This is a genomic window from Falsirhodobacter sp. 20TX0035 (genome assembly GCF_028307215.1).
GTDB lineage: Bacteria > Pseudomonadota > Alphaproteobacteria > Rhodobacterales > Rhodobacteraceae > Falsirhodobacter.
Genome location: NZ_JAQMHV010000001.1, coordinates 325,657 through 774,282, shown reverse-complemented (window position 1 = coordinate 774,282; position 448,626 = coordinate 325,657). Strand labels below are relative to the sequence as shown.

General features: G+C 67.5%; 429 protein-coding genes, 3 tRNA genes and 4 pseudogenes (2 of these 436 cut by a window edge). 224 read left to right on the top strand and 212 right to left on the bottom strand.

Annotated elements, in window-relative coordinates:
• The 4 genes from aroQ to PIJ50_RS03895 form a co-directional block, all read left to right on the top strand.
• A protein-coding gene (aroQ, locus tag PIJ50_RS03910) for a type II 3-dehydroquinate dehydratase (RefSeq protein ID WP_271972855.1) crosses the window boundary here: on the top strand, window positions 1–17 show its end. Its footprint begins 418 nt before the window's first position; only the last 17 of its 435 coding nucleotides appear in the window; the start codon falls outside the window, past its left edge; the stop codon is at window positions 15–17.
• 159 nt (window positions 18–176) lie between these two features.
• Window positions 177–701 carry a TetR/AcrR family transcriptional regulator gene (locus PIJ50_RS03905; protein WP_271972853.1) on the top strand — a complete coding sequence of 175 codons (525 nt, stop codon included), beginning with the start codon at window positions 177–179 and terminating at the stop codon, window positions 699–701.
• 31 nt (window positions 702–732) lie between these two features.
• Window positions 733–1,908, top strand: a complete 1,176-nt coding sequence (locus PIJ50_RS03900) for an efflux RND transporter periplasmic adaptor subunit (protein ID WP_271972851.1) — start codon at window positions 733–735, stop codon at window positions 1,906–1,908.
• Between the two features lie 9 nt (window positions 1,909–1,917).
• Window positions 1,918–5,058 (top strand): multidrug efflux RND transporter permease subunit, encoded by a 3,141-nt coding sequence (locus tag PIJ50_RS03895; protein WP_271972849.1) that lies wholly within the window; start codon window positions 1,918–1,920, stop codon window positions 5,056–5,058.
• Window positions 5,059–5,113: 55 nt separating this feature from the next.
• Here the strand turns inward: PIJ50_RS03895 and ahcY are convergent, their stop codons facing one another.
• Together ahcY and PIJ50_RS03885 are read right to left on the bottom strand one after the other, a co-directional pair.
• Window positions 5,114–6,502 (bottom strand): adenosylhomocysteinase, encoded by a 1,389-nt coding sequence (gene ahcY / locus PIJ50_RS03890; RefSeq protein WP_271972847.1) that lies wholly within the window; start codon window positions 6,500–6,502, stop codon window positions 5,114–5,116.
• Window positions 6,503–6,560: 58 nt separating this feature from the next.
• A complete protein-coding gene (locus tag PIJ50_RS03885) occupies window positions 6,561–6,965 on the bottom strand; it encodes a hypothetical protein (RefSeq protein ID WP_271972846.1) in 405 nt (134 codons plus the stop codon).
• A 207-nt stretch (window positions 6,966–7,172) separates the two neighbouring features.
• Here PIJ50_RS03885 and PIJ50_RS03880 point away from each other — a divergent pair, with 207 nt between their 5' ends.
• On the top strand, window positions 7,173–7,751 hold the full coding sequence (locus PIJ50_RS03880) for an HD domain-containing protein (protein WP_271972845.1): 579 nt from the start codon (window positions 7,173–7,175) through the stop codon (window positions 7,749–7,751).
• Here the strand turns inward: PIJ50_RS03880 and PIJ50_RS03875 are convergent, their stop codons facing one another.
• Both PIJ50_RS03875 and PIJ50_RS03870 read right to left on the bottom strand, forming a co-directional pair.
• Complete coding sequence (locus tag PIJ50_RS03875; RefSeq protein ID WP_271972844.1) at window positions 7,752–8,060, bottom strand: H-NS histone family protein; 309 nt, start codon at window positions 8,058–8,060, stop codon at window positions 7,752–7,754. It lies immediately after the preceding gene.
• A gap of 87 nt (window positions 8,061–8,147) precedes the next feature.
• Window positions 8,148–8,702 (bottom strand): ActR/PrrA/RegA family redox response regulator transcription factor, encoded by a 555-nt coding sequence (locus tag PIJ50_RS03870; RefSeq protein WP_271972843.1) that lies wholly within the window; start codon window positions 8,700–8,702, stop codon window positions 8,148–8,150.
• 120 nt (window positions 8,703–8,822) lie between these two features.
• Here PIJ50_RS03870 and regB point away from each other — a divergent pair, with 120 nt between their 5' ends.
• From regB to addA, 7 genes and pseudogenes are all read left to right on the top strand, one after another.
• On the top strand, window positions 8,823–10,196 hold the full coding sequence (gene regB / locus PIJ50_RS03865; protein WP_271972841.1) for a sensor histidine kinase RegB: 1,374 nt from the start codon (window positions 8,823–8,825) through the stop codon (window positions 10,194–10,196).
• Between the two features lie 96 nt (window positions 10,197–10,292).
• The gene (locus PIJ50_RS03860; protein WP_271972840.1) at window positions 10,293–11,738 is read left to right on the top strand and encodes a PAS-domain containing protein; all 1,446 of its coding nucleotides are present in this window, start codon (window positions 10,293–10,295) and stop codon (window positions 11,736–11,738) included.
• A gap of 40 nt (window positions 11,739–11,778) precedes the next feature.
• Window positions 11,779–12,174: pseudogene (tsaE, locus tag PIJ50_RS16410) on the top strand (tRNA (adenosine(37)-N6)-threonylcarbamoyltransferase complex ATPase subunit type 1 TsaE); the annotation flags it as partial.
• 24 nt (window positions 12,175–12,198) lie between these two features.
• Complete coding sequence (locus tag PIJ50_RS03855; protein WP_442900704.1) at window positions 12,199–13,173, top strand: aminoglycoside phosphotransferase family protein; 975 nt, start codon at window positions 12,199–12,201, stop codon at window positions 13,171–13,173.
• A complete protein-coding gene (locus tag PIJ50_RS03850) occupies window positions 13,161–13,814 on the top strand; it encodes a nucleotidyltransferase family protein (RefSeq protein WP_271972836.1) in 654 nt (217 codons plus the stop codon). Before PIJ50_RS03855 ends, PIJ50_RS03850 begins: the two co-directional genes overlap by 13 nt.
• Window positions 13,807–16,695 (top strand): double-strand break repair protein AddB, encoded by a 2,889-nt coding sequence (gene addB / locus PIJ50_RS03845; protein WP_271972834.1) that lies wholly within the window; start codon window positions 13,807–13,809, stop codon window positions 16,693–16,695. The genes PIJ50_RS03850 and addB overlap by 8 nt, the downstream gene beginning before the upstream one ends.
• Entirely contained in the window at window positions 16,692–19,940 is a 3,249-nt protein-coding gene (addA, locus tag PIJ50_RS03840; RefSeq protein WP_271972832.1) for a double-strand break repair helicase AddA, read from the top strand. Before addB ends, addA begins: the two co-directional genes overlap by 4 nt.
• Before the next feature lie 3 nt (window positions 19,941–19,943).
• Here addA and metF read toward each other — a convergent pair whose 3' ends face one another.
• The 6 genes from metF to rfbC form a co-directional block, all read right to left on the bottom strand.
• On the bottom strand, window positions 19,944–20,801 hold the full coding sequence (gene metF / locus PIJ50_RS03835) for a methylenetetrahydrofolate reductase [NAD(P)H] (protein ID WP_271972830.1): 858 nt from the start codon (window positions 20,799–20,801) through the stop codon (window positions 19,944–19,946).
• Between the two features lie 93 nt (window positions 20,802–20,894).
• Window positions 20,895–21,572: an SDR family NAD(P)-dependent oxidoreductase gene (locus PIJ50_RS03830; RefSeq protein WP_271972828.1), complete on the bottom strand. Its 678-nt coding sequence runs from the start codon at window positions 21,570–21,572 to the stop codon at window positions 20,895–20,897.
• A 60-nt stretch (window positions 21,573–21,632) separates the two neighbouring features.
• Window positions 21,633–22,505 (bottom strand): glucose-1-phosphate thymidylyltransferase RfbA, encoded by an 873-nt coding sequence (gene rfbA, locus PIJ50_RS03825; protein WP_271972827.1) that lies wholly within the window; start codon window positions 22,503–22,505, stop codon window positions 21,633–21,635.
• Window positions 22,502–23,347 (bottom strand): dTDP-4-dehydrorhamnose reductase, encoded by an 846-nt coding sequence (rfbD, locus tag PIJ50_RS03820; protein ID WP_271972825.1) that lies wholly within the window; start codon window positions 23,345–23,347, stop codon window positions 22,502–22,504. Before rfbD ends, rfbA begins: the two co-directional genes overlap by 4 nt.
• Entirely contained in the window at window positions 23,344–24,378 is a 1,035-nt protein-coding gene (gene rfbB / locus PIJ50_RS03815) for a dTDP-glucose 4,6-dehydratase (protein ID WP_271972824.1), read from the bottom strand. The genes rfbD and rfbB overlap by 4 nt, the downstream gene beginning before the upstream one ends.
• Complete coding sequence (gene rfbC, locus PIJ50_RS03810; protein WP_271972822.1) at window positions 24,375–24,941, bottom strand: dTDP-4-dehydrorhamnose 3,5-epimerase; 567 nt, start codon at window positions 24,939–24,941, stop codon at window positions 24,375–24,377. Before rfbC ends, rfbB begins: the two co-directional genes overlap by 4 nt.
• A gap of 122 nt (window positions 24,942–25,063) precedes the next feature.
• Here rfbC and trxA (PIJ50_RS03805) point away from each other — a divergent pair, with 122 nt between their 5' ends.
• Window positions 25,064–25,384 (top strand): thioredoxin, encoded by a 321-nt coding sequence (trxA, locus tag PIJ50_RS03805; protein WP_271972821.1) that lies wholly within the window; start codon window positions 25,064–25,066, stop codon window positions 25,382–25,384.
• Between the two features lie 161 nt (window positions 25,385–25,545).
• Entirely contained in the window at window positions 25,546–26,109 is a 564-nt protein-coding gene (gene hslV / locus PIJ50_RS03800; protein ID WP_271972819.1) for an ATP-dependent protease subunit HslV, read from the top strand.
• Window positions 26,110–26,140: 31 nt separating this feature from the next.
• Here the strand turns inward: hslV and PIJ50_RS03795 are convergent, their stop codons facing one another.
• Window positions 26,141–26,626 (bottom strand): pyridoxamine 5'-phosphate oxidase family protein, encoded by a 486-nt coding sequence (locus PIJ50_RS03795; protein ID WP_271972817.1) that lies wholly within the window; start codon window positions 26,624–26,626, stop codon window positions 26,141–26,143.
• A gap of 76 nt (window positions 26,627–26,702) precedes the next feature.
• On the opposite strand from PIJ50_RS03795, the gene hslU reads away from it, so the two are divergent.
• Entirely contained in the window at window positions 26,703–28,001 is a 1,299-nt protein-coding gene (gene hslU / locus PIJ50_RS03790; RefSeq protein ID WP_271972815.1) for an ATP-dependent protease ATPase subunit HslU, read from the top strand.
• Here hslU and PIJ50_RS03785 read toward each other — a convergent pair.
• The 3 genes from PIJ50_RS03785 to PIJ50_RS03775 all read right to left on the bottom strand — a co-directional run bounded on the left by PIJ50_RS03785 (window position 27,989) and on the right by PIJ50_RS03775 (window position 29,832).
• Window positions 27,989–28,468 (bottom strand): DUF2938 domain-containing protein, encoded by a 480-nt coding sequence (locus tag PIJ50_RS03785; RefSeq protein ID WP_271972813.1) that lies wholly within the window; start codon window positions 28,466–28,468, stop codon window positions 27,989–27,991. The two genes, hslU and PIJ50_RS03785, sit on opposite strands and share 13 nt — an antisense overlap.
• Before the next feature lie 52 nt (window positions 28,469–28,520).
• Window positions 28,521–29,108, bottom strand: a complete 588-nt coding sequence (locus PIJ50_RS03780) for a Smr/MutS family protein (protein WP_271972811.1) — start codon at window positions 29,106–29,108, stop codon at window positions 28,521–28,523.
• A gap of 61 nt (window positions 29,109–29,169) precedes the next feature.
• Window positions 29,170–29,832 carry a Tim44/TimA family putative adaptor protein gene (locus tag PIJ50_RS03775; RefSeq protein ID WP_271972810.1) on the bottom strand — a complete coding sequence of 221 codons (663 nt, stop codon included), beginning with the start codon at window positions 29,830–29,832 and terminating at the stop codon, window positions 29,170–29,172.
• A 102-nt stretch (window positions 29,833–29,934) separates the two neighbouring features.
• Here PIJ50_RS03775 and PIJ50_RS03770 point away from each other — a divergent pair, with 102 nt between their 5' ends.
• Window positions 29,935–30,390, top strand: a complete 456-nt coding sequence (locus PIJ50_RS03770) for an FxsA family protein (RefSeq protein WP_271972808.1) — start codon at window positions 29,935–29,937, stop codon at window positions 30,388–30,390.
• 40 nt (window positions 30,391–30,430) lie between these two features.
• On the top strand, window positions 30,431–30,949 hold the full coding sequence (secB, locus tag PIJ50_RS03765) for a protein-export chaperone SecB (protein ID WP_271972807.1): 519 nt from the start codon (window positions 30,431–30,433) through the stop codon (window positions 30,947–30,949).
• Here the strand turns inward: secB and dnaQ are convergent.
• From dnaQ to PIJ50_RS03745, 4 genes are read right to left on the bottom strand one after another with little or no spacing between them, the layout of a single operon-like run.
• Window positions 30,946–31,632 (bottom strand): DNA polymerase III subunit epsilon, encoded by a 687-nt coding sequence (dnaQ, locus tag PIJ50_RS03760; protein WP_271972805.1) that lies wholly within the window; start codon window positions 31,630–31,632, stop codon window positions 30,946–30,948. The genes secB and dnaQ overlap by 4 nt on opposite strands.
• Complete coding sequence (coaE, locus tag PIJ50_RS03755; RefSeq protein ID WP_271972804.1) at window positions 31,625–32,191, bottom strand: dephospho-CoA kinase; 567 nt, start codon at window positions 32,189–32,191, stop codon at window positions 31,625–31,627. The genes dnaQ and coaE overlap by 8 nt, the downstream gene beginning before the upstream one ends.
• The gene (locus PIJ50_RS03750; RefSeq protein WP_271972802.1) at window positions 32,188–33,018 is read right to left on the bottom strand and encodes a shikimate dehydrogenase; all 831 of its coding nucleotides are present in this window, start codon (window positions 33,016–33,018) and stop codon (window positions 32,188–32,190) included. Before PIJ50_RS03750 ends, coaE begins: the two co-directional genes overlap by 4 nt.
• Window positions 33,011–33,604, bottom strand: coding sequence for a Maf family protein (locus PIJ50_RS03745; RefSeq protein ID WP_271972800.1), 594 nt, complete (start codon window positions 33,602–33,604; stop codon window positions 33,011–33,013). Before PIJ50_RS03745 ends, PIJ50_RS03750 begins: the two co-directional genes overlap by 8 nt.
• Before the next feature lie 416 nt (window positions 33,605–34,020).
• Here PIJ50_RS03745 and hemJ point away from each other — a divergent pair, with 416 nt between their 5' ends.
• The 7 genes from hemJ to PIJ50_RS03710 all read left to right on the top strand — a co-directional run bounded on the left by hemJ (window position 34,021) and on the right by PIJ50_RS03710 (window position 41,287).
• Window positions 34,021–34,458, top strand: coding sequence for a protoporphyrinogen oxidase HemJ (gene hemJ, locus PIJ50_RS03740; RefSeq protein WP_271972798.1), 438 nt, complete (start codon window positions 34,021–34,023; stop codon window positions 34,456–34,458).
• A 138-nt stretch (window positions 34,459–34,596) separates the two neighbouring features.
• Window positions 34,597–35,865, top strand: a complete 1,269-nt coding sequence (rho, locus tag PIJ50_RS03735) for a transcription termination factor Rho (protein ID WP_271972949.1) — start codon at window positions 34,597–34,599, stop codon at window positions 35,863–35,865.
• Window positions 35,866–35,883: 18 nt separating this feature from the next.
• Window positions 35,884–37,155 (top strand): tRNA uridine-5-carboxymethylaminomethyl(34) synthesis GTPase MnmE, encoded by a 1,272-nt coding sequence (mnmE, locus tag PIJ50_RS03730; RefSeq protein ID WP_271972796.1) that lies wholly within the window; start codon window positions 35,884–35,886, stop codon window positions 37,153–37,155.
• A gap of 9 nt (window positions 37,156–37,164) precedes the next feature.
• Entirely contained in the window at window positions 37,165–39,027 is a 1,863-nt protein-coding gene (gene mnmG / locus PIJ50_RS03725; protein WP_271972795.1) for a tRNA uridine-5-carboxymethylaminomethyl(34) synthesis enzyme MnmG, read from the top strand.
• Entirely contained in the window at window positions 39,017–39,613 is a 597-nt protein-coding gene (gene rsmG / locus PIJ50_RS03720) for a 16S rRNA (guanine(527)-N(7))-methyltransferase RsmG (RefSeq protein ID WP_271972793.1), read from the top strand. The genes mnmG and rsmG overlap by 11 nt, the downstream gene beginning before the upstream one ends.
• Window positions 39,606–40,400: a ParA family protein gene (locus tag PIJ50_RS03715; protein ID WP_271972947.1), complete on the top strand. Its 795-nt coding sequence runs from the start codon at window positions 39,606–39,608 to the stop codon at window positions 40,398–40,400. Before rsmG ends, PIJ50_RS03715 begins: the two co-directional genes overlap by 8 nt.
• Entirely contained in the window at window positions 40,400–41,287 is an 888-nt protein-coding gene (locus PIJ50_RS03710) for a ParB/RepB/Spo0J family partition protein (RefSeq protein WP_271972945.1), read from the top strand. The genes PIJ50_RS03715 and PIJ50_RS03710 overlap by 1 nt, the downstream gene beginning before the upstream one ends.
• A gap of 31 nt (window positions 41,288–41,318) precedes the next feature.
• Here the strand turns inward: PIJ50_RS03710 and PIJ50_RS03705 are convergent, their stop codons facing one another.
• Entirely contained in the window at window positions 41,319–41,810 is a 492-nt protein-coding gene (locus tag PIJ50_RS03705) for a nucleotide exchange factor GrpE (RefSeq protein ID WP_271972944.1), read from the bottom strand.
• Window positions 41,811–41,859: 49 nt separating this feature from the next.
• On the bottom strand, window positions 41,860–42,918 hold the full coding sequence (gene hrcA / locus PIJ50_RS03700) for a heat-inducible transcriptional repressor HrcA (protein ID WP_271972791.1): 1,059 nt from the start codon (window positions 42,916–42,918) through the stop codon (window positions 41,860–41,862).
• A gap of 97 nt (window positions 42,919–43,015) precedes the next feature.
• On the opposite strand from hrcA, the gene rph reads away from it, so the two are divergent.
• The 4 genes from rph to hemW are packed head-to-tail and all read left to right on the top strand — an operon-like array spanning window position 43,016 to window position 45,859.
• Window positions 43,016–43,729, top strand: a complete 714-nt coding sequence (gene rph, locus PIJ50_RS03695) for a ribonuclease PH (protein WP_271972788.1) — start codon at window positions 43,016–43,018, stop codon at window positions 43,727–43,729.
• Entirely contained in the window at window positions 43,726–44,334 is a 609-nt protein-coding gene (gene rdgB, locus PIJ50_RS03690) for an RdgB/HAM1 family non-canonical purine NTP pyrophosphatase (RefSeq protein ID WP_271972786.1), read from the top strand. Before rph ends, rdgB begins: the two co-directional genes overlap by 4 nt.
• Window positions 44,331–44,702 carry a RidA family protein gene (locus tag PIJ50_RS03685; protein ID WP_271972785.1) on the top strand — a complete coding sequence of 124 codons (372 nt, stop codon included), beginning with the start codon at window positions 44,331–44,333 and terminating at the stop codon, window positions 44,700–44,702. The genes rdgB and PIJ50_RS03685 overlap by 4 nt, the downstream gene beginning before the upstream one ends.
• A gap of 5 nt (window positions 44,703–44,707) precedes the next feature.
• The gene (hemW, locus tag PIJ50_RS03680) at window positions 44,708–45,859 is read left to right on the top strand and encodes a radical SAM family heme chaperone HemW (RefSeq protein ID WP_271972783.1); all 1,152 of its coding nucleotides are present in this window, start codon (window positions 44,708–44,710) and stop codon (window positions 45,857–45,859) included.
• Here the strand turns inward: hemW and mutS are convergent, their stop codons facing one another.
• Window positions 45,860–48,457 (bottom strand): DNA mismatch repair protein MutS, encoded by a 2,598-nt coding sequence (gene mutS, locus PIJ50_RS03675; RefSeq protein ID WP_271972781.1) that lies wholly within the window; start codon window positions 48,455–48,457, stop codon window positions 45,860–45,862.
• A gap of 93 nt (window positions 48,458–48,550) precedes the next feature.
• On the opposite strand from mutS, the gene PIJ50_RS03670 reads away from it, so the two are divergent.
• Window positions 48,551–50,806: an NADP-dependent malic enzyme gene (locus tag PIJ50_RS03670; RefSeq protein ID WP_271972779.1), complete on the top strand. Its 2,256-nt coding sequence runs from the start codon at window positions 48,551–48,553 to the stop codon at window positions 50,804–50,806.
• A 49-nt stretch (window positions 50,807–50,855) separates the two neighbouring features.
• Entirely contained in the window at window positions 50,856–51,695 is an 840-nt protein-coding gene (locus PIJ50_RS03665; protein WP_271972778.1) for a ribokinase, read from the top strand.
• A 243-nt stretch (window positions 51,696–51,938) separates the two neighbouring features.
• Here PIJ50_RS03665 and PIJ50_RS03660 read toward each other — a convergent pair whose 3' ends face one another.
• Window positions 51,939–53,162 (bottom strand): argininosuccinate synthase, encoded by a 1,224-nt coding sequence (locus PIJ50_RS03660; RefSeq protein ID WP_271972776.1) that lies wholly within the window; start codon window positions 53,160–53,162, stop codon window positions 51,939–51,941.
• A gap of 125 nt (window positions 53,163–53,287) precedes the next feature.
• On the opposite strand from PIJ50_RS03660, the gene PIJ50_RS03655 reads away from it, so the two are divergent.
• Window positions 53,288–54,073, top strand: a complete 786-nt coding sequence (locus PIJ50_RS03655; protein WP_271972774.1) for a hypothetical protein — start codon at window positions 53,288–53,290, stop codon at window positions 54,071–54,073.
• Window positions 54,074–54,110: 37 nt separating this feature from the next.
• Window positions 54,111–55,358 carry a threonine ammonia-lyase IlvA gene (ilvA, locus tag PIJ50_RS03650; RefSeq protein ID WP_271972773.1) on the top strand — a complete coding sequence of 416 codons (1,248 nt, stop codon included), beginning with the start codon at window positions 54,111–54,113 and terminating at the stop codon, window positions 55,356–55,358.
• Window positions 55,359–55,371: 13 nt separating this feature from the next.
• Here ilvA and PIJ50_RS03645 read toward each other — a convergent pair whose 3' ends face one another.
• Genes PIJ50_RS03645 through tsaD form a run of 3 tightly spaced genes read right to left on the bottom strand, consistent with a single transcriptional unit; the run spans window position 55,372 to window position 57,154 of the window.
• A complete protein-coding gene (locus PIJ50_RS03645; RefSeq protein WP_271972772.1) occupies window positions 55,372–55,785 on the bottom strand; it encodes an EVE domain-containing protein in 414 nt (137 codons plus the stop codon).
• Window positions 55,785–56,057 (bottom strand): YciI family protein, encoded by a 273-nt coding sequence (locus PIJ50_RS03640; protein ID WP_271972770.1) that lies wholly within the window; start codon window positions 56,055–56,057, stop codon window positions 55,785–55,787. Before PIJ50_RS03640 ends, PIJ50_RS03645 begins: the two co-directional genes overlap by 1 nt.
• A 17-nt stretch (window positions 56,058–56,074) precedes the next feature.
• On the bottom strand, window positions 56,075–57,154 hold the full coding sequence (gene tsaD / locus PIJ50_RS03635) for a tRNA (adenosine(37)-N6)-threonylcarbamoyltransferase complex transferase subunit TsaD (RefSeq protein WP_271972769.1): 1,080 nt from the start codon (window positions 57,152–57,154) through the stop codon (window positions 56,075–56,077).
• A gap of 47 nt (window positions 57,155–57,201) precedes the next feature.
• Between tsaD and PIJ50_RS03630 the strand changes: the two genes are divergently transcribed.
• The 10 genes from PIJ50_RS03630 (at window position 57,202) to PIJ50_RS03585 (ending at window position 67,881) form a co-directional block, all read left to right on the top strand.
• Window positions 57,202–57,885, top strand: coding sequence for a uroporphyrinogen-III synthase (locus tag PIJ50_RS03630; protein WP_271972767.1), 684 nt, complete (start codon window positions 57,202–57,204; stop codon window positions 57,883–57,885).
• A 37-nt stretch (window positions 57,886–57,922) separates the two neighbouring features.
• Window positions 57,923–58,975 carry a COG4223 family protein gene (locus tag PIJ50_RS03625; protein ID WP_271972765.1) on the top strand — a complete coding sequence of 351 codons (1,053 nt, stop codon included), beginning with the start codon at window positions 57,923–57,925 and terminating at the stop codon, window positions 58,973–58,975.
• Window positions 58,975–60,426: a heme biosynthesis protein HemY gene (locus tag PIJ50_RS03620; protein WP_271972763.1), complete on the top strand. Its 1,452-nt coding sequence runs from the start codon at window positions 58,975–58,977 to the stop codon at window positions 60,424–60,426. The genes PIJ50_RS03625 and PIJ50_RS03620 overlap by 1 nt, the downstream gene beginning before the upstream one ends.
• A 43-nt stretch (window positions 60,427–60,469) precedes the next feature.
• Window positions 60,470–60,545: transfer RNA gene (locus tag PIJ50_RS03615), tRNA-Thr, on the top strand.
• A 450-nt stretch (window positions 60,546–60,995) separates the two neighbouring features.
• Complete coding sequence (locus PIJ50_RS03610; RefSeq protein WP_271972761.1) at window positions 60,996–61,718, top strand: gluconate 2-dehydrogenase subunit 3 family protein; 723 nt, start codon at window positions 60,996–60,998, stop codon at window positions 61,716–61,718.
• A 17-nt stretch (window positions 61,719–61,735) separates the two neighbouring features.
• The gene (locus PIJ50_RS03605) at window positions 61,736–63,511 is read left to right on the top strand and encodes a GMC family oxidoreductase (protein WP_271972760.1); all 1,776 of its coding nucleotides are present in this window, start codon (window positions 61,736–61,738) and stop codon (window positions 63,509–63,511) included.
• Window positions 63,512–63,515: 4 nt separating this feature from the next.
• Entirely contained in the window at window positions 63,516–64,811 is a 1,296-nt protein-coding gene (locus PIJ50_RS03600) for a cytochrome c (RefSeq protein WP_271972758.1), read from the top strand.
• Window positions 64,812–64,894: 83 nt separating this feature from the next.
• The gene (locus tag PIJ50_RS03595; RefSeq protein ID WP_271972757.1) at window positions 64,895–65,923 is read left to right on the top strand and encodes a LacI family DNA-binding transcriptional regulator; all 1,029 of its coding nucleotides are present in this window, start codon (window positions 64,895–64,897) and stop codon (window positions 65,921–65,923) included.
• 70 nt (window positions 65,924–65,993) lie between these two features.
• The gene (locus PIJ50_RS03590; RefSeq protein WP_271972754.1) at window positions 65,994–66,734 is read left to right on the top strand and encodes a DeoR/GlpR family DNA-binding transcription regulator; all 741 of its coding nucleotides are present in this window, start codon (window positions 65,994–65,996) and stop codon (window positions 66,732–66,734) included.
• Window positions 66,727–67,881 (top strand): MFS transporter, encoded by a 1,155-nt coding sequence (locus PIJ50_RS03585; protein ID WP_271972753.1) that lies wholly within the window; start codon window positions 66,727–66,729, stop codon window positions 67,879–67,881. Before PIJ50_RS03590 ends, PIJ50_RS03585 begins: the two co-directional genes overlap by 8 nt.
• 5 nt (window positions 67,882–67,886) lie before the next feature.
• Here the strand turns inward: PIJ50_RS03585 and PIJ50_RS03580 are convergent, their stop codons facing one another.
• Both PIJ50_RS03580 and PIJ50_RS03575 read right to left on the bottom strand, forming a co-directional pair.
• Window positions 67,887–68,522, bottom strand: a complete 636-nt coding sequence (locus PIJ50_RS03580; protein WP_271972752.1) for an LbetaH domain-containing protein — start codon at window positions 68,520–68,522, stop codon at window positions 67,887–67,889.
• On the bottom strand, window positions 68,522–69,640 hold the full coding sequence (locus PIJ50_RS03575) for an alpha-D-ribose 1-methylphosphonate 5-triphosphate diphosphatase (RefSeq protein ID WP_271972750.1): 1,119 nt from the start codon (window positions 69,638–69,640) through the stop codon (window positions 68,522–68,524). Before PIJ50_RS03575 ends, PIJ50_RS03580 begins: the two co-directional genes overlap by 1 nt.
• Window positions 69,641–69,726: 86 nt before the next feature.
• Here PIJ50_RS03575 and PIJ50_RS03570 point away from each other — a divergent pair, with 86 nt between their 5' ends.
• A complete protein-coding gene (locus PIJ50_RS03570; RefSeq protein ID WP_271972749.1) occupies window positions 69,727–70,362 on the top strand; it encodes a DUF1045 domain-containing protein in 636 nt (211 codons plus the stop codon).
• Here PIJ50_RS03570 and PIJ50_RS03565 read toward each other — a convergent pair.
• Genes PIJ50_RS03565 through phnG form a run of 7 tightly spaced genes read right to left on the bottom strand, consistent with a single transcriptional unit; the run spans window position 70,350 to window position 75,148 of the window.
• Window positions 70,350–70,865: a ribose 1,5-bisphosphate phosphokinase PhnN gene (locus PIJ50_RS03565; RefSeq protein ID WP_271972747.1), complete on the bottom strand. Its 516-nt coding sequence runs from the start codon at window positions 70,863–70,865 to the stop codon at window positions 70,350–70,352. The two genes, PIJ50_RS03570 and PIJ50_RS03565, sit on opposite strands and share 13 nt — an antisense overlap.
• Window positions 70,862–71,521 carry a phosphonate C-P lyase system protein PhnL gene (gene phnL, locus PIJ50_RS03560; RefSeq protein WP_271972745.1) on the bottom strand — a complete coding sequence of 220 codons (660 nt, stop codon included), beginning with the start codon at window positions 71,519–71,521 and terminating at the stop codon, window positions 70,862–70,864. The genes PIJ50_RS03565 and phnL overlap by 4 nt, the downstream gene beginning before the upstream one ends.
• 2 nt (window positions 71,522–71,523) lie before the next feature.
• A complete protein-coding gene (gene phnK, locus PIJ50_RS03555) occupies window positions 71,524–72,279 on the bottom strand; it encodes a phosphonate C-P lyase system protein PhnK (protein ID WP_271972743.1) in 756 nt (251 codons plus the stop codon).
• The gene (locus PIJ50_RS03550; protein WP_271972741.1) at window positions 72,276–73,103 is read right to left on the bottom strand and encodes an alpha-D-ribose 1-methylphosphonate 5-phosphate C-P-lyase PhnJ; all 828 of its coding nucleotides are present in this window, start codon (window positions 73,101–73,103) and stop codon (window positions 72,276–72,278) included. Before PIJ50_RS03550 ends, phnK begins: the two co-directional genes overlap by 4 nt.
• A gap of 3 nt (window positions 73,104–73,106) precedes the next feature.
• Window positions 73,107–74,174 carry a carbon-phosphorus lyase complex subunit gene (locus PIJ50_RS03545; protein WP_271972740.1) on the bottom strand — a complete coding sequence of 356 codons (1,068 nt, stop codon included), beginning with the start codon at window positions 74,172–74,174 and terminating at the stop codon, window positions 73,107–73,109.
• Window positions 74,175–74,720: a phosphonate C-P lyase system protein PhnH gene (phnH, locus tag PIJ50_RS03540; protein WP_271972738.1), complete on the bottom strand. Its 546-nt coding sequence runs from the start codon at window positions 74,718–74,720 to the stop codon at window positions 74,175–74,177.
• The gene (gene phnG, locus PIJ50_RS03535; RefSeq protein WP_271972736.1) at window positions 74,720–75,148 is read right to left on the bottom strand and encodes a phosphonate C-P lyase system protein PhnG; all 429 of its coding nucleotides are present in this window, start codon (window positions 75,146–75,148) and stop codon (window positions 74,720–74,722) included. The genes phnH and phnG overlap by 1 nt, the downstream gene beginning before the upstream one ends.
• A 93-nt stretch (window positions 75,149–75,241) precedes the next feature.
• Between phnG and phnF the strand changes: the two genes are divergently transcribed.
• Window positions 75,242–75,955: a phosphonate metabolism transcriptional regulator PhnF gene (gene phnF / locus PIJ50_RS03530; RefSeq protein ID WP_271972734.1), complete on the top strand. Its 714-nt coding sequence runs from the start codon at window positions 75,242–75,244 to the stop codon at window positions 75,953–75,955.
• Here phnF and phnE (PIJ50_RS03525) read toward each other — a convergent pair.
• The 5 genes from phnE (PIJ50_RS03525) to PIJ50_RS03505 all read right to left on the bottom strand — a co-directional run bounded on the left by phnE (PIJ50_RS03525) (window position 75,952) and on the right by PIJ50_RS03505 (window position 83,767).
• On the bottom strand, window positions 75,952–77,262 hold the full coding sequence (gene phnE, locus PIJ50_RS03525) for a phosphonate ABC transporter, permease protein PhnE (protein WP_271972733.1): 1,311 nt from the start codon (window positions 77,260–77,262) through the stop codon (window positions 75,952–75,954). The genes phnF and phnE (PIJ50_RS03525) overlap by 4 nt on opposite strands.
• A 1-nt stretch (window position 77,263) precedes the next feature.
• On the bottom strand, window positions 77,264–78,106 hold the full coding sequence (phnE, locus tag PIJ50_RS03520; protein WP_271972731.1) for a phosphonate ABC transporter, permease protein PhnE: 843 nt from the start codon (window positions 78,104–78,106) through the stop codon (window positions 77,264–77,266).
• Window positions 78,107–78,174: 68 nt separating this feature from the next.
• Window positions 78,175–79,074 carry a phosphonate ABC transporter substrate-binding protein gene (gene phnD, locus PIJ50_RS03515; RefSeq protein WP_271972729.1) on the bottom strand — a complete coding sequence of 300 codons (900 nt, stop codon included), beginning with the start codon at window positions 79,072–79,074 and terminating at the stop codon, window positions 78,175–78,177.
• Window positions 79,075–79,124: 50 nt separating this feature from the next.
• Window positions 79,125–79,958: a phosphonate ABC transporter ATP-binding protein gene (gene phnC / locus PIJ50_RS03510; RefSeq protein WP_271972728.1), complete on the bottom strand. Its 834-nt coding sequence runs from the start codon at window positions 79,956–79,958 to the stop codon at window positions 79,125–79,127.
• 356 nt (window positions 79,959–80,314) lie between these two features.
• Window positions 80,315–83,767, bottom strand: a complete 3,453-nt coding sequence (locus PIJ50_RS03505; RefSeq protein WP_271972726.1) for a pyruvate carboxylase — start codon at window positions 83,765–83,767, stop codon at window positions 80,315–80,317.
• A gap of 377 nt (window positions 83,768–84,144) precedes the next feature.
• Here PIJ50_RS03505 and ampC point away from each other — a divergent pair, with 377 nt between their 5' ends.
• The 4 genes from ampC to PIJ50_RS03485 all read left to right on the top strand — a co-directional run bounded on the left by ampC (window position 84,145) and on the right by PIJ50_RS03485 (window position 89,062).
• Complete coding sequence (gene ampC / locus PIJ50_RS03500; protein WP_271972724.1) at window positions 84,145–85,299, top strand: class C beta-lactamase; 1,155 nt, start codon at window positions 84,145–84,147, stop codon at window positions 85,297–85,299.
• Between the two features lie 46 nt (window positions 85,300–85,345).
• A complete protein-coding gene (rsgA, locus tag PIJ50_RS03495; RefSeq protein WP_271972722.1) occupies window positions 85,346–86,377 on the top strand; it encodes a ribosome small subunit-dependent GTPase A in 1,032 nt (343 codons plus the stop codon).
• Between the two features lie 68 nt (window positions 86,378–86,445).
• On the top strand, window positions 86,446–87,879 hold the full coding sequence (locus PIJ50_RS03490; protein WP_271972720.1) for a cation:proton antiporter: 1,434 nt from the start codon (window positions 86,446–86,448) through the stop codon (window positions 87,877–87,879).
• The gene (locus tag PIJ50_RS03485; protein WP_271972719.1) at window positions 87,851–89,062 is read left to right on the top strand and encodes a hypothetical protein; all 1,212 of its coding nucleotides are present in this window, start codon (window positions 87,851–87,853) and stop codon (window positions 89,060–89,062) included. Before PIJ50_RS03490 ends, PIJ50_RS03485 begins: the two co-directional genes overlap by 29 nt.
• Here PIJ50_RS03485 and PIJ50_RS03480 read toward each other — a convergent pair whose 3' ends face one another.
• Together PIJ50_RS03480 and PIJ50_RS03475 are read right to left on the bottom strand one after the other, a co-directional pair.
• Window positions 89,063–90,907, bottom strand: coding sequence for a GT99 family glycosyltransferase N-terminal domain-containing protein (locus tag PIJ50_RS03480; protein ID WP_271972717.1), 1,845 nt, complete (start codon window positions 90,905–90,907; stop codon window positions 89,063–89,065). It abuts the gene before it with no gap.
• Window positions 90,904–91,962: a glycosyltransferase family protein gene (locus PIJ50_RS03475; RefSeq protein WP_271972715.1), complete on the bottom strand. Its 1,059-nt coding sequence runs from the start codon at window positions 91,960–91,962 to the stop codon at window positions 90,904–90,906. The genes PIJ50_RS03480 and PIJ50_RS03475 overlap by 4 nt, the downstream gene beginning before the upstream one ends.
• A gap of 147 nt (window positions 91,963–92,109) precedes the next feature.
• Here PIJ50_RS03475 and PIJ50_RS03470 point away from each other — a divergent pair, with 147 nt between their 5' ends.
• A complete protein-coding gene (locus PIJ50_RS03470; RefSeq protein WP_271972713.1) occupies window positions 92,110–94,296 on the top strand; it encodes a glycoside hydrolase family 99-like domain-containing protein in 2,187 nt (728 codons plus the stop codon).
• Entirely contained in the window at window positions 94,296–95,288 is a 993-nt protein-coding gene (locus tag PIJ50_RS03465; protein WP_271972711.1) for a hypothetical protein, read from the top strand. The genes PIJ50_RS03470 and PIJ50_RS03465 overlap by 1 nt, the downstream gene beginning before the upstream one ends.
• Here the strand turns inward: PIJ50_RS03465 and PIJ50_RS03460 are convergent.
• Window positions 95,270–96,649 (bottom strand): calcium-binding protein, encoded by a 1,380-nt coding sequence (locus PIJ50_RS03460; RefSeq protein ID WP_271972709.1) that lies wholly within the window; start codon window positions 96,647–96,649, stop codon window positions 95,270–95,272. The genes PIJ50_RS03465 and PIJ50_RS03460 overlap by 19 nt on opposite strands.
• Before the next feature lie 60 nt (window positions 96,650–96,709).
• Entirely contained in the window at window positions 96,710–98,182 is a 1,473-nt protein-coding gene (locus tag PIJ50_RS03455; RefSeq protein WP_271972707.1) for a calcium-binding protein, read from the bottom strand.
• A 206-nt stretch (window positions 98,183–98,388) separates the two neighbouring features.
• On the opposite strand from PIJ50_RS03455, the gene PIJ50_RS03450 reads away from it, so the two are divergent.
• Window positions 98,389–99,756 carry a DUF2793 domain-containing protein gene (locus PIJ50_RS03450; RefSeq protein WP_271972705.1) on the top strand — a complete coding sequence of 456 codons (1,368 nt, stop codon included), beginning with the start codon at window positions 98,389–98,391 and terminating at the stop codon, window positions 99,754–99,756.
• On the opposite strand, the gene PIJ50_RS03445 is transcribed toward PIJ50_RS03450, so the two are convergent.
• Window positions 99,703–100,746, bottom strand: a complete 1,044-nt coding sequence (locus PIJ50_RS03445; RefSeq protein WP_271972702.1) for a hypothetical protein — start codon at window positions 100,744–100,746, stop codon at window positions 99,703–99,705. The genes PIJ50_RS03450 and PIJ50_RS03445 overlap by 54 nt on opposite strands.
• A complete protein-coding gene (locus tag PIJ50_RS03440; RefSeq protein WP_442900703.1) occupies window positions 100,746–101,546 on the bottom strand; it encodes an ABC transporter permease in 801 nt (266 codons plus the stop codon). The genes PIJ50_RS03445 and PIJ50_RS03440 overlap by 1 nt, the downstream gene beginning before the upstream one ends.
• 258 nt (window positions 101,547–101,804) lie before the next feature.
• Between PIJ50_RS03440 and PIJ50_RS03435 the strand changes: the two genes are divergently transcribed.
• From PIJ50_RS03435 to galE, 4 genes are all read left to right on the top strand, one after another.
• Window positions 101,805–102,887 (top strand): KpsE/RkpR family capsule polysaccharide export protein, encoded by a 1,083-nt coding sequence (locus PIJ50_RS03435; RefSeq protein WP_271972698.1) that lies wholly within the window; start codon window positions 101,805–101,807, stop codon window positions 102,885–102,887.
• The gene (locus tag PIJ50_RS03430) at window positions 102,884–103,567 is read left to right on the top strand and encodes an ABC transporter ATP-binding protein (RefSeq protein ID WP_271972696.1); all 684 of its coding nucleotides are present in this window, start codon (window positions 102,884–102,886) and stop codon (window positions 103,565–103,567) included. Before PIJ50_RS03435 ends, PIJ50_RS03430 begins: the two co-directional genes overlap by 4 nt.
• Window positions 103,549–104,490 (top strand): glycosyltransferase family 2 protein, encoded by a 942-nt coding sequence (locus PIJ50_RS03425; protein ID WP_271972694.1) that lies wholly within the window; start codon window positions 103,549–103,551, stop codon window positions 104,488–104,490. The genes PIJ50_RS03430 and PIJ50_RS03425 overlap by 19 nt, the downstream gene beginning before the upstream one ends.
• Window positions 104,491–104,569: 79 nt before the next feature.
• Window positions 104,570–105,553: a UDP-glucose 4-epimerase GalE gene (gene galE, locus PIJ50_RS03420; protein ID WP_271972691.1), complete on the top strand. Its 984-nt coding sequence runs from the start codon at window positions 104,570–104,572 to the stop codon at window positions 105,551–105,553.
• Here the strand turns inward: galE and PIJ50_RS03415 are convergent.
• Window positions 105,543–105,983 carry an NUDIX hydrolase gene (locus tag PIJ50_RS03415; protein WP_271972689.1) on the bottom strand — a complete coding sequence of 147 codons (441 nt, stop codon included), beginning with the start codon at window positions 105,981–105,983 and terminating at the stop codon, window positions 105,543–105,545. The genes galE and PIJ50_RS03415 overlap by 11 nt on opposite strands.
• A gap of 92 nt (window positions 105,984–106,075) precedes the next feature.
• On the opposite strand from PIJ50_RS03415, the gene hslO reads away from it, so the two are divergent.
• The 7 genes from hslO (at window position 106,076) to PIJ50_RS03380 (ending at window position 114,244) form a co-directional block, all read left to right on the top strand.
• On the top strand, window positions 106,076–107,053 hold the full coding sequence (gene hslO, locus PIJ50_RS03410; protein ID WP_271972687.1) for an Hsp33 family molecular chaperone HslO: 978 nt from the start codon (window positions 106,076–106,078) through the stop codon (window positions 107,051–107,053).
• The gene (locus PIJ50_RS03405) at window positions 107,043–107,585 is read left to right on the top strand and encodes a CoA pyrophosphatase (protein ID WP_271972684.1); all 543 of its coding nucleotides are present in this window, start codon (window positions 107,043–107,045) and stop codon (window positions 107,583–107,585) included. Before hslO ends, PIJ50_RS03405 begins: the two co-directional genes overlap by 11 nt.
• Complete coding sequence (locus PIJ50_RS03400) at window positions 107,582–108,694, top strand: CCA tRNA nucleotidyltransferase (RefSeq protein WP_271972681.1); 1,113 nt, start codon at window positions 107,582–107,584, stop codon at window positions 108,692–108,694. The genes PIJ50_RS03405 and PIJ50_RS03400 overlap by 4 nt, the downstream gene beginning before the upstream one ends.
• 57 nt (window positions 108,695–108,751) lie before the next feature.
• On the top strand, window positions 108,752–110,593 hold the full coding sequence (locus PIJ50_RS03395; RefSeq protein WP_271972678.1) for an ABC transporter ATP-binding protein: 1,842 nt from the start codon (window positions 108,752–108,754) through the stop codon (window positions 110,591–110,593).
• Complete coding sequence (locus PIJ50_RS03390) at window positions 110,590–112,437, top strand: ABC transporter ATP-binding protein (RefSeq protein ID WP_271972676.1); 1,848 nt, start codon at window positions 110,590–110,592, stop codon at window positions 112,435–112,437. The genes PIJ50_RS03395 and PIJ50_RS03390 overlap by 4 nt, the downstream gene beginning before the upstream one ends.
• Window positions 112,434–113,657, top strand: coding sequence for a class I SAM-dependent RNA methyltransferase (locus PIJ50_RS03385; protein ID WP_271972674.1), 1,224 nt, complete (start codon window positions 112,434–112,436; stop codon window positions 113,655–113,657). Before PIJ50_RS03390 ends, PIJ50_RS03385 begins: the two co-directional genes overlap by 4 nt.
• Window positions 113,658–113,737: 80 nt before the next feature.
• Entirely contained in the window at window positions 113,738–114,244 is a 507-nt protein-coding gene (locus PIJ50_RS03380; RefSeq protein ID WP_271972672.1) for a L,D-transpeptidase family protein, read from the top strand.
• Between the two features lie 34 nt (window positions 114,245–114,278).
• Here the strand turns inward: PIJ50_RS03380 and dalA are convergent, their stop codons facing one another.
• Entirely contained in the window at window positions 114,279–114,815 is a 537-nt protein-coding gene (gene dalA, locus PIJ50_RS03375; RefSeq protein WP_271972670.1) for a divisome-associated lipoprotein DalA, read from the bottom strand.
• Between the two features lie 160 nt (window positions 114,816–114,975).
• Between dalA and PIJ50_RS03370 the strand changes: the two genes are divergently transcribed.
• On the top strand, window positions 114,976–115,581 hold the full coding sequence (locus PIJ50_RS03370) for a L,D-transpeptidase (RefSeq protein WP_271972668.1): 606 nt from the start codon (window positions 114,976–114,978) through the stop codon (window positions 115,579–115,581).
• A 147-nt stretch (window positions 115,582–115,728) separates the two neighbouring features.
• The gene (locus PIJ50_RS03365) at window positions 115,729–115,920 is read left to right on the top strand and encodes a hypothetical protein (protein ID WP_271972943.1); all 192 of its coding nucleotides are present in this window, start codon (window positions 115,729–115,731) and stop codon (window positions 115,918–115,920) included.
• A 400-nt stretch (window positions 115,921–116,320) separates the two neighbouring features.
• On the opposite strand, the gene hemH is transcribed toward PIJ50_RS03365, so the two are convergent.
• Window positions 116,321–117,334, bottom strand: coding sequence for a ferrochelatase (gene hemH, locus PIJ50_RS03360; protein WP_271972666.1), 1,014 nt, complete (start codon window positions 117,332–117,334; stop codon window positions 116,321–116,323).
• Window positions 117,335–117,383: 49 nt separating this feature from the next.
• Window positions 117,384–118,166, bottom strand: a complete 783-nt coding sequence (locus PIJ50_RS03355; protein WP_271972664.1) for a methyltransferase domain-containing protein — start codon at window positions 118,164–118,166, stop codon at window positions 117,384–117,386.
• Window positions 118,167–118,190: 24 nt separating this feature from the next.
• Here PIJ50_RS03355 and PIJ50_RS03350 point away from each other — a divergent pair, with 24 nt between their 5' ends.
• The 8 genes from PIJ50_RS03350 (at window position 118,191) to PIJ50_RS03315 (ending at window position 125,070) form a co-directional block, all read left to right on the top strand.
• Complete coding sequence (locus PIJ50_RS03350) at window positions 118,191–118,895, top strand: ComF family protein (protein WP_271972662.1); 705 nt, start codon at window positions 118,191–118,193, stop codon at window positions 118,893–118,895.
• A 29-nt stretch (window positions 118,896–118,924) separates the two neighbouring features.
• A complete protein-coding gene (gene grxC / locus PIJ50_RS03345) occupies window positions 118,925–119,176 on the top strand; it encodes a glutaredoxin 3 (RefSeq protein ID WP_271972661.1) in 252 nt (83 codons plus the stop codon).
• A 55-nt stretch (window positions 119,177–119,231) separates the two neighbouring features.
• Window positions 119,232–119,624 (top strand): MarR family winged helix-turn-helix transcriptional regulator, encoded by a 393-nt coding sequence (locus tag PIJ50_RS03340; protein WP_442900702.1) that lies wholly within the window; start codon window positions 119,232–119,234, stop codon window positions 119,622–119,624.
• The gene (locus tag PIJ50_RS03335; RefSeq protein ID WP_271972657.1) at window positions 119,614–120,330 is read left to right on the top strand and encodes an NAD-dependent epimerase/dehydratase family protein; all 717 of its coding nucleotides are present in this window, start codon (window positions 119,614–119,616) and stop codon (window positions 120,328–120,330) included. The genes PIJ50_RS03340 and PIJ50_RS03335 overlap by 11 nt, the downstream gene beginning before the upstream one ends.
• The gene (locus tag PIJ50_RS03330; RefSeq protein WP_271972656.1) at window positions 120,327–120,941 is read left to right on the top strand and encodes a sugar transferase; all 615 of its coding nucleotides are present in this window, start codon (window positions 120,327–120,329) and stop codon (window positions 120,939–120,941) included. The genes PIJ50_RS03335 and PIJ50_RS03330 overlap by 4 nt, the downstream gene beginning before the upstream one ends.
• Before the next feature lie 81 nt (window positions 120,942–121,022).
• Entirely contained in the window at window positions 121,023–122,933 is a 1,911-nt protein-coding gene (locus PIJ50_RS03325) for a polysaccharide biosynthesis protein (RefSeq protein WP_271972654.1), read from the top strand.
• 59 nt (window positions 122,934–122,992) lie between these two features.
• Window positions 122,993–124,198 (top strand): capsule assembly Wzi family protein, encoded by a 1,206-nt coding sequence (locus PIJ50_RS03320; RefSeq protein WP_271972653.1) that lies wholly within the window; start codon window positions 122,993–122,995, stop codon window positions 124,196–124,198.
• Between the two features lie 38 nt (window positions 124,199–124,236).
• On the top strand, window positions 124,237–125,070 hold the full coding sequence (locus PIJ50_RS03315) for a YihY/virulence factor BrkB family protein (RefSeq protein WP_271972652.1): 834 nt from the start codon (window positions 124,237–124,239) through the stop codon (window positions 125,068–125,070).
• A 1-nt stretch (window position 125,071) separates the two neighbouring features.
• Here PIJ50_RS03315 and PIJ50_RS03310 read toward each other — a convergent pair whose 3' ends face one another.
• Both PIJ50_RS03310 and PIJ50_RS03305 read right to left on the bottom strand, forming a co-directional pair.
• A complete protein-coding gene (locus tag PIJ50_RS03310; RefSeq protein WP_271972650.1) occupies window positions 125,072–128,908 on the bottom strand; it encodes a translocation/assembly module TamB domain-containing protein in 3,837 nt (1,278 codons plus the stop codon).
• Window positions 128,908–130,704, bottom strand: a complete 1,797-nt coding sequence (locus PIJ50_RS03305) for an autotransporter assembly complex protein TamA (RefSeq protein ID WP_271972648.1) — start codon at window positions 130,702–130,704, stop codon at window positions 128,908–128,910. Before PIJ50_RS03305 ends, PIJ50_RS03310 begins: the two co-directional genes overlap by 1 nt.
• A 131-nt stretch (window positions 130,705–130,835) precedes the next feature.
• On the opposite strand from PIJ50_RS03305, the gene xylB reads away from it, so the two are divergent.
• The gene (gene xylB, locus PIJ50_RS03300; protein WP_271972646.1) at window positions 130,836–132,269 is read left to right on the top strand and encodes a xylulokinase; all 1,434 of its coding nucleotides are present in this window, start codon (window positions 130,836–130,838) and stop codon (window positions 132,267–132,269) included.
• A 15-nt stretch (window positions 132,270–132,284) separates the two neighbouring features.
• On the opposite strand, the gene ubiG is transcribed toward xylB, so the two are convergent.
• Window positions 132,285–133,019: a bifunctional 2-polyprenyl-6-hydroxyphenol methylase/3-demethylubiquinol 3-O-methyltransferase UbiG gene (gene ubiG / locus PIJ50_RS03295; protein ID WP_271972645.1), complete on the bottom strand. Its 735-nt coding sequence runs from the start codon at window positions 133,017–133,019 to the stop codon at window positions 132,285–132,287.
• Between the two features lie 57 nt (window positions 133,020–133,076).
• Here ubiG and pip point away from each other — a divergent pair, with 57 nt between their 5' ends.
• The 4 genes from pip to radC all read left to right on the top strand — a co-directional run bounded on the left by pip (window position 133,077) and on the right by radC (window position 138,140).
• Window positions 133,077–134,054, top strand: a complete 978-nt coding sequence (gene pip / locus PIJ50_RS03290) for a prolyl aminopeptidase (RefSeq protein ID WP_271972643.1) — start codon at window positions 133,077–133,079, stop codon at window positions 134,052–134,054.
• 162 nt (window positions 134,055–134,216) lie between these two features.
• Window positions 134,217–136,121, top strand: coding sequence for a molecular chaperone DnaK (gene dnaK, locus PIJ50_RS03285; RefSeq protein ID WP_271972641.1), 1,905 nt, complete (start codon window positions 134,217–134,219; stop codon window positions 136,119–136,121).
• Window positions 136,122–136,190: 69 nt separating this feature from the next.
• Window positions 136,191–137,330 (top strand): molecular chaperone DnaJ, encoded by a 1,140-nt coding sequence (gene dnaJ, locus PIJ50_RS03280; RefSeq protein WP_271972639.1) that lies wholly within the window; start codon window positions 136,191–136,193, stop codon window positions 137,328–137,330.
• 63 nt (window positions 137,331–137,393) lie between these two features.
• Window positions 137,394–138,140, top strand: a complete 747-nt coding sequence (radC, locus tag PIJ50_RS03275; RefSeq protein WP_271972638.1) for a RadC family protein — start codon at window positions 137,394–137,396, stop codon at window positions 138,138–138,140.
• 31 nt (window positions 138,141–138,171) lie between these two features.
• Here radC and secA read toward each other — a convergent pair whose 3' ends face one another.
• Window positions 138,172–140,877: a preprotein translocase subunit SecA gene (gene secA / locus PIJ50_RS03270; RefSeq protein WP_271972636.1), complete on the bottom strand. Its 2,706-nt coding sequence runs from the start codon at window positions 140,875–140,877 to the stop codon at window positions 138,172–138,174.
• A gap of 188 nt (window positions 140,878–141,065) precedes the next feature.
• On the opposite strand from secA, the gene PIJ50_RS03265 reads away from it, so the two are divergent.
• The 4 genes from PIJ50_RS03265 to PIJ50_RS03250 all read left to right on the top strand — a co-directional run bounded on the left by PIJ50_RS03265 (window position 141,066) and on the right by PIJ50_RS03250 (window position 143,964).
• Window positions 141,066–141,962 carry a peptidylprolyl isomerase gene (locus PIJ50_RS03265; RefSeq protein WP_271972634.1) on the top strand — a complete coding sequence of 299 codons (897 nt, stop codon included), beginning with the start codon at window positions 141,066–141,068 and terminating at the stop codon, window positions 141,960–141,962.
• Between the two features lie 11 nt (window positions 141,963–141,973).
• The gene (argJ, locus tag PIJ50_RS03260) at window positions 141,974–143,314 is read left to right on the top strand and encodes a bifunctional glutamate N-acetyltransferase/amino-acid acetyltransferase ArgJ (RefSeq protein ID WP_271972632.1); all 1,341 of its coding nucleotides are present in this window, start codon (window positions 141,974–141,976) and stop codon (window positions 143,312–143,314) included.
• Window positions 143,315–143,316: 2 nt separating this feature from the next.
• Window positions 143,317–143,709, top strand: a complete 393-nt coding sequence (gene mutT, locus PIJ50_RS03255) for an 8-oxo-dGTP diphosphatase MutT (protein WP_442900701.1) — start codon at window positions 143,317–143,319, stop codon at window positions 143,707–143,709.
• 111 nt (window positions 143,710–143,820) lie between these two features.
• The gene (locus tag PIJ50_RS03250; RefSeq protein ID WP_271972628.1) at window positions 143,821–143,964 is read left to right on the top strand and encodes a hypothetical protein; all 144 of its coding nucleotides are present in this window, start codon (window positions 143,821–143,823) and stop codon (window positions 143,962–143,964) included.
• Window positions 143,965–144,240: 276 nt separating this feature from the next.
• Here the strand turns inward: PIJ50_RS03250 and infB are convergent, their stop codons facing one another.
• The 5 genes from infB to PIJ50_RS03225 all read right to left on the bottom strand — a co-directional run bounded on the left by infB (window position 144,241) and on the right by PIJ50_RS03225 (window position 150,577).
• Entirely contained in the window at window positions 144,241–146,742 is a 2,502-nt protein-coding gene (gene infB / locus PIJ50_RS03245) for a translation initiation factor IF-2 (RefSeq protein WP_271972626.1), read from the bottom strand.
• A complete protein-coding gene (locus tag PIJ50_RS03240; RefSeq protein ID WP_442900698.1) occupies window positions 146,739–147,371 on the bottom strand; it encodes an RNA-binding protein in 633 nt (210 codons plus the stop codon). Before PIJ50_RS03240 ends, infB begins: the two co-directional genes overlap by 4 nt.
• The gene (nusA, locus tag PIJ50_RS03235; RefSeq protein ID WP_271972624.1) at window positions 147,372–148,979 is read right to left on the bottom strand and encodes a transcription termination factor NusA; all 1,608 of its coding nucleotides are present in this window, start codon (window positions 148,977–148,979) and stop codon (window positions 147,372–147,374) included.
• Between the two features lie 18 nt (window positions 148,980–148,997).
• Window positions 148,998–149,627: a ribosome maturation factor RimP gene (gene rimP / locus PIJ50_RS03230; RefSeq protein ID WP_271972623.1), complete on the bottom strand. Its 630-nt coding sequence runs from the start codon at window positions 149,625–149,627 to the stop codon at window positions 148,998–149,000.
• A gap of 125 nt (window positions 149,628–149,752) precedes the next feature.
• Window positions 149,753–150,577, bottom strand: coding sequence for an ABC transporter permease (locus PIJ50_RS03225; RefSeq protein WP_271972621.1), 825 nt, complete (start codon window positions 150,575–150,577; stop codon window positions 149,753–149,755).
• Window positions 150,578–150,697: 120 nt separating this feature from the next.
• On the opposite strand from PIJ50_RS03225, the gene cysQ reads away from it, so the two are divergent.
• The 7 genes from cysQ (at window position 150,698) to PIJ50_RS03190 (ending at window position 158,562) form a co-directional block, all read left to right on the top strand.
• Window positions 150,698–151,489 (top strand): 3'(2'),5'-bisphosphate nucleotidase CysQ, encoded by a 792-nt coding sequence (cysQ, locus tag PIJ50_RS03220; protein ID WP_271972620.1) that lies wholly within the window; start codon window positions 150,698–150,700, stop codon window positions 151,487–151,489.
• Complete coding sequence (locus PIJ50_RS03215) at window positions 151,489–152,280, top strand: 3-deoxy-manno-octulosonate cytidylyltransferase (RefSeq protein ID WP_271972619.1); 792 nt, start codon at window positions 151,489–151,491, stop codon at window positions 152,278–152,280. The genes cysQ and PIJ50_RS03215 overlap by 1 nt, the downstream gene beginning before the upstream one ends.
• A gap of 141 nt (window positions 152,281–152,421) precedes the next feature.
• Window positions 152,422–153,315: a UTP--glucose-1-phosphate uridylyltransferase GalU gene (gene galU, locus PIJ50_RS03210; protein WP_271972618.1), complete on the top strand. Its 894-nt coding sequence runs from the start codon at window positions 152,422–152,424 to the stop codon at window positions 153,313–153,315.
• 178 nt (window positions 153,316–153,493) lie between these two features.
• Window positions 153,494–154,390, top strand: coding sequence for a glycosyltransferase family 2 protein (locus PIJ50_RS03205; protein WP_334212714.1), 897 nt, complete (start codon window positions 153,494–153,496; stop codon window positions 154,388–154,390).
• A gap of 110 nt (window positions 154,391–154,500) precedes the next feature.
• Entirely contained in the window at window positions 154,501–155,469 is a 969-nt protein-coding gene (locus PIJ50_RS03200; RefSeq protein ID WP_442900700.1) for a glycosyltransferase family 2 protein, read from the top strand.
• The gene (locus PIJ50_RS03195; protein WP_271972613.1) at window positions 155,466–157,163 is read left to right on the top strand and encodes a DUF5927 domain-containing protein; all 1,698 of its coding nucleotides are present in this window, start codon (window positions 155,466–155,468) and stop codon (window positions 157,161–157,163) included. The genes PIJ50_RS03200 and PIJ50_RS03195 overlap by 4 nt, the downstream gene beginning before the upstream one ends.
• Window position 157,164: 1 nt before the next feature.
• On the top strand, window positions 157,165–158,562 hold the full coding sequence (locus PIJ50_RS03190; protein WP_271972612.1) for a nodulation protein NodH: 1,398 nt from the start codon (window positions 157,165–157,167) through the stop codon (window positions 158,560–158,562).
• Here PIJ50_RS03190 and PIJ50_RS03185 read toward each other — a convergent pair.
• The 7 genes from PIJ50_RS03185 to PIJ50_RS03155 form a co-directional block, all read right to left on the bottom strand.
• Window positions 158,559–159,023: a PTS sugar transporter subunit IIA gene (locus tag PIJ50_RS03185; RefSeq protein WP_271972611.1), complete on the bottom strand. Its 465-nt coding sequence runs from the start codon at window positions 159,021–159,023 to the stop codon at window positions 158,559–158,561. The genes PIJ50_RS03190 and PIJ50_RS03185 overlap by 4 nt on opposite strands.
• Window positions 159,024–159,047: 24 nt before the next feature.
• Complete coding sequence (gene hpf, locus PIJ50_RS03180; protein ID WP_271972610.1) at window positions 159,048–159,623, bottom strand: ribosome hibernation-promoting factor, HPF/YfiA family; 576 nt, start codon at window positions 159,621–159,623, stop codon at window positions 159,048–159,050.
• Between the two features lie 110 nt (window positions 159,624–159,733).
• On the bottom strand, window positions 159,734–160,465 hold the full coding sequence (gene lptB / locus PIJ50_RS03175; RefSeq protein WP_271972609.1) for an LPS export ABC transporter ATP-binding protein: 732 nt from the start codon (window positions 160,463–160,465) through the stop codon (window positions 159,734–159,736).
• Entirely contained in the window at window positions 160,462–160,947 is a 486-nt protein-coding gene (lptA, locus tag PIJ50_RS03170) for a lipopolysaccharide transport periplasmic protein LptA (protein ID WP_271972607.1), read from the bottom strand. Before lptA ends, lptB begins: the two co-directional genes overlap by 4 nt.
• A 13-nt stretch (window positions 160,948–160,960) precedes the next feature.
• Window positions 160,961–161,566, bottom strand: a complete 606-nt coding sequence (locus PIJ50_RS03165; RefSeq protein ID WP_271972605.1) for a hypothetical protein — start codon at window positions 161,564–161,566, stop codon at window positions 160,961–160,963.
• A gap of 1 nt (window position 161,567) precedes the next feature.
• Window positions 161,568–162,521: a KpsF/GutQ family sugar-phosphate isomerase gene (locus PIJ50_RS03160; protein WP_271972603.1), complete on the bottom strand. Its 954-nt coding sequence runs from the start codon at window positions 162,519–162,521 to the stop codon at window positions 161,568–161,570.
• A complete protein-coding gene (locus PIJ50_RS03155) occupies window positions 162,502–163,116 on the bottom strand; it encodes a ribonuclease D (protein ID WP_271972602.1) in 615 nt (204 codons plus the stop codon). Before PIJ50_RS03155 ends, PIJ50_RS03160 begins: the two co-directional genes overlap by 20 nt.
• Before the next feature lie 108 nt (window positions 163,117–163,224).
• Between PIJ50_RS03155 and PIJ50_RS03150 the strand changes: the two genes are divergently transcribed.
• The gene (locus PIJ50_RS03150; protein ID WP_271972601.1) at window positions 163,225–164,628 is read left to right on the top strand and encodes a metallophosphoesterase family protein; all 1,404 of its coding nucleotides are present in this window, start codon (window positions 163,225–163,227) and stop codon (window positions 164,626–164,628) included.
• Here the strand turns inward: PIJ50_RS03150 and PIJ50_RS03145 are convergent.
• On the bottom strand, window positions 164,610–165,299 hold the full coding sequence (locus tag PIJ50_RS03145) for a fumarylacetoacetate hydrolase family protein (RefSeq protein WP_271972599.1): 690 nt from the start codon (window positions 165,297–165,299) through the stop codon (window positions 164,610–164,612). The genes PIJ50_RS03150 and PIJ50_RS03145 overlap by 19 nt on opposite strands.
• Window positions 165,300–165,352: 53 nt before the next feature.
• The gene (locus PIJ50_RS03140; protein ID WP_271972597.1) at window positions 165,353–166,006 is read right to left on the bottom strand and encodes a peroxiredoxin; all 654 of its coding nucleotides are present in this window, start codon (window positions 166,004–166,006) and stop codon (window positions 165,353–165,355) included.
• Window positions 166,007–166,155: 149 nt separating this feature from the next.
• Here PIJ50_RS03140 and PIJ50_RS03135 point away from each other — a divergent pair, with 149 nt between their 5' ends.
• A complete protein-coding gene (locus PIJ50_RS03135; RefSeq protein ID WP_271972595.1) occupies window positions 166,156–166,947 on the top strand; it encodes an alpha/beta fold hydrolase in 792 nt (263 codons plus the stop codon).
• On the opposite strand, the gene PIJ50_RS03130 is transcribed toward PIJ50_RS03135, so the two are convergent.
• The 3 genes from PIJ50_RS03130 to pncA are packed head-to-tail and all read right to left on the bottom strand — an operon-like array spanning window position 166,841 to window position 169,251.
• Entirely contained in the window at window positions 166,841–167,362 is a 522-nt protein-coding gene (locus PIJ50_RS03130; protein ID WP_271972593.1) for an RNA pyrophosphohydrolase, read from the bottom strand. The genes PIJ50_RS03135 and PIJ50_RS03130 overlap by 107 nt on opposite strands.
• A 2-nt stretch (window positions 167,363–167,364) precedes the next feature.
• On the bottom strand, window positions 167,365–168,657 hold the full coding sequence (pncB, locus tag PIJ50_RS03125) for a nicotinate phosphoribosyltransferase (protein ID WP_271972591.1): 1,293 nt from the start codon (window positions 168,655–168,657) through the stop codon (window positions 167,365–167,367).
• Window positions 168,658–169,251: a bifunctional nicotinamidase/pyrazinamidase gene (pncA, locus tag PIJ50_RS03120; protein WP_271972589.1), complete on the bottom strand. Its 594-nt coding sequence runs from the start codon at window positions 169,249–169,251 to the stop codon at window positions 168,658–168,660.
• A 114-nt stretch (window positions 169,252–169,365) separates the two neighbouring features.
• Between pncA and trhO the strand changes: the two genes are divergently transcribed.
• Genes trhO through PIJ50_RS03100 form a run of 4 tightly spaced genes read left to right on the top strand, consistent with a single transcriptional unit; the run spans window position 169,366 to window position 174,273 of the window.
• On the top strand, window positions 169,366–170,232 hold the full coding sequence (gene trhO / locus PIJ50_RS03115; protein WP_271972941.1) for an oxygen-dependent tRNA uridine(34) hydroxylase TrhO: 867 nt from the start codon (window positions 169,366–169,368) through the stop codon (window positions 170,230–170,232).
• Window positions 170,233–170,288: 56 nt separating this feature from the next.
• The gene (gene gpmI, locus PIJ50_RS03110; RefSeq protein WP_271972587.1) at window positions 170,289–171,797 is read left to right on the top strand and encodes a 2,3-bisphosphoglycerate-independent phosphoglycerate mutase; all 1,509 of its coding nucleotides are present in this window, start codon (window positions 170,289–170,291) and stop codon (window positions 171,795–171,797) included.
• On the top strand, window positions 171,794–172,918 hold the full coding sequence (locus PIJ50_RS03105) for a murein hydrolase activator EnvC family protein (RefSeq protein ID WP_271972586.1): 1,125 nt from the start codon (window positions 171,794–171,796) through the stop codon (window positions 172,916–172,918). The genes gpmI and PIJ50_RS03105 overlap by 4 nt, the downstream gene beginning before the upstream one ends.
• 8 nt (window positions 172,919–172,926) lie before the next feature.
• The gene (locus PIJ50_RS03100; protein WP_271972584.1) at window positions 172,927–174,273 is read left to right on the top strand and encodes a S41 family peptidase; all 1,347 of its coding nucleotides are present in this window, start codon (window positions 172,927–172,929) and stop codon (window positions 174,271–174,273) included.
• A 30-nt stretch (window positions 174,274–174,303) separates the two neighbouring features.
• Here PIJ50_RS03100 and arfB read toward each other — a convergent pair whose 3' ends face one another.
• The 5 genes from arfB to PIJ50_RS03075 form a co-directional block, all read right to left on the bottom strand.
• Window positions 174,304–174,729, bottom strand: coding sequence for an alternative ribosome rescue aminoacyl-tRNA hydrolase ArfB (gene arfB / locus PIJ50_RS03095; protein ID WP_271972582.1), 426 nt, complete (start codon window positions 174,727–174,729; stop codon window positions 174,304–174,306).
• 239 nt (window positions 174,730–174,968) lie between these two features.
• Window positions 174,969–175,595, bottom strand: a complete 627-nt coding sequence (locus PIJ50_RS03090) for a queuosine precursor transporter (protein ID WP_271972580.1) — start codon at window positions 175,593–175,595, stop codon at window positions 174,969–174,971.
• A 64-nt stretch (window positions 175,596–175,659) separates the two neighbouring features.
• Window positions 175,660–176,523 carry an esterase-like activity of phytase family protein gene (locus PIJ50_RS03085; protein ID WP_271972579.1) on the bottom strand — a complete coding sequence of 288 codons (864 nt, stop codon included), beginning with the start codon at window positions 176,521–176,523 and terminating at the stop codon, window positions 175,660–175,662.
• Entirely contained in the window at window positions 176,496–177,359 is an 864-nt protein-coding gene (gene mepA / locus PIJ50_RS03080) for a penicillin-insensitive murein endopeptidase (protein ID WP_271972577.1), read from the bottom strand. The genes PIJ50_RS03085 and mepA overlap by 28 nt, the downstream gene beginning before the upstream one ends.
• Window positions 177,356–178,672 (bottom strand): MFS transporter, encoded by a 1,317-nt coding sequence (locus tag PIJ50_RS03075; RefSeq protein ID WP_271972575.1) that lies wholly within the window; start codon window positions 178,670–178,672, stop codon window positions 177,356–177,358. The genes mepA and PIJ50_RS03075 overlap by 4 nt, the downstream gene beginning before the upstream one ends.
• A gap of 118 nt (window positions 178,673–178,790) precedes the next feature.
• On the opposite strand from PIJ50_RS03075, the gene PIJ50_RS03070 reads away from it, so the two are divergent.
• From PIJ50_RS03070 to cysN, 4 genes are all read left to right on the top strand, one after another.
• A complete protein-coding gene (locus tag PIJ50_RS03070) occupies window positions 178,791–179,078 on the top strand; it encodes a YggT family protein (RefSeq protein ID WP_271972573.1) in 288 nt (95 codons plus the stop codon).
• Window positions 179,078–181,114 carry a DNA helicase RecQ gene (recQ, locus tag PIJ50_RS03065; RefSeq protein WP_271972571.1) on the top strand — a complete coding sequence of 679 codons (2,037 nt, stop codon included), beginning with the start codon at window positions 179,078–179,080 and terminating at the stop codon, window positions 181,112–181,114. The genes PIJ50_RS03070 and recQ overlap by 1 nt, the downstream gene beginning before the upstream one ends.
• Window positions 181,115–181,265: 151 nt before the next feature.
• Window positions 181,266–182,195 carry a sulfate adenylyltransferase subunit CysD gene (cysD, locus tag PIJ50_RS03060; protein ID WP_271972570.1) on the top strand — a complete coding sequence of 310 codons (930 nt, stop codon included), beginning with the start codon at window positions 181,266–181,268 and terminating at the stop codon, window positions 182,193–182,195.
• Entirely contained in the window at window positions 182,195–184,108 is a 1,914-nt protein-coding gene (cysN, locus tag PIJ50_RS03055) for a sulfate adenylyltransferase subunit CysN (RefSeq protein ID WP_271972568.1), read from the top strand. The genes cysD and cysN overlap by 1 nt, the downstream gene beginning before the upstream one ends.
• A gap of 68 nt (window positions 184,109–184,176) precedes the next feature.
• Here cysN and PIJ50_RS03050 read toward each other — a convergent pair whose 3' ends face one another.
• Window positions 184,177–185,505 carry an MFS transporter gene (locus PIJ50_RS03050; protein WP_271972566.1) on the bottom strand — a complete coding sequence of 443 codons (1,329 nt, stop codon included), beginning with the start codon at window positions 185,503–185,505 and terminating at the stop codon, window positions 184,177–184,179.
• Between the two features lie 161 nt (window positions 185,506–185,666).
• Here PIJ50_RS03050 and cyoA point away from each other — a divergent pair, with 161 nt between their 5' ends.
• Genes cyoA through PIJ50_RS03015 form a run of 7 tightly spaced genes read left to right on the top strand, consistent with a single transcriptional unit; the run spans window position 185,667 to window position 192,370 of the window.
• Window positions 185,667–186,827 carry a ubiquinol oxidase subunit II gene (cyoA, locus tag PIJ50_RS03045; RefSeq protein ID WP_271972565.1) on the top strand — a complete coding sequence of 387 codons (1,161 nt, stop codon included), beginning with the start codon at window positions 185,667–185,669 and terminating at the stop codon, window positions 186,825–186,827.
• Between the two features lie 13 nt (window positions 186,828–186,840).
• Entirely contained in the window at window positions 186,841–188,832 is a 1,992-nt protein-coding gene (gene cyoB / locus PIJ50_RS03040) for a cytochrome o ubiquinol oxidase subunit I (protein ID WP_271972563.1), read from the top strand.
• A 3-nt stretch (window positions 188,833–188,835) separates the two neighbouring features.
• A complete protein-coding gene (gene cyoC, locus PIJ50_RS03035; RefSeq protein ID WP_271972560.1) occupies window positions 188,836–189,453 on the top strand; it encodes a cytochrome o ubiquinol oxidase subunit III in 618 nt (205 codons plus the stop codon).
• Window positions 189,453–189,881 carry a cytochrome o ubiquinol oxidase subunit IV gene (gene cyoD, locus PIJ50_RS03030; RefSeq protein ID WP_334212713.1) on the top strand — a complete coding sequence of 143 codons (429 nt, stop codon included), beginning with the start codon at window positions 189,453–189,455 and terminating at the stop codon, window positions 189,879–189,881. Before cyoC ends, cyoD begins: the two co-directional genes overlap by 1 nt.
• On the top strand, window positions 189,878–190,606 hold the full coding sequence (locus PIJ50_RS03025; RefSeq protein ID WP_271972557.1) for an SURF1 family protein: 729 nt from the start codon (window positions 189,878–189,880) through the stop codon (window positions 190,604–190,606). Before cyoD ends, PIJ50_RS03025 begins: the two co-directional genes overlap by 4 nt.
• Window positions 190,585–191,847 carry an ATP-binding protein gene (locus PIJ50_RS03020; protein WP_271972556.1) on the top strand — a complete coding sequence of 421 codons (1,263 nt, stop codon included), beginning with the start codon at window positions 190,585–190,587 and terminating at the stop codon, window positions 191,845–191,847. Before PIJ50_RS03025 ends, PIJ50_RS03020 begins: the two co-directional genes overlap by 22 nt.
• On the top strand, window positions 191,840–192,370 hold the full coding sequence (locus PIJ50_RS03015; RefSeq protein ID WP_271972554.1) for a response regulator transcription factor: 531 nt from the start codon (window positions 191,840–191,842) through the stop codon (window positions 192,368–192,370). The genes PIJ50_RS03020 and PIJ50_RS03015 overlap by 8 nt, the downstream gene beginning before the upstream one ends.
• Window positions 192,371–192,376: 6 nt before the next feature.
• Here the strand turns inward: PIJ50_RS03015 and PIJ50_RS03010 are convergent, their stop codons facing one another.
• A complete protein-coding gene (locus PIJ50_RS03010) occupies window positions 192,377–192,880 on the bottom strand; it encodes a cell wall hydrolase (RefSeq protein ID WP_271972552.1) in 504 nt (167 codons plus the stop codon).
• Window positions 192,881–193,039: 159 nt separating this feature from the next.
• Between PIJ50_RS03010 and PIJ50_RS03005 the strand changes: the two genes are divergently transcribed.
• Window positions 193,040–193,639, top strand: coding sequence for a glutathione binding-like protein (locus tag PIJ50_RS03005; RefSeq protein WP_271972551.1), 600 nt, complete (start codon window positions 193,040–193,042; stop codon window positions 193,637–193,639).
• A 147-nt stretch (window positions 193,640–193,786) separates the two neighbouring features.
• Here the strand turns inward: PIJ50_RS03005 and PIJ50_RS03000 are convergent, their stop codons facing one another.
• From PIJ50_RS03000 to PIJ50_RS02990, 3 genes are all read right to left on the bottom strand, one after another.
• A complete protein-coding gene (locus PIJ50_RS03000; RefSeq protein WP_271972548.1) occupies window positions 193,787–194,344 on the bottom strand; it encodes a fasciclin domain-containing protein in 558 nt (185 codons plus the stop codon).
• Between the two features lie 82 nt (window positions 194,345–194,426).
• Window positions 194,427–195,041, bottom strand: coding sequence for an anti-sigma factor (locus PIJ50_RS02995; RefSeq protein ID WP_271972547.1), 615 nt, complete (start codon window positions 195,039–195,041; stop codon window positions 194,427–194,429).
• Entirely contained in the window at window positions 195,038–195,562 is a 525-nt protein-coding gene (locus tag PIJ50_RS02990) for a sigma-70 family RNA polymerase sigma factor (protein ID WP_271972545.1), read from the bottom strand. The genes PIJ50_RS02995 and PIJ50_RS02990 overlap by 4 nt, the downstream gene beginning before the upstream one ends.
• 272 nt (window positions 195,563–195,834) lie before the next feature.
• On the opposite strand from PIJ50_RS02990, the gene PIJ50_RS02985 reads away from it, so the two are divergent.
• Window positions 195,835–196,341 carry a RipA family octameric membrane protein gene (locus PIJ50_RS02985; RefSeq protein WP_271972544.1) on the top strand — a complete coding sequence of 169 codons (507 nt, stop codon included), beginning with the start codon at window positions 195,835–195,837 and terminating at the stop codon, window positions 196,339–196,341.
• Window positions 196,342–196,347: 6 nt separating this feature from the next.
• Here the strand turns inward: PIJ50_RS02985 and PIJ50_RS02980 are convergent, their stop codons facing one another.
• The 3 genes from PIJ50_RS02980 to PIJ50_RS02970 all read right to left on the bottom strand — a co-directional run bounded on the left by PIJ50_RS02980 (window position 196,348) and on the right by PIJ50_RS02970 (window position 198,674).
• The gene (locus PIJ50_RS02980) at window positions 196,348–197,217 is read right to left on the bottom strand and encodes a DMT family transporter (RefSeq protein ID WP_271972543.1); all 870 of its coding nucleotides are present in this window, start codon (window positions 197,215–197,217) and stop codon (window positions 196,348–196,350) included.
• A 38-nt stretch (window positions 197,218–197,255) separates the two neighbouring features.
• Window positions 197,256–197,750, bottom strand: a complete 495-nt coding sequence (locus PIJ50_RS02975) for a putative pterin-binding protein (protein ID WP_271972541.1) — start codon at window positions 197,748–197,750, stop codon at window positions 197,256–197,258.
• Between the two features lie 848 nt (window positions 197,751–198,598).
• Window positions 198,599–198,674: transfer RNA gene (locus PIJ50_RS02970), tRNA-Lys, on the bottom strand.
• Between the two features lie 98 nt (window positions 198,675–198,772).
• Between PIJ50_RS02970 and dapF the strand changes: the two genes are divergently transcribed.
• Together dapF and mtaB are read left to right on the top strand one after the other, a co-directional pair.
• A complete protein-coding gene (gene dapF / locus PIJ50_RS02965) occupies window positions 198,773–199,582 on the top strand; it encodes a diaminopimelate epimerase (protein WP_271972539.1) in 810 nt (269 codons plus the stop codon).
• On the top strand, window positions 199,579–200,832 hold the full coding sequence (gene mtaB / locus PIJ50_RS02960; RefSeq protein WP_271972537.1) for a tRNA (N(6)-L-threonylcarbamoyladenosine(37)-C(2))-methylthiotransferase MtaB: 1,254 nt from the start codon (window positions 199,579–199,581) through the stop codon (window positions 200,830–200,832). Before dapF ends, mtaB begins: the two co-directional genes overlap by 4 nt.
• Window positions 200,833–200,836: 4 nt before the next feature.
• Here mtaB and PIJ50_RS02955 read toward each other — a convergent pair whose 3' ends face one another.
• Entirely contained in the window at window positions 200,837–201,850 is a 1,014-nt protein-coding gene (locus PIJ50_RS02955) for a LacI family DNA-binding transcriptional regulator (RefSeq protein ID WP_271972535.1), read from the bottom strand.
• Between the two features lie 98 nt (window positions 201,851–201,948).
• Between PIJ50_RS02955 and PIJ50_RS02950 the strand changes: the two genes are divergently transcribed.
• Window positions 201,949–202,025: transfer RNA gene (locus PIJ50_RS02950), tRNA-Arg, on the top strand.
• A gap of 126 nt (window positions 202,026–202,151) precedes the next feature.
• Window positions 202,152–202,352 (top strand): annotated as a pseudogene (locus tag PIJ50_RS02945) (hypothetical protein); the annotation flags it as partial.
• A gap of 152 nt (window positions 202,353–202,504) precedes the next feature.
• On the opposite strand, the pseudogene PIJ50_RS02940 reads toward PIJ50_RS02945, so the two are convergent.
• The 9 genes and pseudogenes from PIJ50_RS02940 to PIJ50_RS02900 form a co-directional block, all read right to left on the bottom strand.
• Window positions 202,505–202,735, bottom strand: a pseudogene (locus tag PIJ50_RS02940) (GTP-binding protein); the annotation flags it as partial.
• Window positions 202,736–202,803: 68 nt separating this feature from the next.
• Complete coding sequence (locus PIJ50_RS02935; RefSeq protein ID WP_271972534.1) at window positions 202,804–204,525, bottom strand: ABC transporter permease subunit; 1,722 nt, start codon at window positions 204,523–204,525, stop codon at window positions 202,804–202,806.
• Window positions 204,522–205,976: an ABC transporter substrate-binding protein gene (locus PIJ50_RS02930; RefSeq protein ID WP_271972532.1), complete on the bottom strand. Its 1,455-nt coding sequence runs from the start codon at window positions 205,974–205,976 to the stop codon at window positions 204,522–204,524. Before PIJ50_RS02930 ends, PIJ50_RS02935 begins: the two co-directional genes overlap by 4 nt.
• A gap of 16 nt (window positions 205,977–205,992) precedes the next feature.
• Entirely contained in the window at window positions 205,993–206,778 is a 786-nt protein-coding gene (locus PIJ50_RS02925) for an ABC transporter ATP-binding protein (RefSeq protein ID WP_271972530.1), read from the bottom strand.
• Complete coding sequence (locus PIJ50_RS02920; protein WP_271972528.1) at window positions 206,775–207,572, bottom strand: ATP-binding cassette domain-containing protein; 798 nt, start codon at window positions 207,570–207,572, stop codon at window positions 206,775–206,777. Before PIJ50_RS02920 ends, PIJ50_RS02925 begins: the two co-directional genes overlap by 4 nt.
• Before the next feature lie 205 nt (window positions 207,573–207,777).
• Window positions 207,778–209,298 (bottom strand): ATP-binding cassette domain-containing protein, encoded by a 1,521-nt coding sequence (locus tag PIJ50_RS02915; RefSeq protein ID WP_271972527.1) that lies wholly within the window; start codon window positions 209,296–209,298, stop codon window positions 207,778–207,780.
• 8 nt (window positions 209,299–209,306) lie between these two features.
• On the bottom strand, window positions 209,307–210,362 hold the full coding sequence (locus PIJ50_RS02910) for a P-loop NTPase family protein (protein ID WP_271972526.1): 1,056 nt from the start codon (window positions 210,360–210,362) through the stop codon (window positions 209,307–209,309).
• A gap of 90 nt (window positions 210,363–210,452) precedes the next feature.
• Complete coding sequence (locus tag PIJ50_RS02905; protein WP_271972524.1) at window positions 210,453–211,133, bottom strand: anti-sigma factor family protein; 681 nt, start codon at window positions 211,131–211,133, stop codon at window positions 210,453–210,455.
• Between the two features lie 42 nt (window positions 211,134–211,175).
• Complete coding sequence (locus PIJ50_RS02900) at window positions 211,176–211,667, bottom strand: RNA polymerase sigma factor (protein ID WP_271972523.1); 492 nt, start codon at window positions 211,665–211,667, stop codon at window positions 211,176–211,178.
• A gap of 123 nt (window positions 211,668–211,790) precedes the next feature.
• On the opposite strand from PIJ50_RS02900, the gene PIJ50_RS02895 reads away from it, so the two are divergent.
• From PIJ50_RS02895 to PIJ50_RS02860, 8 genes and pseudogenes are all read left to right on the top strand, one after another.
• A complete protein-coding gene (locus PIJ50_RS02895) occupies window positions 211,791–213,221 on the top strand; it encodes a S8 family serine peptidase (protein WP_271972521.1) in 1,431 nt (476 codons plus the stop codon).
• A gap of 372 nt (window positions 213,222–213,593) precedes the next feature.
• Window positions 213,594–213,854, top strand: a pseudogene (locus tag PIJ50_RS02890) (transposase); the annotation flags it as partial.
• A 146-nt stretch (window positions 213,855–214,000) separates the two neighbouring features.
• Window positions 214,001–214,228, top strand: coding sequence for a hypothetical protein (locus tag PIJ50_RS02885; RefSeq protein ID WP_271972520.1), 228 nt, complete (start codon window positions 214,001–214,003; stop codon window positions 214,226–214,228).
• A 520-nt stretch (window positions 214,229–214,748) separates the two neighbouring features.
• Window positions 214,749–216,476 (top strand): type I secretion system permease/ATPase, encoded by a 1,728-nt coding sequence (locus PIJ50_RS02880; protein WP_271972518.1) that lies wholly within the window; start codon window positions 214,749–214,751, stop codon window positions 216,474–216,476.
• Entirely contained in the window at window positions 216,473–217,759 is a 1,287-nt protein-coding gene (locus PIJ50_RS02875) for an HlyD family type I secretion periplasmic adaptor subunit (protein WP_271972517.1), read from the top strand. Before PIJ50_RS02880 ends, PIJ50_RS02875 begins: the two co-directional genes overlap by 4 nt.
• A 118-nt stretch (window positions 217,760–217,877) precedes the next feature.
• Entirely contained in the window at window positions 217,878–223,151 is a 5,274-nt protein-coding gene (locus tag PIJ50_RS02870) for an ExeM/NucH family extracellular endonuclease (RefSeq protein WP_271972515.1), read from the top strand.
• A gap of 161 nt (window positions 223,152–223,312) precedes the next feature.
• Window positions 223,313–223,861 (top strand): HupA family protein, encoded by a 549-nt coding sequence (locus PIJ50_RS02865; RefSeq protein ID WP_271972513.1) that lies wholly within the window; start codon window positions 223,313–223,315, stop codon window positions 223,859–223,861.
• A gap of 52 nt (window positions 223,862–223,913) precedes the next feature.
• Window positions 223,914–224,969: a hypothetical protein gene (locus PIJ50_RS02860; protein ID WP_271972511.1), complete on the top strand. Its 1,056-nt coding sequence runs from the start codon at window positions 223,914–223,916 to the stop codon at window positions 224,967–224,969.
• On the opposite strand, the gene PIJ50_RS02855 is transcribed toward PIJ50_RS02860, so the two are convergent.
• Genes PIJ50_RS02855 through PIJ50_RS02840 form a run of 4 tightly spaced genes read right to left on the bottom strand, consistent with a single transcriptional unit; the run spans window position 224,950 to window position 229,552 of the window.
• Entirely contained in the window at window positions 224,950–226,047 is a 1,098-nt protein-coding gene (locus PIJ50_RS02855) for an ABC transporter ATP-binding protein (protein WP_271972509.1), read from the bottom strand. The two genes, PIJ50_RS02860 and PIJ50_RS02855, sit on opposite strands and share 20 nt — an antisense overlap.
• Before the next feature lie 3 nt (window positions 226,048–226,050).
• Window positions 226,051–227,196 carry a carbohydrate ABC transporter permease gene (locus PIJ50_RS02850; protein ID WP_271972508.1) on the bottom strand — a complete coding sequence of 382 codons (1,146 nt, stop codon included), beginning with the start codon at window positions 227,194–227,196 and terminating at the stop codon, window positions 226,051–226,053.
• Window positions 227,196–228,182 (bottom strand): carbohydrate ABC transporter permease, encoded by a 987-nt coding sequence (locus tag PIJ50_RS02845; RefSeq protein ID WP_271972506.1) that lies wholly within the window; start codon window positions 228,180–228,182, stop codon window positions 227,196–227,198. Before PIJ50_RS02845 ends, PIJ50_RS02850 begins: the two co-directional genes overlap by 1 nt.
• Window positions 228,179–229,552, bottom strand: coding sequence for an ABC transporter substrate-binding protein (locus PIJ50_RS02840; protein ID WP_271972505.1), 1,374 nt, complete (start codon window positions 229,550–229,552; stop codon window positions 228,179–228,181). Before PIJ50_RS02840 ends, PIJ50_RS02845 begins: the two co-directional genes overlap by 4 nt.
• Window positions 229,553–229,731: 179 nt before the next feature.
• On the opposite strand from PIJ50_RS02840, the gene PIJ50_RS02835 reads away from it, so the two are divergent.
• Both PIJ50_RS02835 and PIJ50_RS02830 read left to right on the top strand, forming a co-directional pair.
• Window positions 229,732–230,121, top strand: a complete 390-nt coding sequence (locus PIJ50_RS02835; RefSeq protein WP_271972503.1) for a DUF2382 domain-containing protein — start codon at window positions 229,732–229,734, stop codon at window positions 230,119–230,121.
• Window positions 230,122–230,149: 28 nt separating this feature from the next.
• Window positions 230,150–231,022: a YsnF/AvaK domain-containing protein gene (locus tag PIJ50_RS02830; protein WP_271972501.1), complete on the top strand. Its 873-nt coding sequence runs from the start codon at window positions 230,150–230,152 to the stop codon at window positions 231,020–231,022.
• A gap of 59 nt (window positions 231,023–231,081) precedes the next feature.
• Here the strand turns inward: PIJ50_RS02830 and PIJ50_RS02825 are convergent, their stop codons facing one another.
• Window positions 231,082–231,306: a DUF982 domain-containing protein gene (locus PIJ50_RS02825; protein WP_271972500.1), complete on the bottom strand. Its 225-nt coding sequence runs from the start codon at window positions 231,304–231,306 to the stop codon at window positions 231,082–231,084.
• 396 nt (window positions 231,307–231,702) lie between these two features.
• On the opposite strand from PIJ50_RS02825, the gene PIJ50_RS02820 reads away from it, so the two are divergent.
• From PIJ50_RS02820 to PIJ50_RS02790, 7 genes are all read left to right on the top strand, one after another.
• The gene (locus PIJ50_RS02820) at window positions 231,703–231,903 is read left to right on the top strand and encodes a hypothetical protein (protein WP_271972499.1); all 201 of its coding nucleotides are present in this window, start codon (window positions 231,703–231,705) and stop codon (window positions 231,901–231,903) included.
• Window positions 231,904–232,099: 196 nt separating this feature from the next.
• Window positions 232,100–232,195, top strand: coding sequence for a K(+)-transporting ATPase subunit F (locus PIJ50_RS02815; RefSeq protein WP_271972497.1), 96 nt, complete (start codon window positions 232,100–232,102; stop codon window positions 232,193–232,195).
• Window positions 232,196–232,205: 10 nt separating this feature from the next.
• Complete coding sequence (kdpA, locus tag PIJ50_RS02810; RefSeq protein WP_271972495.1) at window positions 232,206–233,861, top strand: potassium-transporting ATPase subunit KdpA; 1,656 nt, start codon at window positions 232,206–232,208, stop codon at window positions 233,859–233,861.
• A gap of 14 nt (window positions 233,862–233,875) precedes the next feature.
• Entirely contained in the window at window positions 233,876–235,861 is a 1,986-nt protein-coding gene (gene kdpB, locus PIJ50_RS02805; protein WP_271972494.1) for a potassium-transporting ATPase subunit KdpB, read from the top strand.
• A gap of 8 nt (window positions 235,862–235,869) precedes the next feature.
• Entirely contained in the window at window positions 235,870–236,442 is a 573-nt protein-coding gene (kdpC, locus tag PIJ50_RS02800) for a potassium-transporting ATPase subunit KdpC (protein WP_271972492.1), read from the top strand.
• A gap of 12 nt (window positions 236,443–236,454) precedes the next feature.
• The gene (locus PIJ50_RS02795) at window positions 236,455–239,109 is read left to right on the top strand and encodes an ATP-binding protein (RefSeq protein WP_271972490.1); all 2,655 of its coding nucleotides are present in this window, start codon (window positions 236,455–236,457) and stop codon (window positions 239,107–239,109) included.
• Window positions 239,106–239,789 (top strand): response regulator, encoded by a 684-nt coding sequence (locus tag PIJ50_RS02790; protein ID WP_271972488.1) that lies wholly within the window; start codon window positions 239,106–239,108, stop codon window positions 239,787–239,789. The genes PIJ50_RS02795 and PIJ50_RS02790 overlap by 4 nt, the downstream gene beginning before the upstream one ends.
• Here PIJ50_RS02790 and PIJ50_RS02785 read toward each other — a convergent pair whose 3' ends face one another.
• The 4 genes from PIJ50_RS02785 to PIJ50_RS02770 form a co-directional block, all read right to left on the bottom strand.
• The gene (locus PIJ50_RS02785) at window positions 239,790–240,002 is read right to left on the bottom strand and encodes a DUF167 domain-containing protein (RefSeq protein WP_271972939.1); all 213 of its coding nucleotides are present in this window, start codon (window positions 240,000–240,002) and stop codon (window positions 239,790–239,792) included.
• Between the two features lies 1 nt (window position 240,003).
• A complete protein-coding gene (locus PIJ50_RS02780) occupies window positions 240,004–242,586 on the bottom strand; it encodes a hybrid sensor histidine kinase/response regulator (RefSeq protein WP_271972487.1) in 2,583 nt (860 codons plus the stop codon).
• Window positions 242,587–242,694: 108 nt separating this feature from the next.
• Window positions 242,695–243,930, bottom strand: coding sequence for a saccharopine dehydrogenase family protein (locus PIJ50_RS02775; protein WP_271972485.1), 1,236 nt, complete (start codon window positions 243,928–243,930; stop codon window positions 242,695–242,697).
• A gap of 60 nt (window positions 243,931–243,990) precedes the next feature.
• Window positions 243,991–245,085, bottom strand: coding sequence for a carboxynorspermidine decarboxylase (locus PIJ50_RS02770; RefSeq protein WP_271972483.1), 1,095 nt, complete (start codon window positions 245,083–245,085; stop codon window positions 243,991–243,993).
• A 122-nt stretch (window positions 245,086–245,207) separates the two neighbouring features.
• Between PIJ50_RS02770 and rnhB the strand changes: the two genes are divergently transcribed.
• Together rnhB and PIJ50_RS02760 are read left to right on the top strand one after the other, a co-directional pair.
• Window positions 245,208–245,828 (top strand): ribonuclease HII, encoded by a 621-nt coding sequence (gene rnhB, locus PIJ50_RS02765; RefSeq protein WP_271972482.1) that lies wholly within the window; start codon window positions 245,208–245,210, stop codon window positions 245,826–245,828.
• 105 nt (window positions 245,829–245,933) lie between these two features.
• Window positions 245,934–247,034, top strand: coding sequence for a site-specific DNA-methyltransferase (locus PIJ50_RS02760; RefSeq protein WP_271972480.1), 1,101 nt, complete (start codon window positions 245,934–245,936; stop codon window positions 247,032–247,034).
• Window positions 247,035–247,110: 76 nt separating this feature from the next.
• On the opposite strand, the gene PIJ50_RS02755 is transcribed toward PIJ50_RS02760, so the two are convergent.
• Both PIJ50_RS02755 and mutY read right to left on the bottom strand, forming a co-directional pair.
• Window positions 247,111–247,704, bottom strand: coding sequence for an exopolysaccharide biosynthesis protein (locus PIJ50_RS02755; RefSeq protein ID WP_271972478.1), 594 nt, complete (start codon window positions 247,702–247,704; stop codon window positions 247,111–247,113).
• A gap of 22 nt (window positions 247,705–247,726) precedes the next feature.
• On the bottom strand, window positions 247,727–248,764 hold the full coding sequence (gene mutY / locus PIJ50_RS02750; protein WP_271972476.1) for an A/G-specific adenine glycosylase: 1,038 nt from the start codon (window positions 248,762–248,764) through the stop codon (window positions 247,727–247,729).
• Between the two features lie 83 nt (window positions 248,765–248,847).
• Between mutY and PIJ50_RS02745 the strand changes: the two genes are divergently transcribed.
• Window positions 248,848–249,378, top strand: a complete 531-nt coding sequence (locus PIJ50_RS02745; protein WP_271972475.1) for a DUF721 domain-containing protein — start codon at window positions 248,848–248,850, stop codon at window positions 249,376–249,378.
• Complete coding sequence (locus PIJ50_RS02740) at window positions 249,375–250,022, top strand: DsbA family protein (protein ID WP_271972474.1); 648 nt, start codon at window positions 249,375–249,377, stop codon at window positions 250,020–250,022. The genes PIJ50_RS02745 and PIJ50_RS02740 overlap by 4 nt, the downstream gene beginning before the upstream one ends.
• Here the strand turns inward: PIJ50_RS02740 and lpxK are convergent.
• Genes lpxK through PIJ50_RS02725 form a run of 3 tightly spaced genes read right to left on the bottom strand, consistent with a single transcriptional unit; the run spans window position 249,997 to window position 252,404 of the window.
• Window positions 249,997–250,971, bottom strand: coding sequence for a tetraacyldisaccharide 4'-kinase (lpxK, locus tag PIJ50_RS02735; protein ID WP_271972472.1), 975 nt, complete (start codon window positions 250,969–250,971; stop codon window positions 249,997–249,999). The two genes, PIJ50_RS02740 and lpxK, sit on opposite strands and share 26 nt — an antisense overlap.
• Window positions 250,971–252,143, bottom strand: a complete 1,173-nt coding sequence (locus tag PIJ50_RS02730; RefSeq protein ID WP_271972470.1) for a 3-deoxy-D-manno-octulosonic acid transferase — start codon at window positions 252,141–252,143, stop codon at window positions 250,971–250,973. Before PIJ50_RS02730 ends, lpxK begins: the two co-directional genes overlap by 1 nt.
• A gap of 15 nt (window positions 252,144–252,158) precedes the next feature.
• Window positions 252,159–252,404 (bottom strand): DUF4170 domain-containing protein, encoded by a 246-nt coding sequence (locus PIJ50_RS02725; RefSeq protein ID WP_271972468.1) that lies wholly within the window; start codon window positions 252,402–252,404, stop codon window positions 252,159–252,161.
• Window positions 252,405–252,628: 224 nt separating this feature from the next.
• Between PIJ50_RS02725 and PIJ50_RS02720 the strand changes: the two genes are divergently transcribed.
• Complete coding sequence (locus tag PIJ50_RS02720; protein WP_271972466.1) at window positions 252,629–254,749, top strand: DEAD/DEAH box helicase; 2,121 nt, start codon at window positions 252,629–252,631, stop codon at window positions 254,747–254,749.
• A gap of 26 nt (window positions 254,750–254,775) precedes the next feature.
• On the opposite strand, the gene PIJ50_RS02715 is transcribed toward PIJ50_RS02720, so the two are convergent.
• Window positions 254,776–255,510 (bottom strand): SDR family oxidoreductase, encoded by a 735-nt coding sequence (locus tag PIJ50_RS02715; protein WP_271972465.1) that lies wholly within the window; start codon window positions 255,508–255,510, stop codon window positions 254,776–254,778.
• Window positions 255,511–255,593: 83 nt separating this feature from the next.
• On the opposite strand from PIJ50_RS02715, the gene PIJ50_RS02710 reads away from it, so the two are divergent.
• Genes PIJ50_RS02710 through PIJ50_RS02695 form a run of 4 tightly spaced genes read left to right on the top strand, consistent with a single transcriptional unit; the run spans window position 255,594 to window position 260,296 of the window.
• Entirely contained in the window at window positions 255,594–257,000 is a 1,407-nt protein-coding gene (locus tag PIJ50_RS02710) for a hypothetical protein (protein ID WP_271972464.1), read from the top strand.
• A 50-nt stretch (window positions 257,001–257,050) separates the two neighbouring features.
• Window positions 257,051–258,394, top strand: a complete 1,344-nt coding sequence (locus PIJ50_RS02705; RefSeq protein WP_271972462.1) for a TldD/PmbA family protein — start codon at window positions 257,051–257,053, stop codon at window positions 258,392–258,394.
• The gene (locus PIJ50_RS02700) at window positions 258,381–259,148 is read left to right on the top strand and encodes a 3'(2'),5'-bisphosphate nucleotidase CysQ (protein ID WP_271972461.1); all 768 of its coding nucleotides are present in this window, start codon (window positions 258,381–258,383) and stop codon (window positions 259,146–259,148) included. The genes PIJ50_RS02705 and PIJ50_RS02700 overlap by 14 nt, the downstream gene beginning before the upstream one ends.
• Window positions 259,145–260,296 carry a TIGR03862 family flavoprotein gene (locus PIJ50_RS02695; RefSeq protein WP_271972459.1) on the top strand — a complete coding sequence of 384 codons (1,152 nt, stop codon included), beginning with the start codon at window positions 259,145–259,147 and terminating at the stop codon, window positions 260,294–260,296. Before PIJ50_RS02700 ends, PIJ50_RS02695 begins: the two co-directional genes overlap by 4 nt.
• Here PIJ50_RS02695 and PIJ50_RS02690 read toward each other — a convergent pair.
• The 4 genes from PIJ50_RS02690 to leuS form a co-directional block, all read right to left on the bottom strand.
• Window positions 260,256–260,957 (bottom strand): hypothetical protein, encoded by a 702-nt coding sequence (locus PIJ50_RS02690; protein WP_271972457.1) that lies wholly within the window; start codon window positions 260,955–260,957, stop codon window positions 260,256–260,258. The two genes, PIJ50_RS02695 and PIJ50_RS02690, sit on opposite strands and share 41 nt — an antisense overlap.
• A gap of 61 nt (window positions 260,958–261,018) precedes the next feature.
• Window positions 261,019–262,038 carry a DNA polymerase III subunit delta gene (gene holA / locus PIJ50_RS02685; RefSeq protein WP_271972455.1) on the bottom strand — a complete coding sequence of 340 codons (1,020 nt, stop codon included), beginning with the start codon at window positions 262,036–262,038 and terminating at the stop codon, window positions 261,019–261,021.
• Entirely contained in the window at window positions 262,035–262,532 is a 498-nt protein-coding gene (gene lptE / locus PIJ50_RS02680; protein WP_271972454.1) for an LPS assembly lipoprotein LptE, read from the bottom strand. The genes holA and lptE overlap by 4 nt, the downstream gene beginning before the upstream one ends.
• A complete protein-coding gene (gene leuS / locus PIJ50_RS02675; RefSeq protein WP_271972452.1) occupies window positions 262,519–265,050 on the bottom strand; it encodes a leucine--tRNA ligase in 2,532 nt (843 codons plus the stop codon). The genes lptE and leuS overlap by 14 nt, the downstream gene beginning before the upstream one ends.
• 168 nt (window positions 265,051–265,218) lie before the next feature.
• Here leuS and PIJ50_RS02670 point away from each other — a divergent pair, with 168 nt between their 5' ends.
• Window positions 265,219–266,244: an LLM class flavin-dependent oxidoreductase gene (locus PIJ50_RS02670; RefSeq protein ID WP_271972451.1), complete on the top strand. Its 1,026-nt coding sequence runs from the start codon at window positions 265,219–265,221 to the stop codon at window positions 266,242–266,244.
• On the opposite strand, the gene PIJ50_RS02665 is transcribed toward PIJ50_RS02670, so the two are convergent.
• Genes PIJ50_RS02665 through hspQ form a run of 3 tightly spaced genes read right to left on the bottom strand, consistent with a single transcriptional unit; the run spans window position 266,241 to window position 267,666 of the window.
• Window positions 266,241–266,888 carry a pseudouridine synthase gene (locus PIJ50_RS02665; protein WP_271972449.1) on the bottom strand — a complete coding sequence of 216 codons (648 nt, stop codon included), beginning with the start codon at window positions 266,886–266,888 and terminating at the stop codon, window positions 266,241–266,243. The genes PIJ50_RS02670 and PIJ50_RS02665 overlap by 4 nt on opposite strands.
• Entirely contained in the window at window positions 266,885–267,337 is a 453-nt protein-coding gene (msrC, locus tag PIJ50_RS02660; protein ID WP_271972448.1) for a free L-methionine (R)-S-oxide reductase MsrC, read from the bottom strand. Before msrC ends, PIJ50_RS02665 begins: the two co-directional genes overlap by 4 nt.
• Window positions 267,337–267,666 carry a heat shock protein HspQ gene (gene hspQ / locus PIJ50_RS02655; protein WP_271972446.1) on the bottom strand — a complete coding sequence of 110 codons (330 nt, stop codon included), beginning with the start codon at window positions 267,664–267,666 and terminating at the stop codon, window positions 267,337–267,339. Before hspQ ends, msrC begins: the two co-directional genes overlap by 1 nt.
• 170 nt (window positions 267,667–267,836) lie before the next feature.
• Here hspQ and PIJ50_RS02650 point away from each other — a divergent pair, with 170 nt between their 5' ends.
• The gene (locus tag PIJ50_RS02650; protein ID WP_271972444.1) at window positions 267,837–268,418 is read left to right on the top strand and encodes a transglycosylase SLT domain-containing protein; all 582 of its coding nucleotides are present in this window, start codon (window positions 267,837–267,839) and stop codon (window positions 268,416–268,418) included.
• On the opposite strand, the gene PIJ50_RS02645 is transcribed toward PIJ50_RS02650, so the two are convergent.
• The 4 genes from PIJ50_RS02645 to PIJ50_RS02630 all read right to left on the bottom strand — a co-directional run bounded on the left by PIJ50_RS02645 (window position 268,415) and on the right by PIJ50_RS02630 (window position 274,907).
• Complete coding sequence (locus PIJ50_RS02645) at window positions 268,415–269,020, bottom strand: LolA family protein (protein WP_271972443.1); 606 nt, start codon at window positions 269,018–269,020, stop codon at window positions 268,415–268,417. The two genes, PIJ50_RS02650 and PIJ50_RS02645, sit on opposite strands and share 4 nt — an antisense overlap.
• 183 nt (window positions 269,021–269,203) lie before the next feature.
• The gene (locus PIJ50_RS02640) at window positions 269,204–272,275 is read right to left on the bottom strand and encodes an FtsK/SpoIIIE family DNA translocase (protein WP_271972441.1); all 3,072 of its coding nucleotides are present in this window, start codon (window positions 272,273–272,275) and stop codon (window positions 269,204–269,206) included.
• A gap of 3 nt (window positions 272,276–272,278) precedes the next feature.
• Window positions 272,279–273,463 (bottom strand): aminotransferase class I/II-fold pyridoxal phosphate-dependent enzyme, encoded by a 1,185-nt coding sequence (locus tag PIJ50_RS02635; protein ID WP_271972439.1) that lies wholly within the window; start codon window positions 273,461–273,463, stop codon window positions 272,279–272,281.
• A 118-nt stretch (window positions 273,464–273,581) separates the two neighbouring features.
• Window positions 273,582–274,907, bottom strand: coding sequence for an amidase (locus PIJ50_RS02630; protein WP_271972437.1), 1,326 nt, complete (start codon window positions 274,905–274,907; stop codon window positions 273,582–273,584).
• 77 nt (window positions 274,908–274,984) lie between these two features.
• Between PIJ50_RS02630 and PIJ50_RS02625 the strand changes: the two genes are divergently transcribed.
• Window positions 274,985–276,199 (top strand): UbiH/UbiF/VisC/COQ6 family ubiquinone biosynthesis hydroxylase, encoded by a 1,215-nt coding sequence (locus PIJ50_RS02625; RefSeq protein ID WP_271972938.1) that lies wholly within the window; start codon window positions 274,985–274,987, stop codon window positions 276,197–276,199.
• Here PIJ50_RS02625 and PIJ50_RS02620 read toward each other — a convergent pair whose 3' ends face one another.
• The 5 genes from PIJ50_RS02620 to PIJ50_RS02600 form a co-directional block, all read right to left on the bottom strand.
• On the bottom strand, window positions 276,200–276,379 hold the full coding sequence (locus tag PIJ50_RS02620; RefSeq protein WP_271972436.1) for a Trm112 family protein: 180 nt from the start codon (window positions 276,377–276,379) through the stop codon (window positions 276,200–276,202).
• Window positions 276,376–277,014 (bottom strand): LON peptidase substrate-binding domain-containing protein, encoded by a 639-nt coding sequence (locus PIJ50_RS02615; RefSeq protein ID WP_271972435.1) that lies wholly within the window; start codon window positions 277,012–277,014, stop codon window positions 276,376–276,378. The genes PIJ50_RS02620 and PIJ50_RS02615 overlap by 4 nt, the downstream gene beginning before the upstream one ends.
• Before the next feature lie 39 nt (window positions 277,015–277,053).
• Window positions 277,054–277,959: a thioredoxin gene (gene trxA / locus PIJ50_RS02610; protein ID WP_271972433.1), complete on the bottom strand. Its 906-nt coding sequence runs from the start codon at window positions 277,957–277,959 to the stop codon at window positions 277,054–277,056.
• 60 nt (window positions 277,960–278,019) lie between these two features.
• A complete protein-coding gene (locus tag PIJ50_RS02605) occupies window positions 278,020–278,808 on the bottom strand; it encodes an exodeoxyribonuclease III (protein ID WP_271972432.1) in 789 nt (262 codons plus the stop codon).
• A 138-nt stretch (window positions 278,809–278,946) separates the two neighbouring features.
• On the bottom strand, window positions 278,947–279,633 hold the full coding sequence (locus tag PIJ50_RS02600) for a response regulator transcription factor (protein WP_271972430.1): 687 nt from the start codon (window positions 279,631–279,633) through the stop codon (window positions 278,947–278,949).
• Between the two features lie 151 nt (window positions 279,634–279,784).
• On the opposite strand from PIJ50_RS02600, the gene ribA reads away from it, so the two are divergent.
• On the top strand, window positions 279,785–280,846 hold the full coding sequence (gene ribA, locus PIJ50_RS02595; protein WP_271972428.1) for a GTP cyclohydrolase II: 1,062 nt from the start codon (window positions 279,785–279,787) through the stop codon (window positions 280,844–280,846).
• On the top strand, window positions 280,843–281,322 hold the full coding sequence (locus PIJ50_RS02590) for a L,D-transpeptidase family protein (protein WP_271972426.1): 480 nt from the start codon (window positions 280,843–280,845) through the stop codon (window positions 281,320–281,322). Before ribA ends, PIJ50_RS02590 begins: the two co-directional genes overlap by 4 nt.
• Here the strand turns inward: PIJ50_RS02590 and PIJ50_RS02585 are convergent.
• Entirely contained in the window at window positions 281,316–281,966 is a 651-nt protein-coding gene (locus PIJ50_RS02585) for a YggS family pyridoxal phosphate-dependent enzyme (protein ID WP_271972424.1), read from the bottom strand. The two genes, PIJ50_RS02590 and PIJ50_RS02585, sit on opposite strands and share 7 nt — an antisense overlap.
• Window positions 281,967–282,048: 82 nt before the next feature.
• A complete protein-coding gene (locus PIJ50_RS02580; RefSeq protein WP_271972422.1) occupies window positions 282,049–283,119 on the bottom strand; it encodes a porin in 1,071 nt (356 codons plus the stop codon).
• Between the two features lie 219 nt (window positions 283,120–283,338).
• On the opposite strand from PIJ50_RS02580, the gene PIJ50_RS02575 reads away from it, so the two are divergent.
• Entirely contained in the window at window positions 283,339–283,839 is a 501-nt protein-coding gene (locus PIJ50_RS02575; RefSeq protein ID WP_271972420.1) for a DUF3576 domain-containing protein, read from the top strand.
• On the opposite strand, the gene PIJ50_RS02570 is transcribed toward PIJ50_RS02575, so the two are convergent.
• The 3 genes from PIJ50_RS02570 to PIJ50_RS02560 form a co-directional block, all read right to left on the bottom strand.
• The gene (locus tag PIJ50_RS02570; protein ID WP_271972936.1) at window positions 283,836–285,074 is read right to left on the bottom strand and encodes a bifunctional folylpolyglutamate synthase/dihydrofolate synthase; all 1,239 of its coding nucleotides are present in this window, start codon (window positions 285,072–285,074) and stop codon (window positions 283,836–283,838) included. The genes PIJ50_RS02575 and PIJ50_RS02570 overlap by 4 nt on opposite strands.
• 26 nt (window positions 285,075–285,100) lie before the next feature.
• Window positions 285,101–286,024 carry an acetyl-CoA carboxylase, carboxyltransferase subunit beta gene (accD, locus tag PIJ50_RS02565; protein WP_271972419.1) on the bottom strand — a complete coding sequence of 308 codons (924 nt, stop codon included), beginning with the start codon at window positions 286,022–286,024 and terminating at the stop codon, window positions 285,101–285,103.
• A 67-nt stretch (window positions 286,025–286,091) separates the two neighbouring features.
• Window positions 286,092–287,099, bottom strand: coding sequence for a calcium-binding protein (locus PIJ50_RS02560; protein WP_271972417.1), 1,008 nt, complete (start codon window positions 287,097–287,099; stop codon window positions 286,092–286,094).
• 255 nt (window positions 287,100–287,354) lie between these two features.
• On the opposite strand from PIJ50_RS02560, the gene rpsO reads away from it, so the two are divergent.
• Entirely contained in the window at window positions 287,355–287,624 is a 270-nt protein-coding gene (gene rpsO / locus PIJ50_RS02555; protein WP_271972415.1) for a 30S ribosomal protein S15, read from the top strand.
• A 149-nt stretch (window positions 287,625–287,773) separates the two neighbouring features.
• Window positions 287,774–289,915: a polyribonucleotide nucleotidyltransferase gene (gene pnp, locus PIJ50_RS02550; RefSeq protein WP_271972413.1), complete on the top strand. Its 2,142-nt coding sequence runs from the start codon at window positions 287,774–287,776 to the stop codon at window positions 289,913–289,915.
• Between the two features lie 53 nt (window positions 289,916–289,968).
• Here pnp and PIJ50_RS02545 read toward each other — a convergent pair whose 3' ends face one another.
• From PIJ50_RS02545 to PIJ50_RS02530, 4 genes are all read right to left on the bottom strand, one after another.
• On the bottom strand, window positions 289,969–290,412 hold the full coding sequence (locus tag PIJ50_RS02545) for a TspO/MBR family protein (RefSeq protein WP_271972412.1): 444 nt from the start codon (window positions 290,410–290,412) through the stop codon (window positions 289,969–289,971).
• 51 nt (window positions 290,413–290,463) lie between these two features.
• A complete protein-coding gene (locus tag PIJ50_RS02540) occupies window positions 290,464–291,210 on the bottom strand; it encodes a metallophosphoesterase (protein WP_271972411.1) in 747 nt (248 codons plus the stop codon).
• A 66-nt stretch (window positions 291,211–291,276) separates the two neighbouring features.
• A complete protein-coding gene (gene serA / locus PIJ50_RS02535) occupies window positions 291,277–292,872 on the bottom strand; it encodes a phosphoglycerate dehydrogenase (RefSeq protein WP_271972409.1) in 1,596 nt (531 codons plus the stop codon).
• A gap of 47 nt (window positions 292,873–292,919) precedes the next feature.
• Window positions 292,920–294,062: a phosphoserine transaminase gene (locus PIJ50_RS02530; RefSeq protein WP_271972407.1), complete on the bottom strand. Its 1,143-nt coding sequence runs from the start codon at window positions 294,060–294,062 to the stop codon at window positions 292,920–292,922.
• Window positions 294,063–294,341: 279 nt separating this feature from the next.
• Between PIJ50_RS02530 and PIJ50_RS02525 the strand changes: the two genes are divergently transcribed.
• From PIJ50_RS02525 to PIJ50_RS02495, 7 genes are all read left to right on the top strand, one after another.
• A complete protein-coding gene (locus PIJ50_RS02525) occupies window positions 294,342–295,223 on the top strand; it encodes a MurR/RpiR family transcriptional regulator (protein ID WP_271972406.1) in 882 nt (293 codons plus the stop codon).
• Window positions 295,220–297,094, top strand: coding sequence for a dipeptide ABC transporter ATP-binding protein (locus PIJ50_RS02520; protein WP_271972405.1), 1,875 nt, complete (start codon window positions 295,220–295,222; stop codon window positions 297,092–297,094). Before PIJ50_RS02525 ends, PIJ50_RS02520 begins: the two co-directional genes overlap by 4 nt.
• A 28-nt stretch (window positions 297,095–297,122) precedes the next feature.
• Complete coding sequence (locus tag PIJ50_RS02515) at window positions 297,123–298,649, top strand: glutathione ABC transporter substrate-binding protein (protein ID WP_271972404.1); 1,527 nt, start codon at window positions 297,123–297,125, stop codon at window positions 298,647–298,649.
• A gap of 90 nt (window positions 298,650–298,739) precedes the next feature.
• Window positions 298,740–299,660, top strand: coding sequence for a glutathione ABC transporter permease GsiC (gene gsiC / locus PIJ50_RS02510; RefSeq protein WP_271972403.1), 921 nt, complete (start codon window positions 298,740–298,742; stop codon window positions 299,658–299,660).
• A complete protein-coding gene (locus tag PIJ50_RS02505; protein WP_271972401.1) occupies window positions 299,657–300,541 on the top strand; it encodes an ABC transporter permease subunit in 885 nt (294 codons plus the stop codon). Before gsiC ends, PIJ50_RS02505 begins: the two co-directional genes overlap by 4 nt.
• Complete coding sequence (locus tag PIJ50_RS02500) at window positions 300,541–301,359, top strand: M55 family metallopeptidase (protein ID WP_271972400.1); 819 nt, start codon at window positions 300,541–300,543, stop codon at window positions 301,357–301,359. The genes PIJ50_RS02505 and PIJ50_RS02500 overlap by 1 nt, the downstream gene beginning before the upstream one ends.
• Before the next feature lie 22 nt (window positions 301,360–301,381).
• Entirely contained in the window at window positions 301,382–302,308 is a 927-nt protein-coding gene (locus PIJ50_RS02495) for an isoaspartyl peptidase/L-asparaginase family protein (RefSeq protein WP_271972398.1), read from the top strand.
• Between the two features lie 17 nt (window positions 302,309–302,325).
• Here PIJ50_RS02495 and PIJ50_RS02490 read toward each other — a convergent pair whose 3' ends face one another.
• The 4 genes from PIJ50_RS02490 to chrA all read right to left on the bottom strand — a co-directional run bounded on the left by PIJ50_RS02490 (window position 302,326) and on the right by chrA (window position 308,909).
• Window positions 302,326–305,565 carry an error-prone DNA polymerase gene (locus tag PIJ50_RS02490; RefSeq protein ID WP_271972397.1) on the bottom strand — a complete coding sequence of 1,080 codons (3,240 nt, stop codon included), beginning with the start codon at window positions 305,563–305,565 and terminating at the stop codon, window positions 302,326–302,328.
• Between the two features lie 118 nt (window positions 305,566–305,683).
• Window positions 305,684–307,189 (bottom strand): Y-family DNA polymerase, encoded by a 1,506-nt coding sequence (locus PIJ50_RS02485; protein WP_271972395.1) that lies wholly within the window; start codon window positions 307,187–307,189, stop codon window positions 305,684–305,686.
• Window positions 307,190–307,419: 230 nt separating this feature from the next.
• On the bottom strand, window positions 307,420–307,605 hold the full coding sequence (locus PIJ50_RS02480; RefSeq protein ID WP_271972393.1) for a hypothetical protein: 186 nt from the start codon (window positions 307,603–307,605) through the stop codon (window positions 307,420–307,422).
• 116 nt (window positions 307,606–307,721) lie between these two features.
• Window positions 307,722–308,909: a chromate efflux transporter gene (gene chrA, locus PIJ50_RS02475; protein WP_271972391.1), complete on the bottom strand. Its 1,188-nt coding sequence runs from the start codon at window positions 308,907–308,909 to the stop codon at window positions 307,722–307,724.
• 161 nt (window positions 308,910–309,070) lie between these two features.
• Between chrA and PIJ50_RS02470 the strand changes: the two genes are divergently transcribed.
• Entirely contained in the window at window positions 309,071–311,344 is a 2,274-nt protein-coding gene (locus PIJ50_RS02470; RefSeq protein ID WP_271972390.1) for a hypothetical protein, read from the top strand.
• A gap of 91 nt (window positions 311,345–311,435) precedes the next feature.
• Here the strand turns inward: PIJ50_RS02470 and PIJ50_RS02465 are convergent, their stop codons facing one another.
• On the bottom strand, window positions 311,436–312,548 hold the full coding sequence (locus PIJ50_RS02465; RefSeq protein ID WP_271972388.1) for a 5-methyltetrahydropteroyltriglutamate--homocysteine S-methyltransferase: 1,113 nt from the start codon (window positions 312,546–312,548) through the stop codon (window positions 311,436–311,438).
• 155 nt (window positions 312,549–312,703) lie between these two features.
• Here PIJ50_RS02465 and serB point away from each other — a divergent pair, with 155 nt between their 5' ends.
• A complete protein-coding gene (gene serB, locus PIJ50_RS02460) occupies window positions 312,704–313,588 on the top strand; it encodes a phosphoserine phosphatase SerB (RefSeq protein WP_271972386.1) in 885 nt (294 codons plus the stop codon).
• On the opposite strand, the gene PIJ50_RS02455 is transcribed toward serB, so the two are convergent.
• Complete coding sequence (locus tag PIJ50_RS02455; protein WP_271972384.1) at window positions 313,573–314,967, bottom strand: mannose-1-phosphate guanylyltransferase/mannose-6-phosphate isomerase; 1,395 nt, start codon at window positions 314,965–314,967, stop codon at window positions 313,573–313,575. The two genes, serB and PIJ50_RS02455, sit on opposite strands and share 16 nt — an antisense overlap.
• 84 nt (window positions 314,968–315,051) lie before the next feature.
• Between PIJ50_RS02455 and PIJ50_RS02450 the strand changes: the two genes are divergently transcribed.
• Window positions 315,052–315,540, top strand: coding sequence for an acyl-CoA thioesterase (locus PIJ50_RS02450; RefSeq protein ID WP_271972382.1), 489 nt, complete (start codon window positions 315,052–315,054; stop codon window positions 315,538–315,540).
• On the opposite strand, the gene zapE is transcribed toward PIJ50_RS02450, so the two are convergent.
• The 7 genes from zapE to mutM all read right to left on the bottom strand — a co-directional run bounded on the left by zapE (window position 315,531) and on the right by mutM (window position 324,422).
• A complete protein-coding gene (gene zapE / locus PIJ50_RS02445) occupies window positions 315,531–316,616 on the bottom strand; it encodes a cell division protein ZapE (RefSeq protein ID WP_271972380.1) in 1,086 nt (361 codons plus the stop codon). The genes PIJ50_RS02450 and zapE overlap by 10 nt on opposite strands.
• Before the next feature lies 1 nt (window position 316,617).
• A complete protein-coding gene (gene gyrB / locus PIJ50_RS02440; RefSeq protein ID WP_271972379.1) occupies window positions 316,618–319,062 on the bottom strand; it encodes a DNA topoisomerase (ATP-hydrolyzing) subunit B in 2,445 nt (814 codons plus the stop codon).
• Window positions 319,063–319,142: 80 nt separating this feature from the next.
• Entirely contained in the window at window positions 319,143–320,213 is a 1,071-nt protein-coding gene (recF, locus tag PIJ50_RS02435; protein WP_271972377.1) for a DNA replication/repair protein RecF, read from the bottom strand.
• Window positions 320,206–321,324 carry a DNA polymerase III subunit beta gene (gene dnaN / locus PIJ50_RS02430; RefSeq protein ID WP_271972375.1) on the bottom strand — a complete coding sequence of 373 codons (1,119 nt, stop codon included), beginning with the start codon at window positions 321,322–321,324 and terminating at the stop codon, window positions 320,206–320,208. The genes recF and dnaN overlap by 8 nt, the downstream gene beginning before the upstream one ends.
• Before the next feature lie 76 nt (window positions 321,325–321,400).
• Window positions 321,401–322,771, bottom strand: coding sequence for a chromosomal replication initiator protein DnaA (dnaA, locus tag PIJ50_RS02425; protein WP_271972373.1), 1,371 nt, complete (start codon window positions 322,769–322,771; stop codon window positions 321,401–321,403).
• A gap of 463 nt (window positions 322,772–323,234) precedes the next feature.
• Complete coding sequence (rpsT, locus tag PIJ50_RS02420; RefSeq protein ID WP_271972372.1) at window positions 323,235–323,510, bottom strand: 30S ribosomal protein S20; 276 nt, start codon at window positions 323,508–323,510, stop codon at window positions 323,235–323,237.
• Window positions 323,511–323,579: 69 nt separating this feature from the next.
• Window positions 323,580–324,422 carry a bifunctional DNA-formamidopyrimidine glycosylase/DNA-(apurinic or apyrimidinic site) lyase gene (gene mutM, locus PIJ50_RS02415; RefSeq protein WP_271972370.1) on the bottom strand — a complete coding sequence of 281 codons (843 nt, stop codon included), beginning with the start codon at window positions 324,420–324,422 and terminating at the stop codon, window positions 323,580–323,582.
• A gap of 122 nt (window positions 324,423–324,544) precedes the next feature.
• Here mutM and ubiE point away from each other — a divergent pair, with 122 nt between their 5' ends.
• Complete coding sequence (ubiE, locus tag PIJ50_RS02410; RefSeq protein WP_271972368.1) at window positions 324,545–325,288, top strand: bifunctional demethylmenaquinone methyltransferase/2-methoxy-6-polyprenyl-1,4-benzoquinol methylase UbiE; 744 nt, start codon at window positions 324,545–324,547, stop codon at window positions 325,286–325,288.
• A gap of 1 nt (window position 325,289) precedes the next feature.
• Complete coding sequence (ubiB, locus tag PIJ50_RS02405; protein ID WP_271972366.1) at window positions 325,290–326,810, top strand: 2-polyprenylphenol 6-hydroxylase; 1,521 nt, start codon at window positions 325,290–325,292, stop codon at window positions 326,808–326,810.
• On the opposite strand, the gene PIJ50_RS02400 is transcribed toward ubiB, so the two are convergent.
• The gene (locus tag PIJ50_RS02400; protein WP_271972364.1) at window positions 326,807–327,454 is read right to left on the bottom strand and encodes a flagellar hook capping FlgD N-terminal domain-containing protein; all 648 of its coding nucleotides are present in this window, start codon (window positions 327,452–327,454) and stop codon (window positions 326,807–326,809) included. The two genes, ubiB and PIJ50_RS02400, sit on opposite strands and share 4 nt — an antisense overlap.
• Window positions 327,455–327,464: 10 nt before the next feature.
• Window positions 327,465–328,043 carry a flagellar hook-length control protein FliK gene (locus PIJ50_RS02395; RefSeq protein WP_271972362.1) on the bottom strand — a complete coding sequence of 193 codons (579 nt, stop codon included), beginning with the start codon at window positions 328,041–328,043 and terminating at the stop codon, window positions 327,465–327,467.
• Between the two features lie 898 nt (window positions 328,044–328,941).
• Here PIJ50_RS02395 and PIJ50_RS02390 point away from each other — a divergent pair.
• From PIJ50_RS02390 to PIJ50_RS02365, 6 genes are all read left to right on the top strand, one after another.
• On the top strand, window positions 328,942–329,202 hold the full coding sequence (locus PIJ50_RS02390; protein ID WP_271972360.1) for a rod-binding protein: 261 nt from the start codon (window positions 328,942–328,944) through the stop codon (window positions 329,200–329,202).
• Window positions 329,199–329,516, top strand: a complete 318-nt coding sequence (locus PIJ50_RS02385) for a hypothetical protein (RefSeq protein ID WP_271972358.1) — start codon at window positions 329,199–329,201, stop codon at window positions 329,514–329,516. Before PIJ50_RS02390 ends, PIJ50_RS02385 begins: the two co-directional genes overlap by 4 nt.
• Window positions 329,517–329,696: 180 nt before the next feature.
• The gene (locus PIJ50_RS02380) at window positions 329,697–330,578 is read left to right on the top strand and encodes a flagellin N-terminal helical domain-containing protein (RefSeq protein WP_271972356.1); all 882 of its coding nucleotides are present in this window, start codon (window positions 329,697–329,699) and stop codon (window positions 330,576–330,578) included.
• Between the two features lie 62 nt (window positions 330,579–330,640).
• On the top strand, window positions 330,641–331,009 hold the full coding sequence (flaF, locus tag PIJ50_RS02375; protein WP_271972355.1) for a flagellar biosynthesis regulator FlaF: 369 nt from the start codon (window positions 330,641–330,643) through the stop codon (window positions 331,007–331,009).
• Window positions 331,006–331,410 carry a flagellar biosynthesis repressor FlbT gene (flbT, locus tag PIJ50_RS02370; RefSeq protein WP_271972353.1) on the top strand — a complete coding sequence of 135 codons (405 nt, stop codon included), beginning with the start codon at window positions 331,006–331,008 and terminating at the stop codon, window positions 331,408–331,410. Before flaF ends, flbT begins: the two co-directional genes overlap by 4 nt.
• Window positions 331,407–332,228 (top strand): DUF1217 domain-containing protein, encoded by an 822-nt coding sequence (locus tag PIJ50_RS02365; protein ID WP_271972352.1) that lies wholly within the window; start codon window positions 331,407–331,409, stop codon window positions 332,226–332,228. Before flbT ends, PIJ50_RS02365 begins: the two co-directional genes overlap by 4 nt.
• On the opposite strand, the gene PIJ50_RS02360 is transcribed toward PIJ50_RS02365, so the two are convergent.
• A complete protein-coding gene (locus PIJ50_RS02360; protein WP_271972350.1) occupies window positions 332,225–333,520 on the bottom strand; it encodes a FliI/YscN family ATPase in 1,296 nt (431 codons plus the stop codon). The genes PIJ50_RS02365 and PIJ50_RS02360 overlap by 4 nt on opposite strands.
• An 81-nt stretch (window positions 333,521–333,601) precedes the next feature.
• On the opposite strand from PIJ50_RS02360, the gene PIJ50_RS02355 reads away from it, so the two are divergent.
• The 9 genes from PIJ50_RS02355 to PIJ50_RS02315 are packed head-to-tail and all read left to right on the top strand — an operon-like array spanning window position 333,602 to window position 338,029.
• The gene (locus tag PIJ50_RS02355; RefSeq protein WP_271972349.1) at window positions 333,602–333,979 is read left to right on the top strand and encodes a FlgB family protein; all 378 of its coding nucleotides are present in this window, start codon (window positions 333,602–333,604) and stop codon (window positions 333,977–333,979) included.
• On the top strand, window positions 333,976–334,353 hold the full coding sequence (flgC, locus tag PIJ50_RS02350) for a flagellar basal body rod protein FlgC (protein WP_271972347.1): 378 nt from the start codon (window positions 333,976–333,978) through the stop codon (window positions 334,351–334,353). Before PIJ50_RS02355 ends, flgC begins: the two co-directional genes overlap by 4 nt.
• A gap of 12 nt (window positions 334,354–334,365) precedes the next feature.
• Window positions 334,366–334,638: a flagellar hook-basal body complex protein FliE gene (fliE, locus tag PIJ50_RS02345; protein WP_271972345.1), complete on the top strand. Its 273-nt coding sequence runs from the start codon at window positions 334,366–334,368 to the stop codon at window positions 334,636–334,638.
• 2 nt (window positions 334,639–334,640) lie between these two features.
• A complete protein-coding gene (locus PIJ50_RS02340) occupies window positions 334,641–334,907 on the top strand; it encodes a flagellar biosynthetic protein FliQ (protein WP_271972343.1) in 267 nt (88 codons plus the stop codon).
• Window positions 334,907–335,614, top strand: a complete 708-nt coding sequence (locus PIJ50_RS02335; protein WP_271972341.1) for a flagellar hook-basal body complex protein — start codon at window positions 334,907–334,909, stop codon at window positions 335,612–335,614. Before PIJ50_RS02340 ends, PIJ50_RS02335 begins: the two co-directional genes overlap by 1 nt.
• A gap of 9 nt (window positions 335,615–335,623) precedes the next feature.
• A complete protein-coding gene (flgG, locus tag PIJ50_RS02330; protein ID WP_271972339.1) occupies window positions 335,624–336,409 on the top strand; it encodes a flagellar basal-body rod protein FlgG in 786 nt (261 codons plus the stop codon).
• Window positions 336,406–336,834, top strand: coding sequence for a flagellar basal body P-ring formation chaperone FlgA (gene flgA, locus PIJ50_RS02325; RefSeq protein WP_271972338.1), 429 nt, complete (start codon window positions 336,406–336,408; stop codon window positions 336,832–336,834). The genes flgG and flgA overlap by 4 nt, the downstream gene beginning before the upstream one ends.
• Before the next feature lie 8 nt (window positions 336,835–336,842).
• Window positions 336,843–337,574 (top strand): flagellar basal body L-ring protein FlgH, encoded by a 732-nt coding sequence (gene flgH, locus PIJ50_RS02320; RefSeq protein ID WP_271972337.1) that lies wholly within the window; start codon window positions 336,843–336,845, stop codon window positions 337,572–337,574.
• Window positions 337,574–338,029: a flagellar basal body-associated FliL family protein gene (locus PIJ50_RS02315; protein ID WP_271972336.1), complete on the top strand. Its 456-nt coding sequence runs from the start codon at window positions 337,574–337,576 to the stop codon at window positions 338,027–338,029. The genes flgH and PIJ50_RS02315 overlap by 1 nt, the downstream gene beginning before the upstream one ends.
• Here the strand turns inward: PIJ50_RS02315 and PIJ50_RS02310 are convergent, their stop codons facing one another.
• From PIJ50_RS02310 to PIJ50_RS02265, 10 genes are all read right to left on the bottom strand, one after another.
• Window positions 338,030–338,329 carry a hypothetical protein gene (locus PIJ50_RS02310; protein ID WP_271972335.1) on the bottom strand — a complete coding sequence of 100 codons (300 nt, stop codon included), beginning with the start codon at window positions 338,327–338,329 and terminating at the stop codon, window positions 338,030–338,032.
• Window positions 338,326–339,399 carry a flagellar type III secretion system protein FlhB gene (flhB, locus tag PIJ50_RS02305; RefSeq protein ID WP_271972333.1) on the bottom strand — a complete coding sequence of 358 codons (1,074 nt, stop codon included), beginning with the start codon at window positions 339,397–339,399 and terminating at the stop codon, window positions 338,326–338,328. The genes PIJ50_RS02310 and flhB overlap by 4 nt, the downstream gene beginning before the upstream one ends.
• Window positions 339,396–340,148 carry a flagellar biosynthetic protein FliR gene (locus tag PIJ50_RS02300; protein WP_271972331.1) on the bottom strand — a complete coding sequence of 251 codons (753 nt, stop codon included), beginning with the start codon at window positions 340,146–340,148 and terminating at the stop codon, window positions 339,396–339,398. Before PIJ50_RS02300 ends, flhB begins: the two co-directional genes overlap by 4 nt.
• Window positions 340,145–342,193, bottom strand: a complete 2,049-nt coding sequence (locus tag PIJ50_RS02295; protein WP_271972329.1) for a flagellar biosynthesis protein FlhA — start codon at window positions 342,191–342,193, stop codon at window positions 340,145–340,147. Before PIJ50_RS02295 ends, PIJ50_RS02300 begins: the two co-directional genes overlap by 4 nt.
• Before the next feature lies 1 nt (window position 342,194).
• Window positions 342,195–342,839, bottom strand: a complete 645-nt coding sequence (locus PIJ50_RS02290; RefSeq protein ID WP_271972327.1) for a transglycosylase SLT domain-containing protein — start codon at window positions 342,837–342,839, stop codon at window positions 342,195–342,197.
• 72 nt (window positions 342,840–342,911) lie between these two features.
• Window positions 342,912–344,888 (bottom strand): hypothetical protein, encoded by a 1,977-nt coding sequence (locus PIJ50_RS02285; protein WP_271972325.1) that lies wholly within the window; start codon window positions 344,886–344,888, stop codon window positions 342,912–342,914.
• Window positions 344,885–345,751: a flagellar motor stator protein MotA gene (gene motA / locus PIJ50_RS02280; RefSeq protein WP_271972323.1), complete on the bottom strand. Its 867-nt coding sequence runs from the start codon at window positions 345,749–345,751 to the stop codon at window positions 344,885–344,887. Before motA ends, PIJ50_RS02285 begins: the two co-directional genes overlap by 4 nt.
• 3 nt (window positions 345,752–345,754) lie before the next feature.
• On the bottom strand, window positions 345,755–346,312 hold the full coding sequence (locus PIJ50_RS02275; RefSeq protein ID WP_271972321.1) for a MotE family protein: 558 nt from the start codon (window positions 346,310–346,312) through the stop codon (window positions 345,755–345,757).
• The gene (locus tag PIJ50_RS02270; protein ID WP_271972320.1) at window positions 346,309–346,608 is read right to left on the bottom strand and encodes a DUF6468 domain-containing protein; all 300 of its coding nucleotides are present in this window, start codon (window positions 346,606–346,608) and stop codon (window positions 346,309–346,311) included. Before PIJ50_RS02270 ends, PIJ50_RS02275 begins: the two co-directional genes overlap by 4 nt.
• 12 nt (window positions 346,609–346,620) lie before the next feature.
• A complete protein-coding gene (locus tag PIJ50_RS02265) occupies window positions 346,621–347,088 on the bottom strand; it encodes a flagellar basal body-associated FliL family protein (RefSeq protein WP_271972318.1) in 468 nt (155 codons plus the stop codon).
• Between the two features lie 129 nt (window positions 347,089–347,217).
• Here PIJ50_RS02265 and fliF point away from each other — a divergent pair, with 129 nt between their 5' ends.
• The 7 genes from fliF to panC all read left to right on the top strand — a co-directional run bounded on the left by fliF (window position 347,218) and on the right by panC (window position 352,801).
• On the top strand, window positions 347,218–348,729 hold the full coding sequence (gene fliF / locus PIJ50_RS02260; protein WP_271972316.1) for a flagellar basal-body MS-ring/collar protein FliF: 1,512 nt from the start codon (window positions 347,218–347,220) through the stop codon (window positions 348,727–348,729).
• Window positions 348,726–349,301 carry a FliH/SctL family protein gene (locus PIJ50_RS02255; protein WP_271972314.1) on the top strand — a complete coding sequence of 192 codons (576 nt, stop codon included), beginning with the start codon at window positions 348,726–348,728 and terminating at the stop codon, window positions 349,299–349,301. Before fliF ends, PIJ50_RS02255 begins: the two co-directional genes overlap by 4 nt.
• Window positions 349,294–349,551, top strand: coding sequence for a FliM/FliN family flagellar motor switch protein (locus PIJ50_RS02250; protein ID WP_271972313.1), 258 nt, complete (start codon window positions 349,294–349,296; stop codon window positions 349,549–349,551). The genes PIJ50_RS02255 and PIJ50_RS02250 overlap by 8 nt, the downstream gene beginning before the upstream one ends.
• Before the next feature lie 5 nt (window positions 349,552–349,556).
• The gene (fliP, locus tag PIJ50_RS02245) at window positions 349,557–350,261 is read left to right on the top strand and encodes a flagellar type III secretion system pore protein FliP (protein ID WP_271972934.1); all 705 of its coding nucleotides are present in this window, start codon (window positions 349,557–349,559) and stop codon (window positions 350,259–350,261) included.
• A gap of 152 nt (window positions 350,262–350,413) precedes the next feature.
• Entirely contained in the window at window positions 350,414–351,094 is a 681-nt protein-coding gene (locus tag PIJ50_RS02240) for a L,D-transpeptidase (protein WP_271972933.1), read from the top strand.
• Between the two features lie 61 nt (window positions 351,095–351,155).
• Window positions 351,156–351,977, top strand: a complete 822-nt coding sequence (gene panB, locus PIJ50_RS02235; protein ID WP_271972311.1) for a 3-methyl-2-oxobutanoate hydroxymethyltransferase — start codon at window positions 351,156–351,158, stop codon at window positions 351,975–351,977.
• The gene (gene panC / locus PIJ50_RS02230; RefSeq protein WP_271972309.1) at window positions 351,974–352,801 is read left to right on the top strand and encodes a pantoate--beta-alanine ligase; all 828 of its coding nucleotides are present in this window, start codon (window positions 351,974–351,976) and stop codon (window positions 352,799–352,801) included. Before panB ends, panC begins: the two co-directional genes overlap by 4 nt.
• Window positions 352,802–352,807: 6 nt before the next feature.
• Here panC and pheT read toward each other — a convergent pair whose 3' ends face one another.
• The 6 genes from pheT to pyk all read right to left on the bottom strand — a co-directional run bounded on the left by pheT (window position 352,808) and on the right by pyk (window position 358,979).
• A complete protein-coding gene (gene pheT / locus PIJ50_RS02225; protein ID WP_271972307.1) occupies window positions 352,808–355,204 on the bottom strand; it encodes a phenylalanine--tRNA ligase subunit beta in 2,397 nt (798 codons plus the stop codon).
• On the bottom strand, window positions 355,201–355,671 hold the full coding sequence (locus PIJ50_RS02220; protein ID WP_271972305.1) for a hypothetical protein: 471 nt from the start codon (window positions 355,669–355,671) through the stop codon (window positions 355,201–355,203). Before PIJ50_RS02220 ends, pheT begins: the two co-directional genes overlap by 4 nt.
• Window positions 355,671–356,753 carry a phenylalanine--tRNA ligase subunit alpha gene (pheS, locus tag PIJ50_RS02215; RefSeq protein WP_271972302.1) on the bottom strand — a complete coding sequence of 361 codons (1,083 nt, stop codon included), beginning with the start codon at window positions 356,751–356,753 and terminating at the stop codon, window positions 355,671–355,673. Before pheS ends, PIJ50_RS02220 begins: the two co-directional genes overlap by 1 nt.
• 95 nt (window positions 356,754–356,848) lie before the next feature.
• Entirely contained in the window at window positions 356,849–357,211 is a 363-nt protein-coding gene (gene rplT, locus PIJ50_RS02210) for a 50S ribosomal protein L20 (protein WP_271972300.1), read from the bottom strand.
• Between the two features lie 11 nt (window positions 357,212–357,222).
• The gene (rpmI, locus tag PIJ50_RS02205) at window positions 357,223–357,423 is read right to left on the bottom strand and encodes a 50S ribosomal protein L35 (RefSeq protein WP_045387658.1); all 201 of its coding nucleotides are present in this window, start codon (window positions 357,421–357,423) and stop codon (window positions 357,223–357,225) included.
• A gap of 110 nt (window positions 357,424–357,533) precedes the next feature.
• The gene (pyk, locus tag PIJ50_RS02200; RefSeq protein ID WP_271972296.1) at window positions 357,534–358,979 is read right to left on the bottom strand and encodes a pyruvate kinase; all 1,446 of its coding nucleotides are present in this window, start codon (window positions 358,977–358,979) and stop codon (window positions 357,534–357,536) included.
• A gap of 129 nt (window positions 358,980–359,108) precedes the next feature.
• Between pyk and PIJ50_RS02195 the strand changes: the two genes are divergently transcribed.
• Together PIJ50_RS02195 and PIJ50_RS02190 are read left to right on the top strand one after the other, a co-directional pair.
• Window positions 359,109–359,861, top strand: coding sequence for an N-formylglutamate amidohydrolase (locus PIJ50_RS02195; RefSeq protein ID WP_271972294.1), 753 nt, complete (start codon window positions 359,109–359,111; stop codon window positions 359,859–359,861).
• A gap of 52 nt (window positions 359,862–359,913) precedes the next feature.
• Window positions 359,914–360,090, top strand: coding sequence for a hypothetical protein (locus tag PIJ50_RS02190; protein ID WP_271972292.1), 177 nt, complete (start codon window positions 359,914–359,916; stop codon window positions 360,088–360,090).
• Here PIJ50_RS02190 and PIJ50_RS02185 read toward each other — a convergent pair.
• The 3 genes from PIJ50_RS02185 to dgcN form a co-directional block, all read right to left on the bottom strand.
• The gene (locus PIJ50_RS02185; RefSeq protein WP_271972290.1) at window positions 360,087–360,947 is read right to left on the bottom strand and encodes a D-amino-acid transaminase; all 861 of its coding nucleotides are present in this window, start codon (window positions 360,945–360,947) and stop codon (window positions 360,087–360,089) included. The two genes, PIJ50_RS02190 and PIJ50_RS02185, sit on opposite strands and share 4 nt — an antisense overlap.
• A gap of 3 nt (window positions 360,948–360,950) precedes the next feature.
• Entirely contained in the window at window positions 360,951–361,913 is a 963-nt protein-coding gene (gene dgcA, locus PIJ50_RS02180; protein WP_271972288.1) for an N-acetyl-D-Glu racemase DgcA, read from the bottom strand.
• Window positions 361,914–362,055: 142 nt separating this feature from the next.
• Window positions 362,056–363,057, bottom strand: a complete 1,002-nt coding sequence (dgcN, locus tag PIJ50_RS02175) for an N-acetyltransferase DgcN (protein WP_271972286.1) — start codon at window positions 363,055–363,057, stop codon at window positions 362,056–362,058.
• A 428-nt stretch (window positions 363,058–363,485) separates the two neighbouring features.
• On the opposite strand from dgcN, the gene PIJ50_RS02170 reads away from it, so the two are divergent.
• Window positions 363,486–364,445 carry an acetyl-CoA carboxylase carboxyltransferase subunit alpha gene (locus PIJ50_RS02170; RefSeq protein WP_271972284.1) on the top strand — a complete coding sequence of 320 codons (960 nt, stop codon included), beginning with the start codon at window positions 363,486–363,488 and terminating at the stop codon, window positions 364,443–364,445.
• A 3-nt stretch (window positions 364,446–364,448) separates the two neighbouring features.
• Here PIJ50_RS02170 and PIJ50_RS02165 read toward each other — a convergent pair whose 3' ends face one another.
• Genes PIJ50_RS02165 through PIJ50_RS02150 form a run of 4 tightly spaced genes read right to left on the bottom strand, consistent with a single transcriptional unit; the run spans window position 364,449 to window position 367,312 of the window.
• Window positions 364,449–365,054: a pyridoxamine 5'-phosphate oxidase family protein gene (locus tag PIJ50_RS02165; RefSeq protein WP_271972282.1), complete on the bottom strand. Its 606-nt coding sequence runs from the start codon at window positions 365,052–365,054 to the stop codon at window positions 364,449–364,451.
• Entirely contained in the window at window positions 365,032–365,742 is a 711-nt protein-coding gene (locus tag PIJ50_RS02160) for a lysophospholipid acyltransferase family protein (protein ID WP_271972280.1), read from the bottom strand. The genes PIJ50_RS02165 and PIJ50_RS02160 overlap by 23 nt, the downstream gene beginning before the upstream one ends.
• Window positions 365,739–366,641 (bottom strand): cell division protein FtsX, encoded by a 903-nt coding sequence (locus tag PIJ50_RS02155; RefSeq protein WP_271972931.1) that lies wholly within the window; start codon window positions 366,639–366,641, stop codon window positions 365,739–365,741. Before PIJ50_RS02155 ends, PIJ50_RS02160 begins: the two co-directional genes overlap by 4 nt.
• On the bottom strand, window positions 366,641–367,312 hold the full coding sequence (locus PIJ50_RS02150; RefSeq protein WP_271972278.1) for a cell division ATP-binding protein FtsE: 672 nt from the start codon (window positions 367,310–367,312) through the stop codon (window positions 366,641–366,643). Before PIJ50_RS02150 ends, PIJ50_RS02155 begins: the two co-directional genes overlap by 1 nt.
• A gap of 86 nt (window positions 367,313–367,398) precedes the next feature.
• Here PIJ50_RS02150 and PIJ50_RS02145 point away from each other — a divergent pair, with 86 nt between their 5' ends.
• The gene (locus PIJ50_RS02145) at window positions 367,399–367,872 is read left to right on the top strand and encodes a zinc-ribbon domain-containing protein (RefSeq protein WP_271972277.1); all 474 of its coding nucleotides are present in this window, start codon (window positions 367,399–367,401) and stop codon (window positions 367,870–367,872) included.
• On the opposite strand, the gene PIJ50_RS02140 is transcribed toward PIJ50_RS02145, so the two are convergent.
• The 5 genes from PIJ50_RS02140 to argH are packed head-to-tail and all read right to left on the bottom strand — an operon-like array spanning window position 367,869 to window position 373,265.
• Entirely contained in the window at window positions 367,869–370,271 is a 2,403-nt protein-coding gene (locus tag PIJ50_RS02140; protein WP_271972276.1) for a DUF4175 domain-containing protein, read from the bottom strand. The genes PIJ50_RS02145 and PIJ50_RS02140 overlap by 4 nt on opposite strands.
• A gap of 24 nt (window positions 370,272–370,295) precedes the next feature.
• Complete coding sequence (gene lysA / locus PIJ50_RS02135; RefSeq protein WP_271972275.1) at window positions 370,296–371,561, bottom strand: diaminopimelate decarboxylase; 1,266 nt, start codon at window positions 371,559–371,561, stop codon at window positions 370,296–370,298.
• The gene (locus PIJ50_RS02130) at window positions 371,562–371,705 is read right to left on the bottom strand and encodes a hypothetical protein (protein WP_271972273.1); all 144 of its coding nucleotides are present in this window, start codon (window positions 371,703–371,705) and stop codon (window positions 371,562–371,564) included.
• 7 nt (window positions 371,706–371,712) lie between these two features.
• Complete coding sequence (locus PIJ50_RS02125; protein WP_271972271.1) at window positions 371,713–371,868, bottom strand: hypothetical protein; 156 nt, start codon at window positions 371,866–371,868, stop codon at window positions 371,713–371,715.
• Window positions 371,865–373,265 carry an argininosuccinate lyase gene (gene argH / locus PIJ50_RS02120; protein WP_271972269.1) on the bottom strand — a complete coding sequence of 467 codons (1,401 nt, stop codon included), beginning with the start codon at window positions 373,263–373,265 and terminating at the stop codon, window positions 371,865–371,867. The genes PIJ50_RS02125 and argH overlap by 4 nt, the downstream gene beginning before the upstream one ends.
• Window positions 373,266–373,288: 23 nt before the next feature.
• On the opposite strand from argH, the gene PIJ50_RS02115 reads away from it, so the two are divergent.
• Window positions 373,289–373,819 (top strand): TlpA family protein disulfide reductase, encoded by a 531-nt coding sequence (locus PIJ50_RS02115; protein ID WP_271972268.1) that lies wholly within the window; start codon window positions 373,289–373,291, stop codon window positions 373,817–373,819.
• Here PIJ50_RS02115 and PIJ50_RS02110 read toward each other — a convergent pair.
• Window positions 373,778–374,371: a DNA-3-methyladenine glycosylase I gene (locus PIJ50_RS02110; protein WP_271972267.1), complete on the bottom strand. Its 594-nt coding sequence runs from the start codon at window positions 374,369–374,371 to the stop codon at window positions 373,778–373,780. The genes PIJ50_RS02115 and PIJ50_RS02110 overlap by 42 nt on opposite strands.
• A 97-nt stretch (window positions 374,372–374,468) precedes the next feature.
• Between PIJ50_RS02110 and PIJ50_RS02105 the strand changes: the two genes are divergently transcribed.
• Entirely contained in the window at window positions 374,469–375,293 is an 825-nt protein-coding gene (locus PIJ50_RS02105) for an EAL domain-containing protein (protein WP_271972266.1), read from the top strand.
• Window positions 375,294–375,332: 39 nt separating this feature from the next.
• On the opposite strand, the gene PIJ50_RS02100 is transcribed toward PIJ50_RS02105, so the two are convergent.
• Genes PIJ50_RS02100 through PIJ50_RS02090 form a run of 3 tightly spaced genes read right to left on the bottom strand, consistent with a single transcriptional unit; the run spans window position 375,333 to window position 376,554 of the window.
• Window positions 375,333–375,500, bottom strand: a complete 168-nt coding sequence (locus PIJ50_RS02100; RefSeq protein WP_271972265.1) for a YdcH family protein — start codon at window positions 375,498–375,500, stop codon at window positions 375,333–375,335.
• A 56-nt stretch (window positions 375,501–375,556) separates the two neighbouring features.
• On the bottom strand, window positions 375,557–376,339 hold the full coding sequence (locus tag PIJ50_RS02095; protein ID WP_271972263.1) for a tRNA1(Val) (adenine(37)-N6)-methyltransferase: 783 nt from the start codon (window positions 376,337–376,339) through the stop codon (window positions 375,557–375,559).
• On the bottom strand, window positions 376,339–376,554 hold the full coding sequence (locus tag PIJ50_RS02090) for a putative signal transducing protein (protein ID WP_271972262.1): 216 nt from the start codon (window positions 376,552–376,554) through the stop codon (window positions 376,339–376,341). The genes PIJ50_RS02095 and PIJ50_RS02090 overlap by 1 nt, the downstream gene beginning before the upstream one ends.
• 107 nt (window positions 376,555–376,661) lie before the next feature.
• Between PIJ50_RS02090 and PIJ50_RS02085 the strand changes: the two genes are divergently transcribed.
• Complete coding sequence (locus tag PIJ50_RS02085; protein ID WP_271972929.1) at window positions 376,662–377,600, top strand: polyprenyl synthetase family protein; 939 nt, start codon at window positions 376,662–376,664, stop codon at window positions 377,598–377,600.
• On the opposite strand, the gene PIJ50_RS02080 is transcribed toward PIJ50_RS02085, so the two are convergent.
• From PIJ50_RS02080 to PIJ50_RS02070, 3 genes are all read right to left on the bottom strand, one after another.
• Complete coding sequence (locus tag PIJ50_RS02080) at window positions 377,597–378,412, bottom strand: 4-(cytidine 5'-diphospho)-2-C-methyl-D-erythritol kinase (protein ID WP_271972260.1); 816 nt, start codon at window positions 378,410–378,412, stop codon at window positions 377,597–377,599. The two genes, PIJ50_RS02085 and PIJ50_RS02080, sit on opposite strands and share 4 nt — an antisense overlap.
• Window positions 378,399–380,105, bottom strand: a complete 1,707-nt coding sequence (locus PIJ50_RS02075) for a tetratricopeptide repeat protein (protein ID WP_271972259.1) — start codon at window positions 380,103–380,105, stop codon at window positions 378,399–378,401. Before PIJ50_RS02075 ends, PIJ50_RS02080 begins: the two co-directional genes overlap by 14 nt.
• 85 nt (window positions 380,106–380,190) lie before the next feature.
• Window positions 380,191–381,837: an electron transfer flavoprotein-ubiquinone oxidoreductase gene (locus PIJ50_RS02070; RefSeq protein WP_271972257.1), complete on the bottom strand. Its 1,647-nt coding sequence runs from the start codon at window positions 381,835–381,837 to the stop codon at window positions 380,191–380,193.
• A 240-nt stretch (window positions 381,838–382,077) separates the two neighbouring features.
• On the opposite strand from PIJ50_RS02070, the gene greA reads away from it, so the two are divergent.
• Entirely contained in the window at window positions 382,078–382,548 is a 471-nt protein-coding gene (greA, locus tag PIJ50_RS02065) for a transcription elongation factor GreA (protein WP_271972255.1), read from the top strand.
• 7 nt (window positions 382,549–382,555) lie between these two features.
• Entirely contained in the window at window positions 382,556–383,419 is an 864-nt protein-coding gene (locus PIJ50_RS02060; RefSeq protein ID WP_271972253.1) for a hypothetical protein, read from the top strand.
• Between the two features lie 8 nt (window positions 383,420–383,427).
• On the opposite strand, the gene PIJ50_RS02055 is transcribed toward PIJ50_RS02060, so the two are convergent.
• Window positions 383,428–384,018, bottom strand: a complete 591-nt coding sequence (locus PIJ50_RS02055) for a GNAT family N-acetyltransferase (protein ID WP_271972251.1) — start codon at window positions 384,016–384,018, stop codon at window positions 383,428–383,430.
• Between the two features lie 80 nt (window positions 384,019–384,098).
• Here PIJ50_RS02055 and PIJ50_RS02050 point away from each other — a divergent pair, with 80 nt between their 5' ends.
• Window positions 384,099–384,794 carry an AzlC family ABC transporter permease gene (locus PIJ50_RS02050; protein WP_271972250.1) on the top strand — a complete coding sequence of 232 codons (696 nt, stop codon included), beginning with the start codon at window positions 384,099–384,101 and terminating at the stop codon, window positions 384,792–384,794.
• The gene (locus PIJ50_RS02045; protein ID WP_271972248.1) at window positions 384,791–385,111 is read left to right on the top strand and encodes a branched-chain amino acid transport AzlD family protein; all 321 of its coding nucleotides are present in this window, start codon (window positions 384,791–384,793) and stop codon (window positions 385,109–385,111) included. The genes PIJ50_RS02050 and PIJ50_RS02045 overlap by 4 nt, the downstream gene beginning before the upstream one ends.
• Here the strand turns inward: PIJ50_RS02045 and PIJ50_RS02040 are convergent.
• Window positions 385,105–385,725, bottom strand: a complete 621-nt coding sequence (locus PIJ50_RS02040) for a hypothetical protein (protein WP_271972246.1) — start codon at window positions 385,723–385,725, stop codon at window positions 385,105–385,107. The genes PIJ50_RS02045 and PIJ50_RS02040 overlap by 7 nt on opposite strands.
• A gap of 114 nt (window positions 385,726–385,839) precedes the next feature.
• Here PIJ50_RS02040 and PIJ50_RS02035 point away from each other — a divergent pair, with 114 nt between their 5' ends.
• Entirely contained in the window at window positions 385,840–386,775 is a 936-nt protein-coding gene (locus PIJ50_RS02035; protein ID WP_271972244.1) for an L-threonylcarbamoyladenylate synthase, read from the top strand.
• Between the two features lie 18 nt (window positions 386,776–386,793).
• Here the strand turns inward: PIJ50_RS02035 and PIJ50_RS02030 are convergent, their stop codons facing one another.
• Window positions 386,794–387,618 (bottom strand): prephenate dehydratase, encoded by an 825-nt coding sequence (locus PIJ50_RS02030; protein WP_271972241.1) that lies wholly within the window; start codon window positions 387,616–387,618, stop codon window positions 386,794–386,796.
• Between the two features lie 88 nt (window positions 387,619–387,706).
• Here PIJ50_RS02030 and PIJ50_RS02025 point away from each other — a divergent pair, with 88 nt between their 5' ends.
• The 6 genes from PIJ50_RS02025 to PIJ50_RS02000 all read left to right on the top strand — a co-directional run bounded on the left by PIJ50_RS02025 (window position 387,707) and on the right by PIJ50_RS02000 (window position 395,096).
• Window positions 387,707–388,171 (top strand): c-type cytochrome, encoded by a 465-nt coding sequence (locus PIJ50_RS02025; protein ID WP_271972239.1) that lies wholly within the window; start codon window positions 387,707–387,709, stop codon window positions 388,169–388,171.
• Between the two features lie 88 nt (window positions 388,172–388,259).
• Complete coding sequence (locus PIJ50_RS02020; protein ID WP_271972237.1) at window positions 388,260–390,113, top strand: extracellular solute-binding protein; 1,854 nt, start codon at window positions 388,260–388,262, stop codon at window positions 390,111–390,113.
• On the top strand, window positions 390,114–391,208 hold the full coding sequence (locus PIJ50_RS02015; protein WP_271972235.1) for a microcin C ABC transporter permease YejB: 1,095 nt from the start codon (window positions 390,114–390,116) through the stop codon (window positions 391,206–391,208).
• Complete coding sequence (locus PIJ50_RS02010; protein ID WP_271972233.1) at window positions 391,205–392,308, top strand: ABC transporter permease; 1,104 nt, start codon at window positions 391,205–391,207, stop codon at window positions 392,306–392,308. Before PIJ50_RS02015 ends, PIJ50_RS02010 begins: the two co-directional genes overlap by 4 nt.
• Window positions 392,305–393,879 (top strand): ABC transporter ATP-binding protein, encoded by a 1,575-nt coding sequence (locus tag PIJ50_RS02005; protein WP_271972232.1) that lies wholly within the window; start codon window positions 392,305–392,307, stop codon window positions 393,877–393,879. Before PIJ50_RS02010 ends, PIJ50_RS02005 begins: the two co-directional genes overlap by 4 nt.
• Window positions 393,876–395,096, top strand: a complete 1,221-nt coding sequence (locus PIJ50_RS02000; protein ID WP_271972230.1) for a glycosyltransferase — start codon at window positions 393,876–393,878, stop codon at window positions 395,094–395,096. The genes PIJ50_RS02005 and PIJ50_RS02000 overlap by 4 nt, the downstream gene beginning before the upstream one ends.
• A gap of 15 nt (window positions 395,097–395,111) precedes the next feature.
• Here PIJ50_RS02000 and PIJ50_RS01995 read toward each other — a convergent pair whose 3' ends face one another.
• Window positions 395,112–396,521, bottom strand: coding sequence for a D-alanyl-D-alanine carboxypeptidase family protein (locus PIJ50_RS01995; RefSeq protein ID WP_271972229.1), 1,410 nt, complete (start codon window positions 396,519–396,521; stop codon window positions 395,112–395,114).
• 133 nt (window positions 396,522–396,654) lie between these two features.
• Entirely contained in the window at window positions 396,655–397,365 is a 711-nt protein-coding gene (locus PIJ50_RS01990; protein ID WP_271972227.1) for an HAD family hydrolase, read from the bottom strand.
• Window positions 397,366–397,444: 79 nt separating this feature from the next.
• Here PIJ50_RS01990 and clpS point away from each other — a divergent pair, with 79 nt between their 5' ends.
• Complete coding sequence (gene clpS, locus PIJ50_RS01985; protein ID WP_271972225.1) at window positions 397,445–397,789, top strand: ATP-dependent Clp protease adapter ClpS; 345 nt, start codon at window positions 397,445–397,447, stop codon at window positions 397,787–397,789.
• Window positions 397,790–398,752 (top strand): class I SAM-dependent methyltransferase, encoded by a 963-nt coding sequence (locus tag PIJ50_RS01980; protein WP_271972224.1) that lies wholly within the window; start codon window positions 397,790–397,792, stop codon window positions 398,750–398,752.
• Here the strand turns inward: PIJ50_RS01980 and PIJ50_RS01975 are convergent.
• Window positions 398,734–399,144 carry a hypothetical protein gene (locus tag PIJ50_RS01975; protein WP_271972222.1) on the bottom strand — a complete coding sequence of 137 codons (411 nt, stop codon included), beginning with the start codon at window positions 399,142–399,144 and terminating at the stop codon, window positions 398,734–398,736. The genes PIJ50_RS01980 and PIJ50_RS01975 overlap by 19 nt on opposite strands.
• Window positions 399,145–399,244: 100 nt before the next feature.
• Here PIJ50_RS01975 and hemF point away from each other — a divergent pair, with 100 nt between their 5' ends.
• The gene (hemF, locus tag PIJ50_RS01970; RefSeq protein WP_271972220.1) at window positions 399,245–400,099 is read left to right on the top strand and encodes an oxygen-dependent coproporphyrinogen oxidase; all 855 of its coding nucleotides are present in this window, start codon (window positions 399,245–399,247) and stop codon (window positions 400,097–400,099) included.
• A gap of 168 nt (window positions 400,100–400,267) precedes the next feature.
• On the opposite strand, the gene PIJ50_RS01965 is transcribed toward hemF, so the two are convergent.
• Window positions 400,268–402,658 carry a ligase-associated DNA damage response DEXH box helicase gene (locus PIJ50_RS01965; protein WP_271972218.1) on the bottom strand — a complete coding sequence of 797 codons (2,391 nt, stop codon included), beginning with the start codon at window positions 402,656–402,658 and terminating at the stop codon, window positions 400,268–400,270.
• Between the two features lie 87 nt (window positions 402,659–402,745).
• Here PIJ50_RS01965 and PIJ50_RS01960 point away from each other — a divergent pair, with 87 nt between their 5' ends.
• From PIJ50_RS01960 to PIJ50_RS01950, 3 genes are all read left to right on the top strand, one after another.
• Window positions 402,746–403,558 (top strand): TIGR00282 family metallophosphoesterase, encoded by an 813-nt coding sequence (locus PIJ50_RS01960; protein ID WP_271972217.1) that lies wholly within the window; start codon window positions 402,746–402,748, stop codon window positions 403,556–403,558.
• Window positions 403,551–405,323, top strand: a complete 1,773-nt coding sequence (locus tag PIJ50_RS01955) for an SLC13 family permease (protein WP_271972215.1) — start codon at window positions 403,551–403,553, stop codon at window positions 405,321–405,323. Before PIJ50_RS01960 ends, PIJ50_RS01955 begins: the two co-directional genes overlap by 8 nt.
• 65 nt (window positions 405,324–405,388) lie before the next feature.
• Window positions 405,389–406,132 carry a YebC/PmpR family DNA-binding transcriptional regulator gene (locus tag PIJ50_RS01950; RefSeq protein WP_271972214.1) on the top strand — a complete coding sequence of 248 codons (744 nt, stop codon included), beginning with the start codon at window positions 405,389–405,391 and terminating at the stop codon, window positions 406,130–406,132.
• On the opposite strand, the gene PIJ50_RS01945 is transcribed toward PIJ50_RS01950, so the two are convergent.
• Window positions 406,129–406,311: a hypothetical protein gene (locus tag PIJ50_RS01945; RefSeq protein ID WP_271972213.1), complete on the bottom strand. Its 183-nt coding sequence runs from the start codon at window positions 406,309–406,311 to the stop codon at window positions 406,129–406,131. The two genes, PIJ50_RS01950 and PIJ50_RS01945, sit on opposite strands and share 4 nt — an antisense overlap.
• 64 nt (window positions 406,312–406,375) lie before the next feature.
• Between PIJ50_RS01945 and PIJ50_RS01940 the strand changes: the two genes are divergently transcribed.
• Window positions 406,376–406,966 (top strand): LysE/ArgO family amino acid transporter, encoded by a 591-nt coding sequence (locus PIJ50_RS01940; RefSeq protein ID WP_271972211.1) that lies wholly within the window; start codon window positions 406,376–406,378, stop codon window positions 406,964–406,966.
• Entirely contained in the window at window positions 406,959–407,828 is an 870-nt protein-coding gene (locus tag PIJ50_RS01935) for a DMT family transporter (protein ID WP_271972210.1), read from the top strand. The genes PIJ50_RS01940 and PIJ50_RS01935 overlap by 8 nt, the downstream gene beginning before the upstream one ends.
• On the opposite strand, the gene glgX is transcribed toward PIJ50_RS01935, so the two are convergent.
• The 3 genes from glgX to treY form a co-directional block, all read right to left on the bottom strand.
• Window positions 407,813–409,852, bottom strand: a complete 2,040-nt coding sequence (glgX, locus tag PIJ50_RS01930) for a glycogen debranching protein GlgX (RefSeq protein WP_271972208.1) — start codon at window positions 409,850–409,852, stop codon at window positions 407,813–407,815. The two genes, PIJ50_RS01935 and glgX, sit on opposite strands and share 16 nt — an antisense overlap.
• Entirely contained in the window at window positions 409,852–411,072 is a 1,221-nt protein-coding gene (locus PIJ50_RS01925; RefSeq protein WP_271972206.1) for a sugar phosphate nucleotidyltransferase, read from the bottom strand. Before PIJ50_RS01925 ends, glgX begins: the two co-directional genes overlap by 1 nt.
• A gap of 119 nt (window positions 411,073–411,191) precedes the next feature.
• Window positions 411,192–413,378 carry a malto-oligosyltrehalose synthase gene (gene treY, locus PIJ50_RS01920; RefSeq protein ID WP_271972205.1) on the bottom strand — a complete coding sequence of 729 codons (2,187 nt, stop codon included), beginning with the start codon at window positions 413,376–413,378 and terminating at the stop codon, window positions 411,192–411,194.
• 150 nt (window positions 413,379–413,528) lie between these two features.
• On the opposite strand from treY, the gene PIJ50_RS01915 reads away from it, so the two are divergent.
• The 3 genes from PIJ50_RS01915 to PIJ50_RS01905 all read left to right on the top strand — a co-directional run bounded on the left by PIJ50_RS01915 (window position 413,529) and on the right by PIJ50_RS01905 (window position 417,043).
• Window positions 413,529–414,200 carry a PRC-barrel domain-containing protein gene (locus PIJ50_RS01915; RefSeq protein ID WP_271972204.1) on the top strand — a complete coding sequence of 224 codons (672 nt, stop codon included), beginning with the start codon at window positions 413,529–413,531 and terminating at the stop codon, window positions 414,198–414,200.
• A gap of 210 nt (window positions 414,201–414,410) precedes the next feature.
• On the top strand, window positions 414,411–415,631 hold the full coding sequence (locus PIJ50_RS01910; RefSeq protein WP_271972202.1) for a putative DNA modification/repair radical SAM protein: 1,221 nt from the start codon (window positions 414,411–414,413) through the stop codon (window positions 415,629–415,631).
• The gene (locus tag PIJ50_RS01905) at window positions 415,628–417,043 is read left to right on the top strand and encodes a UdgX family uracil-DNA binding protein (protein ID WP_271972927.1); all 1,416 of its coding nucleotides are present in this window, start codon (window positions 415,628–415,630) and stop codon (window positions 417,041–417,043) included. The genes PIJ50_RS01910 and PIJ50_RS01905 overlap by 4 nt, the downstream gene beginning before the upstream one ends.
• 33 nt (window positions 417,044–417,076) lie before the next feature.
• Here PIJ50_RS01905 and PIJ50_RS01900 read toward each other — a convergent pair whose 3' ends face one another.
• Together PIJ50_RS01900 and PIJ50_RS01895 are read right to left on the bottom strand one after the other, a co-directional pair.
• Window positions 417,077–419,290, bottom strand: coding sequence for a mechanosensitive ion channel domain-containing protein (locus PIJ50_RS01900; protein ID WP_271972200.1), 2,214 nt, complete (start codon window positions 419,288–419,290; stop codon window positions 417,077–417,079).
• Window positions 419,291–419,367: 77 nt separating this feature from the next.
• On the bottom strand, window positions 419,368–420,357 hold the full coding sequence (locus tag PIJ50_RS01895; protein ID WP_271972198.1) for a zinc-binding metallopeptidase family protein: 990 nt from the start codon (window positions 420,355–420,357) through the stop codon (window positions 419,368–419,370).
• Between the two features lie 150 nt (window positions 420,358–420,507).
• Here PIJ50_RS01895 and PIJ50_RS01890 point away from each other — a divergent pair, with 150 nt between their 5' ends.
• Window positions 420,508–423,009: a cation:proton antiporter gene (locus tag PIJ50_RS01890; protein WP_271972196.1), complete on the top strand. Its 2,502-nt coding sequence runs from the start codon at window positions 420,508–420,510 to the stop codon at window positions 423,007–423,009.
• A gap of 33 nt (window positions 423,010–423,042) precedes the next feature.
• On the opposite strand, the gene metG is transcribed toward PIJ50_RS01890, so the two are convergent.
• On the bottom strand, window positions 423,043–424,761 hold the full coding sequence (gene metG, locus PIJ50_RS01885; protein ID WP_271972194.1) for a methionine--tRNA ligase: 1,719 nt from the start codon (window positions 424,759–424,761) through the stop codon (window positions 423,043–423,045).
• A gap of 118 nt (window positions 424,762–424,879) precedes the next feature.
• Between metG and PIJ50_RS01880 the strand changes: the two genes are divergently transcribed.
• The 6 genes from PIJ50_RS01880 (at window position 424,880) to PIJ50_RS01855 (ending at window position 428,399) form a co-directional block, all read left to right on the top strand.
• Window positions 424,880–425,914 (top strand): aldo/keto reductase, encoded by a 1,035-nt coding sequence (locus PIJ50_RS01880; RefSeq protein WP_271972192.1) that lies wholly within the window; start codon window positions 424,880–424,882, stop codon window positions 425,912–425,914.
• Entirely contained in the window at window positions 425,914–426,393 is a 480-nt protein-coding gene (locus PIJ50_RS01875) for a lipocalin family protein (RefSeq protein ID WP_271972191.1), read from the top strand. The genes PIJ50_RS01880 and PIJ50_RS01875 overlap by 1 nt, the downstream gene beginning before the upstream one ends.
• 83 nt (window positions 426,394–426,476) lie before the next feature.
• Window positions 426,477–426,965 (top strand): EF-hand domain-containing protein, encoded by a 489-nt coding sequence (locus tag PIJ50_RS01870; RefSeq protein WP_271972190.1) that lies wholly within the window; start codon window positions 426,477–426,479, stop codon window positions 426,963–426,965.
• A gap of 55 nt (window positions 426,966–427,020) precedes the next feature.
• On the top strand, window positions 427,021–427,605 hold the full coding sequence (locus PIJ50_RS01865; protein ID WP_271972189.1) for an RNA polymerase sigma factor: 585 nt from the start codon (window positions 427,021–427,023) through the stop codon (window positions 427,603–427,605).
• On the top strand, window positions 427,606–427,932 hold the full coding sequence (locus PIJ50_RS01860; protein ID WP_271972188.1) for a dihydroorotate dehydrogenase: 327 nt from the start codon (window positions 427,606–427,608) through the stop codon (window positions 427,930–427,932).
• Between the two features lie 5 nt (window positions 427,933–427,937).
• A complete protein-coding gene (locus PIJ50_RS01855; protein ID WP_271972186.1) occupies window positions 427,938–428,399 on the top strand; it encodes a periplasmic heavy metal sensor in 462 nt (153 codons plus the stop codon).
• 4 nt (window positions 428,400–428,403) lie between these two features.
• On the opposite strand, the gene PIJ50_RS01850 is transcribed toward PIJ50_RS01855, so the two are convergent.
• Complete coding sequence (locus PIJ50_RS01850) at window positions 428,404–429,735, bottom strand: diguanylate cyclase (protein WP_271972184.1); 1,332 nt, start codon at window positions 429,733–429,735, stop codon at window positions 428,404–428,406.
• Between the two features lie 114 nt (window positions 429,736–429,849).
• On the opposite strand from PIJ50_RS01850, the gene PIJ50_RS01845 reads away from it, so the two are divergent.
• The 5 genes from PIJ50_RS01845 (at window position 429,850) to PIJ50_RS01825 (ending at window position 435,481) form a co-directional block, all read left to right on the top strand.
• Window positions 429,850–430,143 carry a DUF3572 domain-containing protein gene (locus PIJ50_RS01845; protein WP_271972182.1) on the top strand — a complete coding sequence of 98 codons (294 nt, stop codon included), beginning with the start codon at window positions 429,850–429,852 and terminating at the stop codon, window positions 430,141–430,143.
• 2 nt (window positions 430,144–430,145) lie between these two features.
• On the top strand, window positions 430,146–430,826 hold the full coding sequence (locus tag PIJ50_RS01840; protein WP_271972180.1) for an HAD family hydrolase: 681 nt from the start codon (window positions 430,146–430,148) through the stop codon (window positions 430,824–430,826).
• Between the two features lie 103 nt (window positions 430,827–430,929).
• Entirely contained in the window at window positions 430,930–432,891 is a 1,962-nt protein-coding gene (gene acs / locus PIJ50_RS01835; RefSeq protein ID WP_442900697.1) for an acetate--CoA ligase, read from the top strand.
• A complete protein-coding gene (locus PIJ50_RS01830) occupies window positions 432,888–433,583 on the top strand; it encodes an adenylate kinase (protein ID WP_271972179.1) in 696 nt (231 codons plus the stop codon). The genes acs and PIJ50_RS01830 overlap by 4 nt, the downstream gene beginning before the upstream one ends.
• Window positions 433,584–433,684: 101 nt before the next feature.
• Window positions 433,685–435,481, top strand: coding sequence for an MFS transporter (locus PIJ50_RS01825; RefSeq protein WP_271972177.1), 1,797 nt, complete (start codon window positions 433,685–433,687; stop codon window positions 435,479–435,481).
• Between the two features lie 28 nt (window positions 435,482–435,509).
• Here PIJ50_RS01825 and PIJ50_RS01820 read toward each other — a convergent pair whose 3' ends face one another.
• Together PIJ50_RS01820 and truA are read right to left on the bottom strand one after the other, a co-directional pair.
• Window positions 435,510–435,827, bottom strand: a complete 318-nt coding sequence (locus PIJ50_RS01820; RefSeq protein ID WP_271972175.1) for a hypothetical protein — start codon at window positions 435,825–435,827, stop codon at window positions 435,510–435,512.
• A 26-nt stretch (window positions 435,828–435,853) separates the two neighbouring features.
• On the bottom strand, window positions 435,854–436,627 hold the full coding sequence (gene truA, locus PIJ50_RS01815) for a tRNA pseudouridine(38-40) synthase TruA (RefSeq protein WP_271972173.1): 774 nt from the start codon (window positions 436,625–436,627) through the stop codon (window positions 435,854–435,856).
• An 83-nt stretch (window positions 436,628–436,710) separates the two neighbouring features.
• Between truA and PIJ50_RS01810 the strand changes: the two genes are divergently transcribed.
• On the top strand, window positions 436,711–438,123 hold the full coding sequence (locus tag PIJ50_RS01810) for a YcjX family GTP-binding protein (RefSeq protein WP_271972172.1): 1,413 nt from the start codon (window positions 436,711–436,713) through the stop codon (window positions 438,121–438,123).
• Complete coding sequence (locus PIJ50_RS01805) at window positions 438,120–439,088, top strand: YcjF family protein (protein ID WP_271972170.1); 969 nt, start codon at window positions 438,120–438,122, stop codon at window positions 439,086–439,088. The genes PIJ50_RS01810 and PIJ50_RS01805 overlap by 4 nt, the downstream gene beginning before the upstream one ends.
• Before the next feature lie 19 nt (window positions 439,089–439,107).
• Here the strand turns inward: PIJ50_RS01805 and PIJ50_RS01800 are convergent, their stop codons facing one another.
• The 3 genes from PIJ50_RS01800 to hemE all read right to left on the bottom strand — a co-directional run bounded on the left by PIJ50_RS01800 (window position 439,108) and on the right by hemE (window position 441,938).
• Window positions 439,108–440,043, bottom strand: coding sequence for an MBL fold metallo-hydrolase (locus PIJ50_RS01800; RefSeq protein ID WP_271972168.1), 936 nt, complete (start codon window positions 440,041–440,043; stop codon window positions 439,108–439,110).
• A 35-nt stretch (window positions 440,044–440,078) separates the two neighbouring features.
• A complete protein-coding gene (locus PIJ50_RS01795) occupies window positions 440,079–440,474 on the bottom strand; it encodes a metallopeptidase family protein (protein WP_271972166.1) in 396 nt (131 codons plus the stop codon).
• A 438-nt stretch (window positions 440,475–440,912) separates the two neighbouring features.
• Window positions 440,913–441,938 (bottom strand): uroporphyrinogen decarboxylase, encoded by a 1,026-nt coding sequence (gene hemE, locus PIJ50_RS01790; RefSeq protein WP_271972164.1) that lies wholly within the window; start codon window positions 441,936–441,938, stop codon window positions 440,913–440,915.
• Between the two features lie 86 nt (window positions 441,939–442,024).
• On the opposite strand from hemE, the gene hemC reads away from it, so the two are divergent.
• Both hemC and PIJ50_RS01780 read left to right on the top strand, forming a co-directional pair.
• Complete coding sequence (gene hemC / locus PIJ50_RS01785; RefSeq protein WP_271972162.1) at window positions 442,025–442,957, top strand: hydroxymethylbilane synthase; 933 nt, start codon at window positions 442,025–442,027, stop codon at window positions 442,955–442,957.
• Between the two features lie 57 nt (window positions 442,958–443,014).
• Window positions 443,015–443,443, top strand: coding sequence for an OsmC family protein (locus PIJ50_RS01780; protein WP_271972160.1), 429 nt, complete (start codon window positions 443,015–443,017; stop codon window positions 443,441–443,443).
• 52 nt (window positions 443,444–443,495) lie between these two features.
• Here the strand turns inward: PIJ50_RS01780 and PIJ50_RS01775 are convergent, their stop codons facing one another.
• The 8 genes from PIJ50_RS01775 to PIJ50_RS01740 all read right to left on the bottom strand — a co-directional run.
• Entirely contained in the window at window positions 443,496–444,275 is a 780-nt protein-coding gene (locus PIJ50_RS01775) for a succinate dehydrogenase iron-sulfur subunit (RefSeq protein ID WP_271972159.1), read from the bottom strand.
• A gap of 4 nt (window positions 444,276–444,279) precedes the next feature.
• Entirely contained in the window at window positions 444,280–444,570 is a 291-nt protein-coding gene (locus PIJ50_RS01770; RefSeq protein WP_271972158.1) for a hypothetical protein, read from the bottom strand.
• Window positions 444,570–444,890, bottom strand: a complete 321-nt coding sequence (locus PIJ50_RS01765; protein WP_271972157.1) for a hypothetical protein — start codon at window positions 444,888–444,890, stop codon at window positions 444,570–444,572. Before PIJ50_RS01765 ends, PIJ50_RS01770 begins: the two co-directional genes overlap by 1 nt.
• Entirely contained in the window at window positions 444,890–446,692 is a 1,803-nt protein-coding gene (sdhA, locus tag PIJ50_RS01760) for a succinate dehydrogenase flavoprotein subunit (protein ID WP_271972155.1), read from the bottom strand. Before sdhA ends, PIJ50_RS01765 begins: the two co-directional genes overlap by 1 nt.
• Before the next feature lie 10 nt (window positions 446,693–446,702).
• Window positions 446,703–447,074: a succinate dehydrogenase, hydrophobic membrane anchor protein gene (gene sdhD / locus PIJ50_RS01755; RefSeq protein ID WP_271972154.1), complete on the bottom strand. Its 372-nt coding sequence runs from the start codon at window positions 447,072–447,074 to the stop codon at window positions 446,703–446,705.
• Between the two features lie 9 nt (window positions 447,075–447,083).
• A complete protein-coding gene (gene sdhC / locus PIJ50_RS01750) occupies window positions 447,084–447,467 on the bottom strand; it encodes a succinate dehydrogenase, cytochrome b556 subunit (RefSeq protein ID WP_271972153.1) in 384 nt (127 codons plus the stop codon).
• Between the two features lie 191 nt (window positions 447,468–447,658).
• Window positions 447,659–447,862: a DUF1737 domain-containing protein gene (locus PIJ50_RS01745; protein ID WP_271972152.1), complete on the bottom strand. Its 204-nt coding sequence runs from the start codon at window positions 447,860–447,862 to the stop codon at window positions 447,659–447,661.
• A 6-nt stretch (window positions 447,863–447,868) separates the two neighbouring features.
• A protein-coding gene (locus PIJ50_RS01740; RefSeq protein WP_271972150.1) for an HpcH/HpaI aldolase/citrate lyase family protein crosses the window boundary here: on the bottom strand, window positions 447,869–448,626 show its 3' portion. It continues 49 nt past the right edge of the window; 758 of the gene's 807 nt are visible here — the last part of the coding sequence; its start codon lies off the right edge, out of view — the gene reads right to left on this strand; its stop codon occupies window positions 447,869–447,871.

Sequence of the window (448,626 nt, the reverse complement as noted above, 5' to 3'; positions counted from 1 at the left end):
GGCTGCTGGCGGCCTGAAAGGGCTGCGACCAAAGCGCCCGATGCGGGATTTCGGAACGATTGCATTGAAATCGGGTTGACCCGCCGCCCTGCGCCCCATATCCGAACGATTGGATGGCTATTCCGGGGCGGAACACGGATTTGGGACGCAAGCGCACAATCGACCGTAACGTGACCATGGACGCGATCGAAGCGGTCGTGCGCGAACATGGCGTGGCGGGCCTTTCGATCGAGGCCGTGGCCCGCGCGGCCGGGATCAGCAAGTCCAGCGTCGTCTACGACTTCAGCTCCAAGAACGCGTTGCTGGCGGCTTTTGTGCGCAAGCGGCTGGATCAGAAGCACGTCGATCTGGAAGCGGCGGCCGAAGGGCATGAAGGCCAGCCGGACGCGTTTTTGAAGGGCATGCTGGGCCATTGCGCCCAATCCCCTTCGGACGAGGATATCTCCTGCGCCATGGCGATCACCGCCAGCTTTGCCGACGACAACACCTGTCGCGAACTGATGGCGACCGCGTTCCGGGAAGATCTGGAACGCGTCGTGTCGGAAGCGTCCGATCCCGCCCGCGCCCGTCTGGTCTGGGCCGCGCTCCACGGCGTCATGGCCCTGGAATATCTTGGTTTTCACCATTTCCCGCCGGACGAACGCCGGCAACTTCTGGCGGACATCGCCTCCCTGCTGTCCGCCCCTCTACCCTCAACCTGACCTCCTCCCCTTTTTCGACAGGTTCCTTCCCATGAAACGTCTTTGCATCGCCGTTCTGGCCGCACTGATCCCCGTTCAGGCCGCACTGGCCCAGGCGCAGGGGGGCGGTGAGATGCCGCCCACCCCCGTCTCGTTCGTGCAGGTCCAGCCCGAGGCCCTTCCGGTCATCAACGACCTTCCCGGACGCATCTCCGCCACCCGCATCGCCGAGGTGCGCCCCCGCGTGGGCGGCATCGTGGTGGAGCGCGTGTTCGAGCAGGGCAGCCTCGTGAACGCGGGCGACGTGCTGTATCGTCTCGATCCCGCGCAGTACCGTGTTCAGGTCGCCAGCGCCGAAGGCACGCTGGCCCGCGCCCAGGCGGCCCAGAAGAACGCCCAGTCCGAGGCGACCCGCCAGCAGGAACTGCGCGAGCGCAACGCTTCCTCCGGCTCCACCTACGACACCGCGGTCAGCGCGCTGGCGCAGGCGGACGCCGATATCGCCATCGCTCAGGCGCAGTTGCAGCAGGCCCAGCTGGATCTGGACTACACCGAGGTTCGGGCCCCGATCACCGGCGTGATCGGCCGCGCGACGATCACGGAAGGCGCGCTTGTTGCGGCCCAGACCGATGTGCTGGCCACGATCCAGCAGCTGGACCCGATCTATGCCGACTTCACGCAGTCCACCTCGCAGGTGCTGGCGCTGCGCCGTCAGATGGCGGAAGGCCAGCTTGCCGCCGCCGCGCCGGGCGAGGCGAAGGTGTCCATCTTCTACGACGACGGCACGCGTTATGAACATCCGGGCAAGCTGCTCTTCTCCGAAGCGACGGTGGACGAAACGACGGGCCAGGTGACCCTACGCGCCGAGGTGCCCAACCCCGAAGGCTATCTCCTGCCCGGCCTGTACGTCCGCGTGCAGATCGAACAGGCCGTCCGCAACGACGCGCTGGCCGTGCCGCAGATGGCGGTGCAGCGCGCGCAGGACGGATCCACCAGCGTCTTCGTGATCGGCGAGGACAACAGCGTGCAGCCCCGCCCCGTGACCCTCGGCTCCGTCATCGACGGGCGCTGGGTGGTGAACGAGGGCCTGAACCCGGGCGACCGCGTGGTGGTGGCCGGGGCGCAGAAGCTTCAGCCGGGAATGGCCGTCCAGCCCGAACCCTGGCAGCCGAACGCCGATCCCAACGCCCAGGGCGATACCGCCCAGGGTGAGCAACCGGCCAACTGAGGCGGCCCGATGTCACAATTCTTCATTCTAAGACCCGTGCTGGCATGGGTCATCTCGATCTTCATCGTGATCGCGGGGTTCCTGAGCCTTCAGTCCCTGCCCATCTCGCAATACCCGGCGGTCGCGCCGCCGCAAATTTCCATCACGGCGGCCTATACCGGCTCCTCCCCCGAGGAGATGTACGAGGCCGTGGCCCAGCCGATCGAGGAGGAGCTGAACTCCGTCGACGGCATCCAGTATTTCGAATCCACCTCCGACAGTTCCGGCGCCATCTCCATCACTGCGACGTTCGAGCCGGGAACGGACACGGCGAAGGCGCAGGTCGACGTGCAGAACGCCGTGGCCCGGGTGGAGCCCGTGCTGCCGCAGGTCGTGACTGATCAGGGCGTCACGGTGGAGGAGGCAAGCCAGGGCTTCCTGATGGTCGTGGCGCTGACCTCCTCGGACGGGTCGCTGAACTCGGTCGCGCTTGGCGACTATCTCAGCCGCAACGTCGTGAACGAGATCCAGCGGACGGCCGGCGTCGGCCGGGCGCAGGTCTTCTCCTCGGAGGAGGCGATGCGCATCTGGATCGATCCGGACAAGCTGACGGGCTACAACCTGTCCACCGCCGACGTGATCAGCGCGATCGAGGCGCAGAACGCCCAAGTGGCCGCCGGCCAGATCGGCGCGGACCCGAACCCCATCGGCCAGCAGCTGACCGCCACCGTTCTGGTGAAGGGTCAGCTCGCCTCGGCCGAGGAGTTCGGCAAGATCGTGCTGCGCGCCAACCAGAACGGGTCCACCGTGCGCCTGTCGGACGTGGCGCGCGTGGAGGTGGGGGCGGACACCTATTCGTTCAACTCGCGCCTGAACGGCCAGCCGGCCGCCGCCCTTGGCGTGCAGCTGTCCAGCGACGGGAACGCGCTGGAAACGTCGGAAGCCATCCGCGCCAAGATGGAGGAGCTGAAGGCGTATTTCCCCGAAAGCGTCGAATACTCCATCCCCTATGACACGACCCCCTTCGTGGAGGCGTCGATCGAAAAGGTGCTGCACACGCTGGTCGAGGCCGTCGTGCTCGTGTTCATGGTGATGTTCCTGTTCCTGCAGAACATCCGCTACACCCTGATCCCGACGATCGTGGTGCCGATCGCGCTGGCGGGCGCCTTGTCCGTCATGTTCGTGCTGGGGCTGTCGATCAACGTGCTGACCATGTTCGCGATGGTGCTGGCCATCGGCATCCTTGTCGACGACGCCATCGTGGTGATCGAGAACGTGGAGCGGATCATGGCCCATGAAGGGCTGGGTCCGAAGGAAGCCACGCAGAAGGCCATGGGCCAGATCCAGGGCGCCATCATCGGCATCACGCTGGTGCTGACGGCCGTGTTCATCCCGATGGCCTTCTTCCCGGGATCGACCGGGATCATCTACCGCCAGTTCTCGCTGACGATGGTGTCCTCGATCCTGTTCTCGGCGTTCCTCGCGCTGTCGCTGACGCCCGCGCTGTGCGCGACCTTCCTGAAGCCCATCAAGGGGCATCATGAAAAGCGCGGCTTCTTCGGCTGGTTCAACCGCAAGTTCGACGCGGGCACCGAACGCTATTCGCGCAGCGTGCGGATGCTGGCGCGCCGTTCGGTGATGATGATGCTTCTGTATCTGGTCATCGCGGGCGTCACCGGCTGGGGCTTCCTGAAGCTTCCCACGTCGTTCCTTCCGAACGAGGATCAGGGCTTCGTCATCTCCGACATCCAGACGCCGCCCACCTCCTCCTCGCAGCGGACGGACGCGGTCCTGAAGCAGGTCGAAGGCTACTACCTGTCGAACGAGGCGGTCACGAACACCGTGGCGATCCGCGGCTTCTCCTTCTCGGGTCAGGGGCCGAACGCGGGCCTGATGTTCACCACCTTCAAGGACTGGTCCGAACGCAGCCAAAGCGCCGATGAGATCGCGAACGGGGCCAACCAGGCGCTGTTCTTCGGGGTGCAGGACGCGCAGGTCTTCTCGTTGTCGCCGCCGCCCATTCCGGGCTTCGGCACCACGGGCGGCTTCGCCTTCCGGCTGGAAGATCGCGGGGGCTTGGGCCAGCAGGCCCTGCAACAGGCGGCCCAGCAGCTGATGGCCAAGGCACAGGAAGGCGGCCAGGTCGTGGGGCTGCGCGTGGAAGGCATGCCTTCGGCCGCGCAGGTGTCCGTCACCATCGACCGCGACAAGGCGCAGACCTTTGGCGTGACCTTTGCCGACATCAACCGCACCATCTCCTCGAACCTCGGGTCTTCCTATGTCAACGACTTCCCGAACGGGGGCCGTCAGCAGCGCGTGATCGTGCAGGCGCAGGAAGAATCGCGCATGCAGACCGAGGACATCCTGAACCTGACCGTGCGCAACGCGGATGGCGGCATGGTGCCCTTCTCCTCCTTCGCGACGGTGGAATGGGAAGTGGGTCCCAGCCAGGTGGTCGGCTACAACGGCTATCCGGCGGTCCGCATCGCGGGGCAGGCGGCGCCCGGCGTGTCATCGGGCGACGCCATCGCCCTGATGGAACGTCTGGCCGGAGAGCTCGGTCAGGGCTTCGCCTATGAATGGACGGGCCAGACGGCCGAGGAGATCTCCTCGGGCAACACCATGGTCCTGCTGTTCGGCATGTCGATCCTGTTCGTGTTCCTGCTGCTGGCGGGCCTTTACGAAAGCTGGTCGATCCCGCTGGCGGTGATGCTGGTCACGCCGCTGGGGATCATCGGCTGCGTCGCGGCGGTGATGCTGCGCGACATGCCCAACGACATCTACTTCAAGGTGGGCCTGATCGCGATCATCGGCCTGTCGGCCAAGAACGCCATCCTGATCGTGGAGTTCGCAAAGGACCTGCGCGCCGAAGGCATGGGCCTGATCGACGCGGCGGTGGAAGCGGCGAAGCTGCGCTTCCGTCCGATCCTGATGACGTCGATGGCGTTCACGCTGGGCGTGGTGCCGCTGGCCATCGCCTCGGGCGCCTCGGCCGCCAGCCAGAACGCGATCGGCACGGGCGTGATCGGTGGCATGATCTCGGCCACGATCCTTGCGGTGTTCTTTGTGCCGGTGTTCTTCGTGTTCGTCCTAGGCGCCGTGCTGAAGATCCGCGGCAAGGATCACGATCCCAGCCGTCCGCATCACGACGAACCCAAGGCCAACGCCTGACACCAAAAAAGGCGCCCCGCGGGGCGCCTTTGCTTTTGGACTCACCGGGTCGCGATCAGTAGCGGTAATGCTCGGGCTTGTAGGGGCCGTCGACCGTCACGCCGATATAGTCGGCCTGTTCCTTCTGCAGGGTGGTCAGCTTCACGCCGATCTTGGCCAGATGCAGACGGGCCACCTTTTCGTCCAGAGTCTTCGGCAGGATGAACACGCCCGGCTGATACTCGTCACCCTTGGTCCACAGTTCGATCTGCGCCAGCGTCTGGTTGGTGAAAGAGGCCGACATCACGAAGGACGGGTGCCCCGTGGCGTTGCCCAGGTTCAGCAGACGGCCTTCGGACAGCAGGATGATCCGCGCGCCCGAAGGCATCTCGATCATGTCCACCTGGTCCTTGATGTTGGTCCACTTGTGGTTCTTCAGCGCGGCGACCTGGATCTCGTTGTCGAAGTGGCCAATATTGCCGACAATGGCCATGTCCTTCATCGCGCGCATATGCTCGATCCGGATCACGTCCTTGTTGCCGGTGGTGGTGATGAAGATGTCGGCCGATCCGACCTCATCCTCCAGCAGCGTCACCTCGAACCCGTCCATGGCGGCCTGCAGGGCGCAGATCGGGTCGACCTCGGTCACCTTCACGCGGGCGCCGGCGCCACGCAAGCTGGCGGCCGAACCCTTTCCCACGTCGCCATAGCCGCAGACCACGGCGACCTTACCGGCCATCATCACGTCGGTCGCGCGGCGGATGCCGTCAACCAGCGATTCCTTGCAGCCATACTTGTTGTCGAACTTCGACTTGGTAACCGAGTCGTTCACGTTGATCGCTGGGAAGGGCAGCAGGCCCTTCTTGTGCAGATCGTACAGACGGTGCACGCCGGTCGTCGTTTCCTCGGACACGCCCTTCAGCATGTCGCGCTGCTTCGTGAACCAGCCGGGGGTGGCGGCCAGACGCTTCCTGATCTGGGCGAAGAGGAACGTCTCCTCCTCGCTCGTCGGCACGTCGATCAGGCCCGTCTCGCCGGCTTCGACCCGCGCGCCCATCAGGATATACATCGTCGCGTCGCCGCCATCGTCAAGGATCAGGTTCGCGCCGTCCTCGAACTGGAAGATCTGGTCGGTGTAGGTCCAGTACTCCTCCAGCGTCTCGCCCTTCACGGCGAAGACGGGAATGCCCGCTTCCGCAATGGCCGCTGCCGCATGATCCTGGGTGGAGAAGATGTTGCACGACGCCCAGCGCACCGTGGCGCCGAGGGCGACCAGCGTTTCGATCAGCACGCCGGTCTGGATGGTCATGTGAAGGGATCCGGCAATGCGGGCCCCCTTCAGGGGTTGCTCCGCGCCATATTCCTCGCGCAGGGACATCAGGCCCGGCATTTCGGTTTCGGCGATGGTCAGCTCCTTGCGACCATAACCGGCGAGGGCGATGTCCTTGACGATGAAATCAGGCATATGACGCTCCGTTGAATGTGTCGGAGCCGGGCATACCATTCCATCCCCTTGCGGGCAATCAGAGGCTCAGGCCGACCTCTTTCAGCCGGGCCGTCGCGTTGTCGCCGTTGTCCCAGCCGGTGCCGGAACCGATCACGCAGGCGATGCCGTCGGGTCGGGTGTAGCTGACGGTCCAGGTCCCGGCGTCGTCCGAGGCCCAGACCTCGAACTGGCGGCCGTTGTCGCGGGTGGCCGTCAGGATGCGGGCCTCCCCATAAGCCTCGCCCAGATCGGCAGCCAGCAGTTCGGGATTCGCGCAGTAGGGATCGGTCGGCAACTGGTCGGCGCCGGTCCGCTGAATGCTGTCGTAATAGGCCAGATTCACGTTGTCGCCTTCCGGCGGCATCACGGCGGCCACGGGCAAGGCCAGAGCGGTCAGAGCGGCCCCAGCCAGGGCCATACGGCAGGTCATCTTGCGGAACATGATCGGTCCCTCCTTTCCGTAACAACGGCCTTGACACGGCAATGTTCCCGTTTTTGCCGCGGGCGGCATCCCGGCCACTCTTGCGTTTGCAGGATCGCGCGGCGTGACGTATCCCTTTCGCCACCCGACCGCCCAGCCGGAGCTGACCATGACACCCCCAAAATCCGTTTCCGTCTCCGCCCGAATTATACCCATGGGGAAACGCTGATGCGCGCCTGGCAACGCATGCTGTCGGGCCGGCGGCTCGACCTCCTCAATCCCACGCCGATGGATATCGAGATCGAGGACATCGCCCACGGCCTTGCCTTCGTCGCGCGCTGGAATGGGCAGACCCTTGGCGACTGGCCCTATTCCGTGGCTGAACATTCCCTTCTGGTTGAACGTATTTTCACGCGCCTTCAACCGGAAGCCACCAAGGCCGAACAATTGGCCGCTCTTTTGCACGATGCCCCGGAATACGTGATTGGCGACATGATCAGCCCGGTCAAAAGCGCCATCGGCCCCGGCTATAAAGAGCTGGACCTGCGATTGACCACCGCCATTCATCGGCGTTTCGGATTGCCCGCCGCTTTGCCGGTGGCCCTGAAACGCCGCATAAAACAGGCGGATCGCATTTCCGCCCGGATGGAGGCGGTGCAGATCGCGGGCTTCACCGAAACCGAAGCGACGCGGTATTTTGGAAAGCCCGCCGATCCGCAATGGACCGACGGGCTGGAAATCGTCCTGCGTCCCCCGGTGGAAACGCGTCGCGATCTGGTTCTTCGCTGCCTCGAACTGATGGCCTGATCAGATCGCCATGTCTTCCGGGCTGCGGCCGGCCGCCGTGGCTTCCACGAACCAACGGGGCTTGCGACCCCGGCCCGTCCAGGTATCAGCCGGGTTTTCCGGATTGGCGTATTTCGCGGTGGCTGCGGCCCGTTTGCGAGGGGTGCCCAGATCCACGAGGTCTTTCAGCGAAAAGCCCAATTCCTTGGCCTTGGCTTCCAGCGCCTCGGCGGCTTCGCGTTTCCGCCGGCCTTCGAAACTTTCGATGGCCCGGTCGATCCGCACCCGCAGATCCTTCAATTCCTTCAGCGAAAGCGCGTCGATGTCCATTTTGTCTCCATGACCTAAACCTGTCCCCGTCAAGCAGAATAGAACGCGGACATCAACATTCAATTCAGCCCGTCGCGGAATGGTGATTTATTTCGGGCTTCTTTTGGCAAGAATGCGCTGAAGGGTTCGCCGATGCATGCTGAGCCGCCGTGCCGTTTCCGAAACGTTTCGATCGCACATTTCATAAACGCGCTGAATGTGTTCCCAGCGAACGCGATCGGCGGACATCGGATTGTCGGGCAATTCCGGCAAAGCCTCGCCTTTCGCCAAAAGCGCGTTGGTCAGTTCATTGGCATCGGCGGGTTTCGACAGGTAATCCGTCGCGCCGATCTTCACCGCGGCCACGGCGGTGGCGATGGCGCCGTATCCGGTCAGCACGACGATGCGGCATTCCGGGCGGCGTTCGCGCAGCAGTTCCACCACGTCCAGCCCGTTTCCATCCTCCAGCCGCAGATCGACCACGGCATAGGCGGGGGGCGACTGTTCGACCAGCGCGCGGCCCGCGGCCACGCTTTCGGCCGTGACGGGTTCGAAGCCGCGCTTTTCCATCGCGCGGGCCAGCCGCTTCACGAAGGGTTCGTCATCATCGACCAGCAGAAGGGAGCGGTCGGCCCCCAGATCGGGGTGCAGGGCTTCCGTCATGTGTGGGATCTCCTGTCCATATGGTGCAGCGTTAGAAGATCGCGCCTCTGCCGTCAAACAAGCGCGATTGATCCGCCCGCCCGGACCGCTATACCACGCCGCAACAACAAGGACGCCATCATGCTTGCCGTTTCCCGTCCCATGATGCCGCGCGGCGACTGGCTGCGCCTGCGCACGCTGGTCAACCTGCGCTGGATCTCCATCTTCGGGCAGCTGGTGGCGATCACCGTGTGCTACCGCTGGCTGGACGTGCACCTGCCGCTGGGGCCGTGCTACGCCGTGGTCGCGGGGGCGGTGCTGGCCAACCTCGCCTTCGCCTGGTCCAGCCCCACCAACCGCCTTCTGACCGAGGCGGAGGCCCGTCTGACGCTTCTGTTCGACATGTCCCAGCTGTCGGCGCTGGTCTTCCTGACGGGGGGGCTCTCAAACCCCTTCGTGCTGCTGATCCTGGCGCCCGTGGTCATCGCGGCCTCCGCGCTCAGCCTGACGACAACAATCATCATGGCTGTCTGCGCCACCGGCTGGGTCACGTTGGTCACGCTTTGGCACCTGCCGATGGAGCTTTCGGACAACACGCTCTTGGAAACCCCCGGCCTTTTCCGCTTCGGGTTCTGGATGTCCATGGTCATCGGGATCGCCTTCACCTCCATCTACGCACGCCGCGTGTCGACCGAGATCCGCACCACCACCAAGGCTCTTCTGGCCACGCAGATGGCGCTGGCCCGCGAACAGAAGCTGACCGATCTGGGGGGCGTCGTGGCGGCGGCCGCGCACGAATTGGGCACGCCGCTGGCCACGATCAAGCTGGTCAGCACCGAGCTGATGGACGAACTGGCCGACCGCCCCGAACTGCTTGAGGACGCGGCCCTGATCCGCGAACAGGCCGACCGGTGCCGCGACATCCTGCGGTCTATGGGGCGGGCGGGCAAGGACGACACGCACATGCGGCAGGCCCCCCTCACCTCCGTCCTGCGCGAGGCGGCGGAGCCGCACATGGCGCGCGGCAAGGCCGTGGAGATCTCGGCCCGGTCCGAGGCGGGGATGGACGACCGCATCCCCACCGTCCTGCGCCGCCCCGAGGTGATCCACGGGCTGCGCAACCTGATCCAGAACGCCGTGGACTTCGCCGACAGCACGGTCTGGATCGACGCCCGCTGGTCCGACGACCGGATCCTCGTGCGCGTGGCCGACGATGGCGCGGGCTACAGCCCCCAGATCCTAGGCCGGATCGGGGAGCCGTTCGTGCGGTCCCGCAAATCCCCCGCCGATCCCCTGCGGCCGGAATATGACGGCATGGGGCTGGGGCTGTTCATCGCGAAGACGCTTCTGGAACGCACTGGCGCCACCCTGTCCTTCACCAACGGCTCCAGCCCCTTCCTGAAACCCGAGGAGCGGATTTCGCGCAGCGGGGCGGTGGCCGAACTGATCTGGCCACGCGAGGCGCTTGCCCCCGAGAACGGCCCGCTGGAGGCCAATCCGCCCTTCGAGGCGTGACATTCCTGTCGCGGTCGCGGGTTGATAGGACAAAATTTAATAAGTTGTTAACCCTTGTGACAGACGGTTGCCCTTCTGGAACTAGGAAAGTGTGCTGTGCCCATCGGTTGGATCGATCTGCTGCGTGCCGAGGCGGTGGCCCTTCTCGCCTGCGCGGGGGGATTTGTGGTGCTTGACACCCTGCGCCGCCGGGCCGCCGCCACGCCCGCCGATGGCGGAAGCGTGTTCCTGTTCGACGGGGACCGTCTGATCGATTGCAGCCCCTCCGCCCGCCTTCTTCTGGCCGCGCTGGACGCCGAACCGCCCGAAGCCCGGCGTCGTTTGCAGGAACATCTGGCCCATCACCTGCCCGATCTGACCGACCGACTGACGCAGCTGGACCGCGAAGGCCGCGTGCAGATGACCAGCCCGTCCGGCCTGACGGTGGAGGCGAGCCTGCACGGCGGCATCACCCGCATCGCGCTGGACAGCGACGCGCCGGGGCAGGACGCCCTGACCCAGGCCGCCCAGTCCGCCGAGATCGCGCGCCTGCGCCGGATCGTCCAGCACGCCCAGACCCCCCTGTGGGAGGAGGGAACGGCCGGAGAGGTGACATGGGCCAACCCCGCCTATGTCCGCGCCGCGGGCGCCTCCGCTCCGCAATGGCCCTTGCCGCACCTTTTTCCGCAGGACGGACCCGTCAACCTGGCCAGCGGATGGATGCACGCGATGCGCCAAGCGCAGGTGGGCACCGCCTGGCCGCTGGACCGCGCCGTTCTGGCCGAGGCGCAGCTGCGGGAATTCCGCCAGACCCTGGCCCGCACGTTCGCCGACCTGCCCATCGGCCTTGCCATCTTCGACCGGCAGCGGCTGCTGCAGATCTTCAACCCCGCGCTGATGGACCTGACGGGGCTGCCGCCCGACATGCTGTCCTCGCGCCCGTCGTTGTTTTCGGTGCTGGACGCGCTACGGGAACGGGCCCTGATCCCCGAACCCAAGGACTATCGCCACTGGCGCAAGCAGATGATCGACCTAGAAGAGGCCGCCACCCATGGCCGGTTCGAGGAGACGTGGAACCTGCCCGGCGGCCAGACCTGGCGCGTGGTGGGCCGCCCGCATCCCGACGGCGCCATGGCCCTCCTGTTCGAGGACATCTCGGGCGAGATGACGCGCACCCGCCGGTATCGTGCCGATCTGGAACTGGGACAGTCCGTGATCGACGCGATGACCGAAGGGGTGGCGGTGTTCTCGCCGTCCGGCACGCTCGTCATCTCCAACGCGGCCTATGCGCGGATGTGGGACGACGATCCCGGCACGATAGTGGCCGAGGTTGGAATCGGCACGCTGTGCGCCCGCTGGCGTGCGGCGACCGCCCCCAGCCCCCTCTGGGCCGAGGTGGAGCATTTCGCCGTCACCCTTGGCCCCCGCACCGGCGGGCAGGGCACGCTGCACCTTCTGGACGGGCGCCGGATGGAATGCCGGTTCACCGCCTTGCCGGGCGGGGCGACGCTGGTGGGGTTCCAGATGCACGAAGCCGCGCAGAAGGTCGCGCGCTACGGCTGATCCCCCTTGCGCCGGGCGGGTCGCGCCGTCATTTTCGCGCATGATGACGCTGCTGCTTCCCCTTGCCGACGATGATGCCACGGCCCGCCTTGGCACCGACCTTGCCGCCATCCTGCGGGCCGGCGACACCGTGCTGCTGTCGGGCGGCATCGGCGCGGGCAAGACGCACCTGTCCCGCGCCCTGATCCACGCGCGCACGGGGGAACGCGACATCCCCTCGCCCACCTTCACGCTGGTGCAGACCTATGAAGGGGTGCCGGAGATCTGGCACGCCGACCTTTACCGCCTGTCCCACCCGGACGAGGTGATCGAACTGGGGCTGGACGCCGCAATGGCCGAGGCGATCTGCCTCATCGAATGGCCGGACCGTCTGGGCGACCTTGTTCCCGCCGACGCCCTGCGCATCGCGCTGGAGGTGGAGGGCGACGGCCGTCTGGCACGGTTGGACGGCCCCCCTGCCCTGATCGCCGCCCTGCGCCGGCAGCAGGCCGAACGGCTGCTGTCCAGTGCGGGATGGAGCGATGCCGGGCGCACGCCCTTGGCGGGCGATGCCTCGGCCCGACGCTACGACCGGTTGTCCGGTGCCGGGGGGCAGGCCGTCTTGATGGACGCCCCGCCGCGCAGTGGCGACGATCCGGCGGATTTCGTCACGATCGGCCGGCATCTGAACGCCCTCGGCCTGTCGGCGCCCAAGGTTCTGGCACAGGACCTGCCGCAGGGCTTCCTGCTGCTGGAGGATCTGGGCGACGACCTTTACGCCCGGATCCTGACACAGGCCCCGGAACGGGAGGCTGAGCTTTATGCCGCCGCCACCGATGTGCTGATCCGGGTGCAGGGCGCTCCGGCCCCCAAGGGCCTGCCCGACCTGTCCGCAGCGGACTGGGCCGAGGCGGTGCGCCCGGCCTTCGACTGGTACGGCCGCTGCGCAGGCGCGGGTGACGAGGCGGAGCCGACCATCGCCGCCCTGACCGCCGCCCTGACCCTTCATGCCGACGGCCCGCGCGTGCTGATCCTGCGCGACTATCACGCCGAAAACCTGCTGTGGCTGCCGGACCGGAACGGCGTGGCGCGGGTCGGGCTTCTGGATTTCCAGCTGGGGCAGATGGGGCAGCGGGGCTATGACCTCGTCTCGTTGCTGCAGGACGCGCGCCGCGACGTGTCCCCCGCGACCGAGGAGGCGATGATCCGGCGCTTCGATCCGTCCGAGGCCTTCCGCGCGCAGTACGCCGTGCTGGGCGCCCAGCGCAACCTGCGCATCCTCGGCATCTTCGCGCGGCTGGCGGTGATGGGGAAACCGTCCTATCTGCCGCTGATCCCGCGCGTCTGGGCCCATCTTCGGCGCAACATGGCCCATCCGGCGCTGGCTGGGGTTCCCCTGGATCTGCCCGCCCCCACCCCCGACCTTCTGGACAGGATCGCCCGATGCCGCCCCTGATGCTGTTCGCCGCCGGTCTGGGCACGCGCATGGGCGCGCTGACCGCCGATCGCCCCAAACCCATGATCCCGGTCGCGGGCCGCCCGCTGATCGACTACGCGCTGGCCATCGCGCGCGACGCGGGTGCTGCTCGGATCGTGGCCAACACGCATTATCTGGCCGACCGTCTTGTTCTGCCGCCCGACGTCATCGTCAGCCATGAACCGGAATTGCTGGAAACCGGCGGCGGCCTGCGCGCCGCCCTGCCCCATCTGGGCGCGGACACCGTGATGACCCTGAACACCGACGCGGTCTGGACTGGCGAAAACCCCCTGACGCAGCTGCAAAGCGTGTGGGAGCCGGAGCGGATGGACGCGCTTCTGCTGCTGCTGCCGGCCCGGCAGGCCACCGGCTATCGCGGGCCCGGCGATTTCAACGCGGGTCCCGTCCTGTCGCGTGGCGGCGATCACGCCTATCTGGGCGCGCAGATCGTGAAGACGGACGGTTTGGCGCGGATCCCGGACCGCAAATTCTCCCTCAACCTCCTGTGGGACCGGATGATCGCCGAAGGGCGTCTGCACGGCGTGATCCACAAGGGGGGCTGGTGCGACGTGGGCCGGCCAGAAAGCCTCCCCCTGGCCGAGGCGCTTCTGCATGGGTGAAGTGTCCGCCATCCCGCTGGGCGTCGATTTCCCCTCCGCGCTGGTGCGCGGCCTGCTGCACCGCATGGACGGCCAGCCGCCCGAGGCGATGGCCCGGGTGCAGCTGTTCCTGAACACGGCCCGGATGCGCCGCCGGGTGGTGGAGATACTGACGGCCCGCGGCGCGCGGCTTCTGCCGCGCATCCACCTTCTGGGCGATCTGGCCGGCCTCGTGCCCGACCTGCCCGACGCCGTTCCGCCCCTGCGCCTGCGGCTGGAACTGTCGCGCCTGATCGCGGCCCTGCTTCAGGCGCAGCCCGACCTCGCCCCCCGCGCGGCCACCTACGATCTGGCCGACAGCCTCGCCACCCTGCTGGGAGAGATGGGGCAGGAAGACGTGCCGCCCGAGGCGATCGCGAACATCGACGTGTCGCATCATTCGGCCCACTGGGCACGGACGCAAAGCTTCCTGTCCATCGTGGCCCCCATCTTTGCCGGGCAACCCGACGCCGACCGGCGTGGGCGGCTGGCCGCCGTGGCGCTGGCCGCCCGCTGGCAGGCCAATCCGCCGCCGGGGCCGGTGATCGTCGCAGGCTCCACCGGATCGCGCGGTGCAACGGCGCTGTTCATGCACGCCGTGGCGCGGCTGGACCAGGGGGCGCTGGTGCTCCCGGGCTTTGACCGCGACCTGCCCCCGCCGGTTTGGGACGCCCTGTCGGACGCGCTGACGGCCGAGGATCATCCCCAGTACCGCTTCCACCGCCTGATGCGCGATCTGGACCTGACGCCCGCGCAGGTGACGGACTGGACCGACGACGTTCCGGTGTCGCCGGCCCGCAACCGGCTGATCTCCCTCTCGCTCCGCCCCGCCCCCGTGACGGACCAGTGGCTGGCCGAGGGGAAGGATCTGGGCGACCTGCGCGCCGCCACGCAGGACCTGACGCTGATCGAAGCCTCCCGCCCGCGGGTGGAGGCGCAGGCCATCGCCCTGATCCTGCGGCAGGCGGCCGAGGACGGAAAGCGCGCGGCCCTGATCTCACCCGACAGGGGGCTGACGCGGCGGGTGGCGGCGGCGCTGGACCGGTGGGGCATCGTGCCGGACGATTCGGCGGGGGAGCCGTTGCAGCAGACCGCCGCCGGCCGCCTGTTCCGCCACATCGCCCACCTTCTGGGCCGCCGCCTGACCCCCGAGGCGCTGCTGACGCTGCTGAAGCATCCGCTGACCGCGACCGGCGCCGACCGGGGCAACCACCTGCGCTGGACGCGGGATCTGGAACTGCACCTGCGCCGCAACGGCCCGCCCTTCCCCACGCCCGCCGACCTGACCGCCTGGGCCGCGGCCCGCCCCGCCGACGGGGTGGCCGACTGGGCCGCCTGGATCGGCGCTACGCTGGCGGGGCTGGAGCCTGTGGGCACCCGGCCCCTGACCGCGCATCTGGACCATCATCTGGCCGTGGCCGCGCAGCTGGCCGGGGGGCCGGGCGCCACCGGCCCCGGCAACCTGTGGTCGGGCGCGGCGGGCGAGGCGGCCCTGTCCATCCTTGAAAACCTTCAGGCCGAGGCGGAGCATGGCGGCGACATGACCCCCGCCGATTACGCCGACCTGTTCGACTCCGTCCTGTCGCGCGGCGAGGTGCGGGAAACCGTGGCCGCCCATCCCGGCATCATGATCTGGGGCACGCTGGAGGCGCGGGTGCAGGGCGCCGACCTCGTGATCCTTGGGGGGCTGAACGACGGGATCTGGCCCGCGCTGCCCGACCCCGATCCATGGCTGAACCGGCAGATGCGGTTGCAGGCGGGCCTTCTGCTGCCCGAACGGCAGATCGGCCTCTCCTCGCACGATTACCAGCAGGCGATTGCCCTGCCCGAGGTGATCCTGTCCCGCGCCACCCGCGACGCCGAGGCGGAGACCGTGCCGTCGCGCTGGCTGAACCGGTTGCAGAACCTGATGGCCGGCCTTCCTGCGCAGCACGGGCCCGCGGCGCTGGACGCGATGCGCGCCAAGGGGCGCGTCTGGCTGGACATGGCCGCGCAGCTGGAAGCGCCCGGCGCCCCGGTGCCGCTGGCCCGCCGCCCCGCCCCCCGCCCGCCGGTGGAGGCGCGGCCGAAGCAGCTGGCCGTCACCGGCATCCGCACGCTGATCCGCGACCCTTATGCCATCTATGCCCGCAACATCCTTCGCCTGAAGCCACTGGATCCCCTGCGCCAGACACCGGACGCGCGTCTGAGGGGATCGGTCCTGCACCGCATCCTGGAAACCTTCATCCGCGACGGCGGCACGCCCACCCATGCCCGGCTGATGGCCACCGCCGCACAGGTTCTGGCCGAGGACGTGCCCTGGCCCGCCGCCCGCGCCCTGTGGCTGGCCCGGCTAGAGCGTGCGGCCGACTTCTTCATCGCGCTGGAAACCGCGTCCGAGGCGGAGCCCGTCTGGCTGGAGGACTCGGGCGGCGTGCCGGTGGAACCGCTGGATTTCCGCCTGACCGCCCGGCCCGACCGGATCGACCGCCTGCCGGACGGCACGCTGCACATCGTCGATTACAAGACCGGCACGCCCCCCACGCAGAAGCAGCAGGCCGCGTTCGAAAAGCAGCTGCTGCTGGAGGCCGTGATGGCCGAACGCGGCGGCTTCAAGGCGCTGGGCCCGACCCCCGTCCGCCGCGTCAGCTATATCGGCCTTGGCACCCGCCCCAAGATCGAGGCGACGGAGATCACCGAGGAGTTGCTGGGCAAGGTCTGGGAGCAGCTGCACGCCCTGATCGGCCAGTATGCCAGCCGCGCGCAGGGCTATGCCGCCCGCCGCGCCGTGTTCGAGGACCGGATGGAAGGGGATTACGATCACCTCGCCCGGTTCGGAGAGTGGGAGATGCAGGACCCGTCGCATCCGGAGGACGTGGGATGAGCATGGACGACGCCACCCTTCGCCAGGTGACCGCCGCGCGGCCCGACGCCTCCACCTGGCTGTCGGCCAATGCGGGGTCGGGCAAGACGCGGGTGCTGACCGACCGGGTGGCGCGGCTTCTGCTGGCCGACGTGTCGCCCCAGCGCATCCTGTGCCTGACCTACACCAAGGCCGCCGCGACCGAAATGCAGAACCGCCTGTTCCGCCGTCTGGGCGAATGGGCGATGCTGGAGGATGCGGTCCTGATCGAGGCGCTGTCGCAGCTGGGCGTCGGCGCGCTGGCCCCCGACACGCTGGCCAAGGCCCGCCGCCTGTTCGCCCGCGCGATCGAGACGCCGGGCGGGCTGCGCATCCAGACCATCCATTCGTTCTGCGCGACGCTGTTGCGGCGGTTCCCGCTGGAGGCGGGCGTGTCCCCCAGCTTCACCGAGATGGACGACCGCGCCGCCGCCCTTCTGCGCGACGACATCGTAGAGGAGATGGCCGACCGTCTGGCCCCCGACGCCGTGGCCACGCTGGCGCGCGCCTTCAGCGGGACCGATTTTGCGGACCTGTCGGCCCAGATGGCCAGCCAGCGCGACGGGCTGCTGCCCGCGCTGACCGCGTCCCAGATCCGCGCCGCCTGCGGGCTGGAGGACGGCGACACGGCCGAGAGCATCCTGTCCCGCGTTTTCCTGGGCGGCGAGGCCGAATGGCTGGCGCAGGTGGCCGACATCCTGACGGCGGGCAGTGCCACGGACGCCAAGAACGCCCCGCGCCTGCGCGTGCTGCCCGACATGGACGGGCTGGCCACGCTGGAGGAGGTGCTGCTGACCGGTTCCGGCGCGAAGGAACCGTTCACCGCCAAGATCGGCAGCTTCCCGACCAAGGCCACGCGCGCCGCCCTCGGCCCCCTTCTGGACCGGCTGGAAGACCTGATGCGGCGGGTGGAGGAGGCACGGCCCAAGCGGCTGGCCCTGCGCGCCGCCCAGCGCAGCGTGGCGCTGCACGATTTCGCCGCCGTGTTCCTGCCGGAATACGACAAGCGCAAGGCCCTGCGCGGCTGGCTGGACTTCGACGACCTGATCCGCCGCACCGTGCACCTGCTGACGGACCCGTCGGTGGCCCAATGGGTGCTGTTCCGGCTGGACGGCGGCATCGACCACATCCTTGTGGACGAGGCGCAGGACACCTCTCCCGAACAATGGCGCGTGATCGAGCTGCTGGCGCAGGAATTCGCGTCCGGCCAAGGCGCGCGGGACGTGGAACGCACCATCTTCGTGGTCGGCGACAAGAAGCAGTCGATCTATTCGTTCCAGGGGGCGGACGTGGCGGCCTTTGACCGGATGAAGGGGCATTTCGCCTCGCGCCTGGCCGAGGCGCAGCTGGGCCTGCAGGACCTGCAGCTGGAACATTCATTCCGATCCTCGGCCACGATCCTGCGGCTGGTGGACCGCACCTTCGACGACACCCCGCCCGAGGCGCTGGGCGGGGCCATGCGCCACATCGCCTTTCGCGACATGCCGGGCCGGGCCGAGTTGTGGCCGGTGGTGGAACCGTCCGAGACGCCCGAGGACGAGGACTGGTCCAGCCCCGTCGACCTGATTTCCGACGAACACCACCACGCGCGGCTGGCCACCCGGATCGCGGACCGCATCGGCGAGATGATCCGCACCGGCGTGCAGATCCCCGACGGGCGCGGCTTCCGCCCCTGCCACGCGGGCGACTTCCTGATCCTGGTGCGGGGCCGCGGCGGCGTGTTCAACCCGCTGATCCGCGCCTGCAAGGTGGCGGGCCTGCCCATCGCGGGCGCCGATCGTCTGAAGCTGGGCGCGGAACTGGCGGTGCGCGACCTGACGGCGCTCCTGGCCTTCCTGTCCACCCCCGAGGATGACCTGTCGCTGGCGGCCATCCTGCGATCCCCCCTGTTCGGGTGGAGCGAGGATCAGCTGTACCGTCTGGCCCAGCCGCGCGAAGGGTATCTTTGGGCCGCGCTGCGCCATGTGGAGGGCGAGGCGACGCGCATCCTGCGCGACCTGCGCAACCATTCGGACTTCCTGCGCCCCTACGACCTGATCGAGCGTGTGCTGACCCGCCATGACGGCCGCCGCCGCCTTCTGGCCCGCCTTGGGGCCGAGGCGGAGGATGGCATCGACGAGCTGCTGTCGCAGGCCTTGGCCTATGAGCAGACGGACGTGCCGAGCCTGACCGGCTTTCTGTCCTGGCTGACCACGGACGAGGTGGAGGTCAAGCGCCGCATGGACAGCGCGGGCCGCATGATCCGCGTGATGACCGTGCATGGCGCCAAGGGGCTGGAAGCGCCCATCGTGATCCTGCCCGACATCGCCGACCATCGCCCGCAGGACCGCGAGGAACTGGTCGCGGTGGAAGGCGGCACGCTGTGGAAGGTGGCGCAGGCCGAAGCGCCCGCTGCCATGGCCGAGGCGCTGGCCGTCCGCAAGGCCGCGCGCGAGGCGGAGTCGCTGCGGCTGCTGTATGTGGCGCTGACCCGGGCGCAATGCTGGCTGATCGCGGCGGCGGCGGGCAAGGTGGATCAGGCCGACAACTGGTACAACCTGATCCGTCAGGGCATGGAACGGGCCGGCGCCGTCGCGCACGACCGCGGCCTGCGGCTGGAGGACGGAACCTGGCCCGATCCCGCCCCTGCGGCGGCCGAAGCGGTGGCGGAGACGTTCGCCCTGCCGGAGTGGACCCGACGGCACGTGGGCGATCCGCCGGCGATGCCGAAGCTGCTGTCACCCTCCAACCTCGGCGGCGCCAAGGCCCTGGCGGGCGAGGGGATGGAAGAGGAGGCCGCCAAGGCGCGGGGCACGCAGCTGCACCTGCTGCTGGAGCATCTGCCGACTGCCCCCGACCGCGCCCGGCTTTTGGTGCCGGACGACGACCTTCTGGCCGAGGCCCACGCCGTCCTGGCCGCGCATCCCGCGCTGTTCGCCCCCGACACCCTGGCCGAGGTGGCGGTGACCGCCGATCTGGAGGGGGCGCGTCTTTATGGCACCATCGACCGGCTGATCGTGGAGGCGGACCGCGTTCTGGCCATCGACTTCAAGTCGAACCGCACGGTGCCCGCCACCCCGGAACAGGTGCCGGACGGGATCCTGCGCCAGATGGGGGCCTATGCTCACGCGCTGGCGCAGATCTGGCCGGACCGCCGGGTGGACACCGCGATCCTGTGGACCCGCAACGCGACCCTGATGGACCTGCCGCCCGATCTGGTGCGGGCGGCTTTGGCGCGGCGGGACTGACGCTCAGGCCACGTCGCGTTCGTTGGTGCTGCGCAGGCCCAAAGCGAGGCAGACGTCCCGGCTCAGATGCGGGCGGTTGAGGGTGTAGAAATGAAGATCTTCCACCCCTTCATCCACAAGGCGGGTGCACAGCTCGTAGCACAGGCGGATGGCCAGCGCCTCGTGGCGGTCCTTCTCCGTTGCCTCGAAACGTGCGGAAAGCCAGTCAGGGACGGTCTGGCCGCAGCGCAGGGCGAAGCGGCGGACGCCTTCGAAATTCTCGATCGGCAGGATGCCGGGCAGGATGGGCGCGGTGATGCCGGCTTTTGCACAGGCGTCGCGGAAGCGCAGGAAGGTGTCCGGTTCGAAGAAGAACTGGGTGATGGCGCTGCCCGCGCCCGCGTCGATCTTGCGCTTCAGCCATTCCACATCCGCGCCGGGATGCCCCGCCTCAGGATGCGGTTCGGGATAGGCGCCCACCCGGATGTGGAAGCGCCCGGTGTCGGCCAGCGCCTTCACCAGTTCCACCGAATCCGCGAAACCTTCGGGATGCGGCGTGAAGCGGTCGACGCCCTTGGGCGCGTCGCCGCGCAAGGCCACGATTTCGGTCACGCCGGCGTCGGCGTAGGTGTTCGCGATCTCCAGCGTTTCGGCGCGCGTGGCGTCCACGCAGGTCAGGTGCGCCGCGACGTTCAGGCCGAAGTTGCGGCCGATGGTGGTTACCGCCTCATGCGTCAGCTGGCGGGTGGTGCCGCCCGCGCCATAGGTGACGGAACAGAAGCCCGGTTCCAGCGGGGCCAGCATGCGCACGGTTTCCCACAGCCGGAACGAGGCATCCAGCGTCTTCGGCGGGAAGAATTCGAACGAGATCCGGGGGGCCATGCGCGCTCCTATGCCTGTGGAACAGTCATATCACGGGGGCGGTCCCCCAACCAATTCAATGTTTGCAACAGAAACATGAGGCGGGGCGCAGGATCATTCCGCGTAGATCATCTTCTTCGTCATCCCGCCATCGACCACAAGGCATTGACCCGTCACGAAATCCGCCTGCGCCAGATACAGGACGGCCTGCGCGATGTCCGCAGGCCGCCCGACACGGCCCACGGGATGCTGCGCGTGATCTTTGTCCGAAAGGTCGGTGGCGTCGGTGATCCAGCCCGGCGCGATGGCGTTCACGCGAATCCGCGGACCCAGCTGCACGGCCAGCGCCTGCGTCAGACCGACCATCCCGCCCTTGGCCGCCGCATAGGCGAAATCGCCCCCTTCGGACATCAGGGCCCGCGTGGACACCATCATGACGATGGAGCCGCCGTTCGCCAGAAGAGGCAGCGCCGCCCGGCTCATCAAGAAGGCACCGGTCAGGTGGGTGTCCAGAAGGGCGTTCCAGTCCGCCAGCGAGGTGCCGGCCAGATCCATGGAGGTTCCGCCCTTCACCTTGCCGCCATTGTTGACCAGAAGGTCCAGGCGGTCCCAGCCCAGCGTGTCCATCGCGGCGGTGATCGACGCCTCATCCCCCAGATCGCAGTCGATGTGCCGGCCAAGGCGCGAGGGCTGGAGGTCGAGGCTCGCGACCTCCCACCCGTCCTCCTGCAGACGGGCGATGATGCCCTGGCCGATCAGTCCGGCCCCTCCGGTGACGATGGCGCGCTTCATGACGGCTTCCTTCCTTTGCGACGTGCGGGAAGGTAGCCGTCATCTCCGCGAAGTCACGCCTCAGCGCAGCAGGTCCTGCAGCGCCTTGCCGTAGTTCGTCTTGCGGAACAGGTCGATCCGGTCGGCCAGCTGGCTTTCGTTGATCCAGCCTTGGCTGAACCCGATCTCGTCCGGGCTGCCCGTCTGCAGGCCCTGACGTTCCTCCAGCGTGCGGACGAAGTTGCCGGCGTCCAGAAGGCTCGCATGCGTGCCGGTGTCAAGCCAGGCATAGCCGCGGCCCATCTGCTGCACGTTCAGCAGGCCTTCCTCCAGATACATCTCCAGAAGGGAGGTGATCTCCAGCTCTCCTCGTCCCGAGGGGACCACCTGCGCGGCGCGGTCGGAGGCGGTGCCGTCCAGGAAGTAGAGGCCCGTCACGGCGTAGTTCGAGGGCGGCACGTCGGGCTTTTCGATGATGGTGGACACGCGGCCTGCCTCGTCGAAGGCGACCACGCCGTAGCGTTCGGGATCGGCCACATGATAGCCGAAGACGGTGCCGCCCTTGGGCTGCGCGTCCGCCGCCTTCAGAAGCTGCGGCAGGCCGTGGCCGAAGAAGATGTTGTCACCCAGAACCATGGCCGAGGGCGCGCCGTCCAGGAAATCGCGCGCGATCAGGTAGGCCTGCGCCAACCCGTCGGGGCTGGGCTGGACCAGCCACGTGATGCGGATGCCCCACTGGCTGCCGTCGCCCATCAGGCGCTGGAACTGGTCCTGATCCTGCGGGGTGGTGATGATCGCGATCTCGCGGATGCCGGCCAGCATCAGCACCGACAGCGGATAGTAGATCATCGGCTTGTCATACAGCGGCAGAAGCTGCTTCGACACGCCCATCGTGATCGGATACAGGCGCGTGCCCGATCCGCCGGCCAGAATGATACCCTTGCGCTGCGTCATGTCCCTGCTCCCAACTCGTTCAACACGTCCTTCAGGCCCGGGCGCCAGTCGGGGCGCGACAGGCCGAACACCGCCAGATCGCCGCAGTCCATCCGGCTGTTCGCCGGCCGTTTCGCGGGCGTCGGATAGGCCGAGGACGGGATGCCCGTCACCTCGACCGTCAGGCCCGCCTGCGCGAAGATCTCGCGCGCGAAATCGGCCCAGCTGACATCCGGGGCGCCCGACAGGTGGTAGATGCCGGATGTCGACGGATCGTCGCACAGCGCCTTGGCCATGGCGATGCAGGTGTCCGCGATGTCGGCGGCGGGGGTGGGACCGCCGACCTGATCCTCCACCACGTTCAGGGTGCCGCGTTCGGCCAGGCGCAGCATCGTCTTGACGAAGTTGTTGCCATGGGCCGAAAACACCCAGCTGGTGCGCAGGATCGCATGGGCGCCGCCTGCGGCCTGAACGCCCTGTTCGCCCGCCAGCTTCGACCGGCCATAGGCGCCGATCGGCCCCGTGGCGTCGGACGGTGTCCACGGCGCGGTGCCGCTGCCGTCGAACACGTAGTCGGTGGAGATGTGGACGAAGGGGATGCCCTTTTCGGCGCAGGCGCGGGCCATGGCGGCGGGCGCGTCGCCGTTGATGACGGTGGCGGCCGCCTCCTCGGTTTCCGCCTTGTCCACGGCTGTCCAGGCGGCGGCGTTGATCACGGCGGTGGCGGCGCTGTCGCGAATCGCCGCCGCGCAGGCCGCGGGGTCCGACAGGTCGGCCTGCGCGCGCGACAGGAAGGTGGCGTCGGGCAGGCGGCGCTTCAGTTCCCGCGCGACCTGTCCGGTTTCCCCGAAGACGAGGATCATGCCTTCGTTCCCAGCCGACCGCCGGCCCGGGCCTGCAGCGGGCGCCACCAGTCCTCGTTCGCCAGATACCAGTCCACCGTCTTTTCCAGCCCTTGTTCCAGCGTCACGGAGGGACGCCAGCCGAGTTCGGTGCGGATGCGGGTGGGGTCGATGGCATAGCGCAGGTCGTGGCCCGGACGGTCGATCACGAAGGTGATCTGGTCGGCATACGCCGCGGCCTTCGGACGCTTTTCATCCAGGATGGCGCAGATGGTGCGCACGATGTCGATGTTCTTCGCCTCGTTCTCGCCCCCGATGTTGTAGGATCGGCCGAGTTCGCCCTTCTGCACCACGGTCAGCAGGGCGTCCGCGTGATCCTCCACATACAGCCAGTCGCGGACGTTTTCGCCCTTGCCGTAGACGGGGATGGGTTCGCCCGCCAGCGCCTTCAGGATCACGACCGGGATCAGCTTTTCCGGGAAGTGATACGGTCCATAGTTGTTGGAGCAGTTGGTCATCACCACGGGCAGGCCGTAGGTTTCGTGCCACGCGCGCACCAGATGGTCCGATCCGGCCTTCGAAGCCGAGTAGGGGGAGTTCGGAGCGTAGGGCGTGTCTTCGGTGAACTGTCCGGTCTCGCCCAGCGTGCCGAACACCTCGTCGGTGGAGATGTGGTGAAAGCGGAACGTGTCGGGCTTGCCTTGCTGGGTCCAGAAGGCGCGGGCGGCTTCCAGCATGTTGAAGGTGCCCAGCACGTTCGTTTCGATGAAATCGCCGGGCGCGTCGATGGACCGGTCCACGTGGGACTCGGCCGCCAGATGCATCACGGCGTCCGGCTTGTGCTGCGCGAAGATATGGTCCAGTGCCGCGCGGTCGCGGATGTCGGCCTTCTCAAACACGTAGTTCGGGCTTTCCGCCGCTTCGGCCACGTTGTCGAGGCAGGCGGCATAGGTCAGCGCGTCCACGTTCACGACCGAATGACCGTCGCGGATCGCCTGACGCACCACGGCCGAACCGATGAAGCCGGCGCCGCCGGTGATCAGGATGTTCATGCAGGCTCCATCACGAAGGGGGATTTGAAATCGGCAAGGCTTTGCGCGGCGGCGTCCTTGTCGGACAGCAGCGGCGTGACGCCCGCCGGCAGCGGCCAGTCGATGCCCGCGCTGTCCCAGCGCACCGCGCCGTCGCAGTCGGGGGCGTAGTGGTCGGTGCACTTGTAGCAGATCTCGGTATCGTCGGTCAGGGTGGCGAAGCCGTGCAGGAAGCCCGCCGGGATCCACAGCTGCTTGCCATTCTCGAACGACAATTCCGCCCCCGTCCACTGCCCGTAGGTCGGCGAGCCCACGCGGATGTCCACCGCCACGTCGAACAGCGCCCCGCGCCCGCAGCGCACCAGCTTGCCCTGCGCGTGCGGCGGCGACTGGAAGTGCAGGCCGCGCACGGTTCCGGCCTTGGCCGACATGGAATGATTGTCCTGAACGAACTCCGGCAGATCAACCCCGGATTGCATCAGGGTCTTCCGATTCCAGCTTTCCGAGAAGAATCCCCGCGAGTCGCCGAAACGTCTTGGAGTCAAAAGAAGAACGCCTGGAAGGCTCGTATGTTCGATCTGCATGGCCACCCTCTTGTTTGCGCAAGGTTTGTCGGGAACGGAGGCATGACGCAAGCAAATACCGGGCGCTTGACGCGTTTGGGTTGCATGCCTACGTCTGGAACCCATCAGACAGGAGTTTGCCCATGGCCACCGTTTCCGTAACCGACACGACCTTTGACGCCGAAGTGCGTCAGTCGGACATCCCCGTTGTCGTGGACTTCTGGGCCGAATGGTGCGGTCCCTGCCGCCAGATCGGACCTGCGCTGGAGGAGCTTGCCGCCGAATACGCGGGCAAGGTCAAGATCGTGAAGGTCAACGTCGACGAGAACCCCGTCAGCCCGGCCGAATTGGGCGTGCGCGGCATCCCGGCGCTGTTCATGTTCAAGGACGGGCAGGTCGTGTCCAACAAGATCGGCGCGGCGCCCAAGGCGGCGCTGGCCAACTGGATCAAGAGCGAGATCTGAGAAACGGGCACCTTCGGGTGCCCTTTTCCTTTGGCGTTGCCTTGGTGGCATCGCCCGTTCTTCAAGCAAAGTTTTGCGACGTCCCTTGCCCTCTGCCCACCAGAGGGTTGAGGCCCCCTTGGCCTGTCGCCATATACAGCCCGACAGAAAGAGGAGACACCATGGCGGAGACGCAATTTCCCGGCTGGCACGGCACCACGATCATCGGCGTGCGCCGGGGCGACGAAGTGGTCATCGCCGGCGACGGGCAGGTGAGCCTGGGCCAGACCGTGATCAAGGGCACGGCGCGCAAGGTGCGCCGCCTGTCCCCGGGCGGGCGCGACGTGGTCTGCGGCTTTGCCGGATCCACCGCCGACGCCTTCACGCTGCTGGAACGGCTGGAAACGAAGCTGGAGGCGTTTCCAGGACAGCTGGCCCGCGCCAGCGTCGAACTGGCCAAGGACTGGCGGACGGACAAGTATCTGCAGAAGCTGGAAGCCATGCTGATCGTCACCGACGGCACCGATCTTCTGGTCATCACCGGCGCCGGCGACGTGCTGGAGCCGGAGCATGACGTCGCGGCCATCGGGTCGGGCGGGAACTTTGCACTGGCGGCCGCGCGGGGGCTGATGTCCACCGACCTCGGGGCCGAGGACATCGCCCGTCAGGCCATGGCCATCGCGGCGGACATTTGCGTCTACACCAACGGCAAGCTGACGGTGGAACGCATTGCCCGCCAGGCCTGAAAGCGGTGCCGGCCCGAAGGCCGGCGCCGTGTCACAGCTGGACGGTGGCCTTCTTGTTCTGCGCGTCCTTCTTGGGATCGGACAGGCCAAGGGCGGTTTTTACGCCCGCCACGACGCTGGAGCTGTCTTCCCAGATCTCGGCATGGTCGGGTTCGAAGCGGATCAGCGCGATGCTGGGATCGTCCTTGCCGCCTTCGTACCAGGCCGCGACGTGGCTGTTCCACAGGCGGTCGATGTCGGCGCGGTCGGTGGAGATGGTGACGTTGCCGTGCACGCAGGCCCAGAGGTCATGCCCCTTGGACACGTAATGTACGAAGGCGGCGCTGCCGGCATGGGCGGATTCGACCATGTCGTTGGTCTTGGTGGTGAACACCCACAGCGGACCGTGGTCGCCTTCGCTGATCAGCGTCATCGGGCGCCCGTGCCCGTGTTCGGCGTTCGACAGGCCAAGGAAGGCCGTCGCGTGATCGTTCAGGGCCTTCCACAGTTTCTTTTCAAGTTCTGCCGGTGTTGGCATGACCAATCCTCCATATATTTCCACGACAACGATGCCCGCGCGGCGAATGTTCCGCGGGCGGCCTGAAGGAGACACGATGACAGACCTGACCCCCCGAGAGATTGTCGCCGAGCTGGACCGCTTCATCATCGGCCAGTCCGGTGCTAAGCGCGCGGTGGCCGTGGCCCTGCGCAACCGCTGGCGCAGGAAGCAGCTGGGCGACGATCTGCGCGACGAGGTCTATCCCAAGAACATCCTGATGATCGGCCCCACGGGCGTCGGCAAGACCGAGATCAGCCGCCGTCTGGCCAAGCTGGCGCGCGCGCCCTTCCTGAAGGTGGAGGCGACGAAGTTCACCGAGGTCGGCTATGTCGGGCGCGACGTGGAAAGCATCATCCGCGACCTGGTGGACGCCGCCATGGTGGAAACGCGCGAATGGATGCGCGAGGATGTGAAGGCCCGCGCCGCCAAGGCCGCCGAGGACCGCGTGATCGAGGCGCTGGCCGGCAAGGACGCGCGCGAACAGACGCGCGAGATGTTCCGCCGGAAGCTGAAATCGGGCGAACTGGATCGCCAGGTGATCGAGCTGGAGGTGCGCGACACCACGAACCCCCTGGGCAACATGGAGATCCCGGGCCAGCAGCCGGGCATGATGCAACTGGGCGACATCTTCGGAAAGGCCTTCGGCGGGCGCACCGTGCGCAAGAAGATGACCGTGGCCGACAGCCATGACGTGCTGATGAACGACGAGGCCGACAAGCTTCTGGACGACGAGGCGGTCAAGGCCGCGGCGCTGGAGGCCGTGCAGCAGAACGGCATCGTCTTCATCGACGAGATCGACAAGGTCTGCGCCCGCAGCGACAACCGCAGCGGCGACGTGTCGCGCGAAGGTGTGCAGCGTGATCTTCTGCCGCTGATCGAGGGCACCACCGTGTCCACCAAGCACGGCGCGGTCAAGACGGACCACATCCTGTTCATCGCTTCGGGCGCATTCCATGTGGCCAAGCCCTCGGACCTGCTGCCGGAACTTCAGGGCCGCCTGCCGATCCGGGTGGAACTGCAGGCCCTGACGGAAGGCGACTTCGTCCGCATCCTGACCGACACCGACAACGCCCTGACGCGGCAGTACACGGCGCTGATGGCGACCGAAGGCGTGGACGTCATGTTCCGCCCCGACGGCATCGCGGCGCTGGCGCGCATCGCGGCCGAGGTCAACGGCTCGGTCGAGAACATCGGGGCGCGGCGGCTTTACACCGTGATCGAGCGGGTGTTCGAGGAGCTGTCCTTCGTGGCCCCCGACCGGGAGGGCGAGGCCGTGGTGGTCGATGCCGCCTATGTGGAGGCGAACCTTGGCACGCTGGCGCGCAGCACCGACGTGTCGCGCTACATGCTGTAGATCAAGGCCCCGATCCACAGGCCGAGGCCGAAGACCACATGCGCCGCCAGTTGCAGCCCCCGCACCGTCCACGGGTGCGGGGCCCGGCTGGCGGCGATGCCGTTGCCCATCCCCGGCGACATGAGGAGCCAGCCTGCCAGCACCGTAACCACGCCCACGATCAGCGCGGGGGCCAGCGTCGGATGCTCCAGCCAGTCCATCCCCCAGATCAGGGGGATCAGGGCGGCGTAGATCACCCCGATGACGTAGTGCAGGACCCACCCCAGAAGGGATTCGCCCCCGACGGGGCGAAGGGCGGCCATGTCGTCATGCCGGAAACGGCCCTGTGCCATGTGCCAGAACCAGCGGCCTGCCATATCCCAACGCGGACGCGGCTGGCGGCGCAGCACGGCGACCAGAAGCCCCCACAGATCGAAGATGGCCGTGGCGATGATGCCGATGATCAGGCTGGCGGTGATGAACGTCATGGTCCCCTCCCTTTGACCGGCACGTTAGCCGGGCGTGCCGGCCGGACAAGCCTTATCGGCGGCGGAGGTAGACGTAATAGGCGCCCATGCCGCCATGTTTGAGATGCGCCTCGGCCACCTGCTGCACGACGGGGCCTAAGGGTGGCAGGCGCAGCCATTGGGGCACCTGATGGCGCAGCACGCCCATGCGGGTGGGGATGGGGCCGCCTTCGTCGCGCACCTTGCCCTTGCCGGTGATGACCAGAACCAGCCGCATCCCCTGCCGGTGCGCGTCCAGCACGAAATGCATCAACTCGGGATGCGCTTCGGCCAGCGTCATGCCGTGCAGGTCGATCCGCGCCTCGGGCGCCAGCCGGCCGCGCGACATGCGGGCGAACTGCTTGGCGTCCATCTTCAACGGATGGGCGGCGATCTGGTCCCGCAGGGTGGGCGCGATGTCATGCGGCCGGGTGGAGGTTCGGGCGCCCATGCTGAACGGGCCGACGGGCCGTGGATCGGCCTTGGGGGGTGAGGACAATACGGGCTCGGGCGGCGGCACCGGGGCGGGCGTCCTTCGTTCCGGGTGCATCGCCTGGGCCGTGCGGGCGACCGCCTGCCACAGCTCCTGCTCCTCGGGGCGGAGGGTGCGACGCCGGGCCATCAGGCCGCCCGCCATGCAAAAGCCGCCGGAAGACCGGCGGCTGAAGGGGACAACGCCCGGTTCACTCGCCCGTCGCGACGAGACGCCAGTTCGGATCCTGTGCGCCCATCGCCCGCTGGAAGGTCCACAGGTCCCGCTGGCGCTTCGTCTCGGTTTCGCTGCCCTCGACGACCTCGCCGGCGGCGTTCTTCACGACCGTCGTCATCTCGGCCATGAAGCGGACGGTGATTTCGGCGATGCGGCTCGTGTCCGAGAAGGTCGCCTCGTTCACGGCCAGTTCGCGGATGCCGATGATGTTGGAATGCACGGTCAGCCCCTGGGCGCGGCGCGCCTCCACCGCTTGGGCGAAGGCGTCGTGCACCTCGGGGGCGATGAAGCCCTTCACGCTGTCCAGATCGCCGCGGTCGAAGGCCAGAAGGATCATCTCGTAGGCACCGCGGGCGCCCGTCAGGAATTCGGCGACCGAGAAGGACGGCTCCACCCGCTTCATCGCGGCAAAGGCGCGCGCGCTGTCCGAGGTTTCGGGAACATGGTCCGTGATGTCCCGGTCCGGCCCGCCTTCGGCCACGTCCGTCCGGGGCAGCCCCGCCGGGGCGACCGTGCCCGGCTGCACGGGCGGCTTTTCATATCCCGTGCGCGTGCCCAGGACCGATCGCAGTTTCAGGATCAGGAACACGGCAATCGCTGCAAGGACAAGAAGCTGGATCACGGTCGACGAACTCATGCATTACCTCGGTCAGGGGTTTGGGATTTGCCCCGAAGCCCTTATGTAGGGACCGCGCGCGGCCAAGTCCACAGCCCCGCCGTATTCAGAAGGAGCCTTTGCATGTGGCCTTTTGCCCTGCTCATCGCCTTGCCGCTGATCGAGATCAGCCTGTTCGTGACCATCGGGTCGGCCATCGGGCTGGGCGCGACGCTTCTGATCATCCTAGCCACGGCCGCGGGGGGCATGGCGCTGATCCGCGCGCAGGGCGGCACGTCCCGCATGCGCGAGTTTCAGGCCAAGGGCGATCCGCTGTCGCCGCTGGCCCACAAGGCGATGCTGGTGGCCGCCGGCATCCTGCTGATCCTGCCCGGTTTCCTGACCGACACGCTGGGCCTTCTTCTGATGCTGCCCCCCGTGCGCAAGCTGGTGATGCGGCGCATCGCGGCCAAGGTGCGGATCAAGCGTCCGGGTTCCGCCACCCCGCGCCCGGCCGACACGACCATCGACGGCGAGTTCATCGATCTTGAAACGGAAAAGGTGACCCACCGCCCGCCTTCGGCGTGGACCCGGCACTGATTGTGTTGCTAGAACACCTCCGGACATCAAGGAGTTTTCCATGACCGAGTTGAACGGCACCGCCCCGTCTGCCACCCCTTCGGCCCCGCCGCAGGTGCGCATGCAGGCCTTGGCCCAGTATGTGCGCGACCTGTCCTTCGAGAACATGGTCGCCCAGAAGGGCATCTCGGGCGGGGACGTGCAACCGGACATCCAGGTGCAGGTCAGCCTGGACGGCCGCAAGCGCGCGGCCCCGAACCAGTACGAGGTCACGACGAAGTTCAAGGTGACGTCGAAGAACAAGAACGGCGGCGAAACGCTGTTCCTTCTGGAACTGGACTATGGTGGGCTGTTCCAGATCGAGGGCGTGCCCGAGGACCAGATCCATCCGTTCCTGCTGATCGAATGCCCGCGCCTGCTATTCCCGTTCATCCGCCGCATCATCTCGGACGTGACGCGCGACGGGGGCTTCCCTTCGTTGAACGTGGACAACGTGGACTTCCTGGCGCTGTACCGGGCCGAACTGCAGCGGCGCGCCGCTGCCCAGCAGAACGCGCCGTCCACCGACACGGTGGTCTAACCGCGCTTTCGCCAGATCGCGCCGTCGCCCAGCTTTGCCACAAAGGCGGCATGGGCGGCGGCTTCCCCTTCGGTCAGCCGGGGGGCCAGCGGGACGGGGCGCGGACGGGGGCGCCAGTCGGTGGCGATGCCGTCCTTGCGCGCCGGGCCCGTGGTCAGCACCAGATCGGGCTGACGGCCGCCGATCAGCTCCAGATACACATCCGCCAGAATCTCGCTGTCCAGCAGCGCCCCGTGTTTCGTGCGGGAGGAGTTGTCGATCCCGAACCGCCGGCACAGCGCATCAAGCGAGGCGGGCGAACCGGGGAAGCGGCGGCGGGCAATGGCCAGCGAGTCCAACGCCTGCGTCATGGGCAGTTCCGGCAGGCCCATGCGTTTGAGTTCGTAGTTCAGGAATTTCATGTCGAAGCTGGCATTGTGGATGACCAGCCGCGCGTCGCCCACGAAATCCAGGAACTCCTGTCCGATGCTGGCAAAGACCGGCTTGTCGCGCAGGAACTCCTCGGAAATGCCGTGCACGTCGAACGCTTCCTTGGGCATGTTGCGTTCGGGGTTGATGTACTGGTGATAGGTGCGGCCCGTGGGCATGTGGTTCAACAGCTCCACGCCCCCGATCTCCACGATCCGGTCGCCGGTGAAGGGGTCGAGGCCGGTGGTCTCGGTGTCCAGAACGATTTCACGCATGGGAACAGAGATAGCGGATCAGGGCCTGGACCTGCAAGCGGGTCGCGTCCATTTCCAGCGTCTCGATCACGTGATCGGCGCGGGCGCGCTTGTCGCGGTCGGGCATCTGGCGGGACAGGATCAGGTCGAAGGTGTCCTCCGTCATGCCGGGACGGGCCAGCACGCGGGTGCGTTGCAGGGCGTGCGGCGCGGTGACCAGAAGGGTGACGTCCATCGCGATGTCGCGTTCGAACAGCAGCGGGATGTCGAAGACGACCAGATCCGCCTGCGGCTGGAACCGTTCTCGATCCTCGGCCACCAAGGGATGCACGATGCCTTCGATGCGGACAAGCTGGGTGGGATCGGCGGCAAGGAGCGCCTTGAGGGCCGGGCGGCTGACGTGATCCGTCACCGCCGCCGGAAAGGCCGCCCGCATTGGCTCCACGGCCTCCCCACCCGGCGCGTACAGGCGGTGCACGGCGGCGTCCGCGTCCCAGACGGGGACCCCTGCCCCCGCGAACATGGCCGCCGTGGTGGACTTCCCCATCCCGATGGAGCCGGTGAGGCCGAGACGGATCATCCCTGCACGAAGTCGCGTGTTGCCTGATCCACCTCGGGGCGCTGGCCGAACCAGCGCTCGAACCCGGGGGCGGCCTGATGAAGCAGCATGCCCAGTCCGTCCACCACCGTGCAGCCCATCGCCCGCGCTTCGGCCAGAAGCGTCGTCTCCAGCGGCGTGTAGACGATGTCCGTGACGGTGGCCTTGGGCGACAGGGCGTCCAGCGGCACGCGGAAGTCGGGCTTGCCCGTCATGCCGAGGGAAGAGGTGTTCACCACCGTCATCGCGTCCTCCAGCATATTGGCGGCTTGGATCCAATCCTGCACAAGGACGCGGGGGCCGAAATCGGCGCGCAGCGCCTCGGCCCGCGCACGGGTGCGATTGGCCAGGCGGATCTCGGGCACGCCCGCTTCGATCAGGGCGGCGATCACGGCGCGTGCGGCGCCGCCGGCCCCGATCAGGGCGGCGGGGCCGGCCTTCGGGTCCCAGTCGGGCGCCCCTTGGCGCAGGTTGGCGAGAAAGCCGGTGCCGTCGGTGTTGTCGGCATAGATCCGGCCATCGGGCAGGAAGGTGATGGTGTTCGCGGCCCCGATCAAAGCGGCCCGGTCGGTCACCACATCGGCCAGACCGATCATCGCCTCCTTGTGCGGAAGGGTGACGTTCACGCCGACGAAGCCGGCCTTGGGCAGCGCCCGGATCACGCGTTCCAGATCCGGCCCCCCCACATCCATCGGGATGTAGTGACCGGGCAGCCCGTAGCGGTGCAGCCAGTAGCCGTGCAGGCGGGGGGAACGGCTGTGGGCGATCGGATGGCCCAGAACGCCGGCCAGCGGAATGCGGTCAGCCATCGATGAATCCCCGGTTTCCCAGCCAGGCCAGAAGCGGCAGCAGGGGAAGGCCCATCACGGTGAACCAGTCGCCCTTGACTTCGGTGAACAGGCGCACGCCTTCCTCCTCCAGTTTGTAGGCGCCCGCGGAATGGCGGACGCTGTCCCAGTTGCGCTGAAGATAACCGTCCAACCAAGCGTCGGAAAAGGGGCGCATGACCATCCGCGCCTCGGCTACGTGACGCCAGACGGGCCGCGCCTCCTCATACACCACCACGGCCGACAGAAGCTGGTGTGTTTGGCCACGCATCGACCGCAGCTGGTCGCGCGCCTGATCCGGCGTGTCGGGCTTGCCGTGAATGCGCCCGTCGAACACCAGCACCTGGTCCCCGCCGATGACGATGGCGTCGGGGTGGCGTTCCGCGATCTTGCGGGCCTTCATCTCGGCCAGGGTGTCGGCCACGTCGCGGGGTTTGGCGCCTTCGGCGTCCAGCGAGGCGCGAACGGCCTCCTCGTCGATGCGGGCGGGAATCGCTTCTGCGACCAGCCCCGCTTTCGCCATCATCTGGCGGCGTGATTCGGAAGATGTGGCAAGAATAAGGCGCATGTTCAGGGGCCGGGGCGAATCTGTGGAGGAATCGGGGTCGAATCACGAGGGTCGGTTCCGGGAAAATTTCCCTTGACGCAGGGATGGGCAGAACGGCTTCCAGTGTCAAGATTCGGCCCGAACTTATCCACCTGTGGAAGATGCAGAACGGCTTGGGAGCGAATCGGGGATATTCGCGATTCCTTCATGAAGACTCACAAACTTATCCACAGTGCTGACAAGTGGTGAAACGCCCTTGTTTACTGGGTCTATTCGGCAAGATTGGTACAATTCGAAACTGAGTCGCCCATGATGTCATCCACAGGCCGCGCCTTGTGCAAAAGCGTTGTGAGGAATATCCATGATTCAGATATCCACACCCCTTACATCATCATCTTTCTTCTTCTTATAACTCTTCTTTTAAAAGAGGAGAGGTCATGTCCGACCTGCTGACCAACGCCTATCCGTGGATCAAGGCGTTTCACGTGATCGCCGTCATCGCCTGGATGGCGGGCCTGTTCTATCTGCCGAGGCTTTACGTCTATCACGCGGAGAACGAGGTGCCGGAGGCACTGTTCCAGACGATGGAGCGCCGGCTGCTGCGGGCCATCATCAACCCGGCGATGATCGCCACCTGGGTCTTCGGGCTGGCGCTGGTGTTCACGCCGGGGGTGGTGGACTGGTCGCAGGTCTGGCCCTGGACCAAGGCCGCGGGCGTTCTGGCGATGAGCGGGTTTCACGGCTGGCTGGCCGCCCGGCGCAAGGATTTCGAACGCGGCACGAACCGCCTGTCGGGCCGGACCTACCGCATCATGAACGAGGTGCCGACGCTGCTGATGGTCCTGATCGTGGTGTCCGTGATCGTGCGGTTCTAGTTGACTTGAAGGGGCCGGACGCATATGTGCGGCATCAGCAGGACCGTCCGGTCCGATGCATTCTCCGTTCCGACGTGACCCGAGCGCGCCTTGCCGCGCCCCAATGACAAGTTTCCCCGCATGACCGACACGACCGAGATCATCGAACGCCTCAACCTTTCCGATCTGAAGGCCAAGACGCCGGCCGACCTTCTGGCCATGGCCGAGGAGTGGGAGATCGAGAACGCGCCGTCCATGCGCAAGGGCGAGATGATGTTCCAGCTTTTGAAGGAGCATGCGGAGGAAGGCTGGGAGATCGGGGGGGACGGGGTCCTGGAAGTGCTGCAGGACGGCTTCGGCTTCCTGCGCTCGCCCTCGGCCAACTACCTGTCGGGGCCGGACGACATCTACGTCTCGCCCGAGATGATCCGCCAGTATTCGCTGCGCACCGGCGACACGGTCGAGGGCGTGATCAAGGCGCCGAGCGAGAACGAGCGCTACTTCTGCCTGACGCGCCTGCAGAAGATCAACTTCGACACGCCGGAGAACGCGCGCCATAAGGTCCACTTCGACAACCTGACGCCGCTGTATCCCGACGAGCGGCTGAAGATGGAGGTCGAGGATCCGACGATCAAGGACCGTTCGGCCCGGATCATCGACCTCGTCTCGCCGATCGGAAAGGGGCAGCGCGCCCTGATCGTGGCGCCGCCGCGGACGGGCAAGACGGTTCTTCTGCAGAACATCGCCCATTCGATCGAGATGAACCACCCGGAATGCTACCTGATCGTGCTGCTGATCGACGAGCGGCCCGAGGAGGTGACGGACATGCAGCGGAGCGTGAAGGGCGAGGTCGTGTCCTCGACCTTCGACGAGCCCGCGACGCGCCACGTGGCCGTGGCCGAGATGGTGATCGAGAAGGCCAAGCGCCTTGTGGAGCACAAGCGCGACGTGGTGATCCTTCTGGACAGCATCACGCGCCTGGGGCGGGCCTTCAACACGGTCGTGCCGTCTTCGGGCAAGGTGCTGACGGGCGGCGTGGACGCCAATGCCCTGCAACGCCCCAAACGCTTTTTCGGCGCCGCCCGGAACATCGAGGAGGGGGGATCGCTGACCATCATCGCGACCGCGCTGATCGATACCGGCAGCCGCATGGACGAGGTGATCTTCGAGGAGTTCAAGGGGACCGGAAACTCCGAGATCGTGCTGGACCGCAAGGTCGCCGACAAGCGCGTCTTCCCTGCGATGGACATCCTCAAGTCCGGGACGCGGAAAGAGGATCTGCTGGTCGACAAGTCGGATCTGCAGAAGACCTATGTCCTGCGCCGCATCCTGAACCCGATGGGAACCACGGACGCGATCGAGTTCCTGATCTCAAAGCTGAAGCAGACGAAATCGAACTCGGAATTCTTCGACTCGATGAATACCTGATATATCAAGGGGTTACGTATGGATACGATCTACGCCCTTGCCAGCGCCCGTGGCAGGGCGGGGGTCTCGGTCCTGCGGATTTCCGGCCCCTTGGCGTTCGAGACGGTTCGTGGTCTGGGGGTGGAGACGCTCCCCGAGCCGCGCCGCGCTGCCTTGCGGCGGCTGAGCGACGAAACCGGCCCCTTGGACGATGCACTTGTGCTTCTGTTCCAGAAGGGCGCCAGCTTCACGGGCGAGGATGTGGCCGAGCTGCATGTGCATGGCAGCCTCGCCACGATCTCTGCCGTTCTGCGCGCCTTGTCGAAGATGCCCGGATGTCGGTTGGCCGAAGCAGGGGAGTTCACCCGCCGCGCCTTGGAAAACGGGTGTCTTGATCTGGCGCAGGTCGAAGGGCTGGCCGACCTGATCGATGCGGAGACCGAGTCCCAACGGCGCCAGGCGCTGCGGGTTCTGTCCGGCGCCATCGGTCGCCGCGCCGACGGTTGGCGGCGCGACCTGATCCGTGCGGCGGCGCTGATCGAAGCAACCATAGATTTCGCTGATGAGGACGTGCCGGTGGATGTTCGGCCGGAGGTGAATGCGCTTCTTGACACCGTTCTCCTCGATCTGCGGCAGGAGGTGGCTGGAAGCCGGGCAGCGGAACGTATCCGCGACGGGTTCGAAGTGGCCATCGTAGGTGCGCCGAACTCCGGAAAGTCCACACTTCTCAATGCTTTGGCGGGACGTGATGCAGCGCTTACCTCGGACGTTGCGGGCACCACGCGTGACATCATCGAGGTGCGGATGGATATGGGGGGCTTGGCGGTCACTGTTCTGGACACCGCCGGCCTCCGCACCACCGATGATCCGGTCGAAACCTTGGGCATCGAGCGCGCTGTCCAGCGGGCCAAACAGGCCGACCTGCGCGTGTTTCTGGATGATGGAAACCCTCTTTCCTTGGGTCCGATCGAGAATGATATTGTTGTCGGCGCCAAAGCCGATCTAACGGGAGTGGGCGTGTCAGGCCTGACAGGCCAAGGTCTGGATCAATTGGTTCAGGACATCACGAAGTATCTGCAAACCCTCAGCGGTCAATCCAGCACGATTACTCGAGAACGTCATCGTCTGGCCATATCGAATGCGATTGCGCATTTAGAATCGGCGCAGGATGAGTTAATATCCAAGGCAAAAGATGAAGTGGCGGCGGAAGCTCTGCGACACGGTATCTTTGAACTCGATCTTCTGGTTGGTCGGGTGGATGTCGAAGATCTTCTTGGCGAGATCTTTTCAAGTTTCTGTATCGGGAAGTAGGTGTTTCACGTGAAACATTATGCGGTGATCGTGATTGGTGGCGGGCATGCGGGTGTTGAAGCGGCTGCGGCCTCCGCACGCCTTGGTTCTAGAACTTTGCTGATCAGTTTGGACACGGACAAGATCGGCGTGATGTCCTGCAACCCGGCTATCGGTGGATTGGGTAAGGGGCATCTGGTTCGAGAGATCGATGCCTTGGATGGCATCATGGGGCGGGCGGGGGACTTGGCTGGCATTCAATATCGCCTGCTGAACCGCCGAAAAGGTGCAGCGGTTCAAGGCCCGCGTATTCAGGCGGACCGGAAGTTGTACCGGTTGGCCGTACAGGATGCACTCAAGGCAACCCAGAACCTGGACCTTCTTGCCGGAGAAGTTGTTGGCCTTCTTGTGAAGGATCAGAAGGTTTACGGCGTTGAGCTTGCCGGAGATGTGCAAATTCATGCCGATGCTGTGGTGCTGACATCGGGCACGTTCCTGAATGGCGTGATCCATATTGGCGACAAGCGCCACGTCGGCGGGCGCATGGGCGACCGGCCGTCGGTACGTCTGGCGCATCAACTGGGTGACTTGGGACTTCAAAGGGGGCGCCTCAAGACGGGGACTCCGCCGCGTCTGGATGGCCGTTCCATCAATTGGGATCGTCTTGAACACCAGGCGGGTGATGAACATCCGGTGATGCTGTCCTTCCTGTCGAGCGTCCCTGCAGTGCGGCAGGTATCCTGCGGCGTGACCCATACCAACGAGAAAACGCACGAGGTTGTTCGCGCGAACCTTTCCCGTTCGGCCATGTATGGCGGACATATTGAGGGGGTAGGACCGCGTTATTGCCCCTCGATCGAGGACAAGATCGTCCGGTTCGCTGAAAAAGACTCCCATCAAATCTTCCTGGAGCCGGAAGGTCTGGACGACACGACCGTTTATCCGAACGGCATTTCCACATCTCTCCCGGCTGAGGTTCAGGAAGACTACGTTCGGACGATCGTCGGGTTGGAGAACGTCAAGATCACCCAGCCCGGATACGCGATCGAGTATGACTTCTTTGATCCTCGCGGTTTGACTGACACGCTGGAACTGCGTGCCATTCAGAACTTCTGGATGGCCGGTCAGATCAACGGCACAACCGGGTATGAAGAAGCCGGAGCACAGGGCGTGATTGCGGGGTTGAACGCGGCCCTGCGGGTGCAGGGAAGGGGCCCGAAGACCTTCAGCCGGACGGACAGCTATCTTGGTGTGATGACGTCGGACCTGATCAGCCGAGGCGTGACCGAGCCTTACCGCATGTTCACCTCCCGAGCGGAATTCCGGCTGTCGCTTCGGGCGGACAATGCGGACCAACGTCTTACGCAATCAGGTATTGATCTGGGCCTGGTTCATGAGGGCAGGGCGCATGCCTACCACCGGAAGATGGAGCTCGTGGAAGCGGGGAGGGCCGACCTTGACGCCCTTCAGCTTACGCCGACGGAACTTCAAGCGCGCGGAGTCAAGATCAGCAAGGACGGCGTACGTCGCAGTGGTCTGGCGGTCTTGGCTATCGATGGAGTGGCAAGAGGCGTCCTTGACGATCTAGCCCCAACCTTCGCGTCGCTGCCTGAGGATATACGCCAACAGATCATCACGGACGCGGTCTACGCGCAGTATACGGATCGTCAAAAGGTGGCCGCCGATGCTCTTCAACGCGATGAGGCTGTGGCGATCCCGAGCGATATCGACTTCCGGTCGATCTCTGGTCTTTCAAACGAGCTTGTAGTAAAGCTCGTGTGCAATAAGCCTGCTACCATCGCAGCGGCAAAGCAGATTGAAGGGATGACGCCGGCCGCGCTTATCCTGATCTTGGCGCGGATTAAGCGGGACGGTGTGAAACGTGCTGGATGATGTTTCACGTGAAACACACCTTCTTCTTGAGGATTACGTTGCCTCGCTGTTGAAGTGGACGCAGAAGATAAACCTGATTGCCAAAGCGTCCGAGAGGGACATCTGGCAGCGGCACGTCGCGGACTCGGTGCAGCTTTACAAGCTTGGCGGCCGAGGCAAAACTTGGGTGGACTTAGGGAGTGGTGGGGGGCTTCCCGGCCTGGTGATCGCTATCATGGCTAAGGAGCACGATCCGGATCGTGTTGTCACCATGGTGGAGTCGGATCAACGCAAATGCGTCTTTTTGCGTGAAATGATAAGCCGTCATAAGCTGAACGCTCAGGTGGTAAATGCGCGGATCGAAGCGGTTCCCCCGCTAGGGGCGGATGTGCTGTCTGCGCGAGCTTTGACGGCACTTCCCGCACTTCTTGGTTTCACTCAACTTCATCGTTCGAAGACAGGCATCGCCCTGTTCCCAAAGGGCGTCCGTCACATGGAAGAGATTGCGGACGCCAGAAAGACATGGCAATTTGACCATGTTGTTCATCCCAGTCGAACCGATTCCGAAGGCGTGATTGTGGAAGTCGGAAAGCTGTTTCATGTCTGAAAACACCCGGATCATCGCCATTGCCAACCAGAAGGGTGGGGTGGGTAAGACGACGACCGCGATCAACGTGGCTGCCGCCTTGGCGGAAAAGGGCAGCAAGACGCTGCTGATCGATCTGGATCCGCAGGGAAACGCGTCCACGGGGCTGGGGATCGAGCCGGAAGCGCGGAGCCTTACCACATACGATCTTCTTGTCGAACAGATGCCTCTGGCAGAGATCGCCCGGCCAACGGCCTTCGACAGGCTGCACATCTGTCCGGCAAATGCGGACTTATCCTCTGCCGACATGGAGTTGCTGTCGAACGAGCGGCGGACCTTCCTGCTGCAGGACGCCTTGAAGGACATCGACAGCGGCTACGATTACATTCTGATCGACTGCCCGCCGTCGCTGAACCTGCTGACCATCAACGCCCTCGTGGCTGCGGACTCGGTGCTTGTTCCTCTGCAGGCGGAGTTCTTCGCCCTTGAAGGGTTGTCACAGCTGATGCTGACGGTGCGCGAGGTTCGCCAGACGGCAAACCCCTCGCTGCGCATCGAAGGGGTGGTGTTGACGATGTACGACAAGCGCAACAACCTGTCGCAACTGGTCGAAAACGATGCGCGGCAAACGCTCGGCGAACTCGTTTTCGCCACGATCATTCCCCGCAATGTGCGGGTCAGCGAGGCGCCTTCCTTCTCCGTTCCCGTCTTGGCCTATGACTCCTCTTCCAAGGGCAGCGAGGCGTATCGGGCGCTGGTGGCGGAAATGACGGCCTCCCACCGCACCCCCATGAGGAGGAGCGCATGATGGATCGCAAGCCCGAACGGCGTGGGTTGGGACGCGGCCTGTCGGCCCTGATGGCGGATATCAATGTTTCCGCGCCCTCGGAAACCGCGCCTCGGCGTGCGGACATGACGCTTCCGATTGAAAAGATCGTCCCGAACCCGAACCAGCCACGGCGCGAGTTTTCGTCGGAAGGGCTGGCGGATCTCGCCTCGTCGATCCGGCAGAAGGGGGTGATCCAGCCCCTGATCGTCCGTCCGCTTGAGGGGACAGACCGGTATGAGATCGTGGCGGGAGAGCGTCGGTGGCGCGCGTCTCAGATGGCACAGCTTCACGACGTGCCGGTTGTGGTCCGGGATTTCGACGATACCGAAGTTCTTGAAGTCGCGATTATCGAAAACATCCAGCGCGCGGACCTGAACCCGATCGAGGAGGCCATGGGCTTCCGCCAGCTCATGGACCGGTTCGGCCACACGCAGGAAAAACTGGCCGAAGCCCTGTCCAAAAGCCGTCCCCATATCGCCAACTTGTTGAGATTGCTTAATCTTCCTGAAGATGTGCAGGCACTGTTGCGGGAAGGGCAGATTTCGGCGGGTCATGCCCGTGCCCTCATCACCAGTGACAACGCCTCGGCACTGGCCCGTCAGGTCGTGGACCGTGGGCTGTCCGTGCGCGAAACGGAACGTCTGGCAAAGGGCAAGGCGGACCGCAGCGAACGCACCCGCATCGCCAAGGCCGGGGCCAAGGATGCCGACACGCGTTCGCTGGAGACGGATCTGAGCATCAATCTGGGGATGGAAGTGCAGATCGATCATCTGGCGGGTGGGGAGGGTGGGGTCCTGTCGATCCGCTACTCTACGCTGGACGATCTGGACAATCTGTGTCGCGCCTTGTCGGCCATTCGAAAATAAAACGCCGCGCCCAAGGGCGCGGCGTCTCCGTTCAGGAGGCGGGGGTGGAGGACACGCCCACCTGCGCCGGCCGCAACAGCCGATCATGGATCATGAAGCCCTCGGTCATCACCTGGATGATCTGGCCCGCCACGGTTCCGGGAACGGGCGCTTCGAACATCGCCTCGTGGCTCTGCGGATCGAAGACATCCCCGACCTTGGGCGAGATGGCCTTCACGCCGTGCTTGTCCATGACGTTGAGCAGCTCGCGCATCGTCAGTTCCACCCCGTCGAACAGGGCGGCCGCCTGGGCCCGCTGCTCGTCCGAGGCGGCTTCGAGCGCGCGGCGCAGGTTGTCATGCACCGGCAACAGATCGCGCGCCAGGCGCGTCCCGCCATAGTTCTCAGCCTCGCGACGATCGCGGTCCGCACGCTTGCGCGCGTTTTCCGCATCCGCCAGCGCGCGCATGAAGCGGTCGCGGTATTCGTCGCGCTCCGCCCGCAGGCTGTCCAGTTCGCTGGAACCCGCCAGATCCATGTCCATGGGATCCACGTTGTCGATCAGGTCGTCTTTGTGTTCGTCCGTCATCTCTTCATCCTTTTCCCCGTTGCGTGACGAGGCGCCCGACCAGTTGGGCCGTGTAATCGACAATCGGCACGATGCGCCCGTAGTTGAGACGCGTCGGCCCGATGACCCCCACCGCACCAATGATCTTACGATCGGCGTTCATATAGGGAGACACCACCAGAGAGGAACCCGAAAGTGAGAAAAGCTTGTTTTCGGACCCGATAAAAATGCGCACGCCGTCGCCGGACTCCGCCAGATGGAGGTATTCCGCGATGTCGCGCTTCATCTCCAGATCCTCGAACAGGCTGCGGATGCGTTCCAGATCCTGCGCGTCGTTCTCCAGCAGGTTCGCCTGGCCCCGGACGATCAGGCGCTCCGACGGCTCGCCCGCGTTTTCCCACAGGGCCAGACCGGCATCGACAAGGGCCTGCGCCAGCGTGTCGATCTCACGCCGCCGCTGTCGCATGTCCTGCACCACGCTGTGGCGAAGTTCGGACAAGGTCCGCCCGCTGGCAAAGGCGTTCAGGAAGTTCGCCGCCTCCCGCATGGAGGAGGCGGTCTGGCCGGGCGGGGGGGTGAACACGCGGTTCTCCACCTGCCCGTCGGCCAGCACCAGCACCACAAGGGCACGGTCGGCCCCCAGGCTCACGAATTCGATATGGCGGATGGGCGCCTCGTGCTTGGGCGCCAGCACTAGACTGGCCCCCCGCGTCACGCCCGACAGCGTCTTGCCCACGCGGTCCAGAAGGGTGGTGACGTCCGTCTCCTCGCCACTGGCGTCGATGCGTTCGCGGTCCGCGGCCGACACGGTGCCCACCTCCAGCAGCCCGTCCACGAACATCCGCAACCCAAGATGCGTCGGCACCCGCCCGGCCGAGATGTGGGGGCTGTCCAGCAGGCCCAGATGCTCCAGATCCTGCATGACGTTGCGCACGGTGGCCGCGCTGATCTTTTCGTTCATCACGCGGGTCAGGGTGCGCGAGCCCACGGGCTCTCCGCTGTCCAGATAGCCTTCCACCACCCGCCGAAACACCTCGCGCGAGCGGTCGTTCATGTCGGCAAGGAGTTTGGATGTATCGACCATGCCCGTGATGTAGGAGTTCGCAGCCCGAAACGTCAATCCGGCTTGCAAAAAAGGCGGCCGGGGCGGTATCTGGCCGCAGCAAGAAAAGGAGCTTTCCATGCGTCCCTCCGGCCGTTCCCTGAACCAAATGCGCGACGTGGTCATCGAGACCGGCGTGACGAAACATGCCGAAGGCTCCTGCCTGATCAAGATGGGCGACACCCACGTGCTCTGCACCGCCTCGATCGAGGAGAAGCCCCCGTCCTTCCTGCGCAACACCGGTCTGGGCTGGGTCACGGCCGAATACGGCATGCTGCCCCGCGCCACGAACACCCGCATGCGGCGCGAGGCGGCGGCCGGCAAGCAGTCCGGCCGCACGCAGGAAATCCAGCGCCTTATCGGCCGCGCCCTGCGGGCCGGCGTGGACCGCAGCGCCCTAGGCGAACGCCAGATCACCATCGACTGCGACGTGATCCAGGCGGATGGCGGCACCCGCTGCGCGTCGATCACCGGGGGCTGGGTGGCCCTGCGTCTGGCCGTGAACAAGCTGCTGAAAACGGGCGTGATCGTGTCCGATCCGATCATCGACCATGTGGCCGCGGTGTCCTGCGGCATCTATGCCGGCCAGCCCGTGCTGGATCTGGACTACGCCGAGGATTCGAGCGCGGGCACCGACGCCAACTTCATCCTGACCGGTGCGAAGCGCCTGATCGAGGTGCAGATGTCGGCCGAAGGCGCCACCTTCTCGCGCGCCGAGATGATCGAGCTCTTGGATCTGGCCGAGATCGGCGTCGACGGTCTGGTCGCCGCCCAGAAGGCCGCCATCGCATGAGGAAGTTCGACGGCAAGCGCCTTCTGTTCGCCACGGGCAACAAGGGCAAGCTGGAAGAGATGCGGGCCCTTCTGGCCCCCTACGGCATCGCCGTGGACAGCAACGCCGACCATGACCTGCCCGACCCGGCGGAAACCGAGACCACCTTTGTCGGCAACGCCCGGATCAAGGCGCACGCGGCCGCCAGGGCCACCGGCCTGCCGGCCCTGTCCGATGACAGCGGCATCACCATTGACGCGCTGGATGGCGCGCCCGGGGTCTATACCGCCGACTGGGCCGAAACACCAAACGGCCGCGACTTCGTCATGGCGATGACCAAAACGTGGGAGAAGCTGGAGGCGATCGACGCCCGGTATCCCCGCACCGCCCAGTTCAATGCCACGCTGGTGCTGGCCTGGCCCGACGGCCATGACGAGGTGTTCGTCGGCCGTCTTGACGGTCAGGTCGTGTGGCCCATGCGCGGAGCGCAAGGTCACGGCTACGACCCCATCTTCCAACCGGACGGCTTCGACACCACCTTGGGTGAGATGTCGGCCGCGCAGAAGAACGACATTTCCCACCGCGCGGACGCGTTCCGCAAGCTTGTCAAAGGATGTTTCTCGTGAAGCTGATTTCCTCCGGCTCGCCGTTTGAATCGAAGATGGGCTATTCCCGCGCGGTCGTGAAAGGGGACTGGTGCTTCGTGTCCGGCACCACCGGATACGGCACGGACGGCACGATGCCCGCGGGCGTCGCCGATCAGGCGCGCAATTGCTTTGCCACGATCGCCAAGGCGCTGGCCGAAGGCGGCTTCGCCATGACCGACGTCGTGCGCGTGCAGTACACCGTCACCGACGCCGCACTCGTCGACGACCTGATCCCTGCTTTGGGCGAGGTCTTCGCCGACATCCGCCCGGCGGCCACCATGGTCGTCGCCGGCCTGATCCGCCCCGAGATGCTGGTGGAAATCGAAGTGACGGCGCTGAAGGGCTGAGGAACATGGAAGACTGGCGGAACGGCGGGTTCGGGCTGTACCTGCACTGGCCGTTCTGCCAGTCGAAATGCCCGTATTGCGACTTCAACAGCCACGTGGCCACCCGCATCGACCAGCCCCGCTGGCAGGCGGCCTATCTGGCCGAGATCGACCGCTTGGGCCGCGAAACGCCCGGCCGCGTGCTGAACACGGTCTTTTTCGGCGGAGGTACCCCGTCGCTGATGGACCCGGACGTCGTCCACGCGATCCTCGACCGCGTCCGCTCCACATGGACCGTCGCCAACGACCTTGAGGTGACGCTGGAGGCCAATCCCGGTTCGGTGGAGGCCGGACGTTTCCGCGCCTATGCCGAAGGCGGGGTCAACCGCATCTCCATGGGGGTGCAGGCGCTGAACGACGCCGACCTGCGGCGTCTGGGTCGCCTGCATTCCGTGGCCGAGGCGCGGGCCGCCTTTGACATCGCCCGCGCCACCTTCGACCGCGTCAGCTTCGACCTCATTTACGCCCGTCAGGACCAGACCCTGCCGCAGTGGGAGGCGGAGCTGCGCGAGGCGCTGTCCATGGCCGTGGACCACCTGTCGATGTACCAGCTCACGATCGAGGACGGGACCGCCTTTGGCGACCGTTTCGCGCGGGGCGGGCTGAAGGGTCTGCCCTCGGACGATCTGGGGGCCGACATGTACGCCCTGACGCAGGAGGTGTGCGAAGCCCATGGCATGCCCGCCTACGAAATCTCGAACCACGCCCGCGACGGGGCCGAAAGCCGCCACAACCGCATCTACTGGCAGGGCGGCGATTATGCGGGCATCGGCCCCGGCGCGCATGGCCGCCTGACGCTGGACGGCACCCGCTGGGCCACCGTCGCGCAGCGTATGCCGGGCGCCTGGCTCGCCGCCGCCGAGGCGGGGCGGGGGGAGGAACCGCGCGAGGCGGTGCCCCCGTCCGAGATGGCGGACGAATACCTGATCATGGGGCTGCGCCTGCGCGAAGGCCTGGACCTGACCCGTCTGCGCGCGCTGGCCCCCAAGGCGATCAGCGAGCGGGGGCTGACCGACATGCTGGACCTTGGCATGGTGGCCTTGGATGGCGAGCGCCTGCGCGCGACCCCGCAGGGGCGGGTCGTGCTGAACGCCGTCATCACCGCGCTGGCCGCCTGATCACAGCATCCCGCGCAGGTCATAGAGCAGGCGCAGCGCCTCCATCGGCGTCATCTCGTCCGGATGCACCTCGCGCAGGCGCGCCTCCACGGCCGACGGTTTCGGGGCCGCGGGCGCGGGGGGCGGCGGCACGCGGAACAAGGGCAGGTCGTCGATCAGAGCCGTCTTGCGGGTGCCGTCGCGGTCGCCCGATTCCAGCGCCTCCAGCACCGCCTTCGCCCGTTCGATCACCGGGGCGGGCAGACCGGCCAGCCGCGCCACCTGCACGCCATAGGACCGGTCGGCGGCGCCCTTCGTCACCTCGTGCAGGAAGATCACATCGCCGTTCCATTCGCGCACGGTGACCGTGGCGTTGTCCACGCCCGCAAGCTTCGCCGACAGGGCCGTCATCTCGTGGTAATGGGTGGCGAACAGGGCGCGGCAGCGGTTCTGGTCGTGCAGATGCTCCAGCGTGGCCCAGGCGATTGACAGCCCGTCATAGGTCGCCGTGCCGCGCCCGATCTCGTCTAGGATCACCAGAGCGCGGTCGTCGGCCTGGTTCAGGATGGCGGCGGTTTCCACCATTTCCACCATGAAGGTGGACCGGCCCCGCGCCAGATCGTCGGCTGCCCCCACGCGGCTAAACAGCTGGCTGACCATTCCGATATGCGCCGACCGGGCCGGCACGAAACTGCCCGCCTGTGCCATGAGCGCGATCAGCGCGTTCTGGCGCAGGAAGGTCGATTTCCCCGCCATGTTCGGCCCCGTCAGCAGCCAGATCGCAGGGGCCGCGTCCGGCGTCAGCACGCAGTCATTGGCCACGAACGCCTCGCCCTTGCGGCGCAGGGCACGTTCGACCACCGGGTGGCGGCCTTGTTCCACATGGAACGCGCGGCTGTCGTCGATCTTCGGTTCCACCCAATCCTCGGACGCGGCCAGATCGGCCAGCGCCGCCGCGACGTCCAGCACCGCCAGCGCCCGCGCTGCGGTGCCGACGGCCGCCGCATGGCGCAGGATTTCCTCGCGCAGCGCGCCGAAGTGCCGCCGCTCCAGATCCAGCGCGTGGCCGGAGGCGTTGAGGATGCGCGTCTCCAGCTCCGACAGCTCTGGCGTGGTGAACCGGATCTGGTTCGCCGTCGTCTGCCGGTGGATGAAGCCCGCCCCGCGCAGCGTCGCCTCGTGGGTGGAGGTCACCTCGATGAAATAGCCCAGCACGTTGTTGTGCTTGATCTTCAGGCTTTGCACCCCGGTGCGGTCGATGAATTCGGCCTGCATGCGGGCGATGACGCCGCGCCCTTCGTCGCGCAGGCGGCGGGTGTCGTCCAGTCCGGGATCATACCCTTCGGCAATGAATCCGCCGTCGCGGGCCAGCAGCGGCGGTTCGGCCACCAGCGCCCGGTCCAGCCGCGCCACAAGGTCGTCATGCCCTGCCAGCGCCGCCAGCGCCTCGGTCAGATGGGGCGGGGCGTCGGGCAGGGCGATGCGGCGCGCCTGTTCCAGACCGGTGCGGATGGCCGTCATGTCGCGCGGCCCCGCGCGGTCCAGCGCCAGCCGCTGCAGGGCGCGGTCCATGTCGGGCACCCGGCGCAGGCTGTCGCGCAGCCCGTCCCGCAGCCGCGCGTCCAGCAGGAAGCGCACCCCGTCCAGCCGCGCCCGGATGGTGCCCAGATCGCAGGAAGGGGCGGCCAGACGCCGTTCCAGCAGCCGCGCCCCTGACGCCGTCACCGTCCGGTCGATTGCCGCCAGAAGCGAGCCTTCGCGCCCGCCCGACAGCGCCTGCGAAATCTCGAGGTTGCGGCGGGTGGAGGCGTCGATCTGCATCGCAGCACCGGGCACCTCGCGCACCGGCGGGCGCAGAAGGGGCAGCTTGCCGCGCTGGGTCAGTTCCAGATATTCCACCACCGCGCCCAGAGCCGCCACCTCGCAGCGCCCGAAGGTCCCGAACGCTTCCAGCGATCCCACCTGCCACAGATCCCGCAGCCGCCTTTCCGCGGACGCGCTGTCGAAGCTGGATTTCGCCAGCGGCGTCACGGCGGTGCCCACCTCGGCCAGAAGGGGCGCCAGTTCGGCCTCCTGCGTGTCGCTCACCAGCACCTCGCGCGGGGACAGGCGGGCCAGTTCCGGCAGAAGGCGCGGCAGGGGGCAGGGCATGACCCGCAACTCCCCGGTTGAGATGTCGGTCCAGGCCAGCGCGCCTTCGTCCCGGATGCGGGCATAGGCCACAAGGAAGTTGTGCCGCCGCGCTTCCAGCAAGGCGTCCTCGGTCAGGGTGCCGGGCGTCACCAGCCGCACCACCTCGCGCCGGACGACGGACTTGTAGCCGCGCTTCTTCGCCTCGGCCGGGTCCTCCATCTGCTCGGCGATGGCCACGCGGAACCCCTTGCGGATCAGGCCCAGCAAATAGCCCTCGGCCGAATGGGCCGGAACACCGCACATGGCGATGTCCTCCCCCAGATGCTTGCCGCGCTTGGTCAGGGCGATGTCCAGCGCCTCGGCCGCCAGAACGGCGTCGTCGAAGAACATCTCGTAGAAGTCGCCCATGCGATAGAACAGAAGCGCCGCCGGATGCTGCGCCTTGATCTCCAGATATTGCGCCATCATCGGGGTGGGTTCGGTCATCGCGGTCTCCTTCGCCGCCCGTCTTACGACGCCGGAACGGTTGCCGCAACGCAAGCGGGCCGCTATGGATCACGGCTGAAAGGGGATCCCGCCATGTCCAAGACCAAGATCACACCCGAAGAAGCGCTTGCCTACCATCTGGAGCCGACGCCCGGAAAGTACGAGATCACGGCCTCGACCCCGATGGCGACGCAGCGGGACCTGTCGCTGGCCTATTCCCCCGGCGTGGCGGTGCCCGTGCAGGCGATCGCGGACAATCCCGAAACGGCCTACGACTACACGGTCAAGGGCAACATGGTGGCCGTCATCTCCAACGGGACGGCGATCCTTGGCATGGGCAACCTCGGCGCGCTGGCGTCAAAGCCGGTGATGGAAGGCAAGGCGGTCCTGTTCAAGCGCTTCGCCGACGTGAACGCCATCGACATCGAGCTGGACACCGAGGACCCGGAGGAGATCATCAAGGCCGTGTCCCTGATGGGCCCCACCTTCGGCGGCATCAACCTTGAGGACATCAAGGCTCCCGAATGCTTCATCATCGAACAGCGCCTGAAGGAGATCATGGACATCCCCGTGTTCCATGACGACCAGCACGGCACGGCGGTGATCTGCGCCGCCGGCCTGATCAACGCGCTGTCGATCTCGGGCAAGAAGATCGAGGATGTGCGCATCGTGCTGAACGGCGCGGGCGCGGCGGGCATCGCCTGCCTGGAACTCCTGAAGTCGATGGGCGCGCGGCACGACAACTGCATCATGTGTGACACCAAGGGCGTGATCTATGCCGGCCGCACCGAGGGCATGAACCAGTGGAAGTCGGCCCATGCCGCCAACACCTCCCTGCGCACGCTGGCCGAGGCTATGGACGGCGCGGACGTGTTCCTCGGCGTGTCCGCCAAGGGGGCGGTCACGCAGGACATGGTGCGGTCCATGGCCCCGAACCCCGTGATCTTCGCGATGGCGAACCCGGACCCCGAGATCACGCCCGAAGAGGCGCATGCGGTGCGCGAGGATGCGATCGTCGCCACGGGCCGGTCGGATTACCCCAACCAGGTGAACAACGTCCTCGGCTTCCCGTACCTCTTCCGCGGAGCGCTGGACATCCACGCCCGCGCCATTAACGACGAGATGAAGATCGCCTGCGCCGAGGCACTGGCCAAACTGGCCCGCGAGGATGTGCCGGACGAGGTCGCCGCCGCCTATGGGCGCGAGCTGTCCTTCGGCCGCGACTACATCATCCCCACGCCGTTCGACCCGCGCCTGATCCACGTGGTGCCGCCGATGGTGGCGAAGGCCGGCATGGACACCGGCGTCGCCCGCCGCCCGATCGCCGATCTGGCCGCCTACGAACTGGCGCTGAAATCGCGGATGGACCCGACGGCGTCCATCCTGCAGGGCGTTCACGCCCGGGCCAAGGCCGCGCAGGCGCGCATGATCTTTGCCGAAGGGGATGATCCGCGCGTGCTGCGCGCCGCCGTCGCCTATCAGCGCGCCGGTCTGGGCAAGGCGCTGGTCGTGGGGCGTGAGGCCGACGTGGCCGAGAAACTCGGAACCGCCGGCCTTGCCGACGCGGTGAGCGAGCTGGAGGTGGTGAACGCTGCCAATTCCCCGCATCTGGAGGCCTACAAGGACTTCCTTTACGCCCGCCTGCAGCGCCAGGGCTTCGACAGCCACGACATCCGCCGCCTTGTCGGACGGGACCGTCACGTCTTTTCGGCCCTGATGCTGGCGCATGGGCATGGCGACGGTCTGGTGACGGGCGTCACCCGCAAGTCGGCCCATGTGCTGTCGGCCATCAACCACGTGTTCGACGCTAAACCCGGCGACGGGGCCGTGGGCGTCACCGCGCTGCTGCACAAGGGCAAGATCCTGCTGATCGCCGACACGCTGGTCCACGAATGGCCCGAGCCCGAGGATCTGGCCACCATCGCCGAACGCGCCGCCGGTGTGGCCCGCGATCTGGGGCTGGTGCCGCGCGTGGCGTTCGTGTCCTTCTCCACCTTCGGATCCCCCGCCTCGGAACGTGCGGCAAAGCTGGCGCAGGCGCCGAAGGTGCTGGACGCGCGCGGCGTGGATTTCGAGTATGATGGTGAGATGACCGTGGACGTGGCCCTGAACCCTGCTCAGCAGAAGGCCTACCCCTTCTGCCGCCTGACGGGGCCGGCAAACATCCTCGTGGTGCCGGCGCGGCATTCGGCCTCCATCTCGGTCAAGCTGATGCAGGAGATGGCGGGCGCGACGGTGATCGGCCCGATCCTGACGGGTGTGGAAAAGCCGATCCAGCTCTGCTCCACCACTTCTTCCGTCAACGACATCCTGAACATGGCCGTCATGGCGGCCTGCAAGATCGGGTAAGGGGCAGGCGGGGGCCATCCGGCCCCCGTTGCAGAAAAGGGGCAGGGCGGTGGCCATCTGGACGTTCGGGTCGATCAACCTCGACCATGTGTATCGCGTGCCGCATTTCGTGGCGGCCGGGGAAACGTTGGCCGCTGCGTCCTATCAGGTGGGCTTGGGCGGCAAGGGCGCGAACCAGTCCGTGGCGGCGGCCCGCGCCGGTGCCCATGTGCGGCATGTGGGCGCGGTCGGGCGGGACGGGCAGGGCGCGCTGGACAGCCTGCGCGGCTTTGGCGTGGACGTGTCCCATGTGACGGTGGGTGACATTCCCACCGGCCATGCCATCATCAACGTCGATCCGAAGGGCGAAAACAGCATCGTCGTCTTCGACGGCGCGAACCGGGCGCTGGATACGGCGCATCTGGCCGCGCTGGGCGGTGCGAGACCGGGCGACACGCTGCTGCTGCAGAACGAAACCTCCCTTCAGGTGGAAGCGGCGCGCGCCTTCACGGGATCCCGGATCATCTACTCCGCGGCCCCGTTCGAGGCCGAGGCGGTGCGCCGCATCCTGCCCCACATCTCGCTCCTCGTGATGAACGCGGGGGAGGCGGAGGCCCTGCGCGCCGCCATGGGATCGCTGCCGCAGGTGGAGATGGTGATTACCCGTGGGGCGGACGGGGCCGACTGGATCGGCGCAAAGCCGTTGCACGTTCCGGCCTTCCCCGTGACGCCCGTGGACACGACAGGCGCCGGCGATTGTTTCACGGGAACGCTTGCCGCGGCCTTGGATCGGGGGCTGCCTCCGTTCCAAGCCATGCGGCGGGCAGCGGCGGCCGCCGCCTTGCAGGTCACCCGACCGGGCGCGGCGGGGGCCATGCCAACCGCCGCCGAAGTGGACGCCCTGCTGTGAAAAAGGCGCCCTGCGGGGCGCCTTTCGCGTTTCAACGAACCACTTCCGAAGAAGGTCGATGGCGTCCCCGACCAGAATACCCTATCCGCCGCGCCGATGCTGTTGAATCGCTTGGCGCGCAGGTAGACCGATCAAGGTGCACCCCGTTTGCGCGCCCGCACTTTTACACAGCGGACCCAATCTTTGTCGGCCTTGAGGACCCGCTGTTCGTCCGGACCCGCCTTCCTTGCCGGTCCGCCGACGTCACTTCACACGGGCGTTGCGGGTCGCCAGCAGTTTCAGGCGCAGCGCGTTCAGGCGGATGAAGCCGGCCGCGTCCTTCTGATCGTAAGCGCCAGCATCGTCCTCGAACGTCACATGCGCCTCGGAATACAGCGAATGGTCCGACCAGCGGCCCACGCAGGTGGCAAGACCCTTGTAAAGCTTCAGGCGCACTGTTCCCGTCACATGCTCCTGCGACTTGTCGATCAGGGCCTGCAGCATCTCACGCTCGGGCGAGAACCAGAAGCCGTTGTAGATCAGCTCGGCATAGCGGGGCATCAGGCTGTCCTTCAGGTGGCCCGCACCCGAATCCAGCGTGATCTGCTCGATCCCGCGATGGGCTTCCAGAAGGACGGTGCCGCCGGGGGTCTCGTAGATGCCGCGGGACTTCATGCCGACGAAGCGGTTTTCCACGAAGTCCAGACGCCCGATCCCGTGACGGCCGCCAAGTTCGTTCAGCTTGGTCAGGATCGTGGCGGGCGACATCGCCTCGCCGTTGATCGCGACCGCGTCGCCCTTCTCGAACGACACCTCGATGAATTCGGGCGTGTCCGGCGCGTCCTCGGGGTTCACGGTGCGCTGATAGACATAGTCGGGCGCGGCCTCGGCGGGGTTTTCCAGCGCCTTGCCTTCGGAGGAGGTGTGGAGCAGGTTCGCGTCCACGGAGAACGGCGCCTCGCCGCGCTTGTCCTTGGCGATCGGGATCTGGTTCGCTTCGGCGAATTCCAAGAGCTTGGTGCGGCTGGTCAGGTCCCATTCGCGCCAGGGGGCGATGACCTTGATCTCGGGGTTCAGGGCATAGGCCGACAGCTCGAACCGCACCTGATCGTTGCCCTTGCCGGTCGCGCCATGCGCCACGGCGTCGGCACCCACCTCGCGCGCGATCTCCACCAGCCGCTTCGAAATCAGGGGACGGGCGATGGAGGTGCCCAGCAGATACAGCCCCTCATACAGCGCGTTGGCGCGGAACATCGGGAACACGAAGTCGCGCACGAACTCCTCGCGCACATCCTCGATGTAGATGTTGTCCGGCTTGATCCCCAGCAGTTCGGCCTTGGCGCGCGCAGGCTCCAGCTCCTCGCCCTGGCCCAGATCGGCGGTGAAGGTCACCACCTCGCAACCATATTCGGTTTGCAGCCATTTCAGGATGATGGAGGTGTCCAGACCGCCGGAATAGGCGAGGACGACTTTCTTCGGCGCGGACATGGGCGGCTCCCTGCGTGTCAATTTTCCCGCGATTAGCGATTTTGACCTTGCGCCGCAAGTAAAGCTTGCCACCGCCGGGACCCGGCTGGCACAGATCACGGCATGTTCACGCGTTCGAGAGTTCGATGAAAAGCTACCGCATCCTTCGCCACTCGATACAGCAGGTCACCGGCAATCCGCGCGCCGCCCTGATGTTGTCTCTCCCCCTGGTCATTCTCCTTGCCGCATCGCAGATGATGCTGCCGACCACCGCAGCCACGGAGGAACAGGGCCTTGCCCCCGGGGCGGCTGCGGTCCTGCTTCTTGTCATGATCCTCGGGGCCGCCGCGTCGCTGCTGCTGGCCGTGAACTGGCACCGTCATGTCCTGCTGGCAGAGCATGCGACGCTGCGCCCCCGCGGGGGCCGCATGGGCGTCTACCTGCTGCGCGGGGTCCAGATCTGGTTTCTCATCATGGTGGCGGCGCTGGTGGTCTTCTTGGCCGTCACGGCTTTGAACGCGGTCCTCGGGATGTCCCTCGCGTTGTTCACCGACCCGGAGGGTCCGTCGCTGACCGTGATGCTGATCGCAGCGCTGGGTGCCGTCATGGGGGTGGTCGTAGGCTTCTGGATCTATGCCATGATGATGCGCTTGTCCGTCATGCTTCCCGCCGCCGCCATCGGAAAAGGCTTTGGTCCGCGGCAGGCGCTGGCGCGAACCCGCGGCACGTCGGGCACGATGGTGATGCTCCTTATCCTGATGGGCGTCCTGCTGGTCGTGCTGAGCCTTCCCGTCATCCTGGCCCATGTGGCGGAACTGTTCGTGTTCGCCAATGTGCTAGGATTCGCCATGAACTGGTTCCTGACCCTTCTGGGCATCAGCGTGCTCACGACGCTTTACGGCCACTACGTGGAAGGCCGCGCCCTCAACTGACGCTTGCGCCGTCGCGAAAAGCGGATCAAATCGTCGCATGACCGATTTCACCTCCGCCGCCCGCACCGCCACCGCCGCCCTGCGCGACCTGTTCCCGCAGACGCCGCTTCAGCGCAACGATTACCTGTCGGCCCGCTACGGGGCCGACATCTGGCTGAAGCGCGAGGATCTGTCGCCGGTCCGCAGCTTCAAGCTGCGCGGCGCGTTCAACGCCATGCGCAAGGTGCGCGAACGGCTTCCCGACCAGACCCGCTTCGTCTGCGCCAGCGCGGGCAACCACGCGCAGGGCATGGCCTTTTCCTGCCGCCATTTCGGCGTGAAGGGCACCATCTTCATGCCCATCACCACGCCCCAGCAGAAAATCGACAAGACCCGCGCCTTTGGGGGGGAGTTCGTGGAGATCGTGCTGACCGGCGACTATTTCGACCGGACGCTGGCCGCCGCCAAGGCGTGGTGCGAAACCGAAGGCGCGCACTTCCTCGCCCCCTTCGACGACGAGGACGTGATCGAGGGTCAGGCCAGCGTCGGGGTGGAGATTCTGGAGCAGCTGGGCCGCGCGCCCGACATGGTGCTCTTGTCCGTGGGCGGGGGCGGACTGGCCTCCGGTGTCACGAAATATCTGCGGACGGAAGCGCCAAACACGCAGTTCCGCTTCGTGGAACCGGCGGGCGGGGCGTCCCTGCGCGCGGCGCTTCTGGCGGGCCGGCCGATGGCGCTGGACACGGTGGACGGGTTCGTGGACGGCGCGGCCGTCGCGCGGATCGGCGACGCGCCCTTCGCGGCCCTGTCCTGGGCCTTCCCCGACCAGGTGCTGATGACGCCCGAGGACCGCATCTGCGTCACCATGGTGGAGATGCTGAACGTCGAGGGGGTCGTGCTGGAGCCTGCGGGCGCCATGCCGATCACCGCGCTGCAGGACCTTGGTCCGGCCATTCAGGGAAAAACGGTGGTTTGCGTCGTCTCGGGCGGCAACTTCGACTTCGAACGCCTGCCCGAGGTGAAGGAACGCGCCCAGCGCTACACCGGGCTGAAGAAGTACATGCTTCTGCGCCTGCCGCAGCGCCCCGGCGCGCTGCGCGACTTCCTGATGCTGCTGGGCCCGGACGACGACGTGGCGCGCTTCGAATACCTCAAGAAGTCCGCCCGCAACTTCGGCTCCATCCTCATCGGGATCGAGACGAAGGCGCCGGAGAACTTCCCGCGCCTGTTCGCCCGGATGGAGGAGGAGGGCTTCGCCTTCCGCGACATCACGCAGGACGCCCTTCTGGGCGAATACCTGATCTGAAGGGGGCGGGGCGCTAGAGCCCCGCCATCTTGCACACGATCGCCCATTCCCGCTCCGTCACCGGCTGGACGGACATGCGCGAGTTCTTCACCAGCACCATGTCGGCCAGTTCGGGCGCGCCCTTCACGTCTTCCAGCGTCACGGGCTCAGGCACCGGCTGCACGGCCTTGATCATCACGCAGTCCCAGCGCGGATCGTCGGCAGTGCTGTCGGGCTCGCTTTCGCGGCACACCTCGACGATGCCCACGATCTGTTTCCCGATGTTGGAATGGTAGAAGAACCCCCGGTCGCCCACCTTCATCGCGCGCATGTTGTTGCGCGCCAGGTAGTTGCGGACCCCGCCCCATTCCTCGCCGTCCTCACCCTTGGCGACCTGCTGGTCCCAGCTCCAGGTGTCGGGCTCGGACTTGAACAGCCAGAAGGCCATCAGCCGATCACCTTCTTCCACTCGTGGATCTCCACGCTCTCGAACAGGCCCGCCTTGGCATAGGGGTCCTCGGCCGCCCAGGCCCGCGCGATGTCGAGGCTGTCCACCCGCAGGATGATGAGCGATCCGCACATCTGCCCCTTGTCGTTCAGGAAGGGTCCGGCGAATTCGACGACGCCGGTCCGGGCCACATAGTCCAGATGGGCCTGGCGGGTGTCCATCCGAAGGGACAGCGCGTCGGTCTTGTCACGGCAGATCAGGGCAGCATGCATCGTTCTCTCCTTCTGGTTCAGGCTTTGGCGCCCTTGCGGCCCGCGCCGACAAGGGGGGTGGCGTTTTGGTCCAGCGGCCAGCGGGGGCGGGCGGCCAGGTCCATGCCGTCGCGGCCCCCGTTGCGGAACCGTTCGATCCCGGCAAAGGCGATCATGGCCGCGTTGTCCGTGCAAAGCCGCAACGGCGGCGCCACGAAGGCGGCACCGGCCTGCGCGGCCACGTCCTCCAGCCGCGCACGGATCAGGGTGTTCGCGGCCACGCCCCCGGCCACGGCCAGCGCCGGGGCGGATGGCGCTTCCTCCAGATACAAAACCAGCGCGCGGCGGGTCTTTTCCGCCAGCACATCGGCCACCGCCAACTGGAACGCGGCGCACAGATCCGCGCGGTCCTGACGGTAGAGGCCACCCTGCGCCGCCACCAGCTTGTCGCGTTCGCGCAGCAGGGCGGTCTTCAGGCCCGAAAAGCTCATGTCGCAGCCGGGGCGGTCCAGAAGGGGGCGGGGCAGGGCGAAGCGCTTCGGATCGCCCGCTTCGGCGGCGCGGCTGACCTCCGGCCCGCCGGGCTGGGGCAGGCCCAGAAGCTTCGCCGTCTTGTCGAACGCCTCCCCCGGCGCGTCGTCGATGGAGCCGCCCAGCCGCACGAAATCCTCGGCCCCGCGCACGATCAGGAACTGGCAATGCCCGCCCGAGATCAGGAGCATCAGGTAAGGAAAGGCCAGCCCGTCCGTCAGCCGGGGCGTCAGGGCGTGGCCCGCCAGATGGTTCACGCCCACCATGGGCAGGCCCGTCGCGGCCGACAGCCCCTTGGCCAGCATCACCCCCGACAGGACGCCCCCGATCAGCCCGGGCCCCGCCGTCACCGCGATGCCGTCCAGATCGCGCAGCGCCATACCCGCCTGATCCAGCGCCTGCATCACGCAGCCGTCCAGCCGTTCGGCATGGGCGCGGGCCGCGATTTCCGGGACCACGCCGCCAAAGGCCGCGTGCAGCGCCGTCTGCCCCTCCACGACCGAGGACAGGATCGTCCCGTCCCCGCGCACCACGGCGGCGGCGGTGTCGTCGCAGCTGCTTTCGATGCCAAGAAAGGTCAGGGTCATGGGTCGGCCGGTTGCTTGAAAATCGCGCCAGATGTAACCTGCGGCCCATGTCCCGGCAATGCCTGCCCGTTCTTCTGACCCGGCCCGAAGACGGGAGCGCCCGCTTCGCCGCGCGGCTGACCGGGCACGTCGTCCTGTCCCCCCTGTCCGAACCGGCGTTTTTGGATGCCCCCCTGCCGCCCGCCGAGGGTCTGATCCTGACCTCGGCCACCGCCGTGGCCGCCCTGCGTGGCGCCCGCCCGGCCCCCCGGGCCTGGTGCGTGGGCGACCGCACGGCAGAGGCGGCGCGCGTGGCCGGGTTTGACGCCCGTTCGGCCCAAGGCGACGCTGAGGCGCTATTCCGCCTTGTTCTGGACAGCGGCGAGACAGGCCCGCTCCTGCATCCGCGCGGGCGCGAAAGCCGCGGCGATCTGGCGCGGCGGCTGACGGCGGCGGGCATCCCCACGACCGCGGTCGTAGTCTATGAGATGACCGCCCGCCCCCTTTCGGCCGAGGCCCGGACGCTCTTGAAGGGGCCGGTCGTCGTGCCCTTGTTCTCCCCCGCCTCGGCCCGAAGGTTCCTGACGGTGGCGAAGGCGGCGCATCCGGTCTTCGCCTGCCTCAGCCCGGCCGTGGCGGAGGTGCTGCCGCCAAAGGCCGTGCGGCATGTCGCCGCCCGTCCGGACGCCGACGCGATGGTCGAACTGGTCACTCTGCTGCAAAGGCTTGAGACCGCACCTGTGCAGGGCTAGGTTCACCTGCGACAGCTGCATTCGCGAAAGGTTTGGCATGGCAAACGAAGACACCCGCCCCGAGACCCAGGAGCCCGAGGTCAGGGATGTCCCGTCAGCCGTCACGCCCGAGGCGGCGGAGGTCGACCACGACCGCCCGTCCGAGCCGCCGCACCTGACGGAGCCGGCCGAACCCCATGTCAAGGCGCCGGCCGCCCAGACCCATTCGCGCCCCGTCTTTCTGCCCTTGGTTTTGGGCGGCGTCCTTGCGGCCCTTCTGGGCTTCGGCCTCGCGCGTGCGATCCCCGGTGGTTGGCCCGTGCAGGACATGGCCCCCCTGCGGTCCGAGATTCAGCGCCAGGCGCAGGAAATCACGGCCCTGCGCGACCAGATCGGCGCGCTGACCATTCCCAGCCTGACGCCGCTGGAAGGCCGGGTGTCGGCCCTGGAAAACCCGCCCGTCGCCCCGGCCGACCTTCAGGCCCAGATCGAGGAACTGCGCACCCAGATCAACTCCGGCACCGTCGGGGCGGATCTGCAGGGCATGATCGACCGCACGCAGCAGGAACTGGCCGAGGCGCAGAAGCAGGCCGAATCGCTGCGCCAGCAGTCGCAGGACACGGCGCAGAAGGCCCTCGTGGCGGCGGCGCTGACGCGGATCGCCGGCGCGCTGGACAGCGGCACGCCCTACACCTCGGCCGTGGAGGAGATCCGCGCGGCGGGTCTTGAGGTTCCGCAGCCGCTGGTGGACGGCGCCGAAGGCGTGCCCGCCCTGACCACCCTTCAGCAGGAGTTCCCCGAAGCCTCCCGCGCGGCGCTGGACGCCTCGCTGAAGGTGGACGGCGGCACCGGCATCGGAAACCGTCTGGGCGCCTTCCTGCGGGCGCAGACCGGCGCCCGTTCGCTTGCCCCCCGCGAAGGCAACGATCCCGACGCCATCCTGTCGCGCGCCGAGGCCGCCGTGCAGGAAGGCAACCTGAACGCCGCGCTGGACGAGATTGGAAACCTTCCGCTGGAAGGTCAGGCGGCGCTGTCGGACTGGCGCGCCCTGGCCGAACGCCGCATGGCCGCCGTGGACGCGCTGGCGCAGATGAACACGGGGACGCGTTGATGCTCTGGTCTCTCATCAAGGTCCTTCTTTTCATCGGCATCGTTGCGGTGCTGAGCCTGTCGGCCGGCTGGATGCTGGACAACGGCACCGGCGTGCGGATGACCGTGTCGGGCTGGGAATTCACACTCGGACCGGTGCAGCTTTTGATCGGGGCGATCCTGCTGATGCTGGCGCTGTGGCTGCTGCTGCGTCTGGCCGGGCTGCTTGTTGCGGTGGTGCGCTTCCTGAACGGCGACGAAACGGCGCTGAGCCGTCATTTCCAGCGCAACCGCGAACGCAAGGGCCGCGAGGCGGTGTCGGACGCCCTGGTCGCCTTGGCGTCCGGAGAGCCGAAGCAGGCCCTGACCCGGGCCGAGGCCGCGCACAAGTTCCTGAACGATCCCGTCCTGACGACCCTTCTGATCGCCCAGACCGCCGAACAGGCCGGGGAACGGGACCGGGCCGAGGATGCGTGGAAGAAGCTTCTGGCCCATAACCGGACCCGCTTCGTCGGCATCCGCGGGTTGCTGCGCCAGACGCTGGACGTGGGCGACACGACCACCGCGCTGAAGCTGGCCGAACGCGCCTTCGCCCTGAAGCCCAAGCATCCCGAAACGCAGGACATCCTTCTGAAGTTGCAGGCCGAGACTGCGGATTGGGAAGGTGCCCGCCAGACGCTGGAGGCCAAGCGCAAGATGGGCGCGCTGCCCAAGGCCGTCTATCAGCGTCGCGACGCCGTTCTGGCGTTGCAGCAGGCGCGGACCGTCCTTCAGGACGGCGCCTCGATTGAGGCGCGGGAGGCCGCGATCGAGGCCAACAAGCTGTCGCCGGACCTGATCCCCGCCGCGGTTCTGGCCGCGCGCAGCTACATCGCGCAGGGCAACAAGCGCAACGCGTCCCGCATCCTGCGCAAGGCCTGGGAAGTGCAGCCGCATCCCGACCTCGCCGGGGCCTTTGCCGAGATCGAGCCCGAGGAAACGCCGCAGCAGCGCCTGACCCGCTTCGGTCCGCTGACGGACGTGCACGCGCATGATCCCGAGGCGATGATGCTGAAGGCCGAACTGGCCATCGCCGCCGAGGAGTTCCCGGAAGCGCGCCGCGCGCTGGGCAAGCTTCCCGTGGAACATCCCACGGTCCGGTCCCTGACGATCATGGCCGCGATCGAGCGGGGGGAGGGCGCGGATGACACCGTCGTGCGCGGCTGGCTGACCCGCGCCCTGACCGCGCCGCGCGGGCCTCAATGGTGCTGCGACAAGTGCCAGACGGTGCACGCCCAATGGACGCCGGTCTGCGACCAGTGCGGCGGGTTCGACACCCTCAGCTGGCGTGAGCCGGCGGACACGGCGGGCCCATCCTCCACCGGGACGGAGCTTCTGCCGCTGATCGTGGGCACGCCCGACCCCGCCTCGCGCGTGGTGAACCCCGAACCGGCCGAGGAAATCGTGCCCGAAGGCGAAAAACCCGCACATTAGGGCTTCACGCCCCCCGGCGGGGATGCTAAGTCCCCGCCACCAGGCCGCTGTAGCTCAGCTGGTAGAGCACGTCATTCGTAATGATGGGGTCGGGGGTTCGAGTCCCTTCAGCGGCACCATGATATTCCAGAGACCACGCCAGCCGCCCCGAGGGGCGGCTTTTTGCATTTACAGCTGGCGTTGTGCAGATCGGGTAGAGCCATGGCCGATCCGCAGCGGAGGGCTCGGCACAAGCGGTGATATCGGGGATGCTGGCCCTCGGGGGCATGGTCCGCAAATCTGCAACTCGCGCCCACGGGGGTTGATGCGTTTCCCGCCAATCCCTCAAAATGAAGGGAAATGAAGGTTCGACCGGACGGAGATGCTGCGACCGCTTGTCGCATATTTCGGCATACCATAGGGTGCCGTCAATTCCGTCGGGTCGCCCCCGAACGGGAAGGACACGGCGCCGGACCTGCAGGACCGGCCCTGTCGCCACAACATCTGAACCCGGTCGAACAACCGAGCGGTGGGGCCTTGCCCCCTCGCCAGGCAACGCATGCCGTTGGGTCATGCGGAAAGGAAAAGCCATGAATCGAAGAGGCGCGCTGTTCTCCCTGGGCGCGATGGCCGCGGCGGCCGCCACGCCTGTGCGGGCGCTGGAGATGAAGGGCTATCCGACCGACATGTCGATGGACCCGGCCTTCCTTCCGCGGCCCGCGATCCATGGCGGCAGCTTCCAGGTCCTGACCGCCGACATCGACCGCCGCACCGTGACAGCCGTCTTCGACCGGCTGATCCCGGCGGACGACCTCGGCGCCTCGGCCTCCGAGGCGGGCTGCGTGGAGTTTCTGGACATGCAGCTGGCCGGTCCCTTCGGCGAAGGCGCCAGCCTGTACCGTAAGGGCCCCAAGCTGCCGAATGAGGATGAACTGGCCCAGACGCCCCAGTTCATCGAAACCCCGCGCGAACGCTACGCCACCGGTCTTGCCGCGCTGGAAGCCTTTGCGCAGAAGACCGAGGGCGCCTCCTTTGCCGATCTGCCCGAACCGCGTCAGGACGCGATCCTGAAGGGGATGGAGGACGGGACCGTCGATCTGGGCCCCGACGTGAACACCAAAGCCTTCTTCGAACTGATGCTGATCAACGTCCGCGAGGGGTATTTCTCGGACCCGATCTATGGCGGGAACAAGGACATGGTGGGCTGGAAGATGATCGGCTTCCCCGGCGCCCGCTACGACTACCGTCTTTATGCCGACCGCACGGGCGAGGATCTGGGGCTGGAACCCGTCAGCCTGATCCCCCGCGACTGAACGTAAGGTAAGATATCATGACAACGAAACGCCAAAAGGCGGATGTGGTCATCGTGGGGCTCGGCTGGTCCGGCGCCCTGATGGCCGAGGAACTGACCCGCGCCGGCCTGAACGTGGTCGCCATCGACCGCGGGGCATGGACCGACACCTCCACCCACACGCCCCCGTCGGTCGACCCGGACGAACTGCGGTGGAGCCAGCGCAAGGAGCTGCTGTCGCCGCCGCGCGACAACACGGCCACTTTCCGCAACACGCTGGACCAGACCGCGATCCCGACCCGGAACTGGGGCGTGTTCGAACTGGGCGGCGGCGTGGGCGGCGCGGGCTTCCACTGGGCCGGCATGGGTTGGCGCTTTTCCCCTTGGGATTTCGAGGTGCGCAAGCAGACCATCGAACGCTACGGCCTGGCCAAGGCCGAGGACGGGGAACTGCAGCTTCAGGACTGGGGCGTCACCTATGACGAGCTGGAGCCGTTCTACGACCGCTGGGAACGGATCGCGGGCGTGTCCGGCCGCGCCGGCGTCATCAAGGGCGAAAAGACCGGCGTGGGCAACCCGTTCGAAGGGTCGCGCAGCCGGGACTATCCCACGCCCGCGCTGAAGACCTTGCGCGCGATGGAGCTGTTCAACGACGCCACCAACCGGATGGGCCTGAACCCCTTCACCATACCCACGGCGAACCTTTCCGAGCCTTACGTGAACCCGCTGGGCGTCAGCATGGGGGCCTGCTCCTATTGCGGGTTCTGCCTCTATTTCGGCTGCGGAAACTTCTCCAAATCCTCGCCGCAGGCCTGCATCTTCCCCGTGCTGATGCGCCGCCCGAACTTCACGGTGCTGACGAAATCCTGCGTCACGCGCCTGACGAAGGCCAACGATGGCAAGACCGTCACCGGCGCCGTCTATGTGGACGAACAGGGCAACGAGGTGGAACAGCCCGCCGACATCGTGATCCTGACGGCCTTCATGATGGACAACACGCGGATCCTTCTGCATTCGGGCATCTCTAAGCCCTACGATCCGCGCGACCAGACGGGCGTCGTGGGCCGGAACTTCACCTTCCAGACCGTGTCCGGCACCGACATGTGGTTCGAGGATGACAACATCAATCCGTTCATCGGGGCGGGCGCGCTGGGCAGCCAGATCGACGACTACAACGGCGACAATTTCGACCATTCGGATCTGGACTTCATCGGGGGGGCAGGAATCCTGACGTTGTCGCGCGACGGGCTTCCCATCGCCAAGGCGAACGCCCTGCCGCCGGGCACCCAGCGCTGGGGGTCGGAGTTCAAGAAGTCCTACGCCAAATACTACCGCAACTACGCCACGATCTTCAATCAGGGCTGCTCCATGCCCACAAAGACGGGCTACATGGACCTTGATCCGAACTTCAAGGACAAGTTCGGCGTGCCTCTGCTGCGCCTCACCTACGACTACGCGCAAAGCGACCGCAACATGGCGAAGTTCACCATGGACCGTTCGCTGGAGATCGCGCGCGAGATGGGGGCGAGCCATGTCAACGGCTTCAACTTCGCCGACAAGCCGTTCACCACGGCCATCGTCGCCTCCGACCACGTGATCGGCGGCGTGCCGATGGGGGCGGACCGCCCCACCTCGGCCGTGAACCCGTATCTGCAAAGCTGGGACTGCCACAACCTGTTCGTGGTGGGCGCCTCGGCCTTCCCGACGAACGCTGGCTACAACCCGACGGGCACGGTGGGCGCGCTGGCGATCCGCACCGCGCGGGCGATCGCCGACACCTACGTGAAGAACCCCGGCGCGCTGGTGGAGGGCTGATCCGATGGCGAACTGGAAAGCAATCGGCGGCAGCGTGGCTGTCGTGGCGGCCGTCGCCGCGGCGGGCGCGGGCTGGTGGGCCTACGACACGCTGGAGACGTCGCGCTCCGACGTCGCCGATGACCGTGTGACGCTGGCCGACTTCAAAGCCGACCCCGAGGCCGTCGCCCGCGGCGAATACGTGATGCGCACAGGCGACTGCGCCGCCTGCCACACGAAGGGCATGGGCGATTTCGCCGGCGGGTATGAGATCGCGACCCCCTTCGGCGTGCTCGTCTCGTCGAACATCACGCCCGACGCCACCGGCATCGGGGCGATGACCGAACGGGACTTCTTCAACGCGCTGCGTCAGGGCATCGGCCAGCACGGGCTCTTGTATCCGGCCATGCCCTACACGGCCTACAAGAACCTGACCGATGGGGACATGCACGACCTTTGGGCCTACATGTCCACGGTGCCCCCGGTGCGGAACGACATCGATGAAACGGCGGGGATGCGCTTCCCCTTCAACATCCGCCTTGCGATGGCGGGCTGGGACATGCTGTTCTTCGAAAACACGGGCTTCGACGGCGATCCGGTGGCCGATCGCGGCCGCTATATCGTGGATGGCGGCGGCCATTGCTCGGCCTGCCACAGCCCGCGCAACCTCTTGTCGGCCGAGGTGTCCAGCAAATATCTTCAGGGCGGCAGCCTCGGCACCTCCTATGCGCCCGAGATCACGTCGAACGAGTATCTGGGCGTGGGTGGCCAGTCCGTGGAGAGCATCGCGCAGTATCTGCGCACGGGGACGGACGGCGTGGCCGTGGCCGCAGGCCCCATGGCCGAGGCGGTGGAGCATTCGCTGCAATACCTTTCGGACGAGGATCTGACGGCGATGGCCACCTACCTGAAGTCGGTTCCGGGATCGGATGCGGTGGCCCCCCCGCCGCTCGCCGCCGACAGCCTGAAGCAGGGCGCGTTGGAATACGAGATCAGCTGCTCGGCCTGCCACGGTCCGCGGGGCGAGGGGATGGGCCTGCTGGCCCCGGCCTTTGCCGGCAACGCCGCGATGCTTGCGCCCGACATCACGAACCTGAGCCATGCGCTCATGGTCGGGGGGCGCGCTTCCTCCACCCACGAAAATCCCACGGGGGCGGGGATGCCGTCCTTTGCGTGGAAATACACCGACGCCCAGATGGCCGAGATCCTGGATTACGTCCGCAACAGCTGGGGCAACGCCGCCCCCCCGGTGAAGGTGGAGGACATCGCGAAGATGCGGGCCGACAGTGGCGCGCGCGACAAGCTGTCCATCCCGCAATGACGTGATCGGGCCGCCTTCGGGCGGTCCTTTCCTTTGCGGCCCCCCTGCGGCAAGACAGCCCCGTGCAACCATGGGAGCAGCGCGTGCCTGGACGGCCCACCCTTGAAGACCTGGCCGCAGCGGCTGGGGTCAGCCTGTCAACCCTGGACCGGATCGTGAACCGGCGCGGCACCGTCAAGCGCACGACGATCGAGCATGTGCTGACGGCGGCCGAACGCATCGGCTATCACGGCGCCCCGGTGATCCGGCAGCGCCTGATGCAGGGGATGCCCGTCCAGACCTTCGGCTTTCTTCTGAACCCGCATGACCGGGCGCTTTACGCCGAGCTGGCAGAGCGGTTGGCGCAGCGCACCCGCGACTCGCAACGCGTGCAGGGGCGGGCCGTTGTTCACTACCTGCAGGATCTGGACCCCGTCGCCATGGCGGCGGCGCTGGAGGCGCTGGGCGACGGGTGCGACGCCATCGGCGCGGTGCTGCTGGACCATCCGCTGGTTCATGCGGCGGTGGAGCGTCTGGCCGCCAAGGGCATCCCGGTATGGACGTTGTTTTCGGACCTGTCGACGCCCGCGCGCGCTGGCTTTGTCGGGTCGGACGCGCTGAAGATGGGGCGCAGCGCGGGCTGGTTTGTCCATCAGCTTTCCCCGGCCGAAGGGCAGGTCCTCGTCCTCACCGGCTCCCCCGGTTATCTGGCCCATGGCGGCTATGATCGGGGGCTGCGCGCGGCGCTGGAGGAGGCGAGCAGCCGGTTGGATATCCTGCCCGCCCAAGCCAGCTTCGAACGCGACGACAAGGCCCAGGCGATCGTGCGCACCTCATTGGCAAAACATGACAACATCGTGGCGCTTGTGGTGGCAGGCGGCGGGGTGGAGGGGGCCGTGGACGCCCTGACACCCGACCAGCGCCAACGGATCACCATCATCGCCACCGAGCTGAGCGACGCGATCAACCGCTGCCTGAAGGAGGGCGTTCTCGACGTGGTCCTCAGCCATCCGGTGGACCGGGTGGTGGAGGAGTTGGTTTCAGCGATGGAGGAGGCGGCCCTGCACGGCTTGGGCGAAAGATCCGCGCCCTCGGTAATCCCGATCGAGATCAGGATTTGCGAAAGCTTCTGACGCCCGCATATTCTTGCAGGATGTTGCATGATGTTGCATAAAATCCAGTAATGCAGCATGGGGAGCGGCAATGAATCTACCGGACGCACGACAGGACGTGCTGCGGGCGCGGCTGGAACGCGGGCAGACCGTGGAGCTGGCCTTCCTTGCCGAGGAGTTCGGCGTGTCGGTCGACACCGTCCGGCGAGACCTGAAGCTGCTGGAGATGCAGGGTGTCGCGCGCTGCGTGCGCGGGGGGGCGATGCCCGTGGCGCGCCCGGCCCTGCAGCGCATGGCGGAAGGCGATGCCCGCTACGAATCCATCGCCGCCTGCGCGCTTTCGCTGATCGAGGATGGGATGGTGCTGTTCCTTGATGGCGGGTCCACCGTTTTGGCCCTTGCGCAGGCGCTGCCGCCACTTCCGAATGCGCTGGCGGTGACTCCGGCCCCTGCGGTGGCCCTGGCCTGCCTCGCCGCCGGGGTGCCCACGCATCTGGTCGGCGGCCGCTTGTCGGCGCTCGGCGCCGTCTGCGTCGGGCACGGCACGGTCTCGGCGCTGTCGGACCTGACGGCGGACCTCGCCTTTCTGGGAGTCTGCGGCTTGGAGGAGACCTTCGGGCTCAGTGCGGACGATCCCGACGAAGCCTTTGTAAAGCGGGCCATGGCGCAGGCCAGCGGCCGGACCATCGCCCTGACCAGCGCGCCGAAGCTGGGCCGAAAGGCCCGCCACCGCGTGCTCCCCCTCAAGGATCTGGACATGCTCATCACCGACGCCCCCCCGCGGGCCACCCGACCGTTCACGACCAAGGGGCTGGAGGTGCGCCATGCGTGACGCAAGAACCCCTTGGCGCTGCGTGGCGGCGGCCTTCGCCCTGAACGGCATCCTGCTGGGATCCTGGGCCTCGCGGATCCCCGCTTTCGTCGACCGGCTGGCGCTGGACGAACAACGGCTGGGCGTCCTTCTTCTGGCCATGGGGATCGGCGCGCTCGTGTCCTTTCCGCTGGCAGGACGGTTGTCCGACCGGCTGGGCGCAGTGCGGCTGACGCGGGGGATCGCGGCGGCCTATCTGCTGTCGATCGTGATCTTGGGCGTCTCGCATTCCATCTGGATGCTTGCCGCGGGGCTATTTGCCTTCGGCATGTTCCACGGGGCGATGGACGTGGCGATGAACAGCTGGGCGAGCGAGGTCGAACGCCACCTGAAACGGTCCGTCATGTCCTCGTTCCACGCGATGTGGAGCCTTGGGGCCGGTCTTGGCGCCGCCGGGGGCTATGTCGCCACCACCCTCGACACATCGCCGGGGGTGCAGTTCGGGGTCGTGGCCGTCCTGTCGGCGGCGGTCTTCGGGCCCTTCCTTCTGGCCCCTTGGACGTCCGAGACGCGCATCGCCCAGTCACATGATCCGGTCTTTGCCCTGCCGCGCGGCGCGCTTGTGCTGGTGGGCGTCATGGCGCTGGCGGCCGGCCTTGGCGAAGGCGCCGCCGTGGACTGGAGCGCGGTGTTCCTGCGCGACATCCTATACGCTCCCGAAGCGCAGGCGACGTTCGGCTATGCCATCTTCTCCATCACCATGGTGGTCATGCGGCTCAGCGTCGACCGCCTGATCATGCGATTCGGTGCGGTGCGGGTCGCGCGCGTCAGCGGCGTGCTGGCGGCCGCAGGCTATGCCCTATGCGCCACGACCGGGCTGCTGCCCGTGGCGCTGATCGGGTTCGTCCTGATGGGGCTGGGCTACGCCGCCGTGTTCCCCATGGCCGTGTCCCGCGCCGCCAACGATCCGGAGGTGCCGGCGGGTCAGGCCATCGCCTCCGTCGCGACGCTGGCCTATGGGGCGATGCTGCTGGGCCCGCCCCTTATCGGGCTTGTTGCGCATGAAACGACCCTTCGCCTGCCCTTCATGGTGATCGCGGGGGCCGCGCTCCTCATCACGCTTTGCGCGACGGCGCTCGCCCCTGCCCGGGTGGGACGCCCGACCTGATCCTGTCAGATGGGGCGCGGCCCGTCTTCGACCGCTTCATGCTTGCGCAGGAAGTCGGTCACGGACAGCGACCGGAAATCCTCCAGCGCCTCACGCAGGCGGTCATGCGGCCAGTCCCACCAGGCGAGCGCCTGCAGGCGGGCCGCCAGATCCTCGGGCAGGCGGCGACGCAGGGGGGCGGCGGGCAGGCCCGCGACGATGGTGTAGGGCGCCACGTCATGCGTGACCACCGCGCCGGCGGCAATGACCGCACCGTTGCCGATGGTCAGCCCCGGCTTGATGATCGCGCCATGCCCGATCCACGTGTCATGGCCGATATGGGTCAGGCGCGTGGCTCGCGCGGCGAAGAAGTCCGCATCGTCCGCCGCATCGTCCCAGTAGTAGCTGGAGCGGTACATGAAGTGGTGCAGGCTGGCGCGGTCCAGCGGATGATCGGTCGGCCCGATCCGCACGTTTGTCGCGATGTTGGCGAACTTGCCGATGCGGGCGTTGGCGATGTCGCAGCGCGCCCCGCAATAGGAATAGTCGCCAAGGACCGCATTGGTCAGCACGCAGTCAGCCCCCACCTCGGTATAGGTGCCAAGGTCGGACTGCGTCATGGCGACGGTCGGGTGCAGCGTGGGGGCAGGGGACAGCTTCATCACGCGACCCTGCGCCCGCCGACCCAGGTTTCCCGCAGGAAGGGCTGCGTTCCGGGCATCGCCAAGCGGATCAGGTCGGCCCGCAGGCCGGGGGCCAGCCGGCCACGATCGGCAAGGCCGGTGGCGGCGGCGGGGGTAGCGGTGACGGTGGCGAAGCCCCGTGCCAGATCGCCCCAAAGCCCGCCCAGAAACACGGCCGAGGTCAAAAGCGCCGCCGGCACGTAATCCGAGCTGACGATGTCCAGAAGCCCCGCCTCGGCCAGATCGCGCGCGGCGATGTTGCCCGAATGCGATCCGCCGCGGATCAGGTTCGGCGCGCCCATGATGTTGCGGATGCCCGCCGCGCGGTTGGCCTCGGCCGCTTCCAGAGTCGTGGGGAATTCCGCCAGTCGGATGCCATAGGCGGCGGAGGTCGCGACGTGATCCCGCGTCGTGTCGTCGTGGCTGGCCAGCACGGCGCCCCAGCGGTTGGCGGCGGCCACGGTCGCGGCCTCGTGCGCGTCGCCGTGCAGGACGCGCAGGCGGCTCAGGTTGGCGCAATGCGCCTCGAACGCCTCGCGCGACATGCCGCGCTTGCCCATGGAATACTGGGCGAACTTCTCCATGTCGCGGAACTGGCGCTGGCCCGGCGTGTGGTCCATCAGGCTGACGATGCCGATGCCGTCCTCCGGCCCGAACTCGTCCAGCTCTTCGGCCAGCGTTTCGGAACACACCTCGGCCCGCAGGTGGATCAGGTGGTTGATCCGCAGGTGCGGGCGGGCGCCCATGATCTCGGTCGCAAGATCGCGGGCATAGCGCAGATAGGTGGAATTGCCGATGGACCCCACGCGCAGCGCGTCGAATACGGTGGTGATGCCCGTGCCGGCCAGTTCCGCGTCATGGGCGACGATGGCGGCGGAATGCGGCCAGTCCACGCCGGGGCGGGGCTGGATGTGGCGTTCCAGATTGTCGGTGTGCAGTTCGATCAGGCCCGGCGCGATCAGGTCCCCGTCGCAATCGATGCCGGTGCGGGTGGTGTCCCCGATCTCGGCGATGCGGCCGTCCCGCAGGACCAGCGCGCCGGTGCGCACCTCGTTTTCCAGCACAAGTCTGGCGTTCGTGAAGACTGTCTCGGTCATGTCCTGTCCTGGATCGTGAGGTCGCGCATCCTGCCACGAATGTGTGACATGGGTGCGATAAGGGGTCGGGATTGGAAGGAAAATCTATGAAGCGATACGCGATCTACTACCTGCCGCCGCCCGGACCCCTGGCGCGCTTCGGGGCCGAATGGCTGGGCTGGGATCCGGAGGCGGGCATCCCCGTCGGGGCGCCGTCGCCGCAAGAAGCGCTGGTGGCCGAACCGCGCAAGTACGGGCTGCACGCCACGCTGAAGGCGCCGTTCCGTCTGGCGGGCGACCGCGAGGATCTGGAGGGGGCCGTGGCCGACCTTGCGCGCGATCTGTCGCCCGTCCAGCCTGGCCCGTTGAAGGTCGTGAGGATCGGCCGCTTCCTGGCGCTGGTGCCGCAGGGCGACGCGACGGCGCTGAACGCCATGGCGGGCCGGATCGTCACCGCCCTTGACCCGTTCCGCGCGCCGCTGACGGAGGCCGAGATCGCCCGCCGCAAGCCCGAGCGCCTGACGCCGCGCCAGCGTGAGCTGCTGAACCGCTGGGGCTATCCCTTCGTGATGGAGGAGTTCCGCTTCCACATCACCCTGACCGGCCCCTGCGATCTGGAGCCGGAGGCGCTGGAACCGCGCCTTGCCCCCGTCCTGCCCGCCGATTTCGTCATCGCAGAGATCTGCCTGATGGGCGAGGATGAGGACGGGATGTTCCATCTGCTGCGCCGTTACCCGATCTGACGGTCAAGGACCGCGAGGAAGGCCGCCACGGCGTCCTCCAGCGGTCCGCAATTGTCGATCTCGTGCACCGTCAGCCCTTGGGGCAGGGGGGCGTCGCGGGTCAGGCGCTGCGCGATATCCTCAGCTGTTTCGCGGCCACGGGCGGCCAGACGCTGCGCCCGGATCTCCGGCGCGCAGGTGATGTGGATCACCTCCAGTCCCGGAAACGCCTCCGCCGCGTCGGCCAGCCGCTTGCGGGAACCGTTGAAGATCACCGGGCTGCGGTCGGGCTTCGGGATGGCATAGCGCAGCCCGTGCGCCTGCCAGACCAGCGCGAACTCTCCCGCCTGTTCGCGGCGGTCGAAGGTGGCGTCGTCCACGCCCTCGAACGGTTCGTCGCCTTCGCGTTCGGGGCGGGTGATGACGCGGCGCAGGATCGCAAGGTCGGGGCGCCGTTCCCGGACCGCGTTGATCACCGTGTCCTTTCCTGCGCCCGAAGGGCCGACAACGGCAAGAACCCTCATGCGCCCATCTCGATCAGGCGGTCGCAGACGCGGTCGCGCGCCTCCTCGTCGTGGAAGATGCCGACGATGGCGGTGCCGCGGGCCTTCGCCTCCTCGATCAGGGTCAGGACGGTTTCGCGGTTCGCGGCGTCGAGGCTGGCCGTCGGTTCATCGAGCAGCATCACCGGCACCTGCCGGATGAAGCCGCGCGCGATGTTCACCCGCTGCTGTTCCCCGCCCGAGAAGGTGGTGGGCGACAGGCCCCACAGCCGTTCGGGAATGCGCAGCCGGGTCAGGAGGCTGCGGGCGGCCTCCAGCGCCTCCTCCTCGGGCACGAAGGCCATCAGGGGTTCGGCCACCACCTCCAGCGTCGGCACGCGCGGGACGACGCGCAGGAACTGGCTGACATAGGCCATCCGCTCGCGCCGCAGGGCGATGATCTCGCGCGGTTCGGCCCGGGCGACATCAGTGCCCGCCACGGTGATGGAGCCGCTGGCGGCAAGGTAGTTGCCCCAGATCATCCGCATCAGTGTGGATTTTCCGGCGCCCGAGGCGCCTTTCAGCCCGACGCATTCCCCGGCACCCACGAACAGGGACACATCCGTCATCACCGGGATCACGGCAGACCCCTGATTGTGCAGGGTGAAGGTCTTGGACACGTTGCGAAGTTCGATCATGGTCACACCTGCAGGACGGAGGAGACGAGAAGCTGGGTATAGGCGTGCTGCGGATCGTCCAGCACCTGGTCGGTCAGCCCCTGTTCCACCACATGCCCGCCCTTCATCACCATCAGCCGGTCGGCCAGAAGCCGGACCACCGCCAGATCGTGCGTGACGATGATGGCCGACAGCCCCATCCGCCGCACGAGGCCCCGCAACAGGTCCAGCAGCCGCGCCTGAACCGACACGTCGAGGCCGCCCGTCGGCTCGTCCATGAACACCAGCTTCGGCCCGGTGACAAGGTTGCGCGCGATCTGCAACCGCTGCTGCATCCCGCCCGAGAACTGGCGCGGGCGGTCGTCGATCCGGTCGGCATTGATCTCCACCCGTTGCAGCCAATCCTCCGCCGTATCGCGGATGTTGCCGTAATGGCGCTCGCCGACGGCCATCAGGCGCTCGCCCACGTTGCCCCCCGCACTGACGTTCATCCGCAGCCCGTCGCGCGGGTTCTGGTGGACGAAGGCCCAGTCGGTGCGGCCCAGACGGCGGCGTTCGGCCTCGGACAGCTTCAGAACGTCGCGCCCGTGGAAGATCACCTCGCCCTTGTCGGACGGCTGGTGCCCGGCAAGGCAGGACAGAAGCGTCGACTTGCCCGAGCCGCTTTCGCCGACGATGCCCATCACCTCGCCCGGCCAGAGGTCGAAGCTGACATCGATGCAGCCGATCCGCCCGCCATAGCGTTTCTCGATCCCGCGGACCTGCAGAAGGGGGGTCATTGCACGCTCCTTTCCTGGCAATAGGACGTGTCGGAGCAGACGAACATGCGGCTGCCGGCGTCGTCGGTGATGATCTCGTCCAGATAGCTTTCGGTGGACCCGCAGATGGCGCAGGGATGGTCGGCCTTGCCTGCGACAAAGGGGAAATCCTCGAAGTCGAGGCTTTCGACCTTGGTGTGCGGCGGCAGGGCATAGATCCGCTGCTCCCGCCCCGCGCCGAACAGCATCAGGGCCGGGCTGTCGTTCATCTTCGGGTTGTCGAATTTCGGGATGGGGGAGGGGTCCATGACATAGCGGTCCTCCACCTTCACCGGATAGGCGTAGGCGGTCGCGATCTCGCCATGCCGGGCGATGTCCTCATAGAGTTTCACCTGCATCAACCCGTAATCCTCCAGCGCATGCATGCGGCGGGTTTCCGTCTCGCGCGGTTCGAGGAAACGCAGCGGTTCCGGGATCGGCACCTGAAAGACCATGATCTGGCCGGGCTGCAAGGGCGCCTCGGGGATGCGGTGGCGGGTCTGGATGATGGTGGCGTCCTGCGTGCGTTCCGTCACGGCGACCTCGGCGGTGCGCTGGAAGAACTTGCGGATGGACACGGCGTTGGTGGTGTCGTCGGCCCCTTGGTCGATGACCTTCAGGGTGTCATCGGGTTTCAGGCAGGCGGCGGTCACCTGCACGCCGCCCGTGCCCCAGCCATAGGGCATCGGCATCTCGCGGCTGGAGAACGGCACCTGATAGCCGGGGATCGCGACCGCCTTCAGCAGGGCGCGGCGGATCATCCGCTTCGTGTCCTCGTCCAGATAGGCGAAGTTGTAGTCGTCCATGGCTCAGCCCTCCATCGCGGCGGTGCGAAGGCGGCGGATCAGCTCCAGCTCCGCCTGGAAATCGACGTAATGGGGCAGCTTGATGTGTTCGAGGAACCCCGTCGCCTGGATGTTGTCGCAGTGGGACAGCACGAATTCCTCGTCCTGCGCGGGGGCGCCGACGAAGTCTTCGCCCAGTTCCTGCCAGCGCAGGGCGCGGTCCACCAGCGCCATGGAGATGGCCTTGCGCTCGCACTGCCCGAAGGTCAGGCCATAGCCGCGGGTGAACTGCGGCGGTTCGGTCTTCGATCCGGTGAACTGGTTCACCGTTTCGCATTCGGTCAGCTCGATCTCCCCGATCTCGACGCTGAAGCCCAGTTCGGGAATGTTGAGTTCCACCTCCACCGTGCCGATCCGCAATTCGCCGACAAAGGCATGGTTGCGCCCGTATCCCCGCTGCGTCGAATAGGCGAGGCCGAGGACGAACCCCTCGTCCCCGCGCGTCAGGGATTGAAGGCGCAGGGCGCGGTCGGCGGGCAGTTCCAGCGGCTCGCGCGTCAGGTCGCGGGGTGGGGTGTCGTCGGGTAGGGCCCGTTCGATCAGCCCGTCCTGATCAAGGAAGGACAGGATGTGCGGCGTGTCCTGCGCATTCGCCTCGGCCTGCGGGGCGGCGGGAACCTCGCCCTCGGCCATCAGGGCGAAGTCCAGCAGACGGTGGGTGTAGTCAAAGGTCGGGCCGAGGATCTGCCCGCCGGGCGCGTCCTTGAACGTGGCCGAGATGCGGCGGCTGACGGTCATCGCGCCCGTGTCCACGGGGGCGGACGCGCCAAAGCGCGGCAGCGTGGTGCGATAGGCGCGGATCAGGAAGATCGCCTCGATCAGGTCCCCCCGTGCCTGCTTGATCGCCAGCGCGGCCAAGTCAGGATCATGCAGCGAGCCTTCGGCCATCACGCGGTTCACGGCCAGCGTCATCTGTTCGCGGATCTGAGGCACGGTCAGGTCGGGGATGGCAGGATCGCCGCGGCGCTCCTCGGCCAGCCAGGCATGGGCGTTGTCGATGGCGCGTTCGCCACCCTTGACGGCAACATACATCTACAGGGCCTCCAGCCGGGTGGTGCGGGGCAGGGCGGACATCTCGCCCCCGCTGGTCAGGAACAGGTCGAGGCCCAGCGGGAAGGCCACCGGACGGTCGCCGGGGATGTGGGCGTCCAAATGCCCATCGATGCCGGGGCCGGTAAGCCGGTGGGTGGGGCGACCGAAAGCCATCTCTACGATCAGGGTGGCGGAGCGGTCGGGATATTCCGCGTCGCCCATGGCGAAGCGGTCCAGCGGGTGCAGCGCGTCCCACGTGCCGATGGCGAACTGCGCCTCGGCGGCCGGGCAGATGGGCGCGCCGGTGTGAAAGCCGATCCAGCGGCGCACCGCGTCGGTGTCATGCGCGCCCGCCAGATGCAGGGGGGTGCCGGTGTCGGTCAGCGTCAGGATCAGGGCGGCGGCGGCGGGCGACAGGGGGGCGGGCGCTTGCGCCTGAAGGGCATGGCGGGTGCCGGGGCGGGCCATGGCCTCCAGTGCCGCGCGGAAGGCGTCGGCCGACTGACGGGGCGCGTCGGTGAACCCGCCGGCGAAGATGTCGTCCATCAGTTGTCCCCCCGGACCAGCGTGAAGAATTCCACCTTGGTGGCGGCGGCTTTGGCGCAGCGGGTGGCGGTGCGTGCCTCGGCCTCCTGCGCGAGCGGGGTCAGGATGGTCGCCCGCGTGGTGTCCGGATCGTCCTGCATCAGCGCGTCCACCACAGCGGCGCGGGTCGCATGCGCCTTGTCGCGGCCTTGCACATAGGCGTGCCCCACGGTGCCCGAGGGCAGGCGCAGGGTGCAGCGCGTCACCGTCATCTCGCCCAGGTTGAAGGCGGCGCCGGTGCCACCGGCGCGGGCCCGCACCATCACCGTCCCAATCTCGGGGCGGCGGGCGAAGTCGTGGGCGGGCAGGTCGCGCAGCAACTCCGCCAGCCGTGCAGGGGCGGCGCGGGCCAGAAGCCCCATCCAGTCCCGCCGTTCCGTAAGGTTCATCTCGACACCTTGCCAACTTGTCTAGTTATCTATACAACTCGACAAGTAGCGGGGGATCCCGATCCGCTCAAGCCCTTTCACGGTGAACCTTTCATGACACGCACCCCCCTCTGGACCTCCATCACCGAGGCTTTGGCCGCCGAGATCGCGGGCGGGCAGCGCCGCCCCGGCGACAAGCTTCCGTCCGAGGCGGAACTGTCGCAGCGTTTCGGCGTGAACCGGCACACGGTGCGGCGGGCGCTGGCGGAACTGGCGGCGCGGGGGCTGGTCCATGCGCGGCGCGGCGCGGGCGTCTTTGTGCAGGAAGGGCGGCCCGTGGATTACCCGATCGGCCGCCGCACGCGTCTGTCGCGAAACCTTGCCGCCGCGGGGAGGGAGGCCGGGCGCGTGGTTCACCTCATGGAAACGCGCCGCGCCAATCTGGCGGAGGCGGAGGCGCTGGACCTGCAGCCCGGCGCGCCGGTGCATGTGGTGGAGGGGATCAGCACCTCGGACGGCCTGCCCATCGCCCTGTTCCGCAGCGTCCTGCCTGCTGAACCCTTCCCCGACATGCTGGCGATCCTGCAGGACACGCCGTCGATCACTGAGGCGCTGCGACGTCAGGGGGTGGCCGACTACACCCGCGCGGGCACCCGTCTGACGGCGAAAAGGGCCACCGCGACGATGGCCCTTCACCTGCGGCTGCGCGAAGGCGATCCGATCCTGCGCACCGTCTCCGTCAACGTGGACGATGCGGGGCGGCCGGTAGAATACGGCCACACCTGGTTCGCGGGCGACCGGATCACCCTGACGGTGACGCCGGACTAGCCCTTGATCAGCCGCCGGCGGATCCAGCCCGACACGGTGTCCATCAGCATCACCATCAGCACGACAAGGATGATGTAATAGGTCACATCCTCCCAATCCTTCTGGGTCTGGATCGCCTGCGTCAGCAAAAGGCCGATGCCCCCGCCCACGATGGCACCGATCACCGTCGCCCCGCGCGTGTTCGATTCCAGCATGTAGAGGATCTGGCTGGAGATCACCGGCATCACCTGCGGGATCACCCCGAACCGGCTGCGCTGCAAGGCGTTGGCGCCGGTGGAGCGGAGCCCTTCCACCTGCTTGTCGTCCGTGTTCTCCAGCGCTTCGGAGAACAGCTTGCCGAAGCTGCCGGTGTCGGTCAGGAAGATCGCGAGCGCCCCGGTCATCGGCCCCGGCCCGAAAGCGCGGGCCAGGATGACGGTCCAGATCAGCGCGTCTACCCCCCGCAGGAAATCGAACACCCGCCGGATGCCAAAGCCCAGCGGCATCGACGGCCCGAAGTTGCGCGCGGCCACGAAGGCCAGCGGGATCGACACGATCGCCGCCAGCATGGTGCCCAGGAAGGCCATCAGCAGCGTCTCGAACATGGCCCAGGCCACGTCGGAATGGCGCCACGCGGTGTTGTGCCAGAAGTCGTTCCACATCGCCGCGGCGTTGGAGGTGCCCGGCACCACCTGCGTGTCCGAGAAGAGGGCGGCCGCCCGCTCTCCCCAACCCATGTAGTAGAAGGGGCTTTCGGTGGTGAAGAAGAACATCGGCCAGCCGAGGAAGTAGCGGAACGTCTCGGTCCGGGCCTTGGTCACGGTCAGCCGCCCCTCGGGCCGGGTGATGTCGACGCGGGTGTCGGAGGCGCTGATCCAGGCGGGAACCGCGCCGTCGGGGGTGGTCAGGTTGATGCCGCTGTTGGCCGGCACGATGGTGATGGTGCCGTAATCAGGGATCGCCATCCGCACGTCGTCAGGGCCGTAGAACACCTTCACCCCGGCGCGCAGGTCCACCTCGGTGGAGGTGCCCTGGGCCTTCACCCAGTCGGGCCAGCGGTCTTCGGCGAAGCGGCCGTTGCGTTCGCCGTCGATGGCCACCACCGTTTCATCCCGGCGGTTGTCGCGGGTGACCTGCACGCGGTGGCTGTAGGTGTCGCGCAGCAGAACGGCGGCGTTGTCCAGGCGGACGCGCTGCGCCAGCCCGCCCACGTCGAAGGCAAAGAAGATGTAGACGAAATAGGCGACGATCGCGCCCAAGACGCCGAAGGCGGTCCAGCGGCGGCGGCTGATGCGGCGTTCGGCGTCGGCAAAGATGGCGGCGGTCATGTCAGCGGCCCTTCACGAGAACGTTGCGGAAGTGGCCCGACACCTGGTCGATGACCATGATCGTGACGAACAGCAGGATGAAGATCGCGGCGGCGGCGTCATAGCGGCCCTGGCCCCAGCCGATGGCGACCTTCAGCTCTGCCCCGATGCCGCCCGCCCCCACGAAGCCGAGGATGGCGGAGGCGCGCACGTTGATCTCGAACCGCAAAAGGCCATAGGACAGCCAGTTCGGCGCGACCTGCGGCAGCACCGCCAGGATCATGCGCTGGAACCAGCCCGCGCCCACCGATTGCAGCCCTTCGACCGGTTTCACATCCGCGTTCTCGTTCACCTCGGAGAAGAGCTTGCCGAGCGCGCCGGTCGTGTGGAACGCGATGGCCAGCATCGCCGGAACGGGACCGGAGGAGAGCATGAAGATCAGGATCAGCGCGATCACCACGTCGGGGATCGCGCGGGTGATGTCCAGAAACCGGCGCACCAGCGGCACCAGCCGGGGGAAGGGGGCAAGGCCGGGCGAGGCCATCAGCGACAGGAACCCGCCAAAGAGCGCGCCCAGAAGCGTGGCCGCGGCGGCGATGTTCAGCGTTTCCACCAGCGCGGGCAGATAGAACCAGATCAGCCCGGGCAGGTTCGCGGCCCGGTCCACCGCCTCGGCGATCAGTTCGGCCGGAAAGTCGAAGATGCGGTGCAGGCCGGACAGAAAGCCGCCGGCGTTGCGGCCATTGGCCAGCTGGAAGCCGCTGGCCATCATCGCCACGAAGATCACGAGGATCACGGTGGAATAGGCGCGCTTGCGCCGGATCTGGGCCAGATAGCTGTCGCGGATCAGGGTGGCGTCGGTCATTCTTGGGGTCCCGCAAAGGAATGGCGGGCCGGGGGCCCGCCATCAGGTGTGAAACAACGTGTCCGGGATCAGCCGCCGGTCATCCGGCGGGCTTCGACGATCGATTCGTACTGCTGGTGGGTGACGGGGATGAAGTCCTTGGCATCGCCCGCGGCCACGCCATAGGCGCATTCGGGATCGTCTTCCCACAGGTCGGCGGTCAGCTGGATGACCTTGTCCTTGACGTCCTGCGGCAGGGCGTTGCGGACGACCATCGGGCCTTCCGGGATCTCTTTCGATTTCCAGATCTGCACCAGGTCGTTCATGTCCACGAGGCCCGCATCCGCGGCCTTGCGCAGCGCGCCCGAATTGTAGCCGTCTTCCCAGTTGCCCAGGCCGTCGGCCCAAGTCACGCCGCCGTCGATGTCGCCGTTGGTGACGGCCACGATGGTCTGCTCGTGCCCGCCGGTGAAGCGCACGTCCGAGAAGTACTTGCCCGGCGTCATGTCGATGCCGGCCTGCGACAGTTCCACGTTCGGGATCAGGTAGCCGGAGGTGGAGTTCGGATCGCCGAAGCCCATCACCTTGCCCTTCATGTCCTCGATCGAGGTGATGCCGCTGTCCTTGCGCGCGATCCCGATGGAGTAGTAGCCGATGGAGCCGTCGAGGTTCTGCTTGACCAGCACGGGCGTCACCGCCTCGGGGTCGGTCAGGTAGATCTTGGCATAACCCGAGGCGCCGAGCCACGCCATGTCGATGGTGCCGCCCAGAAGGCCCTGGATCACGCCGTCATAGTCGGCAGGGGTGAAGACCTTGACCGGCACGCCCAGCGCTTCCGAGATCTTGTCGGAATAGCACTGCTGGTTTGACAGGCGGTCCTGCGCGTTCTCCCCGCCAAGGATGCCGATGTTGAAGCCCGTGATCTCCTGCGCGTGCAGCGGGGCGGCAAGCACCGTCGTGGCAAGCGTGGCAGCCAGAAGTCGTTTCATCGTCGTCTCCATGAAAAAAAACCCGCGGCCGGGGGCTGCGGGGGATGAAATCAGTTGGACATCATCGAGTGGGCGTAGCGCGCGTCCTGCGCGTCGTTGCCGTGCAGCGCCTCGATCGAGGTGGAGGTCGCTTCCTCGCGGAATTCGGCGCCGGCGCCATAAATCTCGCGCGCGACGGAGATGGTCAGCTGTTCGGGCTTGCCGTCAAACACGATCCGGCCCGCGCGCATCCCGATCACCCGGTCGCAATAGCGGCGTGCGGTGTCCAGCGTGTGCAGGTTGGCGATGACGGTGCGGCCGTCTTCCTCGTGGATGCGGCGCAGCGCGTCCATCACGACCTGCGCGTTCATCGGATCAAGGCTGGCGATCGGTTCGTCCGCCAGGATCACCTTGGGGTCCTGCATCAGGGCGCGGGCGATGGCCACGCGCTGCTGCTGGCCGCCCGACAGTGCCTCGGCCCGCTTGGGGGCCTGTTCGGCGATGCCTAGGCGATCCAGAATCTCGATCGCGCGCTGGATGTCGGTTTTGGGCCACAGGTTGAACAGCGTGGGGATCGTGCCGCGGCGGTTCAGAAGCCCGTGCAGCACGTTCGACACCACGTCCATGCGCGGCACCAGGTTGAACTGCTGGAAGATCATCGCGCACTGACTTTGCCAGGCCCGCTTCTCGGCGCCCTTCAGGGCCAGCACGTCCACCCCGTCGAACACCAGCCGGCCCGAGGTGGCGTCCGTCAGCCGGTTCATCATCCGCAGGAAGGTGGACTTGCCCGCGCCGGAACGACCGATGATGCCGATCATGGCCGGACGCTCCACCGAGAAACTGGCAGAGTCCACCGCGGTGGCCTGACCGAAGATCTTCGTGACGTTGTCGACGTGCAAAAGCATCTGACACTCCTGTTCGAGGCGGTGCTTAAGCCCGGGGTATGACAAACACGCGACTTCGTCGTGACAGGGGCATGAACATGACATGTTGCGCCTGTGCCGCTGCCCGGAGGTGATCGGCCGCGTGACGCGCACGGGGCCCCGAGGGACGAACCCAAGAGCGGGCCGATGCATCCTGCACAGCCCGGCTTGTGGGGAAGGGCGGCCCCGGGGGCGGTCCCGGGGCCGACAGAATCGCGAAGGAGGTCCTGTTCTCCTGCGGCTCTTTCAGAACGCGGACATCGCCTCCGGCATCGACCGGGACATCACGAAACGGGGTGCCCCGACCGCACCCGGGGTGCAACGGCGGGACACCGTCTTCACTCCAGTTCGACCAGCAGGTCCTTCGCGTCGATCTGGGCGCCTTGCGTGACGTGGATGGCCTTGACGGTGGCGGCGCGGTCGGCCTGAAGGGCGGTTTCCATCTTCATGGCCTCGATGGTCAGCAGCAGGTCTCCGGGCTGGATGCGGGCCCCGGGGGCGACGGCGATGGTGGCGACGGATCCGGGCATGGGGGCGCCGATGTGGTCGGGGTTGCCCGGCTCGGCCTTGGGACGGGCGGCGACCCTCGCCTTTGCCGCGCGGTTCGGCACGCGGATGGTGCGGGGCTGGCCGTTCAGTTCGAAGAACACGCGCACCTCGCCGTCCTCGGTCGTCTCGCCCACGGTCTGCAGGCGGATCTCCAGCGTCTTGCCGGGGTCGATCTCGGCCACGATCTCCTCGCCCGGCTCCATCCCGTAGAAGAAGGTGCGGGTGGGCAGCACGCGCACGGGGCCGTAGGTCCGTTGGCGCCGGAAGAAGTCGGTGAACACCTGCGGATACATCAGGTAGCCGTTCAGGTCCTCGTCGCTCGGGACCACCGCCTCGTCCTCGGTCGAAAGATCGGCGGCAAGCTGGGCGCGCACCGCCGCCAGATCCACGGGCGGCAGATGCGCGCCCGGCCGGTCGGTGGAGGGCTGCGCCCCCTTCAGGACCTTGCGGGTGATCCCCGGGGGCCAGCCGCCATGGGGCTGGCCGAGGTTGCCCTTCAGCATGTCCACCACGCTGTCGGGGAAGGACACCTCCACGGCCGGATCCTCCACCTGCGCGCGTGTCAGGCCCTGCGCCACCATCATCAGCGCCATGTCCCCCACGACCTTGGAACTCGGGGTGACCTTCACGATGTCGCCGAACATGCGGTTGGCCTCGGCATAGGCTTCGGCCACCTCGTGCCAGCGCTCCTCCAGCCCCATGGACCGCGCCTGCGCCTTGAGGTTGGTGAACTGGCCCCCCGGCATCTCGTGCAGGTAGACCTCGGACGCGGGGGCCGCGAGGCCGGATTCGAAGGCCGTGTACTGGGCGCGCACCGCTTCCCAGTAGTTGGAGATCGCGCGGATCGCGGCCACGTCGAGGCCCGTGTCGCGCGGCGTGTGGCGCAGCGCCTCCACGATGGATCCCAGCGGCGGCTGCGAGGTCCCGCCCGAGAAGGCGTCCATCGCGGCGTCCACCGCGTCCACCCCCGCCTCGGCCGCGGCAAGGATCGTGGCGCCGCCAAGGCCCCCGGTGTCATGGGTGTGGAAGTGGATGGGCAGGCCCACCTCCTCCTTCAGCGCCTTTATCAGCACCCGCGCGGCGGCGGGCTTCAGCACGCCCGCCATGTCCTTCACGCCCAGCACGTGGGCGCCCGCGTCCCGCAGGCCGCGCGCCAGCCCGACATAGTGGTTCAGGTCGAACTTCGCCCGGTCCGGGTCTAGGATGTCGCCGGTGTAGCACAGCGTGCCTTCGCAGATCTTGCCGGCCTCGATCACCGCGTCCATCGCGACGCGCATGTTCTCCACCCAGTTCAGGCTGTCAAAGACGCGGAACACGTCCACCCCCGCCACCGCCGCCTGCGCCACGAAACTTTGCACCACGTTGTCGGGATAGTTGGTGTAGCCCACGCCGTTGGAGGCGCGCAGCAGCATCTGCGTCATCACGTTGGGCAGGCGCGCGCGCAGGTCGCGCAGGCGCTGCCACGGATCCTCCTGCAAAAAGCGGTAGGCCACGTCGAAGGTGGCCCCGCCCCAGCATTCCACGCTGAAGAGGCCGCCCATGTTGGCCGCATAGGCCGGCGCCACGCGCACCATGTCGATGGACCGCATGCGCGTGGCCAGAAGCGACTGGTGCCCGTCGCGCATGGTGGTGTCGGTGATCAGCAGGCGTTCCTGCGCCAGCATCCAGTCGGCCACGGCCTGCGGGCCCTTCGCCTCCAGCAGGGTGCGGGTGCCGGGCGGCGGCGGGCCTTCGGGTTCGGGCGGGCGCGCCGCGCGCAGGGCGGCCGCGGGGCGGGGGCGGTTCGCCGTCTCGGGGTGGCCGTTCACGGTGATGTCGGCGATATAGGTCAGGATCTTCGTCGCCCGGTCCTGCCGGCGGGTGAAGTGGAACAGCTCCGGCGTGGTGTCGATGAACTTGGTGGTATAGGTGTCCGACAGGAAGGTCGGGTGCTTCAGCAGGTTGATGACGAAGTCGATGTTGGTGCTGACGCCGCGGATTCGGAACTCCCTCAGCGCGCGGTCCATGCGGGCGATGGCCAGGTCCGGCGTCTGCGCCCAGGCCGTGACCTTCACCAGAAGCGAGTCGTAATAGCGCGTCACGACCGAACCCGAATAGGCCGTGCCCCCGTCCAGCCGGATGCCGTTGCCCGTGGCGCTGCGATAGGCGGTGATGCGGCCGTAGTCGGGGATGAAGTTGTTCTGCGGATCCTCCGTCGTGACGCGGCACTGCAGCGCGTGGCCGCGCAGGACGATGTCCTCCTGCCGCGCGGCGCCCGTCGCCTCGGCCAGCGTGGCGCCTTCCGCGATGCGGATCTGGGCCTGCACGATGTCGATGCCCGTCACCTCCTCCGTGACGGTGTGTTCCACCTGAACGCGGGGGTTCACCTCGATGAAGAAGAACAGGCCGCTGTCCATGTCCATCAGGAACTCGACCGTGCCGGCGCATTCGTAGCCCACATGGGCGCAGATGCGGCGGCCCAGATCGCACACCTCGGCCCGCTGGGCGTCGGTCAGATAGGGGGCGGGCGCGCGTTCGACGACCTTCTGGTTGCGCCGCTGCACCGTGCAGTCGCGTTCGTAAAGGTGATAGATCCCCCCGTGCTGGTCGCCCAGAATCTGCACCTCCACGTGCCGGGCGCGCTCGATCATCTTTTCAAGGTAACCTTCGCCGTTGCCGAAGGCGGCTTCCGCCTCGCGGCGGCCTTCCCGCACCTTCTCGATCAGCTCTCCGGGGCCGGTCACGGGGCGCATTCCGCGCCCGCCGCCGCCCCAGCTGGCCTTCAGCATCAGCGGATAGCCGATCGTCTCCGCCTCGGCCTTGATCGCGTCCCACTCCTCGCCCAGCACGCCCGTGGCGGGGATGACGGGCACCCCCGCCTCCACCGCCACGCGGCGCGCGCTGGCCTTGTCGCCCAGGGCGCGCATGGTCGCGGCCTTGGGCCCGATGAAGGCGATGCCGGCCGCGTCGCAGGCGTCCACGAAATCCGGATTCTCGGACAACAGGCCATAGCCCGGATGGATCGCGTCCGCGCCCGACATCTTCGCCACCCGCAGGATCTCCGGGATGGACAGATACGCACCCACGGGGCTCAGCCCCTCGCCGATCCGGTAGGCCTCGTCGGCCTTGAAGCGGTGAAGGCCCAGCTTGTCCTCCTCGGCATAGACGGCCACCGTCTTCTTGCCCATCTCCGTCGCCGCGCGCATCACCCGGATCGCGATCTCGCCCCGGTTGGCCACGAGGATCTTCTGGAAGTGCTTCATCGTCTGGTCTGTCCTTCAGGAAAGGCGCGTGGTCCCGGGGGAACGGCGCGGACCGTTCCCGGGGCCAAAGCGGCGCAGGATGATCGTGAACGTGTCGAACAGGGCCGTCCCTCCGCCGGATTGGCGGATGGGCTCCGGATGATGATGCGCGGATCGTGCAACATGTCCCCCTCCCGGCGGATGCCCGATCCCCCATCGCGGCCCGCCAAGGGCGATTGGTGCATATACCTGCGGCGTGTGGCAACGGGGTTTCTGCGGAAGGGTGCGCATAAGGGGAGGTCGCGCATGTACGGCCTTTGTGTTTGCTGTCGCGGCCCCCTTCCTTCTAGATGACCGGGAACCGGGCCCGGCGGGCCCTCGACCCTGCAAGGAAGACGATGAAGCGGTTCCCCATTCTCGGCCTCGCCCTGGCCCTTCTGGCCGCCCCCGCCCATGCGCGGGACCTGACGGACGACCAGTTCCACGACATTGCCGAAGACATCTTCCGGCCCCTGATGCAGGAGCTGGACATTCCGGGTCTGGCCATTGGCGTGACGCTAGACGGCCGGCCGCACGTCTTTGCCGAAGGTTTCGCCGACCGCGACACCCGTCGCCCGGTGGACGCGGACACGCTGTTCGAACTTGGGTCCGTCAGCAAGCTGTTCAACGTGGCGCTGGCGGCCCTGGCCGAAGAAGAGGGCCTTCTGTCGCTGGACGCGCCGGTGTCGCAGGAACGCCCCGCCCTGAAGGGCAGCGCCTTCGACCGGATCACGCTGAACGATCTGGCGGCGCATGCGACGGGCGGCCTGCCGCTTCAGGTGCCCGAGGGCATCGTCGACGACGCCAGCCTGAACGACTATCTGGCCCACTGGACGCCGGAGGGCGATCCCCCGCAAACGCTGCGGTCCTATTCCAATGTCAGCATCGGCCTTCTGGGCCGGATCACCGCGGACCGGTTCGGCGCCTCCTACGACACGGCGCTGTCCGAACACCTTCTGCCCGCGCTTGGCCTGAACAGCACCTTCGTGACCGTGCCGGAGGAGGCGATGGACCGCTACGCCTTCGGCTATTCCCGGACGGGGGCGCCGGTGCGCGTCAATCCGGGCATGCTGGACGCCGAAGCCTATGGCATCCGATCCACCGTCACGGACATGACGCGGTTTCTGGACGCGCATCTGGGCAACCTCGATCTGCCGGAACCGGTGGACGCGGCCTTGGCACGGACCCGCGTGGCCGGCTACGACACCGCCCATTTCGCCCAAGGCATGATCTGGGAGGGCTATCCGTGGCCGGTGGACCCGGCGCAGCTGGCGGCGGGCAACGCACCCGAGATGGCGCTGACGCCGCAGCCCCTGACCCGGCACGATCCGCAGGCGCTTCAGGGCCTCCTGAACAAGACGGGGGCCACGAACGGCTTCGGGGCCTATGTGGCGATGGTGCCGTCGGAACGGATCGGCGTCGTGGTGCTGGCGAACCGGAACTACCCCAACCCCGTCCGGGCCGAGGCGACGCGGCGCCTGATCCACGATCTGCTGCAGGCCGCGCGCGACTGATCCGCCGGGGCTTGCATTGCCGCCCCGTCCCGCGCATGCATCTGGGGTGACACATGCACCCGATCATCCCCCCCGGACGCTGGCGGCCCTTGGCTGGTCCGCCTTCCATGAGGACCAGCTGCGGCCCGAGGAGGCGGAGCTGGCACCGATGCGCATCGCGACGGTCCACCGCGCCCGGATGACGGCCGAATCCCTCTTCGGCCCCACAAAGCTGGTCCTGCCGCCCCAGACCAACACCTCGGACTTCGCCGTCGGCGACTGGGTGCTGGTGGAGGCGGAGACCCGGACGCTGGTCCGCCGGCTGGACCGCCGGACGGTGCTGCAACGGCACACGGAAGGCGCGCGCGTGCCGCAGCTGATCGCGGCGAACGTCGACACGCTGTTCATCGTGTCGTCCTGCAACGACGACCTGAACCCCGCGCGTCTGGAACGCTATCTGGCTTTGGCGAACGAGGCGGACACCACGCCCGTGATCGTGCTGACCAAGGCCGACCGGGTGGCCGATCCCGAACCCTACCGCCAGCAGGTGATCGGGTTGCAGCGCGGGCTGGAGGTCGTCACCCTGAACGCGCAGGTGCCCGAGGCGGCGGTGGCGCTGGCGCCGTGGTGCGGGCCGGGTCAGACCGTGGCGCTGGTGGGATCGTCGGGGGTGGGCAAATCCTCGCTTCTGAACACCCTTTCGGCCAAGGCCCCCGAAGAGGCGCAGCGCACCGGAAGCATCCGAGAATCCGACGCCAAGGGCCGGCACACCACCACGTCCCGCTCGCTCCACCCCATCGCGGGGGGCGGGTGGGTGATCGACACGCCCGGCATCCGCACGCTGCACATCAGCGATATCTCCGTCGGCCTCGACGTCCTGTTCGCCGAGATCGCGGAGCTGGCGCCCTTGTGCCGCTTCCGCGACTGCACCCATGCGCATGAACCGGGCTGCGCCGTCCGTGCGGCCGTGGCGGCCGGAGAGCTGGACCCGGCCCGGCTGGACCGCTGGCGCAAGCTGGTGGACGAGAACCGGAGCAACACCCCCGTGGACACCGGCCCCCGCGGCAACAAGATCCGGAAGACGCCCGGCAAGCGGTGATCCGCAGCCGTTCCGCACCATCTTCGACGAGCGGTGGAGCAAAAGCCCGTTTCGTGGGTTTGAACGGCATGGCATCGTTTCTGGAACCGGACCCCTACATACTGTTCCTGACGGGGGCAGGCCTTCTGATCGCGCTGGTGGCCTGGTTGCCGCTGGCCCTTCGGCGGCTTCCCTTGTCGCTGCCCATCGTCTGCATCGCGCTGGGGGCAGCGCTGTTTTCGCTGCCGCAGGTGACGCTGGTGCCCCTGCCCATGACCTATCCCGAGATCACGGAACGGTTCACCGAATTCGTGGTCATCATCGCGCTGATGGGGGCGGGGCTGAAGCTGGACCGGGTCTTCGGCATGCGCCGGTGGCAGGTGTCGTGGCGGCTGATCCTGATCACGCTGCCGCTCAGCATCCTGGCCATCACCGCACTGGCGGCGGGATGGATGGGGCTGCCCTGGACGCTGGCGCTGCTGCTGGGGGCGGCGCTGGCGCCGACCGATCCGGTCCTCGCCTCGGACGTGCAGGTCGGCCCGCCCCGCAGCGGCGAGGAGGACGAGGTCCGTTTCGGCCTCACCTCCGAAGCAGGGATGAACGACGGCGCGGCGTTTCCCTTCGTCCATCTGGCCATCGCACTGACGCTCGCGGCCTCCACCGGAGAGCCTTGGGCGCTGAAATGGCTGAGCTACAACGTGCTGTGGGAAATCGGGGCGGGGGTTCTGGGGGGATACCTGATCGGCCGCGCCTTTGGCTGGGTCACCTTCAAGATCCCGGCCGAAACCAAGCTGGCCCAGACGGGCGACGGGCTGATCGCGCTGGCCGCGACCTTTGTGTCCTACGGGCTGACCGAGATCATCCACTCCTACGGCTTCCTGTCGGTCTTCGTGACGGCGCTGACCTTCCGCCACGCCCACCGCACCCACGACTTCCATCGCGAGATGCACGACGTCACCGAACAGATCGAGCGTCTGGCGATGATGGTGCTGCTGCTGCTGTTCGGCGGGGCGCTGGCCGACGGGCTTCTGGGCGCGCTGCGCTGGACGGATGTGGTCGGGGCCTTCGTGATCCTGCTGCTGATCCGGCCGGTGACGGGGCTGATCGGCCTGATCGGCCTGAACGCCAGCTGGACCGAACGCCTGACCATCGCCTTTTTCGGCATCCGCGGCGTGGGGTCCATCTATTATCTCGCCTACGGCCTCAACCACATGCCGGCGGGGGAGGGGGAGCGTCTTTGGGCCATCCTCGGTCTGGTGGTTCTGATGTCGATCCTGATGCACGGGCTGACGGTGACCCCCATCATGCGCTGGCTGGACCGCAGCCACGGCCGCGACCCCGACACGGGCGCGGCGCCGCCCGGACTGCAGGGGCCGGCGGCGGGGAAAGAGGGTCGGCGGGTCATTTTTTCAGGCTCCGTTAACCACTCTGGCGCCACTCCGTGCTATAGGCCCGCTTCTGTTGCCGCGGACCTGCCGGAGAAAGACCACGCGAATGCCCACGACCATCGAACAGGACCTTGAGAGCCTTCGCGACCTGCTGACCGACGCCCTGCCGGCTCGCGCCGTGCGCGGCTTCATTCTTGGTCCGTCGCATGCCGCGCGTTGGCGGCATGTACTGGATCTGGACCTGCTGCCCGCGCCCTTCGCGACCACGCTGGCGCTGGGCGAGGGGGGGTTTCCCGTCTGGAACCGGACCATCTTCGCCCAGCTGCTGCGCCAGCACGAGGTGGGCCAGCCGATCTTCCTGATCGTGCCGGATTTCCGCTTCGGCAACAGTATCGCGGCGGGGCCGTTTGTCAGCGGCCAGTTCTACAACGACCATACGCATATCCGCAAAGAGGCGATCACCCCGCGCATCGACGCGATGATGTACCGCCATCAGGTCGATTCCCTTGCCATCTGGCGCACCGTGTTCGGGCGCGACCTGATGATCTTCGACTGGACGATGCTGATGAATGCCAGCGGCCACCACGCGGAAGGGCGTTATATGGAGGACGGGGAGTATCAGAACCCCGCCTACGCCTCGTGGGTGCAGTCGGACCGGCCGCGGTTGGCCGCCCTGTCCTGGCCCCCCACCGTGCTGGAAAAGCAGAACGACCGCCTGCAGCGTCTTGTGGTGGACCGCAGCCAGCACCCCTCGGCACTGGGCTTCCTGACGCAGCACGGCATGATGCGGGGGGAGGCTTTCCCCGAGGCGTTGGCGCGGGCCGAGCGGGTCTGGGGGCAATGGTGCGATGCGCTGGCGGAGGCGGTCCGGGCACGTGCCACCCGGCCCGTGGTGCTGCATGGCTCTTCGGTCTGGCTGGACATGGCGCAGCGGCAATGGTCGGCGGCGGTTCTGGTGGATCTGGCGAAGGCGGGGCTGGTCTTGCCCGGACAGCCCGTGCCAGCGGACGCGATCCATGTGCGAATCACGGACGCGGTGGAACACGTCCTCGGCGAGGGCACGGCCGAATGCCCCCACTGCGTGCTGTGGGGGGCCTTCGCGCGCACCCTGGTGGCGCGGCGGCATCCTGAGAATGCGCATCTTGCGGTGCAGGATCTGGACGCACTGGTCGCACAGGACGGGCTGCGCTGGCTGGACGCGGCGCTGAAGGCGCCCCGCGCCGCGGGTTTCGTGGATGCGGGGGCCGATCTGGCCCCCACCTTCGCAGGGTTGGCCTTTGTGGCGCTGAGCGTTCTGCACGCCGCAGCGCCGGCCTGATCAGCGGCGGACGCGGCGCAGGAAGCCGAACTTTGCCGCCGGTGGGGCGGGGGGCGGTGGAACGGAAACGTTGGCCGCTTCGACCGGCTGCGGTGCCACCTCGGCGGCGGCGGGCGGAGCTTCGACCGGAGCGGGCGCCGGCGGCGAGGTCAGGATGGACTGCCCGGGCGCGCGGCTGGGCTGGCAGACCAGCGCACGGTCGTCATGGGACAGGAAAACCAGCCGTATCCGTTCCGGCGGAACGCCGGGGGGCAGGGCAAAGGCGAAGCCCAGATAATGGGACAGCGGAAGCCCGGGCAGGGCGTCCGCGACGTCCCGCCGTTTCCGGACCAGGCGATGCTCGCTCACCAGACGGTCGTCCACCATCATCCAGACGATGCGCGCCGCGCGGGCGTGGCGGGTGTCGATGGCCCAGCCGCGCAGGATTTCCTCGTTCGCCTCGGTCGTGATGCCGTCGATGTAACCGCTGAAGGCCCCGCTGGTCGGCAGCGTGAAGGCATGCTCCGTGTCGGGGCAAACGATCAGGCGGTCCGCCTCGATCCGCACCTCGCGCGGGAGGTCGATCCCGCGCACCGACCGCCGGATCCATGGCGTCGTGCGGGCGGGACGCGTGCTGATCGCCCCATCAAGGATGCGCGCCAGCGCCCCGGGATCGGCGAGGGCGGTTCGCTGGATCAGGTGGTCCCGCATCGTCAGCCCCACGACCGCGTCCATCACGGCCGTGAAATCGCGCGGCGCGCCGGCGGGCAGGAAGGGGATGCGTTCCTGCAGCCAGCCGTCCGCGTCGTAGACGGCGTCGCCCAGCACAAGGGGCGGCACGCCCAGGATCATCGCTTCGAACCCAAGGGAGCTGTTGATGCAGGCCACGTAATGCGCCTGCCCCATGACATGGTTGGACACCCGCGCGCCCGTCTTGCGCGGCAGGACGAGGACGTCGGGATGCTCGTCCTCCAGCCAGATCAGCGCTTCGAGTTCCCGGGTCAGGTTGAAGGGGCGGTCGGCGGCGGCGGGGTGACCCTTGACGACAACGGCGTAGCCAAGCCGCTTCGCCTCGGGGACGATGTGTTCGAGGAACGCCTTCGGATTCGGGAAGCGCGAGTGCAACAGCGTGTTCAAATCGTCGGCCAGTTGCAGCGCCACGTAGATGTAAGGCCCTTCGGGCGTCCAGGGGGCGGCTTCGGGCGTCCAGGTCACGCACAGGTCGATGACGGTCGGGCTCGTCTCCGGCGCGGGGTTGTGCACCTCGGCCATGGGCAGGCAGCCGGCGGCGGTGCCGAACGTGTTCCAGATGCCTTCCGCCTCGGCCGCCTCCAGCCGGGCGCGGATCGTCTGGCGCATCGCGGCGTGGCCATTGGTGCCTGCCGGGTCGAAATAGACGGTTTCGGGAAAGGGGCTGCGGGTGGGGCCCAGTTCGCCGTGCAGGACGGGAATGTCATGGGCGGCGGCGAAGCGCCGCACGGCCCCGTTTTCCGACCAGCACAGGATCGCGTCGATCGGATCCTCGCGGTGCAGGCGCTCCAGGATGGAGATGTAGAAGTCGGTCACCTCCCCCTCGCCCCGCACCAGTTGCAGCCATTCCGCGATCTTCGGTTCCGCCCAACGGTCGTGCAGGGCGCGGATGCGCCGCGTTTCCGCCCCGGTCGGGCGCTGCAGGAAGGGCGCCATAAGCGGCGTCTGCTGCATCAGGGCGTCGATCACCTCGCCGTTGGAGAAGATGCGCAGGTTCACGTCCTGCCGATCCACCGCATCGGCCAGCGCCTGTTCCAGAACCGCCATGACGCCGGCATGTTCCGTGAAGGTGTTCCGATAGGGATGGGGTTCGAGATAGTAGAGAAGGTTGATCATTGGACGTCCGCCTGCAGGTCAAGGAACGCGGCTTGCCAGCGCGCGATCTGGGGGGCGAGGCTGGCCTCTCCTTCCAGGCGGGCCACGGCGGCGTTCCGCGTTTCGGGGTCGAGGGCGGGGGCGGACAGGGCCGTGCTCCAATCCTCGGGGGTCCGGCACTTGTGCAGCAGGGGGCTGTCGAACCGGTCGATGTCGGGAATGGGGGTGGCGGCGACGTTCACGCCCAGCAGGCCGGCTTCGAAGAATTTCAGGCCGCTCTTGCAGCGGGCGAAGCGGTTGTCTACCAGGGGGCCCAGAAGGGTCCGGCAGTTCGCGATCAATTCGGGCATGTTGTAGAAGTCCGTGACCTTCAGGCGCGAGATGCGGTTTTCGAACGGCCTCAGCGCCACCGGGACGGCGACGGGGCCGACCAGCAGCAGCGTGTGGGCCGGATCCTGCGCCAGATGGGCCGCAAGATGCGGGGCGATCATCTCCAGATCCCGATTGTGCGAGGCGGTGCCCGAGAAGTATCCCGCCGTGTATTGCGGGGAAACGCCCCGTTCGCGCACCCGCCGCGTCACGTCGCGATAAAGGGGGTCCAGCGCGTTGTGCACCACCACCGTGTCGCCGCCCAGAAGCCGGGTCGCGGCGTCGGCCAAGGGGACGGTGGAGGCGCTGCGCAGGCGGAACATGGCGCCCACCTCGGCATTGGCCGCCAGTGCGCGGCTGACGGTGCGCACCTCCTCCCCCCGGTCATGGACGGCGGGTGTCTCATGCACGGCGGACACGTCGAAGACCAGATCGTCGTAATCCGCTATCAGCCGCTGCCGCCCGCGCTGGCGCATGACAAAGCGCATCAGCGTTTCGGTGGCCTGCGGGCGGTGGAACTGGATCAGCCGGGCCGAGGTGAAGCTGTCGGCGTTCTGATCGAACTTCGCCTGCGAGATCAGGCAGACCCGGTGGCCCTTCTTGCGAAAATGTTCCGCAAGGTTGAACGCCCTATACCGTACGGACGGATCGTAATAGGGGCGTTCGTGCCGAGAGGTTCCCGAGACGAACACGAGGTCGAAGGTCAAGTCATCACTCCTGCAATCGGACAGCCACCAAGGGGCGGACGAGTGCGGCAAGGCTATGATCGATTTGGTTAATTTATGTTTAACCTTTGTTCATCTTTATGAACGAGAAGCTGACACCACTGAATCGTCCGCCTTGAAGGGTCCTGAATGACGTCCGTTGCCGATCGTTTCCTCCGCCTGGCGCGTGTTCTGGCGCTGTCCCCCCGCGAATGGCGTTACCGCATTCTGGCGCATCGCAGCGGGCTGTTTGACCCGGTCTTCTATCGCGGGGCGTATCCGGGGATGAACGCGGTCTACCGCCTGCTGCCGCTGCACCATTTCATCGCCTACGGCGAGGCGCAGGGCTATCGTCCGAACCCCGAATTCTCTCCCGCAGCCTACCTGCGCCACAACCCGGACGTGGCCGCCAGCGGCCTCGCGCCCTTCCGCCATTACCTGCACAACGGCCGGGCCGAGGGTCGCCTGACCCAGGACCTGCCCGATCTGCTGCTGCCCCAGATCGAGGCCCCCGTGCTGCGGCCCGTGCCCCGCACCGCCCCGCAGGCCATCGTGGCGCACATCTTCTATCCCGACCTGTGGGAGGAGTTTGCCGAGACCTTCCGCGCGCTGGACATGTCCTTCGACCTGTTCGTGACGCTGACCTGGCGCGGCGAGGCGACGGAGGAACTGGCCGAACGCATCAAGGCCGACTTCCCGGGCGCGACGGTGCTGGCCATGCCCAATCACGGGCGTGACATCCTGCCCTTCCTGCGGCTGGTAAACGCCGGGATGCTGGACGACTACCGCGCCGTCTGCAAGATTCACACCAAGAAGTCGCCGCACCGCCAGGATGGCGACGTCTGGCGGCGGCACCTGATCGACGGCATCCTGCCCCCCGAAGGCGCGCAGGCGCGGCTGGACGATTTCCTGTCTGATCCGGAGGCGGCGTTCTGGGTGGCGGACGGCCAGCACTTCACCGGCGAGGTGTGGTGGGGGTCCAACTTCGACCGCGTGCGCGACATCCTGGCCCGGGTGGAAGCCGTGCCGACGCGCGAGGCGCTGTCGTTCCCGGCGGGGTCGATGTATTGGATGACGCCGCTGATGGTCGGGATGATCAAGGCGCTGAAACTGCAGGAAACGGATTTCGAGCGCGAAGCCGGGCAAGTGGACGGCACCGTGGCCCATGCGGTGGAGCGCGCCTTGGGCTATCTTGCGACCATGGCGGGGCAGTTCGTGCGCCAGACGTCCGAAATTGCCCCGCGCCCCGCCAAGGCCGTGGCGCCGCCCGCTTTTGTCTCGGCCTTCTATCTGCCGCAGTTCCACCCCGTGCCGCAGAACGACGCATGGTGGGGGGCAGGCTTCACCGAATGGCGCGGCACGGTTAACGCCAAGGCGCAATTCGCGGGCCATCTGCAACCCATGCTGCCCGCCGATCTGGGCTATTACGACCTGCGGGTGACCGAAACTATGGGCGCGCAATCGGCCTTGGCGCGTGATGCGGGGATCGACGCCTTCTGCGTCTATCACTACTGGTTCGACGAGGGCCGCATCCTGGAAGCGCCGATGGAACGACTGCTGGAGCGGCCGGACGTCGACATGCCCTTCTATCTGTGCTGGGCGAACGAAAGCTGGCGGCGGAACTGGGACGGCCTGACCGGGCAGGTCCTGCTGGAACAGGCCTATCGCGACGGGTTCGAGGCGCGTCTGGCCGCCGACGTCGCGCGTTTCATGCGCGATCCCCGGCATGTCCGGCCCGACGGGCAGCGCCCACGCTTTGTCATCTACCGCCCGGACGATCTGCCCGATCCGGTGGGCAGCGTCGCGCGCCTGCGCGAGGCGTGGCGCCGCATGGGGCTGGAGGTGGAGCTGGGCGCCGTGCGGTTCCACGTGGAAGGCGAACATCCCGTTCCCGCCGACCTGTTCGACTTCTGGATCGAGATGCCGCCCCACGGGCTGGTGTCGCCCGAGGATTACCTGTTCGGCGGGCCGCAGGGCAACCGGATGCCGGTGGGCGTGTCCGACCGCTTCCGGGGCCTGATCTACGACTACGCGGCCGTGGCGGCCAAGGCGGACGGGGCCGGGCTGCCGGACCACACCATCGCCGGGATCATGCCCGGCTGGGACAACACGGCGCGGCGCGGGGCCAAGGGCCACATGGCCTGGGGCGGAACGCCCGCGGCGTTCGACCTGTGGCTGCGGCGGGTGCTGGAACGGCGGGTTCCCACGTCCTACCGGAACGAGCTGTTCATCAACGCCTGGAACGAATGGGGCGAAAAGGCGGTGATGGAGCCGAGCCAGACTTTCGGGCGGCTGTATCTGGACGTGCTGGCCCGGCATGTGCGGGGTCGCGTCTGATGGCGCGCGCCGTCCTTCACATCGGGACCCACAAGACGGGCAGCACCACATTCCAGGACATGATGGCGCACAACGCGCGGGATCTGGCGCGGCGCGGCGTCTTCTATCCAAAGGTGGGCAAGAACGCCGGCCATCACGGGCTGGTGGGCGACTGGAACCCGCACCTGCCCGAGATGTATCACTGGCGATACGGGTCGGTTGGCACGCTGAAGCGGCTGGCGGCGGACCATGCCCGTCAGGACGGTGTGATGATCCTGTCGACCGAGGAATTGTCGCGGGCCGAGGCCGGACGCTCGCCCGATCTGGGGGTCATACGGGACCTGTTGTCAGGGTTCGACCGCGTCGACGTGGTCTGCGTGCTGAGGGAGCAGTGGCAGTTCCTGCAATCGGTCTGGCTGGAAGTCTCGCGCCAGCGGGAACCCTGGCCGCCCACCTGGACGGCCAACGGCGCGATGGGGACGGATCAGGCCGAAGGGCTGTGGGTCGATTACAGCCGGCTCTATGACAGCCTCTTGGCGGTGTTTCCGGCCGACCGGATCCATTTCCTGGATTTCGACCGCGCCCGGAAATCCGCCGGGGGGCTGGTGCCGGCCATCCTGCGCGCCGCAGGCCTGCCGGATCACCCGCCATTGAAAGACGTGCATGGCGGCCATTCCAACCCCTCTCCCCCCGCGCTGCCGTCCTGGATCGCGGCGCAGGTCGACCGGCCCGAACCGCCGGGCCCCGGCCTCGTTACCGTGATGCAGGAGGCGTTTTGCCGCCACTTTGGCCACAACGTCCGAAGCTGCCTGTTCACGCGCGAGGAGATGGCCCGGCTGAAGCAGCATTTCGGCCACCGCAACGCCGAGTTTCAGGAGCGTCTGGCGACGGTCCAGCCCGGCTTTGCGCTGTCGGTCACCGAACCGCCGGAGGGCACCGTCTTTCGTGACGACATGACCGAGGAGGTGTGGATCGCCTGCCTGACCGCCTTGCGTCAGGCCAGAAGGTCGTAGTTCACCCCGTTGAGCTGCAGCAGGATCTGGTCCTGCGCGGCCCCGTCCACCAGCGCCCAGATGATCTGGTTGGTGGGCTTGTAGATGATGAACGCTTCGGCAACGCCCGCGACACCGGCGCGGGCGGTTTCGGCGTAGTTGATCTGAAAATCGCTCAGCCGGGCGTTGCTGCCGAATTGAAGGATGTCCCTCTCGGCGGCGGAATAGTCCTGGATCCAGTCCGACCCGTGATCCGGAATGCCAAGATGATAGAAGGTGTCCGCCCCCGCGCCGCCGTTCAGCCGGTCATGCCCGAATCCGCCGTTCAGGAAATCGTCGCCATCGTTTCCGAACAGTTCGTCCGAAAGGGGGCCGCCGCTGAGCGTGTCGTTCCCCTCGTTCCCGATCAGCGTGTCGGAGCCGAAGCCGCCCAGAACGCTGTCATCGCCGGCACCGGCATGCACCTCGTCGTTGCCATAGCCGGCATCGATCGTGTCGTTGCCGTTGCCGCCATAGATCAGGTCGCGCAGATCGCCCGAATCGGTGCCACCGAAGATGAGGTCGTCGCCGTCATCGCCATAGAGCCGGTCGGGACCGTTGCCGCCATAGATCGTGTCGTTTCCCCCCTTGCCGACAAGGGCATCGTCCCCGCCCAGCCCCTTCAGCAGGTCGCCGTCCGCCCCGCCGGTCAGCGTGTCCTTGCCTTCGGTGCCCGTCAGGTTCAGCCCGGCGATCGGCTTCAGCCCGTCCACGCCGCCGTTGCGCACCTCGAACTTCCAGACGCCGGTGCCGGCATTGCCCGTGATGATGTCCAGATCGGCCAGATCGCCGTTCGTCAGCGTGATGGCCTTGGGCAGCAGCGGCGAATAAAGACCGGCCCGCGCGCCGGTGTCACCGTCTGCGGTGCCGGTGGTCCAGCCGATATCCTCATACCGGAAGATGATGTCGAAATCGCCGTTGCCCTGATCCTGAAGGATGATCTGGAACGTGTTGGCGGGGTCCGTGTCCCGGCGGTAGGAGCCGACATCCACCCAGGTGACGACCACCCGATCGGCCGCGGGATCGACGTCGATGTAGACCGGGCCGCTTTCCACGCCTTCGCCACGCAGGCGCGTGTCGATGTCCGCCCAGAACCCTGCGATCAGATCCACAGGGGGCGCCGTGTTAGTCCGGGTCGGGTATTCGGCATAGGCCTGTCCGAACGAGATGGTGCCGTTCGTGTTCACCCAGATTCGGTTGGCGGCATAATGCGTGCCGAACACGTTCAGCCCGTCCTCGAAGACGCTGGACCAGTTCTGCTGCACCGACGCATCGTCCGAGCGGGGCAGAACGCCTTCGCCATACCCTTCCGCGCCGCCCAACCCACCCAGAACCGCCGTCATGCGTCCCCTCCGATCCGTGTCGGCGTCAGGATGGCGGGAAACACCTTCGGGTTGGTTAACCTAAAACAGGAAATCGTCCGCGGTCCAGGTGTCGGCCTTCAGCGACTGGTCGTCCCCGCTTTGCACGATCACCGTATGGCCGTTCCAGCTGAGGGTGGCGCTGGTGCCGCTGGACACGATCGTCAGCACCGAGGGATCGTAGATCATGCCCCAGTCGCTGAGGTCGATCCGATCCTCTCCGCGGATGAAATCGGCGATGTAGTCCTTGCCCGCGTTGCCCGCCAGAACGAAGACGTCGGCCCCGGCGCCGCCGGTCAGGTGGTTGCCGCCGCCGCGCCCCATCAGCACGTCGTCCCCCTTGCCGCCGTTCAGCACGTCCCGCGCCCCCCCGCCGATCAGCAGGTCACCGCCGTTGGTCCCGTTCAGGGTCGAATGGCCGGAGGTGGTCTGAATGCGGTTTCCCAGATTCCCCATGTCCAGCGTCAGGTGCACCAGCCCGGGCATGTCGGCGCGCCCGAGGAAGATCTGCACGTCGTCGCCCCGCACCACCGCCTCGACCGAGGCGACGGCGCCGGGGGTCCAGCCCTCCGCCTCGGTGGACAGGTGATGATAAAGCTCGCCCCCCGGCAGGAGTTCCAGAAGCGAAACGCCGCCATCGTTCCCGGCGGCGACGATGAAGGTGCGGTCGTTCTTGGTGAAGATCGCAAGATCCTCCACCCCGTGGAAGCGGGTGGTCAGATCGTCGTTCAGCTGGTCCTGCACGAACATCACGCCAAGATCGTTCACCCGCACGACCGAGATGGAGCTGCTGAGGTTGGAGGCCGCGATCACGTACTGTTCTCCCGCCACCTCCACCTTGTGGAGCGAGGCGATGCCGCTGACCCACAAGCCGTCCTTGGGGCGCAACTCGTCGGTCAGGATCAGCTTTCCGGCGGCCGTCACTTCGTGCGCGGTGATGCCGCCTTCCTTGGGCGAACTGCTGAGAACGAAGCTTTTCCCGCCGACCGTGACGGAGACGAGGTCGTTTACGCCGTCGAGCATGGTCTTGTCGCTGTCGGCCTTCACATCGGTGGCCTTCACCGTCCAGTTCGTGTTCAGCGCGTAAAGCCGCAGATGGGCGCCCGCGCTGTCGGCCGCGGCAAGGAAGGTCTGGCCTCCCACCTCCACCGACGTCATGGTGGTGGCGGAGGCGAGGCCGGTCAGGCCGGACATCTGCGCCCCGCCGGACGCCAGGACATCGGCCATGCGCGTGGCCCCCGAATCGTCCGACGGCAGCAGAAGCCGCAGATCCCCGTTCAGCGTCACCGGCAGCAGATCGTCGGGCCAGCTGTAGGTTCCACCCAGGGACGTGCTGGCGGCATGGCTGACGCTCCCGGTGTCCGAGATGCGGAAGGACTGCATCCCCGCCGACGCCTCGGACGCGGCGAAGAGGAACGTGTCCGCCCCCACCGTCACCACCGACAGGCTGGTCAGCGAGGACCAGTGCGCCAGCGCATTTCCTTCGAACACCTGACGGAGTTGCGGCCCTTTCATGCGTTCCACCTTGCCATGTTCCGAGGGGGGCAGCCTGTGCCGGTGCGGTTAACCGGGCTTTGCCAGAATGGGGCAGCATTGCGGCGCATGCGGCGTTATTGAGACAAACCCTTGGCGTTGCGCGGCGGCGCGCGGTGCCCTCAGAACCCGGAAACCCCGCGCGCCTAGCCTTGCGTCCATCCTTTCCAACGCCCGGGTTCCGCCAGATGTCCGACTCCTCCCTCGTCCTGTCGTTGCCGCTGATCCAGCCGCAGCAGGCCCAGAAACACATCACCCACAACGAGGCGCTGGCCCGGCTGGACCTGCTGGTGCAGCTGGCCGTCGCGACGCAGGGCGGCACGCAGGCGCCGGCCGCCGTGCCGGGCGACCGCCACATCGTGGGGGCGGGGGCCTCCGGCCTGTGGGCCGGACACGACCACGAGGTCGCGCTGATGACTGAAACGGGCTGGAGCTTTGAGGCACCGAAACCGGGTTGGCAGGCCTTTGTTCTGGACCAGTCCCGTGCGCTGGTCTGGTCGGGCACGGTCTGGAAGGCCGCCGCGGATTCCCGCCCGGTGGTGGAGCGGCTGGGCGTCGGCACCACGCCGGACGCGGGCAATCCACTGGCCGTGGCGGGGGCCGCGACCTTGCTGACCCATGCGGGCGGCAGCCACCGGCTGAAGGTGAACAAGGCGGCCACCGCCGAAACCGCCAGCCTGCTGTTCCAAAGCAACTGGAGCGGGCGGGCCGAGATGGGGCTGGCCGGAGAGGACGCGTTTTCCCTGAAGGTCAGCCCGGACGGGTCGACGTTCCGCACGGCACTGACGGCCAACCCCGCGACGGGGGCCGTGACCTTGCCCGCCGGCTTGGTGATGGAGGGGGCTGTGACCGGCAAGGGTGTGATGCAGGGCGCCACCGATACCACGGACGGACGGCTGATGACGACCGGCGCCTTCGGGCTGGGGCGGGCGAAGGGCAAGGGCGTGGCGCAGGCCTCGGCCGCTGCGGTGCCGGGGGCGGGGCTTTATTCCATGGCGGCCGCCGCCGATCCCGCGCGGCGGGGCGAGGAGCGGGCGCTTCTGGCCATCGCCACCGAGGCGCAGCCGGCGGCCTTCCTCAGCTGGGCCATGGCGGGCAGCGTGGCACGTCCCTTGTTCGGGGGCGTGGACGGCGCCGGAACTCTGCGCTGGGACGCGGCGCTGACGCGCGAAACGGCCGTGGGCACCGTTGCCGCTCAGCCCGACGCGGCCAGTCCCGCCGTGCTGGAAACCGGCGGCACCGCCACCTCCCGCTATCTGCGGCTGGCCGACGGCACGCAGATCTGCTGGGGCCGCTTCAGCCTGTCGGCCGTCGCCGTGAACATCGAGTTTGCGGGCGGCTTCCGGTCGGCCGGGCAGTCGGTATCCTTTGCCAAGCCGTTCAGCGACACGCCCACCCTGACCACCGGCTGCGCCGATCTGGGGGTGTCGGACGCGCTCAGCGGCGGGAACGGATCGGTGGGCGTGGCGGGCTTTGCCACCTACCTGTGGCGTGCCACGACCTCAGCCTCGGCGCGGCTGGCCGGCAGCTACGTCGCGATCGGCCGCTGGTTTTAACGAGGCGTAGAACGCGTGGCGGTTGCAGCGCAGCCAGAACCACGCGTCGATCCGGTCGCGGAACACCAGCTCCTCCTCCGCTTCCTGCCCGGTGACGGCGAAGCCCGGCTGATGCGGTGCCAGCCGCTCGGCCAGACGGGCGTTGGAAGGCGCGAAGTGCCTCTTCACGGCGTCCAGTTCGGCCGCTGTGAAGAGGGTGGAGCGGGCCTCGGCGCTGAACTGTTCCTGAAAGGCGACGGTCGTGGAGGTGACAAGCGTTGCGGGTGCGGGATAGGGGGCGGCGATGGTGGCCGCCGCCCAAGACGCCAGCGGCTCGGGCGAGGTGTTGGAGCGCCCGTCGTTCACGGGCGTCAGGAGGGCGGGATCCATCTCGGACCCGACCGCCCGCAGCACCGCGCCCAGAAGCCCGCCTTCGCCGGACGAGGCGGTGGCGTGGTCCAGAAACACGATGTCCTCGGGCGGAAAGGTTTCCAGAAGGTGGTCGTAAAGCTCGTTGAAATCCGCCCACAGCCCGCGCGCGCGGTGGGTGGAAATGGCGCCGCGCACGAGGTCGATCGGCGTGATCGGCGGGGCGTGCCGCTTGGCCACCTCCAGCCAGATGGATTGCAGGAACCGCCATTGCGCCCGCAGGGTGCACAGCACCCGGATCCGGCCGAACGGGGCCAGCCACCGGCGCAGGCTGGCCAGATCGACCTGAAGGCCGGGTTCGGCGCGGGACAATTCCTCGGACGACAGGAACACGGTGCCGGGGCGGTGGGCCAGTTCGGTCGCCAGTTCCGCCAGCACCGTCGGACTGCCCTGCGGCAGGCGGTAATGGACGGGCAGATACGGGTTCCAGTCATAAGCCAGCCCGTGATGGCCGTTGGCCTGCCCGATGCGCGGGTAATACAGCCCGTGGCGCGCCAGAAGGTCCGCATTGCGGGTGAAGGTGTCTTGGATCAGGGTGGTGCCGGTCTTGTGCAGGCCGATGTGCAGAACAAGGTCGGCCATCACGCGCCCTCGTTCAGGATGCTGCGGTGGTGCCGGCGCAGCAGCAGCATCCCCAGGAACAGCGTGACGATCGCCACGGCGAAGACATAAAGCGGCGAGGTGAAGCGTGCGTCATGGGTGGCGTAGATGCCGGCCCGCATCTCGTCGATGACGTGCACGAGGGGATTGAACCACAACAGGTCGCGGAAGGAGGCGGGCACCCCGTCGAACAGGAAGAACACGCCGGACATCATGAACAAGGGCCGGTTGAGGATGGACCAGATCCGTTCCCAGACCGGGAAGCTGCTGCACAGGTAGCAGTTCAGCGTGCCGACCCCCGCCGCGAGCGAGAAGGCCATGGCCATGGCCAGAAGGATGCGCGGATGATCCAGATTCTCGTGCAGACCGAACGCGAGGATGATGCCCTGGATCAGCAGCACGAAGACCACAAGTTCCGTCAGGGCGTTCAGCAGGAACCGCGCCAGCATCGCGTCGACGAAGGTCACCCCCGGATAGGCCAGAAGCGGCTTCGAATAGCGGATGGCCGTGCCGATCTTGCCCGAGATCCCCGCATACATCATGAACGGCAGGTAGCCCGAGGCGTAGAACAGCGCGAAGTTCGTGCCCAGCGGCGGGCGGTCGAAGAACATCGCGAACATGGCCGACATCAGCACCAGCGCCAGCACGGGTTCCAGCACGGCCCAGAGATAGCCGCCGGGCGAGGTGCCGTATTGCGTCCCCATCTCGCGCAGGATCAGGGCTAGGATCGCCCGGGCCGTGGGAAACGACCGGCGAGCGTTGGTCATCGAAGGGGATGTGATCATCGGGTCGTCCTGTGGTGATCCTGCCGTCATGTCCGCGAAAAACCCGTTTGACAAGTGGAAGGGCTTGAAATGACGGCAACACAGGCGTGATAAGACGGCGACAACGGCAGGGGCGCGGGCCCCTTTGCAGAAGGTGGCACCGTCATTCTGACCTTCCTCAAGAAACTGTCGGCCGAAGGGCCGGACACCGTCTTCACCCCCGGCCGCCCGACGGTCGCGACGGCCGGCGCCCGTCTGCGCCATCACGGGATCCTCGTGTCGTTCGCGCTGGTCGTGGCGGTGCCGGTGGCGCTGTCGGCGGGATACATGTTCGGGGTGGCGCAGGACCAGTTCGCTTCCACCGTCAGCTTTTCCGTCCGGTCCGAGGATGTGAGCGCGGCCACCTCGCTCCTCAGCGGGCTGTCCAGCCTGTCAGGCAGCAGTTCATCCGACACGGACGTGCTTTACGACTTCATCCGCAGCCAGGACATGGTGCGGCAGGTGGATGACACGATGGACCTGCGCGCGATCTATGGCAGGCCCGCCTTCGATCCCGTCTTCGCCTTCGATCCCCAAGGCACGATCGAGGATCTGACCGACTACTGGCACCGCATGGTGAAGGTCTATTATGACCGGTCCACCAGCCTGATCGAGCTGAAGGTGCTGGCCTTCGATCCGCAGGACGCGCGCGCCGTGGCGCAGGAGGTGTTCTCCGTCGCCTCGGCCATGATCAACGACCTGTCGGCCATCGCCCGCGACGACGCCACCCGCTATGCCAGCGACGAGCTGGAGCGGGCGGCCGACCAGTTGCGCGCGGCCCGCGTGGCGCTGACCGAATTTCGGTCGCGCAACCAGATCGTCGATCCGACCGCCGATCTTCAGGGGCAGATGGGCATCATCAACTCCCTCCAGCAACAGCTGACCGAGGCGATGATTTCCGAGAACATGCTGCGCGACACCACCCGGTCGGACGACGACGCGCGCATCGCGCAGGCCGAACGGCGGATCGAGGTGATCAACCGCCTTCTGACCGACGAGCGCGCGAAGTTCGGCGTGGGCGTGGGCGGCGAGGCCGGCACCACCGGCGACTATTCCGCCCTTGTGGGGGAGTTCGAGCGTCTGAACGTCGACCGCGAATTCGCCGAGCAGACCTATCTGGCGGCCCGGTCCGCCCATGATCTGGCCGTGGCCGAGGCGCAGCGGAAGAACCGCTATCTTGCCGCGCACGTGCAGCCGACCTTGGCCGAATCCTCGCGCTATCCGTCGCGGGGGCTGAACGTGGCGCTGATCGCGGGCTTCCTGCTTCTGGCCTGGGGCACGGCCGTTCTTGTTTATTACAGCATCCGCGACCGGCGATGATCGCCCTTCGGAACCTGTGCAAGAGCTATGTGCTGAACGGAACCCGCCGCGACGTGGCGCGGGACATCACCTTCACCTTTCCATCTGGGGAATGCGTGGGGCTTCTGGGGCGTAACGGGGCGGGCAAGTCCAGCCTGCTGAAGATGATCGCCGGCACGATGGACCCGGATTCGGGGCGCATCGCCTCCACCGGCACGGTGTCCTGGCCCGTGGGCTTTGCCGGCAGCTTTCACGGAGAGATGACGGGCGCGCAGAACACGCGTTTCGTCGCCCGCATCTATGGCGCCGACACCGAGGAGATGCTGAACTTCGTGGAGGGCTTCGCGGATCTGGGCCCGCATTTCCACCTGCCGTTCCGCAGCTATTCCGCCGGGATGCGGTCGCGTCTGGCCTTTGGCGTGTCGATGGCGCTGCATTTCGACACCTATCTGATCGACGAGGTGACGTCGGTCGGCGACGGTGCGTTCAAGGCGCGCAGCCAGCAGGTGCTGATGAAGCGGCTGGAGCGCAGCGGCGCCATCGTCGTCTCCCACTCCATGGACCTGATGCGCAACATCTGTTCGTCCGGCGTGGTGCTGGAGGATGGGCACCTGTTCTACTACGCCCGGATCGAACGGGCGATCGAGCATTACAACCACATCATGAAGGGACGGCCGCCGCCATGGATGAGGGTCCGCTGACCGTGCCACCGCGCGTGGCGCTGCTGCTGGCGACCTTCAACGGCGCGGCCCATCTGCAGGCGCAGCTGGACAGCCTTGCAGCGCAGACGATGCCCCCGACGTGGCTGATCGTGGGGGATGACGGATCCACCGACGACACGCGCCGGATCTTGCAGCGGTTCGCCGACGCCCATCCGTCCATCGACCTGCGTCTGATCGAAGGACCGCGCAAGGGTGCGGCGCTGAACTTCCTGTCCCTTCTGGCGCATGTGCCGCCGGGGGCGGAGGCGGTGGGCTTCTGCGATCAGGACGATGTCTGGCTGCCGGAAAAGACGGCGCGCGCCTGCGCGGCGCTGGCCGGGGCTGCGGGCCCCCGGATGTATTGCGCCGCCACCTGGGTCTGCGACGTGGCCTTGGGGCGTCCGCGTCTGTCGCGCACCCCCTCCTGCGCCACGGGGTTCCGGCATGCGCTGGTCCAGAACGTGGCGGGCGGGAACACGATGATGCTGAACCGCGCCGCCACGGATCTTCTGATCCGCGCGGCGCGGGGGGTGGACGCGCTGATCGTGCATGACTGGTGGGCCTATCAGGTGGTCAGCGGCGCGGGCGGGACCGTTGTCTTCGATCCCGAACCCTGCCTGTGGTATCGTCAGCACGGGCGCAACCAGATCGGGGCGAATGACGGCACCCGCGCGCGCCTGCGCCGCATCGCGATGCTGCTGGGCGGGCATTTCCGCGGCTGGAACGCCGTCAACCTTGCCGCCCTCGGCGCCGCACGTCCCCTTCTGACGGCCGAGGCGGGACAGGTGCTGGACCGTTTCGAGGCCCTGCGGCAGGCGCCCCTGTCGGCGCGGCTGCGGCTTTTGCGGCAGGCGGGCCTTTACCGGCAGGACCTTGCGGGGAATGCCTCCCTCTGGGTGGCGGCGGTCCTTGGCCGGCTGTGAGGACTGCCCCGAGAAGGGCGCTTGATCCGCAACGCGCGCCATGCCACCCCTTGGCCGAACGCAGCATAAAGGGTAGCGAATGCACCATGTTCTGGTCACCGGCGGCGCAGGCTATATCGGCGCGCATGCCTGCAAGGTGCTGAAAGCGGCGGGCTTTGTTCCCGTCACCTTCGACAACATCTCCACCGGATGGGAACAGGCGGTGAAGTTCGGTCCGCTGTTCAAGGGCGACCTGATGAACCGCGCCGACATCGATGCGGCGCTGGCGCAGTACAAGCCCGTCGCCGTCATGCATTTCGCGGCCCTGTCGCTGGTGGGCGAATCGATGAAGGACCCGGCCACCTACTGGCGGGTCAACGTGAACGGCGCGCTGAACCTGCTGGAGGCGACGGTGGCCGCGGGCATCCGCAACTTCGTCTTCTCGTCGACCTGCGCGACCTATGGCGATCAGGACGGCGTGCTTCTGGATGAATCCACCCCCCAGCACCCGATCAACGCCTATGGCGGATCAAAGCTCGCGATCGAAGAGATGGTCCGCAACTTCGGCGCGGCGCATGACCTGAACCACGTGATCTTCCGCTACTTCAACGTGGCGGGCGCCGATCCCGAGGCCGAGGTGGGCGAGCAGCACACCCCCGAGACGCACCTGATCCCGCTGATGCTGGACGCGGTCGCCGGCAAGCGCCCGGCGCTGACAGTGTTCGGCACGGACTACCCCACGCGCGACGGCACCTGCGTGCGCGACTATGTCCACGTGATGGATCTGGTGGACGCGCATGTGCTGGGCCTGAAATGGCTGCTGGACGGGCACGAAAGCCGCGTCTTCTGCCTGGGCACCGGGAACGGCTTCTCGGTCCGCGAGGTGATCGAGGCCTCGCGCGCCGTCACCAACCAGGAGGTGCCGATGGTCTATGGTGACCGCCGGCCGGGCGACGCGGTGACGCTGGTCTCGGGGTCGGAGGCCGCCATCCGCGATCTGGGCTGGCAGCCGAAGCGGTCGAACCTGCGCGACATGATCGGCGACGCGTGGCGCTGGGCGCAGGCCGAACCCTTCAGCGCGTAAGCGCCCGCGCCAGCATCGCCCGGTCGCCTTCGCTGGCCAGTTCGCCCAGCGCCTCGGCGGCCGGCATCCAGACGGCATGATGGCCCGCCTCGGTCGGCGGGCCGATCCGCAGGGTGGGGCGAGCCAGATGGATCAGGCAGACCTTTTCGGCCCATTTGTCGTATTCGGGCATGAAGGTGAAGCGGCGATAGACGCCCAGCCGCGGCCCGATCGCGATGCGCCAGCCGGTTTCCTCCATCACCTCGCGGTGCAGGGCGGCCACTGGGTGTTCGCCCGGGTCGATCCCGCCGCCGGGCAGCTGGATCTCGGGGGTCGGGGCCTCTTGCAGGGTCGTCAGGATCTGCCCGCCGCGCAGGCAGACGGCATAGACCCCCACCCGCCGACGATACCTTTGCCCCGCCTTCAATGCCTCGCCATATCGCCGGATCATGATGCCCTTGGGTCCTTCGGTTGCCGTCCCTATATGGACGCGGTATTGCCTTGGGCCACCATATGCCAAGGCGCCGGCCCCAAGGATACCCCATGACCATCGGATCGCAAATCGCATGGGACGACACCGTCCTTCCCTTCCAGCTTGACCGTTCGGACATCCGCGGCCGCGTGGTGCGGCTGGACGGCGTTCTGGATCAGGTCCTGTCGAAGCACGACTATCCCCCGCAGATCGAGGCGCTGGTCGCGGAATCCGCGCTGCTGACCGCGCTGATCGGCCAGACGATCAAGCTGCGCTGGAAGCTGTCGCTGCAGATCCGCGGCAACGGTGCGGTGAAGCTGATTGCGACGGACTATTACGGCCCGACCGATGACGGGCAGCCCGCCCGGATCCGCGCCTATGCCAGCTTCGAGGCCGACCAGCTGACCGACGCCCCTGCCTTCGAGCAACTGGGCGAGGGATACTTTGCCATCCTGATCGACCAGGGGGAGGGGACCGTGCCCTATCAGGGCATCACCCCCATTTCCGGCGGGTCGCTGTCCAAATGCGCCGAGACGTATTTCGCGCAGTCCGAACAGCTGCCCACCCGGTTCGAACTGTCCTTCGGCCGGTCGCAGGTGCCGGGTGCCGCGGAAAGTTGGCGCGCGGGCGGCGTGATGCTGCAGCACATGCCCAAGGCCTCGCCTTCCGTGGGCGAAGCCTCGGGCGAAGGCGGCCTTCTGACCCATGCCGACATCCTGAACGGGGACGAGGGCGAGAACTGGATGCGCGCCAACTACCTTCTGGACACGGTGGAGGATCTGGAACTGATCGGCCCCTCCCTTGCGCCGACCGACCTTCTGGTGCGCCTGTTCCACGAGGAAGGCCCCCGCGTCTTCGAGAGCCAGCCCCTGCGGTTCGGGTGTTCCTGTTCCGAGGACAAGGTCCGCGCCGCGCTGGAGCCCTATCCGGCCGAGGAGATCGCGGAGATGATGACCGCCGACGGCACCGTCACCGCCGATTGCCAGTTCTGCGGCGCACATTACGATCTGGACCCGGCCACCTTGGGGCGCCGCGGGGATGACGCGTGACGCGCTGATCGCGGCCCTGGCGCGCCCCGCGCCGGTGGCTCCGCCGGTCCATGGCCTGAAACCGGCGGCGGTTCTGCTGGCGGTGCAGGACGGTCGGCTGTGGCTGACCAAGCGCGCCTCGGGCCTGCGGCACCATCCGGGGCAGATCGCGCTGCCGGGCGGCAAGCAGGACCCCGCCGACGCCGACGCCACCGCCTGCGCCCTGCGCGAGGCGGAGGAGGAGGTGGGCCTGCCCCGCGCCGCCGTCACCGTTCTGGGCACGCTGCCGGTGCAGGACACCGTGACCGGCTTCGCCATCACCCCGGTCCTGGCCGAGATCACGGGCCCCTTCACCCCTTTCGCCCAAGCGGGGGAGGTGGAGGAAGTGTTCGCCGTCCCCTTGGCCCACGTTCTGGACCCGTCGCACTATGTGCCGCAGTCGCGGCTGTGGGCGGGGCGACGGCGGACCTACTGGACCGCGCCCTGGGGACCCTATTACATCTGGGGCGCGACCGCCGACATCCTGCGCGGTCTGGCGCTGAGGATGACATGAAGATCGAAGGTGACTGGCTGGCCGTGGCCGAACCTGTCTGCACAATGCTGACGGATGCGGGACACCGTGCCCTGTTCGTGGGCGGCTGCGTGCGCAACGCGCTGCTGGGCGCGCCCGTGTCCGATCTGGACATCGCCACCGACGCCCGGCCCGAACGCGTGATGGCCTTGGCCAAGGCGACGGGCCTACGGGCCATCCCCACGGGCATCGACCATGGCACCGTCACCGTTCTGTCCGAAGGTCAGCCGTTCGAGATCACGACCTTCCGGCGCGACGTGGACACCGACGGCCGCCACGCCACCGTGGCCTTCACAGAGGACGTGGCCGAGGATGCGGCGCGGCGCGACTTCACCATGAACGCTCTTTACGCCAAAGCCGATGGCACCGTCCTTGATCCACTTGGCGGGTTGCCGGACCTGAAGGCGCGGCACGTCCGCTTTGTGGGGGATCCTGCGGCCCGGATCACCGAGGATTACCTGCGCATCCTGCGCTTCTTCCGCTTTCACGCGATCTATGGCGAGGGCGGGCCGGACGCCGAAGGGTTGGCCGCCTGCGCCGAACATGCCGATGGCATCGATACCCTGTCGCGCGAACGGGTGGGGGCCGAGATGAAGAAGCTTCTGGCCGCCCGCGATCCGGCACCCGCCGTGGCCTCCATGGCCACCACGGGGGTGCTGCACCATGTGCTGCCGGGGGCCGATCCGAAACCCTTGGCCGTGCTGGTGCATCTGGAAGGCGGCCTGCCGCCCGACCCCCTTCGCCGGCTGGCCAGCCTTGCCACTGAAGCCGACCTGCGCCTGTCGCGGGCCGAGGCCGCCCGCCTGTCCCGCCTGGCCAGCGCCGCGCGCGAGGGCGAGGATCTGCGCGCGCTGGCCTTTCGCCACGGGGCCGACCTTGCACGCGACGCGGGCCTTGTGCGCGGGGCGCTGACCGGCACCCCGCCCGACCTGTCGGGGATCAAAGAGGCCGCCGCCGCCACCTTCCCCGTGACGGCCCGCGACCTGATGCCCGCGATGTCGGGTCCCGCGCTGGGCGAACGGTTGCGCGCGCTCGAATCCCGCTGGATCGCCTCGGGTTTCCGGCTGACCCGGGATCAGCTTCTGGACTGACGGTTTTCCTTCACACTCCTGCCGCTATATCCGTGGGGCACGCGAAAGGCCTTCCCCATGCTCCGCTTCTTCGAACGGCTCGTCGATCCCTACGCGCCCTATGACATGACCGACACGCCCCCGAACCGGCTGTGGCCGTTCCTGAAGGGCTACATGCGGCCGTTCCGCAAGGTGTTCGCCGTGACGGGCGCGCTGTCGGTGGTGGTGGCGGTCACGGATCTGGCGCTGATCTGGTATGTGGGGCGGGTGGTGGATCTTCTGGCCACCGGCACCCCGCAACAGGTCTGGACCACCCACGGGACCGAGATCATATGCGTGGCGCTGGCCGTGCTGTTCCTGCGCCCCATCGCGGCGGCGGCGAACACGGCGCTGCTGCACAACGCCATCCTCCCCAACTTCGGCACGCTGATCCGGTGGCGCGCCCACCGCCACGTCCTGCGCCAGCCCGTGGGATGGTTCGAAAGCGACTTCGCCGGCCGGCTGGCCAACCGCATCATGCAGACGCCCCCTGCCGCGGGGGATGCGGTGTTCAACGTGTTCGACGCCGTGGCCTTTGCCGCCACGACGGCGGTCGGCTCGCTGGTCGTGCTGGGGCAGGCCGACGCTCGCCTGATGGTGCCGCTGCTGGTGTGGTTCGCGGCCTACGGCCTGCTGATGCGCTGGACGGTCCGGCGCGCGGGGCCGGCGGCCAAGGCGTCGTCGGACGCGCGGTCGGCCGTCACGGGTCGGGTGGTGGACGCCTACACCAACATCCATTCGGTCAAGCTGTTCGCCCATGATGACCGCGAGGAGGGGCACGCCCGGGAGGCCATCGAGCACGCCCGCCAGACCTTCGCGCACGAGATGCGGATCGTCAGCCGCATGGACATCAGCCTGACCGTGATCAACGGGATGATGATCGTGGCCGTGATCGGCTGGGCGGTGCTGCTGTGGTACGGGGGCGCTGCGACGGCAGGGGTCGTGGCCGCGGCCTCGGCGCTGGTGCTGCGGCTGAACAACATGACCTACTGGATCATGTGGGCCACCCAGCAGCTGTTCCAGTCCCTTGGCACCATCGCCGAGGGGATGGAAACCATCGCCCAGCCCATCGCGCTGACGGACGCCCGGGGCGCCGCTGATCTGGTTCTGACCGAAGGGCGCATCGATCTGGACCGCGTGACGCATCACTACGGCCGATCCTCTGGCGGGTTGCAGGACGTGACGCTGACGATCCGGCCCGGCGAACGTCTGGGCGTGGTCGGCCGGTCGGGGGCCGGCAAGTCCACGCTGGTGAAGCTGCTCTTGCGGTTTTACGATGTGGAGGGGGGCGAGATCCGCATCGACGGGCAGAACATCGCCCATGTCACGCAGGCGAGCCTGCGCCGCGCCATCGGCATGGTCCAGCAGGACCCGAGCCTTCTGCACCGCAGCGTGCGCGAGAACATCCTGTACGGCCGCCCCGACGCGACCGAGGACGAGATGATCGCGGCCGCGAAACGGGCCGAGGCGCACGACTTCATCCTGACGCTTCAGGACGCTGAAGGGCGGCAGGGCTATGACGCGCAGGTGGGCGAACGGGGCGTGAAGCTGTCGGGCGGCCAGCGCCAGCGCATCGGCCTCGCCCGCGTGATCCTGAAGGACGCCCCGATCCTCGTGCTGGACGAGGCGACCTCGGCGCTGGACAGCGAGGTGGAGGCGGCCATTCAGGAATCGCTTTACGGGGTGATGGCCGGCAAAACCGTGATCGCCATCGCGCACCGGCTGTCCACCATCGCCCACATGGATCGCATTCTTGTTCTGGACGGGGGCGGCATCGCCGAAATCGGCACCCATGACGACCTGCTGGCGCAAGGCGGGCTATATGCCCGGTTCTGGGCGCGCCAATCCGGCGGGTTCATCGACACGGACGAGGACGCATGAACAGCACTCTGCGCCGCCTGGGCGGCCTGATCGACGCCTTCCGCCCCGCCGACGGGCAGCCGCCCGGCACGCTGGGACGCTTCTTCCTGTGGTGCCTGAAGGGATCGTGGCCGGCTTTGGTGCTGGCGGCGGTGATCTCCTGCCTCACCGGCTCGCTGGAGGTGATCTCGGCCTCCATCCTCGGCTGGGTGATCGACGGGGCGCAGGCGGCGGGGCCGGAGGCGCTGTGGTCGAACGGCTGGTACATCCTTGCGGGCCTTGTCGGGTTCTTCGTGCTGCTGCGGCCGTTCTTCTTCGGCCTCTCCTCGGCGTCGAACGCGATCATGGTGCAGCCGAACCTGTTCCCCCTGGTGCTGTCGCGCCTGCACCGCTGGACGATGGGGCAGGACGTCACCTTCTTCGACAACGATTTCGCCGGCCGCATCAGCCAGAAGCAGATGCAGGCCGCGCGCGCCGTGACGGATGTGGCGGCCGAAACGATCAACACGGTGGCCTTCGCGCTGGCCTCGGTCATCGGGTCGGCGCTGTTCCTGATCTCGGTCGACGGGTGGCTGGCGGCGGCGCTGGGCGTCTGGCTGATCGCCTATGCGGGGCTGATCAAGTTCTTCATGCCGCGCATCCGCAAGAATTCGGCGGCGCGGGCGGCGGCGCGGGCCATGGTGTCGGGGCAGGTCGTGGACACGATCACCAACATCAAGACGGTCAAGCTCTTTGCCCATGACGCGTTCGAGGATCGGGTCGCCCTGCAATCCATGGGCACCTTCCGCGACCGGAGCCTGGATTTCGGCGTCATCTCCACCTTCTTCCGGTCGGCGCTGATGCTGTTGTCGGGGCTGCTGCCGGTGATCCTGATCGGCGGCACGCTGTGGATGTGGCAGCGGGGCGCGGCCTCCATCGGCGACGTGGCGGCGGCGGGGGCGATCGCCTTGCGGTTGGCGCAGATGTCGGGCTGGGTCAGCTTCACGCTGATGTCCATCTACACCTCGATCGGAGAGGTGGAGGACGCGATGCACACGCTGGCCAAGCCCCACAAGCTGCCCGACGCGCCCGAGGCCGCGGCCCTGCCCGCCATCCGGGGCGAGGTGGCGTTCGACGGCGTGACCTTCACCTATGGCGGACGGCATGGCGGGGTGCAGGACATCAACCTGACGATCCGCGCCGGGGAAAAGCTGGGCATCGTCGGCGCCTCGGGGGCGGGGAAGTCCACGCTCGTGGCGCTGCTGCTGCGGCTTTACGACGTGGAAAAGGGCGCGGTGCGGATCGACGGGCAGGACGTGCGCCACATCACGCAGGAAAGTCTGCGCCGCCAGATCGGGATGGTCACGCAGGAAACGGCGATGTTCAACCGGTCCGCCCGCGACAACATCCTGTATGGCCGGCCGGAGGCGAGCGAGGACGACCTGCACGCCGCCGCCCGCGCCGCCGAGGCCGAGGAGTTCATCGAGACGATGAGCGACCATCAGGGCCGCACCGGCTACGACGCCTATCTGGGCGAACGGGGGGTGAAGCTGTCGGGCGGGCAGCGCCAGCGGATCGCGCTGGCCCGCGCCTTTGTCAAGGACGCGCCGATCCTCGTGCTGGACGAGGCGACCTCGGCCCTCGATTCGGAGGTGGAGGCGTCGATCCAGCTGGCGCTGGAAAAGGTGATGGAGGGCAAGACCGTGCTGGCCATCGCCCACCGCCTGTCCACCATCGCCGAGATGGACCGGATCGTGGTGCTGGAAAAGGGCCGCATCGTGGAAGAAGGCGGTCACGAGGAGCTTCTGGCGAAAAACGGGGTTTACGCCCGCTACTGGAACCGGCAAAGCGGCGGCTTCCTTGGCTTGGATGAGGCGGCGGAATGAGACTGGTTGCAGATCGACTGGGCCATCGCGGGGACGCGGTCGCGATGGGGCCTTCGGGCCCCGTCTTCATTCCGCGCATCCTTCCGGGCGAAGAGGTGGAAGGCGAGATCACGGGCGACCGCATGGACGCGCCGACGATCCTGACGCCGTCCACCGACCGGGTGCGCGCGCCGTGCCCGCATTACCGCACCTGCGGTGGCTGTTCGCTGCAGCACGCGTCGGACGATTTCGTGGCGCGGTGGAAGCGCGAGGTCGTCGTCACGGCGCTGGCGGGGCAGGGGCTGGAGGCGCCCGTGGGCGAGGTGCAGACCTCCCCCGCCTTCACCCGCCGCCGCGCCACGCTGCACGGGCGGCGCACGAAGGGTGGGGCGCTTCTGGGCTTTCACGCCCGCGCGTCCGACACACTGGTGGCGGTGCCGCACTGCCTGCTGCTGACGCCTTCGCTGAAGGCCGCCTTCCCGGCGCTGGAGGCGCTGGTGAAGGCCGGCGGGTCCCGCACGGCCGAAGTGTCACTGACGGTGACCGACACCTTGGGCGGGCCGGACGTGGCGGTGACGGGCGGAAAGCCGCTGGATCCCGTCCTGCACGGGCAACTGGCGCAGCTGGCCGAACGCTTCGGCCTGTCCCGTCTGGCGTGGGAGGGGGAGGTCATCGCCCTGCGCAACCCGCCGGCCCAGGCCTTCGGTCCGGCCCGCGTGTCGCCGCCCCCCGGCGCGTTCCTGCAGGCTACGGCGGCGGGGGAGGCGGCGCTGCTGGCCTTTGTCCGCCGGTCTGTGGGACCGGCGAAGCGCGTGGCCGATCTGTTCGCAGGCTCCGGCACCTTCGCCCTGCCCTTGGCCGAAAACGCCGAGGTTCATGCGGTGGAGGGCGACGCCGCCATGACCGTTGCGCTGGACCGTGGCTGGCGCGCGGCCCCCGGCCTGAAGCGCGTCACGACCGAGGCGCGCGACCTGTTCCGCCGCCCGCTGGAACCGGACGAACTGAAGCGCTTCGACGCCGTCGTCATCGACCCCCCGCGCGCGGGGGCCGAGGCGCAGGTGAAGGCCCTGGCCCGCGCCTCCGTGCCCGTGATCGCGATGGTGTCCTGCAACCCCGTCACCTTCGCCCGCGATGCGCGCCTGCTGATCGCCGCCGGTTACGTGCTGGAGGAGGTGGAGGTCGTGGACCAGTTCCGCTGGTCCGCGCATGTGGAACTGGCCGCCCGCTTCACACGGAGGTGAGCGGTGCGTGTGAATCCCCGCTAGGCAGCGGGCACGATTCGCGTGTATTTCACGCAAAACACCAGAAATGGCAGAAAAACATGCGGGCAGTGAAAATCCTTGTCGTGCTGGCACTTGTGCTGGGTCTTGCGGCCTGCGGCGCCAACCAGCCGCCGTCGAAATTCAAGAGCTATGACGGGCCGCCGATCACGCGGATCCAGGTCCAGAAGGCCGAACGCAAGATGTACATGATCAGCGGGTCGCAGGTCGTGAAGGTCTACGACATCGCGCTGGGCTTCCAGCCGCAGGGGCACAAGCAGTTCGAAGGCGACGGCAAGACGCCCGAGGGGACCTACCTCATCGACCGCCGCAACCCCAACAGCGCCTTCCACCTGTCGCTGGGCGTGTCCTATCCGAACGCCAACGACCGCATCAACGCGCTGGCCAACGGCAAGCTGCCGGGGGGCGACATCTTCATCCACGGCGATTCGCCGGGGCCCAAGCGGCAACGGGACTGGACGGCCGGCTGCATCGCCGTCACGGACGCCGAGATCGAGGACGTCTATGCCATGATCCGCGAAGGCACCGTGATCCAGATCCTGCCCTGAATGAAAAAGGCCCCGGAACTCCGGGGCCTTTCGCTTATTGCGCCATCGCCATCTGGGGCATGTAGCCGCCGCCACCCGAACCGGTGACGATCGTCCACCACAGCTTGCCCGTCGGCTCCTGGAACCAGGCAAAGCCCAGATCGGTCGCGGCGGGGTTCAGGACGACCTCGCGCGTGCCGACCTGCTTCATCCAGTCGCCCAGCGTCTCGATCTCGGTCTGATAGGTCTCCGCGATGTCCTCGCCCAGCAGGGTGCCGGTGTAGCCCGCGCGCTGCGCCCGAACGAGCGGAGAGGAGCCGTCGGAGCCGAAGTGCCACGGGCGGTTCTGCACCGCCATGTCGCGCGAATGAGTGGCCGCGGCCGCCGTCAGCTGCGCGTTCAGCTGCAGGGGCGCCAGCCCGCGCGCCTGGCGCAGCGAGTTGACCGAATCGAGCATGCGGTAGGTGACCTCGGCCTCCTGTCCCGCCTCCACGCGGTAAAGGCGCGGACTGCCGGCCGTCTGCGTCGGACCGGTGGAGCAGGCGGAGAGGGCGACGACCCCGCAGATCGCAAGGATGGAGAGGTGTTTCATGACTGTCCCGTCGAAGGTTCTGGCGCATTACATAGCGAACGACAGGGGGCGGGGCAAACGCAACTCTGCGTGACAGCCCCTTCGTGATTTGCCCAAGGGCATGCGCGGCGCTATGCTGCGCGCTGCACCGTTCCCACCCGGGTTCAATGAGGAGTTTGAGATGAGCGACGTGAAACTGAACCGCCGCGCGCTTCTGGGGGCCGCCGCCGCGATGGGCGCGGGCACCCTTGCGCTGCCGGCTTTGGCCCAGCAGGCGGGCACCATGGCCAATTCCACGCAGATGGAACCGTCGGCCACCACGCGCTCGAACATCTCCAGCTTCCGGATGCTGGACTGGCGCAAGCATTTCGACAACACCCGCAACGGCGCGATTCTGGTCGACCTGACGTCGCGCGCTCTGCATTTCTGGTCGGAAGACCAGACGGTCTACAAACTTTATCCCTGCTCCATCCCCCTGTCCGAGGATCTGACCCGCCGCGGCAAGACCCAGGTGGTGGAGATGCGCGAGAACCCGTCCTGGCGCCCGACCCCCGCCATGCGCGAGCGGAACCCCGAATGGCCCGAGGTCGTTCAGGGGGGTGCGCCCGACAACCCCTTGGGTGTGCGCGCTCTTTACCTGTCTTGGCAGTATTACCGGATCCACGGCACGCACGACACCCGCAAGATCGGCCGCGCGTCGTCGAACGGTTGCGTCGGGCTCTACAACGAGCATATCGTTGAGCTGTACAGCCTGTCGAAAGTCGGCACGCAGGTGTTGCTAATTTGACAACACACCCGAGTCTTTGCGGGAACCAGAACCTCCCGATTGCATTCACGTTCCCGAGATGCTTATGCATTTCATTACGAGGAACAGTCTTGGATGCAAAACGTCGCCTCTGAAACAAAAGACGTTGAGCAGTATCTGGAGGTCATTATGAAGAAAATCGCACTCGCCGCCGCTCTCTCGGTTGCAGCTTCGTCCGCTTTCGCTGGCGGCATGGCAGAGCCGGTCATGGAGCCGGTGATGGCTCCGGCCGTCGTCGAAGAAAACACGTCGTCGTCCTCGGCTGGCGTCGTTGTTCCGCTGCTGCTGCTGCTGGTTGTGGCTGCTGCCGCTGCTTCCTAATTCTTTAGGAAACGACATAGGGAAAGGCGGTGGAGCGATCCACCGCCTTTTCCTTTTGTCCCGTTCGGGTCAGGTCCAAGCCTGCGGCGGTTCCGAAGCATCTGTCCAAGAGGGCACGTGGCTGCGCTGCACATCCCTCCCGTCCCTTTCCCTTCCACGCAGCCTTCCATCGACCGGTGAATGATCTGCGCCAGCGCGGATGTGGTTGGGCAGGCGTGTCGCCATGCCTTCCACCCACAAGCAGCCTTGCAGCGGTTCGCGAATAATCCGCGCCAGCGCAGTCGTGTGGCTGGGCCACTCCTGTGGCCCTGTTTTGCGCCTGCATTTAGCCTTGCCGCTGCTCACGGACGATCCGCGACAACGCGGTCATGTTTAGGGGCCAGTCCAGTCGCCGGCCTTCCTACACCCAGCCTTTCAGTTGTTCGCGGATGATCTGCCCCAGCGCGGACATGTGGCTGGGCCGGTCGTTCAGGCAGGGGATGTAAGTGAAGGTCTCGCCGCCCGCGTGCAGGAAGGCTTCCTGGATCTCGCCCTGGATCTCCTCCAGCGTCTCGATGCAGTCGGCCGAGAAGGCGGGGGCGATCACGGCGATGTGGCGTTTGCCCTGCCGGGCCAGTTCGGCCACATGCTCTACCGTATAGGGCTTCAGCCATTCCTCGGGGCCGAAGACCGACTGGAAGGTGGTCTGGATCATGCCCTTGTCCCAGCCCAGCGCCTCGCGTAGCAGGCGCGTCGTCTTCTGGCACTGGCAGTGGTAGGGGTCGCCCTGCATCAGGTAGCGCTTGGGCATCCCGTGATAGGAGGCCAGAAGCACCTCCGGCTTCGATTCGAGCTTGTCCCAGGCCTCCTGCACCGACTCCGCCAGCGAGGCGACATAGGCGGGGTGTTCGAAATATTCGGGCAGGGTGCGGACCGCGGGCGCGCGGAACATCTTCGTCACCGCGGCAAAGAAGGCGTCGTTCGCGGTCGCGGTCGTGGCCCCGGCGTATTGGGGATAGAGCGGCACGAACAGGATCCGGTCGCAGCCCGCCTCCACCATCGCGCGGACCTTTGATTCGGTCGACGGGTTGCCGTAGCGCATGCAGAAATCGACCATCACCTCGGGCAGTTCGGCCGCCAGCGCCGCGGTCTGCGCCTTGGTGATCGTCATCAGGGGGCTTTCGCCCTTGTCGTGGTTCCAGATCGACTTGTAGTTCGCGCCCGAGGTGAAGGGCCGCTTGGCCAGGATCACCGTCTGCAGAAGCGGCTGCCACTTCCAGCGGGGATAGTCGATGACCCGGCGGTCCGACAGGAACTCCGACAGGTAGCGGCGCATGTTCCAGTAGTCGTAGCCGTCGGGCGTGCCAAGATTGGCAAGAAGCACTCCGACGCGGCGGGGCTTGAGGGGCGGATGATTCGGGGGCAGGGGGGACATGCGCGGCTCCAATCTGGCTGAGGTGGAGATACGCGCCTGAGCGGGGGCGTCAATGCTTGGGAAGGATGTCCGCCAGACGGTGGGTGGCCGATCCGGGCCGCAGGGGCTGGGGCTGGCTTTCATGCGGCGCCCAGCCGGTCAGCCACACGATCTCGAACGTGGCAGGGATGCGGCCTTCAGGGTCGGCGAAGGCGGACTGGTAACGGGCGGCGGCCTCCAGCAGCACCGCGCGGCGGGTGAAATGCCGCGGACGCTCGGCCAGGGCCGAGGTTTCGCCCATGGCCCGCAGATCGCCCATCAGGTGCAGCGCGTCGCGGTAGCGAACGGTCAGGGTGTCGGAATCGGCCACGGGCAGGGCCAGTCCGGCGCGCTGGATCAGCCCGCCCAGATCACGGATCTCTCCCATCGGAACGACGCGGGGGGACAGGCCCCCGGTGACCGCAGCCTCCGCCTCGGCCAGAACGGCCCGCAATTCGTGCAGGGTCTGGCCGCCAAGGGTCGCGCACAGGAACAGCCCGTCGGGGCGCAGGGCGCGGCGGGCCTGCACGATCTGCCCGACCGGATCGTCCGCCCAGTGCAGGCACAGGGCGTGGATCACGAGGTCTTGCGATTCGGGCGCCAGATCCAGCACCTCGCCATCCGGAACCGTTCGGAAGCCGGGCCACAGGTCGGGAAAGGGGGTCACGACAACCGCGTCGGTAAAGGTTCTGTTAACCTCCATCAGTCTTTCCTGCACTTCTGCCACCACCGCCTCGTGCAGGAACAGCGCGTCCCGCGTGGCGCGGGCGCGGTGAAGGGCAAGGGCGTGGCGGTCGGTCAGTTGCGGCGTCATACGCAAAGATGTGAGGGGGCGGCCATGGGAATGCAAGCGGCGGTGCGGTTGTTCTATCCGCCGACCTGTTTGTGCTGCAACGAGGTGATCGGCTCGGACGGGCTGTGCGGCGCCTGCTGGCGCGACACGCCCTTCATCTCCGGCCCTGTCTGCGACCGCTGCGGCGCCCCCGCGATGGGGGAGGAGGCGGGCGACTGCGACGATTGCCGCACCCTGCAGCCGCCATGGACGCAGGGCCGCGCCGCCCTGACCTATGGCGAGAACGCCCGCCGCATGATCCTGGCGCTGAAGCATGGCGACCGGCAGGATCTGGCCCGCCCCGCCGGGCGCTGGATGGCGCGGGCGGCTGAACCCATCCTGACGGCCGGCATGATCGTGGCGCCGGTGCCCCTGCACTGGCTGCGCCTTCTGCGCCGCCGCTACAACCAGTCGGCGCTCTTGTCCCGGGCGCTGGCGCGGTCGGCGGGGCTGGCCCATGTGCCCGATCTTCTGCTGCGCACGCGCCACACCGGCACGCAGGACGGCCATGACCGGCAGGGCCGGTTCGAGAACATGACCGGCGCCCTGCGCGTCCGCCGCCCTGCGCAGGTGGAGGGGCGCCACATCCTTCTGGTGGACGACGTGATGACCACGGGCGCGACCCTTGCCGCCGCGGCCGAGGCCTGTCTGGACGCGGGTGCCAGCGACGTGTCGGTGGCGGTGCTGGCGCGGGTGGACAAAAGATCCTAGATACGAAGGGAAAGCGAAGGAGCGTTCCCATGAAAACGGTCGAAATCTACACCACGCCCACCTGCCCCTATTGCCACGCGGCCAAGGCGCTTCTGGCGCGCAAGGGCGTGGCCTTCACCGAGATCGACGTCAGCCGCGATCCGGACCTGCGCGCAAAGATGACCGAACGCGCCGGGCGGCGCACGGTGCCGCAGATCTTCGTGGGCGATGTCCATGTCGGTGGGTCGGACGATCTGCACGCCCTGGACGCGCGGGGCGGTCTGGACCCGCTTCTGGCCTGAGCCCGTGACCGACCGCATCGACGACATCGCCGTCGCCCTGTTTGGCGAGCTGTTCATGGCCGATCAGCTTGCCCGCACCCGCATCTCCAAGGTGCTGCCGAAGGGAATGGAGCTGTCGCATTTCGGTGTGCTGAACCATCTGGCGCGTATTGGGGAAGAACGGACCCCCGCCCAGCTGGCCAAGTCCTTCCGCGTCACGCGTGGGGCGATGACCAACACGCTGGCCAAGCTGGAATGGGCGGGCCATGTCCACATCCGACCGGACTGGGACGACGCGCGGCGGAAGTTCGTCGCCATCTCCCCCGCCGGCCGTCAGGCGCGCGACGCGGCGCTGAGCGCGATTGTCCCGGCCGTGGGCGACGTGGTCCGCGCCTTGGGCCCCGAGAAGATCCGGGCCGTCCTTCCTGTTCTGCGCGAGATGCGCACCCGGTTCGAGCATGTCGAGTGACCTGATCGTCACCGGAGCGACCGGACGCTTGGCCCGCCTTCTGCGCCCGCACTGGCCCGACGCGATCTGGCTGGCGCGGGGTAAGGCTTGGCCCGAAGGGCGCGGCGGCACGATCCTGAACCTTGCGGGCGTCACCAATCCTACCGGTCCGCTGGAGGACAACGTGACCACGGCCGCCGCCGCCATCGCGGAAGGGGCACGGCGGGGGGCGCGGGTGTTCCTCATGTCTTCGGCCGCCGTTTACGGGGCGGGGGATCAGGATTTTGCCGAGGATGCACCCATGGCCCCCGTGAATGCCTACGGGCACGCCAAGGCACGGATGGAGGCCCTGCCGGGTGGGGCCGTGATCCTGCGTCTTGGAAACGTCGCCGGCGCCGACGCCCTTTTGGGCCGCGCGAGGGGAGAGGTCGTGCTGGATCCCGTGGGACCGGCGGGGCCTGTCCGATCCTATATCGGGCCCGCCACGCTGGCAGGGGTGTTGGCGCATCTGTTCGGTACCGCCGATCTGCCGCGCATCCTGAACATCGCCGAACCGCCCCCGGTCAGCATGGGCGCGCTTCTGGACGCCGCCCGTCTGCCCTGGCGGTTCGGGCCGGCGCGCGACGGCGCCATACCGCGCGTCGGCCTCGACACGCGCCGCCTGCAGGCGATCTGCCCGCTGCCCCCCGCCGATCCGGTCCGCATGGTGGCGGAGTGGCGGGGATGACCCGGCGCAAACGTCTGTTCGATCTTGCGCTGGTCCTGATGCTGGTGGCGGTGCTGGCGGTGCCTTTCGGGATTCTGTGCCTGGCGCTGCTGGTGCTGGAAGGGCGGCCGCTGTTCTATGTGGCGGAACGGATGAAGGCCCCCGGCCAGCCCTTCGCCCTGTGGAAGCTGCGCACCATGCGCCCCGCCGGGCCGGGAGAGGCCGGGGTGTCCGGCGGCGACAAGGCCGATCGCATTTCCCCCCTCGGCCAGATCCTGCGCAAGACCCGCGCGGACGAAATCCCGCAGCTCTGGAACGTGCTGCGCGGCGACATGAGCTTTGTGGGCCCCCGCCCGCCCCTGCGCCAGTATGTGGAACGGTTCCCGAACCTTTACGCGCAGGTGCTGCGCAGCCGTCCGGGCATCACCGGTCTCGCCTCCCTCTACATCCACCGGTTCGAGGAGCGGATCCTGTCGGCCTGCACTACGCCCGAGGAAACGGATGCGGTCTATTGCCGCCGGTCCATCCCGCGCAAGGCCCGGCTGGACCTGATCTACCAGCGCCACGCAGGGCTGCGGCTGGACATGGCGCTGATGGCGGCGACCTTGCAGCGCGTGCTGCGGCGGGGGTGACCCTACGGAATTAACTTATAATTAACCCGGCGTTAACCTCCGTGTCGCAATTGTTGCGGCGAAGCCCGGAGGCCGCCGCGAATGTCCGCCCTGCGTGAATACGCCTTTCGCCTTGTCGAGGCGATGAACCGTCCGCAGAAACAGGCGGTCCTTCTGGGCGTGGATGCGGCGCTGGCACCCTTAGCCCTGTTGGCAGCGCTGGCACTGGTCCATGACGGCCACGTCCCGCCCGCCGCGCAGGCGGTGCTGCCGGTCGTTCTTCCAGCCGTGGCCGTTCTGGCCGCCGTCCTGTCGATGCTGACGCGCTTGCACCGCATCCAGCTGAAGGCCATCGAAACGCAGGGCGTGACGGTGGTGAGCGGCACAGCGGCCCTGCTGTCGATGGCCTCCTTCTTGGGGCTGATCGTGCAGGGCAAGCCGCTGGGCCCGACGGTGGCGATCCTTCTGGGCATCCTATGGTTCCTCATGTCCGTTGGCACCCGGTTCGCGATGCTGGCGCTGCTGCGGCGGGTGCTGCGGCAGGGTCGGCCCCAGAACCGGGTGCTGATCTATGGCGCGGGCACCACGGGCGTGCAGCTGGCGGCCGCCCTGCGCCCGCACCCTACGATTGTGCCGGTGGGGTTCGTAGACGACAACGCCGCACTTCAGGGCCTCTCGATCTCGGGTCTTCGCGTTGTGGCGCCGGACCGAATCGGCACGCTGGCGCGCCGCCGCAATGTCAGCCGCGTGCTTCTGGCCATGCCCTCGGCATCGCCCGCGCGGCAGGTGCAACTGGCCCGGCGGCTGGAGGATCAGGGCCTGAAGGTCATGACCCTGCCCTCCTTTGCCCAGCTGGTGGGGGAGGAGGCGCTGGTCGACCATCTGGCCCCCGTCACCCCGGGCCGTTTCCTGAACCGCCCGATCGTGGATCCCATCCGTCCCGAAGGCGCCGCCACCTACACCGACCGCGTCGTTCTGGTGTCAGGGGCCGGCGGCTCCATCGGGTCGGAACTGTGCCGCCAGCTTCTGACCGCACGCCCCCGCCGCCTTGTTCTGTTCGAGGTGTCGGAATACGCCCTTTACGCCATCGACCGCGACCTGCGCGACGTCGCCCGCGACCTGAAGGTGGAGATCGTGCCCGTTCTGGGCACCGTCACCGACACGCGCCTGACGCAGATGGTGATGCGCCGCTACGGGGTGGAGGTCGTGTTCCACGCCGCCGCCTACAAGCACGTGCCGCTGGTGGAGGCGAACCCGCTGGCCGGCCTTGCCAACAACGTGCTGGGGACCCGCAGCTTTGCCGAGGCCGCGCGCAATGCGGGGGTGGAGCGGTTCATCCTCATCTCCACCGACAAGGCGGTGCGGCCCACCAGCGTGATGGGCGCGTCCAAGCGCCTGGCCGAGATGGTGGTGCAGGATCTGGCGGCGCGCTCGGCGGGGACCGTGTTCTCCATGGTGCGGTTCGGCAACGTGCTCGGCTCCTCCGGTTCGGTCATTCCGCTGTTCCGCGACCAGATCGCCCGCGGCGGCCCCGTGACCCTGACGCATCCCGATGTCACGCGCTTCTTCATGACCATCACCGAGGCCGCGCGTCTGGTGATGCTGGCCGGCGCCTTTTCGGGGCAGGATTGCGGGGGCGAGGTGTTCGTTCTGGACATGGGCGAGCCGGTCCGCATCGGCGAGCTGGCCCGCCAGATGATCGAGGCGGCCGGCTGCACCCTGCGCGACGCCGACACCCCGGACGGCGACATCGAGATCGTGGTGACCGGCCTGCGCCCCGGCGAAAAGCTGCACGAGGAACTGCTGCTGGGCAACGGGCTGCTGGCCACGCCCCACCCCAAGATCCTGCGCGCCCGCGAATCCTGCCTGTCCGAGGCGGAGATGGCGCTGGCCCTGCGCAGCCTGCGCAACCTGCTGGCCGCCGGGGACGAGGCGGCGGTGCTGCCGCTTCTGGCCCGCTGGGTCGAAGGATTCCGGCCGGAGGACGAGGTTCCCCTGGCCAGCACGGCCTAGACATTTTCCCGGCCGGCCTGTCAGGTCGGCCGCAACCAACAACAAGACGGACGGTGACAATGCGTGCGAAACAGACTCTGGCTTTGGCAGGGGCGCTCTGCGTCATGGCTCCGGCGGCGTTCGCGCAGGACCGCTGGACCGTGTTCGCGGGCGGCTCCACGAACCCGATTCTGGGCCAGCGCCAGAGCTTGGGCTTTGCGGATCATGCCGCGGGGGGCGTGTCCTATGCCCGCAAGACGGATCGCCTGTCCCTTGACCTGACCTTGTCGGCCGAGGATGACGGCGAAGGGCTGCGGCTGGACCACAGTTTCGCCGAAGCGCGGGTGGGCGAATTCGCGTTCGGCGTGGGCGCGGTGGACCGTCAATGGTCGCCGTCGCGCTTTAACTCCCTGATCCTGTCGGACAACGCGCGGCCCTTCGCTTCGGCCTATATCCGCAAGGACGGCTTTTCGCGCTTTGACACGCCGCTTCTGTCCTGGCTGGGACCGTGGAGCGGGGAGGTCTTTCTGGGCCGGACCGAGGCCGAGGGGGAGGAGGACGTGAACCTTCTGGGCATGCGGTTCCAGCTGCAGCCCACCCCGGGGCTGGAGATCGATCTGGTGCGCGTGGCGCAATACGGCGCAGGCTCCTCGTCACTGTCCGACGCCCTGGGCGGCGGCTCGAACGAGGGGGCGGGGTCGGACGCGAACCAGCTGGCCGGTCTGGGCCTGTCCTATGCCTTGCCTGACAGCGTGGCCCCCCTCCGCCTGTATGTCCAAGCGATCGGAGAGGACGAGGCCGGGGGCCTGCCCTCCTGCTTCATGTATCTGGGCGGGATCGAGGGGAAGGGTCAGGTCTGGGGCGTGCCGACCACCGTCACGCTGGAAGGCGCCACGACCGAGATTTCGGACACCGAGAACGGCAATTGCGGGCCGGGCACGGCCTATACCAACGGGTCCTATCCGGCCGGCTACACCCACCACGGCGACGTCATGGGGCTGCCCTTGGACACGGATGGGCGCATGGTGCAGCTGCAGGTCGAACACGCGCTGCCGCAGGTGGCCGTGCACTGGTCCGTGGGCTGGCACGACATCAACGTCACGGGGCGGGACGATCACCGCCTGTCCTCCACCGCCGTGGACGGGGCCGTGGCGCGGGTGGGGGCCACGAAATCCTGGAACGGCCTCAGCGTGACAGGCGACGTGCTCTACCAGTCCTACGATCTGGACCGCGCCGACGCCGACCGTGGCCTGGGCGTCGCACTGCGCGTCGCACGCACGTTCTGAGCGTTGCCCGCAGGCGGCCCCGGCCCTAAGCAGGTGGGATGACACATTGGCATTCCACCTGGCGCTGGCTTCTGCGCCTTCAGAAACGGATCGAGGTCGCGGATCTCTTCATGATCTCGGCCGGGATGTCGTTCTATGGCCTTCTGTCGATCTTTCCGGCGGTGGCCATGGTCATCGCGATCTGGGGCTTTGCCGCCGATCCCACGGTCATCCGCGGGCAACTGGCCGCGACGCAGGATTTCCTGCCCACGGACGCCTTCCGCCTGATCTCGGAACAGGTGGAAACGCTGCTGGCGGCCAATTCCCGCGATCTGGGCTGGGCCACCTTCGTGTCGGTCATGCTGGCGCTGTGGTCGTCGCGGGCGGGGGTGTCGGCGCTCATCTCGGGCATCAACTCCGTCCACCACCTGCCGCAGCGGGGCGGGGTGATGCACACGGTCCGCTCGCTGATCCTCACCTGCACGCTGGTGGGGATCGTGCTGGCGGCGATGACGCTGGCGGTGGTGGTGCCCGTCATCATCCGGTATCTGCCGCTGGGCCCGGTGGCGGGGCTGCTTCTGGAATACCTGAACTTCGGTCTGGGGCTGGCGCTGGTCGTGTTCGGAATCGCGCTGGTCTATCGCCTTGGCCCCAACCGGCCGAAGGGCGAACGGCGCCCGATCTTCACGCCCGGCCTCGTGACGGCCGTGGTCCTGTGGGCGCTGGTGTCGCGCGGGTTCGTCTTCTACCTGTCGAACTTCCACAGCTACAACCAGGTCTACGGGTCCATCGGGGCGGTGATCGCCCTTCTGATGTGGATGTACCTGTCGGGCTTTGCGATCCTGCTGGGGGCGGCGGTCGATGCCGATCGCGCCGCCCTTCGCCGGCTGTGACTCAGTAGTCGCGTTCCCAGAACAGGCCGATGCCGGTGCTGCCTTCGCCGGTGCCGGTCGATCCGCGCACCGTCAGGCTTTTCGACACGTCGAGGTTCAGGCTGATCTCGCTTTGCCCCTGCGCGTCCACCTCCACCTGCGTGTAGGCCTTGTCCGAGATGTACTTGCCCGCCCGCACGGAGGCGCTGCCCGTGTCGTTGGTGGTCACGTCCAGATCGTCCAGCCCGAAGTTCTTGCGCAGGTTGCCCACGATCCCTTCGCCGCCACGTCCCGCCAGCGTCGCCACCGCGTTGGCCAGCTGCGCCGCCTGCAGCGGAGAGATGGAGGAGATGTCACGCCCGAACAGCAGCTGGGCCAGCACCTCCTCTTGCGGCAGTTCGGGGTTGGAGGTGAAGGTCACCTCCGGATCGTTCGCCGCACCCGTGATGTTGACGAAGCTGGTCACGCCGTTGTTCTCGCTCGATGCGGTGACCTGCAGGATCGGGACAAAGTTGCCTTCCAGCGACAGCGTCGCCTCGGTCAGGTTCAGGCGGCGGCCAAGGATGTCCAGACGTCCGCGCACCAGTTCGAACGCGCCCACGGGGACGATGTTCGACGTGGTGCCGGTCAGCCGCAACTCTCCGCCCAGTTCGGCGTCAAGGCCGCGGCCGCGGATGAAGATCTGGTTCGGGGCGGCGATGGTCAGGTCCAGACCCAGCCCGGGGCCGCTGGCGCCCGAGCCTTCATCCTCCGGCTCGTCCAGACCGGCGCGGGCGCGGGTGGTGCGGACGGAGGCCGGTTCGTTCACGTGCTGAAGCCCCGGCAGGGTGCCGTCCGATCCGAAGCCGCCCGACGGCACCTGAACCTCCGTCTCCTCCAGCGCAATGCGGCCGGTGATGCGGCCGTTGCCGGCCAGCGGGCCGACCAGACGCACCTGCCCCCCCGCGATGGTGCGGAACAGCGACGGGTCGCTGAAGACGGCCCGGCTCAGGTTCACGGTCAGATCGGCGGTGTAGGGGTCGGCCAGACCGATCGTGCCATTGGCGGTGATGCGGCCCCCTTCCTCGGGCGCGGCCGAGGCGTCGATGCGCGCCGTGCTGCCGTTTAGGTTGACGGTGGCGTTGATCGCGTTCAGCGCGATGTTCGTGCTAGGATCGACCAGTTGCAGGCCGTCCGCCCGCACCGTGCCAGTGACCGATTCCAGCGCCAGCGGGCCGTTCACGCGCAGGTCGAAGCGGACCGGGCCGTTCACGCTGCGGGGCGACAGGAACACGTTGGCCAGCGCCGCCTGCGCCGATCCGGTCAGGGACAGGTTGGCGCTGCCGAAGCCGGCGGCCACGCTGCCATTGGCGCGGGCGTCGATGCCGCCCGGCCCCTGCGCCGACAGGTTCAGGTCATAGCCGGCCGCGCGCTGCGCCACCGTGCCCGACACCGACACCGGCCCGGGGAACTGGGGCACCAGCAGGCCAAGATTGGCCAGCCGTGCCGTCAGGTCCAGCTGCTGCCCGCCCTCGATCGGGGTGCCGGTCGCGTTCAGCGTCACCTGCGGGTTCTGCACGTTGGCCCGGTCGATCACCACGCGCCCGTTCACCAGCGTCGCCGCGGCCGAGATGGTGGAGTCCCCGCGCAGAAGCTGGTTCGCCTGATCCTGCGCGACGCGGATGTTGCGCGCCGTGCCGTCCACCGTCACCTGCCCGTTCTGCGGGGTGCCGGTGAAGGCTAGCGTGGTGTCGACCGCGCCGCCATATTGCCCGCCGATCACGGACAGGTCCGACAGGTTCAGCCGCGCCGTCACGTCGCTGCCGGCCTGTGCCACGCGCCCTTCGGCGGTCAGGGTCATGGCGTTGCCGTTGACGGCGGCCTCGCGGATCACGGCCGCGCCGTTTTCCAGCGCCGCGTCCAGACGGATGGTCGATGCGCCGCGCAGCAGCCCGTCCGCCTCGGCGATGCCGGTGCGGATGTCGGTGCCGTCGGCGGTCAGCCGCAGGTCGCCTTGGGTCGTGGTGCCGGTGAAGGCCATCTGCGCCGTGGCGCGGCCCCCGTATTGCGGGCCAAGGACGCCAAGGTCGCGGGCCTCCACATTCGCGGTCAGGTCGCTGCCGGTGCTGGAGATCAGGCCCTCTGCCGTGGCCGACAGGTCCTGCGCGTTCACCTCAAGCTCCCGTATGCGGGTGCCGGCGGTGTCGCGCAAGGCCGACAGATGCAGGGTGGATTGGCCGGCCAAGAGGCCGTCGACCTGCGGGATGCCCACCGTCAAATCCGTGCCCGCGATGTCGGCCACGGCATCGAAGCCGCCTTCCAGCACGGTGTAGCGGCCCTGCACGGTCGCGTCGGCCGCGCCCGACAGGGGGCGACCGGCGATGGTGGCGAAGCGGGTCAGGTCGCCCAGTTGCGCCTTGGCGTCCCCGGTGACCGTCATGCCGGTGGACAGGCCCTGGATCACGGCGTTCGCCTGCAACCCGTAATCGGCCCCGTCCAGCGTCAGGGACGGGATCTGAAGCCCATCCTCACCCTGCGCCCATTCGATCTGGGCGGCGCCCGTCACCTGCGGGCCGAGGGCCGCGTTCAGGCCGGGATCGGCGGCCACAAGGCCGGTGGCGGCCAGATCCAGATCCGCCGTCACCTGCTTCAGGTTGCCGCCCGTGATGCGGCCCGTGCCCGTCAGCGCCAGCGTGTCGGCATCAAAATCGGCGCGGTCCAGCCCGGCGATACGGATGTCGCCGCGCCAATCCTCGGACTGGCTGGCGTCGAACTGCACGTCCAGATCGGCCGACTGCACCCGCGTTTCCTGTTCGGTCGTCAGGGGCAGCAGCACCGGATCGCCATCGGGCGCGGCGATGCGGCCTTTCAAATTGACGCGGGTGGGCAGGCCGTCGGCCCCCACCGTCACCGCGCCGTTCAGTTGCAGCTGCTGCGCCACCAGCGACAGGGAAGGGATGTCCAGAACGCCGCCGTCCCGCGTGCCCTGCACCTGCAGGGCCAGATTGTCGCCAAAGAACTCGGCATAATCAGGCAGGAACAGCGGGGCCGCGTTGCCCGACAGGTTCGCGCCAAAGCCCATCGGGCCGGTGGAGGGGGCCTGGATCGTGACCTGCCCCGCCAGACGCGGCTGCGCGTCCGTGGCCAGGGTGATCTGGGCCGTGAAATCGTCAATGGGGGCGGTGCCGTTTACCGTCAGGTCGACGGAGGGGGCGCCGGGCAGGCCCAGCTTGCGCGTCACGAGGCCGTTGGCATCCTCGTGCAGGGTCAGGTCGGTGACCAGCTGCCGGCTTTCGTTGGCAAAGCTCGCGTTCAGCCGCAGGTTCAGCGCGGGGCCGTCGTCGATGCGGCGGGCGTCCAAGGTCACGCCGCCTTCGCCGCCGCCCAGCACCAGCACGCCGTTCAGCGCGGCCACCACCGGTTCGCCCAGCAGGGGCGCGCCCAGTTCCAGGCGGTCCGTCGCGATGCGGCCGATGTTGATCGACACCGGCAGGTCGGGAAGGGAGAAGGGCGACGCCTCGGGCGAGGGGGCGGCCTCCAGACCTTCTGGCGCCACGGGGGCGCGGGCCACGATGATGTCGCCCGCCGTCAGCTCCGACACCTCCACCCGGCCGCGCAGCAGGGCGGACCGGTTCCAGTCCAGCACCACGTCCCGCAGGGTCAGCCAGACGCCTTCGTCATCGGCGATGGTCAGCTCGTCCAGCGTGGCGCGCGACGACAGCGCCCCCTCGAACCCGACGATGTTCACCTGCCGCCCGGACGAGGACAGGTTGTCCTCGATGATGCCTTCCAGCCAGCCGCGGTCGGCCTCGCCGCCTTGATCCTGCGCCAGCGCGGTGCAGGGCAGGACGGCAACGAAGAGGATGAATAGCTTGCGCATCAGAATGCCTGCCCTATGCCCACGTAGATCTGCACGCCTTCGCCCGTGCCGCCCGACACGGGCGAGGCCACGTCAAAGCGGATCGGCCCCACGCCGGTGTTGTAGCGGATGCCCAGACCCGCGCCGGACTGTTCGTCCATGTTGGTGAAGTCGTTGGCGCCCACCTGGCCCGCGTCGAAGAAGCCCACCACGCCGATGTTCTTCGTCACCATCACCCGCGCCTCCACCGAGGCGGCGAGGAAGGCCGCGCCCCCGATCTTGTAGTCGTCGTCCCCGTCGATCGGATAGACGCCCAGCGACTGGTAGGGCTGGCCCCGCACGGTGCCGCCGCCGCCCGAATAGAAGAGATAGTCGCGCGGCGTGTTCAGAAGGTCTGTGCCGAAGACCTGGCCCGCCTGCACGCGGCCCGCGAAGGTCACCTTGCGCGGGGTGCCAAGGCTGTAATAGCCCCGTGCGTCCACGGTGGCGCGGAAGCCCGAATCGGCGTCGCCCGCGCCCGCGAAGGGTTCGGCGTTGGCATTGGCATAGAAGCCCTCGGTCGCGTCCAGGTCGTTGTCGCGCGAATCCCAGATGACGCCCAGTGGCAGGGCCAGCGTCTTGAAGGTGTATTCGCCCAGATCGTCCTTCACGTCTGACTGGCGGTAGGTGATGCCAAGGCTGGTCGACAGCTGGTCCGTGACGATCCGGTTGAAGGACAGGCCCAGGTTGAAGCCGTCCGAGGTGAAGTCCTCTTCGTCCTCGTGGAAGATCTCGGCGTTGACGCCGGCGGTGGTGTCGGCGTCGGGCGTGGCAGGCCGTGTCAGCGTGACGCCCAGCGAGTAGTCCATGCCGGAATTCTGGGAGCCGATGTTTTCCACGGCCGCGTCCACGCGCAGGTTCTCCCCCCCGCCCAGAAGGTTGCGGTGCATCCAGTAGCTGGTGAGCGAGGCGCCCTCGGAGGAGGAGATCTCGGCCCCGATGCTGTAGCGGCGGGGCAGCTGTTCCACCACCGTGGTCGTGATGGGCAGAAGGTCGGGATATTGCACGTTGCCTTCCGTCATGGTGACGGAGGTGAAGATGCCGGTGCGGCGCAGGCGGTTGGCGGCGGTGTCCAGATCCTCGGGGGAATAAACCTCTCCCTCGGGCAGGCCTGCAATCTTTTCGATCCGCCGGGGGCTCATCCGCTTCTGGCCCTGCACAGTCATGGGGCCGAAGCGCAGGCGGGGGCCGGGGTTCACGCTCAACTCGGCCGACAGGGTGTCGCGGCGGTGGTCGGCGATGATGCGTTCCTGCGCGATGTCGGCCTTGGCGTGGCCCGCTTCGCGCCAGCCTTCCACGCCCGCTTGGGCGGCGTCGGCGATCAGGCCCGATTCGGCCACTTCGCCCGCGCGGAAGCCGTCGGGGAATTCGGTGCCTTCCACATAGGGCGTCACCACGGCACGCGAGAACCGGAATTCCGGGCCCGGATCGACCAGGATGCGAATCTCGCGGATGCGGTTGGCCGGGGGGGCGTTCAGCGGGGCGATGTTCGCCGCCTCGCGCCCGTCGATGGTGATGTTGATGACGGGGGAATAGCGGCCCACGGCATACATCGCCCCGATCAGGCGGCCGTAATCGGCCTGCGCCGCGCCAAACAGCTCGTCCGCGCGGTCAGGGTCCTCGGCCACCTCGGCGGTCAGGGACGCGTTGCGCAGCGTCTCCGTCAGATCCCTGTCATTGCCGGCCACCTGGAACACGACCCGGTCCAGCGCCTGCGCGCCCCCGGTGGCCGTAAGTCCCAAGGCGGCGGCCAGCGTCAGCGCGCGAATTCCTGCCACGATCGTCCCCGTTCTTCTTTGCTGTGCGTAACTATTGCAGCTTGGCGCCAAGTCGACAACGACGCAGAGCCGGGATTGGCAAGAACCGCGCCAATCGTGATAAGGGTCCGGCAAACGGGACGGGGATTGTCATGTATATCGGTCTGGATCTGGGCACTTCGGGCATCAAGGGGGTGCTGATCGACGACAACCAGCGCGTCGTGGCGGAAGCCACCGCGCCGCTGACCGTGCAGCGCCCGCAGGCCGGCTGGTCCGAACAGGACCCCGCCGCCTGGATCGCCGCGGCCGAGGCGGTGCTGACCGCGCTGGGGTCGGAAGACCTGTCGGGCGTGCGCGGCATCGGCCTGTCGGGCCAGCAGCATGGCGCCGTGACGCTGGACGCGGCCGACCGCGTGCTGCGCCCCGCGATCCTGTGGAACGACACCCGCGCCCATGCCGAGGCCGCGGCGCTGGACGCCGATCCCCGCTTCCGCGCCATCAGCGGCAACATCGTGTTCCCCGGCTTCACCGCGCCCAAGCTGGTGTGGATGGCGCGGCACGAACCCGAATTGCGGGCAAAGGTCGACAAGGTCCTTCTGCCCAAGGACTATCTGCGCCTGTGGCTGACGGGCGAGCATGTGGGCGACATGTCGGATTCGGCCGGCACATCCTGGCTGGACACGGGCGCGCGCGACTGGTCGGACGCGCTTCTGGGCGCGACGGATCTGGGGCGCGAACACATGCCGCGCCTGGTGGAGGGGTCCGAAGCCTCGGGCACGCTGCGGGCCGAACTTGCGGGGCGCTTCGGCCTGCCGTCGGGCGTGGTCGTGGCGGGCGGCGGCGGGGACAACGCCGCCTCGGCCGTGGGGGTGGGCGTGGTGCGTGCGGGGGAGGCGTTCGTGTCGCTGGGAACCTCGGGCGTGCTGTTCGCGGCGACCGAAGGCTATGCGCCCGATCCCGCGACGGCGGTGCACACCTTCTGCCACGCGCTGCCGAATGCGTGGCACCAGATGGGGGTGATCCTGTCGGCCACGGATTCGCTTAACTGGTATGCCGGCATGGTGGGGCAGGGCGCCGCAGCCCTTGCGCAGGAACTGGGCCCGCTGGAAGCGCCCGGCCGGCCCCTGTTCCTGCCCTATCTGGGCGGGGAACGGACGCCCCTGAACGACGCGGGCATCCGGGGCGCCCTTCTGGGGTTGGAGCATGCGACGGACCGCGCCGCCGGCACCCGCGCGGTGCTGGAGGGCGTGACCTTCGCCCTGCGCGACTGCCGCGACGCGCTGGGCGCCACCGGCACGCGGCTGGAGACGCTCTTGGCCGTGGGCGGCGGCACGCGGTCGGACTACTGGCTGTCGGCCATTGCAACCGCGCTGGACGTGCCGGTCAGCCTGCCCGCGGCGGGCGATTTCGGCGGGGCCTTCGGGGCGGCGCGCTTGGCGCTGATGGCGGCCACAGGCGCGGGCACTGACGTGCTGACCCTGCCGCCCGTGGCACGGGAATTCACGCCGGTGGCCGCGCTAAAGGACGCCTTCGACGAAGGCCATGCCCGCTACCGCACGGCGCAGGCGGCGATCCGGGGGCTGTGAGGCCCCCGGCAGGGATCAGCGGCGGACGCTGGCCGTGACGTAGTTCACCGACAGGTCGCGGGGCGACAGGCTCCACGACCAGCCCACGGGGTTGAAGACCATGCCCTTGCGGTCCACCGGGTCCAGCCCCGCGCCGCGCAGAAGGGCGTAAAGCTCGTCCGGGGTGATGAACTTCTTCCAGTCATGCGTGCCCTTCGGAAGCCAGCGCATGACCCATTCGGCCCCCACGATGGCCATGGCGAAGCTTTTCGCGTTCCGGTTCAGGGTGGAGCAGATCATCAGCCCGCCCGGCCGCAGCAGATCGTGACAGGCGCGCAGATAGGCGGCCGGATCGGCCACATGCTCCACCACCTCCATGTTCAGAACGACGTCGAACTGTTCGCCCGCCTCGGCCATCGCCTCGGCCGTGGTGTGGCGATAATCGATGGACAGGCCCGACTGTTCGGCGTGCAGCTGCGCCACGGGGATGTTGCGCGGGGCGGCGTCGGCGCCCACCACCGTGGCCCCCAGCCGCGCCATCGGTTCGGACAAAAGACCGCCACCGCACCCGATGTCGAGGATGCGGAGCCCTTCAAAGGGAAGGGCGGCGGTCAGGTCGCGGTCGAACTCCATCGCGATCTGGCCGGTGATGTAGTCCAGACGGCAGGGGTTCATCTGGTGCAGCGGCTTGAACTTGCCGTTCACGTCCCACCATTCGGCGGCCATCGCTTCGAACTTCGCGACCTCGGCGGCGTCGATCGTGGTGGTCATCGCAAACTCCTGCTTTTTGGCGCGACAGCGCGGGGCTTCCCGCTATATAGGCCGGTGATGGATCACAGATCAGGCCAAAAACGCGCAGGCGGCACCCTTTATCCGCCGATCGAGCCGTTCGATCAGCGGATGATGGAGGTTGGCGACGGCCACCAGATCTATGTGGAGCAGTCGGGCCACCTGGAAGGCGTGCCGGTTCTGGTCCTGCATGGCGGCCCGGGGGGCGGCTGTTCGCCCACCATGCGGCGCTTCTTCGACCCCTCCCATTACCGCGTGGTGATGTTCGACCAGCGCGGCTGCGGCCGGTCCCGCCCCACCGCCGAGGTGGAGGCCAACACCACCTGGCACCTGATCGCCGACATCGAACGCCTTCGCGACCGGCTGGGGATCGAGCGGTTTATCCTGTTCGGCGGAAGCTGGGGCGCCACGCTGGCGCTGATCTATGCCATCACCCATCCCGAGCGGGTGCGCGCACTGGCGCTGCGCGGCGTGTTCCTCGGCTCGCAGGCCGAACTCGAGTGGTTCTATGGCGGGGGCGCCGCGCGCTTCTTCCCCGAGATGTGGGAGCGGTTCGTCGCCCCCATCCCCGAGGCGGAGCGCGGGGACCTGATCGCGGCCTATCACCGCCGCCTGTTTTCCGGCGACCGGGCCGAGGAAGCGCGGATGGGCCGGCTGTGGGCCAACTGGGAAAACGCGTTGGCGTCGGTCCAGTATGACGGGGTGCCCGGAGAGGCGCCCTCCGATTACGCCCGCACCTTCGCCCGGCTGGAGAACCACTATTTCACCCATCGCTGCTTTCTGGACGGCGACGAATGGATCCTGCGCAACCGCCGCATGATCGAACATCTGCCCGCCGTCATCGTGCAGGGGCGGCTGGACATGATCTGCCCGCCCGTGTCGGCCCGGCGGCTGGCGGCGGGATGGGGCGGGGCGGACCTGCACATGGTTCCGATGGCGGGCCACGCGCTGTCGGAACCCGGCATCAGCCAGGCGCTGGTGGAGGCGATGGACGGGTTTCGAACGAATTTCCCCTGACTTCACACGGGCGTGACGCTTGCAGCCCCAAAACGCCCTCCTTATATACCGAACCGTAGCCGGATGGGGCGTCCGCCCCGGTCGGCCGCATCTGGGATCGGGGCCAGGGGCCGTGTACGGACCTGGACCTCATAATATCGCCGCAAGTAGAGGTGCATGAATATGGCCAAAGTCATCGGGATCGACCTTGGGACGACCAACAGCTGCGTCGCCATCATGGACGGCGCGCAACCCCGCGTGATCGAGAACTCCGAAGGGGCGCGCACGACGCCCTCCATCGTCGGTTTCACGGACAGCGAACGCCTTGTGGGCCAGCCCGCCAAGCGCCAGGCCGTGACCAACCCCTCCAACACCGTCTTCGCCGTGAAGCGCCTGATCGGCCGTCGCACGACGGACGCCGAGGTGACCAAGGACAAGAAGCTGGTTCCCTATTCCATCGTGGATGGCGGCAACGGCGACGCTTGGGTTGAAGTGCGCGGCGATAAGTACTCGCCCTCGCAGATCTCGGCCTTCATCCTGCAGAAGATGAAGGAAACCGCGGAATCCTATCTGGGCGAATCCGTCACGCAGGCCGTCATCACGGTGCCCGCGTATTTCAACGACGCTCAGCGTCAGGCCACCAAGGACGCGGGCAAGATCGCCGGCCTTGAAGTGCTGCGCATCATCAACGAGCCGACCGCGGCCGCACTGGCCTACGGTCTGGACAAGAAGGACACGAAGACCATCGCCGTCTACGACCTTGGCGGCGGCACCTTCGACATCACGATCCTTGAGATCGACGACGGCCTGTTCGAAGTGAAATCGACCAACGGGGACACGTTCCTTGGCGGCGAGGACTTCGACATGCGGATCGTCCAGTATCTGGCTGACGAGTTCAAGAAAGAGCATGGCGTCGACCTGACCGCCGACAAGATGGCCCTTCAGCGTCTGAAGGAAGCCGCCGAGAAGGCCAAGATCGAGCTGTCCTCCAGCCAGCAGACCGAGATCAACCAGCCGTTCATCTCCATGGACCGCAACACCGGCACGCCGCTGCACATGGTCATGAAGCTGACCCGTGCGAAGCTGGAAAGCCTTGTGAACGACCTGATCAAGAACTCGATCAAGCCGTGCCAGGCCGCGCTGAAGGATGCCGGCCTGTCGGTTTCGGACATCGACGAGGTGGTTCTGGTCGGCGGGATGACCCGCATGCCCAAGGTCATCGAGGAAGTGACGAAGTTCTTCGGGAAAGAGCCCCACAAGGGCGTGAACCCCGATGAGGTCGTGGCCCTTGGCGCCGCCATTCAGGCCGGCGTGCTGCAAGGCGACGTGAAGGACGTGGTCCTGCTGGACGTGACCCCGCTGAGCCTCGGCATCGAGACGCTGGGCGGTGTCTTTACCCGCCTGATCGACCGCAACACCACGATCCCGACGAAGAAGTCGCAGGTGTTCTCCACGGCGGAAGACAACCAGAACGCGGTCACCATCCGGGTCTTCCAGGGTGAGCGCGAGATGGCGGCCGACAACAAGATGCTCGGCCAGTTCAACCTCGAGGACATTCCGCCGGCCCCGCGCGGCATGCCGCAGATCGAGGTGACCTTCGACATCGACGCCAACGGCATCGTCTCCGTGTCCGCCAAGGACAAGGGCACCGGCAAGTCGCAGAACATCACGATCCAGGCGTCGGGCGGTCTGTCGGACGAGGACATCGAGAAGATGGTCAAGGACGCCGAAGCCAACGCCGAGGGCGACAAGGCCCGTCGCGAGCTGGTCGAGGTGAAGAACCAGGGCGAAAGCCTTGTCCATTCGACCAAGAAGTCCATTGCGGATCACGGCGACAAGGTGGACCCGTCCACCGTGGAGGCGATCGAGTTCGCGATCACGGCGCTGGAAGACGCGCTGGCCACGAACGACGCCGGCAAGATCAAGGGCGCGATCCAGAACCTGACCGAGGCGTCCATGCGTCTGGGTGAGGCCATCTACAAGGCCCAGGCGGCCGAGGAAGGTGGCGAGGACGCGCCTCGTGCGGCCGACGATGAAGGCATCGTCGACGCCGACTTCGAGGACCTTGGCGAAAACAAGCGCAAATGATCCTCCGGGATCGGATGTAAGGGAGGGGCGGTCCGGGAACGGGCCGCCTCGCCTCATAGAGGACCCCGAATGGCAAAACGTGACTATTACGATGTGCTTGGTGTCGCCAAGGGCGCTTCGGCCGAGGAGCTGAAGAAGGCCTACCGCACCAAGGCCAAGGAACTGCACCCGGACCGCAACGCGGCCAATCCGGAGGCGGAAGCGCAGTTCAAGGAAGTGAACGAGGCCTATGACGTCCTGAAGGACGCCGACAAGAAGGCGGCCTACGACCGCTTCGGTCATGCGGCCTTTGAAGGCGGCATGGGCGGCCCGCGCCAGGGCGGCGGCTATGGCCAGCAGGGCGATTTTGGATCGGCCTTCTCGGACGTGTTCGAGGATCTGTTCGGCGACTTCATGGGCCGCGGGCAGGCCCGCAGCCGCGTGCAGCGCGGGTCGGACCTGCGCTACAACCTCCGCATCTCGCTGGAAGAGGCGTTCCTCGGGTCGCAGAAGACGATCGACGTGCCATCCTCCACCGCCTGCGACGCCTGCCACGGCACGGGCGCCGAAGGCGGGGCGGAACCCGTAACCTGCCCCACCTGCGCCGGCATGGGCAAGGTGCGCGCGCAGCAGGGCTTCTTCACGGTGGAACGCACCTGCCCGACCTGCAACGGTCTGGGCCAGATCATCAAGAACCCCTGCAAGGTCTGCCACGGCGTCGGTCGGGTGGAAAAGGAACGCTCGCTGTCGGTGAACATCCCCAAGGGGGTGGAAACCGGAACGCGCATCCGTCTGGCGGGCGAGGGGGAGGCCGGTCTGCGCGGCGGACCCTCGGGCGATCTTTACATCTTCATCGAGGTGCGCGAGCACGCGATCTTCCAGCGAGACGGCGTGAACCTGTTCTGCCGGGTGCCGGTGTCGGTGGCGACCGCGGCCTTGGGCGGCGAGGTGGAGGTGCCGACAATCGACGGCGGCATGAGCCGGGTGAAGGTGCCCGCGGGCAGCCAGACCGGCAAGCAGATGCGCCTGCGCGGCAAGGGCATGCCCGCCCTGCGCGGCGCCGGCCAAGGCGACATGCTGATCGAGCTGGCGGTGGAAACCCCGGTGAACCTGACCGCCCGCCAGAAGGAGATCCTGCGGGAGTTCGACACCCTGTCGGCCGACAACAACCCCGAAGGCAAGAGCTTCTTTTCCAAGGTGAAGGGCTTCTGGGACGGGATGAAAAGCTGACGACGGGGGCGCCTTCGGGCGCCCTTAACCTTTTGGTAAGGATGCTGGCGCATCTTCCGGCGCATGAAATCCTTTCACGAAGCCCCGCGCCTGTTCGATGAGGATGAGGCCATCCCCGTGCCGGTCGCGGGCAAGCTGCCGTCCTACATCGCCGATCACCGCAAGCGCCTGCGCGCCCGCTTCATGGAGGGCGGGGCCGTGCCCATGCCCGATTACGAGCTGCTGGAGCTGCTGCTGTTCCGCGCCATCCCCCGGCAGGACGTGAAGCCGCTGGCCCGCCTGCTGCTGGACACGTTCGGCGACCTGAACCGCGTGGTCACCGCCCCGCCGTCCCGGTTGATGATGGTCAAGGGCGTGGGGGAAGCGGTGGTGCAGGACCTGAAGATCCTGGAGGCCGTGGCCCAGCGGATGATGCGCGCGCGCGTCATGCACCGTCCCGTCCTGTCGTCCTGGGACGCGCTGGTCGACTACTGCCACACCGCCATGGCGCACCGCGAGACGGAGCAGTTCCGGGTGCTGTATCTGGACCGCAAGAACGTCCTGATCGCGGACGAGGAGCAGGGCAAGGGCACCGTCGACCACGTTCCCGTCTATCCGCGCGAAGTGATGAAGCGGGCGCTGGAACTCAACGCCTCGGCCATCATCGTGGTGCACAACCACCCTTCGGGGGATCCGACGCCCTCGCAGGCCGACATTTCCATGACCATCCAGATCCAGGATGCGGGGCAGGTGCTGGGCGTGACCCTGCACGACCACCTGATCATCGGGAAAGAGCGGGAACTCTCCTTCCGGTCCGCCGGCTACCTGTGAAAAAGGCGCCCCTCGGGGCGCCTTTGCAAGGTCAGGCCAGACGGCCGTGGCAGTGCTTGAACTTCTCTCCGGACCCGCAGGGGCAGGGGTCGTTCCGGCCCACCTCGCCCCAGACCGACGGGTCGATGTCGTCGGACGGGCCCTGTTCCTGCGTCACCGCCGGCGCTTCCGGCTCCGGATCGGCGGCGGGGGCCTGCTGGATGGTGATGCCGCGTTCCTGCATCATCTGGGCCAGCATCGCCTGACGCTCTTCCTCGGTCAGCGGGCGGATCTGCGACAAACGCTGGGTCACGTCCTGACGCAGGGTTTCCAGCATCGTCTCGAACAGCGAGAAGCCTTCGGTCTTGTACTCCGACAGCGGGTCGCGCTGGGCATAGCCGCGGAAGCCCACCACCGAACGCAGATGCTCCAGCGTCAGCAGGTGTTCGCGCCACTTGGTGTCGATGGCCTGAAGCAGGACCTGCTTTTCGATCATCTTCATCTGCTCGGGGCCGAACTGCGCCAGCTTTTCGGCCATCATCTCGTCCGAGGCGGCGAAGATGCGGTCGCGGATGTCGTTCTGATCCACGCCCTCCTCGGCCGCCCAGGCGGCGATGGGCAGGTCCAGCGTCAGCTTTTCCTGGACAGCCGCGTGCAGGGCCTCGACCTCCCAGCTGTCCGAATAGGATTTCGGCGGCATGTGTTCGTCCACCAGATCCTCGATCACCTGATGACGCATGTCCTGCGCGATCTCCGACAGGTCCTCGGCGGCCATGATCTCCATCCGCTGGCTGAAGATCGCCTTGCGCTGGTCGTTCATTACGTCGTCGAACTTCAGGAGGTTCTTGCGCATGTCGAAGTTGCGGCCTTCGACCTTGGCCTGCGCCTTTTCCAGCGACTTGTTCACCCAGGGGTGCACGATCGCCTCGCCTTCCTTCATGCCCAGCGTCGACAGGACCTTGTCCAGACGCTCGGACCCGAAGATGCGCATCAGGTCGTCTTCCAGAGACAGGAAGAAGGCGGAACGGCCGGGATCGCCCTGACGGCCCGAACGGCCGCGCAGCTGGTTGTCGATCCGGCGGGATTCGTGACGTTCCGTGGCCAGCACGAACAGGCCGCCCGATTCCAGCACGCGGGCCTTTTCCTCGGCGTGCTCCGCCTCGATCCGGGCGCGCAGTGTGTCGGGGTCGGCGTCGGGATCGGCGGCCAGCGCCTCCATCACCTTCATGTCCACGTTGCCGCCCAGCTGGATGTCGGTGCCGCGGCCGGCCATGTTGGTGGCGATGGTGACGGCGCCCAGCTTGCCCGCATCGGCCACGATCTGGGCCTCCTGCTCGTGCTGGCGCGCGTTCAGGACGTTGTGGGCGATGCCTTCGGCCGTCAGCATCTGCGACAGCATCTCGGACTTCTCGATCGACGTGGTGCCGACGAGGATGGGCTGCTGCTTGGCGTGCGCCTCCTTGATGGAGGCGACGACGCCCTGATACTTCTCGCGCGCCGTGCGGAACACCTGGTCATGCTCGTCGGTGCGGTTCACGCCGCGGTTGGTCGGAACCTCGACCACGCCCAGCTTGTAGATCTCCATGAACTCCTCAGCCTCGGTCACGGCCGTGCCGGTCATGCCCGACAGCTTGTCGTAAAGGCGGAAGTAGTTCTGGAAGGTGACGGACGCGAGGGTCACGTTCTCGGGCTGGATCTTGACGCCTTCCTTGGCCTCGATCGCTTGGTGCAGGCCTTCGGACAGGCGGCGGCCCTTCATCATCCGGCCGGTGAATTCGTCGATCAGCATCACTTCTTCATCGCGGACGATGTAGTGCTGATCCTTCTGGTACAGCTTGTGGGCCCGCAGCGCCTGCGTGACGTGGTGCACCAGCGTGGTGCTTTCAGGATCGTAGAGCGATTGGTCCACCGGCAGAAGGCCCACGCGCTTCAGCTCGTCTTCGATGAACTCGTTGCCTTCCTCGGTGAAGGTCACGTTGCGCGTCTTCTCGTCCAGCTTGAAATGCTCGGCCTGGACCGACGGGATCACCTTGTCCACCGCCATGTAAAGGTCGGAACGGTCCTGCGAGGGGCCGGAGATGATCAGCGGCGTCCGCGCCTCGTCGATGAGGATGCTGTCCACCTCGTCGACGATGGCGTAGTTGTGGCCGCGCTGCGCCATGTCCTCGATCGCGTTCTTCATGTTGTCGCGAAGATAGTCGAAGCCCAGTTCGTTGTTGGTGGCATAGGTGATGTCGCAGCGATAGGCGTGCCGCTTCTCGTCCTCGGGCTGGAAGGGATAAACCACGCCCACCGTCAGGCCCAGTTGGCCGTGCACCTTCGACATCCAGGCCGCGTCGCGCTTGGCCAGATAGTCGTTGACCGTCACGACATGGACGCCCTTGCCGGTCAGCGCGTTCAGATAGGCGGGGAAGGTGGACACCAGCGTCTTGCCCTCGCCCGTCTTCATTTCGGCGATGTTGCCCTTGTGCAGGAAGATCCCGCCCATCAGCTGCACGTCATAGGCGCGCAGGCCGATGGCCCGGCGTGCGCCTTCGCGGCAATTGGCAAAGGCTTCGGGCAGAAGGTCATCCAAGCTTTCGCCGGCGCGGGCGCGCCCTTGCAGTTCGGCCGTCTTGTCCTTCAGGCCCTGATCGCTCAGCGCCTTGAACTCCGGCTCCAGCGCGTTGATCTGCGCGACCAGCGGGCGGACCGATTTGACGATGCGGTCGTTGGGGCTGCCAAAGACCACCCGGGCGAGATTTCCGAAACCGAGCATGTTTTCTCCGATGGGCCCCGGATGCGGGGTCTCGTGACAAGATCGTGTGAGGCTGCGGCCTTGCCCGTCTTTTCGCCGCTGCATACAACGGTGTAAAGGCCCGGCGGCCCCGCGCTCGTGCGTGTAGCGATGTAAGGGGCGGCCGAAGCCAAGTCAACGTTGCGCAACCCTGCGCGGCCCAACCGGAGATGACGATGCTGACAAAAACCCTTCTTGGCGCCACGGCGATCGCGCTGGCCCTTGCCGCGCCCACCTTCGCGCAAGAGGCGCAGCCTTCGGCGCCCGCGACGACCGCCACGACCGCGGCCTCCGACGCCAAGGCGGACACCGTGGTGGCCACCGTCAACGGCACCGACATCACGCTGGGCCAGATGCTGGTCCTGCGCCAGCGCCTCCCGGCGCAGTATCAGCAGCTTCCGGACGACCAGCTGTTCAAGGGGGTGCTGGAACAGCTGATCCAGCAGCAGGCGCTGGCCGACACCGTGGCCGACAAGATGACCCCCAAGGACGAGATCGCGATGGAGATCGAGCGTCAGTCCTACCTTGCCGCGAAGGCGCTGGAAGAGCTGGCCGCCGCCGCCGTGACCGACGAGACGCTGCAGGCGGCCTATGACGAAAAATACGCCAATGCCGAGCCGCAGACCGAATACAGCGCCGCCCACATCCTGGTCGCGACCGAGGAAGAGGCCAAGGCCGTGAAGCAACAGCTGGACGACGGCGCGGACTTCGCCGAGGTGGCCAAGGAAAAATCCACCGACAGCGCGGCCCAGAACGGCGGCGACCTTGGCTGGTTCGGTCCCGGCATGATGATCGAGCCGTTCCAGAACGCCGTGGCCGCGATGAAGGTCGGCGAGGTGTCGGAACCGGTGCAGACGCAGTTCGGCTGGCATGTGATCAAGCTGAACGACACGCGCGAGGCCGAGAAGCCCACGCTGGACGACGTCCGCGAGGAGCTGACGCAGGAGATCCAGCAGAAGGCCGTGACCGAGAAGCTGGCCGAGCTTGAAGGCGCCGCCGATGTGGCGCGTCCTGGCGAGGGGCTTGACCCGGCCGTCATTCGCAACGATGCCCTGATCGACAACTGAGGGAGCGCGTCATGGCGAAGACCGACTGGAAGGCCGAAGCGAAAACGCTGAAGAAGAAGCTGAGCAAGGCCAAGGCCAAGCTGGACACCGCACCGGTGGCCAAGCCGGCCAAGGTGAAGACGGTCTCGCCCTTGGCGCCCAAAAACGGATTCCCCGCATTGCCGGACATTGCGGGGGTCGAATTTTCGGCGGTGGAGGCGGGCGTGCGCTATGCCGGCCGCACCGACGTGACCCTGATCCGGCTGGCCGGTGGCACGGCGGTAGCGGGGGCGTTCACCCGCTCCTCCACCCGGTCGGCGTCGGTGCTGGACTGCCAGGCGAAGCTGAAGGTGGACGTGCCGCGGGGGGCGGGGGCCGCGATCCTCGTGAACTCCGGCAACTCCAACGCCTTCACCGGCCGCGCCGGCGTCCGGTCGGTGGAAGCGGTGACGGGGGCCGTCGCCACGGCTTTGGACCTGCCGCAAAGCCGGGTCTTCTCCTCCTCCACCGGCGTCATCGGGGAACCGCTGCCGCATGACCGGATCGTGTCTAGGGTGGACGACCTTGTGAACGGCCTCGACCCCCACGGGATCGAGATGGCGGCTCGCGCCATCATGACGACCGACACCTTCCCCAAGGGCGCCTCGGCCACCGTGCAGGGCGAGGGGGGCGAGATCCGCATCGCGGGCATCGCCAAGGGATCGGGGATGATCGCGCCCGACATGGCGACGATGCTCGTCTACATCTTCACCGACGCCAAGATCGCGCCGGTCCGCCTGCAGGCGATGCTGTCGCGGCAGGTGGAAACCACGTTCAACGCCATCACGGTGGACAGCGACACCTCCACCTCCGACTCGCTGATCCTGGCGGCCACGGGCAAGAGTGCTGCGGCCGAGGTGAAGTCCGGCCCGGTCGCGCAGGCTTTCGAGGCCGCACTGAAGGGCGTGATGCTGGATTTGGCCCAGCAGGTCGTCAAGGACGGCGAAGGGGCCACGAAATTCGTGGAAGTGCGCGTGACCCGCGCCGCCACGCCCGAGGACGCGCATCGCGTGGCCATGGCCATTGCAAATTCGCCGCTGGTGAAGACCGCCATTGCGGGCGAGGATCCGAACTGGGGCCGCATCGTGATGGCGGTGGGCAAATCCGGCGCCTCGGCCGATCGCGACAAGCTGAAGATCAGCTTGGGCGACATGGTTCTGGCGGAAAAGGGATGGCGCAGCCCGTCCTATTCCGAGGAGGAGGCCGCCGCCTACATGAAGGGCGACGAGCTGATCATCACTGTGGATCTGGGTATGGGGCGTGCGGCCCGCACGGTCTGGACCTGCGACCTGACCCATCGCTACATCGACATCAACGCCGACTACCGCTCGTGACGCTGATCCTGGTATCGGCCGTGGCCCTGATCGACGATCGGGGCCACGTGCTTTTGGCGCAGCGCCCCGAAGGCAAGTCCATGGCGGGCCTGTGGGAGTTCCCCGGTGGTAAGGTGGAGGCGGGGGAGACCCCCGAAGCCGCCCTTGTGCGCGAGCTGGCGGAGGAGTTGGGCATCACGGTGGCGGAGGCCGATCTGGAGCCCCTGACCTTTGCCAGCCACGGGTACGAGCGGTTTCACCTGCTGATGCCCGTCTACGCCTGCCGAAGGTGGACGGGGGAAGTGCAGGGGCGTGAGGGCCAGAGCCTCGCCTGGGTTCCGGGCGAAGAGATGGCGCAATACCCCATGCCGCCCGCGGATCTGCCCTTGTTGCCGGCCATTATCGCGCGTCTGTAACAGGAAGATCACAATCCTGCCAGCAAGCGGGCATTTGCTCACTTTCGTTGATGAAATTTTAACGAGTTCAGGTATGAATGGATCCATGGGGCAAGCCAGAGGGGATTCAGCATGCTGCGTACCATCACTATCGGAAGCTGCATTTCGGTGCAGGGCACGTTCGTCGGCAACACGACGGATGGCAAAATCATCGTCAGCGTCGGCGACAAGCAATTCGTCGGTCGACCGGTCGCTGGGGCTGCCGTCGCAGCCTGATCGCTGCACGGACGCCAAAAAGAAACCGGGCCTTGTGCCCGGTTTTTTCATGCCCTGAAGGTGGCGGAGGCAGAACTGGGCAAGACCTGATCTTGCCTTGGGGATGAGACAGACAGTACGGCAAGGCCACTTCGATGTCCGGAAGATACCGCGCAAACAAGGCGGGCGGGGGACGCAATTTCCTCTCCAGAAGCGGCAAGAACGACATCGGTCGCAGGAACTTGGTTTTGCACGCCTTAAAGAAAAAGCCGGGCGCAGGGCCCGGCTTTCTCATGTTCAGTCCAGCTTGCGGACGACTTCTTCCCGCTCGAAGATCTCGATCACGTCGCCGGCGCGGACATCCTCGTAGCGTTCGAACGCCATCCCGCATTCCTGGCCCGAGATGACTTCCTTCACCTCGTCCTTGAAGCGCTTCAGCGTCTTCAGCGTGCCTTCGTGGATGACCACGTTGTCGCGCAGCAGACGCACGCCCGCCGAACGACGCGCCACACCTTCGGTGACGAGGCAACCGGCGACCATGCCCACGCCGGTGACCTTGAAGGTCTCCTTGATGGTGGCATAGCCGATGAAGTGCTCGCGGATCTCGTTCTTCAGGAGGCCCGAAGCCGCGGCTTTGATGTCGTCGACCAGATCGTAGATGATCGAGTAGTACCGGATCTCCACGCCCTTCTGGTGGGCCGAGTTCCGCGCCGAGGCGTTGGCCCGGACGTTGAACCCGATGATCGGGGCGTTGGAGGCTTCGGCCAGACCCACATCCGAATCGGTGATCGCACCGACGCCGGAGTGAAGAACGCGCACGCGGACCTCGTCGTTGCCGACCTTTTCCAGCGCCTGCACGATTGCCTCGGCCGAACCCTGAACGTCGGCCTTCACCAGCACCGGCAGTTCGGCCACGTCCTTGTCGGCCTTGGCCTTCGCCATCAGCTGTTCCAGCGTGGTCGCAGCACCGGCGGCGGCGCGTTTGTCCTTGGCGGCGTTCTCGCGGTAGGACGCGATCTCGCGCGCCTGCGCTTCGGTTTCCACCACGTTCAGCACGTCGCCGGCACGCGGGGTGCCGTCCAGGCCCAGAACCTCGACCGGAACCGACGGACCTGCCTCGTTCACGCGCTCGCCCTTGTCGTTGATCAGCGCGCGGACCTTGCCCCACTGCTCGCCCACGACGAAGATGTCGCCGCGCTTCAGCGTGCCGTTCTGCACCAGAACCGTCGCGACGGGGCCACGGCCGACGTCCAGCTGCGCCTCGATCACGGCGCCGGAGGCAGCGCGGTCGGGGTTGGCCGTCAGCTCCAGAATCTCGGCCTGAAGGGCGATGGCTTCCAGCAGGTTGTCGAGGCCCTGGCCCGTCTTGGCCGAAACCTCCACGTCCTGAACCTCGCCCGACATGGCTTCCACGACCACTTCGTGCTGAAGCAGGTCGGTGCGGACCTTGGTCGGGTTGGCACCCGGCTTGTCGACCTTGTTGATGGCGACGATCATCGGCACTTTGGCGGCCTTGGCGTGGTTGATCGCCTCCACCGTCTGCGGCATGACCGCGTCGTCGGCCGCAACCACCAGCACCACGATGTCCGTCACATGCGCGCCACGGGCCCGCATGGAGGTGAACGCCGCGTGGCCGGGGGTGTCGAGGAAGGTCAGCAGCGTGCCGCTTTCCGTCTTCACCTGATAGGCGCCGATGTGCTGCGTGATGCCGCCGGCTTCGCCGGACACCACGTTCGCCTTGCGCAGGGCGTCCAGAAGCGAGGTCTTGCCGTGGTCCACGTGGCCCATGATCGTGATGACCGGGGCGCGCGTCTGCAGATCCTCGGACTTGTCGCCGACCTGCTGGATCACCTGTTCCACGTCCGAGTCAGACACGCGGACGGCGCGGTGGCCGAATTCCTCGATCACCAGCTCGGCGGTGTCGGCGTCGATCGGCTGGTTCATCGTGACCATCATGCCCATCTTCATGAGCGATTTGACCACGTCCGCGGCCCGTTCGGCCATGCGGTTCGCCAGTTCCGACACCACAATGGTTTCGGGAATTCGCACGTCGCGGACCTGCTTTTCAGGCCGCACGTTGCCCATCATCTTCTGACGGGCCTTTTCCTGCTTCCGCTTCATCGCGGCCAGCGAACGCGTGCGTCCGCCTTCGCCCGACAAGGCGTCGTTCAGGGTCAGCTTGCCGCCGCGGCGGTTGTCTTCGCGACCCTTGCCGACGCGATCGCGGTCCTCGCGCTCACGCTCCGCCTTGCGGGGGGTGGCGACGCCGGGACGGGCGGAGGCCGGGGCGGGGCCGGGCTGCATGGCCTGACGGGGCGCCGGGGCGTCCGCTTCGGCGCGCTTGGCGGATTCGGCACGGCGGGCGTCGGCATCGGCCAGCGCCTTGAGACGTTCCTCTTCCTCGGCCTTGGCCTTCAGCGCTTCCTGACGCTCGCGCTCCTCGCGCTCGCGGGCCTCGATCTCGTCGCGGCGGCGCTGGCGTTCTTCCTCGCGCTGACGCTCCTCGGCGGCCCGACGCTCGGCGTCCTCGGCCTCGCGGGATTTCGCCAGCTTCAGGGCGTTGAGACGGCGTTCCATCTCGGCATCGGTGATGCCGGCAGGGCGCTTGGACGGGTCGCCCAGACGCTGGCTTCCGCCAGCGGCCGACCCCGAAGCGGCCGGCTTCGGCACGACAACGCGCTTGCGCTTCGTTTCCACCAGAACGCTTTTCGTCCGGCCATGGCTGAAGCTCTGCTTCACGGACCCCGAACGCGGGGCGCCACCCAGGCCGAGGGGTTTCTTACCGTCTGTATCGCTCATGCGTCTTTCGTATCCCTTCCGGCGGGCCTGCCGCCGATATTTCCGCGAAGCCCGGCGAGTCTTGCCGCTTCCTCTACAACACGTGTTGTGAGTCCACCAGCCGCAAGCGCGCCGTGTATCGCATGTTCACGTCCGAAAGCCAAACCCAATTCCTGGGCCGTCAGGCAGCCTATGAACGTCTCCTTGCCGCCCGGAGGGTGCAGCTTCGACTTGCCGCGTTCCGAGCCGTCGCTGGCCTGGACAAGAACCTGCGCCTTGTCCTTGGTCAGCCAGTCCTTCACCTTCTCGTAGCCCGTCACGGCCCGGCCCGCCTTGCGGGTCAGGCTGATCAGGTCCACCACGCGCCGGGCCACCTGGGCGTCGACCATGTCGGCCAGACCCTCGGGCACTTTCACCGGCTGGCGGGCGGCGCGGGCGAACAGCCCCTTCGTCGCCGCCTTCTCGATCGCCTTGCGGTCGGCCGAGACATAGAAACCGCGCCCCGGCAGACGCCCGAGCACGTCGGGCACCACCTGCGCGTCGGGGCCGAGGCCGAACCGGATCAGCCCCGCCTTCGGGCCGCTGGTGCCCGTTACGATGCATTTCCGTTCGGGGTCGTCCCGCATGTCGTCCCGGCCGCCGCGCGTCATTTACGCCTCTTCGTCTTCCTCTTCGGCCTCGTCCTCCGAAGCCTCCAGTTCCGTCGGATCGACCCAGCCCAGCATCACGCGGGCGGTCATCACCATGGTCTGCGCGTCTTCCAGCGACACGCCGAACGATTCCAGCACGCCGTCATCCTTCACGCGCTTGCCGTCCTGGGTCGTCCAGCCGCCGGCCAGTTCCCAGTCCGCGCAGGTGGCGAAGTCTTCCAGCGTCTTGATGCCGTCCTTGGCCAGGGCCTCAACCATCTGCGGCGTCAGCCCCTCGAACTCGATCAGGCTTTCTTCCACGCCCAGGCCACGGGCCGTTTCCAGCGCCTTGACGTTGGCCGCTTCCAGATGGTCGCGGGCACGGGCCTGAAGTTCGGAGGCCGTCCCCTCGTCGAAGCCATCGATGGACAGAAGCTCGTCCATCTCCACGTAGGCGACTTCTTCCAAGTTCGTGAACCCCTCCGACACAAGGAGTTGGGCCATCATCTCGTCGATATCAAGAACCTCGGTGAAGAGATTCGTGCGTTCGTTGAATTCGGCCTGACGGCGCGCGCTCTCGTCGCTCTCGGTCACGATGTCGATGTCGAGCGCGGTCAGCTGGCTGGCCAGACGCACGTTCTGCCCGCGACGGCCAATGGCCAGCGAAAGCTGCTCGTCCGGAACCACGACCTCGATCTTGCCGGCATCGTCGTCGATCACGACCTTGGAGACCTCGGCCGGCTGCAGCGCGTTCACGAGGAACGTTGCCTGATCCTCGTTCCAGGGGATGATGTCGATCTTCTCGCCCTGCAGTTCGTTCACCACGGCCTGAACGCGGCTGCCGCGCATGCCGACGCAGGCACCCACCGGGTCGATGGAGTTGTCGTAGGAGATCACGGCGATCTTCGCGCGCGAACCCGGGTCGCGGGCCACGGCCTTGATCTCGATGATGTTGTCGTAGATCTCCGGCACTTCCATCTTGAACAGCTCTGCCATGAACTGCGGGTCGGTGCGCGACAGGAAGACCTGGGGTCCCCGCGGCTCGCGGCGGACGTCCTTGATGTAGCAGCGGATGCGGTCGTTCGGACGGTAGCTTTCGCGGCCGATCTTCTCGTTCCGGCGCAGGATGGCCTCGCCGCGACCGATGTCGACGATGATGTTGCCGTATTCCTCGCGCTTGACCAGACCGTTGATGATCGTGCCCTTGCGGTCCTTGAACTCGTCGAACTGGCGGTCGCGCTCGGCCTCGCGGACCTTCTGCAGGATCACCTGCTTGGCCGACTGCGCGGCGATGCGGCCCAGATCGACCGGCGGCACCTCGTCCGTGACCTCGTCGCCGACCTGCGGGTCGGGCAGGTAGGACTTGGCCTGCTTCACCGTCAGGTGGGCGTGGTGATTCTCGAATTCTTCATCGGCGACGACCGTGCGGACGCGCGCGAAGGTGGCGCGGCCCGTCTTGCGGTCGATCTTCACGCGGATGTCCAGTTCGGCGCCGTAACGCGACTTCGCGGCCCGGGCGAGGCTGTCTTCCATCGCCTGGATCACCAGGTCGGGGTCGATCATCTTTTCACGCGCCACCGCCTCGGCGGTCTGCAAAAGTTCAAGCTGGTTGGCTGAGGTGATCGCCATGTCAGAAGGCCTTTCGGGTCAGTGCCGGGTAGGGGGGGTGTCGGAGGAATCCTCGTCCTCGTCGCCCGCGTCGTCGGAATCGGTGGTCTGGACTTCGTCGAAGTCGGCTTCGTTGAACACGCCGCTGGCCTTCTTCTGGCGCAGCATCTCGGCGATCAGCTCGTCCGTCAGGATCAGCTTGGCGTCCGACAGCCAGTCGAACTCCAGCCCGATGGTCAGCATCTCGCCGGATTCCTCGATCTCGATCAGGATCTCGGTGCCTTCGGTGCCGCGCAGGAAGCCCTTGAAGCGGCGGCGCCCGTCGATCAGTTCGATCGTCTCCACGCGCGCCTCGTAGTCGGCCCACATGTCGAAGTCCTTCAGCCGGGTCAGCGGACGGTCGATGCCGGGCGAGGACACTTCAAGGACGTAGTTGTCCTCGACCGGGTCCTCCACGTCCAGAACGGCCGACACGGCGGTGGAGATCTGGGCGCAGTCGTCGACGTCGATCCCGCCTTCGGGGCGGTCGGCCATGATCTGCAGCACGCGGGTGCGGCCGCCCATCAGGCGGATGCGGACCAGTTCGAACCCCAGTCCTTCGATCGTGGGGGTCACGATGTCGGCGAGGCGCCGGTCGATGGCGGTCTTGGCAATGAGGTCGGTGGTCATGAGGGTTCCAGAAACAAAAAAGCGGGCCCGAGCGGCCCGCATATTCATCCGGTGGAGCGCCGGGTTTGGACACCGACACGCCGCTATGAAGGCTCATATAGCCCGGATTGCGCCCCGGCGCAAGGTCAGGTGCGCTGGTTCCAGCTGGCCGAGGCGTAATTGCGGGTGTAGAAGATGCCCATCAACCCAATCATGAAGAAGACCAGCGTCACGATCAGCGGATAGGTGATGTTCGTGTTGCGCGGCAGGTAGTTCAGGAAGATGAACCCGCGGTTCTGGTCGATGATGTGGAACAGCGGGTTCCAGTCGAACATCGACAGCATCATCGCCGGGAGGGAGTTAGCGAGGAACATCTTGCCCGAGGCGATCATGTTGATGCGCTGATAAAGGGTCACGATCATGCCCACGGTGCGCGGCGCCCAAGGCATGAAGGCATAGGCCACCATCCCGATCGCGACGCCGCTGCCCCAGGCCAGAAGGAACATCCCCATCATCCCCTGCCAGTCGTCGATGTGGATGGGATGCACGGCCGCGTGATAGATATACAGAACGACCGTCGCCGACAGAAGCTGCACGTAAAGCTGCGACAGCGCGGCCGCCAGGATCGCCACTACGGGATTCATCGGCGAGTGCTTCATCATCTGCGACGTCATCCCCTCGGCCCGGGACACGGCGGCCATGGTCTGTGTGTGGGTGATGAACAGGAAGATGCCCGACATCACGTACAGGATGAAGTCGCCCCGGATCGCGCCGCCCTTCAGCCCCGACAGCGACATCAGCACCGTGAAGGCCGTGACCATCATGATCGTGCCCAGCATGTTCATCAGCAGGCCAACGATCGCATTGCCCGACCCCTTGCGGATGTGGCGGACGGTGGCGTGGAACACCACCTCGCCCGTGCGCAGGATGGCGGAGAAGGCGGAACGGCGGTTCAGTTCGATCTGGAACATGGCGTCCCCTTCCATGGGTGTCCGGCGGAAAGCTTGCCGAAGGCGTCGCGCTTGATGATAAGGGGTGCGGGCGCCACGATCAACGCGCCTCATGTCGCGACGGCACAGATGGAGACGACGATGGACTTCCAAACCCTCATTCCCACCCTGCGCCGCCTTGCGCTGGAAGCGGGCGACCGGATCATGGAGATCTACGATTCTCCCGATTTCGACGTGCGGGCCAAATCCGACGACAGCCCCGTGACGGCGGCGGACGAGGCGGCGGACGCCCTGATCTCCGCAGGCCTGCGCGCCGCATTCCCCGACGTGACCCTGATCACCGAGGAGCAGGCCGACAGCCATGCCCTGTCCGCCAGCACCTTCCTGATCGTGGACCCGCTGGACGGCACGAAGGAGTTCGTGCAGCGCCGCGGCGACTTCACCGTCAACATCGCCTATGTGGAGAACGGCGTGCCGGTGCGCGGCGTGGTCTTTGCCCCCGCCAAGGGGCGGCTGTTCTACACGCAGGCCGACGGCACGTCGGTGGAGGAGACGGGCGCGCTGCACAAGGACGTGGTGGGCGACGTGGTGCCGCTGAAGGTGTCCACCCCCGACAACGCGGCGCTGATGGTGGTGGCGTCGAAATCGCACCGCGATCAGGCGACGGACGACTACATCGCGAAATACGGCGTCCGCGACATGACCAGCGCCGGATCCAGCCTGAAGTTCTGCCTTGTCGCGACCGGAGAGGCGGATCTTTACCCGCGTCTGGGCCGCACGATGGAATGGGACACCGCCGCCGGCGACGCCGTCTTGCGCGGGGCGGGCGGCCATGTGGTGCGCTTTGACGACCATACGCCGCTGGCCTATGGCAAGGACGGCTGGGACAACCCGTTCTTCATCGCCCATGCCCCGGGTGTGGAGCTGAAGTGATGTCGGTCCTGATCGCGATTCCCGCCCGCTACGCCTCCACCCGCTATCCCGGCAAGCCGCTGGTCGCCCTGCGCGGCCCGGACGGTGAGGCGAAGACCCTGATCCGCCGCAGCTGGGAGGCCGCGATGGCCGTAAAGGGGGCGGACCGCGTTGTGGTCGCCACCGACGACGACCGCATCCGCGACCATGCGGAAGGTTTCGGGGCCGAGGTGGTGATGACGTCCGTGTCCTGCCGCAACGGCACCGAACGCTGCGCCGAGGTGGCCGCGAAGCTGCCCGGCCACGACATCGTGGTGAACCTGCAGGGCGACGCCCCGCTGACCCCCGCCTGGTTCGTGGAGGATCTGGTGGCCGGCCTGCGCGCCGATCCCGAGGCGGAGATCGCGACCCCCGTCCTGCGGTGCGACGGGGCGGCGCTGAACGGGCTGCTGGCCGACCGCCGCGCAGGCCGCGTGGGCGGCACGACCGCGGTGTTCGGGACGGGCGGGCGGGGGCTCTACTTCTCCAAGGAGGTGATTCCCTACACCGGGCAGACCTATGCCGATGACGCGGCCACGCCCGTGTTCCACCATGTCGGGGTCTATGCCTACCGCCCCGACGCGCTCGCGGCCTATCCCGGCTGGGACATCGGCCCCTTGGAAACGCTGGAAGGGCTGGAACAACTGCGATTCTTGGAAAACGGCCGCCGCATCCTGTGCGTGGAGGTGGAGGCGCGGGGCCGCGAGTTCTGGGAGCTGAACAACCCCGAAGACGTGCCGCGGATCGAGGCGATGCTGGCCCGGGCCGGCTGAACTCCGTTCAACTTTTCCGATAGTTCACTTGAAAAGGACCGGAACCGTTCTACTGTTCCGGTCGGATCGTCGGATCACTTGTCAGGACGATACGATTTCCGCTTACTGGCATCGCGTCGATGTCACCAATATGTGAGAGTCATGAGCATCAAGAAGGTCACGAAAGCCGTCTTCCCGGTCGCTGGTATGGGAACACGTTTCCTTCCGGCCACCAAATCCGTCCCCAAGGAGATCCTTTCCCTGGTGGACCGTCCCCTGGTCCAGTACGCGATCGACGAAGCGCGCGAAGCCGGGATCGAGGAGTTCATCTTCGTGACCTCGCGCGGGAAATCCGCGCTGGAAGACTATTTTGACGTGTCGCCCACGCTTGAGGCGTCGCTGAAGGCATCCGGCAAGGACGACCTGCTGAAGATCCTGAACAGCACCAACATGGACGACGGCAAGATCGCCTATGTCCGCCAGCACCGCGCCCTAGGTCTGGGCCATGCGGTCTGGTGCGCCCGCCGCCTGATCGGCGACGAGCCCTTTGCCGTCATGCTGCCCGACGACGTCATCACCGGCGACACCCCCTGCCTGAAGCAGATGGTGGAAGCCTACGAACAGACCGGCGGCAACATCGTGGCCGCGATGGAGGTTCCGGTCGAGGCGACAAAGTCCTACGGCATCCTCGACGTGTCCGAGGACATGGGCAACATGGTCCGCGTGAAGGGCATGGTCGAAAAGCCCAAGTCCAACCCGCCGTCGAACCTGGCCGTGATCGGCCGCTACATCCTGACGCCCTCCGTGCTGGACACGCTGGACAAGAAGGAAACCGGTGCGGGCGGCGAGATCCAGCTGACCGACGCCATCGCCAAGGAAATCACGACGTCGAACAACGTCTTCGGCTTCCGCTTCCGCGGCGAACGCTACGACTGCGGTTCGAAGGCCGGCTTCCTGCAGGCCACCGTGGCCTTCGGACTGGCGCGCGACGACCTGAAGGACGAGTTCAGCCAGTTCCTGAACGACATCGTCGCGGCCCGGAAAGCGGCGCAATAAGCACGTGATCCGGCGGAGCCCCAACGCCCTGCCCGTTTCCCTGCTCGACTTGCCTCCGATGCGCCATTCGCCCCGCGAATGGCGCATTGCTTATGGATTGTGGTGGAAACGGCGACGCCTGCTGCGACAGGCCGGGCGCAGCGGGGGCGACCTGACGCCCCTGCGCGACCGGACCGGCATGCTGCCCCCCCGGGCCATCCTGTGCTTTTCGGCGGTCCGCAACGAACGGGCGCGGCTGCCGCATTTCCTGCGGCACCACCGCGCGCTGGGGGTCGATCATTTCCTGTTTGTGGACAACAACAGCGAGGACGGCACGGTCGACGTCCTGCTGGACCAGCCGGACGTATCGCTGTGGTCCACCAAGGCCGGCTACAAGGCGGCGCGCTTCGGGCTGGACTGGACGACCTGGCTGCAACGCCGCCACGGGCATGGGCGCTGGTGCCTGACGCTGGATGCGGACGAGCTGCTGATCTATCCCTATTGCGACAGCCGCGACCTGCGCGCCCTGACCGGCTGGCTGGAACGGGCGAGGCAGGACATGTTCCCCGCCATGATGCTGGACCTGTATCCCAAGGGGCCCATCGGGACCGCCGGCGATCCCGACGATCCGCTGCGCACCCTGTGCTGGTTCGACGCGGGCAACTACTCGGTTCAGGTGCAGCCGCGGATGCGCAACTTCTGGATCCAAGGCGGGCCGCGCAGCCGCGCGCTTCTGGACGACCCGCGCCGCGGGCCGACGCTGAACAAGGTCCCCCTGATCCACTGGCAGCGGCATTTCGCCTATGTGAACTCCACCCACTCGGCCCTGCCGCGCCGCCTGAACCACTTCTACGCCGAGGATGGCGGGGAGTGGCCGTCGGGCGTTCTGCTGCACACGAAATTCCTCGACTCCGCCCCCGCGCGCGCCATCATCGAAAAGGCGCGGGGGGAGCATTTCTTCGACGGATCCCTTTACGCGGGGTATTACGACGCGGTGGCGGCCGACCCGGACCTTTGGCACCCCCACGCCCGGCGGCTGACGGGCTGGCGGCAACTGGAAGCCCTTGGCCTCATGTCGCGCGGAGGGTGGGTTTAAGGCGTGTTTACAAGGTCCTGCCGCGTGATTACCACTTCACACATCCGCAAACCGGAAAGGGGCTGAGCGTGGGTCTGGTTTCGACACTCCAGCTGCGCCTGCGTCGCGAGATGTGGCACCTGCGCGCGCGCCGCCGGGCGGGCGACCTGTCGGTCGTGGCCAACCGCACGGGGCGGATCCAGCGGGGCGACATCCTTTTGTTTTGCACCCTGCGCAACGAACGCGTCCGTCTGCCCTTCTTTCTGGACTATTACCGCCGGATGGGGGTCAACCACTTCTTCTTCGTGGACAACAACAGCGACGACGGCTCGCGCGAGTATCTGGCCCGGCAGGACGATATCTCGGTCTGGGGCACGCAGGACAGCTACAAGCGGGCGCATTTCGGGGTGGACTGGCTGAACGGGCTGCAACGGCGCCACGCGCATGGCCACTGGTGCCTGACGGTGGATGTGGATGAATTCTTCGTCTATCCCTTCTGCGACATGCGGCCCCTGCGGGCGCTGACGGACTGGCTGGAAAGCTGCTCCATCCGGTCCATGTCGGCCATGCTTCTGGACATGTATCCCCAAGGGCCCATCGGCGCGCGCCCCTACCGCGAGGGGCAGGACCCGTTCGAGATCGCCTGCTGGTTCGACAGCGGCAACTACCTGATCAGCCGCAACGGGCAATACGGCAACCTGTGGATCCAGGGCGGGCCGCGCGGGCGCGCGTTCTTTGCCGACGCGCCGAAGTCGGCCCCCGCGCTGAACAAGATCCCGCTGGTGCGCTGGCACCGCAACTACGCCTATGTCAGCTCCACCCACATGATGCTGCCGCGCGGGCTGAACAACGTCTACGACCGATGGGGTGGGGAAAAGGCCTCCGCCTGCCTGCTGCACGCCAAGTTCCTTGACACCTTTGGCGCCAAGGCCGAGGAGGAGATCCGCCGCGGGGAGCATTACGCCCAAAGCCGGGAATACATCGCCTACAAGGAACGGATGGCACAGGAACCCGACCTCTGGACCCGGTGGAGCGAGCAGTACGTCAACTGGCGCCAGCTGGAGATTCTGGGCCTGATGTCGAAGGGGAACTGGGCATGACCGTGGGCTTTGTCATGCTGTGCCACACGGCGCTGGACCGCGCGGCCGAGGTGGCGCGCCATTGGGCGCAGCAGGGCCATCCGGTGGTGATCCATGTCGACGCCCGCATCCGGCCCCGCCCGTTCCGCGAATTGCGCACCGCGCTGGCCGACCAGCGCAAGCTGATCCGCTTCAGCCCCCGGCACCGCTGCCACTGGGGCAGCTGGAACCTCGTCGCGGCCACGCAGGACGCCTCGGCCCTGATGCTGAAGGAGTTTCCGCAGGTCCAGCACGTCTTCCTCGCCTCAGGCGCGTGTTTGCCCCTACGCCCGGCGGGCGATCTGGCGGCCTATCTGGCGGAACGGCCCCGCACTGATTTCATCGAATCCGTCACCACAAGCGAAGTCGGGTGGACCATCGGCGGGCTGGACATCGAGCGGTTCCAGTTCTTCTTCCCCTTCTCGTGGCGGCGGCACCGGCGGCTGTTCGATCTGGCCGTGCGGGCGCAGCGGCGGCTGCGCGTGCGGCGGCGCGTGCCCGAAGGGCTTGTGCCGCATCTGGGCAGCCAGTGGTGGTGCCTGTCGCGCCCCACGCTGGAAGCGATCCTGCAAAGCCCCGACCGGCCCCGCCACGACGCCTATTTCAAACGCGTGTGGATCCCGGACGAAAGCTATTTTCAGACGCTGGTGCGGCGTTACTCGACGCAGATCGAAAGCCGGTCCCTGACGCTGTTCAAGTTCGACCATCAGGGCAAGCCGCACATCTTCTATGACGACCACCTGTCGCTTCTGCGCCGGTCGGATTATTTCGCGGCGCGCAAGGCCTGGCCTCATGCCGACAAGCTCTATGACGCCTTCCTGCGGCCCCAGGCGACCGGAGAGCCGCGGGCCGAGCCCAATCCTGGCCGGATCGACCGGCTGTTCACCGCCGCCAAGGAACGCCGCCTGAAGGGGCGGGCGGGCCTTTACATGCAAAGCCGCTTTCCGACCGACAACTTCGAAAACGGCAAGACCGCGGTGTCCTATTCCGTCTTCCAGGGCTTTTCCGAGGTGATGCCGGGCTTCATCGACTGGCTGACCCATGTGACAGAAACGCGCGTCCACGGCCATCTTTTCGGACCGGAGCGGGCGGAGTTCGCGGGCGGCGAGTCCATCTATCGCGGTGGCCTGTCGGACAGCGCGCGCCTGCGCGACTACAACCCGAAAAGCTTCCTGACGAACCTGATCTGGAACACGCGGCCCGAACACCAGTGCTTCATGTTCGGCCCCGCCGACAACCAGAAGGTCAACGCCTTCATGGCGGCCGATCCCAACGCGCGCTTTGCCATCATCACGGGCGCCTGGGCCGTGCCGCTCTACCGCTCCGGCCAGCCCTTGGAGGAGATCCGGAGCGAGGCCGCCCGCCTGCAGCGGGTGGAGATGGAGCTTCTGGACCTTCTGAACCAGCACTGGACCAAGGCGCGCGTCCGGGTCTGGTCGCTGGCCGAGTTCCTTGGTCACCCGATGGAGCCGTTGCAGACGGTGGTGGAGGACACGGCCCCCCGCCTGCGCCCGCGCGTCACCTCTGTCCCGCCGCTGGTGGACCTGACCGGCTTTGGCGCGTTCCTGCAAAGCCTGCGCAACCATGGCATGCAACCCCTGGTCATGGGCGATTATCCGGCCAACGACTTGTTCCACAGCGACGATCAGCAGAGCCGTCCTTATCTTGTGAGTTGAAATGACCTTCACCAGTTTCGTCATGTTCGCGGCCATGCGGACGGGCTCCAACTTTCTGGAAGCGAACCTGAACGCCATTCCGGGCCTGACCTGCCATGGCGAGGTGTTCAACCCCGGCTTTCTCGGCAAGCTGAACCAGACCGAGATGTTCGGCTTCGACCTGGCCACGCGCGATGCCGACCCGCTGGCCGTTCTGGGGGCCATGCGCGACCAGACCGAGGGTCTGGCCGGGTTTCGCCAGTTCCAGGACCACGACCCCCGCATCACCGAGGCGGTGCTGAACGACCCCACCTGCGCCAAGATCATCCTGACGCGCAATCCGCTGGAATCCTACGTCTCGTTGCTGATCGCACGGTCGACGGGGCAATGGAAGCTGTCGCATGGCGGCAAGCTGCGCAGCGCCCGCGTGCATTTCGACGCCAAGGGCTTCGCCCGCCACATTGACGCGCTGGGCGATTTCTATGCCGGGCTGATGCACCGGCTGCACGTGACGGGGCAGACCGCCTTCCACATCGATTACGAGGACATCCAGGACATCGACGTCCTGAACGGTCTGGCGCGCTGGCTGGGGATCGAGGGGCGGCTGGAGGCGCTGGACACCAAGCTGAAGAAGCAGAACCCCGAGCCCTTGTCGGAGAAGCTGGAGAACCCCGAAGGCGTGGTGGAGGCGCTGGCCGCGATCGACCGCTTCGGCTTCTCGCGCATCCCGAACTTCGAGCCGCGGCGCGCCGTGCCGATCCCCAGCTTCGTGGCAGCGGCGAACGCGCCCGCCCTTTACATGCCGACGCGCAACGGGCCGGACGATCAGGTGTCGGCCTGGCTGTCGGCGCTGGGCGGCGGCCTGCTGGACAAGGTGGACCAGCGCGCGCTGGGGCAGTGGCGCGAACGCGTGGGCGGCTTCCGCAGCTTCACCGTGCTGCGCCACCCCTTGGCCCGCGCCTATGAGGCGTTCAACACCCAGATCGTGGAAAACCGCCTTCCCGGCATCCGGCAACAGCTGGTCCGCCGCTTCGCGCTGCCTTTGCCGCCGCCCGACACGCCGCTGGAGTTCGAGGAGCACCGCGCGGCCTTCCTCGCCTTCCTGCGCTTTTTGAAGCTGCACGTGGCGGGACAGTCGGGCGTGCGGGCCGAGGCGGGCTTTGCCACGCAGACGGCGATGCTGGAGGCCTTCTCGCGCTTCCGCAGCCCGGACATGGTCCTACGCGAGGATCGGCTGGCCGAGGGTCTGGCCTTCTTTGCCTCCCAGCTGGACCTTCCCAGCCCCACACTGGGGCCCGCGGCCGCACCGGACCGCTTCCCCCTGACCACGCTGGTGGATGACGAGATCGAGGCCGCGGCGCGCGACGCCTATCTTCGCGATTACGAAGGCTTCGGCTTCCGCGACTGGTGCGACGGCTAGGCCGCCTGCGAGGTGCGGCCTTCCGTGAGGATGGCGTACAGCTTCGCCGGGTCGGTGTTGGCGCGCAGCTTCTGGCAGATGGCGGCGTCGCGCATCGTGCGCGACACCAGCGCCAGCGCCTTCAGGTGGTCCACGCCCGAATCCTTGGGCGCAAACAGCGCAAAGACCAGATCGACCGGCTGGCGGTCCACGCTGTCATAATCCAGCGGCTTTTCCAGCCGCAGGAAGACGCCCTGGATGCCCGGAAGGTTGTGCAGCCGAGCATGGGGCAGGGCGATGCCATGTCCCACGCCGGTGGGGCCCAGCCCCTCGCGTTCCTGAAGCCCGTCCGTGGCGATGGCGGCCGTCAGCCCGTAGGCCCCGGCCGCCAGTTCGCCCAGTTCCTGAAACAGGCGTTTCTTGCTGGTCATGTGACCCGTGACGCGAACCGCGCCCGGCGCGAGAATCTTGCTCAGTTCCATAGCATCCTCGGCCGTGACCGGCCCTTATCGACTGTTGCGCGGGTCGATCCAGCCGATGTTGCCGTCTTCGCGACGGTACACGACATTGACGCCCCCGTGTCCTTCATTGCGGAAGACAAGCATCTGCTGTCCGCCAAGTTCCAGTTGCATGACCGCCTCACCCACCGTGATCGCGGGCACGCGGCCCTCGGTCTCGGCGATGATCATGGGCTGCCACACATGATCCTCGGGCTCGTCGGCCTCCTCGGATGGGGCGAGGATATAGGAGGAAGCGTCCCCGAATTCAACCGGGGTTGTCCGGTCGCGGTGGTGGTCGCGCAGGCGGCGCTTGTAGCGGCGAACCTGCTTGTCCATCCGCTCGCGCGCGGCGTCGAAGGCGGCATAGATCTCGGTCGCGCGGCCCTTGGCCGAGATGTCGAGACCGGTGGAGAGGTGGATCACCACGTCGCAGCAAAACTCATGGGCGATGCGGGAGAAGAAGATCACGGCCTCGGTGGGACGTTGGGCATATTTCTCCATCATTTCCGACAGTTCGGACCGCACATGGGTCTGAAGGGCGTCGCCGATGTCGATCTGCTTGCCGCTGATCTGGTAGCGCATGGTCATCCTCCTTGATCACGGGGCCGCCTGAGGCCCATTCATCAATGATGGGGATGCGCTGCGTGAAATCCAGTCTTGTTTCACCAATCCGTCATAATCGGCGGATTCGCTCAGCCCATCGTAAAGGCTTCGCCCAGATAGACCTGCCGCACCATCGGGTCCGCGATGATCTGCGCCGTGTTGCCGCTTTTCAGGATGGTGCCGTCGTGCAGGATATAGGCGCGGTCCACGATGCCCAGCGTTTCGCGCACGTTGTGGTCGGTGATCAGCACGCCGATGCCACGCCGCTTCAGGTCCTGCACCAGGTGCCGGATCTCGGCCACGGCGATGGGGTCGACGCCCGCAAAGGGTTCGTCCAGCAGCACGTAGAAGGGGTTGGCCGCCAGGCAGCGCGCGATCTCCACCCGCCGGCGTTCGCCGCCCGACAGGGCCAGCGCGGGCGACCGGCGGATGTGGGTGATGGAGAAGTCGGACAGCAGCTCCTCCAGCCGCTCGCGCCGGCGGTGGCGGTCGGGCTCCCGGATCTCCAGCACCGCAAGGATGTTGTCCTCCACCGACAGGCCGCGGAAGATCGACACTTCCTGCGGAAGATAGCCGATGCCCAGACGCGCGCGGCGATACATCGGCAGCGCGGTCACGTCGCGCCCGTCGATCAGCACCTCGCCGCTTTCGGGGGTCACGAGGCCCGCGATGGAATAGAAGCAGGTCGTCTTGCCCGACCCGTTCGGGCCCAGAAGGGCCACCACCTCGCCCCGGTCCAGATGCAGCGACACGTCGCGGATCACCGGGCGCCGCTTGTAGCTTTTGCGCAGGTTGCGGACGGTCAGGCCGGATCCGGTCATTGCGACTGGCCGGGCTGGAAGGTGGTCTGCACGCGCCCTTCCATCCGGCCGGTGCCGGCGGCGGCGTCGATGATCAGCTTCTCGCCGGCGATGGTGCTGGATCCTTGGGTCAGCAGCACGTCGCCCGTCATCTCGATCACGCCCGATGCGATGGTGTAGGCGGCCTGCTCGGCCTCGGCCGCGATGTCGGTGTTGGCCAGCGTCACGTTGCCGTCGGCGTGCAGGGTGCGGATCTCGCCCTGCGCCTCGCCGTATTCGACCCGGACCTGGTCGGCGGCCAGACGCAGTTCGCCCTGCGCCACGCGGACGTTGCCGCTGAAGGTGGCGACGCCCGTGCCCTGATCGACCGAAAGGCGGTCGGCGTCCACGCTGACGGGGGCGGAGGTGTTCTGGCTCATCCCGCCGAGGTCGATCTGCGCGGCCTGCGCCAGCGCCAGGGATGGGCAGGACAGGGCGGCCAGCAGGACGAGCGTTTTCAGCATGGGGATTCCGGGATCAGTTCGTCGGAGTGTATATCAGCTTGACCCCGTCCGTGAAGTCCAGCCGGTAGTTGGCGTTTTTTGCATCCTCGGCCATCAGCGTCATTCCGCCCGCCGTCAGCTGCCCCATCGGCGCCAGCGCGGTGACAGGACCTTCCCCTTCCAGCCGCGTGGCATCCGTGCGGGCCGTTACGGTGGGCAGGCTGATGTCATACCCTTGGGAGTTGCGGATGCGGACCTGCCCGGACAGCGTGACCATGCCAAGCTGCGGATCGAACGTGCCTGCGGCCGCCTGAAGCTGCGTTTCCACGCCGTCGGGCGTGTCCAGATCGGCCCGCAGCGCCGAAAGGCTGGCGGGACGATCCTCGGCGGGAGGGCGCGCCTCGGCGGAGGCGATGTTCAGCGTGGCACCGTCACTGGTCACGCCGGACCATGTGGGCAGGGTCAGGCGCGGGTCCATCGCGCGGCCCGTCACGTCCACGGTGGCGTAGGGGATGGCCGCGTCCGGGTCCGCCGTGCGGGACACGAGGAAGATCGTGGACAGAAGCACCAGCGCCGCCAGCGGAAGGATGACCTTCAGCCAGGCGACGGTTCGGGTGTGCCGGTCCGTGATCTTCGCCATGTCAGACCACCCCGGCGCGCAGGCAGTCGTGGATGTGGATCAGGCCCACCGGCACCTCGCCCTTCACGACGAACAGCGCGGTGATCTTGCGGTCCTGCATCACCGCCACGGCCTTTTCCGCCAGCGAATCGGGATCGATCGTGCGGGGGCCGCGGGTCATCACCTCGCCCGTGGTGTGGGTCAGAAGGCCCGCCATGTGGCGCCGAAGGTCGCCGTCGGTGATGATGCCGACCAGGCGGCCATGCTCGGTCACACCCAGCACGCCGAAACCCTTGCCGCTCATCACCAGCAGCGCTTCGGACATGGGCATGTCCATCGGCACCAAAGGCAAGTCGTTGTGCATCAGATCCGCCACGCGCGACAGGCGGGCGCCCAGCTTGCCGCCAGGGTGGAAGACGCGGAAATGCTCGGGCGTGAACTCCCGATGCTCCATCAGCGCCAGGGCCAGCGCGTCGCCCAGCGCCAGCGTCATGGTGGTGGAGGTGGTGGGCACGATGCCCGTTCCGCACGCCTCGGGGGCGGCGGGCAGCAGAAGCGCCACGTCCGCCTGCCGCAGCAGGGTGGAATCCGCCCGCCCCGCCACGCCGATCAGCGGGATGGCGAAACGGCGGGTGTGGGCGATCAGGTTCGCCAGCTCCGGTGTCTCGCCCGAAAAGGACAAAACCAGCGCCACATCGTCGGCGGTGACCATGCCCAGATCGCCGTGGCTCGCCTCGGCCGGGTGGACGAACTGCGCCGGCGTGCCGGTGGAGGCGAGGGTGGCCGCAATCTTCTTGCCGATATGCCCGGACTTGCCCATGCCCGAGACGATCACGCGGCCCTTGGCGCCCAGGATCGTTTCCACGGCGGCGGCGAAGCTGTCGTCCAGCGCCAGGCTCAGCGTGGTCAGGGCCTGCGCCTCGATCCCGATCACGCGGCGGGCGGTGGCAAGGTAATCAGTGGTGGAAGATGTCATTCGGCTCGTCCCATCCCATCAGGTCCAGTTGCGCGCGCGTGGGCAGGAAGTCAAAGCAGCGCTGCGCCAGCTCCATCCGCCCCTCGCGCTGCAGGCGATGTTCCAGTTCCGTCTTCAGCGCGTGCAGATAAAGCACGTCCGAAGCCGCGTATTCCTTCTGCGCGTCGGTCAGCTCCGCCGCGCCCCAGTCAGAGGTCTGCTGCTGCTTTGACACATCCACGCCCACCAGTTCGGCCAGAAGGTATTTCAGCCCGTGCCGGTCGGTGAAGGTGCGGATCATCTTCGACGCGATCTTGGTGCACCAGACGGGGGCCGTCCGCACACCGAAGGCGTTCTGCAGGGCCGCGATATCGAAGCGGCCGTAATGGAACAGCTTGACCACCGCCGGGTCCGTCAGCAGGCGTTCCAGGTTCGGCGCGCGCGTCTGGCCCTTGTCGATCTGCACCAGATGCGCGTTTCCGTCGCCCGCCGACAGCTGCACCACGCACAGCCGGTCGCGGCGGGGATCGAGGCCCATCGTCTCGGTGTCGATCGCAACGACGGGTCCAAGGTCCAGCCCGTCGGGCAGATCGTTCCTGTGCAGGTGAATGGTCATGGGGGCCCCGATACAAATGGTCTGCATTCAGCTATGCGCTTTGCCGTCCGACCGCAAGGAAGTGGTGGCTGTCATCGGCCCGTTACACCGTTGTCGTAAGGCCGCGCCATGACCCGAACCTCGCCCGATCCCCATCGGCACCGCATCGGCCTTCTGGCCGATCCGCACGTGCACGCGACCCGCCTTCCGGGCGTCGACGGCCCCGCCCTGCGGCCGGTGGAGGAGGTCATGGCTTCCACCCGCGTTTACAACGAAAGCGTGCCCGCCTTTCGCGCCGCGCTGGAGGGGATGGAGGCGCGGGACGTGTCGCTGGTCCTGCTCTTGGGCGACCTGACCGATGACGGGCAGGAAACGGACCTGCGCACCGCCCGCGCCATCCTGGCCGAGCATGAGGCCCGTGGCATGCGGTTCCTGATGGTGCCCGGCAATCACGACATGTTCGGGATGAAGGGCCGGCACCTGACGCAGGGCTACGTGATCGACGGCCGCGTGCAGCGCCGGTCCAGCCAGCCCGCGGCGGGGGAGGTGCACGATCCCGGCATGCGCGCGCTGGGCTATCCCGAAGCGCTGGCCCTGCTGCCCGGTCTGGGCTTCACCCCCGATCCGAGTGACCTGCACTGGGAAAGCCCCTTCGGCACCGCCGACTGGGCCGGGCGCATCTATGGCCCGAACGGCCAGATCGACGCGAGCTATCTGGTGGAGCCGGTGGAGGGCGTCTGGATCCTGTCGCTGGACGCCAACCATTTCGTACCGGGCGCGGCCAGGGGATCGATCGAGGGGTTGGCGGATCCGAACCATCAGGGCTGGGCAGCCGTCCTGCGCGACCGGCCCTATCTGCTGGCGTGGATGACCGATGTGGCCACGCGGGCGCGCGACGGGGGCAAGCGGCTGATCGCGATGTCGCATTATCCCATGCTGGAACCCGCAGACCGCGCGCTGGCGCTGGACCTGCCGCTGCGGGGCGGGGCGCCCGACGCCCAGCGCGACGCCGTGGCCGAGGCTTTGCGTGGGACCGGCATCGGCCGCGTGGTGACCGCGCATTACCATGTGAACGCCGATGTCTGGCTGGGCGGGCCGGACGGGCGGGTGCTGGCCAATCACGCGGTGCCCTCGCCCGTCACCTGGCCCGGCGCCTATCGCACGCTGGGGCCGGAAGGGCTGGTCACGCATCCAGTGCGCCCGTTCCCCTATGCCGAGGGCGATCCCTATGCCGGCACCCTGCCGCTGGACGATTACGGCGCCTTCCTGAAGGCGCATTACGAGGCGCAGATGGCGTGGCGCTATTACGGCCCCGAATGGCCCGAGGCGGCCCTGAAGGGGTTGGAGACGGCCCGCATCGCCGGCATCGACCTGCCGGCGCGGCAGGTGTCGGACGACTGGTATCACCTGCGCAAGGGCGCCCCCATCCCCGAGGAGCGGCTGCGCCTGTATCGCCGCCTGTCGCCCGACCCGCTGACGGCGCTGACGCGCCGTCTGACGGCCTTCGTGCAGGGTTATTCCGCCGCCGAATAGGTGACGGTCACGCCCTCCAGCCCGTCCACGCCGCCTTCGACCTTGCTGCCGTCCACGACCGCGCCGATGCCCGCGGGTGTGCCGGTCATGATCAGGTCGCCCGGCTGCAGGTGATAGAACTTCGACAGGTAGACCAGAACCTCCACCGGGCCGCGCACCATGTCCGACACCTTGCCGTCCTGCCGCATCTCTCCGTTCAAGGTCAGCCAGATGCGCTGGTCGGCCAGGGTGAAGCCGTCGGCCTTGGTGATGGGGCCCAGCACCGCCGACTGTTCGAAGTTCTTGGCGAAGTCCCACGGGCGGCCCTTCTTCTTGGCCACGGCCTGAAGATCCCGCCGCGTCATGTCGAGGCCGACGCCATAGCCGTAGATGGCGGCCTGCGCCCCCTCGGCGGTCGCGCGGAACAGGGGGGCTCCCAGTGCGACCACCAGTTCGATTTCGTAATGCAGGTTCTCGGTGCCGGGGGCGTAGGGCAGGGTGCTGCCGGTCGGAACTAGGGCCTGCGCGTCCTTCAGGAAGAAGAACGGGGCCTCGGTGTCGACGGTCGATCCCACTTCCTTGGCATGGTCGGCGTAGTTCTGGCCCACGCAGAAGATCCGGTGCACCGGATAGGCGTCGGTTTCACCCGCGACGGGCAGGGTGGGATAGGATTTCGTGGGAAACAGGGTCATGTGCGGCTCCTCCGGTCTGTGCCGGAGGAGCCTGCGTCAGCGCGCGGCCGGTTTCAAGGCTGCTTGGCAAAGCGCAGATAGGGCAGCTTGATGTCCAGATCGCCAAAGCGTTCCCGGGCCTGGTCGTCGTTCAGCGACAGGGCCACGATCACGTCCTGCCCCGGCACCCAGTTGGCGGGGGTGGCGATCGGCACGCCGTCCGTGGCCTGCACCGCGTCCAGCGCGCGCAGGATCTCGGCGAAGTTGCGGCCCACGGACATGGGGTAGGAGATGGTCAGCCGCACCTTCTTGTCCGGCCCGATCAGATAGACCGTGCGCACCGTGGCCGTGTGGGCGGGCGTGCGGCCTTCCGTCGGCGCGTAGTATTCGGCCGGCAGCATGTCATAGGCCTTGGACACGGAAAGCGAGGTGTCGTCGATGATCGGGAAGTCGGCGGGGTTGCCGGCCACCGCCTCGATGTCGCGCTTCCACTTCTGGTGTTCGTCCACCGTGTCCACGGACACGCCGATCACCTTGGTGTTGCGCTTGGCGAACTCGGAGGCGAGCTGGGCCACGGCGCCGAACTCGGTCGTGCAGACGGGGGTGAAGTCGCGCGGATGGCTGAAGACGAGGCCATAGCTGTCGCCCAGCCATTCGTGGAACCGGATGGTGCCGGCGGTGGATTCGGCCGTGAAGTCGGGGGCGACATCGTTGATGCGGATCGACATGGGGACTCCTCTTTCTTCGTTCAGGCGGGATCATAGCCGGACGGTTCGGCGCGGAAAGGGAATAGTGTTCCTGTCTTCGGCTTGAATTTCGGGCCGAAGCGGACATCTTGCACCGCTTGGGCGGATGGTGCGAGGGCAGATCGGCGGAAATGGACGGGTCCGAAATCGTTTTTCAGGGAAGCTGCCTGCGCGCCATCGGCACCGCGCTGGATCGTCCGCGGACGCTGGTGACCTTTGATCACCGCGAACGAGGCAAGGCGGACTTTCCGGCCTATCGCTGCGTCAACCGCGCGCTGAACCATGGGATGGGACACCTGTCGATCAGCACCGCCGCAAATGACTGGTTCCTGAACCCGGAAACGGAGATGTTGCGCGCCGCCCTGCGCCGCTTTGCGACCGACCGGACGGTGCGCGCGATCGGCTTTTCGATGGGCGGCTACGGCGCCATGCTGTTCGCGGGGGACTTGCGGCTGGAGCGGATGGTGCTGGTGGCGCCGCAATACTCGATCTTTCCCGAACACTGGCCGCATGATCCCCGCTATGCGCCCTATGCCGTGCCGCTGGACGCAAGGCTGGACCGGATTCCACCCGCGGAAGGAGAGGGTCCGGCCGGCCTCGTCCTCTACGACCCGCGCCTGCAGCCCTTCGACCGCAAGCATGCTGCCGGGGTGTGCCGCCACTTCCCGCGCCTCCGTCCCGTGGCGCTGCCCTTTGGCGGCCACCCCCCGCTGCAGAACTTCGAGCGCGGGGTGGGCTCTGCGCGGATCCTCGGCGCGCTTCTGACGGACCGGCTGACGCCCGCTCTTGTGCGCGGGTTCCACCGCGAGGTGCGGGTCACGTCCGAACGCTACCAGCGCCGCCTGTCGAAGTATCTTGCGGCCCGCGCGGCGCGAGGTGCGGACGGAACGCCGCCACCACCTGTTCGTAGACCTGCCGCTTGAAGGGCACGATGGCCTCGATCATCGGGTCGGCCTCGATCCAGCGCCATTCGGAGAACTCCGGATGCTCGCTCGCGATGTTGACCTGATCGTCGGTGCCGGTGAAGCGGAACAGGAACCACTTCTGCTTCTGCCCGCGATACTTGCCCTTCCAGACCTTGCCCAGCAGTTCGGGGGGCAGGTCGTAGGTCACCCAATCCTCGGTCCGGTCGATCATTTCCACCAGATCGGCGGTGACGCCCGTTTCCTCCCACAGCTCGCGCAGGGCGGCGGGTTCGGGTTCCTCGCCCGGATCGATCCCGCCCTGCGGCATCTGCCAGGCGGGCACGTCGCTGTCGATGCGGCGGCCGGCGAAGATCTCGCCCCGGTCGTTGATCAGCATCACGCCCACGCAGGGGCGGTAGGGGAGGTCGGTCATCGTCAAACCTTCACGTCCATGGCCACCTGTTCGCCCACGCCGAAGACGCGCTTGTACCGCGCGACCTGATCGGCGGGGCCCAGCGCCTTGCTGGGATTGTCCGACAGCTTCACCGTGGGGCGGCCGTCGGCCGACACCGCCTTGCACACAAGGCTGAACGGGTCCAGCGCCCCGTCGGGCACAAGTTCGCGGAAGTCGTTGGTCAGCATGGTGCCCCAGCCGAAGGACACGCGCACCCGGCCCGTGAACTGCGCGTGCAGTTCCGCGATCTTTTCCACGTCCAGCCCGTCCGAGAAGATGATGAGCTTTTCGCGCGGATCCTCGCCCCGGTCCTGCCACCAGCGGATGGCACGCTCCGCCCCGGCCGCGGGATCGCCGGAATCGATTCGGATGCCGGTCCAGGTGGTCAGCCAGTCGGGCGCGCGGGACAGGAAACCCTCGCTGCCGAAGGTGTCGGGCAGCATGACGCGCAGGTTGCCGTCATGCTCCTCGTGCCAGTCGGCCATCACGCGGTAAGGGGCCTGGGCCAGTTCGGCGTCGGTGTCGGCCAGCGCCGCCAGCACCATGGGCAGTTCATGGGCGTTGGTGCCGATGGCCTCCACCTCGCGCCGCATGGCGATCAGGCAGTTGGAGGTGCCGATGAACGATTTGCCCAAGCCTTCGCGCATCGCCTGCACGCACCAGTCCTGCCACAGGAAGGAATGGCGGCGGCGGGTGCCGAAATCCGCGATCAGCAGCCCGTCGATCTTCTTCAGCCGCTCGATCTTTTCCCACAGCTTGGACATGGCGCGGGCGTACAGCACCTGAATCTCGAACCGGCCCATGCGTTCCAGCACGGCGCGGGACCGCAGTTCAACAAGGATCGCCAGCGCCGGGATTTCCCACAGCATCACCTCGGGCCAGGTGCCCTCGAAGGTCAGCTCGTACTGGCCGTCCTTCTTTTCCAGATGATAGGGGGGCAGTTCCAGATTCTCGAACCACTCCATGAAGTCGGGGCTGAACATCTGGCGCTTGCCATAGAAGGTGTTGCCGCGCAGCCAGGTGGATTCGCCCCGCGTCAGGCGCAGGCTGCGGACATGGTCCAGTTGCTGGCGCAGCTCCCCCTCATCGATCAGGTCGCCAAGGCGGACCGTCTTCGTGCGGTTGATCAGGCTGAACTTCACGACCGTTTCGGGGCGATTGCGCAGGATCGACTGGCACATCAGCAGCTTGTAGAAGTCCGTGTCGATCAGCGAACGGACGATCGGGTCGATCTTCCATTTGTGATTGTGCACGCGGGTCGCGATATCGACCATTCAGTCCTCCAGTTCCACCCCGGCGGCGCGCATCCGGCCCGCCGCCTCCTCCAGCGATCCGTTCAGGTCGATGGCGCGGCAGGCGCCCATCGCCACACGGGTCGCAAAGCCCAGTCGTGCCGCGTCCAGCGCGGAAAACGCCACGCAGAAATCGGTGGCAAGACCGGCCAGCGTCACCCGCGTCACGCCGCGGGTCCTCAGATAGCCCTCCAGCCCCGTGGGGGTGGTGCGGTCATTTTCAAAAAAAGCGGAATAGCTGTCGATGGCGGGGCGGAAGCCCTTGCGCAGGATCAGGTCCGCCGCGTCGGTGTTCAGGTCGGGATGGAAATCCGCACCAGCCGTGCCCTGCACGCAATGGTCGGGCCACAGCACCTGCGGGCCATAGGGCATGTCCACGGTGCCGTAAGGCGCCCGCCCGTGATGGGAGGCGAAGCTGGAATGGCCGGCCGGATGCCAGTCCTGCGTCAGCACGCGCACGGGGAACCCTGCCATCATCGCGTTGATGCGGGGAACGACGGCGTCGCCCCCGGTCACGGCCAAGCCGCCGCCGGGGCAGAAGTCGTTCTGCACGTCGATGACGATCAGCGCGTCCATCGGTCCCCTCCTCCCTGAAAGGCCCATGATGGGTAGGGGGCCCTTGCGGTGGCGTCAATGGCAGGTCGTGCGGCGGCCCTTGATTTTCGAAGCGCTTGGGCGCATCTGGCGGCCATGTTTACCATCGCCGCCCTGTATCACTTCACCCGCTTCGCCGATCCCGCCGCCCTGATCGTGCCCCTGCGCGCCGTGGCGGAGGGCGGGGGCGTGCGTGGGTCCCTTCTGATCGCGGGCGAAGGGATCAACGGCACCATCGCCGGCCCCCGCGCGGGCATCGACGCCGTGCTGGCCGCTCTTCGCGCGCTGCCCGGCTGCGCGGATCTGGAGTGGAAGGAAAGCACGGCCGCGCAGATGCCCTTCGACCGCCTGAAGGTCCGCCTGAAGCGCGAGATCGTGACCATGGGCCAGCCCGACGTGGACCCCCGCGCCCGTGTGGGCCATTACGTGGAGGCGAAGGACTGGAACGACTTGATCCGCCAGCCCGACGTCGTGGTCATCGACACCCGCAACGACTATGAGGTGGAGATCGGCACCTTTGAGGGAGCCGTCGATCCGCAGACCACATCCTTCGGCGAATTCCCTGCGTGGTGGGAGGCGAACCGCGACCGCTTCCACAACAAGCGCGTGGCGATGTTCTGCACCGGCGGCATCCGGTGCGAGAAGTCCACGAACTACCTTCTGGGGCAGGGGGTGGAGGACGTGTTCCACCTGAAGGGCGGCATCCTGAAGTATCTGGAGGAGGTGCCGGAGGAGCGCAGCCTGTGGAACGGGGAATGCTATGTCTTCGACAAGCGCGTGTCCGTCACCCACGGTCTGGAACAGGGCCGCTATGGCATGTGCCATGCCTGCGGGCGGCCCGTGGATGCGGACGCGAAGGCCCATCCTGCGTATGAGGAAGGCGTGTCCTGCCCCCGCTGCATCGGCGAATATTCCGATGCGGACCGCGACCGCTTCCGGATGCGGCAACGCCAGCGCGGCTGACGGTTGCGGGGCCTTCGCCCGCACCCTACAACGGGGGCGAACCAAGGAGGCCGTTCATGTCCAAACCCGTCGTTCTGTGCATCCTTGATGGCTGGGGCCTGCGCGAGGAGCGGGAGGCGAACGCCCCCGTGCTGGCGCACACGCCGAACATGGACCGGCTGATGGCCACCTGTCCCCATTCGACGCTGGTGACCTTCGGCCCCGACGTGGGCCTGCCGCGCGGCCAGATGGGCAATTCCGAGGTGGGGCACACCAACATCGGCGCCGGCCGCGTGGTGGCGATGGATCTGGGCCAGATCGACCTCGCGATCGAGGACGGGACCTTCTTCACCAACCCCGCCTTGCTCGCGTTCATCGACAGGCTGAAAACCTCGGGCGGGACGGCGCATCTGATGGGTGTGATCTCGGACGGGGGGGTGCACGGGCACGTGGTGCATGTGCTGGCGGCCTGCCGCGCGGTGGCCGCGCAGGGCGTGCCGGTGGTGCTGCATGCGATCACCGACGGGCGGGACGTGGCCCCGTCCTCGGCCCGGGCGTTCATGGCGCAGGTGCTGGCCGATCTTCCGGCGGGCGTGACGATCGGCACGGTGTCGGGCCGCTATTACGCGATGGACCGCGACACGCGCTGGGAACGCGTGATGCGCGCGTGGCAGGCGATGGTGGACGCGCAGGGCGCAACCGCCCCCACGGCCATGGACGCGATCGACGCGGCCTATGCCCGTGGCGAAACGGACGAGTTCGTGGCCCCCACGGTGATCGACGGCTACACGGGCGCCCGTGACGGCGACGGGGTCTTCTGCCTGAACTTCCGCGCCGACCGGGCGAGGGAGATCCTGTCCGCCCTGGCCGATCCGGCCTTCGACGCGGCCCCCCGCCGCCCCGTGCGCTGGGCGTCGGTGCTGGGGATGGTGGATTATTCCAAGGCGCACGACGCCTTCATGACCACCGCCTATCCCAAGCAGACGCTGGTGAACACGCTGGGCGAATGGGTGGCCGCGCAGGGCAAGACCCAGTTCCGGCTGGCCGAGACGGAGAAGTATCCCCACGTCACCTTCTTCCTGAATGGCGGGCGCGAACAGCCCTTCGCCGCCGAAGACCGCGCCATGCCGAAATCGCCCAAGGTCGCGACCTACGACCTTCAGCCCGAGATGTCGGAGCCGGAGGTGGCCGAACAGCTGGTCGCCGCGATCCGGCACGGCTACGACCTGATCGTGGTCAACTTCGCGAACCCCGACATGGTGGGCCACACGGGCATCCTGTCCGCCGCCATCGCGGCGTGCGAGGCGGTGGACACCGGCCTTGGCCAGGCGCTGGCGGCGCTGGAACAGGCGGGGGGCGCAATGCTGGTCATCGCCGATCATGGAAATTGCGAAACCATGGTCGATCCTGTCACGGGCGGCCCGCACACGGCGCACACGACCAACCTCGTGCCCGCGATCCTGTTCGGGGGGCCGGAAGGGGCGACCTTGCGCGACGGGCGGCTGGCCGACGTGGCCCCCACGCTTTTGCAGCTGATGGGCCTGCCCCAACCGGCCGAGATGACGGGCGAGACCCTGATCGCATGATCCGGCGCGCGGCCCTTCTGCTGTGCCTGATGGCGCCGCCGGCCCTGGCCGAGGATGCCGCCGAACAGGCGCAGGACGCCGCGGCCTCCCTCCGCCAGTCGGTGGAGGATATGCGGGACGCGCAGACCGGCCGGGACCGCGTGGCGGCCCTGACCCGCACCATCGGCGCCTATGAAGCAGGCCTCGCCTCCTTGCGGGAAAGCCTGCGGGGGGTGGCGGCGCGCGAAGCGGTCCTGTCGGCCGAACAGAGGGCGAAGCGGGCCCAGATCTCGCAGTTGCTGGGGGCGCTGGCGCGGATGGAGGGGGATCCAGGCCCCATGCTGCTTTTGCATCCCGGCGGCCCGCTGGCCACGGCCCGCACCGGCATGATCCTTGCGGACGTAACCCCCGCCATGCAGGCCGAGGCGGAAACGCTGAAGGCGCAGCTGACGGAACTGACCACTCTGAAGGCCGTGCAGCAGGCGGCGGTGGAAACGCTGGCGCAGGGTCTGGGCGTGGCGCAGCAGGCCCGCGTGGCGCTGGGGCAGGCCATTTCGGACCGGACCGACCTGCCGCGCCGCTTCACCGACGATCCGGCGGTCCTGCGCGCGCTTCTGGAAAGCTCCGAAACGCTGGACAGCTTTGCCGCGCAGCTGGATCCGGCCGGAATGCCCCCGGGCTTTGATGAGTTGAAGGGCCGCCTTCCTCTTCCGGCGCAGGGCGTCCTGATCCGCCGCGCGAACGAGGCGGACGCCGCGGGCGTGCAGCGGCCGGGCATCATCCTCGCCACGGCCCCCGGCGCGCTGGTGACGGCCCCGGCGGCGGCCACCATCCGCTATCGCGGGCCGCTGACCGACTACGGAAATGTGATGATCCTGGAGCCGGGGGACGGCTATCTGATGGTGATCGCGGGCCTTGAAACAGTGTATGGCCAGGTGGGCGAGGTCGTGCCCGCGGGGGCGGCTTTGGGCTTGATGCCGGGCGGGGATCAGGGTCTGGTGGACTTTCTGGATCAGACTGCCCATCAACAGGGATCTGAACCACAGGATTCAGGACGTACGGAAACGCTGTATCTGGAATTGCGCCAGGGGTCCGGGCCGGTCGATCCGGCCGTCTGGTTCGCCGGGCTTGGGCAAGAATAGGACGAGGTATGAGGAAATATGTTCTGGCCGCCCTGGGCGGCACCGTGGCAGGGGTCTTGGCCACCATGCAGATGGCCGCGCCGCTGATCGCGCAGGAACAGAAGCAGGAGTCCTCGGTCTATGAGCAGCTGGACCTGTTCGGGGACGCGTTCGAGCGGATCCGCAACCAGTATGTCGAAGAGGTCGATTCGAAGAAGCTGATCGAGGCGGCCATCAACGGCATGCTCACCTCCCTGGATCCGCATTCCTCCTTCATGCCGCCGGACGATTTCACCGACATGCAGGTGCAGACGCGCGGCGAGTTCGGGGGCCTTGGCATCGAGGTCACGCAGGAGGACGGGTTCGTCAAGGTCGTGACGCCGATGGACGACACCCCCGCCGCCGCCGCCGGGATCGAGCCGGGCGACTTCATCACGGCCGTGGACGGCGAATCCCTGCAAGGGCTGCCGCTGGACGAGGCGGTGGACAAGATGCGCGGCCCGGTCGGGTCCGAGATCGTGGTCACCATCGTGCGAGAAGGCCGGGCCGAACCGTTCGACGTGTCCATGATGCGCGACACGATCAAGCTGACGGCGGTGCGCACCAGCACCGTGGGCGGCCACACGATCGTGCTGCGGGTGTCCACCTTCAACGACCAGACCTATCCGGGGGTGGAGTCGGAGCTGGCCAAGCGCGTCGAGGAACTGGGCGGCATGGACAATGTCAACGGCATCGTCCTGGATCTGCGCAACAACCCGGGCGGGCTGCTGACGCAGGCGATCAAGGTGTCCGACGCCTTCCTGAACGAAGGGGAGGTCGTGTCCACCCGCGGGCGGAACCCGCAGGACAACGAACGCTACAACGCGACGGCGGGCGACTTGGCGCAGGGCAAGCCGATCGTGGTGCTGATCAACGGCGGGTCGGCCTCGGCCTCGGAAATCGTGGCGGGGGCGCTGCAGGACCACAAGCGCGCCATCGTCGTCGGCACGAAAAGCTTCGGCAAGGGGTCGGTCCAGACGGTCATCCCCGTGCGGGGCGACGGCGGGATGCGCCTGACGACGGCGCGCTACTACACGCCGTCGGGTCGCTCGATCCAGGCGCTGGGCGTGTCGCCCGACATCGTGGTGGACCAGCCGCGCCGCGATCCCGAAACGACGCCGGAGGATGCGGAAACCACGTCCTCCTCCATGCCGATGCGGTCGGAATCGAGCCTGCGGGGCATCCTGTCAAACGACTCGATGACCGAGGAAGAGAAGAAGCAGATGGAAGCCGATCGCGCGCTGGTCGAGGAGACAGCGAAGCTGCGCGAGGAGGATTACCAGCTGGCCTATGCTGTGGACATCCTGCGCGGATTGTCCGTGGTGGAAGGCAAGTGACACAAGGCGGGCGCTTCGGCGCCCGTTTCCTTATCCGTCGTCCTCTGCGATGGTGCCGCGCCCGGCCTTGATCTGGGCGCGGTTCGCTTTTGCCGCCAAGCGCCGACGCTGGCTGCCAAGGGTCGGCTTCGTGGGGATGCGGCGCTTCGGCGCCACCAGCGCCTGCCGGATCAGGTCGGCCAGCCGCTCGCGCGCGATCTCTCGATTGCGGGCTTGGGACCGGGTTTCGTCCACCTGAAGGATCAGCGCGCCTTCCAGCGTCCAGCGCCGTCCGGCCAGCCGTTTCAGCCGCGTCTTCACCGGCGCCGACAGGTGGGGGGAGCGTTCGGCCTCAAACCGCAGTTCCACCGCCGTGGACACCTTGTTCACGTTCTGCCCGCCCGGTCCGGAGGCGCGGACGAAGCTTTCCGACAGTTCCCAGTCGGCGATGGCGATGGTGTCGTTGATGTGCAGCATGGTCGTTCAAATAGAGAAAGGGCCGCCACGGCCGACGACCCTTTCCGAGATCCAAGGAGATGAGCCAGTTAGGAATCACCCCAATCGTCTGGTTCCCTGCAAGGGGGCTGCCCCTAGCCGATGAACCCTCCGACTGTCCCGACACCTCTCTCCAATATCACTCTAGACACTGGATCACCTCCTTTCAAATGTGTTGCCGATACCCTGAAGGTTGGCACAGATGTGGTCGATGTCAACGGTCAAGACACAACAGAAGCCGTCATCCGCCGCACAATCAGCCGGAACGGCAAAAGCGCCACAATCGCGAGCACGATCTTCACGCCCCAGTCGGCGGCCGCCAGCGACATCCACAGCGGCAGGGCAGGGCCGGTGCCCAACAGGGGAACCGCCTCGTTCGCCCAGGCCACGTCGGTGGCGGGATGCAGGACGGTCAGCCAGCCCGAGAAGGCGATGGTGAAGAACAGCAGCGTGTCGAGGGTGGAGCCCAGCAGCGTCGAGATCGCGGGTGCCCGCCACCACGCGGCATTGCGCAGCCGGTCGAACAGGAACACATCCAGCATCTGCGACACGAAGAACGCCGTGGCCGACGCCATGGCCACGCGGAACGACACCAGCGGCCCGAACGCCCCTTCGATCTGCGTGCCCACCAGCGAACAGGCAAGGCCCGTAAGGAAGCCCGCGATCACCACCTTGCGGGCGGCGCGCGCACCATAGACGCGGTTGGTGATGTCGTTGACGAAGAAGGCCAGCGGATAGCTGAATGCCCCCCAAGTCAACCAGTCGCCCAGCACGAACTGGACCAGGATGTTGGAGGCGACGACCGTCGCCGCCATGGCGAAGATCAGGGGGATGAGAGGACGCGACATGGGATGATCCGTTTTGGCAGGGTGGCGGAGAACCTGGAAAGGCCGCGCCTATAGCCCAGAATCCTTAGTCGGGGAAGCGGTATTCCACGAACTCCGTCCGTTCGAACGGCATGAAGTTGTCGTCCGAGATCATGGTCAGCACGACCTCGGCCCCGTCCCGCCAGACCGACAGGCCTTCAAGATTGTCGAACTTGCCGGGGCGGGAGGTCAGAAGCGTCACCTCGCCCCCGCCGGTCAGGTCGAAGCGGCGGACGCGGCTGGAAAAGCCGAAGCCGAAGAAGGCCCGTTCCAGGATGTAGAGGTGATCCTCGAACACGTCGGCGTCCGCCACGCGGAAGATGCCGCGTTCGTGGATCGCGAAGTCGCGCCGCCAAGTGCCGTGCAGGCGCCAGACGGTGAAGGTGCCGTTGTTCGGCGCCTCGGGGATGGTCAGAAGGTCGGGGCCGTCGAAGGCCAGCGATTCGAGGCCCGCGTTGAAGGGCAGGGTCTGGAAGGGTGCATCGTCGATCACGGTGGGAACACCGCCGATGGTGGGATAATGGCGCAGGCCCGTCCGCTGTTCGAAGGTGACCACGAGGCCGCCATCGGGGGCGAAGGTGAACCCCTCGCTGTCGGATTCCGCCCGGGCCACGGGATCGCCCTTCGTGTTGCGCAGCGCGGTCAGGGGGCCGGCCGTCACCCCCGTGATGCGGGCGCCGTCGCGGATCAGCGTGCCCTGCAGCCAGTCGCCCTTGTCGGTGATGGTGGTGAAGCCCCGCCCGTCCGGGTCCATCCGCAACGAGGAGAAGCCCCCGAAGCGCGGATCGTCCATGTGCCAGCGGAAGGTGGCCGCGTGCTGCCCCCCGGCCGGAAGTTGCCACGATCCGACGGCCGCCAGCACGACCAGCAGCGGAAGCGCGATCAGCGTGCGCGCAAGACGGCGGAGCATTGGGCCGGAAGGTCAGACAAGGCAAAGGCACGCGGATGGGTGCGGGCGGGGGCGGAGGGCTCCGCCGACGGCCGATCCTCCAGCCAAGCGGCCAGCGAGGCGTCGCACCCGCTTCCGCCCTGCGACAGTTCGGCGACCGAGGGGGTTTGCGGCGTGCAGGTGCGGCTGCCGGCGGGGCAGCGCAGGCGGATGTGCATGTGTTCGTCATGCCCGGGGGCGGGGCGGATCTTCTGCAGCCACGCCGTGTCGGCGGGCGTGGCGGTGCGGCACATCTCGGCCTTGATCGCCGCGTTCAGGAAGATGCGGTCCACCCGCGGGTCCATCGCGGCCGACTGCACCAGCGCGCGGTGGCGCGGCGTCCAGTAGGCGTTGACCGTGCGCCTGTCGCGCAGGACGGAGATAAAGGGCAGATCCTCGCGCGCGGCGGGGGACAGGCGCAGGGTTTCGGGCATCCGCAGCCAGATGTCGGCATCAAGGCCCGTCTGGTGGCTGGCATGGCCCGAGGGGGCGGGGCCGCCGCGCGGCTGCGCGATGTCGCCGATGTACAGCCCGGCCCAGCCCATCTTCGTGGCCGCGACCGAGAGTTGCTGGAGAAAGGCCACCATCTGAGGCTGGCCCCAGTTGCGGTTGCGCGACAGGCGCATGGCCTGCCAGGTCGGGCCGGTTTCGGGCAGGGGCACAAGGCCGGTGGCGCAGCCGCGGCTGTAGAAGCCGATGGCCTGCGCGGCCCCGCCCGTGGGCGCCTCCATCCCCCCGAACAGCGAGGAGGCCGGGGTTTCGGCCCCTGCGGGAAGGGCCAGCGCAAGGCCCAGGGCCACGGCAAGGGATCGGATCATGTTCGGGGCCTGCGGGTCATGTCGGCCCAGCATAGCAGCCCCAGCCCCGCAAGGAAGAGCGCGATGACCGGCAGCACCCCGATCCGCTGGGATCCGCTGATCTGCGTGGCGATCCCGATGGCCAGCGGCGCCAGAAAGGCCGTGGCCTTGCCGGACAGGGCGTAAAGGCCGAACGCCTCGGTCATGCGGGCGGGGTCGGCGCGGTCGATCAGGGCGGTGCGGCTGGCGGCCTGAAGCGCGCCGCCCGCCGCCCCGATGACGGCCCCCACGGCATAGAAGGCAAGGGTGGGGGCCAAAGGCGGCACAGGCCGGCCGAAGATGCGGAAAGGGCCGATGCCCGCCACGACCAGCGCGCACCCCACCAGCACGAGCAGCGTCGCGACGATCACCGGGCGCGGACCAAGGCGGCTGTCTATCCGCCCCCCAGCCCAGGCCCCCAGCGCCCCGGTGATCGCGGCCAGGATGCCGAAGATCCCCACGTCGCGCACCTGCCAGCCCAGCACCCCCACGGCATAGATTCCGCCAAAGGCGTAGATGCCGTTCAGCGCGTCGCGATACAGCATCGAGGCGCCGAGGAACCCGGCCAGCGGGCGGTTCTGCGGCAGGCGGCGCAGGCTGGCCTTCAGGTCGGGCCAGGCCTGCCGCAGGGCGTGGCGGACGCCGTCCGGGCCTGCGGGGGGCATGGGCACGAAGGCGAAGACGGGCAGGATGAACAGAAGATACCACAGCGCGGTGAAGGGGCCGACCGCGCGCGTCCCCTCGGCCGTCGCGGGATCCAGTCCGAAGGCGGGGGCGAGGCCGATCAGGGTCGTGCCCTTCGGCCCTTCCTGCAGGAACAGCAGGACAAGGATCAGCGCCAGCACCCCGCCGGCATAGCCGAAGGCCCAGCCCGATCCGGAAAGGCGGCCCAGATCCCCGCGTGCCGCCAGCTTCGGCATCAGCGCGTTGGTGAAGCTGGTGGCGTATTCCATGCCGATCAGGCCCAGCACGAAGCAGCTGATCGTCCACAACACGCGCGGCTGGCCCGGCTCGGCCCACCACAGGCCGAACGCACCCAGCACGTACATGGCCGAAAAGATCAGCAGGAACCGCCGGTGCCCGCCCGCCCGGTCCGCCACCGCGCCCAGAAGGGGGGAACCGAGGGCAATCAGCAGGCCCGCCGCCGCAAGCCCGTAGCCCCAGACCGTCTGCGCCGCCGTCCCGTCACCCATGATCCGCGCCATGTAGGGGGCGAAGATGAAGGTCGTCAGCAGGGTGGCATAAGGCTGGCTGGCCCAGTCAAAGAAATACCAGCCCCAGATCGTCCTGCGCATCGCCGCCCCCACCATTGGCCGCATGAAGCGCGAAAGAGGGGGGTGTGGCAAGTCGGGATGTTGTGCCGGGGCACGGGATTGCTTACCTCTGGGCCAACAGTTCCTTACAGGCCGGCCCATGGTATCCCTGCTCCAGATCCTTCTCCTGATCCTCAGCGTCGTGCAGTTCATCATCCTTGCCCATGTGATCATGAGCTGGCTGATCAATTTCGGCGTGCTGAACCTGCGCCAGCCCGTGGTCTACCAGATCTGGGAAGGCCTGAACCGCCTTCTGGAACCGGTCTATGGCCGCATCCGCCGCATCCTGCCGTCGATGGGTGGCCTGGATCTGGCGCCGCTGATCGCGCTGCTCGCGGTCTACGCCCTGCGCATCGTCATCACGAACAACGCAGGCTACCTCATCTGATGCCCACCCCCGCGACGCTGCTGCGCGAGGTCTTCGGCTTCGACGACTTCCGCCCCGGCCAGGCCGAGATCGTGGAGGCGGTCACGGAAGGCCGCAACACGCTGGCCATCATGCCGACGGGCGGCGGCAAGTCGCTGTGCTATCAGCTTCCGGCGCTGAGCCGGGAGGGCGTGACGGTCGTCATCTCCCCCCTGATCGCGTTGATGCGGGACCAGGTGCGCAGCTTGCGCGAGGTGGGGGTGGAGGCCGGGGCGCTCACCTCCGCCAACACGGAATCCGAGAATGAGGAGGTGTTCTCCGCGCTGGATCAGGGGCGGCTGAAGCTTCTTTACATGGCGCCGGAACGGCTGGGCGTGGCCGAAGGGATGCTGCGGCGCGTGGGCGTCAACCTGATCGCGGTGGACGAGGCGCATTGCGTCAGCCAGTGGGGCCACGATTTCCGCCCGGATTACCTGCGGATCGGGGCGCTGCGCCGGTCGCTGAACGTGCCCTTGGCGGCGTTCACCGCCACCGCCGACGCCGAAACGCAGGCCGAGATCGTGGAACGGCTGTTCGGCGGCGAACAGCCCGCGACCTTCCTGCGCGGCTTCGACCGGCCGAACATCCATCTGGCCTTTGCCGTGAAGGACAGCCCCCGCAAGCAGATCCTGGACTGGGCCAGCCGCCGGAAAGGCCTGTCGGGCATCGTCTATACCGCCACCCGCGCCAAGACCGAAACGCTGTCGAAGGCGCTGGAGGAGGCGGGCCACACCGCCGCCCATTACCACGGCGGCATGGAACCCGAAGAACGCCGCATGGTGGAAACCCGGTTCCAGCGCGAGGACGGGCTGATCGTGGTGGCCACGGTGGCCTTCGGCATGGGGATCGACAAGCCCGACATCCGATGGGTCGCCCATGCGGATCTGCCGAAGACGATTGAGGGGTATTATCAGGAGATCGGTCGCGGCGGTCGGGACGGGTTGCCCGCGGAAACGCTAACCCTTTACGGCCCCGACGACATCCGCCTGCGCCGCAGCCAGATCGACGAAAGCGTGGCCCCGCCCGAACGGAAAGCCGCCGACCACGCCCGCCTGAACGCGCTTCTGGGGCTGGCCGAGGCAATGACCTGCCGCCGCCAGAACCTCCTGCGCTATTTCGGCGAAACGTCGGAGCCCTGCGGCAATTGCGACATCTGCGACCGCCCGGTGGACACGTTCGACGCGACCGAGGCCGTGCGCAAGGCGTTGTCGGCGATCCTGAGGACCGGCGAATGGTTCGGGTCGGGCCACCTGATCGACATCCTGACGGGCAATCGCACCGCCAAGGTGGCCGAGCGCAAGCATGACGAGTTGCCGACCTTCGCCGTGGGCAAGGATCTGTCAAAGGGGGCATGGGGCGCCGTCTTCCGCCAGATGATGGGGCGCGACCTTGTCCGCCCCGATCCCGAACGCCATGGCGCGCTGCGGATGACGGACGACGCCCTGCCCATCCTGAAAGGCGAACAGCCGATCACCCTGCGCCGCGACACGATCGACAAGGCCGTGACCCGCAACGCCGTCAAGACGCTGGTCAGTGACGAGGCAGCGCCCCTGATGTCCGCCCTGAAGGCCAAGCGCCGCGCGCTGGCCGAGGCGCAGAACGTGCCCGCCTATGTCATCTTCACCGACCGCACTCTGGCCGAGATGGCGGAAACCCGGCCCGCGACCCTGGACGACATGGCGCGAATCACCGGCGTGGGGGCGCGGAAGCTGGACAGCTATGGCGAGGTGTTCCTGCAGGTGATCAACGGCGCGGTGGAGCCGATGCACCCGCAGCGCCGCCGTCTAGCCGGCCGCGACGCCGGCACCTTGTATGATCGCCTCGCCGAGGAGCACCTGCGCCTGATGCGCGGCGAGGACGGGACGGCCAAGCCGATGAGCCTGTCGACCACAACCCTGAGGCGTATCGCCGAACGCCGTCCCGCGACATTGGCCGAGCTGGACCGGGCGGGCGATCTGGGCGAGGCGCGGCTGGAACGGTTCGGCCCGGCCTTTCTGGCCGTGCTGGAAGACGGCTGAGGAAGAACGTCGTTCCATCCCCGGCGGTACGCGCGCCGGCGACGTTCCGCCGGAAGCCGTCAACGCGAACCTTGGATTTTTTTCGCATTGATACCTTTCGGTTGCGTTAAGGGCGTGGCACGACAAGGATACGCACACTTGCACCCCAGACTTGTCCGAGAAGGCGACCATGGCACTCGATGACCGGCAACTGACCCATCTGCAGCGGCTTGAAGCCGAAAGCATCCAGATCATGCGCGAGGTCGTGTCGACCGCGACCAATCCGGTGATGCTGTATTCCGTAGGCAAGGATTCGGCCTGCATGCTGCACCTGGCCAAGAAGGCCTTCTACCCCTCGCCCCCACCGTTCCCGCTGCTGCATGTGGACACGACCTGGAAGTTCCAGGCCATGTACAAGCTGCGCGACAAGGCGGCGGCGGACGCCGGAATGCAGCTTCTGGTGCACCACAACCCCGAGGCGATGGAAAAGGGGATCAACCCCTTCGACCATGGATCCTTGCACACCGACATGTGGAAGACCGACGGGCTGAAACAGGCGCTGAGCCATTACGGCTTCGACGCGGCCTTCGGCGGCGCCCGCCGCGATGAGGAGAAGTCCCGCGCCAAGGAGCGTGTCTTCTCGTTCCGGTCGGCCAACCACCGCTGGGACCCGAAGAACCAGCGCCCGGAACTGTGGAGCCAGTACAACGCCCGCAAGGCCAAGGGCGAATCGATCCGTGTCTTCCCGCTGTCGAACTGGACCGAGCTGGACATCTGGCAGTACATCCAGCTGGAAGGGATCGAGATCGTTCCCCTGTACTTCTCGGCCCCGCGGCCTGTTGTGGAACGCGATGGCCTGCTGATCATGGTGGACGACGACCGCTTCCCCCTGCGCGACGGGGAGGAGCCGGAGATGCGGTCCATCCGTTTCCGCACGCTGGGCTGCTATCCCCTGACGGGCGCGGTGGAATCGGAAGCGGCGACGCTGTCCGAGGTCATTCAGGAAATGCTGCTGACCACCACCTCGGAACGGCAGGGCCGCGCGATCGACCATGACAGCGCCGCCTCGATGGAGAAGAAGAAGCAGGAAGGGTATTTCTGATGTCGGTCGCCGAGACGCAAGAATACAAGGTCGACGCGCTGATCGCGGAAGACATCGACGCCTATCTGTCCAAGCACCAGCACAAGACGATGCTGCGCTTCATCACCTGCGGGTCGGTGGATGACGGCAAGTCCACGCTGATCGGCCGCCTGCTCTACGACAGCAAGATGATCTTTGAGGATCAGCTGGCCACGCTGTCCAAGGATTCGAAGGCCGTCGGCACCCAAGGCCAAGACATCGACTTCGCCCTTCTGGTGGACGGCCTCGCGGCCGAGCGGGAGCAGGGCATCACCATCGACGTGGCCTATCGCTTCTTCGCCACGGACAAGCGCAAGTTCATCGTGGCCGACACGCCCGGCCACGAACAGTACACGCGCAACATGGTCACGGGCGCGTCGACCGCCGATCTGGCCGTGATCCTGATCGACGCGCGGCAGGGCATCCTGACGCAGACGCGTCGTCACAGCTACATCGTGAACCTGCTGGGCATCCCGAACGTGGTGCTGGCGGTGAACAAGATGGATCTGGTCGGCTATTCGCAGGAACGGTTCGATCAGATCGTGGCCGATTACCGCGAATTCGCGACCTCCATCGGGATCAAGGACTTCACGGCGATCCCGATCTCGGGCCTGAAGGGCGACAACATCGTCGACCGCTCCAGCGGCATGGACTGGTACACCGGCCCGACGTTGATGGCCCATCTGGAGGAGGTGCCGCTGTCGGACCGCAGCGCGCTGCAGCGCCCGTTCCGGATGCCGGTGCAATGGGTGAACCGCCCGAACCTCGACTTCCGGGGCTTTTCCGGCACCATCTCCTCGGGCGAGGTGAAGCCGGGGGACGCGGTGCGGGTCGTGCCGTCGGGCAAGACCTCCACCGTGAAGTCGGTCGTGACCTTTGACGGCGATCTAGACCGTGCGGTGGCGGGGCAGGCGGTGACGCTGACCTTCAACGACGAGATCGACTGTTCGCGCGGCAACGTCATCGCGGCGGCCGACAACCCGCCCGAGGTGGCCGACCAGTTTGAAACCACGCTGATCTGGATGGACGAGGCGGAGATGCTGCCCGGCCGTCCCTACATCCTGCAGCTGGGCACGCAATCCGTGACCGCCACGATCACCGAGCCGAAATACGAGGTGAACGTCAACACGGCCGAGCAGCTGCCCTCGCGCACGCTGAAGCTGAACGCGATCGGGGTGTGCAACATCTCCACCGACCGGCCGCTGGTCTTCGAAAGCTACGACGACGACCGCACGATGGGCGGGTTCATCCTGATCGACCGGATGACCAACGCCACCGTGGCGGCGGGCCTGATCCACTTCGCCCTGCGCCGGTCGCAGAACATCCACTGGCAGGCCGTGGACATCGACCGCGAGGCGCACGCCCAGCAGAAGGGCCAGAAGGCCCGGGTCGTGTGGTTCACGGGCCTCTCGGGTTCGGGCAAGTCGACCATCGCCAACCTGGTGGAAAAGAAGCTGCACTCGATGGGCCGGCATTCGTTCCTGCTGGACGGGGACAACGTGCGCCACGGGCTGAACCGCGACTTGGGCTTCACCGACGCAGACCGGGTGGAGAACATCCGCCGCGTGGGCGAGGTGGCGCGCCTGATGACGGATGCGGGCCTGATCGTGCTGACCGCCTTTATCAGCCCCTTCCGGGCCGAACGCCAGATGGTCCGTGACCTGATGGCCGAAGGCGAGTTCGTCGAGGTCTTCGTGAACACGCCGCTGGACGTGGCCGAAAGCCGCGACGTGAAGGGCCTTTACAAGAAGGCGCGGGCCGGACAGCTGAAGAACTTCACCGGCATCGACAGCCCGTATGAGGAACCGGACGACGCCGAAGTCACCGTCAATACGGCGGAGATGACGGCCGAGGAAGCGGCCGAGATGATCGTGGATCACCTGCTGCGCACCTGAGGCGCAGCAGCCCTAACGAATACAAAAGCCCCGCCGAGGCGGGGCTTTTTCCTTTGGAAGGGGAGGGGTCAGTGACGACCCATCTCCGAGCTCATGCGGTTCAGGCGCAGGGCGAACAGCGTGCAGATCGCGCCCGACAGCAGGTAGGCGCCCGCGGCCCAGATGCCCAGCGTGGCCGTCAGGTAGAGCGCGACCAGCGGCGCAAAGCCAGCACCCGCGACCCAGGCCAGATCCGACGTGATGGCCGAGGCGGAGTAGCGGTATTGCGGACCGAAGCTGGAAGCGACGGCGCCCGAGGACTGTCCGAAGCTGAGGCCCAGCAGGATGAAGCCCAGAACGACGTAGAGCGTCTGGCCGGCACCGCCCATAGACAGAAGGACCGGTCCGACCACGGCGAAGATGGCGATGCCGATCGTGCTCCAGGTCAGCAGGGTGCGGCGACCGATGCGGTCCGACAGGACGCCCGAGGCGATGGTGGAGAAGAGGCCCACAAAGGCGCCGAGGAGCAGCGTGCTCAGGAAGCCGACCGGGCTGTTGTCCGTGAACAGGTACACATAGGCCAGCGGGAACACCGTCATCATGTGGAACAGCGCAAAGCTGGCCAGCGGCACCAGAACGCCCGCAAAGATGTTGCGGCCCTGGTTGCCGAAGGTTTCACGATAGCCGCGGGGCGCCAGTTCCGCCTTCTTGAACATCTCCTCGTATTCCGGCGTCACGACCAGACGCACGCGCGAGAAGAGGGCCACGACGTTGATCGCGAAGGCCACGAAGAAGGGATAGCGCCAGCCCCAGTCGAGGAAGTCGGTCTGCGACACGCTCATGACCAGGTAGACGAACAGACCGGCGGCCACGATCAGCGCGATCGGAACGCCCAGCTGCGGGATCATCGCGTACCAGCCGCGCTTTTTCTCCGGCGCGCTCAGCGCCAGAAGCGAGGCGAGGCCGTCCCATGCGCCACCCAGTGCGAAGCCCTGCGCCAGACGCAGGATGCACAGGATGATGATCGCCCAGCTGCCCAGAACCTCATAGGTGGGAATGAGGCCGATCGCCACGGTGGAGGTGCCCAGCATGAACAGGGCCGATGTCAGCTTGGCGCTGCGGCCGTAGTTGCGGTCCACCCACATGAAGAAGGCCGAGCCGAAGGGACGCGCGACGAAAGCCAGCGCCAGGATCGCGAAGGCATAGAGCGTGCCCGTCAGCGGATCGGCAAAGGGGAACAGGCGGGCCGGGAAGACCAGAACGCAGGCGATCGAGAACACGAGGAAATCGAAGAACTCGGCCGACCGCCCAATGATGACGCCGATGGACATCTCGCCGGGGTCGGCCTCGTGTCCGTGGCCTTGGTCGTGCAGGCGGCGCGCGTCCTGCTCCGCCGTGATTGATGCAGGGGTGCTCACGTCCTCAACTCCGTTGTATAGGTTGGTATGCTCTGTGCCTTTTTCGAAGTAGACTTTGGATTGGGCAAATTGTCCAATGTTGTCGTCCCGCCTTCAGGATTACTCGGAGGCACACAAACGCCACCTCGGCCGCAAGTCCGACCGTTCCGAATGGATTCGCCGTGAAAAGCCTCCGTCTCGCCGCATTGGCGCCCCTTGCCTTCATAGCCGCCTGCAAACCCGTGGTTCTGGCCCCTGCAGGGGACATTGCCGCGCAGCAGCGCGACGTTCTTGTCATTTCCACGCTTCTGATGCTGCTGATCATCATCCCGGTGATCGCGCTGGTCATCTTCTTCGCGTGGAAATACCGCGAATCGAACAAGGACGCCGAGTACGATCCCGAGTTCCACCACTCCACCCGGCTGGAGCTGGTGATCTGGGCCGCCCCCCTCATGATCATCATCGCCCTGGGCGCGCTGACCTGGGTCGGCACGCACCTGCTGGACCCCTACCGTCCGCTGGACCGGATCGCGGCCGACAAGCCGATCACGGAAGACTACGCGCCCCTTCAGGTGCAGGTCGTGGCGATGGACTGGAAGTGGATGTTCATCTACCCGGAATACGGTGTCGCGACGGTCAACGAACTGGCCGTTCCGGTGGACCGCCCGGTGGAGTTCACGATCACCGCGACCTCGGTGATGAACGCCTTCTACATCCCCGCGATGGCCGGCATGATCTATGCCATGCCCGCGATGGAAACCAAGCTGCACGGCGTCCTGAACAACGAAGGCACGTATGAGGGCTTCTCCTCGCACTATTCGGGCCACGGCTTCTCGCACATGCGCTTCTCCACCTATGCAATGCAGCCGGCCGATTTCGACGGCTGGGTCGAAAAGGTCCGCACCGAAGGCAGCGCACTGGACCGCACCCGCTATGCCGAACTGGAAAAGCCGTCCGAGGCCGTTCCGGTCATGTATTTCGGTAACGTGGCGCCCGATCTATGGCACGCGATCCTGAACCGCTGCGTCGACGCCAACCGCATGTGCGTGGACGAGATGATGGCCGTGGACGAGGTGGGTGGCTTCGGCATGGCCGGCACCCTGAACGTGACCGAGCTGACCCAGAAGGTCTTCACCCGCGGCCCGACCCCCTTCGGTTCGCAGCCGGTGGTCGTGGACGCCTTCTGCACGGTGCTGGATTCGCAGCGCGTGTACGGCGAGGAGCAGGTCATCGTCGCGGCCCGGGACACGAGCCCGCTGCGCGGCCACGGCCTGAAGCCGGGCATGTCGCTGACGCCCACCTTCACCCTTCTTTCTGCGCCTCAGCGCGCACAGGCCCTTTGACGGAACAGGCGCTATGACCCTAACCGAATTCATCTTTGGCCGCCTGACCTGGGCTGCCATCCCGATCCACGAGCCGATCCTCATCGGCACCTTCGCGGCCGTTGCGGTCATGGGCGTGGTGCTGCTGGGAAGCATGACCTACTTCCGCATGTGGGGCCCGTTCTGGAAGAACTGGGTCGTCAGCATCGACCACAAGAAGATCGGCATCATGTACATGGTGCTGGGCATCGTGATGCTGCTGCGCGGCTTTGCCGACGCGCTGATGATGCGTCTTCAGCAGACCATGGCCTTCGACGGGGGCGAGGGATACCTCAACGCCCACCACTACGACCAGATCTTCACGGCGCACGGCGTCATCATGATCTTCTTCGTGGCGATGCCCTTCGTGACCGGCCTGATGAACTTCATCATGCCGCTGCAGATCGGCGCGCGCGACGTGGCCTTCCCGTTCCTGAACAACTTCTCGTTCTGGATGACGGTGGGCGGCGCGGTGCTGACCATGCTGTCGCTGTTCATCGGTGAATTCGCGCAAACCGGTTGGCTGGCCTTCCCGCCGCTGTCGGGGATCGGCGCCTCTCCGTCGACGGGCGTGGACTACTACATCTGGGGCCTTCAGGTCGCCGGTGTGGGCACGACGCTGTCGGGCATCAACCTGCTGGTGACCATCGTGAAGATGCGCGCCCCGGGCATGACCATGACGAAGATGCCGATCTTCTGCTGGACCGCGCTTTGCACCAACATCCTGATCGTCGCCTCGTTCCCGATCCTGACGGCCGTTCTGGTCCTGCTGACGCTGGACCGCTATGTCGGCACGAACTTCTTCACCGCCGACCTGGGCGGCAACCCGATGATGTACGTCAACCTCATCTGGATTTGGGGCCACCCGGAGGTGTACATCCTCATCCTGCCGCTGTTCGGCGTCTTCTCGGAAGTGGTGTCCACCTTCTCGGGCAAGCGTCTCTTCGGCTACACCTCGATGATCTACGCAACGGTCGTGATCACCATCCTGTCCTACCTCGTCTGGCTGCACCACTTCTTCACGATGGGGTCGGGCGCGTCCGTGAACTCGTTCTTCGGGATCACCACGATGATCATCTCCATCCCCACGGGGGCGAAGATCTTCAACTGGCTGTTCACGATGTACAAGGGCCGTATCCGGTTCGAACTGCCGATGTACTGGGTGATCGCCTTCATGATCACCTTCACCGTGGGCGGGATGACCGGCGTTCTTCTGGCCGTGCCTCCGGCGGACTTCGTCCTCCACAACTCGCTGTTCCTGGTTGCCCACTTCCACAACGTGATCATCGGCGGCGTGGTGTTCGGGGTGTTCGCAGGCATCAACTACTGGTTCCCGAAGGCCTTCGGCTTCAAGCTGAACGAGTTCTGGGGTAAGGTCTCCTTCTGGGGCTGGGTGCTCGGCTACTGGTTCACCTTCACGCCGCTTTACGTCATGGGCCTGATGGGCGTCACCCGCCGGATGCGCGCCTTCGACGATCCGAGCCTGGCCCCCTGGATGTATTGCGCCATGTTCGGCGTGACGCTGGTGGCCATCGGCATCGCGGCCTTCCTGATCCAGATCGGCGTGTCGATCCTGCAGCGCGACAAGCTGCGCGACCTGACGGGCGACCCTTGGAACGGCCGCACGCTGGAATGGGCCACGTCCTCGCCGCCGCCCAGCTACAACTTCGCGTTCACGCCGGTGGTCTACGACATCGACACCTGGCATGACATGAAGCAGAAGAAGTACGAGCGTCCGGCCGAAGGCTACAAGCCGATCCACATGCCGCGGAGCACCGAAGCCGGTGTGATCCTGGCGGGCCTCGCCACGATCTGCGGCTTTGCCCTGATCTGGTACATGTGGTGGCTGGCCGCGCTGTCCTTCGTCGCGCTGATCGCCTATGCGATCTTCCACACCTACAACCGCGACCGTGACTTCTACATCACGGCCGAGGAGGTCGCCGAAACCGAAGCCGCGCGCACGAAGCTGCTCGCCTCGCAGGTGTAAGACATGAGCACTGTTACCTTGCCCAAAGACGGCGCCTTCCACCTCACGGAAGAGCCGCACCACCCCGAAGGCGCCAGCACGCTTCTGGGCTTCTACATCTACCTGATGAGCGACTGCCTCATCTTCTCGGTCCTCTTCGCGACCTATGCGGTTCTCGGCGGCGCCTATGCCGCCGGGCCCGGCCCGAAGGAACTGTTCGACCTGGACCTGATCGCGGTCAACACGGCGATGCTGCTGTTCTCCTCGATCACCTACGGCTTCGCGATGCTCGCGATGCAGCGCCACAACAGCAAGCAGGTCATCGGCTGGCTGCTGGTGACGGCCGTCTTTGGCGCCTGCTTCCTTGCGATCGAACTCTACGAGTTCCACCACCTCATCCATGAGGGGGCGGGCCCGCAGCGTTCGGCCTTCCTGTCGGCCTTCTTCCTGCTGGTCGGCACGCACGGCCTGCACGTGACCTTCGGGATGCTGTGGCTGTTCACGCTGGTGTTCCAGGTGCGCAAGTTCGGCCTGACGGCGGCCATGCAGCGCCGGCTCAGCTGCCTCAGCCTGTTCTGGCACTTCCTGGACGTCATCTGGATCGGCGTCTTCAGCTTCGTCTATCTGGTAAGGATGGTTTGATGGCACATCACGCACACACGCACGCGCATGACGACCATCACGGCGCGGAACACGATCACGGCTCGCTGAAGTCCTACATCACGGGCTTCGTGCTGTCGGTCATCCTGACGGTGATCCCGTTCTGGCTGGTCATGGGCGAGGTTCTGGAAAACCGCACGGCGACGATCCTGCTGGTGGCGCTGTTTGCCGCCATCCAGGTCATCGTCCACGTGGTCTACTTCCTGCACGTGACCCCGCATGCCGAGGAAGGCTGGACGCTGACCTCCACGATCTTCACGCTGGTGGTGGTCGTGATCATGATCGCGGGCTCCGTCTGGGTCATGTACAACATGAACGCCAACATGATGCCGAACCACGAAATGGGCGGCAATCTGGGTGCCGTGGTCCCCGAGGGCCAGGGCAGCGGCGAACCGGAAAACCCGAGGTGAGCGGTGCGGGGACGGATCGTCGGCCCCGCTCTGCCCTGACACTGGCCGTTCTGGCGGTTCTGGCAGCAGCAGGGGTGGCCCTGCTGCTGTCTTTGGGTGTCTGGCAGGTGAAGCGTCTGGCGTGGAAGACCGACCTGATCGCCCGGGTGGAGGCGCGTCTGGACGCGCCCGTCGTTCCGACCCCCGGTCCGGCCGACTGGCCCACGGTCACGCGTGACGCCGCCGAATACCGCAAGGTGGAGGTGACGGGCCGGTTCCTGAACGACAAGGCCGTGCTGACGCAGGCCGTGACGGAAGCGGGCGCCGGCTTCTGGGTCCTGACGCCGTTGGTGAGCGGTGATGCCACATATCTGATCAATCGCGGGTTCGTGCCGGCTGCCACGCGCAACGACTACACCCGCCCCGAAGGGGAGCAGTCGGTTTCCGGCCTTTTGCGGATGACCGAGCCGAAGGGCGGCTTCCTGCGCAGCAACGACCCCGCCGGCGGCCGCTGGTATTCCCGCGACGTAGGGGCCATCGCGCAGGCGCAGGGGCTGACGAACGTGGCGCCCTTCTTCATCGACGCCGCCCGTTCGGGCGATCAGGCGCCGATCGGCGGGCTGACGGTGGTGCAGTTCCGCAACTCGCATCTGAGCTATGCGCTGACCTGGTTCGCGCTGGCGCTTGGCCTTGCTGGGGCGTCGGTCTTCGTGGGGTGGCATGAATGGCGTTTGCGGCGGGATTGACGGACGAGGTTGCGGACGGCCGCAACCTGAACCTTCTGGTGCAACTGCGCTGGCTGGCGGTGGCCGGCCAGATCGCCGCCATCAGCGTCGTGCACATCTTCCTTGGAATCGATCTGCCGCTGGTGCCGATGTACGGCGTTCTGGCGGTCCTGATCGTCATGAACCTGATCAGCCGGACGCGCTTCCGCAACTGGCGGTGGGCGGCTGCGTCCGAAATGGTGGTCGACGTTCTGGCGCTGACCACGCAGCTCGCGCTGTCGGGCGGGGCGACCAACCCCTTCACCATCCTGTACCTGTTGCAGATCACCCTCTCGGCGGTCCTTCTGCCGCGCGCCGTCACCTGGGCGCTGGTGGGGCTGGTCGTGGTGATGCTGGGCCTGCTGATCCCCTTCCACTACACTTTCACCCTGCCCGAGGGGGTGGAGCTGTTTCCCATCTACATCGTCGGCCTGATGTTCGCCCTTGTGGTGGACGCGGTGCTGATCGCGGCCTTCATGACGCGCATCACCTCCAACCTGCGGGACCGGACGCAGCGTCTGGCGATCATGCACCAGCGCGCGGTGGAGGAGGACCAGATCGTGCGGATGGGCCTCTTCGCTTCGGGTGCCGCGCATGAGCTGGGCACGCCCCTCGCCTCCATCTCGGTCATCCTAGGGGATTGGCGGCATTCTGTGACCGACCCCGAGCAGCGCGAGGAGATCGCGGCCATGCAGAAGGCCGTCGACCGCTGCAAGGCGATCGTGACCGGCATCCTCATGACCTCGGGCGAGGCGCGAGGGGAATCGCCCCATCCCACCACCGTCCACCACTTCATCGAACAGTTGGCCGAGGATTGGGCCGATCTGCGCGACTTCGAGGGGCTGATCGTGCGGAACGACTTCGGCACCGACATGCAGATCGTTCTGGACACCACGCTGACCAAGATGCTGATGAACGTGCTGGACAACGCGTTCGAGGTGTCGCCGCAATGGGTGCGTTTGACCGTGGAACGCGCGGGCGACGATCTGGTTCTTATCGTGGAGGATCGGGGTCCGGGCTTTGCGCCCGAGATACTGGCGGACATCGGTCGTCCTTATCGCAGCACCAAGGACCGGCCCGGCCGGGGCCTTGGGCTGTTCCTGACGGTCAGCGCCCTTCGCAAGCTGGGGGGGGACGTGATCGTCGCCAACCGCCCGCGCGGGGCCGAAGTGACGTTGCGCCTGCCGCTCGAATCGCTGGCGCTGAGGAGACACGATGCCTGAAGGTCTGATCCTGCTGGTCGAGGATGACGAGGATTTCGCGGCCACGCTGAAACGGTCGCTGGAAAAGCGCGGCTATCAGGTGGTGCACGCCACGGGTCCCGACGGGCTGCCCGCCGTGCTGGAGGCGCAGCGCCCCACCCATGCGGTGGTGGACCTGAAGCTGGCCGGCGGCTCCGGCCTTGTCTGCGTGGACCAGCTGCACCGGCATGATCCTGAGATGCTGATCGTGGTGCTGACCGGCTTTGCCAGCATCGCCACCGCGGTGGAGGCGATCAAGCTGGGCGCTTGCCATTATCTGACGAAGCCGTCGAACACCGACGACATCCTGGACGCGTTCCAGCGCGGCGCGGGGGACACGGGCGTGGCGGCCGCCACCCAGCCCACTACGATCAAGACGCTGGAATGGGAACGGATTCACGAAACGCTGGTGGCCACGGACTTCAACATCTCGGAAACCGCGCGGCGGCTGGGGATGCACCGCCGGACGCTGGCCCGGAAGCTGGAAAAGTGGCAGGTGCGCTAGGGCGGCCTAGCGGCCCGTGATCCCCTCGATCGGCGCGGGGGGCGTGGGCTGGGTCACCAGAGCGCGCTTGCGCCGTTCGTAGAAGGCGTTTCCGCCGGTCACGAGGACATAGTGCATGTTGTTGTAGGACGCGCGATAGCCTGCCGTGTGGAAGAACTGCGCGTTGCCGATCATCGGGTGGCGTTCGCCGCGCAGAACGGACACCGCCGCCTCGCGGATGCGAGGGGCGGAGCGGCTGTCCATCCGGCGGGACATGACGCCGGGCGCGAACTGCTTCTTCTGTGCGACGACCCCGCAAACCGACCGGGGGTAGTTGCCGGATTCCACCCGGTTCATCACCACGCTGCCCACGGCGATCATCCCGTCGCGGCTGGAGCGGTTCGATTCGAAATACATCGCCCGTTCCATGCATTCGAGTTCCGTATGGCGGTGGAACAGGCCGCAGCCGGCCAGCAGGCCAAGGGGGGCGGCCAGAAGGACCGCCCGCAGGGATCGTGTGAAAGGCGTCATCGGGGGAGGGTCCTGCTTACGGTGTTTGGCCCGGACCTTAGCAAGCCCAAGGCGAAAGCTTCAACATCCAAGCACACCGGCTGTGATCCTGTGCCGACTGACTTTGCCGGACACACAAGCTACTCCTGTTGGGGATGGAGCCATCGAAAGGAACATCCGATGAAACTTTTCTACTCTCCCGGCGCCTGCTCGCTCAGCGTTCACATCACGCTGGCCGAGGCGGATCTGGACTATGACCTGGAAGCGGTGGATCTGAAGACGAAGAAGACCGCGTCGGGCAACGACTTTCTGGCCATCAACAAGCGCGGCGCGGTTCCGGCCCTGCGTTTGGACGACGGCGCGGTGCTGACGCAGAATGCGGCGATCCTGCAATATGTGGGCGACCGGTCCGACGTGGCAGCGTTCAAGCCGGCTCAAGGCTCGGTTGAACGCGCACGCCTGCAAGAGGCGCTGGCCTTCTGCAGCGACCTGCACGTGGCCTTCAGCGGCCTGTTCGCGCCGGACCAAAGCCCCGAGGCGCTGGAGGCCACCCGGCAGAAGATCGACCGCCGCACCACGCAGCTGGAAGACATGCTGACCGCCGACGGCTACTGGCTGGGCGAGTTCACGCCGGCCGACGCCTATGCGGCCGTCATCCTGAACTGGGGCTTCGTCAAGAACGTAGACCTGAGCGCCTATCCCAAGGCTTGCGCCCTGCGCGAACGCGTGCTGGCCCGCCCGGCAGTGCAGCGTGCCATGAAGGAAGAAGGCTTGATCTGAGGGTTCCTTGCCGGGCGGGACATGGCCTCGCCCGGAACAGGCGGAAAGCGGGAAAGGGGGTTCCCCGCTGCCACGCCCCGCTGACGACCCGGGGCCGGTCCCGCACCGGCTCCGAGGATGGCGCGCCCCGCTTGGGGCGCGCCATGTTTATTTCGGGACAAGGACATGATCGACGACGTGGATGACGCCGTTGGATTGGTCCACATCAGCGATGGTGATCTTCGCCACGTTGCCGCTTTCGTCATAGACGGACAGCATGTCGCCGTTCACCTTCACCGACAGCGCATCGCCCGACACCGTGGTGAAGTTGGCCATGCCGTCATTGCTCATCTTCGCCTTTTCGGAGATCTTGGCGGCGGTCCAGTCGCCCGAAACGACGTGGGCCGTCAGCACCTTGACCAGCATCGCCTTGTTTTCCGGCTTCAGCAGCGTGTCCACCGTGCCGGCGGGCAGCATCGCGAACGCCTCGTTCGTGGGGGCGAAGACGGTGAAGGGGCCGGGGCCCTGCAGCGTTTCCACAAGGCCCGCGGCCTTCACGGCGGCGACCAGCGTGGTGTGATCGGCGGAGTTCATCGCGTTCTCGACGATGTTCTTGTTCTCGAACATCGCGGCGCCGCCGACCATCGGGTTTTCGGCATGGGCGGCGAAGGGCAGGGCAAGGGCAAGGCAGGTGGCCAGAACGCGGCCTCGGATCGAAAGGGTCATCTCGTTTCCTCCAGCGGGGCGGACCATTTCCGCCGCACGTCCCAAGATACGGACGCGCCCGCGCCAAAGTTGCAGGACGCCTTCAGATATTCAGCGGAGTCTGAAGGATCACGGGCCCGGTCGGCTGGCCGGTGGGGGAGCCTCCCTCCGGCTCAAGGCTGATGGCGACGATGGTGCCCGGCGGCAGGCCCGCCACCGGCGCCTGCAGCGGGGCCCCGGTCAGCAGGCCCAGCGATTCAGGCGCGGCGCCGGGGCGGATGATCCAGCCCTGATACGCCTGCCCGGATGGCGCGGCGGGACCGGCGACCTGCACCAGCCGCAGCCCGTCTGCGCCGGGGGTGACCGAAGCCTCCACCACCAGCGCCTGATCCGGCGCGGTCAGGCGGGTGCGCACCGCGTCCGGGCGCAGGGGCCCCAGCACCACGAAAACCGCGACCGAGGCGCCGACCAGCCCCCCCAGCCCCCAAAGACGCCAGCGGCGCGGGGGGCGGCCGAACACCCGCGCTTCGATCGCCGGAAGAAGGTCGGGGGCGGGAACGTCCGCGAACTCGCCGTTCAGGGCTGACAGGCGCATCTCCCATTCCGCCACGCGCACGGCGAAGGCCGGGTCGGTGGCCACGCGGCGCGCGGCGGCCGCCCGGTCGTCCAGCGTGCCAAGGACGTATTCGGCGGCCAGGGCGTCATCCTCCTCGGTCACGACATGCACTCCCGCAGCTTTTGCAGCCCGCGCCGAAGCCAGGACCGCAGGGTGTTCAGCGGGATGGCGTGACGCCGGGCCAGATCCTCGTAGCTGAGGCCGTCAAGATAGGCACCCCGCACCGCCTGCGCGTGATCGGCGCCCAGCGTGTTCAGGCAAAGGCGGAAGCGATCGGCTTCCCCCCGCGCGATGATCCGCGCCTCGGCCGAGGGGGAGGGGTCGGCCACGGCCGAGGCCGCGTCGTCATCGGGCCGCGCGTCCCGCGGGCGGGCGCGCAGACGGTCGATGCACAGGTTGCGCGCGACGGCGATCATCCAGATCATGGCAGGGGCCTTGTCGGGGTCGTAACGGTGGGACCGGGTCCAGATCCGCGTGAAAATCTCCTGCAACGCGTCCTCCGCCTCGGCCCTGTCGCGCAGCATACGAAGGCAGACGCCGAAAAGTTTCGGACTGGCCAGTGGATACAGCGCGCGAAAGGCCGCCCGCTCCCCCGCCGCCATGCGGAGAAGCAGTTGGTCCATCGCCTCGGCCTCCGGTTCGACCATATGCCATCGTCCCCCTGAAGGCGCATCATGCACGGGAATGCGTCCGGAACAATGCGGATCGCGCGCCGCTGGCGGGCCAGCCGGCGACGGAACACCAGGCGGGACGGGTCATTGTCCCGCAGGTGCGCCCGGCCGCCCACGATCGCGATCCGAGGCGGCAAGGCGGGGTCTTGCAGAAACTGTGATGCGGGGCGGGTAAGTCTGACCTGTCGCCGCTTTCGGCACATCCCCAAAGGAAAGGCCCTTCCATGGCTGAAACATCCTGCGATCCGGAAGATCATGCCGAGAATGGCCGCAGGCTGGCCGGTTACCGGCAGGAGATCCACTTCGAGGGGCAGATGCTGTCCAGCCGACTGGGCGAATATCTGTCTGCCCAGTCCTTCCTGATCATCGCCTACGCCTCCTCCATGAGCGCGGGATGGTCCAAGCCCGGAATCTTCCTGCTGCTGGTGCCCTTGCCCATGACCCTGCTGGGGCTGGTGCTGTCGATCGACGCCCAGAGGTCGATCAAAAGCTCCTATCAGGTCATCGACCGCTGGCACGACCGGCAGAACGAGCTGATGGCGGAAAAGCACGACCTGTCGAGCTATTGGCCCACGCGAAGCGACCACAAGGACGCGCCCATCGACCCCACCCTGAAAACCACCTTCTATCAGGGCACGCGCTTTGCGACGCGCACGCCCTGGATCTTCATCGTGACGTGGATCTATCTCGCCTCGGTGTCGATCGGGCTGTTCGTGACGCATCGGGCCTGAAGGCGTTCAAGGCGTCCGGAACCACTTTTCGGCCCCGAGGAGGCACACCCCGCTGGCCACGATGAAACCCATCCCCAAAAGGCCCGGACCGTTCGGGACCGTCCCGAAGACAAGCCATCCGGACGCCAGCGCCCAGACGGTCGACATGTAAAGGAACGGGGCGACGGTGGGGACATCCGCCTGGCGGAACGCGCCGATGATCAGACCATGCGCGGCCATCAGGCATACCCCCGAGGCCCCGGCCAGAAGCCACGCGGCAGCGGGCGGCCTTACCCAGGTTTCGGTCAGGAGGCCCGCGGCCCCGGCGGCAAGAACCTCGATCCCGCCAACGCCGACGATCACGACGATGGCCGGAATGCGCGGGTTCATTCGGCGGCCGATCAGATCGCGTGCGGCCGCCATCGCGGCGGCCAGAAGCCCGAACAGCGCATAGGGGGAGAACCCCGCCAGCCCGGGTTGCGCCACAAGGACCGCGCCCGTGAAGGCGGCGGCCATTAGTGCAAGCTGCAACGGCCGAAGGGCTTCGCCCAGAAACAAGCTGGCGCCCAGCAAAAGCAGGATCGGCGCCGTCTGCGCCAGCGCGGTAAGGTCGGCAATCGGGGCGTGCCGCAGCCCGATGACGATGCAGAACGCGGTGGCCAGTTCGCACAGGTTCCGCATCTGCACCCGGCCATCCCGCATCAGGCGCAGGCTTTCGCCGTAGCCGATGGGTCGAAGCAGCAGAAGACCGATCCCCACGATTACAAGGCTGCGCAAGGCCATGGACTGGAACGGCGGCATGTCCCGCATGGCCAGCTTCAGAAAGGTGTCGTTGAGCGTGAAGCACGCCGTGGCAAGGACGGCGAGGGCGATGCCCCTGAATGGTCCCTGTCGCATCTGTTCCGAACGTCCTTGTGCCGCGCCCGCGCGTCCATTCACCGGATGATGAGCCGCGCGACCTGCCAGGCCGACCGCGCGTAATAGGTCTTCGTGTTGAGCGTGCTGGACGAGTCGTAAGGATAGATGATGAAGAGCGGCCCCCGGGTCCGGACGGTCATGTCCTCTCCGTTCAGCTTCATGGCAAGAAGGACGTCGATTTCCTCGGTGTCGGACACGGGAAATTCCGACTGGTAATCGTCCAGGGCGAGGGCCGTGACCGTCGTGCCCTCGGCGCCGACGTAATGAAGCAGGACGGACAGGGGAACGCCGGTGAACCGCATCCGGTCGGCACCATGCCAGGGGGTTGTGGTGGTGACGTCGACGAGGCCCAGCCCTTCCAGCATCTGCCGGTCGAAGGTCGCGTTTTTTCCCGAGTTGGTGTTGGCGATCTTTCCCGAGATCGTCAGAAGGACGTCGCCTTGGGCGGCGGGAAGCTCCTCGGCCTTCACCGGTCCGGCGGCCAGCGCGGCCATGAGGGTCGCGACGATCAAGGGCCATATTCTCAAAGAAGACATCGGGGCGGGTCGCTCCTTAGGGACTCGGCTGCGCGCAGCATCCCTTTGCGATGTTACCACAGGATGAAGGGCTGAAGACGATCATGCCGGTCGGACCTTTATCGCCCTCACAACGCCGAAATCAACCCTGATGGGGAAAGGCATGGGGATGATCCTGCGCCTTTGATCCTCAATTTGTTGGTATATTTCACGAAAGGCGCCGCAGAAGCAATTTGATGCATATTTCCGGGACACGACATGCGAGGGCGGCGATCTTCTTGCACCTGCCAGCCATCCCACGGCTGCCTTGGGCGGTGATCTGGCCTTGGCACGTCCAGCATCGTGTTTACCCCTGTGCCTTCGGTATCGCTCGGGCACCGGGCAATAGGACGACAGATCCATCTGTGAGGGGACATCCATTCTGGCCCCCGGGGCTTGTCGCGGACCTTGCGGAAGTGGAGCGGACTGCGTTCTGGAGCCGCTACGTCTCCGCATCCCGATCGCCTTCATCCTTGAAGACTGATGGGGCTTTTGTTGGCCACGCCTTGCTTGCGGCAGAACCAGTCCTCGGAACAGGAGCGGGTTGGTTCATCTTCGAAAGCCGCGACCTCTTTTGACAGTCCGGGAGCATGTTGTTTGCAGCCGCTAGGGGCTTGGTGGTGGAAGACCCGATCTTCCGCCTAATGGAACCACGCGCACGTGGGGCAGAGTGAGCGCGCGTGTGCACAAGGGCCGGTTTGGACGAAGATCCGATGTTGTTCGACCTATCCGACGACCGCGTCCAAAAAACGAAAAAAGCCCCGCAAGGGGCTTCTTCGTATATCTTGATCTCTAAGGAGATACAGTGGTGAGCCCAACAGGATTCGAACCTGTGACCCACTGATTAAAAGTCAGTTGCTCTACCAACTGAGCTATGGGCCCACATCTGTGAGGCGCTGATTACGGATTCCCGTCGGGGGGGTCAACACCAAAATGCACAAGCTCTGGCAAAAAGATTGCCAGAGGCGTATATCGCGCCCATGCACCCGATCAGTTTCATCAAGATGCACGGCCTTGGCAACGATTTTGTCGTGCTGGACACGCGTGGCCGCGACGTAGTCACGACTCCGGCCTTGGCGCGGGCCTTGGGCGACCGCAACCGCGGCGTCGGCTTCGACCAGCTGGCCGAGATTCGCGATTGCGATCAGGCCGATTACGCGCTGGAGTTCTGGAACACGGACGGCAGTCGGGCTGGGGCTTGCGGGAACGCCAGCCGCTGCGTCGCCTCGCTGATGCTGGAGGGGCGGGACCGCGTGACTTTTGCGACCGAACGCGGGCTTCTGCACGCGGAACGCGCGGGCGATCTGATTCGTGTGAACATGGGCGCGCCGCAACTGGACTGGGCCGAGGTTCCGCTGGCGCACGCCACCAACACGGCCCATCTGCCGATCGACGGCGACCCGATGGCGGTGGGCATGGGCAATCCTCATTGCATCTTCTTTGTCGAGGATGCCGAGGCGGTGGATCTGACCGCCCTTGGCCCGCAGATGGAGCATCACCCGCTGTTCCCGCAGCGCACCAATGTCGAATTCGCCAGCGTCCTGGCGCCCGACCACCTGCGCATGCGCGTGTGGGAACGTGGGGCCGGGGTGACGCTGGCCTGCGGTTCCGGCACCTGCGCCACGGCCGTGGCCGCGCATCTGCGCGGGCTGACGGGCCGCAGCGTGACCGTCGATGTCGATGGCGGACGGTTGCAGATCGACTGGCAGGACGATGGCGTCTGGATGACCGGCCCCGTGGCCCGCGTCTTCGACGGCACCTTGTCCCGCGAATGGCTGGAGGCTGTATGAACGCGCCCGTCTTTTCCACCCTCGGCTGCCGTCTGAACGCGTATGAGACGGAGGCGATGAAGGAACTGGCCGCCAGCGCCGGCCTGTCCAATGCCGTCGTGGTCAACACCTGTGCCGTGACGGCTGAGGCCGTCCGCAAGGCCAAGCAGGAGATCCGGCGTCTGGCGCGCGAAAACCCCGGCGCGCCGATCCTGGTCACCGGCTGCGCCGCGCAGACCGAGCCCGAGACCTTCGCCGGGATGGCCGAGGTCACCCGCGTCATCGGCAACCACGAGAAGATGCAGGCCGAGACGTGGCAGTCCCTGCGCGCGCCCGACCTGATCGGCGTGACCGAGAAGGTCATGGTCGACGACATCATGTCGGTCAAGGAAACGGCGGGCCACCTGATCGACGGCTTCGGCCGCCACCGCGCCTATGTGCAGGTGCAGAACGGCTGCGACCACCGCTGCACCTTCTGCATCATCCCCTTCGGCCGCGGCAATTCCCGCTCCGTTCCCGCCGGCGTGGTGATCGAGCAGATCAAGCGCCTGGTCGGCAAGGGCTTCAACGAGGTGGTGCTGACCGGGGTGGACCTGACCTCTTGGGGCGCGGATCTGCCCGCCACGCCACGTCTGGGCGATCTGGTGATGCGGATCCTGAAGCTGGTGCCGGATCTGGCGCGCCTGCGCATCTCCTCGATCGACTCGATCGAGGCGGATGAGAACCTGATGCAGGCCATCGCGACGGAACCGCGCCTGATGCCGCACCTGCACCTGTCCTTGCAGGCGGGGGACGACATGATCCTGAAACGGATGAAGCGCCGCCACCTGCGCGACGACGCCATCCGCTTCTGCGAGGACGCCCGCAAGCTGCGCCCCGACATGGTTTTCGGCGCCGACATCATCGCGGGCTTCCCGACCGAGACGGAGGCGATGTTTGAAAACTCGCTGAAGCTGGTCGACGATTGCGGCCTGACCTTCCTGCACGTCTTCCCGTTCAGCCCCCGAAAGGGAACGCCCGCCGCGCGGATGCCGCAGGTGAAGGGTCCGGCCATCAGGGACCGCGCCGCGCGCCTGCGGGCGGCCGGGGCGGCGCAGGTGGCCGCCCACCTGAACGCCCAGCAGGGGCAGGTGCACCGCATCCTGATGGAAAGCCCCCGTCTGGGCCGGACCGAACAGTTCACCGAAGTGGATTTCACCGCCGATCAGCCGGAAGGCCAGATCGTGACCGCGCGCATCACAGGACGGTCGGACCAGCGGCTGCGGGCCTGACCGTTCAGCGGATCGTGTCGCCGCGCGCCAGTTTCGGGGTTAGGGCGACCACCTCGCCCCCGATGATCCCTTCGGGATGCCGGCCGGCCACGATCGCCGCGGCCTGACGACCGATCTCGGACCGGCAGGAATCCATCGTGGCCAGCCGCATCGGCAGCCCGTCCAGAAGGTCCACGTTGTTGAAACCGGCCAAGCCCAGACGGCCGGGGATGTCGATCCCCTGTTCCATGCAGTACAAAAGCCCGCCCGCGCCGATCATGTCATTCGAATAATACAGGAAATCGAGATCGGGGGAGCGCGCCAGCATCGCCGCCGTCATCTCGCGCCCCTTGGCCAAGGCCGAGCCGCCCTCGTAGAACTCGCGGTCGGCCAGCGTCACGCCGGCCTCGGACAAGGCGGCCTCGAACCCCTCCAGCCGCTTGCGGGCGCGGTGGTCGCCCGTCATCCGGGTGCCGAGGAACCCGATGCGCCGATAGCCCGCCGCAAGGATCGTCTCGGCCATCATGCGCCCCGCGCGGACGTGGGAGATGCCGACGGCCGTGTCGATCACGGGCCCGTCGGTGTCCATCACCTCCACCACGGGGACGCCCGCGTTTTCCAGCATGATCCGCGCCACGTCCGAATGCTCCAGCCCCGCCACGATCAGGCCGGAAGGGCGCCAGGACAGCATCTCGTAGATGACGGTTTCTTCCTTTTCGGGGGCATAGCCGGTGACGCCGAAGACGGGCTGAAGGCCCGTATCCTCCAGCACGGCCGAGATGGCGCCCAGCACTTCCGGAAACACCATGTTCGACAGGGAGGGGATGACCACGCCCACGAGGTTCACCCGCTGGCTGGCCAGCGCCCCCGCGATCTTGTTGGGCACATAGCCCAGCGTCTTCGCCGCCTCCAGCACGCGTTCGCGGGTGGCGGGGGACACGTCGCCCCGGTTGCGCAGCACGCGGCTGACCGTCATCTCGCTCACGCCCGAGGCTTCGGAAACGTCGCGCAGGGTGAGGGGGCGGCGAAGGTCGGCCATGGGGGTCTCCGGCTGTTTCACCCTTGTTACAGCGAAGCCCGCCTCTTGTCCAAGCGGGCTTGCGGCGCGGTTAATTTCGCCCCAAAAGGAAAGGAGGCGGCCCCGTGGCTCAACTGGATAGAGCAGCCCCCTCCTAAGGGGCAGGTTACAGGTTCAAGTCCTGTCGGGGTCACCAAATCCTCAAGGCGATGGCTTGCGAAGATTTGGCACATACAAGACCGTTCCCCGTCCGACATTAATAGAACGGCGAACCTGAATCGAACCTCCTGCCGTACAAACTACGTATAGTGCCGCGTTTACCATGCGCGTTTTGTTCGGTTTGTGTCCGGAATGTTCTCCCACCGGGGGGTGGTCGCATGAGCCACAAAGCAACCATCTGGGCCATCAATCAAGCTGGCAAAGGCCTCAGCCTAGCGCAAAGCTGGTGCTGTGGCATTTGGCCGACTGGCACAACCCTGACCAAGGCTGCTTCCCAAAGCGGGCACGGCTGGCGGCCGATTGCGAGATGTCGCGTTCCACAATCAACGAGCATCTGAACACACTGGAAGCAAAAGGGCTGATCCAGCGCATCCAGCAAGTCGACCCCAAGACGAAGCAGCAACGCCCCACGCGATACGTCTTCAGCTTCGAGGTAGACTTTCTGGCAGGTGAGGGCAGGGTGCAGCAGATGCAGCCGTTGGTCATTCAACCAGCTTTTCCTCGGATCGGGACAGTTCGGCCTCATCGCGGACAAAGTCGGCGTCAATGTTCACCTCGAACACGTTGTTGACGATCACCGCCACCTTCCGCCCGCCCCGGTTGTTGAGGATGTGGTTCAGCAGTGTCGTCTTGGCCCGCGCCGAGGAAGCCGGACAACCCTGTCACGGGAAGGAGCTTATCAGGGATCAGTGAGTTCTGGGGGCATATGGGTCCTGACGCAGCGGCGGACTTGCCTGCGTCGTGCTGACTGGGGCTCACCGCCGTGTCATCGAGACCAGCGAGACGCCCAGCACCGAAATCAGCGCGAGGGCCAGCACCGAGGTCAGGACGGCCAGCGGCGCCCGCTCCACATAGGGCAGCGCGTCGGCGAGGATCAGGCCCCATTCCGGCGACGGGGGCCTTGCGCCGAGGCCAAGGAAGCCGAGCGCGGCCAGCGCGAGCGCGTTCCCCGGCAGGCGCAGCATCGCGTGGCGCAGCACCGGCCCGAAGATGGCCGGCAGGATCGATCGGGGGATCAGCCGCAACGGCCCGACACCAAGGATGGGCGCGATTCGGACATGGGGCTGGGCGCGCGCCTCGGTCACCAGGGCGGCGGTGTGGGCGGCCAGCGGGGCCCATGCGACGGCCGTCACGGCAAGCAGCGCGCCGGGGGCGCTTGGCCCCATCGCCGCCACGACGATCAGCGCGGCGATGGTGGGAGGCGTGGCCTTTGTCACCTCGATCAAGCCGATGGCAAGGCGGGGCATCAGCCCCATCCCCAGCCCGATGAACAGGGAGATCAGCGTCACCAGCACCGCCATCCCGACCGTGGACAGCGCCCCATGCGCGATCCGCGCCAGCACGTCGCGCCCCAGACCGTCGGCCCCCAGCGGCAGATCAAACCCGGGCGGCTGCAGCCGAAGGAACTGGGACGTGAACGGATCGCGCGGCAGCCCTGCGGCCAGCAGCACCAGCAGGATCACGACCACGGCGGCAGGCACCAGCCAAAGGCGCGGGTCGGGTGGCAGCGGCACGACCCGTGCCACCGGCAGGGCGCCCATGTGCAGCGCCCGTCCCAGCAGCGCCACGCGGATCAGGTTCGCGACCACGCCGATCACCAGCGCGTTCAGCAGCAGGATCAGGATCCCCGCCTGCAACGCCGGCAGATCCTGCGCCGAGGCTGCGCCCAGCACCGCCCGGCCCAGACCGGGGATGGAGAACACCTGCTCCACCGCGATGGCGCCGCCGGTCATGCCCACCACGATCATGCCCATCTGCGGCATCAGCGCGGGCAGGCTGCGGCGCAGCACCGCCCGCGCGATCTGCCTGCGCGAAAAGCCCGCCACCGCCCATGTGGCGATCCAGCGTTCGTGAAAGGTCGCCGCGACGGCGTTGGTCAGAAGCCGCCCCAGCAACCCGCCCCCCGGCAGGCCGAGTGCCAGCGCCGGCAGCACCACATGCGCCGGACCCTGCCAGCCATAAGGCGGTAGCCAGCCCAGCCAGACCGAGAATACGACAAGGAACAGCGCCGACAGCATGAACTCCGGCATCGCGGTCAGGCTGGCCGCCACCGTGCCCGAGGAGCGGGTGTCGCGCCCCCGCAGCCCGCGCCGCATCGTCGGTCCGGCCAGCAGCACCGCCGTGACCAGCGCCACGGCAAAGGCCGCCGACATCAGCGTGAGCGACACGCCAAGCGCCTTGACCATCCCGGGCAGGACCGGAGCGCCGGAGATCCACGAGGTGCCCCAGTCCCCCTGCGCCAGCCCCGCGAACCAGCCGCGCATATGCGCCACTGGTCCTTCCGCCAGCCCGAGCCTGTCGCGAAGGGCGGCCAGCGCCTCGGGCGAGGCGTCCTGTTCGCCCATCCGCGCGCGCAGGATGCTGCGGGCCGGATCGCGGCCCGAGATCCACGGCAGCATCGCCACCAGCACCATCACGGCGCACAGCGTCACCCCCCGCGACAGCGCGGGGGTCAGGCGGTCGAGGGTGCGGATCATTCGGTCAGCGTCGTGTGTTCGGTCACGATCATGCGTTCGCGCGGGTCACGCTCGGCCCCGGCCACGCCCGCCTGCTCGCCCTGCATCACGCGTTCATGCAGCAGCGGGATCGCGCCGTCGGTGGCAAGGATCGCGGCCTCGGCCTCGATGATCGCCTGACGACGCTCGGCGCCTGCGGGGGCCAGCCCCGCTTTTTCCAGCGCCGCATCGACCGCCGGATCGCACAGCTGGCCGATGTTGAACGACCCCTCGCAGGAAAAATCCGCGACCATGTAGGCGACGGGATCGCCGGAATCGAGCACCGTGGCGCGCGACAGGATGAAGATGTCGAAGGCACCGGCTAGCGCGTCGGCCTCGATATGGGCGTATTCGCGGACGTCCTGCTCCACCTCGAAGCCGGCGGCGGTCAGTTGCTGGGCGATCAGCACCGCCACCTCGGGCAGTTCGGCGCGGTCGGTGAAGGTGCCGATGGTGATCTTCGCGCCGTTCGCATTGCTCGCCGCGACATGGTTCACCGGTCCGCGCAGCCCGTCGGCCCAAGGCAGGGCAGGGCCCAGCAGCCCGCGCGCCTCATCCGCGCGCCCTTCATAGACGGTGCGGACGATGGCGGCCCGGTCCACCGCCTCGCGCACGGCGGCGCGCAGGGCGGGATCGGCCAGCGGGCCCTTGGCGGTGTTCACGTAAAGCGTGTTGGTGCGCGGCATCGGCACCTCGTGGATCAGGTCCGGGTCGATCAGCGCGGCCTGGCTGACGGGAACCGCCTCCACGATGTCCGCCGTTCCGGTTCGCAGGGCCGCACCGCGCGCGGTGCCGTCGCCCACGTAATCGGCATCAATGCCCGACAGCTTAGCCCGTTCACCCCAGTAGCCGTCGAACCGGTCCAGATGCGCGCTGGTCACGCCTTCGATCGCGGTCAGCACGAAGGGCCCGGTGCCCGCCCGGGTCGGGACCACGGTGCCGTCAGGGCGATAGGCGGCCTCCGCCAGAATGGCCAGCTGCGGGCTGGACAGGCGGTTCGGCAGCAGCGGATCGCTCACCTCCGTCCGCACCAGAACGGCGTCCCCGTCCACGGTCGCGGTCATCTTCACCCCGTTCAGGATGCGCGGCACGGGCACCGCTTGCGTGGCGGTGGTCAGCGAGGCCACGACCCGCTCCGGCGTCAGGTTCGTGCCGTCATGGAACGTCACGCCCTTGCGGATGACGAAGCGCCAGGAATGGTCGTCCACCCGGCTCCATTCCGTGGCAAGGAACGGCTGCGGATCGCCATCCGCGTTCAGGCGGATCAGCGTTTCGGCGGTGGACCAGCGCGACAGCTTGAACGCGTCGTCCGTCAGCGGGTTCAGGCCCGAGCGTGGCGGCTGCAGCATCGCCAGATGGATGCGCGGATCCTCGGCCCGGGCCGTGCCCGCAAGTGTCAGGCCGATCAACGCAGCGCCCAGCATCAGTTTCATGGGGAGGGTCCTTGGTTCAGGCCGCGGCGGTCATCGGCGGTGCGGCGTTCAGAAGTTCGCGGGTGTGGATGTGATGCGGATCGCGCAGCAGGTCACGAACGGGCCGATCCTCCACGATGCGGCCCCCGTCCATGACCATCGCCCGGCTGCACAACCCCGCCACGACCGAGATGTCGTGCGACACCATCAGCAGGCCGGTGCCATAAGCGTCCGACAGGTTGCGCAGCACCTGCACGACCTGCGCGCGGATCGTCATGTCCAGCCCGCTGACGGGCTCGTCCGTCAGAAGGAGAACGGGACGGGTCGCGATCGCGCGGGCGATGGCCACGCGCTGCGCCTGGCCGCCCGAAAGTTCCTCGGGGCGACGGGACAGGAAGCGGGGGTCAAGGCCGACGCTGTCCAGCGCCTCCTCCGCCCGCCGGGCAGGATCGCAATCGACATGCAGGCGCAGCAGCGGTTCGGCCACAAGCTGCGCCACCGTCATCCGCGGCTCCAGCGAGGCGACGGGATCCTGCGGGACATACTGCACCGCGCGGCGATACCAGCGCAGGGCGGCCACGGGGCCGGCCGCAACCTCCCGTCCCTTGAACAGGATGTGGCCGGTCTGGGCGGCCTCCGTCGCCAGAAGGCAGCGGAGGAGGCTGGACTTGCCCGAGCCGGACGCCCCGACCAGCCCCACCCGCTCCCCCGCCTGAAGGTCGAAGGACAGGTCGTGCAACGCTGGCAGGGCCGCCGCCCGCCGCAGGAACCGGCGCGGGGCAGGGTAGGACAGAGACAGGCCACGCACGGATAGAACGCTCATGCACAAAGCCGTTCGCAGGCGATGCCGCAACTGGCCGCCGAGGCGACAAGGCGGCGGGTGTGGGCATGCTGTGGCGCGGTCAGCAGGCGCGGCATCGGCGCCTCCTCCACCACGCGGCCCGCCTCGATCACCAGCGCGCGGTCGCACAGGTGGGCGGCGGCGTGCAGGTCATGGGTGATGAACAGAAGTCCCGGCCCGCCCGGTGCCTGCGTCACCTCTCGCAGCACCCGCAGGATCTGCGCCTGCGTGACCATGTCGAGCGCGGAGGTCGGCTCGTCCGCGATGATGACGGGCGCGTCGCAGGCCAGCGCGATCGCGATGCAGACGCGCTGGCGCTGCCCGCCCGAAAGCTCGGGCGAGATGCGGCGGGCGATCTGGCCGGGGTCGGGCAGGCCAACGCGGTCCAGAAGCCGCAGCGCTTCGCCACGGGAGTCGGTGCGACCCATTCCACGGCGGCGCAAGGGTTGTTCGATCTGGTAGCCGACCGTCGCCAGCGGGTTCAAAGCCGACAGGGTGTCCTGCATAACCATCGCCGGCCGCGCCTCCAAGGGCCGCGACAATGCCGGGGCGTGGATGACCTCGGTCCCGTCCACCCGCACCGACCCGGACACGACCGCGTGCCTTGGCAGCAAGCCAAGCGCCGCACAAGCGGTCATGGACTTACCAGAGCCGGACTCGCCCAAAAGCGCGACGCATTCGCCCCGCGCGACAGTCAGGCTGATGCCGTCAAGGATGCGCTGCCCGCCAAGCGAGATGCAGAGCTGTTCGATGAAAAGGACGGAGAGAGCGGGCACGTCAGGTCTCGACACTTCGATTTCGTAATGTGATACAATCACATTACCAAGAGCTCAATGCGCAGTATCGTTCTGGTGCGGCAAATTTATAAAGCACCGTTTGACGATCAAGGTTCTGAACGCCGACGCTGCTCGACCTTATCTGCCGCCGGTGGTGCCGTCGGAGGATGGAGCAAAGCCAAAATCGAAAGTCTAACGGTGCAGATCATCGTGCCGCTACGAGGACCCTGAACGTCTCTTCCTGTTTCGTGATCAGCATCGTCGCTCCGCAGTCGTCGTAAAGCCTCAGGAGCATCGGGTCGTCGGCTCCGCGTGCCGCGGGGTGATCGATCACGACGAGGTCTGGTTTCGACAAAGCGGCGCGGGCAAGCCCAAGGGCCAGTTGCTCCTGAAGGGAAAGATCCTGTCCACCCTCCAGGATCCTCGTCTTCGTGCTGCCGCGGCGGTCCAGCAGGGGGCCGAGGCCATAGGCGCGGGCCACCTTGCGGATGTGCTTGGGGTCTGGGCGGGGAGAGATCCCGATGGTCAGCGCGCGCCGGAGGCTGCCTTTCAGGACCAGCGGCGCGGACGAGACATGAAGGATGCGGGGCAAAGTGCCCGCGGTGGGCCCATACAGGACCTCGCCTTCCGCGGGACGATCCTGACCCGCCAGCACACGTGCCAGCGCGCTCTTCCCCGATCCCGGTGGGCCTGCGAGGACCGCCAGCGCCCCGGCCGGTATATCCACGGACGCCCGTGCGCCGCCTGCCAGTCGGCCGTCGAACTGCACCGGCACCGCCCGCCCGCGGGGCTGGATGGACCGCAGCGCACTGTCGCTGGCAAACAGCCGTTCGCACGCGGCGCGCGTCACGGACCACGCGCACCACCGGTCCCAGATGCCCGTCAGGTCGCGCAGGGGCAGCGCGATGATCGACAGGATCGCAAGTGCCGCCGCCGCCTCGGCCGGTGGCACGCGCAGGCGGGCCGCGGTCCACAGGATCAGCCCGCCGCCGCAGACGGACCCCAGATGGGGCAGCAGGCGCATCACCTCTATCTGGCGGCGGCGGTCGACGGCGGCCGTGGCCAGATGGCGGCTTTGATGGTCCAGCTGCTTCAGTTCCTGCGAGGTGCGGGCGGCGAGGTCGAGTTCGGGGGCCAGCGCCACCCGTTCCATCATGGCGGCGGCAATCCTGCCGCGCCGACGCCGCAATACCCGGTGGCGCGATCCGAGGCCCGCGGCCAGGACGACCGCGATCAGCAAGAACACCGCCATCGGCGCAAGACCCGCCAGCGCCAGCGCCGGAACCAAAAGGACGAACGCCGCCACCGCCGCCAGAAGCACGAACACCGCCGACACCGACTGCGCGACGCCCGCCCCGGCCCATTCGCGCGCCGCGCTCAGATCCCCCACGAAGCGGAGGGACAGGTGTCCCATCCGGCGGGCGGAAAGGTCCGACCGGCTCATCCCCGCGATGTGGGCGTAAAGGTTGCGCCGAAGCGAGGCGGCAAAGGACTGGCCTAGGCGTTCGGCCCGCACGCGTTGCCGGAGGTGAAGGGCGGCCACCGCCGCCCCGCCGCTGACCAGCCCGGCGAACACCACGGGCGGGGGCATCATGCCCGCCGCCAGCGCCGAAAAGGCCCCGCGCGTCGCCCAGGCCACCAGCCCGAGTGCCACGCCCTGAAGGATGCCGAGGAGCGCGATGATCCGCAGGCTTCCGGCCCGGCCCTCGGCCGCGATCTTCGGCATCCCGCGCATCAAGCGGCCTGCGACTTCGCACGGCGCAGAAGGGTGGCGACCAGCGCTTCGGCCACCTCGGCCGTCGCCAGTTCCTCCCGGCCGTGGTGTGGCACGCCGGTCGCGGCCACCGCCTCGGCCTGACCCAGCGGCGAGCATGTGACCATCCCCGAGACGGCGAAGGGCCGCAGCCCGTGCGCGCGCAGCACCTCCACCCCTCCCAGCGAACCCAGGGCGTCGGGAGCCGCGAACAGGATCCCGTCCATCCGGTCGCGGATCGCGGATCCGCGCAGGATCGCGCCCGTCTCGGCCTGGAAGACGCCGTCGGCGATCTCCACCACCACGATCTCGGCGCCGCGGGCGGCGGCGGTGCCGACCAGCGTGCGGAACCCGTCCTCGATCCGGGACAGGGGCATGCGGTAGGTGGTGGGCATACCGGCATCGGTGAAGTCGGTGGCGGGCACGCCCGCATCCTCGAAGGCGTTGAAGTCGCCGAAGGCGCCGGTTCCGGTCGCCTTGACGCCTGCCACGCGGAACCCGGCGCGGGTCAGGCCATGGGCAAGGCTGACGGCTGCCGTGGTCTTGCCCGCGTTCATCGACGCGCCGAAGACGCCGATCACCGTCACGTCGTCAGGGATGTCGGCGGTGGGCAGGGCAGAGCCGGCGACGTTGATCCGCTCTCCCGCAATGTCCGTCAAGATGCCCAGAACCTCCAGTTGCGTGGGCAGGGCCATGCGGACATGGGCGTGGCGCATCTTGCCGACAATGCCGCCCCCGGCCAGCAGGTCCGCGCCCGGACCCTCCAGCACGGCATGGCCCTCGAACTGGTCGGGGGCGTAACGGTCGCCCAGGCACAGGACGATCAGGTCGCCGCGATAAAGTTCCGACGTGCGGCGATCCGCAAGCTGAAGCTTGCGATGCTGGCCCAGAAGCTGGACCCGGCACAGCACCAGATCGCCCGCCTGCGCGGCGGCAAGATCGGCCGAAAGTCCGGCCACGTCGCCGCGGTTCACGCGGCGGGTGGTGAAGCTCCATTTCAGGGTGGAAAGCGGGGGCAGGCAGGTGTCGATGGTCATGGCGCATCTCCTCTGTCGCGCGGTTGTGCCGAGGAGACGCATGGGGCGGGGTCTTATTCCCGCCCGCGCAAAAATTTTCGCGGCGCGGGGTCAGAGGCCGCTCAGCGCCTCCGCCTCGGCGGCGGGATCCAGCGCGGGTCCGGCCTCTGCCCCGGTGAACCACGCCTCCAGCGCGTCGCCCGACGATACCGGGGCATACCCGTCCGACCCACCGCCGGCGACGGCAAGCCGCAGGTCCCACGCCCCCTCCGCATGACAGGCGACAGAGGTGAGGCGACGCCCGTCCGCTCCGTCATGCTCGAACTCCCGGCACAGGGTGCCGTCGGCGGTGCGGAAGGTGGAGATGACGTGAAGCGTGCCGTCCCCGACCGTCGCCTCCTCGCCCGCGGGAACGGAGGACAACGCGGCGGCCAGATCCCCCACCGTGCCGAAAACCGGCGACATGGGCCGCGCGAAAAGCCCCGCACCCAGTCCGACCGCCAGCGCCACCGCGGCTGCGGCGGGCAGTTGCCAGCGCCTGTGGCGGCGCGGTGCCAGCGGCACCACATTGGCGGCAGGTGCGGTGTCGGACAGGGCGCGGATGCGGGCCGCAAGGGCATCGGGCACTGGCGGGGCGGTCAGGCCGGACAGGGCCGCGCGGCTGGCGGTGAACAGGCGCAGGCGTTCGCGCAGGGCCGGATCCTCCGCCACGCGGGCTGCCACGTCGCGCGCCTCGGCGGGATCAAGCTCTCCGTCGGTAAAGGCCATCAGTCGTTCGTCGGTGATCTCCATGTCACGCTCCTGCAGCGGGAATATGGGTATACGTTCGGGCCATCAGCTTATTCCCAGCGTTTTCGCGACGGCCAGCCGGGCGCGGGACAGCCGGCTCATCACCGTGCCTACGGGGATGCCCAAGATGGCGGCGGCCTCGGCATAGCTCAACTCCTCCACGCAGACGAGGAGCATGACCTGCCGCTGATCGTCCGGCAACCGGTCCAGCGCGGATTGCGCGGCCCCCAGCATCAGCGCGGTTTCGGTCACCGCCGCCCCGTCGATCACGGCCGCCTCGGGCATGTCATGGATGTCCACGCTGTGGCCGCGCACGCGGTCCCGCCGGGTCTGGTCGATGAAGGCGTTGCGCAGGATGCGGAACAGCCACGCTTCCATCCGGATCGCGGGGTCATAGCCGTGGCGACCGGCCAGCGCGCGCTCGGCCGTGATCTGCACAAGGTCGTCCGCCGCATCCGCCCGTTGGGTCAGCGACAGCGCAAACCGGCGCAGGTTGGGCAGAAACGCAATCAGGGTTTCGGTGAAGGGATCGGTCATGGCGGGTGCGGCTCTTTCACGCAGCGACAGTCCGTGGCGGGAATGAAAGTCGTGGCTGACACGTCTGTAGCGGGCGGGCCACGATCTGGCCAGCCGCCCCCCCTGCGACAAAAGGATGCCTGCATGACCACCCGGACCGGCCGACTGCTTCTTCTGGCGCTTCTGGCCGCCTTCGCCGCCGCAAGCGTCGACCCGCGTCTGGTGCCTGCGGGCATGGCCTGGGCGGACGACGATGAGGGGGGCGATGATGACGGTAACGACGATGATGATGGCGGCGATGACGACGATGCTGATGATGACGGTGGGGGTGGTGGCACGGGCGGCGGCAGATCGTCGTCCGCGGACGATGGCGGCGGGGACGACGACGACCGACCGCGCCTCCTGCGACGGGTCTTTCCGCGCCAAGAGCCGCCCCCCGTCATCCGCCGCGCCGCACGACCCGCCGCCCCGGTCCCGCCCCCGCCGACGCGCCGCGAGGAGATCGTCGCGATGGACCTGTCGGCCGCCGACCTTGGGGTTCTGGTGTCGGAAGGTTTCACCGTTCTGGAGGAACAGGTTCTTCCTGCCTTCGGCGTCACGCTGCGGCGGCTGCAGGCGCCCCGGGCCATGACCCTGGAGGCCGCACGCGACCGGATCCGTCGGCTGGACACCGGCCGGGAGGCCGACTTCAACCATTTCTATCGCGGAGAGGCGGGCGACTGCACGGGCCCGCATTGCGCAAGCGTGGCCCAGATCGGCTGGGCGCTTCCTTCCACACGGGAGGGCTGCGGGGCCGACATCCTCATAGGGATGATCGACACCGGCCTGAACGCCGACCACGACACATTCGAGGGAGCGCGGCTGGAGATCCACCGCATGGGTCCCGACGCCGCCCCTTCGGGCGAGATGCACGGAACATCGGTTGCGTCCCTTTTGGTGGGGGCCCCGGGCGGCCGGTCGCCGGGGCTGGTGCCGGACGCCCGCCTTCTGGCCGTCGACGCATTCGAAAAGGTGCGCGGGGACGAACGCGCGGATGCCTTCGTGCTGATCCGGGCGCTGGCCCACCTGATCGAGCGCGATGTCGCGGTGATCAACCTGTCGCTGGCCGGGCCCGCGAACGACGTGCTGGAGGGGGCGGTCACGCGTCTGGTGGCAGAAGGCGTCGTGATCGTGGCGGCCGCCGGCAATGGCGGCGCGCGGGCCAAGCCTGCTTATCCCGCGGCCTATGACGGCGTCCTCGCCGTGACGGCGGTGGACGGCAAGGGCGAACCCTACCGCCGTGCCGGGCGGGGTCCGCATCTGGATCTTGCCGCGCCCGGTGTGGAGGTTTGGACCGCTGCGTCCATCAGCGGGGGGCGTCCCAAAACGGGCACCTCCTTTGCGGCCCCATTCGTGACCGCCGCTGCGGCGCGCCTGTTGCAGGCGGATACGGACGCCACGCCGGTGGACATCGCCCGCCGGCTTGCCGACCGGGCCAAGGATATGGGCGCGCCCGGCCATGACGAGGTGTTCGGCCACGGTCTCGTCCCAGCCGTGACGTGCTTGGCGGATGGGCCCGTTCCCAAGGCAGAGTGAGGACATCAATGGCCGTATTTTGTCATCCTTGCGGAGACGTCGCGGTTATAGCTGAGACGCTTGATCCGACCGGCTTACGATAGCACCTGCATCAAGCTCTTCGTGTCGAGAATTGCATGAAGCAGACTCTATATTCTGACGAGAATTGATAGCGGGTTGACAACTCCCACGGGCATTCAACACGAAACAATGTTCATAGGAGAAGCCGCCTTCGCACTCCCATCCGAAGGCGCCCATGGACACAAAATTTTCCCGGTTCCTTCGAGCCGGAGGAACCGGCACTTACACTCTTGCTTTGCGTCCTGAGAACTGGACCGTTTGAAGCTGGAGTTCTCGGCTAACATTCCCTGGCTGGGAGAAGAGCTGAGAACGATGAAGGCATCGAAGCTCACGGACGCGCAAAAGGCGTTCATCCTGAAGCAGGGCGAGGAGGGCACATCGTTTGCCGAGAACTGTCTCAAGGCAGGGGTCGGACAGTCGACCAACCTTGCCTGAAAGAAGAAGTATGGCGGTCGGCTGGCGGACGAGATGCGCCGGCTGAAGCAGCTCGAAGACGAGAACGCGCGGTTGAAGCGGATCGTGGCGGACCTGACCTTGGATCGCCAGATGCCCGCCTCCGTCCTGCGCCGCGAGAAGAGGTTGTAATAGGCCGGGAAGTCGAAGAACAGGTGCCGTCCCAGCGTCGACAGGTCGTGGGCCGAGGCGAAGTGGCCCCCCCGCGTTCTTGAGCAGGCAAAGCGTCAAGGTGTCGTCGGCATCCACTACATTAGTGCCAGCACATGTTCTCGGACACAGGCCGTGCCGCGAACCGTGTCGTGCTCGCCTCGTTCAAGGTCGTCTTGAAGGACCCGGGGTGGTCTTTGATCCTGTCCAGTATTCCGGATCTTGCAAAGCATATCGAGAACGACGAAACGTCGGAGGAGCGCCGGCAGCTGAGGTATCTGCTGGGGCTTGCCCACTTCGGCCTGATCCATCCGGCGCGGGACTTTGGCAAATTGAACACCTAGGCCTACAGCTGCGCCGACAAGGCAGAAGTCATCTTCGACGACCTGTCGAACGCAGACTTCTTAGAGCGTTCTCCCTCATCCACGGCAGCCCTCGCGGCTTCTCGCCGTTCTCCATGAAGGACTATGAGGGATCATTCGATCAGGACAAGCTTCTGGAAGACCTGTCGAGCGATGGCTGAGCTCTCAGGAAAGCTCAGGAAGCAGGGCCGCTCCACGCGGACCCTTTCACTTTTGAGATCGCGTAGAAGGTCCGTGTGCCATAGATTGTGCAGATTTACACCACCGGCAGGCAAGATCGTGAGGCGAATCTAATTCGCCACCAGATAAGTATCTGTACGATATTACGGATATTTATTTAGTTTTTCCAAGAGGACAAAATTATGCGCAATTGGCACTTGGATGCCCCGCGACACTGTCATCACATCGCCACATGAAGGTGTTAGGCTGTCCGCCGACCGCGTTCCGGGACCCCGTCGGGATCTGCGACGCCCTTTTTCGACGTGACGACCAGAAAGCCCCCATGACCCGAACCTCTTCCTCAAAAGGCGCAGCGGAGCTGCGCGCCGCCAATGGCAAGTTCCGCGCGCTCTGGGCCGCCATCTTCGTGTTCTCGGTCGTGGCGAACCTGCTGATGCTGGCGGGGCCGCTCTACATGCTTCAGGTCTACGACCGGGTGCTTCCGGCACGGTCGGTGCCCACGCTGGTGGCGCTGTCGCTGCTCTTGACGCTGATGTTCGTGGGGATGGGCTTTCTGGACTATGCGCGGGGCCGCCTGACGGCGCGGATCGGCGCCGGGTTCCAGAAGGCGTTGGAGCTTCGGGTGTTCCGCGCCAGCCTTCACCGCGGCTTGGTCGCGCCGGCGGACGTGAACGCGCGCGCCGCGCAGGGGGATCTGGGGGCGGTGCAGCGGGCCATCGCCTCGCCGGTGGTGCTGGCCTTCTGCGACCTTCCGTGGACGCCGTTCTTCATCGCGCTGATCTTCGTGTTCCACCCGTTCATGGGCTGGCTCGCTTTGGGCGGCGGGGTCGTTCTGGTCGCGCTGGCGCTGTTCAACCAGGCCAGCACGCGCGAAGCGTCCCGCCGGTCCGACATCGCGGGGATGGAGGCGGACCAGATCGCCAACGGCCTGAAGGCCGAAGTGGAAACCGTGCGCAGCCTGGGCATGGAAGGCGCGGCTTTCGCCCGCTGGCTGTGCGTGCGGTCGGACGCCACGGATCTGGGGCTGCGCACCGCGGACCGGTCGGGCGCCTTCAGCGTGTCCACCAAGACGCTGCGGATGTTCCTGCAGTCGGCCATGCTGGGCATGGGCGCCTGGCTGGTGATCCAGGGCGAACTTGGGGCGGGCGCGATGATCGCCAGCTCCATCCTGCTGGGCCGGGCGCTGGCCCCGATCGAGACGGTCATCGGCCAGTGGGGCCTTGCCGCCCGCGCGCGCGAAGGCTGGATGCGCCTGTCGCAGCTGCTGGAGCAGACGCCCCCCGTCGAACCCCGCACCCCGCTGCCCCGCCCCCAAGCGCGGATCGAGGTGAGCGGTCTGGTCGTGCGCGCCCCCGGCGAACAGACGCCCCTGCTGCGCGGCATCTCCTTTCACGCCGAACCGGGGCAGGCCGTGGGCGTGATCGGCGCGTCGGGGTCGGGCAAGACCTCGCTCGCCCGCGCGCTGACGGGCCTGTGGACCCCGGCAAGCGGAGAGATCCGTCTGGGCGGCGCCACGCTGGACCAGTATGACCCGGACGTGCTGGGCGGCATGATCGGCTATCTTCCCCAGCGCGTCAGCCTGTTCGCCGGAACCCTTGCCGAAAACATCGCGCGCCTGTCGGGCGACGCCGATCCGGCCAAGGTGGTGGAGGCGGCGCAGAAGGCCGGCGCGCATGACATGATCCTGAAGCTGGCCGACGGCTACGACACGCAGGTGTCGGCGCTGGGCGGGAAGCTTTCGGGCGGGCAGGTGCAGCGCGTGGGTCTGGCGCGGGCGCTCTACGGCGATCCGGTCTTCCTTGTGCTGGACGAGCCGAACTCGAACCTCGACAGCGAGGGGACGCTGGCGCTGAACACCGCGATCCGTGGCATCAAGGACCGGGGTGGCGTGGTCTTCATCATGGCCCACCGTCCGGCCGCGATCCAGGAATGCGACACGCTGCTGATGCTGGAGGCCGGCACCCGCCGCGCCTTCGGCCCGCGCGACGCGGTGCTGCGGGACACGGTCCAGAACCACACCAGCCTTGTGGGCCGGAAGGGGGCCGCATGATGACCGGAACCCGGACGCCCCTGATCCTGGGGTTCGCGACCATTGCCGTGCTGTTCGGTGGCTTCGGCCTGTGGTCGGTGGCCACGAAGCTGGACGGCGCCGTCATTGCCGCGGGCCAGGTGCAGGTGCAGGACCGCCGGCAGGTTGTCCAGCATCCCGATGGCGGGGTAGTGGAGGAGATTCTTGTGAAGGAAGGCGACAGCGTGGCGGCAGGCGACCTGCTGCTGCGGCTGGACGGGTCGGACCTTCAGTCCGAGCTGGCCATCGTGGAAGGCCAGCTGTTCGAGATCCTGGCTCGCCGCGGCCGGTTGGAGGCCGAGCGTGACGATGCACCCGACGTGGTCTTCCCCGATCTTCTTCTGGCCGAAGCGGCCACGCGGCCCGAAATCGTGTCGCAGATGACGGGCCAGCAGACGCTGTTCGACGCCCGTCGCGAGACGATGGAGCAGGAGATCGCGCAGATCGGCCGCCGCAGCGCGCAGGTGACCAGCCAGATCGAAGGCGTGGACGCCCAGCTGGCCGCGCTGGTCACGCAGCGCGACCTGATCGCGCAGGAACTGGACGTCCAGAAGATCCTTCTGAAGCAGGGCCTGACCCAGCTGAGCCGCGTTCTGTCGCTGGAGCGCGAGGAAGCGCGCCTTGCGGGCGAGGCGGGGGATCTGACCGCCCAGCGCGCCGAGGCCGAAAGCCGCCGGACCGAAAACGATCTGGAGGTCCTGCGCCTGCAGAAGACGCGCCGCGAGGAGGCGATCACCCAGCTGCGCGAGTTCGGCTATCAGGAACTGGAACTGGTCGAACGCCGCCGCGCGCTGACGCAGAAGCTGTCGCGGCTGGACATCCGCGCCCCGGTGGCGGGCATCGTGCTGGACATGGCCACCACCACGCCGCGTTCGGTGCTGAAAGCCGCGGATCCCGCGCTCTATCTGGTGCCCCAGGACCGTCCGCTGATCATCATGGCGCAGGTGTCCCCGATCGACGTGGACGACGTGCGCGCCGGGCAGGGGGTGCAGCTTGTCTTCTCGGCTTTCCCGTCGCGCACCACGCCGCATCTGGAGGCGCAGGTCGTCACCGTTTCGGCCGACGCGCTGCAGAATCAGGAAACCGGCCAGCAGTATTACCGGGTGGAGGTGCAGCCCCTGCCGCAGGAACTGGCCCGGCTGGACGGGCTGACGCTGGTTCCGGGGATGCCGGTGGAAACCTACATCCGCACGGGCGAACAGACCCCCTTGGCCTATCTGACGCAGCCGCTGATGGTCTACTTCTCCAAGGCCATGCGAGGATAGGCCCACGGGGCAATCCTTTACGTCACGTTAAGGTCACCAAAACTTTATAATCCTGTTCGATCACTGTTAGGTGATAAGATTAGCCTCCGCGTGAATGTGTTTTTACGCTGGAGACGAAATGTCCGATCTTATCATCACGGGAATCTTCGACGGCCCGCTGACCGGCGGTCTGCCCAAGACGATCGAACTCTTCGTGCGGAACGATGTCGCCGATCTGTCCGCCTATGGTGTGGGTTCGGCCAGCAATGGCGGCGGTTCCGCCGGGGTGGAGTTCACGCTGCCCGCCGTGGCCGCGTCCGCCGGGGACTACATCTACATCTCCAGCGACGAGGCCGGTTTCACCGAATATTTCGGCTTCGCTCCCGATTACACGACAAGCGTGATGAACGTGAACGGCGATGACGCCGTCGAACTGTTCCTGAACGGCACGCTGGTCGACACGATCGGCACCGCCACCCAGGACGGCACGGGCACGGAATGGGATCACATGGACGGCTGGGCCGCCCGCAAGCCGGGCGCCGCCCCCAGCGCAGTCTTCGACGCGACGCAGTGGACGTTCTCGGGCGTGGACGCCAATGATGGCCAGACCTCCAACGCCACCGCGACCAAGCCCTTCCCGCTCAAGAGCTATGCCGAGGCTGCGTCGCTGCAGATCAACGCCGTGCTGGGCAGCACCACCGGCACCGATCCGGAATATGTGGAATTCACCGGCACACCCGGCGCCTCGCTGGAAGGCTACAGCGTGATCGTGGTGGAATCGGACGCGGGCACCGAAAACGGCCGCATTGACGCAAGGTTCGACTTCACGGCCGAGCATGTTCTGGGTGAAAACGGCGTGTTCCTGCTGGGCAACACGCTGGTCGCCTCCACCTTCGGCGTGACGCCGAACGCCGAACTGTCGGCCGACTTCATCGAGAATTCCAGCTACACCATCGCGCTGGTGGAAACCGCCTCCCTCACCGGCACCACGGTGGCGGGGACCGAGGTCGTGGCCGACGCCGTCACCGTGACGGATGGCGACGCGGGCGACACCGGCTTCTTCGATGCGCCGGTCGTGGGTCCGGAAGGCACCTTCCTGCCGGCCGGCTTCCGCCGCGACGGCGACACCTTCACCCAGCTGGACTTCAACAACGATCCGGCCATCAACACCCCCACGGCCGGAACGGTCACGGTCGATCCTGCCGATTACACTGCCGTGAAGATCCACGAGATCCAGGGCTCCACGAACCTCGCCGACGGCACGCTGGTCGGTGTGGCGGGGGCGGATGACGAAAGCCCGCTTCTGGGCCAGGACGTGCGCATCCAGGGCGTCGTCACGCAGGTGTTGACGGGCCTTGGCGGCTACTACGTGCAGGAAGAAACGGCTGACGCCGATGCGGACGCCTTCACCTCCGAAGGCATCTTCGTGCGCGGATCGACCGAAGGGATCACGGCCGGCGCGCTGGTGACCGTGTCGGGCCGCGTCGCCGAATTCTCGGGCGAGACGGGGCTGTCCGCTGCCGCCGTGACCGTGGACGGCACCGCCGACCTGCCCGAAGCGACCGTGGTCACCTTCCCGACCGCGACCGTCCTGCAGGACGCCGACGGCGATTACGTCGCCAACCTTGAAGCCTATGAAGGCATGCTGGTCACCATCCAGCAGGACATGACGGTGGGCGAGCTTTACAACACCGACCGCTTCGGCACGATCCGCGTGTCGTCCGATGGCCGGATCGAGACGTTCACCCAGAACAACGCCCCCAGCGTCGAAGGCTACCAGCAGTTCCTGAAGGACACCGCCGCCCGCTCCATCGTGCTGGACGACGGCTCCACCGCCCAGAACCCGAAAGACATCCTGGTGCCGGGTCTGGGCGAGGACGGCAAGCTGAGCGCGGGCGACGAGTTCCGCATGGGCGACGTCTACACCAGCGTCACCGGCGTGGTCAGCTTCTCCGAAGACAGCGCGTCGTCGAGCGAGGAGCCGGAATACCGCATCAACCTGCCCGTGGCGGAGCTGGAGCAGCAGAACCCGCGCGAGGACGCCCCCGAGGTCGGCGGCACGCTGAAGGTCGCAAGCTTCAACGTCCTGAACTACTTCACCACGCTTGAGGGCACAACGGGGGCCAATGGCACGCTCGACCCGCGCGGCGCGAACAGCGAAGAAGAGTTCGCCCGGCAGCAGGCCAAGCTGGTGGCCGCGATCAACGCCATCGACGCCGACGTGATCGGCCTGACCGAGATCGAGAACGACCCGCTCGGCTCCACTTCGCTGGTCGCGCTGGTGGCGGCCCTGAATGCGGCGGGCGGCACCTATGCCTATGTGGACGCGGGCGTGATCGAAGGCGCCATGGGCGGCACGCTGGAAGGCGACGCGATCAAGAACGGCTTCCTCTACAACACCGAAACCGTGAGCCTGACCGGCGACGTCGCGATCCTGGACGAGACGGTGGACGCCGACTTCCAGACCGTGAACACGCAGCGCCCCTCTCTCGCGCAAACCTTTACGGAAATCGCGTCGGGCGAAAGCTTCACCGCCGTCATCAACCACCTGAAGTCCAAGGGCTCCGTCGTGGACGGGGACGTGGACATCGGTGACGGGCAGGGCGCCAACGCCGATGTGCGCGAAGCGGCGGCCAAGGCGCTGGTCGACTGGCTGGCCACCGATCCCACCGGCACGGGCGAAGAGGACATCCTCATCCTCGGCGACCTGAACTCCTACGCCATGGAAGACGCGATCACCGCGATCCGCGCCGGTGCCGACGACGCTGCCGGGACCGCCGATGATTACACCAACCTTGGGGCCGAACTGGACCCGACCGGCACCAGCTATGTCTTCGACGGGCAAGCCGGCACACTGGACTACGCGCTGGCCAATGGCAGCCTGAAGGGCCAGGTCACCGGCGCACAATACTGGAACGTCAACTCGGACGAGGCGGACGCCTTCGACTACAACACCGACTTCGGCCGCGACACGTCGCTGCTGACGGCCGATCCCTACCGCGCCTCGGACCACGACCCCATCGTCGTAGGTCTGGATCTGGGCGAGCCGGCGGTGGTTGAGCCGGAGATCTTCACGCTCGAAATCCTGCACATGTCGGACCAGGAGGGCAACGGCACCTCCGTCGTCTATGCACCCAACGCCGCCAAGGTGATGAACGCGCTGGAAGCGCAGGATCTGGGTAATGACGGGGTGGCCGACAACACGATCCGCCTGTCCTCGGGCGATGCGATCATCCCGGGGGCGTTCTACGACGCCTCGGCCGCGGTCTTCGGTTCGGGCGGGATCGGCGACATCCAGATCCAGAACGAACTGGGCTTCGAAGCCATCACGCTGGGCAACCACGAGTTCGACAAAGGCACGCAAGCGCTGGCGGGCCTGATCTCGGGCGATGCGATGGGCAACTTTGACAAGCTGGTCGGCAGCACGCTGGAGGGCAAGGACTTCACCGGCACCGACATGCCGTATCTGTCCACCAACCTGAACCTGTCGGGCGACCAGTATCTTGCACCGCTGGCGACGGCGGGCGGTCAGGCACCGCAGGCGAACAAGATCGCCAGCTCCACCGTGATCGAGAAGGGCGGCGAACTGATCGGCGTCGTGGGCGCCACCACGCCGACGCTAACGCGCCTGTCCTCGACCGGCGGCGTGACGGTCGAACCGCTCTGGGCCGGGACGACGCCGACGGCGGCCGAACTGGACGCGCTGGCGGCCGATATCCAGACCGAGGTGGACGCGCTGCTGGCCGCCAACCCGACCATGAACAAGGTCATCCTGCAAGCCCACATGCAGGTGATCGACGTGGAACTGGAACTCGCCGCGCGGCTGAAGGGTGTGGACGTGATTCTGGCGGGCGGATCGAACACGCGCCTTCTGGACGAGAACGACACCCCCGTCGGAGATGACGAGGTTCAGGGCACCTATCCGACCTTCGTGGAAAACGCCGACGGAGGCATGACCGCGGTCGTCAACACCGACGGCAACTACAAGTATGTCGGCCGCCTGGTCGTGGACTTCGACGCCGAAGGCAAGGTCATCGCCGACAGCTACGATCCGGAAGTGTCCGGCGCCTATGCCACCGACGACGCGGGCGTGGCCCGTCTGGACGCCGAGGACATGGGCGACGCCGAGGTGCAGGCCATCGCCGACGCGCTGGAGGCGCAAATCATCGCAACGCAGGGCAACGTCTTCGGCGTGTCGGACGTGTTCCTGAACGGCAACCGCACCGGCACCGGCGGGGCGAACGATCCGGACGGCGTGCGGTCGCAGGAAACGAACCTCGGCAACCTGACGGCGGACGCGAACCTCGCCTATGCCAAGGCGATCGACGACACGGTGATGGTGTCGATCAAGAACGGCGGCGGCATCCGCGCCTCCATCGGGGAAACCACGGTTCCGGCGGGCAGCACCGACTTCGTGCGCGGCCCGAACGGAGAGCTGCTGGACAGCGAAGGCAACCTGATCAAGCCGGAAGGCGGGATCAGCCAGGCCGACATCGCCTCGGCGCTGGCCTTCAACAACTCGCTGTCGATGGTGACGCTGACGCGGGCGGAACTGGTGGCGATCTTGGAGCACGGCGCCACGATCGGCGCGGGACAATTCGCGCAGCTGTCGGGCATCCAGTACAGCTTCGACCCGGATCTGGAAGCCGGTTCGCGCATCCTCAACGCCACGATCACGGATGCGGAGGGCAACGACCTTGACGTTCTGGTGAAGAACGGAGAGATCGCGGGCGACGCCGAAGGCCTGATCCGCATCGTGACGCTGAGCTTCATGGCCGATGGCGGCGACGGATACCCGTTCCCCGAAGGCGGTGGCCGGGACCGCGTCGATCTGGCGGACCTGAACGGTGACGGCGAGTCCGACGGCACGCGCGACGGCACGGCAACCTTTGCCGACAACGGGACGGAGCAGGACGCCTTCGCCGAATACCTGGCCGCAAACTACGCCACGCCCGAGACGGCCTATGACGAGGCCGATGGCGGCGCCGCGACCGACGACCGGATCCAGAACGTCAACCTGCGCGAGGATACCGTCCTCGACACCTTCGATTTCGTGCCGGGCACCGACGCCGCCCGCGACATCCTTGTCGGGACGGACGCGAACGAGATCTTCATCTCCGGCGCCGGGGCCTATGACCGCATGACGGGCGGCGCGGGGGCGGACATGTTCTTCTTCGGAGCCGAGGCGCTGGACGGCGTGCGCGAGCGCGACACGATCACCGATTACGAGGTGGGCGTGGACAAGATCGCTCTGGCCAGCGGCGTGTCCGTGTCGGCGGTGAAGATGCTGGGCGACATCGCGGTCGCCTACCTGAACGATCCGGAAAACCGGCAGGATGCGATCTACATCTACGGCAAGGATCTGACGGCGGAGAACGTGACCTTCACCGAATACGACCCGCTGATGGTCTGAGATCAAGGCCAAAGCCGGTCCCGGACAGGGCCGGCTTTGCCGGACTGCCACCTTCACGACATTCCTCACCGGCTTGTAACATTTCCGTCAAGAAGGGGTGTTACGGCTGTCCTTCACCGGCGGGCCCAAGGCCACGGCCGTCATGCATCTGGATTGAAAACATGTTCAAGAACTCTGGTTCCATCGCAGCTCTTCTCGTCGTCGCGGCCTTGGCCGCCTGCAGCGACTCGGATGGCGGCAGCAGCCGGGATGAATCCCCCAGCTTCGCCGAACTGGCGACCCGGAACGAGGAAATGGCCGACCGCGTCGCCGCGATGGCCGAAACCACCACGCTGCCCACCGCAGGCTCCGCCACCTATGAAGGCACGGGCGCCTTCAACGTGGGCGCGGACGCCTCCACCGACATGCTGGCCGAACTGACGCTGGAAGCCAACTTCGAGACGAGCGAAGTGGGCGGCGAATTCTCCAACTTCGTGGGCGCGGACGGTCGGGAGATCGGCGGCGAACTGACGGTTCAGGACAGCGTCGCCAACCTCAACGCCTTTGACGCGCAGGTGGCCGGCACGCTGGATGACAACGGTGCCAAAGAGGTCGACGCGCTGATGAGCGGCGCCTTCCGCGGCGCCGACGCCGAGGCCGTGTCGGGCACCATCGAGGGCACGATCGGTTCGGACACGCTGGGCGGCGATTTCGTGGCCGAGAAGAAGTAACACCACCACCGCCCCGGCCCCATGCGGCGGCCGGGGCCCTTTCGGCGCATAGATGAAGACAGTCCTGCTTTTCCTGATGCTGGCCGTGGCCTGCGCGTCAAGCGCGACCGCGCAGGTCAGGGCTGCGTCGATGCCGGAATGGCGCGGGGCCATCCTGTCCAGCTCGCAGCGGCTGATGCTGTTTTCCCTGCTGAAGACCCGTCCTGCCGGTTCGCTGTCCACGCAGAAGTTGATCGCGAACCGGCTGGGGCTGTTCCATCGACCCGGTGACGGTTTTGTCTTCGGCAAGCCGCGCCTGACGCTGGGCCCGATCCTCGAATACGATGAAAACGTGAACGGCGGCGTGCCGGGCGACAGCATCGTGATCGATCAGCAAAGCTTTGCCGTGAACAAGGACACGCGCGCCAAGGCCGCCTTCGTGATCGGGGCCCATACAAGCGCGACCCTGTCGATGGCCTATGACGAAGGCTCCACCCTCGATCTTCGGTTCTCCGCCGCGCTGCGCCACGCGCCCGCGGTGGACGTGACCCGCACCGCCGTGCGGATGTCCGCCTGCGCGAACGAATACCTGTCGCACTGGAACTGGCTCGTGCTGTGCGGGGGCTACAAGTATGACGACGCTCGCGACACGAACGACACCGAGGAGGGGCGCTTCGGATCGGTCGGGCTGCGCCGGGTTTTCGCCTCTTCTTTCGGCAGCCATGAGGCGACGGCAACGCTCACGAAGGACGTGCTGAGCGATTATGACAAGCTGTCGGTGTCGGCCTCGATGCTCAGCGCCATTCAGGGTGTGGGGGCGCTGTCCCTGTCGGCGACGTGGGGTGAACGGGTGGCGGGGGAAAACACCGTGACGCGTTCCGTGTCCGCCAGCCTGGTACGTCCGATCCTGGGCCAGTCGTCCCGCGTGTCACTGGGGTTCTATGAATCGGGGGGCGAGAACTTCTTCGGGATCGAGCGCCGGGACCGCACCGTCTCGTTCTCCATCAGCCGTGAAGTGCGCGAGGGGTTGTGGATCGGCATCGGCGCCCGCAACCGCGATTCCACGGCGGATGTGTATGATGAGAACGAGATGACGATCGACGCCTCCTTCACCGGGTGGCGCTTCTGACCCGCAGCGACTGCCCGTTCGCGAAGAGGTGCACGCGGGCGGGATCGGCGGTCAGGGCGACGGTGCTGTGCCGCGCCTGCCGATGGATGCCCGGAAGCTTGGCAATGACCCCGGGTCGGTTGCCTTCGGCCACGAAATACAGCAGCGTCACTTCGCCCAGCGCCTCCACGTAATCCACGGCGCCGGTGTAGATCGCAGCACCGTTCGTGGGCACGAGATCCTCGGGCCGGATGCCGACGTTGACCTGCCGGCCCATCGCGTCCGGTTCGGTCGGAATGGCGGAGAGGGCCACGCCCCCGCCCGCCAGCGTCACCTCGGTCTGCGCGCCCGTGGCGGTGATCCGACCCGGCAGCAGGTTCATGGAAGGAGAGCCGATGAACTGCGCCACGAACTCGTTCTTCGGCGCCTCGTACAGCTCCAGCGGGGTGCCGACCTGGCTGATGCCCTTGTCGGCCAGCACCACGATGCGGGTGGCCAGCGTCATCGCCTCCACTTGGTCGTGGGTGACGTAGATCATCGTGGCGTCGGGCATGCGCTCCTTCAGCTGCGCGATCTCGATCCGGGTCGCCACGCGCAGCGCGGCGTCGAGGTTGGAAAGCGGCTCGTCGAAGAGATAGACCTTCGGATCGCGCACGATGGCCCGCCCGATCGCCACGCGCTGGCGCTGCCCGCCCGACAGCGCCTTCGGCAGCCGGTCCAGATAGGGCGTCAGCTGCAGCGTGTCCGCCGCCGCCTCCACCTTCCGTGCCGCCTCGGCTTTCGGAACCTTGGCGATGTCGAGGGCGAAGGCCATGTTCTCGCGCACCGTCATGTGGGGGTAGAGGGCATAGCTTTGGAACACCATCGCGATGCCGCGCTGGGCGGGCGGCGTGTCGTTCACCACCCGGCCGTCGATCTCCAGCGTCCCGCCGGTGATCTTTTCCAAGCCCGCGATCATCCGCAGAAGGGTGGACTTGCCGCAGCCCGAAGGCCCGACGAAGACCACCAGCTCCCCCTGCCGGATGTCGAGGTCGATGCCTTTCAGCACGTTGGTGCCGCCATAGGATTTCGACACGTCGGTCAGTGTCACGTTTGTCATAGGTTAGCCCCCCTTGACCGACCCGGCGAGAAGGCCGCGGACGAAGTATTTCTGAAGCGAGAAGAAGACGATCAGCGGCACGATCATCGAAATGAACGCCGCCGCCGTCAGCAGTTCCCAGTTGTTGCCGCGCGAACCCAGAAGCTCCACGATCCGGCCCGTCATCACCATCTGGTCGTCCGAGGTGCCGAGGAAGACCTTGGCCACCAGAAGGTCGTTCCACGTCCACAGGAACTGGAAGATCCCGAAAGCCGCCAGCGCGGGCAGGGACAGGGGCAGGATGATCTTGCGGAAAATCTCGAAATCCGTGGCGCCGTCGACGCGCGCGCTTTCGATCACCTCGCGTGGGAGGCCGACCATGTAGTTGCGCAGAAGATAGATCGCGAGCGGCAGGCCGAAGCCGGTATGCGCCAGCCACGCCCCGATATAGCCGCGCCCAAGGCCGATGCCGTTGTGCAGTTGCAGTAGCGGGATCAGCGACAGTTGCAGCGGCACGACAAGCAGCCCCACGACCAGCGACACCAGAAGCGCGCGTCCCGGAAAGCTCATCCATGCCAGCGCATAGGCGGCATAGGCGGCCACGAGGATCGGGATCACCGTGGCCGGGATGGCGACGGTCAGCGTGTTCAGAAAGGACTGCCCCATCCCGTCGGCGTTCAGCACGGTGCCGTAGTTGCCGGTGGTGAAGTCCGGCGGCTCGGTCGAGGTGACGAAGACACGCACCCCGCGCGGGGGCGCGGTGCCGGCCGTGTCGCCCGACGCCACCTCGGGCGACGATACGCCTTCAAGACGGTAGCGACCGTCGGCCTGAACCGTCAGGGTGCCGCCGTCGGGGCGATCCGCCACCTCTCCCGGCGCGAATTCCGATGGCGCGACGGGTGAGACGCCGAAGGCCACCACCTTGCCCGTGCCGTCCCCGAAGACGTTGCCTTCCAGCACCGCCGCGCCGGGGACGGCAGAGCGCGCGGCCCATGTTTCCTGCTGCGGCGTCAGCGCCGTCCACCAGCCAGAGGTCTGCAGCTGCTCCGCATCCCGGAACGAGGAGATCAGAAGGCCGATGGTCGGGATCGTCCACAAAAGGACCAGAAGAAGGACGGCGATGTTCAGCGCCCAAGTCAGCCGTCCGCGCTTGCCTGCGATGTTCTCCATCAGTCGCGCTCCCTGCTGGCGTTGCGGATGTTCCAGACCATGATCGGCAGCACCGCGATCATGATAACGATGGCGATGGTGGCCCCGCGGTTGAAATCCCCCGCCCGGAACGACCAGTCGTACATCATGTTGGCCAGAACCTGCGTGCCCCACTGGCCGTTGGTGATGGCAAAGACGATGTCGAAGATCTTCAACACCATGATCGTGATGGTGGTCCAGACGACAAGGATCGTGCCGCGGATCTGCGGCACCTGGATGCGCCAGAACACCTGCCATGGAGAGGCACCGTCAAGTATCGCGGCCTCCACAGTTTCGTCCGGGATGCCGCGCAGGGCGGCCGACAGCAGGACCATGGCGAAGCCCGCCTGCATCCAGACCATGATGATCATCAGAAAGAACGTGTTCCAGACGGGCAGCGTCAGCCAAGCCTTCGGCGCAAAGCTCAGCGAGGTGACGATGGCGTTCAAAAGGCCGATCTGGGCCAGTTCCTCGGCCCGGAATTCGTAGATGAACTTCCAGATCACGGCGGCGCCGACGAAGCTGATGGCCATGGGCATGAAGATCAGAGACTTGGCGATGGCCCCCCACTTCACGGCGTCCGTCAGCTGCGCCGCGATCAGGCCGATGAAGGTGGCCATGGTCGGCACGAAGACCAGCCACAGCAGGTTGTTCAGCAGGCTTTCGCGGAACTTCGGATCGCCCGCCAGCCAGACGAAGTTGTCCAGTCCCACAAATTCCCCCCCGCGCGAGAAGGCGAGCCAGAGCGAGGCGAAGACCGGATAAACAAGGTAGATGCCAAGGAACAGTATCGCGGGTGCCAGGAAAAGCCACGGGCGGATGCGGCCCGACCGGCGCAGGTTGTGGGCGGCGTTGTCGCCGCGCGGCGGGAAGACGCGGTCCAGCAACAGGTTGGACAGCCAGAAATAGGCAAGGCATCCCGCGACGCCCACGATGATGGTGATACCAGCAAGAAGGATCTGGTTCATCCGTCCACTCCCCCCGTGCGGGCTAGGCTTTCCCACGTTTGTTCTATCATGCCGGCGGCCTCGGCGGCCGTGTCGCCGGCGACATAGTCGATCATCCCGGTCCAGAAGGCGGCGGCCCCGATCGCGCCCGGCATCAGGTCCGACGCGTCGAAGCGGAAGGTGTCGGCGTTGACCAGGATCTCGCCCATGCCCCTCAGCGTCGGATCGCCATAGGCATCAAGGTTCGCGGTTTTCAGCGGCGTCAGGAAGCCGGTCTGCGCCATCCACACCTCATGAGCGAGGGGGGTGCGCAGAAACTCAAGAAACGCCTGCGCCACCGGCGTGTCGCGGGTGAGCGAGAAGGTCGTGCCCGCGCCCAGCACCGGGCTGCCAAGCTCGGGCCGGCTGGCATAGGGCGGCATGTAGAAGAAATCGACATCGGTCCCAAACTCGGTCCCCGGGGGGAAGAACGACCCGATGAAGGACGCCTGATGCATCAGAAAGCAGCGCGGCGGGATGGAAAACAGGCCCGTCGGACTGTCGCGGTGGTCGATCCAGCCGACCCCGCCCGCGCCGCCATCGACAAAGGCGTCGGTCTTCGCGAACCAGCCGAATTCGTCGATGGCCTCCACCACGCGGGGATCGTCGAAGGGGATCTGGTGCGTGACCCACTGGTCATAGACTTCGGGCGGGTGGATGCGCAGCATCATGTCCTCCACCCAATCCGTGGCGGGCCAGCCGGTGGTGGCCCCGGCGCCAAGGCCGATGCACCAAGGGGTGCCGCCATCGGCGGCGATGCGTTCGGTGAGGGCCTTCAGGTCCTCCATCGTGCGGGGCACCTCATAGCCCAGCGCGGCGAAATTCTCGGGCGAATAGAAGACCAGCGACTTCACGTCGATCTTGTAGGGGAAGCCGTAGACATGGCTTTGCCCGTCAGAGCCGGGAAAGGTCACCAGCTCCACCCAGCTGTCGCCGGCGGCATAATTTTCGCGCAGCCAGTCGCCGGTGTCGGCGGGCAGGGGGGCCAGCTTGCCCTGCGCCGCCAGCCCGCGCGCCAGCCCCGGCTGGGGAAAGACCGCGATGTCGGGCGGCGACCCGGCCGAGGTGTCGATGACGATCTGCTGCTCGAAACTGTCCGATCCGGCATAGTTCACCGTGGCGCCCGTGGCGGCCTCGAAATACTCGAACACGCGGCGGAAGGTGACCTCGTCCTCGGCGGTCCAGGGGCCGGCGATGGTCACGCTCTGGCCCGTCAGGTCGTGGTCGGACTTGAACGCCTCGAACGACGCCCAGTCGAAACGCGGATCCTCGCCCGGGGGGAACAGCAGGTCCTGCGCCTGCGCCGTTCCGGCGGCCAGGATCAGCGCTGCGGACAGCAGCGGATGTCGCATGGGTGCCTCCCTTCCCGTGGGGTTCAGGACGAACAGCTAGGTCCTTTGGCGAATGGATCAAATTCGCGCGATCCCGGTGCCCGGTCCCGACCCGTAGGCTCTTTTCCGCCGTCGCCCGAAACCTTCGGAACAACCGTCCCGTCCTTCCGTTCTCCAGTCGCTCACTGTGGAAGGATGTCATGGCCGAGGAACATCATACGGACTTTCTTCCTGTGGTGGAGGAACGGGCGACGGTGACGAAGGAAAAGATCGTCACCGGCCGTGTGCGTGTCAGCACGCAGACGGAGGAGGTCGAGACGCTTCTGCCCGTCGAACTCGAACGGACCGAAGTGGACGTCGTGCGTGTTCCTGTGGACCGCAAGGTGGACACGGCTCCGGAGGTCGTCGTTGACGGCGACCTGACCATCATCCCCGTGGTGGAGGAGCGGCTTGTCGTGGTGCGGGAGCTTTACGTCCGCGAGGAGCTTCACATCCGGCGCGTGGAGCATCGTGACACGGTCGAAGTGCCCGTCACCACACGTCGCCAGACCGCTTCAGTCGAGCGGCTTCTTCCCGAAGACGACCGCTGATCAATGAAATGACGAAAGGACAATCCCGATGACCTATAACTCCGATATCGGCACATCCGGTGCAATCTCGATCTCGGCCCTGTTCGACAACCGCGCGGACGCCGACGCCGCTGTCGCACGCCTGAACCAGGCCGGCGTATCTTCGTCGCAGATCCGGATGGAAGGCGGCAACGACACGACCACGACGACCACCACCACCACGTCCGGCACCCATGAGGACAAGGGCTTCTGGGACAAGCTGGGCGACTACTTCTTCCCCGATGAAGACCGCTACACCTATGCCGAAGGCCTGTCGCGCGGCGGCTATCTCGTGACCGTCACGGGCATCACGGGCGCGGAATACGACACCGTGTTGGACATCCTGGACGACGAAGGCACCGTGAACCTGGACGAGCGTGAGGCCAGCTGGCGTTCCGAAGGTTGGGGCGGTTACGAATCCAGCGCTTATGCCGCGCCGGTGGCCCGTCCGATGACGACGCCCGGCGCGTCCACCTCGGCGGACATCGACCGCACCGATGACGACGTCATCCCGGTCGTGGAAGAGCGTCTGCGCGTAGGCAAGCGCGACACCCAGCACGGACGCGTCCGTGTCCGCGCCTACACCGTGGAAGAGCCGGTCAGCGAAACGGTCGACCTACGCGAAGAGCATGTGGAACTGGAGCGTCGCCCCGTCGACCGCGCCGTGACTGCCGCCGACGCCTTCACCGACCGCACGCTGGAAGCCGAGGAATACCGCGAAGAGGCCGTCGTGTCGAAAGACGCCCGCGTTGTGGAAGAGGTCGGCCTGCGCAAGACCAGCGACACGCACCGCGAAACGATCTCGGACACCGTGCGTCACACGGAAGTGGAGATCGAGGACGATCGCACCGACCGTCCGGGCTTCGACACCACCAAGCGCTGATCAGGGATACATCCTGAAGGGGAAGGGCCGGTTTTCCGGCCCTTTTGCCTGTGCAGGGATCAGCGATGTGGACCGGCGGCGAACAGCGCGGCGAAACGTTGCCGCGCCTCCTCGTGCGAGCCGAGGCCACTTGCCGCCTTGAACACCTCGGAATAGGCGATCCGGCGTTCGACGCAAGGCAGCCTGTGCCATTGCGTTTCCAGAAATGAGAGAGCGTCCTCGGTGGTGGCCACGGGGATGCCCGTGGGATGGACCCATACCGGCTGCGTCCAGATCGTCGTCATGTCCTGCCCCACATCTTTTGGTTGTTTCCAAACAGACGAACGGCACGGCGGAACGTTCCCCACCGCGCCCGTTTCGGCCGGAAGCGTCGCCGAAAAACCACACTGACCTAAGCAGACATGATCCGCCTCAACAGCCTTTGAACATGGGAAATCTTGTGACGGGTGAGGTCACATACCGGTACAAACGAGGGCTCGATGCAAACTCTTTAAACTTCACCACACCCGCCACCCGGACCAAACGCGGATGTTTCAATCTGGTTCCACATCTTTTCGAAAAAAGTTTGAGGGATGATCCGGACCTCAATCAGGACCCGCGCATTGTCCCCGCCGTCCTGCACGTCATATGCAAGAAAGGCCGTCCGGTATCCTCCGCCCGGCATCATGGAGGACCCTTTCATGGGATCCGGCAAGACCACCACCATCACCTCGAAGACCACGCCCGTTCAGGGTGAACCCCGATCCATCTTCAACGCGTCCTATGGCGCGCCGGACACGGGCGCCCCCAATCGCGGCAAGGTCCGGCCGCCGAAGAAGGTGACGCCCGCAAAGCCCGCGAAAAACGCGGCCGAAGGCATGTGGGGCGACATGCTTCGCTGATCCGACCTGGGGGCGTGTCGTCTTTACGCGCCCTTTACGCCGCCCCTTGCCGTTCCGCATGGCGCCCTTACGCGCCCCGATGCCATTTCCCCCGTCAGACAGTGACAGGAGTTGTGATGTCGGATCTGATCTATCTCGCCCTCGGCCTTGGCGGCTTTGCCGCCTTTGCCGGTGCGGTGCAACTGATCGGGGGGCGGTGAACGGCATGTTCGACCTGATCCTCGGGCTGGCCGTGTCGCTGGCCCTTTTCGTGTTCCTTGTGCGGACGCTGGCCCGTCCCGGCCGCGGCTGAGGGGCACGTCATGACCGATCTTCTGGGCTTTGCCCTATTCGCCGCGGCCCTGACCGCCGCGGCTTGGGCCTTGGCCGCCCACATGACCCGCATCTACGAAAACGCGCCCGCGCGTGCGGAACGGGGGCTTTATCGCCTTGCCGGCGTGCGGGCTGACGTGATGCAGGACGGGCGCAGCTATGCGCTGGCCGTGCTGGCCTTCAACGCCGCCGGGTTCGTCCTGCTGTATGCCATCCTGCGCGCGCAGGCGGTGCTGCCGCTGAACCCGGACGGGGTCGGGGCCATGGCCCCGCATCTGGCGTTCAACACCGCCATCAGCTTTGTCACCAACACCAACTGGCAGGCCTATTCCGGCGAGGTGCAACTGTCCTACCTTTCGCAGATGGCGGGGCTGACGGTGCAGAACTTCGTGTCCGCCGCCACCGGCATGGCCGTGGGCGTGGCCGTCATCCGCGGCTTCGCGGGCCGTCCCTTGGGCAACTTCTGGACCGACATGACGCGGTCGGTGCTGTATGTGCTGATCCCGCTGTCGGTCGTGCTGGGCGTCGTGCTGATCCTGCAGGGCGTGCCGCAAACGCTGCTGGGCGCCGCCCATGTCACCACGCTGGAAGGGGCGGACCAGACCATCGCCCGCGGCCCCGCCGCCGCCCAGATCGCGATCAAGCAGCTGGGCACCAACGGCGGCGGGTTCTTCGGCGTAAACTCGGCCCATCCGCTGGAAAACCCGACGGTCCTGTCCAACATGGCGCAAGTCTTTGCGATCCTGCTGATCCCGGTCGCCTTCTGCTTCCTGTTCGGGCGCATGGTGCGCGACACGCGGCAGGGCTGGGCGATCTTCGCGGCCATGGGCGTTCTGTTCGCGCTCGGGCTTGCGGTGATCCACCTGTCGGAACTGGCGGGCAACCCCCTTCTGGGCGCGGGCCCCAACCTCGAAGGCAAGGAGATGCGTTTCGGCGCCGCCCTCTCCTCCCTCTGGGCCGAGGCGACGACGGCGGCTTCCAACGGGTCGGTCAACGCGATGCATGACAGCTTCATGCCGCTGTCGGGGCTGGTGATGACCGTCAACATCGCTTTGGGAGAGGTGATCTTCGGCGGCGTGGGCGCGGGGCTTTACGGGATGCTTCTGTATGTCGTGCTGGCCGTGTTCCTGGCGGGCCTGATGGTCGGCCGCACCCCTGAATACCTTGGCCGCAAGATCGAGGCGCGGGAGGTCACGCTGGCCGTGCTGGCCTTCCTGTCGATCCCGCTGGGCATCCTGGTCGGGGCCGCCCTCTCGGCCACGGTGCCGCAGGCCGCGGCCTCGGTCCAGGACGCCGGCCCGCATGGGTTGGGAGAGATCCTTTACGCCTACGCCTCGGCCGTGGGGAACAACGGGTCGGCCTTTGCCGGATGGGGGGCCGCCACGCAGTGGCAGACCACCGCGCTGGGCCTCCTGATGCTGCTGGGCCGCTATGCCGTGATCGTGCCGATGCTGGCCATCGCGGGGTCGCTGTCGGTGAAGCGGCAGGGGGTATCCACCTCCGGCACCTTCCCGACCCATGGCCCGCTGTTCGTGGTGCTGCTGATCGTCACCGTGGTGATCTTCGGAGCGCTGACCTTCTTCCCGGTTCTTGCCCTTGGTCCGGTCGCGGAATTCACCGCGCTGCGGGCCGGGCAAAGCTTCTGACAAGGACGACGACGATGTCCAACCTGCAAATGGCGGCAAAGGCCGCCGTGCTGAAGCTGCACCCCCGCGCGCTGAAGGCCAATCCCGTGATCTTCGTGACGGCTGTGGTGGCCGCGATGACCACGGTGCTGGCGCTGCGCGACCTTCTGACGGGGGCGACGGGGGCAGGGGTGAACCTGCAGATCGCGCTGTGGCTGTGGATCTGCGTGCTGTTCGCCAACCTGGCCGAGGCGCTGGCCGAAGGCCGCGGCAAGGCCCGCGCTGACAGCCTGCGCGCCACCAAGGCCGAAACCACCGTGCGCCTTCTGGCCACGATGGACGATCCCGCCCCGCGCGAGGTTCCGTCCTCGGCCCTGAAGGCGGGGCAGCTGGTGCGCGTGGACGCGGGCGACCTGATCCCCACGGACGCCGAGGTGGTGCGCGGCGTGGCGTCGGTTGACGAATCCGCGATCACGGGGGAAAGCGCGCCGGTGATCCGCGAATCCGGCGGCGACCGGTCTTCGGTCACCGGTGGCACGCGCGTCGTGTCGGACCACTTGATCCTGCGCGTGGTGGCGGAACCGGGGAAAAGCTTCCTCGACCGGATGATCGCGATGGTCGAAGGCGCCGAACGCCAGAAGACCCCGAACGAGATCGCGCTGAACATCCTTCTGGCCGGCCTCACGCTGATCTTCCTCATCGTGGTCGTCACGCTGGAACCCTTCGCGCGGTTCTCCGGCCTCGTGCTGCCGGTCATCACCCTGTCGGCGCTGTTCGTGACGCTGATCCCCACCACCATTGGGGGCCTTCTGTCGGCCATCGGCATCGCCGGCATGGACCGGCTGGTGCGCGCCAACGTCATCGCGAAATCCGGCCGCGCGGTCGAAGCCGCGGGCGACGTGGACACGCTGCTTCTGGACAAGACCGGCACCATCACCTTCGGCAACCGCATGGCGGACGCCTTTGTGGCGGCGCAGGGCGTGGCCGAAGCGGATCTGGTGCACGCGGCCTGGCTCGCCTCCCTTGCCGATGACACGCCCGAAGGGAAGTCCATCGTGGCGCTGGCCGCCCGCATGGGCACCCACGTCCCCGAGGAAGGGGAGCCCGTGGCGTTCTCCGCCCAGACCCGCCTGTCGGGCGTGGACCTGCCGGACCGCACGCTGCGCAAGGGCGCGGTGGACGCGGTGGAACGGTTCACGGGGCAGGTGGCCGATGCCGGATTGCGCAACGCCATCGACGGCATCGCGCGGTCGGGGGGCACGCCGCTTCTGGTGGCGGACGGCGCGCGCATCCTGGGCGCGATCCATCTGAAGGACGTGATCAAGCCCGGCGTGCGCGAACGTTTCGCCGAACTGCGCGCCATGGGCATCCGCACCGTGATGATCACGGGCGACAACCCGGTCACCGCCGCCTCCATCGCGGCGGAAGCCGGGGTGGACGACGTGCTGGCCGAGGCGACGCCCGAGATGAAGCTGGACTACATCCGCCGCGAACAGGCGGGCGGGCGGCTGGTCGCCATGTGCGGCGATGGCAGCAATGATGCGCCCGCGCTGGCGCAGGCGGATGTGGGCGTGGCCATGAACTCCGGCACCCCCGCCGCGAAAGAGGCCGCGAACCTGATCGACCTGGACAGCGACCCGACCAAGCTGATCGAGATCGTGATGGTGGGCAAGCAGCTCCTCATCTCGCGCGGGGCGCTGACCACGTTTTCCATCGCCAACGACGTGGCGAAGTATTTCGCGATCCTGCCCGCGCTGTTCGTGGGGGCGTTTCCGGGGCTTCAGGCGCTGAACGTCATGCGCCTGAACCCTGAAAGCGCCATCCTCTCGGCGGTGATCTTCAACGCCCTGGTGATCGTGGCGCTGATCCCGCTGGCCTTGCGGGGTGTGCGCTATCGCCCCTCCAGCGCCGCCGCGCTGCTGCGCCGCAACCTGACGCTTTATGGCCTTGGCGGCCTGATCGCCCCCTTCCTCGGGATCAAGGCCATCGACCTTTGCGTGACCGCGCTGGGCCTCGCATGACACAGGAGATGACGATGATCCGTCCCGCGCTGACTTTGATCGCCGTGATGACCGCCCTGACCGGCCTTGCCTATCCGCTCGCCATGACCGGCCTTGCCACCGCCGTCGTGCCTCACCGGGCCGAAGGCAGCCTGATTGTAGCCGAGGGCGGGCCCGTCGGCTCTGCCCTCGTGGGGCAGGCCTTTGCGGGGGCGGGGTATCTGCACCCGCGCCCTTCGGCCGTGGATTACGACGCGGCGGCGGGGGCGGGTACGAACCTCGGCCCCACCTCGGCCGCGCTGCGCGACGCGGTGGCCGAACGTCGGACGGTGTGGGAGGCGGAGAACGGCACCCCCGCGCCGATGGATGCGGTGACCGCCTCCGGCTCGGGGCTGGATCCGGACGTCTCCCTCGTGAACGCGCGGGGGCAGGCGCGGCGCATCGCCGAGGCGCGGGGCGTGGACCTTGCCGACGTGCTGGCCGTGCTGGCGGCGGCGGAACGACGGCCGCTTTGGGGGCTGTACGGTTCCTACCGGGTGAACGTGCTGGCGGCCAACCTAGCCCTTGACGCGGCGCATCCCATGCCGCCTGCTGCGCACTGAGGAAACACCCCGATGCCCGACACGCGCCCCGATCCCGAAGCCCTTCTGGCCGAAGCCCGCCGGATCGGGCGCGGGCGGCTGAAGATCTTCCTTGGGGCCGCGCCGGGCGTCGGCAAGACCTTTGCCATGCTGGCCGCGGCCGCGCGCCGGGCCGGCGCGGGGGATCGCGTGCTGATCGGCGTCGTGGAAACCCATGGCCGGGCCGAGACGGAGGCGATGGTGCGCGGCCTGACCGTGCTGCCGCGCCGCCCGTTCTTTCACGCAGGCCGCATCCTGCACGAACTGGACGTGGACGCGCTGATCGCGGCGCGCCCCGATCTGGCCCTGATCGACGAACTGGCCCATTCCAACCTGTCGGGCAGCCGCCACGACAAGCGCTGGCAGGATGTGGAGGATGTGCTGGCCGCGGGCATCGACGTCTACACCACGCTGAACGTCCAGCATGTGGAAACGCTGAACGACACGGTGGCCCGCATCACCAATGTCCGCGTGCGCGAAACCGTCCCCGACCGCGTTCTGGAACAGGCGGACGAGATCGAGCTGATCGACCTTCCCCCGGACGAGCTGCTGGAGCGGCTGCGCGCCGGCAAGGTCTATGTGCAGGACCAGGCGGCGCGCGCGGTCGCGAACTTCTTCGCCAAGGGCAACCTGACGGCGCTGCGCGAACTGGCCATGCGGACGGCAGCCGACCGGATCGACGCGCAGTTGCAGGAACATATGGCGGCCCACGCCATCGCCGGCCCCTGGCCCACGCAGGAGCGCATCCTGGTGATCCTGCCCGAAGGGGCGGTGGGGCGCGACGCGGTGCGCATCGCCAAGCGGTCGGCCGACCGGGCGCGGGTGGAATGGCTGGCGGTGGCGCTGACCAGCCTGAACGGGCCGGGCGATCCCGCCCCCGACGCGCTGCGTCTGGCCGAACGGCTGGGGGCGGACGTGACGCTGCTGCAGGCCGAAGGCGACCCCACGGCCGAGATCCTGGCCTTCGCCCAGCGCCGCAACGTCCGCCGCATCGTCCTGCCCCGGCCCACTCCGCGCCCTTGGGGCCGCTTGGTGCCCAATGCGCAGGACCGGCTGCTGCGCGGCCTGCTGCGCCACGCGGTGCAGTTCGAGCTGACGCTGGTCACGGATCAGGAGGCGACCCGCCAGCGCCGCCGGCCCCCGCGCCCGGCCATGGCGCCGTCGGTGCGTGGCGCGGCCATCGTTTGCGGGGCGGTTCTGGCCACGACCCTTGTCGCGCGCCTGATCGAGCCCCTGTTTCCCGTGGTCAGCCTGCCGCTTCTTTACATGACGACCGTGGTCGCCATCGGCTCCCGCATGGGGCGGTGGCCGGCCGTGCTGGCGGCGGGGTTCAGCTTTCTGGTCTACAACTTCCTCTTCACCTCGCCCTACTACACGTTCCGCATCTGGAACCGGGGTCAGCTGCTGACGCTGGTGCTGTTCCTCGCCGCGTCCATCCTGACGGGGAACCTGGCGGCGCGGCTGCGCGAACGGGTGATCGCGCAGCGGGCCATCGCGGACCGGACGGGCAAGCTTTACGACTTTTCCCGAAAGGCCGCCGCCGCCGCCTCGTTCGACGAGGTGGTGTGGGCCGCCGTCACCCACGTGGCGGCGGTGCTGGGCTGCCGCACGATCCTGCTGGTCCCCGAAGGCGATCGGCTGGCCATCGCCGGGGCCTTCCCGCCCGAGGATCGGTTGGGCCCGCGCGAACTGTCGGCCGCGCGCTGGTGCTTCGATCACGGCGAACCGGCCGGGCATGGATCCGGCACGCTTCCGGCCGCGGACTGGCTGTTCCTGCCCCTGACGGCGGCCGAACGCCGGATCGGGGCGCTGGGCATCGCCTTCGACGACGGGCGCAGCGCACGCGCCTCGGACCGCCGGTTGCTGGACGCGCTGACCGATCAGGTGGCGCTGGCGCTGGAACGCATCCGCTTGTCCGACGACCTGGCCCAGACCCGCGTCACGTCTGAGGCGGAGCGGCTTCGCTCGGCGCTCCTGTCCTCGGTCAGCCACGACCTGCGCACGCCGCTCGTCTCCATCCTCGGCGCGGCGGAGGGGCTGGAGGAGCCGTCCCTGACCGAAGACACCCGCACCGCCCTTTTGTCCATCGTGCGCGAGGAAGGGGAGCGGCTGGACCGCTACATCCAGAACCTGCTGGACATGACGCGGTTGGGCCATGGCGCGCTGAAGCCGAACGCGGTGCCGTCGGACCTGCGTGAACTGGCCGGCATGGCGCGACACCGCTTGCGCCGGTCGCTGAAGGACCGGCCCATCGACGTGGGGGTGCCCGCCGACATGGCCCCCGTGCAGGTGGACCCGGTGCTGATGGAACAGGTGCTGGTCAACCTTCTGGACAACGCCGCGAAATACGCGGGGCCGGGCGTGGCGATCCGCATCGGCGCCCGCGTGTCCGGCGCCCGCGCCACCCTGTGGGTGGAGGATGACGGCCCCGGCCTGCCGCCCGGATCCGCCCAGCAGGTCTTCGACATGTTCTGGCGGGCGGGGCAGGGGGACGGGCGGGGCACCGGGGCCGGGCTTGGCCTTGCGATCTGCCGGGGGATCGTGGAGGCTCATGGCGGAACGATCCGGGCCTGTGCCACCCATCCCGACGGCCACGGCGCGCGGATCGAGATGACCCTGCCCCTAACCAATCCGGAGACCGCCGCATGAGCGCCCGCATCCTTGTCGTGGAGGACGACGCCCCCATCCGCCGCTTCCTGCGCGTGGCGCTGGAGGCCGAGGGCCACGCCGTGACCGAGGCCGACACCGCGCGCGAGGGCATCGCGCGGGCGGCGCGCGAGGATCCGGACCTCATCCTTCTGGATCTGGGGCTGCCGGACGCGGACGGGCTGACGGTGCTGCGCGCGGTGCGCGAATGGACGCAGACGCCGGTGCTGATCCTGTCCGTGCGCGACGCGGACGCGGGCAAGATCGCGGCGCTGGACGCGGGCGCGCAGGATTACGTGACAAAGCCCTTTTCCACGGGCGAACTGCTGGCCCGCCTGCGCGGCCTGCTGCGCGACCGGACGCGGCCCGTGGCCCCCGCCGTGCTGACACTGGACGGGCTGGAGATCGACCGCACCGACCACCGCGCCACGCTGGAGGGCCGCGATCTGCGCCTGACCCGGAAGGAGTTCGACCTTCTGTGGCTGCTGGCCAGTCATGCGGGCCGGCTGGTGACGCAGGACATGATCCTGAAGGCGATCTGGGGCCCCGCCCATGCCGAGGACAGCCAGTATCTGCGCGTCTACATCCGCCAGTTGCGGGTCAAGCTGGGGGACGATGCGGGCAATCCGCGCTGGATCTTCACCGAACCGGGCGTGGGCTACCGCCTCGCACCCGGTACCTGATCAGTCCAGCCGGAAGGTCTTGGTGCGGCTTTGCGCGCCTTGCACTAGCACAAGGCGCGTGGGCGCGACATCGAGATGCCGCGCCAGAAGCTTTCGGGCGGCATCAGTGGCCTTTCCGTCTTCCGGCACGGCGGTGACAAGGATGCGCAGGTTGCCATCCTCGCCGGCCCGAACCTCGTTGCGCGACGCCCTTGGCGTGACGCGCACCGTGATCCTATCCGCGGACAGGGGCCACCTGCCGCACCCGCGCCACGGCCTGCGCGATCGCCGCGCTCAGATCCGCATGGCCATAGGGCTTTTCCAGACGGGTGGCGCGGTCGCAGTCGATCCCGCTGTCGCCCGTCGCCAGAACCACGGCCATGTCGGGATGCGCCTCCAGCACACGCTCGATCAGGTGCAGCCCGTCCATGCGCGGCAGGTTCAGGTCGGTGACCAGCACGTCGATCGTGTGGCCCTGCAGCATGACCAGCGCTTCCTCGGCGCTGGCGGCGGCGCAGACGGTGTGGCCCATGTCTTCCAGAAGGTCCGCCGTGCTCATCCGGATCAGGGCGTCGTCCTCCACCAGCATGACCGCATGGGTGCGGGTGGCGGCTGGTGCGGCCGGGGCGGGTGCGGCGGCAGGGGCCGGGGCGGTGGCCGTGCGGCGCTGCGCCTCGTTCGCCAGCACGTGGCGGATCTTCCGGGCCAGCGCCTCGCGCGTGTAGGGCTTGGAGATCAGCTCCACCCCCGCGTCCAGACGCCCGCCATGCACGATCGAATTCTCGGTATAGCCGGAGGTGAAGAGCACGGCGAGTTCCGGCAGACGCTCCTTCGCCTTGCGCGCCAGTTCCGGGCTTTTCAGCGTGCCCGGCATGACCACGTCGGTGAACAGAAGGTCGATCTTGATGCCGCTTTCGATCACGGTCAGGCCGGACTGCGCGTCCACCGCCCGCAGCACGCTGTAGCCGAGTTCCGTCAGCAGCTCGACCACGGTGTTGCGGACGTCCTCGTCATCCTCCACCACCAGAACCGTCTCGGTGCCGCCCTTGACGGGTTCGTTCACCGCCACGACCTCCACGTCCTCGCTTTCCAGCGCGCGGGGCAGATAGAGGCGGATGGTGGTGCCGTGGCCCACCTCGGAATAGATCTTGATGTGGCCGCCCGACTGCTTGACGAAGCCGTAGACCATGGACAGTCCCAGCCCCGACCCCTTGCCTTCCCCCTTGGTGGAGAAGAACGGCTCGAACACGCGGGCAAGGACGTCCGGCGCCATGCCGCAGCCGGTGTCCGTCACCGCCAGCATCACGTACTGCCCGGCCTCCACCTCGTCATGGTGGCGCGCATAGGTTTCATCGAGGCTGGCATTCCCCAGCTCGATCGTCAGCTTGCCTTGGCCGTCCATCGCGTCGCGGGCGTTGATGGCCAGGTTCAGCAGCGCGTTCTCGATCTGGGTGGGGTCGATGAAGGTGTTCCACAGGCTGCCGCCGGCGATGGTCTCGATCTCGATCCCCTCGCCCAGGGCGCGGTGCAGCATGTCGTCCATGTTGCGCACGAAACGGGTGACGTTGACCACCCGCGGCTCCAGCGCCTGGCGGCGGCCGAAGGCCAGAAGCTGCGAGGCGAGCTTCGCGCCCCGCGCCACGCCCGCCATGGCGTTCGCCACGCGGCGTTCGGCGCGTTCGTTGTTCATCACATCGGTAGCCAGAAGCTGGAGGTTGCCCGACACGACCTGCAACAGGTTGTTGAAATCGTGCGCGATGCCGCCGGTCAGCTTGCCGATGCTTTCCATCTTCTGCGCCTGCGCCAGCGCCACCTGCGCCTGACGGCGTTCGTCCACGGCGGCGATGATGCGCGCCTCCAGCGTCTCGTTGAGGGCGCGAAGCTGTTCCTCGGCCCGTTCGCGATGGCGGATCTGGCGCTGCAGATCCTCGGCGTGGCGCACAAGGGCGGTTTCGGCCAGACGCTGGGCCGTGATGTCGGTGTGGATGCCCACCCATTCGCGGATGGCGCCCTGTTCGTCGAAGATCGGCACGCTGCGGATCGCGAAATGGCACCAGGTGCCGTCCGCACGTCGCACGCGGTGTTCGTGCACGAAGGTGGATTTCGTGGCCACCGCCTCCTGCCAGGCGACGACGGACGAGGCGCGGTCCTCCGGATGCACCGCCTCGGCCCAGCCAAGGCCTTGGTATTCGGCCATGACCTGCCCGGTCAGCTTGGCCCAGCCGGGCTGTTCGCCTTCCATCCGCCCGTCGGGGGTGTTGGTCCACAGCACGCCGTGCAGGGCGCCCACCGCCGCCGCGAAGCGTTCGTTGCTGCGCTTCAGGTCGCGCTGCGTCTGCACGAGGGGTGTCGTTTCCAGAACCGTGCACAGAATGCCGCCGACGGTTCCGTCCATGTCGCGGATGGGGGTGTAGAACAGATCGAAGACAAGATCCTGGCGCATTCCCTGCCGCATCAGGGTCAGGCGCTGGTTGCGATAGGTCTGCGCCTGTCCGCGCCGCGCCGCCTCCAGCACGCGGCCGGTGAAGTCCCAGACCTCCGACAGCACGACCGCGACCGGCCCGCCCAGCGCGCCGGGATGATAGTCGCCGATGATCTCGCGGTAGGCGTCGTTGTAGATCATGCGGTGGTCCGGTCCCCACAGCAGCACCTTGGGGATGGGAGAGTTCACGATCGTGTCCACGCCCGATCGCAGGGCCTGCGACCAGTCCCCGATGGGGCCGAGGGGGGTGGACGACCAGTCGAAGCCCGCGATCAGGGCCGCGGTCTCGCTGTCTCCGGACAGCCATGACGGGCATGCGTGGTTCAACTCGGTCACATCTCTCTCCCCCGAAGACTGAAGGGCAAGCCTTGGCTCGCCCTTCACGACAGGATGTACTTAAAGGATCGGGTCCGGGTTTCCAGAGGGGAAACGCGAAACGCCGCGTCACCCGGTGAACGGACGGTCGCCGTCGGCGTCCTTGATGCGGGTGGGCAGGCCCATGGTGTTCAGCAGGGACAGGAAGGGCCGGGGGTCCAGCTCCTCCACGTTGACCATGCGGGCCACGTCCCACGTGCCGTCGGCCAGCAGCAGCGCGGCCGCCACCGGCGGCACGCCGGCGGTGTAGCTGATGCCTTGGCTGCCGGTCTCCTCGAACGCCTCCTTGTGGTCGGCGACGTTGTAGATGAACGTCTCGACCTCGGCCCCGTCCTTCGTGCCCTTCACGATGTCGCCGATGCAGGTCTTGCCGACATAGTCGGGGGCGAGGCTTGCGGGATCGGGCAGAACGGCCTTCACCACCTTCAGCGGCACGACCTCCAGCCCCTCGGCGGTGGTCACCGGCTTTTCGGACAAAAGGCCCAGCTTGTTCAGCACGGTGAAGACGTTGATGTAGTGATCGCCAAAGCCCATCCAGAAGCGCACGTCGGCCTGCGGATAGTTCGCCGACAGCGAATGCACCTCGTCATGGCCGGTCATGTAGGCCTTCTGCTTGCCCACGACGGGCAGGTCGAATTCATGGCCCACCTCAAACATGGCGTTTTCCTGCCATGCGCCCTTCTGCCAGCTGTAGACCGTGCCGGTGAATTCGCGGAAGTTGATCTCCGGATCAAAGTTGGTGGAGAACCAGCGCCCGTGCGAGCCTGCGTTGATGTCCACGATGTCGATGGAGGTGACCGTGTCCATGCCGTCCGCCGCCAGACGCGCATAGGCGTTCACCACACCCGGATCGAAGCCCACGCCCAGGATGGCAGTCACGCCGGCTTCGGCGCACCGCTCGCGCCGCTTCCATTCGTAGTTGCCGTACCACGGCGGCGTTTCGCAGATCTTCTTCGGATCCTCGTGGATCGCGGTGTCCAGATAGGCGGTGCCGGTCTGGATGCAGGCCTCCAGCACCGTCATGTTCACGAAGGCGGAGCCCACGTTGATCACGATCTGCGCGCCGGTGTCGCGGATCAGCGCGGCCACCGCGTCGCTGTTCATCGCGTCCACCGCATGGGCCTTGAACACGCCCGGGGTCTTCATCGATCCCTTTTCGTTGACCGATGCAAGGATGGCCTCGCATTTCGCGACCGTCCGGCTGGCGATGTGCAGGTCGCCCAACCGATCGTTGTTCTGCGCGCATTTATGCGCCACCACTTGCGCGACGCCGCCGGCGCCGATGATCAACACGTTTCGCTTCACTTCGAACCGTCTCCTTTAAGGACAGAGGGAAGGTGTCGGCCAAAGCCGACGGAGGGGGGATCAGCCGAGGCTGCTCTCGTAATCGGCATAGCCGAATTCGCGGGCGACACGTTCCGTGCCGTCCAGTTCACGCACGACGATGGAGGGCATCTTCACGCCGTTGAACCAGTTCTTCTTCACCATGGTGTAGCCGGCGGCGTCCGCGATGGACAGCCGGTCGCCGACCTTCAGCGGGGCGGGGAAGGAGAAGTCGCCATAGATGTCGCCGGCCAGGCAGGACTTGCCCGCCACCTGGTATTCGTGCGGGCCAGAGGTCAGCATCTTGCCCGGAATGCGGTAGATCAGCAGGTCCAGCATGTGCGCCTCGACCGAGGAGTCCACTATGGCGAGTTGCTTGCCGTTGTCGAGGATGTCCAGCACCGTGACCTCCAGGCTCGCGGTGTTGGTGATCGACGCCTCGCCCGGCTCCAGATAGACCTGCACGCCAAAGCGTTCGGAAAACGCCTTCAGCCGTGCGGCGAGCTTCTCCAGCGGGTAGCCTTCACCGGTGAAGTGGATGCCGCCGCCCAGGCTGACCCATTCCACCTGTTCCAGCAGGTGGCCGAAGCGGCTTTCGATGTCCGACAACTGGCGGTCGAACAGGTCGAAATCCCCGTTCTCGCAGTTGTAGTGGATCATGAAGCCCGAGATGCGGTCGATCACGGCCGCGATCTTGTCCGCGTCCCATTCGCCCAGCCGGCTGAACTTGCGCGCCGGGTCCGCCAGATCGAAGCCGGAGGTGGAGATGCCCGGGTTCAGGCGCAGCCCGCGCGCGATCCCCGCGGCGCGGTCCTCGAACCGCTCCAGCTGGCCGATGGTGTTGAAGATGATCTTGTCGGCGTAGGACACGGCCTCGTCGATCTCGTCCTCGCCCCACGCCACCGAATAGGCATGGGTTTCCTTGCCGAACTTCTCGCGCCCCAGACGCAGCTCGAACAGGGAGGAGGAGGTGGTGCCGGCCATGTAGGGCTGCATCACGTCGAACACCGGCCATGTGGCGAAGCACTTCAGCGCCAGCAGGGCCTTCGCGCCGGACGCCTCGCACAGACGTTCGACGATGCGCATGTTCCGCAGGACAGCGGCCTTGTCGATCAGGTAATAAGGTGTCTGGATCATGGCGCGCCCCCCGCAGGACCAAAGGGAAAGTGAGGGGCGCATATATGGGCGCACCCTGTCCGGTGCAAGCGTTTTGCCCCCGAGGCGTGACAGCCGCATGACATCGCGGTAAGGAGCCGGACATGATCCAGCTTCCCGATTTCCAGCACGAGGACGAGGCCCGCATCCGCGGCTTCCTGTGCATCGCCGGCGTGGACGAGGTGGGCCGCGGCCCGCTGGCCGGTCCCGTCACAGCCGCCGCCGTCTGCCTGCATCCCGGCCGCATTCCCGCCGGGCTGAACGATTCCAAGAAGCTGACGGCGGCACGGCGCGAGGCCTTGGCCGCCGAGATCCACGCCGTCGCCGAAGTCTGCGTCGCCCATGCCAGCGTAGAGGAGATCGACCGCCTGAACATCCTGTGGGCCAGCCATTTGGCGATGCGGCGGGCGGTGGCGGGGCTGGCGCGGATCGCCGATTGCGTGCTGGTGGATGGCAATCTGAAGGTGCGGGATCTGGCCTGCCACTGCGTGCCGCTGGTGAAGGGGGACGCGCGCTCGCTGTCCATCGCGGCAGCGTCCATCGTGGCCAAGGTGGCGCGGGACCGGATCATGTGCGATCTGGCGCTGGCGCATCCCGGATACGGGTGGGAACGGAACGCGGGCTATGGCACGGCCCAGCATCAGGCCGCGCTGCAAGATTTGGGGATAACTCCGCACCATAGGCGTTCGTTCAAAACCATCCACAACATCTTGTATCAAGGGTAAATCTTAACCTGTTGATTCATTAATGGAATTGACCTTACCCCCAATTCTGTCCCATGTTTTATCCACAAGACCACGGCGCAAAGCCGGGAAGCATTGAGGCGATACATGGCAAAGACCGGGGTCAAGGCAGCGAAACCGCTGCCCCTGAACGATATTCTTTCGGGGGACTGCGTGGAGGCGATGAATGCCCTTCCCGAATCGAGCGTCGATCTGATCTTTGCCGATCCGCCCTACAACCTTCAGCTGAAGGGCGAGCTGCACCGCCCCGACAACAGTCGCGTGGACGCGGTGGACGACGCGTGGGACCAGTTCGCCTCGTTCCAGGCCTATGATACGTTCACCCGTGCCTGGCTGGCCGCCGCGCGCCGCATCCTGAAGCCCAACGGGGCGATCTGGGTCATCGGCAGCTATCACAACATCTTCCGCGTGGGGGCGGCGTTGCAGGACCAAGGGTTCTGGATGCTGAACGACGTGATCTGGCGCAAATCGAACCCGATGCCGAACTTCCGCGGCAAGCGGCTGACCAACGCGCATGAAACGCTGATCTGGGCGTCGAAGTCCGAAAACTCCAAGTACACCTTCAACTACGAGGCCATGAAGGCGCTGAACGAAGGCACGCAGATGCGGTCCGACTGGACGCTGCCGATCTGCACCGGCCACGAACGCCTGAAGGACGCGACGGGCGCCAAGGCGCATCCGACGCAGAAGCCCGAATCGCTGCTGCACCGGGTGCTGCTGGCCACGACCAACCCAGGCGACGTGGTGCTGGACCCGTTCTTCGGCACGGGCACCACGGGCGCGGTTGCCAAGATGCTGGGCCGCAACTTCATCGGGATCGAGCGTGAGGAGGCCTATCGCGAGATCGCGGCCGAGCGCATCTCGCGCGTGCGGGTGCTGGACGCGGCGGCGCTGGAGGTGACGGGATCGAAGCGGTCCGAACCCCGCGTGCCCTTCGGGACGCTGGTGGAACGCGGCATGCTGCGCCCGGGCGAAAACCTGTATTCCACCGGCAACCGCCACAGCGCCAAGGTGCGCGCGGACGGGACGCTGGCCTTTGCCGACCTCAAGGGATCGATCCATCAGGTGGGGGCGAAGCTGGAAGGCGCGCCGTCCTGCAATGGCTGGACCTACTGGCACATCCAGCGCGAAGGCAAGCTGATCCCCATCGACACCCTGCGTCAGCAGATCCGGGCCGAGATGGTCTGATCCGAAGGACGTTGCCCGCATCGCGGCGCTGCCTGCGCGATGCGACTTGCCCTGCCGTTTCCACGGCAGGGTTTTTTCATGCCTTGCCGTTCGCCACCTCGACGATGAACCAGAAGCTGGCCATCGACAGGATTGAGGCGATCAGGATCACCACCCCGTCCCGCGCCATGAGGCCCAGCCCCATCAGCGCGATCGCCCCCATCGGGATGGAGGAGGCGAAGGGCAGCAGCTCCAGAGGCGGCACGGTGCAGCAGAGGATGATGCACAGCACCGCCACGATCCGCAGTCCGCCGCCGCCCGCCACCTTCTGCAGACGCGGGCGCAACAGGCGGTCGATCCAGCCGGCGGGCTTGTCGATCCACTCCATCCCCTTCTTCAGCTTGTCGCCGCCGACCTTCCGGTTGTCGAGAAAGCCGGGAAGCCACAGATGCTTGCGCCCGAAGGCCAGCTGCGCGGCCATGATGGCGATGATCAGCGCGATCATGGTGGGCACGCCGGGAATGCCGCCGATCGGGCTCAGCTCGATCAAGGCGGGAATGGCGAGGAAGGGGCCGTAGCTCCGCTCGCCCATGGCGTCGCGCAGGTCGTGGACGGACACTTCGTCCTGTTCCTCGCCCAGATCGCGCAGACGCGCGACGATCTCCTGAAGGTCCTGTTCATGCTCGGCCATGCGCGGGAAACGCCGAACCCATTCAGGCGGTTCCCGGCACGGCCAGTTCGAACGCCTTGCGCATGACGGTGGGCAGTTCGCGCCCCGTCACGGGCCGGAAGCTGCCCCGTTCGGGATTGGCACCGGGTGGAACGGTGGCGGTCAGCACCGTCAGGATCAGGTGGAAATGGCTGAAGGTGTGGCGCACCTCTCCGGCCACCTGCCAGTCGGCGCGCAGTGGTTCGGTTCCGCCGCCGCCGTCCCAGGGCGATCCGGGCCAGCCCCACATGCCGCCCAGAAGGCCCTTGTCGGGCCGATCTTCCACCAGCCACAGCCCGTCGGCGCGGCGGGCCAGCCAGAGGGTGCCTTCGCGCACGGGTTTCGCGGTCTTCGGTAGCTTGCGGGGCAGGGTGGTCTGGATGCCTTCGGCGCGTGCGGCGCACGGCTCCATCCACGGGCAGATGCCGCAGGCCGGGTTGCGCGGGGTGCAGATGGTCGCGCCCAGATCCATGACCGCCTGCGCGTAGTCGCCGGGGCGGTGGGCGGGGGTGATCGCCTCGGCCAGCCGGGCGATTTCGGGACGCGCGACGGGTAGCGGGGTTTCCAGCTTGCGCAGGCGGGTGATCACCCGTTCCACGTTGCCGTCCACCACCGTGGCCCGTTCGTCGAACGCGATGGAGGCGATGGCCGCCGCCGTGTAGGGACCGATGCCGGGCAGGGTCAGCAGTTCGGCCTTGCTGCCGGGGAAGCGGCCGCCGTGGCGGGCCACCACCTCGCGCGCGCATTTCAGAAGGTTGCGGGCGCGGGCGTAATAGCCAAGCCCCGCCCATTCGGCCATCACGGCGGCGTCCGGGGCGGCGGCCAGATCGGCCACGGTGGGCCAGCGTTCGGTGAAGCGCTGGAAATACCCCTTCACGGCGGCCACGGTGGTCTGCTGGCACATCACCTCGGACAGCCAGATGCGATAGGGATCAAGGGTCTTGCCGGCCAGAAGCGCGCCCGGCGGGGCGCGCCAGGGCAGGGTGCGGCCATGGCGGTCGTACCAGTCCAGCAGGGTTCGGCTGAGGGTGTCGTCACGCAATATTTATGGCGTCCTTCGGGGCATTCTTCTGGCGCAGGGCGCGCGCCTGCCGCAAGATATGCACGATCAGCGCAAGGAACCAGATGCCGCCCTCCGTCCCCCCCACCAAGCGCCGCTTTCGCGGGTTCGAGCCGGCGTCGAGCCTGCTGCGCGACCGCATCCGCAGCGCGGGGGAATCGCGCGGCTTCGCCGTCACCCGCCTTTTGACCGGCTGGGCCGAGATCGTGGGCGAGGATCTGGCCCGCATGACCCGGCCCGTGAAGATGTCCTATCCCCGCGACGGATTCGGGGCCACGCTGACCCTTCTGGTCCGCTCCGCCCATGCCCCGATGGTGGAGATGCAGAAGCCCCGCCTGATCGGATGCGTGAACGCCTGCTACGGCTATGCCGCCATCTCGCGCGTGCACCTGACGCAGACGGCGCCCACCGGCTTTGCGGGCGGGGAGGCGGAGTTCGGCGCCCTTCCCAAGGCGCCCGCGCCCCCCGATCCCGCGATCGAGGCGGAGGCCCGCACCCGCGCCACCGGCGTGGCCGACGACGGCTTGCGCGCGGCGCTGGAAAACCTCACACGCAGTTACCTGACGCGAACGGCGTCAACGAAGAAAGGCAGATGACGATGAAGAACGGCTTTGCAACGCTGGCGCTGATCGCCGCTTTCGGCGCGATGGGCACGGCGGCGACGGCGCAAACCGCCACCCCCGCACCCGCCACCACCACCGAGGCCCCGGCCCCCGTCGTCGCGGACATGACGATGGGCCAGAAGGACGCGCCGGTGAAGGTCGTCGAATACGGCTCCTACACCTGCCCGCATTGCGCGGACTTCCACAACAACGTCATGGACAAGCTGAAGACCGACTACATCGACACCGGCAAGGTGGAGTTCACCTTCCGCGAGGTGTATTTCGACCGCTATGGCCTGTGGGCCGCGATGGTCGCCCGCTGCGGCGGCGAGATGCGGTATTTCGGCATCGCCGACATCCTCTACGACACGCAGCGCGAATGGGCGGCTTCCAGCGATCCGGCGGTCGTGGTGCAGAACCTGAAGAAGATCGGACGCCAGGCGGGCATGGACGACGCGGCGCTGGACCAGTGCATGCAGGACGGCGCGATGGCGCAGGCCATGGTCGACACCTATGAGGCGAATGTGAAGAAAGACGGCGTCGAAGGCACGCCAACGATCTTCGTCAACGGCGCCAAGCATTCGAACATGAGCTATGACGACCTGAAGAAGGTCATCGACGCCGAATTGAACGGATAAGCCTGTCCAGCGCCGCGTCCAGCGGCGCCGGATCCCGGAAGACCAGCCGCACAGGCAGGGTCAGGACGTTCGGACGGAAGGACGCGGGCAGGCGCACCGCGTCCTTTTCCGTCGTGACCAGCTGCGCGCCCAAGGCCGCCGCCTCGGCCTGAAGGCGCGACAGGACGGCGGGGGTCAGCGGCTGGTGATCGGCCAGCGCGCGGGTGCCGGCGAGGTCGGCGCCAAGCGCGCGCAGCGTGGCGAAGAACTTTTCGGGGTGGCCGATGCCGGCAAAGGCGAAGACGCGCGCGCCCCGCCAGTCCATCCCCGTTGGAAGCGGCTCCAGCCGTGCGCGCAGATGCGGCAGGGCAGGGGGCGGATCGAAGGGCGCGTTGCCGATGGCCAACAGCAGGTCGGCCCGGGCCAGACCGGCCGTGACAGGTTCGCGCAAGGGGCCGGCCGGCAGGCAGCGGCCGTTGCCCCAGCCCCGCGCCGCGTCCACCACCACGATGGACAGGTCCTTGTGCACCGAAGGGTTCTGGAACCCATCGTCCAGCAAAACCATTTCGGCCCCCGCCTCCACCGCCGCCCGGACGCCCGCCGCGCGGTCCTTGGCGACCCAGGTGGGCGCAAAGGCGGCCAGCAGCAACGGTTCATCCCCCACAAGATCCGCGGCCTGCCCCGCCACACGCACCGGGCCGTCCAGCCGCCCGCCATGCCCGCGTGAGACGACATGCGCGGCTACGCCCCGTTCTGCCAGCTTTTGCAGGATCGCGATGGCCGTCGGGGTCTTGCCCGTGCCGCCCGCGTTCAGGTTGCCCACGCAGATCACCGGCACCGGCGCGCACCAGCCGGGCTGCGCCACGCGGCGCGCGGTGGCCTGCCCATACAGCCATCCCAGCGGCGCCAGCAGCCGCGCGGCCGGGGCGGGACGGTCCGGCGGGGTGAACCAGAAGCCGGGGGTGCGCATCAGCGTTCGTCCATCATGCGTTCCACCAGCGCGAGGACCCGGTCGGTCACCTCGCTCCCGTCCGAGGCGACGTCCCACGCCTCCCCCGCCAGCCGAGCCACGCGTTCGGGCGACAGAAGGTCGGCCAGCGCGTCCGACAGCGCCTTTGCCTGCGCGATGGGCCGCGTCGCCTTGCGTGCGATCAGGCGCTGGAAGGTGGACCCGAAATTCCCAGTCTTCGGCCCGTGGATCAGAGCGGAGCCGAGGCCCGCCGCCTCCAGCGGATCGCGGATCACGCCTTCTGTCAGGCTGCCGCCCAGATAGCAGATGGGGGCCAGCCGGTACCACAGCCCGAATTCGTCCGGGTTGTCGGCCATGTAGACCTCGGTCTCGGGCTGGATCTCATCCTCGTCGAAGCGGGCGGCGCAGGCGAGGCCCGCCGCCTCCATCTTCTGGGCAAGGGCGTGGGCGCGGTCGGGGTTCTGCGGCACGACGATCAGCAGCAGCCGGTGCGACAGGTGCAGCGCCGACCGGTGGGCGGCGAGGATCGCGTCCTCCTCTGCCTCGGGCAGGGCGGCGGCCAGCCAGACGGGGCGGCCGGCGATGGCGCGGGTGATCTCGGCGCGTTCGGCCTCGGTGCAGGGAAGAACCAGATGCGGCTCCTCCATCCGGCCGGCGACCTTGACCTGCGCCGCGCCAAGGCGGCGAAAGGCGCGGGCGGCGGCCTCGTCCAGAGTGAGGATGTGGGCGAAGGGGTGGAGGGCGCCGCGCATCAGCCCCGGCCAGCGGCGGCGGCCCTCGGGCAGGTGCGGAAGGCCCGCTTCCACCATCATCATGGGGGTGCCGCGGTCCTGCAGCGCCGCCACAAGGGCGGGGCGCACCTCGGCCCCCGCGAAGACGGCCAGATCGGGGCGGAAATGATCCAGAAAACCGGCGGCGTCGGCGGGGGTGTCATCCCCCAAAGGCACGTGCAGGGCGGTGGTCGCCCGCACCGGCGGGGCGCCCGTCAGAAGAACGGCGTGCCCCAGCTCCTCCTCCACCCGACGGGCCAGTTCGGTGACCGTGCCAGCATTGTCGGGATCGGGGGCGTGCAGCCAGACCAGCGGCCCGCCGGGGCGCGGCGGGCGGGTCTGTGGCGCGGCCTCGCGTCGGGACGCGAGCGTGTACAACGAAAGGCCGAGCGAGTGCGCCATAAGCTCCGGATCGTGTCAGGCGCCCAGTTCTTCGGTGGGCGAAGCAGGCTGCGCCTCGTCGCGCAGCCGGTGAATGTGCGCGATATAATAGCGGACATGCGCGTCGTCCACCGTGCGCTGCGCCGCACCCTTCCACGCCAGGAAGGCCGAGTCGTAGTCGGGGAACATGCCCACGATGTCGATCTCCTTGACGTCGCGGAAGACGTTTTTCGAAGGGGAGACGAGTTCGCCGCCAAAGACGAGGTGAAGTCGCTGCGCCATGATGCCTCCTGGGGTGCTGGCCTGAAAGCGGAGCCTAGCGCGTCGGGGCCCCGGGTTCAAGATTGTGTGCAACGGCATACACATATCGGCCCTATACATCCGCGAACGGAGGGGTTAGAGACCCGCCTTCGGCCAAAGGTCCGACGCGGTGGAATTGGGCCACCGCCAAGGGGATGGCAGGCCGGTGAACCGGCGGTTCAGGCCGCCCCCTTTGGAAAAGAAATATGACGGAAATGACACAGATCGCCGGGCCCCTGGCCGCGGCTCTGGAAGCAAAAGGCTATGCGAACCTGACCAAGGTTCAGGAGGCCGTTCTGGCGCCCGAGATGGCGGGCCGTGACGCGCTGGTGTCGGCACAGACCGGGTCGGGCAAGACGGTGGCATTCGGTCTGGCCATCGCGCCCGAGATCCTGAACGGCGCCGACCGGCTGCTGTTCGCCGACGTGCCGCTGGCGCTGGCCATCGCCCCCACGCGCGAACTGGCCCTGCAGGTCGCGCGCGAACTGGAATGGTTGTATGCCGAAGCCGGCGCGGTGATCGCCACCTGCGTGGGCGGCATGGACTACCGCACCGAAAAGCGCACGCTGGACCGGGGCGCCCACATCGTCGTCGGCACGCCGGGCCGCCTGCGCGACCACATTGAACGCGGGTCGCTGGATCTGTCGGGCCTGCGCGCCGCCGTTCTGGACGAAGCCGACGAGATGCTGGATCTGGGCTTCCGCGAGGATCTGGAATTCATTCTGGAATCGGCCCCGGAAGACCGCCGCACGCTGATGTTCTCGGCCACCGTGCCGAAGGAGATCGCGGCCCTGGCCGAGGATTTCCAGAACGACGCCCTGCGCATCCAGGCGGGTGGCGAGGCCAAGCAGCACGTCGACATCGAATACCGCGCCTATTCTGTCGTGTCGCGCGACAAGGAAAACGCGATCTTCAACACCCTGCGGTATCACGAGGCGCAGACGGCCATCGTCTTCTGCAAGACGCGGGCCAACGTGAACAACCTTCTGGCCCGCATGGGCAACCGCGGCTTCAAGGTCGTGGCGCTGTCGGGCGAGTTGTCCCAGCAGGAACGGACGCACGCGCTGCAATCGCTGCGCGACGGGCGTGCCAACGTCTGCATCGCGACGGACGTGGCCGCCCGCGGCATCGACCTTCCGGGGCTGGAACTGGTGATCCATGCCGATCTGCCCTCGAACTCAGAAACGCTGCTGCACCGGTCGGGCCGAACGGGCCGCGCCGGGTCCAAGGGCGTGTCGGCGCTGATCGTGCCGCAGGCCGAACTGCGCAAGGCCCAGCGCCTGCTGCAGGGCGCCAAGGTCGTGGCCGAATGGGGCAACCCGCCTTCAGCCGATGACGTTCAGGCCAAGGATGACGAGCGGATCGTGAACCACCCGGCGCTGTCGAAGGATGCCGGTGACGAAGCGGCACTGGCCAACACCCTGATCGAGCGTTTCAGCGCCGAAGGCGTGGCTGCCGCGTTCATCCGCCTGTGGCGCGAAGGCCGCTCGGCCCCCGAGGTTCTGACGGACGTGGCCGCCCCTGCCGCCGGCAAGGGCGAACCCCGTGCCCGGGGCGAGTTCGGCGATTCGGTCTGGTACACGCTGACCGTGGGCCACACCGGCCGCGCCGAGGCCCGCTGGCTGCTGCCCAAGCTGTGCGAGGCCGGCAACATCACCAAGAACGAGATCGGCGCGATCCGCATCCAGCAGGACCGGACCTTCGTGCAGATCGCAAAAGCCTCGGCCTCGCGCTTCGGCGACCGTCTGACGGTGGAAGACGGGATCGACATGGTGAAGATGGACGGCGAGCCGTCGCTGGACCGCCCCGAGCGTCCGCGCCGCGAAGCCCGTCCGGAGCGTCCGTTCCGCGAGGACCGTGCGCCGCGCGAGGATCGTGCCCCCCGCGCGCCCCGTGAAGATCGCGCTCCGCGTGAAGAGCGTGCGCCCCGTTTCGAGCGTCCCGCGCGGGACGAGCGTCCGGCCCGCCCGGCGCGCGAAAAGCCGGCCTATGCGCCCAAACCCTCGCGCTTCGTGGAGGATGAGGGTGCACCCCGCGCCGCCGACGCCGCCCCGCGCGAGAAGAAGGCCCGCTGGTCCCCCGAGGACCGCGCCCAGCGCGAGGATGCCCCGCGTCCGCGCGCCGCGGCCGGCTTCAAGAAGGACGGCGACGCGAAACCGCGGTCGGCGGGCTTCAAGTCCCACGGCGGCAAGCCCGAAGGCAAGCCGCGCGCCGCGGGCTTCAAGAGCCATGGCGACAAGCCGGCCCGGTCCGCCGGCTTCAAGACCCAGGCCCCGCGCAGCGCCAGCGACACGTCGAAGCGTTTTACGCCGCCGAAGAAGAAATAAGGAAAGGGGGCCGCTGGGCCCCCTTTTCACATCAGGCCGATGGCGCGGCGGATGCCTTCGTCGCGCAGCGAGATCTCCTCGCCCGCATGGGCGTCGCCCCCCGGCCCGCACATCCACAAAAGCGCCCGCGCGGGCCAGTCGGCCGGGATGTGATCGGCAAAGTCGATCTGGCTGACCGCGTTCACGCCGCTGGCCTTGATGCGCCGCTGCATGTCGGTGGCCACGGTGCCCGGCGACAGGCCCATGATCCGCAACCCGTGGGCCGCTTCCTCCAGATGCGCGGACCGGGTCAGCATGGCCGCCCCCGCCTTGGCCGCGCAATAGGCGCTCCACCCCTCCAGCGGGCGATGGGCCGCGCCGGAGCTAACGGTGATGACCGTGCCGCCCCCCTGCGCCCGCATCACGGGGATGGCGGCGCGCATGCCGTGGAACACACCCTTCAGGTTCACGTCGATCGCGCGGCCCCATTCCGCCGGGTCGGCCGTCGCCAGATCCGCGATCGGGTCGATCACGCCCGCGTTGTTGATCAGCACGTCCAGCCGCCCGTGCAGGGCCGCGATGCGGGCGACCGCTTCCTCCACCTCGGGCCACAGGGCCACGTCGCAGCGCAGCGCCGTCGCCCCTTCCGGCGCGTGGCGCTGCATCCCTTCCGCGTCCCGGCCCAGCATGACGACCCGCGCGCCCGCCTCGGCAAACCGGCGCGCCGCTTCCAGCCCGATACCGCGCCCCGCACCCGTGATCGCGACGACCTTGCCTTGCATGTGTATTCCCTTTCCGATGACTTGACCCTTGCGGCACGCCGCCCAACACTCAGGCGAACCGCTTTTCAAGGGAAGGTCAACGCATGAAACCGATTCGCCTGGCCGGGGCCAGCCTCGTGGCGCTGTGCATCGCTTCGGCCGCGCCGGCCGCCGTCACGCCCGAGGATGTCTGGTCCAACTGGCAGGCCGTCGCGAAACGCTGGGACCAGCAGGTGACCGCCGACCGCACGGAACGGCAGGGCGACGACCTTGTGGTGTCGGGCGTGAAGGTCGTGCAGGACAAGGACGGCAACCGGATGGAGGGCACGATCGACCGCATCACGCTGGCCGATCAGGGCGACGGCACCGTTCTGGTCACCATGTCCGAACGCTTTCCCATGACGGTCGTGTCCACCCCGCCCGCCGTGGAAGGGGAACCTGCGCCGGAACCCATCACGTCGCAGGTGGTGCAGTCGCAGGAAAACCTGCGCATCCTCGCCTCGGGCGATCCGTCGAACATCCGCAACGACCTGACGGCCGACCGCCTCGCCGTCACCATGAACGACGTGAGGAAGGCCGACGGCACCGCGGTCCCGATGAACGTGACCGTCACGATGCGCGATCTGGACGGCTATTGGGAAGGGGCGGACCAGATGGATTCCGTCACCCGCGCGGCCGAGGTGGACATGATGGTCAAGTTCAGCGAAGCCGAGCAGCGGGCGTCCTTCGACACGCGCATGCAGCACGTGGCAATCACCCTCGCCGGGGCGCCGAACTCCGCCGCGCCTTCGGTGGGCTTTCTGGGGCAGGTCGGCTTTGCCTATGTCACCTCCACCTACCGCTTAGACACGGCGGGCCCGAAAACCCTTCTGGCCGAGGGGGAGACGGGCGCCGGCACGATGAACTTCGATCTGGGCGCCGAGGCGATGAGCACCGAAAGCGACGTGGAGAACGCGACCCTGCGGCTGAGCGGGACGCAGATGCCCTTCCCGATGGACCTGCAGATGGCCGGCGCGCGCCAGACCGCCACGCTGCCCGTGCAGCCCGACCAGACCGGCCCGTTCCAGATGATGCTGGACCTGCGCGACGTGACCGCCACCGACGACACATGGGCCCGGTTCGACCCCAAGGGCGCCCTGCCGCGCGATCCGGCGCAACTTTCGCTGTCCTTCAACGGGACGGAAGGGGAGGCGCCGGTCGTGACGCTGGAAGACCTGCGCCTTCAGGCGGTGGGCGCGGAGCTGACGGGGCAGGGGCAGATGACGCCCACCCCCGAGGCCGTGGGCCCGATGGCCGGCTTCGGCCGCGGACGGATCGACCTGACCCTGCGCGGCGGCAACGGGCTGATCGACCGGCTGGTGGCCGGCGGCATCCTTCCCGCCCAGCAGGAGATGGCGGCCCGCATGTCGCTGGGCGCCTTCGGCCGCGCCGTTCCGGGGCAGGAGGACACCGTCACCTCGGCCATCCAGTTCGGCAACGGCCTCAGCGTGAACGGCATCCCGCTGCAATAGCTTGCCCATCGCGGGGGGAGGCATTACCTCCGCCTGCAAAGGAGCTGCCGATGACCGACATGCTGGAGACCCTCACCACCCGTTTGCTGGAGGCGGCCAGGCGCGCCGGGGCGGAGGCCGCCGACGCCCTGGCCCTGGACCAGAGCGCCACGGGCATCGACATCCGGGCCGGCAAGCTGGAACAGGCCGAACGGTCCGAGGCGGTGGAAGTGGGCCTGCGGGTGCTGATGGGCGGGCGTCAGGCTTGCGTGTCGGTGTCGGACCTGTCGGACACCAGCTTCGCCATGGCCGCCGAACGCGCCGTGGCCATGGCGCGCGAAGCGCCGGAAGATCCCTATGCGGGCCTTGCCGATCCGTCGCAGCTGGCGCGCGGCTGGGATCTGGCGGCGCTGCAACTGGCCGACGACACGGCCGAACCCTCCCCCTTCGATCTGGAGGCGGACGCCCGTCAGGCCGAAGCCGCGGCCCTGTCCCGCACCGGCATCGTGCAGGTGGAGGCGTCGGCCTCCTACAGCCGCCGGGCGGTGCATCTGGCGGGAACCAACGGCTTTTCGGGCGGCTACGCCCGCACCTCGCGCTCCGTCTCGGCCGTGGCCTTCACGGGCGAGGGGTTGGGGATGGAGCGGGACTGGGCCGGCGAATCCCGCATCTTCCAGCGCGACCTTCCCTCGGCGCAGGGTGTGGGCGATCTGGCGGCCGAGCGTGCGCTGGAACGCGTGGGCGCGCGGCGGCCAAAGACGGGCGCCTATCCGGTGCTGTTCGACGAACGCATCGCGTCCTCGTTGATCGGGCATCTGTTGCAGGCAGTGAACGGCGCCAGCGTCGCACGCGGCGCGGGCTGGCTGCGCGACCGGCTGGGCGAACAGGTGCTGCCCAAGGGCCTGTCGGTGATCGAGGATCCGCTGCGGGTCCGCACCTCGGGCTCCCGTCCGTTCGACGCCGAGGGCCTCGCCTCGCGCAGGAGGGAGATCGTGACGGACGGCGTGCTGAACGGCTGGACGCTGGATCTGGCCACCGCGCGCAAGCTGGGGATGAACAGCACGGCCTCCGCCTCGCGCGGGCCGACCTCTCCGCCGTCGCCCGCGTCGTCCAATGTGGACCTGACGCAAGGTTCGGCCAGCCGGGCCGATCTGATCGCGCAGATGGGGACGGGGCTGCTGGTCACCTCTCTCATCGGGTCGTCGATCAACGGGACCACGGGGGATTATTCGCGCGGCGCGTCGGGCTTCTGGGTGGAGAATGGCGAGATCACCCATCCCGTCAACGAGCTGACCATCGCGGGCAACCTGCGTGACATGCTGATGCGGATCACCCTGGCCAACGACGCGCGGATGCATCTGTCGACCCGCGTGCCCAGCCTGCTGGTCGAGGGTCTGACCCTTGCCGGATCGTGACCTTCTGACCACAGCCGCCCGCGACGCCGGGGCCATCGCGCTGAGGTTCTGGAAGCGCGATCCCCGCGTCTGGGAAAAATCCGGCGATCTGGGCCCCGTGACCGAGGCGGATCTGGCCGTCAACGCGGCGCTGGAAACGGCGCTGCGCGGCGCCCGCCCCGATTACGGCTGGCTGTCCGAGGAAAGCGCCGACGACCCCGCGCGCCTTGCGGCCGAACGGGTGTTCATCGTCGATCCCATCGACGGCACCCGGTCCTTCATCGCGGGGGAGGACACGTTCGCCGTGTCGCTGGCCGTGGCCGAACGCGGCACGGTCGTCGCGGCGGCGGTCTACCTTCCGGCGCTGGACCGGATGTATGCGGCCGACGCATCGGGTGCCACGCGCGACGGGGTGCCGCTGCAGGTCAGCCGCCGGGTGGGTATTCCCGGGGCCTCGCTTCTGACGACGCGCGCCAACCTCTTGCCCGAACACTGGCCAGGCGGGGTGCCGGAGCTGAAGCGCAGCTTCCGATCCTCCATCGCGTTCCGCATGTGCCTTGTGGCCGAGGGGCGGCATGACGGGATGCTGTCCCTGCGCGACAGCTTCGAATGGGACATCGCGGCGGGCGACCTGATTGCGCGGCGGGCCGGGGCCACCGTGACCGACCGGCACGGTGCGCCGCTGGTCTTCAACCGCCCGCAGCCTTGGGCCGCGGGGGTGCTGGCCGCCGCCCCCGGCCTGCACGGCGCCCTGATGGACCGTCTGGTGCCATGACCGACGCCGTGGTGATCGGGGCGGGACCGGCCGGCCTGATGGCCGCGGAGGAGATGGCCCGCGGCGGGATGCGCGTGCTGGTGGCCGACCAGAAACCCTCGGTCGCGCGGAAGTTCCTGATGGCTGGCAAGTCCGGCCTGAACCTGACCAAGGACGAACCGCTGGAGGCTCTGCTGGCCCGTTTCCCCCCCTGGCTGCACCCGATGCTGCAAGAGTTCGGGCCGGAGCAGGTGATGAATTGGGCCCGCGATCTGGGGCAGGAGGTGTTCACGGGCAGTTCGGGCCGGGTCTTTCCCATGGCCATGAAAGGATCGCCCCTGCTGCGGGCCTGGCTCGCGCGGTTGTCGGATCTGGGGGTGGAGGTGCGGACCCGCTGGCGCTGGACGGGCGACGGCTTCGACACGCCGGGCGGGGTCGTGCATGTGGACGCGCCGCTGCGCGTTCTGGCGATGGGCGGGGCCAGCTGGTCGCGGCTGGGCAGCGACGGGGCGTGGGCCTCCCACCTCGACGTGCCGCTGGCCCCGTTCCAGCCGGCCAACATGGGCTTCGTGATGCACTGGTCGCCCCACATGGCGCGGCATTTCGGCCAGCCGATCAAGGGCGCCGTCCTGATCGCGGGCGATCAGCGGGAGCGGGCGGAGTTCGTGATCTCGGCCCGGGGGATCGAGGGTGGGGGCGTCTATGCCGTCAGCCGCGCGCTGCGCGAAGGGGCGCCCCTGTATCTGGACCTGCTGCCCGACCGGGACGTCCCGTGGATTACCGACCGTCTGGCGCGCCGGGACAGCATCGCCAACCGCCTGCGCAAGCTGGGCCTGTCGCCCGCCGCCGTTGCGCTGGTGCAGGAGGTGGCACGGCCCCTGCCCGAAGGCGAGGCGTTGGCGCGGCTTTTGAAGGCGCTGCTCGTGCCCCATGCGGGGCCGAGGCCGCTGGAAGAGGCCATCTCCACCGCGGGCGGCATTCGGGCCGAGGCGCTGACCGAAGGGCTGGAACTGCGCGCCCGGCCCGGCACCTTCGCCTGCGGCGAGATGCTGGACTGGGAGGCGCCGACGGGCGGCTATCTTCTGACGGCCTGCCTGGCGACCGGCCGTTGGGCCGGCCGCTCGGCGCTCAAAGGCCGGGGACGATGTTCAGAAGGCCGCGACGGTTGAACGACGTTCCGCCCTGTGCGCCGAAGCTCATCTTCGCGTTCACGCCGACATAGGTTTCCCGACCCCAAACGTCGTTCAGATCGGCGCGGAAGCTGCCGATCTCGGCGCCCAGCGTGATGTCGGGACGCACGGCGTAATCGGCCTTCAGCGCCACGCGGGACATGTCCAGACGTTCGATGTTGGCGCGGTCATAGGCAAGGCCCAGGCCGAATTGCGGCGTCAGGGCATAGCGGCCCGACACGCCGCCCATGATCCCGTCCCAGCCGAAGTTCTCGCCACGGCCAACATACAGCTCTACGTCGAACACCTCGGTCTGCTGACCCAGTTCGAAGCCGTAGAAATCCTTGGTGTCGCCGGCGATTCGCTCTCCGCCATAGAACACGCCCAGATCGGCGGGGCCGTTGTGCCAGATGCCGTGCAGGGTCAGGTTGTGTTCCGTCTCCCCCACTTCGAAGAACTTGGACACGCCCACGTCGGTCTGAAGGCTGAAGGCCGGGGTGATCCCGAACTCCGCTTGGCCGGTCAGGCTGGCACGGGAATAGTCCATGTCGTTCTTCAGGCCGGAATAGCCCAGCGTGACGTTGCCGCCCATGAAATCCAGCGCTAAGGCGGGGGAAGCCAGAACCAGCGCCATCGCGCTGACCGCCGCAAATGTCTTCATGTCAGTGTCCCATCGGTTTTCGTGATTTTGCGGGGACGATACCGCAGATGGTCCGGCGCTTCTACCGCTTCATCATGGACAGGCGGATCAGCGCCCGTTCCATCACCGCCATGTGAGGGGCGCGTGAGGCCGAACGCAGCGTCATGTCCGTGTCCACCAGCAGGGCCAGCGCCTGTTCCAACCGGTGCATCCCCCAGCCCGAGGCCTGACGCAGCATCCGGTCGCAGCGGGGGCCGAAGACCGGGGGCTTCATCCGCGCGATTCCTTCGGACGCGCCGCCGGGATGGCTGGCCGCCGCGTGAAGGATGCGGAAGTGGCGCAGGGCGGCGATGCACAAGGCAACGGGCTGCACGCCCTGGCCTTCCAGCCGGCGCAGAAGGGGGCTGATCTCGGCCGCGCGGTGTTCGGCGGCGGCGTGCAGGATGTCGTCCAGATCCGCCTCGATCGTGGCGGGGGCCATCAGCGCCACCTCGGCCGAGGTCAGGGGCGCGCTGTCGCCATGCTTGTAAAGGCCGATCTTCTCCACCGTCTGGCGGAAGTCGCCCGGGTCCAGCGCGCGGGCGAGGGTGGTCAGGTCGGTCATCGCGGCGGGGTCGATGCTGCGCAGGCCCGCGCGGCGCAGCGTGTCCTCGATCTCCTCCCGGCTGGGGGGATCGTCGTAAAGGCCGATGCAGACGCAATGGGGCGCAGGTTCGAACACCTTCCGCAGCGCGGATTTCGCGGTCAGGCTGCCGGCCGTCACCACCAGCTGCGCATCCCCCGCGCGCCAGTCCTTCAGGGCGGCGGCGATGGCAGGGGCGTGGGCGTCGCCCGCCTCCTCCAGGAACGCTACGCGGGGGCCGGGGAAGAAGCCCTGCGCCTTCAGCGCGTCCAGAAGCATGGCCGGATCGCGGCGCAGGTCGCCCGCCGCCATGCGGGTCAGGCGCATCTCGGCCTCCCCTTCGGGACCGATCAGGGCGGCGATCGCCTCTTGCCGGCGCAGGGCCACGCGCATCGTGTCCGCGCCGAAGATCAGCAGGCCGGCCTTCGACGGATCGGGCTTTGCGAAATACCGCGCGGCCTCGGCCCCTTTCAGGATCATTTGGCCCAGCGGCCCGCCGTGGCCGTCAGCTGCGTCACGATCTGGTCGGCCAGGATGCGCATCAGGCGATACTCCGCATCCTCTTGCGCCGAAAGGCTGGCGAGGGTGGAGCCCGTGGCGGAATAGGAGGTGAAGTTCGTGGCCTTTCCGCCCGTCAGGCGCGCCCCGCTGGCGCGGTCCACCACGCCCCAGTCGACCGTGCCCGTGATGTTGTAGCGGGTGGTCGTGTTGTCGCGCTTTTCGCCGATGCCGACCGTGTTCGTGTTGATCGCATAGGTCAGGTCGTAGCGGGGATCGATGTCGCGGCCCAGCCGCTCCTCCATCCGCTGGACGAAGTCGAACCCGGCCTTGTCGTCCGGTTCGGCCATGCGGATGGACCCCTGCAACCCGGCGGCGGGGCCCCCGGGGGCGTAGGCGGGCGTGAAGCCGCAGGCGCCAAGGCCCAGCAGTGCGAGCCCCGAGGCGAGGAGGGCGCGGCGATCAGGCGACGACATTGATGATCCGCCCCGGCACGACGATCAGCTTCTTCGGGGCATTGCCCTCCAGGAAGCGGATCACGGTTTCATCGGCCAGCACCAGCGCTTCGATCTGGTCCTTCGGCATGTCCTTGGGCACGGTCACCTCCGCACGGCGCTTGCCGTTGATCTGGATGGGCAGGGTCACGGTATCGTCTTCCAGCAGCGCCTCGTCGGCCTTGGGCCACGGGGCCTGCGCCACAAGGCCGGTGCCGCCCAGCATGTGCCAGACTTCCTCGGCCAGGTGGGGCACGAGGGGCGACAGAAGCTGTGCCATGACCTTCATGGCGTCACGCTTCGCCCCGGCCCCCGCCTTCGACTTCGACAGGGCGTTGGCGAATTCATAGAGCTTCGCGACGGCCTTGTTGAAGGCGAAACCCTCGATCCCCTGCGTCACGTCGGCGATGGCGCGGGCGGCGGTGCGGGCCAGCGGGTCATCCTCGGCCCCGGCCGGGGTGTCGTCGCGCGCGATCTCGTCCGCGATGCGCCAGATGCGGGCCAGGAACTTCGCCGCGGCCTCGGCGCCCGAGGCGGTCCATTCCACGTCCCGTTCGGGCGGGCTGTCGGACATCACGAACCAGCGGGCGGTGTCGGCGCCGAAGGCCTCGATGATGCTCATCGGGTCGACCACGTTCTTCTTCGACTTCGACATCTTGGCCGAGGGGATGACCTCCACCGGCACGCCACCGTCGCGGGTGCGGCCGTCGACCACATCCTCGGGCAGGTGATAGACGGGGCGCCCTTGGGCGTCGCGGGTCATGTAGATCTCGTGCGTGACCATCCCTTGAGTGAACAGCGCGTTGAACGGCTCCTGCGCGCGGGCCGGAAGATGGTCCGTGCGGTGCATCGCGCGGCAGAAGAAGCGGGAGTAGAGGAGGTGGAGGATCGCGTGTTCGATCCCGCCGATGTACTGGTCCACGTTCATCCAGTAGTCGGTTTCGTCCGTTGTGGGCGTAGTGGCTCGCGGGGACGTGAAGCGCGCGAAGTACCACGAGGAGTCCACGAAGGTGTCCATCGTGTCCGTTTCGCGCTTCGCGGGCGCGCCGCAGGACGGGCAGGGGGTATCCCGCCACGTCGGGTGGCGGTCCAGCGGGTTGCCCGGCTGGTCGAAACTCACGTCGTCGGGCAGGCGGACGGGAAGGTTCTCCTTCCGCTCGGGCACGACGCCGCAGGCGGCGCAATGCACCACCGGGATCGGGCAGCCCCAGTAGCGCTGACGCGACAGGCCCCAGTCGCGCAGGCGGTAGTTGGTGACGCCGCGACCAATGCCCTGCGCTTCGCAGAGCTGGATGGCGGCGGCGACGGCGGCCTCGCCGGTCTGCTCCGCCTCTCCGGCCAGCAAGCGGATGTAGCGGACCTTTTCCGACTTCATCGGAACATAGGCACCCGGCGGGATGCCTTCGTCCAGCGGCTGGAAGACCGGGTCGATCGGCAGGGCATATTTCTGCGCGAAGTCGAAGTCGCGCTGGTCATGGGCGGGGCAGCCGAAGATCGCGCCGGTGCCGTAATCCATCAGGATGAAGTTCGCGATGAAGACCGGCAGTTCCCAGGAGGGGTCCAGCGGGTGCTTCACACGGATGCCGGTGTCGAAGCCGCGCTTTTCCGCCGTCTCCAACGCCTCGGCGGTGGTGCCCAGGGCACGGCATTCGGCGTTGAAGGCGGCGACGCGGGGATCGGCCTCCAGCGCCTTCGCCAGCGGATGATCGGCGCTGATCGCGGCGAAGCTCGCTCCCAGCAGCGTGTCCGGGCGCGTGGTGTAGACCTCCAGCGTCTCGAACCCTTCGGGTGCGCCCACGGTGTCGAAGGCGAACTGCAGCCCGCGCGACTGGCCGATCCAGTTGGCCTGCATCAGACGCACCTTTTCGGGCCAGTTCTCCAGCCCGTCCAGCGCCTGCAGCAGATCCTCGGCGAAGTCACTGATACGGAAGAACCACTGGGTCAGTTCCTTGCGCTCCACCGCAGCACCCGACCGCCAGCCCTTGCCGTCGATCACCTGTTCGTTGGCAAGGACGGTCATGTCGACGGGGTCCCAGTTCACCTGCGCCGACTTGCGGTACACCAGCCCCGCGTCCAGCATGTCGAGGAACATGGCCTGCTGCTGGCCGTAATATTCCGGGTCACAGGTGGCGAATTCACGGGTCCAGTCGATGGACAGGCCCAAGGGTTTCATCTGGTCCTTCATCACGGCGATGTTGCCGTAGGTCCAGTCCTTGGGATGGCCGCCCTTCTCCATGGCCGCGTTTTCGGCGGGCATCCCGAAGGCGTCCCAGCCCATCGGGTGCAGCACGGAAAACCCGCAGGACGCCTTGTAGCGGGCCACCACGTCGCCCATCGTGTAGTTGCGCACGTGCCCCATGTGGATGCGCCCCGACGGATAGGGGAACATCTCCAGCACGTAGTATTTCGGCTTCGCCTCGTCCCGCTTCGCAAGAAAGACCTCGGCCTTGTCCCATTCGGCTTGCCACTTGGGTTCGGTCTGGGCGGGGGAGTAGGACATGGACGGGCCTTCTTTCGCGGGTTGCGTCACGAGGCTTACACCCACGGGCGCGACCCGTCCAGCCGCGCGGCCTGTCCTGCCCCCCTGCACAGACGGGCCGCCGTTTAGGCAGATTGTGACGGCCGGGGGCCGGCCTTAGGTTCGGGGCAACGCTGAAAGGATACGGCCATGACACTGGAACTGGGCCTCGACACGTTCGGGGACATGACGAACAACGCGGACGGCACCCCGAAGACCCACGCGCAGGTGGTGCGCGACGTGGTCGATCAGGGCGTGCTGGCCGATGAGGTCGGGATCGACTTCATCGGCATCGGCGAACACCACCGCGAGGATTACGCCATCTCCGCCCCCGAGGTGGTGCTGGCGGGGATCGCGGCGCGCACGCGGCGCATCCGGCTGGGATCCGCCGTGACGGTGCTGTCCTCGGACGATCCGATCCGGGTGTTCCAGCGCTTCGCCACGGTGGACGCCATTTCGGGCGGGCGGGCCGAGGTCATCCTGGGCCGCGGGTCGTTCACGGAAAGCTTCCCGCTCTTCGGCTACGACCTGTCCGACTACGAACGCCTGTTCACCGAAAAGCTGGACCTGTTCACCAAATTGAGCCGTGAGCGGGAGGTGACGTGGAAAGGCTCCATCCATCCCGGCCTGAAGAAGCAGCGCGTTTTCCCGCCGATGGAGGGGGGCACGCTGAAGACGTGGATCGGCGTGGGCGGTTCGCCGGAATCGGTGATCCGCGCGGCGTCGCACGGTCTGCCGATGATGCTGGCGATCATCGGCGGCGCGCCCGCCCGCTTCCGCCCCTTCGTGGATCTCTACCATCAGGCGCTGGAGCAGATGGAGACGCCCGTCCTGCCCGTGGGGGTCCATTCCCCCGGCCACGTGGCCGAAACGGACGAAGCGGCGCGGGACCAGTTCTTCGCCGGCTACCGGATCATGCACGGGCTGGTGGGCAAGTCGCGCGGCTGGGGCCCCCTGCGGCGCGAGGATTTCGACCGCGAATGCGACCACGGGTCGATGTATGTGGGCAGCCCCGAAACGGTGGCGAGGAAGATCGCGGCGACGACCCGCGCGCTGGGCCTGTCGCGCTTCGACCTGAAATATTCGGGCGGGCCGGTGCCGCACGACCTGTCGATGAACTCCATCCGCCTTTATGGCGAAAGGGTCATCCCCATGGTCCGCGACCTGCTGGCCTAGAACGGGACGGGGGCCGCGAAGGTGACGCTTCGCCCTGTTCCCGGATGCCGGACGCGCAGGGTTTCGGCGTGCAGCATCAGGCGGGGGTGGTTCTTGGCCCCCCCCGTCGCATACAGCGGATCACCCAGGATCGCGTGGCCGGTTTCCATCATGTGCACGCGCAGCTGGTGGCTGCGGCCCGTGACGGGCATCAGGTGCACCCGGGTCGTGTCGCCCTCGTATCCCAGCACCTGCCAGTCGGTCTGGGCGGGCTTGCCGGTGTCGTGGTTCACGTGCTGGCGCGGGCGGTTCGGCCAGTCCACGATCAGCGGCAGGTCCACGCGGCCCGTTTCCGGTTCCAGCCGCCCGTCAAGTCGCGCCTGATAGACCTTCTTCGTCAGCCGCTTTTCGAACTGCTGGCTGATGTCGCCCTGCGCCGCCTTGTCCCGCGCGAAGATCATCACGCCCGAGGTGTCGAGGTCCAGCCGGTGGATCAGCAGGATGTCCGGAAATTCCACCCTCAGCCGGGCAATCAGGCAATCGGCGCGGTCGTCACCGCGTCCCGGGACCGACAGAAGGCCCGCGGGCTTGTCGGCCACCACGATCCGGTCGTCCGCGTGCAGGAGGTTCAGGGGAACGTCCGGCGGGGCGTAGACGAAGGTCACTCCGCATCCCGGAAGATGCGGGCCATGATCGCCGTCAGGGCGTCGGCGTCCGTCTGGTCGAAGGCGGCCTCGGTGTCGCTGTCCAGATCCAGCACGCCCAGCAGCCGACCGGCGCCGTTCCAGACCGGCAGCACCAGTTCCGACCGGGTGGACGACGCGCAGGCGATGTGGCCGGGAAACAGCTCCACATCCGGGACGATCTGGGGCTGGCCGGTGCGCGCGGCGGCGCCGCAGACGCCGCGGTTGAACGGGATCACGAGGCAGCCGTGCCCGCCCTGATAGGGCCCGATCTTCAACAGTTCGGGCGCCACCACGCGGTAGAAACCGGTCCAGTCCGACAGGGGATGGGCGGTGTGCAACTCGCACGCCACCGTGGCCATCAAAGCCACGCTGTCGGTCTCATCGTGGCACAGGGCGTCCAGCGTTTGGGAAAGCGCGTCGTAATCCATCAGTTCATCTGCACCTGAAGGGGGTAATAGCCATCCTCGAAATCCCCGAAGAGGTCCGCGAGGTCGGGATGGTCCACGGGTTCGCCCGTCTCATCGGGAACGAGGTTTCCTTCGGACACGTAGGCCACGTAGTAGCTTTGATCGTTTTCGGCCAGAAGGTGATAGAAGGGCTGGTCCTTGGCGGGCCGGCTTTCCTCGGGGATGGCCTCGTACCATTCCTGGGTGTTGGCGAAGATCGCGTCCACATCGAAGACGACACCCCGAAACGGGTGCTTCCGATGGCGGAGCACCTGACCCAGATGGTATTTCGCTTCGGATCTGACGGTCATGGCCACTCCCTTTCGGCTGCGGGGCATAACGTCCCTTGGGGCGCGAGTCCACAATGGCCGCATCGGCGCGCGGCGAAACCCCGCCTTTCGGGCCGCTTTCCTGCACGCGCGCATTTCCCTGTGGGGCGTTTTCCCCTACATTCGCGAAAAACAAGAATGCGAGGGGCAGTATGAGCAGATTTCTTCGCGCGTCGATTCTGTTGTTGTTGCTGATGTCCTGCGGGCGCAGCGACTTCACGGCGCCGCGCAATCTGGACGACGCGTGCAGCATTGTCAGCGAACGTCCGGCCTATTGGCGGGCCATGAAGGCCACGGAACGGCGCTGGGGCATTCCCGTGCAGGTGCAGATGGCGACGATCCATCAGGAATCGTCCTTCATCGGCAACGCCCGCACCCCGCACCAATTCATGCTGGGCATCATCCCGATGGGGCGTCAAAGCTCTGCCTACGGCTACAGCCAGGCGCTGGACGGCACGTGGGAGGAGTATCAGAAGGACACCGGCCGCCACCGCGCGCGCCGCGACCGGATCGAGGACGCGACCGACTTCATGGGCTGGTACATGAGCAAGTCCGCCTCGGGCCTTGGCATCTCGCCCCATGACGCGGCGAATCAGTATCTGGCCTATCACGAGGGGCGGTCGGGCTATGCCCGCGGCAGCTACCGCCAGAAGCCGTGGCTGATGAACGTGGCGAACCGCGTCGCCTCGCGCGCGACGCGGTATCAGGCCCAGCTGGCCATCTGCCGCGGTTAACGCCCGCGGCTTTGCTGTTCCAGCGTGATGGAGAAGAGCGAGGAGGGCAGGCGCACGCCCTTCCGCATCTCTCCCAAGATCACGGTCGTCTTGGCGCCCGCGCCGTCGGTGATGATCCACTGGCGCAGTTCGGTCGGGTTGGCCGTGAACACCATGTCGATCGTGCCGTAATCGGGATGGGCCGGGTCCTGCGCCACCACGTGGGTGGTGTTGTCGACCTCCTGGTGCCCCACGACCATGCGGGCGCGGCCCAGGTTCACGTTTTCCGCCAGGATGATCGACAAGGGCGTGCGCGACAGCGGATACTGTTCCGGCGGCTGGTTCGACTTCGCGTCGAACACGGCCACCTGCCCGCCGCCCGCCATCACGACCGACGCGTCGGGCTTGGCGTATTCGAAGCGGACGCGACCGGGCCGATGGATCATCAGCTCTCCGGTCGAGACGGTGCCGTCGGGGTTGATCTGCGTGAAATCCGACTGCGCCGTGGTGAGGGAGTTCAGATAGCGCGAGATCTCGGACAGCGGAATCTTCTCGGCCATGGCGGGCAGGGCCAGAAGGGTGACAGCGACGGCCGAAGCCATGAGGGTGCGGAACGGTTTCATGCCGTTCAATCTAGGACGTCCGCGCGCGCCGTTCCAGTCACCCCTCATCACCGTTGCGCCAACCCGCCGACATGAAAAAGGGGCCGCAGGGGCCCCTTTCCGTTTGTCGTTTCCCCGGACGGGTCGGGCAAGATCGAGATCACCGCGCGTCGTAGTCGCCCGAACCGCGCGCAGGTCTTGCGCTCACTGCTCGGGCAGCAGGATCTCGCGCTTGCCGACGTGGTTGGCGGCGGTGACGACGCCCTGCTCCTCCATCTGCTCCACCAGCTTGGCAGCCTTGTTGTAGCCGACGCCCAGCTTGCGCTGGATGTAGGAGGTGGAGCATTTGCGGTCCTTGGCGACCACGGCCACGGCCTGATCGTAAAGCGAATCCTCGCCATCCGTGTTGCCGCCAAGGCCCAGCACGGCGTCGATGTCGTCAGCGCGGTCGTCTTCGGGGCCTTCCACGACGCCCGACATGTAGGTGGGCGGGCCGAAGGACTTCAGGTGGTTGACGATCTCCTCGACCTCCTCGTCCGACACGAACGGGCCGTGGATGCGGCTGATCTTGGAGCCACCAGCCATGTAGAGCATGTCGCCCATGCCCAGCAGCTGTTCCGCGCCCTGTTCGCCAAGGATGGTGCGGCTGTCGATCTTCGACGTGACCGAGAAGGAGATCCGGGTCGGGAAGTTCGCCTTGATCGTGCCGGTGATGACGTCGACCGACGGGCGCTGCGTGGCCATGATCAGGTGGATGCCCGACGCCCGCGCCATCTGCGCCAGACGCTGGATGCAGGCCTCGATCTCTTTCCCCGCCACCATCATCAGGTCGGCCATCTCGTCCACGACCACCACGATGAAGGGGATCACGACGGGCAGGAACTCTTCCGTCTCGAACACCGGTTCGCCCGTGTCCTCGTCGAAGCCGGTCTGGATGGTGCGCTTGAACAGCTCGCCCTTGTCCAGCGCCTCGCGGACGCGGCCGTTGTAGCCTTCGATGTTCCGCACGCCCATCTTGGACATCTTGCGGTAGCGTTCCTCCATCTCTCCCACGACCCATTTCAGGGCGACGACGGCCTTCTTGGGGTCCGTCACCACGGGCGACAGAAGGTGCGGGATGCCGTCATAGACCGACAGTTCCAGCATCTTGGGGTCGATCATGATCAGGCGGCATTCCTCGGGCGTCAGCTTGTAGAGGAGCGACAGGATCATCGTGTTGATCGCGACCGACTTGCCCGAACCGGTGGTCCCGGCGATCAGCAGGTGGGGCATCTTGGCAAGGTTGGCCACCACGGGGCCGCCGCCGATGTCCTTGCCCAGCGCCAAAGGCAGGCGGTGGGTGCCGTCGCTGAAGTCCTGGCTGGCCAGAATCTCGCGCAGGACGACCTTTTCGCGGTTGGCGTTGGGCAGTTCGATCCCGATCACCGTGCGCCCCGGAACCGTGGACACGCGGGCCGACAGCGCCGACATCGAACGGGCGATGTCGTCGGCCAGACCGATCACGCGGCTGGCCTTCAGGCCCGGCGCGGGTTCCAGCTCGTACATGGTGACAACGGGGCCGGGACGGACGCTTACGATCTCGCCCTTCACGCCGTAATCGTCCAGCACGGATTCCAGTTGGCGCGCGTTGTCCTCCAGCGCCTCCACGGACAGCGGGTTGCGCTGGATCGTGTCGGGGTTGGACAGAAGCGTCAGGGGCGGAAGCTCGTACGGGACGGGATCGTCGTAACGGATGGGGGCGCGGGCCGCCCGCGGCGTGGGGGTCATGGCGGCCGGGGCAGGGGAGGGGGCCTCGTCCTGCTCGAACGCGGCGTCCAGTTGCTCCTCGGGCCAGTCCTCCTCCTCCTCGGCATAGGTGGTCGTTTCCACCTGGTTGGCCCAGAAGGCATCGTCCATCTCGGGACCGTCCTCGGCCCACTGCTCCTCGTCGAGGCGCTGGGCGGCAGTGTTCGCAGGTTCGTCCGTGGCTGGCCCAAGGCGCGGGATGGCCCGGACCGCGCGCACCGGGGGTTCGGGCGGCAGGTCCACGACCGCGCGGGCGCGGCGGGGTTCGGCCACCAGCGGCTGGGGTGACTTGCGGCGGCCGGCCAGCGGCGGTTCGCGGCGCTGCACGGCGGCCGTGACGGGCGACACCGGCGGGGCGGACTGGTGGGCGCGCACGCGGATGGCGTCGTTGATGCGCGCCTTGATGCGATCCTCGGTCGGGACGTCCACGGGTTCGGGCTGCGGATCGGGATCCACGACGCGGCGCATCATCTGCGCGCCGCGGGCCAGAAGGCCCCGGGGTTGCGGCGGCGGGGCCACCACCACCTCACGCGGCTCGGCGGCCAGACCGCGCGGTGCCGCCGACAGGGCGTCGGGGCGGCCCCAGGCGGCCTCATGCCGCTGGGCGGCGGCGCGGGTCAGATCGCCCATGCGTGTGGCCGAAGGTTCGGGAAGGTCGATCTCATCCACCGGGGGGCGGGCCGACAGGCGGGCGGCAAGGCCGCGCACGGCGCCGCCTAGCAGGGCCGAACGCGACCGGGGCGCGTCGTCCTCCACCACCTCGTCGTCCCAGTCCTGCATGCGTGCGGCCTTTTCACGGCGGCGGTCCTGCACGGTCGCGGCCATCTGCGCGGCCCCCGTGGCGGACCGTCCGGCCAGCCCCAGAAGGGTGGTGTAGGTCAGGATCAGGCCCAGCAGCAGGAAGTGCCAGATGCGCCGCACCTCGGCCATGGTGAAGCCTGTCACGAACAGGAGGGAGGCCAGAAGCCCCACGCCCCCCGCCAGCGACAGAAGCTTCAGCCCGGCCACGGTGGGCAGGGGCAGAAGGTTCAGCAGCGCCGCCAGAACCGTGTCGCCGAACAGACCGCCCAGACCGAAGGTTTCCTGCCAGTCCGCCCCCGGCGCATGGGTGGCCGCGAAGGTCGAGGCGACGGCCACGGCCACGACGGCGAAGACCACGCGGCCCACGGCGCGTTCGGACCCCTGATGCAGCACGAAGCGCCCGCCCCACAGGAACAGGATCGCCGGAATCGCCCACGCACCTTTGCCCACCACCACGATCAGGGTGGAGGCGATGGCCGCCCCGAAGCCGCCCAGCATGTTCTGGATTGGCTGGTCGCTTTCAACCATCCAGCCCTTGTCCTGCGGGGAATAGCTGCCCAGCATCATCACGAAGATCAGGCCCAGAACCACAAGGCCGACGCCCAGAAGTTCGCGTCCCCGCTTTTGCAGCATCTCCTGCGTGGATTCGTCCAGAAGCGGATCGCGCTGCCTGACGTGATAGGAAGCCATGCGTCAATCCTTCCGGTAAAGGCAGTCGTGGATCCGTTCCAGACCGCGCCGCGTGTCGTCTTGGGGGGCGACCAGTGCCACCCGGATGTATCCGTGGCCGGGGTTTTCGCCCCCGACCTCGCGCGAGAAGTAGGCGCCGGGCACGACCCGCACGCCGGTTTCCGTCCACAGCTTCAGGGCCGCCGCCTCGCCATCCTCGACCGGAAGCCACAGGAAGAAGCCGCCTTCGGGCGTGCGGTAGCCGGGGACGTTGCCGAAGATGCGCTCCGCCAACTCGAACTTGCGATGATAAAGGGCGAGGGACGCCTGCACATGCGCCTCGTCGTTCCAGGCGGCGGTGGCCACGGCCTGAAGGGGCGCCGGGACCGGCGCGCCCGAAAAGGCGCGCAGCTTGCGGATGTGGCGGATGCCCTCGGGCCCGCCCGCGACGAAGCCCGACCGCAGGCCCGGCAGGTTCGACCGCTTGGACAGGGAATGGAAGACGAAGACGCGTTCGGGATCGGCGCCAAGTCCGGCCGACACCTCCAGCGCCCCGGGGGGCGGGGCCTCGCGCCAGATCTCGGAATAGCATTCGTCGACGAACAGGCGGAAATCATGCGCCTCGGCCAGACGGATCATCTCGGCCAGCCGGTCGCGCGAGGCGATGGCCCCCTGCGGATTGGCGGGGGAGCAGAGATAGGCGATCGTCACCCGGTCCAGCACCTCGGCCGGAAGGGCGGCGTAGTCGGGCAAAAAGCCCGTTTCCGCCGTGGCAGGAACGTAGACCGGTTCGGCCCCCACGGCCAGCGCGGCGGCGGCATAGACCTGATAGAACGGGTTGGGCATCAGGAAGACCGGGCGCTTGCCGTTCTTGGTTTCCGGCGACAGGGCGAGCGCGGCGTTGAACAGCCCTTCGCGCGTACCGTTCAGCACCATCAGCCGGTCCGCGCCGACCTCCACGCCATAGCGACGCCCCAGCCAGCCCTGGATCGCCGCCAGATGGGCGGCCGTGCCGTCATTGGCCGGATAGATCCCGAATCCATCCAGACTCGCGGCCATCACTTCCGCCACGAAGGGCGGCATGGGATGTTTCGGCTCCCCGATGGACATGTGGATGACGTCGCCGCCCGCCGGATGCGGATCCAGCAGCGCGCGAAGACGCGGGAATGCGTAATCTGGTAGGTCCAGGAACCTTTCGGGGAACTGCATCGACTGCCTCGTATCCGGGGTCTTTTGCCCCTTTTGTCCGCAGGATAGCGGGTTCGCCCGCGCGGGTCCAGAAATTACCCCGGCCGGAGGCATGGTTGTGGCGGATGGGCGACGCCCGTCAGCGCACCGCGCGTTCGGCCGCCATGCCCAGCCGCAGCAGCCGCTCCTCCTGCATCGGGGGGCACATCAGCATGATCCCGCAGGACGGCGTGTCGGTGGGCAGGCTGAGCGCGCAGAGCCCCAGAAGGTTGCCGATCCGCGTGTTGCGCAGCGCCAGAAGGTTCATGCGGGCGTAATAGGCCGCATCCTCCATCAGGCGCGCGGCATGGGGCGGCAGGATGGCCGAGGTGGGCAGGATCACCGCGTCAAAGGGGGCCGTGACGGCGCGCCATTCCGCCTGGATGCGCTTCAGCCGCCGGACATGGTCGATGTAGTCGGCGGCCGCGACGTCCCGTCCCGCACGGAACCTTTCCAGGATGGGGGGGAACATGCGCTCCGGCGCCGCTTCGATCCGGTCGCGCCAGATGGCATAGCCTTCGGCGGTGAAAAGAGCGCCGGAAAAGCCCATCGCCTCGCGAATCGGTTCAAAGGACAGGCGGGTGACATGGGCCCCCGCCTCGGCCAGCCGCTGGCAGGCGGTGTCGAACGCGCGGGCGGGGGCGTCCTCCAGATCCTCCATCCCCATCGTGTCCAGAACCGCCAGCCGCACGCCCGACAGGGTCATGCCCGTCATGTCGCCCGGACGACGCCCTTCCAGCGCGGCCAGCAGCAGGGTGCAATCCTCGGTCGTGCGGGCCAGCGGGCCGACCGTGTCCAGCGTGTCGCACAGGGGCACGACGCCCTTGTTCGACAGCCGTCCATGCGTCGTCTTCAGGCCCACGAGGTCGTTCCACGCCGCCGGGGTGCGGACCGAACCCCCCGTGTCCGACCCGATCGCCGCCGCCGCCAGCCCAAACGCGACGGACGCCGCCGCCCCCGAGGAGGAGCCCCCCGCCACCGCGTCGGGGTCGTTCACGTTGGGCGCCGTCGCCGTGACGGGGTTGAGGCCGAGGCCGGAGAAGGCCAGCTCGCTCATATGCGTCTTGCCAAGGCAGATCAGCCCGCCCGCCGTTGCCGTGGAAAGGACGCAGGCGTCGCGGTCCGGCACGCGGCCGGCCAGAAGGGCCGATCCGGCCTCGGTCGCGATACCCGCCGTGTCGAACAGGTCCTTCCAGCTGACGGGCACGCCGTCCAGCGGGCCACGCCGGCGGCCATCCTTGGCGCGGGTGGCGGCGGCCAGCGCCTCGTCCCGGGCGCGTTCGGGGGTCAGCCGGGCATAGATGCGGTCCCCGTCGGGATGGGCGGCGGCGGTGTCCAGAAACGCCTCCACCAGTTCGACGGCGTTGATGCGTCCTTCGTGGATGCCGCGTCCAAGATCCGCCGCACTGCGCCCGAGCCACTCCATCGTCTTCGCCCCCCTGCCGGTTCGGCGCATGCTATCGCTCGCGGAACGGATGGACAATCCCGACATCCCGTCGCTAGATCATGGGCATGAGCGATATCGTGATCATCGGCGGCGGCCTGAACGGCCTGCCATTGGCCCTGGCGCTGGCGCAGGGCGGGTTCGACGTGACGGTGGCGGACGCGCGTCCCGCGCCCGACCGCGCGGCGGTGGGGTTCGACGGGCGGGCCTATTCGCTGGCCGCCGCGTCCCGCAACCTTCTGGGCGCGGTCGGCGTCTGGAGCCGGGTGGAGGATCGGGCCCAGCCCATCCGCCGCATCCGCACGGCGGGCGGGCGGGCGGGCCTTGGCGCCTCGCCCTTCTCCCTCACCTTCGACGGGGCGGAGATCGAGGGCGGGCCGATGGGCACCATGCTGGAGGACCGGTTCCTGTACGCGGCCCTTCTGGACGCCGTTCATGCCGAACCGCGTATCCGCCTGATCTCGGGCGACCGGGCGGTGGCGCAGAGCGAAGGGCGCGTGACGCTGGCCAGCGGCACCGAGCTGGAGGCCCGGCTGATCGTCGGCTGCGACGGGCGCGGCAGCGGCATGGCCCAGCGGGCGGGCGTGCACCGGACGGGCTGGGACTATGGCCAGATGGCGCTGGTCGCGGCGGTGGAGCATGAGCGCCCGCACGAAGGCGTGGCGCACCAGCTGTTCCTGCCCTCGGGGCCGCTGGCGATCTTGCCCTTGCCCGGCAACCGTTCGTCCATCGTGTGGAGCGAGAAGACCGAGATCGCGCAGGCCGTGCAGGCCTTGCCGGACGCGGAATACCTGGCGGCGTTGCAGCCGCGCTTCGGGGACTTTCTGGGCCGTCTGACACTGGTGGGCCGGCGTTACAGCTACCCCTTGTCGCTGAGCCTTGCGGACAGCTTCGTCGCCCCCCGGCTGGCGCTGGTCGGGGATGCGGCGCACGGGGTGCATCCCTTGGCCGGGCAGGGGCTGAACTTGGGGCTGCGCGACGTGGCGGCCCTGGCCGAGGTGGTGATCCACGCCCGCCGGCGGGGCGAGGACATCGGCGCCCCCGGCGTGCTGGCCCGATATCAGGACTGGCGCCGGCCCGAGACACGGGCCTTGGCGCTGGGCATGGACGCAATGAACCGCCTCTTTTCCAACGAGAACCCGATCCTGCGGCTGGGCCGCGATCTGGGGCTGGGGGCGGTGAACGCGGTGCCGGGGCTGCGGCGCGGCTTCATCCGGCAGGCCGCGGGCCTGTCCGGACGGCTGCCGGCGCTGCTGCGCGGCGAACGGCCCTGATCAGTCCAGGCGCCGCGCTTCGGTGACCAGCATGATCGGGATGCCGTCGCGGATCGGGAAGGCCAGATGGGCCGCCTGCGACACCAGTTCCTGCCGATCCGCGTCATAGGACAAGACAGATTGCGTCACGGGGCAGACCAGCGCTTCCAGCATGCGGCGGTCAAAGGCGATTTCGGTCATTGCAGGATGTCTCCGTTCGGGCCGCCGCGCAGGGCGAATTCGATCAGGGTCACCAATGTCTCACGCCGGGTCGAAAGGGAAGGCGCTTCCAGCAGCGCCTGCTTGTCCTCGGACGGGAAGGGGCACAGCATGGACAGAGAGTTGATCAGCAGCTCCTCGTCCGCCTCCTTCAGGCTGGACCAGTCGGTGGACAGTTCCATCGTCTCGAAGTAGCGCGACAGGCGGTCCATGAAGACGTCGCGGTCAAGGCCCGGATCATGCTCCACCGACCCCAGATCGCGGCCAAAGCTGGACCAGTCCACTTGCCCGCGGCGATAGGGATGGAAGCCCTCCTCCTCGGCCATCAGGCGAAAGCGCGAGATGCCGGTCAGCGTGATCATGTAGCGCCCATCCTCGGTTTCCGAGAATCCGGTGAGCCGGCCCGCGCAGCCGATGGCCTGAAGCCGGTCGCCCGCCGGACCTTCGCGCAGCTGGATCAGGCCGACAAGACGCTGCGGCGTCTTCATCATGTCCTCCACCATCTGCAGATAGCGGGGTTCGAAGATGTGCAACGGCAACCGGGCGCGCGGCAGAAGCAGCGCGCCGGGCAGCGGAAACAGCGGAAGGGTGTGGGGCAGGTCTGCGGCCTTGATCATAGCCGCGGACTTAGCCCGCCTTTCCGGCAGGAAAAGCCGTCAGGCGAAGATCATCGAAGACAGCCGGCGCCGCCCCTTCAGAACGATGGGGTCCGTGGGCTTCAGCGCGTCGAAGATGGTGAACAGCTGGGCCCGTGCCGCGCCGTCGTTCCAGTCGCGGTTGCGGCGGAACAGGTCCAGAAGCTCGTCCACCGCCTCCTCCACCTTGCCCGAGGCGTGGAGCGCCTGCGCGAGGTCGAAGCGGGCCTGCGGATCCTCGGGATCGGCCTCCACCTTGGCGCGCAGTTCGGCCTCCGGGCCGGCATTCGCGGCTTGGCGGGCCAGCGCGATCTGGGCGCGGACGGCCTCAATTTCCTTGCTGCCGGCAATCTTGGCGGGGGCGGCGTCGGCCATGACCTGCGCCTGATCCAGATCGCCCACGGCCAGCTGGCAGCGGATCAGGCCCGCATAGGCGGCGGCGTTTTCCGGCTCCTCGCCCAGAATGGCGGCGAAGGTTTCGGCAGCGTCGGTCACGGCGCCTTCGGCCAGCATCTGCTCGGCCACCTCAAGCGCCTCGGCAAGGCCGCCATCCCCGGCCAGAGCCGAGAGCTTCTCGACAAAGGCCTTGATCTCGGACTGGGGAACGGCGCCCTGGAACGCGTCGACCGGCTGGCCCTGCCAGAAGGCGTAGACGGTCGGGATGGACTGCACGCGCAGCTGGGCGGCGATGCGCTGGTTCTGGTCCACGTCGACCTTCACCATCTTCACCTTGCCCTTGGCAGCGGTCACCGCCGCTTCAAGTTGGGGGCCCAGCGTCTTGCAGGGGCCGCACCACGGTGCCCAGAAATCGACGATGACGGGAACCTGCTGGCTCGCCTCGATCACGTCCTGCATGAAAGTGGCTTCGGTGGTGTCCTTGATCAGGTCGCCTTTGGGTGCTGCGGTGGTGTCGCCAAGCCCGAACATCTGTGCCTCCGTTTGGATCTGGCCCCTATATGCGCGTCCGCGCCGCGAAGGCCAAGGGGATCACAGGTCGAAGGTCGCGAAAACCGGCACGTGGTCCGAGGGCTGCTCCCACCCCCGCACGGGGCGCAGCACACGGCTGGAATGGGCCGCCGCCGCGATGTCGCGGGTGGCCCAGACATGGTCCAGACGCCGGCCCTTGTCGGCCGCATTCCAATCGGCGGCGCGGTAGGACCACCAACTGTAGAGCTTGCCTTCGGGGTGGTCCTGCCGGGTGATGTCCACCCAGGTGCCCGCGTCCTGCGCCATGCCCAGATGCTCCACCTCGATCGGGGTGTGGCTGACGATCTTCAGAAGCTGCTTGTGCGACCAGACGTCATCCTCGCGCGGGGCGACGTTCAGATCGCCCACGAGGATGGATTTCGCGGGCTTGTGGGCATGGGCCCAGTCCCGCATCTCGGTCAGGAAGTCCAGCTTCTGGCCGAACTTGACGTTCTGTTCGCGGTCGGGAATGTCGCCGCCCGCGGGCACATAGCAGTTGTGGATCGTCACGCCGTTGTCCAGCGTGGCCGCGACGTGCCGCGCATGGCCAAGGGAGGCGAAATCGCGGTCGCCCGCATCCACCAAGGGCAGACGCGACAGGATGGCCACGCCGTTGTAGCCCTTCTGCCCCCGCGCCACGATCCAGTGGTAGCCAAGGGCGCGGAACTGCTCCAGCGGGATCTTCTCCACTGGGCTCTTGCACTCCTGCAGGCACAGGACATCGGGCAGCTCTTCGGCCAGAAGGCGCGCAACAAGGCCTTCGCGCAGACGGACGGAGTTGATGTTCCAGGTGGCAAGCGTGAACGGCATCGGCGTCTCCCTTTGACCCCCCGCATTAGCCATAAAAAGAGGCCGGGCGAAAGCCCGGCCCAAGTCCAACAGGGAGGTGCTGCGCCGAAGCGCAACGGGAGAGAGATATGATCGCCCCCGCGCCGGACAAGAGGCGCGTCAGACGACCAGCCGGTATCCGCCACTTTCGGTCACCAGAAGCCGCGCGTTCGAGGGGTCGGGCTCGATCTTCTGGCGAAGGCGGTAGATGTGGGTTTCCAGCGTGTGGGTGGTGACGCCGGCGTTGTAGCCCCAGACCTCGTGCAGCAGCACGTCGCGCGGGACCACGCCCTGCGTCGCGCGATACAGGAACTTGAGGATGTTGGTTTCCTTTTCCGTCAGGCGGATCTTCTTGTCCTTGTCGTCGACCAGCAGCTTCTGCGCCGGGCGGAAGGAATACGGGCCCAGCTGGAAGACGGCATCCTCGGACTGTTCGTGGGTGCGCAGCTGCGCGCGGATGCGGGCCAGCAGCACCGGGAACTTGAAGGGCTTGGTGATGTAGTCGTTAGCCCCGGAATCGAGGCCGAGGATCGTGTCGGCGTCCGTGTCATGGCCCGTCAGCATCACGATCGGCGCCTTGACGCCCGCCTTGCGCATCCGGCGGCACAGCTCGCGCCCGTCGGTGTCCGGCAGGCCCACGTCCAGGATCACGAGGTCGTGGTGCCCGGCCTTCGCCTTTTCCATGCCGTCCGCGCCGGTGGCCGCCTCGAAGACGTCGAAATCCTCGGTCATCACGAGCTGTTCGCTCAGCGCCTCGCGGATGTCGTCGTCATCGTCGACCAACAGGATCTTTTTCAAGGCTGCCATCGGGCCCTCCATTGCTTTCGGGACTGACATGCAGATCGCGGCGGGGGCCGGCAAGGAACGTGACAATCCTTCACGCGGACGTGTCGGATGCGCGGGATATGTTTCAAATTCCGGCGCCGCGGCGTATCCCTTGGCCGCAGAAGGAGCCGCCATGCTGTCGTTGACCATCACCGAACGTCTTGCCCGCGCCCGCAGCGACCTGCGCCTTGGCCTGCCCGTCGCGCTGACCGGGGGCGCCCCCGCACTGGTCGCCGCCGTGGAGGCGCTGACGCCGGAGCGGCTGGAGGAGATGCGTGCGCTAGGCCCACTGGAACTGGCGATCACCGCGCGGCGGGCACAGACGCTGAAGGCGCATGCCTATGACGGGGACGTGGCGCGGATTGCCGTGGGGGATGCGCCCCTGTCCTGGTTGCGCGCCGTGGCCGATCCGGCGGGGGATCTGGCCAACCCGCTGAAGGGGCCGTTCCACGGGGTGCGTGGCGGGGACGCGGTGGCCCATCGTGCGGGCGTGCAACTGGCCAAGACGGCGCAGCTGCTGCCGGCGGTGGTCGTGGTGCGCGCGCCCGCGCCGGACATCCTGACCGCGCTGCCCGCCGACGTCGCCTTGGCCGAGATGGCGCGCGAACACGCCCTGACGCCCGTGATCTCGGCCCGCCTGCCGATGGTGGCGTCGGAAGCGGGGCGGGTGCACATCTTCCGCCCGCACGACGACACCGCCGAACACTACGCGATCGAGATCGGCCGCCCGGACCGCGACGCGCCCGTGCTGGCGCGGCTGCATTCGGCCTGCTTCACGGGCGACGTGCTGGGCAGCCTGAAATGCGACTGCGGCCCCCAGCTGCGCGCCGCGCTGGCCGAAATGGGCGCGCAGGGGGCCGGTGTCCTTCTGTATCTGAACCAGGAAGGGCGGGGGATCGGGCTGGCCAACAAGATGCGCGCCTATGCCCTGCAAGATCAGGGCTTTGACACGGTGGAGGCCAACCACCGGCTGGGGTTCGAGGATGACGAGCGGGACTTCCGTCTGGGCGCCGGCATCCTGCGGCAGATGGGCTTTTCCGCGGTGCGCCTGCTGACGAACAACCCGGCCAAGATCCGCATGATGGAAAGCCATGGGGTGACCGTGGCCGAGCGCGTGCCGCTGAAGGTGGGACAGACGGCGCAGAACTCGCGGTATCTGGCGACCAAGGCCGCGAAGTCGGGGCACCTGCTGTGATCCGCGTCACGCCCACGGGCGCCACCTTTGCCGGCCGCCGTTTCGCCTGCACCCTTGGCCGGGGCGGCGTGACGGATCGCAAGCGGGAAGGGGACATGGCGACGCCGCGGGGCGATCATCGGATCGTCGGAATGCTCTATCGTCCGGACCGTCTGGTGGGGGTGCCGGACTGGGCCCAACCCATCGGGCTGCGCGATCTGTGGTCGGACGATGTGAATGATGCGGGCTACAACCTGCCCGCCCGCGCGCCCCACCCCTTTAGCCACGAGGCGTTGCGGCGGCCCGATCCGCTGTACGATCTGGTGCTGGTGACGGACTGGAACATGCCGGCGGTGCCGGGTCGCGGGTCAGCCATCTTCGTGCACACGTGGCGGCGGCCCGCCTATCCGACGGCGGGTTGCGTCGCCTTTGCGCAGCCCGACCTTCTCTGGATCGCCCGCCGCATCCGCTGGGGCGAAGTGTTGCGCGTTCAGTAGCCGCGCGCGCCGAACAGGGCGCTGCCCACGCGCACATGCGTGGCGCCGTGGGCGATGGCGGTCTCGAAATCCGCGCTCATCCCCATGGACAGGTGGGGCAGGCCGTTGCGTTCCGCGATCCGCGCAAGATGGGCGAAATGGGGGGCGGGGTCTTCGTCCTCGGGCGGGATGCACATCGCGCCGATGACGGGCAGATCCAAGGCCCGCGCCGCGGCGATGAAGGCGTCGGCGTCGGTAGGCAGGATGCCGGCCTTCTGCGGCTCCTCCCCCGTGTTCACCTGCACGAACAGGTCGGGGCAGCGGCCCGCCTCCTGCGCCAGACGCGCCAGCCGTTGCGCCAGCGAAGTCCGGTCCAGCGTGTGGATGGCGTCGAACAGCTGCAGCGCGGGTTTGGCCTTGTTCGTCTGGAGAGGGCCGATCAGGTGCACCTCCACCTTTCCGAAGGTGTCGCGGAAGGCGGGCCACTTGCCCTGCGCTTCCTGCACGTAGTTTTCGCCGAACAGGCGATGGCCAGCTTGCAGCACCGCCTCCACCCGCGCGTCGGGCTGGACCTTAGACACCGCGATGAGCTTCACGGAGCCTGCGGGGCGCCCATGGGCGGCTTCGGCGGCACGGAGGCGCTGGAGGATATCGTCATATGCCATGAGGAAAGGCGTAGCGGGGGGCGGGCCAAAAGAAAAGAGCGGGCTTTCGCCCGCTCTCTCCAAAGAACGCTGATCCGAAGGATCAGAAGTTCAGGCGGATACCAACGTCGGCAACCGTCTGACCTTCGCCTTCGATGTCGTAGATCAGGTCGGTGTCGACCACACCGGCGCGCAGCGAAGCGCCACCGCCGAGGTCGTAGACAGCGCCGATGCCATAGGTGGTCAGCGAGTCCTCGCCGAAGATGTTTTCGCCATCAAGTTCGTCGCGACGGAAGAAGCCGTCAAACTGGATGGAGTTCACTTCATACGAAGCGTTGATGCCGAAGGTCTTGTCCAGTTCGACATCACCTTGCAGGACCACATCGCCGTCGAGGCCTTGATACGACGTCCACACGTCGTCGTAGCTGGTGTAGTAGGCTTTCAGCCCAACGCCAGACACTTCGGTTTCACCCGAAATGATCCACTGGCTGCCGCCGTAGTTGCCGTTGTTGTCGTCGTAGTCGCCGTTATCAAGGTAGCCAAGACCGACCTTGAAGTTGTCACCGGCATAGGCCAAAGCAGCCGAGTAAGTCGGATCGCGATCATCCTCCACCGTGACCGCAATCGGCTCACCCAGCTCGTCTTCGCCAATCTGACGACCGTTCAGGCCGAACTGGCGGCTGCCGTCCGTCATGCCCAGGTGGAACTCGAAGCCGCCCATGGTGTACGAGTACAGAGCGCCCGGACCTTGGTCCAAGTTGTCCGAGGCATCGCCGTTGATGTACGGAATGTCCGTCAGGTCGCCAAGGCCGGAGAAGCCGATGGCATTGAGATCGCCGAACGCTTCTTCGGCGGCCGAGTTCACGTCGCCCATTTCCAGCTTGCCGAAGGCGCCCGAGATCCAGACGGTGCCACGCTTGCTGGTGTCGCTGTTGCCGAACGAACCGCCCGACGCCGAACCCGAAGCCTGGTCAGCACGGAACGAGGCGCCGAATTCCAAACCCGTGTCGGTTTGGCCCGACAGGTTGAAGCGAACGCGGGCGCGCTCGGAGAACTGCACGTCCTCACCGTCATAGACCACACCCATACGTGCGTCACCCGTCAGGGCGACTTCGGCGGCGGCGTAGCCGGTCGTTGCGGCGAGGATCGACGTCGCCAGAAGAAGCTTTTTCATGTTTTTCCCTCGTTTACCTAAAAAGGCGGCCCGGCCCGTTGGGCGGGACTGGAAATTGTTCTCGGCTCTCAGCTTCGTGAAATCAACGATTTCGAACGGGGGTTCTGCCGCGAGTGCGCCACTGATGCAGCGATGCAACACCCAAGGCGGAGGGGAAAGTTCTTGTCCGGTTCGGAGCGGTCGGATACCACAGCCCGAGAGATGCAGAATGAGGATCGCATGACCTTCAACCGTATTGCCCGGGTCGTTTCCCTTGGGGGGCTGGTCGTCCTGGTCGCCGCTTGCGGAAACCGCGAGGCCGCGGACCGTCAGCGCGAGGAACTGGCTGCGAACGAACCCTATCGCAGCGATGTCGTCGGCGGACAGCGGAGGGAGGGGAACATCTGGACCCTGTTCCGCAACAACGACGATCCCAACACGCGCATCGCGGTGAACCGCTACATCTGGACGGCGGCGCTGGACGTTCTCAGCTTCCTGCCGGTGCAGACGGTGGATCCCTTCTCGGGCGTGTTCACGACGGGGTATGGCACGCCGCCCGGTGGCGGCCGCGCCTATCGCGCCACGGTCTATGTGCAGGACGCGGCGCTGGACGCCCGGTCGTTGCATGTAGCCCTTCAGACGAATGGCGGGGCGACCGTGTCGGCCGAAACGACCCGCGCGATCGAGGATGCGATCCTGACCCGTGCGCGCCAGCTGCGTCTGGCCGACGGCAAACGCTAGGCGTTTTCCCGCAGGATCGACCCGGCGAGGTAGAGGGAGCCGCAGATCAGGACACGTGCCTGCGGCTCTTTCGCCACGATGGCTTGCAGTGCTTCGGCCACCGAGGCCGCCACCGTGGCGGGCAGGCCCACGGCGAGGGCAGCGTCGCGCGTGGCTTCAGCGGGCAGGGTGTTCGCTTCCCCCGGAATGGCGACGGCGGTGAGGGTGGTCGCGATGCCGGCGAGCGGCCGCATGTAGCCGGTCACGTCCTTGGTGTTCAGCATCCCGCAGATCAGATGCATCGGACGCGGCGGCATGGCCGCCAGCGTCGCCGCCACGGCCTGCCCACCTGCGGGGTTGTGGCCGCCATCCAGCCAGACCTCGGCCTGAGGGGCAAGATCCACCAGCGGGCCTTGGCGCAGGCGCTGCATGCGGGCGGGCCAGACGGCGCGGGTGACGGCGGCCTCGCAGGCGGATTCCCCATGGACCAGGTGGCGCAGGGCGGCCAGCGCGGTGCCGGCGTTCTGGATCTGGTGGGGGCCGGGCAGGACCGGCAAAGGCAGGTCCAGAAGCCCGTTTTCATCCTGAAAGATCAGGCGGCCATGTTCGGTGAAGACGTGCCAGTGCTGACCATGCACCAGAAGCGGCACGCCCAGACGGGCGGCGCGGGCCTCGATCACCTCCAGCCCCTCGTGCGTCTGGGGGGCGACGACGCAGGGCACGCCGCGCTTCAGGATGCCGGCCTTTTCGCCGGCGATCTCGGCCAAGGTCTCGCCCAGATACTGCTGGTGGTCGATGGAGACGGGGGTGATGATCGTCAGGCGGGGCCGGTCGATCACGTTCGTCGCGTCCAGCCGTCCGCCCAGACCCACCTCCAGCAGGGTGGCGTCGGCGGGGGTGCGGGCGAAGGCCAGAAGGGCCGCCGCCGTCGTGATCTCGAAGAAGGTGATCGGGTCAGTGCCGTTCGCAGCGGAACATTCGTCCAGCAGCGCGGTCAGTTCCGACTCGGAAATCAGCTCCCCCGCCAGTCGGATGCGTTCGTGGAACCGCGCCAGATGCGGCGAGGTGTAGGCGTGCACGCGCAAACCGGCGGCTTCCAGCCCCGCACGGATCATCGCCTGGGTGGATCCCTTGCCGTTCGTGCCCGCCACATGGATCACCGGGGGCACGCGGCGTTCGGGATGGTCCAGCGTGGCCAGAAGGCGGTGCATCCGGTCCAGCGTCAGGTCGATGACCTTCGGGTGCAGCGCCATCATGCGCTGCAGGATGACGTCCGACCCGGTCACGCGTGCGGCGGGGCCGGAGGGGTGATCGGCGCTTCGGGCGGCGGGGCGGGCAGGTCGGCGCGCACGGCCGGGGTCTGACGCGTCAGCATGCGCAGGATGGTGACCAACTCTTCGCGCAGCGCCTTGCGGTGCGTGACGCGGTCCAGCATCCCGTGATCCAGCAGGTATTCGGCGCGCTGGAAGCCTTCGGGCAGCTTTTCGCGAATCGTCTGTTCGATCACGCGAGGTCCGGCAAAGCAGATCAGCGCGTTGGGTTCGGCAATGTGCACGTCGCCCAGCATCGCGTAGGACGCGGTCACGCCGCCCGTGGTCGGGTGGGTCAGCACCACGATGTAGGGCAGGTTCGCTTCCTTCAGCATCTGCACGGCGACCGTGGTGCGCGGCATTTGCATCAGCGACAGGATGCCTTCCTGCATCCGCGCGCCCCCGGCGGCCGAGAAGAGGACCAGCGGACGCTTCAGCGCCACGGCGCGTTCGGCCGCGGCGACGATGGCGTTGCCGACATACATCCCCATGGAGCCGGCCATGAAGCTGAAGTCCTGCGCGGCGGCCACCACCGGCGTGCGGGCGATGTCGCCCTCCACCACCAGCATGGCCTCTTTTTCGCCGGTGGACTTCTGCGCGGCCTTCAGGCGGTCGGGGTATTTCTTCTGGTCGCGGAACTGCAGCGGGTCAACCACCGGCTCCGGCACCGAGATCTCGGTGAAGATGCCGCCGTCGAACAGCGCCTTGAACCGGTCGCGCGGGCTGATCGCCATGTGGTGATCGCAGTTGGGGCAGACGTTCAGGTTTTCGGCCAGCTCCCGGTGGAACAGCATGGTCCCGCATTCCGGGCACTTCGTCCACAGGTTCTCCGGCACCTCGCGGCGCGAGAAGAGCGAATTGATCTTCGGGCGTACGTAGTTCGAGATCCAGTTCATGGGCGGTTGGGCCTTCTGCTCGCGTCTGACCGACCCGAGATAGCCGCCAGCCGACCGAATTGCAATTCTACCCGTGCAGGGGGACGAAGCGGACGCTGGCGGGGTCCAGCCCGGTGACGCCCTTCAGGATGGCCAGCGGCTGCCCGTCCACGAAGACATGGGTCGCGCCCTGCATCTCCCGCATCTCCACCACCGGAAGGCCCTGGGCGGGATCGTAGCTTAGGTCCAGCTGATCCTGCGCAGGGTCGTAGTCGGTCAGGGTCACGGGCTTGTCCGCGCGCCCTTCGCCCAGCACGAAGGTGTCGAGGCCTTCGCCGCCCGTGCCGTAATCGTCCGACGCCAGCACCAGCCGGTCGTTCCCCGTGCCGCCGTTCAGGAAGTCCCGCTCCGCATCGTCGCCGCCGAACAGGGTGTCGTCGCCGTCATTCCCGTCCAGCGTGTCGGACCCGGTGCCGCCGTTCAGCCAGTCGTCGCCGTCGTTGCCGGTCAGCCAGTCGTCGCCCGCGTCGCCCTGAAGCCGGTCCCGGCCTGCGCCGCCCATCAGGGTGTCGTGATCGTCGCCGCCGGTCAGCGTGTCGTTGCCGTCCTGCCCCTGAAGGCTGTCGGCGCCCGCGCCCCCGTCGATCCGGTCGTCGTCGCGGCCGCCGCGCAAGGTGTCGGCACCCGCGCCGCCCTCCAGCGTGTCGCGACCGTCGCCGCCTTCCAGGTGATCGCGCCCGTCGCCGCCCTGCAGCGCATCGTCGCCGCCCCGACCTTCAAGGCCGTCATCGCCCGCGCCGCCGGTCAGGGTGTCGTTGCCGCCCGCACCGTTCAGCGTGTCCGGGCCGTCCGTTCCAATTTGCGTCACCGGGGCGTCCACGAGGTCAGGCAGGTCGTCCGACTGTGGCATCCCCGCGTTCGGAGGGTCGATCATGTCCATGAAGTCGCCGCGCGGTGCGTCCTCGTCCGAGGTGTCCTCGGCCGTGGGCTCCTCGTCCTCGGGCAAGTCCTCCTCCACCGGGCGGAAACGGCCTGCCACGGCGTCGGCGGCGGCGCCCGCCATCATCGCACCCATGATCCCGATCAGCCCGATCATCGTTCCACCCCGTTAACCATCGCGTGCACCCGCGAACCCGTTCTGCAACCACAGATAGCCCGAACTGTGGTCTGCGCGAAGCGCGTTCTTGAAACGTTCTTACAAAATGGTTAACTGCGATGCGGGCGAACGCCCCTTCACAGGAAGGGGGTTTTCCTGTATGTGCGCGTATCCCTCCGCGTTCGCGGCGGGTCCGGGCCCTGCTGGACGACATCCTGGCTTGCGCCGTCACACCGAACATCGAAGGAGACCCCGATGTCGATCACCGTTGAAGAAAAGAACCGCCTCATCAAGGAATACGCGACCAAGGAAGGCGACACCGGTTCGCCCGAAGTCCAGGTCGCCGTCCTGTCGTCGCGGATCGCCACGCTGACCGAGCACTTCAAGACCCACAAGAAGGACAACCACTCCCGTCGTGGCCTTCTGATGATGGTGGCCCAGCGCCGCAAGCTGCTCGACTATCTCAAGGGCAAGGACGAAGGCCGCTACACGACCCTGATCGGTCGCCTGGGCCTGCGCCGCTGACCTTTCCGACGCGCCCCCCTGCGGGGCGCGTCGCCGTTTTCGCATCGCGCGGGGCAGGTCCGTCCGCACGGCAGAACCCAAGGACCCCGGACGAACGCCGTCCGGACGCCAAGCCGGGGGAGGGTCCCCCGGCCAGAACAGGAAAACACATGTTCAACGTTACGAAAAAGTCGATCGAGTGGGGCGGCGAGACGCTGACCTTGGAGACCGGCAAAGTGGCCCGTCAGGCCGACGGCACCGTGATCGCCACGCTTGGCGAAACCTCGGTCATGGCCAACGTGACCTTTGCCAAGGCGCAGAAGCCCGGCCAGGACTTCTTCCCCCTGACCGTCCACTACCAGGAAAAATACTACGCGGCCGGCAAGATCCCCGGCGGCTTCTTCAAGCGGGAGGCCCGTCCGTCCGAGAAGGAGACGCTGACCTCGCGCCTGATTGACCGCCCCTGCCGTCCGCTGTTCGTGCCGGGCTTCAAGAACGAAGTCCTGCTGATGTGCACCGTGCTGTCGCACGATCTGGAAAACGAACCTGACATCGTTGCAATGATCGCTGCCTCGGCCGCGCTGACGCTGTCGGGCGTGCCCTTCATGGGCCCGATCGGCGCGGCCCGCGTGGGCTTCGTTGATGGCGAATACGTGCTGAACCCGTCGGTCGACGACATGCAGAACCTGCGTGGCAACCCCGACCAGCGTCTGGACCTCGTTGTCGCCGGCACCAAGAACGCCGTGATGATGGTCGAATCGGAAGCCTATGAGCTGTCCGAAGCCGAGATGCTGGGCGCGGTGAAGTTCGGTCACGACGCCATGCAGCCGGTGATCGACCTGATCATCGACTTGGCCGAGGACGCGGCGAAGGAGCCGTTCGACTTCGAGCCGGCCGACTACTCGGCGCTTTACGCCAAGGTGAAGAAGGCGGGCGAGGCGCAGATGCGCGCGGCCTTCGCCATCAAAGACAAGGGCGACCGCGTCGACGCGATCGACGCCGCCCGCACCGCCGTGAAGGCCGCGCTGTCCGAGGAAGACCTGGCGGATGCGAACCTCGGTTCCGCTTTCAAGAAGCTGGAATCGGCCATCCTGCGCGGTGACGTCGTGAAGAACGGCACCCGCATCGACGGGCGCGACACGACCACCGTGCGCCCGATCGTGTCGGAAACCGGCATCCTGCCGCGCACGCACGGGTCGTCGCTGTTCACCCGCGGCGAAACGCAGGCGCTGGTCGTGACCACGCTGGGCACGGGCGAGGATGAGCAGATCATCGACGCGTTGCACGGCAACTCGCGCTCCAACTTCCTGCTGCACTACAACTTCCCGCCCTATTCGGTCGGCGAAGTGGGCCGTGTCGGCTCGCCCGGCCGTCGCGAGATCGGCCATGGCAAACTGGCCTGGCGCGCGCTGCAGGCCGTCCTGCCGTCGCCGACCGACTTCCCCTACACGATCCGCGTCGTGTCGGAGATCACGGAATCGAACGGCTCCTCCTCGATGGCGTCCGTCTGCGGCGGCTCGCTGGCGATGATGGATGCGGGCGTTCCGCTGAAGGCGCCGGTCGCGGGTGTGGCCATGGGCCTGATCCTGGAAGATGACGGTTCCTACGCCGTGCTGACCGACATTCTGGGCGACGAGGATCACCTCGGCGACATGGACTTCAAGGTGGCCGGGACCGAGAACGGGATCACCTCTCTCCAGATGGACATCAAGATCGCCGGCATCACGCCCGAGATCATGGAGAAGGCGCTGGAGCAGGCCCGCGACGGCCGTCTGCACATCCTGGGCGAGATGTCGAAGGCCCTGACCTCGGCCAACGCGTTCTCTGCCTACGCCCCCAAGATCGAGACGCTGACCATTCCCACCGACAAGATCCGCGAAGTGATCGGTTCGGGCGGCAAGGTCATCCGCGAGATCGTGGAAACGTCGGGTGCCAAGGTCGACATCAACGACGACGGCATGATCAAGATCGCGTCGAACGACGCGGACGCGATCAAGCGCGCCTACGACATGATCTGGTCCATCGTGGCCGAGCCGGAAGAAGGCAAGGTCTACACCGGCAAGGTCGTGAAGCTGGTCGATTTCGGTGCCTTCGTGAACTTCTTCGGCAAGCGTGACGGTCTGGTTCACGTGTCGCAGATTGCCAACAAGCGTCTGCAGCACCCGAACGAGATCCTGAAGGAAGGCCAGGAAGTGAAAGTGAAGCTGCTGGGCTTCGACGATCGCGGCAAGGTGCGCCTTGGCATGAAGATGGTCGATCAGGAAACCGGCGAAGAAATCGCGCCCGAGGCCAAGGCCGAAGGCGACGGGTAAAAAGAAAGGCCCCGCCATTGTGCGGGGCCTTTTTCTTTCGGCGGGACAGAACGTCAGTTCAGCAAGATCAGCGCCCCGTTCAGCGCCAGCGCCACCGTGACCCAGGCCAGATAAGGCACGAACAGCAGGGCCGACAGCTTGTCCCCCGCCCACGCCCGCCCGATGAAGGCCACGATGGTCAGCCAGAGGGCTGCGATGATCGCCACCCCCGCCACCATGTTGTGCGCCCCGAAGAAGACGGGCGTCCAAGCGAAGTTCAGCACCAGTTGCAGCGCCCACAAGAGGCCCGGCCCGCCTTGCGTGAAGATGCGCGCGCCGACAAAGCCGATGATGACGTACAGCGCGGTCCAAACCACCGGGAACCAGGCGTTCGGCGGCGTGAAGAAGGGCTTCTGCAAACCGGCATACCACTCGCCCGGCTGCCAATGGGTGCCGATGAACATGCCGATCCCGACAACAACCACGACAAACAGGATATAGGTGATCAAGCTACGCATCTGAGGCCTCCGCACGTCCGGGGCGACCCTTGCGTTTCCCCGGCCCGAAGGTCAACCCGCGCGCGGCGTGTCGGCGGGAATCGGCTTGCGTCCGGCGGGGGTCAGCAGGAAGGCCTGCCGCCCTTCGAGGACCACGGCCGACAGGGGGCCGCCATAGGCCGCGCTGCTGTCGAGGTTGATGCGGTTGCCGTAATGCGTGGCGTGGTCGATGGCGGTGTGGCCGTGCACGATCAGCGCCTCGAACGGCTCCGTCACCTCCAGAAAGCCGCGGCGGATCCAGCACAGGTCCTGTTCGTTCTGCGCGGAAAGGGCGGCGGAGGGGCGGATCCCCGCATGGCAGAAGAAGCACTCCCCCCGCCGGAAGCTGACGGGGCGGGAGGCGAGGAAGTCGCGATGGGCCTGCGGAACGGCGGCCACCGCCTCGGCATGGACCTTGGCCACGGGGCGATCGGCCGCGTTGAGGACGCCATAGCTCGCCAGCGTGGTCGCGCCGCCGATTCTGGGATGCAGATAGCTGTGTTCCACCTTCAGACCCGGATCGCGCCAGGCGGGATCGTCCAGAAATCCGGAGAGCATCCGGTCATGGTTGCCCTTCAGCACGATCCAGTCCCGCCCGGCGGCGATGCCCGTGCGCAGCAGCTCGATCACCCCGGCCGAATCCGGCCCCCGGTCCACGAGGTCGCCCACATGCACCACGGGGGCGGCGCCATGTTCGGCCATGTCGCGGGCGATCAGGTCATGGGCGCCGCGCAGAAGGTCGATCTGGCCGTGGATGTCGCCGATGGCATAGGTGTGCATGGTGCCTCATGAAAAAAGCCGGGGGCGGAAGCCCCCGGCTTCATAGGAGTGCGGCTTGCGCGAAGGTCAAGCCACGTCGAAGGCCAGCGGGCGGACCTGCTGGAACTTGCCGGTGGCCTGCAACGCCTCGATCGCGGTGCTGTTCAGCGGTTCGTCCAGATAGATGATCGCGATGGCCTGACCGCCCGCATCGGCGCGGCCCAGCGTGAAGTTCGCGATGTTCGCCCCGTGCTGGCCCAGCGTCATGCCAAGGATGCCGACCACGCCCGGCACATCCTCGTTCGTGGTGTAGAGCATGTGGGGCCCGATCTCGGCGTCGACGTTGATGCCCTTGATCTGGATGAACCGCGGCTTCCCGTCCGAGAAGACGGTGCCGGCGATCGACCGTTCGCGATCCTCGGTCACCACGGTCACCTTGATGTAGCCATCGAAGACGCCCGACTTTTCCTGACGGGTGGTGGAGATCTGGATGCCACGTTCCTTGGCCACCACGGGGGCGGAGACCATGTTCGCGTCCGGGTTCGCGACCTTCATGATGCCCGCGATGGCGGCGGCGTTCAGCGCGGCCAGGTTCATCTCGGCCACCGTGCCGTCATAAAGCACGTTGATCGCGGTGATCGGCGTGTCCGTCATCTGGCCAATGAAGGTGCCGATGTGGCCGGCCAGCTTCACCCAAGGGCCCATGACGGCGGCTTCCTCGGCCGTAACGGAGGGCATGTTCAGCGCGTTCTGCACGGCGCCCGTCAGCAGGTAGTCCGACATCTGCTCGGCCACCTGCAGGGCCACGTTCTCCTGCGCCTCGGTCGTGGAGGCGCCGAGGTGCGGCGTTACCACCACGTTCGGCAGGTTGAAGAGGGGGGAGTCGGTGGCGGGCTCCGTCTCGAACACGTCGAAGGCGGCACCGGCGACATGGCCCGATTGCAGCGCCGCGGCCAGCGCCGCCTCATCCACCAGCCCGCCACGGGCGCAGTTGATGATGCGGACGCCGGGCTTGGCTTTCGCCAGCGACTCGGCGTTCAGGATGCCCTTGGTCTTGTCGGTCAGGGGCACGTGCAGGGTGATGAAGTCGGCGCGGGCCAGAAGCTCGTCCAGTTCGACCTTCTGCACGCCCATCTTGGCCGCGCGTTCGTCCGACAGGAAGGGATCGTAGGCCACGACCTTCATGTGCAGGCCCAGCGCGCGGTCGCAGACGATGCCGCCGATGTTGCCCGCACCGATCACGCCCAGCGTCTTGTTGAACAGCTCCACCCCCATGAAGCGGGTCTTCTCCCACTTGCCGGCATGGGTGGAGGCGGACGCCTCCGGCAGCTGCCGCGCCACGGCGAACATCATCGCGATGGCGTGTTCGGCGGTGGTGATGGAGTTGCCGAAGGGCGTGTTCATCACGATCACGCCTTTTTTCGACGCGGCGGGGATGTCCACGTTGTCGACGCCGATCCCTGCGCGGCCGATGACCTTCAGGTTCGTGGCTTCGGCCAGCAGCTTGTCGGTCACTTTGGTGGCGGACCGGATGGCAAGGCCGTCATACTGGCCGATGATGCGGGCCAGCTCTTCCTTGTCCTTGCCGAGCTTGGGCATGTAGTCGACCTCGATCCCGCGGTCGCGGAAGATCTGGACGGCGGTTTCCGATAGGGCATCGGACACGAGAACGCGGGGGGCCATGATGGGCTCCTTGTGCTTGAAAAGGAGGGGGGAGGGGAGAGAGGCGCTTACTGCGCCTCGATCTCCGTGTTGAAGGCGTATTCGATCCACGGCATCAGCGCCACCACGTCCGAGCTTTCAACCGTGGCACCGCACCAGATGCGCAGGCCGGCAGGCGCGTCGCGATAGGCCGCGACGTCCAGCGCCACGCCTTCCTTCTCCAGCCGCTTGGCCACGGCCTTGGCGAAGGCGGCATCGTCCTTGATCCGCGCATCCGTGAACTTCAGGCAGACCGAGGTGCAGGAGGCCGTTGCCGGATCCACGGCGAGGTTCGCGATCCACGGACGGGTGGCGGCGAAGTCGGCCACCGCCTTGGCGTTGGCTTCCGACCGCGCGATCAGCGCGGGCAGGCCGCCCAGGCCTTGGGCCCATTTCAGGGACATGAGGTAATCCTCGACGCACAGCATCGACGGCGTGTTGATCGTCTCGCCCTTGAAGATGCCTTCGATCAGCTTGCCGCCCTTGGTCATGCGGAAGATTTTCGGCAGGGGCCAGGCGGGGGTGTAATGCTCCAGCCGTTCGACCGCACGGGGGCTCAGGATCAGGACGCCGTGGCCGCCCTCACCGCCCAGCACCTTCTGCCAGGAGAAGGTGACGACGTCGAGCTTGTCCCACGGCAGGTCCATCGCAAAGGCGGCGGAGGTCGCGTCGCAGATCGTCAGGCCCTGACGGTTCGCGGGGATCGCGTCGCCGTTCGGCACCCGCACGCCCGAAGTGGTGCCGTTCCAGGTGAAGACCACGTCCTTGTCGAAATCGACCGTGTTCAGGTCCACGATCTCGCCGTAAGGGGCCTTCTTGACCTCGGCATGGATCTTCAGCTGCTTGACCACGTCGGTGACCCAGCCTTCGCCGAAGGATTCCCAGGCCAGCATCTCCACCGGGCGGGGACCCAGCAGCGACCACATGGCCATTTCCACGGCGCCGGTGTCGGAGGCGGGAACGATGCCGATGCGGTAGTCCGCCGGAACGTTCAGAACGGCGCGGGTAAGGTCAATCGCCTCGGCCAGCTTGGACTTGCCAACGGCGGCGCGGTGCGAACGGCCCAAGGGCGCGTCGGACAGCATGTCGAGGGTGAAACCGGGGATCTTGGCACAGGGGCCGGAAGAAAAGCGCGGGTTTGCCGGACGCGTGGCCGGAGCTTCGAGAGCCATTGCTGGTATCCTCACAGATATTCGCCCTTCGTTGGGGAAGGGTGTCCCGCCCCGATCGATACTTGGTCGAAACTTCCGAGGCAAGAGAAAAGCCATCGTGCCGGGCGACGCCGTGGGCCTGACCCAGTGGCATGCATCTTCTGCACAATTCATGATCAATAAGTGGCGTCAGTGATCAATGGATGAACAAAAACCTTCGGCACCTTGGGCGAGATGCAAATATATTTTCACAGATGAGGTTTCAGGGTTCTATGGTTTCACAAGGGGACCACTCGATACATGACCGACCTGAAGACATTCATCGAAGCCGGATGGGCCGATCTGTCGGCGACTCACAAGCGTGTGGGCGCTTATGTCCTGTCCAACCCCTTCCTTGTGGCCACCATGGGGATCGAGGATCTGGCGCAGGGGGCCGAAGTGTCGCCCGCAACCATCACCCGCTTTGTCCGGCATCTGGGCCTTCGGAACTATGCCGAGTTCCGGGCGATCGCGATCCGGCAATACCAGGACCTTCTTCAGCCGATTGAGAACATTGGCCGCGCCCAGCAGACCTCCACCGCCGAGATCGTGGAGCAGACCGTCCGGGCGTCGCTGGACAATGTGGAGGCGATGGCCCGCGGCCTGTCGCCGGAGCAGCTGGAACCACTGGTCGACCGCATGGTGGCGGCCGGGCAGGTCGGCATGCTGGGGTTCGGCAGCAGCGCGCGCTGCATGAACTACCTCTTCGGGCTGACCGAGCCGTTCCTGCGCAACCAGATCCTGCTGGACGGGACGGGCGGGCATGAACGGATGGCGCGGCTGATCGGCCGGATGGGCCCGCGCGACCTGATCCTCGCGATGAGCCTGCCACGCTATTCCGTGGCCACGATGGAGTTCGTGCGGCTGGCACGGGCGTCCGGCGTGCCCTGTGTGGCGCTGACCGACGGCCTGCATTCGCCCCTGCACGACCTGTGTGACCAGACCTTCGTCCTTCCGGCCGCGCATCCGGTGCTGAACAGTTCCGCCATGGCCGGCTTCGCCTTCATGGAGGCCGTCGCCTCCGTGCTGAATGCCCGCTACCAGAGCACGTCGGAAGCGACGGCCGTCACCCGACTGATCTTTCCCTACCTCTACACGGACGACATCGCCTCGTCTTCAACTCCCGCCAAGGATTCGCAATGACGACCACGATGCAGACGCGCCCGGACCCCACGATCCTTGTCGAGGGGCTTGATGTCGAGTTCCGGGGCGAGAACGGCGTCTTCCGCGCGGTCAAGGACCTGTCGTTCGAGATCCGGGCCGGGGAAACGCTGGCCGTGGTGGGGGAATCGGGGTCGGGCAAGTCCGTCAGCTCCTTGTCGGTCATGCGGCTGGTGGAATTCGGTGGCGGCCGGATCGTGGGCGGGCGCGTGCGCCTGACGGGCCGCGACGGCACCACCCGCGATCTGGCGCAGACCCCGCTGCACGAGATGGAGCGCATCCGCGGCAACGACGTCGCGATGATCTTCCAGGAGCCGATGACCTCGCTGAACCCGGTCTTCACGGTGGGCGAGCAGATCGCCGAGGCCGTGCGCCTGCATCAGGACTGCACGGCGGCCGAAGCGCGGGCCGAAGCGCTGCGCATGCTGGAAAAGGTGCGGATCCCGGACGCGAAACGGATCCTGGACCGGCACCCGCACCAGCTGTCGGGCGGGATGCGCCAGCGCGTGATGATCGCCATGGCGCTCAGCTGCAAGCCGCGCCTGTTGATCGCGGACGAACCGACAACGGCGCTGGACGTGACGATCCAGGCCCAGATCCTGCGCCTGATCCGCCTGCTGCAAGAGGAGATGGGCATGGCCGTCCTGTTCATCACCCATGACATGGGCGTGGTGGCCGAGGTGGCGGACCGGGTTCTGGTGATGCGCCACGGCCAGAAGGTGGAGGAAGGCACGGTCGAGCAGATCTTCGACGCGCCGCAGCACCCCTACACCCGCGCCTTGCTGGCCGCGGTGCCGCGCCTGGGCGCGTTGAACGGTCAGGACCTGCCGCGCCGCTTCCCCCTCTTGAAGGCCGAGGGGGACCATCGCGACGCGACAAGCTTCGAGGAATACGCCCCGCAGAACACCGTGACGGCGGAGGCGCCGGTGCTTCAGGTGCGCGACCTCGTCACCCGGTTCGACATCCGCAAGGGGCTGCTGTCGCGCGTGTCGGGGCGCGTCCACGCGGTGGAAAAGGTGAACTTCGACCTGCGTCAGGGCGAGACGCTGGCCCTTGTGGGGGAATCGGGCTGCGGGAAATCGACCACGGGCCGCACCCTCATGATGCTGCAGGAGGCGACCTCGGGTTCGGTCCTGTATCACGGCAAGGACATCTTCACGCTGCCCGCGCGCGACCGCAAGGCCGTGCGGCGCAAGATCCAGTACGTGTTCCAGGACCCCTTCGCGTCGCTGGATCCGCGGCTGACCGTGGGCTTTTCCATCGCGGAACCGCTGATCACCCACGGTCTGGCCAAGGGGCGCGAGGTGGACGAACGGGTGGCCGAACTGCTGCGCGACGTGGGCCTGCAGCCCGAACACGCGCAGCGCTATCCTTACGAATTTTCAGGCGGGCAGCGGCAGCGCATCTGCATCGCCCGCGCCTTGGCGGGGGAACCGGACGTCCTGATCACGGATGAGGCGGTGGCCGCGCTGGACGTGTCGATCCAGGCGCAGGTCATCAACCTGCTGATGGAGCTGCAGGAAAAGCGCGGCCTGTCCTACATCTTCATCAGCCATGACATGGCGGTGGTCGAACGCGTCAGCCATCGGGTCGCCGTGATGTATCTGGGCCAGATCGTGGAGATCGGACCCCGCCGGCAGGTGTTCGAAAATCCGCAGCACCCCTACACGCGCCGCCTTCTTTCGGCGGTGCCCATCGCGTCACCCCAGGCGCGCAACCGCGACCGCCCGCTGATCGAGGGGGAGATCCCCAGCGCCATGCGCCGCGTGGACGATCCCCCGCAGGTGGAACCGCTGGTGGAGGTGGCGCCGCAGCATTTCGTCGCCCGCCACACCGTCGGCACCTTCGGCTGACATTCCCATAAAAACAGGAGAGGCACACATGAACATGAAATCCCTGCTCGTCTCGACCGCCCTCGGGCTGGCCATGCTGGTCCCGGGAACGGTCCTGGCCAAGGACCTGACCGTCGCGATCCAGAACAACCTGACGGGGCTGGACCCGACCAACGTCAACGACACGCTGTCGCAGACCTCGCTCCGCCTGATCTACCAAGGGCTGTTCGGCTTCGACAAGGACATGAAGCTGGTCCCGCTGCTGGCCGAGGATTACGACAGCAACGCCGACGCGACCGAGTTCACCATCCGCCTGCGCCATAACGTGACGTTCCACGACGGCACCGCCTTCGACGCCGAAGCGGTGAAGGTCAACCTCGACCGGCTGCGCGACCCGGCCAACAACCTGTCGCGCCGCAGCCTCGTGTCGATGATCTCGGACGTGCAGGTGGTGGACGACCATACGGTGAAGCTGATCCTGTCGCAGCCCTTCGGCGCGATGATCGCCTCGCTGGCGCATCCGGGCGCGATGATGATCTCGCCCGCCGCGCTGAAGGAATACGGGTCCGAGATCGGCCGCCACCCGGTCGGCACCGGCCCCTTCGTCTTCGACCGCTGGTCGGCCGACACGCTGGAGGTCAAGCGCAACGACGCCTACTGGAAGGAACCGGCCAAGGTGGACGGCGTCATCATCCGTTCGGTCCCCGAATCCGGCGCGCGGATGGCGATGCTGCAGACGGGCGAGGCGCAGTTCGTGCCGAACTTCCCGCCCGAACTGATGAAGGTGGTGGAGAACAACCCGAAGCTGGAGGTCACCACCTCGCCCTCGATCGTCGAGTATTACGTCTCGCTGAACAACAACAAGGCGCCGTTCGACAACAAGCTGGTGCGTCAGGCGCTGAACCATGCCGTGGACAAGGACGCGTTCTGCAAGATCGTGTTCAGCGGCCTGTGCACGCCCGCGGATTCGATCATCCCCTCGGGGCTCGCCTTCCACGTGACGGCCGGCGAATACGCCTATGACGTGGAAAAGGCCAAGGCCCTGCTGGCCGAGGCGGGCTATGCCGACGGGTTCACCGCCGACATCTGGGCGAACTCCAACACCGAATCCCTGCGCGCGATGCAGTTCATCCAGCAACAGCTGGCGCAGGTGAACGTGACGCTGAACGTTGTTCCGCTGGAAGCGGGCGTGGCCGCCCAGCGCATCTGGTCCATCGAATCCGCCGACAAGGCCGAGGTGCAGATGTATTACGGCGGCTGGTCCTCCTCCACCGGCGACGCCGACTGGGGCATCCGCCCGCTGCTGCTGAGCGAGAGCGCCCCGCCGGCGATGTTCAACGTGGCCTACTTCAAGGACGCGGACGTGGATGCGGCGATCAACGGCGCCATCGGCACGGCCAACCCCGAGGAGCGGGCCGGCTTCTACGCCACGGCGCAGGAACTGGCCTGGGAAGGCGCGCCGTGGATCTTCCTTGGTGTGGCCGACCTCATCTCGGCCCAGACCAGCGACCTTTCGGGCGTGCACATGCTGCCCGACCGCGGGTTCCTGCTGGAAGACGCCGCCTTCGCCGAGTGAGTCCCGCCGGGGCGGCCCCGCCGCCCCGGACCGCCCAAGCCCCGCCCCTGCGTCCCGCGCCCGGGGCTCGACCGACTGGTATGAGAACCAATGCTTTCCTATCTGATCAAACGACTGCTCGGGGCGATCCCGGTGGTCCTGATGGTGACGCTGGCCGTCTTCGCGTTCGTGCACCTTCTGCCGGGGGATCCCGCGCGGCTGGTCGCGGGCCCCGAGGCGACGGCGCAGGACGTGGAGGCGGTTCGCACGGCGCTGGGCCTCGACAAGCCGCTGCCGCAGCAGTTCGCGACCTATCTGTCGAACACCGTGCAGGGGGATTTCGGCACCTCGCTGAAGACCCGCCGCCCGGTGGCCGAGGAGATCGGGATGCGCCTGATGCCCACGATCTGGCTGACGGTGTTCGCCATGGTCTGGGCGGTGGCGGTCGGGCTGCTGATCGGCGTGATCTCGGCCGTGCGGCGCGGGCGCTGGCCCGACTACACTGGCATGATCGTCGCGGTGTCGGGCATCTCGTTCCCGCCGTTCTGGCTGGGGCTCCTGCTCATCAACCTCTTTTCCGTCCGGCTGGGCTGGCTGCCCACGGGCGGCTACGGCACGTGGCAGCATTTCATCATGCCGTCCTTCACGCTGGGCCTGGGCGTCGCGGCCGTCATGGCCCGCTTCACCCGGTCCGCCTTCATCGAGATCGCGCGCGAGGATTACGTCCGCACCGCCCGCGCCAAGGGCGTGCCGGAACGCCGGGTGATCTGGCGCCATTCGCTGCGCAACGCGCTGATCCCGATCATCACCATGGTGGGCCTGCAGTTCGGCTTCCTTCTGGGCGGGTCGATCGTGGTGGAAAGCGTGTTCTCCTGGCCCGGCGTCGGCCGGCTGCTGGTCGACAGCGTCAGCTACCGCGATTACCCCGTGATCCAGGCGCTGGTGCTCATGTTCTCGCTCCAGTTCATCCTCATCAACCTGCTGGTCGATGTGCTCTACGTCTTTGCCAACCCGGAGATCCGTTACAAATGACCGCCCTCAGCCCCACAACGGACACCGTCGGCAAGACCCGCAAACCCTTTGCCGAGTTCTGCCGCCGCTTCCTGCGGCAGAAGGTGGCCCTGCTGGCGCTGGCCTTTCTGGTCGCGCTGGTGTTCACCGCGGTCTTCGCGCCCTGGGTGGCGCCCTACGACCCGTCGGCCCCCGATTACATGAACGTCCTGCAAGGGCCCAGCGCCGCCCACTGGGCCGGGACCGACACCTATGGCCGCGACATCTTCAGCCGCATCCTGTGGGGGGCGCGCATCTCGCTGGCGGTCGGGTTCCTGTCGGTCACGCTGGGCGCGATCGGCGGGGTGGGAATGGGCATCGTCGCCGGATACTACGGCGGCTGGACGGACAGCCTCGTGATGCGGCTGTGCGACCTGTTGCTGGCTTTTCCGGGGATCCTGCTGGCCATCGCCGTTATCGCCATCCTAGGGCCGGGCATCACCAACGTGATCTATGCCGTGGCCATCTTCTCCATCCCCGTCTTCGCCCGTCTGGCGCGGGGCACCACTCTGCAACTGAAGCAGGCGGTCTATGTGGACGCCGCCCGCGCGGTCGGGGTGGCCGATCCCGTGATCATGCTGCGCCACATCCTGCCCGGCACCCTGCCCAACGTGATCGTCTACTTCTCCATGCGGATCGGGACGTCGATCCTGACGGCGGCGGCCCTGTCCTTCATCGGGCTGGGCGCGCAGCCGCCGTCGCCGGAATGGGGGGCGATGCTGGCGGACGGGCGGACCTATATGGGCGTGGCCGACCACCTGACGCTGTTCCCGGGGCTGGCGATCTTCCTGACCGTGCTGGGCTTCAACCTGCTGGGCGACGGGCTGCGCGACGCGCTGGACCCCAAGCTGCGGTCGCACTGATGCGCGCCTACATCTCGGCCGACATTGAGGGGGTGGCGGGCGTCGTCGCCCCCACCCAGTGCCAGGCGGGCCATGCCGATCACGAAAAGGCCCGCATCCTGATGACGCGCGAGGTTAACGCCGTGATTGAGGGGCTGCTGGAAGGCGGTGCCACCGACATCGTGGTGAACGACAGCCACGGCCCCATGATCAACCTGCTGCCGGACCTGCTGCATCCGGCGGCGGACCTGATCCTTGGCAAGCCGAAGCCCATGAACATGGCGGCGGGGCTGACGGCGGACCACGACCTGTTCTGCATGATCGGGCATCATTCGCGCGCGCGGGGCGGCGGCGTGCTGTCCCACACCACCAACGGCTTTGCCTTCCACGAGGTGCGGATCAACGGCCTCGCCTGCGGAGAGCCCGCGATCTACGGCGCCTATGCGGCGGAACTGGGCGTGCCCGTGGGCCTGATCTCGGGCGACGACCGGACCGAGGCGGAGAACGCCCCCCTCTTTCCCGGCGCCCGCTTTGCCGTCGTGAAGCACGCGCTGGGCGAACGGGCGGCGCGGCAGCTGTCGGTGGCCCGGGCCCACGATCTTCTGCGGCGACAGGCGGCCGAGGCCGCGCGCGGGGCAGGGCACCTGACGGTGCGCAGGCCCGAAGGTCCGTTCCGTGCAGAGTTCGTGGCCGTCCGCGCCGCGCTGGCCGACCAGTTCGCCGTGCTGCCACCGGCCGTGCGCGTGGACCCCGTCACCGTGGCCTTCGACTGCGCCACGATGGCCGAGGTCGTCGGCTGGATGACCGCCCTTTCGGCGATGAGCTTCGCCGTTCGTTGACCCCTTTTTCCGGAGACTGGCCATGACCCCCGTGATCGCGCTGCATGGCGGCGCCGGCACCATCCTGCCCGAACGGATGACGCCCGAACAGGAAGCCGCCTATCACGCGGCCCTGCGCGCCTGCCTGAAGGCCGGCCTCGATGTGCTGCAGCAGGGCGGGGCGGCGGTGGACGCCGTCACCGCCGCCGTCATGGCGCTGGAGGACGAGCCCCTGTTCAACGCCGGGCGCGGGGCGGTCTTCACCTCGGACGCCACGCACGAGATGGACGCCGCGGTCATGCTGGGCGACACGCGGGCCTGCGGGGCGGTGGCGGGCATCTGCGGCCCGCGCCACCCGATCCTTGCCGCCCGCGCGGTGATGGAGCGGACGGAGCATGTCCTGCTGACCGGGGCCGGCGCGGCCACCTTCCTGGCCGGAGCGGATCTGGAGATGATGCCCCCCGACTGGTTCGGCACCCCCGCCCGCCGCGCCGCGCTGGAGGCGGAGCTGGAGCGGCGCCGCCTGAACCTGCCCGATGACGGGGATCCCGCGCGCAAGCACGGCACAGTGGGCGCCGTTGCCTGCGACGGGGAGGGGCATCTGGCCGCCGCGACCTCCACCGGCGGAATGACGGCGAAGCTGCCGGGCCGGGTGGGCGACAGCCCCGTCATCGGCGCGGGCACTTGGGCCGACGACGAAACGGCGGCCATCTCGGCCACGGGGCATGGCGAATACTTCATCCGCTGGGCAGCGGGGCACGAGATCGACGCCCGGATGCGCTGGGCGGGGCAGGATCTGGTGCGCGCCGCGGGCGACGTGGTGTCCGAACTGGGCGCGCGCGGCGGGTCGGGCGGGCTGATCGCAGTGGACCGTCAGGGCAACGTGACGCTGCCCTTCAACAGTCCCGGAATGTACCGGGCGTGGTCCGACGGCGAAGGGCGCATCCACACCCGCATCTTCCGCGACTGATTCCGGGGCGGAGCGGTCTACCGGAAGTCCCGCGTCTTCATCCGGATCGTGTCCAGATGCAGGTCGGGGATGTAGATATCGCGGACTCTCGGCCCTTCGGGCGGGGTCCCTGCGCGAGGATGCGCGTCCGCGGCGCGGCGATCGCCTTCCGGCCCGGCGTCGCCCCTTGCGCCGACGCTGGCGAGTTCGGCCGACAGGTCCGTGATCCGCCGCGCAACCAGATGCACGACCTCGCCTTCGCGCTGCACGTGGCCCTGCACCCCGATCAGGCGCGCGCCCAGGATGATGCGGCGGTGCGCCTCGAAGATCTTGGGCCAGACCACGATGTTGGCGATGCCGCTTTCATCCTCCAGCGTCAGGAACATGACGCCCTTGGCCGATCCCGGACGCTGGCGGACAAGAACAAGGCCCGCCACCTCGCACCAGCGGCGGCGGCTTCGCGTGGCCATGGCTTCGGCGCAGGGCAGCAGGCCCCGCCGGGCCAGGTCCTCGCGCAGGAAGGCCACGGGATGGCGGCGCAGGGACAGGCCGGTATGGCTGTAATCCTCTACCACCTCGCGCCCGTCGGGCATGGGGCGCAAGGCGATGGCCGGTTCGGCGATGTCGGGCCGGCTGTCCCGCCGGGCCGCGGCGAACAGCGGCAGGTCCGTGTCCGGCAGACCCTTGAGCGTCCAGAGCGCCTCGCGCCGCGCAAGGCCAAGGGCGGGGCGGAAGGCGTCGGCCTCGGCGATGCGATGAAGGGCGGCCATGGGCACGCCCTCCACCCGCTGCCACAGATCCTCGAGCGAGGCGAACGGCGCGTCCCCCCGCGTCAGGACGATGGCCGCGGCATGAAGGTTGGCCAGGCCCTTGACCATGCGCAGCCCCAGCCGCACGGCGAACCCCTCGCCCGCAGGCTCCAGCGTGCAATCCCAGCGGGAGGCGTTGACGCAGACGGGCCGGATCTCCACCCCATGCTCCTGCGCGTCGCGCACGATCTGGGCGGGGGCGTAGAACCCCATGGGCTGGCTATTCAAAAGGGCCGCGCAGAAGGCGTCGGGATGGTGGCATTTCAGCCAGCTTGAAGCATAGGCGATCAGCGCGAAGCTGGCCGCATGGCTTTCGGGAAAACCGTAGGAGCCGAAGCCTTCCAGCTGCCGGAAGGTGCGTTCGGCGAACTCGCGGTCATAGTTCCGCTTCACCATCCCCTCGATCAGCTTGTCCTTGAAGGCGCTGACCCCGCCGGTGAACTTGAAGGTGGCCATGGACTTGCGCAGCATGTCCGCCTCACCGGGCGTGAAGCCCGCGCAGTCGATGGCGACGCGCATGGCCTGTTCCTGGAACAACGGTACGCCGAGGGTCTTGCCCAGCACCTTCTTCAACGCGTCTGTGGGATAGTCCACCGCCTCCTTTTTCTCGCGCCTCCGCAGGTAAGGGTGCACCATGTCGCCCTGGATCGGGCCAGGGCGGACGATGGCGACCTGCACGACAAGGTCGTAGAATTCCGTCGGCTTCAGGCGGGGCAGCATCGCCATCTGGGCGCGGCTTTCGATCTGGAAGGTGCCCAGCGTGTCGGCCTTCTGGATCATCGCATAAGTGGCCTTGTCCTCCTGCGGGATGGAGGCGAGGTCGTGATGGACGCCCTTGTGGTCCGCGATCAGCTCCAGCCCCTTGGCCATGCAGGTCAGCATCCCCAGTGCCAGCACGTCCACCTTCATGAACTTCAGCGCGTCGATGTCGTCCTTGTCCCATTCGATGATCTGCCGGTCGGCCATGGCGGCGGGCTCGATCGGGACCAGATCGTCCAGCCGGTCCTGCGTCAGGACGAACCCGCCGGGATGCTGGCTCAGGTGCCGGGGCACTCCCTGCAACTGGGCGGCCAGCGACAGGGTCAGGCGCAGGCGGCGGTCGTCGGGATTCAGGTTCAGCTCCCGGATCTGGGCGTCGCTGACGCCCGTTTCGGACCAGGCCCAGATCAGGCCGGACAGGGCGGCGATCAGATCCTCGGGCAGGCCCATCGCCTTGCCCACGTCCCGCAGCGCCCCCTTGGCGCGGTATCGGATCACGGTGGCGCAAAGGGCGGCACGTTCCCGCCCGTAATGGCGGTAGATCCACTGGATCACCTCCTCGCGCCGTTCATGCTCGAAATCCACGTCGATGTCGGGCGGTTCGTGGCGCTCTTCCGAGATGAAACGCTCGAACAGGAGGTCGTTGAAGGACGGGTCGATGGAGGTGATGCCAAGGACATAGCACACGGCGGAGTTCGCGGCCGAGCCGCGGCCCTGACACAGGATGCCCTGCGAACGGGCGTGGCGCACGATGCTGTGGACCGTCAGGAAATAGGGCGCGTATTCAAGGGTGCCAATGAGCGTCAGTTCGTGGTTCAGGGACGCCGCGACCTTCTCGGGAACACCCTCGGGGTAACGGGTGGCGGCGCCTTCCCATGTCAGGCGGGCCAGCGTGTCCTGCGCGGTCAGGGCGGGGTCCTCCCGCTCCTCGGGGTATTGGTATTTCAACTCGTCCAGCGAAAAGCGGCAGCGGTCCATGATCTCGCCCGTGCGGGCCAGCGCCTGCGGATAGCGGGCGAACAGGCGGTGCATCTCCTCCGGCGGTTTCAGGTATCGGTCGGCGTGGCGTTCGCGGCGAAAGCCCAGCGCCTCCACCGTGGTGGTGTGGCGGATTGCGGTGACCACGTCCTGCAGGATGCGGCGCGAGGGGTCGTGGTAGAGGACGTCGTTCGTCACCACCGTCGGCACCCGCATCCGCGCGGCCAGCGTGGAAAGTTCGTGCAGCCGCAGCTGGTCGTTCGGGCGGCGGCGCAGCGTCAGCGCCAGATAGGCGCGGTCGCCGAACAGGTTGCGCAACCGGCGCAGGCGCAGGGCGCAGGTGTCGTCGGCGGTGTCCGGCACCAGCACCACGATCAGCCCTTCGGCGTAAGGCGCAAGGTCGGCCCAGTCCAGATGGCAGCCGCCCTTGCCGGCGCGGGCCTTTCCAAGGCTGAGAAGGCGGCACAGCCGCGACCATGCGGCGCGATCGGTGGGATAGACCAGCAGCGACATTCCGCAGGCCAGATCCAGCCGACAGCCGACCACCAGCCGGACGCCGGTGGTCTTGGCCGCTTCCCACGCCCGCACCACGCCCGCGACCGAATTGCGGTCCGTCACCGCCAGCGCCTTGATGCCCATCACGGCGGCGGTGGCGAACAGCTCCTCGGCCGAGGAGGCGCCGCGCAGGAACGAGAAGTGCGACGTCACCTGAAGTTCGGCATAGCGGGTCATGGGCGTGGCTGCGCGGGGTGGCGGCCGTGCGGGACGCGGACCCTTCCGCCCTGACCCGGCGAAGGGCGCGCAGGTTCGGGAAAGACATCGTCCCGATCCGGGAAGGTGTGGACGCGCGTCATCCGAACACCCCGTGCAGGAACCAGCGGTGCGATCCGGTGGCCCGGCTTTCCCCGTCGCCCGCGCGGAAGATCCAGAAGCGTTCGCCCGCCTCGTCCTCGATCCGGAAATAGTCTCGCACCGCCATCCGTTCGGCGTCGCGCGTCCACCATTCGCCGAAGATCCGTTCGGGCCCATCGGCGCGGCGTATCCGGCGGCGGATGCCGCGCCAGCCGATCCAGTTCGGGGGGTGGTCGGGCAGCAGGGCCATCGTCTCGATCGGTTCGGGTCTGCGCAGCAGGCGGGAAGGGCGCGGCCAATGGTCGGGCCAGCCCGGATCCGCATCCGTCGCCAGCGCCGGGATGCGCCGGACCGACCGTTCCGGCACGTCACTGGCCACGGGGGCCACGCGGTAGATGGCCCGCGCGCCCAGGCTGTTGGACAGGGTGTCGATCAGGCCCGACAGGTCGGCGGCGGGGGTGTCCAGCGTGCTGGCCTGCCGGGCGTCCAAGGGTTCGGTCAGGGTGGCCGCCAGCGTCATGACCTCGATCCCGAAGCCGGGGGCGATGGTTTCGATTTTGTCGCACAGCAGGTGGGTCAGGCGCTGCGGGTCGCGCTGCGGCACGGCCAGGCCGATCCGCACCGTTTCCACCCGGTTGTCGACGCGGGTGCACAGAAGGTCCATCCGGCGGACGCCGAGGCCCCGTTCCTCCAGCGACGCGCACAGCTGCACCACCAGCTTTCCGACATAGCGGGCGATGGTTTCCGCCGCGCCGATGGGTTCGGCAAAGGCGCGGCGCACCTGGATCAGGCCGGGGGGGCGCAGGGGGTCGATAGGCTCCGCCGCCTCGCCCAGCGCCTGATCCAGACGGCGGCACAGCTCCGGCCCGAAGCGACGGGTCAGCGGCCCGCGCGGCTGGCCCACCAGGTCGCTGATGCGGGCAAAGCCCAGATCGCGCAGCCCGGCGGCGGTGGCGGGGGGCAGGCGCAGCGCCTCCAGCGGCAGGGGGGCCAGCGGGTCGGGGCCGTGGGCGATCAGCGTCGGATCGGCCGCATGCCGCGCCAAGGCGTGCGCCGCGCCCCAAGTGTCGGCCAAGGCCAGCCGGGCGGTCACCCCCGACAGGGCGAGCCGGCCCATCAGCGCCTCCAGCATCGCCTCCTCGCCCCTGTGCAGGTGATCGGTGCCGGTGGAGTCGATGACGATCCCGTCCGGCGGATCCACGGCCACCACGGGCGCCAGCCGTTGCAGCACCCAAAGGGCGAGGCGTTCCAGGCTGGCCAGATCCGCCGCCGGATCCGCCTTTTCCACCAGAAGGCCGGGCACCAGCGCCTGCGCCTTGCTGACCGCCATGCCGACGCGGAGGCCAAGCGCGGCGGCCGCCGCATCCACACCGGTGACCAGACGGCGGTTGCCGACGCGCCCCGCCACGATCAGCGGGGCGTCCTCGGGCGGGGCATGGTCCGCCTGCCGCCGTAGCCGATCGGTCGGCCAGGCGGGAAGGAAGACGGACAGGATCCGGGCCATCGTCAGGCCCCCGTCCGGTGTTCGGGGGACCACCGGCGCAGGTCCGGGTCGAAGGATGGCAAACGGCACCCGCGGCGCAAGGCGACGCGGGCGAAAGGCAAGGGGGGCACGGACATGGCAGTGTCAGGCTCCGGTGGAAGAAGACGGCAGTTATTCGTTCACTATTTGTTCCATATTGACCAAATGTCAATCCGGGATCTGCCGGCCTGTCCAGCCGGCAGAAGGGGCCTTCACCCGACCCGCACCAGCGTCTTCATCGCGTGCCCGTCGCTGTCCTTGCGGCGAAAGGCGACGATGTCGTTGTGAAGCTCCCGATGGATCAGGCTGGCGATGCGCGGCTGTTCGGCCCGCGACCGCGCGGCGGCCGTCAGGGGGTCGATGCGCCTTGGCCGACGCTGACGCGTTTCGTGTTCCATGTCGCCCACCTGATTCTTCGACAATACTAGTATGTTTGTAAGAAGCGAGGGAAGCGTTTCTTTCTGCCATGCCACCTGCCGTGGCCTTTCGAATCCCGATCAGCCGACGTGTCGTGTTACGCCACAAGCGCCATTCCGACACCCGCCAAGGCCCCAAGCGCCACCACAACCCAAGGTGGCGCCTTCCACATCGTCAGCGCGACCAGCCCAATCAGCGCCAGCGCGAAATCGATGCGGCTGGTGATCCCCGTGGTGAACACCGGGTCATACAACGCCATGGCGAGCACCCCCACCACGGCGGCGTTGGCGCCCGCGACGGCCGAATGGGTCCAGGCGGACCGCCGCAGCCAAGTCCAGCCGGGCAGGGCCGCGATCAGGATCAGGAAACCAGGCAGGAACAGCGCCAGAAGCGCGAGTAGGGCTCCCGGCGGGCCGGACATCGACGCTCCCAGCCACGCGGCAAAGGTGAACAACGGCCCCGGCACCGCCTGCGCCAGCCCATAACCGGACAGGAACACATCCTCGCTGACCTGCCCCGTGGCCACCACCTCGGCCTGCAGAAGCGGCAGCACCACATGCCCGCCGCCGAAGACGAGCGATCCGGCACGGTAGAAGCTGTCGATCATCGCGGCCATGTTTCCGGACGACCGCAGGGCCGGGAGCAGGACCAGCAGCAGCAGGAACACCGCCAGCGCCCCCAGGCCGACGGCGCGCGAAACGGGAAAGGACAGGCCCCGCCCGCCGGTGGCTGCGCCGGGCACGCGCCACAGGCCCAGCGCCATGCCCATCCCGATCGCGCACAGCATCGCCGCCGGACCCGAGATCACGGCCAGCAGCGCCACGGAGGCCACGGCGATGGCCGCCCGGTCCTGGTCCGGGCACAAGGACCGCGCCATCCCCCAGACGGCCTGCGCCACGATCGCCACCGACACGATCTTCAACCCGTGCACCAGCCCTGCCGCCGCCGGCCCGTCGACAGCCGCCGCCGTCAGGGCCAGCCCCCCAAGGATCAGCGCCGAGGGAAGGGTGAAGGCCAGAAACGCGGCCAGCGCGCCGCCCCAGCTCGCGCGCCCCAACCCAAGGGCAAAGCCGACCTGGCTGGAGGTGGGGCCCGGCAGGAACTGGCACAGCGCCACCAGTTCGGCATAGGCATCCTCGTCCAGCCAGCGGCGGCGGAGCACCAACTCCTCCCGGAAATACCCCAGATGGGCCACCGGACCCCCGAAGGAGGTGAGGCCCAGCTTCAGGAACGCGCCGAACACCTCGGCCACGGAGCCCGGGCGCGTTTGGGTCTGTGGTGTCATGCATGTCCCCCGCAGCGTGATCCTGAGCACGGGTATCCGGCGGGCCGTGGCCTCTGGGCAAGCCCGCCCTTTGCCGCATCCGAAGGTGTGCACCTGTCACATCCATGTGATCTTGGGGCCCTAGAGGGGGGGCGTTCCCCCCGGCCAGCAAGGATGTACCAGTGCCCGTTTCCCTTTCCGCGCCTCGGCTTGCGAGCCTGACCTTCACGCTGCTCTGCGCCACGGCCCTGTCCAACGCGGCTTTTGCGCAATCGGCCTGCGACTCCTCGGCCAGCGGCGTGACCTGCTCGGGCTCCGGCACGGGCCTTGTGGACAAGGATCTGGACGACGCGATCCTGACGGTCCAGCCCGGCGCGCAGGTGGAGGCGGAGGACGCGCAGGCGTTCCGCTTCGGCGACGGCGTCACGCTGGTGAACGCGGGCACGGTGCGGTCGGCCTTCGACCACGCCATCCAGGGCGGCGATGACGCCACGGTCACCAACAGCGGCACGATCGAAAGCACGGGCAAGGACGGGATCAACCTGAACGCCGGGGCGCGTGTCGGGAACGCAGGGGTCATCACCGCCACCGATGATGGCATCCAGACCGAGGGCGCGGCCACCATCATCAACATCGGCGCGATCACGGGGGGCGCTGCGGGTGTCAAGGCCGAAGGCGACGACGCCGTCGTGATCAACGCGGCCGGGGCGACCATCACCGCCGGGGAGGATGGCATCCGCATCGAAGGCCTGCGTGGGTTGGTCAGCAATGAAGGCACCGTGACCTCGGGCGAGGATGGCATCAAGATCGACGATGACAACGGCATCGTGCAGAACATCGGCACGATCACGGCCGGACGCTTCGACACGTCGGGCGCGGTGCTGGTCGAAGGCGACGGGATCCAGACGGAAAACAATGGCCTTGTCCTCAACCGTGGCACGATCGGCGCCAGCAAGGACGGCGTCAACGTGGGCGACAACAGTGGAGTTGCCAACTACGGCACCATCACCGGCGCCGACGATGGCGTGCAGATCGGCGTCGACAGCACCTTTTACAACGACACGACGGGCACCGTCGTGGCGGTGGGCGAAGGCATCAACGCCAACGAGGATGGGATTCTCGTCACCAACCTCGGCACAATCCGGGCCGGGGATGACGCGATCAACGCCGGCCGCAACGCCACCATCGAGAATTCGGGCACCATCCTGTCCGACGGCGGCGAACAGGACGGCATCGACCTCGATTCCGGAACGGTGGAGAATACGGGCACGATCTTGGCGCTGGGCAGCCAGGACGGCATCGACTTCGACCCCAGCACGGACGCGTCGACCGTGACCAACAGCGGGCGGATCGAAGGGGCCATCGGGATCAACACCGATCCGGCCGACACGGGCGCGCAGACGGTGATCAACAGCGGCACGATCACCGGGCGCGACGGCACGGCCCTGAACCTGGGCGCGGGCGACGACCGGTTGGTGCTGAACGACGGCTCGCAGATCGACGGTACGATCGAGATGGGCGAGGGAGCCGACACGCTGGAAGTGACCTATGCCACCTTCGATCGCCTGACCCTCGGCTCGGCCGTGGAAACGGTGACGACGGCGGGGGCGGCCCTTGTCGGCACCTCGGCCATCGTGCTGCTGGACGAGGACGCCCTGCGGGCCGAGGATCGCGATACGCAGGCTTTGGCCTATGGCCTGTCGCGTCAAATTCTCTTGGCCCCGATGGGCGAGGGGCTGTGGGCCGCCGGGCGCGGGCAGGACGGTGAATCCGGCAGTTCCCTTGCGCTGGGCGTCACGGGCTATGACATGGCCCTGGGCGGCGGTACGGCGGGTGCGTTCCTGAGCCTGTCGAAAAGCGGCGACGTGACGGCCAAGGTCGCCGGCCTGCGCTTTGGCGTGACGAACGACCGCCTGACCGCGGTGGCCATGGCCTTCGCCGGCCAGACCGAGGGCGAGGACATCGCCGGCACGGCGGGCGCCGAGGGCGACATCGCGGGCGTCGCGGGTCGCGTGAAGGTCCTGATGCGCGCGCCCGAGGCCGGGCAGATCGGCTTCGATCTTGCCGCCGAGGGCGGGTGGAGCCGCAACGCGCTGGACGGCTATGACCTGTCGCGTCTGGACACGGACATCGACTCCCGCGATGTGGACAGCCGTTATATCCGGGCGGAAGCGGGTGTTCCGGTGGTGCTGGGCGGAACGGATGCGTTGCGCGGCTATGTGGCCGTCACGCGGATGGACGGCGACGCCGACGACATCACCGCGCGCTTTGACGGGCAGGCCATCACGATTGAGGGCGCGGGGCTGGACCGGACCGTCTACGGCTTGGGCGCCAGCTGGTCGCGCCAGTTTGCCGGCGACGCGGTTCTGGACGCGCAGGTGGAAGCGAGCTTCGGCAACGACACGGAAAACGACATCGCGCTCGGCGTCTCGTTCCGGATGCCGCTGGGCCGCTGATCGGGCCAAGGGAATGCGAAAGGCCCCCGGTGTTCCGGGGGCCTTTTTCGTGCCGGCAGAGGTTCCTTTTGGCCGGACCGACCTGTTGGGATCAGTTCTCGCCCCAGATTGCTTGGGCGGTGTTCACCACCAGCTCCAGTTTACGCTTCTGGTCGTCCTCCGTGATGGCGTTGCCATGTTCGGTGGAGGCGAAGCCGCATTGCGGTGCGATGCCCAGCTGGTCGAGGTCCACGTATTTCGACGCTTCGTCGAACTTCGCGCGCAGCCAGTCGGGGCGTTCCAGTTCGCCCGTCTTGGTGGTGATGAAGCCGGCCATGACGCGCTTGTGGCCCTTGGGCAGCAGCCTCAACGGCTCCAGCCCGCCGGCCCGTTCCGTGTCGTATTCCATGAAATACACGTCGACCGAGGTGCGGTTGAAGATCGCGTCCGCCGCCAGATCGTAGCCGCCTTCGGCCACGTGCGAGGAGCGGAAGTTGCCGCGGCACATGTGCATCCCGATGACCATGTCCTGCGGGCGGTCCTTGATCGACTCCTCCAGCATCCGGGCGTACTGGTCGATCAGCCAGTCGGGGTCCTGACCCAGGGCGCGGCGCTGTTCGCGCTGCTTCGGATCGGCCAGATAGGCGAAGAAGATGTCATCAAGCTGCAGATACCGGCAGCCCGCGTCGTAAAACGCTTGCACCGCCTTCTTGTAGGTCTGGGCGATGTCGGCGAACAGCACCTCGGCGTCGTTGTAGGGGGCGTGTTCGATGTTCTCCGGCTCCATCCGGAAATGGATGGCCGACGGTCCGGGGATGGAGATCTTGGGCACCTCGCCCGCCTGCACGAGGCCCTTCACGAAGGTGAAGTGTTCGATCATCGGATGGTCGGCTGGGAAGTCGAGCGGGCCGGTCAGATGCGCCTCGATCGGCGGGGTCTTGTGTTCGGTCTTGAAAGGCAGGCTGCGGGTGGAGGGCTTCATCTCCAGCCCCGTCAGCATGCCCATGAAGTCGTAATGCCAGAAGGCGCGCCGCGCCTCGCCATCGGTGAGGACCTTCATGCCGGTGTCGCGCTGCAACTGCACGAGGTCGCGGATGCCCGCATCCTCGACCGGGCGCAGGTCGGCGGGGGCCAGATGCGCGGCGCGGGCGACGGCCACCGGGGCCGGACGCAGGAGGGAGCCGACATGATCGGCCCGGAAAGGTGCGGTGCGGGTGCTGGTCATGATCGTCGCCTTCTTTGTGGATGCGGGGAAAGTCGTGCCTCCTCCGTGGGTTGTCAACATGGGGCAGGGCGCGGGAAGCCCAACATCCCCGTGACTGGCGAAGGGGGCCGATTGGCTGTAATCCTGCGCAAAGCCCTTCAAGGATCGGAGCGATCATGCATGTTGTCACCCTCCTGACCCGTCCGGACACGCCCCGGCTGACGGCGGCGCTGGCCGAGGACATCCGCCGCACCTGGGGCGGCGACGCCCTGCGCTGGCTGGAGCCGGCGGTCGCGGCCGAGTTCGCGCTGGCGCAGGTCCCCCCCGACCGCTGGGACGTGTGGGAAGCGCTTCAGGCGCAGGGCATCGACATGGCCGTCGTGCCGCAGGCGGGGCGGCGCAAGCGCCTGCTGCTGGCCGACATGGACTCCACCATGATCCAGCAGGAATGCATCGACGAACTGGCCGACATGGCCGGGGTGGGGGCCTTCGTGTCGGCCATCACCGCCCGCGCCATGAACGGGGAACTGGATTTCGAGGCGGCCCTGCGCGAGCGCGTGGCGCTGCTGAAGGATCTGCCGGTGTCCATCATCGATCAGGTGATCGCCGAACGGATCACCTTCATGCCGGGCGGGGCCACGCTGATCGCCACGATGAAGGCGCAGGGCGCGCGGGCGGTGCTGGTGTCGGGCGGGTTCGTGGATTTCACCGCGCGCGTGGCCGCGACGCTGGGCTTTGACGAAAACCGCGCCAACATCCTTTTGGCCGAAGGGGGCAAGCTGACCGGCAAGGTCGCCGAACCCATCTTGGGCCGCGAGGCGAAGGTGACGGCGCTGGAGGAGATGAGCCGCCGGATGGGCATCACCGCGGCGGAGGTGATCGCCGTGGGCGACGGGGCCAATGATCTGGGCATGCTGGGCCGCGCCGGCATGGGCGTCGCGCTGCACGCCAAGCCCGCCGTGGCCGCGCAATGCGAGGTGCGGGTGAACCATGGCGACCTGACGGCGCTTCTGTTCCTGCAGGGCTATGCGCGGGAAGACTTCGTTCAGGCCCGGGCGTAGCTGTCGGCATAGCGGGTGATGTCATCCTCGGCCAGATAGCTGCCGGTCTGAACCTCGATCAGGATCATCGGCACCTTGCCGGGGTTTTCCAGCCGATGCAGCGCGCCTAGGGGGACGTAGATCGACTGGTTTTCCGTCACCAGCCGTTCGGCCCCGTCAATGGTCACGCGGGCGGTGCCGGACACCACGATCCAGTGTTCGGACCGGTGCACGTGGCTTTGCAGCGACAGCGCCGCGCCGGGATGCACGGTGATGCGCTTCACCTGAAAGCGGTCGGCCAGGGCCAGAGTCTCGAACCAGCCCCACGGACGGTGGGCGCGGGGAAAGGTGTCGGCCTGCACGGCGTTGCGCGCGCGCAGGGCAGTGACGGCCAGACGCGCCTCTTGCGCGCGGTGGCGGTCCATCACCAGAACGGCGTCGGGCATGGCGACGGCCACGATGTCGCGCAGGCCGATCCCCACGATCTCTTGCCCCGGCGACTCCGATCGCAGCAGGCTGTCCTGGCAGTCGATGGCGGTGGCGGGACCATGCCGCGCCACGCCTTGGGCGCAACGGGGGCTGCCCTGCCACACCGCGTCCCAGCCGCCCATGTCGGACCAGGCCCCGCCAAAGGGCACGACGGTCAGGTTCTCCGCCCGCTCCATCACCGCATAGTCGATGGACAGGTCGGGAAGCCCGGCCCAGGCCTCCGCGTCCAGCCGCAGGAAGCCGAGGTCGGGGCGGGCCGCCTGCACCGCCGCCCGGACGGCGGTCAGGATGTCGGGGCAATGCCGGTCGGCGGCGGCGATCAGGGTGTCGGCGCGGCACAGGAACAGGCCCGCGTTCCACAGGAAACGGCCGTCCCGCAGCATCGCCTGCGCGTCGGCCAGCGCCGGCTTTTCCACGAAACGCCTCAAGGGGGACACGCCCGGCCCTTCCGCCTCCAGCCAGCCGAAGCCGGTTTCGGCGCGGTCGGGCGTGATGCCGAAGGTCACGATCCGGCCCTGCCGCGCCGCGTCCACCCCTTGCGCGATGGCACCGTGGAACGCCTCCACATCCGGCAGGGCATGGTCCGAGGGCGAGACCAGCAGCAGCGCCTCGGGCGGAAGGTGCAGGGCCGCGGCCAGGATCGCGGCGCAGGTGTTGCGCGCCTGCGGTTCGATCAGGATGGCACCGGGATCCACCGCCACGCCCGCCAGCTGTTCCGTCACGATGAACCGGAAGTCAGAGGCGGTGACGATCACCGGCGGCGCGAAGCCCGGCCCCGTCAGGCGCAGCGCGGCCTGCTGGAACAGGCTTTCGTGGCCCAGAAGCGGCGCGAACTGCTTGGGATAGCTGCGGCGCGACAATGGCCATAGACGCGTGCCCGACCCGCCGCATAAAAGAACCGGAGTGATCACACCCAACCCCCAACCTGCCTGACCCACCCTTTCCACGGATCGCTTTAAAAAGGGTTAACGATTTCTTTCCAGCCCGGAGCCAGAATGTCCGCCACGCACAGCCACCACCTGAACATGACCGAACTGATGACGCCGGACATGGCCAACTTTAGCGGAAAGGTCCACGGGGGGGAGTTGTTGAAGCTGCTGGACCGCGTGGCCTTCTCGCTGGCGTCGCGCTATTCCAAGCATTACGCGGTCACGCTGTCGGTGGATCAGGTCGTCTTCAAGCAGCCGATCAACGTGGGCGAGCTGGTGACCTTTCTCGCCTCGGTGAACTACACGGGCCGCACCTCGATGGAGGTGGGGATCCGGGTGGAGGCGGAGAACATCCGCACCGGCGAACGCCGCCACACGAATTCGTGCTATTTCACCATGGTGGCGGTGGGCGATGACGGGCGGCCGGTGGGCGTGCCGCAGCTGGAGCCCACGAATGAGACGGAGCGCCAGCGCCACCGCGCCGCCGAATTGCGCCGCACCCTGCGCCGCGAACATGCCGAACGCATGCGCGCGGCGGCCGAGGATCAGGCCTGACCCCAGCGGGCGTCCTGCATCTCCCTCAGGCGCGAGGCGGTGCGTTCGAACTCGAACGCGCCTTCGCCTTCTTCGTAAAGCTTTTCGGGTTCGTCCGCGGCGCTGGCGATCAGGCGAACCTTCGCCTCGTACAAGGCGTCGATCAGGGTCACGAGGCGCTTGGCCTCGTTGTTGCGGGCGCGGGACAGGCGGGGGATGTCCTCAAGGATCAGGACGCGCACCGCTTCGGCCAGCGCCAGATAATCGCCGGGGCCGTGCGGCTTGACGCACAGGTCGTTGAACGTCGCCCGCGCCACGCCATTGGCGAAAAGGGGCACCGACACGGTGCGCCCGTTGACGGTCAGGACCAGCGGCTCGCCCTTGGCGTCGCCGGTCAGGTGGTCCCAGATCTCGTCCAGATGGGGCTTGGCACCTTCGGCCGGCTGGAAATAAACGGGCTGGCCGGTTAGCCGGTGCTGGCGGTAATCATGTTCGCTGTCCAGGCCATGCACCACCAGCCGTTCCTTCAGAAGGCCGATGAAGGGCAAAAACAGCTGCCGGTTCAGCCCGTTCTTGTACAGGTCGTCCGGCACGCGGTTGGAGGTGGTGACGATCGTCACCCCCCCTTCGAACAGCTTCTGGAACAGGCGTCCCACGATCATCGCGTCGGTGATGTCGGTGATCTGCATCTCGTCAAAGGCCAGCAGCCGCAGCTTCGACGTGATGTCGGCGGCCACGGGCGCGATGGCGTCGTCCACGCCGCGCTTGCGCGCCTCGTGCAGGCCGTGGTGGATTTCCTGCATGAAGGCGTGAAAGTGGACGCGGCGCTTGGCCGGGATGTCCACCGCCTCGATGAACATGTCCATCAGCATCGACTTGCCGCGCCCGACGCCGCCCCAAAGATACAGGCCTCGGATCTGCGGGGTTTCGGTGTGCGTGAACCGCGCGAAGAAGCCGCGTTTGGCCGGGGGCGGGGGGGCCGCCTCCAGCGCCGTCTTGATGCGTTGCAGTTCCGGCAGCACGGCGCGCTGCGCGTCGTCCGGTTTCAGCAGACCGGCGGCCACCCGCTGGTCGTAAAGCTCAGCGAGTGTCGGCACGTCAGGTATCCAGGTTTTCCACGTTCAGGGCGTTCTGCTGGATGAACTCGCGGCGCGGCTCCACCACGTCGCCCATCAGCTTGGTGAAGATGTCGTCCGCCTCGGCCATGTCGTCGACCTTGACCTGCAGCAGCGTCCGCGCGTCCGGGTCCAGCGTGGTTTCCCACAGCTGGTCGGGGTTCATCTCTCCCAATCCCTTGTAGCGTTGCAGGCTCAGGCCCTTTTCGCCTTCCGACAGGATGGCCTTCAGCAGGTCCACGGGGCCGTGGATCAGCTGTTCCCGGTCCTTGCGGATCAGGCGGGACGTGCCCTGATAGACGTTGCGGTGCGGCTGGGACACCGCCGCGATGCGCCGCGCCTCGCCCGAGCGCAGGACGGCGCCGTCCAGCGTCCGCAGTTCTTCGACCCCGCGCAGGATGCGCGACAGGCGGATGCCGTGATCCTGCGTGATCCGGCCGGACCAGCCGCGTTCGTATTCGCGCGCCACCTCGTCCAGACGCTTGGCCACCGTGTCGGCCAGCGCCTGAAGATCGCCCGCATTGGCGTCAAAGGCGCCGGCCAGCGCCGCCTGTTCGACGATGTGACGTGGGTAATGGGTGGGGAACGCCTCCAGCACGCGGCGGAACTGGCGCGCGCCCTCGATCACGCGGATCAGGTCCTGACCGGCCAGCACCTCGCCGCTGCCCAGGCGCAGGGTGGCGCCGTCGGTGCCCTGCTGGATCAGGTAATCCTCCAGCGCGGCCTGGTCCTTCAGGTAGACCTCGGACTTGCCGCGGGCCACCTTGTACAGCGGCGGCTGCGCGATGTAGAGGTATCCGCCCTCGATGATCTCGGGCATCTGGCGGAAGAAGAAGGTCAGAAGCAGCGTCCGGATGTGCGCGCCGTCCACGTCGGCGTCCGTCATGATGACGATCTTGTGGTAGCGGAGCTTGGCGATGTTGAACTCGTCCCGCCCGATGCCGGTGCCCATGGCGGTGATCAGCGTCCCGATCTCCTGGCTGGCCAGCATCCGGTCGAAGCGGGCGCGTTCCACGTTCAGGATCTTGCCCTTCAGCGGCAGCACGGCCTGGTTGGCGCGGCTGCGGCCCTGCTTGGCCGACCCGCCGGCGGAGTCGCCCTCGACCAAGAACAGTTCGGACTTCGCCGGATCGCGTTCCTGGCAATCGGCCAGCTTGCCGGGAAGGGATGCGACGTCCAGCGCCGTCTTGCGCCGCGTCAGGTCGCGCGCCTTGCGGGCGGCCTCGCGGGCCAGCGCCGCCTCGATGATCTTGCCGACGATGATCTTGGCCTGCGCGGGGTTCTCCTCGAACCACTCTGCCAGCTTCTCGTTCACGAGGTTCTCCACCGCCGGGCGCACCTCGGAACTGACCAGCTTGTCTTTGGTCTGGCTGGAGAATTTCGGGTCCGGCACCTTCACCGACAGCACGCAGGTCAGCCCTTCGCGGGCGTCGTCGCCGGTGAAGTCCACCTTCTCGCGCTTGGCGATGCCGGAGGTCTGGGCGTAGTTGTTGATCGTCCGCGTCAGCGCGCCACGGAAGCCCGCCATGTGCGTGCCGCCGTCGCGCTGCGGGATGTTGTTGGTGAAGGGCAGCACCGTTTCGTGGTAGGTGTCGTTCCACCACATCGCGACTTCCACGCCGATGCCGTTCTTTTCGCCGGTCATGAAGATCGGCTCGGCCATGACGGAGGTCTTGGAGCGGTCCAGATACCGCACAAACTCCTTCACGCCGCCTTCGTAGAACAGTTCGGTCTTCAGGGGGTCGGCGGGGCGTTCATCCTCGATGATGATCCGCACGCCGGAGTTCAGGAAGGCCAGTTCCCGCAGCCGCGTTTCCAGCGTCTTGAAGCTGAAGTCGAGGTTGGAGAAGGTGCCTTCCGGGTCCGTTTCCTTCGACGACGCGAAGAACCGCACTTCCGTCCCGCGCTCGCCCGGGGCGTCGGCCACGACGCGCACATGCTCCACGCATTCGCCCTTTTCGAACCGGGCGTAGTATTCCTTGTCGTCGCGCCAGACGCGCAGCTCCAGCCACTCGCTCAGCGCGTTCACGACGGACACGCCCACGCCGTGCAGGCCGCCCGACACCTTGTAGGCGTTGCCGCTGTCGTCGGTGTTGTTGAACTTCCCGCCCGCGTGCAGCTGGGTCATGATGACCTCGGCCGCCGAAACGCCTTCTTCCTCGTGCAGGTCGACCGGGATGCCGCGGCCGTTGTCGCGCACCGACACGCTGCTGTCGGCGTGAATCTTCACCGTGACGGCGGTCGCATGGCCGGCCAGCGCCTCGTCGATGCCGTTGTCCACCACCTCGTACACCATGTGGTGCAGGCCCGACCCGTCGTCCGTGTCGCCGATATACATGCCGGGGCGTTTCCGGACGGCTTCCAAGCCCTTGAGAACCTTGATGGAACTGGCGCCATAGGCGTCGGGTTGCCGTGCTGCTTCGGCCATGCGGAAATACCTTTTCTTACACTCCGATCTTATACAGGCGGGCGGGGGGAATGTCACGCGATGGGGGGGCTTTTTCGCCTTTATCCGATGGATTTCACACCGGATTCGCCTGCGCCTTCCGTCACGTGCAGCCGCTGCGCCCGGGGGCCGAGGCTGTCGAAGAGTTCCGCCCCCGTGCCCGTCATCAGGACCTGCGCGTCCAGCGCCAGAAGCGCCTCGTACAGGGCCGCGCGACGATCCGCGTCCAGATGGGCCGCCACCTCGTCCAGAAGGATGACGACGGGCGCCTCGCCCGACAGGGCGCGCGCGTTGGCCAGGATCAGGCTGATCAGCAGGGCCTTCTGCTCACCGGTGGAACACTGGGCGGCGGGCATGTCCTTGGCGGCATAGACGGCGCGCAGATCGGCCCGGTGGGGCCCCGCCAGCGTACGCCCCGCGGCCATGTCGCGGCGGCGGTCGGCCCAGGCGTCGGGCCAGCCTTCCTCGTCCGTGATCTGCAGGTCGGCGCGGGGGAACGCGCTGTCCGACTGCGCCTGTGACAGGCGGGTCAGGGCCTGCGCGCGGTTCGCGGTGATCGCCTGCGCCGCATCGGCCATCTGCGTTTCCAGCGCGGCGTACCAGGCGGGGTCCGACACCTCGTCCCGCAGCAGGCGGTTGCGTTCGCGCATGGCCTTTTCATAGGCCAGCGACGCGTCGGCATGGTCGGGCAGAAAGCTCATGGTCATGCGGTCCAGAAAGCGCCGCCGCCCTTCGGCCGCCTCGATCCACAGCCGGTCCATCGACGGCACCAGCCAGACCTGCCGCAAAAGGCGGGACAGCGCGATCTGGGGGGCGGGCTTGCCGTCGATGCGCACCTGCCGCGCCTCGCCCGGCCCGGCCCAGGTTTCCAGCTCGTGCCCCGGCATCTCGGCCTGGATCTTCCAGCCCAGCGCCTCGGGCTTGCGCGACAGATCCTCGGCCCCCGCGCGGCGCAGGCCGCGGCCGGGCGACAGAAGGGACACCGCTTCCAGCACGTTGGTCTTGCCGGCGCCGTTCGGGCCATAAAGCGCCACCGGCCGCCCGTCGAACCGCAGCCGCGTGTCGCGGTGGCTGCGGAAATGCGACAGCCTCAGCCCGGCGATCGCGGGGCCGGTCCGCTGCGTCTCAGACACGCATCGGCATCACGACATACACGGCGGAGGCGTCGTTGCCTTCGCGCATCAGCGTCGGATCGCCCGAGGAGTTGAAGAGGAAGACGGCGTTCTCGCGGTCCACCTGGCTCGCGATTTCCAGCAGGTATTTCGCGTTGAAGCCGATCTCCAGCTTCTCGTCGCCGTAGGCCACCGCCAGCTCTTCCTCGGCCGCCCCGGAGTCCGGGGCGTTGACGGAGAGGACGAGGCGGTCGTCCTCCATGCTCAGCTTCACGGCGCGGCTGCGTTCGGACGACACCGTGGCCACCCGGTCCACGGCCTTCGCGAATTCCGTCGCGTCCACTTCCAGACGCTTGGCGTTCGCCTGCGGGATCACGCGGGTGTAGTCGGGGAAGGTCCCGTCGATCACCTTGGAGGTCATGGTGATGTTGGGCGTAGCAAAGCGGACCTTGGTTTCCGACACCGACACGGCGATGTCCGCGTCGTCATCGTCCAGCAGCTTGCGCAGTTCGCCTACCGTCTTGCGCGGCACGATCACGCCGGCCATGCCCTGCGCCCCTTCGGGCAGGGGCGCGTCGATGCGCGCCAGCCGGTGGCCATCCGTCGCCACGCAGCGCAGCACAGGCCCGTCCTCTCCGGTGGCCACATGCATGTAGACGCCGTTCAGGTAATAGCGGGTTTCCTCGGTCGAAATGGCGAACTTCGCCTTGTCGAACAGGCGGCGCAGCATCTTGGCCTTGGCGGTGAAGCTGGCGGCGTATTCCGACGACGCCATGACCGGGAAATCCTCGCGCGGCAGGGTGGTCAGGCTGAAGTTCGATCGCCCGGCCATGACCGTCAAACGGCCCGCCGCCGCATCCTCGGTCAGGTTCACCAGCGCGCCGTCGGGCAGCTTGCGGACGATCTCGTGCAGCATGGTGGCAGACACGGTGGTGGCGCCCGCGCGTTCCACCTGCGCCGGGGCGCGGTCGATCACCTCGATGTCCAGGTCGGTCGCGCGGAAGGACACGGTGTTGCCCTCCGCCTCGATCAGGACGTTGGCGAGGATCGGGATCGTGTTGCGGCGTTCCACCACCGACTGGGCCTGAGAGACCGCTTTCAGAAGTGTGCCGCGTTCGATGCTGATCTTCATGGACGTCTTTCCCGTTCCCGGCCTGCGGCCGAATTGTCGTCAGGGACTTTCCGATTATCCAGGCCGGGCGTCAAGGTCACGCCTGAAGCAGGCGGCGCAGCATCTGAAGATCGTCCGACAACTGAGAATCGGTGGACATCAGCTCCTCCACCTTCTTGACGCCGTGCATGATGGTGGTGTGGTCGCGCCCGCCGAACCGGCGCCCGATCTCGGGCAGGGAGCGGGGGGTCAACTGTTTCGCCAGATACATCGCGACCTGCCGGGGACGGGCGATGGTGCGCACGCGCTTCGGCCCGATCATGTCGGACAGGCGGACGTTGTAATGCTCGGCCACCTTGCGCTGGATCTCCTCGATCGTGACCTTGCGGTCCGAGGCGCGCAGGATGTCCGACAGGCATTCCTGCGTCACTTCCAGCGTGACGGGGCGCCCGACCAGGTTGGCAAAGGCGAACAAGCGCGTCAGCGCGCCTTCCAGCACGCGGACATTGGTGGTGATGCGGTGGGCCAGGAACTCCAGAACGCCGTCCGTGATCACCAGATCGCCCATCTGGCGACGGTAATGTTCGGCCTTCTGCTGCAGCACGCCCAGACGCAGTTCATAATCGGTCGGATGCAGGTCGACCACCAGCCCGCATTGCAGACGGGACTTGATGCGGTCCTCCAGATCCTTGATCTCCCCCGGCGCGCGGTCGGCCGAGATGACGATCTGCTTGTTCTGGTCCACAAGGGCGTTGAACGTGTGGAAGAACTCCTCCTGCGTGGAATCCTTGCCGGCGATGAACTGCACGTCGTCGACCATGAGGACGTCGACGCTGCGGAACATCTCCTTGAAGTCCATGATCTGGCGTTCGCGCAGGGCCTGCACGAAGCGGTACATGAACTGTTCGGCCGACAGGTAGAGGACGCGCAGATGCGGCTGGCGCAGTTGCAGTTCGTGCGCGATGGCGTGCATCAGATGCGTCTTGCCAAGGCCCACCCCGCCATAGAGGAACAGCGGGTTGAAGGTCACGGGGCCTCCTTCGGCCACGCGGCGCGCGGCCGCATGGGCCAGCGCGTTCGGCTTGCCCACGACGAAGCTGTCGAAGGTGAAGCGGGCGTCCAGGGGGGCGCTCGCGATCTCCTCCTCGCGCCGGGCGGGGGCGGCGGCTACCGGGGCAGGGGCGGGCGTAACACGGGGGGCAGGGGCGGGAGCTGCCGGGGCCGCCGCACGGGCGACGGAGAAGTCGATGCGCGACACGTCGATCCCGGCCTCGTTCAGGCGATGGCGGATCTTGTCGGCGAAGTTGCGCTGCACCCAGTTGCCGAAGAACGAGGTCGGCACCTCGAACTCCGCCCGGCCTTCGGCCAGATGCGTCAGCTTCAGCGGCTCGATCCAGGTGACGTAGTTGTTCCGGCCAACATGAAGCAGCAGGTCTTCACGCAACTTCGTCCATGTGTCGTTCGTCATGCCTGACCGCTCCAAATCCACCGCGCGGGCCTTTGCCCGATTTTTCTTGTGCTTCACCCGACCCCGAAGGGCGGCAAGCCGCAGGGGAGGACCGGCCGGCACAAAGCCGACGGCCGCAACAACAGGACAACCTCACGGGAAACGCGTCCCGTGAGGATATCGGGGCGCCAAAGGCACCCTGTTCGATCGTGCAAGGATCGCATCCCGCTGGCGGCCCTGGTCGCGCATGCGCGACGTACTGGCAGCCGGGCCCCAATGGGATGCGATCACGTCATGTCCCCCAGGACAGGTGAATCGCTTCAAGGACGCTAGCCCCGGAGCCGAGGCCTCCGCAACCGAACTTCGCTGTTGACAGAAATTTGGCAGGGCCGAATCCGGAACCTGCGATTTTGCCGCATCAGGCCGAAATAAAAACGAAAAAGCGCGCCCGAGGGCGCGCCATTTCAGCGGAATTTCTGTGGACTCAGGCCGCGGTGGCGCTAAGCGCTTTGACGCGCGACGACAGGCGCGACATCTTGCGGGCCACGGTGTTCTTGTGCAGCACACCCTTGGTCACGCCACGCGCCATTTCGGGCTGGGCGGTGCGCAGGGCTTCAGCGGCAACGGCCTGATCGCCGGAGGCGATGGCTTCCTCGACCTTGCGCAGGAAGGTGCGGATCCGCGACCGGCGCGCTTTGTTGATTGCAAAACGTGCTTCGGACTGCCGGGCGCGCTTCTTGGACTGGGGCGTATTTGCCATTAATCGGTTTCCGGTTCTGTCGGGGTTCTATTCTTGAAGCCGGGTCTTTATGCCCGACTCGGCGCCAAGTCAAGCGGTTTGGCACTGCGGGCAGAAGAAGGTCGACCGTCCGGACTGCACGATCCGCCCCACCGTGTGGCCGCATTCGGGGCAGGGCGCGTCTTCGCGGCCATAGACGCGGAAGCTGTGCTGGAAATAGCCCAGCTCCCCGCCTGCCTGGCGATAATCGCGCAGGGAGGAGCCTCCGGCGGCGATCGCCTCCTCCAGCACGTCGCGGATGATGGGGACCAGACAGGCCACCTCCTCCTCCGTCAGCTGCCCGGCCATGCGGCGAGGGTCAAGGCGGGCGCGGAACAGCGCCTCGCACACGTATATGTTGCCAAGGCCCGCCACGATTCGCTGGTCCAGAAGCGCGGACTTGATCGGCGTGTTGCGCCCCTTCAGGCGCGCCGCGAGGTAGTCCGCGTCAAAGCCGTTGCCCAGCGGCTCTGGCCCCAAAGCCGCCAGAAGGGGGTGGTCGTCCCCGGTGGGCAGCAGGTCCATCGCGCCGAAGCGGCGGGCGTCGTTGAAGGTCACGCGGGCGCCCGTTTCCATCGTTAGCACCACGTGATCGTGCTTTTCGGGGGCGGGATGGTCGTGGTGGAACTGCCCCACCTGCACGCCCGAGATCAGCATCCGCCCCGACATGCCCAGATGGATCAGAAGCGTCTCGCCCCGGTCCAGATCGGCCAGGATGTATTTCGACCGCCGCCGCAGCCCCAGCACCCGAGCGCCTGTCAGCCGCGCCGCCATGTCGGGCGGAAAGGGCCAGCGCAGGTCGGGGCGGTTCACCGCGGCGTCAGCGATCACGTGTCCGATCAGCACGGGCGCAAGGCCCCGGCGAACGGTTTCGACTTCGGGCAATTCGGGCATGGGCGACCTCCGGCGCATCGCTATATATGTGCGAAGCGCGGGCGACAAAGCGGTTTTCCTTTGCGCCGGCACCATATACCCATTCGGGCGAACGACGGCCAACTTCGACATGAGGGCGCAGCATGAGCGACAAGACCACCCATTTCGGCTTCCGCACCGTGGATGAAACCGAGAAGGCGGGCCTCGTGCATGGCGTCTTCTCCTCGGTCGCGTCGAAATACGACGTCATGAACGACCTGATGTCCGCGGGCGTCCACCGCCTGTGGAAGGACGCGATGATGGACTGGCTGGCCCCGCGCCCGGGCCAGCGTCTGCTGGACGTGGCCGGCGGCACGGGCGACGTGGCCTTCCGTTTCCTCAAACGCGCGGCGGGGTCCAAGGCCGTGGTGCTGGACATGACTGAATCCATGCTGGTCGCGGGCCGTCAGCGCGCGGATGCGGGCAACATGGCCGACCGGCTGGACTGGGTCGTGGGCGACGCGATGGCGCTGCCGCTGCCCGACAACAGCTTCGACGTCTACACGATCAGCTTCGGCATCCGGAACGTGACCCGCGTGCAGGACGCCCTGAACGAGGCGCACCGCGTCCTGCGCCCCGGCGGCCGCCTGATGGTGCTGGAGTTCAGCCAGCTTCCGAACGCGATGATGCAGAAGGCCTACGACCTTTACAGCTTCAACGTCATCCCGCCGATGGGCAAGCTGGTGACGGGCGACCGCGACAGCTACCAGTACCTGGTGGAATCCATCCGCAAGTTCCCCGATCAGGACACCTTTGCCGGCATGATCCGGCAGGCGGGCTTCGATCTGGTGAAATACCGCAACATGTCCATGGGCATCGCCGCGCTGCATTCCGGCTGGAAGGTTTGAGTTGAGGGGCCCGCACAACATCCTGCGGCTGATCCGCACCCTGGCCACGTTCCAGCGGACCGGCGCGCTGCCCGTCATCCTGCAACAGGCCGAGGCGCCCGCCCGCCTGCGCCTTGTGGCGCATCTTCTGGCCTGGCCCTTCACCTGGCTGGGGCTGAAGGGGGACCCGATCCTGCCGCCGGTGGTCCGCGCGATCACGGCTCTGGGCCCGGCCTACATCAAGTTCGGCCAGATCCTGTCCACCCGCCCCGACATCGTGGGCGGCGATCTGGCGATGCAGTTGCGCTATCTTCAGGACCGGCTTCCGCCGTTCCCCACGACGGTCGCCCGCCAACAGATCGCGGCCGAACTGGGCCCCCAGGCGATCGAGGCCTTCACCGAGTTCTCGGAGCCGGTGGCCGCCGCTTCCATTGCGCAGGTGCACCATGCGCGCCTGATCGACGGGCGCGAGGTGGCCGTGAAGGTCCTGCGCCCCGGCATCGAGCGCGCCTTCCGCGTGGACGTGGACGCCTTCTACACCGGCGCCCGGATCGTGGAGGCGCTTCTGCCCTTTTCGCGCCGGTTGCGCCCGATGGACGTGGTGCGGCACTTTGACGGTGTGGTGACGGGCGAACTGGACCTGCGGCTGGAAGCCGCGGCAGCTGGGGAATTCGCGGTGAACACGGCGGCCGACGAAGGCTTCCGCGTGCCGGCGCCCTTGTGGAACCTGTCGGGCCGCACGGTCATGACGATGGACTGGGTGGACGGTATCAGCTTAGCCGACACGGCCGCGATCGACGCGGGCGGCCATGACCGCGTCGTGCTGGGCGCGCGCGTGCTGCAACTGTTCCTGAACCACGCCCTGCGCGACGGGCTGTTCCACGCCGACATGCATCACGGCAACCTGAAGGTCGGCCCCGACGGCGCCATCGTGGCCTACGATTTCGGGATCATGGGTCGGCTCGACCCCTACACCCGGCGCGTCTATGCCGAGATCCTCTACGGCTTCATCCGCCGCGACTACCGCCGCGTGGCCGAGGTGCATTTCGAGGCGGGCTATGTCCCCCGCGACCGCGACATCGACGAATTCGCCCGCGCCCTGCGCGTGATCGGCGAGCCGATCTTCGGCATGGACGCAACCCACATCTCCATGGCGCGGTTGCTGTCCTACCTGTTCGAGGTGACGGAGCGTTTTGGCATGCGCACCCGGACCGAACTGATCCTGCTGCAGCGCACCATGGTTGTGGTCGAAGGCGTGGCCCGTTCGCTGGACCCGCACATCAACATCTGGCAGGTCGCCCGCCCCGTGGTGGAGGCCTACATCCGCGAGAACGTGGGCCCGCGCGCCGCACTGCGCGATCTGGCGCAGACGGCACGGGTGCTGGCCCGGTTTGGTCCGCGCCTGCCCGGTCTGGTCGAACAGCGGCTGATGCGCGACGATGCGGAGCCCACTGTGATCGTCCGAACCCCGTCACGCCTGAAGCCGATGGTGGTGGGGGCGGCGATCGCCCTGATCGGCGTCGCCATCGGCGCGCTGATCTAGCGCTTCAGCCGGGTCACGTCGGCCGCGGCCACCTCCGTCCCGTCCTTCAGCACAAGGACGGTGCCATCCGTCCCGATCTTCGCCTCCGCCACCTCGGCGTAATGCTGGACGGGGGTGACGGACAGCGCGGTTTCGCCCGAATAATTTTCCATGCTCAGCGTGTAGCGGCCGGAGGGAAGGGCGGCGCCCGTGGCGTCCTGCGGGGTCCATTCGACGGTTTCCGCCGTGATGTCCAGGGTGTTGCGCGCAACCGTGTTCCCCGAGGCGTCCTTCACCACCAGAACCGCCCCGTCCGCCTTGGCGTCGAACTGCGGATACAGCGTCACCGGACTGCCATCAACCGTCACAGGGGCCGTGACCATCGCCTGCGCCCCCAGCCACGAGGACAGGTCCGACAGCGTCATCGCGTCCATCTTGCCGCCCATCGCCTCTAGGATCTGGTTGGTCAGCGTCTGCTGTTCGACCCCCGAGAAGGTGGCCAGCTGCACCGCGAAATCCGTCGATTCCATGGGCGAGGTCGGATCCTGGTTCTTCAGCTGCGTGGTCAGCATGGTCAGAAAGGTCTGATAGTCGGTGCTGCCCGACTTCGTGGCACCGCCCGAGGAGGTGCGCGTGGTGACGGAGGTGGTGCTGGTGACGTCCATGGTCCTGTCCTTAAAGCCGAAGATCCAGCCCGGAAGAGGGCAGAAGGGGCGAATGCGTGTAATGGGCCACCTCGGCCCGGGGGGCGAAGGTGCTACCTTCGGTCTCGGGCGGCGGTTCGGGCGCAGGCGGCTCCGCCCAGTCCGAGAAATCGAGCTGTGCCCCGCCGAAGCCCTGCTGGGCCAGATCCTGCTGCAACTGGTCGGCGTGCCGCCGCATCAGGTCCAGCGTGGCGGGGTTGTCGGAACTGACCACGACGCGCCAGTCGTCGCCGTCGCGGTGCAGGGTAACGTGGACGCGGCCCTGATCGTCGGCCCCCGTGTCGCGGGACAAGGCGTCCGCATGGGCGTGAACCACCGCCTCCGCCTGCTTGCGGGCGGGTTCGGGGGCGGCGGCGTCCTGCCCCGTGCGAAGGGGGTCGGTGGTGGGCGGAGGCGCGGGCGCGGCAGGGGGATCGGCCGGCACCTGCGGAACATCCAGAGGCAGCTCGGCCGACGCAGGCGCGGCGCCCGCCGGATTGGCGGCCGGCACTTCCGAGGGTTCGGCCTCCGTTGGCAGAGGCGACGAGTGGAGGACCTTGCGCACCGCCATCTCCGGCCCCGCCGCGCCGGGATTGGCCGCGGGCAGGCGGGCAGACGTTGCGGAGTCAGCCGCCAGAACGGGCGTTGCCGCAGGTTTTCGCTGGGGGGCTGGGAGGCTTGGAGAGGTCACCATTTCAGGTCGGACAGACGCTGCGCCGGGGATGGAACTCTCTTGCGCCGCCACTTTGACCGGACGCGCCGGAACGGCCGCCGCCATACCGGAGGAAGCGGCCGAAGGCACATCCACCTCAGCCGCTGACGGCAAGGGTTGTGCGCCAGTCACCGCACCGGCATCCGCCGTAGCCGTAGCCGTAGCCGTAGCCGTAGCCGTAGCCGTAGCCGTAGCCGTAGCCGTAAGGGTGGCCTGCACAGATGATGCATCTGGCGGTGCATCTGCCACGGGGGGCATGGCAGGCGCTGCACCGACATCCGCCGCGTCCATGGGCACTTCCTTCGGCGCAGGTGCCGGATTCTCCGGCTGAAGCCATGGGCCGGACGCCGGCGCGGAGGCGGGTGCGACGGGAACCGGCACGGTCGGATCGACGGGTGGTGCAACGGCCTCCTCAGGAACATCGTCCGTCTCGCCTTCGGCCTCTTCCGCCGGAGGGTGCAGTTCGGGCGGCAGGGCGGCCACCTCGGACGCGGCCTTTTCACCTGTCGCGTCCTCTGGCGTGATTGCCGCGGCTGAGTCCGTCCCGATGCCCGGCGCAGATGCGTCCAGCGAAAAGGGCGCTGCCCCGGCCGGCAGGGCCTGAGTCGGGGAAAGGCGTGGCGCGAACAGCGCCTGAAGAAGATTCGCGGCCACCAACATCAGGACATCTCCGGTAATGGCCTGCAGGATGCCACGGGGATCATTACCGCTTTCTTTACCGACCCCCGCGAGACTGCCGGAAATCTCAGGAGGCTTCATGATTTCCACCGTTTCATCCCCCCTCGCGTCCCGCCCCGCCGATCCGCTGCGCGAAAAGGCCGCCCAGCTGGAAACCGCCTTCCTGTCGCAGATGCTGGGGGAGGCAGGCCTTGGCGCCGCCTCCGGCACCTTCGGCGGCGGCGCGGGGGAGGCGCAGTTCGCCTCCTTCCTGCGCGATGAACAAGCGCGCGCCATGGTCGATCACGGCGGCATCGGCCTGACCGAATCGCTGTTCCGCGCCATGGGGGGCAAGGAATGACCGTTCTTGCGCTTCTGACCCGGATCGACGCCGCCCTGGACGCTGGACGCTTCGACGAGATCGCCGCCTGCGCCCCCCTGCTGGAGGAGGCCGTCGACACCCTGCACCCGGACGACGACTTGGCCGGCCTGCGCCAGCGCGCGCAGCGCCTGTCCTCGCGGCTGCAAAGCGCGGCGGAAGGGGTGCGCGCCGCGCGCTGGCGCCTGGCCGACATCCGTTCCATGGGGCAGGCGGGGGACCGACTGGTCACCTATGATGGTACGGGGCGCAAGCACGACTCGGGCGGGGCGGGGCTTCTGACCCGGCGCTATTGATTCAAATGCACCGCATCGGGGGATTCGCCATTAGCACGCCTTTAATCATTGCGGCCCCAGAACAGTCCTGCGCCCCACGGTTGGGGCGGCGCGTCGGATCACACCGCCGCAGGGTAGAAGCCCGTCAGATGCCGCACCCGCGGCAGGACCACGCAAAGCCGTGGAACAAGGGAATCAAAAATGTCTTCGATCCTGACCAACACCAGCGCCATGGTTGCCCTCCAGACGATGAAGGGCATCAACAGCAACCTGAACCAGGTTCAGAACGAAATCTCGACGGGAAAATCCGTCTCCTCCGCCAAGGACAATGCCGCGGTCTGGGCCATCTCGAAAACGATGGAATCGGACGTCTCCAACTTCGAGACGATTGGCGAGAACCTGTCGCTGGGCCAATCCACCGTTTCGGTCGCGCGGGAAGCCGCAACGTCTGTGACCGACCGTCTGACCGAGATGAAGAACAAGATCGTCTCGGCCCAAGGCAAGACCGGCGAAGACCAGGCGACCATCCAGGCGGACATCGATGCTCTGAAAGAGCAGATCAAGTCCACGGTCGCTTCGGCACAGTTCAACGGCGTGAACCTCGTCGCCGACGACACCTACAAGGTGGACGACGCCGACCCCAAGTCGGGCTACCAAGTCCTGTCCTCGCTGAACCGCGGGACGGACGGCACCGTCACCACCGGCAAGATCACCGTGTCCGGCCAGAACCTGAGCCAGGACGCGGGTGGCGGTCTTGAAGCCCTGGCCAACATCACGCTGACGCCGGCCGATCCGGCCGATCTGGACATCGACGCGCTGCTGACCTCGATGGACACGCTGATCGGCGTGGCCACCGATGCGGCCGCCTCCTTCGGTTCGAAGGAAAATCAGCTGACGATGCAGTCCAGCTTTGTGTCCAAGCTGTCGGATGCGGTGGAAACCGGCATCGGTGCCATGGTGGATGCTGACATGGAAGAAACGTCGGCCCGCCTTCAGGCCCTTCAGGTGCAGCAGCAGCTGAGCACGCAGTCGCTGTCGATCGCGAACCAGGCGCCGCAAAGCATCCTGTCGCTGTTCCGCTAAGCGCAAACGGGGGCCGGGCGGATGTCCGGCCCCCACCTTGAACCCAATCGGGAGAAACCGGATTGAACGCCTATACGTCGCAAAACGCCTATGGGCGTGCGGACGCCCCCCTGCGCGACGCGCGCAGCATCGAATACGACGTCTTTGCCCGCGTGACCCGCGCGCTGACCGCCGCCACCGCGCAGCGTGACACCGGGTTTCCCGCCTATGCAAAGGCCCTGCACGACAACCAGCGGCTTTGGATGGCGCTGGCCGCCGATCTGGGCCGCGAAGGCAACGGCTTTCCTGCGCCCCTGAAGGCGCAGCTGTTCTATCTGTTCAAATTCACCGCCCAGCACACCCCGAAGGCCCTGAAGAAAGAGGCCGGGCTGGAGGTTCTGATCGAGATCAACACCTCCGTCATGCGCGGATTGCGGGGAGAGGCGGCATGAGCGGTCTGGTCCTGAAGCTTGGCCCCAACGAACGCGTGCTGATCAACGGCGCTGTGATCGAGAATGGCGACCGTCGCACCCGACTGGCCGTAAAGACGCCGAACGCGCATATCCTGCGCCTGCGCGACGCCATCGCCCCCGATCAGGCCAACACGCCCGTGCGACGCGTCTGCTACATCGCGCAGCTGGTCCTGTCGGGCGATGCCGAACCCATGCTGGCCCGCCGCCAGCTGCTGATGGGGATCGAGCAGTTGAGCCAGGTGCTGACCGACCATGACAGCCGCGCGCTTCTGACCGAGGCCACGAGTGCCGTCCTCACCCAGCAGTTCTACAGCGCGCTGAAGACCCTCCGCTCCCTCCTCCCGCGCGAGGAGCGTTTGCTGGCCGCGGGCGAGGCATGAGCTTCACCCCTGTCGTCCCGATGTCCGGCTATGCCGGATGGACCTTCCTGCAGCGCACGATGGACAAGCAGAAGGACGCGTTCGACTCCTCCGCCACGATGCAGCGGGACGAAGCCTATTTCCGCGAGAAGATCGGCAACGTCCGCACCGCTGAGGATCTGGTGTCCGACCGCCGCCTGCTGAAGGTGGCGCTGGGCGCGTTCGGACTTGATGGGGACATCAACAACAGCTTCTTCATCCGCAAGGTGCTGGAGGAGGGCACGACGGAAAAATCGGCACTGGCCAACCGCCTGTCCGACAAGACCTACCGCGCCCTGTCCGAAGCTTTCGGCTTCGACAACGCCAAGGCGCCGGAAACCACCAAGACCGGTTTCGCGGACAAAATCCTGTCCCGCTATTCCGACAAGCAGTTCGAAGCGGCGGTGGGCGAGCAGAACACCAGCATGCGCCTGGCCCTGAACGCGCAGCGCGAACTGGGCGAACTGGTCAAGAAGGATTCAAGCGACCTGACCAAGTGGTACACGGTGCTCGGCTCCGAACCGCTGCGTCAGGTGATGCAGACGGCGTTCAACCTCCCCACGGCCTTCGCCTCCATCGATCTGGACCAGCAGGTGCGCCAGATCCAGGACAAGTTCGACAGTCTGATGGGGACGGAGTCGCTGTCGACCCTGTCCGACCCCAAGCAGATGGACAAGCTGCTGAAGCGCTTCCTGACCATGTCGCAGATCACCGAAAGCGCCAACACCGTCACGTCGCCCACGTTGCAGATCCTGCAATCGGGTGGGTCGGCCTCCAACATCCTGTCAATTCTGCGCTAACGCAACGCTTCCTCCAGCCGCTGGAAGGCGTGGGTGGTGCTGGACGAGGATTCCGCCAGGAACGCGTCCAGCTTCGGCCACAAGCGCACGGCCAGATCGACCTGCGGGTCCGATCCCTTTGCGTAAAGCCCTGCTTGCACCATCATCTCGGCCCGGTCCCAGGCGCCCAGAACCTGCCGCGCGCGGGCGATCTGCGCGTTTTCCGCCGGCGTTGCCGCCTTGGGCAGACTGCGCGACACGGACCGCAGCAGGTCGACGGCCGGGAACCGCCCGCGTTCGGCGATGCTGCGATCCATCACCACGTGACCGTCGATGGTGCCGCGCAGGATGTCGGCCACCGGCTCCTCCATGTTGGAACCGGCCACCAGCACGCTGAAGACCGCCGTGATGTCGCCCTGACCCTCGGCCCCCGGGCCCGCGCGTTCGGCCAGCGACATGATCGCGTGGCTGGTGGACGGAGGGTAGCCGCGCAGGGACGCGGCCTCGCCCCCGGCCACGGACATTTCGCGATGCGCCTCGGCAAAGCGGGTGATGGAATCGGCCAGCAGCAGCACATGCAGCCCCCGGTCGCGGAAATGTTCGGCCACCGTCATCGCGGCCAGCGCGCAGCGCCGCCGAATCGCGGGCGACCGGTCCGAGGTGGCGGCCACGACTACGGCGCGGGCCATGCCCTCGGCGCCCAGCACATGTTCCACGAACTCCCGCACCTCGCGCCCGCGTTCGCCCACCAGCGCGATCACCACCAGATCGGCCTGCACGCCGCGTGCGAAGCCCGCCAGCAAGGTGGACTTGCCCACACCGGAGCCTGCAAAAAGCCCGATCCGCTGCCCCCGCACCAGCGGCAGCAGCGTGTCGAACACCGCCATGCCCGTGGCCAGCCGCGCCCCCATCGGGCGGCGATGGGCGGGCGGCGGCGGGGCGGCGCGCAGGCTGCGGGGCAGGGGGCCCTCCATCAGCGGCCGGTCGTCCAGCGGACGGCCCAGGGGGTCGATCACCCGGCCGATCCAGCTGTCATCGGGCGACAGCACGGCCGCCCCCTCCAGCAGCACCGGATCGTCGATGGCCAGCCCTTCGGTCGCGTCGTCGGCCATCACGGTCAGGGCGTCCGCGGCCAGTTCCACAACCTCCCCCCCGCAGCGGTCGGAGATGGTCACTCGGTCCCCCAGCGCGGCCACGTCCGACAGGCCCGCGACGCGGATCGCGCCGCCCCCCAGCGAGGCGATGCGCCCCACGCGGCGTTGGGGGGAGATGCGGGCCAGACGCGCGGTCAGCCGGTCGAACGATACGGACATGGTCGCTCCTTTCCGATGCTTACCTTTTCTAAAGGAATCACCCTTAAGCCAAGGTGAAAGGTGATCGAGGGAGAAGCCCCGATGTTTGAAAGTCTGAAGATCGTGAAGATGGCGCATGCCATGGCCGAACATGCCGGGGCCCGGCAGGGGCTGGTGGCGCAGAACATCGCCAACGCCGACACGCCCGGCTACAAGGCGCGCGACCTGGCCGATTTCGGCCAGAGCTATGCCGAAACCGGCGGCCTGCGCGCCACGCGTCCGGGCCATGTCGGCGGCGGCGCGTCTACCACCGCGCAGGTCGTGCAATCCTCGCTGAGCGAGGATCCCAACGGCAACACCGTGTCGCTGGACCAGGAGATGGTCCGCGCGGTGGAGATCCGGCAGGAGCACGACATGGCCCTGTCCATCTACCGCGCCACGTCCGACATCCTGCGCGCCAGCCTTGGCAACAAGGGATGAGCGATCTTCTCCAGTCCCTTTCGCTCTCCGCCTCGGGGATGACGGCGCAAACGCAGCGCCTGCGCCACGTGTCGGAAAACATCGCGAACGCCGACACCCCCGGCTATCACCGCAAGACAGTCAGCTTTGCCGAAACGCTGCAGGGCGGCGTTTCCACCGGCCCCGTGCAGCTGGACCGCAGCCCGCTGACCAGCGTCTACGACCCCTCGAACCCGCTGGCCGACGACACGGGCCATTTCGACAGTTCCAATGTCGATCTGGTGGTGGAGATCGCCGACGCCCGGGAAGCGCAGCGCAGCTACGAGGCCAACCTTCGCATGTTCGACCAGGCACGTCAGATGACGCAGGGCCTGTTCGACCTTCTTCGCCGTTAAAAAGGGTCCGCAATGGATATCAGCGCAACATTCGCCGCGCAGGGCTACGTCAAGGCCCGCCCCGCGACGGAACCCGCCGCCGGCGGCCTTCTGGGCGCGGCCAGCGACTTCGCCAAGGTCCTTCAGCAGGGCGAAAGCACGGCCGCCGCCGCCATGACGGGCGGGGCCGATCCCCACGCCCTGGTGCAGGCGCTGTCGGCGTCCGAGATGGCCGTCGAAACCGCCGTGACGGTGCGCGACAAGGTGGTCGCGGCCTATCAGGAAATCCTGCGGATGCAGATCTGACCATGGACGAGAACGCGCTCTTCGACATGCTGCGCCAGGCGCTCTGGATCTCGGTCCAGATCTCGGCCCCGCTTCTGGCGGTGGCGCTGATCGCCGGCGTGGTCATCGGCCTCTTCCAGGCCCTCACCTCGGTGCAGGAGATGACGCTGACCTTTGTGCCCAAGGTGGCCACGATGCTGGCCGTCTTCTGGGTGTCCATGAGCTTCATGACCTCCACCCTCGTGTCCTTCTTCCAGAACGGGGTGCTGCCCCGGATCGTGGGGCCCTGATGGACGCGTCGGGATACGTCACGCTGACGCGGCAATCAGGCCTGATGCACCAGATGCAGACGGTCGCGAACAACATCGCGAACCTGTCCACCACCGGCTTCCGGCGCGAAGGCGTGGTGTTTTCCGAACACGTGAAGCGGCTGGAGGAGGCGCCGTCGCTGTCCATGGCCACCGCCTCCACTCGCCAGATCGACCTGACGGAAGGGGGGCTGACCGCCACCGGCGCCGCGTTCGACTTCGCGATCCGCGGCGACGGGTTCTTTGCCGTGCAAACCCCGCAGGGGGAGCGTCTGACGCGCGCCGGCAGCTTCACCCCCTCGGCTGAGGGGATGCTGGTGAACGCCGACGGCCACTCGCTTCTGGACGATGGCGGCGCGCCCATCATGGTGCCGCCCGATGCAGGCCTCGTGTCCGTGGCGCAGGACGGCACCCTGTCGGCCGAAGGCCAGCCCCTGGCGCGGATCGGCCTGTTCCTGCCCACCGACCGCAACGCCCTGCGCCACGAAGGCGGCACCCTGTTCGAGGCGGGGGAGACCGAACCCGCCGAAGGCACGATCCTTCAGGGCAGCCTCGAAGGGTCGAACGTGGATCCGATCGCGGAGGTGGCCCGGATGATCCAGGTCCAGCGCGCCTACGAGATGGGGCAGAGCTTCCTCGACCGTGAGGACGACCGCCTGAAAACCGCCATCCAGACCCTTGGACAATAAGGACCGCCCATGAACGCCCTTCAGATCGCGGCCTCCGGCATGGCGGCCCAGCAGATGCGGGTTGACACCGTGTCGAACAACCTCGCGAACATGTCGACCACCGGCTACAACGCCCGCCGCGCGGATTTCGCGGACCTGCATTACCAGCAGGTCGCCCGCCCCGGCACCATCGCGGCCGAGGATGGGACGATGCTGCCCACCGGCGTGCAGATGGGCATGGGCGTGCGCCCGTCTTCCGTGTCGATCGTGCTGGCGCAGGGGTCGCTGGCGCAGACCGGCGGCGATCTGGATTTGGCCATCGAAGGCGCGGGTTACCTTGAGGTGACGCTGCCCAACGGCACCGCCGCCTACACCCGCGACGGGGCGATGAAACGGTCGGCCGACGGCCTGATCGTGAACGCCGACGGGCATGAGGTCGCTCCCGGCATCACCATTCCCGACGACGCCAGCAGCGTGTCGATCAACGCGGCGGGCGAGGTCTACGCCTATTTCGCGGGCGCTGTTCAGCCGCAGCTTCTGGGCCAGATGAACCTCGTCAACTTCACCAACGCCAAGGGGCTGGAGGCGCAGGGTTCGAACCTCTTCCTTGAAACCGAAGCATCGGGCCCGCCGATGCAGGGCGTCCCGGGCGAGGACGGTTTGGGCACCCTGCGCCAAGGCTATCTGGAGGACAGTTCCGTCGATGCCGTGCGCGAGGTGACGGAGCTGATCAAGGCGCAGCGCGCCTACGAACTGAACTCCAAGGTCATCACCGCCGCGGACGAGATGCTGTCGGCCACGGTGCAGGTGAAATGATCCGTCCCGCCCTTGCCCTGATCCTGTGCCTGTCGCCGCTGGCGGGGCAGGCGGACACCGTTCTGGCCGCCCGCACCCTGCGGGCCGAAACCGTAATTTCCGAACAGGACGTCAAGCTTGCCCCCGGCGCCGTGCCGGGCGCCTTGGACGATCCGCTTCTGGCCGTCGGGATGGAGGCGCGGGTCGCGCTTTACGCCGGCCGCCCGATCCGCCCCGAGGACATCGGCCCACCCGCCATCGTGGACCGCAACCAGCTTGTCCCTCTCAGCTATCACGCGGGAGGTCTGTCGATCCTGACCGAAGGCCGTGCCCTTGGGCGCGGCGGGGTGGGCGACGTGATCCGCGTGATGAACCTTCAATCCCGCACCACCGTGACCGGCCGCATCGCGAACGATGGCCGGGTGGTTGTCGGCCCCGGCCTGTAGGAGAACCCATGCGCGCCGCCCTGATCTGCCTGATTGCCCTGTCCACCGGAGTGTCCGCCTGCGGCCGCCTGTCCCAAGTGGGCAAGGCCCCCGACTTCGCCGCCCAGCAGGACAGCTACCAGTACCACGCCCTTTATGCGACGCCCCTGCCGGAATCGAGCCAGCAGGCCACCCCGGCGGCCACCTCATCGCTCTGGACCGGGAACCGCACGGCGCTTCTCAGCGACCGGCGGGCGGAACACCGCGGCGACATCCTGACCGTCGTGATCGAGATCGACGACCGGGCCGAGATGTCGAACACCTCGGGCCGGACGCGCGCGGGCAGCGACACGATGAAGGTGCCCTCGCTGTTCGGCATCCCGCAGCGCGTGGACCGTCACCTGCCGGACGGGGCGTCGATGGCCAACGCTGTGGATACCGCCTCCACCAGCAGCTATGAAGGCGACGGGTCCACCAAGCGGAACGAGACGCTGGAACTGCGCATCGCCGCCACGGTGGTGGAGGAACTGCCCAACGGCGTCCTGCGGATCGAGGGCCGGCAGGAGGTTCGGGTGAACTACGAACTGCGGGACCTGAAGGTGACGGGCTACGTGCGCCCCGCCGACATCACCCGCCAGAACGAGGTGACCTATGACAAGATCGCGGGGGCCCAGATCTCCTATGGCGGGCGTGGCCAGATCACCGACGTGCAGCAGCCCCGCTATGGCCAGCAGGTCACCGACATCCTGATGCCGTTCTGATGAAGAAGATCCTTCTGCCCCTGATCCTGATCTTGGTGGGCGCCGGTGCCGGCGTGGGCGCGGGCCTGTTCCTGCACACGCCGCCCGAGCCGGAAGAGGACGCCCCCGCGGCCCCCGAGGCCAAGGCGACCGACCACGATTATGTCAAGCTGAGCAACCAGTTCGTCATCCCCGTGGTGGCCACCGGGCGCGTCACCTCCATGGTCGTGCTGTCGCTAAGCCTGGAAGTCACCGCCGGTGAGACAGAGGCCGTCTTCGCGCGCGAACCGAAGCTGCGCGACAGCTTCCTGCAGGTCCTGTTCGATTTCGCCAACACCGGCGGCTTCCAGGGCAGCTTCACCGACGCCGACAACCTGGTCGTGCTGCGCCGGTCCCTGCTGGAGGCGGGGGAGCGCGTGCTGGGCGACATGCTGAGCGATGTCCTGATCGTGGACATCATGCGGCAGGACAGCTGATCACAGCTTCCGCAGAACCTGCGCCCGGCCAAAGGCCAGACGGGCACGGTCCTGCGCTTCCAGCCATTCGGCGGTCTGGCGGGCCAGGGTCACGTTGATCTCGGCCCGCCGCGCGTCGGCCCATTGTTCATAGCGCAGCGCGACACGGGCGCTGGCCGGATCCTCGATCACCATCGGCACCTGCAGGCTGTCCAGATGCCCCAGGCTTTCGCGCCGCGCGCGGTCGGCGGCCTGCACCTCCGCCAGCTTGGTGTCCAGGATCAGGTCCGCGATCTTCTTCAGCCGGTCCAGACGGTTCATCCGCGTTCCTTTGCCTTCTTGCGCATGGCGTCGGCGAAGCGGATCGCAGCGGCGACGGCACGGTAATGATCGGGGTGGATGGTGTCCCCCACCTCCAGCGAGGCGTGGAGCGCGCGGGCCGCGGGCGGATCGCGGTGGATCGGGACGCCCGCCTCGGCCGCGCGTTCACGGATGCGGGCTGCCACCTCGTCCACGCCCTTGGCCACGCAGACGGGCGCGCGCCCCGCCGCCCGGTCCCATTTCAGGGCGACGGCGTAATGGGTCGGGTTCACCAGCACGACATCCGCCTTCGGCACCTCGGCCAGCATCTTGTTCATCGCGATCTGCATGCCCCGCTGGCGGCGCTGGTGCTTCATGTGCGGATCGCCTTCGGAGGATTTGTGCTCGTCCACCACCTCTTGCCGGGACATGCGGTTGCGCTTGGTGAAGCGCAGGCGCTGCCACAGGAAGTCGGCCCCCCCGATCACCAGCGCCACGCCGAAGGCCAGCCCCAGGAACCGGGTCACCATGCCCAGCATCACCGACATCGCCCCGCTGGGATCCAGATACAGCATCCCCATGATCCGGTCGGATTCACTGCGCAGGAACCAGACCAGCAGCGCCCCGATGATCAGCATCTTCCCAAGGCTCTTGCCGAACTCGACCAGACCCTCCGGTCCGAACTTCTGCTTGGCATTGGACAGGGGGGAGATGCGGGATGACTTGGGGGCAAGGTTCTTCGGTGTCACCACGACGGCGCGCTGCACCACCAGCGCCAGCATCGCGGCCACCATCGGGATCAGCAGGAACGGCCACATGGCCAGCCCCAGTTGCAGGATCAGCCCGGCGATCGGCGCGCCGGCCCTGGTGGACATCAGGGGGGCCAGCCGGTCCGCCTGATCCAGCAGAACCTCCGCCGTCTCGCCCGCCTTCTGAAGGGCCGCCGGCCCCGCCATCGCCGCCGCAAGGACGAAGCCGCCCAGAACCGCCGCCCATGTCAGATCCTGGGACCGCGGTATGTCGCCTTCGGCGCGCGCGTCGTCCAGCTTCTTCTGGGTCGGTTCGTGTTCCTTCTCGGCGCCCTCGCTCATCCGAAGGGGCGCTCCAGCCAGCCGTTGAGGTGGGACAGCCAGACCGTCAGCACCAGCGGCGTCAGGATGGCCAGAAGGATCAGCACGCCCAGACCCAGCGCGGGCGCCCCGATCATGGACACCATCAGTTGCGGCATCGCGCGGTTGATGATGCCGATCGCGACGTTGTAGATCAGCGATCCCGCGACAAAGGGCGCGGCTAGCACGAAGGCGAGGTGGAAGGCCTGCGCCACCTGCGCCGTCCCCCACTCCGCCATCCCGCCCGAATCGGGCAGCAGGCCGACGGGGAAGAGGCGATAGGACAGGATCAGGAACTCTGCCACCCGCAGGTGCAGGTCGGCGGCCATGGCCAGCGCCAGCCCCCCCATCGTCAGAAGATGGCCGATGGCGGGTTGGGGTTCGCCCGCCCCGCCCAGGATCTGCGACAAGGATGTGGCGTTGGCGATCATCGCCCCCGCCGTTTGCAGCGCCAGCACCAGAAGGCGCAGCCCCAGACCCAGGGCCAGACCCACCACCACCTCGGCGCCATAGCCGCCAAGGGTCAGCGCCGGAACCTCCACCCCCGGGGCGACAACCAGCGTGAAGGCCAGCGCCAGACCCAGCTTCACCCGCTGCGGCACCGCCGCCTCGCCAAAGCCCGGCAACAACGCCGCGAGGGCCCCCAGCCGCAGGAAGATCGCAAAGCCCTGCCGCCAGATCTCCTCACTTTGCCCCGTCAGCTGGGTCAGGATCGCGAACAGTTCGGTCACGCCGCCACCACGCCGATCATCGCGGGCTTGGCGTCCAGACCGATCTCGTCATAGGACAGGACCGGCGCCCCCAGACCCTTGGCCGCCACCACCGTGCGCAGGAACCGGCGACGAAGGGTGGAGGTGACGATGGCCGGATGGGCCCCCATCTCGGCCGCCTTGTTCAGCTGGCCGGCCAGGTTCGCAGCCAGGCGGTTGAACAGGTCGGGGGGCAGGGCCACGTCGCGCGCGCCGTCCATCGTGTGGCGGGCAAAGGTCTGCTCCCATTCCTGCGCCAGCTGGATCAGGGGGATCGTCCCGTCGCCGCGCCGCAGCTCGGCCACCATTTGGAAGCCGAGGCGCTGGCGCACATGCTCCGTCACCGCCTCGGGCGTGCCGAGACTGCGGCCTTCGGCGATCGCCTCCAGGATCAGGGGCAGGTTGCGGATGGACACCCGCTCTTCCAGCAGCAGGCGCAGGACGGACAGCAGCAGATCGACCGGCACCTTGTCGGGCACCAGTTCGTCCAAAAGGCGGCGGTTCGCGGCGGACCGGGCGGGATCGGACAGGTTCGTGAATTCGTCCAGAAGGCGGCGCAGGCCCTTCAGCGTCAGAAGACGGCCAAGGTTGATCTTCAGCACCTCCAGCAGGTGGGTCGCCAGAACCTCGGCCGGGCTGACCACGGTCATGCCGGCCAAGGCGGCATCCTCGTGCCGGTCGCGGGGGATCCAGCGGGCGGCGGCGCCATAGACGGGTTCGCGCACGTCTTCCCCGTCGGGGGCGAGAACGCCGTCCACCAGCAGCGCCAGCGCCCGGTCGGGGCGCAGACGGTCGCGCGCGCGTTCCACCCCGTGCAGGCGGATGCGGTAGGTGCCGGGGGGCAGGGCGGCCTCGTCCGTCAGCCGCATCTCGGGCAGGATCAGGCCGAAGGCGCTGGCGATGTGGGTGCGCATGTTGTTGATGCGTGCATCGAGCCCCGTGGCCGGGTCCAGCACCATCGGCACCAGGTCGGGGGCGAATTCGATGTGGATGTCGTCGAAATCGAGGATGTCACCCATGGAACGTTGGGCCGGGGCCGCCTCCACCTCGGCCACCGGGGGCTGTTTCTTCCGCTTCGCACCGAACCACGCGCCGGCGGCCAGCGCGGCGGCGGCGCAGATGAAGGGCAGGAAGGGCATGCCCGGCACGATGGCGAACATGGCCATCAGCGCGGCCACGGTTCCCAGCGCTGCCGGATAGCGGCCCAGCTGTTCGAAGAAGGCGATGTCGGCCGTGCCCCGCGCATCGCCGCGTGTCAGCAGAAGCGCCGTCGCGATGGAGATGAGGACCGCCGGGATCTGCCCCACAAGGCCGTCGCCCACCGTCAGGATGGCGTAGGTTTCGAACGCGCGGCCAGCGGGCATGTCGTGCAGGAAGATGCCTGCCATCAGCCCGACGACGATGTTCAGCCCGGTGATCAGCAGGCCCGCCACCGCATCGCCCTTCACGAATTTCGACGCGCCGTCCAGCGCGCCGAAGAAGTTCGTTTCGGCCAGTTCGCGTTCGCGGCGGGCCTTTGCCTCGGTGTGGTCGATGGCGCCGGCGGCCATGTCGGCGTCGATCGCCAGCTGCTTGCCGGGCATCCCGTCCAGCGCGAAGCGGGCCCCCACCTCGGCCATGCGGCCGGCGCCTTTCGTGATGACGATGAAGTTCACGATCAACAGCACGCAGAAGATCACGATCCCCAGCAGGATGTTGCCGCCCATGACGAAATAGGCGAACTGCTCGATCACGTGGCCGGCGGCGTCCGTGCCGGTGTGGCCCTGTCCGATGATCAGCTTGGTGGAGCTGACGTTCAGCGCCAGACGCAGCACGAGCGAGGCCAGAAGGATCGTCGGAAAGGCCGAGAAATCCAGCGGCCGTTCGATGAACAGCGTCACCGTCAGCATCAGGATCGCCAGCGCGAACGAGATGGCAAGGCCCACGTCCAGCGCCCAGGCGGGCACGGGCAGGACCATCATCACGATGACCGCCGTCAGTGCCAGCGCCAGAAGAACCGTGGGGTGATAGAGCGAGCGGACGGTCATCTCAGTTTCCGATCAGGCGCAGGCCAAGGCCGCCGGCAGGCACCAGCGATCCGGCACTTCCGCGCCCGCCGCGCAGAAGGGGGAAGTTGTTCACGCGCGGTTCGATCAGCGCCACCTCCTGCGGGACGCCCAATCCCTGACGCAGCTGGGCGAAGCGGGCGCTGTAGCGGGTGGCGTGTTCCGGCGTCAGCGAGTGATAGGCCCCGGCGGCCCGCGTCCAGTCGCCCGTCTGGTCGTACTGGCGGCGCAGGAAGCGCGCGGCATAGAGCGCGTTTTCCACCGGGTCGAACATCATGCGCAGGTTGGGAAAGCCGTCGGCGTGCCAGCGGTGGTTCAGCTGGAAGCATCCCACGTCGAAATTGCGTGCACCTTGGGCAAGGGTGGAGGTGGCGAAGGCCAGCGCCTCGGCTTCCGTCTGGAACCAGTGGCCTTCGCCCGCGCGGTTGATGGCCCAGGGCCAGGGGCGCAGCGCGCCGTCGCGGCGGTGGCCGGTTTCCGTCAGCGTCAGTGCGCGCATCACGTCCAGCGGCACGCCTTCGCGGCGTGACGCGACTTGGGCCGCCTGTTCGCACAGCATGGACGGATCGCGCGCGGCCAGCGCGGCCTGCGGAAGCAGCAGCATCACAAGGAAGCACAAGGCCTTCACGGGTTTCACCCAATCGTCGCGCGGCTTTGCCGCTGTCCGGGGCAGGTTAGGGCGGGAATCCTTTCCGCCCGGTTACTGCAGGGCCGTCGCGTTCAGCAGCGCCTCGATCCGGGCGCGGGCGTCGGCGGCGTCCGTGACCAGCGCGCGGCCCTGCGCCAGCGCGCCGGCGGTGGTGTTGGGCGCCGCGTCCAGAAGATCCTGCGCTTCGATCACGCGGGGGGCGGCGGGGTCCGACAGCTGCGCCTCGGCGGCGGTGCGGATCGCCTCCGCGTCGTCGCCGTCCAGTCCGGCGATCAGGCGCAGCGCCTCGCGCGCGTCCCGGCGCGCCATTTGCGCGCGGGCGGCGGACAGGCGTTCCGGCGGCGTCACGGGATCGGCGGGCAGCCAGCGCAGCGCCGGATCGGGCAGGCCCAGCGCGGTCAGCCGGTCGGCCAGCGTCAGGCGCGTGGCGGGCGGTAGGGCCGGGGGCACGGCGGATTGCGGCAGGACCGCGTGGCGCAGAAGCGTGTCTTCGCCGCCCGTGCGGGCCAGCCAGTCCCACAACTCCGCCTCGGCGTCCGGGGCCTTGCGCAGTTCCGCGAACGCCTCGTCGAATCGGGTCAGGGAGGCGAGGCCCAGCGTCACCAGACGCCGCAGATGCGCCTCCTCCTCTCCGCCCGTGCGTTCTTTCAGCAGGGCCTGGATCGCGACCAGCGTGCCTTCGTCCAACGGCTCCCGCCCGGTCAGGCGGCGGTCGGCGAGGGCGATCAGCGCCTCGTCCGCGTTGTGGCCGCCATCGGACACAATGGCGGCCAGCTTGGCGCCGTCATCCTCGGCCTGGCGAGCCACCAGAAGGCGGGTGGCGGGATCCGGGTCGGGCTCGGCCCGCAGCACCGCATCGCGCGCGATCCCGGCGGAGGTCACGTCGCCGCGCTGCGTGAACCGTTCCACCAGCTGCGGCGCGAGGTTGCGGCGCAGATGCTGGGGCAGCGCCACAAAGGCCTGAAGGGCGGCGCCCGCGTTCTCCGGCTCCCCCACCCGGGCGCGGGGAAGGGACAGGATGCCCCACAACGCGGCCGCCCCGTCGCAGCCGGCCATGGGTTCCAGCAGGGGATCGGTCACCGGTTCGTTGTCCATGATCCGGCCAAGGGCGTCAAACAAACGGCGATCTTCGGCATCGATAGGGTAGATCGCGGACAGCTGCCGCGCTTCCGCTCCGAAGCCGAGGAAGAGGTAGTAGCGCACCGCGCGTTCCACCGCGTCCGGATCGGGAACGTCAAACTCCCCCTCCAGCGCGTCTCGGGCGGGGCCGAAGCCCTGCGCTACCGGCATTTCGTTCCCCCAGGAGGCGAGGTCCAGCTGGTCGTTGGCGATGCAGGTCCGGCCTTCCGCCGTCAGGGGCGCGTCGGGATCCTCGATGAAGCCCGGCTCCTCCCCCATCCGCATCTGGGGGGGCAGGGGGCCGGAGGCGGGGCGGGGCGGAGGCGTCTCCACCATCTCCACCACGCCGCGGGCGGCGCCGTCGGCCAGCTGCCGCAGCACCGCGTCGCGGAAGGGATCGAGCGCCGGGGAGATCGGGACATCCACCGGCACGCGCGGTATCTCCGTCCAGTCGTAACCGGCGACGGGGGGGAGGGCGGGGCCGTCCGGCCGATCCGGGCGGGCGCGCGGACGCAGGGGCGCAAGGGCCAGCCGTTCCTCGAACCGGGAACCGGAGGGGGGTGTGCCGTCCTTCACGTCGATCACGAGCGTGCCGTTCCCGGTTTCGAACGCGATCGCGTGGCAGGTCCGGCAGCCAAGGGAAAGATGCAGGCGGTCCCCTTCGGTCCGCAGGCCGGCAATGCGGTTGCGCCCGATGGCGGGCCAGACGCGGGACAGGTTCAGGTCCACACCCGGCGGTAGGCTGAGGACATAGCCCGCATCGTCGCGCCCAAGCTGCCACGGACGCGGAACCGGCAGATCGAAGGCCAGCCGGGAATATCCCGGATGCGCGCCCGATCGCACGGTGACCGTCTGCGCCGCGACGCTCGTGGCGGCCAGGCAGAAGGCGGCGGCCAGAAGATGTCTCATGCCGCCTCTTTCAAGCTGCGCAGGGCCGCGTCCAGATCGTTGAAACCGGGGCGGAAATGGTGGGGCGCGTTCTGGCGGCCCACCTCGATGCAGATGTTGGCCGGGTGGGCGTGCAGGTTGGCCACCAGAACCTCGCGGATCAGGGCGTAGAAATGGCCGTCCTCCTCGGCCACGGTCTTCAGGCGGGTGGCGAAGGGGCCGACCAGGCCATAGGCCAGGAACACGCCCAGAAAGGTGCCGACCAGCGCGCCGCCGATCATGCCGCCCAGAATCTCCGGCGGTTGATCGATGGAACCCATGGTCTTGATCACCCCCAGCACGGCTGCGACGATGCCCAGAGCGGGCAGCGCGTCGGCCATGGTCTGAAGCGCGTGGCTGGTGATCTGGGCGTGGTGGGCATTCGCCTCCATCCGCTTTTCCAGCACCTCCTCCACCTGATGGGGATCGTCGTAGTTCATGGAGGCCGCGCGCAGCGTGTCGCAGATCAGGTCCACTGCCTCATGGTCGGACTGGATGCGCGGATAGCGCCCGAAGACGGTGGAGCTGGCAGGATTCTCGATATGCTCCTCCAGCGCGATGGGGTTGGAGCGGGCGATGCGGATCAGTTCGAACAGCAGGCACAGCAGGTCCTGATAGTCGGCGGGCTTCCAGTGGGCGCCCTTGAACACCTTCTTCACGTCGCGCAGCGTGGCCCTCACCGTCGCCATGTCGTTGCCCAGGAGGAACGCCCCGATGGCCGCCCCGCCGATCATCGCCATCTCATAGGGGAGGGAGTGCAGGATGACGCCCATCTTGCCCCCGGCGACCACGTAGCCCCCGAAGACCATCACGAAGATCACCGCGATTCCGACAATACCCAGCATCCGCTATTCCTTCGGGACAAGTGCGTTGCGCCCGGCCAGCAAGAGGCTGATGGCATAGGCGGTGTCCGAGGGCATGCCCGCCATGACAGCGCCCGCAGCCTCGGGTTTCATGCGGCCGACGAAGCCCGCGGCGAAGTCGGGCTCCATCTGCGTGAAGAGCGCGGCGGCGTCCTTGGGCTTCATCGCCTCGTAGACCGCGGTCAGCCGCGCGAGGTCGTTTTCGGACGCGCCATCCGCGCGGGCCAGCGTGTCGGACAGACGCGCCTCGGCGGAGGACAGTTCGGCCAGACGTGCGTCAATCGCCTGCGCCGCCAGATCCAGCGCGGCGCGACGTTCGGCCAGCGCGGCCTCCTGCGTCACGATCTGCGCCTCGCGCTGGCGCAGCGCTTCGACCAAGGCGGCGGGCGGGGGTGGGCAGATGGCGGGCGTGGCTTCGGCCGTGACCGCCGGGGTGGGGTCCGGCACCCGGGCGAGCGCCGAGCCCACGCCCGATCCCAGCCGCATCGCCCCGGCCGAGGCCAGAAGCAGCGCCGTGATGACAAGGGCGCGGCCGCCGGTCATTGCGCCGGCTCCTTCGGAAGGTCGTGCAGCGAGGCCAGAAGCAGTTCCAGCCGCTTGGCCGCGGCCTCAGCCCGGGCCACCCGCTCCTCCAGCCGGTCGGCCGAATCGCCGGCGGTGGTCTGAGCTGCCGCCAGCGTGCGCGTCATGTCGTCGACCTGCTGGGACAGCACGGCGATCGCGCCGCCCATGCCGCCTTCCAGCCGGGCGAAGGCGCGCAGCCGGCGCCCCAGGATGTGGCAGTAGAAGGCCGCCCCGAACGCGCCGGCCGCCAGCAGGATGTCTGCGATCACGTCCATCGCCGCGCCCCTTCAGTTCAGAACGAATTCGGTGACAAGAAGGTCGCGCACGCGCCCCTCTCCGGTCACGATCTGGATGCGGCGCAGCATCTGCGCCCGCAGGCGCACCAGATGCGCGGGGTTGTCGAGGTCGTTGACCGATACCGCGCGCAGGTAGCCGTTCAGCACGTCGAGGATGCGCGGCTTCAGCAGGTCCACCTCGGCCTGATGTTCGGGCGCCACCTCCAGCTGGGCGGCGAAGCGCAGGTGCTGGCGGCTGTCGGCCTGGCCCAGCGACACGACCATCGGGTCCAGCGCGACAAAGGCCACGGGCGGCAGTTCGGCCACCGATTCGTCGTGCTTGCCGGGCAGGGTCAGAAGCCCCGAATAGGCGGCGTAGAAGCCGCCGCCCCCCAGCACCAGCGCCAGCACCGCCCCCAGGATCAGGGGCAGGCGCGAAGGCTTCGCAGGTGCGTCCTGCTGAACCGCGATATCCGCCATCTTCGTCTCCGCCTTTCTGCGTCGAGGGGGTTATAGGCGGCATTCCACTAACCGATTGTTAAGGCCGATGCGGCAAACAGGCCCAAGGGCAGAAGCCCATGAAGGCGTTGAAAGACAAGGTGTTGCGACATGCAGAACGTGCTGTCCCTGTGGAAGGCCATGACCCTTGCACGCAAGGCGGTGGTGGTGGGGGCGACCCTGGCGATGTTCGCCGCGATCCTGATCCTGTCGCGCGTGGCCACCACGCCGGAGATGGGGCTTCTTTATTCCGGCCTTGATCCCCAATCGGCGGGGGAGGTCGTGACCGCGCTGGAACAGCAGGGCGTCGCCTATGTGATCGAAGGCGATTCGATCCGCGTGGACGTGACGGAACGCGACCGCCTGCGGATGATGCTGGCCAGCCAGGGCCTGCCCGATTCCGGCGCCGCAGGGTATGAGATTCTGGACGGACTGTCGGGCTTCGGCACCACGTCGCAGATGTTCGACGCGGCCTATCTGCGCGCCAAGGAAGGGGAGCTGGCCCGGACGATCCTGGCCATGCCCGAGGTGAAATCCGCCCGCGTGCACATCGCGGCCGAAAACGGGCAGGTGTTCCGGCGCGAGATGACGCCCACCGCCAGCGTGACGCTGACGGCCAGCCGTGCGGGGCTGACGCCTGCGCAGGCCAAGGCCGTGCAGTCGCTGGTCGCAGGCGCCGTGTCCGGCATGCGGGTGGAGGATGTGGCTGTCATCGACAGCCAGCGCGGGCTGATCGACACCAACGCCACGCCCCCCGCCACCGACCGCGCCGAACAGCTGCGCCAGAACGTCGAACGCCTTCTGGCCGCCCGCGTGGGCCCCGGCCATTCGGTGGTGGAGGTCGCGGTGGAGCTGGAAACCGAGCGCGAGCAGATCGTGGAACGGCGATTCGATCCGCAGGGCCGCGTTCCCGTAAGCCAGGAAACCACGGAAAAGACGTCCAGCGACACCCGGCCTTCGGGCGCGGTCACGGTGGCGTCGAACCTGCCCGACGGGGACGCTGCGCAGGAAGGCGGGGAAGGGCGCAGCAACACCTCTGAAACGCAGGAAACGGTGAATTACGAGGTGTCGGAAACGCAGCGCGACCTGCTGCGCCAGCCGGGCGACATTCGCAAGATCAGCGTGGCCGTCCTTGTAGACGGGCTGCGCACCGACGACGGCTGGGCTCCGCGCCCGGAAGAAGAGATGCAGGCGCTGCGCGACCTCGTTGCCTCGGCCGTGGGGCTGGACGAAAAGCGGGGCGACGCGCTGACGCTGCGCAGCCTGCAGTTCGACGCCAGCGCCGCGCCCGAAGGCACGCTGGCCGAGGCGGGGATGCTGTCGTCCCTGGGCAACCTCAACCTCATGCAGATCGTGCAGATTGGGGTGCTGGCGCTGGTGGCGCTGATCCTGGGCCTGTTCGTGGTTCGCCCGATCCTGACGCGCCGCCCCGAACCGCTGGCGATCGAGCCGCCGCTGCTGGCCCTGCCCGGCACCGCCCCGCTGCAGGGCGAGATCGCCGAGGCCGAGGCCGTGGAGGAGGCGCCCGATCCCGTCGCCCGCCTGCGCCGCCTGATCGAGGCGCGGCAGGTCGAATCGGTGGAGGTCCTGCGCGGCTGGATGGACAAGGAGGAACGGGCATGATCCCCCTGCGGCTTGAATCCTTCGACGAGAACGAGGTGCTTCTGACCGACGCGGCCGAGCTGGAGGAAATCCGTCGGCTGGCCCGCGCCGAAGGCCGGGCCGAGGCCGAGGCGGATCAGGCGGCGCAGATGCAGCGCGCCGGCATGGAACTGGCCGAAACCCTGTCGCGCAGCCTGCAGGACATGGCCTTCGCTTGGAACGGTGCACGGGAGGAGATGCTGGCGCAATTCGACCCGCTGCTGCGCCAGATCCTTGGGGCCGTGCTGCCCGAAGCGGCCTCGGCCGCGCTGGGCCCGCTGGTGGCGGAGGCCGTGGCCCCGCTGGCCGCCGCCGCCACGGCACGCCCGGTCCGCCTTGTGCTTCACCCCGAGGATCTGGCCGCCCTGCGCCCCCACCTGCCCGCCCCGACCTTCCCCCTGACCGTCGACGTCGATCCGCAGGCCCCGCGCGGCACCGTCCGCGTGCTGGGCGGCGCGGCCGAGACGCGGATCGACCCGTCGGCCGCCGTGACCGAGATCCTGTCGGCGCTGGACGACCTTTTCACCCTGAATCAAGAGCTTCGCCATGGATGACAGCCCCTTTTCCCACGTCCCGATCGAGATCACCGTGTCGGTCGGAAAGGCCCGCCCGCAGGTGCGGGAGCTTTTGAAGATGCAGCGCGACGCCGTGCTGACGCTGGACCGCCGCGTGGAGGACCCGGTGGAGCTGTATGTGGGCGACCGTCTGATCGCGCGGGGCGTCCTGCAGGAAGGCGAGGGCGATCAGACCGGCCAGCTGGCCGTGCGCCTGACCGAGGTGGCCAGCGGCGGGGGCGCGCTTTGACCCGTCTGGCGCTGCTGCTGGTCCTGCTGGCGGGGCCGGCCGCGGCGCAGCAGCTGACCCTCGACATGGGGGCGGGGGGCGATTCCCTCACCGGACGCACGGTCCAGCTGATCGCCCTTGTCACGGTGCTGAGCCTGGTGCCCGGCCTTGCCATCATGGTCACCTGCTTTCCCTTCATCGTGACGGTGCTGTCGATCCTGCGTCAGGCCATCGGGTTGCAGCAGGCGCCGCCCAACATGCTGATGATCAGCCTCGCGCTGTTCCTGACCTGGTTCGTGATGGACCCGGTGCTGACCGATGCCTGGGTGAACGGCGTCCAGCCGCTGACCGAGGGGCGGACCGATCTGCAGACCGCCTGGCCCGCCATCACCGGACCCTTCCGCACCTTCATGGCGGCCCGCCTTGATCCCGACGCTTATCAGGCGCTGGCGGCGCTGCGTGACGGGCCGGTCCCCGCGGTGTCCGACGCGCCGCTTTCGGTCCTCGTGCCGTCCTTCCTGTTGTCCGAGATCCAGCGCGCGTTCGAGACGGGGTTCCTTCTGTTCCTGCCCTTCCTCGTGATCGATCTGGTCGTGTCGGCCGTGCTGATGTCGATGGGGATGATGATGGTGCCGCCCGCCGTGGTGTCCCTGCCGTTCAAGCTGGCCTTCTTCGTGGTGGCCGACGGATGGTCGCTGGTGGCCGCTGCATTGGTGCGCAGCTATGGCTGAAACGGTGGCTTTCGGGTCACGCCTTTGGCCCAAAGGGCACAAGGCGGGTTGACCTTCCGGCCCCCCGGCGCAGTTTCCCCAGCGTGAGAAGTCGAGAATGGGGAAATAAACCGGTGCGTCTCAAGATCCGCCACGTCGCTGTCATCCTGTCGATGGCGCTGCTGTCCGCCTGTGCCTCCACGCCGCCCCAGGCGACGCGCCCGGCCGTTCACCCTGATTATGCCCCGATCCAGGACGGCGACATCCTGATCCCGGCCGTCGACCCGACCCTGCTGTCCGAAGAGAAGGTCCGCCAGGAAGTGGCCTATACCGGCCCCGAGGCCGCCAACACCATCGTCGTCGATCCCTTTGCGCGCCGGTTGTACTACGTTCTGGGGAATGGGCGCGCGATGCGCTATGCCGTGGGCGTCGGCCCCGAGGGCAAGGCCTTCCGCGGCAACGCCACCGTGGGCATGAAGCGCCAGTGGCCGAACTGGACGCCGACGCAGAACATGATCCGCACGCAGCCGGAACTCTACGCCGAATATGCGGGCGGCCTGCCGGGCGGTCTGGAAAACCCGCTGGGCGCGCGCGCGCTCTACCTCTACCGCAACGGACGCGACACCTATTACCGGATCCACGGCACGATCGACAACCGCTCCATCGGGCGGGCCAGCTCGGCCGGGTGCATCCGCCTGTTCAACCAGGACATCATCGACCTTTACAACCGGGTCGAGACGGGAACCCGCGTCAAGGTGCGCACCGAGGCCGAAAGCCTGTCCTATGAAGGCCAGTGGGTCGAGGATGCGGACGGCGACATTGAGCCCGCGCCGCAGCTGGCCTTGGCCGGCTGAGGCTGGCCTCGGGACGGGCGCGCCGCTATAAGCCTTTCCGCACAACCATCGGAGGGGCCACATGAGCGCGAATGTCCAGATCCGGAGCCTGACGGCGTCCGACATCCGGGGCCGCAAGGGTGGCGAGCCCATCGCCTGCCTGACCGCCTACACAACGCCCATGGCGAAACTGGTGGACGCGCATTGCGATGTGGCGCTGGTGGGTGACAGTCTGGGCATGGTGCTGCACGGGCTGCCCTCTACCCTTGGCGTCACGATGGAGATGATGATCCTGCACGGGCAGGCGGTGATGCGCGGGTTGTCCCGCGCCCTGTGCGTGATCGACCTTCCCTTTGGCAGCTACGAGGGTAGCCCCGAGCAGGCCTTCCGCAACGCCGCCCGCCTGTTGCGTGAAACCGGTGCCGCGGCAGTGAAGCTGGAGGGCGGCGTCCCCATGGCCGAAACGGTGGCCTTCCTGACCGCGCGCGGCGTGCCGGTGATGGGTCATGTGGGCCTGACCCCGCAGGCGGTGAACACGCTGGGCGGCTACAAGGTGCAGGGGCGCGACGCGGATGGCGACCGGGTTCTGGCCGACACCGTGGCCGTGGCCGAAGCGGGGGCCTTCGCCGTGGTTCTGGAAAAGATCCCGCAAGGTCTGGCGCGGCGCATCACCGACGCCGTGGCCGTGCCGACGATCGGCATCGGGGCGGGCGCCGACTGCGACGGGCAGATCCTGGTGGTGGACGACATGCTGGGCCTGTTCGCCGATTTCCGTCCCAAATTCGTGAAGCGTTTCGCCCATCTGGCGGGTGAGGCCGATCAGGCCATCGCCGCCTATGCCGCCGAAGTGCGCGCGCGGACCTTCCCGGCCGCCGAACATTCCTTTGCGGACAGCGCGAAATGATCGTCCGGACGGTGGCGGAGCTGCGGGCGCAAGTGGCGGCGTGGAAGGCGGACGGGGCCGTGGTCGGGCTGGTTCCCACCATGGGCGCGCTGCATGACGGGCATCTGAGTCTCGTGGAACGGGCGCGGGCCGAATGCGGCCGCGTGATCGTGTCGATCTTCGTGAACCCCAAGCAGTTCAACAACCCCGAGGATCTGGCCAAGTATCCGCGGGACGAGGCGCGGGATCTGGCCCTGCTGGAGGGTGTGGACGCCGTGTTCCTGCCTTCGGTGGAGGAGATGTATCCCGCAGGCTTCGCCTCCACCGTGCATGTGGAGCGGCTGGGCGACCGGCTGGAAGGCACGCACCGGCCGGGGCATTTCGACGGCATGGCGACGGTGGTGACAAAGCTGTTCACCATGTCGCAGGCCGATGTCGCGTTCTTTGGCGAAAAGGACTGGCAGCAGCTTCAGATCGTGCGCCGCTTCGTGACGGACCTGAACCTGCCCATCCGCATCGAAGGCTGCCCGACGCTGCGCGAGGCGGATGGCCTTGCCATGTCCTCGCGCAACCGCCGTCTGGGGGCGCAGGCACGTGCCGCGGCGGTGGCGATGCACGACGCGCTCCAAGGGGCCGCACGGGCGGTTCGGCGGGGCGAAGGGGCCGACATGGCCCTGCGCGTCGGGGTGGAGGCCCTGCACGTCGCGGGCTTTGCCACGGTCGACTACCTGGAACTGTGCGACGCCGAAACCTTGGAGCCGGTCGGAACCCTGTCCCGTCCGGCCCGTCTTCTTGTGGCGGCCAGCATCGACGGCGTGCGTCTGATCGACAACATCGCCGTCTGAGAGGCCTCAGGCGCGCAGGGTCGCGCCCGTGGCCTTTGTCACCTTTTCGATGATCCTGGCGCTGACCGCTTCGATGTCCTTGTCGGTCAGCGTCTTCTCGGTCGGTTGCAGGCGCACGGTCAGGGCGATGGACTTCTTGCCCGGCCCCATCTGCGCCTCGGCCTTGTCGCCGGTGAACTGGTCGAACACGCGCACGCTGTCGATCAGGGCCTTGTCGGCCCCGGCGGCGGCGTTCACCAGCGTCAGCGCCTCGGTCCGGGCGTCCACCACGAAGGCGAAGTCGCGGTCCACCGCCTGCAGGTCCGACAGCTTCAGCGCGGGACGCGTGGGCGTCTTCACCTTGGGCTGCGGGATGGCGGCCACATGGATCGTGAAGGCCAGCGCCGGCCCCTTGACGTCCATGGCCTGCAGGATGCGGGGATGCACCTCTCCGAACGTGGCAAGGGCATTGGGGCCAAGGCCGATCACACCCGAACGGCCGGGATGCCACCAGCTGCCCACCTTGCGGGTGATCTGCACCTTGGCGGGCGCGCCAAGGGCAGCCAGCACCGCCTCGGCATCCGCCTTGGCGTCGAACACGTCCACCGGGCGGCGCGAGGCGAAGGGATCGCGCGCGGCCGAGGCACCGACCAGAAGGCCGGTGGCGTGCAGCACCTGTTCGCCCGGTTCGCCGCCGGTGAAGGCGGGCCCGACCTCGAACAGTGCCAGATCCGTGAAGCCGCGCGCCTGATTGCGGGCTGCGGCGCGCAGCAGGCCCGGCAGCAGGTCCGGCCGCAGATGCGTCATCTCGGAGCTGATGGGGTTTTCCACCCGCACCGCGTCCGCACCCCCTCCGAACAGCGCCGCATCGCCGGCATTGATGAAGCTGTAGGTCACGCATTCGTTGTAGCCGAGCGAGGCCAGCGTCCGCCGCGCCATCTTTTCGCGCTGTTGCAGCGGGGTCAGGATCGGCAGCGGCACGCCCGGCGCGGTGCGGGGCAGGGGCTTGCCCTCCAGCTTGGTCAGCGAGGCGACGCGGGCGATCTCCTCGACCAGATCCGCCTCTCCCAGAACATCGGGGCGCCAGGAGGGGACGTGCGCCATGTCGCCGTCCAGCCGGAAGCCGAGGGCTTCGAGCGTGGCGCGCTGCTGGTCGGCCGGGATGTCCATGCCCACCAGCGACACGACGCGGTCAGTGTCCAGACGGTAGGCGCGGGCGGTGTCGGGCACGCTTCCCGCGACCTGCACCTCCGACGCCTCCCCCCCGCACAGGTCAAGGATCAGGCGCGTGGCCAGCTCCATCCCGTCCACCGTGAAGGCGGGGTCGATGCCGCGTTCAAAGCGATAGCGCGCGTCCGAATTGATCTTCAGCGCGCGGCCCGTGGTGGCCGTGGTGATCGGGTCGAAATAGGCGGCTTCCAGATAAACGTCGGTGGTCGCGTCGTCGCAGCCCGACACCTCGCCGCCCATGATGCCGCCAAGGGATTCGACGCCGTTATCGTCGGCGATCACCACCATGCCGGGACGCAGGGCATAGGTCTTGCCGTCCAGCGCCAGCAGTTCCTCGCCCTCCCGCGCCTCGCGCACCACCAGATCGCCCCGCACCTTGGCCGCGTCAAAGACGTGCAGCGGGCGGTTCAGGTCGAAGGTGAAAAGGTTCGTGATGTCCACGAGCGCCGAGATCGGCCGCAGCCCGATCGCCTTCAGCCGCTGTTGCAGCCAAGCGGGGGAGGGGCCGTTCGTCACGCCGCGGATCACCCGACCGGCAAAGAGCGGGCAGGCCGGCGTTTCCAGACGCAGCGCGATCGGGTTGGGGAAGGCACCCGGCACGGGTTCGACCGTCAGAGGCTTCAGCGTGCCAAGGCCGCGGGCCGCCAGGTCGCGCGCGATGCCGCGGACGCCCAAGGCGTCGGGGCGGTTCGGCGTGATCTTGATGTGGATCATCGGATCGACCGTGCCCGGACGGTGCGCGGCCAGCCAGTCGACGAACCGCTCTCCGACCTCGCCCGTGGGCAGTTCGATGATGCCGTCATGCTCTTCCGACAGCTCCAGCTCCCGCTCGGACGCCATCATGCCGTGGGATTCGACGCCGCGGATCTTGCCCACGCCCAGCGTGATGTCGATGCCGGGGACATAGTCGCCGGGCTTGCAAAGGACAACCGTGATGCCTTCACGCGCGTTCGGGGCGCCGCAGACGATCTGCTTTTCGCCCTCGTCCGTCAGGACACGGCAGACACGCAGGCGGTCCGCATCGGGATGCTGTTCGGCGTGCAGGACCTTGGCCAGCGTGAAGGTTTGGAGCTTCGACGCGGGGTCGGTGATGCCTTCCACCTCCAGCCCCAGATCGGTGAGGGCATAGGCGATGTCGTCAAGGCTCGCCTGCGTGTCGAGATGGGTCTTGAGCCAGGATAGGGTGAATCTCATTGTATTTTCCTTTTAGCCTGCTCAAGAGCATCTACAGGTAAACGTGTCTTTCCGCGGTGTCCGAAGGCTGACCAAGCTAGTCCATCACGTCTCATCTCTAGGATGACATCGTTGTGGGCCACCGATGCAGATTTGAAGGACGTGTGCAGCGGAGCAGTGTTAGGCGAGATGGCAGCATCAGCGGCGGCGAACTTCTCAAGATAGATGCTGACCGCTATGACTACACTTGGAGCGGCATAGAGCAGCATTGTCTGATAAGCGTCTTGGAAGTTCTTCATTCGCTTTAGGCGTTCTGGATCATCTTCGAGCAGGTAGACGTCGTTGGGAACTGGGCAACTTACGAGAAACTTCTCATAAACTCGGCGTTTGTCTGCTAAAATGGCTTCAGATTGACTGAAGACTCGGCCGGCGACAAACGAGATCGCCGAGATGCTTAGCCCGCCAATCGCTCCAAGCGTCCAAAGCATTACCGGCTCAACCCGCCCGCCAGATCCGGCATGTCAAGCGCGGCAAAGCCGTAATGGCGCAGCCAGCGCAGGTCGGATTCGAAGAAGGCGCGCAGGTCGGGGATGCCGTATTTCAGCATGGCGATCCGGTCGATCCCCATGCCAAAGGCGAAGCCCTGCCACTCGGTCGGGTCCACGCCCGCCGCCTGCAGCACCTTCGGATGCACCATGCCGGAGCCGAGGATTTCCATCCAGCTGTCCCCCTCACCGATCTTCAGCTGGCCGTCCTTCCACGAACAGCGGATGTCGACCTCGGCCGAGGGTTCGGTGAAGGGGAAGTGCGAGGCGCGGAAACGCAATTCGACCGAAGGCACCTCGAAGAAGGCGCGGCAGAACTCCTCCAGCACCCATTTCAGGTTCGCCATGGAGATGTTGCGGTCGATGGCGAGGCCTTCGACTTGGTGGAACATCGGCGTGTGGGTCTGGTCCATGTCCATGCGGTAGACGCGGCCCGGCGCGATCACGCGGATGGGCGCGCCGTTCGCTTCCAGCGCGCGGATCTGCACGGGGGAGGTGTGGGTGCGCAGCACGTGGGGCGGGCGGGCATCCCCTTCGGCGCGGTGCATGAAGAAGGTGTCATGCTCCTGCCGGGCGGGATGCTCGGGCGGGATGTTCAGGGCGTCGAAGTTGTACCAGTCGGATTCGACCTGCGGACCTTCGGCCACGGAAAAGCCCATGTCGGCGAAAATCGCGGTCAGTTCGTCCATGACCTGGCTGACGGGGTGGATGGTGCCGGTGCGGCGCGGGCGGCCAGGCAGCGTCACGTCCAGCCATTCGGAGGCGAGGCGCTGTTCCAGCGCGACATCGGCCAGACCGGCCTTGCGCGCGCGCAAGGCGGCGTCGATCTCGTCCTTCAGGATGTTCAGGGCGGCGCCGGTGGTCTGCCGCTCCTCGGGCGTCATCTTGCCCAGCTCGCGCATCTTCAGGCTGATCTCGCCCTTCTTGCCAAGGGCGGCAAGGCGAAGCTCCTCCACCGCAGCCTCATCCCCGGCATCCTTGATGCGGTTGAGGTATGTGTCGCGAAGCGTGTCGATCCCGTCCATGCCGGCCTCCTTGGTCCGGCCTTGGATTAGCCGTAGGGGCGCTTGGTGGCAAGGCAGGCAATGAAAAACCCCGCCGAAGCGGGGTTTGTCGAAGATCAGACGAGCGCTTTTTTCGCCTGGGCCGCGATGGCGTTGAACGCCTCGGGCTCGCGCACGGCGAGATCCGCCAGAACCTTGCGGTCCACTTCGATCCCGGCCAGGGCCAGACCGTTGATGAAGCGCGAATAGGTCATCTCGGCGTCGAACAGACGGACGGCCGCGTTGATGCGCTGGATCCACAGGGCGCGGAAGGTGCGCTTGCGGGTCTTGCGGTCGCGGGTCGCGTACTGGTTGGCCTTGTCGACGGCCTGGGTCGCGGTGCGGAAGTTCGTCGAACGGGCGGCGTAGTAGCCTTTGGCCGCCTTGATGACTTTACGGTGACGGGCGTGCGTGACAACGCCGGATTTGACGCGGGACATCTACGCTCTCCTTACCGGTTGTAGGGCATGTATTTCTTGACGATCTTCTCGTCCGAGGCGCACAGGATCATCGTTCCCGTGACGTCGCGGATGAATTTCGTCGAGCGTTTGATCATGCCGTGGCGCTTGCCGGCGGGGCCAGCCTTCACCTTGCCGGAAGCCGTGAAGCTGAAACGCTTCTTCGCGGCCGATTTGGTCTTCATCTTGGGCATTTTCATCTCCTCTTGCGAGTTGTGAACGTGCGCCACGGCAATGCCACGTCGGCCGGGCGCACGGGTATCAGGGGGCGGCGTATAGGTGGAAAACGCCGCCCCCGCAAGCCTCATTCGCTTTCGGCGCTGACGATCAGGCGCTCGTCGCAGGGGGCCACGCGCAGGATGTTCGTGGTGCCCGCGCGGTTGAAGGGCACGCCGGCCATGACGACGATGGATTCGTCGATCGTCGCGAAGCCGTCGTCGCGCGCGGCCTTGGCGGCGGCGAGGACCGCGCCCTTGAAGCGGTGCTGCACGTCGGTGATCGCGCTGTGCGTGCCCCAGGTCAGCGTCATGCGGCGCGCGGTGGACATCAGGGGCGTCAGGGCCATGATCGGCACGCGGGGGCGTTCGCGCGCCACCAGCGACACGGTGGTGCCGGTCTGGCTGAAGCAGCAGATCGCCTTGATCGGCGTGCTTTCCGCGATCTCGCGCGAGGCTGCGACGATGGCGTCCGCCACGGTCGAGCGTTTCGCGCGGCGGCTGGCCTCGATCACCTCTCGGTAGGTGCGGTCGCTTTCAACCGAGATGGCGACGTTGTTCATCGTCGTCACCGCCTCGATCGGATAGCTGCCGGCGGCCGATTCGGCCGACAGCATCACCGCGTCCGCGCCCTCGTAGATCGCGCCGGACACGTCCGACACCTCGGCCCGGGTGGGGATGGGCGAATCGATCATGGATTCCAGCATCTGCGTGGCCACGATCACCGGCTTGGCCGCCGCGCGGGCGCCGCGCACCAGACGCTTCTGGATCGGCGGCACGGCGTGCACGGGCAGTTCCACGCCCAGATCGCCGCGCGCGACCATGATGCCGTCGGACACCTCAAGGATGGCGTCATAGGCGTTGACCGCCGCCGGCTTCTCGATCTTGGACAGGATGGCGGCGCGGCCCTTTGCCAGTTCGCGCGCCTCGATCACGTCCTCGGGGCGCTGCACGAACGACAGGGCCAGCCAGTCGCAGCCCAGTTCGCACACGAACTCCAGATCGCGGCGGTCCTTGTCGGACAGGGCCGCCACCGGCAGCACCACGTCCGGCACGTTCACGCCCTTGCGGTTGGAGATGGTGCCCCCGACCTCCACCACGCAATCGGCGAAATCGGGACCGCAGTCGCGCACGCGCAGGCGGATCTTGCCGTCGTTCACCAGAAGCGAGGTTCCCGGCTCCAGCGCCGCGAAAATCTCGGGGTGGGGCAGGTTCACGCGGACGGCGTCGCCCGGCACGTCCGACAGGTCCATGCGGAACGGCGTGCCGACGGCCAGTTCCTCGGCCCCGTTGGCGAACACGCCCACGCGCAGTTTCGGCCCCTGGAGGTCGGCCAGGATGCCGATGGGGCGGCCGGTGTCCGTCTCGATCCGGCGGATGATCTCGTGCCGGGCGCGGATGTCGTCATGGGTGCCATGGCTCATGTTCAGGCGGAACACGTCGGCTCCGGCCTCGAACAGGGCGCGGATCACCTCGTAGCTGCTGGAGGCAGGGCCCAGGGTGGCCACGATCTTGACGTTGCGAAGGCGTCTCATTCAATTCTCCCATTCCTCGACGAACGTTGTGCCCGCATTCGTGTTAGCGCACAACATCCGTCGGCTGGCATCTGTCGCGTCCCCGGGCCATATAGGCCGAAGTGCAAGGAAATGCGACAAGGAGTGGCCGTGACCCCCTTCACCATCCATGGCGAATCCCGGGATGCCCGAATCCTGATCACCTGCGACCACGCGACGAACCGCGTGCCGCCCGATGTGAACGGCGGCGATCTGGGCGTGGCGCCGGCCGACATGGAACGCCACATCGCCTTTGACGTCGGGGCGGCGGGGCTGTCGGTCGCGCTGGCGGACCGTCTGGGCGCCACGGCGATCCTGTCCGACTTCTCGCGCCTCGTGATCGACCCGAATAGGGGGGAGGACGATCCGACGCTGGTGATGCGGCTTTACGACGGCACCATCATCCCCGCGAACCGCCACGTCGACGCGGCCGAGGTGGAGCGGCGGCTGGATACCCTTCACCGTCCCTATCACGCCGCGCTGGCGCGGCTGGCGGCGCGGCGGGACGACACGGTGATTGTGGCGATGCACAGCTTCACCCCCTGCCTGAAGGGGCGGCCGCCGCGGCCCTGGCAGGTGGGGGTGCTGCATTCGCATCTGGACAGCCGCCTGTCCCGTGCCCTGATCGATCGCCTGCGGGCGGAACCGGACCTGTGCGTCGGCGACAACGAACCCTATGACGGGCATCTTCCGGGCGACGCCATCGACCGCCACGCCCTGCAGGCCGGTCGCCACAACACGCTGATCGAGTTGCGCAACGACCTGATCCGGACCGAGGCGGATCAGGCGCGCTGGGCGGACCGTCTGGCCCCGATCCTGGAACGGGCGGTGGCGGATGTCGCCGATCACGCAACGGCGTTTTGACGTGAAGGGCAGGCGGCGCCAGTTTCGGATCATCGAAGCGGAGGGATCCGAGATGATGCGATTTCTGGCCGCCGTGATCTGCCTGGGCCTGGGTGGCCCCGCAATGGCCGAGATGCCGTCCGACGGCCCCCGGCTGGAGCGTGAGGCCCCGCGCATGGAACGCACGCGCGAGGATGTGGCCGACCTGTGGCTGCGCGAAAGCGCGCCACGGCCGACCGCGGGCCGTTAGATGGCGGCCTTCTTGCCTTCGGCGATGTAAAGCTCGCGCAGGCGCTGGGCGACGGGGCCGGGCGCGCCGGTGCCCACGGCCTTGCCGTCCACTTCCACCACCGGCGTGATGAAGGTCGAGGCGCCGGTGACGAAGGCCTCGTCCGCGTTCTGCGCTTCCTCGATGGTGAAGGCGCGCTCCTCGATCTCGTACTGTGTCTCGGCCGCGTATTTCAGCAGCGTGGCGCGGGTGATGCCGTGCAGGATGTCGTTGGACAGGGGCCGCGTGATGATGCGGTTGCCCTTCACGATGTAGGCGTTCGACGACGAGCCTTCCGTCACCATGCCGTCCTTGACGAAGAACGCGTCCTCGCAGCCGGCCTTCTTTGCGGCCATCTTGGCCATGGACGGCCACAGAAGCTGCACGGTCTTGATGTCGCGGCGGCCCCAGCGCAGGTCATCGAACGAGATGACCTTGATGCCCTTCTGCGAGGCGGGGGTCGTTTCCAGATCCGGCACAGACTGGGTGAACAGCACGACCGTGCCGGGCACGGACGCGTCGGGGAAGACGAAGGAGCGGTCCCCGGCGTTCCCGCGCGAGATCTGGAGGTAGATCAGCCCGTTTTCGATCCCGTTGCGGATCACCAGCTGGCGGTGCACTTCCAGCAGATCCTCCGCCGACACCGGGTTCGTCATCTCCAGTTCGGACAGCGAACGGGCCAGGCGCGCCTCATGGCCCGCATAATCCAGAAGCTTGCCGCCGAGGACGCTCGTCACCTCGTACACCGCGTCGCCCATCAGGAAGCCGCGGTCGAAGATGGAAACCGTGGCTTCGGTTTCCGGCAGGTAGTCGCCGTTCACATAGACGGTGCGTGTCATGGTTTATCCCCAGAGAGTGGCTTCGGACGGGTGTACGCCGGCCTCGTCGAAGCGCAGCGGGTGTTCGCGGTCTTCGGCCAGAAGCAGGGGGCCGTCAAGATCGGTGAACTGCGCACCTTGGGCCACCAGCAGCGCCGGGGCCATGGCAAGGCTGGTGCCGACCATGCAGCCGACCATCAGGCCGTAGCCTTCGGCCAGCGCCGCACGCTTCAGTTCCAACGCCTCGGTCAACCCGCCGGTCTTGTCCAGCTTGATGTTGATCACGTCGTACTTGCCCTTGAGGTGGGGCAGGCTGGCGCGGTCGTGGCAGGATTCGTCGGCGCAGACGGGCAGGGGGCGGGCAATCTCGGCCAGCATGTCGTCGGCGGAGGCGGGGAGCGGCTGTTCGACCATCGCCACGCCCAGACGCAGAAGGTGGGGGGCAAGGTCGGAATAGACCTCCGCCGTCCAGCCCTCGTTCGCGTCCACGATGATCTTCGTCTTCGGCGCGCCCGCACGAACGGCCTCAAGCCGGGGCATGTCGTCAGGGGTGCCCAGCTTGATCTTCAGGAGCGGACGGTGCGCGTTCTTTGCCGCCGCCGCCCGCATGTTCTCGGGCGTGTCGAGCGACAGGGTGTAGGCCGTGATCTCCGGCCGAGGGGCGGGCAGGCCGGCCAGTTCCCAGACGCGCTTGCCCGTGGCCTTGGCCTCCAAATCCCACAGGGCGCAATCGACGGCGTTGCGGGCGGCGCCGGCGGGCAACAGGCCCTGCAACTGCGCCCGCGTCACGTTTTCCGGCACGGTGGCGATCTGGTCGGCCACGCTGTCCAGCGTTTCGTCATAGCGGGCATAGGGCAGGCATTCGCCCCAGCCGGTGATGCCACCGCGCGTGATCCTGACGGTGATGACGCGCGTTTCGGTGCGCGAACCGCGGCTGATGGTGAAGACCTGCGCCAGCTTGAAGGTCTCGGCCAGAACGTCGATCATGCCGACCTCCTTTGGAAAAGGGGCGGGGGCCCCGAGGGTGCTGAGGGCCTTGGGACAGGCCGCGGGATCTTGTTCGGGCCAAGGCGGCCCGCACGGGGGCGGACGTCCCGACCGGAAGGGCCGGGACGTCCGCGCAAGGGTTTCAGATCGCGTCCAGCGCGTCCACCAGCTTGCCCGCGCCAAAGCGGAAGGGGTCGGTGGCGGGCAGGCCCAGATCGGCTTCGACCTTCGAAAGGTAGGCCTTCGCGTCGGCCTCTCTCATGTGCTGGGTGTTGATCGAATAGCCCACGACCTTGCAATCGGGGTTTGCCACCTTGGCAAGCGCCAGCGCCATGTCGCGCACGGCCTCAAGGCTGGGCAGCTTGTAGTCCGGCAGGCCGCGCATATGGTCGCGCGTGGGTTCGTGGCACACCACCAGCGCGTCGGGCTGCCCGCCATGCACCAAGGCCAGCGTCACCCCCGAATAGGACACGTGGAAGAGCGAGCCTTGCCCTTCGATCAGGTCCCAGTGATCGGCGTCGTTGTCCGGCGTCAGGTATTCGACGGACCCCGCCATGAAGTCCGCGATCACCGCGTCGAGCGGCACGCCGTTCCCGGTGATCAGGATCCCGGTCTGGCCCGTGGCGCGGAAATCAGCCTTCATGCCGCGGGCGCGCATTTCCTTTTCCACGCACAGCGCGGTGTACATCTTCCCGATCGAACAATCGGTGCCCACGGCCAGCATCCGCTTGCCGGTCCGCTTCTTGCCGTTGGCGATGGGATACTGCACCGACGGCACGCGCACGTCATGCAGCTGGCGGCCGTTGGCCGATGCCGCGGCGACCAGATCCGCCTCGTCCCGCAAAAGGTTGTGCAGGCCCGATGCGATGTCGAGGCCCTTTTCCAGAGCCTCCACCAGCACCTTCTTCCACGAGGCGCTGATGACGCCGCCGCGGTTGGCCACACCGATCACCAGCGTCTTGACGCCGGCGGCCACCGCCTCGTCGATCGTCATGTCGGTCAGGCCCATGTCGGCCTTGCAGCCGTCCATGCGGAACTGGCCCTTGGCGTATTCCGGGCGCCAGTCCTTGATTCCCTGCGCGACCTTGGCGGCAAGGGCGTCGGGCGCATCGCCCAGGAACAGCAGGTAGGGAGTCTCGATCATCGGGGCGAATCCTTTGCGGGTTTCGGCCAGACTAGGATGACGTTGCGGAAATCGGATTTCAAAATCCGCGAAGTGCGGACAATGAAGCGGAAGATTCTTCGATAGATAAGCACATAAGCGGGATATTGTCCGATCCATATTCAAAACTGCGCAAGGTTGTATGGCCAGGTAAGTTGCCCGCTGCGTTACCCTTCTTTGTAAACTTTTGTTGACAGACTGCCTGAATCGCGGTCACTCTCTCGTTATGGCTGATCGTTTGATTGGCCGCACAGATACCCGGCCGCCGATGCGGGGAGGCTTTGGCGGCATAAAGGGGAGGATGGCACGCCCTGGGGGAAACCCTAGGGCGTTGTCGTTTCCGGCGCCGCGGTTGCATCAGCCGTGCGACACGGGCATATAACCCGCAACATCCATCAGGGACCCATGCAATGCAGTATCTGGAATTCGAAAAGCCGCTTTCCGAGATCGAGGGCAAGGCCGAGGAACTTCGTGCCATGGCCCGCCAGAACGACACGATGGATGTGGAGAAAGAGGCCGTCGCGCTGGACCGCAAGGCCGAAACGATGCTGCGCGACCTCTACAAGGGGCTGACCGCCTGGCAGAAGACGCAGGTGGCGCGTCACCCCGAACGGCCGCATTGCAAGGATTATATCGAGGCGCTGTTCACCGAATACACCCCGCTGGCGGGCGACCGGAACTTTGCCGACGACCACGCCGTCATGGGCGGGATCGCGCGCTTCCACGACCAGCCGGTGGTGGTGATCGGGCATGAAAAGGGCCACGACACCAAGTCCCGGATCGAACGGAACTTCGGCATGGCGCGCCCCGAAGGGTATCGCAAGGCGATCCGCCTGATGGACATGGCCGACCGCTTCGGCCTGCCGGTCATCACCCTGATCGACACGCCCGGCGCCTATCCCGGCAAGGGCGCGGAAGAGCGTGGCCAGTCCGAGGCCATCGCCCGGTCGACCATGAAATGCCTGGAAATCGGGGTGCCGGTGCTGGCCACCGTGATCGGCGAGGGCGGATCGGGCGGGGCCGTGGCCTTCGCCGCCGGCAACCGCGTCGCGATGCTGGAACATTCGGTGTATTCCGTGATCTCTCCCGAAGGGTGCGCGTCGATCCTGTGGAAGGACGCCGAGAAGATGCGCGAGGCCGCCGACGCCCTGCGCCTGACCGCGCAGGACCTGCAGAAGCTGGGCGTGATCGACCGCATCATCCAGGAACCGCTGGGCGGCGCGCAGCGCGGACGGGCCGAGACGATCGACGCCGTGGGCAAGGCCATCGCCACCATGCTGAAGGAACTGGCCGGTCAGGACGCCAAGACGCTGGTCAAGGACCGCCGCCAGAAGTTCCTGAACATGGGCAGCAAAAGCCTCGCCGCCTGAGGACTACCACATGGTGCGGGCGGCGCGGGCCGCCCATTCGCGGTCATAGGTCTGGCCGTCGAAGGTTCCGCCCGTCACCTCGCGCAGCATGTCGCCCACGGTGGGCAGGCCTTCGGCGTCCGGGCCGCGCGACCACAGGCCCGACCGCAGCAGCGCCCGCGCGCATTGGCTGTAGACTTCCCCTACCCGGAACAGGATGACGCTGCGGGGCAGCAACTCGCCCCGCGCGAAGCTGGCGCGCAGGGCGTCATCCGCCGTCAGCTTCGCCGTCGCGTTCACCCGCATCGCGTTGTTGGACCCGTGCACCAGAAACATCAGGCTGCACCGCCCGTCCCGCACGATGTTGCGCAGCGAATCAATGCGGTCGTTGCCCTTCCAGTCCGGCATCGCCATCGTCCGTTCGTCCAGGATCCGCACCACCGGGCCATCGTCGCCGCGCGGGCTGCCATCCGTTCCTTCGGGCCCCACGGTGGTCAGCACGCAGAAGCGGCTGCGCTGGATGAAGGCCGCGTAGGCCGGCGTCAGGTGATCCGTCACCTTGGTGCGGGCGGCCTCGCCCGGTCGGCCGTAGAGGGCGTGAAGGTCGTCAAGCGTGGCGATGGGGGTCATGGTCGGCGTCCAGAAGGGCGGAGGAGGAGGCTTCGATCCGGGCCTGAAGCTCGGCGAGGAAGGATTCGGGGGGAAGGCCGGGGGGGATGGGGTCCAGAAACTCCACCACCGTGAGGCCGGGATGGCGGCGCAGGCCCAGAGGCCAGAACCGACCGGCATTGGTGGCGACGGGCACGCAGGGCTGGTCCAGATGGGCGTAAAGCGCGGCCACGCCTTGGCGGTAGGGCACCGTCCGGCCCACCGGCACGCGGGTGCCCTGCGGGTAGATGACGATCTGGCCGCCGGGATTGCGGCCCACGGCCCCGACCATGCGGGCGGTGCCTTCGCCCTTCCGGCCGGGTTCCACCGGGATGCAGCCCAGACGGCGGACATACCAGCCGAAGACGGGCAGGCGCAGCAGCTGCGCCTTCAGGATGAAGCGGGGCCGGGGCAGGGCCGCGAAGATCAGGATCACGTCTAGGAACGACTGGTGCTTGGCCGCCACCAGCACAGGGCCTTCGGGCGGGGCGCCCCGCACCTCGGTCCGCAGGCCGATCATCCAGCGCGCGGTCCAGCGCACCCAGCGGCACCACAGCTTGCAGGCGCGCAGGGCGCCATCGCGCGACACCAGCGCCGCCGGCAGGAAGATCAGCCCCAGCACCCCCATCGCCACATACATCTGCACCGCGAAGAGGAGGGAGCGGATCATGGCATCTCTGCCAGCTTGCGGAAGGCGGCCGCGCGGGTGGCGGCAAAGGCCACGGCCCCGCACAGGGGCGGCAGCAGCCAGGGCAGCAGCCAGCCCGCCCCTGTGAACCCGAGGCCGGTCAGGAACCCTTCCGCCGCCTGCGCCGAGGGGGTGAGCCAGATCGCCACCAGCGCCACCAGCACGCCCGTGGCCGATCCGCCCAGCGTGCGCAGCGTGAAGCGCCGCACGAAGGCCCGGGCGATATAGCCGTCCTGCGCCCCGATCTGGCGCAGCACCCGCAGCACCGGCGCGTTCGCCGCCAGCGAGGCGTTCGCCGCCAGCGTGATGACCGCCCCCGTGGTGGCAAGGATCAGGATCAGCGACCCCCAGCCCAGCAGGCGCAAGCGGCTGGCCGCCGCCGCAAGGGGCTGCCGCCAGCGGGCGTGGTCGTCCAAGGTGGCGCCCGGCGCCTCGGCCGCAAGGCGCTGGCGCAGGCCTTCGGGGTCGTAGCCGTCGCCCCCTTCCGTGATCTCCACCAGCTTGGGGATGGGCAGGGTGTCCAGCGGCAGGTCGGCGCCGAACCAGGGGGCCAGCAGGGCGCGCTCCTCCTCGTCCGACAGGGGGCGGGCGTCGGCGATGCCGGGGGTCGATTGCAGGACCGCCATCACGGCGTCGACCTGGGCCTGCACCTGCGCCGCCTCGGCCGAGATGCGGATGGTGGAGGTGCGGGCCAGCGCGTCCGACCAGCGGTCGGCCAGCCGCCCCGCGGCCAGCGACAGGGCCAGCGCGAAGACGGCCAGAAAGGCCATCACGCCGGCGCTGAAGATGGTCAGCCACGCGCCCGTGCCCGTGGGGGGCACCAGCCGCTCGGCGCCAGGATCGGGGCGGGTCAGGTCGCGCAGGACGGAACCGAGGGATATCACAGGTCCGCCCCCGCCAGTTCCAGACGTCCGGCCCGGATGCGCAGCACGCGCGCGTTGACCTGCGTCTTGGCGGCCCGGATCAGGTGCAGGTCATGGGTGGCGATCAGGATGGTCTTGCCCATGCGGTTCAGCTCCACCAGCAGGGTCAGAAGGCGCAGGGACATGTCCCAGTCGAGGTTGCCCGTGGGTTCGTCCGCCAGCAGAAGGTCAGGAGACATGATGATGGCGCGGGCCAGCGCCGCCCGCTGGCGTTCGCCGCCCGACAGCTGCGGGGGCAGGGCGCCCGCGTGGCGCGTCAGGCCCACCCAGTGCAGCAGGTCCGACAGGTCCTGCGGATCGGCCTCGCGGCCTGTCACGCTCAGCGGCAGGGTCACGTTGGTGGCCACGGGCAGATGGTCGAGGAAGCGGCAGTCCTGCTCCACCATGCCCACGCGGCGGCGCATCCGTGCCAGCCCGTCGCGGTTCACGCCGCGGATGTCGCGGTCGAACAGCGTGACGGTGCCTTGCGTCGCCAGCAGTTCCCCATGGCACAGCTTCAGGAAGGTGGATTTCCCCGCCCCCGAAGGTCCGGTCAGGAAATGGAAGGACCCGGGCTGCAGGGCCAGCGTGACGCCGGACAGCAGTTCCGCCCCTCCGTAGCTGTAGGCGACATTGTCGAAGGCGATCACCCTGTTCCCCTGTTGCGATGCGACGGCTCCGGCCTTGGATAGCATTCCCGTCATTGCTACAACACCCGAAAGCGAAGGGAAAAACGATGCGGCTTGGCTGTCCGGGATGCGGCGCACAATACGAGGTGGGGGCGGACGCCATTCCCGGGGCCGGGCGCGAGGTGACCTGTTCCGCCTGCGGCCACCGCTGGTTCCAGGACCGGCCCCCGGCGGCCAAGCCCCTTGAGCTTGTCCGTCCCCTTGCGCGGCCGGTGCAGCCGCCGCCCGCGCCTGCGGATTTCCGCGCCTTCCTGCGCGAGGAGGCCGAGCGCGAGACGGCGCAGCGTCGCCGCGACGGCGTGCCTCCGCCGACGGCCCCGGCACCGGCGCGCCGGCGCCGCGGGTTCCTGACAGGGGTTCTTCTGGCGATCGTCCCGCTGGGCTTGCTGGCCGCGCTTTACGTCACCGCCCCGAGGCTGGAGCGGGAGGTGCCTGCGCTCGCGGTGCCGCTGGACCGCTATGCCGATCACGTGGACGCCCTGCGCCTGCAGGTCCATGACTGGCTGCGGCAGGTGCGCTAGAAGAAATCCAGAAGCCGGCGCAGGTAGTCGCGCTCCTCGGCGGGGCGCTGCTGTTCGCCCGCGCGGCGGCGGATCTCGCCCAGAAGTTCCTCGGCGCGCTGGCGGGCCTGATCCTCGCCGTTCAGGAGGTTGCGGTCCGACCCGATCCGCGCCGAATCCCCCGGCGGGCGGCCCAGCGGATCGCGGCCCTCGCCTTCGTTCCGGCCCTGCTGGTCGGAGGGGTCGCCCCCCTGCGGTTCGCCCTGTTCCCGGGCCAGCGCCTCGTTCATCTGGCGCATCCCGTCGCGCAGGGCCTCCATCGCTTCGGCCTGACGGTCCAGCGCGCCGGACATGTCACCGTCGCGCAGGGCGCGTTCGGCTTCCTCCATCGCGCGGCCGGCGCGATCGATCTGCCGCTGGCCTTCCTGCCCCGGTTCCGTGCCCTCTCCCGGAAGCTCGCCCAGCTGCCCTAGGCGTTCGCGCAACTCCCGCTGACGATCCGCCAGACCCTGAACGTCGGGCTGACCTTCCTGCAACCCCTGGAAGCCTTCGTCCGACAGGTCCTGCTGGTCGCGCAGCGTGTCCTGCAACTGGCGCATCGACGGCGGGCCGGAGCCTTGGCCCCCTTCGCCCTCGGTCACCTGAAGGTTGTCCATCATCTGGCGCAGCTGGTCCATCAGGGCCTGCGCCTCGGCCATGCGGCCCTGCTGCATCAGCGACTGGATCTGGTCCATCATCTGCTGCAACTGGTCGCCGGTCAGTTCTTGGCCTTCGCCCTGCGCCTGCTGCTGGTCGGGGTTGCGCCGGGCGTTCTCGGCCAGTTCGCGGATGTAGTCGTCAGTCGCCTCGCGCAGCTCCTGCATCAGGCTCTCGATCTCGGCCGGGTCGGCGCCGTCGCGCATCGCCTGGCTCAGCCGGTCCTGCGCGCGCTGCATCCGTTCGCGGGCGGAATTCGCGTCACCCTCCTCGATCAGAAGGGCGATGGCCCAAAGCTCCTCCGCGATCCGGTCCCGCATTTCCACCGACAGGTCCGTGCCCGCGGCCGCAAGGTCGCGCATCACGGCCCGCAGGCGCAGGAAGACGCGGTCGTTGCGGAAAAGGCCCTCAGGCCGGTGGGTGATGGCGCGCAGCACCTGGTCCACACGGGGGGCGTTGCCGCGCGACCACAGAAGATCGCGCCGCATCTCCACCAGCGCTGCCGCCAGCGGGTCGAAGAAGCGCTTGCCGGGCAGGGTCGTGTGGACTGGCTCCGCCGTTCCCGTCTGGCCTGCGGCGTCGGTCGCACTCAGCCGGATGGTGACGGGAAGATTTGCGAAGGGATGCTGCGACAGGTCCTGCACCAGCACGTCGGAGAATTCCGTCCGCTGGCCGGTGACGGGCAGGGGAAGGTCGATGCGGATGGGATCGCGCGGCTCCGGCTCGGCCGCCAGCCCATAGCGGCGCTCGATGGCGGGCAGGTCCAGCGCGATCTCGGCCTGTCCGCCGGTGACACCGTAATCGTCGGCGGCCTGGAAGGGCAGGCGCATCTTGCCGTCGGCCTCGCGCGTCAGATCGCCGGTGCCGGACACCGTGGGGGGCGTGTCGGGGGTGGCCGTAACGGGCCATTCGCGCCCACCGTCGCCGGAAACGGTCAGGACTCCGGACTGCCGGATCTCGAACTCCTGCTGCGGGGCCGACGCCGTGGCGGCTTCCGTGCGGGCCGAGACGGTTTCCGCCACGGTCAGATCGCCCACCCCCCCGTAAAGGCGCAAAAGGACGCGGCTGCCCACCGGCACGGTGATTGGTCCGTTCAGGTCGTTCAGATACAGGGCGGGCTTGCCGGTATGGGCGGGGGGCTGGATCCAGCCTTCCCACATCGGCCCCGTGGCCGCCACCGAACCGCCCGGAAGCCCCGCCACGGTGGCCACCCGCCAGACCGATCCGAACAGCAGCGCCACGACCAGCGCCGTCAGCGCGACGTAGCGCAGCGCGAAGGGATCGCGGCGGGCCAAGTCGGGGTTCGGGGCCACAGGGCGCGCGCCCTCGGCCCGTTGGGCCATGCGGCGGCGATGCGCTTCCCACACGGCGGCGGAGGCGGGGTCGGTGCTGCCGACGGCCTGCGTGTCGGTCAGCGAGGCGATGGGCTGGCCGGGAAGGGAGGCGTCCAGACGGGCCACCGCCTCGGCCCGGCGGGGGATGCGGAAACGGCGCAGGCCGCGGACCAGCAGCGCAAGCCCGCCCACCACGATGACGACCATCCAGCCCCAGACCACCTCCAGCGGCAGGCGGTCCTGCACGCCGAAGGCCAAGGTGGCGAAGGTGATGAGGGCAATCGTCCACAGCGGCCAGAAGGACCGTGAAAGCCGCTCGGCCCAAAGGCCCGCCAGGGTCAGCCGGATCGGCCACCGCAGCCGGCGGAGGGTCGCATCAATGTCGGACATCCCACCTGCCTAGCCTGGCCGCATCTACAGCCAGTCCGGTATGGTATCGCGCGAAAGGATTTCGTCAAACGTCGGACGGGCGCGAATGACGGCATAGTGATCGTCCTTCACCAGAACCTCGGGGATCAGGGGACGGGTGTTGTATTCGGACGCCATCACAGCGCCATAAGCCCCGGCCGAGCGGAAGGCGACCAGATCCCCTTCGGCCAGCGCGGGCAGGGGGCGGGCCTTGGCAAAGGTGTCGCCGGTTTCGCAGACCGGGCCCACCACGTCGTAGGGCTGCTGGTCGGCGCCCACGACCGGCTCCTCCACCGCGACGATGTCGTGATGCGCGCCGTACATGGACGGGCGGACAAGGTCGTTCATCGCGGCGTCGAGGATCAGGAAATCCCGCCCCTCGCCGTTCTTGACGTAGATCACGCGGCTGACCAGAACCCCGGAATTGCCCGAGATCAGGCGCCCCGGCTCGATCTCGATCTCGCAGCCCAGATCGCCCACGGTGCGCTTGATCAGCGCGCCGTAGTCGGTGGGAAGGGGCGGCGCCTCGTTCCCGCGGGCGTAGGGGATGCCAAGGCCGCCGCCCAGATCCAAGCGGCGGATGTCGTGGCCTTCGGCGCGCAGGCGGCGGGTCAGGTCCGCGACCTTGAGATAGGCCTGCTCGAACGGCTCCAGCTCGGTCAGCTGGCTGCCGATGTGCACGTCGATGCCCACCACGTCCAGACCGGGCAGGCGGGCGGCTTCGGCATACACCTCGGACGCGCGGGCGATGGGGATGCCGAACTTGTTTTCCGACTTGCCGGTCGCGATCTTTTCATGGGTGCGGGCGTCCACGTCGGGGTTCACGCGGATGGTGATCGGGGCGACCTTGCCCAGCGACACCGCGACCTCGGACAGGGCGCGCATCTCGGGCTCGGATTCCACGTTGAACTGGCGGATGCCGCCTTCCAGCGCGATCCGCATCTCCTCGCGCGTCTTGCCGACGCCGGAAAAGACGATCCGGTCGCCCGGAACGCCCGCGGCCTTGGCCCGCAGGTATTCGCCGGCCGACACCACGTCCATGCCCGCGCCCAGATCGCCCAGCGTCTTCAGCACCGCCACGTTCGACAGCGACTTGATGGCAAAGCACACAAGATGCGGCAGCGGCGACAGCGCTTCGGTGAACAGCCGGTAGTGGCGCGTCAGCGTGGCGGTGGAATAGCAGTAGAAGGGCGTGCCGACGACGCGGGCGATGTCGGCCAGCGCCACATCCTCGGCGTGCAGCGTGCCGGAGCGGTAGGCGAAGTGATCCATTTAGCGGTTGATCTCGGGCTGGGTGTCGGCAGGGAAAATCTCGGTCCCGTTGGGCGCGACGGGTTCGCCGTCGACGCCGCAGCCGGACAGGGCGACAAAGGTGGCAAAGGCCAGCAGGCAGGCCAGAAGGATCGGGTGGCTCATGAAGACCTCAGGGGCTGACCGCCACGCCGACACCGCCCATGCGGCCGCTGACGGAAGGGGCGGCATAGACGCCGCCCGGCCCGATGCCGATGCCCGCGTTCAGATACGGACCCGTATCGCAGGCGGCCAGCAGCAGCAGGGCAAGGACGGCAACGGGTTTCATCGGAGGATGTCCTTCCAGCGGGCGACCTGCGCGCGGACCTGATCCGGCGCGGTGCCCCCGTAGGATTGCCGCGAACGGACGGAGTTGTCCACGCCCAGAACGTCGAACACGTCGGCCCGGATGCCGGCATGGACCTCCTGCATGTCGGCCAGCGTCAGGTCGGGCAGGTCGCAGCCCTTGGCTTCGGCCCGCGCCACCAGCGTGCCGGTGACGTGGTGGGCGTCGCGGAAGGGCAGGCCCAGTTCGCGCACCAGCCAGTCGGCCAGATCGGTGGCGGTGGAGAAGCCCGAGGCCGCGGCCCTTTTCAGTTCCGCCGTGTTGGCCTGCATGTCGCCCACCATCCCCGTCATCGCGGCCAGGCACAGCATCAGGGTGTCGGCGGCGTCGAAGACCTGCTCCTTGTCCTCCTGCATGTCCTTGGAATAGGTCAGGGGCAGGCCCTTCATCACGGTGAAGAGGGCGACCGTTGCACCGAGGATGCGCCCGATCTTGGCGCGCAGCAGCTCGGCCGCGTCCGGGTTCTTCTTCTGCGGCATGATCGAACTGCCGGTCGTCCAACGGTCCGACAGGCGCACGAAACGGAACTGGGCCGAGGACCAGATCACCAGCTCCTCGGCAAAGCGGCTCAGGTGCATGGCGGTGATGGCGGAGGCGGACAGGAACTCCAGCGCGAAATCGCGGTCGGCCACGGAGTCGAGGCTGTTGGCCGTGGGCCGGTCGAAGCCAAGAGCCTTGGCCGTCGCATGACGGTCGATGGGGAAGGAGGTGCCGGCCAGCGCGGCGGCCCCCAGCGGGCATTCGTTCATCCGCGCGCGGGCGTCGCGGAAGCGGGACAGGTCGCGGCCCAGCATCTCGGCATAGGCCAGCATGTGGTGGCCCCATGTCACGGGCTGCGCGGTCTGCAGATGGGTGAAGCCGGGCATGACCCAGTCGGCCCCCTCCTCGGCCTGGGCCACGAAGGCGCGCAGCAGCGCCTCGATCCCGGTGATGGCGGCGTCGCACTGGTCGCGCACCCACATGCGGAAATCGACGGCCACCTGGTCGTTGCGCGACCGTGCGGTGTGCAGGCGTCCGGCCGGCTCTCCGATGATCTCCTTCAGGCGGGCTTCCACGTTCATGTGGATGTCCTCCAGATCCTCGCGGAAGGGGAAGGCGCCGCCCTCGATCTCTGACAACACCGTGAGAAGGCCTTGGCCGATCGCCTCCGCATCGCTATCCGTGATGATGCCCTGTGCCGCGAGCATCGCCGCATGGGCCCGGGATCCGGCGATGTCCTGTGCCGCCATCCGCTGGTCGAACCCGATCGAGGCGTTGATCGCCGTCATGATCGCGTCCGGACCGGCGGCAAAGCGCCCGCCCCACATGGCGTTGGCAGAGGACTGATCGGATGCGGTCATGGAAAAAGCCTTCGGAGGTTCTGATGCTGCGCGTCCTGTTCGTCTATACCGCCTTGGCGCTTGGCGCAAATACGGCGATGGCCGATGTGCCGGCGGCGCAGGCCGTGCAGGCGGGCGACATGCGCAAGCTGGCCTTCGAGGAGGCGAAACCCTTGCCCGCCGCCGATCTTCTGACGCTGGAGGACGAGGTGCAGGCCCTTCCGGCCGGCAAGTGGACGGTGCTGAACTTCTGGGCCACCTGGTGCCCACCTTGCCGGAAGGAGATGCCATCCTTGGACCGGTTGCAGGCCGCGCGTCCCGACCTTGCGGTGGTGACGGTGGCCACGGGGCGCAACCCGGTGCCGAAGATCCGCCAGTTCTTCGCCGAACAGTCCGTCACCCACGTGACCGCCTTGCGCGATCCCGATCAGGCGCTGGCGCGCAAGGTGGGCGTGATCGGCCTGCCGGTGACGCTGATCCTGAACCCCGAAGGACAGATCGTGGGCCGCCTGACGGGCGACGCCGAATGGGATTCACCCGACGCGCTGGCCGTTCTGGATGCGCTGTCCCGCTGACAGGCAGCGCGCACGGGCGGGGCAGCCGACCAGATGGTCGTTGATCAGCCCCGAGGCCTGAAGGAAGGCGTAGGTGATCGTCGGCCCGCAGAAGCGGAACCCCCGCTTGCGCAGGTCCTTCGAGATGCGGTGTGACAGGTCCGTGGCCGCCGGAATGTCGGCCGGGGTTTCGGGCGCGTTCACAAGGGGCGTGCCGTCCACGTAATCCCACAGGAAGGCGCCGAAGTCGGGCATGTCCAGATAGGCGCGGGCGTTCAGGATCGTCGCCTCGATCTTGCCGCGGTGGCGGATGATGCGCGGATCGGCCAGAAGGCGCGTCACCTCCGCTTCCCCCCATCCGGCGATGGTTTCGGGGTGGAAGCCTTCGAAGGCCGCGCGGAACCCGTCGCGCCGCCGCAGGATCGTGATCCAAGACAGCCCCGCCTGAAACCCGTCCAGGATCAGCTTTTCCCACAACACGCGCGGATCGGTGTCGGGCATGCCCCATTCGGTGTCGTGATAGGCGACATAGACGGGGTCCGTCCCGCACCAGTGGCAGCGCTGCCCGTCCATGTGCCGGTCCGCCCAATTCGATGCAAATGCGAAATCTTCAGCTTTTGTTTACGAGGCATGCCCCAAGTTGTCCAGCGTGGGACTCGGAGAGGATTCGATGGCTGAGAACAAGCGCAAGGCGGCGATCGAGGGCACGCCTCTGGGATTCGCGATCTCGGAAAACGACCGGCAGACGTTGGCGATGGTGTCGCAGGCGCTGGATCAGAAGCGGGTGAAACTGGCCTTCCAGCCGGTCGTGCTCGGCTCCGATCCGACGCGGGTGGCGTTTCACGAAGGGCTGATCCGCATTCTGGACCCCACGGGCCGGGTGATCCCGGCGCGGGATTTCATGGCGGCGGTGGAGGAACAGGAAACTGGCCGGCGCATCGACGTCGCGGCGCTGGAGGCGGGCCTGTGGACGCTGTCGCAGAACCCGACCCTGCGGCTGGCGGTGAACATGTCCGCGCGGTCCGTGGGCTATGCCCCATGGATGCGGGCGCTGCGCCACGGGCTGAAGCGCGACGCCACGGTGGGTGAGCGGTTGATCCTGGAGATCACCGAAAGCTCCGCCATGCTGGTGCCGGAGCTGGTGGTGTCGTTCATGGACGAACTGCAGCAATACGGCATCGCCTTTGCGCTGGACGACTTCGGCGCGGGCTTCACGGCCTTCCGCTATTTCAAGGACTTCTTCTTCGACATGGTGAAGATCGACGGGCAGTTCGTCCGCGGCATCGCGCGGGACCCGGACAACCAGGTGCTGACGCGGGCGCTGCAATCCATCGCCCAGCAGTTCGAGATGGTGACGGTGGCCGAATCCGTCGAAACCGTGGCCGAGGCGGAGTTCCTGCGCGGGATCGGCATCGACTGCCTGCAGGGCTATCTGTTCGGCGCCCCGACCACGAAGCCGGACTGGTCGCGGGACGCGATGTCCCTATCGGCGTAAGGCTGGTGCGCTGGCGCAAGGACGCCAGCGCCGCGCGGATCAGATCCGCGTCAGACGATTGATTTCTTCCTTGAGACGAAGCTTCTGCTTCTTCATCTCGGCAACCTTGATGGCGTCGGCGGCGGGTTGGCGCTGTTCCCAGACCACCGAGTTCGAGAGAGAATCGTGCTTGCGGCGCAGTTCTTGCAGATGCGAGGCAACAGACATGACGGTCTCCTGTGTGATTGCGTGTAAAAGAATTGCAACACGCTCTTTGAGTCGTGTCACGCGTTCTTTTCGCCGATGCGCGATCCGCTGCGCGAAGGCGCGAAAAGGGGATGCGGAAAGCCGCCGCCCTGCCGAAGTATGGTGCGGGCCAAGGGTGTGACATCCTCGCCATCGTGATTATGTGCGGGCGCCGCGTGCAGAATGGCAGGGGCGGCCAGCACGAAGGCCGCGCGTCCGCCCTTGCGGGCCTGCAGGATCAGCCGCTTCGGCGCCCGGCCTGCGCGCGCGGCCAGCGGCAGCACCACGACCGACCCGACCGAAGGGGGCATCCCGCACAGCGCATCCGGCAGCCGGTCCGCCCCGAAGATCAGCGTCATCGTCCCGCCGGGGCGCAGACGCCGGGCCATCACCTCCATCCAGCGGGCCAGCGGCAGATCCTCGCGCAGCGCAAGATCGCGCCCGGGGTCGCGGGACGGGGTGCCGCCGGCGTAATAGGGTGGATTGGCCATCACGTGATCGAAGCTGTCCGTAAGGGCAAGGCGGTCCAGATCGCCCTCGATCACCTCCAGCGGCAGGGCGTTCGCGTCGGCGTTGCGCCGCGCAAGGTCGGCGTAATCGGCCTGAACCTCCACCCCCGTCAGATGCGCGCCTGTGCGGTGCGCAAGGCACAAAGCCGCGACACCCACGCCGCAGCCCAGTTCCAGAACGCGCTGTCCGGCCTTCGCCGGCACGGCGGCGGCCAGGAACACCGGATCGGTCGCGGCGCGGTAGCCGTCCCGCGGCTGCAGGATGCGCAGGCGGCCGTCCAGGAACCCGTCCTCGGTCAGGGCGGCGAACATCAGTGGCCCAGAAGGACGCCGTTGTCGGTCAGGGCGCGGGCGGCGGCGGCGTGGTCATCCTCGTGCACCATCATCCGGCGGGGCAGGGCGCCGATGCCGCCGTCCAGGATGCTCATGTGGACGTCCATGACAAAGACGTCTATACCCTCGCCCTGAAGCAGCGCCTGTGCGAAGGCGATCACTGTGGGGTCGGTGGTGCGCAGAAGCTCTTTCATCGCAAAAGGATATGCGGCAGGCGCAGGTTTGTCGAGGATCGGGGACTGACGTGGACGACGTTTCGCAAAAACCGCATGACCGGCTGGGCGACTGGCTGGGATCGGACATGGATCGGGTCAACGTCCTGATCCGGGAACGGATGGCCTCGGAACACGCGCCGCGCATCCCCGAGGTGACGGCCCATCTGGTGGAGGCGGGCGGCAAGCGCCTGCGCCCGATGCTGGTTCTGGCCGCCGCGCGGATGTGCGGGTATGACGGGCCCTTCCACATCCACCTGGCCGCCACGGTGGAGTTCATCCACACCGCGACCCTGCTGCACGACGACGTGGTGGACGAAAGCGCCCAGCGGCGCGGTCGGCCGACGGCGAACCTGCTGTGGGACAACAAATCCTCGGTCCTGGTGGGCGACTACCTGTTCGCGCGGTCGTTCCAAACCATGGTCGAACCCGGGCGGATGGACGTGCTGGACGTGCTGTGTAACGCTTCCGCCACCATCGCCGAGGGTGAGGTGCTGCAACTGACCGCCGCGCAGGATCTGGCGACGACGGAAGCGATCTATCTTCAGGTGGTGCGCGGCAAGACGGCGGCCTTGTTCGCCGCCGCGGCCGAGGTGGGCGGCATGATCGCGGACGCCGCACCTGAACAGGTCAAGGGCCTGCGCGATTATGGTGACGCGCTGGGCATCGCCTTCCAGATCGTGGACGACCTTCTGGATTACGGCGGGGTGGCGGAAACCATCGGCAAGAACACCGGCGACGACTTCCGCGAACGCAAACTGACCCTGCCCGTGATCAAGGCCGTGGCCCTTGCCGATGCCGAGGAGCGGGAATTCTGGGACCGCACGATCGCCCAGGGCGATCAGCGCGACGGCGATCTGGACAAGGCGCAGGCGATCCTGGCCCGCCACGGTGCGCTGGACGCCGCGCGCGCGGACGCGCTGGCCTGGGCCGACCGGGCCAAGGCCGCGCTGGACCCGCTGCCCGAACACACGCTGCGCGGAATGCTGGTCGATCTGGCCGATTACGTCGTGGCGCGCATCCGCTAAGTTTCCAGCGGCGCCGCGGCCCGCCACCAGCCTTCGGGCAGGGCCCCGGCCCCGGCACGGGCTTCGGCTTCGGTCGCGAACAGGCCGAAGCAGGTGGCCCCCGACCCCGACATGCGCGCGAACAGGCAGCCCGGCAGGTCGGCCAGCGCGTCGCGCACCGTGGCGATGACCGGGGCGATCGCGATGGCGGGCGCTTCCAGATCGTTGCGGGTCGCGCGCAGCCAGCGGGCCAGTTCCATCACCGTGGCAAAGGCCGGAATGTCCGGAAGCGGGGCGCCGAACCCCGCCAGCCCCTTGAACACCGGGCCGGTGGGCACGGGCACGCGCGGATTGGCCAGCACCAGCCACGCCTTCGGCATCAGCACCGGGTCCAGCCGTTCGCCGATCCCCGCCATCCGCGCGGGCGAACCGTTGAGGCAGACCGGCACATCTGCGCCAAGCGCCAGCACCTGTTCGGGCGGGGGCAGGGGGCGGCCCGTCAGGCCCGACATGATCTTCAGCGTGGCCGCCGCATCCGCCGATCCGCCGCCGATGCCCGACGCCACGGGCAGCACCTTGTCCAGCCGCAGCCGCGCCGTGCCCATCAGGCGCGCGGCGCGCAGGACAAGGTTGTCGTCTTCTCCCTGAAGGCTGGCCGCTTCGGGGCCCGTCACCTCCAGCGTCAGGGCGTCGGCAGTCTGGCCGACCAGCCGGTCGCCCACGCCCGCAAACACCACAAGGCTGTTCAGCAGGTGATACCCGTCCTCCCGCCGCCCCGTCACGTGCAGGGCGAGGTTCACCTTGGCGCGGGCCAGCGCCTCAATGGTCGTCATGGACGGCCTTGGTCAGCGTGGCGGCGAAATCGGTCTGCCCCTCGTCGGTCAGCACCTGCGTCAGGCCCTTTTCCAGCTTGAGGTTGATGCGCTCCACCTCCGCCGCCTCGGGGGCGAAGACCAGCGCGCGGCGCCACTGGAACCGCGCTTCGTCCCGCCGGCCCACGGCCCAGTAGATGTCGCCCAGATGGTCCGTCAGGATCGGATCGGCGGGTTCCAGAAGAACCGCCGTTTCCATGGGCGCCACCGCCTCGTCAAAGCGGCCCAGCTTGAAGAAGGCCCAGGCGAGGCTGTCCTGGATCGCGCCGGATTCGGGCATGGCGGCCACCGCACGCTCGATCATGTCCAGCGCCTCGTCCAGCTTGCGGTGCTGTTCGACCAGCGAATAGCCAAGGTAGTTCAGCACGTCCGGCTGGTCGGGCATCAGGTCCAGCGCGGCGCGCATGTCGGCCTCCGCCTCCTCTTTCCGGCCAAGGCGGTCGTTGGTGATGCCGCGGCTGAACAGGACTGGCCAGTACTGCTTGGAGGGGGAGCCGATCATCTGCAGCGCCTTGTCGTATTGCGGCAGGGCGGCGACGAAATCCTCGGTCTGGCGCAGGGCGTCGGCCAGCGCCACCTGCACGCCAAGGGCGTCGGGGCGTTCGGCGGCCAGCGCCTTCAGCGTGTCCACCGCCTCGCGGTCCTGCCCGTTGGTGAACAGGGCGTCGGCTTCGGAGATGTTGGCCGCCTCGTGCAGCGGATCCGTGTCGGGGACGGCGCCATAGGCGGCGATGGCCATGGCCGTCTGCCCCTGTCCCCCCAGAAGATCGCCCACCAGGATCTGCGCCTCGGCGTGATCGGGGCGCAGGTCGGTGGCCACGCGGGCGTAGACGAGGGTGAACGTGTCGCCCGCTTCGGCGGACAGGGCGGAGGCGAGGGTGTAGAACACCTCGGCCATACCCTCCTGCGGGGTGCGGACGATGTCCCAGGGCAGGGATTCGCCGGCGTCCAGCGCGGTGGTCAGCATGCGCCGAACCGGATCGGATTCGGCGAAGCTCTGGGCCAGAAGCTCCCGCGCCTCGTCCTTGCGGTCCAGCTGCGACAAAAGCTGCACGCGGGCCAGCGTGCCGCGGCGGGTGACGGCGACGGGATGATCGGGATCGGCCAGAATGGCCTCCGCCCCCTCCAGATCGCCCACCATCGCAAGGGCCAGCGCCTTGTGATACAGCCCGAAGGCCTGCAGGCCCTGCGATTGCGCCACCTTGTCGAAGGCCGTCATCGCGGCGTCGGCCTGCCCGCGCCCCAGTTCCGCCCAGCCGGTGATCAGCTGCTGCATCACGGCGCCCACGGCTTCCAGATCCGTGTCCAGCCCGATGATGCCGTCCCAATCGCCGGCCTTGGCCAGCTTGTCGACCAGCGCCACATACATCGTCGGGCTTTGCAGGTTCAGCGATCCCATGGTCTGCGCCACGGCCGAAGCCTCGTCGAACTGGCCGGCGGCGATGTGGGCGATCAGGGTGCCTTCCAGCAGCGCCGGATTGGCGGTGTCGGCGGCCGTGGCGCGGGTGTACCAGGCGGCGGCCAACGCATGATCCCCCTCTTCGGCCGCGATGCGGGCGGCCAGATAGGCCCCTGCGTCCTGCGCCATGGCACCGGCGGGAAGGCACAGCGCCAAAGCCAGCGCGGCAAGACGGGAAACGGACGTGTCGGGCATGGGGCCTCCGGCTGCAACCAGGCGACGATAGGGCGCATCGCGGCGGATCGCAAACCCTTCCCCGGTCCTGACGCGGCCGGGATCCTCACATGTTCGGGTAGTTGGGCCCGTCGCCGCCCTGCGGCGTGGTCCAGACGATGTTGCGGGGGGGGTCCTTGATGTCGCAGGTCTTGCAGTGGACGCAGTTCTGGAAGTTGATGACGAAGCGCGGCCCGGCGGCGTCCTCCACCACCTCGTAGACGCCCGCAGGGCAGTAGCGTTGCGAGGGTTCGGCGTAGGTCGGCAGGGTAAAGGCGATGGGGATCGCGGGATCCTTCAGCTTCAGATGGCAGGGCTGGCTTTCCTCGTGGTTGGTGAAGGAAAAGGCCACGTTGGTCAGCCGGTCGAAGGACAGCACGCCGTCGGGTTTGGGATAGGCGATGGGCGTGAAGTCCGCCGCCTTGCCGGTGGCGGCCGCGTCCGTCTTGCCATGGCCCAGCGTGCCCATCAGCGAGCGGCCGAACCGCTCGTTCGTCCACATGTCGACGCCGCCCAGCACCAGCGAGCCGAGAAGCCCGAACCGCGACCACAGCGGCTTGACGTTGCGGACCGTCTTCAGGTCTTTCCCGATCGCGCCGGTGCGCACGGCGGTGTCATAGGCGTCCAGCGTGTCGCCCTCGCGGCCTGCCGCGATGGCCTCGCTGGCCGCGTCGGCCGCGGCGATGCCCGACAGCATGGCGTTGTGGTTGCCCTTGATGCGCGGCAGGTTCACCATGCCCGCAGCGCAGCCCAGAAGCGCCACGCCCGGCGCCACCAGCCGGGGCAGCGACTGCCAGCCCCCCTCGCTGATCGCGCGCGCGCCGTAGGACACGCGCTTGCCGCCTGCGAGCAGGTCGGCCACCATTGGGTGGTGCTTGAAGCGCTGGAACTCCTGATACGGGGACAGATACGGGTTCTCGTAGCCCAGATGGACCACGAAGCCGATCAGGATCTGGTTGTTCTCGGCGTGGTAGATGAAGGACCCGCCGCCCGCGTTCTTGCCCAGAGGCCAGCCCAGGGTGTGGGTGACCGTCCCCTCGCGGTGCTTGGCGGGGTCGATCTCCCAGATCTCCTTCATGCCGAGGCCGTACTTCTGCGGCTCGGACGCTTCCAGCCCGTGCCGGGCGATGACCTGCTGGGACAGGGATCCGCGCACGCCTTCGGCCAGCAGCACGTACTTGCCGTGCAGCTCCATCCCCGGCTCGTATCCCGGGCCGGGGGTGCCGTCGGGGTTGCGGCCGAACTCGCCCGCCACGACGCCCTTCAGCCGGTCGCCCTCGTAGACGAGTTCCGAGCAGGCCATGCCGGGGAAGATCTCCACCCCCAGCCCCTCGGCCTGTTCGGCCAGCCACCGGCAGACGTTGCCCATCGACACGATGTAGTTGCCGTGGTTCGACATCAGCTTGGGCATCGGGCCGTTCGGCAGCCGCGTCTGCCCCGTCTCGGTCAGGTGGAAGAAGTGGTCGGCGGTCACGCCCACGGTGACGGGGGCGCCCATGTTGCGCCAGTCGGGCAGCAGCGCGTCCAGCCCCACCGGGTCCAGGACCGCCCCCGACAGGATGTGGGCGCCCACCTCCGACCCCTTTTCCAGAAGCACCACCGACAGATCGGGGTTCACCTGCTTCAACCGGATCGCCGCCGACAGCCCCGCCGGACCACCCCCCACGATGACAACGTCGTAGTCCATCGATTCGCGCGTGATCTCGGCAGGCATGTCGCTTCTCCGGCTTGGGATGTTCCCGGGCTGAAGGCCCGTTTGTGACGCAGGCGTGGCGCGGGGTCAACGCGGCAATCCCCCTTGCCTGCCGGGAAACAAGGTGGCGATGGGACATGTTTCGCGCAAGGCGGGGCAGGGCGCTTGCAATTCAGGTCCCGCTCTGTGCAGTCTGCGGACGAAGAACCCAAGGTCACGGCTCCCTCGCGGACCGTGGCTTTGCTTTTACGGTAAAGGCCCATGGACAAGATCCCGATGACCCGCGCGGGGTTCAACGCGCTCGACCAAGAACTGAAGACGCTGAAAACGGTGGAGCGTCCCTCCGTGATCCGCGCCATCGCCGAGGCGCGCGAACTGGGCGACCTGTCCGAGAACGCCGAATACCATTCCGCGCGCGAGAAGCAGAGCTTCATCGAAGGGCGCATCAAGGAGCTTGAAGGCACCCTGTCGCTGGCCGAGGTCATCGACCCGACCAAGCTGTCGGGCGCCATCAAGTTCGGCGCGACCGTGACCCTGGTGGACGAGGACACGGACGAGGAGCGCACCTACCAGATCGTGGGCGAGGCCGAGGCCGACATCGAGAACGGCCTTCTGAACATGCGCTCCCCCCTTGCGCGGGCGCTGATCGGCAAGGACGAAGGCGACAGCGTCGAGGTGAAGACCCCCGGCGGCGATCGCAGCTACGAGGTCGTTTCGATCCGTTACATCTGAGGGCGGCATGGCAGACAATGACAGGCAGGGCCATGGTGCGGGACGACCCGGCGCCGAGGGACCGTTGATCGAGATCGCGGGGGCGGCGGGCATCGTCCTGTGGCTGGGCGCCGTGATCGGCTGGTGGGTGTCGCAGCCCGAAGGGCAGGGGCCGGGCCTGTTCATGGCGCTTCTTCTGATCGGGGGGCCGCTGGCGCTGATGGTGGGGCTGATCTCCACCCTCCGGGCGCTGCGGGATCTGCGGGCCGAAACCGCCCGCCTGCACGGCGCGCTGGACGCGGCCCGGACCGAACCGCAGGGCATGACGCGTCCGGCCGTGGCACGGACCGAACCACCGCGCGCGATGCCGGTCGACGTTCCGGCGGCCGAGCCGGTCTGGGAGGAGGAGCCCGTTCCGTCCGAACTGACGCTGGACGATTACCTGCGCGCCCTGAACTTTCCCGATTCGCCCGACGACGTCGAAGGGATCGCCGCGCTTCAGGCCGTCCTGAACGATCCGGAGGCCGCGCGCCTGATCCGTTCGGCGCAGGACGTCCTGACCCTTCTGGCCGAGGACGGGGTGTTCGTGGACGATCTGGTGCCCGAAGCGCCGCGCCCCGACCTGTGGCGCCGCTTTGCCGGGGGCGAACGGTCCCCGGCCACCACGGCCATCGCCGCGATCCGCGACCGCGCGGCCCTGGGCACCGTGGCGGCCCGTCTGCGCGAGGATCAGATCTTCCAGGACGCCGCGCACCACTTCCTGCGCAGCTTCGACCGCAGCCTGCCCGCCTTTGGCGAATACGCCACGGACGGGGAACTGGCGGCGCTGGCTGAAACCCGCACCGCCCGCGCCTTCATGCTGGTGGCGCGCGCCGCGGGTTCGTTCGAATAAGGCGCGGGTCAGTCCGGACAGGGACGCTTGGTCCGGACCATGGTCACGGTGGCGGCAAAGCCGAACAGCGTGGCCGCCGCCCGCGCCCGGTGCATCCCGACCGCGCGAAAGCCCAGACGTTCGTAAAGCCGCCGCGCGTCCAGGTTCGTGTCCACCACATCCAGCCGGACCGCCGCGTATCCCTGACGACGGGCCTTGGTGCAGATCGCGCCGATCAGGGCCGTGCCCACGCCCCGGTTCCGCGCACCTTCCGCCACGCACAGCCCGTCGATCAGAAAGCGTTCGTTGTCCGTGTCCTGCACCAGCAGTCCCAGCGCGTGGCGCCGCCATAAGGCGCCCAGCGTGCCGTAGCTGGCGCGCATGACGGACGCGTCCGCCGCCACGAAGGCGCCCCGCGCGGTCTTGAAGCCGCAGATGCCCAGAAGCCGATCCCCCTCCACCGCGGCCAGAACGTGATCGGCGCGGATGGCGCGGCGGACGAAGTCCCGGCCGCGATCGTCCGGGCCCAGCACGCGGCCCAGTTTCCCCCCGAAGGCCTGCCAATAAAGCTCTGCCGCGGCGGATCGATGCCGTTCGGGCAGCCCGTCCAGGATCTTCATCCGCACCTCCCCGTGCCGGCGATTGCAATGGCCCTGCCAAGCGCCTATGCCAGCGGCATCCTTGCGTAAAGCGTGAACCGATGCTGCGCCGTTCCTTTCTTCTGGGCCTGCAGGCCTCTGCGCCCTTCATCCTTGTTATCGTGCCCTTTGCCCTGCTGTTCGGGGTCGTGGCGACCGAGGCTGGCCTGAACCTTGCGCAAACGATGGGCTTTTCCATCCTTATGGTGGCGGGGGCCGCGCAGTTCGTGGCCCTGCAACTGTCGCAGGAGAATGCGCCCACCCTTGTCATCCTGATCACGGCGCTTGCGGTGAACCTGCGCCTGATGATGTATTCGGCGGCGCTGGCCCCGTTGGTGGGGCAGGCCAGCCTTTGGCAACGGATCGTCATCGCCTACACGCTGACCGATCAAAGCTTCGCGCTGACGATGGACATGGCCGAACGGGCGCCGCGCCCCTTGCCCGAGATCCTGGCCTTCTATGCCGGAACGGCGGTACCGACCGTGCTGCTCTGGTATGTGTTCACGCTGGTCGGGGCCGTGGCGGGCACGGCCATTCCCGAATCCTTCGCGCTGGATTTCGCCTTGCCGATCACCTTTCTTGCGATGCTGGCCCCCATGCTCCGGACCTTGGCACATGTGGCCGCCTGCCTGACCTCGGTCCTCGGCTCGCTCGCGCTGGCGGGGGTGCCCTACGGGATGGGCGTGCTGGTGGCGGCGCTGCTGGCGATGGCGGTCGGGGCGCAGGTCGAAACGTGGCAGAAGCGGGAGGCCGCGTGATGGACGACCTCTGGACGCTGATCCTCGTGCTCGGTCTGGGCACGTTCCTTCTGCGCTTTTCGTTCCTGGGCCTGATGATGGGGCGGCAGTTCCCGCGCTGGGCCCGGCGGTGGCTGCGCTACACCCCAGTTGCGGTGCTGCCGGGGCTGGTGGCGCCCATGGTCCTGTGGCCCGACATCACGGGCGGAGAGGTCGATCCCGCCCGTTTGTGCGCCGCCGTGATCACGGTGCTGCTGGGGGTGGTGACCCGCAGCACGCTGTACGCGATCCTGGGCGGCGCGGCCATGCTCTATGGCCTGCTTTGGATGCTTCAGTAGGCGGCGACCTGCGCGCGCGGATCGCCGGGCTGCACCAGTTCCACGCCGTAATCCTTGCGGGCGGTGGCGTCGGTGATCCGGCGTTCCTGCACGCCCGGAACCTCGGCAAACTCTTTGCGCAGGTTGGCCGGGAACCACGTGCCGCCGACGGATTCAAAGCCCGGCACCCCGTTCAGCATGGCCGAGATGGAATGCGCGCATTGCGCCTTGCCCACGGCACCCCAGCCTTCGGCCCGCCGCGCGACCATGTCGGCCACCTCACGCGACACGGGCACGGTCTGTTCGATCATGTCCCAGTTTTCACGCGCGTGATAGTCGATGTAGAAGTCGACCATCTTGTCGTTCATGCCATAGATCACGTCGTTGCGTTCCGGCAGCTGCGGGTGCGAGAAGGTGCCCGCCGGGTCGAACAGGATGCGCTGACTGCCGTTGATCAGCAGGCCCGAATGCCCGCCTCGGCCCGTGCTGGGGCGCACCACGGTGAACAGCGTGATCGAGGGCGGGTCGTCGCTGCGGAAGGCCGCGCGCTGGACGGCGGCCTCGGGGGCCCATTTCGGCTCCGCGCAGGCCGCAAGGCTCAGCACGGCCAGAAGGCTCAGAAAGATGTTGCGCATGAAAGCTCCGGGATGTCGGTCGAACTGGGGTGTAGCGCGCGGAAGGGGGGCTGTCACCCTTGCGAGCCCCGGGATGTGGAGGTAGCGAGGAAGGTGTGTTGCAAAGGCCATGATATGGACACCCGCCTGATCCTTCCCGACGATGCCGGTCTGCGGGACGCGGCCGCGATCCTGCGCGCGGGCGGGCTGGTCGGGTTTCCGTCGGAAACGGTCTATGGACTGGGGGGCGACGCGCGCAGCGACCGCGCCGTGGCCCGCATCTACGAGGCGAAGGGACGTCCCAGCTTCAACCCCCTGATCGTGCATCTGCCGGATGCGGAGGCCGTGGCGCGCTATGCCGTGTTGCCTGCGGACTTCGAACGTCTGGCCCGGTTCTGGCCGGGGCCGCTGACGCTGGTACTGCCCCTGCGGGCCGATGCGGGGCTGTCGCCTTTGGTGACGGCGGGTCTGGACAGCGTGGCCGTCCGGGTGCCCGCCCATCCGGTGACGCGCGGCCTGCTCCGGGCCTTTGGGGGGCCCATGGCCGGCCCTTCGGCCAATCCGTCGGGGCGCATCAGCCCGACGCGGGCCGCGCATGTTCTGGACGGGCTGTCCGGCCGGATCGAGGCGGTGCTGGACGGCGGGCCCTGCGCGGTGGGCGTGGAATCGACGATCCTCGGTCTGGTGGGGCGGCCGCAGTTGCTGCGCCCCGGCGGCGTTTCGGCCGAGGCGCTGGAGGCGGTGCTGGGTCCGCTGGCCACGGGCGGGGACGCGGCCAAGCCCTCGGCCCCCGGCCAGCTTTTGTCGCACTATGCCCCACGAGGCCGGGTGCGGCTGAACACCCGCGCCACGGAACACGAGGTCGGGATCGGCTTCGGCCCGGGGCCGGAGGCGCTGAACCTTTCGCCCGCTGCCGACATGGTGGAGGCGGCGGCCAACCTGTTCCACATGCTGCGTCTGGCCGACGGACAGGCGGGGGAGGGCGGCACGATCGCCGTCGCGCCCATCCCCGACAGCGGCCTGGGCCGCGCGATCAACGACCGCCTGCGCCGCGCGGCCGCCCCCCGCTGATCTGCGGGGGGCCCGACCTCAGGACCGGCGGCGCGGATAGCTGCCGAGGATGGTGATGTTGGTCGTGAAATAGGCCAGTTCGTCCAGCGCCAGCTTCACGTTCGGATCGTCGGGATGGCCCTCGATGTCGGCATAGAACTCGGTCGCGACAAAGGCCCCGCCGACCATGTAGCTTTCCAGCTTGGTCATGTTGATGCCGTTCGTCGCGAACCCGCCCAGCGCCTTGTAAAGGGCGGCCGGAATGTTGCGGACGCGGAAGGTGAAGGTGGTGACCATCCGGTCGGCGCGGCGCGACAGGTCCGCCTCGCGCGCGCACAGAAGAAAGCGCGTGGTGTTGTCGGCGTTGTCCTCCACCCCGTCGGCGAGGATATCAAGGCCGTAGATCTCGGCCGCGAGCCGCGGGGCGAGGGCGGCGAGCGCCGGATCGCCCCGTTCCGCGACCACGCGGGCGGAACCGGCAGTGTCGGCGCCGGTCAGGGTGGTGATGCCGTGCTGGCGCAGGAAGCCGCGCACCTGTCCTAGGAGGACCGCATGGCTCATGGCCTGGCGCACGCCGGACAGGGTGGCGCCGCGCGGGCCCATCAGGGCCACCTCCACCCGCACGAAGGCTTCGTCGATGATCTTCAGGCCGGAATTGGGCAACAGGGCGTGGATGTCGGCCACGCGGCCATAGGTGGAGTTTTCGACCGGCAGCATGGCCAGATCCGCCTCGCCCGACAGGCAGGCCTCGATCGCGTCCTCAAAGGTGGGGCGGGGCAGCACCTCCATGTCGGGACGGGCGTTGCGGCAGGCGGCGTGGGAATAGGCGCCGAGTTCCCCCTGAAAAGCGATGCGTGCGGTCATATGTCCCCCCTTTTGCCTTGTTCGTATACCTTGCGAGGGAAGGGGGGAAGCCGCTACATCCCCCCGGATGGCACCGAAGGGGACACGCATGATCCGGCTGATCGCGGCGGGGGCCGGGGCGCTTCTGGTCTATGGGGGGCTGACGGGCCTCGCCTCCGTCCTTTATGCGCCCCCCGTCGTGCCGCTCGCCTATGCCATCGCCCCGGTGGAGGCGCCGCCGCCCCCGCCCAGCGCGGCAGAGGTTCTGGCGCAGGGCGATCCCGCCCATGGGCGCGACGTCTTCGTGCGCTGTCAGGCCTGCCACAAGCTGGGCACCAACGGCATCGGCCCGCATCTGGACGGCGTGGTGGGGCGGGCCAAGGCCTCCGTTCCCGGGTTCGCCTATTCCGGCGCGCTGCGGGCCACGGCGGACCAGGCCTGGACGCCGGAGGATCTGGACGCCTTCCTGACCAACCCGCGCGGCTATGCCCCCGGCACGAAGATGGCCTTTGCCGGGCTGCCCAATGCGCAGGACCGGGCGGACGTGATCGCCTATCTGCAAACACAGCCGTGAGATTTCGCCGCGCACCCTCACACAATCGCAACTTGAGGGGGGCGCGGGCGAAGGATAGCATCCCCGGAACGCTTTGAAGGAGAACGGGATGATCTTGTCGCGCCGGACGATGATGGGGGCCCTTGGCCTTTCGGGCTTCGCGATGGCGTATCCCGGCCTGCGGCCCGCGCCCGCAGGGGCGCAGGAACCGGCGGGCGATCCGTCGGAAATCCTGTCCTCGCACGGATTTTCCACCTTCGGCGACCTGAAGTACCCGGCCGATTTCGCGCATCTGGATTACGTGAACCCGCAGGCCCCGAAGGGGGGCGAGATCTCCATTTGGGCGGCGGGCACCTTTGACAGCTTCAACCCCTACGCCCGCGTCGGCCGTGCCCATGCCGTGTCCGTGCTGCCCTATGAAAGCCTGCTGGAGTCCGTCGCGGACGAGGTGAGCGGCAGCTACGGCCTTGTGGCCGAACGCTTGGAATATCCCGAAACGCAGGACTGGGTGATCTTTCACATGCGCCCCGAGGCCACCTTCTCGGACGGCACGCCCGTCACGGCGCAGGACGTGGTGTTCAGCCACAACCTGCTGCTGGAACAAGGGTTGCCCTCCTATGCGCAGGCCGTGAAGGCCTCGATCCCGCTGGCCGAGGCGCTGGACGATCACCGCGTGCGCTTCGTCTTCGCAGACGGAGTGCCGCGCAAGAACCTGATCAGCCAGGCCGGCGGCGTGCCGATCTGGTCGCGGGCGTGGTACGAAAAGACCGGCGCGCGGCTGGATGAAAGCCGGCTGGACACCTCGCCCGGGTCCGGCCCCTACCGGATCGACAGCTGGGACGTGAACCGGCGCATCGTGATGCGGCGCAACCCCGACTACTGGGGCCGCGACTTGCCGATCCGGCAGGGCCGCGCCAATTTCGACACCATCCGGGTGGAGTTCTTCGCCGACACCTCCGCCGCGTTCGAGGCGTTCAAGGCGGGGCAGTTCACCTTCCGGCAGGAAAACAGCTCCATCACTTGGGCGACGGGCTATGACTTCCCGGCCCTGACGCGCGGCGACGTGGTGAAGGAGGAGTTGCCGGACGGCTCTCTCCCGCCCGCGACGGGGTTCGTGTTCAACCTGCGCCGCCTGCAGTTCCAAGACCGGCGGGTGCGGCAGGCGCTGGCGCTGATGTACAACTTCACCTGGACGAACGACACGCTGCAATACGGCCTGTTCCAGCAGCGCGAAAGCTTCTGGCAGAACAGCGATCTTCAGGCGCAGGGCGTGCCGCAGGGCCGGGAACTGGAGCTGCTGCAGGAGGTGCGCGACCTTGTCGCCCCCGAGATCCTGACCGATCCCGTCACCGTGCCCCACAGCTCGGGCGACCGGCAGGTGGACCGGCGCAACCTGCGCGCGGCGCTGGCGCTGATGCAGGACGCGGGCTGGACGCCCGACGACAAGGGCCAGCTGATGAAGGACGGGCAGGGTCTGGTGGTGGAGTTCCTGACGGGCGACCCGCAGATGGACCGCTACATCCTGCCTTACGTGGACAACCTGAAGGCGCTGGGCGTGAACGCCACTTATCGCCGCGTGGACCCCGCGCAATACACCAGCCGCGAACGCGACCACGACTGGGACATGATCGTGGACGGCTATTCCAACGGCCCCGAGGAGGGGACGGGCATGGAGCAGCGCTATGGCAGTGCGGCAAAGGACGACCTCTTCAACCCAGCGGGCTATGCCTCGCCCGCGGTGGACCACCTGATCCGCCGCGTGATCGAGGCGGAAACGCAGGAGGACATGGCCGCCGCCGTTCGCGCCGTGGACCGCATCCTGCGCCATGAGACGATCATGGTGCCCACATGGTATCTGGGCAAGCACTGGGTCGCCTACTGGAAGGAATACGGCCGCCCGGAGACGCTGCCCCCCTACGATCTGGGCCAGCTGGACTTCTGGTGGTCCACGAAGGCCGCGTGAATGGGAGCCTACATCCTTCGCCGCCTTCTTCTGATCGTGCCCGTGCTGTTCGGGATCATGGTCATCAACTTCGCGCTGGTGCAGTTCGTGCCAGGCGGCCCGATCGAACAGATCATCGCCAACATGCAGGGGCAGGGCGATGTCCTTCAGGGCGTGACCGGCGGGCAGCAGGATGCGGGGGTGACGTCCGACGTGACCTCGGGGCTGACGGGCACGACCTATGTCGGATCGCGGGGCCTGCCGCCCGAATTCATCGCCCAGCTTGAAGCGCAGTTCGGTTTCGACAAGCCGCCGCTGGAACGCTTTCTGCTGATGATCGGCAACTACCTGCGGCTCGATTTCGGGGAAAGCTACTTCCGCTCCATCTCGGTGGTGGACCTGGTGCTGGAAAAGATGCCGGTGTCGATCTCGCTCGGCCTCTGGTCGACGCTGATCGCCTATCTGGTGTCGATCCCGTTGGGCATCCGCAAGGCGATGAAGGACGGGTCGCGCTTCGACACATGGACCTCGGCCCTGATCATCGTGGCCTATGCCATTCCGGGCTTTCTGTTCGCGATCCTTCTTCTGGTGCTGTTCGCGGGCGGAAGCTACTGGCAGTGGTTCCCCATCCGGGGCCTGACCTCGGACAACTGGGAGAGTTTCGGCCCCCTGCACAAGATCGCGGACTATTTCTGGCACATCGCGCTGCCGGTTCTGGCCTCCACCATCGCCAGCTTCGCCACGCTGACGCTGCTCACCAAGAACAGCTTTCTGGACGAGATCAAGAAGCAGTACGTGATGACCGCCCGCGCCAAGGGCCTGACGGAAACGCGCGTGCTGTACGGCCACGTCTTCCGCAACGCGATGCTGATCGTGGTCGCGGGCTTTCCGGCGGTCTTTGTCAGCGTCTTCTTCGGCGGCAGCCTCATCATCGAGACGATCTTCTCCCTCGACGGGTTGGGGCGTCTGGCCTACGAATCCGCCGTGGGGCGCGATTATCCGGTGGTGTTCGGGACGCTGTTCATGTTCAGCCTGATCGGGCTGGTGGTGAACCTGATCTCGGACCTCATGTATGTCTGGATCGACCCCCGCATCGATTTCGGGAGCCGCGGATGACCCCCCTGAACCAGCGCCGCTGGCGCAATTTCCGGGCCAACGGGCGGGCCTTCTGGTCCCTGTGGATCTTCGTCGTGCTGTTCGGCATCTCTCTGTTCGCCGAGGTGGTGGCCAACGACAAGCCGCTGCTGGTCAGCTATCGCGGCGAATGGCGGATGCCGGTGTTCAGCTTCTATCCCGAAACCGCCTTCAACGGCGACTTCCGGACCGAGGCCGACTACAACGCCCCCGAGGTGCAGTGCCTGATCGTGACGGGCGGGTCGGACCTGTGCCTTGACGATCCCGACACTTACAAGGCCGAGGCGGAAGCGCATGGCACCGTCGACGGGCAGCCCGTGCAGGCCGGCTGGCTGCTGTGGCCGCCCATCCCCTACAGCTACGACACGGTGAACAACCTCGAAGGGGCGGCTCCGTCGGCCCCCGACGCGCGGCACTGGCTGGGCACGGACGACACGGCCCGCGACGTGCTGGCGCGCGTGATCTACGGCTTCCGCCTGTCGGTGGCCTTCGCGCTGATCGTGACGCTGCTGACCTCGGTCATCGGGATCGCGGCGGGGGCGGTGCAGGGCTTCTTCGGCGGCTGGGTGGACCTGACCTTCCAGCGCATCATCGAACTCTGGTCCTCCACCCCCATGCTTTATGTCATCATCATCGTGGGCGCGATCTGGCAGATGGGGTTCTGGCTGCTGGTGATCCTGTCGGTGCTGTTCGGATGGACGGCGCTGGTGGGCGTGGTGCGGGCCGAATTCCTGCGGGCGCGCAACTTCGAATACGTGCGTGCGGCGCGGGCGCTGGGCGTCGGCAACGCGCGGATCATGTTCCGCCACGTGCTGCCCAACGCCATGGTGGCCACGGTCACCATGCTGCCCTTCATCATCGCCGGCGCCATCGGCAGCCTCGCGGCGCTGGACTTCCTCGGCTTCGGGCTGCCGTCCTCCGCCCCCTCGCTGGGGGAGTTGACGTTGCAGGCCAAGCAGAACCTTCAGGCGCCGTGGCTGGGCTTCACCGCCTTCTTCACCTTCGCGCTGATGCTGTCGCTCCTTGTCTTCATCTTCGAAGGCGTGCGCGACGCCTATGACCCCAGAAAGACCTTCAAATGACCGTGCTGGAGGTGTCCGACCTGAACATCCGCTTCCGGCAGGAAGGGGCCACGCATCACGCGGTGCGCGGCGTGTCCTTCACGGTAGAAAAGGGCGAAACGGTCGCGTTGGTGGGCGAAAGCGGGTCGGGCAAGTCCGTCACCGCCCTGTCCACCGTGTCCCTTCTGGGCGACGCGGCCGAGGTGACCGGCTCCGTCCGCTATCAGGGGCGGGAGATGGTGGGCGCGTCCGAGCGCGAATTGCGCGCCGTGCGCGGCAACGACATCAGCTTCATCTTCCAGGAGCCGATGACCTCCCTCAACCCGCTGCACACGATCGAACGGCAGCTGGCCGAAAGCATCGCGCTGCATCAGGGGCTGCGCGGGGCAGCGGTGCGGGCGCGGGTGCTGGAACTTCTGAAAAAGGTGGGCATCCGCGACGCGGAAAGCCGGCTGGGCGCCTATCCGCACCAGCTGTCGGGCGGGCAGCGGCAGCGCGTGATGATCGCGATGGCGCTGGCCAACGGGCCGGAACTGCTGATCGCGGACGAACCCACCACCGCGCTGGACGTCACCATCCAGGCGCAGATCCTGGAACTGCTCGCCGACCTGAAGGCGCGCGAGGGGCTGAGCCTTCTGTTCATCACCCACGATCTGGGCGTGGTCCGTCGCATCGCGGACCGTGTCTGCGTTTTGCAGAACGGCGTGATCGTCGAACAGGGGCGGACGGCCGACATCTTCGCCAACCCGCAGCATCCCTACACGCAAAAGCTGCTGGGGGCCGAACCGCGGGGCGTGCCCGATCCGGTCGCCGCCGACGTGGCCGAGATTCTGCGCACCGACGATCTGCGCGTGTGGTTCCCGATCCATGGCGGTTTCCTGCGCCGCGTCACGGGCCATGTGAAGGCGGTGAACGCGGCCAGCCTGTCGGTGCGCGCCGGTGAAACGCTTGGGGTGGTCGGGGAATCGGGGTCGGGCAAGACCACGCTGGCGCTGGCCGTGCTGCGCCTGATCGACAGCGAGGGGCCCATCGTCTTCATGGGGCGCGACGTGCAGAACCAGCGCGGGCGCGCCCTGCGGGACCTGCGCCGCGACATGCAGGTGGTGTTCCAGGACCCCTTCGGCAGCTTGTCCCCCCGCATGACGGTGGAGGAGATCATCGCCGAAGGTCTGGGCGTGCACGGCACCGAAGGCAACCCGCGTGATCTGGTGGCGCAGATCATGACGGAGGTTGGCCTCGATTCCGCGACCATGAACCGCTATCCGCACGAATTTTCCGGCGGACAGCGCCAGCGGATCGCCATCGCCCGCGCCATGATCCTGCGCCCGAAGCTCGTGGTGCTGGACGAGCCGACCTCGGCGCTGGACATGACGGTGCAGGTGCAGATCGTTGAACTGCTGCGGGGGTTGCAGCGGAAATACGGGCTGGCCTACCTGTTCATCAGCCATGACCTGCGGGTCGTCCGGGCGCTGTCGCACCGCATCATGGTGATGCGCAACGGCGACGTGGTGGAGGCGGGGGAGGCGGCGCAGGTCTTCGCCAACCCGCAGTCGGATTACACCCGCGCGCTGCTGAAGGCGGCCCTGTCGTGAAGATCCTGCTGGTGCACCAGAATTATCCGGGGCAGTTCCTGCATCTGGCCCCGGCGCTGGCCGCCCGGGGGCATGAGATCCGGGTGCTGACCGACGCGCGCAACACCCGGCCCGCGGGGTTTCCCCGGACCACCTACACCTTTGCGCCGGATCCCGTGGATGCGGGGGCGACGCGGCTGGGCCGCAACTACACCACCCACAGCGACCGGGGCGTGGTGGCCGCCCGTGCCGCCCGACAGATGCGGGCCGAGGGCTATGTGCCGGACGTGATCTTCGGCCATTCCGGCTGGGGGGAAACGCTGTTCCTGAAGACCGTCTGGCCCGAGGCGCGGCTGATCGTCTATGCCGAGTTCTACTACAACGGCGTCGGCCAGGACGTGGGCTTCGACACGGAATGGAACAAGGCCGGGTTCGACCAGGTGATGATCGCGCAGGGCCGCGCCGCGCATCTGGGGCAGGCGCTTCTGCACGCCGATGCGGGCCTGTCGCCCACCGAATGGCAGGCCGGCACGCATCCGCCCGCCCTGCGCCGCATGATAAAGGTGATCCACGACGGCGTCGACACCGCCCGCATGGCCCCCGATCCCGACGCCGTGGTGACGCTGCCCGATGGCCCCACCCTGCGCGCGGGGGACGAGGTTCTGACGCTGGTGAACCGCAACCTCGAACCCTATCGCGGATATCACATCTTCATGCGCGCCCTGCCGGCGATCCTGAAGGCGCGGCCAAAGGCGCAGGTGGTGATCGTGGGCGCCGACGGCGTCAGCTATGGCCGCGCGCCCGATCAGGGCACCTGGCGCAACCTGATCCTTGAGGAGGTGCGCGACCGCATCGACCTGTCGCGCGTCCATTTCACCGGGCATGTCAGCTATCCCGTGTTCCGCAGCCTGATGCAGGTCACGCGGGCGCACGCCTACCTGACCTATCCATTCGTGCTGTCTTGGTCGATGCTAGAGGCGATGTCGGCGGGGGCGCTGGTCATCGGATCGGACACCGCGCCGGTGCGGGAGGTGATCCGCGACGGGGAAAACGGCCTTCTGGTCGATTTCTTTGACGTGCCCCGCTGGGAACAGGTGCTGACCGAGGCGCTGGCCGAGCCGGAGCGCTTCGCCCCCCTGCAGGCGGCCGCGCGGCGCACGGTGCAGGAGCGGTACGATCTGCACGACGTGTGCCTGCCGCGCATGATCGCCTTCGTGGAAGAACAAAGGCCGGGCTGACACCCGGCCTTTTCGTTACGGTCCGATCTCGAAGCATTCCTGCGATCGCGCCCTCAGCCGTCGGCAGGCGAGGCTGGCCTGATCTTCGGACAGGCCCATGATGTTCGCGTCATAGCCGTCCGCGCGCTTCACGATCTTGCGCAGCCCTTCGTTCAGCGAGGCGCTTTCCGTCAAGGCGATCTGCGTCATCGCCCGATCGGCCGCGTAGCTGGAATTGAAGCGTCCGACATTCACGCCCCAGTGCCGCCCGCCCGAGGTGGACACCATGGTCACCACCTCCTGCGGCTGCGCTTCGGCGACCTTTTCGGCCACCACCTCGAACGGCAGGGGTTCGGCCGCCGCGGCCGCCACGGCGGCGTTGATCGAATCGGTGTCCGTCACGGGAAGCGGCGCGGCCGAGGCGACCTGAACCGCGTCGTCGATGCTGTCCTGCATCCCGATGCCGGGACTGCCCGGACGCAGGCGCGGGCGCAGGGAACTGGCGACCAAGCTCGCCTCGGCCGCCGTCGGCGTCGTGGGCTGCGGGGCCACGGCCTGCGGTGCGCTGGCCACCAGCGGCGCGCTTGTGCCCGAATAGTTGGGCGCGGGCGGCGGGATGATCGGCGCGTTGGCAGGGGCCTTCTGGAAGCCCAGATCCAGCAGCTTCGCCATCTTGGCGTTCCGGTCGGCGGTGGAGGTGCCGCCCATGACCGTCGCGATGATTCGCGTGTTGCCGCGCAGGGCCGAGGCGGTCAGGTTGAAGCCCGCGGCCGAGGTGTAGCCCGTCTTGATCCCGTCCGCGCCTTCATAGGCATCCAGGAACCGGCGGTTGGTGCTGGCGACGGTGGCCATGCCCGCATCCGTGCTGCGCCGCGAGAAGAGGTTGTAATAGGCCGGGAAGTCGAAGAACAGGTGCCGCCCCAGCGTCGACAGGTCGTGGGCCGAGGCGAGGTGACCCGCCCGCGTCAGGCCGTTCGCGTTCTTGAAGGTGGAGTTCTGCATGCCCAGCGCCCGCGCGGTGCGGGTCATCATCTGGGCGAACGCTTCCTCGTTCCCGCCGATCGCGTCGCCGATGGCCGAGGCGGCGTCGTTGGCCGATTTCACGGCTGCCGCGCGGATCAGGTAGCGCAGGGCGATCTTTTGACCGGCCCGCAGACCCAGGCGCGAGGGTGGCTGCGACGCAGCGTTCTTGGACACCGTGACCAGCGTGTCCAGCGTGATCTTGCCCTGCTGGATGGACTGGAACGCGATGTAGAGCGTCATCATCTTGGTCAGGGACGCCGGGTTCAGCGGCGTCTCGGCGTTTTGCGAATAAAGTGTCTCGCCGGTGCGCGCGTCCATGACGTAGGCGGCGTAAGGCGCGGCGCGCGCCATGCCGGCCAGCCCAATGGCCACCCATGCGGCAAGAAGTGCGATACGGACGCACTGCCCCAGAAGCGAAGTCATCGCCTGTCCCTTGTCTGTTCTGCCTTCGACGCCCCTTTCATTGATCGAAGGGGCTTTGTCCCGGAAACGGTAACACAGGGTCCGCCCTGTCGAAACCCTTATTCCTCTGGCATTTTCGTGACGTCGCGTAGGGTCAAGATGATGTGTTTGCACCGTCCAGCGCCGCAAGAAGTGCGGGCAGCCCGGACAGGTCGGGCAATTCGTGGAAGCGGGGGGCCGCCTCGGGGGGTTCGGCATGGTCCAGGGCCCAGACCGGGCCGTGCGGCACATGCACGCCGTGGCCCCCCGCCGCCAGCATCGGCAGCACGTCGGAGTTGAGGGAGTTGCCCACCATCACCCCCCGTTCCGCCCCGTCGCCGTGGCGGCAAAACAGGCGGGCATAGACGGCGGGCGTCTTGTCCGACACGATCTCCACCGCGTGGAACAGATCGCCGAGGCCGGAAGCCGCGAGCTTGCGTTCCTGGTCCAGAAGGTCGCCCTTGGTGATCAGGATCACCTTGTGGGTGCCGGCCGCCGCCTCCACCGCCGCGCGGGCATGGGGCAGCAGATCCACCGGATGGGCCAGCATCTCGCGTCCCGCCGCCAAGATCTCGGCGATGACGCCGGCGGACACGCGGGCCTCCGTCACCTCGATCGCGGTTTCGATCATGGACAGGGTGAAGCCCTTCACCCCGAAGCCGTAGCGGCCGAGGTTGCGGCGCTCGGCTTCCAGCAGCCGGTCGTTCAGGTGATCGACGGGGGCATGATCCGCCAGCAGTTCGACGAAGCGGTCCTGCGTCAGCCGGAAGAAGCTTTCGTTGTGCCACAGCGTGTCGTCCGCGTCGAAGCCGATGGTCGTCAGCATGCGTCCCCCTTTTTCCCGGCCGCCGAATGGGCTATATTCCATTCCATCCCCCTCCGTGAACCGTCAAGGGCCCGCTTTCATGGCAATCACTCCGCTTTTCATGGCCGGATCGCCCAATCAGCCGGGCGACGACGCCTCGATCCTGACGAAGACCAAGCCGAAGACGCAGCGCCCGCCCTTGTACAAGGTGATGCTGCTGAACGACGATTACACGCCGATGGAATTCGTGGTCCACGTGCTGGAACGCTTCTTCGGCCTGACGCACGCCCAATCGTTCGAGATCATGCTGACGGTCCACAAGAAGGGCCTCGCGGTCGTGGGGGTGTTCAGCCACGAGGTGGCGGAAACCAAGGTGGCGCAGGTGATGGATTTCGCCCGCCGCCACCAGCATCCTCTGCAATGCACGATGGAAAAGGAAGAATAAGTGCGATCAGCCCGACTGGAGCTTGCCCTTGGCAGTCTTGACCTGCCGGAAGGGCGGATCGCCGTTCTGCGCCCGCGTCTGGGGGACGACCTTTCGGCCCTGCCGAAGGATCGCGTCACCGTGGTCACGGGCTTCAAGCCGGACTACGAACACTTCGCCGCCCAAGGCTGGCAGGTGGCGACCGACTGTCCTGAAGATGCGGCGACCGTGATCGTCTGCCTGCCCCGCGCCAAGGCCCACGCCCACGCGATGCTGGAACGTGCGTCCCGCGCCGCGCTGGCCGTGGTGGACGGCCAGAAGACGGACGGCGTCGATTCGATCCTGAAGGACCTGCGCAAGCGGGGCGAGGTGTCGGAGCCGGTCGTGAAGGCGCATGGCAAGCTGTTCACCTTCCGCGCCGACCTGTCGGAATGGGCGTCGCGGCCGGTGATGGTGGACGGGTTCCAGACGGTGCCGGGGGTGTTTTCCGCGGACGGCCCCGATCGCGGGTCGGTCCTGCTGGCGCAGGCGCTGCCCGCGCTGAAGGGCCGCGTGCTGGATCTGGGCGCCGGTTGGGGATACCTTGCCCGCGCCGCGCTGGAAAAGGGCGCCAAGCAGGTCGATCTGGTGGAGGCTGAGGCCGACGCCCTGGCCTGCGCCCGCGTGAACGTTGCGGACGAACGGGCGCGGTTCCACTGGGCGGACGCCACGGCGTTCCGGCCCGACCAGCTGGCCCATCACGTCATCTGCAACCCGCCCTTCCACGTGGGGCGCGACGCCGATCCGCGTTTGGGCATGGCCTTCGTCATGGCGGCGGCCGGAATGCTGGTGCCGGACGGGACGCTTTGGCTGGTCGCCAACCGCCACCTTCCGTACCGCGAGGCGCTGGACGCCCGCTTCCGCAAGGTGGAGGAGATCGCCGGCGACAGCGCCTTCCGCGTGATCCGAGCCGACGGTCCGATCCGTCAGCGCGTGGCGGGATAGGTCGCCGCGCATTGCGCGACGGCCGCGTTGGCGGTGCGCGCAAGGCTGGCGCGCTTGTCGCGCAGGCTTTTCAGGGTCGCCGCCTCCTCGTTCAGGTTGACGGCGACGGCGCGTTCCCGCGTCTCGATCTCGTCCTCCCAGCACATGCGGGGGGCGCCGCGCACGATGTGGCCGTCGCGGGTGCGGACGGGATACCAGCCGCATTGCCGCCATGTCGGGCGCGTGACCTGGTACTGTTCGACGCCATAGCCGCGGGACAGCGTCCCCTCGGTCTGCACGATCAGGCGGTCGACCACGCGCAGGTTGCGGGTCGCTTCGGACACGCAGCGTTCGCGGGGGGTGGCGCAGGCCGCCAGCGCGGCCATCAGGGGCAAGACGAACAGGGCTTTCATCGGATCCTCCACTGCGACGAAATATAGCGTGGGCGCGTGGCGCTTCCAATGGTCCTTGCAGCGGCTTCCTGCTACGGATTCGCTCCAAGGAGTGCATGCCATGGACGAATTGAAGACCCGCGCCTCGGACTGGTTCAACCAGCTTCGCGACACCATCGTCGCCGCCTTCGAGGCGGCGGAAGACTCGACCGCTTCCGCCGCCCCGGCGGGCCGGTTCGAGGTGACGCCGACCACCCGCGCCGAGGGCGGTGGCGGAGGCCGGATGAGCGTGATGCGCGGAGGCCGCCTGTTCGAGAAGGTGGGCGTCAACATCTCCACCGTGCACGGAACACTATCACCGGGGGCGGCCAAGGCCATGGCCTCGCGCGGGGTGCCGGGAATCGAGGACGATCCGCGCTTCTGGGCTTCGGGCGTCAGCCTCGTGGCACACATGCAGAACCCGCATTGCCCGGCCGTCCACATGAACACTCGCATGTTCTGGACGCCCGGCGCGTGGTGGTTCGGGGGCGGGTCGGACCTGAACCCCTGCATCGAATACGATCAGGACACGGCCCAGTTCCACGACACGCTGAAGGGTGGCTGCGACCGGCACGACCCGACCTACTATCCCCGCTTCAAGGCCTGGGCGGATGAATACTTCTACATCCCCCACCGCAAGCGTGCCCGGGGCGTGGGCGGCATCTTCTATGACGACCTGAACACCGGCGATTGGGAGGCGGATTTCGCCTTCACGCAGGAGGTGGGTCGCACCTTCCTGCTGGCCTTCCTGCCGCTGTGCGACCGCCGCCGCGACACGCCGTTCACGGAGGCCGACCGCGAAACGCAGCTGATCCATCGCGGGCTTTATGCGGAATACAACCTCGTCTACGACCGGGGCACGAAGTTCGGTCTGGAATCCGGCCACGACGCGAACGCCGTACTGATGAGCCTGCCGCCCTTGGCCCGCTGGCCCTGATCCGACGGAAAGGCGCCCTGGTCGGGCGCCTTCGAGTCCTGCAGGGGCGCTTCATCGCGTGCAGCTGCGTTCCGGAAGTCGGTCACCTTCGGGGCAATGAGCGCTCTCCTACCGTCAAGGGCATCCGGCTGGAACGGCTGGCGGCCGTATCGGCATCACCCGTTTCGATCACAGGGTGGACAGACCGGACTCCGCCATCAACCGTTCGGCCTCCGCCTCCATCAGCCGTTCGCGTCCCGCGCCGGCCACCGGCACCCGTCCGCGTTCCAGCATCAGGGGCGCGGCCAGCGGGGTGACGCGGTCGCGGCGCACCAGGTCGATCTGGCCGTGGACGCGGGTCAGCATCTCCTCGATCCGGCCGAAATCGACAAGGCCGCGCTCCGCCTCCTCGCGCGTGACCTGAAGCATCAGGTGGTCGGGGTCGTAGCGGCGCAGCGTGTCGTACAGAATGTCCGAGGAGAAGGTCGCCTGCCGCCCGGACTTGCGCCGCCCCTGATGGGTGCGTTCGATCAGCCCCGCGATCACGGCAGAGTTTCGGAAGGTCCGCTTCATCACCGCGTTGCCGTGCAGCCACGTTTCCAGCCCGTCGCGCAGGTCGGTGGGGTCGAACAGGGGGGCGGGGTCGGTCACCTCCTCCAGCCCCCAGATCAGGACGGCGTAATCGGTGGGCACGAAACCCAGCGGCGCCAGTCCCGCCACCTCCATCCGCCGAGTCAGCAGAAGGCCCAGCGTCTGCATCGCATGGCGGCCGGCAAAGCCGTAGACGCACATGTATTCGCGGCCCGCGTCGGGAAACGTCTCGATCAACAGGCGGTGCTCGGTGGGCAGGCGCGACACCTCCTGCTGCAGGTTCAGCCATTCGACGGTGTGGCGGGGCAGGGCGTGGAAGCCGCCCGCCTCGAACATCTGAAGGATGCGGTGCGTCAGCAGGATCGAGGTGGGGGCCTTCACCCCGCCATACATCGCCACCCGCGGCTCCTTCGCGGGGGAACGGGACACCTCCACCGTCAGCTCGTTCAGCCCTTCGTAGCGGACGATCTGGCCGGCCAGCAGGAAGGTGTCGTTCTTGGTCAGGCTGGCGGCGAACATCTCCTCCACCTCTCCCAAAGGCGCACCGCCGCGGCCCTTGAAGCGGACCTTCAGCTTGTCCGTGTCGATGATGGTGCCAAGGTTCTGGCGGATCACCAACGCCGACCGGGGATCGCGCAACTGCCACATGCCGTCCCGCTCCATCAGCCGGCGCCAGCGGTCGTAGGCGGCCAGCGCGTAGCCACCCGTGGCGCAGAAATCGAGACAGTCGTCGAACTCTGCCCGCGTCAGGTCGGCATAGGGGCCGGCAGTGCGCACCTCGGCGAACAGGGCGGTGGCGTCGAACGGGCCCGCGCAGGCGGTGGCGAGGATGTGCTGGCACAGCACGTCGCGCGGACCGCGCCCGCGCGGCTCCCCGTCCAAGTCATGGGCCTTCACGGCTTGCAGGGCGGCCACGCATTCCACCACCTCGAACCGGTTGGCGGGGATCAGCAGCGCCTTCGACGGCGCGTTGTAGCGGTGGTTCGCCCGGCCGATCCGCTGCACCAGCCGCTTGACGTTCTTCGGCGCGCCGACCTGGATGACCAGATCCACATCGCCCCAGTCGATGCCCAGATCGAGGCTGCCGGTGCAGACGATGGCCCGCAACGCGCCGGCCGCCATCGCCGCCTCCACCCTTTGCCGCTGTTCGCGCGACAGCGACCCGTGGTGGATGCCGATGGGCAACGACTCCTCGTTGGCGAGCCACAGGTCGTGGAAGAACAGCTCCGCCTGCGCCCGCGTGTTGTGGAAGATGAGCGTGGTGTTGTGGCGCTTCACCTCGGCCAGCACGTCGGGGATGGCGTAGCGGCCGCCTTCGCCGGCCCATGGGGGGCTGCGTTCGGTGTCCATCATCCGGATGTCGGGATCGGGGCCGGGATCGGCGTGCAGGATGCGGCAGGCCGTGGGGCTGAGGAAGCGGGCCAGCGCAGGCGGGTCTTCCACGGTGGCCGACAGGCCCACGCGGCGCAGACCGGGCGCCAGCGTCTGCAGGCGCGACAGGCCCAGCATCAGCTGGTCGCCGCGCTTGCCTTCGGCCAAGGCGTGAATCTCGTCCACGATCACCCGTTGCAGGCCGGCGAAGATGCGGGGCGCATCCTCGTAGCTCAGCAGCAGGGCCAGGCTTTCCGGCGTGGTCAGCAGGATCTGCGGCGGGTCGGCCCGCTGGCGGCGGCGGGCGGAGTAGGAGGTGTCGCCGGTCCGATCCTCCACCCGGATGTCCAGATGCGCCCCGTCGATGGGCGCGGTCAGGTTGCGCCGGATGTCCGCCGCCAAAGCCTTCAGGGGCGAGATGTAGAGCGTGTGAAGCCCCTTGTGGCCCGCCGCCTCGGCCAACGTGGGCAGGAAGCCCGACAGCGTCTTGCCCCCGCCCGTGGGCGCGATCAGCAGCGTGGCGGGTTCGGCCGCCACGTCCAGCATCGCCTGCTGGTGCGGGTGCAGCGCCCATCCGCGCAGGGAAAACCAGTCTGACAACGCGCGGGGCAATTCCATCCGCCATAGATAGGTCTGCCTGCGTGCCGCGGAAAGACAGCAAGAATGTTCTTGCCTGCCCCGTGCCCCGCCCCTAACGCTTTGCGCATGAAAATACTCTTTCTGGGCGATGTGATGGGGCGGGCAGGACGTACGGCGATTGCCGAGCGTTTGCCGAAACTTCGGGCCGATCTTGGGGCCGACTTCGTGATCGTGAACGGCGAGAATGCCAGCGGCGGCATGGGCCTGACGGGGGGACACGCGAAGCTGATCCTCGATTCCGGCGCCGATTGCGTGACGCTGGGCGATCACGCCTTTGACCAGAAGGACATGCTGCAGTTCATCGAAAGCGAACCGCGGGTGATCCGGCCGCTGAACTTTTCCAAGATGGCGCCGGGCAAGGGCGCGCGGGTGTTCACCGCGGCGGGCGGCCGCAAGGTTCTGGTGGCGCAGGTGCTGGGGCAGGTGTTCATGAAGCGGCCCTTCGACGATCCCTTCTCGGCCATCGACGCGGCGCTGAAGACCCATGGCGGCGCCGTGCAGGCCAGCGTCGTCGACATGCATTGCGAGGCGACGAGCGAGAAGATGGCCATGGGCCACTGGTGCGACGGACGCGCCAGTCTTGTCGTGGGCACTCACACCCACATCCCCACCGCCGACGCGCAGATCCTGCCGGGCGGCACCGCCTTCCAGTCGGACGCCGGCATGTGCGGCGATTACGACAGCGTCATCGGCATGCAGAAGCTGGAGCCGCTGCGCCGCTTCATCACCGGCATGCCGAAGGAACGGTTCGAACCTGCCAACGGCCCCGCCACACTGTCCGGGGTCTTCGTGCAGACGGACGACCGCACCGGCAAGGCCCTGTCCGTGACCATGATCCGCACCGGCGGACGCCTGCAGGAGTCGCTTCCGCATGTTTGAGCTGTCCGCTTCGGTGATGCCCTGGGTCGCGCTGGGCATCCTGTTCGTGATGCTGGTTCTGTTCGTGGCGGAAACCTTCCCGGTGGAGGTGACGGCCATCGGCGGCGCGGCGGTGATGCTTGTGCTCGGCATCCTGCCGATGGGCGACACGAAGGCCATCCTGTCGAACAACGCCCCCTGGACCATCGCGCTGATGTTCATCGTCGTGGGGGCGCTGGTGCGGACGGGGACGCTGGACACCATCACGCAGGTGGCGAACCGTTGGGTCGCCACCCATCCGGCGCAGACGGTGGCGGTTCTGGGCATTGGCATCGTGGCGCTGTCGGCGGTGGTGAACAACACGCCGGTGGTCGTCGTCTTCCTGCCGGTGTTCATGCAGCTGGCCAACACGATGAAGATCGCGCCGTCGAAACTGCTGATCCCGTTGTCCTATCTGTCGATCATGGGTGGAACGGTCACGCTGGTCGGAACCTCCACCAACCTCGTGGTGGACGGCGTGGCCCGGCAGGCGGGTCTGGAACCCTTCGGCATCTTCGAGATTACGCCCGTCGGCCTCCCGATCGCCATCGTCGGCATGCTCTACCTCGGCCTTTTCGGGCGCTGGTTGCTTCCTTCGCGCGAGTCGATGAGCGCGATGCTCGGCAACCGTTCCAAGATGAAATACTTCACCGAGGTGGCGATCGCGCAGGACAGCTCCCTTGTCGGCACGCCGGTGCTGGAGGCGGACCTGTTCAAGCGCAACGGCGTGCGGGTGATCGACGTGCTGCGGGGCGACGCGTCCCTGCGCCGCGATCTGGCGGGGATCGTGCTGTCGCCGGGCGACCGGGTGGTTTTGCGCACGCCGCTTCAGGAACTCCTCAGCTTTCAGGGGCACAAGGACCTGACCTCGGTCGACAAGCTGTCCTCGGTCCAGACCTCCACGGTGGAGGTGCTGATCACCCCCGGCTGCCGCCTGATCGGCCGCCGGCTGGGAGAGATGCGCCTGCGCCGCCGCTACGGCGTCTACGTTCTGGCGGCGCACCGCCGGAACCAGAACATCGGACGGCAGCTGGACGACCTGGTGGTGGCCGTGGGCGACACGCTGCTGCTGGAGGGCCGGATGGAGGACATCCAGCGCCTCGCCTCCGACATGGACATGGTGGACCTGACCCAGCCGGTGGAACGCCCGTTCCGGCGCAAGCGCGCGCCCATCGTGATCGCGGTGCTGACGGGCATCATCGTGCTCTCTTCCCTCGACATCGCCCCGATCGAGATTCTGGCCTTCCTCGGCGTGGCCATCGTGCTGCTGACCCGCTGCATCGACGCGGACGAGGCGTTCGCCTCCATCGACGGGCGGTTGCTGGGCATGCTGTTCGGCATGATCGCCGTGGGTGCGGGCCTTGAACATTCCGGCGCGGTGGAGCTGATCGTGGGCTATGCCCAGCCCTATATGGGCGATCTTCCGGGCTGGGCGCTGATCTTCTGCGTTTACGCCCTGACCTCGCTGCTGACAGAGCTTTTGTCCAACAACGCGGTGGCGGTGGTGATCACGCCGGTGGCCATCGCACTGGCGCAGGGTCTGGGCGTCGATCCGCGACCGATCCTGATCGCGGTGATGCTGGGCGCCTCCTTCGGGTTCGCCACGCCCATCGGGTACCAGTGCAACCTGCTGGTCTACGGGCCCGGCGGCTACACCTTCGGGGACTTCCTACGCATCGGCGTGCCGCTGAACGTGCTGATGGGGGTGGTGGCGGCCATCGTGATCCCCTTGCTCTACGGGCTCTAGGGCTTGCGGGGGGCGGCCCCCGCTGGCATATGGAAACCGGATTTCACGGGACGGAGTAACGGGATATGGCAGGCCATTCCAAATGGGCGAACATCCAGCACCGGAAGGGCAAGCAGGACAAGTTGCGCTCCAAGATGTTCTCGAAGCTGGCGAAGGAGATCACCGTCGCCGCCAAGATGGGCGATCCCGATCCCGACAAGAACCCGCGCCTGCGCCTGGCCGTGAAGGCCGCGAAATCCGTGTCCATGCCCAAGGACGTGATCGACCGCGCGATCAAGAAGTCGCAGGGCGGCGACGCCGAGGATTACACCGAGCTGCGCTATGAAGGCTACGGCCCGAACGGCATCGCGGTGATCGTGGAAACGATGACGGACAACGTGAACCGCACGGCGTCCAACGTCCGCAGCTACTTCACGAAGAACGGCGGCAACCTTGGCACCACCGGATCGGTGTCCTTCATGTTCGACCGGGTGGGGGAGATCACCTATCCCGCCAGCGCCGGCGACGCCGACACCGTGATGATGGCCGCGCTGGAAGCCGGCGCCGAGGATGTGGAGTCCGACGCCGACGGCCACTGGATCTATTGCCCGATGGACGATCTGGCCGCCGTGTCCGACGCGCTGGAAAAGACGCTGGGCGAGGCGGACGAGGCCAAGCTGATCTGGAAGCCCCAGACGCGGACCGAGGTCGATCTGGACACGGCCCGCACGCTGATGAAGCTGATCGACACGCTGGAAGAGGACGACGACGTGCAGAACGTCACCGCCAACTTCGACATCCCCGAGGATGTGGCCGCGCAGCTGGACTAGACCAGCACCTCGTTCCACGGGTGGAGGGGCATCTCCTCCACCTCGATCGACCGGGGAAGGTCGGGCAGCAGGCGGGCGAGGATCGGGCGCGTCGCGCGGTCGCCCATCCACTCCCCGGCGAACCACGCGTCCATCTGCGGGCTCCAGACCCACGTGTCGTTTTCGGTCGTTTGCGGCATTCTGCCGGTCCTTTTTCTGAAGATGGCGCCTGATACCCTTCTTTGCTGAACGAAGCGTGAACGCATGATCTCCGGTTTCCTGACCTCCTTGTCCCTGATCCTAGCCATCGGCGCGCAGAATGCTTTCGTGCTGCGCCAGGGGCTGCGGCGCGAGCATGTGGGCACGGTCGTGCTGCTGTGCGCGCTGTCGGACGCGATCCTGATCTCGGCCGGGGTGGCGGGGTTCGGGGCGGTGGCGCAGGCGGTGCCGTGGCTGGGGCAGGTCATGCTGTATGCGGGCGCCGCGTTCCTGCTGATCTATGGCGCGCTGCGGTTCCGCGCCGCGTGGCAGGGGGCGGGGGCGCTGGATCTCTCGGGCGCAGCCCCCGTGTCGCGCGGGCGGGTGGTGGCGATCTGCCTGACGCTGACATGGGCCAACCCGCATGTCTATCTGGACACGCTGGTCCTGATCGGGTCCATTGCCGCGCAGGCCGAGGATCGACTGGCCTTTGGCGCGGGCGCGGTGCTGGCGTCGTTCCTGTTCTTCACGCTGCTGGGCTACGGGGCGCGCTGGCTGGCGCCGCTGTTCCGCAAACCGGCCGCCTGGACCCTGTTGGAGATTGCGATGGGCCTTCTGATGTGGACCTTGGCCGCTGGGCTGATCCTGGATGCGTGACCGTCCGGTTCAGGGCATCCTGTGGATGCTGGCCTCCGGCCTCGCCTTTGTGGCGGTGAACGGGGCGGTGCGGGCGGCGGGCAACGACCTTCCCTCGGTTCAGGGGGCGTTCCTGCGGTTCGTGTTCGGGATCGTGCTTCTGCTGCCGATGCTGCCCTTGCTGCTGCGGCAGCGCTTTTCGGCACGGATCTGGCGGCTGTTTGCGGTGCGCGGCGTCTTTCATGCGCTGGCGGTGATCGGCTGGTTCTATGCCATGGTCCACATCCCCATCGCCGAGGTGACGGCGATCAACTACCTCAACCCCGTGCTGGTGACGCTGGGTGGGGCGCTGCTGTTCGGCGAACGCTTCACATGGCGGCGGGCGGGGGCGGTGGCCATCGCGCTGATCGGCACGCTGATCGTGCTGCGGCCGGGGCTGCGGGCGATCGAGACGGGCCATCTGGCGCAGCTGTTCGCCGCCTGCATGTTCGCCGGAAGCTATCTTTCGGCCAAGAAGCTGAGCGGTGAGGTCTCGGCCGGGGTGATCGTGGCGATGATGTCGATCAGCGTGGCGATCCTGCTGGCCCCGCCGGCGCTGATGGTCTGGGTGACGCCGTCCATGGGCGATCTGGCGTTCCTCGCCATGTCGGCGGTGTTCGCCACGCTGGCGCATTACTGCATGACCCGGGCCTTTGACTGCGCCCCCGTGACGGTGACGCAGCCGGTGGTGTTTCTTCAGCTCGTCTGGGCGACGATGCTGGGCGCCATCGTCTTCGGCGAGGCGGTGGACGTCTACGTCCTGCTGGGCGGCGGGCTGATCATCGCGTCCATCGCCTACATGGCGTGGCGCGACGCCGCCCGCGCCCGTCAGGCCCGGACGTAGGCGCTGGAGGACTGCCAGTTCAGCCGAACGGCACCGCTGCACGGCTCGTGGCAGGCCACTGGGTCCAGCGCGGTGTCGATGCGCTTGATCCAGTTGCCTTCGGGCAGCGTGAACGTCCCCTCATCCCCGGCGTTCAGGATCAGGAAGACTTCTGAATCCGGGGTGGTCAGTTGCATCCCGATCACTTCCAGCCCGGCATCGGCCCAGTCGCCTTCGGACATGTCCCGGCCTTCAGGGTGGTGCCAGGTGACGGTCGGGCCTTCCACGCCGCTTTCGGGATCGGTGGCCCAGCGAATGCGGGACAGCGCCGTTTCCTTGCGGAACGCCATCAGGTCGGCCACCGCCTGGGTCAGTGTGTCGCGCGCCTTGTCCCAGTGCAGCCAGGCGGTTTCATTGTCCTGGCAATAGGCGTTGTTGTTGCCGTTCTGGCTTTGCCCGATCTCGTCCCCGGCCAGGATCATGGGAACGCCCTGGCTGAAGAACAGCGAGGCCAGCATCGCCTTCACCCGCCGCTCGCGCGAGGCGTTGACGCCTTCGTCCTCGGTCGCGCCCTCGATCCCCATGTTGTCGGAAAGGTTGTGGCCGTGGCCGTCGCGGTTGTCCTCGCCGTTCGCCTCATTGTGCTTTTCGTTGTAGGACACGGTGTCCCACAGCGTGAAGCCGTCATGCGCCGCCAGGAAGTTGATGGAGCTGGTGGCCGGGCGGTGCGAATGGTTGAACTGGGTGGGGGAGCCGGTGAGGCGCTGGCTGACCCGCGGGATCTTGCCGCCTTCGCGTTTCCAGAAGGCGCGCAGGTCGTCGCGGGCCTTGTCGTTCCACTCGCGGAAGGGCCAGGGGAAGCCGCCCACCTGATAGCCGCCTTCGCCCACGTCCCACGGTTCGGCGATCAGCTTCACCTTGGACAGGATCGGGTCCTGACGGATGGCGGCAAAGAACGCGCCGTCCCGTTCGAAGCCCTGCGCCTCGCGACCAAGGGTGGAGGCGAGGTCGAAGCGGAACCCGTCCACATGCATCACCTGCACCCAGTAGCGCAGCGAATCCAGCACCATGCGCAGCACCATCGGATGGGCGACGTTCAGCGTGTTGCCCGTGCCGGTGGTGTCGAAGGCGTGGCGCGGATTGTCGGGCGACAGCACGTAATAGGACGCGTTGTCGATGCCGCGGAAAGACAGAGTCGGGCCGTTCTCGTTGCCCTCGGCCGTGTGGTTGTAAACCACGTCAAGGATGACCTCGATCCCCGCGCGGTGCAGCTTCTGGATCGCGGCCTTCACCTCGCGCGGCTTGCCGGACTTGAGGTAGCCGCGATGGGGCGCGAAGAACAGGAGCGAGTTGTAACCCCAGTAGTTGTTCAGCCCCTTTTCCTGCAGGTGACGGTCGTGCAGGAAGCCGTGGATCGGCAGCAGTTCCAGCGCGGTAGCGCCGATGCGGTGCAGGTGGTCGATCACCGCGTCCGAAGCGAGGCCCGCGAAGGTGCCGCGATCCTCTTCCGGGACGCCCGGATGCAGCTGGGTCAGGCCCTTCACGTGGCCTTCCACGATCAGGGTGTCTGACCAGCGATATTGAAGGGTCCAGTCGGCGTCCCAGTCGAAATCGGGATCGGTGACGACGGCCTTCGGCATGAAGGGGGCCGAATCCCGTTCGTCAAAGGTCAGGTCGTCGCCGGGCAGGGCGTAGCCGAACAGGGCGTCGTCCCACTTCGTGTGGCCGATCACCTCGCGCGCATAAGGGTCCAGCAGCAGCTTGTTGGGGTTGAAGCGGTGGCCCTTTTCGGGTTCGTACGGGCCATGGACGCGGTAGCCATAGGCCTGACCCTTGCGGATGCCCGGCACATAGCCGTGCCAGATCCCGCCTTCCATCAGCGGCATGTCCATGCGCTGGATCTCGTTCTCGCCGGTTTCGTCGAACAGGCACAGTTCAATCCGGGTCGCGTTTTCAGAGAAGATGGCGAAGTTGGTGCCGTCGGCATCCACTTCCGCACCCAGAACGTCCGAGCGGGAAGCCTCACGGTCAAAGGCGAATGTCATCAAATACGGCCTGAATTAAGGGTGGCGGAGGGTTGGATGCGAACCCGCGCGGTGGCGCGCTGGTCGATCATGGCTTGGGTCAGAAGGGTGGTGCCGGCGCTGGTGACGCGGAACCAGCGGGCGTCCTCGGCCATGTCCTCGCCCACGGTCAGGTCGCCGGGCACGGTGGTGCCGGGGGCGACGATCGCGCGGGTCAGGCGTGCGCCGGGTTCGATACGGGCGCCGGGCATGACCACGGTGTCGTCCAGCATCGTCCAGCGGCGGGCGCCCAAGGCAGGGGGCGTCAGCTTCAGGCTGCCCGCGCGCAGGGCGTGGCCGTAGAAGCCGTCATGGCCGGGGTCCAGATCGCGGCGCAGGCCGACACCTTCGGGCAGGCGGCAGCGGGCGTGGCCGTCCTGCAGGTCCAGCCAGGTGCGGCGGAAGGCGTCCAGCGTGCCCACGTCGCGCCAGTAGGGGGCGCGGCCTTCGGCGTCGACCGGGCGGGTGTGGGCGTAGGCATGGCCCGAGGCGACGGCGCGCGGCAGGATGTCCTTGCCGAAGTCGTGGCCGGAGCGCGGATTGGCCATGTCCTCCACCAGCACCGGCTTCAGCCAGCGCCACTGGAAGACGTAGATGCCCATGCTGGCCAGCGCCCGCGACGGATCGCCCGGCATGTGCGGGGGATCGTCGGGTTTCTCGACGAACATGCGGATGCGGCCGTCCGCGTCCGTGCCCATCACGCCGAAGCCCGACGCCTCGCGCCGCGGAACGGCGTCCACCGCCACGGTCACGTCCGCGCCGGTCATGAGGTGATCGGCGATCATGGCGGTCAGGTCCATGTCATAGACATGATCGCCCGCCAGAACCACGATCTCCTCGGCGCCCGAGGCGTCGATCTCGGCGATGTTGGCGGCCAGGACGGCGGCGGTGCCGGTGTATCCGGCGGAATGGCCGGTGACGGTTGGGCCATGGCGCAGCGACAGCGTGTCGAAGGCCTGCCCCCAGCGGTGACGCATGTGCATGTTCAACGTTTCAGGCCGATATTGCGTCCCGACAAGCATGTTGCGGAGGCCGGCGCGCACGGCGCCCGCTACGGTGAAGTCGATGATGCGGCGGGTGTCGCCGAAGGCGAGGGCGGGCTTGCATTCGTTGCGCGTCAGGTCGTACAGGCGCGATCCTTGCCCCCCGGCCAGAAGGACGCCCATCGTCCGGCTGAAATCAAGCTTGGTGGGGGTGTTCATCGCTTCAGCCTCCGCATCTCTGGACCGACGAAGAACCGCCGGACCGCGCACAAGTTCCGTGGTCCGCGTGAAACTTCGCGCGGACCCGGCCGGAATGTCACACCTGCGGTGCGGGGGCGCTACACCCCGCTCCAGTTCATGCGAACGGCGCCCGTGTCGGTGGCGATGTTGCCCGCGGGCAGGTCCGTGCCGTCCAGCGCCACCGTCACCTCCAGCCGCCCGTCGCCGTCGCGGATCAGGCGCAGGCGGTTCGGCGCCGGGGCGTCGGCATGGGCGGAGGCGTTTTCGAAGAACGCCGGATGCGCCTGCCGCAGGGCCATCATCGCGCGGGTCAGACGCGCCTTGGGCGTGTCCAGCGTGTCCAGAAGGCTGTAGTCCACCGGCAGGCGGTTGTCGGGGTCCGTCAGGTGGTAGGACAGGCTTTCCGTTCCCTGATAGATGTAGGGGATGCCCGGCATCGCGAACTTCAGCGCCACCTGTGCCAGGCTCAGCTGGTCGGCGCGGCGCATGAGGACGGTCGCCGCCTCGGGCAGATGCGCGGTCCAGCGGGCCAGCAGGGCGGCCGCGAAGGCCTGCGCCTTGCCTTCCGCCTCTTCGCGCGGATGGGTCCAGTTGGTGATCTCCTTGGCCTCGCGCATGGCCTTTTGCAGATGGTCGCGCAGGCGGGGGCCCAGATCATCGCGGTCCTGCCACACGGCCAGCAGGGTCTGCACGATGAACCAGCGCAGGTTCGGATCGACGCCCTCCGCCTCGGGCAGAGTGGTGGAGTCCTGCCACAGCGCCGCGAACTGCCGGGGCAGATGGCTGATCGCCACAAGGCGCATCCGCGCATCCTCGGCCCGCTTGGTGTCGTGGGTGGAGGTGAGGTTCACGTGGCTGGGGGCCATGCCCTGCAGGAAGGCGTCGAAGCCGGCCACGTCCAGTGTCGCCTCGTCCGGAAGGCCGCCCACCTCGTTCGTGGCCAGATAGCGGTTCCAGCGGAAGGCGGCCGTGTCCTCGTGCGACTTGGCCAGAAGCGCGCCCGTCACCTGCTGGAAGCGCATGCGGAAACGCTCGGCTTCGGGCGTGGGGGCGGTCAGGAGGGCGTCCACCAGAAGGCGCGCCACGCGATCCGTGCGCAGGTCCTGCGCGGCGGCGGCCAGCGTTTCCTCCATGATCCGGCGGTCCTCGTCCCGTGCGGTGTCGGCGTTGAAATAGGTGCGGTAGCGGGGGAAGTGGCGCAGAAGGGCCACGATCGCCTCGCGCAGCCAGGCGTCGCCCGCCTCGGCCTTGGGGCCAAGGGCGGCGCGGCCCAGTTCCACCAGTTGCAGCAGTTCGGCGGCCAGATCGCCCTCGATCACCTCTTCCTTGGCCAGATCCAGTGCCGTCTCGAAATCGCCGGTGCGTCCCGTCGCCTCGCGCCACATCGCGTCGATCGCCTCGAAGCCTTTCGCATCCGTCAGCACGCGGGCCAGCGCCCGGGCAGATTCGTAGCCGGTCGTGCCCATGGTCTTCCACTCGTCCGGCAGGCATTCGGGCCCGGTCAGGATCTTTTCCACCCAGACGGGCGTGTCGGGCAGGGCGGCCGCCAGACGGTCCAGATATTGCTTCGGATCGGCCAGCCCGTCGATATGGTCCACGCGCAGACCCTGCACCTCGCCCGAACGCACCAGTGCGAAGATCAGGGCATGGGTATCTTCGAAGACCGCCTCGTCCTCCACCCGCATGCCGATCAGGCCGGTGACGTTGAAGAAGCGGCGATGGGTGATGCTGTCGCGCTCCATTTCCCAGAACGTCAGGCGGTAGGCCTGATCCTCGTGCACCTTGGCGATGTCGTCGCCCGCCGTGCCGGGGCGCAGCGGGAAGGACAGGGTGCCGTCCGTCAGCTGGTCGCCTTCCACCCGGAAGCGGGCGGCGTCGAAGGGCTCGCCGAGGAACGGCACGACCAGCCGGCCCTTGGACCAGTCGATGTCGAAGTGCCGGGCATAGCGGCTGTTCTGCCCGTGCTTCAGCACGTCCAGCAGCCAAGGGTTTTCCAGGTTGAAGGCCGTGTGGTTCGGCACGATGTCCAGCACGATGGCGATGCCGGCCTCTTTCGCCGCCCGCGCCAGTTCTGAAAAGCCTTCGCGCCCGCCCAGACTTGCGTCGATGGCCGTGGGATCGGTCACGTCATAGCCGTGGGTGGACCCTTCCGTCGCCTGGAAGATGGGCGACAGATACAGGTGGCTGATCCCCACGCGCTTCAGTCGCGGCAGAAGGTCGATGGCGGTCCGGAACGTGCGGCCCTCGCGCAGAAGCAGGTGATACAGGGCGGTGGGAAGCGGCATGAAAACCTCGGACAGGGGGAACTGCCTCAGCAACACTCCGCGCATCCGCTGGTTCCGGCGGTTCGCCCGCTGCGGAACTTTTGGGCCGGACGAAAGGTTGTCCCCCCGATCGCGATGCAGAACCGCATCGGGAATGAGAAGGAGTTACGCATGAAGACGCTTGCACTTTCGACCGCAATCCTGGCCCTTGTGTCGGGCGCATCTCTTGCCCAAACCGCCCCCGAGTCCAGCAGCCCCACCACCGGAACCGGCGCCCCGCAGGCCCCGATGACCGGCAACGACGCCTCGCCCTCGGCCGATCCGGTGAACACTGGCAACACCGGCGGCGATCCGGCCATGAACTCCACCCAGACGCCGTCGACGCCCTCGGACGCGCCGTCCACGTCGGAGCCGACCGGAACGCCCGCCCCGATGACGGGCACCGAATCCGGCACCGCCGCGCCCACGACGGGTGCCACGACCGGCGCCACCGCCCCGATGGGCGCTGAAACCGGCACCTCCGCCGACATGGCCGGCATGACCCCCCCGGAAGGCTTCTCGCCCGTCATGGCCGAGGAAGTCACCGGCGAGATGCTGAACGACGTCACGGTCTACGACTCGGAAGAAAGCTCGGTCGGAACTGTCGCGTCCGTGATGCCGGAAACCGGCACGCCCCAGCAGGTGATCGTCGATGTGGGCGGTTTCCTCGGGATCGGCGCGAAGCCGGTGGCCCTGAACGTGTCGGAACTGATGTTCTTCAAGCAGAACGACGGGGAAGAGGTTCGCGCCTACACCTCGATGACCGAAGAGCAGATCAAGGACCTGCCCGAACACGAGGGCTGATCCCTTTGGACAAACAAGAAATGGCGGCAGGGTTCCTGCCGCCATTTCGCTTTGGTGGAACACTCGTCACAGGATCACTCGTCAACACGCCCCGTGTAGCGCGCGTTTTTCCGGTAATGAACCGTTCATCAAAGTTAACAGAAGCCTAATGACAGACATGGTTTACGGCCCCATCTTGTAAACCGCCCTTCGCGAACATATTGTGAACATATGCCACGCACCCTGACTGAAAAACTCGCCATCCTGTCGGACGCCGCGAAATACGACGCGTCCTGCGCCTCCTCGGGTGGGGAGCGGCGGGATTCCCGTGACGGCAAGGGCGTGGGCAGTTCGGGCGGGTCGGGCATCTGCCACGCCTATGCGCCGGACGGGCGCTGCATCAGCCTGCTGAAGATCCTGATGACGAACTTCTGCATCTACGACTGCGCCTATTGCGTGAACCGGGTGTCGTCAAAGGTGGAACGCGCGCGCTTTTCCGTGGAGGAAGTGGTGCGGCTGACGATGGAGTTCTACCGCCGCAACTACATCGAGGGGCTGTTCCTCTCCTCGGGAATCATCCGAAGCCCGGACGACACGATGGCCGACATGGTGCGCATCGCGAAGACGTTGCGCGAGGTGGAGAATTTCCGCGGCTACATCCACCTGAAGACGATCCCCGACGCTTCGCCCGAGCTGATCGATGAGGCGGGGAAATATGCCGACCGTTTGTCGATCAACATCGAACTGCCGACCGAACGTTCGCTAGCCGATCTCGCGCCAGAGAAGTCGGTGCAGGGCATCCGGCAGGCCATGGGCGCCGTCCGCCTGAAGCGCGAGGAATCGCGCGAAAAGACCCACACCGGCAAGGCGCGGGCGAAGTTCGCCCCCGCCGGCCAGTCGACGCAGATGATCGTGGGGGCCGACGCCGCCGACGACCGCGCCATCCTTGGCAACGCGTCGAACCTTTACGCCAATTACGGGCTGAGCCGGGTCTACTATTCCGCCTTCTCTCCCATCCCCGACGCGTCGAAGATGCTGCCTCTGGTGAAGCCGCCGCTGATCCGCGAGCATCGCCTGTATCAGGCGGATTGGCTGCTGCGTTTCTACGGGTTCGAGGTGGACGAGGTGGCGGGGCAGGGGATGCTCGACCTCGACATCGATCCAAAGACTGCTTGGGCGATCGCCCATCGCGACGCGTTCCCCGTGGACGTGAACCGCGCCACGCGCGAGGCGCTTTTGCGCGTGCCGGGCTTTGGGGTGAAGACGGTGGACCGCATCCTTGACACACGGCGGCGGGGGCTGGTGCGCTACGAACATCTGGTGGCGATGGGGGCGATCCTGAAGAAGGCCAAGCCCTTCATCACGCTTCCCGGCTGGCAGGCCAAGGGGCTGGAGGTGGCCGACCTGCGCGCCCGCTTCGCCCCGCCCCCGGAACAGTTGAGCCTGTTCTGATGCGGATCGTGCTGCCCCTTCTTGGAACGGTGGCGGCTTGGCGCGATCACGTGCGGCGGCTGGCGGCCGAAGGCGTCGCCCCCGAAGCTGTCCGCTGGACCGTGGGGGAGGAGGCGCGCGACCTGCTGACCGTGGACCTGCCCCCCGTCCCCTCGCGCCAGCTGAAGATCGCCCGCGACGCGCTGGAGGAGATCGAGACGGCGCTGTGCCATTCCGATCCCGAACGCTTCAACCGGGCGCATGCGCTGGTTCTGCGCCTGAACGACGGGCTGGCCTGGGGCGACCGGACCAACCCCGCCCTGCGCAAGCTGATGGAGCAGGCCAAGACCGTCCGCCGCGACATCCACAAGATGCACGCCTTTGTCCGCTTCCGCGAGGTGCCGACCGAAGGCCCCCGCCGCGCCTTTGCCGCGTGGTTCGAACCGGACCATCACATCGTGGAACGTGGAACACCCTTCTTTGCCAAACGTTTTGCCGACATGGACTGGGTGATCGCCACCCCGGCCGTGACGGCGCGGTTCGACGGCACGCTTCATTTCGAGGAAACGGCCGACACCGCCCGCCCGCCGCCGGACGCGACCGAGGATCTGTGGCGCACCTATTACGCCAGCATCTTCAATCCCGGTCGTGTCATGGTGAAGGCGATGCAATCCGAGATGCCGAAGAAATACTGGAAAAACCTGCCCGAGGCCGACCTGATCCCCGACCTGATCCGCGGCGCCGATGCCCGGGTGCGCGAGATGCAGGCCCGCGAGGCCGAGGAAGCGCCCGAACGTCGCCGCGCCGTGGCGCGCAGCATGGCCATGCCCGAACGGCCCGAGCCCGAGGCGGGCACGCTGGACGCCCTGCGGGCCCAAGCCGCCGCCTGCACGCGCTGCCCGCTGTATGCGCCTGCCACGCAGACCGTGTTCGGCGAAGGGCCGCGCGATGCGAAAATCATGGTCGTGGGCGAACAGCCGGGCGATCAGGAGGATCTGGCCGGGCGTCCCTTCGTCGGCCCCGCCGGCAAGTTGTTCGATGAGGAGGCGGAGGCCGCCGGTCTGGACCGCCGTCAGGTCTACGTCACCAACGCTGTGAAGCATTTCAAGTTCACCCCGCGCGGCAAGCGCCGCATCCACCAGAGCCCCGTCGCCGGGGAAATCCGCGCCTGCCAGACATGGCTGCAACACGAGATGGGGCTGATCCGGCCGCAGCTGATCGTCTCCATGGGGGCCACGGCGCTGCAATCGCTGACGGGCAAGGGCGCGGGCATCCTGAAGCGTCGCGGCGGGATCGAGGAGGCGGGGGACGGCACGCCGATCCTTGTCACCGTGCACCCCTCCTATCTTCTGCGCCTGCCGGACCCGGAACTGGCGCGGGTGGAGCGGGCGAAGTTCCGCGAGGATCTGGCCCGCGCCGCGACCTATCTGTGAAAAAAGCGCCCCGCGGGGCGCTTTTTCCTTGGGTCAGGTGGTGGCCTTGGAGACGGCCTTGCCCTCGATCTGGGGGCCTCCGGCCAGCATCTTCTCGAACCCTTCGGGCAGGTGAAGCTGGCGTTGGGGGAAGGGGATCTCGATGTGCCATTCGTCCATCACCTCCTTCACCAGTTCAGTATAGCGGCGGCCGACGCCCCAATGCTTGGCCGGCAGCGTCTTGATGATGACGCGCAGATTGACGGAATCCGGGCCCAGCCCCATGACGCCCTGCATGTCCAGGGGCGCGATCACCGCCTCGGCGAAGTCCGGCTCCTTGATCAGGCGGTCATAGGCTTCCTGAAGGGCCGCCTTGGCACGGGTGATATCCTCGCGGTAGGCCACGCCGATATCCATGACATGCGCGCCGAAGTCGCGGGTCATGTTGGTCACCGTCGTCACCGAGGAAAAGGGCACGATGTGCACCGAGCCGTTGGCTGCCCGCAGGCGGACGGTGCGGATGTTCACCTTCTCCACCCCTCCGGACACGGCGCCCACTTCCACCACGTCGCCTACGTTGATCGCGTTTTCCAACTGGATGAACACGCCGGTGATGACATCCTTGACCAGCGTCTGCGCGCCGAAACCGACAGCCAGGCCGATGACCCCGGCGCCCGCGATCAGCGGCGCGATGTTGATGCCGATCTGCGACAGGGTGATCATGGTGGCCACCACCACCAGCGCGATGGTGAAGCCGTTGCGGAACAGCGACAGCAGGGTGCGCGTGCGGTTGGTGGCCGACTGGCCGTTGATGCCATGCGTCAGCTTGTATTCGATCCAGCCGTCGACCATGGCCCAGATCACGGCCGCGATCACGGCCAGCAGCAGCGCCGACAGGACACGCCACAGCACCGCCTGCGCGATCGGGTCGCCCAGAAGGCTGGCATCCACCCAGCCCCAGCCCGACAGCGCCAGCGACAGCGCAAACAGCATCAGGAAGACGGAAGCGACCCACAGCAGGATCATCGCCACCATGTTCGTGCGCCGCGCCAGCGCGGGCGACAGGGCCAGAAGCGTTTCGGGCAGCGACACGTTGACATGCGCGGCCGACCGCATCAGGCGCATCCCGATCAGCAGCAGGAACACCGCGAGGATGGTATAGACCGTGCCGCGCAGGATCACCGTCTCGATCAGGGCGGGGCGCGTGACGACAATGAACCAGCTGTAGGCGATGTAGATCAGCGCCAGCGCCGGCCAGATCGTCCGCCAGGTCCGCTGCGCGCCCATCGCGACGGCGGATCCTGCGTCCATCTCTCCGGTGAAGCGGTCGCCGCGGGCCAGATCCAGCGCGCGGGCGATGCGGCGGATGGCGATGATGGCCGCGATGGCGGCCAGAGTCGCCACAATGGTGCGCACGGGGCGGACGGCGGCAAAGCCGATCCAGACGCGCATCAGGGGCACGACGAACAGAAGCCCCTGGATGACGATGCCCGACACGATGACGAGGTTGCGGTAGATGATCGCCTGCGCCCCGGGGGCCAGAACGCTCATGGTGGGCTCGTCATCGGCGTTGGGACTGCTGATGGCGCGCAGGATCACGCGGACCCCGCCGAACAGCAGGAACGCGTTGAGGTAGAGCGTCTGGGCCGCGCTGGGGCTGCCTGTGCGCGAAAAGACGAAGCTGGCCAGCGCATAGCCCGCCGTCCAGGCCAGAAGAATGCCCGCAGCGCGCACCAGCGTGATCAGCAGCGCCGTGCGCGTGCGCTTCCAGAACCCTGCGGTCGGGGGCGGGGAATGCCGCCCGGCCAGAATGTTGGCGCCGTGCATCAGAAGGGCGGCGATGACGATCGTGGTGAAGATCGTCATGAACAGCTGGATCGCCTCGGCCCGATGGGCGCCGCCCACCTGCATCTCCGTGAAGATGCCGAAGCCCGCCACAAGCTGCTGCCCGACACGCGCCAGTTCGCCCACCAGCTCCCGCCCGGCCGCGGCCGTGCTTTCCGCCACCTGCTGGGCCAGCGCCGGCGGGGGCTCTTCCTCGGCGGTGGCCGGGGTCGCGGCCCCGGCGGCCGTCGTGTCGGCCTTCAGCGTGTCGATCAGCGCAGTGCGGGCCTGATCGTCCTGCAGGACGTCCAGCAGGCGCTGGACGGCCTCTTCCGGTGGAATGGTGGGGGCGGTGGTCGTGGCCGCGCCCGGAAGCGCTTGCGCAAGGCCGGTCAGGGGCAGAAGCGCAATCGCAAGGGCGGCCAGGAGGGTGCGAAGGGTCATGTCGCGCCTTTTTCAGCTTTCATTTCCGGCGTGTGGGCGCCGATCCGGTGTCCTGATGGCCTGTTCGGCCACCCGGTTCAACCCCCGGCGGGGCCCTGATCGTGGATCAGCCGCAGCATGTAGCCGATCTTGGCGGCCACCGGCGGCGGGATCACGAAGGGATAGAAATCCCCGTGACCGATGGAGCGGTTCATCGCGTTCAGCGCCTCGGCCACCGGTGCCCAGGCGGCCAGAAGGGTGGGCGCGTCGTCGATCGCATGGGCGTCGGACAGGCCGTTCCCCGAAGGATCGACCCCATGATTGCGCGCCGTGTCCAGACCGTCCACGATGTGCAGCATGTGTGCCCAAGTTTCGGCCCAATCCTCCCACGGATGGGCGGCAGCATAGCTGGAGATGAAGTGCTCCGCCCAATCTGCGGGCGCACCTTCGGCGTAGTGACGCTTCAGGGCGGCGGCGTAATCCTGGTTCGCGTCGCCGAACAGGCGGGCGCATTCCTCCTCGCGCCCCGCGTCGCGGATCAGCACCTCCCAGTAGTAATGGCCCACCTCGTGCCGCAGATGGCCCAGAAGCGTGCGATAGGGTTCGCCCATGGCCACGCGCCGCGCCTCCCGCTCGTCATCGTCGGCCTCGGCGATGTTCAGGGTGATGGCGCCGTCCTCGTGCCCCGTCAGCACGCGTTCGGCCACCGACCCATCGGGCGCCAGCTGGTCCCCGAGGAACGAGAAGCTGAGGGCCTTGCCCGAAGGCGCGACGCGGGGCAGGCCCAGCGCCAGAAGCGAGTAGTAAAGGCGGCGCTTCTCCGTCTCCAGCCGCCGCCAGCGGTCCAGGTTGCCGGGGATGGTCAGGTCCGGGATCACGTGCGAGGCCGCGCAGCATTCGCACAGCCCCCGGTCCGTCGCGGGCCAGTTGCAATCGATCAGCTCGCGATTGCCGCAGGGCTGGACGTCGGCCATGGCGATCATCGTGGCCGCCTCCGGATCATAGATCAGCTGCGTCTGGCAGCTGAGGCAGACGGTGTTCTTGAAATATGTCCGCTGTTGGCAGACGGGGCAGGAAAATCGTTTCATGTGGGATGCTACCTCGGGCTGCCGTGGGGAACGGCCCGGTGGCGCGGACGGTTCCCGCGAAGACGCACACTCGGCCGCTTGTCGCGAAGGCTTGCCCTTTGACGGGAAAGTGGGTTTCAGGAAGCGAACCGTTCGGCATAGAGATTGCGTATGGATATCACCCTGATTGTCGGCGTCACCGCGCTGTTGTTCCTCGTCATTGCCCTGTCCGAACCGTTGTCGGCGCGGTTGCGCTTGCCGTATTCGGTGGTGCTGGCCGTGGTGGGGGCGGCGCTGGGATCGGCCGCGCTGATCCTTCAGACGATGGATGCGGGCTTCGGCCCCGACCTGCGCGAGGCGCTGGCTTTGCCCATCAAATCCTCGGTCTTCCTTGTGGTGTTCCTGCCCACCCTTCTGTTTGAGGTGGCGCTGTCGCTGAACGTCCGCCGGATGGTGGACGACTGGGTGCCGATCCTCGTGATGGCGGTGCTGGCCGTGCTGGCGGCCACGCTGGTGATCGGCTTTGCGCTGACGCCGTTCAGTTCGATGCCGCTGGTGGGCTGCCTTCTGCTGGGGGCCATTGTGTCCACCACGGACCCCTCGGCCGTGGTCGGCATCTTCCGCAACGTGGCCGCCCCCCAGCGGCTGATGCGGATCGTCGAAGGCGAAAGCCTGCTGAACGACGCCGCGGCCATCGCGCTGTTCGGCTTCTTCCTGACCTATGTCATGGCCGGCGTGCCGAACCCGACCCTTTTGTCGGGGCTGAGCACGTTTCCCTGGCTTCTGGGTGGGGGGCTTCTGGTCGGGCTCGTGGTCGGGCGCGGAGGGGTGGAGCTGATGCGCCTGATGCCGGGCCACCCGCTGGCCCAGATCTCGGTCAGCGTGGCGCTGCCCTACATCACCTACATCGCGGCGGAAGAGCTTCACGTGTCCGGCGTGGTGGCCGTGGTGGGGGCGGGGCTGCTTCTGAACGTGTCCGGCCCGTCGCGGTTGGCGCCGTCCACCTGGGCGCAGCTGCGCGAATTGTGGGGTCTGCTTGCGCATTGGGCGGGGGCGCTGATCTTCGTTCTGGCCGCGCTTTTGATCCCTCGCCTTCTGGGCGACGTGCGGTGGCACGACCTTTTGCTGATCCTGGTGGTGGCGGGGGCGGCCTTCGCGTCGCGCGCGCTGATCCTGTGGGGGGTGATCCCGGCGTTGCGCGCGCTGAAGCTGTCGCCGCGGGTGGAGCCGGCCTATCGCGCCGCGCTGCTGTGGGGTGGGTTGCGCGGGGCCGTGACGCTGGCGCTAGCGCTGGCCGTAACCGAAAATGCGCTGGTTCCCGCCAACATCAAGCGCGAGATCGGGATCCTTGCCACCGGCTACGTGCTGTTCACGCTGTTCGTGCAGGGCACGACCCTGCGCCGCGTGATCCACCGTCTGGGCCTAGCGCGCCTGTCGCCGCTGGACATGGCGCTGTCCAACCAGGTGATCGCCGTCGCCCTTCAGAACGTGCGCGAGGAGGTGGCAGGCTCCATCCGCGAACACGAACTGTCGCGCGACATCGTCCGATCCGAGGCCAAGCGCTTCGGCCAGCGGCTGGAAAGCGCCGTCCAGCGGGCCGAGTCGACCGAGGAAATCCCCGACCGCGAGCGCATCACCCTGGGCCTTGTCGCCCTCGCGGTGAGGGAGCGGGAGGAGATCCTGAGCAGCTTCCACGAACAGCTGATCACCCCGCGGCTGGTGGAGCTGATGCTGTCGGACGCCGACTACCTGATCGAGCGGACGCGCCAGCAGGGGCGGGACGGCTACCGGTCGGCCGCGCGGCGGGGGCTGACGGCGGGACCGATGGCGCGGGTCGCGGTGGTGCTGCACAACCGGCTGCGCATCTCGGCGCCGCTGGCCAATGTGGTGGCGGACCGGTTCGACACGCTTCTGATCCAGCGCACGATCCTGCGGCACCTGCACCACTATATCGACCAGAAGGTGCGGCGCCTTTACGGCCGCCGCGTGTCGGACCTGCTGCACGAACTGCTGAAACGCCGGGGGGAGGAGACGGAGCGGGCGCTGGAAAGCCTTCACCTGCAATACCCCGTCTACACCGAGGAGATGGAGCGCCGCTACATCCGCCGCACCGCCCTGCGCATGGAGGAACGGCAATACGCCGCCCTGCTGGAGGACGGACTGATCGGCCCCGAACTGCACAAGACCCTGTGTGACACGATCGCCGCCGAACGCGCGCAAAGCCAGGAACGCCCCCGGCTGGATCTGGCCGTGCACAAGGACCAGCTGATCCGCCAGTTCCCCCTGTTCGCCGGCATGGACGAAGATCAGCGCGCCGCTTTGTCCAAGGCGATGTACACCTTCTATGCCCAGCCGGGCGAGGTTCTGGTGCGGCGGGGCGATCCCGCGCGGCGGGTGTTCTTCATCGCCTCGGGCGCCATCGAATCCGAGATCGCAGGCGAGAAGCGCCGTCTGGGACGGGGCGACATGTTCGGGCAGCTGTCGATCCTGATGCGCAAGACGCGGGCGGCGCAGGTGACCTCCATCGCCTATTCGACGCTGCTGGCGCTGGACGAAAACCGGTTCCGCGACCTCTTGGCCCGGAACCGCGAACTGCAGGAAGCCGTGATCGAAAGCGCCCGCGCGCGCGGCGTGCAGCTGGACATGGACCTGCTGCCGGGCGCGACGGGCTGATGTGAAAAAGGCGCCCGCAGGGGCGCCTTTCGGTCAGGTGCGGATGCCGGCGAAGCGGGTCTGCCATTCGGCCCGCTCCTCGTCCGTGATCTTGCGGAAGGTGACGTCCGGCACGGTGAAGGCGTGGCCGGCGGGCAGGGTGGCCAGCGCCGCGCCCACATCCTCGGGCCAGGACCAGTCGTCGCATCCCATCGCGTCCATCATCGACTGCGCGGCGTCCGGGATGAACGGGCGCGACACGACGGCGTAAAGCCGGATCAGGTTCAGGGCCAGACGCACCATCGCCTCGGCCGTTTCCGGATCGGTCTTGATGACGGTCCAGGGTGCGGCCGATTGCAGGTATTCGTTGCCCGCGACCCAGATGGCACGCAGTTCGGTCGCGGCCTTGCGAACCTCCATCGCCTGCATGTTGCCCTCATAGGCGCGCAGGCGGGTGGTCAGCTCGGCGATCAGCTCGGCCTCGCGCGGGCCGGTCTGGCCGCCCGCAGGAACCACCTCGCCGAACTTGGCCCGGCAGAACTTCGTCACGCGCGACACGAGGTTGCCCAGAACGTCCGCCAGATCCTTGTTGACGGACCCTTGGAAGTTTTCCCACGTGAACTCGCTGTCCGAGGATTCGGGCGCATGGCTCAGCAGCCACCAGCGCCAGTAGTCCGAGGGCAGGATCGACAGCGCCTGATCCATGAAGATCCCGCGCCCTTGGCTGGTGGAGAACTGGCCGCCGTCGTAGTTCAGGTAGTTGAACGACTTGATGTAGTCGACCATCTTCCACGGTTCCTGCGAGCCGATCTGGGTCGCGGGGAACGAGAGGGTGTGGAAGGGCACGTTGTCCTTGCCCATGAACTGCAGGTAGGTCACGTCGTCCGCGCCCTTGTCGGTGCGCCACCAGCGTTCCCAGTCGGCGTCGGTCTTGCCGTTCGCCTCGGCCCATTCGGCGGCGCAGGCGATGTATTCGATGGGCGCGTCGAACCAGACGTAGAAGACCTTGCCTTCCATGCCCGGCCAGTCCTGGTCGCCCTTCTTCACGGGCACGCCCCAGTACAGGTCGCGCGTGATGCCGCGGTCCTGCAGCCCGTCGCCGTCGTTCAGCCATTTCTTGGCAATGGAGGTCGTCAGGATCGGCCAGTCGGTCTTGCTGTCGATCCAGGCCTGCAGCTCGCCGCGCAGGGCGGACTGGCGCAGGAACAGGTGCTTGGTTTCCCGCACCTCCAGATCGGTGGAGCCCGAGATGGCCGAACGCGGATCGATCAGGTCCGTGGGGTCCAGCTGCTTGGTGCAGTTTTCGCACTGGTCGCCGCGCGCCTTGTCATAGCCGCAGTTGGGGCAGGTGCCCTCGATGTAGCGGTCGGGCAGGAAGCGGTTGTCGGCGATGGAGAAGACCTGCCGCTCCGACACCTCCTCGATATACCCGTTCTCGGCCAGCTTGCCGGCGAAGTGCTGGGTCAGCGCCCGGTTCTGCGGGCTGGAGGAGCGGCCGAAATGGTCGAAGGACAGCCGGAAGCCCGCAGCGATGCCGGCCTGCACCTCGTGCATCTGGGCGCAGAACGCCTCAACGGGCTGGCCGGCCTTGGCGGCGGCAAGCTCGGCCGGCGTGCCGTGTTCGTCGGTGGCGCAGAGGAACAGAACCTCGTGCCCGCGGGCGCGCAGGTAGCGCGCGATCAGGTCGGCCGGAAGCTGGCTGCCGACAAGGTTGCCCAGGTGCTTGATCCCGTTGATGTAGGGGAGTGCCGAGGTGATCAGATACCGTGCCATGCCCGCGCCTTTTCGTCCGATTTCCCCGGGGTGTATCCTGCACGGGCCGAACGCTCAAGCGGGGCTTGTCATCGGCGCGCGGACCTCTAGGCTTTGACCGGCAACAAAAGGGCCGGACATGAAGCAGATCGCACTTGGGCAAACGGGACTGAACGTGTCGGAACTGTGCCTTGGCACCATGACCTGGGGCACCCAGAACACCGAGGCCGAGGGCCAAACCCAGATCGCCATGGCGTTGGAGCACGGGATCAACTTCCTCGACACCGCCGAGATGTATCCGGTGAACCCGGTGTCGGCCGAAACGATGGGCCACACCGAGGCGATCATCGGCAACTACTTCGCCAAGGGCGGGCGCGACCGAGTGGTGATCGCCACCAAGATCACGGGCGAGGGGAGTGCTGCCACGGGCGGCGCGCCCATCACGCCCGCGCGGATGCGCCAGGCGGTGGAGGATTCGCTGAAACGCCTGCGGACCGACCACATCGACCTGTACCAGATGCACTGGCCCAACCGCGGATCCTATCACTTCCGCAAGATCTGGGGCTATGCCCCGCCGCGCGACAAGGCCAAGATCGAGGCGGAGATGCTGGCCGTCCTTCAGGAATGCCAGCGCCTTCAGGACGAAGGCAAGGTGCGCCACTTCGGCCTGTCGAACGACACGGTCTGGGGGGCGGCGGCCTGGCTGCGGCTGGCCGACCAGCACGGCCTGCCGCGCATGATGACGGTGCAGAACGAATACTCGCTGCTGTGCCGCCATTTCGACAGCGACTGGGCCGAGTTCGCCGCGTTGGAGGACATGCCGCTGCTGGGCTATTCCCCGCTGGCGACGGGCCTTCTGACGGGCAAGTATGCGGGTGACGTGGTGCCTGCGGGGTCGCGCCGTGAACGGTCGCCCGAACTCGGTGGTCGCATCACCCCCTTCGTGTTCGAGGCGGTGTCGGCCTATCTGGGCGTGGCGAAGGAACACGGGCTTGACCCGGCGCAGATGGCGCTCGCCTTCTACCGCACGCGGCCCTATCCCTGCCTGCCGATCATCGGGGCGACCAACCTGAAACAGCTGAAGACCTGCCTCGAATCCGTTAACGTCACCCTATCCGAGGAGGTTCTGGAGGACATCGCCTTGGTGCGCCGCCAATACCCGGCGCCCTATTGATGCGCCGCCTCCTGTTGCTGCTGGCGCTGGCCGCCTGCGCCCGCACGCCTGACCCGGGCCCCGCCGCCGTGTTCCGCGACACGCAGGTGCCGATCTATTCCAACGCGGGGTTCGATCCGGCCGGGCTTTCCGGGACGTGGCGGCAGGTGGCAGGCTTCGGCGCCGCCTGCGCGCCGGGTGGGCTGACCTTCACCCCCGGTCGGGTGGACGGTGCGCTGTGCCTGAACGGGACCACGCGCCGCATCTCGGGGCCTTTCGCGGTCACCGGCCCCGCCCGCATCCTTCCCGCAGGCGAGGGGGAGCCGTGGTGGATCCTGTGGATCGACTACGACCGGCGCAGCATGGCCATCGGCACGCCGTCGGGGAACCTCGGCTTCGTGCTGGACCGGACGGGCGCGATCCCGGCAGACCGGATGAAGGCGGCGGCCAGCATCATGGACTGGAACGGCTATAACATGGCGCGTTTCCGGCCGCTGTAATTATTTGCGACGGAACGGGCGGGCTGCGGCGTTTCATCTTTCGGAAGGCGGATGCACCGCCGCCACCGCACACACGGAGTGACATGATGAAAACGTACCTGACCGGCGCCGCCCTGATTGCCGTCTCGATCGCCAGCCTGTCCACGGCCTTCGCCGAACCGGGCGACCGCCCCGGCCGCCCCGGCATGCCCCCCTTCGAGATGCTGGACGCCGACGAGGATGGCCGCATCACCGCCGAGGAAGCGGAGGGCGATCGTGCCGAGCGCGTGACGGCGATGGACGCCAACAACGACGGCAAGATCTCGGCCGAGGAACTGGCCGCGGCGGACATCGCCCGCGCCACCGAACGCGCCAACCGCCGCGCCGAGGAGAAGGTGAAGCGCATGGACGTGGACGGCGACGGCCTTCTGTCGGCGGCCGAGCTGGCCACCCCGCCCGAAGGTCTGGATCCGCGCCTGCTGGAGCGTCTGGACACCGACAAGGACGGCGCGATCAGCCGCGAGGAGGCCGACGCCGCCCGCACCTTTATGCGGGAACGCCACCAGCCGCATCCCGATCACCGTCCGGAGTGACGTGTTCCGGCAGGGGCCCTTGCCGGCCCCTGCACCACAAGGCTGCTGACAGGCGATGACCGTGCCCCTCGACACCCTGCCCGACATTCCGGACGAGGCGCTGCTGGTGCTGTACGCCAATGGCGACCGCGCCGCCGCACGCGCCCTGACCCTGCGGCTGACGCCGCGGGTGCTGGGCTTTGCCGCCCGCATGCTGACGGACCGGGCCGAGGCCGAGGACGTGACGCAGGAGGCGATGCTGCGCTTGTGGCGCATCGCCCCCGAATGGCGGCAGGGGGAGGCGAAGGTCACGACCTGGCTTTACCGCGTCACCTCCAACCTGTGCACGGACCGGCTGCGCCGCCGCCGCGGCGTCCCGCTGGACGATGCCCCCGAGGTGGAGGACGACGCCCCGACGGCTGAGCAGGACATGATGCAGGGCGAACGCATGGCCGCGCTGGACGCGGCGCTGGCCCGTCTGCCCGACCGGCAGCGTCAGGCGGTGGTTCTGCGCCACATCGAAGGGCTGACCAATCCCGACATCGCCCGCATCATGGACATTGGGGTGGAGGCGGTCGAAAGTCTGACCGCGCGCGGCAAGCGGACCCTGGCGGCCCTTCTGTCGGGGCAGCGTGAACGCATTGGCTATGAGGAAGGTTGAATGATGGAACAGGATCTGGACGATCTTCTGGCCGCCGCCCGCACCCGCGCGCCCGTCCCATCGCCCGCGCTGATGGCCCGCATCCTGACGGATGCCGAGGCCGAACAGGACCGGTGGCAGACCCGCACCGCGCTGAAGCGACGCTGGACGCGGTTCCTGCCGTTGTTCCTGGGCAGCGTGGGCGCCACCGCCGGCATGGCCACGGCGGCACTGGCTGGTGTCTGGATCGGCTATGCCCAGCCTGAAACCCTGACCACCGTGACGGCCGCGCTGTGGGCCGACCAGCGCGTGGACCTTCTTCCCACCTACGCCTTCGTGACGGAATGACGCCCATGCTTTCCCCCCGCACCCTGCGCCTTCTGCTGATCCTGTCGGTCACCCTGAACCTTGCCATCGCCGGCATCGTGGCGGGGGCGGCCCTGCGCCATCCGCCACCGCCCGATCCCGGCCGCGGCCCGGCCTTCGGGGCCTATGACCGCGCGTTCAGCGAAGAGGATCGCAAGGCCATGCGCGACGCTTTCCACCGCGAGGCGCCGGACTTCGGCAAGGGCTGGCAGGCGATGAAGGACGACACGGCGGACTTGCTGACCACCCTGCGGACCGAGCCTTACGATCCGGCGCGAACAGAAGCCATCTTTGCGCGGCAACGGGAACGGGGCGGGCAGATGATGGCGCTGGGCCAGCGCCTGATGGCGCAGCGCCTGGCCGAGATGACGCCGGAGGAACGGCTGGCCTTCGCCAACCGTCTGGCCGAACGGATGGAGCGTGACCGCCCGCACCCGAAGGATCACTGACCCTTCAGGCGCTGCGGGCGGTCGTCCATTCCGCGGGGGAAGAGGCGACGGTCACGCGGTTGCGCCCGTCGCGCTTGGATTGCAGCAGCGCCCGGTCGGCACGGTCCAGCGTGTCGGCCATGGATTCACCGCCCATCCGCCGCCGCGTCGCCAGCCCGATGGAGATGGTGACGTCCACCACCTCTCCGGACGGAAGATGGACGGGATCGGCCGCCATGCGCTGGCACAGCTGGTCCGCAAAGCCGATGGCCTGCGCCAGTTGGGTGTCGGGCAGGGCGATCAGAAACTCCTCCCCCCCGATGCGAGCAGCCAGATCCTGCGGGCCAAGGCGTTCCGTCAGGCGCGAGGCGACCTTGCGCAGAACCGCGTCCCCCGCCGCGTGGCCGTAACGGTCGTTGACCGACTTGAACCAGTCGAGGTCGATCTGCAGCACCGCCAGATCGCCATGCGCCATCGTTTCCAGACGCGGCATGGCAAAGCGGCGGTTGTGCAGGCCGGTCAGCGGATCCACCATCGCCATGCGCAGCCCCTGCGCGACGGATGCGCGGCGGCGGTCCTGTCGGCGTTTCATACGCAGCAGGATCGACAAGCGCAGCGCCAGTTCGGGCGCGCCGATCTGGGCGGGCACCACCTCATCCGCGCCAAGGTCCCAGGCCATGGCCACGCCCTGCGCGTCCTGATCCGAATCGAGGATGCAGACGGGCACGTTGCGCGTTTCGGCTTGCGCGCGCAGTTCCGACATCAGGCGCAGGCCCGCCGCCGAGCCGCCCAAGCCCGCCTCGATCACGAAGAGGTCGGGGACGGTGCGGCCGGTCAGCGCTTCTTCGCGCGTCAGGCGCAGCAGCCGATCGCTCATGTACGGGACAAGGTCGGTGCGCAGGCGGGCGGTGCCATCGGTCCGGTCCGCGATGAACGCGACGGAGGCCGGCATCTCGAATCCCGCGCCTTCTTCGGCCAAGCCGGTGGAGGTGTGCTCCTCGTTCTGGGCGCGTTGGCGCAGCATGGCGCGCAGGCGGGCCAGCAGGACCGATTCGTCCACGGGGCGGGTCAGCACGTCCGTGGCGCCGGCCCGGATTAGGGGCAGGCGGTCCTGTTCGTCCGACAGGACCAGAAGGGGCACGTCGCGCAAACGCAGGTCGCGGCACAGGTGCTGGAGCAGCGCCACCGCGTCCGGCATGTCGATCAGGACCACGTCGGGCCGGGTCTGGCGTGCGTCGATCAGCGCCTCCTCGGCCGAGGCGGCGAAGGAGGTCGTGTAGCATCCGGTCGCCAGACGACGCTTCAGCGTCGTCCGGTTCGCATGGGAAACATCGATGACAAGCACGTGTCGGGTCATTCTGCCTCTTTCCCGGTGGGTCCTCATGTCGCAGGTTCCCCCCTATTGGTTAAGAAATCCTTTCGCGTCTTTGGGGCCCTTGCAATCGCCGCGCCGATCGGCACGATGTCGCCCATGAAAGACGATCTTCCCAGCCGCGACGCGGCCGAACGCACGGCGCTTCAGGCCCTTGGCTGGCTGGCGGGCCAGCCGGACCTTCTGCCCGATTTCATGGCCGCCACCGGCGCCGCGCCCGACAGCCTGCGCGAAGCGGCGGCGCGTCCCGAATTCCTGGGCGCGGTGCTGGATTTCCTTCTGGCCGAGGATTCGCGCGTCATCGCCTTCTGCGATGCGGCGAACCTGCCCTACACGCTGCCGATGCGCGTGCGGGCGGTGCTGCCCGGCGGCGATCTTCCGCACTGGACCTGAGGATGATCCGCGGCATCCTGTTCGACAAGGACGGCACGCTGTTCGACTTTCAGGCCAGCTGGGGCGCCTGGGCGGCCGCGCTGCTGCACCGGCTGTCCCCGGATCCCGAACCTTTGGCCCGCCGGATCGGCTTCGATATGGCCACCCAGCGCTTCGCCCCGGACAGCCCGGTCATCGCCAGCACCTCGGCCGAGGTGGCGGACCTGATGCTGCCCGATCTGCCGGGCTGGACGAAGGACGATCTTCTGGCGCTGATGAACCGCCTGTCCGCCGACGCCCCCATGGTGGAGGCCGTGCCCTTGGTCGCCCTGCTGGACCACCTGCGGGCGCGTGGCCTGCCTTTGGGCGTCGCGACCAACGATGGCGAGGCGCCGGCCCGCCGGCAGCTGGAACGCGTCGGGGTCGACGGGCGCTTTGCGTTCATTGCGGGATTCGACAGCGGCCACGGGGGCAAGCCCGCGCCGGGGCAGCTTCTGGCCTTCTGCGCGGCCACGGGCCTTGATCCCGCCCACGTCGCGATGGTGGGCGACAGCGCGCACGATCTGCACGCGGCGCGGGCGGCGGGCATGGCGGCGGTCGCGGTGCTGACGGGTCCGGCCCTGCGCGGCGATCTGGAACAACTGGCCGACGTGGTTCTGAACGACATCGGCGAACTGCCCGCCTGGCTGGACGAAACCGGCTGAAAAATTCGTTCGCCTTGTCCGGAAAGCCGCGATAGCATCCCTTCAAGGGGCCGATCGGGGGGAGGAGGGAACCCGCTTTCGGCGCCGTCGAAGGAGGAGTGCCATGCTGGATCAAGCCTGCGGGATCCATGTCCCGTCGCCCGAAACCGTCGCCCGCGCCCATGTGACCGCCGCCGACTACGACCGGCTGTACGCCGAGTCCATCTCCGACCCCGACGCCTTCTGGGGCCGCGAGGGTCAGGGCCTGGACTGGATCAAGCCCTTCACCCGCGTGAAGAACACCGACCTGACGCACGGGCAGGTGTCCATCCGCTGGTTTGAGGACGGGGTGCTAAACGCCTCGGTCAACTGCATCGACCGACACCTGCCGGCCCGGGCCGACCAGACGGCGATCATCTGGGAACCGGACGATCCCGCGCAGCCGGCGCTTCACATCACCTATGCCCAGCTGTCGGAAAAGGTGAACCGCTTCGCCAACGTGCTGCTGAGCCAGGGGGTCATGCGCGGCGACCGGGTGGTGATCTACCTGCCCATGATCCCCGAAGCGGCCTACGCCATGCTGGCCTGCGCGCGCATCGGGGCCATTCACTCCGTGGTCTTCGCGGGCTTTTCGCCCGACAGCCTTGCCAACCGGATCAACGATTGCCAGGCAAAGCTCGTGATCACCGCCGACACCGCGCCCCGCGGCGGCAAGCGCACGGCGCTGAAGTCGAACACGGACGCGGCCCTGCTGCGCTGTTCGGAAAAGGTGCGCTGCCTGGTCGTGAAGCACACGGGCGACCAGATCAGCTGGATCGACGGGCGCGACGTGGACGTGAAGGCGCTGATGGAAACGGTGGCCCCCGATTGCCCGCCCCGGCCCATGGGGGCGGAGGATCCGCTGTTCATCCTCTACACCTCCGGCTCCACCGGTCGGCCCAAGGGGGTGGTGCACACGACGGGGGGATACCTTCTTTATTCCGCGATGACGCACCGGCTGGTCTTCGACTATCACGAGGGCGACGTCTACTGGTGCACGGCGGATGTGGGCTGGGTCACCGGGCACAGCTACATCGTCTATGGTCCGCTGGCCAACGGCGCCACGACCCTGATGTTCGAAGGTACGCCCAATTATCCCGACGCGGGCCGGTTCTGGGCCACGGTCGAAAAGCACAAGGTCAACCAGTTCTATACCGCGCCCACCGCCATCCGCGCCCTGATCGGGCAGGGGGAGGCGTGGCCCGCGAAACATGACCTGTCCTCGCTCCGTATCCTCGGCACGGTGGGGGAGCCGATCAACCCCGAAGCGTGGAACTGGTTCGACACCCATATCGGCAAGGGCAAATGCCCCATCGTAGACACTTTCTGGCAGACGGAAACCGGCGGCCACATGATCACGCCCCTGCCGGGCGCCATCCCGACGAAGCCCGGATCGGCCACGAAACCCTTCTTCGGGGTGAAGCCCGTGGTTCTGGACCCCACCTCGGGCGAGGAGCTTTCGGGCGAGGCGGAGGGCGTCCTGGCCATCGCCGACAGCTGGCCCGGCCAGATGCGCACCCTGTGGGACGATCACGAACGGTTCGAGGAGGCGTATTTCAGCCAGTACAAGGGCACCTACTTCACCGGTGACGGCTGCCGGCGTGACGCGGACGGCTATTACTGGATCACGGGACGGGTCGACGACGTGCTGAACGTGTCCGGCCACCGGATGGGCACGGCCGAGGTGGAATCCGCGCTGGTCGCCCATCCCGACGTGGCCGAGGCCGCGGTCGTGGGCGTGCCGCACGACATCAAGGGGCAGGGCATCTACGCCTATGTCACCCTGATGAACGGGGTGGAGCCTTCGGATGCCCTGCGCGCCGATCTGGTGAAATGGGTCCGCGCGGAAATCGGGCCCATCGCCACGCCCGATTTCCTGCAATGGGCGCCGGGCCTGCCGAAGACCCGGTCGGGCAAGATCATGCGCCGGATCCTGCGCAAGATCGCCGAGGACGACTTCGGATCCTTGGGCGACACCTCCACCCTGGCCGATCCGGCGGTGGTGGACGACCTGATCGCCAACCGCCAGAACCGGGGCGAGGCATGAACTGCCCCTCGGTGACCCAGCCCGCCGTCCTGATCCTGCTGGGCCCGCCCGGCGCGGGAAAGGGCACGCAGTCGCGCGCGCTGGAACGGAGGTTCGGTCTGGTCCAGCTGTCCACCGGCGACATGCTGCGCGCGGCGGTGAAGGCGGGCACGCCTGCGGGTCAGGCCGCGCAGGCGGTGATGGAGGCCGGCGGCCTTGTGTCCGACGCCATCGTTTTGCAGGTGCTGTCGGAACGGATGGCCGATCCCGACACCGGGCGGGGGGTGATCCTCGACGGGTTTCCCCGCACGGCCGCGCAGGCGGCGGCGCTGGACGGGCTTCTGGCCGCGCGCGGCCAGTCGGTCGGCGCCGTCATCAGCCTGGAGGTGGACGACGACACGATGGTGGCCCGCGTGTCGGGCCGCTATACCTGCGCCACCTGTGGCGAAGGGTATCACGACACGTTGAAGCGGCCCGCCATGGCAGGCGTCTGCGATGTGTGCGGCGGGACGGAGTTCCTGCGCCGCAAGGACGACAACGCCGATACCGCGCGCCAGCGGCTGGACACCTATCACGCCCAGACCGCGCCGCTGATCGGCCATTACCAGCGGGCGGGCGTGTTGCAGCGCCTGGACGCAATGCAGGACATCGCGGCCGTCAGCCGCGATCTGGAAGGGATGGTCAGACCCGTCCTGCGATCCAGAACCCCCTGACGGGGGCATGCGAACCGGCGGATGCAGGGGCTTGGGAGGGCCCTTCGCCGGATCGAATGGGGAAAGGGGCCGCCAAGGCCCCGACATGGGAGGGAAACGACATGGCAGACAACGCTGTGAACGTGGGGCACGTACGGGCGCGCCCCATGACGCGCGAGGAAAAGAAGGTCATCCTGGCCTCCTCGGCCGGGACGATCTTCGAATGGTACGACTTCTACCTTTACGGCTCGCTTGCGGCGATCATCGGGGCGCAGTTCTTCACCGCGTTCCCCGAGGCCACACGCAACGTGTTCGCGCTTCTGGCCTTTGCCGCGGGATTCCTGGTGCGGCCCTTCGGCGCGCTGGTCTTCGGCGCGGTGGGCGACAAGGTGGGGCGGAAATACACCTTCCTGGTCACCATCCTGATCATGGGGATCTCGACCTTCATCGTCGGCCTGCTGCCCGGCTATGCCAGCTGGGGGATTGCCGCGCCCATCCTGCTGATCGCGCTGCGGATGCTGCAGGGGCTGGCGCTGGGCGGGGAATACGGCGGCGCGGCCGTTTATGTGGCCGAACACGCGCCTGCGAACCGGCGCGGCTATTACACCGCCTTCATTCAGACCACGGCCACGCTCGGCCTTCTGCTGTCGCTGATCGTGATCCTGATCGTGCAAAGCTACGTGAACGGCAACTACCCGATGCAGCCGGTTCTTGACCTGTCGGGCAACGCGGTGCTGGCCGCCGACGGCACGCCGCAGATGATCAGCGCCTTCAACGCCTGGGGCTGGCGGATCCCGTTCCTCGGCTCCATCGTGCTGCTGGGCATCTCCCTCTACATCCGCCTGCAGATGGAGGAGAGCCCCGCCTTCAAGAAGATGAAGGAAGAGGGCCGCACCTCCAAGGCGCCGATGAAGGAGGCGTTCGGGACGTGGAAGAACGGCCGGATCGCCCTGATCGCGCTGTTCGGCCTGACGGCGGGGCAGGCGGTGGTCTGGTATTCGGGCCAGTTCTACGCGCTGTTCTTTGTGCAGAACGTGGTGAAGGTGGACAGCTTCAGCGCGAACGTCTTCATCGCCTGGGCGCTGATCCTGGGCACCGGCGGCTTCCTGTTCTTTGGCGGGCTGTCGGACCGGATCGGCCGCAAGCCGATCATCCTGGCCGGCTGCCTTCTGGCCGCCCTGACCTACTTCCCGGTGTTCAAGGGCATCACCCACATCGCGAACCCCGCGCTGTATGACGCGCAGATGGTGCCGGTGAAGGTGACGCATGCCCCGGACGACTGTTCGTTCCAGTTCAACCCGACGGGCACGGCGAAGTTCACCTCCTCGTGCGACATCGCGAAGGCGGCGCTGGCGAAAGCCTCCGTCAACTACCAAAGCGATGAGGGGGCGGCAGGGGCGCCCGCCACGGTGTCCGTGGGCCCCACGCAGATCGCGGCCTATGACGCGGCGTCCCTGACGGGGCCGGCGCTGGCGGCGGAAAAGGCGCGCTTTGAAGGGGCGCTGAACACCGCGCTGGGCGAGGCGGGCTATCCCTTGGGCGGTCAGAACGCCACGGTGGCCAAGGCCAACCACTTCTTCGACATCTTCACCGTCCAGAAGCTGAGCCTGATCGCCATCCTGACCTATCTGATCCTGCTGGTGACCATGGTCTACGGCCCGATCGCGGCGGCGCTGGTGGAGATGTTCCCCACGCGCATCCGCTATTCCGGCCTGTCCTTGCCCTATCACATCGGGAACGGTTGGTTCGGGGGGCTGCTGCCCGCAACGGCCTTCGCCATCTCGGCCCAGACGGGCAACATCTATGCGGGGCTGTGGTACGCCATCACCGTGGCGGTGATGACGCTGGTGATCGGCACATTGTTCGTGCCGAACAACACCCACAAGAAGGACATCTTCGCGGACGATCACGCGAGATGAGGTCTGAGGGCGGGGGGAAACCCCGCCCTTATTCCACCTTCACGGCGGTGTAATGCACCAGATCGAACTGGATGTTCACCGCCAGCGCGGCCGGGGCCTTCACCTGCGGGCGGATCACCTCGGCCAGCCGCTTTCCAAGTTCCGCCGCATAGGCGTCGTCACGATGGGGTTTCGGCAGCAGCGACAGGCGCAGAAGGACGTGGCTGTGGTGATGGTCGGCCACCGGATGGGCGCGCCCCTTGCAGACGCCCGCGCCGCTGTCAAAGGCGGCGATCGTGCGTTCGATGGCGGGCAGGATGTCGGTCAGGGTCTGGTCGGTCGTGAAATACAGGTCGGCCTGCGGCATGAGTGTCTCCTCCTCAGTTTGCGGGATCAACCCTGGAACGGATCGACGGGATAGCCAACCCCCGTCAGGTACAGCCCCTGCGGCGGACAGACGGGTCCGCAGGCGGCGCGGTCCCTTGCCTCCAGCGCGTCGCGAACGCGGTCGGGATGCCAGCCGCCCGCGCCCACCCGTTCCAGCGTGCCCACGATGGACCGGACCTGGTTGTGCAGGAAGCTGCGCGCGCGCAGGCGGAAGCGGTATTCGACGCCCGCGTCCAGCGCCACCTCCTCGATCGTGATCTCGTCGATGGTCTTCACGGGCGATTTCGCCTGGCACATCGTGCTGCGGAAGGTGGTGAAGTCGTGATGCCCCACCAGATGCGCCGCCCCGTCGCGCATGGCCTGCGCGTCCAGCCGGTGCGACACCTGCCACGCAAGGCCCCGGTCATGCGTCAGGGGCGCGCGGCGGGCGATCAGCCGGAACAGGTAGCGCCGTTCATGCGCCGAGAAGCGGGCATGAAAGTCATCCGGCACGGCGGCGCAAGCCACCACGGCCACCGGCAGGGGCTTCAGGTGATGGTTCAGCGCCCCGGCCAGCTTGAAAGGATCCCAAGGCTTTGTCAGGTCGCAATGGGCCACCTGTCCTGTGCCGTGCACACCAGTGTCCGTCCGGCCCGCCGCCGCGATAGTGTGGGGGCCGGGCTCCAGCCGGGCCAGCGCGTCCTCGATCGCGCCCTGGACCGAGGGCTGGCCCTGCGCCTGCCGCTGCCAGCCGTGGAAGGGGCCGCCGTCGTAATCGATTTTCAATGCGTATCTGGGCATGGGCTTTCGCCTAGCACCAACCGCGCGCCCTACACAAGCGCCGCGCAGGGGCCTACATCAGACCGGCAACCGGAGAAACGTACTTGGCCCTATCGACCCTGACCGACACCGTCACGCGCCGCGTGGAAGGCACGATCTCCAGCGTCGGGGGGCTGTTCGGCGATCCGGTGATCCGGCTGGGCGTTACGGGCCTGTCGCGGGCGGGCAAGACGGTGTTCATTACCGGCCTTGTCGCGAACCTGCTGGACCGGGGCCGGATGCCCCAGCTGAAGGCTGAGGCCGAGGGCCGGATCGAAAGCGTCTGGCTGCAACCCCAGCCCGACATCACCCTGCCGCGCTTCGAATACGAGGCCCATCTGGCCGCCCTGACCGGGGACGATCCACGCTGGCCGGACTCCACCCGCTCCATCTCCGAACTGCGGCTGTCGTTCCGGGTGCGGCCGTCGGGGATGTTCAGCGGCCTGCAAGGGATGCAGACGGTGCATCTGGACATCATCGACTATCCCGGCGAATGGCTGCTGGACCTGGCCCTTCTTGATCGCAGCTTCGAGGAATGGTCCGACGCCACCTTCGCCCGCATCGCGAAACGCCCGCAGGCGCGGGACTTCCTGGCCACCGCGCGGGCCGAGGACGGGGCCCTGCCGCTGAACGAGGCCCGCGCGCTGGCGCTGGCGGAAAGCTTCACCGCCTATCTGAAGATGGCGCGCAAGGACGGCTATTCCGACTGCACGCCGGGGAGGTTCCTGCTGCCCGGTGATCTGGCCGGTTCGCCCGTCCTGACCTTCGCACCCCTGCCCAAGCCGTCAGAGGCCGGGCGTGGCACGCTGTGGCACGAGATGGCCCGGCGCTACGAAGGCTACAAGGACAAGGTGGTCCGCCCCTTCTTCCGCAACCATTTCAGCCGGATCGACCGGCAGGTGGTGCTGGTGGACGCGCTGACCGCGATCCATGACGGCCCGCAGGCGCTGGAGGATCTGCGCCGCACCATGGCCGACATCCTGACCGCCTTCCGCCCCGGCGCGAACAGCTTCCTGAGCCAGATCCTGCTGGGCAAGCGGGTGGAACGCATCCTGTTCGCCGCCACCAAGGCCGACCACGTCCACCACGCCCAGCACCCCCGCCTGACCGCCATTATGGAGGCGCTGCTGCGCGACGCCCGCGACCGCGCCTCTTTCGCCGGGGCACGGACCGAGGCGATGTCGCTCGCCTCCCTCCGCGCCACGGTGGAGGAGGAGATCACCCGCCACGGCGAGGTGCTGGAGGCCGTTCGCGGCCGCCTGCCCGACAACCGCCAGGTCGCGATGTATCCGGGCGAACTGCCCGCCGATCCCGCGCGCCTTCTGTCCCCCGCGCGCGAGGGGGTGGAGAAATGGCTGGACGCCGAGTTTTCGATGATGAGCTTCGCCCCCGCCCGCAGCACCCTGCGCCCTGGCGAAGGCCCGCCCCACATCCGCCTGGACCGCGCGGCCCAGTTCCTGATCGGAGACCGCCTATGAAGAAGCCCGTTGTTCTGGACTGGGAAGAGCCCGCCGATCCCGCCCTGGCCGCCCCCGTCCCCGAGGACAGCGAGGGCGCGCTGGCCGTCGCGATCCGCGTGGGGGCGAAAAAGCCGTCGGGATTGTGGAAGTTCGCGCTCTGGGCCTTCGGAACGGCGGGCGGGTTCATCCTGTCGGTCGCGGCCTACGACTTCATCGACTCCCTTCTGAACCGGAACACGGTGCTGGGGCTGGTGGCCTTCGTGCTGATCGGGCTGGCGATCCTGGCCGCCGTGATGCTGGCCGGGCGCGAGGCGTTGTCCTATTTCCGGCTGGCGCGGCTGGACCATCTGCGGCTGGCGGTGGACGCGGCGCGGGCCAAGGGCGACGTGAAGGCCGCGCGGTCCGCCAGCGGGGGCATCGCCGCCGTCTATGCCCCGCACCATCCGCAGGCCGTGGCCCGCCTGCGCGAACGTCAGGACGAGACGTTCGACGCCGACGCCCTTCTGGACATGACCGAGACCGAGCTGCTGGCCCCGCTGGACCAATACGCCCGGCGCGAGATCGAGCGGGCGGCCCGGCAGGTCGCCATCGCCACGGCACTGGTGCCGCTGGCCCTGGCCGACGTGGCGACGGCCCTTTTCGCCAACCTGCGCATGGTGCGCCGCATCGCCGAGATCTATGGCGGGCGGTCCGGCACCGTTGGCAGCCTGAAGCTGATGAGCCGGGTGTTCAGCTATCTGGTCGCCACCGGCGCCTTGGCGGTGACGGACGATCTTGTGCATTCGGCGGTGGGCGGGGGCCTTCTGTCCCGCGTGTCGCGCCGGTTCGGCGAAGGGATGATCAACGCCGCCCTGACCGCGCGCATCGGCGTGGCGGCGATGGAGCTGTCGCGCCCCATGCCGTTCCACACCGCCCCCCGTCCGCGCATCCCGAACCTGTTGTCGCGGGCGCTGACGGGGTTGTGGGAAAAGGACGCCGAGTGATCCGGCGTCCTTCGGGATCTTACTCCGCCGCCAGTTCGAACTGGTAGGTTTCGGGCATGAAGCGATAGCCGTCCTCGGTCTTAGCCACATAGCCCACGGCGGGGAAGGGCATGTGATGGCCGATGAAGGGGATGCGTTCCTCGGCCAGCATGGCCAGCACCTTCTTCCGGCTTTCGATCGCCAGGGGCTTGTCCATGTCGAAGCGCACTTCCCATTCGGGACGCGCGAGCGACCAGACGTAGTGGTTCGCCGTGTCCGCCGTCAGCATCAGCCGCTGGCCGCCATCTTCCGTCAGCATGAAGGCCATGTGTCCCGGCGTGTGGCCGGGGACCAGCATCGCGCGGATGCCGGGCACGACCTCCTCGCCATCCTCCAGCAGGCGGAAATCGTCGATGAAGGGGCGCACCTTGGCCTCGAACGTCTCGTTCCCGGCCTGGGACCAGTGGGCCATCTCGGCCTTGCCGGTCACCAGATCCACGTCGGGGAAGGTCAGGGCGCCATCGGCCGACAGGCCGCCGATGTGATCGCCATGCATGTGGGTGATGACCACGGTGCGGATCGTTTCCGGCCCCATGCCGGCGCTAGCCAGCGCGGCCTTCAGCCCTTCGGGGTTCAGGCCGGTGTCGAACAGGATCACCGCGTTGCCCGCTTCCACCACCACAGGGCAGAAGTTGCCCATGGCGCGGTCGGACGGGATGAAGTTCTCGCGCGACAGGGCCACGAACTCCTCTTCCGAAGCGTTCAGGCCAAAGGTGCCGTGCGGGTTGTCGCTGGGCGACCGGCCGGCCAGCAGGACCGTGATCCGCATGGAGCCCAAGGGAAAGCTGTGATGCAGCGGCATGGCGGGGGCCTCCGGCGTCGGGGTGGCCGTCTGGGCGGCCAGATGGGCGGGAACAAGGGCGGCCAGGGGCAGGGCGGCCCCGGTCGTCAGGGCGGCGCGACGGGTGATGGTCATGATCTCTCCTCCGGGTGGGTCGGGGAAAGGATAGCCTATTCCCACCACGGGTCTATGGCGGCGATGTCATCGTCGGACCAGCCGAAGTGGTGCGCCAGTTCGTGCACCATCACATGCGTGACCAGTTCGCGCAGCGTCACGTTCCCGCGGTCCACCCATTCGTCCAAGATGGGGCGGCGAAACAGGCGGATCAGGTCCGGGCCCATCGGCTGGTCCATCACCGACTTTTCCGTCAGCGGAATGCCTTCATAAAGGCCGGTCAACTCGTAAGGATCGGCGATCTCCATCTCGGCCAGCAGGGCCTCGGATGGGAACTCCTCCACCACGAGGACGACGCTGCGGGCCGGGCCCTGCCAGGCGGGGGGCAGGCCCTCCACCGCCTCATGGGCGAGGGCTTCGATCGTGTCGAGGTCGGGTGCGGTCTGGTCCATGAGGGCAGTGTGGCATGGTGGCGGGGGAAAGGCCAATCCTGTCGTCGCGCCGAGGGGCGCCTGACATGTGTGACGCCCTGTGCGGGCAGACGCGAACAGACGCGGCCGAAGTTGCAGGCCGCCCATAAGGCACTCGTGTATGTCCCGCAGGAGTGGTGTTCCCTGAGGGTTAGCGCGTCGGTTAGGTCGCTCGTGGCATGGCTTTGTCTGACGGCATGATGCAGATCCCGGGCGACATTCCGGGCGCGTGGGTCGTGCCACCCCCGGGTGACGACATCCACGTGCGGATGGCATGGCGGGTCGGGCATGAAGGCCGGCCCGTGTGGCGGCATCTGCGATGTCGCTGAGGCTTGAGGCGCCCATCAAGGCCAGGCGGCGATGCCGAAGGCGGCGCGCCCACCGCCACGCCCGTGGCAGCGGTAGCGCCGGCGTTCGGCCTCAGCCGCGGACGGCGGCCAGCATCCGGTGCACGTTGTCGGGATCGGCGTCGGGGGTGATGCCATGCCCTAGGTTGAAGATGTGCGGCCCGTTGCGGAAGGCCGCGACGATGCGCTTCGTCTCGGCCTCCAGATGCGTGGGATCGACCAGATGGTGCGGCGCGAGGTTGCCCTGCACGCAGCCCGCCACCTGCACCTGCGCCGCCGCCCAGTCCGGCTGGACAGAGTTGTCGAGCGCCACGGCGTCGGCACCCACGGCCTGCGCGAAGCCCACATAACGCTCCTTGGCCTCGCGCGGGAAGGCGATCACGGGCAGGGTGGGGTGGCGGCGCTTCAGCTCGGCGATGATGGTCTTGGCCGGGGCCAGCGCGAAGTCGTCGAAATCGGCGCCTTTCAGCGATCCGGCCCAGCTGTCGAACAGCTTGATGACCTCGGCCCCCGCGCGCACCTGGCAGTCCAGGTATTCGATCGTGGCTTCCGTGATGCGGTCGATCAGCGCCTGGAAGGCCGGGCGGTCCGTGTCCTTCAGTCGATGCGCGGGCCCTTGGTCCGGCGTGCCGCGGCCCGCGACCATGTAGGTGGCCACCGTCCAGGGCGCGCCGGCAAAGCCGATCAGTGTCACCGGATCGGGCAGTTCGCGCGACAGGATCTTCACCGTTTCATAGACGGGGGACAGCGTGTCGTGGATCGTGTAGGTCGGGCGCAGGGCCTGAACGCCCGCCATGTTGGTGATCGTCGACAGGCGCGGCCCTTCGCCCTGCACGAAGCGCAGGTCCAGCCCCAACGCCTGCGGGATCAGCAGGATGTCGGCGAACAGGATCGCCGCGTCGAAGCCGTAGCGGCGGATGGGCTGCAACGTCACCTCGGCCGCAAGGTCGGGGGTGTAGCACAGGGACAGGAAATCCCCCGCCTGCGCCCGCGTCGAGCGGTATTCGGGCAGGTAGCGCCCGGCCTGACGCATCATCCAGACGGGCGGCGTGGGCAGGACCTCGCCCGCAAGGGCGCGCAGGATCGGCTTGTCGGTCATGGTCGGATCTCCTTCGGGCCCATCTCGGGGGGTGGGCGGGCAGAGTCAAGGTTGCCCGCCCCCTTCCGGCACGGTAGATGGAGCGCATGACCCAGATGCCCACCCCTGACGCGCCGCTTCGCATCGGCACCCGTGGATCGCTTTTGGCCCTGGCCCAGGCGCATGAAACGCGCGACCGGCTGGCGCAGGCGCATGACCTGTCGCCCGACGCCTTCCAGATCGTCCCGATCAAGACGACGGGCGACCGCGTGCAGGACCGCGCCTTGCGCGAACTGGGCGGCAAGGGCCTCTTCACAAAGGAGATCGAGGAGGCGCTGCTGGACGGCACCATCGATCTGGCCGTGCACTCCATGAAGGACATGCCGGTGGAACAGCCCGTGGGCCTGATCCTGGACACTTGGCTGCCGCGCGAGGATGTGCGGGACGCCTTCATCGCCCCCGGTCCGGGCGGCATCGCCGACCTGCCGCAGGGCGCAGTCGTCGGAACGTCAAGCCTGCGGCGCCGGGCGCAGTTGCTGGCGCGGCGCCCCGACCTTCAGGTGGTCGAGTTCCGCGGCAATCTTCAGACCCGGATGCGCAAGCTGGACGAAGGCGTGGCGCAAGCGACGTTCCTGGCCATGGCGGGCCTGAACCGGCTGGGGATGGCGGTGGGCCAAAGCCCCATCGCGCCCGAGGACATGCTGCCCGCCGTGGCGCAGGGCGCCATCGGGATCGAACGTCGGGCGGCCGATGACCGCGTCGCCGCCATGCTGGCGGCAATCCACGATGTGCCGACGGCCGCCTGCATTCAGACGGAGCGCGCCTTCCTTGCCACGCTGGACGGGTCCTGCGAAACGCCGATTGCGGGGCTCGCCTTGCTGGAGGACGGCGGGCTTTGGCTGCGGGGAGAGATCCTACGCCCCGACGGGACCGAGGTGCTGGCGGGCGAGCGTCGCGGCCCGGTCGCCGACGGCCCCTGGATGGGCGAGGATCTGGCCCGCGATCTCCTCTCGCGCGCAGGTGATCGGTTCTTCGGTTGAAAGGCCGAAACGCCGGTCTAGCTGCCTGATCCGTATCCCCATGCGAAGGAGACGATCATGGCTATCGTGAAAAAAGGCTCGGCCCAGTGGTCCGGCGGCATCAAGGACGGCAAGGGCACCATCTCCACCGAGAGCGGCGCGCTGAACGCGCAGCCCTACGGTTTCGCCATCCGGTTCGAAGGCGTGAAAGGCTCCAACCCCGAAGAGCTGATCGCCGCCTCCCACGCGTCCTGCTTCACCATGGCGCTGTCGCTGGTTCTGGAAAAGGCCGGCTTCAAGGCCGACAACATGGACACGGTCGCCGCCGTGACGCTGGACAAGGACGGCGAAGGCTTTGCCGTCACGAAGTCCGAGCTGACGCTGAAGGCCAGCATTCCGGGCATCTCGGAGGATGAGTTCCAGAAGGCGGCTGCGGACGCCAAGGCGAACTGCCCGATCTCCAAGCTTTTGAACGCCGAGATCACGCTGAACGCCTCGCTGGTGTAAAAACGTCGGCCGCAAGGCAAAACCCCCGCCGGTTGGCGGGGGTTTTTTCGTTTCAGACGACCCGTTCGACGATCATCTTCTTGATTTCGGCGATGGCCTTCGCCGGGTTCAGACCCTTGGGGCAGGTCTTGGCGCAGTTCATGATCGTGTGGCACCGATAGAGCTTGAAGGGATCCTCCAGCTCGTCCAGACGCTCACCCGTGGCTTCGTCCCGGCTGTCGATGATCCAGCGATACGCGTGCAGCAGCGCCGCCGGACCCAGATAGCGATCCTGGTTCCACCAGTAGGACGGGCAGGCGGTGGAGCAGGAGGCGCACATGATGCACTCGTACAACCCGTCCAGCTTCTTGCGGTCGTCGATCGACTGGCGCCATTCCTTGGCCGGGCGGTTCGTCTTGGTTTCCAGCCACGGCATGATGGAGGCGTGCTGGGCGTAGAAGGTCGTCAGGTCGGGGATCAGGTCGCGGACCACCGGCATGTGGGGCAGGGGGTAGATCTTCACGTCGCCCTTGATCTGGTCCAGACCGTAGATGCAGGCGATGGTGTTGATCCCGTCGATGTTCATCGCGCAGGACCCGCAGATGCCTTCGCGGCAGGACCGGCGGAAGGTCAGCGTGGGATCGATCTCGTTCTTGATCTTGATCAGCGCGTCCAGGACCATGGGGCCGCACTTGTCCATGTCTAGGAAGTAGGTGTCGACCCGCGGGTTTTCCCCGTCCTCGGCGCTCCAGCGATAGATCTGGAACTTGCGGACATTGGTCGCGCCCTCGGGCTTCGGCCAGGTCTTTCCGGTGCGGATCTTGGAGTTTTTCGGCAGTGTGAACTGAACCATAGGATCATCCCCTCCAATCAGGGCGCTCGTATAGCGGACGCGTCGGCATCTCGCCCGATTTGTTGTAGACGCAGGTCTGGTAGACGGCTGCCGGATCGCGTCCCATGAAGAAGTCCGACGACGCGTTGATCTCGACGCCGGTATAGGTGTGGCCGCCCGAACCCGTGCCGATTTCCACGTAGCCGCGCGGATGCAGGGCGAGTTCGGCGCGGCGGAAGCAGGCGGCTTCGGCATCCTCGCGCGGGATCGGCCCGCAGGCCGCCACCGCCAGAAGAAGAAGCGCCGCGGCCCGCATCAGTAGCTCAGCCCCGTCAGGGCGGGCACGCCCTGTGAACCAAGGCACTGCACCGTCGAGGGCCGGGACAGGATCCGCGCCACGACCTGCACCGTGGTGGTGCCGGCGCGCGTGCCGATGTCGCGGGCCAGGGTGGAGATCTCGCCCGCGTCGGCGTTGTCGATGACGCAGTTGGTCGCCGCCTCGGCCTGCCCGGATGGCATGTATTGTGCCACGACCGGGTTCACAACCGACCGGGCCGCACTGCGTGCGACATTGTCGGCCACCGTCTGCGGAGAGCAGGCGGCAAGCATCAGGGCAGAGGCGACGATCCGGCGCATCAGTAGACCCGGGCCTTCGGCGCGATCTTCTTCAGATCGATCCCGCCATCCTCGAACGCGGTCAGCGGGTCCAGACGCACGGGACGGTAGTCCAGCCGCACGTCGTTCCCGTCAACCCAAGCCAGGCTGTGCTTGCGCCAGTTCACGTCGTCGCGGTCCGGATAATCCTCGTGGGCGTGAGCGCCACGGGATTCCTTGCGCGCCTCGGCACCCACCACGGTGGCCAGCGCGTTCGGCATCAGGTTCGCAAGCTCCAGCGTCTCCATCAGGTCGGAGTTCCAGATGAGGGTGCGGTCGGTCACCTTGATGTCGGCCATCTTGGCGGCGATTGCCTTCATCTTGGCCACGCCTTCGGCCAGCGTCTTGTCCGTGCGGAACACGGCGGCGTCGGCCTGCATGGTGCGCTGCATCTCCAGCCGCAATTCGGCGGTGGGGGTGCTGCCGTTGGCGTTGCGGAACCGGTCGAACCGTTCGAAGATCGCGTCAACCGCGGCCGTGTTCAGCGGCTCGTTCCGCTCCTTCGGATCCACGACCTCGGCCGCGCGGATGGCCGCGGCGCGTCCGAAGACCACGAGGTCGATCAGCGAGTTCGAGCCGAGGCGGTTCGCCCCGTGCACGGAGGCGCAGCCGGCCTCACCCACGGCCATAAGGCCGGGAAGGGTCGCGTCCGGGTTGTCCGCCGTCGGGTTCAGCACCTCGCCCCAGTAGTTGGTGGGGATGCCGCCCATGTTGTAGTGGACCGTCGGCAGGACCGGGATCGGTTCCTTCGTCAGGTCCACGCCGGCGAAGATGCGCGCGGATTCGGAAATCCCCGGCAGGCGTTCGTGCAGCGTTTCCGGCGGCAGGTGGTTCAGGTGCAGGTGGATGTGGTCCTTGTGTTCGCCCACGCCGCGGCCTTCACGGATTTCCAGCGTCATGCAGCGCGAGACCACATCGCGCGAGGCCAGATCCTTGTAGGTCGGGGCGTAGCGTTCCATGAACCGCTCCCCTTCCGAGTTGGTGAGGTAGCCGCCTTCGCCGCGCGCGCCTTCGGTGATCAGGCAGCCCGACCCGTAGATGCCGGTCGGGTGGAACTGCACGAACTCCATGTCCTGCAGCGGCAGGCCCGCGCGCGCCACCATCCCGCCGCCGTCGCCGGTGCAGGTGTGGGCCGAGGTCGCGCTGAAATAGGCGCGGCCATAGCCGCCCGTGGCCAGCACCACCATCTTGGCGTTGAAGACGTGCATCGTGCCGTCATCAAGCTTCCACGCCACGACGCCCGTGCACTTGCCGTTCGTCATGATCAGGTCGAGCGCGAAGTACTCGATGTAGAACTCGGCGTTGTGCCGCAGGGACTGGCCGTAGAGCGTATGCAGGATCGCGTGGCCGGTCCGGTCGGCGGCGGCGCAGGTGCGCTGCACCGGGGGGCCTTCGCCGTATTCGGTCGTATGACCGCCGAAGGGCCGCTGGTAGATCTTGCCCTCTTCCGTGCGGGAGAAGGGGACGCCGTAATGCTCCAGCTCGTACACGGCCTTGGGGGCTTCACGCGCGAGGTATTCCATCGCGTCGGTGTCGCCCAGCCAGTCCGACCCCTTCACGGTGTCGTACATGTGCCATTGCCAGCTGTCCGGACCCATGTTCGACAGCGACGCGGCGATGCCGCCCTGGGCCGCCACGGTGTGCGAACGGGTCGGGAAGACCTTGGTCACGCAGGCCGTGCGCAGGCCCTGTTCGGCCATGCCCAGGGTCGCGCGCAGGCCCGCGCCGCCGGCGCCGACCACGACCACATCGTATTCATGGGTTTCGTATTCGTAAGCAGACATCGCTTTTCCTTCAGAGCGCAAGCTTGACCAGCGCGAACAGCACCAGCCCGATGCAGACATAGCTGAACGCCGTCGACAGCAGGATCAGCGAGATCCGCAGCTTGGCCTTGGTGTAATCCTCGAACATGACCTGCGCGCCGTTCTTGAAGTGGATCAGGCCCACGATCATCGTCAGCGCCGCGATCACGACCGGCAGGGGGCGCGAGTAGTATTCGACCGCGTCCTCATACTCCATCCCCAGCGCGTGGCCGAAGGTGAAGATGAACAGCGGAACCAGAATCACCAGCGCGGCCGAGGAGACCTGCGTGTTCCAGTAGTGATGCGCGCCGCTGTGGGCCGAGCCGTGGCCGTGGACGCGCTTGTAGTCGGTCAGGTAACGCATAATGCCTCCTTACAGCGCGATCAGCGTGATGAGCGTCAGGACGACGGAGCCCACGAGGCAGACGATGCCCAGCATCTCGGCCTTCTTGATCTCCAGCGCGTAGCCGCGGTCCCAGATCAGGTGGCGGATGCCGGCGAGGAAGTGGTACCACATGCCCAGAAGGGACAGGGACATCACCAGATCGCCGAACCACGAGGTGATGAAGCCGTTCGCGGTCTCATACGCCTCTTCGCCCAGGGCCGCAGCCATCAGCCACCACACGATCAGCGCCACGGCCACCATCATCGCGTTGCCCGTGATTCGCGTCAGGATCGAGGTGATGGAGGTGATCTGCGGGCGGTAGATCTGAAGATGGGGGGAAAGCGGTCGCTGAACCCGTTTCGCTTCAGCCATGTTCGAACCCTTCTTGTGCTTGCACGCCCGCAGGACTTCAAAGGGGGGCGGGCTGGCTGGTTTTCGCAATTCCGTCATATACGATTGTACGCCAAAGTCACGCGGACAGAAGCCCCTCTTCGCCCATTTGATGGGCAAAGAGAAAGAAAAAGGCTGATGTGATCACGGACATGAAGCCCGTGATCACGGACTTACTGTTCGCCCAGCTTGGTGTCCGGCGTATAGGTTCCGGGCGCGTCCTTCACCACGGCCTGACCGCACCGCATCACGCCCCGAGCGGCGTCGAAGGCATAGGTGGGGCTGCCGTAAAGCTCCCACCCCTTGTTCAGGGCGGCGGTCACCTTGTGGCAGAAGGCGGAGGTGTCATCCTCGGTCAGCAGGCGGTAGAGCTTCATGGATCCTCACAGGCTCTCGATGGCGTCGTTCAGGGCCAGCGTGCGCCGCGCCATGGCGACATGCAAGGCCTCCACAATGCGGCCATCCACGACGGCGATGGCGCTGCCCTCGCGCTCGGCGGCGGCATGGGCCGCGATCTGGCGGCGGGCAAGGTCGACCTCGGCCGCGGACGGACGGAAGATCTCGTTCACCACCTCCAGCTGGGCCGGGTGGATCACGGTCTTGCCGTCAAAGCCGAGGTCGAGGCCCTGTTCCGCCTCGTGCCGCAGGGCGGTCCTGTCGTGAATGGCCGCCTGCACGCCGTCGAGGATCGGCTTGCCTGCCGCCTTTGCCGCAAGGACACAGGCGCCCAAGGCGTGGATCAGGCCCAGTCGGTCCGGCCGGGGGCGCAGGTGCAGTTCGCGTTCCAGATCGTTGGTGCCCATAATCAGCCCTTCCACCCGCGGATGGGCGGCGATGGCCGGGGCGTTCAGGACAGCCTGTGCGGTTTCCATCATCACCCACAAGGGGTGCGGACTGTCCGGCAGGTCTGCCGAGCGCACCTTGGGCAGAACCAGCGCGTCCAGCGGCACGTCGGCAAGGGCGTCGATGTCCGTCGCATCGTTTACTCGGACTAGCCGCAGGCGATGACCGTAGTCAGTGGTCCGCAGCGCGGCGATCAGATGCGCCCGCGCCTCGTCCTTGCGGTCGGGGCTGACGGCGTCCTCCAGATCGAAGATGATCGCGTCGCAGGGCAGGGTGCGCGCCTTTTCCAGCGCGCGGG

Coding starts and splice junctions, on each gene's coding strand:
- PIJ50_RS03905 (WP_271972853.1), top strand. CDS start 177: ATGGACGCGATCGAAGCGGTCGTGCGCGAACATGGCGTGGCGGGCCTT.
- PIJ50_RS03900 (WP_271972851.1), top strand. CDS start 733: ATGAAACGTCTTTGCATCGCCGTTCTGGCCGCACTGATCCCCGTTCAG.
- PIJ50_RS03895 (WP_271972849.1), top strand. CDS start 1,918: ATGTCACAATTCTTCATTCTAAGACCCGTGCTGGCATGGGTCATCTCG.
- ahcY (WP_271972847.1), bottom strand. CDS start 6,502: ATGCCTGATTTCATCGTCAAGGACATCGCCCTCGCCGGTTATGGTCGC.
- PIJ50_RS03885 (WP_271972846.1), bottom strand. CDS start 6,965: ATGTTCCGCAAGATGACCTGCCGTATGGCCCTGGCTGGGGCCGCTCTG.
- PIJ50_RS03880 (WP_271972845.1), top strand. CDS start 7,173: ATGCGCGCCTGGCAACGCATGCTGTCGGGCCGGCGGCTCGACCTCCTC.
- PIJ50_RS03875 (WP_271972844.1), bottom strand. CDS start 8,060: ATGGACATCGACGCGCTTTCGCTGAAGGAATTGAAGGATCTGCGGGTG.
- PIJ50_RS03870 (WP_271972843.1), bottom strand. CDS start 8,702: ATGACGGAAGCCCTGCACCCCGATCTGGGGGCCGACCGCTCCCTTCTG.
- regB (WP_271972841.1), top strand. CDS start 8,823: ATGCTTGCCGTTTCCCGTCCCATGATGCCGCGCGGCGACTGGCTGCGC.
- PIJ50_RS03850 (WP_271972836.1), top strand. CDS start 13,161: ATGCCGCCCCTGATGCTGTTCGCCGCCGGTCTGGGCACGCGCATGGGC.
- addB (WP_271972834.1), top strand. CDS start 13,807: ATGGGTGAAGTGTCCGCCATCCCGCTGGGCGTCGATTTCCCCTCCGCG.
- addA (WP_271972832.1), top strand. CDS start 16,692: ATGAGCATGGACGACGCCACCCTTCGCCAGGTGACCGCCGCGCGGCCC.
- metF (WP_271972830.1), bottom strand. CDS start 20,801: ATGGCCCCCCGGATCTCGTTCGAATTCTTCCCGCCGAAGACGCTGGAT.
- PIJ50_RS03830 (WP_271972828.1), bottom strand. CDS start 21,572: ATGAAGCGCGCCATCGTCACCGGAGGGGCCGGACTGATCGGCCAGGGC.
- rfbA (WP_271972827.1), bottom strand. CDS start 22,505: ATGACGCAGCGCAAGGGTATCATTCTGGCCGGCGGATCGGGCACGCGC.
- rfbD (WP_271972825.1), bottom strand. CDS start 23,347: ATGATCCTCGTCTTCGGGGAAACCGGACAGGTCGCGCGGGAACTGAAG.
- rfbB (WP_271972824.1), bottom strand. CDS start 24,378: ATGAACATCCTGATCACCGGCGGCGCCGGCTTCATCGGTTCGGCCGTG.
- rfbC (WP_271972822.1), bottom strand. CDS start 24,941: ATGCAGATCGAACATACGAGCCTTCCAGGCGTTCTTCTTTTGACTCCA.
- trxA (WP_271972821.1), top strand. CDS start 25,064: ATGGCCACCGTTTCCGTAACCGACACGACCTTTGACGCCGAAGTGCGT.
- hslV (WP_271972819.1), top strand. CDS start 25,546: ATGGCGGAGACGCAATTTCCCGGCTGGCACGGCACCACGATCATCGGC.
- PIJ50_RS03795 (WP_271972817.1), bottom strand. CDS start 26,626: ATGCCAACACCGGCAGAACTTGAAAAGAAACTGTGGAAGGCCCTGAAC.
- hslU (WP_271972815.1), top strand. CDS start 26,703: ATGACAGACCTGACCCCCCGAGAGATTGTCGCCGAGCTGGACCGCTTC.
- PIJ50_RS03785 (WP_271972813.1), bottom strand. CDS start 28,468: ATGACGTTCATCACCGCCAGCCTGATCATCGGCATCATCGCCACGGCC.
- PIJ50_RS03780 (WP_271972811.1), bottom strand. CDS start 29,108: ATGGCCCGGCGTCGCACCCTCCGCCCCGAGGAGCAGGAGCTGTGGCAG.
- PIJ50_RS03775 (WP_271972810.1), bottom strand. CDS start 29,832: ATGAGTTCGTCGACCGTGATCCAGCTTCTTGTCCTTGCAGCGATTGCC.
- PIJ50_RS03770 (WP_271972808.1), top strand. CDS start 29,935: ATGTGGCCTTTTGCCCTGCTCATCGCCTTGCCGCTGATCGAGATCAGC.
- secB (WP_271972807.1), top strand. CDS start 30,431: ATGACCGAGTTGAACGGCACCGCCCCGTCTGCCACCCCTTCGGCCCCG.
- dnaQ (WP_271972805.1), bottom strand. CDS start 31,632: ATGCGTGAAATCGTTCTGGACACCGAGACCACCGGCCTCGACCCCTTC.
- coaE (WP_271972804.1), bottom strand. CDS start 32,191: ATGATCCGTCTCGGCCTCACCGGCTCCATCGGGATGGGGAAGTCCACC.
- PIJ50_RS03750 (WP_271972802.1), bottom strand. CDS start 33,018: ATGGCTGACCGCATTCCGCTGGCCGGCGTTCTGGGCCATCCGATCGCC.
- PIJ50_RS03745 (WP_271972800.1), bottom strand. CDS start 33,604: ATGCGCCTTATTCTTGCCACATCTTCCGAATCACGCCGCCAGATGATG.
- hemJ (WP_271972798.1), top strand. CDS start 34,021: ATGTCCGACCTGCTGACCAACGCCTATCCGTGGATCAAGGCGTTTCAC.
- mnmE (WP_271972796.1), top strand. CDS start 35,884: ATGGATACGATCTACGCCCTTGCCAGCGCCCGTGGCAGGGCGGGGGTC.
- PIJ50_RS03715 (WP_271972947.1), top strand. CDS start 39,606: ATGTCTGAAAACACCCGGATCATCGCCATTGCCAACCAGAAGGGTGGG.
- PIJ50_RS03710 (WP_271972945.1), top strand. CDS start 40,400: ATGGATCGCAAGCCCGAACGGCGTGGGTTGGGACGCGGCCTGTCGGCC.
- PIJ50_RS03705 (WP_271972944.1), bottom strand. CDS start 41,810: ATGGACATGGATCTGGCGGGTTCCAGCGAACTGGACAGCCTGCGGGCG.
- hrcA (WP_271972791.1), bottom strand. CDS start 42,918: ATGGTCGATACATCCAAACTCCTTGCCGACATGAACGACCGCTCGCGC.
- rph (WP_271972788.1), top strand. CDS start 43,016: ATGCGTCCCTCCGGCCGTTCCCTGAACCAAATGCGCGACGTGGTCATC.
- rdgB (WP_271972786.1), top strand. CDS start 43,726: ATGAGGAAGTTCGACGGCAAGCGCCTTCTGTTCGCCACGGGCAACAAG.
- hemW (WP_271972783.1), top strand. CDS start 44,708: ATGGAAGACTGGCGGAACGGCGGGTTCGGGCTGTACCTGCACTGGCCG.
- mutS (WP_271972781.1), bottom strand. CDS start 48,457: ATGACCGAACCCACCCCGATGATGGCGCAATATCTGGAGATCAAGGCG.
- PIJ50_RS03670 (WP_271972779.1), top strand. CDS start 48,551: ATGTCCAAGACCAAGATCACACCCGAAGAAGCGCTTGCCTACCATCTG.
- PIJ50_RS03660 (WP_271972776.1), bottom strand. CDS start 53,162: ATGTCCGCGCCGAAGAAAGTCGTCCTCGCCTATTCCGGCGGTCTGGAC.
- PIJ50_RS03655 (WP_271972774.1), top strand. CDS start 53,288: ATGAAAAGCTACCGCATCCTTCGCCACTCGATACAGCAGGTCACCGGC.
- ilvA (WP_271972773.1), top strand. CDS start 54,111: ATGACCGATTTCACCTCCGCCGCCCGCACCGCCACCGCCGCCCTGCGC.
- PIJ50_RS03645 (WP_271972772.1), bottom strand. CDS start 55,785: ATGGCCTTCTGGCTGTTCAAGTCCGAGCCCGACACCTGGAGCTGGGAC.
- PIJ50_RS03640 (WP_271972770.1), bottom strand. CDS start 56,057: ATGCATGCTGCCCTGATCTGCCGTGACAAGACCGACGCGCTGTCCCTT.
- tsaD (WP_271972769.1), bottom strand. CDS start 57,154: ATGACCCTGACCTTTCTTGGCATCGAAAGCAGCTGCGACGACACCGCC.
- PIJ50_RS03630 (WP_271972767.1), top strand. CDS start 57,202: ATGTCCCGGCAATGCCTGCCCGTTCTTCTGACCCGGCCCGAAGACGGG.
- PIJ50_RS03625 (WP_271972765.1), top strand. CDS start 57,923: ATGGCAAACGAAGACACCCGCCCCGAGACCCAGGAGCCCGAGGTCAGG.
- PIJ50_RS03620 (WP_271972763.1), top strand. CDS start 58,975: ATGCTCTGGTCTCTCATCAAGGTCCTTCTTTTCATCGGCATCGTTGCG.
- PIJ50_RS03610 (WP_271972761.1), top strand. CDS start 60,996: ATGAATCGAAGAGGCGCGCTGTTCTCCCTGGGCGCGATGGCCGCGGCG.
- PIJ50_RS03605 (WP_271972760.1), top strand. CDS start 61,736: ATGACAACGAAACGCCAAAAGGCGGATGTGGTCATCGTGGGGCTCGGC.
- PIJ50_RS03600 (WP_271972758.1), top strand. CDS start 63,516: ATGGCGAACTGGAAAGCAATCGGCGGCAGCGTGGCTGTCGTGGCGGCC.
- PIJ50_RS03590 (WP_271972754.1), top strand. CDS start 65,994: ATGAATCTACCGGACGCACGACAGGACGTGCTGCGGGCGCGGCTGGAA.
- PIJ50_RS03585 (WP_271972753.1), top strand. CDS start 66,727: ATGCGTGACGCAAGAACCCCTTGGCGCTGCGTGGCGGCGGCCTTCGCC.
- PIJ50_RS03580 (WP_271972752.1), bottom strand. CDS start 68,522: ATGAAGCTGTCCCCTGCCCCCACGCTGCACCCGACCGTCGCCATGACG.
- PIJ50_RS03575 (WP_271972750.1), bottom strand. CDS start 69,640: ATGACCGAGACAGTCTTCACGAACGCCAGACTTGTGCTGGAAAACGAG.
- PIJ50_RS03570 (WP_271972749.1), top strand. CDS start 69,727: ATGAAGCGATACGCGATCTACTACCTGCCGCCGCCCGGACCCCTGGCG.
- PIJ50_RS03565 (WP_271972747.1), bottom strand. CDS start 70,865: ATGAGGGTTCTTGCCGTTGTCGGCCCTTCGGGCGCAGGAAAGGACACG.
- phnL (WP_271972745.1), bottom strand. CDS start 71,521: ATGATCGAACTTCGCAACGTGTCCAAGACCTTCACCCTGCACAATCAG.
- phnK (WP_271972743.1), bottom strand. CDS start 72,279: ATGACCCCCCTTCTGCAGGTCCGCGGGATCGAGAAACGCTATGGCGGG.
- PIJ50_RS03550 (WP_271972741.1), bottom strand. CDS start 73,103: ATGGACGACTACAACTTCGCCTATCTGGACGAGGACACGAAGCGGATG.
- PIJ50_RS03545 (WP_271972740.1), bottom strand. CDS start 74,174: ATGTATGTTGCCGTCAAGGGTGGCGAACGCGCCATCGACAACGCCCAT.
- phnH (WP_271972738.1), bottom strand. CDS start 74,720: ATGGACGACATCTTCGCCGGCGGGTTCACCGACGCGCCCCGTCAGTCG.
- phnG (WP_271972736.1), bottom strand. CDS start 75,148: ATGAACCTTACGGAACGGCGGGACTGGATGGGGCTTCTGGCCCGCGCC.
- phnF (WP_271972734.1), top strand. CDS start 75,242: ATGACACGCACCCCCCTCTGGACCTCCATCACCGAGGCTTTGGCCGCC.
- phnE (WP_271972733.1), bottom strand. CDS start 77,262: ATGACCGCCGCCATCTTTGCCGACGCCGAACGCCGCATCAGCCGCCGC.
- phnE (WP_271972731.1), bottom strand. CDS start 78,106: ATGACCGACGCCACCCTGATCCGCGACAGCTATCTGGCCCAGATCCGG.
- phnD (WP_271972729.1), bottom strand. CDS start 79,074: ATGAAACGACTTCTGGCTGCCACGCTTGCCACGACGGTGCTTGCCGCC.
- phnC (WP_271972728.1), bottom strand. CDS start 79,958: ATGCTTTTGCACGTCGACAACGTCACGAAGATCTTCGGTCAGGCCACC.
- PIJ50_RS03505 (WP_271972726.1), bottom strand. CDS start 83,767: ATGAAGCACTTCCAGAAGATCCTCGTGGCCAACCGGGGCGAGATCGCG.
- ampC (WP_271972724.1), top strand. CDS start 84,145: ATGAAGCGGTTCCCCATTCTCGGCCTCGCCCTGGCCCTTCTGGCCGCC.
- PIJ50_RS03490 (WP_271972720.1), top strand. CDS start 86,446: ATGGCATCGTTTCTGGAACCGGACCCCTACATACTGTTCCTGACGGGG.
- PIJ50_RS03485 (WP_271972719.1), top strand. CDS start 87,851: ATGCCCACGACCATCGAACAGGACCTTGAGAGCCTTCGCGACCTGCTG.
- PIJ50_RS03480 (WP_271972717.1), bottom strand. CDS start 90,907: ATGATCAACCTTCTCTACTATCTCGAACCCCATCCCTATCGGAACACC.
- PIJ50_RS03470 (WP_271972713.1), top strand. CDS start 92,110: ATGACGTCCGTTGCCGATCGTTTCCTCCGCCTGGCGCGTGTTCTGGCG.
- PIJ50_RS03465 (WP_271972711.1), top strand. CDS start 94,296: ATGGCGCGCGCCGTCCTTCACATCGGGACCCACAAGACGGGCAGCACC.
- PIJ50_RS03460 (WP_271972709.1), bottom strand. CDS start 96,649: ATGACGGCGGTTCTGGGTGGGTTGGGCGGCGCGGAAGGGTATGGCGAA.
- PIJ50_RS03455 (WP_271972707.1), bottom strand. CDS start 98,182: ATGAAAGGGCCGCAACTCCGTCAGGTGTTCGAAGGAAATGCGCTGGCG.
- PIJ50_RS03450 (WP_271972705.1), top strand. CDS start 98,389: ATGTCCGACTCCTCCCTCGTCCTGTCGTTGCCGCTGATCCAGCCGCAG.
- PIJ50_RS03445 (WP_271972702.1), bottom strand. CDS start 100,746: ATGGCCGACCTTGTTCTGCACATCGGCCTGCACAAGACCGGCACCACC.
- PIJ50_RS03430 (WP_271972696.1), top strand. CDS start 102,884: ATGATCGCCCTTCGGAACCTGTGCAAGAGCTATGTGCTGAACGGAACC.
- PIJ50_RS03425 (WP_271972694.1), top strand. CDS start 103,549: ATGGATGAGGGTCCGCTGACCGTGCCACCGCGCGTGGCGCTGCTGCTG.
- galE (WP_271972691.1), top strand. CDS start 104,570: ATGCACCATGTTCTGGTCACCGGCGGCGCAGGCTATATCGGCGCGCAT.
- PIJ50_RS03415 (WP_271972689.1), bottom strand. CDS start 105,983: ATGATCCGGCGATATGGCGAGGCATTGAAGGCGGGGCAAAGGTATCGT.
- hslO (WP_271972687.1), top strand. CDS start 106,076: ATGACCATCGGATCGCAAATCGCATGGGACGACACCGTCCTTCCCTTC.
- PIJ50_RS03405 (WP_271972684.1), top strand. CDS start 107,043: ATGACGCGTGACGCGCTGATCGCGGCCCTGGCGCGCCCCGCGCCGGTG.
- PIJ50_RS03400 (WP_271972681.1), top strand. CDS start 107,582: ATGAAGATCGAAGGTGACTGGCTGGCCGTGGCCGAACCTGTCTGCACA.
- PIJ50_RS03395 (WP_271972678.1), top strand. CDS start 108,752: ATGCTCCGCTTCTTCGAACGGCTCGTCGATCCCTACGCGCCCTATGAC.
- PIJ50_RS03390 (WP_271972676.1), top strand. CDS start 110,590: ATGAACAGCACTCTGCGCCGCCTGGGCGGCCTGATCGACGCCTTCCGC.
- PIJ50_RS03385 (WP_271972674.1), top strand. CDS start 112,434: ATGAGACTGGTTGCAGATCGACTGGGCCATCGCGGGGACGCGGTCGCG.
- PIJ50_RS03380 (WP_271972672.1), top strand. CDS start 113,738: ATGCGGGCAGTGAAAATCCTTGTCGTGCTGGCACTTGTGCTGGGTCTT.
- dalA (WP_271972670.1), bottom strand. CDS start 114,815: ATGAAACACCTCTCCATCCTTGCGATCTGCGGGGTCGTCGCCCTCTCC.
- PIJ50_RS03370 (WP_271972668.1), top strand. CDS start 114,976: ATGAGCGACGTGAAACTGAACCGCCGCGCGCTTCTGGGGGCCGCCGCC.
- PIJ50_RS03365 (WP_271972943.1), top strand. CDS start 115,729: ATGAAGAAAATCGCACTCGCCGCCGCTCTCTCGGTTGCAGCTTCGTCC.
- hemH (WP_271972666.1), bottom strand. CDS start 117,334: ATGTCCCCCCTGCCCCCGAATCATCCGCCCCTCAAGCCCCGCCGCGTC.
- PIJ50_RS03355 (WP_271972664.1), bottom strand. CDS start 118,166: ATGACGCCGCAACTGACCGACCGCCACGCCCTTGCCCTTCACCGCGCC.
- PIJ50_RS03350 (WP_271972662.1), top strand. CDS start 118,191: ATGGGAATGCAAGCGGCGGTGCGGTTGTTCTATCCGCCGACCTGTTTG.
- grxC (WP_271972661.1), top strand. CDS start 118,925: ATGAAAACGGTCGAAATCTACACCACGCCCACCTGCCCCTATTGCCAC.
- PIJ50_RS03340 (WP_442900702.1), top strand. CDS start 119,232: ATGGCCGATCAGCTTGCCCGCACCCGCATCTCCAAGGTGCTGCCGAAG.
- PIJ50_RS03335 (WP_271972657.1), top strand. CDS start 119,614: ATGTCGAGTGACCTGATCGTCACCGGAGCGACCGGACGCTTGGCCCGC.
- PIJ50_RS03330 (WP_271972656.1), top strand. CDS start 120,327: ATGACCCGGCGCAAACGTCTGTTCGATCTTGCGCTGGTCCTGATGCTG.
- PIJ50_RS03325 (WP_271972654.1), top strand. CDS start 121,023: ATGTCCGCCCTGCGTGAATACGCCTTTCGCCTTGTCGAGGCGATGAAC.
- PIJ50_RS03320 (WP_271972653.1), top strand. CDS start 122,993: ATGCGTGCGAAACAGACTCTGGCTTTGGCAGGGGCGCTCTGCGTCATG.
- PIJ50_RS03315 (WP_271972652.1), top strand. CDS start 124,237: ATGACACATTGGCATTCCACCTGGCGCTGGCTTCTGCGCCTTCAGAAA.
- PIJ50_RS03310 (WP_271972650.1), bottom strand. CDS start 128,908: ATGCGCAAGCTATTCATCCTCTTCGTTGCCGTCCTGCCCTGCACCGCG.
- xylB (WP_271972646.1), top strand. CDS start 130,836: ATGTATATCGGTCTGGATCTGGGCACTTCGGGCATCAAGGGGGTGCTG.
- ubiG (WP_271972645.1), bottom strand. CDS start 133,019: ATGACCACCACGATCGACGCCGCCGAGGTCGCGAAGTTCGAAGCGATG.
- pip (WP_271972643.1), top strand. CDS start 133,077: ATGGATCACAGATCAGGCCAAAAACGCGCAGGCGGCACCCTTTATCCG.
- dnaK (WP_271972641.1), top strand. CDS start 134,217: ATGGCCAAAGTCATCGGGATCGACCTTGGGACGACCAACAGCTGCGTC.
- dnaJ (WP_271972639.1), top strand. CDS start 136,191: ATGGCAAAACGTGACTATTACGATGTGCTTGGTGTCGCCAAGGGCGCT.
- radC (WP_271972638.1), top strand. CDS start 137,394: ATGAAATCCTTTCACGAAGCCCCGCGCCTGTTCGATGAGGATGAGGCC.
- secA (WP_271972636.1), bottom strand. CDS start 140,877: ATGCTCGGTTTCGGAAATCTCGCCCGGGTGGTCTTTGGCAGCCCCAAC.
- PIJ50_RS03265 (WP_271972634.1), top strand. CDS start 141,066: ATGACGATGCTGACAAAAACCCTTCTTGGCGCCACGGCGATCGCGCTG.
- argJ (WP_271972632.1), top strand. CDS start 141,974: ATGGCGAAGACCGACTGGAAGGCCGAAGCGAAAACGCTGAAGAAGAAG.
- PIJ50_RS03250 (WP_271972628.1), top strand. CDS start 143,821: ATGCTGCGTACCATCACTATCGGAAGCTGCATTTCGGTGCAGGGCACG.
- infB (WP_271972626.1), bottom strand. CDS start 146,742: ATGAGCGATACAGACGGTAAGAAACCCCTCGGCCTGGGTGGCGCCCCG.
- PIJ50_RS03240 (WP_442900698.1), bottom strand. CDS start 147,371: ATGACGCGCGGCGGCCGGGACGACATGCGGGACGACCCCGAACGGAAA.
- nusA (WP_271972624.1), bottom strand. CDS start 148,979: ATGGCGATCACCTCAGCCAACCAGCTTGAACTTTTGCAGACCGCCGAG.
- rimP (WP_271972623.1), bottom strand. CDS start 149,627: ATGACCACCGACCTCATTGCCAAGACCGCCATCGACCGGCGCCTCGCC.
- PIJ50_RS03225 (WP_271972621.1), bottom strand. CDS start 150,577: ATGTTCCAGATCGAACTGAACCGCCGTTCCGCCTTCTCCGCCATCCTG.
- cysQ (WP_271972620.1), top strand. CDS start 150,698: ATGGACTTCCAAACCCTCATTCCCACCCTGCGCCGCCTTGCGCTGGAA.
- PIJ50_RS03215 (WP_271972619.1), top strand. CDS start 151,489: ATGTCGGTCCTGATCGCGATTCCCGCCCGCTACGCCTCCACCCGCTAT.
- galU (WP_271972618.1), top strand. CDS start 152,422: ATGAGCATCAAGAAGGTCACGAAAGCCGTCTTCCCGGTCGCTGGTATG.
- PIJ50_RS03205 (WP_334212714.1), top strand. CDS start 153,494: ATGCTGCCCCCCCGGGCCATCCTGTGCTTTTCGGCGGTCCGCAACGAA.
- PIJ50_RS03200 (WP_442900700.1), top strand. CDS start 154,501: ATGTGGCACCTGCGCGCGCGCCGCCGGGCGGGCGACCTGTCGGTCGTG.
- PIJ50_RS03195 (WP_271972613.1), top strand. CDS start 155,466: ATGACCGTGGGCTTTGTCATGCTGTGCCACACGGCGCTGGACCGCGCG.
- PIJ50_RS03190 (WP_271972612.1), top strand. CDS start 157,165: ATGACCTTCACCAGTTTCGTCATGTTCGCGGCCATGCGGACGGGCTCC.
- PIJ50_RS03185 (WP_271972611.1), bottom strand. CDS start 159,023: ATGGAACTGAGCAAGATTCTCGCGCCGGGCGCGGTTCGCGTCACGGGT.
- hpf (WP_271972610.1), bottom strand. CDS start 159,623: ATGCGCTACCAGATCAGCGGCAAGCAGATCGACATCGGCGACGCCCTT.
- lptB (WP_271972609.1), bottom strand. CDS start 160,465: ATGACCGGATCCGGCCTGACCGTCCGCAACCTGCGCAAAAGCTACAAG.
- lptA (WP_271972607.1), bottom strand. CDS start 160,947: ATGCTGAAAACGCTCGTCCTGCTGGCCGCCCTGTCCTGCCCATCCCTG.
- PIJ50_RS03165 (WP_271972605.1), bottom strand. CDS start 161,566: ATGGCGAAGATCACGGACCGGCACACCCGAACCGTCGCCTGGCTGAAG.
- PIJ50_RS03160 (WP_271972603.1), bottom strand. CDS start 162,521: ATGACATCTTCCACCACTGATTACCTTGCCACCGCCCGCCGCGTGATC.
- PIJ50_RS03155 (WP_271972602.1), bottom strand. CDS start 163,116: ATGACCATTCACCTGCACAGGAACGATCTGCCCGACGGGCTGGACCTT.
- PIJ50_RS03150 (WP_271972601.1), top strand. CDS start 163,225: ATGACCCGAACCTCGCCCGATCCCCATCGGCACCGCATCGGCCTTCTG.
- PIJ50_RS03145 (WP_271972599.1), bottom strand. CDS start 165,299: ATGACCCTGTTTCCCACGAAATCCTATCCCACCCTGCCCGTCGCGGGT.
- PIJ50_RS03140 (WP_271972597.1), bottom strand. CDS start 166,006: ATGTCGATCCGCATCAACGATGTCGCCCCCGACTTCACGGCCGAATCC.
- PIJ50_RS03135 (WP_271972595.1), top strand. CDS start 166,156: ATGGACGGGTCCGAAATCGTTTTTCAGGGAAGCTGCCTGCGCGCCATC.
- PIJ50_RS03130 (WP_271972593.1), bottom strand. CDS start 167,362: ATGACCGACCTCCCCTACCGCCCCTGCGTGGGCGTGATGCTGATCAAC.
- pncB (WP_271972591.1), bottom strand. CDS start 168,657: ATGGTCGATATCGCGACCCGCGTGCACAATCACAAATGGAAGATCGAC.
- pncA (WP_271972589.1), bottom strand. CDS start 169,251: ATGGACGCGCTGATCGTCATCGACGTGCAGAACGACTTCTGCCCCGGC.
- trhO (WP_271972941.1), top strand. CDS start 169,366: ATGTTTACCATCGCCGCCCTGTATCACTTCACCCGCTTCGCCGATCCC.
- gpmI (WP_271972587.1), top strand. CDS start 170,289: ATGTCCAAACCCGTCGTTCTGTGCATCCTTGATGGCTGGGGCCTGCGC.
- PIJ50_RS03105 (WP_271972586.1), top strand. CDS start 171,794: ATGATCCGGCGCGCGGCCCTTCTGCTGTGCCTGATGGCGCCGCCGGCC.
- PIJ50_RS03100 (WP_271972584.1), top strand. CDS start 172,927: ATGAGGAAATATGTTCTGGCCGCCCTGGGCGGCACCGTGGCAGGGGTC.
- arfB (WP_271972582.1), bottom strand. CDS start 174,729: ATGCTGCACATCAACGACACCATCGCCATCGCCGACTGGGAACTGTCG.
- PIJ50_RS03090 (WP_271972580.1), bottom strand. CDS start 175,595: ATGTCGCGTCCTCTCATCCCCCTGATCTTCGCCATGGCGGCGACGGTC.
- PIJ50_RS03085 (WP_271972579.1), bottom strand. CDS start 176,523: ATGCTCCGCCGTCTTGCGCGCACGCTGATCGCGCTTCCGCTGCTGGTC.
- mepA (WP_271972577.1), bottom strand. CDS start 177,359: ATGATCCGATCCCTTGCCGTGGCCCTGGGCCTTGCGCTGGCCCTTCCC.
- PIJ50_RS03075 (WP_271972575.1), bottom strand. CDS start 178,672: ATGCGCAGGACGATCTGGGGCTGGTATTTCTTTGACTGGGCCAGCCAG.
- PIJ50_RS03070 (WP_271972573.1), top strand. CDS start 178,791: ATGGTATCCCTGCTCCAGATCCTTCTCCTGATCCTCAGCGTCGTGCAG.
- recQ (WP_271972571.1), top strand. CDS start 179,078: ATGCCCACCCCCGCGACGCTGCTGCGCGAGGTCTTCGGCTTCGACGAC.
- cysN (WP_271972568.1), top strand. CDS start 182,195: ATGTCGGTCGCCGAGACGCAAGAATACAAGGTCGACGCGCTGATCGCG.
- cyoB (WP_271972563.1), top strand. CDS start 186,841: ATGACCCTAACCGAATTCATCTTTGGCCGCCTGACCTGGGCTGCCATC.
- cyoC (WP_271972560.1), top strand. CDS start 188,836: ATGAGCACTGTTACCTTGCCCAAAGACGGCGCCTTCCACCTCACGGAA.
- cyoD (WP_334212713.1), top strand. CDS start 189,453: ATGGCACATCACGCACACACGCACGCGCATGACGACCATCACGGCGCG.
- PIJ50_RS03020 (WP_271972556.1), top strand. CDS start 190,585: ATGGCGTTTGCGGCGGGATTGACGGACGAGGTTGCGGACGGCCGCAAC.
- PIJ50_RS03015 (WP_271972554.1), top strand. CDS start 191,840: ATGCCTGAAGGTCTGATCCTGCTGGTCGAGGATGACGAGGATTTCGCG.
- PIJ50_RS03010 (WP_271972552.1), bottom strand. CDS start 192,880: ATGACGCCTTTCACACGATCCCTGCGGGCGGTCCTTCTGGCCGCCCCC.
- PIJ50_RS03005 (WP_271972551.1), top strand. CDS start 193,040: ATGAAACTTTTCTACTCTCCCGGCGCCTGCTCGCTCAGCGTTCACATC.
- PIJ50_RS03000 (WP_271972548.1), bottom strand. CDS start 194,344: ATGACCCTTTCGATCCGAGGCCGCGTTCTGGCCACCTGCCTTGCCCTT.
- PIJ50_RS02990 (WP_271972545.1), bottom strand. CDS start 195,562: ATGGACCAACTGCTTCTCCGCATGGCGGCGGGGGAGCGGGCGGCCTTT.
- PIJ50_RS02985 (WP_271972544.1), top strand. CDS start 195,835: ATGGCTGAAACATCCTGCGATCCGGAAGATCATGCCGAGAATGGCCGC.
- PIJ50_RS02980 (WP_271972543.1), bottom strand. CDS start 197,217: ATGCGACAGGGACCATTCAGGGGCATCGCCCTCGCCGTCCTTGCCACG.
- dapF (WP_271972539.1), top strand. CDS start 198,773: ATGCACCCGATCAGTTTCATCAAGATGCACGGCCTTGGCAACGATTTT.
- mtaB (WP_271972537.1), top strand. CDS start 199,579: ATGAACGCGCCCGTCTTTTCCACCCTCGGCTGCCGTCTGAACGCGTAT.
- PIJ50_RS02955 (WP_271972535.1), bottom strand. CDS start 201,850: ATGGCCGACCTTCGCCGCCCCCTCACCCTGCGCGACGTTTCCGAAGCC.
- PIJ50_RS02935 (WP_271972534.1), bottom strand. CDS start 204,525: ATGATCCGCACCCTCGACCGCCTGACCCCCGCGCTGTCGCGGGGGGTG.
- PIJ50_RS02930 (WP_271972532.1), bottom strand. CDS start 205,976: ATGAAACTGATGCTGGGCGCTGCGTTGATCGGCCTGACACTTGCGGGC.
- PIJ50_RS02925 (WP_271972530.1), bottom strand. CDS start 206,778: ATGAGCGTTCTATCCGTGCGTGGCCTGTCTCTGTCCTACCCTGCCCCG.
- PIJ50_RS02915 (WP_271972527.1), bottom strand. CDS start 209,298: ATGCCGAAGATCGCGGCCGAGGGCCGGGCCGGAAGCCTGCGGATCATC.
- PIJ50_RS02910 (WP_271972526.1), bottom strand. CDS start 210,362: ATGACCATCGACACCTGCCTGCCCCCGCTTTCCACCCTGAAATGGAGC.
- PIJ50_RS02905 (WP_271972524.1), bottom strand. CDS start 211,133: ATGGAGATCACCGACGAACGACTGATGGCCTTTACCGACGGAGAGCTT.
- PIJ50_RS02900 (WP_271972523.1), bottom strand. CDS start 211,667: ATGACCGATCCCTTCACCGAAACCCTGATTGCGTTTCTGCCCAACCTG.
- PIJ50_RS02895 (WP_271972521.1), top strand. CDS start 211,791: ATGACCACCCGGACCGGCCGACTGCTTCTTCTGGCGCTTCTGGCCGCC.
- PIJ50_RS02885 (WP_271972520.1), top strand. CDS start 214,001: ATGTTCTCGGACACAGGCCGTGCCGCGAACCGTGTCGTGCTCGCCTCG.
- PIJ50_RS02880 (WP_271972518.1), top strand. CDS start 214,749: ATGACCCGAACCTCTTCCTCAAAAGGCGCAGCGGAGCTGCGCGCCGCC.
- PIJ50_RS02875 (WP_271972517.1), top strand. CDS start 216,473: ATGATGACCGGAACCCGGACGCCCCTGATCCTGGGGTTCGCGACCATT.
- PIJ50_RS02870 (WP_271972515.1), top strand. CDS start 217,878: ATGTCCGATCTTATCATCACGGGAATCTTCGACGGCCCGCTGACCGGC.
- PIJ50_RS02865 (WP_271972513.1), top strand. CDS start 223,313: ATGTTCAAGAACTCTGGTTCCATCGCAGCTCTTCTCGTCGTCGCGGCC.
- PIJ50_RS02860 (WP_271972511.1), top strand. CDS start 223,914: ATGAAGACAGTCCTGCTTTTCCTGATGCTGGCCGTGGCCTGCGCGTCA.
- PIJ50_RS02855 (WP_271972509.1), bottom strand. CDS start 226,047: ATGACAAACGTGACACTGACCGACGTGTCGAAATCCTATGGCGGCACC.
- PIJ50_RS02850 (WP_271972508.1), bottom strand. CDS start 227,196: ATGGAGAACATCGCAGGCAAGCGCGGACGGCTGACTTGGGCGCTGAAC.
- PIJ50_RS02845 (WP_271972506.1), bottom strand. CDS start 228,182: ATGAACCAGATCCTTCTTGCTGGTATCACCATCATCGTGGGCGTCGCG.
- PIJ50_RS02840 (WP_271972505.1), bottom strand. CDS start 229,552: ATGCGACATCCGCTGCTGTCCGCAGCGCTGATCCTGGCCGCCGGAACG.
- PIJ50_RS02835 (WP_271972503.1), top strand. CDS start 229,732: ATGGCCGAGGAACATCATACGGACTTTCTTCCTGTGGTGGAGGAACGG.
- PIJ50_RS02830 (WP_271972501.1), top strand. CDS start 230,150: ATGACCTATAACTCCGATATCGGCACATCCGGTGCAATCTCGATCTCG.
- PIJ50_RS02825 (WP_271972500.1), bottom strand. CDS start 231,306: ATGACGACGATCTGGACGCAGCCGGTATGGGTCCATCCCACGGGCATC.
- PIJ50_RS02820 (WP_271972499.1), top strand. CDS start 231,703: ATGGGATCCGGCAAGACCACCACCATCACCTCGAAGACCACGCCCGTT.
- kdpA (WP_271972495.1), top strand. CDS start 232,206: ATGACCGATCTTCTGGGCTTTGCCCTATTCGCCGCGGCCCTGACCGCC.
- kdpB (WP_271972494.1), top strand. CDS start 233,876: ATGTCCAACCTGCAAATGGCGGCAAAGGCCGCCGTGCTGAAGCTGCAC.
- kdpC (WP_271972492.1), top strand. CDS start 235,870: ATGACGATGATCCGTCCCGCGCTGACTTTGATCGCCGTGATGACCGCC.
- PIJ50_RS02795 (WP_271972490.1), top strand. CDS start 236,455: ATGCCCGACACGCGCCCCGATCCCGAAGCCCTTCTGGCCGAAGCCCGC.
- PIJ50_RS02790 (WP_271972488.1), top strand. CDS start 239,106: ATGAGCGCCCGCATCCTTGTCGTGGAGGACGACGCCCCCATCCGCCGC.
- PIJ50_RS02770 (WP_271972483.1), bottom strand. CDS start 245,085: ATGATCCAGACACCTTATTACCTGATCGACAAGGCCGCTGTCCTGCGG.
- rnhB (WP_271972482.1), top strand. CDS start 245,208: ATGATCCAGCTTCCCGATTTCCAGCACGAGGACGAGGCCCGCATCCGC.
- PIJ50_RS02760 (WP_271972480.1), top strand. CDS start 245,934: ATGGCAAAGACCGGGGTCAAGGCAGCGAAACCGCTGCCCCTGAACGAT.
- PIJ50_RS02755 (WP_271972478.1), bottom strand. CDS start 247,704: ATGGCCGAGCATGAACAGGACCTTCAGGAGATCGTCGCGCGTCTGCGC.
- PIJ50_RS02745 (WP_271972475.1), top strand. CDS start 248,848: ATGCCGCCCTCCGTCCCCCCCACCAAGCGCCGCTTTCGCGGGTTCGAG.
- PIJ50_RS02740 (WP_271972474.1), top strand. CDS start 249,375: ATGACGATGAAGAACGGCTTTGCAACGCTGGCGCTGATCGCCGCTTTC.
- lpxK (WP_271972472.1), bottom strand. CDS start 250,971: ATGCGCACCCCCGGCTTCTGGTTCACCCCGCCGGACCGTCCCGCCCCG.
- PIJ50_RS02730 (WP_271972470.1), bottom strand. CDS start 252,143: ATGGCGCACTCGCTCGGCCTTTCGTTGTACACGCTCGCGTCCCGACGC.
- PIJ50_RS02725 (WP_271972468.1), bottom strand. CDS start 252,404: ATGGCGCAGCGACTTCACCTCGTCTTTGGCGGCGAACTCGTCTCCCCT.
- PIJ50_RS02720 (WP_271972466.1), top strand. CDS start 252,629: ATGACGGAAATGACACAGATCGCCGGGCCCCTGGCCGCGGCTCTGGAA.
- PIJ50_RS02715 (WP_271972465.1), bottom strand. CDS start 255,510: ATGCAAGGCAAGGTCGTCGCGATCACGGGTGCGGGGCGCGGTATCGGG.
- PIJ50_RS02710 (WP_271972464.1), top strand. CDS start 255,594: ATGAAACCGATTCGCCTGGCCGGGGCCAGCCTCGTGGCGCTGTGCATC.
- PIJ50_RS02705 (WP_271972462.1), top strand. CDS start 257,051: ATGACCGACATGCTGGAGACCCTCACCACCCGTTTGCTGGAGGCGGCC.
- PIJ50_RS02695 (WP_271972459.1), top strand. CDS start 259,145: ATGACCGACGCCGTGGTGATCGGGGCGGGACCGGCCGGCCTGATGGCC.
- PIJ50_RS02690 (WP_271972457.1), bottom strand. CDS start 260,957: ATGAAGACATTTGCGGCGGTCAGCGCGATGGCGCTGGTTCTGGCTTCC.
- holA (WP_271972455.1), bottom strand. CDS start 262,038: ATGATCCTGAAAGGGGCCGAGGCCGCGCGGTATTTCGCAAAGCCCGAT.
- lptE (WP_271972454.1), bottom strand. CDS start 262,532: ATGTCGTCGCCTGATCGCCGCGCCCTCCTCGCCTCGGGGCTCGCACTG.
- leuS (WP_271972452.1), bottom strand. CDS start 265,050: ATGTCCTACTCCCCCGCCCAGACCGAACCCAAGTGGCAAGCCGAATGG.
- PIJ50_RS02670 (WP_271972451.1), top strand. CDS start 265,219: ATGACACTGGAACTGGGCCTCGACACGTTCGGGGACATGACGAACAAC.
- msrC (WP_271972448.1), bottom strand. CDS start 267,337: ATGGATTACGACGCGCTTTCCCAAACGCTGGACGCCCTGTGCCACGAT.
- hspQ (WP_271972446.1), bottom strand. CDS start 267,666: ATGACCGTCAGATCCGAAGCGAAATACCATCTGGGTCAGGTGCTCCGC.
- PIJ50_RS02650 (WP_271972444.1), top strand. CDS start 267,837: ATGAGCAGATTTCTTCGCGCGTCGATTCTGTTGTTGTTGCTGATGTCC.
- PIJ50_RS02645 (WP_271972443.1), bottom strand. CDS start 269,020: ATGAAACCGTTCCGCACCCTCATGGCTTCGGCCGTCGCTGTCACCCTT.
- PIJ50_RS02640 (WP_271972441.1), bottom strand. CDS start 272,275: ATGGCTTCCTATCACGTCAGGCAGCGCGATCCGCTTCTGGACGAATCC.
- PIJ50_RS02635 (WP_271972439.1), bottom strand. CDS start 273,463: ATGCAGTTCCCCGAAAGGTTCCTGGACCTACCAGATTACGCATTCCCG.
- PIJ50_RS02630 (WP_271972437.1), bottom strand. CDS start 274,907: ATGGAGTGGCTCGGGCGCAGTGCGGCGGATCTTGGACGCGGCATCCAC.
- PIJ50_RS02620 (WP_271972436.1), bottom strand. CDS start 276,379: ATGACCGAAATCGCCTTTGACCGCCGCATGCTGGAAGCGCTGGTCTGC.
- PIJ50_RS02615 (WP_271972435.1), bottom strand. CDS start 277,014: ATGATCAAGGCCGCAGACCTGCCCCACACCCTTCCGCTGTTTCCGCTG.
- trxA (WP_271972433.1), bottom strand. CDS start 277,959: ATGTTCGGGCTTGGCGACACCACCGCAGCACCCAAAGGCGACCTGATC.
- PIJ50_RS02605 (WP_271972432.1), bottom strand. CDS start 278,808: ATGCCGTTCACGCTTGCCACCTGGAACATCAACTCCGTCCGTCTGCGC.
- PIJ50_RS02600 (WP_271972430.1), bottom strand. CDS start 279,633: ATGGCAGCCTTGAAAAAGATCCTGTTGGTCGACGATGACGACGACATC.
- ribA (WP_271972428.1), top strand. CDS start 279,785: ATGCTGTCGTTGACCATCACCGAACGTCTTGCCCGCGCCCGCAGCGAC.
- PIJ50_RS02585 (WP_271972424.1), bottom strand. CDS start 281,966: ATGGCATATGACGATATCCTCCAGCGCCTCCGTGCCGCCGAAGCCGCC.
- PIJ50_RS02580 (WP_271972422.1), bottom strand. CDS start 283,119: ATGAAAAAGCTTCTTCTGGCGACGTCGATCCTCGCCGCAACGACCGGC.
- PIJ50_RS02575 (WP_271972420.1), top strand. CDS start 283,339: ATGACCTTCAACCGTATTGCCCGGGTCGTTTCCCTTGGGGGGCTGGTC.
- PIJ50_RS02570 (WP_271972936.1), bottom strand. CDS start 285,074: ATGATGGCGCTGCACCCGAAGGTCATCGACCTGACGCTGGACCGGATG.
- accD (WP_271972419.1), bottom strand. CDS start 286,024: ATGAACTGGATCTCGAACTACGTACGCCCGAAGATCAATTCGCTCTTC.
- PIJ50_RS02560 (WP_271972417.1), bottom strand. CDS start 287,099: ATGATCGGGCTGATCGGGATCATGGGTGCGATGATGGCGGGCGCCGCC.
- rpsO (WP_271972415.1), top strand. CDS start 287,355: ATGTCGATCACCGTTGAAGAAAAGAACCGCCTCATCAAGGAATACGCG.
- pnp (WP_271972413.1), top strand. CDS start 287,774: ATGTTCAACGTTACGAAAAAGTCGATCGAGTGGGGCGGCGAGACGCTG.
- PIJ50_RS02545 (WP_271972412.1), bottom strand. CDS start 290,412: ATGCGTAGCTTGATCACCTATATCCTGTTTGTCGTGGTTGTTGTCGGG.
- PIJ50_RS02540 (WP_271972411.1), bottom strand. CDS start 291,210: ATGCACACCTATGCCATCGGCGACATCCACGGCCAGATCGACCTTCTG.
- serA (WP_271972409.1), bottom strand. CDS start 292,872: ATGGCCCCCCGCGTTCTCGTGTCCGATGCCCTATCGGAAACCGCCGTC.
- PIJ50_RS02530 (WP_271972407.1), bottom strand. CDS start 294,062: ATGGCTCTCGAAGCTCCGGCCACGCGTCCGGCAAACCCGCGCTTTTCT.
- PIJ50_RS02525 (WP_271972406.1), top strand. CDS start 294,342: ATGACCGACCTGAAGACATTCATCGAAGCCGGATGGGCCGATCTGTCG.
- PIJ50_RS02520 (WP_271972405.1), top strand. CDS start 295,220: ATGACGACCACGATGCAGACGCGCCCGGACCCCACGATCCTTGTCGAG.
- PIJ50_RS02515 (WP_271972404.1), top strand. CDS start 297,123: ATGAACATGAAATCCCTGCTCGTCTCGACCGCCCTCGGGCTGGCCATG.
- gsiC (WP_271972403.1), top strand. CDS start 298,740: ATGCTTTCCTATCTGATCAAACGACTGCTCGGGGCGATCCCGGTGGTC.
- PIJ50_RS02505 (WP_271972401.1), top strand. CDS start 299,657: ATGACCGCCCTCAGCCCCACAACGGACACCGTCGGCAAGACCCGCAAA.
- PIJ50_RS02500 (WP_271972400.1), top strand. CDS start 300,541: ATGCGCGCCTACATCTCGGCCGACATTGAGGGGGTGGCGGGCGTCGTC.
- PIJ50_RS02495 (WP_271972398.1), top strand. CDS start 301,382: ATGACCCCCGTGATCGCGCTGCATGGCGGCGCCGGCACCATCCTGCCC.
- PIJ50_RS02490 (WP_271972397.1), bottom strand. CDS start 305,565: ATGACCCGCTATGCCGAACTTCAGGTGACGTCGCACTTCTCGTTCCTG.
- PIJ50_RS02485 (WP_271972395.1), bottom strand. CDS start 307,189: ATGGCCCGGATCCTGTCCGTCTTCCTTCCCGCCTGGCCGACCGATCGG.
- PIJ50_RS02480 (WP_271972393.1), bottom strand. CDS start 307,605: ATGGAACACGAAACGCGTCAGCGTCGGCCAAGGCGCATCGACCCCCTG.
- chrA (WP_271972391.1), bottom strand. CDS start 308,909: ATGACACCACAGACCCAAACGCGCCCGGGCTCCGTGGCCGAGGTGTTC.
- PIJ50_RS02465 (WP_271972388.1), bottom strand. CDS start 312,548: ATGACCAGCACCCGCACCGCACCTTTCCGGGCCGATCATGTCGGCTCC.
- serB (WP_271972386.1), top strand. CDS start 312,704: ATGCATGTTGTCACCCTCCTGACCCGTCCGGACACGCCCCGGCTGACG.
- PIJ50_RS02450 (WP_271972382.1), top strand. CDS start 315,052: ATGTCCGCCACGCACAGCCACCACCTGAACATGACCGAACTGATGACG.
- gyrB (WP_271972379.1), bottom strand. CDS start 319,062: ATGGCCGAAGCAGCACGGCAACCCGACGCCTATGGCGCCAGTTCCATC.
- dnaN (WP_271972375.1), bottom strand. CDS start 321,324: ATGAAGATCAGCATCGAACGCGGCACACTTCTGAAAGCGGTCTCTCAG.
- dnaA (WP_271972373.1), bottom strand. CDS start 322,771: ATGACGAACGACACATGGACGAAGTTGCGTGAAGACCTGCTGCTTCAT.
- rpsT (WP_271972372.1), bottom strand. CDS start 323,510: ATGGCAAATACGCCCCAGTCCAAGAAGCGCGCCCGGCAGTCCGAAGCA.
- mutM (WP_271972370.1), bottom strand. CDS start 324,422: ATGCCCGAATTGCCCGAAGTCGAAACCGTTCGCCGGGGCCTTGCGCCC.
- ubiE (WP_271972368.1), top strand. CDS start 324,545: ATGAGCGACAAGACCACCCATTTCGGCTTCCGCACCGTGGATGAAACC.
- PIJ50_RS02400 (WP_271972364.1), bottom strand. CDS start 327,454: ATGGACGTCACCAGCACCACCTCCGTCACCACGCGCACCTCCTCGGGC.
- PIJ50_RS02395 (WP_271972362.1), bottom strand. CDS start 328,043: ATGGCGGTGCGCAAGGTCCTCCACTCGTCGCCTCTGCCAACGGAGGCC.
- PIJ50_RS02390 (WP_271972360.1), top strand. CDS start 328,942: ATGATTTCCACCGTTTCATCCCCCCTCGCGTCCCGCCCCGCCGATCCG.
- PIJ50_RS02385 (WP_271972358.1), top strand. CDS start 329,199: ATGACCGTTCTTGCGCTTCTGACCCGGATCGACGCCGCCCTGGACGCT.
- PIJ50_RS02380 (WP_271972356.1), top strand. CDS start 329,697: ATGTCTTCGATCCTGACCAACACCAGCGCCATGGTTGCCCTCCAGACG.
- flbT (WP_271972353.1), top strand. CDS start 331,006: ATGAGCGGTCTGGTCCTGAAGCTTGGCCCCAACGAACGCGTGCTGATC.
- PIJ50_RS02365 (WP_271972352.1), top strand. CDS start 331,407: ATGAGCTTCACCCCTGTCGTCCCGATGTCCGGCTATGCCGGATGGACC.
- PIJ50_RS02360 (WP_271972350.1), bottom strand. CDS start 333,520: ATGTCCGTATCGTTCGACCGGCTGACCGCGCGTCTGGCCCGCATCTCC.
- PIJ50_RS02355 (WP_271972349.1), top strand. CDS start 333,602: ATGTTTGAAAGTCTGAAGATCGTGAAGATGGCGCATGCCATGGCCGAA.
- flgC (WP_271972347.1), top strand. CDS start 333,976: ATGAGCGATCTTCTCCAGTCCCTTTCGCTCTCCGCCTCGGGGATGACG.
- fliE (WP_271972345.1), top strand. CDS start 334,366: ATGGATATCAGCGCAACATTCGCCGCGCAGGGCTACGTCAAGGCCCGC.
- PIJ50_RS02340 (WP_271972343.1), top strand. CDS start 334,641: ATGGACGAGAACGCGCTCTTCGACATGCTGCGCCAGGCGCTCTGGATC.
- PIJ50_RS02335 (WP_271972341.1), top strand. CDS start 334,907: ATGGACGCGTCGGGATACGTCACGCTGACGCGGCAATCAGGCCTGATG.
- flgG (WP_271972339.1), top strand. CDS start 335,624: ATGAACGCCCTTCAGATCGCGGCCTCCGGCATGGCGGCCCAGCAGATG.
- flgA (WP_271972338.1), top strand. CDS start 336,406: ATGATCCGTCCCGCCCTTGCCCTGATCCTGTGCCTGTCGCCGCTGGCG.
- flgH (WP_271972337.1), top strand. CDS start 336,843: ATGCGCGCCGCCCTGATCTGCCTGATTGCCCTGTCCACCGGAGTGTCC.
- PIJ50_RS02315 (WP_271972336.1), top strand. CDS start 337,574: ATGAAGAAGATCCTTCTGCCCCTGATCCTGATCTTGGTGGGCGCCGGT.
- PIJ50_RS02310 (WP_271972335.1), bottom strand. CDS start 338,329: ATGAACCGTCTGGACCGGCTGAAGAAGATCGCGGACCTGATCCTGGAC.
- flhB (WP_271972333.1), bottom strand. CDS start 339,399: ATGAGCGAGGGCGCCGAGAAGGAACACGAACCGACCCAGAAGAAGCTG.
- PIJ50_RS02295 (WP_271972329.1), bottom strand. CDS start 342,193: ATGACCGTCCGCTCGCTCTATCACCCCACGGTTCTTCTGGCGCTGGCA.
- PIJ50_RS02285 (WP_271972325.1), bottom strand. CDS start 344,888: ATGAGACATCTTCTGGCCGCCGCCTTCTGCCTGGCCGCCACGAGCGTC.
- motA (WP_271972323.1), bottom strand. CDS start 345,751: ATGCTGGGTATTGTCGGAATCGCGGTGATCTTCGTGATGGTCTTCGGG.
- PIJ50_RS02275 (WP_271972321.1), bottom strand. CDS start 346,312: ATGACCGGCGGCCGCGCCCTTGTCATCACGGCGCTGCTTCTGGCCTCG.
- PIJ50_RS02270 (WP_271972320.1), bottom strand. CDS start 346,608: ATGGACGTGATCGCAGACATCCTGCTGGCGGCCGGCGCGTTCGGGGCG.
- PIJ50_RS02265 (WP_271972318.1), bottom strand. CDS start 347,088: ATGGCGGATATCGCGGTTCAGCAGGACGCACCTGCGAAGCCTTCGCGC.
- fliF (WP_271972316.1), top strand. CDS start 347,218: ATGCAGAACGTGCTGTCCCTGTGGAAGGCCATGACCCTTGCACGCAAG.
- PIJ50_RS02255 (WP_271972314.1), top strand. CDS start 348,726: ATGATCCCCCTGCGGCTTGAATCCTTCGACGAGAACGAGGTGCTTCTG.
- PIJ50_RS02250 (WP_271972313.1), top strand. CDS start 349,294: ATGGATGACAGCCCCTTTTCCCACGTCCCGATCGAGATCACCGTGTCG.
- PIJ50_RS02240 (WP_271972933.1), top strand. CDS start 350,414: ATGGCGCTGCTGTCCGCCTGTGCCTCCACGCCGCCCCAGGCGACGCGC.
- panB (WP_271972311.1), top strand. CDS start 351,156: ATGAGCGCGAATGTCCAGATCCGGAGCCTGACGGCGTCCGACATCCGG.
- panC (WP_271972309.1), top strand. CDS start 351,974: ATGATCGTCCGGACGGTGGCGGAGCTGCGGGCGCAAGTGGCGGCGTGG.
- pheT (WP_271972307.1), bottom strand. CDS start 355,204: ATGAGATTCACCCTATCCTGGCTCAAGACCCATCTCGACACGCAGGCG.
- PIJ50_RS02220 (WP_271972305.1), bottom strand. CDS start 355,671: ATGCTTTGGACGCTTGGAGCGATTGGCGGGCTAAGCATCTCGGCGATC.
- pheS (WP_271972302.1), bottom strand. CDS start 356,753: ATGGACGGGATCGACACGCTTCGCGACACATACCTCAACCGCATCAAG.
- rplT (WP_271972300.1), bottom strand. CDS start 357,211: ATGTCCCGCGTCAAATCCGGCGTTGTCACGCACGCCCGTCACCGTAAA.
- rpmI (WP_045387658.1), bottom strand. CDS start 357,423: ATGCCCAAGATGAAGACCAAATCGGCCGCGAAGAAGCGTTTCAGCTTC.
- pyk (WP_271972296.1), bottom strand. CDS start 358,979: ATGAGACGCCTTCGCAACGTCAAGATCGTGGCCACCCTGGGCCCTGCC.
- PIJ50_RS02190 (WP_271972292.1), top strand. CDS start 359,914: ATGATGCGATTTCTGGCCGCCGTGATCTGCCTGGGCCTGGGTGGCCCC.
- PIJ50_RS02185 (WP_271972290.1), bottom strand. CDS start 360,947: ATGACACGCACCGTCTATGTGAACGGCGACTACCTGCCGGAAACCGAA.
- dgcA (WP_271972288.1), bottom strand. CDS start 361,913: ATGATCGACGTTCTGGCCGAGACCTTCAAGCTGGCGCAGGTCTTCACC.
- dgcN (WP_271972286.1), bottom strand. CDS start 363,057: ATGATCGAGACTCCCTACCTGCTGTTCCTGGGCGATGCGCCCGACGCC.
- PIJ50_RS02170 (WP_271972284.1), top strand. CDS start 363,486: ATGCAGTATCTGGAATTCGAAAAGCCGCTTTCCGAGATCGAGGGCAAG.
- PIJ50_RS02165 (WP_271972282.1), bottom strand. CDS start 365,054: ATGACCCCCATCGCCACGCTTGACGACCTTCACGCCCTCTACGGCCGA.
- PIJ50_RS02160 (WP_271972280.1), bottom strand. CDS start 365,742: ATGATCCGCTCCCTCCTCTTCGCGGTGCAGATGTATGTGGCGATGGGG.
- PIJ50_RS02145 (WP_271972277.1), top strand. CDS start 367,399: ATGCGGCTTGGCTGTCCGGGATGCGGCGCACAATACGAGGTGGGGGCG.
- PIJ50_RS02140 (WP_271972276.1), bottom strand. CDS start 370,271: ATGTCCGACATTGATGCGACCCTCCGCCGGCTGCGGTGGCCGATCCGG.
- lysA (WP_271972275.1), bottom strand. CDS start 371,561: ATGGATCACTTCGCCTACCGCTCCGGCACGCTGCACGCCGAGGATGTG.
- PIJ50_RS02130 (WP_271972273.1), bottom strand. CDS start 371,705: ATGAGCCACCCGATCCTTCTGGCCTGCCTGCTGGCCTTTGCCACCTTT.
- PIJ50_RS02125 (WP_271972271.1), bottom strand. CDS start 371,868: ATGAAACCCGTTGCCGTCCTTGCCCTGCTGCTGCTGGCCGCCTGCGAT.
- argH (WP_271972269.1), bottom strand. CDS start 373,265: ATGACCGCATCCGATCAGTCCTCTGCCAACGCCATGTGGGGCGGGCGC.
- PIJ50_RS02115 (WP_271972268.1), top strand. CDS start 373,289: ATGCTGCGCGTCCTGTTCGTCTATACCGCCTTGGCGCTTGGCGCAAAT.
- PIJ50_RS02110 (WP_271972267.1), bottom strand. CDS start 374,371: ATGGACGGGCAGCGCTGCCACTGGTGCGGGACGGACCCCGTCTATGTC.
- PIJ50_RS02105 (WP_271972266.1), top strand. CDS start 374,469: ATGGCTGAGAACAAGCGCAAGGCGGCGATCGAGGGCACGCCTCTGGGA.
- PIJ50_RS02100 (WP_271972265.1), bottom strand. CDS start 375,500: ATGTCTGTTGCCTCGCATCTGCAAGAACTGCGCCGCAAGCACGATTCT.
- PIJ50_RS02095 (WP_271972263.1), bottom strand. CDS start 376,339: ATGTTCGCCGCCCTGACCGAGGACGGGTTCCTGGACGGCCGCCTGCGC.
- PIJ50_RS02090 (WP_271972262.1), bottom strand. CDS start 376,554: ATGAAAGAGCTTCTGCGCACCACCGACCCCACAGTGATCGCCTTCGCA.
- PIJ50_RS02085 (WP_271972929.1), top strand. CDS start 376,662: ATGGATCGGGTCAACGTCCTGATCCGGGAACGGATGGCCTCGGAACAC.
- PIJ50_RS02080 (WP_271972260.1), bottom strand. CDS start 378,412: ATGACGACCATTGAGGCGCTGGCCCGCGCCAAGGTGAACCTCGCCCTG.
- PIJ50_RS02075 (WP_271972259.1), bottom strand. CDS start 380,105: ATGCCCGACACGTCCGTTTCCCGTCTTGCCGCGCTGGCTTTGGCGCTG.
- PIJ50_RS02070 (WP_271972257.1), bottom strand. CDS start 381,837: ATGCCTGCCGAGATCACGCGCGAATCGATGGACTACGACGTTGTCATC.
- greA (WP_271972255.1), top strand. CDS start 382,078: ATGGACAAGATCCCGATGACCCGCGCGGGGTTCAACGCGCTCGACCAA.
- PIJ50_RS02060 (WP_271972253.1), top strand. CDS start 382,556: ATGGCAGACAATGACAGGCAGGGCCATGGTGCGGGACGACCCGGCGCC.
- PIJ50_RS02055 (WP_271972251.1), bottom strand. CDS start 384,018: ATGAAGATCCTGGACGGGCTGCCCGAACGGCATCGATCCGCCGCGGCA.
- PIJ50_RS02050 (WP_271972250.1), top strand. CDS start 384,099: ATGCTGCGCCGTTCCTTTCTTCTGGGCCTGCAGGCCTCTGCGCCCTTC.
- PIJ50_RS02040 (WP_271972246.1), bottom strand. CDS start 385,725: ATGCGCAACATCTTTCTGAGCCTTCTGGCCGTGCTGAGCCTTGCGGCC.
- PIJ50_RS02035 (WP_271972244.1), top strand. CDS start 385,840: ATGGACACCCGCCTGATCCTTCCCGACGATGCCGGTCTGCGGGACGCG.
- PIJ50_RS02030 (WP_271972241.1), bottom strand. CDS start 387,618: ATGACCGCACGCATCGCTTTTCAGGGGGAACTCGGCGCCTATTCCCAC.
- PIJ50_RS02025 (WP_271972239.1), top strand. CDS start 387,707: ATGATCCGGCTGATCGCGGCGGGGGCCGGGGCGCTTCTGGTCTATGGG.
- PIJ50_RS02020 (WP_271972237.1), top strand. CDS start 388,260: ATGATCTTGTCGCGCCGGACGATGATGGGGGCCCTTGGCCTTTCGGGC.
- PIJ50_RS02015 (WP_271972235.1), top strand. CDS start 390,114: ATGGGAGCCTACATCCTTCGCCGCCTTCTTCTGATCGTGCCCGTGCTG.
- PIJ50_RS02010 (WP_271972233.1), top strand. CDS start 391,205: ATGACCCCCCTGAACCAGCGCCGCTGGCGCAATTTCCGGGCCAACGGG.
- PIJ50_RS02005 (WP_271972232.1), top strand. CDS start 392,305: ATGACCGTGCTGGAGGTGTCCGACCTGAACATCCGCTTCCGGCAGGAA.
- PIJ50_RS01995 (WP_271972229.1), bottom strand. CDS start 396,521: ATGACTTCGCTTCTGGGGCAGTGCGTCCGTATCGCACTTCTTGCCGCA.
- PIJ50_RS01990 (WP_271972227.1), bottom strand. CDS start 397,365: ATGCTGACGACCATCGGCTTCGACGCGGACGACACGCTGTGGCACAAC.
- clpS (WP_271972225.1), top strand. CDS start 397,445: ATGGCAATCACTCCGCTTTTCATGGCCGGATCGCCCAATCAGCCGGGC.
- PIJ50_RS01975 (WP_271972222.1), bottom strand. CDS start 399,144: ATGAAAGCCCTGTTCGTCTTGCCCCTGATGGCCGCGCTGGCGGCCTGC.
- hemF (WP_271972220.1), top strand. CDS start 399,245: ATGGACGAATTGAAGACCCGCGCCTCGGACTGGTTCAACCAGCTTCGC.
- PIJ50_RS01965 (WP_271972218.1), bottom strand. CDS start 402,658: ATGGAATTGCCCCGCGCGTTGTCAGACTGGTTTTCCCTGCGCGGATGG.
- PIJ50_RS01960 (WP_271972217.1), top strand. CDS start 402,746: ATGAAAATACTCTTTCTGGGCGATGTGATGGGGCGGGCAGGACGTACG.
- PIJ50_RS01955 (WP_271972215.1), top strand. CDS start 403,551: ATGTTTGAGCTGTCCGCTTCGGTGATGCCCTGGGTCGCGCTGGGCATC.
- PIJ50_RS01950 (WP_271972214.1), top strand. CDS start 405,389: ATGGCAGGCCATTCCAAATGGGCGAACATCCAGCACCGGAAGGGCAAG.
- PIJ50_RS01945 (WP_271972213.1), bottom strand. CDS start 406,311: ATGCCGCAAACGACCGAAAACGACACGTGGGTCTGGAGCCCGCAGATG.
- PIJ50_RS01940 (WP_271972211.1), top strand. CDS start 406,376: ATGATCTCCGGTTTCCTGACCTCCTTGTCCCTGATCCTAGCCATCGGC.
- PIJ50_RS01935 (WP_271972210.1), top strand. CDS start 406,959: ATGCGTGACCGTCCGGTTCAGGGCATCCTGTGGATGCTGGCCTCCGGC.
- glgX (WP_271972208.1), bottom strand. CDS start 409,852: ATGACATTCGCCTTTGACCGTGAGGCTTCCCGCTCGGACGTTCTGGGT.
- PIJ50_RS01925 (WP_271972206.1), bottom strand. CDS start 411,072: ATGAACACCCCCACCAAGCTTGATTTCAGCCGGACGATGGGCGTCCTT.
- treY (WP_271972205.1), bottom strand. CDS start 413,378: ATGCCGCTTCCCACCGCCCTGTATCACCTGCTTCTGCGCGAGGGCCGC.
- PIJ50_RS01915 (WP_271972204.1), top strand. CDS start 413,529: ATGAAGACGCTTGCACTTTCGACCGCAATCCTGGCCCTTGTGTCGGGC.
- PIJ50_RS01910 (WP_271972202.1), top strand. CDS start 414,411: ATGCCACGCACCCTGACTGAAAAACTCGCCATCCTGTCGGACGCCGCG.
- PIJ50_RS01900 (WP_271972200.1), bottom strand. CDS start 419,290: ATGACCCTTCGCACCCTCCTGGCCGCCCTTGCGATTGCGCTTCTGCCC.
- PIJ50_RS01895 (WP_271972198.1), bottom strand. CDS start 420,357: ATGAAACGATTTTCCTGCCCCGTCTGCCAACAGCGGACATATTTCAAG.
- PIJ50_RS01890 (WP_271972196.1), top strand. CDS start 420,508: ATGGATATCACCCTGATTGTCGGCGTCACCGCGCTGTTGTTCCTCGTC.
- metG (WP_271972194.1), bottom strand. CDS start 424,761: ATGGCACGGTATCTGATCACCTCGGCACTCCCCTACATCAACGGGATC.
- PIJ50_RS01880 (WP_271972192.1), top strand. CDS start 424,880: ATGAAGCAGATCGCACTTGGGCAAACGGGACTGAACGTGTCGGAACTG.
- PIJ50_RS01875 (WP_271972191.1), top strand. CDS start 425,914: ATGCGCCGCCTCCTGTTGCTGCTGGCGCTGGCCGCCTGCGCCCGCACG.
- PIJ50_RS01870 (WP_271972190.1), top strand. CDS start 426,477: ATGATGAAAACGTACCTGACCGGCGCCGCCCTGATTGCCGTCTCGATC.
- PIJ50_RS01865 (WP_271972189.1), top strand. CDS start 427,021: ATGACCGTGCCCCTCGACACCCTGCCCGACATTCCGGACGAGGCGCTG.
- PIJ50_RS01860 (WP_271972188.1), top strand. CDS start 427,606: ATGATGGAACAGGATCTGGACGATCTTCTGGCCGCCGCCCGCACCCGC.
- PIJ50_RS01855 (WP_271972186.1), top strand. CDS start 427,938: ATGCTTTCCCCCCGCACCCTGCGCCTTCTGCTGATCCTGTCGGTCACC.
- PIJ50_RS01850 (WP_271972184.1), bottom strand. CDS start 429,735: ATGACCCGACACGTGCTTGTCATCGATGTTTCCCATGCGAACCGGACG.
- PIJ50_RS01845 (WP_271972182.1), top strand. CDS start 429,850: ATGAAAGACGATCTTCCCAGCCGCGACGCGGCCGAACGCACGGCGCTT.
- PIJ50_RS01840 (WP_271972180.1), top strand. CDS start 430,146: ATGATCCGCGGCATCCTGTTCGACAAGGACGGCACGCTGTTCGACTTT.
- acs (WP_442900697.1), top strand. CDS start 430,930: ATGCTGGATCAAGCCTGCGGGATCCATGTCCCGTCGCCCGAAACCGTC.
- PIJ50_RS01830 (WP_271972179.1), top strand. CDS start 432,888: ATGAACTGCCCCTCGGTGACCCAGCCCGCCGTCCTGATCCTGCTGGGC.
- PIJ50_RS01825 (WP_271972177.1), top strand. CDS start 433,685: ATGGCAGACAACGCTGTGAACGTGGGGCACGTACGGGCGCGCCCCATG.
- PIJ50_RS01820 (WP_271972175.1), bottom strand. CDS start 435,827: ATGCCGCAGGCCGACCTGTATTTCACGACCGACCAGACCCTGACCGAC.
- truA (WP_271972173.1), bottom strand. CDS start 436,627: ATGCCCAGATACGCATTGAAAATCGATTACGACGGCGGCCCCTTCCAC.
- PIJ50_RS01805 (WP_271972170.1), top strand. CDS start 438,120: ATGAAGAAGCCCGTTGTTCTGGACTGGGAAGAGCCCGCCGATCCCGCC.
- PIJ50_RS01800 (WP_271972168.1), bottom strand. CDS start 440,043: ATGACCATCACCCGTCGCGCCGCCCTGACGACCGGGGCCGCCCTGCCC.
- PIJ50_RS01795 (WP_271972166.1), bottom strand. CDS start 440,474: ATGGACCAGACCGCACCCGACCTCGACACGATCGAAGCCCTCGCCCAT.
- hemE (WP_271972164.1), bottom strand. CDS start 441,938: ATGACCGACAAGCCGATCCTGCGCGCCCTTGCGGGCGAGGTCCTGCCC.
- hemC (WP_271972162.1), top strand. CDS start 442,025: ATGACCCAGATGCCCACCCCTGACGCGCCGCTTCGCATCGGCACCCGT.
- PIJ50_RS01780 (WP_271972160.1), top strand. CDS start 443,015: ATGGCTATCGTGAAAAAAGGCTCGGCCCAGTGGTCCGGCGGCATCAAG.
- PIJ50_RS01775 (WP_271972159.1), bottom strand. CDS start 444,275: ATGGTTCAGTTCACACTGCCGAAAAACTCCAAGATCCGCACCGGAAAG.
- PIJ50_RS01770 (WP_271972158.1), bottom strand. CDS start 444,570: ATGCGGGCCGCGGCGCTTCTTCTTCTGGCGGTGGCGGCCTGCGGGCCG.
- PIJ50_RS01765 (WP_271972157.1), bottom strand. CDS start 444,890: ATGCGCCGGATCGTCGCCTCTGCCCTGATGCTTGCCGCCTGCTCTCCG.
- sdhA (WP_271972155.1), bottom strand. CDS start 446,692: ATGTCTGCTTACGAATACGAAACCCATGAATACGATGTGGTCGTGGTC.
- sdhD (WP_271972154.1), bottom strand. CDS start 447,074: ATGCGTTACCTGACCGACTACAAGCGCGTCCACGGCCACGGCTCGGCC.
- sdhC (WP_271972153.1), bottom strand. CDS start 447,467: ATGGCTGAAGCGAAACGGGTTCAGCGACCGCTTTCCCCCCATCTTCAG.
- PIJ50_RS01745 (WP_271972152.1), bottom strand. CDS start 447,862: ATGAAGCTCTACCGCCTGCTGACCGAGGATGACACCTCCGCCTTCTGC.